This is a genomic window from Scandinavium manionii (assembly GCF_024764775.1).
In the GTDB taxonomy this organism is placed as follows: domain Bacteria; phylum Pseudomonadota; class Gammaproteobacteria; order Enterobacterales; family Enterobacteriaceae; genus Scandinavium; species Scandinavium manionii.
On record NZ_JALIGC010000040.1, the window covers coordinates 1 to 461,373 of the forward strand.

The 461,373-nt window shown below is 54.4% G+C and carries 413 protein-coding genes, 14 tRNA genes, 2 other RNA genes, 12 pseudogenes and 1 riboswitch (1 of these 442 only partly in view); of the genes and pseudogenes, 208 read left to right on the plus strand and 233 right to left on the minus strand.

The window, feature by feature from the left end:
- The 3 genes from MUU51_RS17770 to MUU51_RS17780 all read right to left on the minus strand — a co-directional run.
- The coding region (locus tag MUU51_RS17770; RefSeq protein ID WP_509908850.1) for a fimbrial protein at positions 1–786 on the minus strand (786 nt) is incomplete at its 3' end.
- A 556-nt stretch (positions 787–1,342) separates the two neighbouring features.
- Positions 1,343–1,430: transfer RNA gene (locus MUU51_RS17775), tRNA-Ser, on the minus strand.
- A gap of 146 nt (positions 1,431–1,576) precedes the next feature.
- Positions 1,577–3,205 carry an ABC transporter substrate-binding protein gene (locus MUU51_RS17780; protein WP_258968259.1) on the minus strand — a complete coding sequence of 543 codons (1,629 nt, stop codon included), beginning with the start codon at positions 3,203–3,205 and terminating at the stop codon, positions 1,577–1,579.
- Positions 3,206–3,478: 273 nt separating this feature from the next.
- On the opposite strand from MUU51_RS17780, the gene yccA reads away from it, so the two are divergent.
- Positions 3,479–4,138 carry an FtsH protease modulator YccA gene (gene yccA, locus MUU51_RS17785; protein WP_258968260.1) on the plus strand — a complete coding sequence of 220 codons (660 nt, stop codon included), beginning with the start codon at positions 3,479–3,481 and terminating at the stop codon, positions 4,136–4,138.
- A gap of 90 nt (positions 4,139–4,228) precedes the next feature.
- Positions 4,229–4,558, plus strand: a complete 330-nt coding sequence (gene tusE, locus MUU51_RS17790) for a sulfurtransferase TusE (protein ID WP_258968614.1) — start codon at positions 4,229–4,231, stop codon at positions 4,556–4,558.
- On the opposite strand, the gene yccX is transcribed toward tusE, so the two are convergent.
- From yccX to MUU51_RS17805, 3 genes and pseudogenes are all read right to left on the minus strand, one after another.
- Positions 4,555–4,836 (minus strand): acylphosphatase, encoded by a 282-nt coding sequence (gene yccX / locus MUU51_RS17795; protein ID WP_159753607.1) that lies wholly within the window; start codon positions 4,834–4,836, stop codon positions 4,555–4,557. The two genes, tusE and yccX, sit on opposite strands and share 4 nt — an antisense overlap.
- Positions 4,837–4,904: 68 nt before the next feature.
- Positions 4,905–5,249 (minus strand): annotated as a pseudogene (locus tag MUU51_RS17800) (helix-turn-helix transcriptional regulator); the annotation flags it as partial.
- A gap of 40 nt (positions 5,250–5,289) precedes the next feature.
- Complete coding sequence (locus MUU51_RS17805) at positions 5,290–5,520, minus strand: YbhB/YbcL family Raf kinase inhibitor-like protein (protein ID WP_200849690.1); 231 nt, start codon at positions 5,518–5,520, stop codon at positions 5,290–5,292.
- Between the two features lie 197 nt (positions 5,521–5,717).
- Here MUU51_RS17805 and rlmI point away from each other — a divergent pair, with 197 nt between their 5' ends.
- Together rlmI and hspQ are read left to right on the plus strand one after the other, a co-directional pair.
- Positions 5,718–6,908 (plus strand): 23S rRNA (cytosine(1962)-C(5))-methyltransferase RlmI, encoded by a 1,191-nt coding sequence (gene rlmI / locus MUU51_RS17810; protein WP_258968261.1) that lies wholly within the window; start codon positions 5,718–5,720, stop codon positions 6,906–6,908.
- A 63-nt stretch (positions 6,909–6,971) separates the two neighbouring features.
- Positions 6,972–7,289, plus strand: coding sequence for a heat shock protein HspQ (hspQ, locus tag MUU51_RS17815; protein ID WP_159755213.1), 318 nt, complete (start codon positions 6,972–6,974; stop codon positions 7,287–7,289).
- A 28-nt stretch (positions 7,290–7,317) separates the two neighbouring features.
- Here hspQ and MUU51_RS17820 read toward each other — a convergent pair whose 3' ends face one another.
- Positions 7,318–7,731, minus strand: coding sequence for a CoA-binding protein (locus MUU51_RS17820; RefSeq protein WP_159773244.1), 414 nt, complete (start codon positions 7,729–7,731; stop codon positions 7,318–7,320).
- Between the two features lie 169 nt (positions 7,732–7,900).
- On the opposite strand from MUU51_RS17820, the gene csgI reads away from it, so the two are divergent.
- Positions 7,901–8,563 carry a curli synthesis inhibitor gene (gene csgI / locus MUU51_RS17825; protein WP_159773246.1) on the plus strand — a complete coding sequence of 221 codons (663 nt, stop codon included), beginning with the start codon at positions 7,901–7,903 and terminating at the stop codon, positions 8,561–8,563.
- 94 nt (positions 8,564–8,657) lie between these two features.
- Complete coding sequence (gene mgsA / locus MUU51_RS17830) at positions 8,658–9,116, plus strand: methylglyoxal synthase (protein ID WP_159773248.1); 459 nt, start codon at positions 8,658–8,660, stop codon at positions 9,114–9,116.
- Positions 9,117–9,208: 92 nt separating this feature from the next.
- Here mgsA and helD read toward each other — a convergent pair whose 3' ends face one another.
- Complete coding sequence (helD, locus tag MUU51_RS17835) at positions 9,209–11,263, minus strand: DNA helicase IV (RefSeq protein WP_258968262.1); 2,055 nt, start codon at positions 11,261–11,263, stop codon at positions 9,209–9,211.
- 124 nt (positions 11,264–11,387) lie between these two features.
- On the opposite strand from helD, the gene MUU51_RS17840 reads away from it, so the two are divergent.
- Positions 11,388–11,834, plus strand: a complete 447-nt coding sequence (locus MUU51_RS17840; protein ID WP_159773252.1) for a YccF domain-containing protein — start codon at positions 11,388–11,390, stop codon at positions 11,832–11,834.
- 17 nt (positions 11,835–11,851) lie between these two features.
- Positions 11,852–13,987 carry a YccS family putative transporter gene (gene yccS / locus MUU51_RS17845; RefSeq protein ID WP_258968263.1) on the plus strand — a complete coding sequence of 712 codons (2,136 nt, stop codon included), beginning with the start codon at positions 11,852–11,854 and terminating at the stop codon, positions 13,985–13,987.
- Here yccS and MUU51_RS17850 read toward each other — a convergent pair.
- Complete coding sequence (locus MUU51_RS17850; protein ID WP_159773256.1) at positions 13,968–14,597, minus strand: TfoX/Sxy family DNA transformation protein; 630 nt, start codon at positions 14,595–14,597, stop codon at positions 13,968–13,970. The genes yccS and MUU51_RS17850 overlap by 20 nt on opposite strands.
- 218 nt (positions 14,598–14,815) lie before the next feature.
- On the opposite strand from MUU51_RS17850, the gene sulA reads away from it, so the two are divergent.
- The gene (sulA, locus tag MUU51_RS17855) at positions 14,816–15,313 is read left to right on the plus strand and encodes an SOS-induced cell division inhibitor SulA (RefSeq protein ID WP_159773258.1); all 498 of its coding nucleotides are present in this window, start codon (positions 14,816–14,818) and stop codon (positions 15,311–15,313) included.
- Positions 15,314–15,669: 356 nt separating this feature from the next.
- Entirely contained in the window at positions 15,670–16,722 is a 1,053-nt protein-coding gene (ompA, locus tag MUU51_RS17860; RefSeq protein ID WP_159773260.1) for a porin OmpA, read from the plus strand.
- A 61-nt stretch (positions 16,723–16,783) separates the two neighbouring features.
- On the opposite strand, the gene matP is transcribed toward ompA, so the two are convergent.
- Entirely contained in the window at positions 16,784–17,239 is a 456-nt protein-coding gene (gene matP, locus MUU51_RS17865; RefSeq protein WP_159773262.1) for a macrodomain Ter protein MatP, read from the minus strand.
- A 184-nt stretch (positions 17,240–17,423) separates the two neighbouring features.
- Here matP and MUU51_RS17870 point away from each other — a divergent pair, with 184 nt between their 5' ends.
- Together MUU51_RS17870 and fabA are read left to right on the plus strand one after the other, a co-directional pair.
- Positions 17,424–19,181, plus strand: coding sequence for an AAA family ATPase (locus tag MUU51_RS17870; RefSeq protein WP_159773264.1), 1,758 nt, complete (start codon positions 17,424–17,426; stop codon positions 19,179–19,181).
- Positions 19,182–19,250: 69 nt separating this feature from the next.
- On the plus strand, positions 19,251–19,769 hold the full coding sequence (fabA, locus tag MUU51_RS17875) for a bifunctional 3-hydroxydecanoyl-ACP dehydratase/trans-2-decenoyl-ACP isomerase (RefSeq protein WP_159753642.1): 519 nt from the start codon (positions 19,251–19,253) through the stop codon (positions 19,767–19,769).
- 79 nt (positions 19,770–19,848) lie between these two features.
- Here the strand turns inward: fabA and rmf are convergent, their stop codons facing one another.
- The 6 genes from rmf to rlmKL form a co-directional block, all read right to left on the minus strand.
- The gene (rmf, locus tag MUU51_RS17880) at positions 19,849–20,016 is read right to left on the minus strand and encodes a ribosome modulation factor (RefSeq protein ID WP_054179110.1); all 168 of its coding nucleotides are present in this window, start codon (positions 20,014–20,016) and stop codon (positions 19,849–19,851) included.
- A 256-nt stretch (positions 20,017–20,272) separates the two neighbouring features.
- Positions 20,273–20,836 (minus strand): membrane integrity-associated transporter subunit PqiC, encoded by a 564-nt coding sequence (gene pqiC / locus MUU51_RS17885; protein ID WP_258966367.1) that lies wholly within the window; start codon positions 20,834–20,836, stop codon positions 20,273–20,275.
- The gene (gene pqiB / locus MUU51_RS17890; RefSeq protein ID WP_258968264.1) at positions 20,833–22,473 is read right to left on the minus strand and encodes an intermembrane transport protein PqiB; all 1,641 of its coding nucleotides are present in this window, start codon (positions 22,471–22,473) and stop codon (positions 20,833–20,835) included. Before pqiB ends, pqiC begins: the two co-directional genes overlap by 4 nt.
- Before the next feature lie 4 nt (positions 22,474–22,477).
- The gene (pqiA, locus tag MUU51_RS17895) at positions 22,478–23,731 is read right to left on the minus strand and encodes a membrane integrity-associated transporter subunit PqiA (RefSeq protein ID WP_159773270.1); all 1,254 of its coding nucleotides are present in this window, start codon (positions 23,729–23,731) and stop codon (positions 22,478–22,480) included.
- Positions 23,732–23,745: 14 nt separating this feature from the next.
- Positions 23,746–25,650, minus strand: coding sequence for an ABC transporter ATP-binding protein (locus MUU51_RS17900; protein WP_258968265.1), 1,905 nt, complete (start codon positions 25,648–25,650; stop codon positions 23,746–23,748).
- A gap of 12 nt (positions 25,651–25,662) precedes the next feature.
- Positions 25,663–27,768 carry a bifunctional 23S rRNA (guanine(2069)-N(7))-methyltransferase RlmK/23S rRNA (guanine(2445)-N(2))-methyltransferase RlmL gene (gene rlmKL, locus MUU51_RS17905; protein WP_258968266.1) on the minus strand — a complete coding sequence of 702 codons (2,106 nt, stop codon included), beginning with the start codon at positions 27,766–27,768 and terminating at the stop codon, positions 25,663–25,665.
- Positions 27,769–27,861: 93 nt separating this feature from the next.
- On the opposite strand from rlmKL, the gene MUU51_RS17910 reads away from it, so the two are divergent.
- Entirely contained in the window at positions 27,862–28,980 is a 1,119-nt protein-coding gene (locus MUU51_RS17910; protein ID WP_258968267.1) for a YcbX family protein, read from the plus strand.
- Here the strand turns inward: MUU51_RS17910 and zapC are convergent.
- Together zapC and pyrD are read right to left on the minus strand one after the other, a co-directional pair.
- On the minus strand, positions 28,968–29,510 hold the full coding sequence (gene zapC, locus MUU51_RS17915; RefSeq protein WP_159773278.1) for a cell division protein ZapC: 543 nt from the start codon (positions 29,508–29,510) through the stop codon (positions 28,968–28,970). The two genes, MUU51_RS17910 and zapC, sit on opposite strands and share 13 nt — an antisense overlap.
- 166 nt (positions 29,511–29,676) lie before the next feature.
- Positions 29,677–30,687 carry a quinone-dependent dihydroorotate dehydrogenase gene (gene pyrD / locus MUU51_RS17920; protein WP_258968268.1) on the minus strand — a complete coding sequence of 337 codons (1,011 nt, stop codon included), beginning with the start codon at positions 30,685–30,687 and terminating at the stop codon, positions 29,677–29,679.
- Positions 30,688–31,043: 356 nt separating this feature from the next.
- Between pyrD and ssuE the strand changes: the two genes are divergently transcribed.
- Genes ssuE through ssuB form a run of 5 tightly spaced genes read left to right on the plus strand, consistent with a single transcriptional unit; the run spans position 31,044 to position 35,320 of the window.
- Entirely contained in the window at positions 31,044–31,619 is a 576-nt protein-coding gene (gene ssuE, locus MUU51_RS17925) for an NADPH-dependent FMN reductase (RefSeq protein WP_110509877.1), read from the plus strand.
- On the plus strand, positions 31,612–32,601 hold the full coding sequence (locus MUU51_RS17930; protein ID WP_445326613.1) for a sulfonate ABC transporter substrate-binding protein: 990 nt from the start codon (positions 31,612–31,614) through the stop codon (positions 32,599–32,601). The genes ssuE and MUU51_RS17930 overlap by 8 nt, the downstream gene beginning before the upstream one ends.
- Positions 32,598–33,743 carry an FMNH2-dependent alkanesulfonate monooxygenase gene (gene ssuD, locus MUU51_RS17935; RefSeq protein ID WP_159773284.1) on the plus strand — a complete coding sequence of 382 codons (1,146 nt, stop codon included), beginning with the start codon at positions 32,598–32,600 and terminating at the stop codon, positions 33,741–33,743. The genes MUU51_RS17930 and ssuD overlap by 4 nt, the downstream gene beginning before the upstream one ends.
- A gap of 9 nt (positions 33,744–33,752) precedes the next feature.
- Complete coding sequence (gene ssuC / locus MUU51_RS17940; protein WP_159773286.1) at positions 33,753–34,544, plus strand: aliphatic sulfonate ABC transporter permease SsuC; 792 nt, start codon at positions 33,753–33,755, stop codon at positions 34,542–34,544.
- A complete protein-coding gene (gene ssuB, locus MUU51_RS17945) occupies positions 34,541–35,320 on the plus strand; it encodes an aliphatic sulfonates ABC transporter ATP-binding protein (RefSeq protein ID WP_258968269.1) in 780 nt (259 codons plus the stop codon). Before ssuC ends, ssuB begins: the two co-directional genes overlap by 4 nt.
- Before the next feature lie 63 nt (positions 35,321–35,383).
- On the opposite strand, the gene pepN is transcribed toward ssuB, so the two are convergent.
- Positions 35,384–37,996, minus strand: a complete 2,613-nt coding sequence (pepN, locus tag MUU51_RS17950; protein WP_258968270.1) for an aminopeptidase N — start codon at positions 37,994–37,996, stop codon at positions 35,384–35,386.
- A 264-nt stretch (positions 37,997–38,260) separates the two neighbouring features.
- Here pepN and pncB point away from each other — a divergent pair, with 264 nt between their 5' ends.
- From pncB to MUU51_RS17970, 4 genes are all read left to right on the plus strand, one after another.
- The gene (pncB, locus tag MUU51_RS17955; protein WP_159773292.1) at positions 38,261–39,463 is read left to right on the plus strand and encodes a nicotinate phosphoribosyltransferase; all 1,203 of its coding nucleotides are present in this window, start codon (positions 38,261–38,263) and stop codon (positions 39,461–39,463) included.
- A 171-nt stretch (positions 39,464–39,634) separates the two neighbouring features.
- Positions 39,635–41,035: an asparagine--tRNA ligase gene (gene asnS, locus MUU51_RS17960; RefSeq protein ID WP_159773294.1), complete on the plus strand. Its 1,401-nt coding sequence runs from the start codon at positions 39,635–39,637 to the stop codon at positions 41,033–41,035.
- Positions 41,036–41,639: 604 nt separating this feature from the next.
- Entirely contained in the window at positions 41,640–42,815 is a 1,176-nt protein-coding gene (locus MUU51_RS17965) for a porin (protein ID WP_309574238.1), read from the plus strand.
- A gap of 184 nt (positions 42,816–42,999) precedes the next feature.
- Complete coding sequence (locus MUU51_RS17970) at positions 43,000–44,190, plus strand: amino acid aminotransferase (protein WP_159773298.1); 1,191 nt, start codon at positions 43,000–43,002, stop codon at positions 44,188–44,190.
- A gap of 89 nt (positions 44,191–44,279) precedes the next feature.
- Here the strand turns inward: MUU51_RS17970 and MUU51_RS17975 are convergent, their stop codons facing one another.
- The 7 genes from MUU51_RS17975 to cmoM all read right to left on the minus strand — a co-directional run bounded on the left by MUU51_RS17975 (position 44,280) and on the right by cmoM (position 54,915).
- Positions 44,280–44,927, minus strand: coding sequence for an MBL fold metallo-hydrolase (locus tag MUU51_RS17975; protein WP_159773300.1), 648 nt, complete (start codon positions 44,925–44,927; stop codon positions 44,280–44,282).
- 15 nt (positions 44,928–44,942) lie between these two features.
- Positions 44,943–45,494 (minus strand): peptidoglycan L,D-endopeptidase MepK, encoded by a 552-nt coding sequence (gene mepK, locus MUU51_RS17980; RefSeq protein WP_166665188.1) that lies wholly within the window; start codon positions 45,492–45,494, stop codon positions 44,943–44,945.
- A 179-nt stretch (positions 45,495–45,673) separates the two neighbouring features.
- Positions 45,674–47,482 carry a L,D-transpeptidase gene (gene ldtD, locus MUU51_RS17985; protein WP_258968271.1) on the minus strand — a complete coding sequence of 603 codons (1,809 nt, stop codon included), beginning with the start codon at positions 47,480–47,482 and terminating at the stop codon, positions 45,674–45,676.
- A gap of 184 nt (positions 47,483–47,666) precedes the next feature.
- Complete coding sequence (gene mukB, locus MUU51_RS17990) at positions 47,667–52,115, minus strand: chromosome partition protein MukB (protein WP_159773304.1); 4,449 nt, start codon at positions 52,113–52,115, stop codon at positions 47,667–47,669.
- Positions 52,115–52,825, minus strand: a complete 711-nt coding sequence (gene mukE / locus MUU51_RS17995; protein WP_258968272.1) for a chromosome partition protein MukE — start codon at positions 52,823–52,825, stop codon at positions 52,115–52,117. The genes mukB and mukE overlap by 1 nt, the downstream gene beginning before the upstream one ends.
- A complete protein-coding gene (gene mukF, locus MUU51_RS18000; protein WP_159753712.1) occupies positions 52,806–54,128 on the minus strand; it encodes a chromosome partition protein MukF in 1,323 nt (440 codons plus the stop codon). The genes mukE and mukF overlap by 20 nt, the downstream gene beginning before the upstream one ends.
- Entirely contained in the window at positions 54,121–54,915 is a 795-nt protein-coding gene (cmoM, locus tag MUU51_RS18005; protein ID WP_258968273.1) for a tRNA uridine 5-oxyacetic acid(34) methyltransferase CmoM, read from the minus strand. Before cmoM ends, mukF begins: the two co-directional genes overlap by 8 nt.
- Positions 54,916–55,037: 122 nt before the next feature.
- Here cmoM and elyC point away from each other — a divergent pair, with 122 nt between their 5' ends.
- On the plus strand, positions 55,038–55,814 hold the full coding sequence (gene elyC, locus MUU51_RS18010) for an envelope biogenesis factor ElyC (protein ID WP_159773310.1): 777 nt from the start codon (positions 55,038–55,040) through the stop codon (positions 55,812–55,814).
- Here the strand turns inward: elyC and MUU51_RS18015 are convergent.
- From MUU51_RS18015 to MUU51_RS18115, 21 genes are all read right to left on the minus strand, one after another.
- Positions 55,794–56,687, minus strand: a complete 894-nt coding sequence (locus tag MUU51_RS18015) for a YcbJ family phosphotransferase (RefSeq protein ID WP_159773312.1) — start codon at positions 56,685–56,687, stop codon at positions 55,794–55,796. The genes elyC and MUU51_RS18015 overlap by 21 nt on opposite strands.
- A 141-nt stretch (positions 56,688–56,828) precedes the next feature.
- Entirely contained in the window at positions 56,829–57,575 is a 747-nt protein-coding gene (gene kdsB / locus MUU51_RS18020; protein ID WP_159753724.1) for a 3-deoxy-manno-octulosonate cytidylyltransferase, read from the minus strand.
- Positions 57,572–57,754, minus strand: a complete 183-nt coding sequence (gene ycaR / locus MUU51_RS18025) for a protein YcaR (protein ID WP_097163568.1) — start codon at positions 57,752–57,754, stop codon at positions 57,572–57,574. The genes kdsB and ycaR overlap by 4 nt, the downstream gene beginning before the upstream one ends.
- 54 nt (positions 57,755–57,808) lie before the next feature.
- Positions 57,809–59,038 (minus strand): winged helix-turn-helix domain-containing protein, encoded by a 1,230-nt coding sequence (locus MUU51_RS18030; protein WP_258968274.1) that lies wholly within the window; start codon positions 59,036–59,038, stop codon positions 57,809–57,811.
- A gap of 41 nt (positions 59,039–59,079) precedes the next feature.
- Positions 59,080–60,060, minus strand: coding sequence for a tetraacyldisaccharide 4'-kinase (gene lpxK / locus MUU51_RS18035; RefSeq protein WP_159773316.1), 981 nt, complete (start codon positions 60,058–60,060; stop codon positions 59,080–59,082).
- Positions 60,057–61,805 (minus strand): lipid A ABC transporter ATP-binding protein/permease MsbA, encoded by a 1,749-nt coding sequence (gene msbA / locus MUU51_RS18040; RefSeq protein WP_159773318.1) that lies wholly within the window; start codon positions 61,803–61,805, stop codon positions 60,057–60,059. The genes lpxK and msbA overlap by 4 nt, the downstream gene beginning before the upstream one ends.
- A 36-nt stretch (positions 61,806–61,841) precedes the next feature.
- The gene (locus MUU51_RS18045) at positions 61,842–64,103 is read right to left on the minus strand and encodes a ComEC family protein (RefSeq protein ID WP_258968275.1); all 2,262 of its coding nucleotides are present in this window, start codon (positions 64,101–64,103) and stop codon (positions 61,842–61,844) included.
- Positions 64,104–64,340: 237 nt separating this feature from the next.
- Positions 64,341–64,625: an integration host factor subunit beta gene (gene ihfB, locus MUU51_RS18050; protein ID WP_110509901.1), complete on the minus strand. Its 285-nt coding sequence runs from the start codon at positions 64,623–64,625 to the stop codon at positions 64,341–64,343.
- 129 nt (positions 64,626–64,754) lie between these two features.
- Positions 64,755–66,428, minus strand: a complete 1,674-nt coding sequence (rpsA, locus tag MUU51_RS18055) for a 30S ribosomal protein S1 (RefSeq protein ID WP_110509902.1) — start codon at positions 66,426–66,428, stop codon at positions 64,755–64,757.
- Between the two features lie 124 nt (positions 66,429–66,552).
- Positions 66,553–67,236 (minus strand): (d)CMP kinase, encoded by a 684-nt coding sequence (cmk, locus tag MUU51_RS18060; protein WP_159753742.1) that lies wholly within the window; start codon positions 67,234–67,236, stop codon positions 66,553–66,555.
- Between the two features lie 171 nt (positions 67,237–67,407).
- Complete coding sequence (gene loiP, locus MUU51_RS18065; RefSeq protein ID WP_258968276.1) at positions 67,408–68,169, minus strand: metalloprotease LoiP; 762 nt, start codon at positions 68,167–68,169, stop codon at positions 67,408–67,410.
- 144 nt (positions 68,170–68,313) lie between these two features.
- Entirely contained in the window at positions 68,314–69,597 is a 1,284-nt protein-coding gene (gene aroA, locus MUU51_RS18070) for a 3-phosphoshikimate 1-carboxyvinyltransferase (RefSeq protein WP_258968277.1), read from the minus strand.
- 68 nt (positions 69,598–69,665) lie between these two features.
- Positions 69,666–70,754 (minus strand): 3-phosphoserine/phosphohydroxythreonine transaminase, encoded by a 1,089-nt coding sequence (gene serC, locus MUU51_RS18075; protein WP_258968278.1) that lies wholly within the window; start codon positions 70,752–70,754, stop codon positions 69,666–69,668.
- A gap of 178 nt (positions 70,755–70,932) precedes the next feature.
- On the minus strand, positions 70,933–71,625 hold the full coding sequence (locus tag MUU51_RS18080) for a YetF domain-containing protein (RefSeq protein ID WP_159773328.1): 693 nt from the start codon (positions 71,623–71,625) through the stop codon (positions 70,933–70,935).
- A 143-nt stretch (positions 71,626–71,768) separates the two neighbouring features.
- Entirely contained in the window at positions 71,769–72,830 is a 1,062-nt protein-coding gene (locus MUU51_RS18085) for a fimbrial protein (protein ID WP_258968279.1), read from the minus strand.
- Between the two features lie 4 nt (positions 72,831–72,834).
- Positions 72,835–73,416, minus strand: coding sequence for a fimbrial-like protein (locus tag MUU51_RS18090; protein ID WP_258968280.1), 582 nt, complete (start codon positions 73,414–73,416; stop codon positions 72,835–72,837).
- 9 nt (positions 73,417–73,425) lie between these two features.
- Positions 73,426–74,007, minus strand: a complete 582-nt coding sequence (locus MUU51_RS18095) for a fimbrial protein (RefSeq protein ID WP_258968281.1) — start codon at positions 74,005–74,007, stop codon at positions 73,426–73,428.
- Positions 74,008–74,035: 28 nt separating this feature from the next.
- The gene (locus tag MUU51_RS18100; protein ID WP_258968282.1) at positions 74,036–74,608 is read right to left on the minus strand and encodes a fimbrial protein; all 573 of its coding nucleotides are present in this window, start codon (positions 74,606–74,608) and stop codon (positions 74,036–74,038) included.
- Positions 74,609–74,643: 35 nt separating this feature from the next.
- The gene (locus MUU51_RS18105) at positions 74,644–77,211 is read right to left on the minus strand and encodes an outer membrane usher protein (RefSeq protein WP_258968283.1); all 2,568 of its coding nucleotides are present in this window, start codon (positions 77,209–77,211) and stop codon (positions 74,644–74,646) included.
- A 91-nt stretch (positions 77,212–77,302) separates the two neighbouring features.
- On the minus strand, positions 77,303–78,043 hold the full coding sequence (locus MUU51_RS18110) for a fimbrial chaperone (RefSeq protein WP_235033660.1): 741 nt from the start codon (positions 78,041–78,043) through the stop codon (positions 77,303–77,305).
- A 146-nt stretch (positions 78,044–78,189) separates the two neighbouring features.
- Positions 78,190–78,780 (minus strand): fimbrial protein, encoded by a 591-nt coding sequence (locus MUU51_RS18115; protein WP_258968284.1) that lies wholly within the window; start codon positions 78,778–78,780, stop codon positions 78,190–78,192.
- 511 nt (positions 78,781–79,291) lie between these two features.
- Between MUU51_RS18115 and ycaO the strand changes: the two genes are divergently transcribed.
- The 3 genes from ycaO (at position 79,292) to pflB (ending at position 84,647) form a co-directional block, all read left to right on the plus strand.
- On the plus strand, positions 79,292–81,058 hold the full coding sequence (ycaO, locus tag MUU51_RS18120) for a 30S ribosomal protein S12 methylthiotransferase accessory factor YcaO (RefSeq protein ID WP_159773340.1): 1,767 nt from the start codon (positions 79,292–79,294) through the stop codon (positions 81,056–81,058).
- Positions 81,059–81,454: 396 nt separating this feature from the next.
- Complete coding sequence (focA, locus tag MUU51_RS18125; RefSeq protein WP_159773342.1) at positions 81,455–82,312, plus strand: formate transporter FocA; 858 nt, start codon at positions 81,455–81,457, stop codon at positions 82,310–82,312.
- Positions 82,313–82,364: 52 nt separating this feature from the next.
- Positions 82,365–84,647: a formate C-acetyltransferase gene (pflB, locus tag MUU51_RS18130; RefSeq protein ID WP_159773344.1), complete on the plus strand. Its 2,283-nt coding sequence runs from the start codon at positions 82,365–82,367 to the stop codon at positions 84,645–84,647.
- A gap of 411 nt (positions 84,648–85,058) precedes the next feature.
- Here the strand turns inward: pflB and MUU51_RS18135 are convergent, their stop codons facing one another.
- From MUU51_RS18135 to MUU51_RS18190, 12 genes and pseudogenes are all read right to left on the minus strand, one after another.
- Positions 85,059–85,280, minus strand: coding sequence for a DNA-binding transcriptional regulator (locus MUU51_RS18135; protein ID WP_258964628.1), 222 nt, complete (start codon positions 85,278–85,280; stop codon positions 85,059–85,061).
- An 81-nt stretch (positions 85,281–85,361) separates the two neighbouring features.
- Positions 85,362–86,537: a phage late control D family protein gene (locus MUU51_RS18140; protein WP_374684795.1), complete on the minus strand. Its 1,176-nt coding sequence runs from the start codon at positions 86,535–86,537 to the stop codon at positions 85,362–85,364.
- A 2-nt stretch (positions 86,538–86,539) separates the two neighbouring features.
- A complete protein-coding gene (locus MUU51_RS18145) occupies positions 86,540–87,004 on the minus strand; it encodes a phage tail protein (RefSeq protein ID WP_258968617.1) in 465 nt (154 codons plus the stop codon).
- A gap of 11 nt (positions 87,005–87,015) precedes the next feature.
- Positions 87,016–87,792, minus strand: a pseudogene (locus MUU51_RS18150) (phage tail tape measure protein); the annotation flags it as partial.
- Positions 87,788–88,618, minus strand: a pseudogene (locus tag MUU51_RS18155) (phage tail sheath subtilisin-like domain-containing protein); the annotation flags it as partial. The pseudogenes MUU51_RS18150 and MUU51_RS18155, both read right to left, overlap by 5 nt.
- Before the next feature lie 124 nt (positions 88,619–88,742).
- Positions 88,743–89,162, minus strand: a complete 420-nt coding sequence (locus MUU51_RS18160) for a tail fiber assembly protein (protein ID WP_258968285.1) — start codon at positions 89,160–89,162, stop codon at positions 88,743–88,745.
- A gap of 1 nt (position 89,163) precedes the next feature.
- Positions 89,164–91,077 carry a tail fiber protein gene (locus tag MUU51_RS18165; RefSeq protein WP_258968286.1) on the minus strand — a complete coding sequence of 638 codons (1,914 nt, stop codon included), beginning with the start codon at positions 91,075–91,077 and terminating at the stop codon, positions 89,164–89,166.
- An 11-nt stretch (positions 91,078–91,088) separates the two neighbouring features.
- Entirely contained in the window at positions 91,089–91,619 is a 531-nt protein-coding gene (locus MUU51_RS18170; RefSeq protein WP_258968287.1) for a phage tail protein I, read from the minus strand.
- Positions 91,612–92,520 (minus strand): baseplate assembly protein, encoded by a 909-nt coding sequence (locus MUU51_RS18175; protein ID WP_258968288.1) that lies wholly within the window; start codon positions 92,518–92,520, stop codon positions 91,612–91,614. Before MUU51_RS18175 ends, MUU51_RS18170 begins: the two co-directional genes overlap by 8 nt.
- Positions 92,521–92,524: 4 nt before the next feature.
- Positions 92,525–92,872 carry a GPW/gp25 family protein gene (locus MUU51_RS18180; protein ID WP_258968289.1) on the minus strand — a complete coding sequence of 116 codons (348 nt, stop codon included), beginning with the start codon at positions 92,870–92,872 and terminating at the stop codon, positions 92,525–92,527.
- Positions 92,869–93,510, minus strand: coding sequence for a phage baseplate assembly protein V (locus MUU51_RS18185; RefSeq protein ID WP_258968290.1), 642 nt, complete (start codon positions 93,508–93,510; stop codon positions 92,869–92,871). The genes MUU51_RS18180 and MUU51_RS18185 overlap by 4 nt, the downstream gene beginning before the upstream one ends.
- 209 nt (positions 93,511–93,719) lie before the next feature.
- Positions 93,720–94,775 (minus strand): fimbrial protein, encoded by a 1,056-nt coding sequence (locus MUU51_RS18190; RefSeq protein ID WP_258968291.1) that lies wholly within the window; start codon positions 94,773–94,775, stop codon positions 93,720–93,722.
- Positions 94,776–95,119: 344 nt separating this feature from the next.
- On the opposite strand from MUU51_RS18190, the pseudogene MUU51_RS18195 reads away from it, so the two are divergent.
- Positions 95,120–95,542: pseudogene (locus MUU51_RS18195) on the plus strand (transposase); the annotation flags it as partial.
- 81 nt (positions 95,543–95,623) lie between these two features.
- Here MUU51_RS18195 and MUU51_RS18200 read toward each other — a convergent pair.
- The 10 genes and pseudogenes from MUU51_RS18200 to MUU51_RS18245 all read right to left on the minus strand — a co-directional run.
- Complete coding sequence (locus MUU51_RS18200) at positions 95,624–96,076, minus strand: phage virion morphogenesis protein (protein WP_258968292.1); 453 nt, start codon at positions 96,074–96,076, stop codon at positions 95,624–95,626.
- On the minus strand, positions 96,069–96,536 hold the full coding sequence (locus MUU51_RS18205) for a phage tail protein (protein ID WP_258968293.1): 468 nt from the start codon (positions 96,534–96,536) through the stop codon (positions 96,069–96,071). The genes MUU51_RS18200 and MUU51_RS18205 overlap by 8 nt, the downstream gene beginning before the upstream one ends.
- Complete coding sequence (gene lysC / locus MUU51_RS18210; RefSeq protein ID WP_258968294.1) at positions 96,499–96,744, minus strand: Rz1-like lysis system protein LysC; 246 nt, start codon at positions 96,742–96,744, stop codon at positions 96,499–96,501. The genes MUU51_RS18205 and lysC overlap by 38 nt, the downstream gene beginning before the upstream one ends.
- The gene (lysB, locus tag MUU51_RS18215) at positions 96,644–97,057 is read right to left on the minus strand and encodes an Rz-like lysis system protein LysB (RefSeq protein ID WP_258968295.1); all 414 of its coding nucleotides are present in this window, start codon (positions 97,055–97,057) and stop codon (positions 96,644–96,646) included. Before lysB ends, lysC begins: the two co-directional genes overlap by 101 nt.
- Positions 97,054–97,563: a lysozyme gene (locus MUU51_RS18220; RefSeq protein WP_258968296.1), complete on the minus strand. Its 510-nt coding sequence runs from the start codon at positions 97,561–97,563 to the stop codon at positions 97,054–97,056. Before MUU51_RS18220 ends, lysB begins: the two co-directional genes overlap by 4 nt.
- Positions 97,547–97,768: a phage holin family protein gene (locus MUU51_RS18225; RefSeq protein ID WP_258968297.1), complete on the minus strand. Its 222-nt coding sequence runs from the start codon at positions 97,766–97,768 to the stop codon at positions 97,547–97,549. Before MUU51_RS18225 ends, MUU51_RS18220 begins: the two co-directional genes overlap by 17 nt.
- Positions 97,759–97,962 (minus strand): tail protein X, encoded by a 204-nt coding sequence (locus tag MUU51_RS18230; RefSeq protein ID WP_258968298.1) that lies wholly within the window; start codon positions 97,960–97,962, stop codon positions 97,759–97,761. Before MUU51_RS18230 ends, MUU51_RS18225 begins: the two co-directional genes overlap by 10 nt.
- Positions 97,962–98,462, minus strand: a complete 501-nt coding sequence (locus tag MUU51_RS18235; RefSeq protein WP_258968299.1) for a head completion/stabilization protein — start codon at positions 98,460–98,462, stop codon at positions 97,962–97,964. Before MUU51_RS18235 ends, MUU51_RS18230 begins: the two co-directional genes overlap by 1 nt.
- Positions 98,463–98,558: 96 nt before the next feature.
- On the minus strand, positions 98,559–99,320 hold the full coding sequence (locus MUU51_RS18240) for a phage terminase small subunit (protein ID WP_258968300.1): 762 nt from the start codon (positions 99,318–99,320) through the stop codon (positions 98,559–98,561).
- 3 nt (positions 99,321–99,323) lie between these two features.
- Positions 99,324–99,899 (minus strand): annotated as a pseudogene (locus MUU51_RS18245) (P2 family phage major capsid protein); the annotation flags it as partial.
- On the opposite strand from MUU51_RS18245, the pseudogene MUU51_RS18250 reads away from it, so the two are divergent.
- From MUU51_RS18250 to MUU51_RS18270, 5 genes and pseudogenes are all read left to right on the plus strand, one after another.
- Positions 99,898–100,284: pseudogene (locus MUU51_RS18250) on the plus strand (phage terminase large subunit family protein); the annotation flags it as partial. The pseudogenes MUU51_RS18245 and MUU51_RS18250 sit on opposite strands and share 2 nt — an antisense overlap.
- Positions 100,284–101,324, plus strand: a complete 1,041-nt coding sequence (locus MUU51_RS18255) for a phage portal protein (RefSeq protein WP_258968301.1) — start codon at positions 100,284–100,286, stop codon at positions 101,322–101,324. The pseudogene MUU51_RS18250 and the gene MUU51_RS18255, both read left to right, overlap by 1 nt.
- Positions 101,325–101,946: 622 nt before the next feature.
- Positions 101,947–102,171, plus strand: a pseudogene (locus tag MUU51_RS18260) (pentapeptide repeat-containing protein); the annotation flags it as partial.
- Positions 102,172–102,216: 45 nt separating this feature from the next.
- Positions 102,217–103,071, plus strand: a complete 855-nt coding sequence (gene wcaA / locus MUU51_RS18265; protein WP_258968618.1) for a colanic acid biosynthesis glycosyltransferase WcaA — start codon at positions 102,217–102,219, stop codon at positions 103,069–103,071.
- An 810-nt stretch (positions 103,072–103,881) separates the two neighbouring features.
- Positions 103,882–105,600: a DUF262 domain-containing protein gene (locus MUU51_RS18270; protein ID WP_258968302.1), complete on the plus strand. Its 1,719-nt coding sequence runs from the start codon at positions 103,882–103,884 to the stop codon at positions 105,598–105,600.
- A 197-nt stretch (positions 105,601–105,797) separates the two neighbouring features.
- Here the strand turns inward: MUU51_RS18270 and MUU51_RS18275 are convergent, their stop codons facing one another.
- From MUU51_RS18275 to MUU51_RS18310, 8 genes are all read right to left on the minus strand, one after another.
- Positions 105,798–108,080 (minus strand): replication endonuclease, encoded by a 2,283-nt coding sequence (locus tag MUU51_RS18275; RefSeq protein WP_258968303.1) that lies wholly within the window; start codon positions 108,078–108,080, stop codon positions 105,798–105,800.
- Positions 108,070–108,345 carry a DUF5405 family protein gene (locus tag MUU51_RS18280; RefSeq protein WP_258968304.1) on the minus strand — a complete coding sequence of 92 codons (276 nt, stop codon included), beginning with the start codon at positions 108,343–108,345 and terminating at the stop codon, positions 108,070–108,072. Before MUU51_RS18280 ends, MUU51_RS18275 begins: the two co-directional genes overlap by 11 nt.
- Complete coding sequence (locus MUU51_RS18285) at positions 108,342–108,566, minus strand: TraR/DksA C4-type zinc finger protein (protein ID WP_258964599.1); 225 nt, start codon at positions 108,564–108,566, stop codon at positions 108,342–108,344. Before MUU51_RS18285 ends, MUU51_RS18280 begins: the two co-directional genes overlap by 4 nt.
- A gap of 13 nt (positions 108,567–108,579) precedes the next feature.
- On the minus strand, positions 108,580–108,867 hold the full coding sequence (locus MUU51_RS18290) for a DUF5405 family protein (protein ID WP_258968305.1): 288 nt from the start codon (positions 108,865–108,867) through the stop codon (positions 108,580–108,582).
- Positions 108,867–109,088, minus strand: a complete 222-nt coding sequence (locus MUU51_RS18295; RefSeq protein ID WP_258968306.1) for a DUF2732 family protein — start codon at positions 109,086–109,088, stop codon at positions 108,867–108,869. Before MUU51_RS18295 ends, MUU51_RS18290 begins: the two co-directional genes overlap by 1 nt.
- A gap of 66 nt (positions 109,089–109,154) precedes the next feature.
- The gene (gene repB / locus MUU51_RS18300) at positions 109,155–109,655 is read right to left on the minus strand and encodes a phage replication protein B (protein WP_258968307.1); all 501 of its coding nucleotides are present in this window, start codon (positions 109,653–109,655) and stop codon (positions 109,155–109,157) included.
- A complete protein-coding gene (locus MUU51_RS18305) occupies positions 109,646–109,825 on the minus strand; it encodes a hypothetical protein (RefSeq protein WP_258968308.1) in 180 nt (59 codons plus the stop codon). The genes repB and MUU51_RS18305 overlap by 10 nt, the downstream gene beginning before the upstream one ends.
- 11 nt (positions 109,826–109,836) lie before the next feature.
- Complete coding sequence (locus tag MUU51_RS18310; RefSeq protein WP_258968309.1) at positions 109,837–110,196, minus strand: Cox family DNA-binding protein; 360 nt, start codon at positions 110,194–110,196, stop codon at positions 109,837–109,839.
- A 103-nt stretch (positions 110,197–110,299) separates the two neighbouring features.
- On the opposite strand from MUU51_RS18310, the gene MUU51_RS18315 reads away from it, so the two are divergent.
- The 3 genes from MUU51_RS18315 to pflA all read left to right on the plus strand — a co-directional run bounded on the left by MUU51_RS18315 (position 110,300) and on the right by pflA (position 112,520).
- Positions 110,300–110,599: a helix-turn-helix domain-containing protein gene (locus tag MUU51_RS18315; protein ID WP_258966324.1), complete on the plus strand. Its 300-nt coding sequence runs from the start codon at positions 110,300–110,302 to the stop codon at positions 110,597–110,599.
- A gap of 96 nt (positions 110,600–110,695) precedes the next feature.
- On the plus strand, positions 110,696–111,706 hold the full coding sequence (locus MUU51_RS18320; protein ID WP_258968310.1) for a phage integrase: 1,011 nt from the start codon (positions 110,696–110,698) through the stop codon (positions 111,704–111,706).
- Between the two features lie 16 nt (positions 111,707–111,722).
- Entirely contained in the window at positions 111,723–112,520 is a 798-nt protein-coding gene (gene pflA, locus MUU51_RS18325; protein WP_258966322.1) for a pyruvate formate lyase 1-activating protein, read from the plus strand.
- A gap of 27 nt (positions 112,521–112,547) precedes the next feature.
- Here the strand turns inward: pflA and MUU51_RS18330 are convergent, their stop codons facing one another.
- From MUU51_RS18330 to lrp, 10 genes are all read right to left on the minus strand, one after another.
- Positions 112,548–113,420, minus strand: coding sequence for a LysR family transcriptional regulator (locus tag MUU51_RS18330; RefSeq protein ID WP_159773348.1), 873 nt, complete (start codon positions 113,418–113,420; stop codon positions 112,548–112,550).
- A gap of 84 nt (positions 113,421–113,504) precedes the next feature.
- Positions 113,505–114,650, minus strand: a complete 1,146-nt coding sequence (locus MUU51_RS18335; RefSeq protein ID WP_258968311.1) for an MFS transporter — start codon at positions 114,648–114,650, stop codon at positions 113,505–113,507.
- 273 nt (positions 114,651–114,923) lie between these two features.
- Positions 114,924–115,787, minus strand: a complete 864-nt coding sequence (locus tag MUU51_RS18340) for a dimethyl sulfoxide reductase anchor subunit family protein (protein WP_159773352.1) — start codon at positions 115,785–115,787, stop codon at positions 114,924–114,926.
- A 1-nt stretch (position 115,788) separates the two neighbouring features.
- Positions 115,789–116,406: a DMSO/selenate family reductase complex B subunit gene (locus tag MUU51_RS18345; RefSeq protein WP_159753774.1), complete on the minus strand. Its 618-nt coding sequence runs from the start codon at positions 116,404–116,406 to the stop codon at positions 115,789–115,791.
- 10 nt (positions 116,407–116,416) lie between these two features.
- Complete coding sequence (gene dmsA / locus MUU51_RS18350) at positions 116,417–118,861, minus strand: dimethylsulfoxide reductase subunit A (protein ID WP_258968312.1); 2,445 nt, start codon at positions 118,859–118,861, stop codon at positions 116,417–116,419.
- Between the two features lie 202 nt (positions 118,862–119,063).
- Positions 119,064–120,356 carry a serine--tRNA ligase gene (gene serS, locus MUU51_RS18355; protein ID WP_258968313.1) on the minus strand — a complete coding sequence of 431 codons (1,293 nt, stop codon included), beginning with the start codon at positions 120,354–120,356 and terminating at the stop codon, positions 119,064–119,066.
- A 91-nt stretch (positions 120,357–120,447) separates the two neighbouring features.
- The gene (rarA, locus tag MUU51_RS18360; RefSeq protein WP_258968314.1) at positions 120,448–121,791 is read right to left on the minus strand and encodes a replication-associated recombination protein RarA; all 1,344 of its coding nucleotides are present in this window, start codon (positions 121,789–121,791) and stop codon (positions 120,448–120,450) included.
- Between the two features lie 9 nt (positions 121,792–121,800).
- Complete coding sequence (gene lolA, locus MUU51_RS18365; RefSeq protein ID WP_258968315.1) at positions 121,801–122,412, minus strand: outer membrane lipoprotein periplasmic chaperone LolA; 612 nt, start codon at positions 122,410–122,412, stop codon at positions 121,801–121,803.
- 129 nt (positions 122,413–122,541) lie between these two features.
- Positions 122,542–126,402 carry a DNA translocase FtsK 4TM domain-containing protein gene (locus tag MUU51_RS18370; protein ID WP_258968316.1) on the minus strand — a complete coding sequence of 1,287 codons (3,861 nt, stop codon included), beginning with the start codon at positions 126,400–126,402 and terminating at the stop codon, positions 122,542–122,544.
- A 119-nt stretch (positions 126,403–126,521) separates the two neighbouring features.
- Positions 126,522–127,016, minus strand: coding sequence for a leucine-responsive transcriptional regulator Lrp (lrp, locus tag MUU51_RS18375; protein WP_002439523.1), 495 nt, complete (start codon positions 127,014–127,016; stop codon positions 126,522–126,524).
- Between the two features lie 549 nt (positions 127,017–127,565).
- Between lrp and trxB the strand changes: the two genes are divergently transcribed.
- The 6 genes from trxB to MUU51_RS18405 all read left to right on the plus strand — a co-directional run bounded on the left by trxB (position 127,566) and on the right by MUU51_RS18405 (position 135,640).
- Positions 127,566–128,534, plus strand: coding sequence for a thioredoxin-disulfide reductase (gene trxB, locus MUU51_RS18380; RefSeq protein WP_200849691.1), 969 nt, complete (start codon positions 127,566–127,568; stop codon positions 128,532–128,534).
- 115 nt (positions 128,535–128,649) lie between these two features.
- Complete coding sequence (gene cydD, locus MUU51_RS18385) at positions 128,650–130,416, plus strand: heme ABC transporter permease/ATP-binding protein CydD (protein ID WP_258968317.1); 1,767 nt, start codon at positions 128,650–128,652, stop codon at positions 130,414–130,416.
- Complete coding sequence (gene cydC, locus MUU51_RS18390; RefSeq protein WP_258968318.1) at positions 130,417–132,138, plus strand: heme ABC transporter ATP-binding protein/permease CydC; 1,722 nt, start codon at positions 130,417–130,419, stop codon at positions 132,136–132,138. It abuts the gene before it with no gap.
- Positions 132,139–132,185: 47 nt separating this feature from the next.
- Positions 132,186–132,890: a leucyl/phenylalanyl-tRNA--protein transferase gene (aat, locus tag MUU51_RS18395; protein ID WP_159773370.1), complete on the plus strand. Its 705-nt coding sequence runs from the start codon at positions 132,186–132,188 to the stop codon at positions 132,888–132,890.
- 276 nt (positions 132,891–133,166) lie between these two features.
- The gene (infA, locus tag MUU51_RS18400) at positions 133,167–133,385 is read left to right on the plus strand and encodes a translation initiation factor IF-1 (protein ID WP_002211347.1); all 219 of its coding nucleotides are present in this window, start codon (positions 133,167–133,169) and stop codon (positions 133,383–133,385) included.
- A 341-nt stretch (positions 133,386–133,726) separates the two neighbouring features.
- Positions 133,727–135,640 carry a tyrosine-protein phosphatase gene (locus MUU51_RS18405; protein ID WP_258968319.1) on the plus strand — a complete coding sequence of 638 codons (1,914 nt, stop codon included), beginning with the start codon at positions 133,727–133,729 and terminating at the stop codon, positions 135,638–135,640.
- Positions 135,641–135,704: 64 nt separating this feature from the next.
- Here the strand turns inward: MUU51_RS18405 and clpA are convergent, their stop codons facing one another.
- Together clpA and clpS are read right to left on the minus strand one after the other, a co-directional pair.
- The gene (gene clpA, locus MUU51_RS18410; protein ID WP_159773374.1) at positions 135,705–137,981 is read right to left on the minus strand and encodes an ATP-dependent Clp protease ATP-binding subunit ClpA; all 2,277 of its coding nucleotides are present in this window, start codon (positions 137,979–137,981) and stop codon (positions 135,705–135,707) included.
- A 30-nt stretch (positions 137,982–138,011) separates the two neighbouring features.
- Entirely contained in the window at positions 138,012–138,332 is a 321-nt protein-coding gene (gene clpS / locus MUU51_RS18415) for an ATP-dependent Clp protease adapter ClpS (protein ID WP_159753810.1), read from the minus strand.
- Between the two features lie 336 nt (positions 138,333–138,668).
- On the opposite strand from clpS, the gene cspD reads away from it, so the two are divergent.
- Positions 138,669–138,896, plus strand: a complete 228-nt coding sequence (cspD, locus tag MUU51_RS18420; protein ID WP_159773376.1) for a cold shock-like protein CspD — start codon at positions 138,669–138,671, stop codon at positions 138,894–138,896.
- 76 nt (positions 138,897–138,972) lie between these two features.
- Here the strand turns inward: cspD and macB are convergent, their stop codons facing one another.
- Positions 138,973–140,916 (minus strand): macrolide ABC transporter ATP-binding protein/permease MacB, encoded by a 1,944-nt coding sequence (macB, locus tag MUU51_RS18425; protein WP_159773378.1) that lies wholly within the window; start codon positions 140,914–140,916, stop codon positions 138,973–138,975.
- On the minus strand, positions 140,913–142,028 hold the full coding sequence (gene macA / locus MUU51_RS18430; protein ID WP_159773380.1) for a macrolide transporter subunit MacA: 1,116 nt from the start codon (positions 142,026–142,028) through the stop codon (positions 140,913–140,915). Before macA ends, macB begins: the two co-directional genes overlap by 4 nt.
- Before the next feature lie 149 nt (positions 142,029–142,177).
- Here macA and MUU51_RS18435 point away from each other — a divergent pair, with 149 nt between their 5' ends.
- Complete coding sequence (locus MUU51_RS18435; protein WP_258968320.1) at positions 142,178–143,134, plus strand: VirK/YbjX family protein; 957 nt, start codon at positions 142,178–142,180, stop codon at positions 143,132–143,134.
- On the opposite strand, the gene MUU51_RS18440 is transcribed toward MUU51_RS18435, so the two are convergent.
- Complete coding sequence (locus MUU51_RS18440; protein WP_258968321.1) at positions 143,131–144,789, minus strand: ATP-dependent endonuclease; 1,659 nt, start codon at positions 144,787–144,789, stop codon at positions 143,131–143,133. The genes MUU51_RS18435 and MUU51_RS18440 overlap by 4 nt on opposite strands.
- A 399-nt stretch (positions 144,790–145,188) precedes the next feature.
- Here MUU51_RS18440 and aqpZ point away from each other — a divergent pair, with 399 nt between their 5' ends.
- The 4 genes from aqpZ to hcr all read left to right on the plus strand — a co-directional run bounded on the left by aqpZ (position 145,189) and on the right by hcr (position 149,686).
- A complete protein-coding gene (gene aqpZ / locus MUU51_RS18445) occupies positions 145,189–145,884 on the plus strand; it encodes an aquaporin Z (protein WP_159773386.1) in 696 nt (231 codons plus the stop codon).
- Between the two features lie 125 nt (positions 145,885–146,009).
- Complete coding sequence (locus MUU51_RS18450) at positions 146,010–146,909, plus strand: LysO family transporter (RefSeq protein WP_110509933.1); 900 nt, start codon at positions 146,010–146,012, stop codon at positions 146,907–146,909.
- Positions 146,910–147,054: 145 nt separating this feature from the next.
- Positions 147,055–148,707, plus strand: coding sequence for a hydroxylamine reductase (gene hcp / locus MUU51_RS18455; protein WP_258968322.1), 1,653 nt, complete (start codon positions 147,055–147,057; stop codon positions 148,705–148,707).
- A gap of 10 nt (positions 148,708–148,717) precedes the next feature.
- The gene (hcr, locus tag MUU51_RS18460) at positions 148,718–149,686 is read left to right on the plus strand and encodes an NADH oxidoreductase (RefSeq protein WP_258968323.1); all 969 of its coding nucleotides are present in this window, start codon (positions 148,718–148,720) and stop codon (positions 149,684–149,686) included.
- A gap of 40 nt (positions 149,687–149,726) precedes the next feature.
- Here hcr and MUU51_RS18465 read toward each other — a convergent pair whose 3' ends face one another.
- A complete protein-coding gene (locus tag MUU51_RS18465; protein WP_258968324.1) occupies positions 149,727–150,152 on the minus strand; it encodes a DoxX family protein in 426 nt (141 codons plus the stop codon).
- Between the two features lie 152 nt (positions 150,153–150,304).
- Here MUU51_RS18465 and poxB point away from each other — a divergent pair, with 152 nt between their 5' ends.
- The 4 genes from poxB to MUU51_RS18485 all read left to right on the plus strand — a co-directional run bounded on the left by poxB (position 150,305) and on the right by MUU51_RS18485 (position 155,640).
- Positions 150,305–152,023 carry a ubiquinone-dependent pyruvate dehydrogenase gene (gene poxB / locus MUU51_RS18470; RefSeq protein WP_258968325.1) on the plus strand — a complete coding sequence of 573 codons (1,719 nt, stop codon included), beginning with the start codon at positions 150,305–150,307 and terminating at the stop codon, positions 152,021–152,023.
- Positions 152,024–152,061: 38 nt separating this feature from the next.
- Positions 152,062–153,066 (plus strand): low-specificity L-threonine aldolase, encoded by a 1,005-nt coding sequence (ltaE, locus tag MUU51_RS18475; RefSeq protein ID WP_258968326.1) that lies wholly within the window; start codon positions 152,062–152,064, stop codon positions 153,064–153,066.
- Between the two features lie 30 nt (positions 153,067–153,096).
- Entirely contained in the window at positions 153,097–154,530 is a 1,434-nt protein-coding gene (locus tag MUU51_RS18480) for an SDR family oxidoreductase (RefSeq protein ID WP_159773398.1), read from the plus strand.
- 96 nt (positions 154,531–154,626) lie between these two features.
- A complete protein-coding gene (locus MUU51_RS18485) occupies positions 154,627–155,640 on the plus strand; it encodes a 3-beta-hydroxysteroid dehydrogenase (protein WP_159773400.1) in 1,014 nt (337 codons plus the stop codon).
- A 3-nt stretch (positions 155,641–155,643) separates the two neighbouring features.
- Here the strand turns inward: MUU51_RS18485 and MUU51_RS18490 are convergent, their stop codons facing one another.
- Entirely contained in the window at positions 155,644–156,486 is an 843-nt protein-coding gene (locus MUU51_RS18490) for an N-acetylmuramoyl-L-alanine amidase (protein WP_159773402.1), read from the minus strand.
- Complete coding sequence (locus MUU51_RS18495) at positions 156,483–156,806, minus strand: heavy metal-binding domain-containing protein (protein ID WP_013366920.1); 324 nt, start codon at positions 156,804–156,806, stop codon at positions 156,483–156,485. The genes MUU51_RS18490 and MUU51_RS18495 overlap by 4 nt, the downstream gene beginning before the upstream one ends.
- A 179-nt stretch (positions 156,807–156,985) precedes the next feature.
- On the opposite strand from MUU51_RS18495, the gene MUU51_RS18500 reads away from it, so the two are divergent.
- The 6 genes from MUU51_RS18500 to artJ (MUU51_RS18525) all read left to right on the plus strand — a co-directional run bounded on the left by MUU51_RS18500 (position 156,986) and on the right by artJ (MUU51_RS18525) (position 161,482).
- Positions 156,986–157,498 (plus strand): lipoprotein, encoded by a 513-nt coding sequence (locus tag MUU51_RS18500; RefSeq protein WP_159773404.1) that lies wholly within the window; start codon positions 156,986–156,988, stop codon positions 157,496–157,498.
- A gap of 207 nt (positions 157,499–157,705) precedes the next feature.
- On the plus strand, positions 157,706–158,434 hold the full coding sequence (gene artP / locus MUU51_RS18505; protein ID WP_159773406.1) for an arginine ABC transporter ATP-binding protein ArtP: 729 nt from the start codon (positions 157,706–157,708) through the stop codon (positions 158,432–158,434).
- 20 nt (positions 158,435–158,454) lie between these two features.
- Complete coding sequence (artJ, locus tag MUU51_RS18510) at positions 158,455–159,186, plus strand: arginine ABC transporter substrate-binding protein (RefSeq protein ID WP_159773408.1); 732 nt, start codon at positions 158,455–158,457, stop codon at positions 159,184–159,186.
- A gap of 6 nt (positions 159,187–159,192) precedes the next feature.
- Complete coding sequence (gene artQ / locus MUU51_RS18515; protein WP_159773410.1) at positions 159,193–159,909, plus strand: arginine ABC transporter permease ArtQ; 717 nt, start codon at positions 159,193–159,195, stop codon at positions 159,907–159,909.
- On the plus strand, positions 159,909–160,577 hold the full coding sequence (gene artM, locus MUU51_RS18520; RefSeq protein WP_159773412.1) for an arginine ABC transporter permease ArtM: 669 nt from the start codon (positions 159,909–159,911) through the stop codon (positions 160,575–160,577). The genes artQ and artM overlap by 1 nt, the downstream gene beginning before the upstream one ends.
- 173 nt (positions 160,578–160,750) lie before the next feature.
- Positions 160,751–161,482: an arginine ABC transporter substrate-binding protein ArtJ gene (gene artJ, locus MUU51_RS18525; RefSeq protein WP_159464645.1), complete on the plus strand. Its 732-nt coding sequence runs from the start codon at positions 160,751–160,753 to the stop codon at positions 161,480–161,482.
- Positions 161,483–161,546: 64 nt separating this feature from the next.
- On the opposite strand, the gene MUU51_RS18530 is transcribed toward artJ (MUU51_RS18525), so the two are convergent.
- Both MUU51_RS18530 and MUU51_RS18535 read right to left on the minus strand, forming a co-directional pair.
- Positions 161,547–163,019 carry a sensor histidine kinase gene (locus tag MUU51_RS18530; protein ID WP_159773416.1) on the minus strand — a complete coding sequence of 491 codons (1,473 nt, stop codon included), beginning with the start codon at positions 163,017–163,019 and terminating at the stop codon, positions 161,547–161,549.
- Positions 163,016–163,738 carry a response regulator transcription factor gene (locus MUU51_RS18535; protein ID WP_159773418.1) on the minus strand — a complete coding sequence of 241 codons (723 nt, stop codon included), beginning with the start codon at positions 163,736–163,738 and terminating at the stop codon, positions 163,016–163,018. Before MUU51_RS18535 ends, MUU51_RS18530 begins: the two co-directional genes overlap by 4 nt.
- Before the next feature lie 139 nt (positions 163,739–163,877).
- Between MUU51_RS18535 and MUU51_RS18540 the strand changes: the two genes are divergently transcribed.
- The 3 genes from MUU51_RS18540 to MUU51_RS18550 are packed head-to-tail and all read left to right on the plus strand — an operon-like array spanning position 163,878 to position 165,620.
- Positions 163,878–164,477: a cytochrome b/b6 domain-containing protein gene (locus MUU51_RS18540; protein ID WP_258968327.1), complete on the plus strand. Its 600-nt coding sequence runs from the start codon at positions 163,878–163,880 to the stop codon at positions 164,475–164,477.
- A gap of 9 nt (positions 164,478–164,486) precedes the next feature.
- The gene (locus tag MUU51_RS18545) at positions 164,487–165,257 is read left to right on the plus strand and encodes a molybdopterin-dependent oxidoreductase (RefSeq protein ID WP_258968328.1); all 771 of its coding nucleotides are present in this window, start codon (positions 164,487–164,489) and stop codon (positions 165,255–165,257) included.
- A 39-nt stretch (positions 165,258–165,296) separates the two neighbouring features.
- Complete coding sequence (locus tag MUU51_RS18550; RefSeq protein WP_159773424.1) at positions 165,297–165,620, plus strand: pentapeptide MXKDX repeat protein; 324 nt, start codon at positions 165,297–165,299, stop codon at positions 165,618–165,620.
- Positions 165,621–165,666: 46 nt separating this feature from the next.
- Here MUU51_RS18550 and rlmC read toward each other — a convergent pair whose 3' ends face one another.
- From rlmC to MUU51_RS18600, 10 genes are all read right to left on the minus strand, one after another.
- Positions 165,667–166,794, minus strand: a complete 1,128-nt coding sequence (rlmC, locus tag MUU51_RS18555; protein ID WP_258968329.1) for a 23S rRNA (uracil(747)-C(5))-methyltransferase RlmC — start codon at positions 166,792–166,794, stop codon at positions 165,667–165,669.
- A 42-nt stretch (positions 166,795–166,836) separates the two neighbouring features.
- Positions 166,837–167,256: a YbjO family protein gene (locus MUU51_RS18560; RefSeq protein ID WP_159773654.1), complete on the minus strand. Its 420-nt coding sequence runs from the start codon at positions 167,254–167,256 to the stop codon at positions 166,837–166,839.
- Between the two features lie 129 nt (positions 167,257–167,385).
- Entirely contained in the window at positions 167,386–168,231 is an 846-nt protein-coding gene (gene potI, locus MUU51_RS18565) for a putrescine ABC transporter permease PotI (RefSeq protein WP_258968330.1), read from the minus strand.
- Positions 168,228–169,181, minus strand: a complete 954-nt coding sequence (gene potH / locus MUU51_RS18570) for a putrescine ABC transporter permease PotH (protein WP_159773428.1) — start codon at positions 169,179–169,181, stop codon at positions 168,228–168,230. The genes potI and potH overlap by 4 nt, the downstream gene beginning before the upstream one ends.
- 11 nt (positions 169,182–169,192) lie before the next feature.
- Complete coding sequence (gene potG, locus MUU51_RS18575; protein WP_258968331.1) at positions 169,193–170,326, minus strand: putrescine ABC transporter ATP-binding subunit PotG; 1,134 nt, start codon at positions 170,324–170,326, stop codon at positions 169,193–169,195.
- 132 nt (positions 170,327–170,458) lie between these two features.
- A complete protein-coding gene (gene potF, locus MUU51_RS18580; protein WP_159773432.1) occupies positions 170,459–171,571 on the minus strand; it encodes a spermidine/putrescine ABC transporter substrate-binding protein PotF in 1,113 nt (370 codons plus the stop codon).
- 403 nt (positions 171,572–171,974) lie between these two features.
- Complete coding sequence (locus tag MUU51_RS18585; RefSeq protein WP_159773434.1) at positions 171,975–172,457, minus strand: type III secretion system chaperone family protein; 483 nt, start codon at positions 172,455–172,457, stop codon at positions 171,975–171,977.
- Positions 172,458–172,563: 106 nt separating this feature from the next.
- Positions 172,564–173,466: a 30S ribosomal protein S6--L-glutamate ligase gene (gene rimK, locus MUU51_RS18590; RefSeq protein WP_258968332.1), complete on the minus strand. Its 903-nt coding sequence runs from the start codon at positions 173,464–173,466 to the stop codon at positions 172,564–172,566.
- Between the two features lie 53 nt (positions 173,467–173,519).
- Positions 173,520–174,242 (minus strand): oxygen-insensitive NADPH nitroreductase, encoded by a 723-nt coding sequence (gene nfsA, locus MUU51_RS18595; protein ID WP_258968333.1) that lies wholly within the window; start codon positions 174,240–174,242, stop codon positions 173,520–173,522.
- Complete coding sequence (locus MUU51_RS18600) at positions 174,226–174,513, minus strand: DUF1418 family protein (RefSeq protein WP_258968334.1); 288 nt, start codon at positions 174,511–174,513, stop codon at positions 174,226–174,228. The genes nfsA and MUU51_RS18600 overlap by 17 nt, the downstream gene beginning before the upstream one ends.
- A gap of 220 nt (positions 174,514–174,733) precedes the next feature.
- Here MUU51_RS18600 and MUU51_RS18605 point away from each other — a divergent pair, with 220 nt between their 5' ends.
- Positions 174,734–174,997 carry a GrxA family glutaredoxin gene (locus tag MUU51_RS18605; RefSeq protein WP_110509961.1) on the plus strand — a complete coding sequence of 88 codons (264 nt, stop codon included), beginning with the start codon at positions 174,734–174,736 and terminating at the stop codon, positions 174,995–174,997.
- 15 nt (positions 174,998–175,012) lie between these two features.
- Here MUU51_RS18605 and MUU51_RS18610 read toward each other — a convergent pair whose 3' ends face one another.
- Entirely contained in the window at positions 175,013–175,387 is a 375-nt protein-coding gene (locus MUU51_RS18610) for an inner membrane protein YbjM (RefSeq protein ID WP_159773442.1), read from the minus strand.
- A 263-nt stretch (positions 175,388–175,650) separates the two neighbouring features.
- On the opposite strand from MUU51_RS18610, the gene MUU51_RS18615 reads away from it, so the two are divergent.
- Both MUU51_RS18615 and MUU51_RS18620 read left to right on the plus strand, forming a co-directional pair.
- On the plus strand, positions 175,651–177,336 hold the full coding sequence (locus tag MUU51_RS18615; RefSeq protein WP_159773444.1) for an aspartate:alanine antiporter: 1,686 nt from the start codon (positions 175,651–175,653) through the stop codon (positions 177,334–177,336).
- A gap of 330 nt (positions 177,337–177,666) precedes the next feature.
- Positions 177,667–178,551 carry an SDR family oxidoreductase gene (locus MUU51_RS18620; protein ID WP_159773446.1) on the plus strand — a complete coding sequence of 295 codons (885 nt, stop codon included), beginning with the start codon at positions 177,667–177,669 and terminating at the stop codon, positions 178,549–178,551.
- A gap of 26 nt (positions 178,552–178,577) precedes the next feature.
- On the opposite strand, the gene MUU51_RS18625 is transcribed toward MUU51_RS18620, so the two are convergent.
- On the minus strand, positions 178,578–178,940 hold the full coding sequence (locus MUU51_RS18625) for a hypothetical protein (RefSeq protein WP_159773448.1): 363 nt from the start codon (positions 178,938–178,940) through the stop codon (positions 178,578–178,580).
- A gap of 150 nt (positions 178,941–179,090) precedes the next feature.
- On the opposite strand from MUU51_RS18625, the gene MUU51_RS18630 reads away from it, so the two are divergent.
- Complete coding sequence (locus MUU51_RS18630; protein WP_159773450.1) at positions 179,091–179,888, plus strand: SDR family NAD(P)-dependent oxidoreductase; 798 nt, start codon at positions 179,091–179,093, stop codon at positions 179,886–179,888.
- Between the two features lie 12 nt (positions 179,889–179,900).
- Here MUU51_RS18630 and MUU51_RS18635 read toward each other — a convergent pair whose 3' ends face one another.
- The gene (locus MUU51_RS18635; protein ID WP_159773452.1) at positions 179,901–180,443 is read right to left on the minus strand and encodes a TetR/AcrR family transcriptional regulator; all 543 of its coding nucleotides are present in this window, start codon (positions 180,441–180,443) and stop codon (positions 179,901–179,903) included.
- A gap of 84 nt (positions 180,444–180,527) precedes the next feature.
- Between MUU51_RS18635 and MUU51_RS18640 the strand changes: the two genes are divergently transcribed.
- Positions 180,528–181,730, plus strand: a complete 1,203-nt coding sequence (locus MUU51_RS18640; protein ID WP_258968335.1) for an MFS transporter — start codon at positions 180,528–180,530, stop codon at positions 181,728–181,730.
- Entirely contained in the window at positions 181,730–182,542 is an 813-nt protein-coding gene (locus tag MUU51_RS18645) for a Cof-type HAD-IIB family hydrolase (RefSeq protein ID WP_258968336.1), read from the plus strand. Before MUU51_RS18640 ends, MUU51_RS18645 begins: the two co-directional genes overlap by 1 nt.
- A gap of 45 nt (positions 182,543–182,587) precedes the next feature.
- Here MUU51_RS18645 and MUU51_RS18650 read toward each other — a convergent pair whose 3' ends face one another.
- On the minus strand, positions 182,588–183,817 hold the full coding sequence (locus MUU51_RS18650) for an MFS transporter (protein WP_258968337.1): 1,230 nt from the start codon (positions 183,815–183,817) through the stop codon (positions 182,588–182,590).
- 275 nt (positions 183,818–184,092) lie between these two features.
- Between MUU51_RS18650 and ybjG the strand changes: the two genes are divergently transcribed.
- Positions 184,093–184,701, plus strand: a complete 609-nt coding sequence (ybjG, locus tag MUU51_RS18655; protein WP_159773460.1) for an undecaprenyl-diphosphate phosphatase — start codon at positions 184,093–184,095, stop codon at positions 184,699–184,701.
- 74 nt (positions 184,702–184,775) lie between these two features.
- The gene (gene deoR / locus MUU51_RS18660) at positions 184,776–185,540 is read left to right on the plus strand and encodes a DNA-binding transcriptional repressor DeoR (protein ID WP_159773462.1); all 765 of its coding nucleotides are present in this window, start codon (positions 184,776–184,778) and stop codon (positions 185,538–185,540) included.
- Positions 185,541–185,662: 122 nt separating this feature from the next.
- Here the strand turns inward: deoR and dacC are convergent, their stop codons facing one another.
- Positions 185,663–186,871, minus strand: a complete 1,209-nt coding sequence (gene dacC, locus MUU51_RS18665; RefSeq protein ID WP_258968338.1) for a serine-type D-Ala-D-Ala carboxypeptidase — start codon at positions 186,869–186,871, stop codon at positions 185,663–185,665.
- A gap of 241 nt (positions 186,872–187,112) precedes the next feature.
- On the opposite strand from dacC, the gene MUU51_RS18670 reads away from it, so the two are divergent.
- Entirely contained in the window at positions 187,113–187,739 is a 627-nt protein-coding gene (locus tag MUU51_RS18670; protein WP_159773466.1) for a glutathione S-transferase family protein, read from the plus strand.
- Positions 187,740–187,742: 3 nt separating this feature from the next.
- Here the strand turns inward: MUU51_RS18670 and MUU51_RS18675 are convergent, their stop codons facing one another.
- Positions 187,743–188,855, minus strand: coding sequence for a PQQ-dependent sugar dehydrogenase (locus tag MUU51_RS18675; RefSeq protein ID WP_258968339.1), 1,113 nt, complete (start codon positions 188,853–188,855; stop codon positions 187,743–187,745).
- Between the two features lie 108 nt (positions 188,856–188,963).
- Positions 188,964–189,347, minus strand: coding sequence for a biofilm formation regulator BssR (locus MUU51_RS18680; protein WP_258968340.1), 384 nt, complete (start codon positions 189,345–189,347; stop codon positions 188,964–188,966).
- A gap of 301 nt (positions 189,348–189,648) precedes the next feature.
- Here MUU51_RS18680 and MUU51_RS18685 point away from each other — a divergent pair.
- Positions 189,649–189,948, plus strand: a pseudogene (locus tag MUU51_RS18685) (transposase); the annotation flags it as partial.
- Positions 189,949–190,211: 263 nt separating this feature from the next.
- On the opposite strand, the gene MUU51_RS18690 reads toward MUU51_RS18685, so the two are convergent.
- Positions 190,212–190,796, minus strand: a complete 585-nt coding sequence (locus MUU51_RS18690) for a recombinase family protein (RefSeq protein ID WP_258968341.1) — start codon at positions 190,794–190,796, stop codon at positions 190,212–190,214.
- A gap of 439 nt (positions 190,797–191,235) precedes the next feature.
- Between MUU51_RS18690 and MUU51_RS18695 the strand changes: the two genes are divergently transcribed.
- From MUU51_RS18695 to MUU51_RS18715, 5 genes and pseudogenes are all read left to right on the plus strand, one after another.
- Positions 191,236–191,769 carry a fimbrial protein gene (locus MUU51_RS18695; protein WP_258968342.1) on the plus strand — a complete coding sequence of 178 codons (534 nt, stop codon included), beginning with the start codon at positions 191,236–191,238 and terminating at the stop codon, positions 191,767–191,769.
- A gap of 42 nt (positions 191,770–191,811) precedes the next feature.
- Positions 191,812–192,477, plus strand: a complete 666-nt coding sequence (locus MUU51_RS18700) for a fimbrial biogenesis chaperone (RefSeq protein WP_258968343.1) — start codon at positions 191,812–191,814, stop codon at positions 192,475–192,477.
- A 21-nt stretch (positions 192,478–192,498) separates the two neighbouring features.
- Positions 192,499–195,036 carry a fimbria/pilus outer membrane usher protein gene (locus tag MUU51_RS18705; RefSeq protein WP_258968344.1) on the plus strand — a complete coding sequence of 846 codons (2,538 nt, stop codon included), beginning with the start codon at positions 192,499–192,501 and terminating at the stop codon, positions 195,034–195,036.
- A 41-nt stretch (positions 195,037–195,077) separates the two neighbouring features.
- Positions 195,078–196,073, plus strand: coding sequence for a fimbrial protein (locus MUU51_RS18710; RefSeq protein WP_200849693.1), 996 nt, complete (start codon positions 195,078–195,080; stop codon positions 196,071–196,073).
- A gap of 20 nt (positions 196,074–196,093) precedes the next feature.
- Positions 196,094–196,189: pseudogene (locus tag MUU51_RS18715) on the plus strand (hypothetical protein); the annotation flags it as partial.
- A 42-nt stretch (positions 196,190–196,231) separates the two neighbouring features.
- On the opposite strand, the gene gsiD reads toward MUU51_RS18715, so the two are convergent.
- Genes gsiD through iaaA form a run of 5 tightly spaced genes read right to left on the minus strand, consistent with a single transcriptional unit; the run spans position 196,232 to position 202,425 of the window.
- The gene (gene gsiD, locus MUU51_RS18720) at positions 196,232–197,143 is read right to left on the minus strand and encodes a glutathione ABC transporter permease GsiD (RefSeq protein WP_159773480.1); all 912 of its coding nucleotides are present in this window, start codon (positions 197,141–197,143) and stop codon (positions 196,232–196,234) included.
- Positions 197,144–198,064, minus strand: coding sequence for a glutathione ABC transporter permease GsiC (gene gsiC, locus MUU51_RS18725; protein ID WP_159773482.1), 921 nt, complete (start codon positions 198,062–198,064; stop codon positions 197,144–197,146).
- Positions 198,064–199,602 carry a glutathione ABC transporter substrate-binding protein GsiB gene (gsiB, locus tag MUU51_RS18730; protein WP_159773484.1) on the minus strand — a complete coding sequence of 513 codons (1,539 nt, stop codon included), beginning with the start codon at positions 199,600–199,602 and terminating at the stop codon, positions 198,064–198,066. Before gsiB ends, gsiC begins: the two co-directional genes overlap by 1 nt.
- Before the next feature lie 16 nt (positions 199,603–199,618).
- A complete protein-coding gene (gene gsiA / locus MUU51_RS18735) occupies positions 199,619–201,475 on the minus strand; it encodes a glutathione ABC transporter ATP-binding protein GsiA (protein ID WP_258968345.1) in 1,857 nt (618 codons plus the stop codon).
- Between the two features lie 11 nt (positions 201,476–201,486).
- Positions 201,487–202,425, minus strand: coding sequence for a beta-aspartyl-peptidase (gene iaaA / locus MUU51_RS18740; protein WP_258968346.1), 939 nt, complete (start codon positions 202,423–202,425; stop codon positions 201,487–201,489).
- A gap of 189 nt (positions 202,426–202,614) precedes the next feature.
- Between iaaA and moeA the strand changes: the two genes are divergently transcribed.
- The 6 genes from moeA to MUU51_RS18770 all read left to right on the plus strand — a co-directional run bounded on the left by moeA (position 202,615) and on the right by MUU51_RS18770 (position 210,613).
- Positions 202,615–203,850, plus strand: a complete 1,236-nt coding sequence (moeA, locus tag MUU51_RS18745) for a molybdopterin molybdotransferase MoeA (RefSeq protein ID WP_258968347.1) — start codon at positions 202,615–202,617, stop codon at positions 203,848–203,850.
- Positions 203,850–204,605, plus strand: coding sequence for a molybdopterin-synthase adenylyltransferase MoeB (moeB, locus tag MUU51_RS18750; RefSeq protein ID WP_159773492.1), 756 nt, complete (start codon positions 203,850–203,852; stop codon positions 204,603–204,605). The genes moeA and moeB overlap by 1 nt, the downstream gene beginning before the upstream one ends.
- Before the next feature lie 225 nt (positions 204,606–204,830).
- A complete protein-coding gene (locus MUU51_RS18755; protein WP_258968348.1) occupies positions 204,831–205,730 on the plus strand; it encodes a glycyl-radical enzyme activating protein in 900 nt (299 codons plus the stop codon).
- A gap of 4 nt (positions 205,731–205,734) precedes the next feature.
- Positions 205,735–208,167, plus strand: coding sequence for a formate C-acetyltransferase/glycerol dehydratase family glycyl radical enzyme (locus MUU51_RS18760; RefSeq protein WP_258968349.1), 2,433 nt, complete (start codon positions 205,735–205,737; stop codon positions 208,165–208,167).
- Positions 208,168–208,348: 181 nt separating this feature from the next.
- A complete protein-coding gene (locus MUU51_RS18765; RefSeq protein ID WP_258968350.1) occupies positions 208,349–209,164 on the plus strand; it encodes a Cof-type HAD-IIB family hydrolase in 816 nt (271 codons plus the stop codon).
- Between the two features lie 183 nt (positions 209,165–209,347).
- The gene (locus MUU51_RS18770; protein ID WP_258968351.1) at positions 209,348–210,613 is read left to right on the plus strand and encodes a DUF1479 domain-containing protein; all 1,266 of its coding nucleotides are present in this window, start codon (positions 209,348–209,350) and stop codon (positions 210,611–210,613) included.
- Here the strand turns inward: MUU51_RS18770 and MUU51_RS18775 are convergent.
- Positions 210,610–211,701, minus strand: a complete 1,092-nt coding sequence (locus MUU51_RS18775; protein ID WP_258968352.1) for a LacI family DNA-binding transcriptional regulator — start codon at positions 211,699–211,701, stop codon at positions 210,610–210,612. The genes MUU51_RS18770 and MUU51_RS18775 overlap by 4 nt on opposite strands.
- 284 nt (positions 211,702–211,985) lie before the next feature.
- On the opposite strand from MUU51_RS18775, the gene MUU51_RS18780 reads away from it, so the two are divergent.
- From MUU51_RS18780 to MUU51_RS18790, 3 genes are all read left to right on the plus strand, one after another.
- Positions 211,986–213,287 (plus strand): MFS transporter, encoded by a 1,302-nt coding sequence (locus MUU51_RS18780; RefSeq protein WP_159773504.1) that lies wholly within the window; start codon positions 211,986–211,988, stop codon positions 213,285–213,287.
- A gap of 17 nt (positions 213,288–213,304) precedes the next feature.
- Complete coding sequence (locus tag MUU51_RS18785; protein ID WP_258968353.1) at positions 213,305–215,671, plus strand: glycoside hydrolase family 31 protein; 2,367 nt, start codon at positions 213,305–213,307, stop codon at positions 215,669–215,671.
- Between the two features lie 145 nt (positions 215,672–215,816).
- Entirely contained in the window at positions 215,817–216,059 is a 243-nt protein-coding gene (locus tag MUU51_RS18790; protein ID WP_159773508.1) for a hypothetical protein, read from the plus strand.
- A gap of 148 nt (positions 216,060–216,207) precedes the next feature.
- On the opposite strand, the gene MUU51_RS18795 is transcribed toward MUU51_RS18790, so the two are convergent.
- Both MUU51_RS18795 and MUU51_RS18800 read right to left on the minus strand, forming a co-directional pair.
- On the minus strand, positions 216,208–216,522 hold the full coding sequence (locus MUU51_RS18795) for a hypothetical protein (protein ID WP_159773510.1): 315 nt from the start codon (positions 216,520–216,522) through the stop codon (positions 216,208–216,210).
- Between the two features lie 176 nt (positions 216,523–216,698).
- Positions 216,699–218,294, minus strand: a complete 1,596-nt coding sequence (locus tag MUU51_RS18800) for an ABC-F family ATPase (protein WP_159773512.1) — start codon at positions 218,292–218,294, stop codon at positions 216,699–216,701.
- Between the two features lie 228 nt (positions 218,295–218,522).
- On the opposite strand from MUU51_RS18800, the gene ldtB reads away from it, so the two are divergent.
- On the plus strand, positions 218,523–219,443 hold the full coding sequence (ldtB, locus tag MUU51_RS18805) for a L,D-transpeptidase (protein ID WP_159773514.1): 921 nt from the start codon (positions 218,523–218,525) through the stop codon (positions 219,441–219,443).
- Between the two features lie 67 nt (positions 219,444–219,510).
- Here the strand turns inward: ldtB and MUU51_RS18810 are convergent, their stop codons facing one another.
- The 3 genes from MUU51_RS18810 to MUU51_RS18820 form a co-directional block, all read right to left on the minus strand.
- Complete coding sequence (locus MUU51_RS18810) at positions 219,511–220,224, minus strand: GntR family transcriptional regulator (RefSeq protein WP_159773516.1); 714 nt, start codon at positions 220,222–220,224, stop codon at positions 219,511–219,513.
- A 2-nt stretch (positions 220,225–220,226) separates the two neighbouring features.
- On the minus strand, positions 220,227–221,555 hold the full coding sequence (locus MUU51_RS18815) for a PTS sugar transporter subunit IIC (protein WP_258968354.1): 1,329 nt from the start codon (positions 221,553–221,555) through the stop codon (positions 220,227–220,229).
- A gap of 79 nt (positions 221,556–221,634) precedes the next feature.
- A complete protein-coding gene (locus MUU51_RS18820; RefSeq protein ID WP_258968355.1) occupies positions 221,635–223,008 on the minus strand; it encodes a glycoside hydrolase family 1 protein in 1,374 nt (457 codons plus the stop codon).
- A 382-nt stretch (positions 223,009–223,390) separates the two neighbouring features.
- Here MUU51_RS18820 and MUU51_RS18825 point away from each other — a divergent pair, with 382 nt between their 5' ends.
- On the plus strand, positions 223,391–225,079 hold the full coding sequence (locus MUU51_RS18825) for an arylsulfatase (RefSeq protein WP_159773522.1): 1,689 nt from the start codon (positions 223,391–223,393) through the stop codon (positions 225,077–225,079).
- Between the two features lie 53 nt (positions 225,080–225,132).
- The gene (locus MUU51_RS18830) at positions 225,133–226,410 is read left to right on the plus strand and encodes an anaerobic sulfatase maturase (protein WP_159773524.1); all 1,278 of its coding nucleotides are present in this window, start codon (positions 225,133–225,135) and stop codon (positions 226,408–226,410) included.
- Positions 226,411–226,476: 66 nt separating this feature from the next.
- On the opposite strand, the gene MUU51_RS18835 is transcribed toward MUU51_RS18830, so the two are convergent.
- The 6 genes from MUU51_RS18835 to mntR form a co-directional block, all read right to left on the minus strand.
- Entirely contained in the window at positions 226,477–227,517 is a 1,041-nt protein-coding gene (locus MUU51_RS18835) for an aldo/keto reductase (RefSeq protein ID WP_159773526.1), read from the minus strand.
- Between the two features lie 108 nt (positions 227,518–227,625).
- Entirely contained in the window at positions 227,626–229,152 is a 1,527-nt protein-coding gene (locus MUU51_RS18840; protein WP_159773528.1) for an efflux transporter outer membrane subunit, read from the minus strand.
- 2 nt (positions 229,153–229,154) lie between these two features.
- On the minus strand, positions 229,155–230,726 hold the full coding sequence (locus tag MUU51_RS18845) for a DHA2 family efflux MFS transporter permease subunit (RefSeq protein WP_159773530.1): 1,572 nt from the start codon (positions 230,724–230,726) through the stop codon (positions 229,155–229,157).
- Positions 230,723–231,817, minus strand: a complete 1,095-nt coding sequence (locus MUU51_RS18850; RefSeq protein ID WP_159773532.1) for an HlyD family secretion protein — start codon at positions 231,815–231,817, stop codon at positions 230,723–230,725. The genes MUU51_RS18845 and MUU51_RS18850 overlap by 4 nt, the downstream gene beginning before the upstream one ends.
- Positions 231,818–231,929: 112 nt before the next feature.
- Positions 231,930–233,042 carry an anion transporter gene (locus MUU51_RS18855; RefSeq protein ID WP_258968356.1) on the minus strand — a complete coding sequence of 371 codons (1,113 nt, stop codon included), beginning with the start codon at positions 233,040–233,042 and terminating at the stop codon, positions 231,930–231,932.
- Positions 233,039–233,512 (minus strand): manganese-binding transcriptional regulator MntR, encoded by a 474-nt coding sequence (mntR, locus tag MUU51_RS18860; protein WP_159754075.1) that lies wholly within the window; start codon positions 233,510–233,512, stop codon positions 233,039–233,041. Before mntR ends, MUU51_RS18855 begins: the two co-directional genes overlap by 4 nt.
- A 186-nt stretch (positions 233,513–233,698) precedes the next feature.
- Between mntR and mntS the strand changes: the two genes are divergently transcribed.
- Positions 233,699–233,824: a manganase accumulation protein MntS gene (mntS, locus tag MUU51_RS18865; protein ID WP_258968357.1), complete on the plus strand. Its 126-nt coding sequence runs from the start codon at positions 233,699–233,701 to the stop codon at positions 233,822–233,824.
- A 271-nt stretch (positions 233,825–234,095) separates the two neighbouring features.
- Entirely contained in the window at positions 234,096–235,679 is a 1,584-nt protein-coding gene (locus tag MUU51_RS18870; RefSeq protein WP_258968358.1) for a phosphoethanolamine transferase, read from the plus strand.
- Between the two features lie 70 nt (positions 235,680–235,749).
- On the opposite strand, the gene ompX is transcribed toward MUU51_RS18870, so the two are convergent.
- Entirely contained in the window at positions 235,750–236,262 is a 513-nt protein-coding gene (gene ompX / locus MUU51_RS18875; protein WP_110510006.1) for an outer membrane protein OmpX, read from the minus strand.
- A 355-nt stretch (positions 236,263–236,617) separates the two neighbouring features.
- On the opposite strand from ompX, the gene rhtA reads away from it, so the two are divergent.
- From rhtA to ybiO, 6 genes are all read left to right on the plus strand, one after another.
- On the plus strand, positions 236,618–237,508 hold the full coding sequence (rhtA, locus tag MUU51_RS18880; protein WP_258968359.1) for a threonine/homoserine exporter RhtA: 891 nt from the start codon (positions 236,618–236,620) through the stop codon (positions 237,506–237,508).
- A 284-nt stretch (positions 237,509–237,792) separates the two neighbouring features.
- Entirely contained in the window at positions 237,793–238,296 is a 504-nt protein-coding gene (dps, locus tag MUU51_RS18885) for a DNA starvation/stationary phase protection protein Dps (RefSeq protein ID WP_110510008.1), read from the plus strand.
- A 361-nt stretch (positions 238,297–238,657) separates the two neighbouring features.
- Positions 238,658–239,404, plus strand: coding sequence for a glutamine ABC transporter substrate-binding protein GlnH (gene glnH, locus MUU51_RS18890; protein WP_159773544.1), 747 nt, complete (start codon positions 238,658–238,660; stop codon positions 239,402–239,404).
- 88 nt (positions 239,405–239,492) lie between these two features.
- Positions 239,493–240,152 (plus strand): glutamine ABC transporter permease GlnP, encoded by a 660-nt coding sequence (gene glnP, locus MUU51_RS18895; RefSeq protein ID WP_110510010.1) that lies wholly within the window; start codon positions 239,493–239,495, stop codon positions 240,150–240,152.
- Positions 240,149–240,871: a glutamine ABC transporter ATP-binding protein GlnQ gene (glnQ, locus tag MUU51_RS18900; RefSeq protein ID WP_159773546.1), complete on the plus strand. Its 723-nt coding sequence runs from the start codon at positions 240,149–240,151 to the stop codon at positions 240,869–240,871. The genes glnP and glnQ overlap by 4 nt, the downstream gene beginning before the upstream one ends.
- 107 nt (positions 240,872–240,978) lie before the next feature.
- Positions 240,979–243,213 (plus strand): mechanosensitive channel protein, encoded by a 2,235-nt coding sequence (gene ybiO / locus MUU51_RS18905; protein ID WP_159773548.1) that lies wholly within the window; start codon positions 240,979–240,981, stop codon positions 243,211–243,213.
- Here ybiO and rlmF read toward each other — a convergent pair whose 3' ends face one another.
- Positions 243,214–244,140, minus strand: a complete 927-nt coding sequence (gene rlmF / locus MUU51_RS18910; protein WP_258968360.1) for a 23S rRNA (adenine(1618)-N(6))-methyltransferase RlmF — start codon at positions 244,138–244,140, stop codon at positions 243,214–243,216.
- 92 nt (positions 244,141–244,232) lie between these two features.
- Here rlmF and MUU51_RS18915 point away from each other — a divergent pair, with 92 nt between their 5' ends.
- From MUU51_RS18915 to ybiJ, 3 genes are all read left to right on the plus strand, one after another.
- On the plus strand, positions 244,233–244,847 hold the full coding sequence (locus MUU51_RS18915; protein WP_258968361.1) for a flavin reductase family protein: 615 nt from the start codon (positions 244,233–244,235) through the stop codon (positions 244,845–244,847).
- 163 nt (positions 244,848–245,010) lie between these two features.
- Positions 245,011–245,274: a YdgH/BhsA/McbA-like domain containing protein gene (locus MUU51_RS18920; protein WP_159773552.1), complete on the plus strand. Its 264-nt coding sequence runs from the start codon at positions 245,011–245,013 to the stop codon at positions 245,272–245,274.
- 445 nt (positions 245,275–245,719) lie between these two features.
- Positions 245,720–245,980, plus strand: a complete 261-nt coding sequence (ybiJ, locus tag MUU51_RS18925) for a DUF1471 family protein YbiJ (RefSeq protein WP_159773554.1) — start codon at positions 245,720–245,722, stop codon at positions 245,978–245,980.
- Positions 245,981–246,097: 117 nt separating this feature from the next.
- On the opposite strand, the gene ybiB is transcribed toward ybiJ, so the two are convergent.
- The 6 genes from ybiB to rhlE form a co-directional block, all read right to left on the minus strand.
- A complete protein-coding gene (gene ybiB, locus MUU51_RS18930) occupies positions 246,098–247,060 on the minus strand; it encodes a DNA-binding protein YbiB (protein ID WP_159773556.1) in 963 nt (320 codons plus the stop codon).
- A 28-nt stretch (positions 247,061–247,088) separates the two neighbouring features.
- Positions 247,089–249,239: an ATP-dependent DNA helicase DinG gene (gene dinG / locus MUU51_RS18935; protein WP_159773558.1), complete on the minus strand. Its 2,151-nt coding sequence runs from the start codon at positions 249,237–249,239 to the stop codon at positions 247,089–247,091.
- A 132-nt stretch (positions 249,240–249,371) separates the two neighbouring features.
- Positions 249,372–250,697, minus strand: a complete 1,326-nt coding sequence (locus MUU51_RS18940) for a 6-phospho-alpha-glucosidase (RefSeq protein WP_159773560.1) — start codon at positions 250,695–250,697, stop codon at positions 249,372–249,374.
- Positions 250,698–250,708: 11 nt separating this feature from the next.
- Complete coding sequence (locus MUU51_RS18945) at positions 250,709–252,316, minus strand: PTS transporter subunit EIIC (protein ID WP_258968362.1); 1,608 nt, start codon at positions 252,314–252,316, stop codon at positions 250,709–250,711.
- Between the two features lie 135 nt (positions 252,317–252,451).
- Positions 252,452–253,186 (minus strand): GntR family transcriptional regulator, encoded by a 735-nt coding sequence (locus MUU51_RS18950; protein ID WP_159773581.1) that lies wholly within the window; start codon positions 253,184–253,186, stop codon positions 252,452–252,454.
- A gap of 79 nt (positions 253,187–253,265) precedes the next feature.
- The gene (rhlE, locus tag MUU51_RS18955) at positions 253,266–254,666 is read right to left on the minus strand and encodes an ATP-dependent RNA helicase RhlE (protein WP_159773583.1); all 1,401 of its coding nucleotides are present in this window, start codon (positions 254,664–254,666) and stop codon (positions 253,266–253,268) included.
- A gap of 232 nt (positions 254,667–254,898) precedes the next feature.
- Here rhlE and cecR point away from each other — a divergent pair, with 232 nt between their 5' ends.
- The 5 genes from cecR to MUU51_RS18980 are packed head-to-tail and all read left to right on the plus strand — an operon-like array spanning position 254,899 to position 260,538.
- A complete protein-coding gene (gene cecR / locus MUU51_RS18960) occupies positions 254,899–255,567 on the plus strand; it encodes a transcriptional regulator CecR (RefSeq protein ID WP_159773585.1) in 669 nt (222 codons plus the stop codon).
- Between the two features lie 4 nt (positions 255,568–255,571).
- Positions 255,572–256,567, plus strand: a complete 996-nt coding sequence (gene hlyD, locus MUU51_RS18965; RefSeq protein ID WP_258968363.1) for a secretion protein HlyD — start codon at positions 255,572–255,574, stop codon at positions 256,565–256,567.
- A complete protein-coding gene (locus MUU51_RS18970) occupies positions 256,560–258,299 on the plus strand; it encodes an ATP-binding cassette domain-containing protein (RefSeq protein WP_159773589.1) in 1,740 nt (579 codons plus the stop codon). Before hlyD ends, MUU51_RS18970 begins: the two co-directional genes overlap by 8 nt.
- A complete protein-coding gene (locus MUU51_RS18975) occupies positions 258,289–259,422 on the plus strand; it encodes an ABC transporter permease (RefSeq protein ID WP_258968364.1) in 1,134 nt (377 codons plus the stop codon). The genes MUU51_RS18970 and MUU51_RS18975 overlap by 11 nt, the downstream gene beginning before the upstream one ends.
- 9 nt (positions 259,423–259,431) lie before the next feature.
- Positions 259,432–260,538: an ABC transporter permease gene (locus MUU51_RS18980; protein WP_159773593.1), complete on the plus strand. Its 1,107-nt coding sequence runs from the start codon at positions 259,432–259,434 to the stop codon at positions 260,536–260,538.
- A 33-nt stretch (positions 260,539–260,571) separates the two neighbouring features.
- On the opposite strand, the gene MUU51_RS18985 is transcribed toward MUU51_RS18980, so the two are convergent.
- Positions 260,572–260,973: a YbhQ family protein gene (locus MUU51_RS18985; RefSeq protein WP_159773595.1), complete on the minus strand. Its 402-nt coding sequence runs from the start codon at positions 260,971–260,973 to the stop codon at positions 260,572–260,574.
- A 131-nt stretch (positions 260,974–261,104) separates the two neighbouring features.
- On the opposite strand from MUU51_RS18985, the gene MUU51_RS18990 reads away from it, so the two are divergent.
- From MUU51_RS18990 to MUU51_RS19000, 3 genes are read left to right on the plus strand one after another with little or no spacing between them, the layout of a single operon-like run.
- On the plus strand, positions 261,105–261,866 hold the full coding sequence (locus tag MUU51_RS18990) for an endonuclease/exonuclease/phosphatase family protein (protein ID WP_159773597.1): 762 nt from the start codon (positions 261,105–261,107) through the stop codon (positions 261,864–261,866).
- Positions 261,863–263,104: a cardiolipin synthase ClsB gene (gene clsB / locus MUU51_RS18995; protein WP_159773599.1), complete on the plus strand. Its 1,242-nt coding sequence runs from the start codon at positions 261,863–261,865 to the stop codon at positions 263,102–263,104. The genes MUU51_RS18990 and clsB overlap by 4 nt, the downstream gene beginning before the upstream one ends.
- Positions 263,104–264,066 carry a lysylphosphatidylglycerol synthase domain-containing protein gene (locus MUU51_RS19000; RefSeq protein WP_258968365.1) on the plus strand — a complete coding sequence of 321 codons (963 nt, stop codon included), beginning with the start codon at positions 263,104–263,106 and terminating at the stop codon, positions 264,064–264,066. The genes clsB and MUU51_RS19000 overlap by 1 nt, the downstream gene beginning before the upstream one ends.
- A gap of 48 nt (positions 264,067–264,114) precedes the next feature.
- Here the strand turns inward: MUU51_RS19000 and MUU51_RS19005 are convergent, their stop codons facing one another.
- From MUU51_RS19005 to moaA, 6 genes are all read right to left on the minus strand, one after another.
- Positions 264,115–264,819: a Bax inhibitor-1/YccA family protein gene (locus tag MUU51_RS19005; RefSeq protein WP_258968366.1), complete on the minus strand. Its 705-nt coding sequence runs from the start codon at positions 264,817–264,819 to the stop codon at positions 264,115–264,117.
- Positions 264,820–264,897: 78 nt separating this feature from the next.
- On the minus strand, positions 264,898–265,350 hold the full coding sequence (moaE, locus tag MUU51_RS19010; protein WP_110510030.1) for a molybdopterin synthase catalytic subunit MoaE: 453 nt from the start codon (positions 265,348–265,350) through the stop codon (positions 264,898–264,900).
- 2 nt (positions 265,351–265,352) lie between these two features.
- Positions 265,353–265,598 carry a molybdopterin synthase sulfur carrier subunit gene (moaD, locus tag MUU51_RS19015; RefSeq protein ID WP_159773605.1) on the minus strand — a complete coding sequence of 82 codons (246 nt, stop codon included), beginning with the start codon at positions 265,596–265,598 and terminating at the stop codon, positions 265,353–265,355.
- Positions 265,591–266,076, minus strand: a complete 486-nt coding sequence (gene moaC, locus MUU51_RS19020) for a cyclic pyranopterin monophosphate synthase MoaC (RefSeq protein WP_159773607.1) — start codon at positions 266,074–266,076, stop codon at positions 265,591–265,593. Before moaC ends, moaD begins: the two co-directional genes overlap by 8 nt.
- Before the next feature lie 3 nt (positions 266,077–266,079).
- A complete protein-coding gene (gene moaB, locus MUU51_RS19025; protein ID WP_159773609.1) occupies positions 266,080–266,592 on the minus strand; it encodes a molybdenum cofactor biosynthesis protein B in 513 nt (170 codons plus the stop codon).
- A 33-nt stretch (positions 266,593–266,625) separates the two neighbouring features.
- Positions 266,626–267,615, minus strand: a complete 990-nt coding sequence (moaA, locus tag MUU51_RS19030) for a GTP 3',8-cyclase MoaA (protein ID WP_159773611.1) — start codon at positions 267,613–267,615, stop codon at positions 266,626–266,628.
- Positions 267,601–267,732, minus strand: a riboswitch (molybdenum cofactor riboswitch). (Overlaps the previous gene by 15 nt.)
- A 224-nt stretch (positions 267,733–267,956) precedes the next feature.
- Here moaA and yvcK point away from each other — a divergent pair.
- From yvcK to pmrB, 4 genes are all read left to right on the plus strand, one after another.
- Positions 267,957–268,865 (plus strand): uridine diphosphate-N-acetylglucosamine-binding protein YvcK, encoded by a 909-nt coding sequence (yvcK, locus tag MUU51_RS19035; RefSeq protein ID WP_258968367.1) that lies wholly within the window; start codon positions 267,957–267,959, stop codon positions 268,863–268,865.
- 133 nt (positions 268,866–268,998) lie between these two features.
- Entirely contained in the window at positions 268,999–270,639 is a 1,641-nt protein-coding gene (gene eptA / locus MUU51_RS19040) for a phosphoethanolamine transferase EptA (protein WP_159773662.1), read from the plus strand.
- A complete protein-coding gene (gene pmrA / locus MUU51_RS19045) occupies positions 270,640–271,311 on the plus strand; it encodes a two-component system response regulator PmrA (RefSeq protein WP_258968368.1) in 672 nt (223 codons plus the stop codon).
- Positions 271,312–272,388: a two-component system sensor histidine kinase PmrB gene (pmrB, locus tag MUU51_RS19050; RefSeq protein WP_159773617.1), complete on the plus strand. Its 1,077-nt coding sequence runs from the start codon at positions 271,312–271,314 to the stop codon at positions 272,386–272,388. It begins immediately after the preceding gene.
- 196 nt (positions 272,389–272,584) lie between these two features.
- Here pmrB and uvrB read toward each other — a convergent pair whose 3' ends face one another.
- A complete protein-coding gene (gene uvrB / locus MUU51_RS19055) occupies positions 272,585–274,600 on the minus strand; it encodes an excinuclease ABC subunit UvrB (protein ID WP_159773619.1) in 2,016 nt (671 codons plus the stop codon).
- 764 nt (positions 274,601–275,364) lie between these two features.
- Between uvrB and MUU51_RS19060 the strand changes: the two genes are divergently transcribed.
- Positions 275,365–276,087: an ABC transporter ATP-binding protein gene (locus MUU51_RS19060; RefSeq protein WP_159773621.1), complete on the plus strand. Its 723-nt coding sequence runs from the start codon at positions 275,365–275,367 to the stop codon at positions 276,085–276,087.
- Here the strand turns inward: MUU51_RS19060 and bioD are convergent.
- The 4 genes from bioD to bioB are packed head-to-tail and all read right to left on the minus strand — an operon-like array spanning position 276,062 to position 279,677.
- A complete protein-coding gene (bioD, locus tag MUU51_RS19065) occupies positions 276,062–276,751 on the minus strand; it encodes a dethiobiotin synthase (protein WP_258968369.1) in 690 nt (229 codons plus the stop codon). The two genes, MUU51_RS19060 and bioD, sit on opposite strands and share 26 nt — an antisense overlap.
- Positions 276,744–277,499: a malonyl-ACP O-methyltransferase BioC gene (gene bioC, locus MUU51_RS19070; protein WP_258968370.1), complete on the minus strand. Its 756-nt coding sequence runs from the start codon at positions 277,497–277,499 to the stop codon at positions 276,744–276,746. Before bioC ends, bioD begins: the two co-directional genes overlap by 8 nt.
- Positions 277,483–278,640 carry an 8-amino-7-oxononanoate synthase gene (bioF, locus tag MUU51_RS19075; protein WP_258968371.1) on the minus strand — a complete coding sequence of 386 codons (1,158 nt, stop codon included), beginning with the start codon at positions 278,638–278,640 and terminating at the stop codon, positions 277,483–277,485. The genes bioC and bioF overlap by 17 nt, the downstream gene beginning before the upstream one ends.
- On the minus strand, positions 278,637–279,677 hold the full coding sequence (gene bioB, locus MUU51_RS19080) for a biotin synthase BioB (protein WP_159773626.1): 1,041 nt from the start codon (positions 279,675–279,677) through the stop codon (positions 278,637–278,639). Before bioB ends, bioF begins: the two co-directional genes overlap by 4 nt.
- Positions 279,678–279,764: 87 nt before the next feature.
- On the opposite strand from bioB, the gene bioA reads away from it, so the two are divergent.
- Together bioA and MUU51_RS19090 are read left to right on the plus strand one after the other, a co-directional pair.
- On the plus strand, positions 279,765–281,054 hold the full coding sequence (gene bioA / locus MUU51_RS19085) for an adenosylmethionine--8-amino-7-oxononanoate transaminase (RefSeq protein ID WP_258968372.1): 1,290 nt from the start codon (positions 279,765–279,767) through the stop codon (positions 281,052–281,054).
- 42 nt (positions 281,055–281,096) lie between these two features.
- The gene (locus MUU51_RS19090; RefSeq protein WP_258968373.1) at positions 281,097–281,573 is read left to right on the plus strand and encodes a kinase inhibitor; all 477 of its coding nucleotides are present in this window, start codon (positions 281,097–281,099) and stop codon (positions 281,571–281,573) included.
- Between the two features lie 98 nt (positions 281,574–281,671).
- Here the strand turns inward: MUU51_RS19090 and hutH are convergent, their stop codons facing one another.
- The 5 genes and pseudogenes from hutH to hutI form a co-directional block, all read right to left on the minus strand.
- Positions 281,672–283,192, minus strand: a complete 1,521-nt coding sequence (gene hutH / locus MUU51_RS19095; protein ID WP_258968374.1) for a histidine ammonia-lyase — start codon at positions 283,190–283,192, stop codon at positions 281,672–281,674.
- On the minus strand, positions 283,189–284,877 hold the full coding sequence (hutU, locus tag MUU51_RS19100; RefSeq protein WP_258968375.1) for a urocanate hydratase: 1,689 nt from the start codon (positions 284,875–284,877) through the stop codon (positions 283,189–283,191). Before hutU ends, hutH begins: the two co-directional genes overlap by 4 nt.
- Positions 284,878–285,077: 200 nt before the next feature.
- Positions 285,078–285,800, minus strand: a complete 723-nt coding sequence (locus MUU51_RS19105; protein ID WP_258968376.1) for a histidine utilization repressor — start codon at positions 285,798–285,800, stop codon at positions 285,078–285,080.
- 28 nt (positions 285,801–285,828) lie between these two features.
- A complete protein-coding gene (gene hutG, locus MUU51_RS19110; RefSeq protein WP_159773632.1) occupies positions 285,829–286,788 on the minus strand; it encodes a formimidoylglutamase in 960 nt (319 codons plus the stop codon).
- Positions 286,785–288,072, minus strand: a pseudogene (gene hutI, locus MUU51_RS19115) (imidazolonepropionase). The gene hutG and the pseudogene hutI overlap by 4 nt, the downstream one beginning before the upstream one ends.
- A 156-nt stretch (positions 288,073–288,228) precedes the next feature.
- On the opposite strand from hutI, the gene MUU51_RS19120 reads away from it, so the two are divergent.
- A complete protein-coding gene (locus tag MUU51_RS19120; protein ID WP_258968377.1) occupies positions 288,229–289,512 on the plus strand; it encodes a putative acyl-CoA thioester hydrolase in 1,284 nt (427 codons plus the stop codon).
- A 63-nt stretch (positions 289,513–289,575) separates the two neighbouring features.
- On the opposite strand, the gene pgl is transcribed toward MUU51_RS19120, so the two are convergent.
- A complete protein-coding gene (gene pgl / locus MUU51_RS19125) occupies positions 289,576–290,571 on the minus strand; it encodes a 6-phosphogluconolactonase (RefSeq protein WP_258968378.1) in 996 nt (331 codons plus the stop codon).
- A 129-nt stretch (positions 290,572–290,700) separates the two neighbouring features.
- On the opposite strand from pgl, the gene MUU51_RS19130 reads away from it, so the two are divergent.
- Positions 290,701–291,519: a pyridoxal phosphatase gene (locus tag MUU51_RS19130; RefSeq protein ID WP_258968379.1), complete on the plus strand. Its 819-nt coding sequence runs from the start codon at positions 290,701–290,703 to the stop codon at positions 291,517–291,519.
- On the opposite strand, the gene modC is transcribed toward MUU51_RS19130, so the two are convergent.
- The 4 genes from modC to MUU51_RS19150 form a co-directional block, all read right to left on the minus strand.
- Positions 291,520–292,578: a molybdenum ABC transporter ATP-binding protein ModC gene (gene modC, locus MUU51_RS19135; RefSeq protein ID WP_159774104.1), complete on the minus strand. Its 1,059-nt coding sequence runs from the start codon at positions 292,576–292,578 to the stop codon at positions 291,520–291,522.
- Between the two features lie 2 nt (positions 292,579–292,580).
- Positions 292,581–293,270, minus strand: a complete 690-nt coding sequence (gene modB, locus MUU51_RS19140) for a molybdate ABC transporter permease subunit (RefSeq protein ID WP_159774106.1) — start codon at positions 293,268–293,270, stop codon at positions 292,581–292,583.
- Entirely contained in the window at positions 293,267–294,046 is a 780-nt protein-coding gene (gene modA / locus MUU51_RS19145; protein ID WP_258968380.1) for a molybdate ABC transporter substrate-binding protein, read from the minus strand. The genes modB and modA overlap by 4 nt, the downstream gene beginning before the upstream one ends.
- Positions 294,047–294,212: 166 nt before the next feature.
- Positions 294,213–294,365 carry an AcrZ family multidrug efflux pump-associated protein gene (locus MUU51_RS19150; RefSeq protein ID WP_125354754.1) on the minus strand — a complete coding sequence of 51 codons (153 nt, stop codon included), beginning with the start codon at positions 294,363–294,365 and terminating at the stop codon, positions 294,213–294,215.
- 127 nt (positions 294,366–294,492) lie between these two features.
- On the opposite strand from MUU51_RS19150, the gene modE reads away from it, so the two are divergent.
- The 7 genes from modE to gpmA all read left to right on the plus strand — a co-directional run bounded on the left by modE (position 294,493) and on the right by gpmA (position 302,246).
- Positions 294,493–295,281: a molybdenum-dependent transcriptional regulator gene (gene modE, locus MUU51_RS19155; protein ID WP_258968381.1), complete on the plus strand. Its 789-nt coding sequence runs from the start codon at positions 294,493–294,495 to the stop codon at positions 295,279–295,281.
- A 66-nt stretch (positions 295,282–295,347) separates the two neighbouring features.
- Complete coding sequence (gene modF, locus MUU51_RS19160; protein WP_258968382.1) at positions 295,348–296,817, plus strand: molybdate ABC transporter ATP-binding protein ModF; 1,470 nt, start codon at positions 295,348–295,350, stop codon at positions 296,815–296,817.
- A 211-nt stretch (positions 296,818–297,028) separates the two neighbouring features.
- The gene (gene galE / locus MUU51_RS19165) at positions 297,029–298,045 is read left to right on the plus strand and encodes a UDP-glucose 4-epimerase GalE (RefSeq protein WP_258968383.1); all 1,017 of its coding nucleotides are present in this window, start codon (positions 297,029–297,031) and stop codon (positions 298,043–298,045) included.
- Positions 298,046–298,054: 9 nt separating this feature from the next.
- Complete coding sequence (galT, locus tag MUU51_RS19170; protein WP_258968384.1) at positions 298,055–299,101, plus strand: galactose-1-phosphate uridylyltransferase; 1,047 nt, start codon at positions 298,055–298,057, stop codon at positions 299,099–299,101.
- 5 nt (positions 299,102–299,106) lie between these two features.
- Positions 299,107–300,255, plus strand: coding sequence for a galactokinase (gene galK / locus MUU51_RS19175; protein WP_159774118.1), 1,149 nt, complete (start codon positions 299,107–299,109; stop codon positions 300,253–300,255).
- Positions 300,249–301,289 (plus strand): galactose-1-epimerase, encoded by a 1,041-nt coding sequence (gene galM, locus MUU51_RS19180; protein WP_258968385.1) that lies wholly within the window; start codon positions 300,249–300,251, stop codon positions 301,287–301,289. The genes galK and galM overlap by 7 nt, the downstream gene beginning before the upstream one ends.
- Positions 301,290–301,493: 204 nt before the next feature.
- The gene (gene gpmA / locus MUU51_RS19185) at positions 301,494–302,246 is read left to right on the plus strand and encodes a 2,3-diphosphoglycerate-dependent phosphoglycerate mutase (protein WP_110510067.1); all 753 of its coding nucleotides are present in this window, start codon (positions 301,494–301,496) and stop codon (positions 302,244–302,246) included.
- A gap of 92 nt (positions 302,247–302,338) precedes the next feature.
- Here gpmA and aroG read toward each other — a convergent pair whose 3' ends face one another.
- Positions 302,339–303,391: a 3-deoxy-7-phosphoheptulonate synthase AroG gene (aroG, locus tag MUU51_RS19190; protein ID WP_159774122.1), complete on the minus strand. Its 1,053-nt coding sequence runs from the start codon at positions 303,389–303,391 to the stop codon at positions 302,339–302,341.
- 318 nt (positions 303,392–303,709) lie between these two features.
- On the opposite strand from aroG, the gene MUU51_RS19195 reads away from it, so the two are divergent.
- Together MUU51_RS19195 and zitB are read left to right on the plus strand one after the other, a co-directional pair.
- On the plus strand, positions 303,710–304,087 hold the full coding sequence (locus tag MUU51_RS19195) for a YbgS-like family protein (protein ID WP_159774124.1): 378 nt from the start codon (positions 303,710–303,712) through the stop codon (positions 304,085–304,087).
- Positions 304,088–304,206: 119 nt separating this feature from the next.
- Positions 304,207–305,151 (plus strand): CDF family zinc transporter ZitB, encoded by a 945-nt coding sequence (gene zitB, locus MUU51_RS19200; RefSeq protein ID WP_258968386.1) that lies wholly within the window; start codon positions 304,207–304,209, stop codon positions 305,149–305,151.
- On the opposite strand, the gene pnuC is transcribed toward zitB, so the two are convergent.
- The 22 genes from pnuC to mngA form a co-directional block, all read right to left on the minus strand.
- Positions 305,148–305,867 carry a nicotinamide riboside transporter PnuC gene (pnuC, locus tag MUU51_RS19205; protein ID WP_159774128.1) on the minus strand — a complete coding sequence of 240 codons (720 nt, stop codon included), beginning with the start codon at positions 305,865–305,867 and terminating at the stop codon, positions 305,148–305,150. The two genes, zitB and pnuC, sit on opposite strands and share 4 nt — an antisense overlap.
- Before the next feature lie 53 nt (positions 305,868–305,920).
- Positions 305,921–306,964 (minus strand): quinolinate synthase NadA, encoded by a 1,044-nt coding sequence (nadA, locus tag MUU51_RS19210; RefSeq protein ID WP_159774130.1) that lies wholly within the window; start codon positions 306,962–306,964, stop codon positions 305,921–305,923.
- 177 nt (positions 306,965–307,141) lie between these two features.
- Positions 307,142–307,267: non-coding RNA, RtT sRNA (locus tag MUU51_RS19215), on the minus strand.
- Between the two features lie 31 nt (positions 307,268–307,298).
- Positions 307,299–307,424, minus strand: a non-coding RNA gene (locus MUU51_RS19220) — RtT sRNA.
- A gap of 31 nt (positions 307,425–307,455) precedes the next feature.
- A tRNA-Lys gene (locus MUU51_RS19225) sits at positions 307,456–307,531 on the minus strand.
- A gap of 36 nt (positions 307,532–307,567) precedes the next feature.
- Positions 307,568–307,643, minus strand: a tRNA-Lys gene (locus MUU51_RS19230).
- Between the two features lie 152 nt (positions 307,644–307,795).
- Positions 307,796–307,871 (minus strand) — tRNA-Lys (locus MUU51_RS19235).
- Between the two features lie 3 nt (positions 307,872–307,874).
- Positions 307,875–307,950 (minus strand) — tRNA-Val (locus MUU51_RS19240).
- Positions 307,951–308,075: 125 nt separating this feature from the next.
- Positions 308,076–308,151 (minus strand) — tRNA-Lys (locus MUU51_RS19245).
- 165 nt (positions 308,152–308,316) lie between these two features.
- Positions 308,317–309,114: a cell division protein CpoB gene (gene cpoB / locus MUU51_RS19250; RefSeq protein WP_159774132.1), complete on the minus strand. Its 798-nt coding sequence runs from the start codon at positions 309,112–309,114 to the stop codon at positions 308,317–308,319.
- Between the two features lie 9 nt (positions 309,115–309,123).
- Positions 309,124–309,645, minus strand: coding sequence for a peptidoglycan-associated lipoprotein Pal (pal, locus tag MUU51_RS19255; protein ID WP_159774134.1), 522 nt, complete (start codon positions 309,643–309,645; stop codon positions 309,124–309,126).
- Positions 309,646–309,679: 34 nt separating this feature from the next.
- The gene (tolB, locus tag MUU51_RS19260) at positions 309,680–310,972 is read right to left on the minus strand and encodes a Tol-Pal system beta propeller repeat protein TolB (protein ID WP_110510075.1); all 1,293 of its coding nucleotides are present in this window, start codon (positions 310,970–310,972) and stop codon (positions 309,680–309,682) included.
- A gap of 131 nt (positions 310,973–311,103) precedes the next feature.
- Positions 311,104–312,324 carry a cell envelope integrity protein TolA gene (gene tolA / locus MUU51_RS19265; protein WP_258968387.1) on the minus strand — a complete coding sequence of 407 codons (1,221 nt, stop codon included), beginning with the start codon at positions 312,322–312,324 and terminating at the stop codon, positions 311,104–311,106.
- 36 nt (positions 312,325–312,360) lie between these two features.
- Positions 312,361–312,792: a colicin uptake protein TolR gene (gene tolR / locus MUU51_RS19270; RefSeq protein WP_110510077.1), complete on the minus strand. Its 432-nt coding sequence runs from the start codon at positions 312,790–312,792 to the stop codon at positions 312,361–312,363.
- A 3-nt stretch (positions 312,793–312,795) separates the two neighbouring features.
- Positions 312,796–313,488 (minus strand): Tol-Pal system protein TolQ, encoded by a 693-nt coding sequence (gene tolQ, locus MUU51_RS19275; protein ID WP_159774136.1) that lies wholly within the window; start codon positions 313,486–313,488, stop codon positions 312,796–312,798.
- Entirely contained in the window at positions 313,485–313,889 is a 405-nt protein-coding gene (ybgC, locus tag MUU51_RS19280) for a tol-pal system-associated acyl-CoA thioesterase (protein ID WP_110510079.1), read from the minus strand. The genes tolQ and ybgC overlap by 4 nt, the downstream gene beginning before the upstream one ends.
- 275 nt (positions 313,890–314,164) lie before the next feature.
- Entirely contained in the window at positions 314,165–314,458 is a 294-nt protein-coding gene (gene ybgE / locus MUU51_RS19285; protein ID WP_110510081.1) for a cyd operon protein YbgE, read from the minus strand.
- On the minus strand, positions 314,458–314,565 hold the full coding sequence (cydX, locus tag MUU51_RS19290) for a cytochrome bd-I oxidase subunit CydX (RefSeq protein ID WP_110510082.1): 108 nt from the start codon (positions 314,563–314,565) through the stop codon (positions 314,458–314,460). The genes ybgE and cydX overlap by 1 nt, the downstream gene beginning before the upstream one ends.
- Positions 314,566–314,579: 14 nt before the next feature.
- Positions 314,580–315,719, minus strand: coding sequence for a cytochrome d ubiquinol oxidase subunit II (gene cydB, locus MUU51_RS19295; protein ID WP_159774138.1), 1,140 nt, complete (start codon positions 315,717–315,719; stop codon positions 314,580–314,582).
- Between the two features lie 15 nt (positions 315,720–315,734).
- Positions 315,735–317,303: a cytochrome ubiquinol oxidase subunit I gene (gene cydA, locus MUU51_RS19300; RefSeq protein ID WP_159774426.1), complete on the minus strand. Its 1,569-nt coding sequence runs from the start codon at positions 317,301–317,303 to the stop codon at positions 315,735–315,737.
- A 682-nt stretch (positions 317,304–317,985) separates the two neighbouring features.
- A complete protein-coding gene (gene mngB / locus MUU51_RS19305) occupies positions 317,986–320,622 on the minus strand; it encodes a mannosylglycerate hydrolase (protein WP_258968388.1) in 2,637 nt (878 codons plus the stop codon).
- Between the two features lie 17 nt (positions 320,623–320,639).
- Positions 320,640–322,556 (minus strand): PTS 2-O-a-mannosyl-D-glycerate transporter subunit IIABC, encoded by a 1,917-nt coding sequence (gene mngA / locus MUU51_RS19310; protein ID WP_258968389.1) that lies wholly within the window; start codon positions 322,554–322,556, stop codon positions 320,640–320,642.
- Positions 322,557–322,746: 190 nt separating this feature from the next.
- Here mngA and MUU51_RS19315 point away from each other — a divergent pair, with 190 nt between their 5' ends.
- Complete coding sequence (locus MUU51_RS19315) at positions 322,747–323,463, plus strand: GntR family transcriptional regulator (RefSeq protein ID WP_159774144.1); 717 nt, start codon at positions 322,747–322,749, stop codon at positions 323,461–323,463.
- A 78-nt stretch (positions 323,464–323,541) separates the two neighbouring features.
- Here the strand turns inward: MUU51_RS19315 and sucD are convergent, their stop codons facing one another.
- The 8 genes from sucD to sdhC form a co-directional block, all read right to left on the minus strand.
- On the minus strand, positions 323,542–324,411 hold the full coding sequence (gene sucD / locus MUU51_RS19320) for a succinate--CoA ligase subunit alpha (RefSeq protein WP_258968390.1): 870 nt from the start codon (positions 324,409–324,411) through the stop codon (positions 323,542–323,544).
- A complete protein-coding gene (gene sucC, locus MUU51_RS19325; RefSeq protein ID WP_258968391.1) occupies positions 324,411–325,577 on the minus strand; it encodes an ADP-forming succinate--CoA ligase subunit beta in 1,167 nt (388 codons plus the stop codon). The genes sucD and sucC overlap by 1 nt, the downstream gene beginning before the upstream one ends.
- Positions 325,578–325,658: 81 nt before the next feature.
- Positions 325,659–326,885 (minus strand): 2-oxoglutarate dehydrogenase complex dihydrolipoyllysine-residue succinyltransferase, encoded by a 1,227-nt coding sequence (odhB, locus tag MUU51_RS19330; RefSeq protein WP_159774148.1) that lies wholly within the window; start codon positions 326,883–326,885, stop codon positions 325,659–325,661.
- Positions 326,886–326,899: 14 nt separating this feature from the next.
- Entirely contained in the window at positions 326,900–329,707 is a 2,808-nt protein-coding gene (gene sucA, locus MUU51_RS19335; protein WP_159774150.1) for a 2-oxoglutarate dehydrogenase E1 component, read from the minus strand.
- A gap of 282 nt (positions 329,708–329,989) precedes the next feature.
- A complete protein-coding gene (gene sdhB, locus MUU51_RS19340; RefSeq protein ID WP_159774152.1) occupies positions 329,990–330,706 on the minus strand; it encodes a succinate dehydrogenase iron-sulfur subunit SdhB in 717 nt (238 codons plus the stop codon).
- A gap of 16 nt (positions 330,707–330,722) precedes the next feature.
- Positions 330,723–332,489 carry a succinate dehydrogenase flavoprotein subunit gene (gene sdhA / locus MUU51_RS19345; protein WP_159774154.1) on the minus strand — a complete coding sequence of 589 codons (1,767 nt, stop codon included), beginning with the start codon at positions 332,487–332,489 and terminating at the stop codon, positions 330,723–330,725.
- Positions 332,489–332,836, minus strand: coding sequence for a succinate dehydrogenase membrane anchor subunit (sdhD, locus tag MUU51_RS19350; protein ID WP_159464347.1), 348 nt, complete (start codon positions 332,834–332,836; stop codon positions 332,489–332,491). Before sdhD ends, sdhA begins: the two co-directional genes overlap by 1 nt.
- Positions 332,830–333,234: a succinate dehydrogenase cytochrome b556 subunit gene (sdhC, locus tag MUU51_RS19355; protein WP_200849698.1), complete on the minus strand. Its 405-nt coding sequence runs from the start codon at positions 333,232–333,234 to the stop codon at positions 332,830–332,832. The genes sdhD and sdhC overlap by 7 nt, the downstream gene beginning before the upstream one ends.
- Before the next feature lie 638 nt (positions 333,235–333,872).
- On the opposite strand from sdhC, the gene gltA reads away from it, so the two are divergent.
- On the plus strand, positions 333,873–335,159 hold the full coding sequence (gltA, locus tag MUU51_RS19360) for a citrate synthase (protein ID WP_159774158.1): 1,287 nt from the start codon (positions 333,873–333,875) through the stop codon (positions 335,157–335,159).
- Positions 335,160–335,309: 150 nt separating this feature from the next.
- Here the strand turns inward: gltA and pxpC are convergent, their stop codons facing one another.
- From pxpC to MUU51_RS19375, 3 genes are read right to left on the minus strand one after another with little or no spacing between them, the layout of a single operon-like run.
- Positions 335,310–336,242, minus strand: coding sequence for a 5-oxoprolinase subunit PxpC (gene pxpC / locus MUU51_RS19365; RefSeq protein ID WP_258968392.1), 933 nt, complete (start codon positions 336,240–336,242; stop codon positions 335,310–335,312).
- Complete coding sequence (pxpB, locus tag MUU51_RS19370) at positions 336,236–336,892, minus strand: 5-oxoprolinase subunit PxpB (RefSeq protein WP_159774162.1); 657 nt, start codon at positions 336,890–336,892, stop codon at positions 336,236–336,238. The genes pxpC and pxpB overlap by 7 nt, the downstream gene beginning before the upstream one ends.
- A gap of 15 nt (positions 336,893–336,907) precedes the next feature.
- Positions 336,908–337,651, minus strand: a complete 744-nt coding sequence (locus MUU51_RS19375; RefSeq protein WP_159774164.1) for a type 2 GTP cyclohydrolase I — start codon at positions 337,649–337,651, stop codon at positions 336,908–336,910.
- A 263-nt stretch (positions 337,652–337,914) separates the two neighbouring features.
- Here MUU51_RS19375 and dtpD point away from each other — a divergent pair, with 263 nt between their 5' ends.
- A complete protein-coding gene (gene dtpD, locus MUU51_RS19380; protein WP_258968393.1) occupies positions 337,915–339,396 on the plus strand; it encodes a dipeptide permease DtpD in 1,482 nt (493 codons plus the stop codon).
- Here the strand turns inward: dtpD and phrB are convergent.
- The 3 genes from phrB to MUU51_RS19395 form a co-directional block, all read right to left on the minus strand.
- The gene (gene phrB, locus MUU51_RS19385) at positions 339,393–340,805 is read right to left on the minus strand and encodes a deoxyribodipyrimidine photo-lyase (protein WP_258968394.1); all 1,413 of its coding nucleotides are present in this window, start codon (positions 340,803–340,805) and stop codon (positions 339,393–339,395) included. The genes dtpD and phrB overlap by 4 nt on opposite strands.
- Before the next feature lie 10 nt (positions 340,806–340,815).
- Positions 340,816–341,772: a YbgA family protein gene (locus tag MUU51_RS19390; protein ID WP_258968395.1), complete on the minus strand. Its 957-nt coding sequence runs from the start codon at positions 341,770–341,772 to the stop codon at positions 340,816–340,818.
- 259 nt (positions 341,773–342,031) lie between these two features.
- The gene (locus tag MUU51_RS19395; protein WP_110510102.1) at positions 342,032–342,232 is read right to left on the minus strand and encodes a YbfA family protein; all 201 of its coding nucleotides are present in this window, start codon (positions 342,230–342,232) and stop codon (positions 342,032–342,034) included.
- 298 nt (positions 342,233–342,530) lie between these two features.
- Here MUU51_RS19395 and kdpF point away from each other — a divergent pair, with 298 nt between their 5' ends.
- The 14 genes from kdpF to potE all read left to right on the plus strand — a co-directional run bounded on the left by kdpF (position 342,531) and on the right by potE (position 360,320).
- On the plus strand, positions 342,531–342,620 hold the full coding sequence (kdpF, locus tag MUU51_RS19400) for a K(+)-transporting ATPase subunit F (RefSeq protein WP_110510103.1): 90 nt from the start codon (positions 342,531–342,533) through the stop codon (positions 342,618–342,620).
- Entirely contained in the window at positions 342,620–344,299 is a 1,680-nt protein-coding gene (gene kdpA, locus MUU51_RS19405) for a potassium-transporting ATPase subunit KdpA (protein WP_258968396.1), read from the plus strand. The genes kdpF and kdpA overlap by 1 nt, the downstream gene beginning before the upstream one ends.
- Positions 344,300–344,319: 20 nt before the next feature.
- Positions 344,320–346,368: a potassium-transporting ATPase subunit KdpB gene (gene kdpB, locus MUU51_RS19410; protein WP_258968397.1), complete on the plus strand. Its 2,049-nt coding sequence runs from the start codon at positions 344,320–344,322 to the stop codon at positions 346,366–346,368.
- 12 nt (positions 346,369–346,380) lie between these two features.
- Positions 346,381–346,956, plus strand: a complete 576-nt coding sequence (kdpC, locus tag MUU51_RS19415) for a potassium-transporting ATPase subunit KdpC (protein ID WP_258968398.1) — start codon at positions 346,381–346,383, stop codon at positions 346,954–346,956.
- A gap of 9 nt (positions 346,957–346,965) precedes the next feature.
- Positions 346,966–349,653 carry a two-component system sensor histidine kinase KdpD gene (gene kdpD, locus MUU51_RS19420; RefSeq protein WP_258968399.1) on the plus strand — a complete coding sequence of 896 codons (2,688 nt, stop codon included), beginning with the start codon at positions 346,966–346,968 and terminating at the stop codon, positions 349,651–349,653.
- Positions 349,650–350,327 (plus strand): two-component system response regulator KdpE, encoded by a 678-nt coding sequence (kdpE, locus tag MUU51_RS19425; protein WP_258968400.1) that lies wholly within the window; start codon positions 349,650–349,652, stop codon positions 350,325–350,327. Before kdpD ends, kdpE begins: the two co-directional genes overlap by 4 nt.
- Before the next feature lie 590 nt (positions 350,328–350,917).
- Complete coding sequence (arcA, locus tag MUU51_RS19430) at positions 350,918–352,138, plus strand: arginine deiminase (protein ID WP_258968401.1); 1,221 nt, start codon at positions 350,918–350,920, stop codon at positions 352,136–352,138.
- A 10-nt stretch (positions 352,139–352,148) separates the two neighbouring features.
- On the plus strand, positions 352,149–353,057 hold the full coding sequence (gene arcC, locus MUU51_RS19435) for a carbamate kinase (RefSeq protein ID WP_258968402.1): 909 nt from the start codon (positions 352,149–352,151) through the stop codon (positions 353,055–353,057).
- A gap of 55 nt (positions 353,058–353,112) precedes the next feature.
- On the plus strand, positions 353,113–354,117 hold the full coding sequence (argF, locus tag MUU51_RS19440) for an ornithine carbamoyltransferase (RefSeq protein WP_159774188.1): 1,005 nt from the start codon (positions 353,113–353,115) through the stop codon (positions 354,115–354,117).
- A gap of 50 nt (positions 354,118–354,167) precedes the next feature.
- A complete protein-coding gene (locus MUU51_RS19445) occupies positions 354,168–355,571 on the plus strand; it encodes a YfcC family protein (RefSeq protein ID WP_159774190.1) in 1,404 nt (467 codons plus the stop codon).
- 89 nt (positions 355,572–355,660) lie between these two features.
- Positions 355,661–356,140: an arginine repressor gene (locus MUU51_RS19450; RefSeq protein ID WP_159774428.1), complete on the plus strand. Its 480-nt coding sequence runs from the start codon at positions 355,661–355,663 to the stop codon at positions 356,138–356,140.
- Between the two features lie 313 nt (positions 356,141–356,453).
- Positions 356,454–356,558, plus strand: coding sequence for a leader peptide SpeFL (gene speFL, locus MUU51_RS19455; protein WP_110510109.1), 105 nt, complete (start codon positions 356,454–356,456; stop codon positions 356,556–356,558).
- Positions 356,559–356,811: 253 nt separating this feature from the next.
- Positions 356,812–359,010, plus strand: coding sequence for an ornithine decarboxylase SpeF (gene speF / locus MUU51_RS19460; RefSeq protein ID WP_258968403.1), 2,199 nt, complete (start codon positions 356,812–356,814; stop codon positions 359,008–359,010).
- Positions 359,001–360,320: a putrescine-ornithine antiporter gene (potE, locus tag MUU51_RS19465; RefSeq protein WP_258968619.1), complete on the plus strand. Its 1,320-nt coding sequence runs from the start codon at positions 359,001–359,003 to the stop codon at positions 360,318–360,320. Before speF ends, potE begins: the two co-directional genes overlap by 10 nt.
- 43 nt (positions 360,321–360,363) lie before the next feature.
- Here potE and pgm read toward each other — a convergent pair whose 3' ends face one another.
- Positions 360,364–362,004, minus strand: a complete 1,641-nt coding sequence (gene pgm / locus MUU51_RS19470; protein WP_159774195.1) for a phosphoglucomutase (alpha-D-glucose-1,6-bisphosphate-dependent) — start codon at positions 362,002–362,004, stop codon at positions 360,364–360,366.
- Between the two features lie 19 nt (positions 362,005–362,023).
- Positions 362,024–362,578, minus strand: coding sequence for a replication initiation negative regulator SeqA (gene seqA / locus MUU51_RS19475; RefSeq protein ID WP_159774197.1), 555 nt, complete (start codon positions 362,576–362,578; stop codon positions 362,024–362,026).
- Between the two features lie 173 nt (positions 362,579–362,751).
- Between seqA and ybfF the strand changes: the two genes are divergently transcribed.
- The 4 genes from ybfF to fur all read left to right on the plus strand — a co-directional run bounded on the left by ybfF (position 362,752) and on the right by fur (position 365,391).
- Complete coding sequence (gene ybfF, locus MUU51_RS19480; protein WP_159774199.1) at positions 362,752–363,516, plus strand: esterase; 765 nt, start codon at positions 362,752–362,754, stop codon at positions 363,514–363,516.
- Between the two features lie 131 nt (positions 363,517–363,647).
- A complete protein-coding gene (ybfE, locus tag MUU51_RS19485; RefSeq protein ID WP_110510115.1) occupies positions 363,648–363,941 on the plus strand; it encodes a LexA regulated protein in 294 nt (97 codons plus the stop codon).
- A gap of 149 nt (positions 363,942–364,090) precedes the next feature.
- Positions 364,091–364,621 carry a flavodoxin FldA gene (gene fldA / locus MUU51_RS19490; RefSeq protein ID WP_200849699.1) on the plus strand — a complete coding sequence of 177 codons (531 nt, stop codon included), beginning with the start codon at positions 364,091–364,093 and terminating at the stop codon, positions 364,619–364,621.
- A 317-nt stretch (positions 364,622–364,938) separates the two neighbouring features.
- A complete protein-coding gene (fur, locus tag MUU51_RS19495; RefSeq protein WP_159774201.1) occupies positions 364,939–365,391 on the plus strand; it encodes a ferric iron uptake transcriptional regulator in 453 nt (150 codons plus the stop codon).
- A gap of 91 nt (positions 365,392–365,482) precedes the next feature.
- Here the strand turns inward: fur and chiQ are convergent, their stop codons facing one another.
- From chiQ to nagE, 4 genes are all read right to left on the minus strand, one after another.
- Entirely contained in the window at positions 365,483–365,830 is a 348-nt protein-coding gene (chiQ, locus tag MUU51_RS19500) for a ChiQ/YbfN family lipoprotein (RefSeq protein ID WP_258968404.1), read from the minus strand.
- Positions 365,831–365,879: 49 nt separating this feature from the next.
- Positions 365,880–367,292: a chitoporin ChiP gene (chiP, locus tag MUU51_RS19505; RefSeq protein WP_159774205.1), complete on the minus strand. Its 1,413-nt coding sequence runs from the start codon at positions 367,290–367,292 to the stop codon at positions 365,880–365,882.
- A 399-nt stretch (positions 367,293–367,691) separates the two neighbouring features.
- Positions 367,692–369,359 carry a glutamine--tRNA ligase gene (glnS, locus tag MUU51_RS19515; RefSeq protein WP_258968405.1) on the minus strand — a complete coding sequence of 556 codons (1,668 nt, stop codon included), beginning with the start codon at positions 369,357–369,359 and terminating at the stop codon, positions 367,692–367,694.
- Between the two features lie 190 nt (positions 369,360–369,549).
- Complete coding sequence (gene nagE, locus MUU51_RS19520; protein WP_258968406.1) at positions 369,550–371,571, minus strand: N-acetylglucosamine-specific PTS transporter subunit IIBC; 2,022 nt, start codon at positions 371,569–371,571, stop codon at positions 369,550–369,552.
- A gap of 325 nt (positions 371,572–371,896) precedes the next feature.
- Here nagE and nagB point away from each other — a divergent pair, with 325 nt between their 5' ends.
- The 13 genes from nagB to MUU51_RS19585 all read left to right on the plus strand — a co-directional run bounded on the left by nagB (position 371,897) and on the right by MUU51_RS19585 (position 378,909).
- Positions 371,897–372,697 carry a glucosamine-6-phosphate deaminase gene (nagB, locus tag MUU51_RS19525; RefSeq protein WP_159774211.1) on the plus strand — a complete coding sequence of 267 codons (801 nt, stop codon included), beginning with the start codon at positions 371,897–371,899 and terminating at the stop codon, positions 372,695–372,697.
- A gap of 55 nt (positions 372,698–372,752) precedes the next feature.
- The gene (gene nagA / locus MUU51_RS19530; protein ID WP_258968407.1) at positions 372,753–373,901 is read left to right on the plus strand and encodes an N-acetylglucosamine-6-phosphate deacetylase; all 1,149 of its coding nucleotides are present in this window, start codon (positions 372,753–372,755) and stop codon (positions 373,899–373,901) included.
- 7 nt (positions 373,902–373,908) lie between these two features.
- Positions 373,909–375,129: a DNA-binding transcriptional regulator NagC gene (gene nagC / locus MUU51_RS19535; RefSeq protein WP_159774215.1), complete on the plus strand. Its 1,221-nt coding sequence runs from the start codon at positions 373,909–373,911 to the stop codon at positions 375,127–375,129.
- Positions 375,130–375,216: 87 nt separating this feature from the next.
- On the plus strand, positions 375,217–375,969 hold the full coding sequence (nagD, locus tag MUU51_RS19540) for a ribonucleotide monophosphatase NagD (protein ID WP_110510123.1): 753 nt from the start codon (positions 375,217–375,219) through the stop codon (positions 375,967–375,969).
- Positions 375,970–376,226: 257 nt separating this feature from the next.
- Positions 376,227–377,891: an asparagine synthase B gene (gene asnB / locus MUU51_RS19545; protein ID WP_159774217.1), complete on the plus strand. Its 1,665-nt coding sequence runs from the start codon at positions 376,227–376,229 to the stop codon at positions 377,889–377,891.
- 230 nt (positions 377,892–378,121) lie between these two features.
- Positions 378,122–378,198: transfer RNA gene (locus MUU51_RS19550), tRNA-Met, on the plus strand.
- Positions 378,199–378,206: 8 nt separating this feature from the next.
- Positions 378,207–378,291 (plus strand) — tRNA-Leu (locus MUU51_RS19555).
- A gap of 22 nt (positions 378,292–378,313) precedes the next feature.
- A tRNA-Gln gene (locus tag MUU51_RS19560) sits at positions 378,314–378,388 on the plus strand.
- A gap of 37 nt (positions 378,389–378,425) precedes the next feature.
- Positions 378,426–378,500, plus strand: a tRNA-Gln gene (locus MUU51_RS19565).
- 25 nt (positions 378,501–378,525) lie between these two features.
- A tRNA-Met gene (locus MUU51_RS19570) sits at positions 378,526–378,602 on the plus strand.
- 6 nt (positions 378,603–378,608) lie between these two features.
- Positions 378,609–378,683: transfer RNA gene (locus MUU51_RS19575), tRNA-Gln, on the plus strand.
- A 39-nt stretch (positions 378,684–378,722) separates the two neighbouring features.
- Positions 378,723–378,797 (plus strand) — tRNA-Gln (locus tag MUU51_RS19580).
- Between the two features lie 37 nt (positions 378,798–378,834).
- A tRNA-Gln gene (locus MUU51_RS19585) sits at positions 378,835–378,909 on the plus strand.
- 92 nt (positions 378,910–379,001) lie between these two features.
- On the opposite strand, the gene ubiF is transcribed toward MUU51_RS19585, so the two are convergent.
- Positions 379,002–380,177, minus strand: a complete 1,176-nt coding sequence (gene ubiF / locus MUU51_RS19590) for a 3-demethoxyubiquinol 3-hydroxylase (protein ID WP_159774219.1) — start codon at positions 380,175–380,177, stop codon at positions 379,002–379,004.
- A gap of 138 nt (positions 380,178–380,315) precedes the next feature.
- Here ubiF and miaB point away from each other — a divergent pair, with 138 nt between their 5' ends.
- The 9 genes from miaB (at position 380,316) to MUU51_RS19635 (ending at position 389,599) form a co-directional block, all read left to right on the plus strand.
- Positions 380,316–381,749: a tRNA (N6-isopentenyl adenosine(37)-C2)-methylthiotransferase MiaB gene (gene miaB / locus MUU51_RS19595; protein WP_258968408.1), complete on the plus strand. Its 1,434-nt coding sequence runs from the start codon at positions 380,316–380,318 to the stop codon at positions 381,747–381,749.
- Between the two features lie 152 nt (positions 381,750–381,901).
- Positions 381,902–382,957 (plus strand): PhoH family protein, encoded by a 1,056-nt coding sequence (locus MUU51_RS19600; protein ID WP_159774223.1) that lies wholly within the window; start codon positions 381,902–381,904, stop codon positions 382,955–382,957.
- Positions 382,954–383,421 (plus strand): rRNA maturation RNase YbeY, encoded by a 468-nt coding sequence (gene ybeY, locus MUU51_RS19605; protein ID WP_159774225.1) that lies wholly within the window; start codon positions 382,954–382,956, stop codon positions 383,419–383,421. Before MUU51_RS19600 ends, ybeY begins: the two co-directional genes overlap by 4 nt.
- Before the next feature lie 102 nt (positions 383,422–383,523).
- Positions 383,524–384,402, plus strand: coding sequence for a CNNM family magnesium/cobalt transport protein CorC (gene corC / locus MUU51_RS19610; protein ID WP_159774227.1), 879 nt, complete (start codon positions 383,524–383,526; stop codon positions 384,400–384,402).
- A 22-nt stretch (positions 384,403–384,424) separates the two neighbouring features.
- Entirely contained in the window at positions 384,425–385,963 is a 1,539-nt protein-coding gene (gene lnt, locus MUU51_RS19615) for an apolipoprotein N-acyltransferase (RefSeq protein WP_159774229.1), read from the plus strand.
- A gap of 360 nt (positions 385,964–386,323) precedes the next feature.
- Positions 386,324–387,235 carry an amino acid ABC transporter substrate-binding protein gene (locus tag MUU51_RS19620; RefSeq protein WP_159774231.1) on the plus strand — a complete coding sequence of 304 codons (912 nt, stop codon included), beginning with the start codon at positions 386,324–386,326 and terminating at the stop codon, positions 387,233–387,235.
- A 224-nt stretch (positions 387,236–387,459) separates the two neighbouring features.
- Complete coding sequence (gene gltJ / locus MUU51_RS19625) at positions 387,460–388,200, plus strand: glutamate/aspartate ABC transporter permease GltJ (protein WP_159774233.1); 741 nt, start codon at positions 387,460–387,462, stop codon at positions 388,198–388,200.
- Entirely contained in the window at positions 388,200–388,874 is a 675-nt protein-coding gene (gltK, locus tag MUU51_RS19630; RefSeq protein ID WP_110510133.1) for a glutamate/aspartate ABC transporter permease GltK, read from the plus strand. The genes gltJ and gltK overlap by 1 nt, the downstream gene beginning before the upstream one ends.
- Complete coding sequence (locus tag MUU51_RS19635; RefSeq protein WP_159774235.1) at positions 388,874–389,599, plus strand: amino acid ABC transporter ATP-binding protein; 726 nt, start codon at positions 388,874–388,876, stop codon at positions 389,597–389,599. Before gltK ends, MUU51_RS19635 begins: the two co-directional genes overlap by 1 nt.
- Positions 389,600–389,662: 63 nt before the next feature.
- Here the strand turns inward: MUU51_RS19635 and MUU51_RS19640 are convergent, their stop codons facing one another.
- Positions 389,663–390,145, minus strand: a complete 483-nt coding sequence (locus tag MUU51_RS19640; RefSeq protein WP_159774237.1) for a zinc ribbon-containing protein — start codon at positions 390,143–390,145, stop codon at positions 389,663–389,665.
- A 214-nt stretch (positions 390,146–390,359) separates the two neighbouring features.
- On the opposite strand from MUU51_RS19640, the gene leuS reads away from it, so the two are divergent.
- The 16 genes from leuS (at position 390,360) to MUU51_RS19720 (ending at position 408,448) form a co-directional block, all read left to right on the plus strand.
- Positions 390,360–392,942 (plus strand): leucine--tRNA ligase, encoded by a 2,583-nt coding sequence (gene leuS / locus MUU51_RS19645; protein ID WP_258968409.1) that lies wholly within the window; start codon positions 390,360–390,362, stop codon positions 392,940–392,942.
- 14 nt (positions 392,943–392,956) lie between these two features.
- Entirely contained in the window at positions 392,957–393,550 is a 594-nt protein-coding gene (lptE, locus tag MUU51_RS19650) for an LPS assembly lipoprotein LptE (protein ID WP_159774241.1), read from the plus strand.
- Positions 393,550–394,581, plus strand: coding sequence for a DNA polymerase III subunit delta (gene holA, locus MUU51_RS19655; protein WP_159774243.1), 1,032 nt, complete (start codon positions 393,550–393,552; stop codon positions 394,579–394,581). The genes lptE and holA overlap by 1 nt, the downstream gene beginning before the upstream one ends.
- Position 394,582: 1 nt before the next feature.
- Complete coding sequence (nadD, locus tag MUU51_RS19660) at positions 394,583–395,224, plus strand: nicotinate-nucleotide adenylyltransferase (RefSeq protein ID WP_258968410.1); 642 nt, start codon at positions 394,583–394,585, stop codon at positions 395,222–395,224.
- A gap of 288 nt (positions 395,225–395,512) precedes the next feature.
- On the plus strand, positions 395,513–395,830 hold the full coding sequence (gene rsfS / locus MUU51_RS19665) for a ribosome silencing factor (RefSeq protein ID WP_110512402.1): 318 nt from the start codon (positions 395,513–395,515) through the stop codon (positions 395,828–395,830).
- A gap of 3 nt (positions 395,831–395,833) precedes the next feature.
- A complete protein-coding gene (rlmH, locus tag MUU51_RS19670; RefSeq protein WP_110512401.1) occupies positions 395,834–396,301 on the plus strand; it encodes a 23S rRNA (pseudouridine(1915)-N(3))-methyltransferase RlmH in 468 nt (155 codons plus the stop codon).
- 27 nt (positions 396,302–396,328) lie between these two features.
- The gene (gene mrdA / locus MUU51_RS19675) at positions 396,329–398,230 is read left to right on the plus strand and encodes a peptidoglycan DD-transpeptidase MrdA (RefSeq protein WP_159774249.1); all 1,902 of its coding nucleotides are present in this window, start codon (positions 396,329–396,331) and stop codon (positions 398,228–398,230) included.
- A 2-nt stretch (positions 398,231–398,232) separates the two neighbouring features.
- Positions 398,233–399,345: a peptidoglycan glycosyltransferase MrdB gene (mrdB, locus tag MUU51_RS19680; protein ID WP_110512399.1), complete on the plus strand. Its 1,113-nt coding sequence runs from the start codon at positions 398,233–398,235 to the stop codon at positions 399,343–399,345.
- 16 nt (positions 399,346–399,361) lie between these two features.
- A complete protein-coding gene (rlpA, locus tag MUU51_RS19685; RefSeq protein ID WP_159774251.1) occupies positions 399,362–400,519 on the plus strand; it encodes an endolytic peptidoglycan transglycosylase RlpA in 1,158 nt (385 codons plus the stop codon).
- A 139-nt stretch (positions 400,520–400,658) separates the two neighbouring features.
- Entirely contained in the window at positions 400,659–401,858 is a 1,200-nt protein-coding gene (gene dacA, locus MUU51_RS19690) for a D-alanyl-D-alanine carboxypeptidase DacA (RefSeq protein WP_159774253.1), read from the plus strand.
- 107 nt (positions 401,859–401,965) lie between these two features.
- Positions 401,966–402,229 carry a DUF493 family protein YbeD gene (gene ybeD, locus MUU51_RS19695; protein ID WP_097164602.1) on the plus strand — a complete coding sequence of 88 codons (264 nt, stop codon included), beginning with the start codon at positions 401,966–401,968 and terminating at the stop codon, positions 402,227–402,229.
- Between the two features lie 89 nt (positions 402,230–402,318).
- Positions 402,319–402,960, plus strand: a complete 642-nt coding sequence (gene lipB / locus MUU51_RS19700; protein WP_159774255.1) for a lipoyl(octanoyl) transferase LipB — start codon at positions 402,319–402,321, stop codon at positions 402,958–402,960.
- A 300-nt stretch (positions 402,961–403,260) separates the two neighbouring features.
- Positions 403,261–404,214: a YbeF family transcriptional regulator gene (locus MUU51_RS19705; protein ID WP_258968411.1), complete on the plus strand. Its 954-nt coding sequence runs from the start codon at positions 403,261–403,263 to the stop codon at positions 404,212–404,214.
- Positions 404,215–404,423: 209 nt separating this feature from the next.
- Positions 404,424–405,389, plus strand: a complete 966-nt coding sequence (gene lipA / locus MUU51_RS19710; protein ID WP_159774259.1) for a lipoyl synthase — start codon at positions 404,424–404,426, stop codon at positions 405,387–405,389.
- Between the two features lie 247 nt (positions 405,390–405,636).
- Positions 405,637–407,007: a uracil-xanthine permease family protein gene (locus MUU51_RS19715; RefSeq protein WP_159774261.1), complete on the plus strand. Its 1,371-nt coding sequence runs from the start codon at positions 405,637–405,639 to the stop codon at positions 407,005–407,007.
- 82 nt (positions 407,008–407,089) lie between these two features.
- Complete coding sequence (locus tag MUU51_RS19720; RefSeq protein WP_258968412.1) at positions 407,090–408,448, plus strand: 8-oxoguanine deaminase; 1,359 nt, start codon at positions 407,090–407,092, stop codon at positions 408,446–408,448.
- Between the two features lie 128 nt (positions 408,449–408,576).
- On the opposite strand, the gene tatE is transcribed toward MUU51_RS19720, so the two are convergent.
- Positions 408,577–408,780 carry a twin-arginine translocase subunit TatE gene (gene tatE, locus MUU51_RS19725; protein ID WP_159774265.1) on the minus strand — a complete coding sequence of 68 codons (204 nt, stop codon included), beginning with the start codon at positions 408,778–408,780 and terminating at the stop codon, positions 408,577–408,579.
- Positions 408,781–408,907: 127 nt separating this feature from the next.
- The gene (locus MUU51_RS19730; protein WP_159774267.1) at positions 408,908–409,696 is read right to left on the minus strand and encodes a deaminated glutathione amidase; all 789 of its coding nucleotides are present in this window, start codon (positions 409,694–409,696) and stop codon (positions 408,908–408,910) included.
- Between the two features lie 87 nt (positions 409,697–409,783).
- On the opposite strand from MUU51_RS19730, the gene crcB reads away from it, so the two are divergent.
- Positions 409,784–410,161, plus strand: coding sequence for a fluoride efflux transporter CrcB (crcB, locus tag MUU51_RS19735; protein WP_258968413.1), 378 nt, complete (start codon positions 409,784–409,786; stop codon positions 410,159–410,161).
- Positions 410,162–410,251: 90 nt separating this feature from the next.
- Here crcB and cspE read toward each other — a convergent pair whose 3' ends face one another.
- The 7 genes from cspE to MUU51_RS19770 all read right to left on the minus strand — a co-directional run bounded on the left by cspE (position 410,252) and on the right by MUU51_RS19770 (position 417,775).
- Positions 410,252–410,461: a transcription antiterminator/RNA stability regulator CspE gene (gene cspE, locus MUU51_RS19740; protein WP_004100146.1), complete on the minus strand. Its 210-nt coding sequence runs from the start codon at positions 410,459–410,461 to the stop codon at positions 410,252–410,254.
- 191 nt (positions 410,462–410,652) lie between these two features.
- Positions 410,653–411,204: a lipid IV(A) palmitoyltransferase PagP gene (pagP, locus tag MUU51_RS19745; RefSeq protein WP_258968620.1), complete on the minus strand. Its 552-nt coding sequence runs from the start codon at positions 411,202–411,204 to the stop codon at positions 410,653–410,655.
- Between the two features lie 174 nt (positions 411,205–411,378).
- Positions 411,379–414,495, minus strand: a complete 3,117-nt coding sequence (locus MUU51_RS19750) for an efflux RND transporter permease subunit (protein ID WP_258968414.1) — start codon at positions 414,493–414,495, stop codon at positions 411,379–411,381.
- Complete coding sequence (locus MUU51_RS19755; RefSeq protein WP_258968415.1) at positions 414,492–415,727, minus strand: efflux RND transporter periplasmic adaptor subunit; 1,236 nt, start codon at positions 415,725–415,727, stop codon at positions 414,492–414,494. Before MUU51_RS19755 ends, MUU51_RS19750 begins: the two co-directional genes overlap by 4 nt.
- Complete coding sequence (locus MUU51_RS19760; RefSeq protein WP_258968416.1) at positions 415,724–416,980, minus strand: TolC family protein; 1,257 nt, start codon at positions 416,978–416,980, stop codon at positions 415,724–415,726. Before MUU51_RS19760 ends, MUU51_RS19755 begins: the two co-directional genes overlap by 4 nt.
- 13 nt (positions 416,981–416,993) lie before the next feature.
- Positions 416,994–417,323 carry a copper-binding protein gene (locus tag MUU51_RS19765; RefSeq protein WP_159774277.1) on the minus strand — a complete coding sequence of 110 codons (330 nt, stop codon included), beginning with the start codon at positions 417,321–417,323 and terminating at the stop codon, positions 416,994–416,996.
- Between the two features lie 56 nt (positions 417,324–417,379).
- Complete coding sequence (locus MUU51_RS19770) at positions 417,380–417,775, minus strand: DUF2946 domain-containing protein (RefSeq protein WP_309574239.1); 396 nt, start codon at positions 417,773–417,775, stop codon at positions 417,380–417,382.
- Positions 417,776–418,106: 331 nt separating this feature from the next.
- On the opposite strand from MUU51_RS19770, the gene dcuC reads away from it, so the two are divergent.
- From dcuC to ptsP, 12 genes and pseudogenes are all read left to right on the plus strand, one after another.
- On the plus strand, positions 418,107–419,486 hold the full coding sequence (gene dcuC, locus MUU51_RS19775; RefSeq protein ID WP_258968417.1) for an anaerobic C4-dicarboxylate transporter DcuC: 1,380 nt from the start codon (positions 418,107–418,109) through the stop codon (positions 419,484–419,486).
- Positions 419,487–419,745: 259 nt separating this feature from the next.
- Positions 419,746–420,813: a [citrate (pro-3S)-lyase] ligase gene (gene citC / locus MUU51_RS19780; RefSeq protein ID WP_258968418.1), complete on the plus strand. Its 1,068-nt coding sequence runs from the start codon at positions 419,746–419,748 to the stop codon at positions 420,811–420,813.
- A complete protein-coding gene (gene citD, locus MUU51_RS19785) occupies positions 420,810–421,106 on the plus strand; it encodes a citrate lyase acyl carrier protein (protein WP_258968419.1) in 297 nt (98 codons plus the stop codon). Before citC ends, citD begins: the two co-directional genes overlap by 4 nt.
- Positions 421,103–422,011, plus strand: a complete 909-nt coding sequence (locus MUU51_RS19790; RefSeq protein WP_159774286.1) for an aldolase/citrate lyase family protein — start codon at positions 421,103–421,105, stop codon at positions 422,009–422,011. The genes citD and MUU51_RS19790 overlap by 4 nt, the downstream gene beginning before the upstream one ends.
- A gap of 30 nt (positions 422,012–422,041) precedes the next feature.
- Positions 422,042–423,448, plus strand: a pseudogene (gene citF / locus MUU51_RS19795) (citrate lyase subunit alpha); the annotation flags it as partial.
- A 47-nt stretch (positions 423,449–423,495) separates the two neighbouring features.
- Complete coding sequence (locus MUU51_RS19800) at positions 423,496–424,959, plus strand: anion permease (protein WP_258968420.1); 1,464 nt, start codon at positions 423,496–423,498, stop codon at positions 424,957–424,959.
- Between the two features lie 113 nt (positions 424,960–425,072).
- Positions 425,073–425,879: a ribonuclease I gene (rna, locus tag MUU51_RS19805; RefSeq protein WP_159774292.1), complete on the plus strand. Its 807-nt coding sequence runs from the start codon at positions 425,073–425,075 to the stop codon at positions 425,877–425,879.
- Positions 425,880–426,120: 241 nt separating this feature from the next.
- Entirely contained in the window at positions 426,121–426,447 is a 327-nt protein-coding gene (locus MUU51_RS19810) for a PTS fructose transporter subunit IIB (protein ID WP_110512408.1), read from the plus strand.
- Positions 426,448–426,471: 24 nt separating this feature from the next.
- Positions 426,472–427,722, plus strand: a complete 1,251-nt coding sequence (locus MUU51_RS19815; protein ID WP_258968421.1) for a PTS fructose transporter subunit IIC — start codon at positions 426,472–426,474, stop codon at positions 427,720–427,722.
- Between the two features lie 13 nt (positions 427,723–427,735).
- Complete coding sequence (ypdF, locus tag MUU51_RS19820; protein ID WP_159774296.1) at positions 427,736–428,821, plus strand: aminopeptidase; 1,086 nt, start codon at positions 427,736–427,738, stop codon at positions 428,819–428,821.
- Entirely contained in the window at positions 428,821–429,861 is a 1,041-nt protein-coding gene (ypdE, locus tag MUU51_RS19825; RefSeq protein WP_159774298.1) for an aminopeptidase, read from the plus strand. Before ypdF ends, ypdE begins: the two co-directional genes overlap by 1 nt.
- A 22-nt stretch (positions 429,862–429,883) precedes the next feature.
- Positions 429,884–432,379 carry a phosphoenolpyruvate--protein phosphotransferase gene (gene ptsP / locus MUU51_RS19830; protein ID WP_159774300.1) on the plus strand — a complete coding sequence of 832 codons (2,496 nt, stop codon included), beginning with the start codon at positions 429,884–429,886 and terminating at the stop codon, positions 432,377–432,379.
- A gap of 3 nt (positions 432,380–432,382) precedes the next feature.
- On the opposite strand, the gene MUU51_RS19835 is transcribed toward ptsP, so the two are convergent.
- Together MUU51_RS19835 and MUU51_RS19840 are read right to left on the minus strand one after the other, a co-directional pair.
- Positions 432,383–433,237, minus strand: coding sequence for a helix-turn-helix domain-containing protein (locus MUU51_RS19835; RefSeq protein WP_159774438.1), 855 nt, complete (start codon positions 433,235–433,237; stop codon positions 432,383–432,385).
- Positions 433,238–433,325: 88 nt separating this feature from the next.
- Positions 433,326–434,156, minus strand: a complete 831-nt coding sequence (locus MUU51_RS19840; RefSeq protein WP_159774302.1) for an alpha/beta fold hydrolase — start codon at positions 434,154–434,156, stop codon at positions 433,326–433,328.
- A 283-nt stretch (positions 434,157–434,439) separates the two neighbouring features.
- Here MUU51_RS19840 and MUU51_RS19845 point away from each other — a divergent pair, with 283 nt between their 5' ends.
- The 3 genes from MUU51_RS19845 (at position 434,440) to uspG (ending at position 437,089) form a co-directional block, all read left to right on the plus strand.
- The gene (locus tag MUU51_RS19845; RefSeq protein ID WP_159774304.1) at positions 434,440–435,816 is read left to right on the plus strand and encodes a GntP family permease; all 1,377 of its coding nucleotides are present in this window, start codon (positions 434,440–434,442) and stop codon (positions 435,814–435,816) included.
- Positions 435,817–436,075: 259 nt separating this feature from the next.
- The gene (gene rnk / locus MUU51_RS19850) at positions 436,076–436,486 is read left to right on the plus strand and encodes a nucleoside diphosphate kinase regulator (RefSeq protein WP_159774306.1); all 411 of its coding nucleotides are present in this window, start codon (positions 436,076–436,078) and stop codon (positions 436,484–436,486) included.
- A gap of 174 nt (positions 436,487–436,660) precedes the next feature.
- Positions 436,661–437,089: a universal stress protein UspG gene (gene uspG, locus MUU51_RS19855; protein WP_159774308.1), complete on the plus strand. Its 429-nt coding sequence runs from the start codon at positions 436,661–436,663 to the stop codon at positions 437,087–437,089.
- A gap of 83 nt (positions 437,090–437,172) precedes the next feature.
- Here uspG and ahpF read toward each other — a convergent pair whose 3' ends face one another.
- Together ahpF and ahpC are read right to left on the minus strand one after the other, a co-directional pair.
- Entirely contained in the window at positions 437,173–438,738 is a 1,566-nt protein-coding gene (gene ahpF / locus MUU51_RS19860) for an alkyl hydroperoxide reductase subunit F (RefSeq protein ID WP_258968422.1), read from the minus strand.
- Positions 438,739–438,971: 233 nt separating this feature from the next.
- Positions 438,972–439,535: an alkyl hydroperoxide reductase subunit C gene (gene ahpC, locus MUU51_RS19865; protein WP_159774312.1), complete on the minus strand. Its 564-nt coding sequence runs from the start codon at positions 439,533–439,535 to the stop codon at positions 438,972–438,974.
- A 367-nt stretch (positions 439,536–439,902) separates the two neighbouring features.
- Between ahpC and dsbG the strand changes: the two genes are divergently transcribed.
- The 3 genes from dsbG (at position 439,903) to MUU51_RS19880 (ending at position 442,692) form a co-directional block, all read left to right on the plus strand.
- Positions 439,903–440,649 (plus strand): thiol:disulfide interchange protein DsbG, encoded by a 747-nt coding sequence (dsbG, locus tag MUU51_RS19870; protein ID WP_159774314.1) that lies wholly within the window; start codon positions 439,903–439,905, stop codon positions 440,647–440,649.
- A 208-nt stretch (positions 440,650–440,857) separates the two neighbouring features.
- Positions 440,858–442,081 (plus strand): phosphoadenosine phosphosulfate reductase, encoded by a 1,224-nt coding sequence (locus tag MUU51_RS19875; protein ID WP_258968423.1) that lies wholly within the window; start codon positions 440,858–440,860, stop codon positions 442,079–442,081.
- Positions 442,066–442,692 carry an IbrB-like domain-containing protein gene (locus tag MUU51_RS19880; RefSeq protein ID WP_258968424.1) on the plus strand — a complete coding sequence of 209 codons (627 nt, stop codon included), beginning with the start codon at positions 442,066–442,068 and terminating at the stop codon, positions 442,690–442,692. Before MUU51_RS19875 ends, MUU51_RS19880 begins: the two co-directional genes overlap by 16 nt.
- On the opposite strand, the gene MUU51_RS19885 is transcribed toward MUU51_RS19880, so the two are convergent.
- Complete coding sequence (locus MUU51_RS19885; RefSeq protein ID WP_258968425.1) at positions 442,693–443,853, minus strand: pyridoxal phosphate-dependent aminotransferase; 1,161 nt, start codon at positions 443,851–443,853, stop codon at positions 442,693–442,695.
- A gap of 121 nt (positions 443,854–443,974) precedes the next feature.
- Between MUU51_RS19885 and MUU51_RS19890 the strand changes: the two genes are divergently transcribed.
- The 3 genes from MUU51_RS19890 to MUU51_RS19900 are packed head-to-tail and all read left to right on the plus strand — an operon-like array spanning position 443,975 to position 445,814.
- Complete coding sequence (locus MUU51_RS19890) at positions 443,975–444,589, plus strand: methylthioribulose 1-phosphate dehydratase (RefSeq protein ID WP_258968426.1); 615 nt, start codon at positions 443,975–443,977, stop codon at positions 444,587–444,589.
- A complete protein-coding gene (mtnC, locus tag MUU51_RS19895; protein WP_159774324.1) occupies positions 444,586–445,275 on the plus strand; it encodes an acireductone synthase in 690 nt (229 codons plus the stop codon). Before MUU51_RS19890 ends, mtnC begins: the two co-directional genes overlap by 4 nt.
- Positions 445,272–445,814: a 1,2-dihydroxy-3-keto-5-methylthiopentene dioxygenase gene (locus MUU51_RS19900; protein ID WP_258968427.1), complete on the plus strand. Its 543-nt coding sequence runs from the start codon at positions 445,272–445,274 to the stop codon at positions 445,812–445,814. Before mtnC ends, MUU51_RS19900 begins: the two co-directional genes overlap by 4 nt.
- A 41-nt stretch (positions 445,815–445,855) precedes the next feature.
- Here the strand turns inward: MUU51_RS19900 and MUU51_RS19905 are convergent.
- A pseudogene (locus MUU51_RS19905) lies at positions 445,856–446,100 on the minus strand (helix-turn-helix transcriptional regulator).
- A 50-nt stretch (positions 446,101–446,150) separates the two neighbouring features.
- Positions 446,151–447,176, minus strand: coding sequence for an S-methyl-5-thioribose-1-phosphate isomerase (gene mtnA / locus MUU51_RS19910; RefSeq protein ID WP_258968428.1), 1,026 nt, complete (start codon positions 447,174–447,176; stop codon positions 446,151–446,153).
- A 119-nt stretch (positions 447,177–447,295) separates the two neighbouring features.
- Between mtnA and mtnK the strand changes: the two genes are divergently transcribed.
- On the plus strand, positions 447,296–448,495 hold the full coding sequence (gene mtnK, locus MUU51_RS19915; protein WP_159774330.1) for an S-methyl-5-thioribose kinase: 1,200 nt from the start codon (positions 447,296–447,298) through the stop codon (positions 448,493–448,495).
- A 60-nt stretch (positions 448,496–448,555) separates the two neighbouring features.
- On the opposite strand, the gene MUU51_RS19920 is transcribed toward mtnK, so the two are convergent.
- The 3 genes from MUU51_RS19920 to MUU51_RS19930 are packed head-to-tail and all read right to left on the minus strand — an operon-like array spanning position 448,556 to position 452,172.
- Entirely contained in the window at positions 448,556–449,623 is a 1,068-nt protein-coding gene (locus MUU51_RS19920) for a sugar ABC transporter substrate-binding protein (protein WP_258968429.1), read from the minus strand.
- 51 nt (positions 449,624–449,674) lie between these two features.
- On the minus strand, positions 449,675–450,673 hold the full coding sequence (locus MUU51_RS19925; RefSeq protein ID WP_159774335.1) for an ABC transporter permease: 999 nt from the start codon (positions 450,671–450,673) through the stop codon (positions 449,675–449,677).
- Positions 450,670–452,172: a sugar ABC transporter ATP-binding protein gene (locus MUU51_RS19930; RefSeq protein WP_159774440.1), complete on the minus strand. Its 1,503-nt coding sequence runs from the start codon at positions 452,170–452,172 to the stop codon at positions 450,670–450,672. Before MUU51_RS19930 ends, MUU51_RS19925 begins: the two co-directional genes overlap by 4 nt.
- 177 nt (positions 452,173–452,349) lie before the next feature.
- Here MUU51_RS19930 and MUU51_RS19935 point away from each other — a divergent pair, with 177 nt between their 5' ends.
- Positions 452,350–453,093, plus strand: coding sequence for a 3-oxoacyl-ACP reductase family protein (locus MUU51_RS19935; RefSeq protein ID WP_159774337.1), 744 nt, complete (start codon positions 452,350–452,352; stop codon positions 453,091–453,093).
- Positions 453,094–453,095: 2 nt separating this feature from the next.
- Here the strand turns inward: MUU51_RS19935 and MUU51_RS19940 are convergent, their stop codons facing one another.
- From MUU51_RS19940 to entC, 7 genes are all read right to left on the minus strand, one after another.
- A complete protein-coding gene (locus tag MUU51_RS19940) occupies positions 453,096–453,293 on the minus strand; it encodes a YbdD/YjiX family protein (RefSeq protein ID WP_258968430.1) in 198 nt (65 codons plus the stop codon).
- A gap of 55 nt (positions 453,294–453,348) precedes the next feature.
- Positions 453,349–455,454 carry a pyruvate/proton symporter CstA gene (gene cstA, locus MUU51_RS19945; protein WP_258968431.1) on the minus strand — a complete coding sequence of 702 codons (2,106 nt, stop codon included), beginning with the start codon at positions 455,452–455,454 and terminating at the stop codon, positions 453,349–453,351.
- A gap of 229 nt (positions 455,455–455,683) precedes the next feature.
- A complete protein-coding gene (entH, locus tag MUU51_RS19950; RefSeq protein ID WP_159774341.1) occupies positions 455,684–456,097 on the minus strand; it encodes a proofreading thioesterase EntH in 414 nt (137 codons plus the stop codon).
- On the minus strand, positions 456,097–456,852 hold the full coding sequence (entA, locus tag MUU51_RS19955) for a 2,3-dihydro-2,3-dihydroxybenzoate dehydrogenase EntA (RefSeq protein ID WP_258968432.1): 756 nt from the start codon (positions 456,850–456,852) through the stop codon (positions 456,097–456,099). The genes entH and entA overlap by 1 nt, the downstream gene beginning before the upstream one ends.
- The gene (locus MUU51_RS19960) at positions 456,852–457,703 is read right to left on the minus strand and encodes an isochorismatase (RefSeq protein ID WP_258968433.1); all 852 of its coding nucleotides are present in this window, start codon (positions 457,701–457,703) and stop codon (positions 456,852–456,854) included. The genes entA and MUU51_RS19960 overlap by 1 nt, the downstream gene beginning before the upstream one ends.
- 11 nt (positions 457,704–457,714) lie before the next feature.
- The gene (gene entE, locus MUU51_RS19965; protein WP_258968434.1) at positions 457,715–459,325 is read right to left on the minus strand and encodes a (2,3-dihydroxybenzoyl)adenylate synthase EntE; all 1,611 of its coding nucleotides are present in this window, start codon (positions 459,323–459,325) and stop codon (positions 457,715–457,717) included.
- A gap of 9 nt (positions 459,326–459,334) precedes the next feature.
- Positions 459,335–460,510 (minus strand): isochorismate synthase EntC, encoded by a 1,176-nt coding sequence (entC, locus tag MUU51_RS19970; RefSeq protein WP_258968435.1) that lies wholly within the window; start codon positions 460,508–460,510, stop codon positions 459,335–459,337.
- A gap of 175 nt (positions 460,511–460,685) precedes the next feature.
- Between entC and fepB the strand changes: the two genes are divergently transcribed.
- On the plus strand, positions 460,686–461,373 hold the 5' portion of the coding sequence (gene fepB / locus MUU51_RS19975; protein WP_159774351.1) for a Fe2+-enterobactin ABC transporter substrate-binding protein. The gene runs 272 nt beyond the window's last position; only the first 688 of its 960 coding nucleotides appear in the window; the start codon lies at positions 460,686–460,688; the stop codon falls past the right edge of the window.

The following is a 461,373-nucleotide window of genomic DNA, read 5'->3' on the forward strand; positions in this document are numbered from 1 at the left end:
CAGCGTTCCAGCGTTCCAGCGTTCCAGCGTTCCAGCGTTCCAGCGTTCCAGCGTTCCAGCGTTCCAGCGTTCCAGCGTTCCAGCGTTCCAGCGTTCCAGCGTTCCAGCGTTCCAGCGTTCCAGCGTTCCAGCGTTAATAATACAGTTTTGAGGAACTGTAACAACCCCATTTAAATAAATGTTTGTCGTCGCGATTGGACCGTGGGTGGTACCGCCGGTATCGCCCATACTCCAGTAAGTAGAAGCAACTAAAACATTATTAATAATAGTCTGCCCGACTAATGATTTCTTTATCCGCACAGAGGCCTGAATAGTACCGCCTGTATTATTCCCACCAAGACTCAAATTAAAACCAGTATTGCAATAATATTGCTTTTTAGGACTTGAGTTATGTATTGGACCAAAAGGCACTGAAAGGTAACCGTCTTTTGTATAGACTTTCACCCCTACTTGTAGATAGTCATTTCCCGGCACATCGTGATATAAATAATCGCCATCTGACTGCGGATTTGAGAGAGTAGTATCCCCCCAGATCCATATATATCTATAAGGCCCACCAGTACATTCACATGTCATCGTTGCGTTTTGAACGCCTGTGCTTAGAGTTTTATCAGGAATTATTGAACCTGGGACATTATCAGCTGGATTAGTTATATTCATATTACTCAAATCATAGCTGGCTGTCGATGGGCCGCTGGCCAGTGAGCAATATCCATCACCAGCATATACTGTTTTCATATACAGGAAAACAATCGCTGTAAGAAAAATAAATAGAGGTTTCTTCATTACTAATATCCTTTATTATGATAGTCAGTCGTCCTATCCAACCGTTGCACTCGTATCATCTGTGCTGTTGACCATCTATGCGAGGTCATGTCATAAGTCACAGATAATTAACTGCCTATCCCTATCTATCTCTTTGAGAATAATCACCAGTAAGAATAAGAAATCCAGCAAGCACCAATATAGGCTTTATATATTTAAACCACAAAAGCAGTCATAATTGAACATTTTAAAAACCCCCATACTCAGTACCACAGATGGAAGCAGATCATAACCTACTGTTTAGAATTGAATTTTTAACAAATTAAAAATATACACCGATAAATGTGAATTCTGATGAGCATTGCAAAATGAAGGTGCAACCACCAGTCATGATCCGGGCTCTGAATATCACTGATATGACCAAAGCTTGACGAGTATATTGCAACTGAACCTGACCTTGACGCCATCTATGAGAAGAGCACGTAAAGACCCAACAGCGGATAAGATAACGATATCAATGCGTTACCAGGCGCCCAAAGCAACAAGGGGTTACCTTTCGGTAACCCCTTGTTTAATTTGGCGGAAGCGTAGAGATTCGAACTCTAGAACCCTTTCGGGTCGCCGGTTTTCAAGACCGGTGCCTTCAACCGCTCGGCCACGCTTCCTAAGTGGGACGCACTATAAACATACCCGAACTTCCTGTAAAGCCCCACCTTGTTCGTTAGCGCAAAAAACAGTCAAATTGTTGTTATTCGGCTAAATTAACAACACAGTGGGTGGTTATTAGGCATTTTTATCATCATATAAACGCTTAATGTTTTTTGATGTACATGTCTTTGGTGTAGTAGTAGCCGAGTCGGTCAGGCGTAAAACCTCCTACCCACGGCTTCACGAGGTGCGTTCGCACGTAGTGATACACCGGAATGGCGGGAACATCCTGCGCCAGCATGTCTTCCGCCTGCTGATAGAACTTGCCACGCTCAGTGACATCTTTCGCCATAGCCGCGTTGCGCATTGCTTCATCGTAAGCCGGGTTGCTGTATTTGCTGGTGTTTTGACTGTCGCCTGTACGGAAGGTATCAAGGAAGCTTGCCGCATCGTCATAATCGGCAATCCACGCATAGCGCACCGCATCAAAATCACCGGTATGCATCGTATCGAGCATGGTCTTCCATTCCTGATTTTGTAGCTTCGCTTCCACGCCAAGATTTTTCTTCCACATCGAGCTGACGGCGATGGCAATACGCTGATGTGATTCGGACGTGTTGTAGAGCAAATTAAACGACAGCGGATGGTTGGCCCCAAACCCTGCCTCGGTGAGTAACTTTTTCGCTTCCGCGATGCGTTTCTCCTGTGGCCAACTGGCGTAGTCCGGATTATGCAGCTTCACGCCGCCAATATCGGGCTGGCTGACTATCCAGGCGGGGCGCTGGCCCTGCCCCATCACTTTATCGGCGATTATGTCTTTATCCAGCGCCATATTCAGCGCGCGACGTACCCGCGCGTCGTTAAACGGCGCTTTGGTGGTATTGAACTCGTAATAGTAAGTTGCCAGCTGCGGCGAGACATCCACCTGATCGCCCATCGTTTTCTTAAGCTGCGCAAACTGGTTAATCGGCAAGGTATAGACAATATCGATCTCCCCGGCCTTGTAACGATTCACATCGGCCGCCTCGGAGTGGATCGGCAACCAGGTCACTTTATTAATGACCGTATGCGCATCATCCCAATATTTACTGTTACGCACACCGATAATCCGTTCGTTCACCACCCACTGCGAAAGTTTATAGGCACCGCTGCCCACAAAGTGCTCCGGCAGCGTCCATTTATCGCCAAAGCGAGTAATCAGCACCTGATCGACAGGCACTAACGACGGGTGTGCAAGCATCGCAAGGAATGCTGCCGTCGGCTGCGTCAGCGTCACCTGCAATGTGTTGTCATCCAGCGCTTTCACGCCCAGGGTATCCGGTGTTTTTTTGCCAAGCGCGATATCCGCTGCATTGACGATATGCATGTTGCCGGGGTAACTGGCATAAGGCGAAGCGGTTTTCGGCGATACCAGGCGCTGCCAGCTCCAGACAATATCCTGGGCGGTGATGGCAGTACCGTCTGACCAGGTTATCCCGGGACGCAAATGGAACGTCCAGACGGTATTGTCTTTATTCTCCCATGAGGCGGCCAGCCGCGGTTCGATTGTGCCGTCGGGTTTCACTGCCACCAGCCCGTCAAACATGTCGCTGATGATATTGTACTCGACGTCACTTTCAACTTTGTGCGGGTCAAGCGACGCTGGCTCATTACCGTTGTTTCTGACCAGTTCCTGCTTATCTGCCAGCGGCGTTCCTTCAGGGACCTGTGCAGACCAGGCCATTGGGACTGAACTGATGAGCCCGGCGGCGAGTAATGCCAGCGTAATGTGATTGCGTTTTTGTGGTTTCATATCCATTGCCTTATTGATTTCATTATTGGTGATCCCGCCATCAGTGTTAACGACGATTTTTCAATAAGGCAATATTTTTCAGTGACCTATAAGATGTCGATCTGACTAATAAAAGAAAAACAACGAACATGCTGCCGCGATTTTTATCGCCGATATTTTCTTCTGTTTGTCCGGGGGAGCGAGTCGGTAAAGATGGGTAAAAACACTAGAGCTTTCGACTTTGTTTCCATATTCTCAGTAGTTATTACCCCTGTCATCAAATAGAGAGTGACTATGGATCGCATTATTACCTCGTCGCGTGACCGTACTTCGCTACTGAGCACGCACAAAGTTCTGCGTAATACCTATTTTCTGCTGAGCCTGACGCTGGCGTTTTCGGCGATCACCGCAACCGCCAGCACCGTGCTGATGCTGCCATCACCAGGGCTGATTCTGACGCTGGTCGGCATGTACGGCCTGATGTTCCTGACTTACAAACTGGCCGATAAACCGACCGGTATTCTGGCGGCGTTCGCTTTCACTGGTTTCCTGGGCTACATCCTCGGGCCAATGCTGAACGCATATCTTGCAGCCGGAATGGGTGATGTGATTGGCATGGCACTGGGGGGCACTGCACTGGTGTTCTTCGCCTGTTCGGCCTACGTGCTAACCACCCGCAAAGACATGTCCTTCCTCGGCGGTATGCTGATGGCGGGCGTGGTCGTCGTGCTTGTCGGTATGGTGGCGAACATCTTCCTGCAATTGCCTGCGCTGCACCTGGCCATTAGCGCGGTGTTCATCCTTATCTCTTCAGGTGCCATCCTGTTTGAGACCAGTAACATCATCCGCGGCGGTGAAACGAACTACATTCGTGCGACCGTTAGCCTGTATGTCTCGCTGTACAACATCTTTGTCAGCCTGCTGAGCATTCTCGGGTTTGCTAACCGCAACTAACGAAGACTCAGCCAGACCTCAAGCCCTGCTTATGCGGGGCTTTGTTTTTTGCTACACTGCGGCGGTTTCTGATAACGGCTATGAATGAATATGTTGAACTTTGAAGGCAAAGAAATAGAGACCGATAACGACGGTTATCTGAAAGAAAGCAGCCAGTGGAGTGAAGGTCTGGCGGAAGTGATTGCGCAGAAAGAGGCTATTCCCCTCTCCCCTGAGCACTGGGAAGTGGTGCGCTTTGTGCGAGACTTTTATCTCGAGTTCAATACCTCACCGGCTATCCGTATGCTGGTCAAAGCGATGGCGAAAAAGTTCGGCGAAGAGAAAGGCAACAGCCGTTATCTGTATCGCCTGTTCCCCAAAGGCCCGGCTAAACAGGCCACCAAGATTGCTGGCCTGCCAAAACCGGTGAAATGCATTTAATAGCGAATGCCGAAATCGGTCCAGGTTTTCCCGGGTTGGTGCGGTTCAGCCAGAACTTTATCGACCCGGGCGCTGCGCGGTCCACCCGCTTTTAGCCACGCCACCAGCTGCTCAACTTTATCCGCTTCCCCGCACGCCAGCACTTCGACGCTGCCGTCATCCAGATTTCGCGCATAGCCGGTTAGCCCCAGTTTTAAAGCCTCACGCTGCGTGCTGTAGCGAAACCCAACCCCCTGCACCATGCCGTGAACCCATGAGATTGTGCAAACCTGTGCCATAACGGTTCCCCCTTCTTGAACTGAATCATCAGAATAGCAAATTATATGCGGTCCTTTAGGCATCATGTTCAACGCACATTCTTTGGCAAACAGCCATAGTGCTGACGAAATCGGGCAGTAAATCGTGAATTCGAAAGATAGCCGCTGCGTAAGGCTATTTCGCCAATCGGTAAACGCGTCGTTTGCAGTTGAGACAGCGCAAAAGACATCCGCACCTCTTCGATTATCTGGCGATAGCTTTGGGATTCATGCTGTAGCCTGCGTCGCAGCGTTGAGGTCCCGAGCGATAACTGACTAGCAATCTCTTCTGCGGTCCATCCTTTTGCCGGGGACAGCATGATCAGTTGGCGTACCTGCTCACTCAGGTTGAATCGTCGTTCAATCAACAACGGGCCTGCACGCCCCTCATGCAATCCGAGCGGAATATCCCTTGAGAAAGTTGATTAACAATCTCTAGCGGCATATCGGCCGGAATGGTGTTTTCGTCCCTTCCGGCGCATGTGACCATGAGAGCTGTGGAGAGATATTTTTACCACTACAGCCAAAACCGTTAAACACCTGTTTAGCCGTTAATGGATGCTGACTGTCGATATCCGCGCTACTGAGAGTAAATACCGGAGCCGCGAATACAGCGGAACTGACACACGCCAGGGTGACGGCGGTCAATGCGATGGCACGTTTCATGTTATGTCCTCATTAAGGGAGAAACATGACTGTATCGGGTGCCGCCGTTATTTACTGTGCGGGTATGATTTGCTTTTGTGCCGAAACGCTCATCTCAGTTGAGTACTGGGCCAGTGTCAGGCCCGTAATTCATTGCATTTCCCCGCTGACGTGGGAAAATGGCGCCCATTTTCTTCGAAACAACAGAACAATTAATTATGAGCGTACGTTTAGTGTTAGCCAAAGGCCGCGAAAAATCCTTGCTTCGCCGCCACCCATGGATCTTCTCCGGCGCAGTCGCGCGCGTTGAAGGTAAAGCCTCTCTCGGTGAAACCATTGATATTGTTGACCATCAGGGTAAGTGGCTGGCACGCGGAGCGTACTCTCCGGCATCGCAGATCCGCGCTCGCGTCTGGACCTTTGATCAGGCAGAAACCATCGATATCGCCTTCTTTGAACGTCGCTTACAGCGCGCGCAAACCTGGCGTAACTGGCTGGCAGAAAAAGACGGTCTCGACAGCTACCGCCTGATAGCCGGTGAATCTGACGGCCTGCCGGGTGTGACCATCGACCGCTTCGGCAACTTCCTGGTGCTGCAATTGTTGAGCGCCGGGGCAGAATACCAGCGTGCCGCGCTGATCAGCGCCCTGCAAACCTGTTTCCCGAATTGCGCCATTTATGACCGCAGCGACGTAGCGGTGCGTAAAAAAGAAGGTATGGAATTAACGCAGGGTCCTGTGACCGGCGAAATGCCGCCTACCCTGCTGCCAATCGAAGAGCACGGCATGAAGCTGCTGGTTGATATCCAGAATGGCCATAAAACCGGTTATTACCTCGATCAGCGCGACAGCCGTCTGGCAACGCGTCGATACGTAGCCGACAAACGCGTGCTGAACTGCTTCTCCTATACCGGTGGTTTCGCTGTTTCTGCTCTGATGGGCGGCTGCCGTCAGGTCATCAGCGTTGATACCTCGCAGGAAGCGCTGGATATCGCCAAACAGAACGTTGATCTTAACAAGCTTGATCTGAGCAAAGCAGAATTTGTGCGTGACGATGTTTTCAAACTGCTGCGTAAATACCGCGATGATGGCGAAAAATTTGACGTGATCGTAATGGATCCGCCGAAGTTCGTGGAAAACAAAAACCAGCTGATGGGCGCGTGTCGCGGCTATAAAGATATCAATATGTTGGCTATCCAGCTGTTGAATCCAGGCGGCGTGCTGATGACCTACTCCTGCTCCGGCCTGATGACCACAGATTTATTTCAAAAAATCATCGCCGATGCCGCAGTTGATGCCGGGCGTGATGTACAATTTATAGAGCAGTTCCGTCAGGCAGCCGATCACCCGGTGATCGCGACCTACCCGGAAGGGCTGTATCTGAAAGGATTTGCCTGTCGCGTCATGTAAGTTGAAAAGTGAAACATTGCCCTCATATTTAATGTCAGTAATGTTTCCTGGGAGGTGACTATGATGATTGCCAGCAAATTTGGTATCGGCCAGCAGGTCCGCCATTCGCTGTTAGGGTATCTTGGCGTGATCGTCGATATCGATCCGGAATACTCCCTGGATGAGCCCTCGGATGATGAGGTCGCGGTGAATGATGAGCTGCGCACTTCACCGTGGTATCACGTGGTGATGGAAGATGATGACGGCGAACCCGTCCATACATATCTCGCAGAAGCCCAGTTGCAAAACGAAGCCAACGACGAGCACCCGGAACAACCATCAATGGACGAACTGGCGCAAACCATTCGCCAACAACTTCAGGCACCTCGCCTGCGCAACTGATAAAAAACCCCGCGACGCGGGGTTTTTCTTATTTAGCGAGCCCCAGACGGGGGATTTCAATCGCAGGACATTTATCCATCACCACCTTCAATCCCGCATCCTGTGCCAGCACGGCGGCCTGTTCGTTGATAACGCCCAGCTGCATCCACAGCGTTTTGGCGCCAATCGCAATCGCCTCCTGCGCCACGCCCCAGGCGGCTTCTGAATTGCGGAACACGTCCACCATATCCACTTTTTCAGGTACTTCCGCCAGCGTGCCGTAGCCTTGCTGACCCAGTAACGTTTTGCCCGCCACTTTCGGTGACACCGGAATGACGTGATAACCCTGGTCCAGCAGATACTTCATCACCCGGTAGCTTGGGCGGTCCGGCTTATCGCTCGCCCCTACCAGTGCGATGGTTCGGGTATCGTTCAAAATGCCTGCAATTTCGTTCTCTTTCATTATTTCCTCCGGGCCATTTTGCAAAGTGTACGACAATCCTGATACGCCAGCCATTCAGTCATACCAGAGTATGAGGGCAGAACCCTGAATTATGTCTATATGTTAATAAAAACCCATTTAGTAAAGATTTGATACACTCTACGAACAGGCATTTTTTCAGGAGATAGCGATGAGAACGGGGATGACCATTTTGTGTCTGTTGCTTCTGATGCCTGGCAGCGTATTTGCCACGACGCTTCGGCTCTCAGGTGACATTGATTTATTGGTACTGGACGGTAAGAAAGTGTCCAGCCTGCTGTTACGCGGTGCAGAAAGCCTTGAGGTGGATAACGGCCCCCATCAGGTGGTATTTCGCGTTGAAAAAATGATTATATTACCCGATCAGAATCGCCAGCTGTACGTCTCGCCGCCGCTTATCGCCAGCTTTAACTCGCAGCTGGTGGGCCAGGTAAACTTCAGTCTGCCGCGGCTCGAAACGCTGGAAGATACGCAGACCTTCACCTCCACGCCGCACGTCAGCCTGCTGGATGGCAACGCAATGCCTATTCCGGTCAAACTCGATATTCTGGCGATCACCCAGCCGGGGACCCACATCGATTATGAAAAGGCGACGGAGGCGTACAACGTCGCCAATAAACAAGCCTCCAGCAGGCAGTTCAGCACGCCACAGTCAGACGACAGCACGTTATTATCGAAAACCAACGAGCTGGATAACCCAGCCTATCAGTCACAAACATTGACTGAACAACGGCTGAAATACTGGTTCCAGTTGGCCGACCCGCAAACCCGCAACCGCTTTCTCGAATGGGCAAAATCGCAGCCATCCTCCTGATATCATGACGTAGCGCAGGAAAATTTGCCGTTGTCGCTTGCAGCAATAATCACTTCCAGTAATCTGTCGGCATGTTGAATAATGGAAAATAATTATGGAACAGACAACCCGTACCCTACCGGGTCGAAAACATATCGCCCTGGTCGCGCACGATCACTGCAAGCAGATGCTAAAAGCCTGGGTTGAGCGTCATCAGCCGCTGCTGGCACAGCATGAACTATATGGCACCGGCACTACCGGTAATTTGGTTCAGCGCGCAACCGGCCTGGACGTCACGGCAATGCTGAGCGGCCCGATGGGCGGCGATCAGCAGGTCGGCGCGATGATCGCGGAAGGTAAAATTGATGTCCTGATCTTCTTTTGGGATCCGCTGAACGCCGTGCCGCACGATCCAGATGTAAAAGCCCTTTTGCGCCTGGCAACCGTGTGGAACATTCCGGTAGCAACCAACGTCTCCACCGCGGATTTCATTATCCAGTCGGCTAACTTCAACGCGCCGGTAGATATTCAAATCCCTGACTATCAGCGTTATCTGGCTGAACGGTTGAAGTGATATGCGAAATGCCCGACGGCGCTGCGTTTACGTGGGCCTACAGGTTATGTAGGCCTGGACAGCGTAGCGCCACCGGGCTATTGGCGCGTTAATCACGGTTTGCGTGCGACCGGCACATCCAGAGATTTCAGTTCCTCGACAAACACCGACGGCTCCTGCTTGTTGAACATCAGCCACACGCGCTGACGCGCACGCGTCATGGCGACGTACAGTAAACGCCTTTCTTCAGCATCCGGGAAATCCTCCGGCTGTGGCAGTAGCGCCTGCTCCATAACTGACTCCCGCGCCGGTGCCGGAAACGCGTCCTGGCCTTCCTGCAAGCCGAGCACAATCGCGTAATCTGCCTGCTGACCTTTACTGGCGTGAATGGTCATAAAATCAATCTTCAGTTTCGGCCAGCGGGTCGCTGCTTTTTCCAGCGCCGCGGGTTTCAGGTGGTGATAACGCGCCATAATCAAAATTCGCTGTTCCGGCTTCGCAAAACCGCTCAGTTTATCGAGCAACGCATCGAGCTGATCGTCTGGCAGCAGCGTGACGGCTTTCTTATCGCCCGTCGTCAGGCTGTTCAGGGGTTTGCTTAGCTGATGTGGGTTTTGCTGAATGAAACGGTTTGCGATTTCGCCAATTCGACTGTTAAAACGGTATGTGGTATCCAGCGCGCAGTTGTCACCTTCACCGAAATAATCCGTAAAGGCGGTGGTCAGGGATAGCTGCGCACCGCTAAAGCGGTAGATTGCCTGCCAGTCATCTCCCACCGCAAACAAGGTGGTTTGCGAATTCTGCTTACGCAGCGCCGCCAGCAGTGCAGCGCGCTGAGGGGAAATGTCCTGAAATTCATCCACCAGAATGTGCTTCCAGGGGCTGACGAAGCGGCCTTTCTCCAGCACGTTAATGGCCTGATGAATCAGCCCGGAGAAATCAACTGCGCCTTCGTCCTTCAACGCCGTTTTCCATGCTTTCAGCAGCGGAGCCATCAGCTTGACGCGCTTGCCAAACAGCTCACGGATCTCTTCCGGTGCGCTTTCGATCATTTCAGCCTGCGAACCGCCATGGCTGCGCATCAGGCTGACCCAGCGATCGAGGCGACCGCCCATCCGACGCACAATTTTAGGGTCGTGCCAGTAGTCCTCCTCCGGCACATTCCATTCCATTTCTTCCTCAAGCCACTGCCGCCAGCCTTTGGCCTGCGCCTTTTTCTCCTGACATTGTTGCTGCCAGCATTTTGTCAGCAGCAACTGGCGCGCAGCGGCGTCATTTTCCAGCTTGCTGATAACCGGCACTTTTTTGCTGCCCTGCTGGATAATGTGCAGCGCCAGCGCATGGAACGTTTTCGCACTGATGGCCTCAGTGTTGAGACGCTCACGAATGCGCTCGTCCATCTCCTGCGCCGCTTTTCGACCGAACGCCAGAAGCAAAATCTGATCGGCAGCAGCTTCGCCACGCGTCAGTAGCCAACCGGCACGGGCCACCAGCACCGACGTTTTACCGCTGCCCGCACCGGCCAATACCAGAAGCGAGCGTTCACCATTCACCACCGCGCGCGCCTGCGCATCGTTGAGCGGTGAGGATTCAATTCCCTGGAAGAAAGCGGCGTACTGCGTCAGCATCGTTTCAGTAAATGCCTGGTTATGCTTGAGTCGGCTGGCATCCCGGTCTTTCAGCCACGCCTGACACTGCTGCCAGAGTTCGCGACAGTTGTCGAAACTGTCCAGCCGCGCCACAGGCACAGGCAGCGCTTCCAGGGCGCTGAGAATTTTTTGTCGCAATTGTCCGACAGCTTCGCGGGTCAGCCACTTACCTTCCGCACTGTGCCGAGAGATAACCGTCAACTGCTGCTGTAAAACGTCAGCGGCAATGACGCTCATTTCATCACTCCACTGCTGCCAGCTACTTTGCAGGTGATGATGAAAACGCTGAGTGTCGGCCCATTCTGTGCCATGCAGGCGAACCACTTTGTTATCCGGCAGAACGAACTCCAGCTCGCCCCACACCAGGCCGCGCTTGCAATGAATGGCGGTCAGTTGATTAAACGGAATCAGGTACTCATGGCGATCGCCAGAGACTTTTACCCCAGCATTCAGGAGTTCTACCCGGTCGTAGGGGTGCTGTGCCATACGTTTGCCGAGGGCTGTTGCTTTTAGTTCCATGTCTTGCCAAATCCCGGATGTAGACTTATGTATGACAGTGTAACCGCCAGATTCCAGGTGCTCCAGCGCTAAAAAACGTTACAATCGTCGGGTCTTTCTTTTCACAGGACTGAACAGAGGTTATATGCGTACCGTTCTGAATATTTTGAATTTTGTATTGGGTGGTTTTCTGACAACACTGGGCTGGCTGCTGGCCACGGTCGTCAGCATGGTGTTGATCATTACGTTACCGCTGACCCGCTCCTGCTGGGAAATCACAAAACTGTCGTTTCTGCCGTTCGGCAATGAAGCCGTGCATGTGGATGAGCTGAGTCCTGGCGAAAAAAATGGGTTGATGAATACTGGCGGTACACTGCTGAATATTCTGTGGTTCGTGTTGTTCGGCTGGTGGCTGTGCCTGACGCATATCGTCGCGGGCATTGCGCAGTGTATTACTATCATTGGAATTCCAGTGGGGATCGCCAACTTTAAGATTGCCGCTATCGCTTTGTGGCCTGTTGGCCGCCGCGTAGTTTCCGTAGAAACTGCCCGTGCCGCGCGTGAAGCCAATGCGCGTCGCCGATTTCAATGATCGGGACTGATTACCGCATGCTAAGCCCAATATTGCGCCGTTATACCTGGAACAGCGCCTGGCTGTATAACGCCAGAATTTTTATCGCGCTGTGCGGAACCGCTGCACTGCCGTGGTGCCTTGGGGAAGTGAAGCTCACCATCCCGCTGACGCTTGGGGTGGTGGCTGCGGCGCTGGCCGATCTCGATGACAGGCTTGCCGGACGACTGCGTAATCTCGTTATCACGCTGGTATGTTTCTTCATTGCCTCAGCATCCGTTGAGTTGCTATTCCCATGGCCGTGGGCTTTTGCGCTCGGACTGACGTTGTCCACCAGCGGGTTCATCCTGCTCGGTGGTCTTGGGCAGCGCTACGCGACCATCGCCTTTGGCGCATTGTTGATAGCCATCTATACCATGCTCGGCGTCTCGCTTTACGAGCACTGGTATCAACAACCGCTACTGCTGCTCGCGGGCGCGGTGTGGTACAACCTGCTGACGCTGACCGGCCATCTGATTTTCCCCATTCGTCCGTTGCAGGATAATCTCGCCCGCAGCTATGAACAGCTCGCGCATTATCTGGAACTCAAGTCGCGACTTTTCGACCCGGATATCGAGAATGAAACACAGATTCCGCTGGTTGAACTGGCGATGGCTAACGGCCAGCTGGTCGCCACGCTGAATCAGACCAAAGCCTCGCTGCTAACCCGTTTGCGCGGCGATCGCGGACAGCGTGGCACACGTCGCACGCTGCATTATTATTTCGCGGCGCAGGATATCCACGAGCGGGCCAGCTCCTCGCACGTACAGTATCAGTCCCTGCGCGATAACTTCCGCTACAGCGACGTCATGTTCCGCTTCCAACGCCTGCTTTCGATGCAATCTCAGGCATGTATGCAGCTTTCCCGCTCCATTTTGCTGCGCACGCCCTACCAGCATGATGCACGCTTTGAACGGGCTTTCACTCATCTGAGTGCAGCACTCGAGAGAGTCAGCGCCAGCGGGGCCGATAAAGAGCAGATGAAAGCGCTGGGGTTTCTGCTCAATAACCTTCACGCCATTGACGCGCAGCTAGCGACCATTGAGTCGGAACAGCAATTAGCCATGCCGCAGAGCGAGACCGAAACGCAGCTGGCCGATGACCGACTGCACGGGTTCAGCGATGTCTGGCTGCGACTGAGCCGTAACTTTTCCGCCGAGTCAGCCCTGTTCCGCCATGCGGTCAGGATGTCGCTGGTTCTCTGTGCGGGCTATGCGTTTATACAGTTCACCGGGATGAATCATGGCTACTGGATCCTGCTCACCAGCCTGTTCGTCTGCCAGCCGAACTATAATGCAACGCGCCACCGGCTGGCGCTTCGTGTTATCGGCACGCTGATAGGCGTGGCCATCGGCCTGCCGGTGCTGCTGCTGGTGCCGTCAATTGAAGGGCAGCTGTTACTGATAGTGCTCACCGGTGTGCTGTTCTTCGCCTTCCGAAATATTCAGTACGCCCATGCAACGATGTTCATTACTCTGCTGGTACTGCTGTGTTTCAATCTGCTTGGGGAAGGGTTTGAAGTCGCCCTGCCACGCATTATTGATACGCTTATCGGCTGTGCCATCGCGTGGGCGGCGGTCACCTTTATCTGGCCTGACTGGAAATTCCGTAATCTGCCGACAGTAATGGCGAGGGCTGTTGATGCGAACTGCCGCTATCTGGATGCGATTCTGGAGCAATATCATCAGGGCCGTGATAACCGCCTGCCCTACCGCATTGCCCGCCGCGATGCGCACAATCGCGATGCGGAACTGGCGTCCGTGGTCTCGAACATGTCTACCGAGCCCCGCATGACGGCGGAAATGCGGGAAACGGCCTTCCGACTGCTTTGCCTGAATCATACCTTTACCAGCTATATTTCTGCGCTTGGTGCACATCGGGAGCGGTTAACCAACCCTGATATCCTGGCGTTGCTGGATGATGCAGTTTGTTATGTTGACGACGCGTTTCATCATTCACCGTCGGATGAAAAACGCGTGCAGAAGGCACTGGCGGGCTTAATGGAACGGATCCATCACCTCGACCCCGGTTCAGAAAATAAAGCCCCGCTAGTCCTCCAGCAGATTGGATTAATGGTAAGCCTGTTGCCGGAATTTTGTCACCTGCAGCAGAAGGTTACCCCTCTTCGGGCATAGCCTTCTTTTTCCCCGTCAGCGTCTCTGCCCACTCAAGGAGATGCTGACGGCGGTGCAACGGTATGATGGCCGCATGTATTCCTGTTATGGCCCCCTCCAGTGCGAACAGCACATTGATACTTAAATCCTTCCGCATAGTACGCAGTCGATACCACGCCGCCGCCGCACCCAACTTTTGTAACGTGTCCAGGTCGTGAATCCCCGCCTCTGTCAGCAGTAGTTCCAGTTGAAAGCTGATATTGGGCAGGTTACGCATTCGCTGTGGGTCGCTTCGACGCTTCTTCTCGTTTTGCGCTCCACGGAGTGACAACGCAGACATGTTCAATAACAGAGTCTGATCCTGCCAAAGGTTTTCGTCGACCCAATAGTAATTCAGCGATATTGGACGGCCACGCTTAACAAGCGTCAACAACCGCTGTGGCGTTGCCACATTATAGGTCGCACTTTGTTCACACACCCGGAGGTAAAGCTCTCCATGAGCCACCATGGCGAAGACGGTGTCATCAATGGAAAGGCTATATCCCCCAAATAATGCGCGGTGATGAATTTTCCCCAGAGATGACAAACATTCTTCACACTGATAGATCCTTTTAATTGATATTTTTCCCATGATTCTGTCCTGTAATCATGCAGTTATATGAAAGGGTTTTGATAGCGGATCCGTTAATGAAGAACATAAGGAAGTTCAATTACGGGGGCAAGAGGTTCTTATCCAGAGGTCCTATTCTGTGCAATATTTGCGAGGAGCTTTCAGAAAATGAAGTTGATCTTTCGTCTGACCAGGTATACTGTACATTCATACAGTACACCCACAAGGCGGGATTCACTATGTACACTTCAGGTTATGCAAATCGCACATCAATGGTTTCTGCAACTGCAGTCGACCATCCACAGCACAGTTCTACTGGGCTTATCAGCGAAGTGCTTTATCGTGAGGATCAGCCGATGATGACTCAACTGCTGCTGTTACCCCTTTTACAACAGCTTGGCCAGCAAGATCGCTGGCAATTGTGGCTCACGCCGCAGCAGAAACTGAGTCGCCAGTGGGTTCAGGCATCGGGCCTTCCGCTGTCTAAAGTTATGCAAGTTAGCCAAATGTTGCCAGAAATGACGCTTGAATCTATGATTCGCGCACTTCGTACCGGGAACTATAGTGTTGTTATTGGCTGGGTTACCGAAGAGTTGAGCGAAGATGAACATCATCGACTCACGATTGCGGCCGAAGAAGGTAACGCAATGGGCTTTATTATGCGTCCTGTCAGAACCACTTCCCTGCCCACGAGACAGTTTTCTGGCCTTAAAATTCACTCTAATTTGTATCATTGAGTAAAAATAGGATTATTCCTAGCATTTTTTTTACCCTGTCTATAACCCGCTATTTTTTGCGGGTTAATTTAGGAAAATGCTTGTCTGGTGCGGTTCTCAGCATTTTGTTCGGCCCAAAAATTCAACATAAATGTTAAATATTGTGTACACAACTCTTTTTTTTTCATATGCCTGACAGAGTTCACACTTGTAAGTTTTCAAGTACGTTGTAGACTTTACATCGCCAGGGGTGATCGGCTTAAGCCACAGATTACGGCGTAGTTACTGAATTAGGCTCCGCCCCCGGTGAAGGATTTAACCGTGAACTTCTAAATGGATATTCATGGCGATTTTTGGATGATAACGAGGCGCAAAAAATGAAAAAGACAGCTATCGCGATTGCAGTGGCACTGGCAGGCTTCGCTACTGTAGCGCAAGCCGCACCGAAAGATAACACCTGGTATGCTGGTGGTAAATTGGGCTGGTCTCAGTTCCATGATACTGGCTGGTATGACAGCTCCCTGAACAACAACGGTCCAACCCACGACAGCCAGCTCGGCGCAGGTGCGTTCGGTGGTTACCAGGTAAACCCGTATGTTGGTTTCGAAATGGGTTATGACTGGCTGGGCCGTATGCCTTATAAAGGCGACCAGGTTAACGGCGCATTCAAAGCTCAAGGCGTTCAGCTGACTGCTAAACTGGGTTACCCGGTAACCGACGATCTGGACGTTTATACCCGTCTGGGCGGCATGGTATGGCGCGCTGACTCCAGCAACAACCAAACCAGCGACAACCACGACACCGGCGTTTCCCCAGTATTCGCTGGCGGCGTTGAGTGGGCAGTGACCCGTGACATCGCTACCCGTCTGGAATACCAGTGGGTTAACAACATCGGCGACGCAGGCACCGTAGGTGTTCGTCCTGATAACGGCATGCTGAGCGTTGGTGTTTCTTACCGCTTCGGCCAGGACGATGTTGCTCCAGTTGTAGCTCCGGCTCCAGCTCCAGCTCCAGAAGTACAGACCAAGCACTTCACCCTGAAGTCTGACGTTCTGTTCAACTTCAACAAAGCGACTCTGAAACCAGAAGGTCAGCAGGCACTGGATCAGCTGTACTCCCAGCTGAGCAACCTGGATCCTAAAGACGGTTCAGTAGTGGTTCTGGGCTTCACCGACCGTATCGGTTCTGATTCCTACAACCAGAAACTGTCTGAGCAGCGTGCACAGTCTGTTGTCGATTACCTCGTATCTAAAGGTATCCCGGCTAACAAGATCTCCCCACGTGGTATGGGCGAATCTAACCCAGTTACCGGCAACACCTGTGACAACGTGAAAGCTCGCGCTGCACTGATCGATTGCCTGGCTCCAGATCGTCGCGTAGAGATCGAAGTTAAAGGTAGCAAAGACGTTGTAACTCAGCCGCAGGCTTAAGTTATCGTCTAATAAAAAACCCCGCATCGCGGGGTTTTTTTTTATTCTGAATTCAGGTGGGTTACTTCTCTTTCCCTAGCAACGCCTGCAAATCTTGTTTGAGCGTTGTCATCTTGCTCGCGTACTTCTCTTTGTTTTCCGCATCTTCAATTAGCTGCACTATCGTCTCCGACAGGGTCTTAGCCCGGCGATGTGCCAGACCCGCCAGGCGTTGCCAGACGATAAACTCCAGGTCGATAGACTTCTTGCGAGTATGCTGATGCTCGGCGTTGAAGTGACGTTTACGTCGCGCTCGAATCGTTTGCTTCATACGATTAAACAGTGCCGGATTCATGTGCTGCTCAATCCAGTCGTTGACCTGTACAGGTTCGTTTTCGAGCGTCAGCAAGGTATCTACCGCGTCTTGTGCAGCGCTGGCCTCAATGTAGCGGGTGATCAACTCACCTTCCCGGTGCTTTTTAACCAGGTACTTCCATTTCCAGCCGCTTTCAAGGTTTTCCAGTTGTTGATATTTCATTGCGATCTCAATGTGACCGTGTAACTCATTTCAGGATAACAGGTTTTTGCTGATGTGCTGAGAAGAAATCGCCCTGAGCGAGTGAGGCTATTATCCTTCAGAAAGTTGCCCGCTAATCCCCGTGTGCTGAGTGTCGCCTTGAGGTATAATCACCCGCTTTACATCTGACTAAAAAACAGCGACTTTGACGATTACAAAACTTTCACGGCGCGATTTAGCCCCCGATCTTGAGGCTTATCAGACGCTGTTTGCCCAGCCTGATTTGGCAACCGAAACCGATTCCTTACCCGGCGAACTGCAGGCACGTCTGCACTACGCGCTGGATCAATTCCTCTATCCTCAGGCCATATCTGACTTCCTGTTGGTGAAAGCCCCGGAAGAACCTGAGTATCTACAGTTACTGACCGATGCCACTCGAGAACGTCGCGACGATACGCAGCCGCTCTGTGGTGTCCGTTACACGATCAACGGCAATCAGGTTACTCTGACTGAGGCCACCACGCCCGAAGACAATTTCTCAAGCCAGAGGCCAGTAATTCAGGCTGATTGGGTTGAAGCCGAACAACTGTTTGGCTGTGTTCGTCAGTTCAATGGTGAAATCAGCCTCCAGCCGGGTCTCGTGCACCAGGCTAACGGCGGCGTTTTAATCCTCTCTTTACGCAGCCTGCTTTCTCAGCCGCTGCTGTGGATGCGTCTGAAAAATATCGTCTCCCATCAGCGTTTTGACTGGCTGACCTTTGACGATGCCCGTCCCCTGCCCGTCAGTATTCCTTCTATGCCGCTGTCGCTGAAGGTGATGCTGGTCGGTGAGCGTGAATCACTGGCCGATTTCCAGGACATGGAGCCGGAACTGTGTGAAAAAGCCATCTACAGTGAATATGAAGACAATCTGCAGGTCGTTGATGAAGACTCGCAGAAACTCTGGTGTCAGTGGGTGTGGCATATTGCACGCGGTCTGAATTTACCAGGCCCTGATACCGACGCCTGGCCGCTTCTCATTCAGGAAGGTGCGCGCTACACCGGTGACCAGCAGGCTCTGCCGCTGTGCCCGTTGTGGATTGGTCGCCAGCTGCGTGAAGCCGCTGCCTTCTGTGAAGGTGAACGTTTTAGCGCAGAACAGCTGACCACCATGCTGGTTCAACGCCAGTGGCGTGAAGGCTATCTGGCAGAGCGCATGCAGGATGAAATTCTGCTTGAACAGATCCTTATCGAAACGGAAGGCGAACAGATAGGCCAGATTAACGCCCTGTCTGTGGTCGAATTCCCGGGCCACCCGCGCGCCTTCGGTGAACCTTCGCGTATCAGCTGTGTAGTTCACATTGGTGACGGTGAGTTCACGGATATCGAACGCAAAGCAGAACTCGGCGGTAACATCCATGCAAAAGGCATGATGATTATGCAGGCGTTTTTGATGGCTGAACTGGGCCTTGACCAACAGATCCCTTTCTCAGCGTCTCTCACCTTCGAGCAGTCGTACAGCGAAGTCGACGGAGACAGCGCATCAATGGCCGAGCTATGTGCCCTGATAAGCGCCCTGTCGAACGTGCCTGTCAATCAGAGCCTGGCCATCACTGGGTCCGTTGACCAGTTTGGTCGTGCGCAACCGGTAGGCGGTCTCAATGAAAAAATTGAAGGTTTCTTCGCTATCTGTCAGCAACGCGGCCTGACCGGGAAACAGGGCATTATCATTCCTTCTGCAAACGTGCGTCATCTCAGCCTTGCGCAGGAGGTACAGAAAGCAGTGGAAGCCGGTGAATTTTCACTCTGGGCAATTGATGATGTAACGGATGCGCTGCCACTGTTGACGCAGTTGATTTGGGACGGCGAAGGCCAGACCACGCTTCTGCAAACTATTCAGGAACGTATTGCTCAGGCAAATCAGCAGGATACGCGTCATCGCCCATGGGCAATGCGCTGGTTAAACTGGTTTCATTCAAACTGATCGGACTTGTTCAGCGTACACGTGTTAGCTATCCTGCGTCGCGAACTCAAAATAAGGCTTACTGAAAACATGGTAGATAAACGCGAATCCTATTCAAAAGAAGATCTTCTTGCCTCCGGACGCGGCGAACTGTTTGGCGAAAAAGGCCCGCAGCTTCCGTCAGCCAACATGCTGATGATGGATCGTGTCATCAAAATGACCGAGACGGGCGGTAACTTCGATAAAGGCTACGTGGAAGCAGAGCTGGATATCAATCCTGACCTGTGGTTCTTCGGTTGCCACTTCATCGGCGACCCGGTAATGCCTGGCTGCCTGGGCCTGGATGCCATGTGGCAGCTGGTCGGCTTCTACCTGGGCTGGCTCGGCGGCGAAGGCAAAGGCCGCGCGCTGGGCGTTGGCGAAGTGAAATTCACTGGCCAAATTCTGCCTACCGCGAAAAAAGTGACCTATCGCATCCATTTCAAACGCGTGATCAACCGCCGTCTGATCCTGGGTATCGCTGATGGTGAAGTCCTGGTTGACGGTCATCGCATCTACGAAGCGACTGACCTGAAAGTGGGTCTGTTCCAGGATACTTCTGCGTTCTGATGCGTTTAGCGCACTTCCGGGTGCGTAGAAACGGCGAAGCCTCTGCATGCAGAGGCTTCTTTGTTTTAAAGAGACAGCATCAGGCGATTACTGCCCTGTCCTCCATGGCTTCTCGCCAGCCTCCCAGCCAGTGCGACCTTTGGTTCAAGGTCTGATAAGGACAGATTTCTTTTGATTTGCCAGCGATGCCAGCCTGGTACCCACGTTGATGTGCCCGTTCCAGGCGATCACGTTTTTGTCTCTTCATGCCTCGTTTCCCTCATTTTTTGAGTCTGGTGGAAAAGAAAACAGTGGTCACCAAATGTGCAACCACATATTAGGGATACCCTGAATCCGCCACAGCGTCAATGCGCAAAATTCACGCCAGTGTCATATTTGTGAGCTACTCAGAAGTTCATTTGTACAAAAATCGGGAACCCGGACAACTAACCGTCTGAGGTCAAAAACAAAAAAAACCGCAGCAGAAACATGTCTGCTGCGGTTTGAACGGTGATGAATTTTACTTATGGCAAGCGATTAATGGACTGCGCAATAGATGTCGCTTCCTGACTCCAGGCCTGTGCCAGCGTTTTCACCATCGCGTCATAGCCGTCTTGCTGCTGTTTGACCTCGATATTAAACGGACGCTTAATAAGCTGCCCCTGATGGTTCAGGAGCCACTCTCCGCTCACAATGACCTTCCCGTCATAACGACCGTGGAAACCGCTCACATTGACGTTGAGGGTGTCCTGGTCGCTACCCAGCGGTTGTGACGCAACAACCCAACCCGGAAGCTGGGTGCTGAGGTTTGCCACCAGCGTAGTCCGCAGTTGCTGATCCAGTGGGCTTGCCCACAGGTTATTGTTCGCAATCACGTACTGAACATCACTGGTCTGATACACCACGCCGTTTCCGGCGAGGTAATCAGGGATGCTCACCTGCTCAACCCACAGCAGGTGACTGCCCTGGCTGGCCGTGCTTTGCACGCCAGCCTGAGGAAGAGGCAGTTGATAGTACGTTTTGTTGTCACTGCTACTGCTGCACGCCGACAGCAGACAAGCTAATGCTACGGGTAGCCATTTTTTCATTCTTTCGCCCTCTTCGGCTGCGGATCCTTTTTATCCTTAGCTTCAAACACCAACGCGTTGCTCTTATTGTTGAGTGTTTTCAGCACAGGCTGCAGTTCACGGAGTACCTGATCCAGGCGCTGCATATCGCCGACCATTTTGTTGTATGCCACAGAACCAGGCTGGAAGCCCTGCATACTGCGGTTCAGCTCACGCAGCGTTTTCTGCATGTCGGCTGGCAGTTCCTGCATCGACTGGCTAGCGGTAATCTTATTCAGATTATCCAGCGTCGCCTGCACGTGCTTCATGGTTTTCTGGCTTTCCGCCAGCGAGTTTGTGGCCTGTTCAATCAACGGATTGATTGGCAGATTATTGATTTTATCCAGCGCATCCATCAGGCGTTGCTGGATTTGCGCCAGCCCACCGCTCACGGTCGGGATAATGTCAAAGCCACCAAACTCGCGGAACTTGCCGCGCGGTTCAGCTTTCGGATAGAAGTCGAGATCGATGTAAAGCGCCCCGGTAACCAGATTACCCGACTTGAGCGAGCCACGAAGGCCACGTTCAATCAGGTTATCCAGATGAGTGCGAATATCCGGATCGCCGCCCAGTTGGTTAACCAGACGCTCAGGCTCGATACGTATCTGGACCGGAATGCGGTAGTCATCACTCAGGCGCTGATGCAGGCCCGGAATGAAGAACGGCACTTTGCCCACCGTCCCCAGACGGATGCCACGGAATTCCACCGGAGCTCCCGGCTGAAGGCCACGAACAGAATCTTTAAAGAACATCACGTAGTCAACATGCTGGGTATACATCGCATCCTGAATGGAGCGCTGATTGTCAAACAGATGATATTCCGTTTTGTTCGCCACCGGCTCGCCAAGCGACTGTCCATCCGGCACGTCAAAGCTGACGCCGCCACCGAACAGCGTCGATAACGACCCCATTTCTACGCGCATTCCGGCAGAGGTCAGATCCACCGCAATACCACTGTCTTTCCAGAAACGGGCGTTGGTGGTGACCAGGCGGTCATTTGGCGCGCTAATAAACAGTTGGTAAGTAATGCTGCGCTTATCAGCATTGAAGCTACTGGTTTCGACCGACCCCACGCGATAACCGCGGAACAGTACCGGATCGCCCGGAGAGAGTTGCCCTGCTTTGTTACTTTCGAGCAGAACGCGGATACCTTTCGCATCCGGTGGCGCAAGCGGGGGGGAATCCAGCAGCTGGAATTTCTCAGGCTCAGCGCCTTTAGCCCCTGGCTGAAGTTCAATATAGGCGCCCGATAACAGCGTACCGAGGCCGCTGATACCCTCGCGCCCAACCTGCGGTTTCACGACCCAAAAGGCCGAATCACCATGCAGTAGTTTTTCCATGCCGGTGTTCAGACGCGCTTTGATTTCTACGTGCGTCAGATCGTCCGTCAGGGTTGTGCTTTCCACCACGCCGACATCCACGCTGCGGCTCTTGATGCGGGTTTTCCCGCCTTCAATACCTTCAGCGTTGGTGGTCATCAGGGTGACTTCTGGCCCCTGATGGCTGTAGTGATAAAAGAGGATCCATGCACCGATGAGCGCGGTAACGATAGGAAAGATCCACACTGGCGACCAGTTCTTCACCTTCTGCACTTTCGCCTCTCCACTCTTGTTTTCCATGTTATTACTTTTCCTCATGGCTTGATTCTGGCTCACGATCCCACAACAACCGAGGATCGAAGGTCATGGCGGAGAACATGGTCATGACAACCACCAACGCGAACATTACTGCTCCTATCGCCGGATAGATATTCATTAAGCCTCCCATGCGCACCAGCGCGGACAGCACTGCTATCACAAAAACATCAATCATTGACCAACGGCCAACAAATTCAACCACCTCATACACAAGGTGCATTCGCTCGCTGTCGCGGCTTCCATTGCCATTGGCATTCCAGCAAAGCCAGGCAATGGCGATCATTTTCAGCGTCGGCACCATAATACTGGCGATAAAAATGACCATCGCTACCGGATACGATCCTTCACTCCACAGCAATACCACCCCGGCGATAATGGTCGACGGCAGTTTCTCACCGAGCAAATCCGTAATCATGATCGGCAGAATGTTGGCAGGCAGATAGAGAATAATCGAGGTCATCAACAGCGCAAGCGTCCATTGCAGGCTGTGTCTGCGACGGACAAAACCTTTGGTTTCACAGCGCGAGCACACCGGCAGATCGGCCGGAAGAATGGCGGTGCAGCACGAACAGGAGCGCAGACCCTGACGGATCCCCGTCACGCCCACTTTCAGCGGTTGTTCGAGTTTAGGCATCGGTTTGATGTCGTCCCACAGCCAGCGACGGTCAACGCACTGGAATGTGCGCAGCTGAAGCAGACAGAACATACACCAAGGAACAAAGCTGGTACCCACGCCTATATCGCCGTAAGCCATCAGCTTTACGAAGCTGACCAGCACCCCGGCGAGGAAAATCTCAGCCATGCCCCAGCTTTTTAAGTGGAACAGAATACGGGCCAGGAACACCTGAATTTTTTGCGGCAGCGGTACCCGGTTGACCAGCACCAGAATGGTAACCAGGCAAAATGCCGGAACCAGCTGCACAAACAGCAGGAAGAAGGTGCCCAGACTGGCGTAGTCTTCAGAAAAAAGTACGTGCGGGATTTCAAGCAGCTCAATTTCACTGCTGATCCCCCCAACGTTCATATTGACGAATGGAAACAGGTTCGCCAGTAGCAGCATGAACAGTGCTACCAGCGCATAAGCTGTGGGTCGCTGTCGCGGCTCATCCCATTCGGTCGTCAGCGTCGTGCCGCAACGAGGGCACGACGCCTTGTGGCGGTGTTCAAGGTGCGGTAATGCCACCAGCAAATCGCATTGTGGACACAGGATATGCCCTGCAGCATGGTGTTCATCGCACATGAACGTTCCTCACATTAACCACCGTTTTTTAACGCTTCGAGATATTCCCAGCGTTCAAATGCCTCTTCCAGCGCTTTCTCGGCCAATTCCATATCTGCCAGCACCTGCTGCGTATGGTCATGAGACTGATTAAAGAAGTCAGGACTCGCGACCTGCGCCTGCAAACCTTCAAGGTTTGCCTCAAGTTCTTCAAGACGTTGAGGAAGCTGCTCTAATTCGCGCTGCAGGTTATAGCTTAGTTTGCCAGTCGCGCGTTTGACAGTTCCTGCTTTCGCTTCTTCTTTAGCACTTTTATTCTCGACAGGCTGCTTGCGCGACTGAGACTGCGCCTGCTGCCCGCGTGCATCGTGGTAACCGCCTACATATGCACTGATTTTACCGTTGCCTTCGAAAATCCAGCAGTCGGTCACGGTGTTATCCACGAACTGACGATCGTGGCTCACCAGCATAACCGTACCCTGATAACCGTCGATAAGTTCTTCGAGCAGTTCCAGTGTTTCAACGTCGAGGTCGTTAGTCGGTTCATCGAGGATCAGCAGGTTGCTTGGCTTGAGGAACAAACGCGCCAACAGTAGGCGGTTACGCTCCCCGCCCGACAGCGCACGCACTGGCGTCATTGCGCGTTTCGGGTGGAACAGGAAGTCCTGCAGATAACCGAGCACGTGGCGCGGCTTACCGTTCACCATCACTTCCTGCTTACCTTCAGCCAGGTTGTCCATCACCGTTCTGTCCGGATCGAGCTCGGCGCGATGCTGATCGAAATAGGCCACTTCCAGCTTGGTGCCACAGTGAACGCGACCGCTGTCAGCCTGCAATTGCCCCAGCATCAGCTTAAGCAGCGTGGTTTTACCGCAGCCGTTCGGGCCGATCAGCGCAATTTTATCGCCACGCTGAACCTGAACGGAGAAGTCCTTCACCAGCACTTTGCCATCGACCTGATAGTCAACATTTTCCAGTTCAAACACAATTTTGCCTGAGCGACTCGCTTCTTCGACCTGCATGCGGGCACTGCCCAACACTTCGCGACGCTCACTGCGCTCACGGCGCATGTCTTTCAGGGCACGGACGCGGCCTTCGTTGCGTGTACGACGCGCTTTGATACCTTGACGGATCCACACTTCTTCCTGCGCCAGCTTGCGGTCGAACTCGGCGTTTTGCAGCTCTTCCACGCGCAGCATCTCTTCTTTTTCCAGCAGATACTGATCGTAATTACCCGGATAGGTCACCAGCTTGCCGCGATCGAGATCGACAATGCGGGTTGCCATGTTGCGGATAAAGGAACGGTCGTGCGAGATGAAGATAATGGTGCCTTTGAACGTTTTCAGGAAGCCTTCCAGCCAGTCGATAGTTTCGATGTCCAGGTGGTTCGTGGGTTCGTCGAGCAGCAAAACGCGCGGTCCGCTGACCAGCGCGCGGCCCAACGCCGCTTTACGCAGCCAGCCGCCTGACAGAGAGCCCAGCGCCATATCGGCTTCGAGACCTAGCTGTTCCAGCACTTCATTGATGCGGCTTTCGATCTGCCACAAACCGTGGTGATCCAGAAGCTCCTGCAGCTTCGCCATCTCGTTAAGATTTCTGTCGCTCGGGTCGGTCATCACCACATGGGAAATCTCGTGATAACGCTTGAGGTATTCCGCCTGCTCTGAGATACCTTCGGCGATGAAATCGTAAACGCTACCTTCCACATTGCGCGGCGGATCCTGTTGCAGACGTGCCACCACCAGATCCTGTTCATAGATGATGCGACCATCATCCAGGCCCTGTTCGCGATTGAGGATTTTCATCAGCGTCGATTTACCGGCGCCATTACGCCCAACCAGACAGACGCGTTCGTTATCCTCGATATGCAGTTCGGTATTATCAAGGAGAGGCGCATCGCTGAACGACAGCCAGGCGCCATGCATACTAATTAAAGACATTTATTCTTTCCTTCAGGCTGCGGTAATCAGCCAGCAGTTATGGATCTGACGGTTACGGGCGAAATCGGCTGAAAGCGTTTTTTGAGTAATTTCTTCTGCTTTCAGACCCAGTTTTGCCATACCGTCGATATCGAGTTTGAAGCCGCGTTTGTTGTTGGAGAACATGATCGTGCCGCCTTTGCGCAGCAGTCGTTTCAGATCAGCCATCAGCTTCAGATGATCGCGCTGGACGTCGAACGTATCTTCCATGCGCTTAGAGTTTGAGAAGGTCGGCGGATCGATGAAGATCAGGTCGAACTGTTCATCCGCGTCACGCAACCAGCCCAGCACATCAGCCTGCAACAGGCGGTGCGGACGCCCGGTCAGGCCGTTGAGGCGCAGGTTACGTTCAGCCCATTCCAGATAGGTGCGCGACATATCCACCGTAGTGGTGCTGCGCGCGCCGCCCAGACCGGCGTGTACGCTGGCGGAGCCGGTATAAGAGAACAGGTTCAGGAAGTCTTTACCTTTGCTCATCTGACCCAGCATGCGACGGGCGATGCGGTGGTCGAGGAACAGACCGGTGTCGAGATAATCGGTCAGGTTCACCCACAGGCGGGCATTGTACTCGCTCACCTGCATGAATTCGCCCTTCTCACTCATCTTCTCGTACTGATTTTTACCCTTCTGACGCTCACGGGTTTTCAGTACCAGTTTATTCGGCGCAATACCCAGCACCGAAATGGTGGCGGCAATCACGTCGAATAAACGCTGACGCGCTTTGGTGGCATCCACGGTTTTCGGCGGCGCATATTCCTGTACGACAACCCAGTCGCCGTAGCGATCGACCGCTACGTTATATTCCGGCAGGTCAGCATCGTAAACGCGATAGCATTCAATGCCCTCCTGGCGCGCCCATTTATCTAATTTTTTGACGTTCTTACGCAGACGGTTGGCGTAATCATCTGCCAGCATAACCGTCGTGGTTCCGTCGGTTTCGGCCAGGTGATAGTTTTTCTGTACGCAGTCCAGCGGGCCGTTTTTGGCTTTGAACTGGCGCTCAGCACGCAGTTGCAGACAGCTCAGCAGTTCAGGGGATGCGCTGAACAGGGACAAATTCCAGCCGCCAAACTGGGATTTCATGGTGCGCCCCAGCAGGTTATGCAGCGCAATCAGCGCTGGTTCGCTGTCCAGACGTTCGCCGTACGGCGGGTTGCTGATGACCGTACCGTATGGCCCTTTCGGCAGCGGATTGCTCAGCTTCGCCACGTCTTTCACTTCAAAGTTGACGATGTCAGCCACACCGGCCCGGCGGGCGTTGCTACGCGCGCGGTCAATCACGCGACCATCGATATCAGAGCCGTAGAAACGGGATTCATAAGCCTCGAGACCGGCGCGAGCGCGGGTCTGGGCTTCGGCTTTCACTTCCTGCCAGATGACTTCATCGTGCTGTGACCAACCGTTAAAGCCCCAATGGCCACGGTGCAGGCCTGGTGCGCGGTCTGTCGCCAGCATTGCGGCTTCAATCAGCAACGTACCGGAACCACACATTGGGTCGAGCATCGGCGTGCCCGGCTGCCAGCCAGAACGCATCACGATAGCCGCGGCCAGGGTTTCTTTGATAGGCGCCATGCCGGTTGCGTCACGGTAGCCACGCAGATGCAGGCCCTCACCACTCAGGTCGAGAGAAATGTGCGCGACTTCTTTATTCAGCCAGACGTTAACCCGTACGTCCGGATTTTCTTTATCCACGTTCGGACGCGGCAGATTTTTGCGGGTAAAAGCATCGACGATGGCGTCTTTAACCTTCAGCGCGCCGTACTGGCTGTTGCGAATTTCCTCATTCACACCGCTGAAGTGCACGGCAAAGGTCGAGTCCTGATTGAACATCTCTGTCCAGTTGATAGCCTGAACGCCGAGGTACAGGTCCAGATCGCTGTACACCTTGCACTCACCGAGCGGCATCATGATACGTGACGCCAGACGGCTCCACATCAGGCTCTGGTACAGCAGTCGCGTGTCACCTTCAAAATGGACACCACCCTGAACCACCGCACAGGCACTGGCGCCCAGGTTTTCCAGTTCAGTTTTTAACAGCTCTTCCAGCCCACGGGCCGTACTGGCAAACAGAGAATTCATATCGTCACTTATTACTCACAGAAAATTGTTGCGCATTATAGCGAATCTGGGCTTCATATAGGGCGACTTTTTTCAAACGTGAGGGATAACGAAATGGCGACGGTATCACGGCTCTATATTCACCCTGTAAAATCAATGCGGGGAATCGGTGTCACGCATGCGCTGGCCGACATCAGCGGCATGGCATTTGACCGTATTTTTATGGTTACCGAGCCGGACGGCACATTCATTACCGCTCGCCAGTATCCGCAGATGGTGCGCTTCACCCCGGTACCGACTCACGAGGGTTTACACCTCACCGCACCAGATGGCAGTTCGGCAATTGTGCGCTTCGCGGACTTCGCAACAGAAAGCGCCCCCACCCAGGTCTGGAGTGCGCACTTTACCGCGCGGATTGCGCCTGCCGACATAAACCAGTGGTTATCGGGATTCTTTAAACGTGATGTCCAGTTACGCTGGGTGGGGCAACAACCGACCCGTCGCGTCAAACGTCATGAGGCAGTCCCCCTCTCTTTCGCCGACGGTTTCCCCTATTTACTGACGACCGAAGCCTCGCTGCGAGACCTGCAAAACCGCTGCTCTGCCAGCGTGCAGATGGAGCAGTTTCGCCCCAACCTGGTGGTGACCGGCACGCAGCCCTGGGAAGAAGACACCTGGAAAGTGGTGCGCATCGGCGATGTGGTCTTTGACGTCGTGAAACCCTGCAGCCGCTGTATTTTTACCACCGTCAGCCCCTCTAAAGGCCAAAAGCACCCTTCTGGTGAACCGTTAGCCACGCTGCAAACCTTCCGTACTGCGCAGGACAACGGTGATGTCGATTTCGGTCAAAATTTGATTGCCCGCAACAGCGGCGTGGTTCGCGTAGGCGACGAGGTGGAAATCCTCTCAACCGGACCAGGTAAAGTGTACGGTGCGGGTGAAACGGAAGAAACGCTGGACGTGAGTGTTGCGCAGGATGCCGTAGTCGACATTGACTGGCAGGGCGACGTCTTCAAAGGGAATAATCAGCAGGTTTTACTGGAACAGCTGGAACAACAGGGGATCCGCGTGCCCTACTCTTGCCGGGCCGGAATATGCGGGAGTTGCCGCATAACGCTGGTCGAAGGGGAAGTCAGCCCGATGAAGAAAAGTGCAGTCTCTGAAGATGGCACCATTCTTTGCTGCAGCTGCGTTCCAAAAACCGCGCTGCGCCTTTCGCGTTACACCGCCTGACCGTAGCTCAGCGCAGCCGACAGCGGCTGTGGCTGGAGGCGGTCATTCATCACTTTAATCGCATCGCCTAACTGCATGGTACGACCGGCTAACATCAACCCCGGCTGTGCCAGCAGGCAAAGCGCGGCGTTATCACCCGGCTCAACCACCAGCAGATTCACACGCTCGCCGCTGTCGCTCAGCCAGACCGCGGCGGCATCGCCGGTCACCGGCTGCCATGGCTCTCCGTGCGCGACAAAGTGCCAGCTTTTTGGCATCTGTGGTTTCAGGAAACGGATGGCGACCAGCGCATTGAGAATAAGCTCTGCGCGGTGTTCTTTGGTTAATTCCAGGTCACGACATCTGTCTTCAAACGAGAAATAGAGGGCGGCATCATCAACGCAAAAGCCTGTAGGATCAAAGGCATCCGGCGTCAGCATCCGACGGGCGAAACGTGAACGAAACAACATACCATTGGCTAAATCGAGCATCATACGATCGTGCTCTTCATCAAAATACCAACGCCAGTTATCGTCAGGTTTAATTCGCATTTCTGTTCCCCGCTCTCATAAGCATCCTTTGCCTTAAAGAATAATCCCGTTTCGTTAATTAGCCTGAATTAAGAAAAGACCATAACGTTTAAATTAGCAACATTTGTGGAATATAAAACAACCAGGGCCGGAAATAAAGCCCTGGTTGTAAATTGCACAATGAAGATTAGAGGTGGGTAACGATTTCTTTAATCAGAGGTGGGCCTTTAAAAATAAACCCGGAATAGATCTGAACAAGCGTTGCACCCGCAGCCACCTTCTCACGGGCGGCCATCACCGAATCGATACCACCCACACCGATAATAGGCAACTGCCCTTTTAATTCGGCAGACAGCATTCGAATAATTTCTGTACTTTTTAGTTGTAATGGACGACCACTTAAACCGCCGGTTTCATCACAGTGTTTCATTCCCTGAACGAGGGAACGATCGAGTGTGGTATTGGTCGCAATAACACCATCGATATTATGGCGAACTAAACTGTCGGCCACCTGGATCAATTCTTCAGGCGAAAGATCCGGGGCGATCTTAACCGCCACTGGAACATATTTGTGGTGAACAGATTGCAGTTCGTTTTGCTTATTTTTAATCGCTGACAGTAAATCATCCAGCGCTTCACCATATTGCAGCGTACGCAGACCCGGGGTATTCGGCGACGAAATATTGACCGCGATATAGCCGGCATAAGCATAGACTTTTTCCATACAAATCAGATAGTCATCTTTACCCTGCTCAACTGGCGTGTCTTTATTTTTGCCGATATTAATACCGAGGATCCCGTCGAAATGGGATTTTTTAACGTTCTCAACCAGGTTATCAACGCCAAGGTTATTAAAGCCCATGCGGTTGATCAGACCTTCGGCGTCGACCAGACGGAAGATCCTTGGTTTGTCGTTCCCTGGCTGTGGACGCGGTGTGACGGTACCGACTTCAATCGAGCCGAAGCCCATCGCGCCGAGTGCATCAATGCACTCCCCGTTCTTATCAAGTCCGGCGGCTAAACCCAGCGGGTTTTTAAACGTCAGCCCCATGCAGGTGACCGGTTTTGATGGCACTTTCTGGCGCACAAGCGCTTCGAATGGTGTGCCTGTTACACGGCGTAATTGTTGAAACGTGACTTCATGAGCGCGCTCAGGGTCGAGCTGGAAAAGGGCTTTACGAACGAAGGGGTAGTACATGAACTCTCCTGGATTCCCGGTAGCAAACCGGGGGCGTATTATGTTCGATCCGCCGCCGAAAGGGAATTGACCTGTCGCAAAAAATGCCGCGATAAGCGCAAACGTTTACTTACTTGCAGTTTTTGGCAATCCAGTGCCAGAAAAATCATTTAGCGAACGCCCCTGCCTCTGACACACTCCAGACAAATGTTATCAATGTTAGATAAATGAAAATATTTATACCCGAAATAATTCAAGTTGCAGGAAGGCGGCAAAAGAACGAATCCCCAGGAGCTTACTTGAGTAAGTGACTGGGGTGAGAAAGTGCCGCCAACGCACCTGCAGCTTGAAGTATGACAGGGATATAAGGAGAGGTTATGCGTGTCATTACACTAGCGGGAAGCCCGCGTTTTCCTTCACGTTCCAGCGCGCTGCTGGAGTATGCCAGAGAGACCCTCTCCCGGGTGGACGTCGAAGTATGTCACTGGCATTTGCAGAATTTCGAACCGGAAGATTTGCTTTATGCGCGCTTTGACAGCCCTGCTCTGCTGGCGCTTATTGAACAACTGGCGCAGGCAGACGGCCTGATTGTCGCCACCCCGGTTTATAAAGCCTCTTTTTCTGGCGCGTTAAAAACGCTGCTGGACCTGTTACCGGAACGCGCGCTGGAAGGCAAAGTGGTTCTGCCATTGGCCACCGGCGGCACCGTGGCACACATGCTGGCGGTGGATTATGCCCTGAAACCCGTACTCAACGCCCTGAAAGCACAGGAAATACTGCACGGCGTTTTCGCCGATGACAGCCAGGTTCAGGATTATCAGCACAAACCGCAGTTCAGCCCAAACCTGCAAAAACGCCTCGATAGTGCGCTGGAAACCTTCTGGCAAGCGCTGCACCGCCGCGACATCCGCGTTCCGGCCTTCCATCTTCCGCAAGGAGTCGCCCATGTTTAATCTGTTTCGCCCACGTATTCGCAGCCTGGCGCTGACCGGGCTGCTGACCCTTTCAGCCTGGAGCCACGCGGCAGAACCTGCCCCGGACGCACTGCGCATCGGCTACCAGAAAGGCAGCATCAGCATGGTGCTGGCGAAAAGCCACCAGCTTCTGGAAAAGCGCTACCCGAACACCAAATTCTCCTGGGTGGAATTTCCTGCAGGCCCGCAAATGCTCGAAGCGCTAAACGTGGGCAGTATTGATTTGGGCAGCACCGGCGACATTCCGCCTATTTTCGCGCAGGCCGCAGGGGCAGATTTAGTGTATGTCGGCGTCGAACCGCCGAAGCCGAAAGCGGAAGTGATTCTGGTGCCGGAAAACAGCCCGATCAAAACCGTGGCCGATTTGAAAGGCCATAAAGTGGCATTACAGAAAGGCTCCAGTTCACACAACCTCTTGCTGCGTGCATTACAGCAGGCGGGCCTGAAATTTACGGATATTCAACCCATCTGGCTGACTCCCGCCGATGCTCGCGCGGCATTCCAGCAAGGGGACGTAGACGCCTGGACCATTTGGGACCCGTACTATTCCGCCGCGTTATTACATGGCGGCGTGCGAGTCCTGGCTGACGGCAGCGAGTTGAAACAAACCGGCTCCTTCTATTTAGCCTCGCGCCCTTACGCTGAGAAAAACGGTGCCTTTATAGAAGGCGTTCTCGACACCTTTAGTCAGGCCGATGCGCTAACGATTAGCCAGCGTCAGCAAAGCACCGAGCTGCTGGCGAAAACAATGGGCCTGCCGGAAGCGGTGATTACCAGCTATCTCAATCATCGCCCACCGACCGCCATCGGCCCGGTCAGCGAAGAGACCGCTCGTCGCCAGCAGGACACCGCCGATCTGTTTTATGAAAATCACCTGGTGCCGAAAAAAGTCGACATCAAAAGCCGTATTTGGCAGCCCACTTCTCAGCCTTCAGCAGCCCAACAAGGAGCTAAATCATGAGCCTGAATATGTTCTGGTTTTTACCGACGCACGGCGACGGCCACTATCTTGGCAGTGACGATAACGCTCGTCCGGTCGATCACAGTTATCTCCAGCAGATAGCCCAGACCGCAGATCGGCTCGGTTTCACCGGCGTGCTGATCCCGACCGGTCGCTCCTGTGAAGATGCCTGGCTGGTTGCGGCGTCGATGATCCCGGTAACGCAACGGCTCAAATTCCTGGTGGCGCTGCGCCCAAGCGTGATTTCGCCTACCGTCGCTGCCCGCCAGGCCGCGACGCTGGACAGATTATCCAATGGACGCGCGTTGTTTAACCTGGTAACCGGCAGCGATCCACAGGAATTAGCGGCCGACGGTGTTTTCCTCGATCACACTGAACGCTATGAAGCCTCTGCAGAATTTACTCATATCTGGCGACGCTTGCTGGAAGGCGAAACCGTCGATTTTGACGGCAAATACCAGAAAGTACGGGGTGCAAAACTACTGTTTCCTCCGGTTCAGCAGCCACGTCCTCCGCTCTATTTTGGCGGCTCCTCGGACGTGGCGCAGGATCTGGCAGCCGAACAGGTTGACCTGTATCTGACCTGGGGCGAACCGCCCGCACAGGTAAAAGAAAAGATAGCCCAGGTCCGCGCGAAGGCCGCTAAACACGGACGCAAAGTGCGCTTTGGTATTCGTCTGCACGTGATTGTGCGAGAAACCACTGCCGAAGCCTGGGAGGCTGCGAACCGGCTCATTTCCCGCCTCGATGATGACACCATCGCCAAAGCGCAGGCGGCATTCGCCCGCACCGATTCCGTTGGCCAGCAGCGGATGGCCGCTCTGCACGGTGGACAGCGTGACAAGCTCGAAATCAGTCCTAACCTGTGGGCGGGCGTAGGTCTGGTTCGCGGCGGCGCGGGTACGGCGCTGGTAGGCGATGGCCCAACCGTGGCGGCGCGTATTAATGAATATGCGGCGCTGGGCATCGACAGCTTTGTACTTTCCGGATATCCGCATCTGGAAGAGGCTTACAAAGTCGGTGAGCTCCTGTTCCCACATTTGGATGTCGCCATCCCGGAAATCCCTCAGCCGCCTGCGTTGCAAGTGCAGGGCGAAGCCGTCGCCAACGAATTTTTACCGCGCAACGTCGCGCAGAGTTAAGGAGTGTCTATGGCAACGCCTGCAAATAAGTGGTTGCTCCGCGTTGCCCCCTGGCTGCTGCCGGTGGGCATCGTCATCCTCTGGCAAATCGCCTCGGTAACAGGCTGGCTTTCGACCCGCATTCTGCCGTCGCCCGAAGGCGTCGTTGAAGCGTTCTGGTCACTTTCAGCCAGCGGCGAACTGTGGCAACACCTGGCGATCAGCTCGTGGCGGGCATTGGTTGGTTTCTCTATCGGCGGTTCGATTGGCTTGCTTCTCGGGCTTATCAGCGGGTTGTCGCGCTGGGGAGAACGCCTGCTCGATACGTCGATCCAAATGCTGCGCAATGTGCCGCATCTGGCGCTGATCCCGCTGGTTATTCTGTGGTTTGGCATCGATGAAAGCGCCAAGATTTTCCTCGTTGCCCTCGGCACGCTGTTCCCGATTTATATCAATACCTGGCATGGGATCCGCAATATTGACCAGGGGCTGGTTGAGATGGCGCGCAGCTACGGATTATCCGGCCCGGCGCTGTTCTGGCACGTTATTCTGCCCGGCGCCCTGCCCTCGATTATGGTCGGCGTGCGCTTTGCGTTGGGCCTGATGTGGCTGACGCTGATTGTTGCGGAGACGATTTCCGCCAATGCCGGGATTGGCTATCTGGCGATGAACGCCCGCGAATTCCTGCAAACCGACGTCGTCGTGGTCGCCATTATTCTTTATGCCCTGCTGGGTAAACTGGCGGATGTCAGCGCACAAATGCTGGAACGCGTCTGGCTGCGCTGGAATCCGGCTTACCAATTGAAGGAGGCTTCCGTATGAATACGGCTCGTCTGAATCCAGGCATCCCGCTGTTGCTGAACAATATTGGTAAACGCTACGGCAATAATACGGTGCTCAATGAACTCGATCTTCACATTCCGGCCGGACAGTTTGTGGCGGTGGTCGGGCGCAGTGGCGGTGGGAAAAGTACGCTCCTGCGCTTGCTTGCCGGGCTGGAAAAGCCCAATGCGGGAGAGCTGCTGGCGGGCAACGGTCCACTGGCCGCCAGTCAGCAAGAGACGCGCATGATGTTTCAGGATGCACGACTGCTGCCCTGGAAAACGGTTATCGACAACGTCGGTTTGGGGCTGAAAGGAAAATGGCGTGACGCGGCGCTGGATGCACTCGCAGCCGTGGGTCTGGAAAACCGCGCCGGGGAGTGGCCGGCAGCCCTTTCCGGCGGACAAAAGCAGCGCGTGGCCCTGGCGCGTGCGTTGATTCATCGCCCTGGCTTATTACTACTGGATGAGCCGCTAGGAGCGCTGGATGCGCTGACGCGTCTGGAAATGCAGGATTTGATCGCGTCGTTGTGGCTGGCGCAGGGGTTCACGGTCTTGCTGGTGACGCACGATGTCAGCGAAGCCGTGGCGATGGCCGACCGGGTGTTGCTGATTGAAGACGGCAAAATTGGGCTGGATTTGACGGTTGATCTCCCGCGCCCACGTCGGAAAGGGTCTGTGCGTTTGGCGGAGCTGGAAGCGGAAGTGCTGAACCGGGTGTTGAAACGTGGAGGATCGGAGCAACAAATTAAAAGGTGGGCATCGGCGAATGCCTGATGCCCACCCCGTGAGAACAAAACAATGTAGGCCCGGTAAGCGCTAGCGCCACCGGGCATTTTTTTACGCTAACGCTTTGGTGATTTTCTCGAACAGATCGCCGGACAAATTCTCGAGACCTTTCAACTGTTCCAGCGCAGCACGCATTTTTTCCTGACGCGCTGCATCGTAACGTTTCAGACGGATCAACGGCTCAATCAGACGCGACGCCACCTGCGGGTTACGGCTATTCAACTCGATCAGCATTTCGGCCAGGAACCGGTAGCCGCTGCCGTCTTCCGCATGGAACGCTGCCGGGTTGCTCATTGCAAAGGCACCAATCAGTGAACGGATACGGTTCGGGTTGCTCAGGGTAAACGAACGGTGTTTCAGCAGGTTGCGCACGGTTTCCAGTACGTTATCAGCCGGGCTGGTGGACTGCAGAATGAACCATTTGTCCATGACCAGACCATCGTGATGCCATTTGTCGTCATATTCCTGCATCAGCGCGTCACGGCATGGCAACTGTGCGGCTACTGCCGCCGCCAACGCCGCCAGAGCATCGGTCATGTTGTCAGCGTGATGATACTGATGGCTCACCAGCTTATCAGCCAGCTCCGCATCACCAAACGCCAGGTAACGCAGACAGGTGTTACGCAGCGAACGCTTGCCGATGTCGGCGTGCTCTACGCGATAAGCATCGAGTTTATTAACGTTGTAGACCGCGAGGAACTCGTCTGCCAGCTCTTTCGCCAGCGTACGGGTCAACGCTTCGCGCACCGTCGCAATGGCAACGGGATCGATGATTTCGAACAGTTCGGCAATTTCATTCACCGACGGCAGCGTGAGGATTTCTGCGGCCAGCGCCGGATCAATGTTCTCATCCAGCAAAATTGCACGGAACGCATCTGCCACATGCACCGGCAGAGACAGCGGCTGACGCTGCTGATGACGGTTCACGTTCAGTTTGATGTAAGTCGCAAGCAGGCTCTGCGCCGCATCCCAACGAGAGAAATCGTTACGCGCGTGACGCATCAGGAACGTTAGCTGCTGATCGCTCCATTTATATTCCAGTTTCACCGGCGCGGAGAACTCACGCAACAGCGACGGCACCGGCTGGAAGTAGACGTTATCAAAGATGAACGTCTGCTCGGCCTGGGTCACGTTCAGCACGTTATGCACCGGGTGACCGCCCTTCTGCAGCGGGATCACGTTGCCTTCGTTGTCATACAGTTCAATGTCGAACGGAATATGCAGCGGCAGCTTTTCCTGCTGTTCGGAGGTTGGCGGCGTATGCTGTTTGATGGTCAGCGTGTACTGCTCCGTTTCCGGGTTGTAGTCGTCATGCACGGTCACCACCGGCGTACCGGACTGGCTGTACCAGCGGCGGAAATGCGAGAGATCGACGTTGGACGCATCTTCCATCGCCTGCACAAAATCGTCACAGGTGGCCGCGCTGCCATCGTGGCGCTCAAAGTAAAGTTGCATCCCTTTCTGGAAATTCGCTTCGCCGAGCAACGTGTGCAGCATACGGATCACTTCTGAACCCTTTTCGTATACGGTCAGGGTGTAGAAGTTGTTCATCTCGATGACCATATCCGGGCGGATCGGGTGCGCCATTGGGCTGGCATCTTCGGCGAACTGCATCCCGCGCATGGTACGAACGTTACTGATGCGGTTTACCGCACGTGAGCCGAGATCTGAGCTGAACTCCTGATCGCGGAACACCGTTAAGCCTTCTTTCAGGCTCAACTGGAACCAGTCGCGGCAGGTCACGCGGTTACCGGTCCAGTTGTGGAAGTATTCATGGCCGATAACACGTTCGATATCGAGATAATCTTTATCGGTGGCGGTATCAGTGCGCGCCAGAACGTATTTAGAGTTAAAGACGTTCAGGCCTTTGTTTTCCATTGCGCCCATGTTGAAGAAGTCGACGGCGACAATCATATAGATGTCGAGATCGTATTCGAGGCCGAAACGGTCTTCATCCCACTTCATGGAGTTTTGCAGCGAGGTCATCGCCCACGGCGCGCGATCCAGATTGCCACGATCGACGAATAGTTCCAGTGCCACTTCACGACCCGAACGGGTGATGTATTTGTCGCGCAGTACGTCGAAATCACCGGCCACTAACGCAAACAGGTAGCACGGTTTTGGGAACGGATCCTGCCACTGTACCCAGTGACGGCCGTTTTCCAACTCGCCCTGTGCAACGCGGTTGCCGTTGGAGAGCAGGTATGGATATTTGGTTTTATCCGCGATGATTTTGGTGGTAAAACGCGCCAGCACGTCCGGGCGGTCCAGATACCAGGTGATGTGACGGAACCCTTCCGCTTCACACTGCGTACAAAGCGCTTCACCTGACTGATACAGGCCTTCCAGCGCGGTGTTCGCCGCCGGGCTGATTTCATTAACGATGCGCAACGTGAAACGCTCCGGCAGTCCGTTAATCACCAGCTGATTGTTTTCTTCTTTATAATCACTCCACGGCTGGTCGTTCACGTGCAGTGAAACCAGCGTTAAATCTTCACCATTGAGGCGCAGCGGCGTGGCAGACGCAGCGTGACGAGTCATCTGACTTTCTGCAGTCACGATGGTTTTTGCGGCATCCAGGTCAAAGGTCAGGTCGATATCGCTGATCAGGTATTCCGGCGCACGGTAGTCGTGGCGGTATTTGGCTTGGGGCTGTTGTGTCATAAAAAACCTTTAGCATCTTTTGTAAATTGTCGGATCCAGTCTATTCCTGTTGTCACTTTCACGCTACGCAGAATGTTCATCTTTTCAGGGGCAAACACGTAAATTGCTACATATTGATAACACGCGGCACGTTTTGCCCTCGACCCGTCAAACACCTTGTGTTGTGATCGGGGTTCAATAAATCGATAAACAAGGTATACTCCTGCGGTTTCAGCCGTTGTTTATTGTACTAAACGCTCCTTTATGAGGATGCTATTGCGCACCATGACACAATTCGCTTCCCCTGTTCTGCAGACTCTGCTTGATACAGATGCTTATAAGCTGCATATGCAGCAGGCCGTCTTCCATCATTATTATGATGTCCAGGTGGCTGCAGAATTCCGCTGCCGCGGTGATGACCTGCTCGGTATTTATGCAGACGCCATCCGCGAACAAGTCGAAGCGATGCAGTCGCTGCGACTGCAGGACGACGAGTTTCAGTGGTTGTCCGGCCTGCCGTTCTTCAAGCAGGACTACCTCGACTGGCTGCGCGATTTTCGCTACAACCCCCAGCAGGTCACCGTTCGTAACGATAATGGCAAATTAAACATTCGCCTCGAAGGCCCATGGCGTGAAGTCATCATGTGGGAAGTTCCGCTGCTGGCGGTGATTAGCGAGCTGGTTCATCGCTATCGTTCCCCTGAAGCCAGCGTTGAGCTGGCGCTTGAGACGCTGGAACGTAAGCTGGTTGATTTCAATCACCTTACCCAGGATATCGATATGTCTGGCTTCCGTCTGATGGACTTCGGCACCCGCCGTCGTTTCTCTCGTGACGTGCAGCAGGCGATAGTCGAACGTCTTCAGCAGGAGCCGTGGTTTGTCGGCACCAGCAATTACGACCTGGCACGCCGTCTGTCACTGACCCCAATGGGTACCCAGGCACACGAATGGTTCCAGGCGCATCAGCAAATCAGTCCTGACCTGGCGACCAGCCAGCGCGTGGCGCTTGCGGCCTGGCTTCAAGAATATCCAGACCAGTTGCGGATTGCCCTGACCGACTGCATCACCATGGATGCTTTCCTGCGTGACTTCGACCCGGAGTTTGCCGAACGATATCAGGGACTGCGTCATGACTCCGGGGATCCGGTGGAATGGGGTGAAAAAGCCATCGCACATTATCAGAAGCTCGGTATTGACCCGATGAGCAAACTGCTGGTGTTCTCCGATAATCTCGACCTGAAAAAGGCCGTTGAGCTGTATCGCCACTTCTCGTCGCGGGTGAATCTGAGCTTCGGGATAGGCACGCGCCTGACCTGCGATATCCCTCAGGTGAAACCGCTGAATATCGTGATTAAACTGGTGGAATGTAACGGCAAGCCGGTGGCCAAACTGTCCGACAGCCCAGGCAAAACCATCTGCCACGATAAAGCATTTGTTCGCGCTTTACGCAAAGCCTTCGACCTTCCCCAGGTCAAAAAGGCCAGTTAATCAGCAACAGGGAGCCTCAAAGGCTCCCTTCTTCTTATTATTTTCTCAATTCACCCCCTCTCGCTGCGAATTCCTCTTGTCTGATGAAAGATGACAGGTAACATAGGGATCCCCCTTAATTAAGGGCGGAAAGAGATAACTTTATTCTGGACTACTAACAGAGAGATTAATATGAGCGTTGTGCCTGTAGCCGACGTACTCCAGGGCCGCGTAGCCGTTGACAGCGAAGTCACCGTGCGCGGATGGGTGCGTACCCGTCGAGATTCAAAAGCTGGCTTTTCCTTCCTCGCCGTCTATGACGGTTCCTGCTTTGATCCTGTACAGGCCGTCGTCAATAATTCTCTGCCCAATTACAATCAGGAAGTGTTGCGCCTGACGACCGGCTGTTCCGTGATTATCACCGGAAAAGTGGTGGCATCTCAGGGTCAGGGTCAGAGTTTTGAAATTCAGGCCTCCCACGTTGAAGTGACTGGCTGGGTTGAAGATCCGGATACCTATCCGATGGCGGCCAAACGCCACAGCATCGAATACCTTCGTGAAGTTGCGCACCTGCGTCCGCGTACCAACCTGATTGGTGCCGTCGCCCGCGTGCGTCACACCCTGGCGCAAGCGCTGCACCGCTTCTTCCACGAGCAGGGCTATTTCTGGGTATCTACCCCACTCATTACTGCCTCTGATACTGAAGGCGCAGGTGAGATGTTCCGCGTATCGACGCTGGATATGGAAAACCTGCCACGTGACGATCAGGGTAAAGTGGATTACGACAAAGACTTCTTTGGTCGTGAAGCGTTCCTGACCGTATCCGGTCAGCTGAACGGCGAAACTTACGCCTGTGCGCTGTCCAAGATTTACACCTTCGGCCCAACTTTCCGTGCTGAAAACTCAAACACCAGCCGTCATCTGGCGGAATTCTGGATGCTTGAGCCGGAAGTCGCCTTTGCCGACCTGGAAGATAACGCTGCACTCGCTGAAGCAATGCTGAAGTATGTTTTCAAAGCGGTGCTGGAAGAACGTGCCGATGACATGAAATTCTTCGCCGAGCGCGTTGATAAAGATGCCGTAAGCCGCCTGGAGCGTTTTGTTGAAGCGGACTTTGCACAGGTGGATTACACCGACGCGATCACCATTCTGGAAAACTGCGGTCAGACCTTCGAGAACCCGGTATTCTGGGGCGTGGATCTCTCTTCCGAGCACGAACGTTACCTGGCTGAGAAACACTTCCAGGCTCCGGTTGTCGTGAAAAACTACCCGAAAGACATTAAGGCGTTCTATATGCGCCTTAACGACGACGGTAAAACCGTGGCGGCAATGGACGTTCTGGCTCCGGGCATCGGCGAAATCATCGGTGGCTCCCAGCGTGAAGAGCGTCTGGATGTGCTTGATGCGCGTCTGGCTGAAATGGGTCTGAATAAAGAAGACTACAGCTGGTACCGCGACCTGCGTCGTTATGGCACCGTGCCTCACTCCGGCTTCGGTCTTGGTTTTGAGCGTCTGATTGCCTACGTTACCGGCGTTCAGAACGTTCGTGACGTAATTGCATTCCCACGAACGCCACGTAACGCCAGCTTCTAAGTTTTTTCCCTTCTCCAAAGCCAGCTTCTCAGCTGGCTTTTTTTTGGCCTTTGTCAGGATCTGTGAGCAAGTTTCTACAAATATAAAGGTCAACCGCCTTCCCCAACCAAAATGTTACACCCCGTGTCCAGAAATAATTCAGCACACATTTTCAGCAACACTTCGATTGCGCTTAAGTAAATACCTGGCACTTAGCATACAAAACAACCACCAGCAACGCGCACGAAAAGCTAACTTTGTCACATAAGAAAAAGTGAGATGAGAAGCATTCTTATATAGGAAAAGCCTTTATCAAAATTAAAGATAAGCTTTTCATATAGATATATAAGAGATAGTCGATTAATTAAGCGGTGAGCGAGGAAATTTGAGGTGCTTCACAAAGTTCCCTGATTTACACAAATTATTACACATTATTTCTTCTTGTTACCTATTTACGATATTTGTAGCACTTTCAGGCTAGCGAAACGTTGTCATGAATGGAAATATGCCTGTCAGACACAGAAAGACACCAAACTCTCATCAATAGTTCCGTAAATATTTATTGACGAAAACTATTGGCGGTAGTGGAAAGTGTCCATAAAAAAACCAATGAGGGTAATAAATAATGATGAAGCGCAATATCCTGGCAGTGGTTATCCCTGCCCTGTTGGCAGCTGGTGCGGCAAACGCAGCAGAAATCTATAACAAAAATGCCAACAAACTGGATTTCTACGGTAAAGCAGTAGGTGAACACATCTGGACCACCAACGGCGACACCGGCAGTGATGACACCACTTATGCCCGTATCGGTTTCAAAGGTGAAACTCAGATCAACGATCAGATCACCGGTTACGGCCAGTGGGAATACAACCTGAATGCGTCTAACGCTGAAGGTTCTCAGGGTACCGCTACCCGTCTGGCATTTGCAGGTCTGAAATTTGGTGACGCGGGTTCTATCGACTACGGTCGTAACTACGGCGCCATCTACGACGTAGCGGCATACACCGATATGCTGGTTGAGTGGGGCGGCGATTCCTGGGCTGCTACAGACAACTTCATGAACGGCCGTACCAATGGCGTTCTGACCTACCGTAACAGCGATTTCTTCGGTCTGGTTGATGGCCTGAGCTTCGCCCTGCAGTATCAGGGAAAAAACGAGCGTAACAGCCCGATCACTGTTGACTATGATGACAACGGCACGCCGAACACCGTAAACCTCTCCGGTAATGGCGCGAAAGCGAACGGTGATGGCTTCAGCTCTTCCGTTCAGTACGCATTCCTGGACGGCTTCAGCGTTGCTGCGGGTTACGAAACGGCTGACCGTACCGACGATCAGTCTAACCCGCAGACTTACGCCATCGATGGTGTTGCTGGCAACGCAAGTGCTGGCGGCGACCGCGCTGAAGCATGGTCTACTGCATTCAAATACGACGCGAACAACGTCTACGCTGCAGTGATGTATGCTGAAACCACCAACATGACTCGCGAGCCAGACAGCAACTTCGCGAACAAAACTCAGAACATCGAAGCCGTGGTTCAGTACCAGTTCGATTTCGGTCTGCGTCCATCTGTAGGCTACGTACAGTCCAAAGGTAAAGACCTGCTGGCACGTCCTGGCTTCGACGGCGGCGATGCTGACCTGGTTAAATACATCGAAGTGGGTTCATGGTACTACTTCAACAAGAACATGAACGTCTACGCAGCTTATAAGTTTAACCTGCTGAACGACAACGACTACTCTAAAGCATCTGGTCAGGCTACCGACGACCAGGCTGCTGTCGGTATCGTTTACCAGTTCTAATCAGTACGCCACTTTGTTATATGCTTAAGAAACAGGGCTTCGGCCCTGTTTTTTTATGGCTGGCAGTAAATAATAGTGACTTTTAAAAAGCCTCTCGCTTTTTCTCGCAAACGGTTGGCTTTTCGTCATTCTCCCGTTAACCTGAGAGCGGATTTCCCTTCAGTAACCACAATGGAACCTCGTCATGTTTGAGAACATAACCGCTGCCCCTGCCGACCCTATTCTGGGCCTGGCCGATCTGTTTCGTGCCGATGACCGCCCAGGAAAAATCAACCTCGGGATTGGTGTTTACAAAGATGAGACCGGTAAAACACCGGTTCTGACCAGCGTAAAAAAAGCGGAACTTTATCTGCTGGAAAATGAAACCACCAAGAACTACCTCGGCATTGACGGTATTCCGGAATTTGGCCGCTGCACGCAGGAGCTGCTGTTCGGGAAAGGCAGTGCGATTGTGACTGAAAAACGCGCACGTACGGCGCAGACCCCAGGTGGCACCGGCGCACTGCGCGTAGCCGCGGATTTTCTTGCTAAAAACACTGACGTACAACGCGTATGGGTCAGTAACCCAAGCTGGCCGAACCACAAAGGCGTGTTTAATTCCGCCGGGCTGGAAGTCTGCGAATACAGCTATTACGACGCGAATCAACACGCTCTGGATTTTGACGGCCTGATTGCCAGCCTGAATCAAGCTCAGGCGGGCGACGTGGTTTTATTCCACGGCTGCTGCCACAACCCAACCGGGATCGACCCGACGCTGGAACAGTGGGAACAGTTGGCAAAACTGTCCGTAGAGAAAGGCTGGCTGCCGCTGTTTGACTTCGCCTACCAGGGCTTTGCTCGTGGTCTGGAAGAAGATGCTGAAGGCCTGCGCGCCTTTGCCGCCGTACATAAAGAGCTGCTGGTTGCGAGTTCCTTCTCGAAAAACTTTGGCCTCTACAACGAACGCGTGGGTGCCTGCACGCTCGTTTCTGCGGATGCAGAAACGGTTGACCGCGCATTCAGCCAGATGAAAGCGGTTATCCGCGCCAACTACTCTAACCCACCCGCTCACGGTGCCGCCGTGGTGGCGACGATCCTCAGCAATGACGCGCTGCGCGCCATCTGGGAGCAAGAGCTGACTGACATGCGCCAGCGCATTCAGCGTATGCGCTTGCTGTTCGTGAACACCCTCGCCGAGAAAGGTGCGGACCGTGATTTCAGCTTCATCACCAAGCAGAACGGCATGTTCTCCTTCAGCGGCCTGACCAAAGAACAGGTGCTGCGTCTGCGTGAAGAGTTTGGCGTTTATGCGGTTGCCTCCGGGCGAGTGAACGTCGCGGGCATGACGCCAGACAATATGGCCCCACTGTGCGAAGCCATCGTCGCCGTGCTGTAACCCTGGCGACAAAAAAGCCAAAGGCCGCGAATGCGGCCTTTGTTATTTGTTTTGAGCATTAAAAAAGCCGCAAACGCGGCTTTTTATCTTTACCAGACAGGCATCTCATCCTGAAGGAAAGGATTATGCACACGCTCATGACCGAGCGTTGACATAGGACCATGGCCTGGAATAAAGCTGACGGCATCGCCGAGCGGTAACAATTTGCGCTTAATCGAATCGATAAGCTGCCCATGGTCGCCACGCGGGAAATCGCTGCGCCCTACTCCACCTTTAAAGATCACATCGCCTGAAATTAGCAGCTGCGAAACTGCGTCGAAAAAGACAATATGACCCGGCGTATGGCCCGGACAATGCAATACGTTGAGGCTGACGTTACCCACGCTGACGGTATCGTCTTCATTCAACCAGCGGTCTGGCGTGAGCGGCTGACAGTCTTCAAGACCGAACATTTTGCTCTGCGCTGGCAGCCCCTGAAGCCAGAACTCATCTTCTTTTTCCGGTCCAATAACTGGCACACCGTAATGTTGTGCCAGCTCCGCGGCGGCGCCAACGTGATCAAGATGACCATGAGTCAGCAAAATCTGCATCAGCGTTACGCCTGCGGCAGCCACTTCCTGTTTGATACACTCAGCGTCACCGCCAGGATCCACCAGTGCAGCAAGTTTGGTCTGCTCACACCAGATGAGTGAACAGTTCTGGGCGAAAGCCGTAACCGGAATAATACGATAGTTCATGATGCTCCTGTTTCGTTACCAGGTCCTCACCGGCCCGGTATCAATATGCACAAAGTTACTACGTGGGTAATATCCTACACCACCTGCGCGCATAGATAACGCAGCTTTGCGAATATTGCTTAACGAAACGCCTTCAATATGAAAATCCATCGCCTGGCCTTTGGTGTGATAGCTGTGTTTCGCTACACCGCGGCTGTGCGCGCGCAACTCATCGTTGGTATTGAGTGAACGATAACCGGAAATAAGCTGCACGGGCTTGTTGGTCCCCAACAGTCCCTGAAGGCGGTACAGATGATCAAAAAGTTTTGGATCGATGGATTTCATTTTATTCGCGCGATAGTCACGGAAAAAATGGTTGAGTCTTGCTAATTCATCCTGAATATAGCCTCTGCCATCGAAAAACTCCGCTTTGAGCGACTCACCGGTATGCAGGTTATTGAGCGTCAAAATACGCGGGCGTGGTGTCGAGAGGGTGGCAAATGCTGGCGTAGGCAAGATGGCCGCTGCGCCTAGCGCAACACCACCTAACGCCAGCAACTTGCGGCGATTAGCGTCAAATTTGTCCATGATAATCAGGTCTACAAGTAAGTGATCGTTATTTATGCACTTCTGGCGCACGAAGGGCACCTTAACTGCCACACACGTCGACGTCAAGGCTCCCTAACCCCAGTCAATACGGGGCCTGTAGCGATACGGCCCCCTATTGGCTAATTTATACGACACCTGAATTATCTGAACTTCTTCATTTACCTGATTAATTGTTCCGCTTTTGGCAGAATTTGTGCGCCAGATCGCGCGGTGAGATCATAATTGTAAATATCTGTACGATATTGTGCCCGACCATCCGCCCCAACAAACGCCGTCAGGTAGTAGAGGTTGACCGGGATATTCTGGCGGATATTGACATATCGCGTATCACCCTGTTTCAGGGCATCAGAAATCCGTGTGTCATTCCAGCCTGCATCCTGTAACAGCATGTTGGCCAATTCAGATGCTTTATTGACGCGCACGCAGCCGGAACTCAGCGCGCGAGTGTCCTTCTGAAACAGCGTGTGATTCGGCGTATCGTGTAGATAAATCGCATCAGAGCTCGGCATATTGAATTTATAGCGGCCCAATGAGTTATGTACACCCGGTGCCTGCTGGAAGCGGAACGGCAGATTTGTCGCCGTGATCGTCGACCAGTCGACCTGATACGGGTTGATGGCTTCTTTGCTGTTCCAGCCGCGCATCATGGTGTAACCGTGACGGTCCAGATAACCGGGATCGTTAACGACTTTCGGTAGAATGTCTTTACGGGCAAGCGTTGAAGGCACGTTCCATGGCGGGTTCACCACCACGTTGTTTAACGCGCTGCTCATCATCGGTGTTTTACGATCAGGACGACCGACAATCACCCGCGAAGCCAAAACTTGATTGCCGTCGAGGTAATAGACCAACGAATAGGCGGGAATATTCACCATGATACCGGTGGAAAGTTTGCCCGGTAGCAGGCGAAGACGCTGAATATTTAGCGCCAGCACGCCCGCACGCTGTGCAGGACTGACGTTCAGCCAGTCACGCGTTGATTGTCCGATAACGCCATCGGCACTCAGCCCTTGCCAGGTCTGGAAACGCTTCACTGCGTCCACCAGCTGTCGGTCGTAAACCGCCGGAGCCGTACCGTTGCCTTTGACTTTCTTCGCAGGAATCGCAGACGGGCTCACCACCGGGTTATCCCCCGGCAGGGCGATATTTGGCGTAGAGTCTATCATCCCCGTACGCTGCAGGATTTCACGCAGTGCAGGAATATCTTTGCTCCACTGACCCGGAGAAAGTTTGCTGGTGCTGGTTAATTGCGGCCACGGACGTGAATCGGTCAGCTGCGTCAGCAACGCCTGATGCATGGCCGCATACTGCGGATGCTGCGGGGCCAGCCCTGCAACAAATAGCGGCAGCTGCCCGTTATCCAGTGCCAGCTGCCACTGGTTAATCACTGACAGCGGTGGCGTAGATAACGTGTACGGTTTATCGCTGTACAGCCAACGGTTGCCCTGCACGGGAATACTGCTGATGAACTGGAGATAACCCATCATGGCGTCTGACAGCACAACATCACGTGCCATCCCACTGACCGCCGGATCGGTTAGCAGTTCGACCCACTGGGTAAATTGTGGCTGAAAACCGGCGATAGCCACTTCAGCAAGCTGCTGCTGAAACGCCTGAACCGCTTCACGGTTTTCCCACATGGGTTTCATCTGTCGCGCCGCGTACAGCGCAGACAGCTGATTCATGTAAATCGGTGTGTAACTGGCAGGCAAGAGTGACTGAATATCAGCCCGACTTTTCGCCGCAGCCCCTTCTGGGAGCGGTTGAATGCCAGCCATCATCGCAACGGCAGGTGCCTGGCCGTCTGATTGCGCCAACGCTTGTGACGTATCGCTCAGTGTGGCTGAACTGTCTGTTGGTACCAGTTCAGGCTCGTCGGCCTGAACGCTAAACAGCGGAGCAAATGCCAGCATCAGGCATAAACTCAGCGCTGACAGCCGACGACCATTAGATTTATCGAGTGACATCCCTTGCCCCCTGTTTTCATTGCTGCCCACATCAGTCGGGGCTTACTCTCAGTATATAAAGACAAAAATACTTTTGCCTGACCAAATGTAAAGAAGATTAAAGATAATACCCTTCTCCACCCTAAAAGGGATAACAAAAAGGGCGACATCACTGTCGCCCTTGTTTAAAAATAACTATTTAGCGCTAAGACGCCTCTGCCGTTCCGGGTAAGGGTTCCGGCAGCTGAGGCGCGAAACCACGCAGGCCGACCACGTGAACGTGTTCAGTATTCTGGAAGACTTTACGTACCAGTTTATAGGTTGTGCCTTTTTCCGGACTAATATTTTCCGGTGCCGCAATGATCAGCTGCATTTCGAGACGGTCACACAGTTCAAACAGCGTGGCGATGGAACGGGCATCCAGACGAGCCGCTTCATCAAGGAACAGCAGACGGCATGGCGAAATATCTTTGCCACGCAGACGTCGGGCTTCATCTTCCCAACTCTGTACCACCATCACCAGTATCGACATCCCGGTACCGATAGCTTCACCGGTCGACAGCGCGCCCGATTCCGCACGCAGCCAGCCGTCAGAACCACGGTTAACTTCGACTTCCATCTCGAGATAGTTACGGTAGTCCAGCAGCTCTTCACCGATGGTTTGCGGCGTACGCTGGCCCATATCAATCTGCGGATTCAGACGCTGATACAGCTTCGCCAGCGCTTCGGAGAAGGTCAGACGGTTGCTGTTGAACAAATCCTGATGCTGTTCGTGCTGCTCGGAAAGCACTTCCAGCAGCGTGGAGTGTGTTTCGCGGACGTTAACGTTCAGACGCACGCTGTTAACCTGGCCGAACGATACGCTTTGCAGTCCCTGGTTGAGCTGACGAATACGGTTCTGTTCGCGCTGAATGGTCTTGCGAATGATGTTCGCCACGCTGCGGGAGCTGATCGCCAGCTTCTGCTCACGCGCTGTCAGTTCTTCTGTCAGGCGGCCCAGCTCAATTTCCATCTGTTCGATGGCTTCAACCGGGTCATCGGTACGAATAATATCCTGACGAATACGCTCACGTAGGTGCTGATACACCGCCACGAAGAACTGGATTTTACGCTCAGGACGTTTCGGATCTTCGGACATGCGCAGCACATCGCGCAGGTGTTCGTTATCCGCCACCGCCAAACGCAGCGCACCCAGCGCTTTATCCGACATCGAACGCAGATCGTCGGCAGAGAGATATGCCAGCTCGCGACGGTGCAGACGGCGTTCGACGTTGTTGTCTTTCACCAGACGCATCACCGCACACCAACCCGCTTTCGCGCTGACCACCTGCTCACGCATTTCGAGGTAATTACGCTCGAGGCTACGCAACTTGCGGGTCAGGTTATCCATCTCCGCTTCGCAGAAGGTCAATGCTTTTTCAAGCTGATTACGACGGCTACGGTTGTTCGACAGCTGCGTATGCAACTCGTCACGACGAGAACGCGCACGCTCTTCCGCCCCGCTGTCGGCACGTACGCCGATATCCTGCAATTCGCGATGTAAGTCGGTCAGCAGCTCTTTTTTGGTGTCGTAGGAGCTTTTCAGCGACGCCATCACCTGGCTGTACTGGCTGAGCTGTGCCGCATGGTTACGCAGCGCTTCACGGGCGCGGGTACGTTCACCTTCGGCCTGCTCCAGACGCTGGCGAAGCTTCTCGTTCAGGTCTGTGTTGCCGTTCAGCATTTCCGCCGAATCCGTGTAACCAAAGTGCGCGCGGCGCTGCACAACTTCGGTCAGAGCAAATGCCTGCTGACGTGCATCACGCTGCACCTGCTGAGAATACGCAAAGTCTTCTTTCAGCTGCTCGTACTGTTCCGGGTCACTCTGCAGAACCGCCACAACCGGCTCAAGTTTCGCCAGCTGATTACCATGCTGCTGAATAAAGCGCGCGGCTTCCTGCGCTTCATCCAGACGTTCCTGAATTTCATCCACGCGGTCAGCGAGGGTTTCGTCAGCCAGCAGATTCAGACGCGGTAGCAGGCGGTTAAGTTGGGAAACGCCCTCTTTCGCCTGTTCAAACTGCGCCCGGCTCTGTTGGTTATCATTTTCATGATTGCTGAGCGCACGCTCCAGCTCACCGCGACGAGTATTGAGTTTGCGAATTTCCGCTTCCGGATCCGCTTCAAACGCGACGGCTAAATGGCTGCCGATAAAGCGGCTGAACGCCTGATGCAGACGCTGAGTTTTCTGCACGTCAAACGACAGGGTCGCAAAGCGTTCTGACAGAATTTCACGCTCGGCGTGCAGCGCTTCAATACGGTTTTCACGCGCCGCACGGCCAAACAACGGCAGCGTCGGGAAGCGTGAATAACGCCACTGGCGATCGGCGACTTTGACGACAACCGCTTTTTCCAGCTCGTCGACGCTGAACACGCTGTCATCAAAGGACGATGGATCCCCTTCAATGAGATAGAGATCTTCCGGGCAATCTTCCAGCCCTTCCAGCTGTTCGGCGATCAGCGACAGATCCGGCACCACAATTCCGTGGCGCGACGGGCCGTACAACGCGGAGAAGTATGGCGCATCTTCGAGGCTGACGTCGTCGTAAATCTCTGACAGCAGAACGCCACCAAAACGTTCGGCAAGCGCATTCAGGCGCGGATCTTCCGAGCCGCCTGGCTGGCTTAAACGTTCAATTTCATCATCAACCGCACGCTTACGGGCGCCGACTTCATCGCGTTCAACAATCGCCTCGCGCTCGCGCTCCAGCAACTGCTGCATGAATTCGGTAACGTCCTGGCTGGATTCGAACGCTTCCCCGCTCTGCTCGCACAGTTGAGTCAGGCTGCTTTGTGCCGCGAGCCAAATCGGCGCGCGTTGCAGCAGCGTCCTGGTGCGGCTTTGCAGCTGTTCCAGTTCCTGACGCAGCGTCATACGCTGTTCGCTAGCGGAGGACACGCTGTCGGAGAGTGAAGAAATACGTTCTTCCAGCTCCATGTGCAGCGCTTCCAGGTCGTCGATCTCAATGTGACGACCCTGACGCTTGCAGAATTCGGCCAGCAGACGTTCGGCATCCTGCTGTTCACGCAGACGCTGTTCGAGTTCGTTCAGACGACCGCGCAGGGCGGTAGACTGTTCTGCCAGATGGCGCTGATTCACGCCTTCACGCAGCAGATCACGGGCCACTTCCCACGCTTCATCACGGCCCAATGGACCATTGATGGCGGCAACTAACTGGTATGCCTGCTCGAACTGGCTGTGCGCGGTTTGCGCTACGCTCATTTTCTGTTCGAGAGACAGCAGTTTTTCCGTGGCCTCCTGCTCTTTGGCTTTAAAGGTATCGAGCCATTCGTCGGCGCTGTCCGGGCTTAAGTCCGGCAGATGACAAAGCTCTTTCGCGCGCTGCAGTGCCTGCATAGCCTGATTGTACTGAATGGCGCGAGTTTGCTGCACGTCCAGCGCCTGCTGGTAATCGGCCAGCTGGCTTTTCAGTTCATCCACTTCCAGCTCAGCGGCTTCAGCGCGGCCTTCGTTTTCTTCTTGCTGTTCGGTGGCTTCGGCCACCACTTCATTTTGTTCTTCGAGGCGGATCTGCAATTCATCGATATCCGCTTCATAGCGCTCGATTTTTTCCTGCTGGCGCAGCGCGGTCTGAACCAGGTTCAGGTGATCGCTGGCCGCCTGGTAATCTGCTTCCAGGTCGCCTTCAGCACCGTTGTGCTCTTGCAGTTCACGCGCCATATCGACATGTTTGAACTGCTCAGCGGCGAGCTGCTGACGTGACGACAGCAGTTCGCGACGGAATTCTAGGGCTTTATCAAGATGCACGCGACGTTCGTTCGAATGGCGCATGTAGTCCGCCGCCACGTAGTCTGTGGCTTCGGAGATAAGATGCTTAAACAGATCACGGTCCGACTGAGTGACGCGGATCGCTTCCAGCGTCATGCGGTTTTCACGCAGCGCCGCTTCCATATCCTGGAACGCTTTACGCACACCGCCGTTTTCAGGCAACAGGTAGTCGCGCAACGAGCGGGTAATGGCGCTGGAAATACCGCCATAAAGCGAGGCTTCAATCAGACGGTAGTATTTACTACGGTCTGACGCCGAACGCAGACGACGGGCGACAACACCCAAATCGAACATCAGCGAGTGATAATCGGTGATGGAGTTAAACTGCTTGAATTGCACGCCTTCCATCCCTTCGAGCTTATCTTTCAGCTCCTGAAGGGTCAGCACGCGTGCTTGTCTGTCGTTCAGCGTTTCAGTCACCAGCTCGGTTGGCTGGAAGGACATCGGTAGACCCTGGATAGCAAACGGTTTGATATCCACTTTGCGGTCACGACCGGCAACCTGTTGCAAACGGACGCCCACCAGCACACGCTGATGACGCGAGTTCATCACGTCGAGCATCGAGTAACAGACACCGGCTTTCAGCTTACCGTGCAGACCTTTATCGCGGGAACCGCTGGTCGCACCGGCTTCGGTGGTGTTACGGAAGTGCAGTAACGTCAGATCGGGGATAAGCGCCGTAACGAACGCCGCCATCGTGGTGGATTTACCGGCACCGTTACCGCCCGAAAGCGTGGTCACCAGTTCATCGAGATCAAAGGTTCGGGCGAAAAAACCGTTCCAGTTAATCAGGGTTAATGAACGAAATTTACCGCGTTCAATCATTATTCTTCCTCCCCGCTATCCGTGTCCGGTTGCGCATCGTCGTTCTCGTCATTGAGCTGCAGATGGTTTTCAATCGCCATCGCTTCACCATCGCGGATCATGCGCAGCTGCGCTTCGCGGGCATCATCGCCAGAGCGGACGTCAGCGCCGAAGCGAAAGACCGACTCTGTGATGCGGAATTTGCTGCTGTCGTGCCCCATAAACCACACCATGCCGAGACGGCGCAGACGATTCAGAGAGGAACGCACTTTTTCCTGCAGTTTTTGTCTGTCGAGATCCGAACCGGTGGAGCGGTTATTCACCAACTTCAGCAGCTTGGCTTCATCCGCCAGGCTCATCAGTTCGTCGTACAGTTCCTGCTGGGTGAAAATCCCCTCATTCGCCAGGCGCTCCGGGCTGAGGTAGAGATAACAGAGAATTTTACCGACCATCATGTCCACTTCGGACAGCACAGAACGCGGAATGAGCGTGGTGGAACGCGGGCGCAAATAGAAGAAACCTTCCGGCGCACGAATCAGCTCCACGTTATAGCGGGTGTAAAACTCTTCCAGATACTCCTGGAAATCCATCAAAAAGGCATGGTTGTCCAGCTCGTCCAGACCGATATGACGGCCAGAACGCAGGCCGCTATCTAGCGCCGGGAATAACGGATTGGCCAGGGCCTGCGCCAGCTTAACTGGCATCACGTGTTCAATATTTGTCGATGACATGTGCCTGTACCTTGGCTCCGTAATCATTAATCGGCTGCCACTTCGGCGACAGTCCGGTGAAATCTGCTTGTGCTACGCCCAGACGAACGGCCTGATCGACCACGATCCGCGCAACGTCGAAGTGGCGGGCGCGCGGGTATTGTGCGAGATATTCGCGCACCACCAGGCCCAAATCCAGCGGCAGTCCTTTATTTTTGTAGATAACCAGCTGCTCTTCGATAAGTGCCGCCAGCTGTTCACGGATTTCGTTAAATTCTTCGTATTCGAGGTCCGGTGGAAGTTCCCCGGTCACCTCTTCGTCACGCAGCATCATCTCTTCGTCACGCATGTCGAACAGACGGTCAGCGTTCGCATAGGTCAGCGCCCACGGCGCATCGAAGTAGTTCTGTACCGAAACGCGTAGACGCTGAGCGAAGACGCGGTTTTTATCCATATCGATGGCGGTACGGATAAATTTATGCACGTGTCTGTCGTAGCCAATCCACAGGTCGATAGCCTGCTGGCCCCAGCTGACAATACGGTCGAGTTTGCTTTGCAGGTCGAACACCAGACGATCGACGAAATGCAGATCGTCGTACGTCATGGTGGAATCCTGAATCCGCAGCAGGTTGGCCTGCAGCTTGTCGCCCGCGGCTTCCAGCGTATCCTGCAGTTCGCGCAGGGTGCCGGAAGTTTCTGACAGGAGCATTTCACAGCTGGAAATCGCCGCCCGCCAGTCTTTGTTCAACAGCTGCGCGATATCGTCTTTGACCGTTTGCTGCTGTTCGTCCATCAGACGCTGCGTAAGATCGATGCTGTCAAAGATTTCCGCAACGGAATATTTCAATGGGGCATAGACGTTACGATGCCAGTGGAACTCATCGCCGCCTTCATCGGCGGCATCTGCCGCGCGTTTGAGCTCGCCACCGACAATAGACAACTGCATCGACAGGCGCAGCGTTGAGAATTCACGCTGGCGGATGTAGTAGTCGGTAATCCCGATGCCAAGCGGCGTCAGACGGTAGATGGCGTTGCCTTCGGTGATTTCGCTGGTAAAGCGGTTCAGCAGACGTTGACGCACCATATCGTTGATCGCGTTGTTTGCGCGCACGCTGATGGTTTCGCTGGTTTGCTCAAACGCATCACTGACGTGACGGAAAGCATCAATCAGCTCACCTTCGGTAAGCTCGCCTTCAAGCCGTTCGCCATTCAGCGTTGCTACGGCCATCAGGAACGAAAGCCTGTCGACCGGCAACGAGATCGAAAAATCATTTTTTCTGGCCCAGGCAACCAGTTCGGGGACTGTCTGGGAAAAATCACTCATTGTTAGTCCTTGTATCTACCTGCGGTTTGAGCGCGGTGACATGAATATAGCGACCCAGGCTAATCCAGGGTTCCTCACGGCAATAGCGTGTTTCTAATGCCAGCAGCTGTTCGTAACGCTCGTGCTGCTTATGTTTTTCACGCAAATAATCATGAAAGACCCGCACACCGGTTTTGCCGGTTATGAGCCAGCCGGACTCTTGCAGCCACTGATATACCTGCTGTGGTTCGCGTGGGTAGTTCGGCGAAAGCTTACGTTTTCGGGTCTTCGGCATGCCGGCTTCGACGTAATCAAAGTTCGTCACCACCATGTTATGCATCAGCAGACCGTTAGCATTGTAGAACATTAACGACAACGCGCCGCCCGGACGCAGCACCGACCACAACGCGTCTAAAACCGCTTGCGGATTGACCACCCACTCCAGCACTGCATGGCACAATATCAGATCAACCGGCCTTTCCAAATGTCCGGCAATCTCCTGCACCGGGCATTGTACAAAATGCATGTTGTGGCTCACACCTTTCTCATCGGCAGCCTGTTTTGCCAGGGCTATCATCTCAGCTGACAGATCGCATAGGGTAACATGATGCCCCCGTTCTGCCATCCGAATTGCCGTTTGCCCGGCCCCACCGCCGCCGTCCAGAATGTGTAATGGCGCATCGCCAAAAGACGCCAACAGGATATCTAAATCCTGCCAGAGGATCGCCTGACGCAACTGGCCCTTGGTCGTGCCATAGATATTGCGCGAAAATCGTTCCGCGATACCATCGAAATTGCGATCCTGCACGCTGGACTCCACTTGCCTGCCACAAAACCGCTATTTTGTCATACCCACAGCGAGAGGGAAGCTATCTGGTGTAATATCCGTGCATATCCCCTGTCAGATGGTCAAAAAAGGAACCAACAAGGATGCTTTTTACGCTAAAGAAGTACATTGGCGGCATGATTTTACCGTTACCGTTGCTGCTGTTACTGATGGCGCTCGGCCTGGCGCTGCTCTGGTTCAGCCGATTCCAGCGTAGTGGTAAGATTTGTCTTAGTATTGGTTGGCTGGCGCTGTTGCTGCTGAGCCTGCAACCGGTCGCCGATGCGTTACTCAAGCCAATTGAAAACAGCTATCCAACCTGGCAAGGCACGGAGCGCGTCGACTACGTTGTGGTTTTGGGCGGAGGTTATACCTGGAATCCTGAATGGGCACCGAGTTCAAATCTTATCAATAACAGCCTGCCGCGTCTGGCGGAAGGCATTCGTTTATGGCAGGCCAATCCCGGTGCCAGGATGATTTTCACCGGTGCAGCGGCGAAGACCAACCCCGTGAGTACCGGGGAAGCCGGTGCACGCGTAGCGGAGAGCATGGGTGTGCCGCGCAGCGATATTATCGTGCTGGATAAACCGAAAGATACGGAAGAAGAAGCCGCTGCGGTAAAAGCAGCAATTGGCGATGCGCCGTTCCTGCTGGTGACGTCCGCCTCACATTTACCGCGAGCGATGATTTTCTTCCGCCATGCGGGCCTGCATCCGCTGCCTGCTCCGGCCAATCAGCTGGCCATTGAATCACCACTCAATCCATGGGAGCGCCTGATCCCTTCTCCCGTCTGGTTGATGCATAGCGACCGCGTGGGCTATGAAACACTGGGCCGCATTTGGCAATGGCTAAAAGGCAGCTCAGGCGAGCCAGGGGAGTAAAGATTTCGACGCCAAATCGAAATTGGCACGGTTAAATTGCCCGGTGTTTACCAACTGAGCGACTTCATCCCACAACAGATACAACCAGCGGCGCCAGAGGAAGGATTCAGACACTGGCGCACGCTGGAGATAGTGCCACAGCAGACCTTCCGCCAGCCCACTCTCCGACAATCGGAACAGCTCGTACTCACGCGGCGCCCACAGCATAATGCCCGGCCCGACCATCGCCAGCAGCTGATCGCTGCGGGAATCTTTCAGCATACTGCGCAGCGTAAAATTGCCATGCACCATGACGCAATTATCATTAAAACCGTCAAACAGCGCGGGCAGACATTCCCGCGTGCGGAACAGGATCCGTTTGTCCTGCATGGTGAGCCCGGTGTTGGGGTAGAGATTCAGCGTGCTCCACAGCATTTCGACGCGCTGGCGATACCAGAGCGGCCAGAGATTTTCCTGCGTGCTGTCGACCGTGCCGACGCAGCCGCCGCTGTCCTGTCGATGCCAGGCCAGTAATGCCTCGACAATCTGATCTTTCAACTGCTCCCAGCGATCCGGCGTTCTGGCGGGAGCCTCCACTGACACACCGCGCAGCCGTTCAAGCAGCAGGATATCCGGGCCAGGATGCTCTTCATGGGTCATCACGCCATAAACCACCGGCATACGCACGGTCCCACTGCGGGCCAGAGTCGAAATTTTCCAGGCCAGCTGCTGTGCAAGCCCCGGGGTAGTGAAACTTCGGGCCAGCAGCGGCATTGGATGTCCCTGAGCATCGTATAGCGACCACAGTGATGAGTCCGTTTTCTCACTCACACACTCCACCCGACTCAACTTCTCGCCCAGCAGGTGGCTCAGTTCGGCACGCAGTTGTTCCATATCTGGTTACCCCTATGAAGACTACTGTTTTTATAATGAGCGCCGATGCCGGAGATGTCACCGGATAAGATCAAAAACGGGGTAAAAAAGAGGATATACCGAGCGGGAAATACTCCCCTCCGGGCGGAGGGGAGAAGGCGATTAGCGCAGTTCTGCGCGCACGCGAGCGAGATCTTCAGGGGTATCAACCCCAGTGCCAGGGACTTCTTTCGCCACGGCAACATGGATTTTTTCGCCATACCACAGCACGCGCAGCTGTTCGAGCATTTCGATTTGCTCGAGCGGACTCGGTGCCCAGTTGACGTAACGACGAATGAAACCCGCACGGTAGCCGTAGATACCAATGTGGCGCAGCAGTGTGTCACCAATGGCGTCACGGCTTTGAGCGAAACGGTCACGATCCCACGGAATAGTGGCGCGGGAGAAATAGAGCGCGTAGCCTTGCGCGTCCATCACGACTTTGACCGCATTAGGATTGAAGGCTTCTTCCGCATCGTGAATTGGCACTGCGAGCGTCGCCATTCCAGACTGGCTGGCGGCCAGATTTTCAGCAACCTGGCGAATGATGACCGGCGGGATCATCGGCTCATCACCCTGAACGTTGACGATCAGCGTGTCATCGCTGAATCCACATTTTTCCACCACTTCGGCCAGACGTTCGGTCCCGGACTGGTGATCAGCGCGGGTCATGCACACTTCGCCGCCTGCGGCCTCGACTGCGCGCGCGACGTCTTCATTATCCGTCGCAACGATAATGCGCTCAGCGCCAGACTCACGTGCTCTTTCAAGCACATGCACAATCATTGGCTTGCCGTTAATGTCCTGCAGCGGTTTGCCCGGCAGACGGGTGGACGCGTAACGCGCGGGAATGATGACGACAAAACTCATGGATGGCTCTCTTCTGCGCTCAATGGACGGGCTTCGTTTTCCAGCAGGACGGGAATTCCGTCACGCAGCGGGAAAGCCAGGCTGTCGAGTTTGCAGATAAGCTCTTGCTTATCCTGACTGTAATAGAGCTTCCCGTTGCAGACCGGACAAGCGATGATTTCAAGTAAGCGGTGATCCATAGTTCCTCCAGATGGACCGAAAAAGTATCTGTCGCAGCATAGCACAGAGCCCGTTTATGCGGCGTCAATTTCCCATCCCTTTGGCTGAGCGTTGAAAAGTTCAGCAGGTCGATGGTTGAGTACCACGCGTCCGGCACCCTGCCAGCGCGCAAAATCATTGATGGCCTGCATCAGACCTTTTTCCAGCGTCTGGCTCACCCGCACGCCGTCCTGCAAATAGACGGCAAAGATTTCCAGCACGCCGGTTTTGCGGTGCATTTTGCTGTCCATTCGCCCCACCAGTTTTCCCTGGTGCAGTAACGGCAGAACAAAATAACCAAACTGGCGCTTAGGTGCGGGCGTGTAGCATTCAAGCCGATAGGTGAAATCGAAAAGCTGCTCAGCGCGCCTGCGGTCCCAGACTACAGGGTCAAATGGCGAAAGCACCGCGCTGTGGGTGGCGGTCAATTTTCCCGCCTGCGCTTCCTCGAGCAGTGGCTGTAAATCAGCATGCAGCCACATCGGCCCAAGCCCTTTGACATCAACCGGAATTATTAGCCCCTCTTCTTGCCAGCGTGCAAGTAAAGCAGGCAACGAAGGCTGTCGTAAACGGTAGTAATCCGCCAGCCACTGGCCGCGAAAAATCCCGAGACTGCGGGCGCTGTTTTGCAGCATTAATTCTTCGGCCTGTTCCTGAGCGAGCAGATCACGCTCGTCGTCCCAGTGCGGCATCACCCGGGAGGTCAAATCATATATACGCTGGAAATTATGGCGACCAATTACCATTACTTTCCCGGCAGTGAACAGCCCTTCCAGATGGCGCTTGTGCGGCTTCCATTCCCACCAGCCGCTGGCACCTTTACGGGGATGCTCAAAATCCGCCGAGCGAACCGGCCCGTTTTGCTGAATGTGTTCGATGAGCAGCTCTATTTCAGCGGCATGTTCCACCATCCACTCTTTACGATACTTCCAGCCCATCTTGTCGGGCGAAAGCATTCGATGGCGCATCAGTGAAAAGTCACTTCTCGGTAAGAAGCAGGCCTCATGGGCCCAGTACTCCATCAGCTCTCCCCGGTTTAACGCCTCGTCCAGCCATTGTGATGGAAAACTGCCCAGGCGACTGAATAACACCAGCCAGGGGCTGCGCGCAACGACGTTGATGGTGTCGATTTGCAGTAAGGACATACGCTGAATGGTAGAAAGAATGTCACCCGGTTTCGGGCGACGACGGGGCTTTTTGAGTAACCCCTGAGCGGCAAGATGAAGATGGCGTGCGGCAGTTAGTGAAAGCGTTACTTCTGACATTCGAAGTCCTCGTCAGCTCTGCCTGCGCCGCGTGCGATACGCTAGCGTTGTGCCAGGCTCACCAGTTTCTGAATCAACCGTGGAGCCTGCTCGTCGTCAAAGACGGCGTCCACCGGTAAATACCACCAGTTTTCTTCGGCAAAAGCGCGACACTTGACCGCGTCTTTTTCCGTCATTACCAGCGTTTGTTTCTGTTCCGCGAGCGCTTGTACATCCGCTGCGCTTAACGCCTGATGATCGCCCAGCGCGACAGTTTTCACCGGCTGCACGCCGCAGCTTTCAAGGGTGGCAAAAAAACGCGGAGGATGACCAATTCCGGCCATAGCGACAACGTCCTTCAGCAAAGAGACGCTACGTTTTTCGCCCGTTTTGAGGTTAACGGCCATGCCAGGGCGCAGCTGCATCGGGATTTCACCCGCACGCGGTACGCCGCCATTGACGATAACCGCATCCACGCTTTTCAGACGTGAAGCGCGTTCGCGCATCGGACCGGCGGGTAACCACCAGCCATTGCCAAAACGACGGACACCATCAATCACAACGATTTCAACATCACGTGCGAGACGATAATGCTGGAGACCATCGTCGGTGATGATGATTTGCAAGTCGTGAGCTGCCAGCAATGCCTGAACAGCCTCACTGCGGTCAGGGGAAACGGCGACGGGCGCCCCGGTACGTTGATAAATCAACACCGGTTCATCGCCCGCTTCGTCAGTGGTGGTGTCTGCCGTTAACAGCAACGGATAATGGGATGCTTTGCCGCCGTAGCCTCGAGAAACGACGCCCGCTTTAATGCCGTGCTGCTGAAGTTGCTCCACCAGCCAGATAGCTACTGGCGTTTTACCGTTACCGCCTGCGGTGAGATTCCCCACCACCGCAACCGGAACCGGCGCACGCCAGGCTTTCTTAATACCTAAACGATAGCTGAGACGAATGACGCCGCTCGCCAGGCCATATAGCCAGGAGAGCGGCAACAGCAGCAGCCAAAGCGGGGATTCGCCAGACCAGATACGTGCGATCATTGCCCAAATTGCATTTTATGCAGCTGAGCATACACGCCGCGATGTTCCAGCAAATCCTGGTGACTACCGCGCTCAACGATGCGTCCATCTTCGACGACGACAATTTCATCGGCTTTTTCGATGGTGGACAGTCGGTGAGCGATCACCAGAGAAGTACGGTTTTTCTGCAGTTCATCCAACGCGGCCTGAATAGCACGTTCGGACTCGGTATCCAGGGCTGACGTGGCTTCATCCAGAATCAGGATCGGGCTATCACGCAGCAGCGCACGGGCAATGGCGATACGCTGACGCTGACCGCCGGAAAGCAGCACGCCATTCTCACCAATTACCGTATCCAGACCGTTATCCATCTTATTGATGAAGTCCATGGCGTAGGCCATTGTCGCGGCCTTCTCAATATCTTCACGGCTGTAAAGGTCGGTGCGAGCGTAAGCAATGTTGTTCGCCACGGTATCGTTGAACAGATGAACGTTCTGCGAAACCAGCGCCACCTGGTCGCGTAACGATGCCAGGGTATATTCGCGAATATCATGCCCGTCAAGCACGATGCTCCCGTTATCCACATCGTAGAAACGTGTGATCAGGCTCGCGATGGTAGACTTGCCTGAACCGGAACGTCCCACCAGTGCGACTGTTTTTCCTTCAGGAACATGCAGATTGATGTCACGCAGCGCAGGCACTTCGCGGCCTGGATACGTAAAGGTGACGTCTTTAAATTCGAGATTACCCTTCGCACGTTCAACAACGCGAGTACCTTCGTCTTTTTCTTGCTCGGTATCGAGGATAGCGAACAGTGTCTGGCATGCAGCCATACCGCGCTGGAACTGGGCATTGACGTTAGTCAGAGACTTCAGTGGACGCATCAGCGCAATCATCGAAGAGAACACGACGGTGATGGTACCCGCGGTCAACGTTTCCATCACGCTCGGGAAGCTCGCCGCATAGAGAACAAAGGCCAGCGCCAGCGACGCAATCAGCTGAATGATAGGGTCAGAGATTGAAGAAGCAGAAACCATCTTCATGCCCTGCAAACGCATTTTATTGCTGACTTTATCGAAACGCTTGGTCTCAACACCCTGTCCGCCAAACATCAGGACTTCTTTATGTCCTTTCAGCATTTGCTCCGCACTGGTGGTCACCTGCCCCATCGTGTTTTGCATATTTTTACTGATGCTTCGGAAACGCTTGGAGACGATACGAATAGCGAAAGAAACGATCGGGGCCAGGACGATAAGGATCACCGACAGCTGCCAGCTGTACCAGAACATCATGATGAACAGGCCAATAATCGAGGCCCCTTCACGCACGACGGTAATCAGCGCGCTGGAAGAAGATGAAGCAACCTGTTCGGAGTCATAAGTGATACGTGACAGCAAAGTACCGGTCGACTGTTTGTCGAAAAACGAGACCGGCATACCCATCATATGGCCGAAAAGGCGGCGGCGCATGGTCATGACCACTTTTCCTGAAACCCAGGAAATACAATAACTTGAAACGTAACTGGTGATACCACGAAGGATCATCAGTCCGATCACAACCAGCGGCATCCACAGCAGCACAGAGCGATCCGTTTTACCAAAACCATCGTCCAGTAATGGTTTGAGAAGCGACAGCATAAAGGTGTCACTGGCAGCGTTAAGAATTAACGCGACCGCCGATACGATTAGGCCAGCTTTAAAAGGCGCAATCGTTGGCCAAAGTCGGCGGAAAGTCTGCCACGTGGAGAGATCTTTGTCGTTCTGCATTCAAAAAACCAGCTTATGTTGAGATAGCCGCACATTCTACCCGTTATCACCAGCATCGCCAAACCACTGATGATACCAACGGGGGTATATTTGATCGCGTAAGCTATGGATTTGCCAACCTTCTGGTGAAAAGTTGACCGTAACCTGTCCCTGGTGAGGCGTATCGAACCAGCGATAATGCTGTTGGCTGTAACGCGTTTTCACCTTTGGGGATGGAAAATGCCAGGCATTGTACCGCGCCATCGAAGCCAGCGCGGCCTGCCCATCAATCCGTTGAAGCAATGCTAACGAAGACGATGTCGAGCTGCCATGATGTGGCACCTGAACAAGTGTAGACGCAAGATGCTGCCAGTAATGACTGAGCATTGACATTTCTGCCGATATTTCAATATCTCCCGTCAATAAAACGCTATAGCGCCCGTCATCGACCCGAACGACACACGAGCGGTTATTGCCTTTATCCATTGTGCCTGGCAGTGGCCAGACCGCACGGAACGTCAGTCCCTCCCAGCGCCAGCTTTCCCCTCGAAAACAAGGGAGATGCCCTTCCCACTGTAACGGGCTTCTGACCCACAGTGCAGGCCAGGTTTTCAGCAGCGTTTCCAGCCCCCCACGATGGTCGAGATGTTCGTGACTAAGAACGATGCCTTCTGGCTGTAGATGATGCCAGCGCAGCCAAGGGATAATGAGCTGTTGAGCACTGTCCCCCCCGGGCCAGGCAAGCCCGGTGTCATAGAGCAGCGCTTTACCGTTTCGGGTAATGACGATGGACAATCCCTGCCCCACATCCAGCATGGTTACAGACCACGTTTGAGGTGGTGGCTGGCGCCAGAGTGGGAAAGTAAGCAGAGTTCCACATGCCAGTATTGAAGCAGGCCATCTCGTACAGCCATTGAGTCGCCAGAGGATAATGACCAGCCACGGTATCACTACAATGCCCTGCCAGCGATAATCGATATCTTGCCATCCCTGAGGAAGTGCACGCAAAAACCAAAACAAGCCTTCGAGCAGGCAATCGGCTAACAGCCAGATATAATTTTCCATTGTCGCCGGTCCGGTAAAATGCAGCACAACACCGGCCAGTAAAAGCGGAATTTCACCCAGCGTCACCAAAGGCACGGCCACAAGATTGGCGGGCAGAGATGTCCAGGACATGCCGTGAAATATGCTCACTTGCAATGGAAGCAGAAGCAGCATCAGTCCCAACTGTAAATGCACTAACGAAATCAGCCCCTTTATTATGACGTTACATTGCAGGCGAAGGGGTGGCATCCACTGATACCAGAAGATCAACGTTGCAACGGCAAAAGCCGATAACCACAGGCTTTGCGTCAGAATGGCCAAAGGATCCAACACCAGGATTGCGGCGATACAGCACAGCCATACTTCCCATGGAGTCCATCGACGACCACTTAAGCGCAGCAGCAGCCAGACTCCGGCCGCGATAATGGAGCGCAGAGCCGGAGGCTGTAATCCACTTAACCACGCGTACATCAGCGCCAGAAGAAAGCTGGCGCAAAGGGGCATTCGCCAGCCAATCCAGCGGCATGGTAGCACTCTCTGTATACCTCGTATCAAGACCCAACCCATCATCGCCACCAGAGAAATATGCAATCCGGAAATCGCCATCAGATGCGAGGTTCCCGTTTCTTGAAGCAGACGTTTTATTTCCGCGGGAACATCTGCACGCTCGCCAACGGCCAAAGCCAGCATGACGTGTTGCCACGGATAAGGTTCGAGTGCGTTCGCCAATGCGGAGACTAACTGCGACCGTATGCTGCACTGACCGTCTACTCTATTCGCCTGCGTAAAGCGCCCGGTTAATGGACGATGTAATGAAAGCGCATGGCGCTGACCGTCAAACATGCCCTCATTGAGTAAACCGTGTACTGCCCGGGCTTTAATGGTCATTTGCCAGATTTGCCCCACGCAGCCCTTTTCCGGCAGTGCCTGACCATAAAGAACGATACCTGGTGCAGGGATTTGTCGCTGGCCGTTAATCCGCAGCAGTTTGCCGTAATATGTGGTTTCACCGTCTATGGCGGCGATCTCCACTTCTGCCTGTAGCGGTCTCCCGGATAGCGTATTTGCCGGAATGATAATCTTCTGCGCAGCAAAAACACCCCAGCAGAAAAAGAGCGCAGTGAGCCCCACGATTCTGAAGCGCCGGGCATTAATGACAAACGCAATTGCTCCTAACGTAATCGTGCCAGCAACATCTATCGACGGTAATTGGGGTAACCAAAACAATGGGCAAATGCCGATGATGGCGCTGATGGCTATTGTGGGTAATCGCATGACACCTCCCTGTCGCGAGCAGTCTCATGCTTTCAAGTTTGTGTGTCTTTAGACAAATACAGACGTTGCGAGGAGGCTTCCAGGGAATCGATGTTGTTGCAAAGAGCGCATTGTGCTTTCCGGGGCGTGTTCCAAAACCCTGGTGGCCACCTCACGAAAGGTACGTATTCCAGAAACGAAAAAAGCACCCTGTGGGTGCTTTCATCTCGTTCAAGTTTTGCGGAAACCTGCAATAACTCAATCGTAAATATTGGCGCGATCGCGCAATTCTTTCCCCGGCTTAAAGTGCGGAACGTATTTACCTTCCAGCTCGACTTTATCGCCTGTTTTCGGGTTACGCCCAACACGTGGGGCGCGGTAATGCAAAGAGAAACTACCGAAACCGCGGATTTCAATGCGCTCGCCCTGGGCTAGCGTAGAGGCCATATGTTCCAGCATCTCTTTCACAGCATCTTCAACCGCTTTCGCAGGGATGTGAGATTGCTGGCTTGCAAGTCTTTCGATGAGCTCTGACTTGGTCATGATTCCTCCGGTTTCCTTTCAGGAAAGTATAAGCTAACAGCTTGAACAAGGGCGGCCGTAGCCGCCCTTTGTTGTTGATTACAGGACGAATCCTGCAATCTGTCAAGTTACTCGTGAAGAGTGACCTGATTACTCGCCTTTAGCTGCTTTAAATGCTTCAGCCATAGCGTTGGAGAAGTTGCTTTCTTCCTGTTTGTTGTTAACAGTAGCGATTGCATCTTTCTCGTCAGCTTCGTCTTTAGCACGTACAGACAGGCTGATTGCACGGTTCTTACGGTCAACACCGGTGAATTTAGCTTCAACGTCGTCGCCTACGTTCAGAACCAGAGTTGCATCTTCAACGCGGTCACGTGATGCTTCAGAAGCACGCAGGTAACCTTCAACGCCGTCAGCCAGTTCTACGGTTGCGCCTTTAGCGTCAACTGCAGTCACTTTACCGTTAACGATAGCGCCTTTCTTGTTCAGAGCAACCCAGTTGTTGAACGGATCTTCAGCCAGCTGTTTCACGCCCAGGGAGATGCGCTCACGCTCTGCGTCAACCTGCAGAACAACGGCAGCGATTTCGTCGCCTTTCTTGTATTCACGAACTGCTTCTTCGCCTGCAACGTTCCAGGAGATGTCAGACAGGTGAACCAGGCCGTCGATGCCGCCGTCCAGGCCGATGAAGATACCGAAGTCAGTGATAGACTTGATTTTACCTTCAACGCGGTCGCCCTTGTTGTGGGTTTCTGCGAACAGCTGCCATGGGTTAGATTTGCACTGCTTCAGACCCAGGGAGATACGACGACGTTCTTCGTCGATGTCCAGAACCATAACTTCCACTACATCACCAACGTTAACAACTTTGGATGGGTGGATGTTTTTGTTGGTCCAGTCCATTTCGGAAACGTGTACCAGGCCTTCAACGCCTTCTTCGATTTCAACGAAGCAGCCGTAGTCGGTCAGGTTGGTCACGCGACCAGTCAGTTTGGTACCTTCTGGGTAACGCTTAGCGATAGCTACCCATGGATCTTCGCCCAGCTGCTTCAGACCCAGAGAAACACGGGTACGCTCGCGGTCGAACTTCAGCACTTTAACAGTGATTTCGTCGCCAACGTTCACGATTTCGCTTGGGTGTTTAACGCGTTTCCACGCCATGTCAGTGATGTGCAGCAGGCCGTCTACGCCGCCCAGGTCAACGAATGCGCCGTAGTCAGTGAGGTTCTTAACGATACCTTTAACTTCCATGCCTTCCTGGAGGTTTTCGAGCAGCTGATCACGTTCTGCGCTGTTTTCGGATTCGATAACGGCACGACGGGAAACAACAACGTTGTTACGCTTCTGGTCCAGCTTGATAACTTTGAACTCAAGCTCTTTGCCTTCCAGGTGCAGCGTATCGCGAACTGGACGCACGTCTACCAGTGAACCTGGCAGGAACGCACGAATACCGTTCAGCTCAACAGTGAAGCCACCTTTAACTTTGCCGTTGATAACACCAACAACAGTTTCAGCGTCTTCGTATGCTTTTTCCAGCGTGATCCAAGCTTCATGACGCTTAGCTTTCTCACGGGACAGCAGGGTTTCGCCGAAGCCGTCTTCTACTGCGTCCAGCGCAACGTCAACTTCGTCACCGACCTGGATTTCCAGCTCGCCCTGGGCGTTTTTGAACTGCTCTGCCGGGATGGCGGATTCAGATTTCAGACCGGCGTCAACCAGTACGATATCTTTATCGATAGCAACAACAACACCACGAACGATGGAACCCGGACGGGTTTCGATTGTTTTTAAGGATTCTTCAAATAGTTGAGCAAAAGATTCAGTCATGTTTAATCTTCGAAGTTAGATTTAACGTCCACCTGACACCATGTCGGATGGGGTTGTTTAACATACCCGCTCACAATCCATTGCAGCGGGGGTACTACAAATTCGGAGGCTCGCTTATCTTTAATCAGACAGCAGCCAGTTTTTGGCGCGCGTATTGTAACGCTTTTTCAATCACTTGCTCAATGCTTAATCGTGTTGAATCCAGGACTAAAGCATCAGCAGCGGGAACTAACGGTGCCACCGCACGGTTGCGGTCACGGTCATCGCGTTCCTTTATCTCGACCAAAAGGCGTTCAAAGTTAACACTAAAGCCCTTTTCCTGCAACTGAAGCATACGGCGTTGGGCACGTTCTTCCGGGGAAGCGTCGAGGAAAATCTTGACCGGCGCATCGGTAAACACCACGGTTCCCATGTCGCGTCCGTCGGCAATCAGGCCCGGGGCTTCACGGAATGCACGCTGGCGACGTAACAACGCTTCGCGTACGCGCGGGAACGCTGCCACCTGAGAGGCCGCATTTGCTACTTCCTGAGTGCGGATTTCACCACTAACGTCTTCACCCTCGAGGATAACCTCAAGGTTACCGTCGGTAGAAACAAAACGAACATCCAGATGTGCCGCCAGTGGGACCAGTGCTTCTTCGGAGGTCACGTCGACGTGATGATGTAATGCCGCCAGAGCCAGGACGCGATAAATAGCGCCAGAATCCAGCAGGTGCCATTGCAGTGCTTCCGCCATGGCTTTGCACAGCGTGCCTTTTCCGGCACCGCTAGGCCCGTCAATGGTAATTACCGGGGCAATTGCCGTCATCGTACTCTCCTTCAATCAGGGCGTCTTTTACTTAAACGCCGCGCATTATACTCGCCAAAGCGCCAGTCCGTTAATGTTGCGTGCAAAATGCGGAATAATGGCTACCTATTGAACAATATTTGGGCAAGTATAATAGGCTGGCGGCGAACCAGCCCGAAAGGTAACAAGGATTTACTTATTATCGGCCGCGATACGATCACGAATATTCTGCGCACGATCGGCAGAAGACGGGTGGGAATCCATCATTGATTTCGAACGGCCGGCGTCCATTGTGGTGAATTTTTCAAAAGCGGTGAGCAGACCCTGACGGCTAATACCACGCTTTTTCAGCAGATCGTAAGAGAAGTTATCGGCATCAGATTCCTGGCTACGGGAGAACGTGGAATTGATAACCCCTTCAGCCAGGTCACCCAGCTGTGATTGGGAGAGCTGTGAAGCAACGCCGCTGGTCGCGGAAATTGCATCACGCGCCGCAATGGTTGCATAAGCGGTTTGCATCGCTTTGCGAGAGTGCCCTAACGCAACGTGACCCATTTCATGGCCCAGTACACCTTCAATTTCGTTATCCGTCATCATATCCATTAAGCCGGAATAGACACGAACACAACCGTTCGCCATCGCCCACGCGTTCACATCCGGCGTGATGTAAACTTTATAATTCACTGGCGTGCCATCAATGCTGCTTCCGAGGGCTTTGGAAATCGTCTTCAGACGTTTGCTGTATTTGCTATTAGCGCCTGCCAATTGGTTTTCGCTGTCCGACTGTTTGCATCCTTCGGCACTGAGCGCTTTCACATCGGCATCCGAGAGGGTGGCCGCTTTGTAGGCCGAGATGCCCGAACTGGCGATCATGTCGCCGTTCACGCCATTTTTACATCCCGCAAGCAGCCCAGTAGCGACAACAAGTGCCAATAGAGTTTTCATATTTTTCATTTGCATCATCCATTGATAATCATAAGTAAAAACAGGTAATGAACCACGTAATAACGCCGCCGAGATTACGCGTAGAGGATGGACAAAAAAAGTTCAGATGCGGACAAAATTACGCCGACCAGACGGTCGGCGCAGGAGGCAATATCAGGCAGGGGTACTGATGCGAGCGAGTTGTTCGAAATAGTCCGGGAAAGTTTTCGCCGTACATTTCGGATCAAGAATGGTCACCGGCGTGTCGGACAACGCCACCAGCGAGAAACACATTGCCATGCGGTGATCGTTATAAGTGCCGATCTCTGCGAAGGTCAGATGCGCTGGTGGCGTCACGCGAATATAGTCTTCGCCCTCTTCCACTTCCGCACCCACTTTACGCAGCTCTGTCGCCATCGCGAACAAGCGATCGGTTTCTTTCACACGCCAATTGTAGATGTTACGCAGCGTCGTTGTGCCTTTGGCAAACAGAGCGGCCGTGGCGATAGTCATCGCCGCATCAGGAATGTGGTTCATATCCATATCGATGGCGGTCAGTTCAGCGCCCGTACAGGCGATGAAGTCATCACCCCAGGTAACGGTCGCGCCCATTTGTTCCAGCACATCGGCAAAGCGGATATCGCCCTGCACGCTGTTGCGACCTATTCCGGTTACTTTTACCGTGCCGCCTTTGATAGCGCCCGCGGCGAGGAAATACGACGCAGAAGAAGCATCACCTTCCACCAGATACGCACCCGGTGACTGATATTGCTGTCCGCCTTTGACAACAAAACGTTGATAGTTCTGATTCTCCACCTTCACGCCGAAGGTATTCATCAGATGCAGCGTAATATCGATGTACGGCTTAGAAACCAGATCGCCTTTAATGGTAATAACGGTATCCTGCGCAGCCAGCGGAGCAGTCATTAACAGCGCCGTCAGGAACTGGCTGGACACGCTGCCGTCAACGGCGACCTCGCCCCCCACGAAACCGCCCTTCAGGCGTAGCGGCGGATAGTTTTCCTGCTCAAGATAGTCAATCTGTGCGCCACCCTGACGCAGCGCATCAACCAGATGCCCAATCGGGCGCTCTTTCATGCGCGGTTCACCGGTCAGCACGATATCGTTACTGCCCAGGCACAATGCCGCCGCCAGTGGGCGCATTGCCGTTCCGGCATTACCCAGGAACAGTTCCAGCGCCACCTCTGTTTTTAACGGACCACCGTTACCGGTCACTTCACAGCATGTGCGGTCAGAAGACAGAGTGTACTGAACGCCCAACGCGGTCAGGGCATTGAGCATGTGGCGCACATCGTCACTGTCCAGAAGATTGCTCAGAACGGTGGTGCCATGGCCCAGAGCCGCCAGCAGCAAAGCGCGGTTTGAGACGCTTTTTGAACCAGGTAAATTGATGGTGCCGTCTACATGCGCGATGGGTTGTAACGTCAGGGATTCCATGAAACTCAACTCTCAAAAGCAGAAAATAAAAACCCCGCAGACCCGCTGCGAGGATGAAAACAGGAACATTAACCGTGGCGGCGTTCGAACTCTTCCATGAAGTCGGTCAGCGCCTGAACACCCGCCAGCGGCATGGCGTTATAAATAGAGGCGCGCATTCCACCGACCACACGATGGCCTTTCAATGCATGCAGGCCCGCGGCGAAAGATTCTTCGAGGAACAGCTTATCCAGTGCGCTGTCAGCCAACTGGAACGGTATGTTCATACGGGAACGGTTGGCTGCAGCCACGTCGTTACGGTAAAAATCGCTGTTATCGATAGTACCGTACAGCAGTTCCGATTTTTGCTGGTTGATACGATTCATGACTTCAACACCGCCCTGCGCCTTTAACCACTTAAAGACCAGACCAGACAGATACCAGGCAAACGTCGGCGGCGTGTTGAACATCGAATCGTTGTCGTTCAGCACGCTGTAATCAATGATTGATGGGCAGGCGGGGTGTGCTTTACCCAGCAGATCTTCACGCACGATGACCAGAGTCAGACCCGCCGGGCCGATGTTTTTCTGTGCACCAGCGTAAATCACGCCAAAGCGGCTGACATCAAGCGGGCTGGACAGGATCGTGGAGGAGTAATCCGCCGCAACCACAACGTCTTTACCAAAGTCAGGTACTTCGTCAATGGCGATACCGTCTATGGTTTCGTTCGGGCAATAGTGCAAATACGCCGCGTTGTCAGATAGCTGCCAGTCGCGCATCGGTTTCACTGCACGCAGACCGTCAACGGTCACTTTGGCGTCAATCACGTTTGGAGTGCAGTATTTTTTCGCTTCTTTTACTGCACTGGCTGCCCAATAACCGGCATCCACGTAGTCTGCCGTGGTTTTGTCGCCCAGCAGGTTCAGCGGAACACCCGCGAACTGGCCGCGACCACCGCCGTGGCAGAACAGGACTTTATAGTTGGAAGGGATTTTAAGCAGGTCGCGGAAGTCTTTTTCTGCTTCTTCGGCCACCTGAATGAACTCTTTACCACGATGGCTAATTTCCATTACCGAGGTACCCAAACCCTGCCAGTCGCAGAGTTCCTGTTGGGCCTGTTTAAGCACATCCGCCGGAAGCATTGCCGGGCCAGAACTAAAATTAAAGACCTGAGTCATTTCCCCTCACCACGCTATACACGTTATCAGCCCGTAGGCATAAGTTATTCCTGTGGATATTGGTTTTACCATTCAGTGACACAGGCCGCAATGGCTAATACTCGCGAGCCAAAAAATGTGTCCAGGCTCACACAACAGAATATGCCATATTGACGTCACAATGCCGACAATTTGGCTATCAGGTGATGCGTTTTGCTCGACTGGCCTTGGCCCATTCGGGATGCGCGCAGCGAGGGCATTTTTGATGATCGCCTGCATGCATATGGAATATTGCGCTGCACCGTGTGCAGGCGTAGTCATTCTCTTCAGGCATCGTTTTGAAGCGTTCAACGCACTCACCGGGCAAGATAGGCAAACCGGCTTTCACCTCATCGTCGCTAAAAAAGTAGACACTGATTTGGCCGTTAGTCTCCATTATCGCCCGCTTGACCTGGCCCAGGTGTTCAATCCCGTTCAGGCGCAGCTCCATAAAAAACTCAAACTCGGTCAGGTTTTCTGCCTGCAGCTTCTCCCAGGCAAGTTCCCCTTCGTCCACCACGACCACCGGTTTACCTTCGAGCAAATCTTCCAGTTTCTCGCTGTGCGCCATCAGCCACATCACCAGCCGGTAGAGCACTGCCAGAGTTACAAAGACAATGAATACCGGCAGCATCGGCACGTCGTCGTAAAACGCCACGTCTCCCGCAGCAGAGCCTAACGTCAGAATGATGAGCACTTCGAAGAGCGACATCTGGCGCACGCCGCGACGTCCGGTGATTTTTAAAAACAGGAATACCAGCACGAAGGTATAAAGGCTACGCAGGGCCACTTCCCCGAGAAATTCCGCGGGGACTTTATCGAATGCCATACGGTGCAAATCAAACGCTTGCATTTTTATGCTCTGACAGGGGATCACTGCGTCAAAGCATAGCTAAAACTTTTATTTACGCAGAAGCGTCGGCGGTAAAAGCGTTGCTACAGGTGACACGGCTCGGGCACACACCGTGCCCGTACGCTATCCCGCTCTATACCGCATCAATTGTATGACATCGTAAAGACTGCCGTACCTTTGAACGCTCCCGACTTTAGCGTGTTACCATCGGTCACTAACTGCGCCCCAAAATCTAACTTCTGGTTGGTCGGGAAAATGCTAAATGCATCCTTTATCACCCGGTCTCCGGGTTTCAGAACCTTAGGGTTATTCTCATCTTTTGAATAAATTTTAACCCCAACCCCCTGCGCCGCATCACTCCCGCTCAGCGTATTGGTTAATAAATCATGTTCAAGAGAATTAGAGGTAAAAGAGGTAATAAACTGGGTCACGTTAACACACCCGGAGGCTGTCAGACTAAAATCGACTATTTTCTCGTCACTGTTATCTTTGAAGTCACTCACGAAATAATCGCCAAGCGCCACCACGCCGCCATTTGATGCAAGCAGCGTAGTGCAGGTAGGAGCAGTAAAGGGGATATTCAGATCCGGATCGATGCCTAACGCTCGGTTATTAGAATCTTTCACCCCTATACGAAAATCGCCCGCCCTACCAACAGATCCGGCCTCTTTAACCGATGTGACCCCTTCCGGAATGGCTGTAAACGCCGCTGTTTGATAAACATCAATATAGAAATCAGCGATGGTATCCGCCATCGACTTGCCAGCCGTGTCATTGTTAAGATTTGTTTCTTTTGTGTATGTCGGTATATATGCTTCAAGATTCATCCCCTTTATATTCATGCGCACGGCAAAGACGATACCGGGGATATTTGTTTCAAACAGCGCGGCGCTATACGACTGACCCGTAACTACAGGTATTGATGTGACATAAGGCGACGTTGAGTGCCCATAAAAATCATCGCCATCGTCGCCTGTACCGCATCTTACCATCTCATTACGTCCTGAGACATAGGACCCCAGTAATACCGGCGCGCCCGTCACCTTGGATTTAAAATTCAGAGCAGGGTAGTTTACAGTTATCGTATCAACCTGGCCCCCACTGATGTCCAGTCTACACTCTGTTGCAGCATAAACATTGACGGAAAACAGCATCGTAAAGCCAACGGCAGAATACAATGCAAACCCGGGAAATACTCTTTTCATTATACTAATCATAAGTCACATCCACCAATACGTTTGACGTTACCAGGCCTGCAGAGGCGGTTCCCGTATTTTGATAACGGGCGTAAAAAAGATAGTCCGTCAAATATTGTGATGACGATTGCGCACTGACATCATAAACAACGTCAGACGTCCCGTCCGCATTTAGCACATTGATATGTGTCGCATCAGAAAATATCACCACGCCCACATTCCCGGCACCGCCCTGCGCAGGCTGCGTTTCATTAATAAATACCTGCCTGGAGCCTGGTGGAAAAATTCCGGAGCGGGGACTGAACCTGAAATGCAGATTATCTGCATCCGCATGATTACAGTCGGTTACGCGAATTTTAAACGATTTTCCGCCTGTATCATCGGTTGGACTCAAACCCGCAGACGGGGTATTAAAGTAAGATAGGGTGACGATCGGCAAATGAATATTGCCGTTATTTTCAACCGTCACCTGGCAGGTGTTATTGATAATATTAGCCTGAATATCGACATCCACATCAGCAGTGCATATCTGAGAAATACCCACCAACAGGATGAGTCCTCCTGTTATGAATTTACAGCGCTGATAGATTCGCATAACCTTACCTTATTGATAAGTAACGACAAATGTAATCGGCGATATAAATGACCCAGCCGTTACATCGGCAATAGTGCGGCCATTAGCAACAACCATTCGGGCCGTCATCGGGACATCAACGCTTGCACTGGCAATACCGATATTTTGCGTAGTTGCTCGATTAATGCAGCTAAATTGCGTGCCAGAATCGGGGCTATTTTTCCATATTTCAACCGCGGTGGCGGCAGCGGTACCTCCGCTATTAGGAAAAGAATCCCCATCGGAACTCGGACCAGAACAACCGCCAGATATTTCAGTTCCCACTACCGCAGTGGTGACGCCTGAACACTGACTGAACGCCAGACTGAAGTTTTCTGTGCGCGATTTATTTTCCAAATCAGATTTAAAAACGTCACCAAATTCGACAACTGATGTCGCTACCCCTGCGCCATTTTTCACCTGAAGATTGCAGGTACCCGCCTCAATTGTGGACGTAAATGTAGCACTTACACTTGAAGTACCGGTAATAGCATCCGCGAATGAGACGGTAGATATGCTCATTAAAAATGCGGGTAAAATCAATAATTGTAATTTAACAGGATAACTTTTCATAACACACCTCTTACTCTTTCAGCATCAACTATTGATACGTAAAATTAAACGTAGCAACTGCATTAAACTCACCCGTTGTCGCATCACTTGCTGAAGTCGTTACCAATTTAGCCAACAGATCGACTTTTTTCTGCGTGCTGATTTCATCATTCGTCCATACAAGACGTTCGGCATCGTTGGTGGAATTAATGATAAATGCATTTCCTCCACTCGCCCGCGAAATTTGTACTCCGATAAAATCGGCCTTATCTGCCCCTGAAGCGCCATTCGCAATGGCAGATGAGATATAGCTCGATCGTGTTCCTGATATCGTCGTTTTCAGGGCACTAAGGCTGGAAGGACAACTCACGATATCCAGTGAAAAAGGTACAGATACACTGCTGTCACCCGATAATATTTTGTCTAATGAGGTCTTACCTCCGGCACCGATCTGAATGGTATTGTTTTGACCATCACCCGTACCACCAGTAATACGCATATCACAGGTTGTTTCACGGATATTTGCAGTAAAATCAACATTGACATTCTGGGCAAAACTGACTGGCGTATAACTCCCAATCAGTAATACCCCCGACATTATCCAGCTATGTTTAATATTCATAAAGCTCCCTTAATATTTACACCCTATAACTACCATTAGCGGACTTTACATATCTGTTTAGGTAACTTAATTGTCATGCCAACTTTTTGCGGTTCGGGGGGAATGCTATAGCTGACCAGACACTCATCTTCTGATTTACTCCCCCACCTCACGCTGAGCACATCTGAATCATCAATACCACGAACATAAGCACGACCAGCCTGTCCTACGCTACCGACTAAAACATTTTTGCTGTTATAGACATCTGCGCCCAGCGGAATAAATCCTTTATCTGAGCGTAGTAATTCCAGCAATACAGAACGGCCCTCATCGGTTTCAAAATTCACAAGTACAATGGCGCCATCGCGAGGAACTGAAGTCGCGCTGGTATTTTTCATTTCGACATCATTTTCCAGTGAATCAATATTCAGTCCGATCGTATTTTCGTGATACGGCGTTAACCAGGGGATCACCGCATAGCCACGGGAATCAATTTCACCATCACCGTTATTCGTTTTCGCTCCTTTAGCTCCCGGAGCATTAATCAGCGCGACAGTACTGTTAATCCCTGGATTACCCGGGATCAGGGTTAAACCACCACTATGAAGAACGATACCGCCGCTATTGGCGAAGGAGTATTGTTGCCCGTGGTCGTCATTGACGGAAACTGACGCACTGACCGGTCCCCATGGTCCGTTATAGCTCCCGTAACCGCCAATCTGATTCAGATCGCTGTTATCTGACATTGATGAAGACGCATTCACGCTGTAGCTGTATTTATTGTCGGCGGTATTACCGCTGACAGAGATATCGCTCTGGCTGGTCCCCTTAAAGTCTGAACTCACCGATGAATTAAGTGTATTGAACCCGCTCAATGAGGAATCGTGGCCAAACAGATTATTCAGCGGGATACTCAGGCTGACATAAAGGCGATCGTCCTCATCACCCTCTTCGTCATAGGTGCGCTGCAACGAAATGTTATAGCTGCCCCAGCGAAATGAGTCGCTGTAACCAAACGAGTACTGCGAGGTGGTTTCATCACTTCCCCAGTAATCTTCCCAGCTTCCGGTCAGATAAACGGAACCATAATCCTTTTCTCCGACCCGCAAAGGCTGGCTGATATTGACCTGAATTTCATTTTTTTCACGCTCATACCGTTCATCCTGCGGATCGCCTTCATTCTCTGAATCATGATGATAGTCATAGTCGAACGAAGCGGCATCCTGCAGGCTCAGGTACTCTTTGGTTGAGAAACGATAAGCAGCGACATTGAGAGAGGTGTCGGTAAGCTCAAGCAGTTTACTGTAGGTCAACCGATAGCTTTGCCCCTCTAAAGCATCCCGATCGCCGACCTCAGCATGGGAATGGGTGACGTCAAACGCAAACGCCCCGACGCCGGTGTTCAGCGCCAGCCCCAATAACCCCGCGTAATAATCGGTATCGGTGAACTCAAATCCGGCATAACCGGTAAAAAGATTGTTCAGCCCATAATAGCCAGTAGCAGTGGCAACACGCGTTTTCTCGATAGTGCTGTCATCATTGAGTTCTCCAATGCCAATATCCCAACGAGTATCACCCGGACGCAACAATTGCGTCACCGATGAGAAAGGGACTGAAAATGAGCTTTCGCTGCCATCAGCTTCAGTCACCGTAACATCCAGGTCGGTACCGTAGCCTGTTGGATTCAGGTCGGTAATGGCGAACGGCCCAGGTGGCACGGTGTTCTCATAGATGGTATTACCATTCTGGCGAATGGTAACTTTGGCGTTGCTTTTTGCCACCCCGCGCACAACAGGCGCATAACCAGACATCGAACCCGGCTTCATACGATCGTCGCTGTACAGACGCACACCACGCAAACTGATGGAGTCGAAAGTGTCGCCATCGGTGTAGGTGTCGCCTAGCACAAGCTGTGATTTGAGCGCGGTGATATCGTGCTGGAGATAGAGATCCTGATGATCGTAATCTGCGCCATCATCGGAGGTCCACTGCGCCGTGCCACGAGAACGCAGATGCCATGCCCCGAGATTAATGCCGTAGTTTAACCCGGCGTACACGCTCTGAGAGCTGTCACCTTCATCTTCCGAACTGTAGGCATTAAAATCATAGGAGAGCATTGCCGCATTAATGCCGCTGTCCCAGAGCGAAGGATCAATATACCCTCGCGGGCGTTTAGAGACATAAATCTGCGGCAAAGTAATATCCAGACGCTGTTCCGCAGAATCAAAATACATTTGCGTCCCAGGGAAACGCGTTTTGATGTCGTAGCAGGTTTTCGTATCAGCAGCCAGATCACCCTTGCCATTCTCACTTTCCAGTTTATCGGTATTAAATGACATGACGTGCAGCAACTGTCCGGTGATACAAGGTGAAGCGATATCGCTCCCGTTGTCCTTAAATTCAACATTGCCGCTGTACTCTGCCACGTTGTTAATATAAATAGTTAGAGAATACACGCCCGGTAAAACAGGGTTACCATTTGCAAAACGGCTAACGTTAAGTTTCTCACCTGTTGCACTGGGATAAAGAAACTGATCGTTGAACTCAACCTTTTCTGCCGAAGCGCTTGGTGTTGGCGCCGCATCAGACGCAAATACTCTACTGACGTACAGTGGTAATAACACACATGTCGTCAGTAGCAGAAATTTAATTCGATTAGCCAGGCCCGTCACGATGAAATAACCCCGTGTTTAATCAACCTATTTTGTATCTGAGTCAAATAGTGAATTCGCTTTTAATGCTGCCACCGAAATCATTAATAACGTCACACTCAATTTTCGTCCCAGCCGGAACAGCGCTCAACCCGGTAACTTTAAAGGACTCTTTCCCACCCGGTGGGACTGTGTGTGTATCCAGCGAATACTTATTCTTTCCGCTCACCAGTTGCGCACGACTAAAAGAGACGTGATAGGGCGAAGGATTTTTTACGTCGATATAAAGCGCTTTACCTGACTGGTTTACAGACCATTGCAGAGTCTTGACGGCGTCGCCGGCAGCACCTTTTAAACCTTCCGGGCGGTAAAACACCTTTATGCGGGTTCGAAACGCCAACTGAAGAATATTCTTGTCTGCGCCGTCAGTGGTTTTGGGGGGGATTTCCAGCACATTGAACCAGAACAGACTTTCTTTATCCTGCGGAAGTTGTCCGCCTAAATATGTCACTTTAATACTCTGTCCCTTGCCTGGATCCACCCTTGAAACCGGTGGGGTAACGAGGAAAGGTACATTCAATTCCTGCGGATTCGCATTCTCGCGGCCATCATCAATCCAGGTCTGAACCAGCAACGGCTTTATGCCACGATTCTCCAGCTTCACCGTAACGTTTTTCGCTGAGGCTGGATAGACCACGCGCGTACCGGAAATAACAATATCTGCGTAGCTCGCTGGCGCCGCAATCAGGCAACTCACTGCGCTTATTAACGGTACAAAAACTTTAGTTAATATAGCCTTCATCATAATGAACTCTCGATATTATTTCTGGGCGAAATCCAGCGCATAACGGGGACGACAATTCTCGCGACCTATCACAACGCGCTTATCAATAGAGACATCAGGTATATCAGGTTGATATACCTGATATATTCACATCATCGGGCAAATAATCACTCGTATGACAAAGTAAAGGTGGCGTTAGCATTCACCTTACCAGGCGCCACAGGGTTATTTGCGATGTCAAAATCAGCGCTCGGCACATAGGCTGCACGGAAGCCAAATACCCCACCATGAGTAGTGCTCAGGTCAACTTCCTGGGTTCCCTGGCCGGCTGGATCGCCAATAATGACCTGGTCTGTATTCCCGTTGCCATTATTATACAGCGCGATATTGACATTTTTCGCCGCGCCAGTGACGCTTGGATCAGCTTTTAATGTCCCGGTGGTCAGATCAGCAAACTGCTGGGAAGTAAATGCAATATGCGCTTTACTCAATGTAGAGTCACAATCCGTTAACTTTAAATCAAACGTAGTTGAACCCACACCACCCGCAGCAATGGTTGTACCTTCAACCAGACTTTTCGAAACGGTAAGCATTGTAATCGTGACATTATGGGCATCAATACCATTATTGGTTGTCATCTTACAAGTTTCACCCGATACCGCGCCATCGAATGTAATGAGCCCGAGATCATCATCAGCAGCGTTTGCTGAAAATATGCCCATTACAGCCAAAGCCAAAACGGCGATCTTCATTTTCATATTCATCATTCCTTAATAGATAATTCAATAATCATTAACGAAAAGTACGGCTCTCGAAAATAAAAAGCCGTGCATCTCAATTTAATCCTTTGAGAGCGGTGCGATGATATTGTATGCTTTGAACAAAGCGCAAGAATAATTTATTTAAAATGCCATTTGCACCGCTAAATAAACACTTTTACGAAATGTCACCAATTATAATATATTGACGAGGCCAATTAATCACCTATCTAAATAATATGCATATTCTCACAGGGGAAATTTAATATTTAATATATTAAATAAAATATTCATTGCTGAGTTTGATATTTAAAAAAGCATTCATGGCCCAGACAAGCCGGTTTACTCTGCCCCGCAGATGACACGTTGGCAGGCATATCAACAGAGGTATATACGATGATCGTGTATAGCAAGCCAGATCATTTATTTTCGTTTCCCCTCCCGGGACGATAGCGCCTTACACGCAAAACCCGTATCATTGCGCGCTTTCCGTACGATAAAAGTGATCGCCATGACCCAAACATTTATTCCCGGCAAAGACGCCGCTCTGGAAGACTCCATCGCCCGCTTCCAGCAAAAATTAACGGACCTCGGATTCAACATTGAAGAAGCGTCCTGGCTGAATCCGGTGCCTAACGTCTGGTCTGTACATATTCGCGACAAAGAATGCGCGCTGTGCTTCACCAACGGTAAAGGGGCAACGAAAAAAGCGGCTCTGGCGTCTGCGCTCGGTGAATATTTTGAGCGTCTGTCGACCAACTACTTCTTCGCCGATTTCTGGCTGGGCGAAACCATCGCCAATAGCCCGTTCGTGCATTATCCGAATGAAAAATGGTTCCCGCTGCCGGAAGACGACGACGTGCCGGAAGGCATTCTTGATGAACGTCTGCGTGCATTCTACGATCCAGACGATCAGCTGACCGCCAGCCTGCTTGTGGATTTGCAGTCGGGCAATGACGATCGCGGCGTTTGCGGCCTGCCGTTCACCCGTCAGTCCGATGGCGAGACGATTTACATTCCGATGAACATCGTCGGCAACCTGTACGTTTCTAACGGCATGTCCGCCGGTAACACCCGCAATGAAGCGCGTGTTCAGGGCCTGTCCGAAGTGTTTGAGCGTCACATCAAAAACCGCATCATCGCTGAAAGTATCAGCCTGCCGGAAATCCCAGCCGAGGTGATGGCCCGTTACCCGAGCGTAGTGGAATCCATCGCTAAGCTGGAAGCAGAAGGCTTCCCTATCTTTGCTTACGACGGTTCACTGGGCGGCAAATACCCGGTTATCTGCGTGGTGCTGTTCAACCCGGCAAACGGAACCTGTTTCGCCTCCTTCGGTGCGCACCCTGATTTCGGCGTGGCACTGGAGCGTACCGTCACCGAGCTGCTGCAAGGCCGAGGCCTGAAAGATCTCGACGTCTTCACCCCGCCAACATTCGATGACGAAGAAGTGGGTGAGCACGCTAACCTCGAAACCCACTTTATTGATTCCAGTGGTTTGATCTCCTGGGATATGTTCAAACAAGACGCAGATTATCCGTTTGCTGACTGGAACTTCTCCGGCACGACAGATGAAGAATTTGCCACGCTGATGGCGATTTTCCAGGCAGAAGATAAAGAAGTGTATATCGCAGACTACGAGCACCTGAGCGTTTACGCTTGTCGCATTATCGTGCCAGGCATGTCTGATATCTATCCAGCCGAAGATCTGTGGCTGGCAAATAACAATATGGGCAGCCCCCTGCGTGAAACCATTCTTTCTCTACCAGGCAGCGAGTGGGAAAAAGAAGATTATCTGGCGCTGATTGAGCAGATGGATGATGAAGGTCTGGACGACTTCACCCGAGTACGTGAACTACTGGGTATGGCGACCGGTAAAGATAACGGCTGGTACACCCTGCGCATCGGTGAGCTGAAAGCCATGCTGGCGCTGGCCGGCGGTGACATGGAGCAGGCGCTTATCTGGACAGAGTGGACCATGGAGTTCAATGCTTCCGTGTTTAGCCCGGAACGTGCCAACTACTATCGCTGCCTGCAGACACTGTTGCTGCTGTCCCAGGAAGAAGAGCGTCAGCCGCTGCAGTACCTGAACGCGTTTGTACGTATGTACGGTGCAGATACGGTTGAAGCGGCGAGTGCGGCCCTGAGCGGTGAAGAGGCCTTTTACGGTCTGCAGTCTGTGGACAGCGACCTGGCGGCCTTCCCGGCGCATCAGTCCCTGTTGAAAGCGTACGAGAAGCTGCAACGCGCAAAAGCCAGCTTCTGGTCTAAACAGCAGTAAAACCACAAATAACTTATGGCGAAATTATTCGCCTGCGCTATATTACGGGGCCTCTGAGGGACCCCGTTTTAATTTTCATTTCCCCTTCGTTAATTTGTAATATTTAAGTTAATTATGAGTAAATACTATTATTGGTAGCTTACAAATAATGTTAATTTTAATGCATATTACTCCATTTTAATTAACTGCTTAAAAGGGGGATACTGAAAAAATTCAACTCTAATTGCAAATTTTAAAATTTATTTTTATTTTGATAATCAGAAAGTTACGCCGTGATCGCTGAAAAACCATGCGCTTTGCGGGCCTATAAGCCAGGCGAGATATGATCTATATCAATTTCTCTTCTATAATGCTTTGTTAGTATCTCGTCGCCGACTTAATAAAGAGAGAGTTAGTGTGAAAGCTGACAACCCTTTTGATCTTTTACTCCCAGCTGAGATGGCCAAAGTGGCCGAGGAAGCGGGTGTCTATAAAGCAACGAAACAACCGCTCAAAACCTTTTTCCTGGCGATTACTGCGGGTGTGTTCATCTCCATTGCCTTCGTCTTCTACATTACGTCTACGACAGGCACTGCGGGAATGCCGTTTGGTATTGCCAAGCTGATTGGCGGTATCTGCTTCTCACTGGGTCTTATCCTGTGTGTCATTTGCGGCGCTGACCTTTTCACCTCCACGGTGCTTATTGTGGTGGCTAAAGCAAGCGGCAAAATCACCTGGGGCCAACTGGCGAAGAACTGGTTCAACGTCTATGTTGGTAACCTGATTGGTGCCTTGCTGTTTGTTCTGCTGATGTGGTTATCTGGCGAATATATGACCGCCAACGGAGGGTGGGGACTGAACGTCCTGCAAACCGCCGACCACAAAATGCATCATACTTTTATCGAGGCTGTGTGCCTGGGTATCCTGGCAAACCTGATGGTCTGTCTGGCGGTCTGGATGAGCTACTCCGGCCGCAGCCTGATGGATAAAGCAATGATAATGGTGCTGCCAGTGGCCATGTTTGTTGCCAGCGGCTTCGAGCACAGTATCGCGAACATGTTCATGATCCCGATGGGTATCGTCGTTCGCAACTTCGCCAGCCCGGAATTCTGGACCGCTATCGGTTCGTCTCCGGACCATTTCTCTCACCTGACTGTCATGAACTTCATCACTGATAACCTGATTCCTGTCACTATCGGGAACATTATTGGTGGCGGTCTGTTAGTTGGGTTGACGTACTGGGTCATTTACCTGCGTGGCAGCGACAAGCATTAATCGTCGTTTCAGGCAGTAAATTAAGAAATCCACATAAGAAGGTAGGTGTTACATGTCCGAACTTAATGAAAAGTTAGCTACAGCCTGGGAAGGTTTTGCCAAAGGTGACTGGCAGACAGAAGTCAACGTACGTGACTTCATCCAGAAAAACTACACCCCATTTGAAGGTGACGAGTCCTTCCTGGCTGGCGCTACCGACGCGACCACCGCCCTGTGGGACAACGTAATGGAAGGCGTTAAACTGGAAAACCGCACTCACGCGCCAGTTGATTTCGATACCTCTGTTGCGTCTACCATCACTTCTCATGACGCTGGCTACATCAATAAAGCCCTTGAGAAAATCGTTGGCCTGCAGACTGAAGCTCCGCTGAAACGTGCGATTATCCCGTTTGGCGGCATTAAAATGGTTGAAGGTTCTTGCAAAGCGTACAACCGCGAGCTGGACCCGATGCTGAAGAAGATCTTCACCGACTTCCGCAAAACCCATAACCAGGGTGTTTTCGATGTCTACACCAAAGACATTCTGAACTGCCGTAAATCTGGCGTTCTGACTGGTCTGCCAGACGCATACGGCCGTGGCCGTATCATCGGTGACTACCGTCGCGTTGCGCTGTACGGCATCGACTTCCTGATGAAAGACAAATACGCTCAGTTCGTGTCTCTGCAGTCCGATCTGGAAAACGGCGTAAACCTGGAAGCGACTATCCGTCTGCGTGAAGAAATCTCCGAGCAGTACCGCGCTCTGGGCCAGATCAAAGAAATGGCAGCGAAATACGGCTGCGATATCTCTGCTCCGGCAACCAACGCTCAGGAAGCTGTTCAGTGGACCTACTTCGGCTACCTGGCCGCTGTTAAATCTCAGAACGGTGCAGCAATGTCCTTCGGTCGCGTATCCACCTTCCTGGATGCATACATCGAACGTGACCTGAAAGCAGGCAAAATCACTGAACAAGATGCTCAGGAAATGATTGACCACCTGGTCATGAAACTGCGTATGGTTCGCTTCCTGCGTACCCCAGAATATGATGAGCTGTTCTCTGGTGACCCGATTTGGGCAACTGAATCTATCGGTGGTATGGGCGTTGATGGCCGTACTCTGGTCACCAAATCTAGCTTCCGTTTCCTGAACACCCTGTACACCATGGGGCCGTCTCCGGAGCCGAACATCACCGTTTTGTGGTCTGAAAAACTGCCACTGAACTTCAAGAAATTCGCAGCTAAAGTCTCCATCGATACCTCTTCTCTGCAGTACGAGAACGATGATCTGATGCGTCCTGACTTCAACAACGATGATTACGCGATTGCATGCTGCGTAAGCCCAATGGTTGTTGGTAAGCAAATGCAGTTCTTCGGTGCACGTGCAAACCTCGCGAAAACCATGCTGTACGCAATCAATGGTGGCGTGGACGAAAAACTGAAAATCCAGGTTGGCCCGAAATCTGCGCCAATCAACGGCGATGTTCTGGACTTCAACGAAGTTATGGAACGTATGGATCACTTCATGGATTGGCTGGCTAAGCAGTATGTCACCGCTCTGAACGTTATCCACTACATGCACGACAAGTACAGCTACGAAGCTTCACTGATGGCTCTGCACGACCGTGACGTGGTTCGCACCATGGCATGTGGTATCGCAGGTCTGTCCGTTGCCGCTGACTCCCTGTCTGCTATCAAATACGCGAAAGTTAAACCTGTTCGTGACGAAGACGGCCTGGCTGTTGACTTCGAAATCGAAGGCGAATACCCGCAGTTTGGTAACAACGACTCTCGTGTAGATGACATGGCGGTTGACCTGGTTGAACGTTTCATGAAGAAAATTCAGAAACTGACTACCTACCGTGATGCAATCCCGACTCAGTCCGTTCTGACCATCACATCTAACGTTGTGTACGGTAAGAAAACCGGTAACACCCCAGATGGTCGTCGTGCTGGCGCGCCATTCGGTCCAGGTGCTAACCCAATGCATGGCCGTGACCAGAAAGGTGCTGTTGCCTCTCTGACCTCCGTTGCTAAACTGCCGTTTGCTTACGCTAAAGATGGTATCTCTTATACCTTCTCTATCGTTCCAAACGCACTGGGTAAAGACGACGAAGTTCGCAAAACCAACCTCGCGGGCCTGATGGATGGTTACTTCCATCACGAAGCGTCCATCGAAGGTGGTCAGCACCTGAACGTGAACGTCATGAACCGTGAAATGCTGCTCGATGCAATGGAACATCCGGAAAAATATCCGCAGCTGACCATCCGCGTTTCTGGTTATGCAGTACGTTTTAACTCCCTGACTAAAGAACAGCAGCAGGACGTTATCACTCGTACCTTCACTCAAACCATGTAATGTGTTTTGACTGAAAACGTGATGTAAAAAGCGTACAATAAAGGCTCCACACCTGTGGGGCCTTTTTTTAACAATGACTCTCCTGTCCCAGCCTGCTTTGCCAGCCATCTATACTATGGGTATCTGTCAAAACAGACTTAACACAGCCGGCTTTGAGCTGTGCATACACTGGCCCCGGATGGGCCGTATCTGGAGATAACACCGCAATGTCAGTAATTGGTAACTTGTTTTTCTAGATAACCAAATGAAATAAAAGGATTTATTTCAGGTCACGTCCACATATTGACCATCATCTCCCAAGCCCTGCCCTGTGCAGGGCTTTTTGTTGTTCAGAGTTGGCAGATCTGCGCCCTAAGCAAACTTAATACATACCATCGGATCAAAGAGGCCTCGCATTTGCGAGGCCTCGTTTTACATCCAGGCGATTTGTTGCTGCCCTGTCGACGTCGGATGAGGTAAAGCCGGTGTCACTTCCCCCGGCTTAACGATGTAGCGCTCGACCGTTTCCGTCGTGACGAAGGTGCAGCTGCAATTGATATTTGTACACTGGTGATAACGCTCTTTTGTCGTGTCAGTAAAATAACGGCTGGTGCGGGCATGGGCGGCTGTATGGCATAACGGACAATGGAACATTTTTATCACCTCACCTTAATGATTTAATGTCGCCATTTTATCCATTAAACCCATATAAAACAAATAGATAAATTAAATCACTCACTCATCAGCCACTGCTTCGTACCCCACATCAGAAAGCCTTACCTCAAGCTCTACGCCCGTCGTGAAGCCGTTATTGTTGAGGATATGGGTCACCTTACTGATTAACCATGCCTGCTCGTCTATAACGTGCTTAAAGCCTGACACCCTGACCGGCATTTCCGGGAAAATATCTTCCCGGCCCGTCGCGAGGGTGATTGAGAACTCAGCGACGCCGCGCTGCAATTTATCCCACTTCGCCTGAGCTGCACGCATGGCCTGCGCCTTTGATGCGTAAATAGTGGTCATGGCGAAAACGTTATCCGACTCACCGGCCATATACTCGCCCTCGCGGGCTTCCTGCTCTTTCTGCTTTTTCGACTTTGCGGTGCTGCTGACCGGTTTCGCTTTTGGATGCTGGAGCGCCCGAAGGTGCTGCTCTTTCGGCTTACGCTTCAGCTTTACCTGTTGCGCCTGCTTCTGAGGCTTCGGATCTTTGGTATGCAGCCATTTGGCCGTCACGCCGGTATACGCTCCCCGGTCAGCAATCGCGAACTGATGCCGGTCACCATCACTGCGCTGAATAGTGATTTGTGGGATTGGCTTACCGCTGGCCGTCACGCCGCTCCCGGCTTTGAGCATCAGCAATTTGCCCGCCTTGACCGACACCGCACCACCGTTCCGCTCGGCGAGGCGGGTCAGGAATACCGAGTCGGACTCCTGCGACTGGTCAATATGCGGGATGCGGATGTTTGCGAGCGATTCCGCCACGCTGGCCGTGAGTTTATTGCGGGATGCAATTGCCCCCACCACCGCGCCGAGCGTGGTGTCATGCCAGGACTCTTCCCGGCGTGAATTGAGCGTTCCGCGAAAATCTGCACTCCGCGCCCGTAACGTCACCGTGTCCGGTGCGCCGTGGTGCTCCACCTCATCGACGGTAAAATCACCTTTCCCCACCAGGGCAAAACCTTTCCAACCGAGATAAAGCGACAGCACCGCCCCGCGCACCGGCAGCTCGACCAGCCCGTCACTATCGTCGAGCTCGATGTCGAGCTGGTCAGCCTCAAACCCGCGATTGTCGGTCATAGTCAGGTTAATCAGCCTGTCACTGATATTGCCGGTGATGTCCTTGCTGTTGAGCGTCAGCATAAACTGAGGCGTCAGGGTTGCGCCTGAGCCGGTGACGATATCCGGCATAATTAACCTCCCACCAGTGAAAGCACATCGCCCGCCTTACCGACAAGAGATTCGGCCTGCTTACCAATATCGCCATAGAGCGCCGCAAGGGAATCATCGACGCGCGTCAGTGACAGCGTGAAGCTGATTTTTCGCGGGGAGCCATCAGCGAAAAAGACGGTGCCGGTTTCGCTCACGTTGGTAATGACAAACATCCCGTAAATGGTGCCGGTGCCGGAAATCAGGGGCCACGCCCGGCCCTCATCCGCCATCGTATAGAGCGCCAGCATCGAGAGCTGCCCGCCGGTCATTTCAGGGTACAAGTCGCCAGTGAGCGTAATTTTGTCTTCGCCGGGGCCGAGGAACTGAAAGGCGTCACGCTTCCCGACCCGGCTGTTTGACGGCCACTGGTAATCCGCACTGCGCTGCAAACTCTGATAAGGCAGCGACTGGCGAATAAACACAAACATTCCAAGAGTGAGCATCATCATCAGGCTCCTTAATCATGCATCATGCTGGCGCGGGCTTTGGCTCGCTTGTTGCGCTCGTATTTTTCAAGCGCATCCTGCAACTGGTTACCGAGCTGGCCGCCCGGCGCCCCGCCGCCCTGTAACTGGATTTGATAGGTTGGGCTGCTCTGGTCGATGTACGTGCGACCGGCGGGCGCGGTGACCGGCTGATATGCCTGATAGCCACCGTATGAGCTGGTCGCCGGAATGTATCCACCACCCTGCCCGACCGGCTGCGCCTTTGCCGTTGCGGCATCGATGGTGCCCGATTCCTTTTTAACGATGCCGAGCTTTTCGAGGATCACATCAAGGCCGCCGCGCAGCTTGTTGAAGATATTCAGCGGCAGCATCAACGCATCCCCCAGCGCCCGGCCAAACGCCACCCCGGCATTTTTGCAGCCGTCTAAGGTTTCCTGCGTGGCTTTTACCGGCGCGATAAGGTCTTTAAACCATTTCCAGACTGCGCCGAGTTTCTGGCCGAGCCCGTCAAAAACGGGAGCCAGCGGGGCGAACATCTCATCCACCGGCGAAAATGCTTCAATAAGCCCCTGCACCACACCCGAGAAAACGGCGCTGATGGGCTCCCAGTATTTGCGGATGAGTAGCGCCCCGCCGACGACTGTCGCCACAACCGCAGTGACCACGGCGACAACCGCCCAAAGGGGCCACGAGATGGCCCCTATTACAGCAGCCGCGGCAGCGCCAATTGTCGAAAGGGCAAGGCTTAACATGCCCGCCGCTGCAACGATGGCATTGATACCCGCGATTCCCCCAGAAGCGAAAACCGTCTTTGCGGATAATCGTGGTGATGCCTGCCTCGTTCAGCAGATCGGCATCGGTGCCCGGTTCCTGCAAATCCCAGAATACCGACGCACTGATACCGGTGACGCCATTCACGCCGACGTTTGACAGGGTTTTGTGCCAGCCGGTGTCATTGTCGATTTTCGCTCGCAGACCGAGCGCTCGCGCGGTGGCGTACGCCGTTTCCGTCGCGTTAGCCGTGGTATCCCACGACAGGAAATCCGGCCAGATGACCATCAGCTCGCGGGCGCTGAAGTTGTCGCGGTATTTGATGGCCTCAGAAATGGTTTTGCAGCCCCAGGCGCTGACATAGCCGAAAGCCCGCAATTTTTGCGCCACCGGCACAAGTGCGGTCGCCACCTCCAGTGAATCGAGACCCGGCACGCCGAGAATACGCGGCTTGACGCCAGTCACCGCCTGCGCGGTCAACAGTGCTTTCAGCCCGGTATATTTCCCGTTCTCATCGGTGGTGCCGATGATGTTAGAAATCGTCTGCGCCTGCGCCGCTTCCTCATCGTCGCCGGTGCCTTCTTCCACACGCACAACAATGGTCACCGGCTTTGACTGGTCAGCGATGGCCTGTAGCGAACTGGCGAGCGTGCCTTTGGTACCGGCTTTCCCGATGACGCTTTGCGGGTTGGTAATTAACACCGGCTCATTGAGCGGGAAGGTCTCGACGTCAGCATCGCTGGCCGTGCAGATCATGCCGACAATGGCGGTGGAAACCGTGGAAATGATGCGCGTGCCGTCGTTGACTTCGACGACCTGCACACCGTGATGAAAATCACTCATCCGTTTAACTCCGTTGGGTTGGGGTGCAACCATTTTCTGTTGTGTGTGCAACAGGTGCGACGGAATGGCGTTGGCGGGGATCTAACACAACAAACAAAAAGCCCTCCGGGTGGAGGGCTACGATTTATTCGGGCATCACCGGCCAGTCGACCGGGCCGGTCACTGACACCGTACTGATTTTTTCAATGTCATCGATGTGATCCAGTACAGCGGTCAGTTTTGCCGATTCGGCTTCACTTAACGCCCGACCGGCCTGTAACTTGAGCTGAATAACCCCGACTGACTGCATCGCTTCACTGATGAGGGTTTGCTTTTGTGCTTCGGCAATGGCCGGGTAATCAGTCTCAATGGCTTTCAGCACCGGCTGACCATACTCATCAGGCACAATAGAATGGCCTTTGGTTTGCCCTTCGATTAAATGTTGATACCAGCGGTCAGAGATTGCCTGCGCATCAGCAGGCCAGCTTCCCGCCGCTTCATAAAGCGACCGGTCAGCTTCAAAATAAAAGCCCGACATTTCAGCGCTGTAATAAATGATATTCATATCAGTACCCCACCGCATGAATGAGTACCGCGACCTGCCCGACGCTACCGTACGCCCTGTTTGCCATCACCACGCAGCCAGTCTTCGTTTTAGACACAAGCTGGAACATCCCCTCGGTGCCGGTGTTGTTATTCACGTTTAACGTGCTGACTGAAATCGACAGACATGCCGACGGGAAAGCTTTCGGGAAGGTGATTGTCTGCGTCTTTTCACTGGTCATGGTCGCTCCCTGAAGCCACTGCTCAATGATGCCGGTACTGCCGCACTGCCACCAACCGTTCGCCGCTTTAGATGCGGAGTTGGGTGCGCCATAAGAGCCTTTGGGCTGGAATCGCCCGTCGCTTTCGGCTTTGGTATATGCGCCTGAGCGAGGCATATAACCCGCATCCGATTGCGCTTTGGTGTAATAGCGCGCATCAAAGTTGGCAAAATTGACCAGACCTAATTTATTGATGGTCACATCACCGTTTGTCAGATTGACCGAGAATGGCCGGAGACTGTTGTAGCCGCCGTACTGGTTACCGGAGTTCGTGAGCATCAGATATAAATTGCTGCCGTCCTGACGCCACAGCGTTCCGTAATTGCCATACACCATCCGATAGCTATTAGCCGAGGTAGTTTGCACCTCGGCGGCCACCTTCAGCGTGCCGCTGACGGTATCACCTCCTTTTGACACTGCGCCAATGTCAGCCGGTGTGGGCTTGTTTGCCGCGTCATACTGTTTAGTCCAGGCTGACCAGGCTCCGCTGTACATCGTGCGGATGTAAGAGCGTGAATGGTTATACATCCGGTAAATCTGCGTGACGCCAGCGTGTTTATACACTTCGAGTGACCCGGCATTCGGTTCCGGGTAGTTCTTCCCGCTTACCGCCTGCGCGTTAGCTGCCTGGTAATACAGCCCCGGCGTGGTGTATGCGTTCAGGTCAATTGCATTACCGATGCTCACCGCCTGACCGTTAAAGATATCCTGCGCAGTAATACTGATATCTCCCGTCAGCGCCCGGCCGTTCACCTTGCGGCTGCCCGGTACGCGCCCGTTAGCATTGTCATTCGCGGCTTTCACCGCCTTCAAGGTTGCAGCGAGTGTTTCAGACGTGCTGTCGGTCGCACTGCTGAGCTGCACAATACCTTTTTGCGCTGTGGTCGCGTCCTGAGCCGTGTATTTGCCTTTGGCGAGGTCATATGTGGCTTTCACTGCTTTCGGCGTTGCAGCGAGCGTCTCAGACGTACTGTCGGTCGCACTACTGAGCTGCACAATACCCTTTTGCGCCGTAGTCGCGTCCTGAGCCGTGTATTTGCCTTTAGCAAGGTCATATGCCGTCTTCACCGCTTTCGGCGTCGCAGCGAGCGCCTCAGACGCGCTGTCGGTGGCGCTGCTGAGTTGGGTAAAACCTTTCTCTTTCAGCGTGGCGTCAGGATGGCGGCGCGATTGTTCGTGCTCCGCGATTTTGTCGTCAACGTAATCCTGCGTTGCCATCACCATTGATGAATCGATGGCGAGATCGACCGACTCAAGGTCGGACAGGATGATGACCATGCGCAGGGTCTGCGCCCGGCCTGAACCTTCTTCGAGTTTTGGTTTATAGCTCTCGGCCATATTGCCGACGGCGACCAGCGTGCCGGTGTCATCGTACAACCCCATTTCACGCAGCCAGAAGCCGCCCGTTTCCGGCGGGATGACCAGCTCGGCCACCACGTAATTTTTCTTCTTGTTGTCCTGGCTGATTTTGTTAAGCGCATGACGCCAGACCTCATTGATGAGTTTTGTCTGGCCGGTGTTCGGCTCGGGCAGCGTGCCGCCCCCGTCACCGACAGCCATCGCCACGATGTTGACCTTTTTGCCACCCGGCGTCAGTGCGGCCGCAAATTTTGCCGCCCCGGCCGCGGTGACCACTGTTTTATATTTCACTGTCATTCTGCTCTCACTTAACCCGGATACACGGTAATGATGTCGCCGTCATAACTGACGCCCCCGGCGAAGAGATAACCGGCCACGTCCTGAATGATGTTGAGCCCGATAAGATGGCGACTGGCTGGTTTGGCATCGGCGATGAGCCGCTCCATCTCGAGATACATTTCCTCGGTGATGCCGGTTTCAAGCACGCCGATATCGAGGCGAAAGGTGCCGGGCGGGTCACTGGTTTCCCACCATTCCGTCACGTTAATCACATACCCCAGCGGCTCGACCACGCGGCGTACTGCGCCGATGGTGCCTTTGCGCCGGTGAATGTAAAAAGCCGCCCGAATCACGTCGCGTTTGGTCTCTTCCGGCCAGTCGCTATCCCAGCGGTCGACGGAATACGCCCAGGCGAGCCACGGCAGCAGATTCACCGGGCAGTCGTTCGGGTTCCATAACCGGCGTAACGGGATCGGGGTGTTTTCGATATCTGCACAGGCGCGGGCTGCGGCCACCTCCAGCGGCGATGACCCGACCGGCAGAAGTCTTGCCTCACTCATCCGAGCCCCCGAGCCTGATTTGATAATCAGAGCAGAAAGACGCCTGCGTTTTATCGAGCACGATGTCAGCGGCCGGGGCCGCCAGCTCGACCCGTTGCACCCCTTCCACATGCAGGGCGGCGTAAATGGCAGACTGACGAATGTCACGCCCGAGCCGGTGCTGAGCGCTGATGTAGGCTTTCAGTTTTGCTTCTGCTGCGGCGCGGATGGGTTCGCTTTCCGGGCCGGGGTAGATGTAAAGCGTCGCGTCGATGGTGTAGTTAACAACTGCCGCCGACTGGACGGTCACCCGGTCGGCCACCGGTCTGACGTCTTCGCCGTTAAGTGCGTTACGCACCACGGTCAGCAGCGCATCCGATGCAGCGCCGTTATCCTCGCGAGAAAGCACGGAAATGGTCACGCACGCAGGCTCAGGGCTGATAACGGAAATGTCAGCGACGCGACCGTCGGCGCTGCGGCCGTGAAACTCATACGCCCCTACCGGCCCCGCGACGCTTAAGCCCTCAAAAGCCTGTTGCGCCCGCAGACGAAAATCCGTGTCGGACTCCATGACCGCCGGTGTCGGCGGGATGGTGCTGTCGTCGGCCGGGGTGATAATCAGGCGGGCGGTATTGGTGTTCGCGGCCATCACATCGAGGTCGTTGTTTTCGGCGTACGCCAGCGTGACGGCCAGCGCAGCCTCGTTCACTCGCTGACGCCATAACACTTCGCGGTATGAATTTTCCTCCAGATATTTGACCAGCGGATCGGACTCCAGTGCGAGCGTGCGGGCGATAGCCTCCTGCTGTTCTTCCGGGTAGAGCGAAATCAGGGTCGCCTTACGCTCGACGAGGATGGATTCATAATCCAGCGTTTCCACCACGTCGGGCGCGGGGAGCTGGCTCAGGTCGATAATGGCCATAGGTTCAACTCACTGGAATAGTCAGGGATAAAGGGGCGGCTGAGTCTTTAATTTCACCGGTCAGCTCAACCATCATCTGACCGTTAAACTGGCGCTCAATCGTCAGCGACGTGATGGTGACGCGAGGCTCCCACTTCAGCAGCGCCATATAACAGGCACACATCATCTGAAGGTTCAGCGCATCGTTTTGCGGCATATCAATCAGGGAAGACAGCAGCGAGCCGTAATCACGGCGCATCACCCGCGAGCCGACCGGCGTGCGCAGAATATCGCTCACGCTCTGACGAATATGATCTGCATCGGATATAGCGAGGCCGGTGTCGCGGTTCATGCCGAGGTAGCGCATCGTCATTTCGTACCCTCCGTCCGGCTGTTTCCGCGCTCGACGCCGCCGTGGTCATGGTCATCCACCTGCACGCCGTTGGAGGTAAATTTCCCGCCTGCGTGCTCGATGTCACCGCTCATCTTCCCGCCCTTCTGCACTTCGAGCGTGCCGGTGATGAGCTTGTTGGTACACACCACCTCGGGCGTATCGAGCGTGACGCGGGTCGACGCCTTAATCATGACAACCGGTACCGTGGCGGTAATAGATTTCGAAGCGGTGACCTCAGCGGTGGTGATGCCGGTAACCGAAAGCGCCCCGGAGTCGGGTTCGTACTCGATGACTGCGCCGTCAGGAAAGGCAATATGAAACGCATCGGCGGAGGCGGAGGGCGCGGGATGGTAATCAGAGAAAATGGCAGGTAAGACAAACGCCGTATCGAGCTCACCGCCCACGGCCAGAATTAATACCTGCTCACCTACTGAGGGAGCCCACCATGTACGCGAGCGCCCGGCGCGGGAGGTCAGCCAGTTAAGCCATGTAGTTTGTATCCCGCCGGTCTGAACACGACATAACCCCTCGTCGAGGTCGACAGCGGTCACAACTCCGGTACGGATCAGATTACGGATCGCTCGAGCGATTTCCTGAATTGAAGTTAAAGTATTCATGGGAAAAGGATGCCGCCGGGTGAGGCTGGCGGCAATAGAGCGGAGTTTTGCCAGCTAAGAAACAACACGCAAAACTCAGGTAGTCATGAGATATCGCTACAGGATTGGAGAATGGTGATTTGATCCTGATATATGCCAAAATTTCGATTTATTCAACAAAGCCTAACGTAACTAACAACTAACAACCCGACTTATCAAGCACAACTGATTCAGGAAAAATCAACCCGAAGGTAAGCCAGGGTTGTGAATAGTCCTTCTTTAGGGATATTACCCGTGGTGCCAACCGGGTAGGCATATAACGTCACATTTGAGCGATAGCTTTCATCCAGTTTAAATGGAACAACGCTGCTGCTATTATTTGGTATTAATGGAACATTGTCTTCATTCGTAACAACAACTCCCACATCCTCATTATCAGACTGAATAGCATTAGGAATATTTGCTGAGGCATTCCCCTCAATGCGCATTGTCAGATTGGCTGTTGCACTCATATCGTTACATTCAATAGGGATATTGATTTTTTTCGACGTATAGTTGTCAGGTTTCTGCCCTGCCACCTTGAAGTCAGTTGCATAGAGTGACCCTAGATCAACAACAACTTGAGTTCCGGTGTTAATAACACAGTTTTGAGGAACCGTAACAATCCCATTGAGATAAATATTCGTAGTCGACTCCGGACCATGATTAGCACCACCAGTATCACCCATAGACCAGTAAGTGGATGCAACTAAAACATTGTTAATAACTGACTGTCCGACTAATGATTTTTTTAATCTAACAGATACCCGAACCGACCCGCCAGTATTACCACCACCAAGACTTAAACCAAAAGCTGTATTGCATTTATACTTTTTACTGTTACTATAGTTATGTATTGGACCAAAAGGAATTGATACATAATCATTCAACGTTGAGACTTTAACCCCTACTTGTATATAATCGTTTCCTGGGATGTCATAATAAATGTAACCATTTGCTGATTGTGGGTTGGTAAGGGATGTATCCCCCCACAGCCAAATATATCGATATGGACCACCAGTACAAGCACATGTTATTGAGGCATTTTGAACACCACTGCTCACATTCTGTTCTGGCAATGTAGTTCCTGGAACATTGTCACCTGGGTTGCTTATATTCATATTCCCTATATCATAGCTAGCAGCCGTTGGCCCTCCGGCCAAAGAGCAATACCCATCAGCAGCACTTGCCGCCTTCATGCATATAAATAAAGCCGCCGCAAGAAAAATAAAAAAAACTCTATTCATTGTTCATATCCTTTATTTTATAGCCAGCCGTCCTGTCCAACTGTTGCAGTTGTATCATCTATGCTGTTGCCCATTCATACGAGGCCATTTCAAAATCGACAGATAATTAACTTCACACCCCTATGTATCGCCTTGATGATAACAATCAGTGACAACACAAAATCAAGAAAAAAACAATTTAATGATTTATATTTTAACTGCAAAGCAGCCACAATTGAAAATGTTAAAAATACCAACACTCAGTGCCACTGACAAAACAGCTATATAACCTATTGTTTAGCTTTTAACTTTCAATAAATTAAAAACAAAATTCAAAACATGTGAATCCTGATGGGTGTCGCACAAATAATGTCACCAATGTGGAGGACTTTCCGGGGCTTATCCGGCAGATACATCGCAAAATTAAAGTGGCCTCAGCAGACGGTGCTTACGACACAAAACGTTGCCATGACGGGCTCAGGCGCAAGAAAATCAGCGCGCTTATCGCGCCGCGAGCGCGTGCCGGTTACTGGCCAGTGGAATATGCCGACAGAAATCAGGCAGTGGCGAGGTAATGACTGACGGGGAGCAATGCTTATTGAAAATGACACACGGCTTACAACCGGCGTTCGGTAGCTTAAACGGCGATGTACCGTGTAAAACAGCTGTTTGCTGGGCATCTTGCGTTGCGGGATTATGATGCTCAGGTTGGAGAAGCTATGACCATGATCCATGCCTTAAACAAAATGACGCGTGCAGGTTTGCCAGAAAGTGTGCGTATCGCCTGAGATTAAGAGCTATTTATTACAGGGGAACTCAACACAAATCTGATGTATTCATCAAAGCCGATCTCATCATAAGATCATGGATTATTTAAACGGTAAAAGGTTTATAATAACTCGTTCAATCATTCTACTATCACAATCTTCCATCCCAATCAAAACGCGCTTTTCATAATAGATTGCTCGACTGTTTTTACTGGGCTTGTCTTTCAATCCATACTGATGCACCCTCGCCATACGCTGCACCTTCCCGGTAAACTCCACGACAGCAGCATCATCGCGCCCGGTCGCCTTCATAAAGCGGTTAGCACGCAGCTTCGCGAACATCTCGCGCTTTACCCGGCCGTTTTTGGCCCTGACCGGCGGGCGCTTACGGGCAGCATACGGAGTGCCGTCCGGCGCGGTTTGCGTCTTAATACGACGCTGCTGTCGGGTGCGCAGCGTCTTCGCAATATCAGCGGTCATCCGTCGACGACTCGCCGGTGACAGCGCCGCAATCAGCCCGGCCAGCCGGTCATCAAAGGGTTTGAACTCATTCATCCCATTCGCTCACAAGCTCACCGTGAACATACAGCTTCATCGGTCGGGCTACCGGCTCTGGCGGCTGCGGTTCGGCCGCATGCTCAATGTGCAGCTCGGCCCCGACTTCTTTGACGATAGTGCGCTCGGTCAGTAACAGGCTGATGCTGAGGTCGATGCTGTCGTCGCTGTTGATGTCTGCCTCGTAGATGAAGCCACGCTTTCGCCCTTCATCCGTGGTCATGATGTCGGCCTGCTGGACCCTGAGCCACGCCTGAATCGGCACGAGGATCAAATCAATATCGCCCGGAAAATCGGTCACCACCACGTTGAGCGTGTACTGATTCTCAAATGACAGCGATGTCGCCAGCGTGGAGGCCAGTTTCCCGTTATCGATAAAAATGCGCATCATGTCGGGGTTCGCTTTCAGCACCGGCACGGCATCAGTTAAGGCGTTGCGCAGACTCTTCGGTTTGAACATCGGTTTTATCCTGACAGGTTTTTATCGTTTCGACCTGGAGCGCACAGCTTTCGAGCGCGGATTCGAGCTGGCGAATGTCGCCGCTCAGGTCGCCATTGGTTAACGGGTCACTGCCCGGCATCGGACACAGGCTGACCCTCGGGCAGGCGTTCAGCACAACGACCGGCGGAGATGCAGGGGGCGCGTCGGTGCAGGCTGCGCACAGCATCAGACAGCTCAGCGCTGTACCAGCGGCGTAAATCCTCGTTTTCATTGAGTAACCTCGTGATGGTTCGCTCCCGACGCGCGGCCCGCGTTCCGGCCGCGGCGAGTTTCTGGCGCAGTTGCACCTGTGCCCGGTCATTGTCCGCACTCAGGCGCTGCGCGGTGAGGAGCTGGTCTTTCAGCATATCGATAGTGCGTTTCTGGTCGCTGGCGACGTCATTCGCGCGGGTAAACGCGCGGCTGAGCTTGCTGTTTTCATGCTTCAGCCAGACCAGCGCCAGCCCGGCCACGGCCAGTAAAATCATCAGTGTTTTCATTTTGTCCCCTGCATACAGCGCGACCATTCGCGGGTGCGACGGTTTTCAAGTCCGGTATTCCTGACGCCGTTCACGTACACCCAGCGGGTGAGCTGGTCGCACGCCTGCGCCCACTGCTGACGCTTAATAAACGAGACCAGTGTCGAGCGACAGGCCGCACCGGTGCCAACGTTAAAGGCGAAACTGACGAGCGAGTCATAGACCGGCTGCGGCATCTTCCCCGGCACGCACACCGCCAGCCGTCGCTCAGTATTGAGCACATCGGCGACCAGATTCGCCGCCGCGTCGTGTTCGGTGATATTGCGTTTGGGTACCACCCCGGCAGTGTGGCCGATGCCTGACGTCCACACGCCCGCGCTGCACTGGTAGGGGCGCAGACGACACCCCTCAAGGTCTGCAATCAGGGCGAGCCCCTCCGACGAGCTATTCAGCAGACGAAAATCAGGCACCAGTGCCGCCAGCGCCAGCACGACGGCCACACTGCAACGTTTAACGACTGAGGCCACGAATTACCCCCTTATTGATTCCGGCCGCAACGAGATAGCGGTAGGTCTGGCGGCGGTACCAGAAATTCACCAGCGCGGTAAAAATGGCGCACCCGCCGCCGACATACAGCGCGAGTTTTTCCGGGGTCTGCGTGCCGAAATAGGCCAGCGCCACGGAAAACCAGTACGTCAGAAACGTTGTGATTTTTTCCATCGTTAATCCCACAGGTTGACGGTCTCCGTAACGGCGGCGGTGTCGACGACCGGCAGGCTGACGGACGTGCCGTGCGGCAGGATGGCCCCAAGTGCAGCCAGACCCGGATTAGCGGCGAGCACCGCCTCGACAACCCCCTCAGTGCGGCCGTAATGGCGATGACACAGGGCGTCGAGGGTGTCGCCCTGCTGTGCAATGACGTTCATCAGATTTGCCCCACGATGCAGCGGGCTTTGTCCTGAATACGGGCCACAGACCAGCGCATATCCCGCCACAGTTCATCGATGGTGCTGTCAATGCTGTCGGCCTTTTTGTCACCTTTAGCGCTCGCATCCACGCCGCGATAACGCTCATAGAGCGTGGCGGTGGTCATGGCACACACGGCGTTGAAATAGTGGAAAACGCGCACGCTCTCGCCGTCGAGTTCATCGGTCGGTACCTCCACGAGGGCCGCGTGACCGGCCCCGAGCTGAAGGTCGCGCCAGTCGCGCAGCTCGGCGTTGGTTTCGGCCATTCCGGCCTTAATCGCCCGGCGCAGGCGCACAGGGGAAACCGTCTGCTCGAGGCGCATCTCTTCCCGCACGCGCTTCGGGTCAACGTCCGGGAAAAAACCGGTGTTTTTTATTACCGGTTCATCGTCCGGCACCGGCGGAATGACCAGCGGCTCGCGCGGTCGTGCCGGGTTACTGACTACAAGCGTCGTCATGACTACCTCTGAAATAGGTGGGCGGTGGACGCTGGCCTCCGCTCAGGTGAAACACCTGCCTCAGCCAGCGTGCCGCCCGGCGCGGGGCGCATTCTGTTAACCGGCGACTTTCCTCGGGCGACCACGCCCCCGTTTCGCCGGTGAATCGGTTGTTATTTTGGTGGCCTTTTTCGCAGGCTTCGGCGGGGTTTTCTTCACCGGGGCGACAGGCTTCGGCTTCAGCTCCCGGCCGAGGCGCTCGATGTCTTTTTTCACCCCGCAACTGTCATCCAGCTGAATAGCGCGTTGCAGGTGCGTCATCGCCTCAGTCAGCAGACCGGCGTCGCGCAGGATAAGACCGGCGACCTTATGCAGGCGGGCGCGAACCTCGTCAGGCATATCGGCAGTGCGGGTCATCTCGATAACGGTCAGGAGCGGCTGCACATCCACCGGCTGACTGGCCGCGCGGACGCGAAGTGCGGCCAGCGCCACCTCTTCGGCCAGCATATACGGCGCGGTGCGCGCGTGACCGTCAGGCATCGACAGGCCAAAACGCAGCGCGTAGCGGGCAATCTCAATCGCGCCGGGAATATCCCCGGCATCGAGACGCCACAGCAGTACGGTCATCAGGATGTCATCCTGCGCCCCGGTGCCGGTCTCCAGCACGCCGATCACCCACGGCAGGTAAAACGGCAGCAGCTCGCGCTTTTTCTCTGCCTTACGTTCCCGGGAATGGATTTGTGAAAGCGTCCTGCGGTCTGCGGCCAGCTTCACGAGCATTTGCTCATAAGCCGTGGCATGGCGCAGCGGGCGCTGTTCCCGCTGCGATGCCTGTTCGGCCGAGACCCGCATCGCGTGACGCCGTGCGGGGCTCGCCATCGGTTACGCCTCCCCGCCGTCGGTATGCGCGTCAGCCTTTGGAGCGTCTGCATGTTGAGTGACGACCCCGGCGGTCAGCGCCTGCATGGCTTTCACCATTTCGGCCGCAAACACTTTCGCGCTCGCCGCTTCCGGGGTGGCCTCTTCGTCCTGCTCGAGGATTTCGATGTTTTCAATCAGGCAACCGGCCGCGTAATCCTCGATAACGAAATCGACTTTCACCTGCTCGTAGTTTTCCACCTGATCGAGTTTTGGGTTTTCGACGATGTGGCGACGGTGGCCGTCTTCGTACAGGTAGATGGAAATGTTATCCAGCGTGGTGATGAATACGCTGTTCGCCGGGAAGAACGGCGCACGCACCGCCTGAAGCTGACCGATGGTTTTCTGGCTGACAATCAGCTCTGCGGCGAGCTGTTCGCTGTTGGCCTGGAACTTATTAATCATCGGGAAATATTTGTCGGTCAGGATACGACGGCCGCAGATGACCACCATTTCCGGGTTTTCGCGGTGGATCTCTTCAATCAGCGATTCGTGCGCATCCATCACCAGCGCGTCGAGGTTGGCGTAATGCCCGCCTTTGACGCTCAAATATAACGTCGAGTACATCGGTATCGATGCGACCGGGCTCGGTCAGGGCGTCTTCCAGCTCGTGCGCTCGTTCTACCCGGCCGCACGTGAAATCCGCTACACCCCGGAAATGAAGACCGCGATGGTGCTGAAAGCCAAAGACACCATCACGCGCGGCTGTCTCGAATATGACGTCGGCGCAACCGACCTCACGCAGTCGTTTATGTCCATCCGCAAAACCATGACCAGCAGCGGGCGCAGCGCAACCTATGAGGCCAGTCGCACCGAGGAAGCCAGTCACGCCGATCTGGCCTGGGCGACCATGCACGTCTTAATTAACGAGCCACTGACCGCCGCCAGCGGCCAGCCTTCATCCTCGATTATGGAATTTTATTAATGAGCAAACGCAACAAGAAAAACCAATACACCACAAAGCCACGCCAGCACACCGCCGCGCCCGCTCAGAGCATGGAGGCGTTCACCTTTGGCGAGCCGACGGCGGTGCTCGACCGGCGCGATATTCTCGATTACGTGGAATGCGTCGATAACGGCCAGTGGTACGAGCCGCCGGTGAGTTTCTCGGGGCTGGCGAAAAGTATGCGAGCCGCCGTGCACCACAGCTCACCGATTTACGTGAAGCGTAATATTCTGGTGTCGACCTACATTCCGCACCCGAAATTATCCCGGCAGGACTTCAGCCGTTTTGTGCTCGATTTTCTGGTCTTCGGTAATGCCTTTCTCGAAATGCGCCGCAGCCTGAGCGGCAAGGCCGTCAAATTTGAGACCTCTCCGGCCAAATACACCCGGCGCGGCGTCGAGGATGATGCTTACTGGTACATTCAGTCATTCGCGCAGGCCCATCAGTTCGCCCCCGGCTCGGTGTTTCATCTGCTGGAGCCGGACATCAATCAGGAGCTCTACGGCCTGCCGGAATACCTGAGCGCACTCAATTCCGCCTGGCTGAATGAATCCGCGACGCTATTTCGCCGCAAGTATTACCAGAACGGGGCGCACGCCGGGTACATCATGTATGTGACCGACGCCGCGCAAAGCAGCACTGACGTCGAAGCGCTGCGCAAGGCGATGCGTGACTCGAAAGGATTGGGGAATTTTAAGAATCTGTTTTTCTACGCGCCAAACGGCAAAGCTGACGGCATTAAAATTGTACCGTTGAGCGAAGTCGCCACAAAGGATGATTTCTTTAACATCAAGAAAGTCAGCGCCGCCGATATGCTCGATGCACATCGCATCCCGTTCCAGCTCATGGGAGGCAAACCGGAAAATGTAGGCTCATTGGGTGACGTTGAGAAGGTGGCGAAGGTCTTTGTACGCAACGAGCTCAGCCCGCTACAGTCACGCTTCATGGAGCTGAACGAATGGGCAGGCGAAGAGGTTATTCGCTTTAAAAAATACTCTCTGGAGCCTGAGGACGAGTAACATTCGCAGCCGCCGGAAGGCGGCTTTAAGTACAAAAGACATCGAAGTGGATTGAACAAGATTACCTAAGTGAGGACTCCCAATCGAATGGCCTGCCAAAAACACGACGAAATACATAATTCTTTGATAAATATAAATAAGAAAGCGATCTTCTGTAGATGCCGACTGGTAAAAGGAGAGTAAAGCATGGCGAATTTGTATTAGCTCAGATTTGAACTGACACAATTATGGCAAAAAGCCATACCTAATCTGACTTTTTGCTCCGTTTCAGGAGCGGACGTTGCGCATAGAAATCTCTTTAGGAAACATAATCAGTATGTCGAAAGATCATTAAAAGTGAATGGTTCATTTGCGGTGATACTTACAAAGGGAGTAGTTATCAAGGGCAAACACCGCCTGGATGAGGGTGTGAGAAAGTGTTAATGAACGTCAATTTATCTTTGGGTACATTTCCGAAAATGAATGAGATCGATTGCAGGAAGATAAGGAGAGTGCTTAACTGCACTCCTGAATTTTCATCGGTACTCGCCGTAAGCTGAACATGAACAGCAAAAAAACAATTCAAAAAAAACTTCTGAAATATCAAAAAAATATCTTTTTAAATCCACGCCATCAATCGGATATGTCAGGTGCCGACTTGCGGTTTATGGATCTGCGGAGACTCAACTTGCGCAATATTAATTTAGCCGGTAGCGATCTGTCGTTCAGCGATCTCCGAGAGACCGATTTCTCTTATTCCTCACTGAATGGAGCAAACCTTAGCCACTGTCAAATCGAAGGGGCAATCTTCAGTCATGCAGACTGTACCGGTGCGGACTTTTCTGCGAGTAACATCCGCGCAGCCAGTTTTACCGGGGCAATGACGGAACAGGAAAACGTCGCGGATGACACACTGTCATCCAGGCCGCTCATCTCTGTCTATATGCCCACATGGAACCGAGAAGCCCTGACGATTCGGGCTATTCAGTCAGTCCTTAAACAAGACTATACGAACTGGGAACTGATCATCATCGATGATTTCTCTTCATCATTTCAGCAACTACAGGCGTACATCACCGATCTGAACGACCCGCGTATTACGTATATCCGCAATGAATTTAATTCCGGCGCCTGTGCGGTGCGGAATCAGGCGATACGGCTGGCAAAGGGGTATCTGATAACGGGTCTGGACGATGATGATGAATGGTTGCCAACACGTCTGTCCTCATTTCTTGCCTGTCAGCATAAACTCCAGCAGCACGGATTTTTGTATGCCAATGATTACCTCTGCGACAGTACCGGGTATCACCACCCTGATGAATTGCAGGTTTACCCGAAACCAGCCTATAAAAAGAGCCTGTTTGATAAGCGGAATATTATCGGCAACCAGATGCTGACTTTAACCAACCGGATGCAGCAGGTTCTTTTCGATGAGAGTCTGACTGCCGCCCAGGATTATGATGCCTTTTATCGGCTGGCAGAAACCTATGGCGATCCTTTCAAACTGGAGGTGATCACTCAGGTGCTTTATGTCAATCATGGCGAGGTTCGCATCACCTGCTCAGGACGCAAGTTTGCAGGCTATCTGGATTTTTACCGGAAGCACAAAGGTAAGCTCGACGCGTCGAGCAAAAAATATCAGCTATTCACCCTCTACTATATCCGTAATAAAAAGATGAGCCCGCAGACACTGATGAAATTGATGACACTGCGCAACCTTAAACGCTACCTGATGATGTATTCCAGCTTCCGCGACAGAAAATTCTAGATAATGGCTGCTCATCGCTCACTGAGGACTGTTAAATTTAATTGCATGCTGCCTGAGGAAACTGTCAGCTCTGGTTTGAGCTAATACAACCTATTCGTTAAAACCGAGGCTTGAGTCTTCCATGCCTCGTTTACGCGATTCGTCTTCGAAATGTTCAGTCGTAACCTCAAAATTAAACACGTCGGCAGTCCTACGATGAACAACTTTGTTTTAGCATTCAGCTACATGCCACTGCTTACTCTAAGTGACTAGATTTTCTATCAACGATGATTGAAGATAATCTCATTCTGATATGTCTGCACCGCATCACCAGCGTTTTTAAGGCTTCCTAAGGGCCACCAAATGCCGACGAGGCTCTTGGTCGTTTGTAGTACCCCTTTTCTCGTTCAAACACTCAGGGAAGCGCTGAGATTCGAGATAATAATTATTGGCACTGCGTCGAGCGCGCAATGCTTTCCCCGCCACGCCTGCCCGCTTTAGGGGGCAGTTTTAATGCAGGTGCATATCTCTCCTGCTACTGCTCCAGTATCGGTGTCACAGTACCAGATTTAACGCGTATGACTCATGCAAAGTGATGCACCTAATACAGGCAAAGCTAAAAAACCATTACTTTTCGATAATCACATGTAAAGTCGAGTTTTTTGGTATCGTTTAGGTAAGACTGCTGCACACAATACTGTGAGGATTGTCGACAAAACAGTTGCCCGACACCTCGTACCAAAAAATGACACAAGTCATTGATATGATTTTAATTTACCACTATATTTTATAGTTTAGAATACTACCTCGCCTAATAGAAAAGGAGAGTCAATGAAAATTGAAGCTAATGACAAAGAGATCCAAGATATTTTTTCATCTGGGTACTTCAAAATCCCAAGATTTCAAAGACCTTACTCATGGGAGAAAGATGAAGTTGAAAATTTCTGGGAAGATATAACCAAAAATACAGATGAAAATTATTTCATTGGCTCTATGGTTGTATTTCAGTCCGCAAAACCATATTTCGGAATTGTTGATGGACAGCAACGTTTAACCACTATAACTATAATTTTATCAGTGATTCGCGATTCATTCCTCATATTAAAACAAGATAATCTTGCAAGAGGAATACATAAATATATCGAAAAGGCAAATGTCGACAACGAAGATGAATTCATATTAAATTCTGAAACCTCATTCCCTTTTTTACAAGGTGTGATTCAATCATACAAAAAAAATAATATCAAAGATGAAATCGGAGTTGAAGAAAGCAACCTTCAAAACGCTTACAACCTGATAAAAACGAAATTGACAACATTAATTCCACAGATAACATCTTATGACAACAAACAAATAGATCTGTTTAATGATGCAAAAGACAGTCCAATTCAAAAACTAAAAGACATAAGAGATAAAATACTTGCACTCAAACTTGTATTCATTCAGCTTGACAATGAAGATGATGCATATTTAATATTTGAAACACTAAATGCTCGAGGCCGAGATTTAAAAACATCTGATTTAGTCAAAAACCTCTTCCTTAAAAAACTAAGATCAAACAATTCACGATTCGATGCTGCAAAGATATCTTGGAATAGCCTAGTATCTAAATTTGACAATGATACAGGTGAGCAAACATTAGATAACTACCTTCTGCATTACTGGCTATCAGAGCATAAATACATTACAGACAAGAAGTTATTCCCAGAGATAAAATCCACTCTTGGGGACGATAACCAGAAAGCTGAAAATCTCTTAAGCACAATAATAAAAACAGCCGATTATTATAAGCAAATGACCTATCCTAATAGTGTAGAATGGGGTAAGCAAGAGTTAAAAATTAAAACCATATTTGAGAATCTTAATTTATTCAAAGTCAAACAACAATCATCCATGACGCTTGCACTTACTCGTTCATGGAAAGAAAATAAGATATCTTTAAAAATGCTCAAGTCTTCCCTTGAGAAAATTGAGTATTTTCATTTTGTATTTAATGCCATCACATCACAGCGTTCATCTGGAGTGATCGCCACTACTTATTCAGAGCATGCAATAAATTTAACTGCGGCAACATCTCATGATCAAATACAATCAATCTTAAACTCATTATTTAAATCCCTCGAGTCGAAACTACCTAGCTTTGACGAATTCTATGTCAACTTTGCAGAGCTTAATTACTTATCCAATAAAACAAGAAATAAAAGTATAATTAAATACGTTCTATCAAAACAGTTAGGTGATGCTATATCCTGCCTCAATATAAATCATCACCTATTAACCATAGAGCACTACATCCCCGAATCGAATATTAAATCCGGAGTCTCGGGAGATATAATCGGAAGCGTTGGTAATTTGTTATTAATTGATGAAACCACAAACAATAACATATTAAAAAATTCCGTCATTGAAGAAAAATACAATGTATTGAACAAGAGCGGGTATCCATTAAATAAAACTTATATAATGAGCCCTTTATGGGGAGAGCAGGAAATAAAACAAAGAACTGAGATGATTGCGAAACAACTCTATAATTTAACTAACTTATCTTAGAACAAAATCGTCTGATTGAAATTTCTCTCAGGCGATATTTCAATGCAAGTCAAACGAGCGAAATTACCCCACTAACTCACCCGGAAATATTTTTAATCAGCTTAAGCTATGCCATAGGCTTAGCTGATACCAATGTGAGAATCTATACCCAACAATGAAAGGTTGTGAGTATATATATCATTAAAATAAGTAATCACTCAGATATATTTTTGGAACCATTGCCACTCGTCAGCAATCGAGTATTCAAATATTTTCCCATCATAATTCACTACGGCACCACGCGCCAGTGCCTCAATCTCCCACCGCTGCGGCATAATGCCCTGCTTGGCCAGTTCGAAGCGGATACGCGGGATCTGTTCTCGCTCAGATTTTGTCATTCGCCCCGATGGTGCAATCTGATGCGGTTTTAACGGTTCACTGCTTCGTTGTTGGCGAATTGGCTGCGGGTCGTCATGTTTTAATGAGTTCCTAAGCACCGTCACGACTTCCGGGTCATCCCATCCGATAACTCCACTATCAACCAGATTTAACACCGCTGCGGCATGCTCAGACGGTGTAGGGGTCATAACCGGAACGTCACCGCCGGTGAGTTTTCCACAGTTATTGACAGGACTCCGAGGCGCGGTGATACCGCTTTTTAAAGTCAAAGGCTCAACGGCCAAAATCTTTGGAACTATGCGCCAGTCTGCTGACCGGGTAACGTGAATGTGATTAGCGCCGATATGCGGGGCATAAATCCCGACGATGCGCTCGATGTCTTCTTCGTAGTCGTTGACCTCATCAGTCACGTTGCGGGCTACCCTGACGGTCTGGCTATCGCGTGGCACATTCGCCCCACCCTGCGCAGCAATGTATAAATCAAACTCTCCTTCATCGGCAGCAGCACGAGCCGCTTCGACGCGATCATCAAATTCCGAGGCAATACTGACACCGCGAGGCAGTTTGCGCAGCTCGCGATAAGCGCCCATTGTCGGCAAGCCAATCGGTTTAAATTGAGGTATGCGCCACGTAGACGCCCACGCCGTTACAGCGGCAGCGGTATCCTGTAGTGTTTTGCCGGTGTCATGATCGAGCTGACCATCGAGGGCGTAACCGTCGATATTTTTTGCTATGTACTTCGCGATATAGCCCGCAGCACCCCCCTGATTGAGATGCTTCGCCTGAAAGCGCTGTTTCGCAGCGCCCCGCTCGTCACCATCCTTTTTCAGGGCATAGCGGCGCATGATGTCGGTAATTTCTTTGCGCTGGCCGGTTTTGCAAAACAGCATCATGTGCCAGTGTGGCGTGCCGTCATGATGCGGCTCAACCACGCGCATTCCGTAAACCTGTAAATCGTTATCCTTAAACGCCGTGCGCATCAGGCTCCAGATATGGCACAGATAGCGCTGCGTATCTTTCGGGGTGTACGCCTCATCATTCCAGCCATGATTAAGCTGAACGGTTTTACTTTCTCCTTTGCCGACCTGACGGGTCGGGTGATATTTCGACGGCGCGGTCAGCGTGATAAACATCCCGACATCACCCTCACTGGCGGCATAACGCTCGATACCAGCGATAGTATTCATGAGCTCCATACGGCGGATCTCAGGGTTAGAAATACTCCCCATCACCTTACTTATGAGATCGATTCGCTCACCGGTGACTTTATTTTCGAGTTCGCAGGATTTCAGGTATTCGAGATTAGCCAGACGGCGAGAATGCACATCACGGATGGCGCTTTTGCTGGCATACGGTGAGCGGTCTTTATTCACTTCACCGGCGGCAATTAGCAGCGATTCATGCCAGCGCATACGCTGCGCCTTGAATTGGTTAATCCACCACTCGTCATTGATGAGACGCGCCACGGCGGAAAATGCCTGGCGGATTGTCATCTGACCTTTGCGGTATTTCTTCCAGAATAGCGGCGTGATATTGAATGCACGCGCCGCGCCAGCGACATGACCATAAAGGTGAGCCTGCGCCTCATCAGTAAACAGCGATTCTTTGCCGTCGTGCGCTTCCGCCCAGGCATCGCTTAATTCCTCATACATGATGAAAAGCTGCGCGGCGATGCGGGCCGCGAATTTCTTCAGCTCTTTGTCATTCATTCCCGGCAGTCGGGCGTAGTTCTCGCGCTCGGTCAGGAACAGCAGAGAGGCATCAGCATTCATTTCGTTACGCTGATTGACGCGCTCGATGCGCGGCCATAACCGTCGCAGGAATGTCGACTTGAGGAAATAAAGCCCATGCACCGGGCTTTTGTTCCGGCGGATGTAGTCATAGCGTGAGGTAAAGAGCGAGCTCAGGAAATATGGCAGGTAGTCAATCTTTGATAAAACACCTTGCACCTGACGCAGTTCGTCACGTGTAAGAGGTCTCTCGCGCCCGATGGCCTCGCGCGGCGCGTTGAACGGGTAAGCACCGACAAACGGCTCGCCGGTGCTTTTGGAAAATGGCGGTGGAGGTGTTGGGGCGCTACGCCCCATTCTTTCAGCGGCCATTAACGCCAAACGCCTCCGCACATGCCTGACCGACTCGCTCAATCTGCGCCGCCAGCTCAGCGAAAGCACGGGCTTCGCCCGTTAATGCATCATGCAACATCAGAGCCTTAACGAGCTGATCCAACTTAGTGTAATAGCCGACGACATCCAGCCATTCATTACCGGCATTTTTCCCGGTTTTGGCTATTTTCTTCTCCTGCAAAATAAACTGAAACGGGTCACTAGTGACGACATAGCGGTCGCCAATCTCGATGCGAATGCTCATGCCTGCCCCCGGTAGTGTCTGGCGTTGGCTTCCAGTAGCGATTGACAATGAACGCAGCGCAGAGCTGTCGGGTGGGCGGCGCGACGTTCAGCCGGAATTGACCGGTCACAATCAACACAAACCAAAACAGCAGCGCCACCCGATTTCAGACGTGCGGCATCGACATGACGGGCCAGTGATTCGGCCTGTAGCTCCTGAACGTGATCCATATAATCTGGCATTATCCTGACTCCTTTATGCATCCAGCTTGTTGAGCTCAGCCCGACAGGCGGCGCTCAACTCTTCGGTTAATTTGGCAAACTCATCAAAACTGGTTATCTGCTTTAAATAGATGGCGCGTTTAAGAAGCAAATTGACCATGTCCGACAAGAGATTTAATTGGTTCGCGTAGATAGCAATTACAGCCTCGATTTTTTCGCCGGTGCCTTTATCGCGTTTAATATCCTTTAGCGCTAAATCACCGTTATCCATTACGGTGACCTTTAGCCAGTTATTCAGTAATACGGACTTGTGCGTAGCCATTAGCAGCACTCCCCACGCAACAGCCCTGCATTATGAAACTGCGTTGACTCCTGACTAAGTAACTCGACAATCTCCACCTTGTTCAGCTCACGCTCGGCGATGTGGCGAATCAGCCCGTCAAGATGAGATGAGAATTTCGTCGCAGCATCCGCCTGCGCCTCAGCCCTGGCCTGCTGTAACAACAAAGAGAACTTAGCGCACTGCTTTCCTATTTTAGTCATAACGACTTTCTCCAGATAAAAGGAAGCCCCGCACAATCAAGTGCGTTAAAAATCACGGGTAATTAATTAATGCAGATATTGCTCGGGCTTAACCGATGTCAAAATTGTTGGAGCATGTTCAAACAAGCTGAATAATTCACGCAATGCGCGGAATAGTTTCTCACGCCAATAACATGAATCCTCATCAATTCGCCAGTAAGGTTGATTAAATTCTTTCTCGGTTAAACCTGCATGCATGAATAAACTGCGGCGCTGGCTGACAGTTAAATAACTGATGTAGGCAATTTCACTCGCCCCAACCTGACGACGTTTTGAAAATGCTGCACGCAACTCATCAATCGCGCAGGCCAGACGTTCACGGTCCACATCACACATCTCTTCAAATCGCATAGTCGCGTGGCGCTGTTTTAACTGCGCATGGAAACAGACGGTCAGGCGCTCGCGTTCCATCATCTTGTTATAGAAATCGCAGCTTTCCTGCCAGCGCGGCGCAGCAAGATATCGACCAACCAGACCGCGCAAACCTTCCGGCTGCTGAGCAACCACACCGAGAGTCATCACAGCCATTTCCATAACCTCCGGGTTTTCATGAAGGTGATAGCCATACCGATCACACTCGGCTTGCGGGTGCGGATAATGATGCCTTTACGGCCGAGACCGTGGGTGATGGTGAAATTAATCGGGGTCAGGTTCTGCTGGTTACGCAAAAGCTGAGCAATGCAACGAGGCTCTTTCATTAAACGGCTCCTTATGCTGCAACTCGACCACGGCCAGACTTGCCGTAGCTGATGCGATTTTTCCAGTCATGCCACTCGGTCGGTGCATCCTCGACTAGTTGGGCGGCGTATTTATCCCATTCGCGACGGTTAACCCACAGCTCAGCTTTACCACCCGGTTTCAGTGGGTCTGTCATGTAAAAGGCAGGCAACTTGCCAGCTTTAGCCATCTCAACCACAGCACGAGGGGTTTTGCCGATATACAGCGCGAAGCCCTCCTTTGAAAGCAGGTCTGCAGGCTTCTCAGATAGTTGAATTTGAGTTCTAGAATTTTTTCCTTGTTCAGAAAAGTTATCGCGATTCTCGTAAGAATTTTCAGATTTGACAGACATTTTGCTATCCTCAACTTTATGTCTTTCTAACTAGAGCCACCTAGAGTTAGCTAAAGACACATTCAATGTTCAACAAGACACATAATTGGAGATTAGCAAATATATGTCAAGTCCACAAAATGAAAAGCTGAAACTTATCAGAGAGTCAGAGCGCCTGAAAGCAAAGGAAATAGCTGATTTAATTGAAATAAATTACTACACCTATCATGGCTACGAATCCGGCAAGTCTAAGATGCCTCTCGATGCAGGGATGAAACTGCTTAAGCACCCTCGCTTTAGAAAATATCGCGATTGGTTTTTATTTGACGAAGTGGATCCATCATCCGGGCAAATTGCGCCGGCACTCGCACACTTTGGGCCAGAAAACGAAACATCATCCCACTCCGACCAAAAGACTGGCTAACGGTCTACGGGGCTTATCTGTGCAGTAAATGCACAAATGAAGATTGCTACATAAACACGCGTGAAAGAGTACCCAGCCGTATCATCGAGGTGACCTATGTCCGTTAAAAAACTCGATGATGGCCGATATGAAGTGGACGTTAGACCGCAGGGCGCAGACGGAAAACGCATCCGGCGGAAATTCAGTACAAAGGGCGAGGCTCAGACGTTTGAGCGTCATGTGCTTGTTAACTATCACAATAAGGAATGGCTTGAGAAACCGGCAGACCGGCGCAAGCTGACAGAACTGCTGGACCGATGGTGGATCTATCATGGAAAAACCCACGCAAGGGGCGAGATAGAAAAGGGTCGCCTGACGACGATAATCACGAGGTTTGGGGATATGGGCATTCACAGGGCCGACCAACTGACCAAGAAATCAATTATCGATTATCGCGTAACCCTAATGAATGAAGGACTCAAGCCATCCAGCGTAAACAGGCACGTCGCCATACTGAGCGGCATGTTTACCAAACTTATTGATGCTGACGAGTATCACGGCAGCAACCCTCTTCATGAGGTGAAGCGCCTTAAAGAAGCTCAAACAGAAATGGCGTTCCTGTCCACCGATGAGATAGAGATGCTGCTCTCGCGGCTGGAAGGAGACGAATTGAATGTGGCACTGATCTGCCTGGCTACTGGTGGCCGGTGGGGCGAAGTTTCAGGTTTGAAGGCTGAGCACATCATTCAGCAGGTGGTCACCTTCATGAAAACCAAAAACGGGAAACGACGCTCAGTGCCGATTTCTGTCGAGCTGGCGGAGCGCATTAAGACCAAAAACAGCGGTCCACTGTTTAGGGCAAAATACAGCACTGTCCGCAGAATGTTGAAAGAGATAAAGCCCGATCTGCCTGATGGGCAGGCGGTACACGTAATGAGGCATACATTCGCCACACACTTTATAATGAATGGAGGTAATATAATTACATTGCAGCGCATTCTAGGGCACTCGAACATCCAGCAAACGATGATTTACGCGCACTTTGCCCCGGACTTTTTACAAGATGCAGTGACACTCAATCCACTGTCCAAAATGTCCAGAATGTGTCCACAAACCAGAGTTAACTAGAGCTAATCAGAGCGATATGAGTAATTTAAACACTTGTAATTTAACGGAAAATACTGATGCACCTGGGGCTGTTAAGCCAGTAATTGGTCGCATTCACTCCTTTGAATCCTGTGGCACCGTCGATGGCCCAGGCATCCGTTTTATCACCTTCTTCCAGGGCTGTCTGATGCGCTGCCTGTATTGCCATAACCGCGATACCTGGGATACCCACGGCGGCAAAGAAATTACGGTTGAAGAACTCATGAAAGAAGTGGTGACCTATCGCCACTTTATGAATGCGTCCGGCGGCGGCGTAACGGCGTCTGGCGGCGAAGCCATTTTACAGGCTGAATTTGTGCGTGACTGGTTCCGCGCCTGCCGTAAAGAAGGTATTCATACCTGCCTCGACACCAACGGTTTTGTTCGTCGTTACGATCCGGTGATTGATGAACTGCTGGAAGTGACCGATCTGGTCATGCTTGATCTCAAACAGATGAACGATGAGATCCATCAGAATTTAGTCGGCGTATCTAACCACCGTACGCTGGAATTCTGCCGTTACCTGGCGAACAAGAATATTAACGTCTGGATCCGTTACGTGGTTGTTCCAGGCTGGTCTGACGATGACGATTCTGCACACCGCCTGGGGGAATTTACCCGCGATATGGGCAACGTCGAAAAAATCGAGCTTCTGCCTTACCATGAACTTGGCAAGCACAAATGGGTGGCGATGGGCGAAGAGTACAAGCTGGACGGCGTGCATCCACCGAAGAAAGAAACAATGGATCGCGTGAAAGGTATCCTCGAGCAATACGGTCACAAAGTCATGTACTGACTCAGACAGCCTCTTCGGAGGCTGTTTTTATATCCCCTCTTTCATCGCCGTTAGCAATTGCGCCAGCATGGGTGCACCGATCACACCCGGTTTCCAGAGTGCCACCAGCGGATGTGCCAGCCCCGTCGTCCCCATCTCGGTATCAATTCGTGCCACGCCCTCCAGCCGTTCAGGGCAAAAGTGCTCAGGCAAAAAGGCCCAGCCGCAACCCCGTTGCAACAGCCCTTCCAGCAAGGTTATCTCATTGACGTGAATCAGCCGGTCCGCGATACGAATTCGCCCGGCAAGCGAGGGAGGAAGGTCACGAAACGGCATGAGCTGCGGTTGCGAGGCCAAATGCAGCAGAGACACAGGCTGTTTTGGGAAATAATCTTCACGGGCATACACCGCAAGCGAAACGCTCCCCACCGCGCGCCAGTGCAGGTGGTCGTTAACGGAACGGTTTACGGCCTGAAAAAGACCAAGATCGACGCTGCCCTCATCCAGCCATTGTTCCGCCTGACCCCGCTCACAGGCGATCATATCCAGCTGAATATGCTGCGCCTGAAGCCGTTCAGCCAGTTTCAGCAATAGCGCGCGTGGCGTAAAGAGGTCATAACATAGGGTGAGATGCGTTTCGAGGGTATCGGGAATGTGTCGGGCAATGCGCGAGAAGGCTTCAGCTTCATGCAGAAATAGCCTTGCCTGGCGATAAAGCAGCTGGCCCTGCGGCGTCAGAGTTAACGGCCTTGTCGAGCGGTCAAACAGCGCGTAGCCAAGATCCACCTCCAGATATTCGAGCAGTTCGCTCACGGTGGTGCGATCCTTTTTCAACTTTTTCGCCGCCTGAGTCAGCGTGCCGGTCTCGCACACGCAGGCAAAGGCTTCAATCTGGGCAAGCGTAAAACGCAACAACTCCATCGGATGTCCTTCTTCGCAATGAGGAAGTCACCTTACCGGAGAGTCGAGAAAGAAAAAAGCCCGTCGGTCGACAGGCTTTGGCTATCAGGCGTGTGCCACCGGCGTTGGATGATGCCCGGCTTTGCGTAGCAGCATCAAAAGATAGATAAACGACACGCTGGCGATCATCACAAAAAGCAGATTGTCAGAATAGTTCTGCATAAGCATCGATGTAAACGTAGGCCCCAGCAGGCTGCCGATGGTGTAGCTCAGCAGCAGCGCCTGGTTCATCGCCACCAGCTGATGGTGTTCAACTTTCTCGCAGGCCCAGGCCATCGCTACCGGATACAGCGTAAAGCCCGCAGCACCCAGAATAAACAGCGTAGGTGCCATCGCCGCACCGCTCAGCATTGCCAGGCAGCCGAGAATAACCACAAACACCTGCACGCGCAGCACCAGTAAACGACCGTAGCGATCAGCCAGACGTCCAACCGGCCACTGACCGAGGATCCCGGCACTGACCATAACCGCCATCCAGAAACCAATACCCGAATCGCTGACGCCCTGGTGATTGAGCCACAGCGGCATCAGCCCATACAGTGAGCCGAGAACAATCCCGGAGATAATACAGCCGTTGACGCCTAAACGCGCGTGGCGCAGTTTTAGCATTGGCCAGACCAGCGTTGGCGCCTCTTCGCTAGTCTGATTCGTAATTCGGGTAAACAGCAGCGGCAGAATTGCAGCCAGCACCATGCCGGTAACCCACGGCAGGACGCTCATCAGGTCTGTTGGGAATTTGCTGACCATCAACTGGCCCAGCACGGTGCCCACGTAGTAAACCATCATATAAGCCGCGAGCAGGCGCCCGCGGTTACGAGAGGTACCGCTGCACATCAGCGCGCTTTCGACTACCACCCAAATCATCGCGCAGCCCACACCGGCGAGGAAACGCCAGCTGAGCCAACTCCAGAAGCCCATGGTCAGCCCCAACCCGACGCAACCTACGGCGAAAATTAATGACGCGAGATAATAGCTACGATTAAAGCCGAGACGCTTGATCAACCGCCCGCAGAGCAACGTTCCTGCCAGGTTACCGGTAAAATACGACGAGCTCACCATCCCCACCTGCCAGGTTGGCAAATGATCGTGGGCGAGCCAAAGCGGGACGAGCGTATTCAGCACCGCAATCGCCAGCGTCAACAAAAGTAAGCCACAGAGCAATAAAAGCACTGGGCGGGAATACGTGGACATGGATATAAAACCGTGAGGAAGTTCAGAATTCGAGCGCATCATGCCACCGCCATTGGCAAAGTCAATTGCCTCCAGACCAGAGCTGGCGCGGTTTTCAGAGGAACAATAGAAGTTTTTTATCTAGCGGAGCGGCAATGGAATTTATTTTTAAATTATTCCATTGTTTTTATTAGGTAATTGGGAATATAACGGCTTATTTTCAGTTGAAAAATTTCATGGATGGGGCGCATTTTTTGTTGCGCCGGATCGTTGCAATCCGGCGCAATAAACGGTTTAGCTGGCGATGGCCATTCCGACTGTCATATGCAGACCGTAGAATACGCCGCGGCCGATGAGCTCACCCACGAACATCAGCACAAAGGCCAGGCTCAACAGCGGAACGGCTGGCTGATGTCCTTTCAGCTGTGGCGCAACCCAGCATACCAGGGCTAACACGAGCACCACCAGACGCCAGGCCATTAGGGAACCGTACGCCGGAACCAGCGCAGAGGCCTGCTGAATGGAGCTATGAATCGTTGCCAGCTCACTACCCTGCATCACCACCACGATGGCACTGACCAGCAGTGCCAGCATCGAAATTACCGGCAACAGGCGCATAGCCCAGCCATCGACGCCAGCCACACGCAGCAGCAGATACCCCAGCAGCGGCCCACCGATAAACATCGTCAGGAAGAAGCTCATTGGGGTCCAGATGCTGTACCAGGTTGGCACGGTGTCGATGGTGTTATAAACGCGAACCATCATCCAGACGAAGAAGACGCCCAGCACCATGGTTAACACCAGCCACACCGTACGCAGTGCCTGTGGCAGTTTGTTGATAACCGCCAGAAGCCAGCCAATACCGCCGACTGCGAAGAACACCGAGCCGCTTGCAATTTCATTACTCAGCGAAGAAGCACCGATCCGGTTCAGAGAGTTAAACGCGCGCAGCGGCGACCCGAGGTGCAAGATTGAAGCGATAAAGCCTAGTCCCATCAGCACCCACAGACCAAACATACTCAGCACCACAAGACGCTGCTGCTCACGAGAAAGTTCGCCTTTCATCAGCGCCAGCGCCAGAACGATAAAACCACCGACGACGCACTGCCCGAGGACCGTGAAGATCATCAGCGGCCATTCATGCCATCCACTTCCCATCTTAAACCTCCTTCGGGTTTGCCAGATAGCCGGTGGTGTCACCCGTCGGACGGCTGTTGGCGTTAGGTTTGATAACAATGCTTGGTTTGGTGAAGTGCGCAGACGGCAGCGGAGCAACAGCAGCCAAATGACCATGCTTTTTACGCAGCTCTTCGATCGGACCAAAGTCCAGAGCACGCAGCGGGCAGGACTCTACGCAGATAGGTTTTTTGCCATCCGCAACACGTTCATGACAACCGTCGCATTTGGTCATATGACCTTTGGCTTCGTTGTACTGCGGCGCGCCGTATGGGCAAGCCATATGGCAATAGCGGCAGCCGATGCACACATCTTCATTCACGACAACAAAGCCGTCTTCACGCTTATGCATCGCCCCGCTCGGACAGACCTTAGTACAGGCCGGATCTTCGCAGTGGTTACAAGCGATTGACAGGTAATAGGCAAACACATTCTGATGCCATGTGCCGTTGTCTTCCTGCCAGTCGCCGCCGGCATACTCATAAATGCGGCGGAAGCTGACGTCAGGCGTCAAATCTTTGTAGTCTTTGCAGGCCAGTTCGCAGGTTTTGCAACCGGTGCAGCGACTGGAATCAATAAAAAATCCATACTGAGTGGTCATCGGTTACTCCTTACGCTTTTACGACCTGAACGAGGTTGGTGTGCGACGGGTTGCCCTTCGCCAACGGCGACGGACGCTGAGTGGTCAGGACGTTAATACAGCCCGCCTGGTCAACGCCTTTTGCATCCGGCGAGTACCATGCTCCCTCACCTAACGCCACAACGCCTGGCATCATCCGTGGCGTTACCTTCGCTTCAATGTGAACCTCACCGCGACCGTTGAAGATCTTCACGCGGTCACCATTGGCAATCCCACGCTTCTTCGCATCCATCGGGTTCATCCACATTTCCTGAGGACATGCAGCCTTCAGAACATCTACGTTGCCGTAAGTAGAGTGGCAACGCGCTTTATAGTGGAAGCCCGTTAGCTGCAACGGATAATCTTTGGTCAGCGGATCGTCGTAGTTTTCGAAACCAGGGGTATAAATCGGCAGAGGATCGATAACGTCACCTTCCGGCAATTGCCAGGAGGCGGCAATCTCTGCCAGTTGCGTGGAGTAAATTTCGATTTTGCCTGAAGGCGTGGTCAGCGGGTTAGCTGCCGGGTTCTCGCGGAATTCCTTATAGGCTACGTGATGCCCTTCTGGATCGCGCTGCTTGAACATACCCTGCTTGCGGAACGCTTCAAACGTCGGCAGTCCAGGGATAGCCCGGCGAGACTGTTCATACAGATGGCGCATCCACTCTTCCTGGTTGCGACCTTCGGTGAACTTCTGCTCAACGCCCATGCGTTTTGCCAGCTGAGTGGTCATCTCATAGATGGTTTTGCACTCGAAACGCGGTTTGATAACCTGGTCGGCAAAGATGACGTAGGACATGTTGCCGCAAGACGCATCCAGCGCGAAATCCATCTGCTCAGACGCAGTGCAGTCTGGCAGCAGAATATCGGCATACTTCGCTGAAGAGGTCATGTGGCAATCCACCACCACAATCAGTTCGCACTTCTTGTCATCTTGCAGGATGTCGTGAGTGCGGTTGATATCGGAGTGCTGGTTGATAATGCAGTTGCCCGCATAGTTCCAGATCATCTTGATCGGTACATCGAGCTTATCTTTGCCGCGCACGCCATCACGTGTGGCAGTCATTTCCGGGCCGCGCTCAATTGCATCGGTCCACATAAACATCGAAATGCTGGTTTCAACCGGGTTATCCAGCGTTGGCATACGTTCGAATGGCAGATCGTAAGACCCTTCGCGCGCACCGGAGTTACCACCGTTAATCCCGACGTTGCCGGTCAGAATCGACAGCATGGAGATAGCACGCGTAGCAATCTCGCCGTTAGCATGACGCTGCGGACCCCAGCCCTGACTGATAAATGCCGGTTTGGCCATCGCGATTTCGCGCGCCAGCTGGACAATACGTTCCGCCGGGATCCCGGTGATAGACGCTGCCCATTGTGGTGTTTTAGCCGTGCCGTCTTTACCCTGGCCCATAATGTACGCTTTATAGTGACCGTTCGCAGGCGCACTGGCAGGCAGGGTTTTCTCGTCGTAGCCAACGCAGTATTTGTCGAGGAACGGTTGATCGACCAGATTTTCAGTGATCATTACCCATGCCAGACCGGACACCAGCGCGGCATCAGTACCTGGGCGAATGGGGATCCACTCATCTTCACGGCCTGCACCAGTGTCGGTGTAGCGCGGATCAATGATGATCAGACGGGCGTTGGATTTCTGGCGTGCCTGTTCAAGGTAATACGTCACGCCGCCGCCGCTCATACGGGTTTCACCTGGGTTGTTACCGAACAGCACAACCAGCTGACTGTTTTCAATATCTGACGGGCTGTTACCGTCGGCCCAGCCACCGTAGGTGTAGTTCAGACCTGCCGCAATCTGTGCGGAAGAGTAATCGCCGTAGTGATTCAGGTAGCCGCCGCAGCAGTTCATCAGACGGGCAATCAGCGTTTTTCCTGGAGGCCAGGAACGCGTCATGGTGCCGCCCAGCGTACCGGTACCATAATTCAGGTAAATAGATTCGTTGCCGTAATCTTTGATCAAACGCTGCATGTTGTTGGCGATGGTGTCATACGCCTCTTCCCAGCTAATACGCTCGAACTTACCTTCACCACGTTTACCGACGCGCTTCATCGGATATTTCAGGCGGTCAGGGTTATAGACACGGCGACGCATAGAGCGGCCGCGAAGACACGCGCGCACCTGATGCAGGCCATCGTAGTTATCGTCGCCGGTATTGTCGGTTTCAACGTATTTGATTTCGCCATCGACCACGTGCATACGCAACGGGCAGCGACTACCGCAGTTTACCGTGCAGGCGCTCCAGACCATTTTCCCGGCAACAGCGGCTGGCGCAATGGCGTCAGCAGCATTCGCAATACGGGTAAAGGGTAATGTGAATGCGCTACTGGCGATCGCCAGTCCGCCAATTGCCGAGGTTTTCATCAAACCTCGACGGCTGACTTCGGCAGTCAGCAAAGCATCAGGGGCTTTTATTTTCATGAATACTCACTTCATTGCTCATTGAAATGCACCAACCGCTATATAGATATGTATATAGCGAAATCAGTCTTTTTTAGAGTTTTATGCTACTTCTAATTCGAAGGGAGTATCCCTGCTTTCGACTGAAGGGTTATTGTTCAGTATCAATACAGGTATAAAAAAAGCGCCCTGAGGCGCTTTTTAAGAAAGGAATGAGGCGTTATCAGCCGATGAACTCAATACCGTTCATGTAAGGACGCAGTACTTCCGGTACTTCAATGCGACCGTCAGCCTGCTGATAGTTTTCCAGCACCGCAACCAGCGCACGACCAACAGCCAGACCGGAACCGTTCAGGGTGTGCACCAGACGGGTTTTCTTGTCTGATTTGTTACGGCAGCGAGCCTGTAAACGACGCGCCTGGAAATCCCACATGTTTGAACAAGAGGAGATTTCACGATACGTATCCTGCGCAGGCAACCAGACTTCAAGGTCATAGGTTTTCGCCGAACCGAAACCGATATCGCCACTGCACAGCAGCACTTTACGGTACGGGAGACCCAACAGCTGCAACACTTTTTCAGCATGACCCGTCAGTTCTTCCAGTGCATCCATAGAATCTTCTGGGCGAACGATTTGCACCATTTCGACTTTATCAAACTGGTGCTGGCGGATCAGACCACGTGTATCACGACCATAAGAACCCGCTTCAGAACGGAAGCATGGGGTATGAGCGGTCATTTTCAGTGGCAGAGCATCTTCATCGATGATCTCGTCACGCACCAGGTTGGTCAGTGGCACTTCGGCAGTTGGGATCAACGCGTAGTTGCTGCTGTCGGCTTCTTCATCCAGCGGACGAGTGTGGAACAAATCACCGCCAAATTTCGGTAACTGACCCGTGCCGTACAATGTTTCATGGTTTACCAGGTACGGAACGTAGTTTTCGACATACCCATGCTGTTCGGTGTGCAGATCAAGCATGAACTGGCTCAGGGCGCGATGCATACGCGCGATTTGCCCTTGCATTACCACGAAGCGAGAACCCGTCAGTTTAACCGCGGACGCAAAATCCAGGCCTTTCGCCATTTCACCTAACGTGACGTGATCGCGTACTTCGAATTCGAATTTACGCGGCTCACCCCAGCGGCTGATTTCAACGTTTTCGCTGTCGTCTTTACCCATCGGCACACAATCGTCCGGGATGTTAGGCAGCGTCAACGCGATGTCGCGGATCTCAAGGAGCAGAGCATCAAGCTCAGCTTTTGCGGCATCCAGTTCTTCACCCAGCTTGTTTACTTCCAGGCGTAACGGCTCGATATCTTCCCCGCGCGCTTTCGCCTGGCCAATGGATTTCGATCGCGAGTTACGCTCTGCCTGCAGATTTTCAGTGTTTACCTGCAGAACTTTACGACGCTCTTCAAGAGCGCGAAGTTTATCTACATCCAGCTTAAAGCCTCGGCGTGCCAGTTTTTCTGCGACTGCGTCTGGCTCGGTACGCAGCAGATTGGGATCGAGCATGCTTATCCTGTGCTTATCGAATTAAAATGAGGAAAAGACCGCAGCCTGCGGCCTTTAGAGGTTCAGCGATAACCTTACCGCAACGTCTTGTTTAGCGGTAGCGTTTTGTGGGGCTATTTTGATCCTGTTCGGTAAGCCAGGCGAGCTTTTCACCAATCTTACCTTCAAGACCACGTGAGGAAGGCGTGTAATAGCGCGTTTGCGACATTTCTTGCGGGAAATAGACTTCGCCAGCCGCATAGGCGTTGGGTTCGTCATGGGCGTAACGATACTCCTGACCGTAACCCATCTCTTTCATCAGTTTGGTCGGCGCATTGCGCAGATGCACAGGCACGTCGTAGTCAGGTCGGTCGCGGGCATCGGACATCGCCGCTTTAAAGGCGGTATAAACGGCATTGCTCTTCGGCGCACAGGCCAGATAGACAATCGCCTGCGCAATGGCCCGCTCCCCTTCGGCTGGTCCGACGCGGGTAAAACAATCCCAGGCTGAAATCGCCACCTGCATCGCACGCGGGTCAGCGTTACCGACATCTTCGGAGGCGATCGCCAGACAACGACGGGCAACGTACAGCGGGTCGCCTCCGGCAGTGATAATCCGTGCGTACCAGTACAGTGCGGCATCCGGCGCGCTGCCGCGAACAGATTTATGAAGCGCGGAGATTAAGTCGTAGAAACGGTCGCCTTTGTTATCAAAGCGCGCGCTGCGTTCCCCGGCTATCTCGGTTAACAACTCAGGCTTTAATACACGTTTGCCTGAATCGTCCAGCTCCGCCATATCCGCCATCATCTCCAGGGTGTTTAACGCCCGGCGTGCATCGCCATTGACCAGTTCTGCGATCGCTTTACGCGTTTCGTCAGGTAAGACGATGTCCTGCCCGCCGTAGCCGCGGGCACTGTCGGTCATCGCCTGAGTTAATACCTGTTCGATATCTTCGACGGTGAGCGATTTCAGGAGATAAACACGGGCGCGGGAAAGCAGTGCCGAGTTGAGTTCAAAAGAGGGGTTTTCGGTCGTCGCGCCAATGAAAAAGATGGTTCCGTCTTCAATATGCGGCAGAAACGCGTCTTGCTGGCTTTTATTGAAGCGATGGACTTCATCGACAAACAGGATGGTGCGTCGCCCGGCGTTGCGATTCTGCCGGGCGCGTTCGATAGCTTCTCGAATTTCCTTCACGCCAGACGTGACCGCAGAGATGCGTTCCACGTCGGCGTTGGCGTAGCGGGCAATCACTTCTGCCAGCGTCGTTTTTCCGGTCCCCGGCGGCCCCCACAGAATCATTGAATGCAGATGTCCTGCTTCAATGGCGCGTGGCAGCGGTTTGCCGGTAGCCAGCAGATGCTGCTGGCCAATGTACTGCGCTAAATTTTCTGGCCGCATACGTGCGGCCAGAGGTTGAAACGCATTATCGGAAAAATCGAGCGACAGATTGCTCACGCGCGCCTCTTATTTACGCTGATCGTCCACCGTTACTCCTTTTGGCGGAGTAAAGGTAAATTTGGATGCGTCCACCGCGCCGTTTTGCTGGGACTTCAGCTGGTAGCTGCTACGCTGATCGTCCTGCTCAATGGCGCTGAAGTGATGAATGGTGCCATCGCGGCTCACGTTGATGGTGAACTCTTTCAGATTACCGTTGCTGCCTTTCGGGGTCAGCACAAAATCGTCACCGCTCTGCTTGATATTGTACTGCTTCCAGTCGCTGGACTGGTTACGCGCAATCAGCATAAACGGCGTGTTGCTGGTCGCGTCTTTCAGCCAGGTCGCGGTTGCCTGTTCAACAAACGGGTTATAGAACCACAGCGATTTACCATCAGAAACCAGAATACTTTCATCCGGTTGCGTCATATGCCAGTTAAAGAGATTTGGACGCTTGACGGATAAATCGCCCTGTCCGTCCTGAACTGCATTACCGCTGCCATCAGTCACTTTCTGGGTGAAGCTGGCGTTGAAACTGCTGACTTTATCCAGACGGCTTTTCAGGTCGCTCGCGGCATCGGCCCAGACGCTGCTGGCAACAAAACTGGTCAGTAAGGCACAGGTGATGGCAAATTTTTTCATCTTCATTCCTTAAATGCGTCACTCCCGACGCGGGAGTCTCTTTGTTCCCACTGTAAGCAGTGCACTTACAGTGGGACAGGAGAAAATACTGATTTTTTGGCTATTTACGCAACTTTTCAAACGCTGCGTTTAATCAAACGGCGGCGGGGCCAGGACTTCACGGTTGCCGTTATGGCCAGCTTCGCTCACGATCCCCTGCGCTTCCATCTGCTCGATGATACGCGCTGCGCGGTTATAACCAATGCGGAACTGACGCTGTACGCCAGAGATAGAGGCTTTGCGTTTTTCGGTCACAAACTTCACCGCCTGATCGAACAACTGGTCGAGCTCTTCACCGTTGTCCAGACCGGCTGCAGCGCCCTCACTTTCGCTGTCGGAAGTAATACCGTCCACATACTGCGGACGACCTCGCGCTTTCCAGTCCTGCACCACCGCGTGGACTTCCTGGTCACGGACGAATGCGCCGTGAACACGCGTCGGTGCCGAGCTGGAATTCGGTCCGGAGTAGAGCATGTCACCCATACCGAGCAGTGATTCCGCACCGCCCTGATCGAGAATGGTACGGGAGTCAATTTTGCTCGACACTGTAAAGGCGATACGGGTCGGGATGTTCGCTTTGATAAGACCGGTAATCACGTCAACCGACGGACGCTGAGTCGCCAGCACCAGGTGAATACCGGCGGCACGGGCTTTCTGCGCCAGGCGGGCGATTAACTCTTCCACCTTTTTACCCACCGTCATCATCAGGTCAGCGAACTCATCCACCAGCACCACGATGTACGGCAGTTTTTCCAGCGTTGGATGCACCGCATCCATGCTGTCGCCCGGTTTCCAGTACGGATCCGGGATCGGACGGCCCATCTGCGCAGCCTGAGCAATCTTCTCGTTATAACCCGCAAGATTACGCACACCGAGCGCTGACATCAGCTTGTAACGACGTTCCATTTCATTGACGCTCCAGCGCAGAGCGTTGGCAGCATCCTTCATATCCGTCACAACTTCCGTCAGCAGATGCGGAATACCTTCATACACCGAGAGCTCCAGCATTTTCGGGTCGATCATGATGAAGCGCACGTCTTCCGGCGTTGCCTTGTAGAGCATGCTGAGGATCATGGCGTTCACACCGACAGACTTACCGGAACCGGTCGTACCGGCCACCAACAAGTGAGGCATTTTCGCCAGGTCAGCAATCACCGGCTCACCGGCAATGTCTTTCCCAAGTACGATAGTCAGCGGCGATGGGCTATCACGGAATTTCGCGCAGTCCAGCACTTCACGCAGGTAAACGGTTTGACGTTTTTTGTTTGGCAGTTCCAGACCCACATACGGTTTGCCTGGAATAACCTCAACCACACGTACTGCAACGGTCGACAACGAACGCGCCAGGTCACGAGAGAGGTTCGAAATACGTGCGGCTTTTACGCCCGGCGCCAGATTCAACTCGAAACGAGTAATGACCGGACCCGGTGAATAGTTCACGACGTCAGCCTTGATGCGGAAATCGGCCAGACGTGTTTCTACAAGGCGCGCAGTTTGCTCCAGTGCGAAGGTATCAACCGGTTCGATTTCACTCGGCGGCTGAGTCAATAGATCCAGCGACGGTAATGGCGTAGTCGGCTTTTGCAACGGACGATCGTCACCGTTACGCATCAGCAGCGGGTGAATCAGGCTTTCCTGCGGCTGAGGCACCGGCTGTTGCTGAGGCTGCTGGTAGGCGGGTTGCGCCTGAGGAGCCTGCGGCGGTTGTTGATATGACTGAGCCTGCTGCGGTTGTTGATATGCCTGAGCCTGCGGTGCCATTTGTTGAGGTTGCTGATAAGCCTGTTGTGGCTGTTCCGGCGCGGCACTCGGCGTAAACAATGGCGCTTTCGGCGTATCATCGACCAGCGTTTTCATCGGTGAGAATTCATAGTCCGTAGGTGAGAACGGATTCGCACCCTGCGGCTGTTCGCTGGAATAACGTTGCTGCTGTGTGGCGGCAAACTGGCGTGCCAGTTCGGCTTCTGCGGCAGCGTCTTCATCTTCCTGCGTCTCATCGTAGCTGTTGTCTTCGTATTCCTCGCCATAACGCTGCTGCTGGGTGGCAGCAAACTGGCGAGCCAGCTCGTCCTGATGCAGCTCATCGGCGTCTTCATCGCCCATCAGCTCGTCAGACAGTTCTTCAGCCGGGCGCTGTGACGGTATTTTGATACCAAAAGAGGCCGAGGCAAGTTCACGACGCGTTGGTACACGCACAGGATTTGGACGTGGAAGCTGCGGACCAATGCCTGCTTTAACCTGCGGACGCGGCGCATCTGCCGGGCTGAACAACTGAGCAGCCGACGCGGCTGTCGCTGCAGCGGCAGCAGCACCGGTTGCCTGATGAACGCTTGCCGCTACGGAAGCAGCAGCTGGGGCAACCGCGGCCAGTGGATCGACAATCGATGCAGACGGCGCTGGCATGGTTGGCATTGGCGTCGTTGGTTTCACGGTCGCCGGTTCCGGCGTTGGCTGATACCACGCGGCAAGTTGTTCACGTTCACGCGCACGCTTCTCTTCCACTTCTTCAAAATAGTAGAGTGGTGGGCGCTGCGGTTTAATGTCTTCTTCCGGTTCCGGCGCCACTTCTGGCAGCTGCGGAGTGTGCTCTACAGGCGGAATATATTCAGGCTGGGCGCGATACTCGGTTTCAGGTTGCTGCCACGGCTGCTCAGGCTGCGCGTACTGCTGCACTGGCTCCGGATCCTGCCACAATTCTTCGATAGAAGGCTGATGACGGAAGGCTTCTGGTTGAACATATTCTGGTTTCGCGACAGGTGCCTGCGGCGGCCAATTGTCCGGAGACGGAGCAATAACCGGATCTGGCGTTTGCGGGGCTGGAACGGCCTGCCATTCCACACTCGGCGCGGCCATTTCCCCGCCGGGAACGGAAGGTGCAGCCATCGCGGCTGATGCCGGTTCTGCCCAAGCCTGAGTGGTCGCCATTGCAGCAGCTGCTGCGGCAACCGGTTCGGCGATGGAGTGACCGTTCATCAGCGGATCGTTTTCATCCCAGGCTGCCGGGCGGGTCGCGCTGTTGCCGGAGAAAAGAACATCATCGACATCAGGCTGGCGCGTTGCGCTATTGCCTGAGAACAATACATCATCGGCATCTGCGGCTTGACCACGGGCGCTGTATTGAACTTCGGTTTCGTCTTCATCCATTCGGCGACCGGAGAACAACGCAGCGTCCGTTTTGCGACCCATCGGGTTGCTAAACTTATCGGCAATGCGCTGGCGACGCGCCAGTGCACCGCGCAGAATACGGGCGCGGCGCCCTTCTCTCTTCGGTGCGACGTCATGATCGTCTTCGTCATCTTCGTATTCTTCGTCGTCAATCCACGAATCGTCGCGACGGGTACGGTTGCTGGCGAAGGTCAGAATATTGAGGATCCAGTTACCGATTTTCTCGGCAATGCTAACCCAGGACCAGCCGGTGAACAGCGTCAGTCCTGCAGCCCAAATGCAAAGCAAGGCCAGCGTACCGCCGCTGCTGTGCAGCATGGGTTGCAATGCGGTGCTGAGCAGGCTGCCGATAACCCCGCCCGAGGCAAAGTACCAGATGTCATCTGCGTTGATCGCGGCAAGCCCACACAGGGTGAGGATCATCGCCAGGACGCCAATCAGACGTAGCGCCACTGCAAAATAATCAACGTATTCGTCACTCGCGCGATGCTTATACGCGAACCAGCAGGCACCGATAATCATCACAGGCAAGGTGTACGCCATTACGCCAAAAATGAAAAACAGCGTATCCGCAAGCCATGCACCCGGCATTCCGCCAAGATTATGTATCGGTTCGTGCCAGGCGGTTTGTGACCAACTGGGATCGGAAGGATTAAAGCTAAGTAGTGCTGCCATCAGCCAGATGGCAAAAAGGGAACAGAGGATCAGGAACGCTTCAAGAAGACGGCGCCCGCTGCTTAATCTGTTAATCGTTACTTCTTTTTCTTCAGTGTATTCCTGGCTCAAGAAAGGCACTCCAGGTCCTTGATGCTAAAACGGACAACAGCGCCGGGTCTCCCCGGCACTGTTGCTGTATGGATTAACAGGAGTGTAATCAACTTACGTTGATTTTGCACCTGTTCCGTTTAGCGTGTCTTAATTACCAGACGATTACTCTGCTTGACCTCTTCCATAACCACGTAGGTACGGGTGTCATTTACGCCTGGCAGGCGCAGCAGGGTTTCGCCTAACAGCTTACGGTACGCTGACATGTCAGGCACGCGGGTTTTCAACAGATAGTCGAAATCACCGGAGACCAAGTGACACTCTTGAATTTCTTCAAGTTTTTGCACAGCGGAGTTAAATTGTTCAAACACATCCGGGGCGCCACGATTCAGAGTTATCTCAACAAAAACCAGCAGCGATGCATCCAGATAATGTGGGTTCAGCAGCGCAGTATAGCCCTGAATAAACCCTTGTCTTTCCAGCCGACGTACGCGCTCAAGGCAAGGTGTCGGAGAAAGTCCCACTCGTTTAGAAAGCTCGACGTTGGAAATTCGCCCATCCTTTTGCAATTCGTTCAAAATGTTACGATCGATGCGGTCGAGATCTTTGCCTGGGCGCTTCTTGCTATCTACCATTATTATTGTCTCTCTGTATTCCTTCCCTACTCCTGTCTGGACCCTGTGCACTTCACTGTTCAGAGCCTGTGCCCGTCGTCTGCGTAAAAAATCTGTCACCAGATGTAACGCATAACCCAAGGGTACGTGTTGAGAAGCCGTTGCCTGTCGGCAGCCACCGTCATCTCGAATGGCGTCTGTCCACGCCATGCGCCGATGATGCTGACCCGGTTAAAAATGGCATTTACGTGCATGAAAATTCACCACACGGTAAACGCTGTTTTTTCTCCCTTCATTGTTTTCGCAAAAGCACAGGGGATTGTCAAAGCAAAACATCGATTTTTAGTACAACATGCCAGATATTCATAATCACCCAGAGACGTTCCTCATGTTATCTCCTTATAATCATCCCGATAGCAGTAGAATTTGTTATCGCAAGCGTAGATAAAACCACCAATCCATTGACGCAATCTATTACACATATCGTTAACAAAATTCCTGCACCCTTTTATTACTTCCGCAAATTCCCTACAATCGCGCCCATTGTCTGCCAACATTTATGGGGATCTCATGGGCACGACCAAACACAGTAAACTGCTTATTCTTGGTTCTGGACCAGCCGGCTACACCGCTGCGGTCTATGCTGCACGCGCAAACCTGCAACCGGTACTGATTACCGGGATGGAAAAAGGCGGTCAGTTGACCACCACCACAGAAGTGGAAAACTGGCCAGGCGACCCGAGCGATTTGACCGGGCCTGCGCTGATGGAACGTATGCATGAACATGCGGTTAAGTTTGAAACCGAAATCCTGTTCGATCACATCAACAAAGTGGATTTGCAGAACCGTCCGTTCCGTCTGACCGGTGACAGCGGCGAATACACTTGTGATGCGCTGATTATCGCAACCGGTGCCTCCGCCCGTTATCTGGGCTTGCCATCAGAAGAAGCGTTTAAAGGCCGCGGTGTTTCTGCCTGCGCCACCTGCGACGGTTTCTTCTATCGCAATCAGAAAGTCGCGGTCATCGGCGGCGGTAACACCGCAGTTGAAGAAGCATTGTATCTGGCAAACATTGCCTCTGAAGTGCACCTGATTCACCGCCGTGACACCTTCCGCGCAGAGAAAATTCTGATCAAACGTCTGATGGATAAAGTGGAAAGCGGCAACATCGTACTTCACACCCATCGCACGTTGGAAGAAGTGACCGGCGATCAGATGGGTGTCAGCGGCCTGCGTCTGCGTGATACTCAGAACAGCGACAACATTGAGTCCCTTGAAGTAGCTGGCCTGTTTGTTGCTATCGGCCACAGCCCGAACACCGGCATTTTTGACGGCCAGTTGGCGCTGGAAAACGGCTACATCAAAGTCCAGTCCGGCATTCATGGCAACGCAACGCAAACCAGTATTCCCGGCGTGTTTGCCGCAGGCGACGTGATGGACCACATTTATCGTCAGGCGATCACCTCCGCAGGCACAGGCTGTATGGCCGCGCTGGACGCTGAGCGTTATCTCGACGGTCTGGCCGATCAGACCAAATAATCTTTACAAGTCAGTAACAAAGGTAAAGAAGGCGACGATAAGTCGCCTTTATTTTTTCCCCGATGTAACATTGCCTTGCCTAATGATTTCAAATAAGACACCTGCTAAGCACGCAATGAATAAAACCCGTCAACAAGAGCTTACCCGCTGGTTAAAACAGCAAAGCGTTCTCTCCCGCCGATGGCTGATGCTTTCTCGTCTGCTCGGTGCGGTCAGCGGAGTGCTGATCATCGCCCAGGCCTGGCTTCTGGCCAAGATACTGCACCACATGATTATGGAAAACATTCCTCGGGAAGCGCTGCTGCTGCCTTTTGTAATGCTGGTTCTGGTCTTTATCCTGCGCGCGTGGGTGGTCTGGCTGCGAGAACGGGTGGGTTTCCATGCCGGGCAGCATATTCGTTTTGAGATCCGAAAAATGGTACTCGACCGCCTACAACAAGCGGGTCCGGCGTGGATCCAGGGTAAACCGGCGGGCAGTTGGGCAACGTTGATTCTTGAACAAATCGACGACATGCATGATTACTATGCTCGTTATCTGCCACAGATGGCGCTGGCTGCGTCCGTGCCGATGCTTATCCTTATCGCGATTTTCCCGTCTAACTGGGCTGCCGCGCTAATCCTGCTGTGCACCGCCCCGCTGATCCCGATGTTTATGGCGCTGGTTGGAATGGGTGCTGCCGATGCCAACCGTCGTAATTTCCAGGCACTGGCAAGACTGAGCGGCCATTTCCTCGACCGCCTACGCGGGATGGACACCTTACGTATTTTCGAACGCGGTGAAGCGGAAACCGACAATATTCGTCAGGCTTCCGAAAGTTTCCGCCAGCGCACGATGGAAGTTCTGCGACTCGCTTTCCTCTCCTCAGGCGTTCTGGAATTTTTCACTTCGCTTTCGATTGCCGTTGTCGCTGTTTACTTTGGTTTCTCCTATCTTGGCCAGCTGAATTTTGGCAGCTATGGCACGACCGTCACCTTGATGTCTGGCTTTTTGGCATTGATCCTGGCGCCGGAATTCTTCCAGCCGTTGCGTGATTTGGGTACTTTTTATCATGCCAAAGCGCAGGCAGTGGGTGCAGCCGACAGTCTGAAGACCTTCCTTGAAGCTCCACTGGCACAGCCTGAGCGTGGTAGCGTCGCGCCAGATGAAACGCAAAATGTGAGCCTTGAAGCGCAAGGTCTGCTGATTAAATCGCCGGAAGGTAAAATCCTCGCAGGACCGCTGAATTTCAGCCTCGCCGCTGGCGAGCGCGTGGTGCTGGTCGGCCAGAGCGGTTCGGGCAAAAGCTCACTGCTCAATACTCTGACAGGTTTTCTGCCATACGACGGCTCGTTAAAGGTGAATGGGACCGAATTGCGTGACCTGGATCCTGACGCATGGCGACGCCTGCTGAGTTGGGTCAGACAAAACCCGCAGCTTCCGGCGTATACGCTGCGTGAAAATGTGCTGCTGGCGAATCCAAAAGCCAATGAGGCGCAGCTGCAACACGCGCTCGACCGTGCCTGGGTGAACGAATTTATCAGCCAGCTTCCGCAAGGGATTGATACGCCAGTCGGCGATCAGGCGGCCCGGTTGTCCGTCGGTCAGGCCCAGCGAGTGGCTGTGGCCCGTGCCCTGCTCTCTCCTTGCCGCTTCTTGTTACTGGATGAGCCAGCCGCCAGCCTCGACGCACACAGCGAACAGCGCGTTATGCAGGCGCTAACGGAAGCAGCAACCAACCAGACCACACTGATGGTCACTCATCAGTTAGAAAATCTTGCCGAATGGGATGCCGTTTGGGTCATGCATCAAGGCCAAATCGTCGAGCAGGGTTCGTTTGCAGAGCTTGCTGAAGCACAAGGGCATTTTGCGCACCTGCTTGCCCATCGTCAGGAGGAGATTTAAATGCGCGTTTTAGCCCCTTACCTGGTGTTATATAAGCGACACAAATGGTTGCTCTCCCTCGGCGTCGTGCTCGCGATTATCACCTTGCTGGCCAGCATTGGTCTGCTGACGCTCTCTGGCTGGTTCTTGTCCGCCTCGGCAGCCGTCGGTTTTGCTGGCGCCTACACCTTTAACTATATGTTGCCTGCCGCGGGTGTACGGGGTGCCGCCATCATCCGTACCGCTGGACGCTATTTCGAGCGTCTGGTCAGCCACGATGCAACCTTTCGCGTGTTGCAGCACCTGCGCGTATTTACGTTCAGCAAGCTGCTGCCGCTCTCCCCTGCCGGGCTGGCACGTTTTCGTCAGGGCGATTTGCTCAACCGCGTGGTGGCGGATGTCGATACCCTCGATCATCTCTACCTGCGCGTCATTTCCCCGCTGATTGGGGCGCTGGTCGTCATTCTGGCGGTCACGTTTGGCTTGAGTTTTCTCGACCTGACGCTGGCGCTGACCCTCGGCGGCATTATGTTACTGACGCTATTCCTGCTACCGCCGCTGTTTTACCGGGCCGGAAAACCAACCGGTGAGAACCTGACGCGGCTTCGCGGTGAATACCGCCAGCAGCTCACATCCTGGCTGCACGGCCAAGCCGAGCTGACAATTTTCGGTGCCAGCAAGCGTTATCGCGAGCAGATGGAACAGACAGAGCTGAGCTGGCACGAGGCGCAACGCCGCCAGTCCGAACTGACAGCCCTTTCCCAGGCACTGATGCTGCTGATGGGTGCCGCGGCGGTCATTGTGATGCTGTGGATGGCCGCTGGGGGCGTAGGCGGCAATAGCCAGCCAGGCCCGCTGATCGCGCTGTTCGTGTTCTGTGCGCTAGCCGCATTTGAAGCGCTGGCCCCGGTGACTGGCGCATTCCAGCACCTTGGACAAGTCATGGCTTCCGCAATGCGGATAACAGAACTGACAAGACAACAAGCCGAAGTCACGTTCCCTGAGACTGTTTCTGAAGTACCGCAACACGTGAGCCTGACGCTGAACAATATCAGCTTCACCTACCCGCAGCAGATTCAACCCGCGCTGGCGAATCTTAATTTGCACGTCAACGCCGGAGAACATGTTGCGATTCTGGGCCGAACCGGCTGCGGTAAATCGACCTTGTTACAGTTGCTGACCCGCGCCTGGGATCCTCAGACCGGTGAATTACTGCTGAACAAGCAGCCGATTTCATCTCTGGATGAAATAACGCTGCGCCGCACCATGAGCGTAGTTCCACAACGAGTACACCTTTTCAGCGCTACCCTGCGGGATAACCTGCTGCTGGCAGCCCCGAACGCCACGGATGACGCACTGAGCGCCGTGCTTGTGCGCACCGGCCTGGAGAAGTTACTCGACGATGGCGGGCTCAACAGCTGGCTCGGTGAAGGTGGGCGTCAACTCTCCGGCGGCGAGCTGCGCCGCCTGGCGATTGCCCGCGCCCTGCTGCACGATGCGCCGCTAATGCTGCTCGATGAACCAACCGAAGGCCTCGACGCCACCACGGAAAGCCAAATCCTTGATTTACTGGCCGATGTGATGCGTGACAAAACCGTGCTGATGGTGACCCACCGCCTGCGCGGACTGGCTCGTTTTGAGCAAATAATTGTGATGGACAACGGACAAATTATTGAGCATGGTAATCACGCAGAATTGCTGGCCCAACAGGGGCGTTATTATCAGTTCAGACAGCGTCTGTAGACTACTATTCACTATTATTAGGCTTATCAGGCGTGGAGTTGTGAAGTATGCGGCTGGTCCAGTTATCACGTCATTCCATAACCTTTCCGTCGCCGGAAGGTGCCCTGCGCGAGCCTAACGGTTTGCTCGCTCTGGGTGGTGATCTCAGCCCAGCGCGACTGCTGATGGCCTATCAGCGCGGTATCTTTCCCTGGTTTTCACCCGGCGACCCGATTTTATGGTGGTCGCCTGACCCTCGTGCCGTTTTGTGGCCTGACGCATTTCATATCAGTCGCAGCATGAAACGGTTTCACAAATCGTCCCCATTTCGTATCACGTTAAATCACGCTTTCGGCCAGGTGATTGAAGGTTGCGCCGCCGATCGCGATGAAGGCACATGGATTACCGAAAGCATTGTTCAGGCCTATCATCGGCTACATGAGTTGGGGCATGCGCATTCGGTTGAGGTGTGGCTGGGAAGCGAGTTGGTGGGTGGCATGTACGGCGTGGCGCAAGGGGCGCTGTTCTGCGGTGAGTCGATGTTCAGTCGGGCGGAAAATGCCTCAAAAAGCGCACTGATGGTTTTCTCGCAGGCGTTTGCCGGTCAAGGTGGAAAGTTGATGGATTGTCAGGTGCTGAATAATCATACAGCATCGCTGGGTGCAATTGAAATTCCCCGCCGCGAGTACCTGGAACACCTCGCAGAATTACGCACGCAGCCCCTGCCCGGGCACTTTTGGGTCCCTCGCACGCTCTTTTTACCCACAGTGTAAATGTTTTCGGCACATTCATTGTCAAGGTGATATAATTGCCTCGGAAGTCGTTTCTGCCTGTTGCCCCGCCATCGTTTCAGGAATATCCCCCTATACGTTTGCGCTCGTCATACGGTCTCTGTGTATGACAGACGGGTAATGCGCAAAAACGATCTCTTTTTACCCTGCACACCGGCATTAGGCCGAAAGATGACGGGTAAATCTTTACTTAATGGCTGAATTTCGGCATTATCTTGCCGGTTCAAAACTATGGTAGTGATACCCCCCGAGGACTAGATGGCCAAAGAAGACAATATTGAAATGCAGGGTACCGTTCTCGATACGTTACCTAACACCATGTTCCGCGTAGAGCTTGAAAACGGGCACGTGGTAACTGCGCATATCTCCGGTAAAATGCGTAAAAACTACATCCGCATTCTGACGGGCGACAAAGTGACTGTTGAGTTGACCCCGTACGACCTGAGCAAAGGCCGCATTGTCTTCCGTAGTCGCTAATCGCTAAACGGCCCGCTGGGCACGTTGATGCTGAAAGGTCGGGAATCCCCGACCTTTTTCAATTCCTGGCGCTCATATGCTTTCCGCAGTGATACTCAAATCAACCTTGCTGCCCCTTTTTCTTTGCACCCACGCTCTCCAGGCGCCCCTCCATGTAACAAAAAAGTTAACACGTAGTTAACCAACCAATCAGCAATGCTAAATAATCACCACGCAAAATCATAAGACACTGTTATTATTTAATTTATTTAATATTGTCATTAACAATTCTGAAATAAAAACACAACAATCACTTCTTATACTTCGCGCCTTACTCATCATTGATGGCAAGGAGTGTAGTTTTGAAATCTTCGGTTCGGCCTCTGGCTCTGCTTATTGGTCTGGTGTGTTGTACCGCACATGCTGCGGATGCCTCTCTCTCAACCCCACACCTGGCGGGGATCGATAATTTTCGTGACGTCGCCGGGATAACTACCGCTTACGGCACTGCCAATGATGGCGTGATGCGCGCGGGAGTGTTCTATCGCTCGAATGCCCTGACGCCGCAAGGTGACGATCTTTCCGTGCTTGAGCAACTCAACGTCAGGACGGTTATCGATCTGCGCTCTCCGGCAGAAGTCGCGGCACAGGCTGACACGCTGCCGGCTAACAGCAAATACCTGAATATTGATTTGATTGGCAACAACGGCGCGTTCGTTATCGATCTCAACAAAATGACCGTCAACGATGTGGATGCGATGATGGAAGACGGAGAACGCAGTTTTGTCACCACGCCGTATGCCCGTCAGGGGCTGGGCGACGTGTTTCGTGACCTCGCCAGAGCCGATGATGCCGCCCTGTTCCACTGCACCGCGGGTAAAGACAGAACCGGCTGGGTGAGCGCAGTGCTGCAAACCATCGCTGGCGTCAGCCATGACGATATCGTAGCGAACTACCTGGCCACCAACGACTACACCGCCGAGCGGATCAACGCCACACTGGCCGTCTTGCCCGCTTCTATGCGCGGCACCTACGGCGCGCTGATGGGCGTACGCGCCAATTGGCTACAGGCTGGGCTGGATCAGGTGGTGACCACCTACGGCTCAATGGATAATTACCTGAAGGAAGGGCTGGGTCTCGACCAGGCGACGATTTACGTGCTTCGCGGGAAAATGGTGCGTTATTTGAGCCTGCCAGGGCAAAACGAATTCAGCGGGAATGCCGCCAACGGCGCGTCATTGTTGAACGCATTGCAAGACTCTCCACTTTCGGGCCACTACACAGCGTATAACGACTTCCTCCAGAGCGCCATCGACCAGGGTACGCTTGCCGGGGTTGAAAAACAGATTGGCGGCCAGGTTCACGCCGATGCCAACAGCTATTTGCTGCGCCAGCCTTCGCGTTTATATGATTCCCTCGCACCGGTAATTTCCGGCCAGGGTATGCAGAATGAGCAATCCCTGGTGTGGTTACAGGGTCAGTCCGCGTATCTGGGAACCGACAGCAGCAGTAATGCCAGTTCTGGCAATGAGCATACCAACGGCGCGATGGTCGGCGCCACGTATCGCTTTAACGATCGCGCGGCGGCCAACGGCGGTGTGGGTTACAGCCACGGTTCCGTGTCCTCCGCCGGGGGCGAGGTAAAGACTAATACGACTCAGATGAGCCTTGGCGTACGCTATGCGCTGAATTCACTGGATGCAGGGCCGTGGGTCGGTCTCCAGAGCAGCGCTGGCTATATCGACTATCAGAGCGATCGTCGTTTAGGCGGGGGTTTAGGCACGGCTCAGGGCGATACCAACGGCGGATACTACAGTGGCCGCGCCTCTGTTGGTTGGCTAACCCAAGCCGCAACGCTAAGCCTGACGCCCGCCGTTGGCGTGCAGGTCACCCATTTAAACATCGACAGCTTTAAAGAGAGTGGCAGCGAACTGGCGCTGGACATGGCGGGCGTCAACGAAACGCAGACCAGTCTGACCGCCGACCTGGGTATTACTATTCTGCCCCAGGCGGTGGGCAACTGGTCGCTGACGCCAGGGATTGCATTAGGTTACGAGCGAATGCTGAATGACGCGTCCACAAACAGCCATGGCACGCTGTATGGCATTGGCGTGGACCAAACCTCCGCCTATGGCAGCAAAAACCTCTACAAAGCGGGTGTGCAGCTCAGTGCGCATTACCGCAGTGTGACGGTCAGCACCCGGGTAAATTATCTCACCGCCGATAAGCACAGCGATGGCGTATCGGGTCTGTTGGACGTGGCTGTCGCCTTTTAAATTTCAGGCATAAAAAAACCGGGCTTTCGCCCGGTTTCGTCATTTCAGTTATCACACCGACGGTTTAGTGTGCCGCTTCCGGTTTGCGTTTCTGCGCCGCCTGGAAGTCATAGGTCAACGCATTGGCGTCGGTATCGAGCGCCACGGTGACCTGACCGCCGTCCACCAGCGAGCCAAACAGCAGTTCGTTGGCGAGCGGTTTCTTCAGGTTGTCCTGAATCACACGCACCATTGGACGCGCACCCATCGCACGGTCGTAGCCTTTTTCCGCAAGCCAGTTGCGGGCTTCCTGACTCACTTCCAGCGACACGCCTTTCTGATCCAGCTGCACCTGCAGTTCAACAATGAACTTATCGACGACCTGATGGATAACATCCGTTGACAGGTGATCGAACCAGATGATGTTGTCCAGACGGTTACGGAATTCCGGCGTGAAGATTTTTTTGATCTCTTCCATCGCATCGGTGCTGTTATCCTGATGGATCAGCCCGATAGATTTACGCTCAGTTTCACGTACCCCGGCGTTGGTGGTCATCACCAGAACGACATTGCGGAAGTCTGCTTTGCGGCCGTTGTTATCGGTCAGCGTGCCGTTGTCCATCACCTGCAACAGCAGGTTAAAGACATCCGGATGCGCTTTTTCGATTTCATCCAGCAGCAGTACCGCGTGTGGATGCTTGATGACCGCGTCCGTCAGTAGACCACCCTGATCAAATCCCACGTAGCCCGGAGGCGCACCAATCAGGCGACTCACCGTGTGGCGTTCCATGTATTCCGACATATCGAAACGCAGCAGCTCAATACCGAGCGCCTTCGACAGCTGAACGGTCACCTCAGTTTTACCGACCCCGGTTGGCCCTGCGAACAGGAACGAACCGACCGGTTTGTGATCCTGGCCCAGTCCTGCACGGCTCATCTTGATGGCTTCGGTTAAGGCCTCAATGGCTTTATCCTGACCAAAGACCAGCATTTTCAGGCGGTCGCCGAGGTTTTTCAGCGTGTCGCGGTCGCTCTGAGAAACGCTCTTCTCAGGGATACGCGCGATACGGGCCACCACGGTTTCAATATCCGCAACGTTGATCGTTTTCTTGCGTTTGCTGATCGGCATCAGACGCGCACGTGCGCCCGCTTCGTCGATCACATCAATCGCTTTATCCGGCAAATGACGATCGTTAATGTATTTCACCGCCAGTTCCACGGCCGCACGCACCGCTTTCGCGGTATAACGCACGTCGTGGTGCGCTTCGTACTTCGGCTTCAGGCCGTTAATGATTTGAACGGTTTCTTCAACCGACGGCTCCGTGATATCGATTTTCTGGAAGCGTCGTGCCAGTGCACGGTCTTTTTCGAAAATGTTGCTGAATTCCTGATACGTCGTGGAACCAATCACCCGAATTTTGCCGCTGGAAAGCAGCGGTTTAATCAGGTTCGCCGCATCAACCTGGCCGCCGGACGCCGCACCCGCACCGATAATGGTGTGGATCTCGTCGATAAACAGGATGCTGTTGGTATCCTGCTCCAGCTGTTTGAGCAGCGCTTTAAAGCGTTTTTCAAAATCACCGCGATATTTGGTGCCCGCCAGCAGCGAGCCAATATCCAGCGAGTAAAGGGTGCAATCGGCAATTACTTCCGGCACGTCGCCCTGCACAATGCGCCAGGCAAGACCTTCCGCAATCGCGGTTTTACCGACGCCGGACTCACCGACCAGCAACGGGTTATTTTTACGTCGACGGCACAGAACCTGTATGGCACGCTCCAGCTCTTTATCGCGGCCAATCAGCGGGTCAATGCCGCCTACGCGAGCAAGCTGATTTAAATTGGTGGTGAAGTTTTCCATACGATCCTCCCCGCCTGCTTGCTCTTCAGTGTTCGGTTGGCTTCCGGAATCGGAAGACTGGCTCGGCTCGTCTTTACGGGTGCCGTGGGAGATGAAGTTCACCACATCGAGACGGCTCACTTCATGTTTGCGCAGCAGATAGGCCGCCTGCGACTCCTGCTCGCTGAAGATGGCGACCAGGACATTCGCACCAGTGACTTCGCTACGGCCGGACGATTGAACGTGGAATACGGCACGCTGTAATACGCGCTGGAAGCTGAGCGTCGGCTGAGTGTCGCGCTCTTCTTCGCTGGCTGGCAGTACCGGCGTGGTCTGTTCGATGAAGGCTTCGAGTTCCTGACGCAGCGCCACCAGATCCACGGAGCAGGCTTCCAGCGCTTCGCGGGCAGATGGGTTGCTGAGCAGAGCCAGCAACAGATGCTCGACGGTCATAAACTCATGACGGTGCTCGCGCGCTCTGGCGAAAGCCATATTTAAACTGAGTTCCAGTTCTTGATTGAGCATAGGCACCTCCCCCAATTTGAATGCCTGAAATCAGGCCTGTTCCAGCGTACACAACAACGGATGTTCGTTTTCCTTAGCGTACGTGTTCACCATCGCAACTTTGGTTTCGGCGACTTCGGCGGTAAACACGCCGCAAATCGCTTTGCCCTGATAGTGAACAGCGAGCATCAGTTGCGTTGCACGTTCTACATCATAAGAAAAGAATTTCTGTAACACGTCAATAACAAACTCCATTGGCGTGTAATCATCATTGAGCAATATCACTTTATACATCGACGGCGGCTGTAGCGCGTCGCGTACTTTGTCTTCTGCAAGCTGGTCGAAATCCAGCCAATCACGCGTCTTACCCATTGTCAGTGTTCATCTTTGGTTGCCGCTCCGGCGGGAAACATCCCGTCGGCATTCCAGAGCGAGTTCATTTGAATCTACAGTAAAGCGTAGATAACTATCCTCTATTACTGCCATTCGCCATTCCTGCTAATCGCGACTTTTGTCACATTCCTTGCAATAGCGTTAACTGCTTCAAATTTTGGTGCATTTTTCACCGAACTTCGCTATCTGCCGCTTGACGCGATGCCTGATTTATCTAAATTGTACAGGCGAGAGTTGGTGAGGTTTTGAACAGCCCGCCGATTTCACCACCGGTTCTTTCCATCTGAATATAAGATTCTCGAAGGATGTCGATGTATGGAAATGGGTACTGTTAAGTGGTTCAACAATGCAAAAGGGTTCGGTTTTATCTGCCCTGAAGGCGGCGGCGAAGATATCTTCGCGCATTACTCTACCATCCAGATGGATGGCTACAGAACGTTAAAAGCCGGACAAGCCGTTCGGTTTGATGTCCACCAGGGGCCAAAAGGCAATCACGCCAGCGTCATCGTTCCGGTCGAAGCTGAAATCGCCGCGGTTGCGTAGTCTTTAGCTCCATTGTGTACATCACGCAGTCAAAATGCCAGTCTCTGTTTTTTCGTGACTGGCATTTTTATGCCCGCTATTCCCGCGCCAGGGCATCCACCGGATCAAGCCGGGCTGCATTTCGCGCCGGTAACCAGCCAAACAGCACGCCGGTCAGGGTAGAACAGATAAACGCCATCAGCAGTGCCAACGGGGAGAAACCGATTCCCCAGTCGGGCAAAAACAGCTGCAGGGTAAAGGCGATAATCAGCGATAAACTGACGCCCAACGCACCGCCCACCAGACACACCAGCACCGCTTCAATCAAAAACTGTTGCAGCACATCACTGGCCCGCGCCCCCACCGCCATGCGGATCCCTATTTCACGGGTGCGTTCCGTCACCGACACCAGCATGATATTCATCACTCCGATGCCGCCCACCACCAGCGAAATTATCGCCACCAGGGTTAAGAACAACTGTAGTGTATGTGTGGTCCGCTCAGCCGTTTTCAAGATGCTGTCCATGTTCCAGGTGAAGAAATCTTTCTTCCCATGGCGCAGATTCAGTAAGCGCGTAAGCTGCAGGTCGGCCAGCGTGCTGTCATAGCCTTCGTTCACGCGGACCGTTATCGAATTCAGCCACGACTGGCCGATCACCCGCCCGGCCATCGTGGTGTACGGCAGCCAGACACGGAGAATTTTACTGCTGCCAAACATCCCCTGCTTTTCATCCGCCACGCCAATAATGGTGGCAGGCATATTTCCCACCAGAATGATTTCACCCACCACATTGGCTTTGTTCGGGAACAGCTGGCGTCGGGTATTACCGTCAAGTACCACCACCTGCGCCCGGCCATTCAGCTGCACGTCATTGAAGGTATTCCCTTCGCTGAAGGTCATGCCGTAAACGTTAAAATACTGCGCGCCCACGCCTTCTACGCTGGCCGAAACGTCGGTATTGCCCACTCGCAAACGCAGGCTTTTCGACACCGCAGGCGTGGCAGAACTCACCCAGGATTGCTTTTGGATCGCCAGCAGGTCGTCATATTTTAGCGCCTGCTGATATTGCGGATCGTCGTCACCAAAATCTTTGCCGGGGTACACATCGATGGTATTAGTGCCGATCGCGCGGATATCCGCCAGCACCATCTGCTTGGCGGCATCGCCCACAACCACAATCGACACCACCGAGGTGATGCCGATAATGATCCCGAGCATCGTTAACAGGGTGCGCATTTTATTGGCCGCTAATGCCCGCCAGGCCATGGCCAGCGCCTCGCGAAAGCCGCTGATGAACTGTCTCCAGCCGGAAAGCTCACCGGCTGACGCGACGCTTGACGCACCTGAAAGCGCTATTTTTGCAGGCGGATCGCTAATGATTTCGCCGTCGCGAATTTCGATGATGCGCTCAGCCTGCGCCGCCACCGTCGGGTCGTGGGTGACGATAATCACCGTATGCCCCTGGGATTTGAGCTGATGCAGAATCGCCATGACCTCTTCGCCAGAATGGCTGTCGAGCGCCCCGGTCGGTTCATCGGCCAGTATCACCTGCCCGCCGTTCATCAGCGCACGGGCGATACTCACGCGTTGCTGCTGACCGCCGGAAAGCTGCGAGGGTTGATAATCCACGCGATCGCCCAAGCCCAGGCGCTGCAACAGCTGCTGCGCCCGCTCAAACCGCCGTTTACGCTCGGTGCCTGCATACACCGCAGGCACCTCCACGTTTTGCGCCGCCGTCAGGTGCGACAGCAAATGATATCGCTGGAAGATAAAACCGAAATGTTCCCGACGCAGCCGCGCGAGCGCATCGCCGTCGAGCGTTGCTACGTCCGTGCCCGCCACGCGATAGGTGCCACTGCTCGGCTTATCGAGGCAGCCGAGAATGTTCATCAGCGTCGATTTACCGGAGCCGGACGCGCCGACAATCGCCACCATTTCACCCGCATGAATGCTGAGCGTAATCCCTTTCAGAACCTCAACACTCTGGTCACCGGAAGGATAACTGCGACGAATATGGCTGAGCTCCAGCAACGCCGTCATTTCACCGCCCCAGGTTTGCCCTCGCCAGTAATGACTTCATCGCCCTCTTCAAGACCTTTCACCACTTCCACATCGGTGTCGTTCCGCGAACCCAGGGTGATTTCCCGCTCTTTAACTTCGCCATTACGTAGCAAGCGTACGTTGTAACGGTTGTCGCCCGTCGCATCGCCCAGGGCAGAAAGCGGAATGCTCAGCACATTGTTCACGCCCGAAAGCTGAATATGCACCTGGGCGGTCATTTCCAGGCGCAGCACGCCATTCGGGTTCGGCACTTCAAAACGCGCGTAATAGAAAATGGCGTCATTGACCTTTTCCGGGGTCGGCAGAATGTCTTTCAGCGTGCCTTCGTATCGGGTTAGCGGATCGCCCAGTACCGTAAACCAGGCTTTCTGGCCCGGTTTAAGGTGGATCACGTCAGCCTCGGAGACCTGGGCTTTAACCAGCATGGTGCGGAGATCGGCCAGGGTCAGAATGTTAGGCGCCTGCTGGGCTGCAATCACAGTCTGGCCTTGCAGCGTGGTAATTTGCGTCACTTCGCCCGCCATTGGCGCCAGAATGCGGGTGTAGTCGAGGTTGGTTTTGGCGGTGTCCAGGGTCGCCTGATTGCGCTTGATTTGCGCATCAATGGTGCCAATCTGCGCCTCTTTCACCGCCACGTCCGTCGCGGTGGTGTCCAAATCCTGCTGTGAAATAAGTTTGGTTTTGGCCAGTTGCTGGTTACGGGCGTAGGTCACCTGCGCCAGCTTACGTTCAGCCAGCGCCTGCAAGCGCTGCGCGCGCAGCTCCATCAGCGTCGCTTCCACCTCTTTGATTTGGTTTTGCGCTTGTTCAGGGTCGATAACCCCCAACAGCTGATCTTTCTTCACCTTATCGCCAATCGCGACCGACAGCGTTTTCAACTGCCCGCTGACCTGCGCGCCGACGTCGACTTTACGCACCGCGTCGAGCTTACCGGTTGCCAGCACGCTCTGTTGCAGGTCGCCCTTACGGACAATCAGCGTTTGATAGCTCGGCAATGGCGCATTTAACGTCCGCCATAACCAGACCCCCGCCAGTAACACCAAGACGGCGAGCACCAGGTAAACTTTTTTGCCCTTTCCCTTCAGCTTCATAAAAATCCTACGCGTTTATCTTCTGCCGTTGATTGTATCTAAACATTTCCTCAACGAAACCTCTCTTTTCTGGCGACGACCAGACCGTTGTCACGGCGTTGAGGAACGTGTTGATAAATTCGCCTTTTCACTCCGGCAAGGTGTCCCGTATGTCACTCAACGCAGAACTTTCTTATTCAGAGCAACTGAACCTCAAAACTGGCTGGCAATTGTTTCGGCTGTTGAGTAGTGGCCAACTGATGCCGGGTCTGGCCTGGAAAAATCCAGCCTACCGCCGCAAGTTTATGTTGCGTTCTTTGGCTACGCCATTCAGCACGGCCGCGTTGCTGTCGCGCCTTGCACAACAACCGCAATTGCTGGACATGCTGCACGTCCAGCCGGGCCTGCCGTGTCGCTTGCACCGTCCGTGGCTGTCGATGAACATGCCGCGCCAGAATGCCACCTCGGCGCTGATGGCTCATTATCAGATAATGGCTCAGCATCTGCCGGTTCAGGTGATGAATGCCTGGCTCAGCCGTCGGGGCGTGACGCTCGCGACCCTCACCGGGCGCGATGAAAAGACGTTCAATATCCGTCTAATTTCGGATGCGTTTCTCGATAAAGAAGGTGAAGCCACGCTGGTGTTTACCGATGCAGACAATACCGTGCTGGCAGAATTAACCTTTACGCTGTGCCCGTTTGACAGCAAGCGGACGCTGTATATCGGTGGAATGCAGGGCGCGAAATCACACGTGCCTCACGAGCTGATTCAGGCTGCAACCAAATCGTGTAACGGCCTGTTCCCGAAACGCCTGCTGGTCGAAGCGGCGATGGCCCTCGGCCAGAAAATGAGCGTGGAGATGATTCGCGCGGTGAGCAACGAAACACATATCTATCGCAGCGTGCGCTATCGCCGGAAAAAGCAGGACAAGCTGCATGCGGATTACAACAGCTTCTGGGAGTCGCTCGGCGGTAATGTAGACGATAACGGCGATTATTTGCTGCCGCTAACGATGCCACGTAAGCCGATGGAAGAGATTGCCAGCAAGAAGCGTTCGGAATACCGCCGTCGCTATGAATTGCTCGACGGCCTGCAGATGCAGACCGCCGGAGTGTACCAGCGTTAATCTGCCCGCCCGCGTGCCAGCCACAGCACGCGGGAAAACATCTTGCGCAACAGACTCGGCACGGCTTCGATACCCCGCCGCCCGGCTTCCATCGCCACTTCTATTGCTAAATCCGGTTTTGATGAACGGTGAATCGCTTTGATTATCACCCGCCGCATATTCATCGGCACGCCGTCCGGAATTTGCGCCACCCGGTGATACACATCGTCAAACCCCTGACGGTACATGAAGTGTTCCATATCCAGCGCCGGAAGCGTGGTGAGGTGATGCCGCTCAAGCTCCCGGTCGTTATTCAGCAAGCCGCGCACCGTGGCCGCATATTTTTTCCCTGCTTCGTCACCGTCGACTAACACGTGCCATTCAATCCCCATCCGCCGGGCAAATTTAATCAGCGGTTTGAGGCCTGACTGCGCGAATTCAATCACCTTAATCCCTTCGGCATCAAAATGATGCCCACACTGGTGCGCCAGTTCGTTGATAACCCAGGTTTCCGTTTCGCCTTCAACCAGCAGCCAGCAGCGTGAAAAGAGAGATGAGGCGCGATTAAAGCGGATGTGAAACGCAATACGCCGCCCGTCTTCCGCGCTCAGGCCATCCGGCCCAAGACGCCAGGTGGCGACGCGCGAGGATTCACGCACCAGACGGCAGACGTGTTCCACCGGCGTCATCGACAGTAATTCACCGGAGTTGGTGGTCGTAATGCGCTGGAGCGGCAACAGGTTCAGCAGATTCCATGCCACCGATAGCATGATCGGATGCAGCCGCGTTTCAGGATCTTCCACCAGCAGCAGCGGTCGTGCGTCTTTATCGAGCCGCACCGTGCCTTTGGCCTGTAGTAACGTGGAAAACAGCCCCAACAGAATCACCCGATGGCTGCGCCCGCCCGGCTTATCGATCATCCGGTTGATAATATCGAGGTAGCGCCAACTGCGCTGTTCGTCGTGGGAGCGGCGGCGCATCAGTCGGTGACGAGAATCGGCGGTGCCCTGCTCAGAAAAATAGTGTTCCAGCAATTGCACCATCGCCGACAGCCCTTGGCGAATCTGCCCATCGGACAAATTTTGCGGGCTGCTCACCAGTTCACGGGAGAGAAAATCGAGCTGTCGGGCGGTAATTTCGACGTCAGGCACATTGGGCACCGTACCGTTACGAATCCGGCGCATAAATCGGGCATCACGCAGACGCAGCACCGGCATCAGCCGCACCAGATGCTCTGCCCGGGCATCAATATCGTGCAAAGGCAGCGCGTGCCCTTCCCCATCGATAAAGCTGCGCAGGGTCATCACCGTGTCGTCTTCTGCCAGCTCGCCTTCGAGGCGATAGTGAATGCGCTGATAGCCATCGAGCGAGGGTACCCAACACGGCTCCAGCGGACGATAGCGCCGCACGCGATGGCGACCTGGCTCCAGCTCGCGGAACGTCAGAATAATATGCAGATGGTGTTCGCGTCCCTGAACGTCCCCGGGAGGAAACCAGAAATCGTCGCGGACGAAGTGATAAAGCTCAGACTCTGGCGATAACAATAAGGTCAGCGCATCCAGCAGGCTGGATTTACCCCAGGCGTTCTCACCGATTAATACGTTGTTCTGTTCCAGCATCAACGATAACCGGTTGATACCCCGAAAGCCCACAATCTCCACTCTTTCGAGAAGCATACGCCCTCCGCCTGAAAACTTCCCTTTCGTTAACAGCAGTATAGCGGCAGGGTTTGCGTGGTGATAGCCGGAGAAAAGTAATGTTATGACAAAAAATGTCCGTGACTTTTTCACTGCGAAACAAATAACCACACCATTAATAACGGTTCGCAATGAATTTAATTATAAACGAGATTCGCATGGCGAAAATTAAACTATACTCAAATCAACTCAACCACGTATAAGGAATGACCAGACATTAACTTAAATCAATATTAGCGGCTTTATTTAACTGGTTAAGGGGTAGCGTTAGTTCTTAAAATAACGGTTCTTTAATTATGTCGTCTTCCCCTTGTGGCGATAAATAATGTCCGGTGCAGGAATAACTGACACCGTCACTGTTATTTTTTTGAGGTGGTTATGTTTAGAAAACTGGCTGCAGAATGTTTTGGTACATTCTGGCTTGTATTTGGTGGTTGCGGTAGCGCCGTGCTGGCGGCAGGTTACCCGGAATTAGGTATTGGTTTCGCGGGCGTTGCACTGGCATTTGGTTTAACCGTACTGACCATGGCCTATGCTGTGGGTCATATTTCTGGTGGTCACTTCAACCCGGCTGTCACTTTAGGTCTGTGGGCTGGCGGTCGTTTCCCGACTAAAGATATTGTGGGTTATATCGTTGCTCAGGTTATTGGCGGCATTATTGCAGCAGCAGTGCTTTATCTGGTTGCCAGCGGTAAAACCGGCTTTGACGCTGCGGCAAGTGGCTTCGCGTCTAACGGTTACGGCGAACATTCACCGGATGGCTATTCCATGCTGTCTGCTATCGTGATTGAAATCGTCCTGACCTGTGGCTTCCTGATGGTGATTCACGGTGCAACGGATAAACGTGCTCCGGCTGGTTTCGCGCCAATCGCTATCGGTCTGGCACTGACCCTGATCCACCTGATCAGCATCCCGGTAACCAACACCTCTGTGAACCCGGCGCGTAGCACCGCGGTTGCTATCTTCCAGGGTGGTTGGGCACTGCAGCAGCTGTGGTTGTTCTGGGTAATGCCAATCATCGGCGGTATCCTCGGCGGCGTGCTGTACCGCACCCTGCTGGAAAAACGCGACTAATTCGCGACTGCATTCCCTGAAGGCCCGGCATTGCCGGGCCTTTTCTTTTTTTGGCAGCTTTACTCCCTCCCGCTCTTTCGGTAGTGTCAGGTGCGCTTTTTACACACAAAAGGACCGTGCCGTTCATGTTTTCGGGATTGCTTATTATTCTTGTGCCGCTGGTGGCAGGTTACCTGATCCCCCTGCGCCATCGTCATGCGCTGCAGTGGATTAATCGTCTGCTGAGCTGGATTGTTTACGTTATTCTCTTTTTCATGGGCATCAGCCTGGCGTTTCTGGATAATCTGGCCAGTAATTTGCTGGCCATATTTCATTATTCTGCCGTCAGCATTGTGGTTATTCTGCTGTGCAATATTATTGCCCTGCTGTGGCTCGAACGCACCCTTCCCTGGCGCCACAACCATCAACAGGAAAAATTACCCTCACGTATTGCAATGGCAATGGAGTCATTACAGCTGTGCGGCGTGGTATTACTGGGCTTTCTTCTGGGTCTTACCGGCTGGCCCATTTTGCATCACGCCACCGAAGCCAGCGAATATACCCTGATCTTCCTTTTATTCCTGATTGGTATCCAGCTTCGCAATAATGGAATGACCCTTAAGCAGATTGTACTTAATCGCCGGGGAATGATGGTCGCGGTGGTGGTGGTCCTGAGTTCACTGGCAGGCGGCGTGATTAATGCCCTTATTCTTGGCCTGCCGATAAAAACCGGTCTGGCAATGGCATCGGGCTTTGGCTGGTATTCGCTGTCCGGTATTTTGCTGACCGAATCATACGGCCCGGTAATTGGCAGCGCCGCCTTCTTTAACGACCTGGCGCGCGAGCTTATCGCCATTATGCTTATTCCCGGCCTGGTATTACGGCACCGTTCAACGGCGCTCGGGCTGTGTGGCGCGACGTCGATGGACTTTACGCTGCCGGTATTACAACGCTCCGGCGGCCTGGAAATTGTACCTGCGGCTATCGTTCACGGCTTTATTCTGAGCCTGCTGGTTCCGCTGCTGATGGCGCTTTTCTCCGCGTAATACCCCTAAGGCGGTAGCGTTCGCTGCCGCCAAAATTGCGTTAAATCAATCTCCCTGTAAGTTGCCCGACATATCCCTTTTCAGCGCTTTCGCACAGGCTTACCCTTAAACATGTATTTATAATATAACTTATAAAGGTGTGATTATGTTCTGTGTGCAATGTGAACAAACCATTCGTACCCCGGCCGGTAACGGCTGCGCTTATGCTCAGGGAATGTGCGGCAAGACCGCGCAAACCTCTGACCTTCAGGATTTGCTGATCGCCACACTGCAAGGGCTTTCTGCCTGGGCAGTCAAAGCCCGCGAGTTCGGCATCATCAGTCATGAGATCGACAGCTTCGCCCCGCGCGCCTTTTTCTCGACGCTGACCAACGTGAATTTCGATTCCCCACGCATCGTCGGCTATGCACGTGAAGCCATTGCCCTGCGCGAGGCGCTCAAAACACAGTGTCTGGCTAAAGATGCCAGCGCAGCCGTCGATAACCCAATGGCGGGTTTACAGCTGGTCAGCGATGACCTCGGTGATTTACAGCGCCAGGCCGAAATGTTCACCCCAAATAAAGACAAAGCCGCCATCGGCGACAACATACTCGGCCTGCGCCTGCTGTGCCTGTACGGTCTGAAAGGCGCAGCGGCGTATATGGAACACGCCCACGTGCTTGGGCAGTACGACAACGACATCTATGCGCAATACCATAAAATCATGGCCTGGCTCGGCACCTGGCCTGCAGACATGAACGCCTTGCTGGAATGTTCGATGGAAATCGGCCAGATGAACTTCAAGGTGATGAGCATTCTCGACGCCGGTGAAACTAATGCCTATGGTCATCCGACCCCAACACAGGTCAACGTGAAAACGGTGGCGGGCAAAGCGATTCTGATTTCCGGCCACGACCTGAAAGACCTGTACAATCTGCTGCTGCAAACCGAAGGGACCGGCGTGAACGTCTATACCCACGGCGAAATGCTGCCCGCGCACGGTTATCCGGAACTGCGTAAATTCAAGCATCTGGTCGGGAACTACGGCAGCGGCTGGCAGAATCAGCAGGTGGAATTTGCCCGTTTCCCTGGACCAGTGTTGATGACATCCAACTGCATTATCGACCCAACGGTCGGGGAATATGACCAGCGCATCTGGACGCGCAGCATCGTTGGCTGGCCGAACGTCAGCCATCTCGAAGGCGACGATTTTACACCGGTTATCGAACAGGCCCAGCAGCTGGCAGGGTTCCCGTACGACGAAATTGAACACCTGATCACCGTCGGTTTCGGCCGTCAGACCTTGCTCGGCGCGGCGGATACGCTGATCGACCTGGTCAGCCGTGAAAAACTGCGCCATATCTTTCTCGTCGGCGGCTGCGATGGCGAGCGCTCCGAGCGCAGCTACTTTACCGATTTCGCCACCAGCGTGCCGGACGACTGCCTGGTAATGACCCTCGCCTGCGGCAAATACCGTTTCAACAAACTGGATTTCGGTGACATTGAAGGCCTGCCGCGTCTGGTGGATGCAGGACAGTGTAACGACGCCTACTCGGCGATCATTCTTGCGGTGACGCTGGCAGAAAAACTCGGCTGCGGCGTGAACGACCTGCCGCTGTCGCTGGTGCTCTCATGGTTCGAGCAGAAAGCGATCGTCATTCTGCTGACGCTGCTCTCTCTCGGCGTGAAAAACATCGTCACCGGGCCGACCGCGCCGGGCTTCCTGACCCCGGATTTGCTGGCTGTCCTGAACGAAAAGTTTGGCCTGCGCGCCATTACCACCGTCGAACAGGATTTACAGCAGATGCTGGGCGCATAAGGAGCAGACCATGACCATGCCAACTCCACAGTGCCCGTGGCGGATGCAGGTGCATCACATCAGGCAGGAAACGCCAGATGTGTGGACGCTGTCGCTGCTGTGTCACGATGCTTATCCGTATCGCGCCGGGCAATACGCGCTGGTAAGCATCCGTGATTCCGCGGATACGCTGCGCGCTTACACGCTCTCATCCACGCCGGGCGTGAGCGAATTCATCACCCTCACCGTGCGCCGCATTGACGATGGCACAGGCTCTGAGTGGCTGACCCGTGATGTCAAACGCGGCGACAATCTGTGGCTGTCCGATGCGCAGGGGGAATTCACCTGCGACGATAAACCCACCGATAAACTGTTACTCCTGGCGGCGGGCTGCGGCGTCACACCGGTGATGTCGATGCGTCGCTGGCTGGCAAAAAATCGCCCTGACGCTGACGTGCAGGTGATCTTCAGCGTCCGTTCGCCGGAAGATGTCATTTTTGCCGACGAGTGGCGGCACTATCCGGTCACGCTGGTGGCGGAAAACAATGCCACACACGGTTTTGTATCTGGACGGTTAAGCCAGGCTATTCTTGAAAGCGTGCCGAATCTGGCCGTGCGGACGGTAATGACCTGTGGTCCTGCGCCATACATGGAGTGGGTGGAAGAAAACGTGAAGCAGCTCGGCGTAACGCGTTTCTACAAAGAGAAATTCTTCACACCGGTAGCAAAAGCCGCCACCAGCGGGCTGAAATTCACCAGACTGCAACCAGCAAAAGAATTTTACGCGCCGGTTGGCACCACGCTTCTGGAAGCACTGGAAAGCAATAAGGTGTCGGTGAATGCCGCCTGTCGCGCGGGCGTTTGCGGGAGTTGCAAAACGCAGGTGGTCAGCGGGGAGTACACCGTCACCAGCACCATGACCCTGACCGTGGAAGAGCAAAAACAGGGCTATGTGCTGGCCTGCTCCTGTCATCCTCAGGGCGATTTAGTCCTCGCCTGATAAAACGCATGCCCGGTGGCGTTGCGCTCACCGGGCCTCTTCACGCGCTTTTCCCTAACGCGTAACGCCCTGCCCCCAGGCAGACAATCGCCAATGCGCCGATGAAGTAATAAACCAGGCTTTCAATTGCCCAGGCTCCCACTGCGTCCAGCGCGAAAGTTTTTCCGGTGCCAACCATCAGCCACGCCACCACCATGGTCAACGCCAGAACCAGCGCCGCCGGGCGAGTCAGAATACCCAGCACAATCAGACACGGAGCCACCACTTCGCCAATCAGCACGCCGTAAGCAATAAAGCCCGGTAGCCCTTTCGCTACCAGCATCCCACTGATGCCGTCCACGCCGTGGAACAGCTTATGCAAACCGTGAAACAGCATCAGCCCGCCGACGGCAAGACGTAACAGAAGTTTGCCGACATCGTCCCCGGTACGTGTTTGTCGTCTATCCATTAACAATGATTTAACCATTTGACATTATTCCTTATTTTCCCTGTATTCCATCCAGATTATGCCGAAGAACGACACAAATAATCCTGCTGAAAATAAGGGGATTTTGCCGGGCACACCAGTGAGTTTCATCTAAGCTTGTAAGCGGTATCACAAAAAGGAGAAGGAAACCCATGAAACAAACCGTTGCGGCCTATATCGCAAAAACTTTTGAACAAGCCGGGGTGAAACGAATCTGGGGTGTCACCGGAGACTCCCTTAACGGGCTCAGTGACAGCCTTAACAAAATGGGCACCATCGAATGGATGCCCACTCGCCATGAAGAGGTGGCCGCATTCGCTGCAGGTGCCGAAGCCCAGCTCACCGGCGAACTGGCGGTCTGCGCTGGCTCCTGCGGGCCTGGCAACCTGCATCTGATTAACGGTCTGTTTGACTGCCATCGCAACCACGTGCCAGTAGTGGCTATTGCCGCCCACATCCCATCCAGCGAAATCGGCAGCGGTTATTTTCAGGAAACTCATCCACAGGAACTGTTCCGCGAATGCAGCCATTACTGCGAACTGGTCTCTTCACCCGAACAAATCCCGCAGGTGCTGGCGATTGCGATGCGCAAAGCGGTGCTTAACCGTGGTGTTTCGGTGGTGGTGTTACCCGGCGACGTGGCGTTGAAACCCGCCCCGGAAAGCGCCAGCACCCATTGGTATCACGCCCCACAGCCAGTAGTGGTGCCGGAAATGGAAGAGCTGCGCAAGCTCGCGCAACTGCTGCGCTACTCCAGCAACATCGCGCTCCTGTGCGGCAGCGGCTGTGCCGGGGCGCATAAAGAGCTGCTGGAGTTTGCCGGCAAGCTGAAATCACCGATTGTGCACGCCATGCGCGGCAAAGAGCATGTCGAATACGACAACCCATATGATGTCGGGATGACCGGCCTGATCGGTTTCTCATCCGGTTTCCACACCATGATGAACGCCGACACGCTGGTGCTGCTCGGCACCCAGTTCCCGTACCGCCCGTTCTACCCGGCCGATGCCAAAATTATTCAGATAGACATTAATCCGGCCAGCATCGGCGCACACAGCAAAGTGGACATGGCGCTGATCGGCGATATCAAAGCCACGCTCGCCACCCTGACGCCGCTGCTGGAGGAGAAAACCGATCGCGCTTTCCTCGATAAAGCACTGGAACATTACCGCGATGCGCGCAAAGGACTTGATGATTTAGCCAAACCGAGTGAGAAAGCCATTCACCCGCAGTATCTGGCGCAGCAAATCAGCCATTTCGCCGACGATGACGCCATCTTCACCTGCGATGTCGGCACCCCGACGGTCTGGGCCGCGCGCTACCTGAAAATGAACGGCAAGCGCCGTCTGCTCGGCTCGTTCAACCACGGTTCGATGGCCAACGCCATGCCGCAGGCGCTCGGCGCGAAAGCAACAATGCCAGACCGACAGGTGGTGGCGATGTGCGGCGACGGCGGTTTTAGCATGCTGATGGGGGATTTTCTCTCCGTGGCGCAGCTCAAACTGCCGCTGAAGATCGTGGTCTTCAACAACAGCGTGCTCGGCTTTGTGGCGATGGAAATGAAGGCTGGAGGTTACATGACCGACGGCACCGAACTGCATGACACCAACTTCGCCAATATCGCTGAAGCCTGCGGTATCACCGGGATACGCGTCGAAAAATCGGCAGATCTCGATGAAGCGCTACAGCGAGCATTCAGTATCGACGGGCCGGTACTGGTTGACGTGGTGGTGGCGAAGGATGAACTGGCGATCCCGCCGCAAATTAAACTCGAACAGGCCAAAGGTTTCAGCCTGTATATGTTGCGCGCGATCATCAGTGGGCGTGGCGATGAAGTGATCGAACTGGCGAAAACCAACTGGCTCAGGTAAAAAGAGAGGCATAACCCTGATGGAAAAAAGGAAATGCCGTGATCGATTTACGTAGTGATACCGTCACCCGCCCTGGGCGCGCCATGCTGGAACAGATGATGGCCGCCCCGGTCGGGGATGATGTGTACGGGGATGACCCGACCGTTAATGAACTGCAACGCTATGCCGCGGAGCTCGGGGGCAAAGAAGCCGCTCTGTTTCTGCCAACCGGCACTCAGGCGAACCTGGTGGCGCTGTTGAGCCACTGCGAACGCGGCGAAGAGTACATCGTCGGCCAGGGCGCGCATAACTATCTGTACGAAGCGGGCGGCGCCGCGGTATTGGGCAGCATTCAGCCACAGCCGATTGATGCTGCCAGCGACGCGACTCTGCCGCTTGATAAAGTCGCGGCGAAAATCAAAGCCGATGACATCCACTTTGCACGCACCAAACTATTGAGCCTCGAAAATACCCATAACGGCAAAGTGCTGCCGCGCGAATACCTGAAAGATGCGTGGGAATTTACCCGCGAGCGCGGGCTTGCCCTGCACGTTGACGGTGCGCGTATCTTCAACGCCATCGTGGCGTACGGCTGCGAGCTGAAAGACGTCACGCAATATTGCGACTCCTTCACCATCTGTCTGTCCAAAGGGCTGGGTACGCCGGTTGGCTCCCTGCTGGTCGGCAACGCGGATTACATCAAGCGCGCGAACCGCTGGCGTAAAATGACAGGCGGCGGGATGCGTCAGGCAGGCATTCTGGCGGCGGCTGGTCTGTATGCGCTGAAAAATAACGTTCAACGTTTGCAGGACGATCACGACAATGCCGCGTGGATGGCTGAACAACTGAAAGAAATTGGCGCTGACGTGATGCGTCACGACACCAACATGCTGTTCGTGCGCGTTGGGGAAGAGAACGCAGCCGCGCTCGGCGAGCATATGCGCGCCAACGGCGTGCTGATCAACGCCTCGCCGATTGTGCGACTGGTGATGCATCTGGATGTGGATCGCCAGAAGCTGGCAGAAGTAGTCGGCCACTGGAAATCATTCTTACGCTCTCAATAAGCAGTCTAATGAAACGTTAAGGAGAACAACGTGCCACACACTATTCTGGTGCTCGGTGCCAGCGGCTACATCGGCCAGCATCTGGTGACTGAACTGAGCGCGCGCGGGGCAACCGTACGGGCGGCGGCACGTAACACGGATCGTCTGCAAAAACTGGCGCTGCCCGGCGTCAGCTGTCATCACGTGGACCTCAACTGGCCGGAAGGCCTGCCAGCCCTGCTGGACGGGGTCGACACCGTTTATTTCCTGGTGCACGGCATGGGCGAAGGCGGTAACTTCGTCGCCCACGAACGTCAGGTCGCGCTGAATGTGCGCGATGCCCTGCGCCAGCAGCCAGTCAAACAGATTATCTTTTTGAGTTCGCTGCAGGCCCCGGAAAATGAGCAGTCCGACCATTTACGCGCGCGCCAGATTACCGGCGAACTTCTGCGCGAAGCGGGCATTCCGGTGACAGAACTGCGGGCCGGGATTATCGTCGGCGCGGGATCTGCCGCCTTCGAAGTAATGCGCGATATGGTTTACAACCTGCCGGTGCTGACGCCGCCGCGCTGGGTGCGTTCCCGCACCACGCCGATCGCGCTGGAAAATTTGCTCTATTACCTGGTGGAATTACTCAATCACCCAACCGATACGCACCGCGTGCTGGAAGCCGCCGGGCCTGATGAGCTGAGCTATCAGCAGCAGTTCGAGCATTTCATGCGCATCAGCGGTCGCCATCGCCCGTTAATTCCCATTCCTTTCCCTACTAGCTGGATTTCGGTGTGGTTCCTCAATGTCATCACCTCCGTGCCGCCGACCACCGCCAAGGCGCTGATCCAGGGGCTGAAACACGATCTGTTGGCTGACGATCGCGAACTTCGGGCACTGATCCCGCAGACGCTTATCTCTTTTGACGAAGCGGTGAAACGCACGCTGAAAGAAGAAGAGCAGCTGATGAACTCCAGCGACTGGGGCTACGACGCCCAGGCTTTCGCCCGCTGGCGGCCAGAATATGGGTATTTTCCAAAGCAGGCGGGCTGCACCATCAGTACCTCCGCCAGCCTTGACGCGTTATGGCAGGTCGTCAACCAGCTCGGCGGTAAAGAGCGCTATTTCTTCGGCAATATTCTATGGGATATTCGCGGCGCGATGGACCGTGTAATGGGACATAAACTGGCTAAAGGCCGCCCGGAACGTGAGATGCTGAAAACCGGTGACGCGGTGGATAGCTGGAAAGTGATCATCGTTGAACCGCAAAAACAGCTTTCGCTGTTGTTCGGCATGAAAGCACCAGGCCTCGGGCGCCTCACCTTCAGCATGAAGGATAAAGGCGACCATCGTGAAATCGACGTTCGCGCCTGGTGGCATCCGCACGGTATGCCAGGCTTATTCTATTGGCTGCTGATGATCCCCGCACATCTGTTCATTTTTCGGGGTATGGCGAAGCGCATTGCCAGGCTCGCCGAAGAAATCACGCACAAATAGACAATACAAGATTTTTTCTTCGCAGTTTCCCATTGCAACTCAGCGTAATTCACGGAAAAATGCGCACGAAATTCTTTTCAGACACAGTGGATTGATATGAAGGTACTGGTCACCGGAGCCACCAGCGGTTTAGGCCGTAATGCGGTGGAATATCTGCGCCGTAAAGGCATCAGCGTCAGAGCAACCGGTCGCAATGCGGCAATGGGTCGGCTGCTGGAAAAAATGGGCGCTGAGTTTGTTCAGGCCGATCTGACCGAACTGGTGTCTTCGCAGGCGAAAGTGATGCTCGCCGGGATCGACACGCTGTGGCACTGCTCCAGTTTCACGTCCCCGTGGGGCACGCAGGAAGCCTTCGATTTAGCCAACGTGCGCGCCACGCGCCGTCTGGGCGAATGGGCCGTTGCCTGGGGCGTGCGCAACTTTATTCATATCTCGTCGCCGTCACTGTACTTTGATTATCACCATCATCGTGACATCAAAGAAGAGTTCCGCCCGCAGCGTTTTGCCAATGAATTTGCCCGCAGCAAAGCCGCTGGTGAAGAGGTCATTAACCTGCTGGCTCAGGCGAACCCGAATACCCGTTTCACGGTACTGCGCCCGCAAAGCCTGTTTGGCCCGCACGATAAAGTGTTTATTCCGCGTCTGGCGCAGATGATGCATCACTACGGCAGCGTGCTGCTGCCGCGTGGCGGCAATGCGCAGGTGGACATGACCTACTACGAAAACGCGGTACATGCGATGTGGCTGGCGAGCCAGCCGCTGTGTGATTCGCTGCCTTCCGGTCGCGTTTACAACATCACCAACGGCGAGCCGCGCAGCCTGAAAAGCATCGTGCAGAAGCTTATCGACGAGCTGGATATTCAGTGCCGCATCCGCTCGGTGCCCTATCCGATGCTGGATATGGTCGCCCGCAGCATGGAAAAATTCGGCAACAAGGCGGCAAAAGAGCCGTCGTTCACCCACTATGGCGTGTCGAAGCTGAACTTTGACTTCACGCTGGACATCAGCCGCGCTGAAAAAGAGCTCGGCTATCAGCCCATCGTGACGCTGGATCAAGGCATTGTGGAAACCGCCCACTGGCTGAAAGATCACGGCAAACTACCGCGCTAACCGTCAACCCTGACCGTATTTTTCCAGTAACGCTTCGGCAATGGCCTGCGTTTGCGCATCCGCCACGCCGTCCCAACGTTCGGGGCGGAAGTGCATCTGGAACGCCATAATCACCCGTTTCTTCTGCGCGTAGGTCATCCCCGGCGTCACTTCATAGCCATAGCGTGCGAGCAAATCCAGCACTGACGCGGTATTCACCGGTTCCTGCGGCTGACGTCCATTGAGATAAAATGCCACCCGGTTCTCATCCGGCCAGGCGCCTATCCCCTGCTTCGCCAGTTGCAGCCACGGGAACAGCGGCCCTGGATCGTCTTTACGCTGCGGCGCAACGTCTGCATGTGCCACCACGTTTTGCGGTTCAATGTGATACCGGGCAATGATGTCTTTTGCCAGCGGGATCAGCGCGTTGATTTGCGACGGGGCAAACGGAGTAAAGCTTTTTACGCCCGCCGTTTTCTCCCAGCCTGGGTTTTCCAGTTCGATGCCAATCGATGTGTCATTGATACGTGTAGCGCCGCGCCAGAAGCTTATTCCCGCATGCCAGGCCAAATCCTGTTCCGGAACCAGCTGCCAGATAAGCGGTTTACCCTTTCTTTCGGGCGGCGTGTTCGGAATCAGATAGTGCACGCTGACATCCTTAGCCGTCAGCGTCGCCAGAGAATTTTCAAAATCCCCGGCGGTATAATGGAGAACCAGCACTTTAATGCGCGGATACGCATTGGGCGCCGGATGACTGGCGTCCAGCATATAGCCCGGTTTGCTGATGAGATTCTGCTGACTGGCGTCCTTATCACTGCCGCAGCCCGCCAACAGCAACGCCAGCGCTATCGGTAAAAAACGTTTCATCGGCGTACTTTTACGGCGGTGCCACTGACGCTGACCATCAACATGCTGCTGTCTTTGCCGACGGTTTCATAGTCGATATCAATGCCGACAACCGCATCGGCGCCCAGCGCTTTGGCCTGCTCGCCCAGCTCCTGAAACGCTATTTCACGCGCTTTGCGCAGCTCTTTTTCGTACGCACCGGAGCGCCCGCCGACGATATCGCGGATACCGGCAAAAAAATCACGGAAAATGTTCGCGCCGAGAATCGCTTCCCCGGTCACCACGCCGCAGTATTCGACGATGGTTTGTCCTTCCAGTGTTGGGGTCGTTGAGAATTGCATTCGTCCTCCTTCTTCAATGCCTTAGCTCAGTTAATCAAACACATTATCGTACCGATACGCTATGCTTGAAAACATCTAAATACCGTAGTCAGTCTATACCCTAAATAATTCGAGTTGCAGGCAGGCGTAGCCAACGCTCATGCAACTTGTAGTATGACGGGAATATAAGGAAATCACTCATGCGTTACTCTGCCGCTGCTCTTCTTGTCCCTTGCGCCCTTTTGCTGAGCGCCTGCACCACCGTCACCCCTGCGTTCAAGGATATCGGTACCCGTTCAGGTCCTTGCGTAGAAGGTGGCCCGGACACCGTTGCACAGAAGTTTTACGACTATCACATTCAGCACCGCACCACCGATTTAGCCGCACTGCGTCCATACCTGAGCGATGATCTGGCAAAAGTGCTTAACGATGCGAACAACGATCCGAATAAACGCGCTCTGTTGCAGGAAGACTTGTTCTCCAGCCGCACAACACCCGCAGACAGCGCTGATGTAGCCAGCGCATCAACCATCCCAAATACTGACGCCCGCAACATTCCGCTTCGCGTTGAACTGAAACAAGGTTCTCAGAGCTGGCAGGATGAAGTACTGATGATCCGCGAAGGCCAATGCTGGGCTGTAGACGACGTGCGCTACCTCGGCGGCACCGTTCACGCCCCGGCTGGCACGCTGCGCCAGACGCTGACCAAGTAAAATCCCCCTTAATAACTCAGGTTAAATGTCTGGCATTCTGTGATGGATGCCGACATTTATTTCCTTGCCCCTGCGCTCTCGCTATTTTGTGCTAACTTTAAGTGTAAACGTGGTTTATATTTAAGTTTTAACGCACAAATATTGCATAACTATTCTGTGAACGTTACTATCTGCGGCCTCAATAGCTATCGGTGTCAGATTTCCCGGATGAGTATAAAACTAGAAGGCATTAACTGCTTTTACGGCGCACATCAGGCGCTGTTCGACATAACCCTGGATTGCCCGCAGGGTGAAACGCTGGTGCTGCTTGGCCCTAGCGGCGCGGGAAAAAGTTCGCTATTGCGCGTGCTTAACCTGCTGGAGATGCCGCGTTCCGGCCAACTCTCCATTGCGGGAAATCAATTCAATTTCAGCAAAGCCCCTTCCGATAAAGCGATACGCGATCTGCGTCAAAACGTCGGAATGGTCTTCCAGCAGTACAATCTGTGGCCGCACTTAACCGTGCAGCAAAACCTGATTGAAGCCCCCTGCCGCGTGCTCGGTTTATCGAAAGAGCAGGCGCTGGCGCGTGCCGAAAAGTTACTGGAACGTCTACGTCTGAAACCCTACAGCGACCGCTATCCTTTACACCTTTCCGGTGGTCAGCAGCAGCGCGTGGCCATTGCCCGTGCGCTGATGATGGAACCGCAGGTTCTGCTGTTTGATGAGCCAACCGCCGCACTGGACCCGGAAATCACCGCCCAGATTGTGAGCATCATTCGTGAGCTGGCTCAGACCCAAATTACACAAGTGATCGTCACCCATGAAGTCGAAGTGGCGCGTAAAACCGCCAGTCGTGTGGTGTATATGGAAAACGGCCACATCGTCGAGCTTGGGGATGCGAGCTGCTTTGCCAAGCCGCAGACCGAAGCGTTTAAAAACTATCTTTCACACTGATGTTTTCGGGAACAATGACAATGAAAAAAATCGTGATTGCCGCGCTGCTCGCCAGCGTCAGCCTTTCCGCTGGTGCAGCCCAGACTATTCGTTTTGCGATGGAAGCGTCTTATCCTCCGTTTGAATCCATCGATGCCAACAACAAGATCGTCGGCTTCGACGTGGACCTGGCGAACGCGCTGTGCAAACAGATCGACGCCACCTGTACGTTCACCAACCAGGCGTTCGACAGCCTGATCCCAAGCCTGAAATTCCGTCGTTTTGACGCGGTAATTTCCGGTATGGACATCACGCCAGAGCGTGAAAAGCAGGTCCTGTTCACTCAGCCGTACTACGAGAATTCTGCGTTGTTTGTGGGCCAGAAAGGCAAAGTGGCGGATATCGCCGCGCTGAAAGGTAAAAAAGTGGGCATGCAAAACGGCACCACGCACCAGAAATTCATCATGGATAAACATCCAGAAATCACCACCGTGCCGTACGACAGCTATCAGAATGCGAAGCTGGACCTGCAAAATGGCCGTATTGACGCGGTGTTCGGCGATACCGCCGTGGTGACCGAATGGCTAAAAGCCGATCCGAAACTGGCGGCCATTGGCGATAAAGTGACAGACAAAGAATACTTTGGTACTGGCCTCGGCATCGCCGTGCGTCAGGGCAACAGCGATTTGCAGCAGAAGCTGAACGATGCGCTGACCAAAGTGAAGCAGGATGGGACGTACAAAACCATCTACAGCAAATGGTTCCAGAAGTAATTCTTGATGAACGAAATGTTTCCATTAGCAAGTGCCGCCGGGATGACCGTCGGCCTTGCCGTTTGTGCTCTGGCGATTGGCCTGGTGCTGGCGATGATCTTTGCGGTTTGGGAGTCAGCGAAATGGCGTCCCGTCGCGTGGGTTGGCACCGGACTGGTCACCCTTCTGCGTGGATTACCGGAAATTCTGGTGGTCCTGTTCATCTATTTCGGCTCTTCACAGCTGCTGCTGATGCTGTCCGACGGCTTTACGCTGAACCTCGGTTTTGCGCAGATCCCGGTGCAGGTGCAGATTGAAAACTTCGACGTCAGTCCGTTCCTCTGCGGCGTGATTGCGCTGTCCCTGCTCTATTCCGCTTACGCGTCGCAGACCCTGCGAGGTGCGCTTAAAGCGGTGCCGGTGGGTCAGTGGGAATCCGGCCAGGCGCTTGGGCTGTCTAAAGCCGCCATTTTCTTCCGCCTGGTGATGCCGCAAATGTGGCGTCATGCGCTGCCGGGGCTGGGTAACCAGTGGCTGGTGCTGCTGAAAGATACCGCGCTGGTGTCGCTTATCAGCGTGAACGATTTGATGCTGCAAACCAAAAGCATCGCCACCCGGACCCAGGAACCGTTTACCTGGTACATCGTGGCGGCGGCGATTTACCTCGTCATCACCCTGCTCAGTCAGTACATCCTCAAACGCATTGACCTGCGCGCGACTCGCTTTGAACGGAGGCCAGGCTGATGCTTGAGTATTTACCCGAACTGCTGAAAGGGCTGCATACCAGCCTGACGCTGACCGTAGCCTCAATTGTGCTGGCGCTGATCCTGTCGTTGATTTTCACCATCATTCTGACGCTGAAAACGCCGGTGCTGGTGTGGATTGTCCGCGCCTACATCACGCTGTTTACCGGCACGCCGCTGCTGGTGCAAATCTTCCTGATTTACTATGGCCCGGGCCAGTTCCCGCAGTTGCAGAACTATCCTGCGCTGTGGCATTTGTTCTCCGAACCCTGGCTGTGCGCCATGATCGCCCTGTCGCTTAACAGCGCCGCGTATACCACGCAGCTGTTCTTTGGTGCGATCCGCGCCATTCCGGAAGGCCAGTGGCAATCCTGTGGCGCGCTGGGGATGAGCAAGAAAGACACGCTGGCCATTTTGCTGCCATATGCCTTTAAGCGCGCCCTCTCCTCTTACTCCAACGAAGTGGTGCTGGTGTTCAAGAGTACCTCTCTGGCCTACACCATCACGCTGATGGAAGTGATGGGCCACGGGCAGTTGCTGTACGGACGCACCTACGACGTGATGGTATTTGGTGCCGCCGGTCTGGTGTATCTGGTGGTCAACGGTTTACTGACGTTGATTATGCGTCTCGTTGAGCGCAAAGCGCTGGCGTTTGAACGCCGCAATTAAACTGCATAAAATATCGACAACAAAGCGGACCCTCACCAGAGCGTCCGCTTTTTTTTATTTCACAACGAAATAGTTAATCATTTTTATTGCATACAAATTCACAAAATGGCAAGGTAAGTCCTATGCCACAGAGACGGCACAACATCATAAGATTGACCGACGGGAGCTTTACCATGAAGAAACTTATTCTGGCAGCGCTGCTTGCCACCTTCGCCACAGGCGCGGCTGCGGCAGAGAAAATCAGCTTTGGCGTATCCGCCACCTATCCACCGTTTGAATCCCTTGATGCCAATAACCAGATTGCCGGTTTTGATATCGATCTGGCCAAAGCCTTATGCAAACAAATGCAGGCGGAATGCACCTTCACCAACCACGCGTTTGACAGCCTGATCCCGTCGCTGAAATTCAAAAAATATGACGCGGTGATCTCCGGTATGGACATTACCCCGGAGCGCAGCAAACAGGTGGCGTTTACCGACCCGTACTACGCCAACTCGGCGCTGGTGATTGCGAAAAAGGGCGAGTTCACCTCTTTTGAGCAGCTGAAAGGCAAACGTATCGGCATGGAAAACGGCACCACGCATCAGAAATATCTGCAGGATAAGCACCCGGAAGTGAAAACCGTGGCCTATGACAGCTACCAGAATGCGATCATCGACCTGAAAAATGGCCGTATCGACGGTGTGTTTGGCGACACGGCAGTGGTCAATGAATGGCTGAAAACCAACCCGCAGCTGGGTGTCGCAACGCCAAAAGTGACCGATCCGCAGTACTTCGGCACTGGCCTTGGGATTGCCGTGCGTCCGGATAACAAGGCGCTGCTGGAAAAACTGAACGGCGCGCTGAAAGCCATTAAAGCCGACGGGACGTACCAGAAAATCAGCACTCAGTGGTTCCCGCAATAAGCCATTGATGCATTGAAATTAAAAAGCCGGGCAATCAATCGCCCGGCTTTTTACTGCCCATCGTTTAGAGCGGCACGTAAAAGCGGAAACACGCTCCCGGTGTCACATCCATCAAACGAATGCCGCCGCCGTGCAATTCCAGCATCCGGCGCACAATAAGCAGTCCCAGTCCGCCGCGATCTTCACGCGCGCTTCGAGCGTTGAGCGCCGAAGGACGCTGGAATAGCTGTTCGCGCAATGCCTGCTCAATGCCCGGCCCGCTGTCCGCGACTTCCACCTGCAGCTGGGCGTTTTCCTGCCATATGCGAAGCTGAATAGTGCCGCCGACCGGGGTGTGGCGCACCGCGTTGTCCAGCAAATTGGTCACCACGCGCTCAATCATCGACACGTCGGCATTCACCAGCGGTAGTGAACGCGGCATTTCCACCTGCAGTTTTAACTGTCGCGTTTCGATGGCCAGGTCGAATTTTTGCGCCACGTCCTGAATCAGTTCGCCGATGGCAAATCGTTCCAGTTGCGGCTTGATGCCGCCGTGCTCAAGTTTCGCTAACTCAAACAGCTGTTGCGACAGATGCCGCACTTTGTGCCCCTGACGAAGCGCAATCGCCAGATACTGACGGTTATCCTCTGGCGACAGCGTGTCGGCTTTCATCGACAACGTTTCCAGATAACCCAGCAGTGAGGTCAGCGGCGTACGCAAATCATGGGAGATGTTGGCGATAAATTCGCGGCGCTGGCGATCGCTGTCAGAAAGTTGATCCCACTGGCTGGCAATTTTGCGCGCCAACTCGATAAAGGTGTTGTGCAGAATAGCCACTTCGTTGGCCGGTTCAGTTTCCGGCGTTTGCTGCGCCAGCTGTTTGATGGCGCTAATGCTGTCCTGATCCAGACCACGCACGTCCGCCGTCAGCTGTTTCACCGGACGCGTCACCCAGTACCAGACCATCACGCCCGCCAGCAAACCAAACAGCGCCACCAAAAGCAGCGACCACAGTACCGTGCTCCACAGCGCTTTCTGCCAGGCGCTGTCGGAAAGCGCGTTGAGATCTTCGCCCTGCAAAATAATGTACAGATAGCAGTGCAGTTCGCCGTTGAATCTTACCGGCGCAACGCTGAACACTTTTTCTTTATCCAGACTGCGCGGATCGTCACCAAAAATAGGCCACGCTGCGCCGCCGAGGAAAGTCTGCAATGGCGCGATGTCGATTTTCTGCCGCTTCACATGGCCCGCTGGCGCGGCGTCGGCCAGCAATTCCCCTTCGGGTGAGACCAGATACAGCTCCACGCTCGGGTTAAGCGTCATCAGCCGGGTAAATAACATTTGCAGCGTCTGGCGGTTCACGTCGCCCTGTTTATCCAGCAGCGGCTCGCTGTTAACGATCTGCTGCGCCAGCCCGGCGGACAAACGTTGCACCATCGCGCTACCGTACTGGCTGGTGCTGTACAGCTGCACGCTGCATGCCGCCACCGCGCAGAGCAGCAAGATTGCGGTAAAGACCAGCGTCAACCGCTGGCTGAGGCTGAGGCGGCGGATCATATCGCGTGCTCCGTTTTCTCACTGGCGAACTTATAACCTTTCCCCCACACCGTCAGGATAATTTCCGGCTCGGCGGGGTCGCGCTCGATTTTGATGCGAAGGCGGTTGATATGGGTGTTGACGGTGTGCTCGTAGCCTTCATGCTGATAACCCCAGACGCGGTCCAGTAGCGACAGACGCGAAAACACTTCGCCGGGATGGCGGGCAAACCAGTACAGCAGATCGAACTCGCGCGGCGTCAGCTCGATAATGTCCCCGCGCAGGCGCACTTCGCGGCTCAACGGATCAATGTTCAGCCCGTGACAGGCGATGTGCCCGCCTTCCATGCGAATGTTCTGCCCCATCGCCTCCTGGCGACGAAACAGCGCTTTCACGCGCGCAATCAGCTCAAGCACCGAAAACGGTTTGGGCAGATAGTCATCGGCCCCCATTTCGAGGCCCAGCACGCGGTGCGTCTCACTGGTTCGCGCGCTGATGATGATCACCGGCAGGTAGCGCGTCATCTGACGAATGCGGCGGCAAATCTCCAGGCCGTCGACGCCGGGCAACATTAAATCGAGGATAACGGCATCCCAGACCTGTTTTTCCAGCTGAACCAGCGCCTGATGGCCATCCGCTTCGTGGACAATCTGGTAACCCTCATCCTGCAGGTTTAGCCGCAGCAAGGTCGCGATATCCTGATCGTCTTCCACCAGCAGTATTTTCTTTGGGTTATTCATCGCGTTTCACCAACAGTCTTTTCTCCAAGCTTAACGCAGGCGGGCACCGCAAGTTATCACATTTTATTTAAACTTCCGTGAGGATGTGGTGATAAGAAATCCCGCATGCTGGTGACATGTCATTCACGGAGAGCCGACCATGTCCCGGATGCGTTCCAAAACGATTCACCCGCTCTGGCTGCGCTGCTGCCATTGGGTTAACGCCATCGCCATCGCGGGCATGATGTTCAGCGGCTGGCGCATTTATAACGCCTCTCCGCTGTTCGGTTTCTCCTTCCCGGCGGAAATCACGCTCGGCGGCTGGCTCGGCGGCGCATTGCAGTGGCATTTCGCCATGATGTGGGTGCTGGTGATTAACGCCACCGTCTATTTGTCGCTCGGCATTATCAGCGGCCATTTCAAACATAAATTCTTCCCGCTGTCGCTGCGTGAATTATTCAATGACCTGCAACAGGCGCTGCGCGGCAAACTTCAGCATGCCGACCTCAGCCATTACAACATGGTGCAAAAGCTGGCCTACGGCGGCGTAATTCTGCTGGGCATCGGGCTGGTGTTGTCCGGCCTGGTGCTGTGGAAATCGGTTCAGTTTTCCCTGCTGCGGGAGCTGCTTGGCGGCTACGAAGCCGCGCGTTATATCCACTTTTTCTGTATGAGCGCCATGGCGTTGTTCGTGGTTATCCATTTGCTGATGGTGCTGCTGGTGCCACGTACGCTGCTCGCCATGCTACGGGGCCGTTAAGGAGAACAGATGAAAAAGCCCGGTTTTCTTTCCGACAGTGACGCCCGCGACCTGGTGAAGGACGCAGAAAAGTTACTCAGCCCGGACCGCCGACGCGTGCTGCGCCAGGGGCTGACCCTCGGCGGCATCATGATGCTGACCGGTTGCGACATTAGCGATAACGAAAGCGTCGAGACTGCGCTGTCCCGCATGTCCCGCTTTAACGACCGGGTGCAGGGTTTTCTGTTCAGCCACCGCAATCTGGCACCTGAATATAAAGCGTCCGAGATAACCCGTCCGTTCCCGTTTAACGCCTTTTATGGCTGGGATGACATTCCACAGATTGATGGTCGTGATTTCCAGCTGGAAATAAGGGGCCTGGTGCGCGACACCAAACGCTGGACGCTGCCGGAGCTGTATCACATGCAGCAGGTCAGCCAAATCACCCGCCATATTTGCGTTGAAGGCTGGAGCGCCATCGGCAAATGGGGCGGCGTGCCGTTCGCTCATTTCTTACAGCTGATTGGTGCGGATATGCGCGCGAAATATATCAGCTTCCGCTGTGCGGATGATTATTACACCAGCATTGATATGGCCACTGCATTACATTCGCAAACCCTGCTGGCCCTGACCTGGGATAACAAAATTCTCCCTCCGGAATACGGCTATCCGATGAAAATCCGTATTCCGACCAAGCTCGGCTACAAAAACCCAAAACACGTTTTATCCATCGAAGTCACCAATCGTTTCCCGGGCGGTTACTGGGAAGACCAGGGTTACAACTGGTTTGGTGGCAGTTAAACCCAGAAGCACTTCACAACGTAAAAATGAGGAATTCCCATGAAAAAATTAATGCTTGCAGCTGCTGCCTTCTCTGCCCTGGTGATGTTTAACGTTCAGGCCGCCGACAGCATGAGCAAAGACAGTATAGCGAAAGACAATATGTCGATGTCCCACGACGGTATGGCCAAAGACGGGATGTCAAAACCCCACGATAAAATGTGCAAAGACGGCATGTGCAAGGATGGGATGAAGAAAGACGGGATGAAGAAGGACGCCATGAAAAAAGACAGCATGGGCAAAATGGACAACATGTCGAAAGACGGCATGAAAAAGGATGAGATGAAGAAAGATGAGATGAAAAAAGAGAGTATGTCTAAATAAGCTGGCTGGCAGGCCGGGCGTGGCGTAGTCGCCGCCCGGCCTCATTTTAACGGTGAATCAACAGCGTCAGTACTTCGTAATGCGCAGTGTGAGGGAACATATCAAACAGCTGCACGCGTGATACCCGGTACGCCGGCAGATAGCTGAAATCTTTCGCCATCGACTGCGCGTTGCAGCTGGAATAGATAATAAACGGCGGCGCCATGTCGCTGAGGTAGTCGCATAACGCTTTGCCAATCCCACGGCGCGGCGGATTCACCAGCACCAACTCCGGCACGCTACCCTGATCGGTCGCAAACTGCGTGGAATCGAGCGCCTGAAAATGCAGATTTTGTAGTCCCAGTTCCGCAGCCGACTGCTTTGCACAGGCAATGGCTTCCGCTGAGATTTCTATTCCGGTCAGCTGCATTTCTGGCGTGGCGCAGTGCAACCCAAAACCGCCCACGCCGCAAAAGAGATCCCACATATGCTGAACCGGTAAGGCTCGCACCCAATCGCGCGCGGTGGCATACAATTCACTCGCCACCGTCGGGTTAGTCTGGAAGAAACTTTGCGGACGGATCCACAGCGGCACGTCGTTGAAACGCTCGGCCAGCGCCTGCTGGTCAGTGAGGAAAATCTCCTGCTCGCCTTCCATGATTGCCATGTGCACCGGCTGGATATTCACTGAAATCACTTTCAGCTGCGGCAATTGAGCCTGTAATGACGGCAACGCCGCGCGCAGCTGTTCCAGTTTGGCATCAGAGCGCAGAACAAAGCGCAGCATCATTCCGCCATCGAGCTGGCTTTCGGTCAGCAGCAGATATTTCAGCTCCCCACGCTTACGCGCGACGTTATACGGCGTCAGGCCCGCGCGGGCGATAAACGGTTTCAGGGCGGTAAATACCGGGGCAAACGAGGCGGGATACAGCGGGCAGTCGCATAAATCTTCCGGCGTGCCGTCGCGATGCAGCATCCCGAGCAGCGGTTTTTCGACGCTGCCGCTGACGACCATTTTGGCTTTGTTACGAAAACCCATTTCCGGGCCGCTAACCGGTGCGCACCACTCTTCTACCGTCGAGAACGACAGCAGTTGCTGAAGATCCGCCATTTTGGCGGCAAGCTGTTGGGATACCGGCTGTTCGAGCCACTGACAGGAGCGACAGCGTCCGGCATCATAGAGTGCGCACTGCATACAAAGACCTTTGAAATTCCAGGGGCCGGGATTGTATCACCGTTATTGCAGACGGAAAAACCGACGGCTGGCGGCGGGCACAAAAAGCAGCATCAGCACCAGAATATCAGGCAGTTTTTGCATCACCAGCGAACGTAAAATTTCGCGTTTGGATTCGCCCGCAATGCTGAACAGTTCTGGATAACCATAACCCAGTGACGCGGACCACAGATAGCCGGCGGCAATAACCTGGGTCAGGAAGTAGATCCAGCGCGCCCAGTTTCGCCCTTTGACCAGCGAAAATGCACACCAGATTTCCACAAAAACCAGCACCAGACTCGCCATAAACACCAGCGTTAGCGTCCAGGTTTGAACGCTACGGCGCACGAATTCCACCATGCCCAGGGGGCCCAGCAGATTAAGGATCATCAGCAAATCCAGCGCACGAATCAGGATAATCGCGAGCGCCGCCACCTGCACCATCGCAGGGACGTTCAGACGAGCATGTGAATGTCGGGTTTTAGAAAAGAATCGCAATTGTGGCCTTCCATGAAAACGTCTCCCCGGGAAGCCCGAGGAGACGATGACACAACGCTTTAGATTTTAAGCGGTTCAGCCGCGTCTTGCACGCTGGATATCGCGTACACGCTGCTTTTCAGACCTTGCCATGATGAACCAGGCGATTAAACCAACAATCCCGACCACGCCAAGGATAAGCGTCGCCAGGGCATTGATTTCTGGGTTAACCCCCATACGCACGTTGGAGAACACCAGCATCGGCAAGGTGGTTGCGCCCGGCCCGGAAACAAAGCTGGCGATAACCAGGTCGTCCAGCGACAGCGTAAACGCCAGCAGCCAGCCGGAAACCACCGCAGGCATAATCATCGGCAGCGTGATCACGAAAAAGACCTTCTGCGGCGTCGCGCCAAGATCCATCGCCGCCTCTTCAATTGAGCGGTCAAGCTCACGCAGTCGCGACGAAATCACCACCGCCACGTACGCGGTACAGAAGGTGACGTGCGCCAGCCAGATGGTGAACATCCCACGATCGGACGGCCAACCGGTGGCGTGCCCGAGTGCCACGAACAGCAACAGCAGCGACAAGCCGGTGATCACATCCGGCATAACCAGCGGCGCGGTTATCATAAACGCAAAGCCGTTTGAACCGCGGAAGCGCCCGAAACGCACCATCACCACCGCGGCGATAGTGCCGAGAATGGCCGCCATCGTCGCCGCACAGGCGGCAATGGTCAGGCTCAGGCCCACGGCGCTCATCATCGCATCGTCACGGAACAGTTCGCCGTACCAGCGCGTTGACCAGCCCGCCCACACCGTCACCAGCCGGGAACTGTTGAAGGAATAGATAACCAGCATCAGCATTGGCGCGTAAAGGAACGAGAACCCGAGGATCAGAATCAAAATACGCCACGGCGAGCGAACGACCGGTAAGTTGTTCATCCGTGTTCCCCCATCTGTTTTTGCTGATGTTTGTGGAACCACATAATCGGCACAATCAGCAGCAGCAACATCACCACCGCCACTGCCGAGGCAACCGGCCAATCGCGGTTATTAAAGAACTCCTGCCACAGCACGCGGCCAATCATGATGGTGTCCGGGCCACCGAGCAGTTCCGGGATAACAAACTCCCCTACTGCCGGAATAAAGACCAGCATCGACCCGGCGATAATCCCGCCTTTGGTCAACGGCACGATCACGCTGAAGAAGGTTTTCAGCGGCTTCGCGCCCAGGTCCAGTGAGGCTTCCACCAGCGAGTAATCAATGCGGGTCAGTGCGGTGTAAATCGGCAGCACCATAAACGGCAGATAGGCATACACAATCCCGATGTATACCGCCAGATTGGTGTGCAGAATTTCCAGCGGCTGATGGATAATCCCAGTCCACATCAGGAAGTTATTCAGCACGCCATTACTTTTCAGGATCCCCATCCATGCATACACGCGAATAAGGAACGAGGTCCACGACGGCAGAATCACCAACAGCAGCAGGATGTTCCGCGTTGACGTCTTACTGTGCGCCACCGCCCACGCCAGCGGGTAGCCGAGCAGCAGGCAGAAAACGGTCGAAATCGCCGCCACCTGCAACGACTGCAAATATGCCTCGATGTACAGCGGATCGTCCGTCAGTTGCAGGAAGTTGCCGATATTAAGCGTCAGGGTTATCTGGTCATCGGCCCATTCCCACAGGTCGGTATACGGGGGAATAGCACGCGCCATTTCCGCCAGACTGATTTTAAAGACAATCAGAAACGGCAGTAAAAACAGCAGGAACAGCCACAGATACGGCAGCGCGATCACCAGTTTTCGCCCGTGCTTCATCTGCATTTTCGACATATACGCGGCAAAGCCGCCAGGCTGTTTTGCACGAACCGGAGGTTCTAATGTACTCATTGCGCCCTCCTCTATACCGTCAGGACCACACAGCTGTCCGCATCCCAGCACAGACGCACTTCATCGCCCCAGGTCGGCAGACCTTTACGATAGCGATGCTCGTTCTGTAACTGGGCGCTGATCATCTGGCCGCTTTTCAGGCGCACGTGATAAATCGACAGATCGCCGAGATAGGCGATGTGCACCACTTCGCCGACCGCAAAGTTGTAGCCGTCGGCCGGGGGCTCCTCGCAGAGCATGATTTTTTCCGGACGTAGCGCCACGTACACCGGCACGTTATCCAGCACCGATGCGTCGACATCCACCTTCAGCGGATGCATCAGCCCCGGCGAGTCAATCACCAGCCCTTGTTCCTGGCGCTCTTTCAAAAGCCCTTCGAACACATTCACCGAGCCGATAAACTCGGCGCTAAAACGGGTGGTCGGATGCTCGTAAATCTCTTCCGGTTCGCCGGTCTGCACGAACTTACCGCGGTTCATGATTGCGATGCGCCCGGCCATGGTCATCGCCTCTTCCTGGTCATGCGTCACCATCACGCAGGTCACGCCGACGCGTTCAAGAATATCCACCACTTCGAGCTGCATCCGGTCGCGCAGTTTTTTATCCAGCGCGCCCATCGGTTCGTCGAGAAGTAATAATTTTGGCCGTTTGGCGAGGCTGCGGGCCAGCGCCACCCGCTGACGCTGACCGCCTGAAAGCTGGTGCGGCTTGCGTTTGGCAAACTCCTGCATGTGGACGAGGCTGAGCATTTCCTGCACCCGGGCAGTAATTTCCGCTTTCGGCAGCTTGTCCTGCTTCAGCCCAAAGGCGATGTTCTGCTCCACCGTCATGTGCGGAAACAGCGCGTAGGACTGGAACATCATATTGATTGGGCGCTGATACGGCGGCACCTGCGACATATCGACGCCATCCAACACAATCTGCCCGGCGGTAAGGGTTTCAAAACCTGCCAGCATACGCAGCAGCGTCGATTTTCCGCAGCCTGATGGGCCGAGCAGAGCAAAAATTTCGCCTTTATAAATGGTAAGGCTCACGTCATCGACGGCGTGCTGCCCGTCAAAGGATTTGGTCAGATTGCGGATTTCCAGCAGCGGGGTCAGCGCTTTAGGTGTTTTCGCATGTGGGCGTGGGATTGCGTCAGTCACGATGTTGCTCTCCGGCAAAAAACAAACATTTGCATGGTCCGGTGCCATACAAAGAACATCACAGTGCAGCTGCACTGACCTGGTGCGTTTTATTCTTGCCCGGTGGCATGGAGCTCACCGGGCAAAGCGGGTTTACTTCCCGGTTTTTACTTTGGTCCAGGAACGGGTGACCACGCGGTCAATTTTCGGTGACAGCACGCTCTGGGTGAACAATTTCGCCCGCACGTCCGCTGGCGGATAAATACCCGGGTTATCACGCACTTCAGCACTCAGTAACGGCGTGGCGGCTTTGTTGGCGTTAGCGTAATAAACGTGATTACTGATATTCGCCACCACGTCCGGACGCAGCAGGTAATTCAGGAACTGATACGCTTCATCGGTATTTTTTGCATCTTTAGGAATGGCGAACATATCGAAGTACACCATCGCCCCTTCCTTCGGAATGGTGTAGGCAATGTTCACGCCGTTTTTGGCTTCTTTCGCGCGGTTTGCTGCTTGCAGAATATCGCCTGACCAGCCAATCGAGACGCAAATATCGCCATTCGCCAGGTCGTTAATGTACTGAGAAGAATGGAAATAACGGATAGACGGACGCAGCTTCAACAGCAGATCGTTCGCCGCGCCGGTGTAATCTTTCGGATCTGAACTGTTCGGGTCTTTGCCGAGATAATGCAGCACTGCAGCATAGATTTCGCTTGGTGCATCAAGGAATGAAACGCCACAGCTTTTCAGTTTTTCGAGGTTCTCAGGCTTGAGGATAAGGTCCCAGCTGTTCACCGGCGCATCTTTGCCAAGTGCCGCTTTCACTTTATCGACGTTGTAGCCAATGCCGGTGGTGACCATCATGTACGGAATACCGTATTTATTATCGTGGTCGTTTTGCGCCACCAGCTTGAGCATTTCTGGATCGAGATTTTTGTAATTCGGCAGTTTGCTCTTATCAATCGGCTGGAAAATGCCCGCCTGCGACTGACGCTCAAGGAACTGTGACGATGGCACCACGAGGTCATAACCGGTGCTGCCCGCCATTAATTTACCTTCCAACACTTCGTTGGAGTCAAATACGTCGTAAACCACTTTAATGCCGGTTTCTTTGGTGAAGTTCGCCAGCGTGTCCGGCGCGATATAATCAGACCAGTTATAAATATGCAGCGTTTTTTGTTCAGCGGCGAGCGTGCTTGCAGAGACAGCCATCAGCGCACCTGTAATCAGACCCGTTAACCATTTCTTACTTAAGGCGGTCATATCTCTTTTCCTTATCAACGTCCGGTAACATGGACTAAAATATACGCACAGCGGTGCATGCAAAAATCATGCATATTTTGTCAGTCTGCAAAGAAAAGGAGAGAGCTTCTCTCCCGGCCGGCATTGCTCGTGATTGCCTCAGGATATTACGCGCCGCATCACCGTAAACGCAGTGTTTCACGCGCCCTGTTAAGGCTTCGCAAGAATAACTTTAGCCAGGGTTCGAGGCTATAGCTCGGGTTAAAAAACGCCTTTTATCAATTTTTTATGCAAGATCACTTTATGCCGTAAGCCAACAGGGGCAATAGAGTGGTGAATAATTCTTTAAGAAGTGGTTAACAGCAGAATATTGGCGGGTTTTACGCAGTCGCGCTGGTGGCGACTGCGTTGATAACGAGGGACTTTAGTGAAGAAAATGGAATTGTGACTCTTCCATCTGTTGCTCTTCTTCTTCGTCCCCTTTAAACAGCAGCTGGTGCGATGCGGCCTCGAGGATAACCATCGATACCTGCTCTTCGCTCTGGCGGAAGAACCATTCGAACTGTTCGCGCGTGACGCCCACGTTGACCGACAGCGTCTGGCAAACCACCAGCTTTGGCAGGTTATCATCCTGAATGTCGAGGAACGCTTTCACCGTCAGCGAACTGGCGTTGATAGAGGAGAGATCGGAGGCCAGCGGCAACAGTGCTGAAGGCTTCACTTCCGCCAGCGCCGAGAACAGCACGACGTTGTCGAGCAGATCGAGCTTAGCATCGAAAATGCCCTCAAAATTCTGCATGTGCGGCAAGTGCAGCGCCTGACAGGTATCGCACTCATAGAAGCTGATGCCCATTTCGTCGAGCCATTGACGTAGCGTATCCAGACCCGGAACGACGAGTGAATCCATAAACCCTGAAACCTCTTGCTGTGAAATGAAAGCGTAATCCGAATGAAACGCGTATTAGGGTACGCAAAAATGCATCCAGAAGCTACGACACCGACGAAATCCTGCGCTATCCGCCCGTTTTAAGACAAAAGCCTGGCTGGGCGTAGCGCTCGATCCACTGGATCATTTTACCCGCGATATCGACCCCAGTGGCTTTTTCGATCCCTTCCAGCCCCGGTGACGCATTAACTTCCATCACCAGCGGCCCGCGATTGGCGCGTAAAATATCGACCCCGGCCACGTCCAGCCCCAGCGTTTGCGCCGACTTAATGGCAATTTCGCGCTCCAGCGGCGTAATCTCAGCCACGGTGGCCACGCCGCCGCGATGCAGGTTCGAGCGGAAATCGCCCGGTTTGGCGCAACGTTCAATGGCCGCCACCACTTCATCACCCACCACGAAGCAGCGAATGTCGCAGCCTCTGGCCTCCTGAATGTATTCCTGCACCAGTATGTGCGCGTTCAGGCCACGAAAGGCATCAATCACGCTTTCCGCCGCCTGCCGCGTTTCGGCCAGCACCACGCCAATGCCCTGCGTGCCTTCCACCAGTTTCACTACCAGCGGCGCACCACCGACCATATCGATCATATCGCTGGTGTCATCCGGCGAGTGAGCAATGCCGGTAATCGGTAAGTCGATTCCCTGGCGCGCCAGCAGTTGCAGCGAGCGCAGCTTGTCGCGAGCGCGAGTAATCGCGACCGATTCATTCAGTGGATAACTGCCCAGAATTTCAAACTGACGCAGCGCGGCGGTGCCATAAAAGGTGATTGCCGAGCCAATGCGGGGGATCACCGCATCGAAATATGGAAGCTGGCGGCCCTTATAGTGAATGGAGGAAGCCGCCGGACTGATGTTCATATAGCAGGAAAGCGGGTCGAGGATTTCGACCTGATGGCCGCGCTTTGACGCGGCCTCGCGCAGACGTTTACAGGACCAGAGCGTTCCGTCCCGGGACAAAATGGCTATTTTCACCCTGCACCTCACTGTGATGGCCTGAAAAGGCCCGGCACATAATACCGCCGATGTTAGCGGATAGCCCAGCCCTGCTTGTGAAGATAGTCGAGAATAAACGGACGGGTTTCTTTCACGATAGTGCGACGAATGTGGTCACTCCAGGTATCGGCCCGGGTATTACTGTCGCGTGACAGATAGTAATTCGCCACTTCTTCGTCGTAACGCGCCAGCTCGGCGGCATCGACTGGCTGGTAGTGGTTTTCGTGCACCACGATACTGGCTGGCAAACGTGGTTTAGTACCCGGTTCGTCCGCAGGCCAGCCGAGGCACATGCCAAACAGTGGCAGCATGTGCTGCGGCAGCTTCAGCAGTTCAGTCACCGATTCGATGCTGTTACGAATACCGCCAATATACACCCCGCCCAGTCCCAGCGATTCCGCAGCGACCATAGCGTTTTGCCCCATCAGCGCGGTATCCACCGTACCGAGCAGCAGCTGTTCCGCGCGGCCTAAATGGGCATCGGGGCAAATTTGCAGATGGCGGTTAAAGTCGGCGCAGAAAATCCAGAACTCCGCGGCTTTCGCCACATGCTGTTGTCCGCCGGTCAGCGTCACCAGCTGCTCGCGCATCTGTGGGTCAGTCACGCGCACAATGGAACTGCATTGCAAAAAGCTTGAGCTGGCCGCCGCCTGCGCACTGGCAATAATGGCTTCACGTTGCGCCTGGGTAATTGGCTCGTCGGTAAAATGGCGAATGGAACGGTGGCTTAAGAGCAAATCAATGGTCGGCGTCATTACGTTTTTCCTGGTCAGGCGAAGTCGGTTTATCGTTACGTTGCATGAGCTGTGGAGCAATGGTCTGCGCCATACCGCGAAACAGTGCAACCGCGGCAGGGAGCATCAACAGTATGCCCACAAATATCATGATTAGCCCCGCCATTGGGCTGGAGAACGGTGCGGGCAAGGCGACATAGTCTTTAAGAGAAAGCCAGGCCAGTACCAACATCACCATGCCAATGGCTTCGAGGATAAGCACGCTTTTTGGGAGAGCGCCAAGTGAGCGCATAGTCAGTCTCCGGTCATCGAGTATAACGGGGAGGATAGCAACTGTGTTTGGCGAAACAAGCCCTCTGCACAGGCCTAAATAATTCGCGTGCAGCAACCTGCAGTATGACAAATATCGGGTTAAGCCATCGGAACAAAAGGTAGAACCTTCTTTCAACGAGACGCCAGGACGGGCATGATACCGCAATTCGCCGAAAGGCTCAGTTTCAGGAGAGAAAACGATGTTTACCGTTATTTTTGGTCGCCCGGGTTGCCCTTACTGTGTTCGCGCTAAAGAACTGGCAGAAAAACTGACCGCCGAGCGTGATGATTTTAACTTCCGTTATATCGACATTCATGCAGAAGGGATCAGCAAAGCCGATCTCGAGCAAACCGTCGGCAAACCGGTAGAAACCGTACCGCAGATTTTCGTTGATCAGACTCACATCGGTGGTTTTACCGAATTTGAAGCCTGGGCTAAAGAAAACCTGGGTCTCTACGCATAAGTGTCAATGTGGGCGTCACTGGCGCCCACGTCTTGCCTTTATCATCCCGCTGACAAACAAGAAACACAGCGCCCCCAGCGCACACCAAAACACCGCACTGAAAATCCACGCCAGTTCCTGCCAGAAAGACCTGTCCGCAAATACCCAATAACGCATCAGCACCAGACACACCGGCGTCGCCAGTATCGCTCCGACTAACGGTACCAATACCCGCTGCTTTGATGACAGAAAACTCGCCACCGCACCGGGAATAATAAAGAACAGCAGGCCCAGCTCAGCATGACCAGACGCCCGAACGGCACCTTTTACATGCAGTAACAGAAAAAGACACACCACAATAAAGAGGACAAAACAACAGATAACGCCCGCCCAACCTCGCTCAGATCTCAAAATTCCTCCTGACTTTGTCTCTATCAAACTTCAACTACCTCCAGTTGGATAAAGTTTCCGGCAATCCCTGCCGTGAAGCACCTACTTAAGGACAAACGATTGTTACTAGCCGCGGCAATCAGGAACGATTAAACTAGCGGCCTTAATTTGATGGTGAAAAACAGGCCGCCACATATTAGATTTTTCCTGGCTACCCGGGAAAAACCTTAGCCCAAATAGCCATTCCTTTCAACAACTTACTCGTAAACAAGAAGTTAGCTTCCGTGAATATAAACGTCGCAGACTTGTTAAATGGGAATTACATCCTGTTATTATTTGTGGTACTGGCGCTGGGCTTGTGTCTTGGCAAATTGCGCTTTGGATCCATCCAACTTGGTAATTCCATTGGCGTTTTAGTGGTCTCTTTGTTATTAGGCCAACAGCATTTTAGTATTAACACTGATGCCCTAAATCTGGGCTTTATGCTGTTTATTTTCTGCGTCGGTGTAGAAGCTGGACCCAACTTTTTTTCCATATTTTTTCGTGATGGCAAGAACTATCTGATGCTGGCGCTGGTCATGGTAGGCTCTGCGCTGATGATGGCGCTTGGCCTCGGCAAGCTGTTTGGCTGGGATATCGGCCTCACCGCCGGGATGCTGGCAGGGGCAATGACCTCCACGCCGGTGCTCGTTGGCGCCGGTGATACCCTGCGCCACTCTGGCATGAAAGGCGACGAACTCGCGCTGGCACTCGATCATTTGAGCCTCGGCTACGCTCTGACCTACCTGATTGGTCTGGTGAGTCTGATCCTCGGCGCCCGCTATCTGCCAAAATTCCAGCATCAGGACCTGCAAACCAGCGCCCAGCAAATCGCCCGCGAGCGCGGCCTGGACACCGATTCCAACCGTAAAGTGTATCTGCCGGTGATCCGCGCCTATCGCGTCGGGCCTGAGCTGGTCGCCTGGACCGACGGCAAAAACCTGCGTGAACTGGGCATCTATCGTCAGACCGGCTGCTACATCGAACGTATTCGTCGCAACGGCATTCTCGCGAACCCGGATGGCGACGCAGTGCTGCAAATGGGCGATGAAATTGCCCTGGTAGGCTATCCGGATGCGCATGCACGCCTCGACCCGAGTTTCCGTAACGGGAAAGAAGTCTTCGACCGCGATCTGCTCGACATGCGCATCGTCACCGAAGAAGTGGTGGTGAAAAACCATAACGTGGTGGGCCGCCGTCTGGCGCAAATTAAGCTGACCGATCACGGCTGCTTCCTGAATCGCGTGATCCGCAGCCAGATTGAGATGCCAATCGACGACAGCATCGTGCTCAATAAGGGCGACGTATTACAGGTCAGCGGCGATACGCGCCGCGTGAAAACCATCGCCGACCGTATCGGCTTTATCTCAATTCACAGCCAGGTCACCGACCTGTTAGCCTTCTGCGCGTTCTTTATCGTCGGCCTGATGATCGGCATGATCACCTTCCAGTTCAGTTCCTTCAGCTTTGCCATCGGTAACGCGGCCGGATTACTGTTCGCCGGGATCATGCTCGGCTTCCTGCGCGCCAACCACCCGACTTTCGGTTACATCCCGCAGGGTGCACTGAACATGGTGAAAGAATTCGGCCTGATGGTGTTTATGGCAGGCGTCGGTTTAAGCGCCGGGAGCGGCATTGGACACGGCCTCGGCGTTGTCGGCGGCCAGATGCTGGTAGCAGGCCTGGCGGTCAGCCTGGTACCCGTGGTTATCTGCTTCCTGTTTGGCGCATACGTACTGCGAATGAACCGGGCGATGCTGTTTGGCGCAATGATGGGCGCCCGAACCTGCGCCCCAGCGATGGAAATTATCAGTGATACCGCACGCAGTAATATCCCTGCGCTGGGCTACGCAGGCACCTACGCCATCGCTAACGTGTTGTTAACCCTGGCAGGTACGCTGATTATCGTCATATGGCCCGGCTTGGGATAAATCTGAAGAATGCAATAAGCAGAAAAAAAAAGTGTGAACTACCGAACTTTCTGAAGAGGCGGTAGTCATAATTAGTGCCACTGCTTTTCTTTGATGTCCCCATTTTGTGGAGCCCATCAACCCCGCCGCTCTTCGGTTCAAGGTTGATGGGTTTTTTGTTGCCTGAAATTCGGGGGGCTTCAAAAGTAGTCACCTGGTCCGATTCCGTTCTTCATATTTATCATCGGTTTCAGCACCCTTCCCCACTGAGAATCCTCTGAAACAAACACTGCAATTTATAAGCCGAAGACTGGGCGACTAAGCTGAAAGTTTACGTTTTGAGGAGGTGCTATGAGCCATCATTCAGATCAATCAAGCCAGTTCCCAACCCCACCATTTAAAGAACAACCTCAGGAAGCGCCTGGCCTCGCGTCTGAAATGACACCGCAACCCGATCATGGTGAAGCCAGTTATGTTGGCACCGGCAGGCTGGCGGGCAAAAAGGCGCTGATTACCGGAGGAGACTCGGGCATTGGCCGGGCCGTCGCCATTGCGTTCGCCCGGGAAGGTGCCGATGTCGCCATCAATTATTTGCCAGAGGAAGCGGCGGATGCTGATGACGTCATTGCCCTGATAAAGGCCGAAGGCAAAAACGCCGTCGCACTTCCCGGAGATATTCGGGATGAAGCCTTTTGTAAATCATTGGTTGATGATGCTATTAGCGCGTTGGGCGGACTGGATATTCTGGTGAATAACGCGGGTCGTCAGCAGTATTGTGAATCCCTCGAAGATCTCACTACCGAGGCATTTGATGCGACTTTTAAAACCAATGTATATGCGCCATTCTGGATAACCAGGGCGGCACTACCGCACCTGAAATCGGGGGCTTCGATCATTAATACGTCCTCTGTTCAGGCGTATCAGCCGAGCGCCATTTTGCTGGATTATGCCCAGACCAAGGCCTGCCTGGCGGTATTTACCAAAGCGCTGGCGAAGCAGCTCGGACCGAAAAATATCCGGGTGAATGCGGTAGCGCCTGGACCGTACTGGACCGCGCTTCAGCCCAGCGGAGGTCAGCCGCAGGAAAAGGTCCGCGAGTTTGGTAAAAGCGCGCCGTTGGGACGTCCCGGTCAGCCCGTTGAGATAGCGCCGCTTTATGTCACCCTGGCCTCAGATGCCTGCTCATATGCGTCAGGTCAGGTGTGGTGCTCCGATGGCGGTACGGGCACCCTCTGATCCGCGCTATCGAAACCAGAAGCCGTTCACCAGGCTTCTGGTTCTCTCACCATATGCACAATATTGCACGGGCTCATAATCCATCCGCCCCTAAATCCCTCAGGTAAAAGCTCAACGCTATCGCAGCGGGTGACGCCCTGCTCCGCCAGATGTTTTTCGGCGTGTTTAAAATCAGGGGTGAACAATTCCAGCCAGATCTCGGCCTGACTCATTGCCGGGGCTTCATCAATCCACAATCGGTTTGGGCCGAGGATAAACCCGGTAGCCGGTGCTTTATCCGTAATTTCCTCCAGCCCGATCGTGTTGCGATAGAAATCCAGCGTCTGCTGATACTGATGCGACGGCACTTTGAGCGCGATATCAATTCCACCTTTCATCTCTGCTTTCATAACGTGTGCTCCTGATTCAGGGTTAACGATAAGGTGATGCGTCTGACAAACCCTGAGTATGTCGCAAGATTCGTCGACTCGCCTCGCCTTGCATCAGCCCCTTTATTACCCATACTTTTGTCAGGTCCGGCAAATGTGTGAGGAAACGCGATGTTACTTCAGGGCAAAGTCGTGGTGATTTTCGGAGGCAGCGGCGCGATTGGCAGCGCGGTTGCGCAGGCGATGGCGCGGGAAGGTGCGCAGGTGCATCTTGTTGCCCGGCATCAGGATAAGCTGGACCGGGTGGCGAACAGCATCCGCTCTGCGGGTGGCACGATTGACACCTGTGTGATGGACGTTCTCGACGAGCAAATCACCGTTGATAAAACAGCGCTGCTGGCTCAACAGACCGGCGGGTTTGATGTGGTGGTGAATGCCACCGGCTTTATGCACGATCAGGGCAAAAACATTTTTGCGTTGTCGCTGGCTGAGTTCAGACAAGGGTTCGATCCGTTTTTGTCGGCGCTGTTCACTATTTCAAAAGCGGTCGCGCCGTTTATGGGTGGCGACCGGGCGGGCGTATTCCTGACGGTCGTTGCTCCGGCGGGTGGGATGGTGATGCCGAATCATCTCGGCCATATTGTCGGCTGCGCCGGGACGGAAGCCTTTGTTAAAGCCCTCGCCAGCGAGCTGGGTCCGAAGAATATCCGCACCATTTGCGTGCGCTCTCACGCGATTGTCGATGCGGTTCAGGCAGGTTCGTATACCGGGGAAATTTTCACGCCAAAAGCGCAGGAGATGGGACTCACGGTGGACCAGTGGCTGGGTGGCGCGGCGCAAAGCACGATGCTCAAGCGGCTGCCTACGCTTGCACAAGTGGCGGAAGTGATGACATTTCTGGCCTCGGATTCTGCCAGCGCCATGACCGCGACGGTGGTCAATATGACGGCGGGCGCAACCACCAGCTGACGTGCGCCGCGGTTATATCGCCGCTATTCTGCCCACCATCTGGCGGATGTCTGCCCTGCCAAGCGGAGTCCGGTCGGTGACGAAATGCAGCGTCATGCCTTCGATAAATGCGTCCAGCGCGCGGGCCGTCGCCGGGTCAAACCACTGCTCAAGCACCTGTTGGCTGTGCTGCATCCAGTTTTGCATAACGTTTTTCAGCGCCGGTTTGCAGCCAATGAACGCATAAAGTTGATACATCAATTCCATGTTTCGCGTCGTCGTCACCTGAGCGCTGAGAATTAACTGGGTGATCGCATCGCAGGCTTCCTGCGGCGACGTGACGTCTGCAAAAAACGCTTTGTACTGCACCAGCATTTCATCGGTAAAACCGGTGAAAGCCTCTTCCAGCAGCGCATCTATCCCGCTGAAATAATAGGTCATTGAACCGAGCGGCACATCGGCACAGGTGGCGATTTTACGGTGCGTCACGGCCTGGATACCGTGGCGGGCGATGGTGTCCAGCGTCGCGAGCAGGATCCTCTCCCGGCGCTGCGGATCGTTCGGTCGGCGTGCCATAATTTTTCCTTTTGCGATTTGTGTACAAATGTACACAACCTTGCTAGTGTTGTCTCTCCCTCTTTTTCTACAGGCAGTTTACGGATGACGTCGCATTCCTCCCGCCGGGCCCTGCAATTGCGCATGTGGGCACTGTTTATGTTCTTCTTTTTACCGGGCTTGTTGATGGCGTCGTGGGCCACCCGCACCCCCGCCATTCGCGACATTCTCTCGGTGAATACTGCCGGAATGGGCATCGTACTGTTCGGCCTGTCAATAGGTTCGATGAGCGGCATTCTCTGTTCCGCGTGGCTGGTCAAACGCTTTGGTACACGCAAAGTCATCCGCACCACGATGTCCTGCGCGTTGGTGGGCATGGTGATGCTCAGCCTGGCACTGTGGCTCGCGTCTCCGCTGTTTTTCGCCTTCGGCCTGATGGTGTTCGGCGCCAGCTTCGGCTCTGCCGAGGTGGCGATTAACGTGGAAGGCGCGGCGGTTGAGCGCGAGATAAACAAAACCGTGCTACCGATGATGCACGGCTTCTACAGCCTCGGCACGCTGGTCGGCGCGGGTATCGGCATGGCGCTGACGGCGTTTGGCCTGTCGGCCACCATCCATATTCTGCTGGCTGCGCTCTGCGGCATCGCGCCGATTATTATTGCCATTAAAGCCATTCCGGACGGTACCGGTAAAAACTCCGCCGAGAACAGCATCCATAACGAGAAAGGCGTGCCGTTCTATCGCGACGGTCAGTTGATGCTGATTGGCGTGGTGGTGCTGGCGATGGCGTTTGCGGAAGGCTCCGCCAACGACTGGCTACCGCTGTTGATGGTTGACGGTCACGGCTTCAGCCCGACCTCCGGCTCATTGATTTACACAGGATTTACCCTCGGCATGACCGTCGGACGCTTTACCGGCGGCTGGTTTATCGACCGCTACAGCCGCGTCGCAGTGGTTCGCGCCAGCGCCATTATGGGGGCGCTCGGCATTGCGCTGATTATCTTCGTCGACGTCGATTGGGTCGCTGGCGTGTCGGTCATTCTCTGGGGACTGGGCGCGTCTCTTGGTTTCCCGCTGACCATTTCCGCCGCCAGCGATACCGGCCCGGACGCGCCAACCCGCGTCAGCGTCGTCGCCACCACCGGCTATCTGGCGTTCCTCGTTGGCCCGCCGCTGCTTGGTTTCCTTGGCGAACATTATGGCCTGCGCAGCGCCATGCTGGCGGTGTTATCCCTGGTCATCGTCGCCGCGCTGGTGGCTCGCGCGGTGGCAAAACCTGAATCTGAACCTGTGACGGAGCGTGCGTGATGAGTATCAAACTGATTGCCGTAGATATGGATGGCACCTTTCTCAGCGATGAGAAACGCTACAACCGGGCACGTTTTCTCGCCCAGTATCAGCAGATGAAGGCGCAGGGCATTCGCTTTGTGGTCGCCAGTGGAAACCAGTACTGGCAGCTCATTTCATTCTTTCCTGAAATTGCTGACGAAATCGCCTTTGTTGCCGAAAACGGCGGCTGGGTATGGGATGCGGACGAGGACGTGTTTAACTGCGAATTGCCGCAGACGCATTTCAAAAAAGTCGTCGATTTTCTGAATACCCTGCCAGATGTGGAAATCATCGCCTGCGGCAAGCGCAGCGCCTACACCCTGAACCGTTATGATGACGAACTCAAAGCCATGGCCGCGCGGTATTACCATCGTCTTGAGCTGGTCGACAGCTTTGATAATCTTGACGATACGTTCCTGAAATTTGGCCTCAACTTGCCAGACCGGCTGGTGCCTGACGTCCAAAAAGCGCTGCACGAAGGCGTGGGCGATGTGATGACAGCGGTAACCACCGGCCACGGTAATATCGACTTAATCATTCCCGGCGTGCATAAAGCCAACGGCCTGCGCCTGTTGCAGCAGCGCTGGGGCATTGATGACAACGAAGTGGTGAGCTTTGGCGACAGCGGAAATGACCTCGAAATGTTGCGTCAGGCCGGGTTTGGTTTTGCGATGCAGAATGCGAATGAGGCGGCCATTGCGGCGGCTAACCATCGTGCGCCGCATAATAACGAAGAAGGCGTGTTGCAGGTGATTGATCAGGTTTTGAATCGGGAAGCGCCGTTTCATTAATCCGTTGGCCCGGCAGACATTGCGTCGCCGGGCGCAACCTCCGCCCTACTGCCGTGAGTCGCCGACCGTTTTATCGTTCAGGAAGTAGACAATCAGCCCCAGCCAGATAATGCCGTTCGCGAGGTTAAACACGCTGAACAGGCCATTGCCGCCGAACTGGTAAGCGTGTTTGCTGACTTCAATGCCGACGGTGAAAATCAACATCTGCAACATGCCCATCGCCGCCGATACCGTGCCTTTGCTCATGTCGCTGGCGAACAGCGTCAGACGCACCAGCCCGGCGTTAGCCAGGCCAATCCCGAAAGCGTATACGCTCAGGCCTGCGGTCATCCACAGATAGGCATGCGTGGAGACCACCGTTGCCGCCGCAGCCAGAATCAGCCCGGCCATAATCGGCCAGCCACCTGCAATAATCAGCCAGCGCACGCTCCGACGCGACGTCAGCTTCGCCAGCGCAAGGTTACCGAGAATCAGCGCACCAAAAATCGGTACCTGCAACATGCCGTATTCATACGTGGTGGCATGTTCGCCGCTGATAATAATCACCGGCGATTGCGCAATCCACGCCAGCAGCGGCAGGCTGACGAATCCAATCGCCAGCGCTCCGGCAACAAAACGTAGGTTTTTCAGTACCAGGCCGTAATCATGTCCCAGCTCTTTCAGGGAGAGTTTTTCCCCCAACCGGGTCGCCGTTTCCGGCATCGCCCGTTGCAGGCCGAAGAATGAAATTAGCGCCAGCACCGCAAACAGCACAAACATGGTTTCCCACGGCGCGACGTGAACCCAGGCTGCACCCACCAGCGGCCCCAGCAGCGGCGCAATCAGCGCCACGTTCGCCATCAACGCGGTGATTTTGATGCACACCGCCTCCTCGAACGATTCCTGTATCGCGGCATACCCCACCGCGCCGATAAAGCACAGGCTTATCCCTTGCAGGAAACGCAGGAGGGTGAACTGTTCAATATTTTGCGCCAGCAGCGTCGCGAGGCAGGTAATAATGAACCACACCACGCCGGTGAGCATCACCGGACGGCGGCCAATACGGTCCGACAGCGGCCCCAGCAGCCACTGTAAAAACATGCCGCCCGCAAGATAGGCGGTCATCGATGTCGGTACCCATTCCATACCGGCGTTGAACTGCTCGACCACCGTCAACATGCCCGGTTGGATCATGTCATTGCCGATATAGGTTGAGAATTCGTAAAGCACCAGACAGAGCGGGAAAAGTAACGCCTGACGACCGAGGCGTTTACCGGAAAGTGAAGGGTTGTGCATGCAATCTCTTTAAGGTTTCGAAATCGCGAGAAGTGTAATGAATGATGTGAAAAGGCGATAGCAAAAAGTACGGAAAACATCCTGTTACAGCACAATTTTACTTGTTTAAGGTTCGCTTAAGTTCGGGGCCCTATACTGCAACTCTGCAAGCAGAATTGTAAACGCTGCCTGAACAAAAATCGTAATCACCGGACATTTAAGACAATCCCCCTTTACCGCTCCGGCCGCGATTTTTAAGGTGAACATCGTCATCAAACTGTAAGAGTCCGCAAGATATGCTGGAAAATTTGAATTACTCGCTGTTTTACTGGATCAATGGCACCCCGGCGTCGCCGCAGTGGATGATTTCGATGGCGACGTTTATCGCCAAAGATCTGATTAACATCGTCCCGCTACTGGCCGTGGTGCTGTGGCTGTGGGGCCCGCGCGCGCAGGTCTGCGCTCAACGCCAGTTGGTTATTAAAGTGGGAATGGCGATTGGCGTTAGCCTGCTGCTGTCATGGATTGTCGGGCACGTTTTCCCGCATGACAGGCCTTTTGTCGACGGTGTGGGTTATAACTTCCTGCATCACGCGGCGGATGACTCTTTCCCAAGCGACCACGGCACGGTGATTTTCACTTTCGCACTGGCGTTTATGTTCTGGCATCGCCTGTGGTCCGGCGTTGTGTTGCTGGTTGTCGGTGGCGCGATTGCCTGGTCCCGCGTGTACCTCGGCGTGCACTGGCCGCTGGATATGGTTGGCGGTTTCCTTTCCGGTCTGAGCGGTTGTCTCGCGGCGCAGATAATGTGGGTACTATTCGGGCAGGCTATTTATCAACGTTTGCAAGCCATGTACCGTTTTTGCTTCTCGATGCCTATCCGCAAAGGCTGGATACGTGACTAAGACCGGATGCGCAGGTAAAATTGCCGCCAGACCCTCTGCCTGACGCGGAGGGCGTTTCGGTTTACAGGGGTAATATGGAAACACGGCGCGATGAGCGAATCAGTCAGCTTATTCAGGCTCTTAAACGTAGCGATAAGCTCCATCTAAAAGAAGCGGCAGCCCTGCTGGGTGTTTCTGAGATGACGATTCGCCGTGACCTGAACAGCCACAGCGGGCCGGTGGTGTTACTCGGTGGATACGTAGTGCTTGAACCCCGCAGCGCCAGCCATTATTTACTCAGCGATCAGAAAACGCGCCTGGTGGATGAAAAGCGCCAGGCCGCGCGTCATGCAGCGAAATTACTGAAAGCTCATCAGATGGCGTTTTTCGACTGCGGCACCACCACGCCGTGGATTATCGACGCCATTGACGACGAACTGCCGTTTACCGGCGTGTGTTACTCCCTGAATACCTTTCTCTCTTTACAGGAAAAACCGCTGTGCCGCGCCATTCTTTGCGGCGGTGAATTTCATGCCAGCAACGCCATTTTCAAACCGCTTAGCCCGCAGGACACCCTGAGCCATCTTTGCCCCGACATCGCCTTTTATTCTGCGGCGGGCGTGCATGTGCAGCACGGCGCAACCTGTTTTAATCTCGATGAACTGCCGGTAAAACACTGGGCGTTAACCCGCGCACAGCGCCATGTACTGGTAGTCGATCACAGTAAATTTGGGAAGGTACGTCCGGCGAAGATGGGAGAGTTGAGTCGCTTTAACGTCATAGCCAGCGACCGCCGTCCGGATGATGAACTGACGGCGCTGGCCAAGCAGCATGGGATCACGCTGCTATACTCTAAATAATTCGAGTTGCAGGAAGGCAGCAAGCCTGTGAGTCCCCAGGAGCTTACTCAAGTAAGTGACTGGGGTGAGCAGGTGTAGCTAACGCACATGCAACCTGGAGTATGACGAGTATATACGATAGGTCATGAGAACCAGCTGCCAAACCACTGGTGGAATTTCATCAGAACGAAATCCACCATTCGGTTAAAGAAGCTGCCTTCATTGACGGGTTCCATGACGATCAGCGGACGCTGTTCGATGGTTTTGTCATTCAGTTTAAAGTCGATGGTCCCCACTACCTGCCCTTTCGTCAGCGGTGCCGTCAGCTGCGGTTCGTTCAGGGTATAACTGGCTTTCAGGTTTTTCAGCTGTCCGCGTGGCAGCGTGATGGAACCCGCCTCACCAGCACCCAGCTTGGCCTGGCTGCTGTCGCCGTACCATACGCGTTGCTCAATGAACGTTGCATCCGGTTTGATAGGGGTGACGGTTTCATAGAAACGGAAGCCCCATGTCAGCAGTTTTTCGGATTCATTAAATCGGATTCGGTCCGTTTTGGTGCCGAGAACCACCGCAATCAGACGCATATCGCCCTGCTTCGCTGACGAGACCAGGTTATACCCTGCACCCGCCGTGGTGCCCGTTTTCACGCCATCAGCGCCCAGGCTGCTGTTCCACAACAGACGGTTGCGGTTCGGCTGTTTGATGTTATTGAACGTGAACTCTTTTTCTTTGTGAATGGCGTACTCATCCGGCACGTCGTGGATCATCGCTTTGGTCAGCAAAGCCATGTCGCGCGCGGTGCTGAACTGTCCCGGCGCATCCAGGCCGTGAACGGTTTTGAAGGTGGTATTGGTCAGGCCCAGCTTTTGCGAATAGCTGTTCATCAGGCTGATGAAGGAATCCTGGCTGCCCGCGACGTAATCCGCCAGGGCGATACAGGCGTCATTCCCGGACTGAATAATGACCCCTTTATTGAGGTTTTCTACCGACACCTGATCGCCAGGCTTCAGGAACATCACCGACGAACCGCGCAGCGCTGGATTACCCGTCGCCCACGCATCTTTGCCGATAGTGACCATGTCGGTCATTTTGATTTTGTTTGCTTTAATCGCCTGACCCACCACATAGCTGGTCATGATTTTCGTCAAACTAGCCGGATCAAGCTTATCATCGGCATTGCCCTCGCTAAGCACTTTGCCGCTGGCATAATCCATCAGGATCCACGCTTTGGCATCGACCGGTGGAGCGTCTGGTTGTTGAACAGCTTCAGCCGCCTGAATGCCAGGAGCCACGAGAAGTAAAAGCAAAGAGCCTGCCGCCAGGCTGCGGGGAGAAACAACTGTACGCGTCATAAGAGCCACCCAAGTATCCATTCCAAAAAACACGCTACGTCACTGACGCCGTGTAACAACAGGCGGTGAGTAATAACGTAGAAATGACCTTAAAGAAACAATGCGTTGGTAAAGTTTTTAAAGTTTACGCAAGAACGCCGCGTTGTGCTTAAAAGTGGGCGTTTTTTTTGATCGCGGTTGTGTGAATGTTGAAATTAACCGACCATGAAGCTTCATTGATGCGCTGTTTACCGGAGTTTATATGATTACGCTGTGGGGCAGAAACAACTCAACAAATGTCAAAAAGGTCCGCTGGACGCTGGAAGAGCTTGACCTTACTTATGATCAGATCCTGGCCGGGCTGGAATTTGGCCTCAATCACGACGCTGACTATCTGGCTAAAAACCCCAATGGCCTGGTGCCGCTGCTGAATGATGACGCAGAGCAAATTACGCTATGGGAATCGAACACCATCGTGCGCTATCTGGTCGCACAGTATGGGCAAAACAGCCTGTGGCAGGCCAATCCGGCCAAACGCGCGCAGGGTGAAAAATGGATGGACTGGGCCAACGGGTCACTCTCTCCGGCACACCGGGTTATCCTGATGGGACTGGTTCGCACGCCGCCAGAGCAGCGCGACCACGCGGCAATTGACACGGGTATTGCCCAATGTGAAAAGCTGTTAACCATCCTGGATGCGGCCCTTGCCGAATCACCGTGGCTTTCCGGTAACGAATTTGGCGTGGGTGATATTGCCGTTGCACCGTTTATTTATAACCTGCTGGAAACGGTCAAAACCTGGCAGCCGCACCCGAATTTACAGCGCTGGTATCAACAGCTGTCGCGCCGTCCGGCGTTCCAGAACGTGGTGATGATCCCAGTCACCTGATGCTCAGGATTGCGGGCTGACCTTTAACAGCTCGCCGTCGGATTCGTCGGTTAACACATACAGATAGCCGTCGGGTCCGACGCGCACATCACGAATGCGCTGCTTTCTGTCACCCAGAATGCGTCCTTCCTCAGTGACTTTATTGCCGTCAACGTTTAATACGATAACGTCCTCATCCTTTAACGCGCCGATAAACAACTTTTTCTGCCATTGCGGGAACGTACTGGCATTGTAGAACGCCATACCGCTCACCGCCGGGGAGTGTTCCCAGAAGAACAGCGGCGTTTCGGTTCCGGCTACTTTTTCGCCTTTCGCCTCCGGGATAGGCAAACCGCTGTAATTAATGCCGTGCGTCGCCAGTGGCCAGCCATAGTTTTTCCCGCGCTCTGGAATATTGATTTCATCGCCGCCGCGCGGGCCGTGTTCGTTCAGCCACAAGGTGTTGCTCCACGGATTCATCGCCATGCCCTGCGGATTACGAATACCGTAAGACCAGATTTCAGGTCGCGCACCGGGCTGATCCACAAACGGATTATCCGCCGGGACTTTACCCTGATCGGTCAGGCGCACCACTTTGCCCTGCAATTTATCGAGATCCTGCGCCGTCGCGCGTTGGTTGTTTTCGCCCAGACCAATAAACAGATAGCCTTTACCATCGAACACTAGCCGTCCGCCAAAGTGATTCCCGGTTGATAGCTTCGGCGTCTGGCGGAGCACCACCTTGAACGCGTCGAGGTGCGTCAGGTCATCGTTCAGCCGCCCGTAGCCTACGGCGGTGCCCGCTTTACCGTCATCGCCCACTTCGGCATAGCTCAGCCAGACTCGTCGCGATTGGGCGAAATCCGGGGCCAGAACGACATCCAGCAGCCCGCCCTGCCCGTTGTCCCACACCCGCGGCACGCCAACAATCGGGTCGGACAACCCTTTTCCCTGCTGCCACAGGCGCAACTGCCCGCCGCGAAGGGTTATCAGCAGGCCTTTGTTGTCCGGCAAAAACGCCATCGACCACGGGTGATCGAGCTTGCGCTGCAATACGTCGACCCGAACGTCGGCGGCATACAGCGCCGGGGTAAACAGCAGAGAACCCAGAAGTATACTCAGAGCAAAACGGTGCATGGCTGGCTCCTTTTACGGCGATTGCGTTAAGGGTAGCCAGCGTGTCGGGTATGGACGGGATTTTTACAAAAACTTAACCATGAGGGGGAGTCGCCTCCCCCGGCGGGTTCAGGCATGTGCGCGAGGCGCAGATTTATTTAGTGCCTGAATATTGTCAGATAAGGTGTCGAGACAGCGTTGCAGTGCATCTGGATTAACAGCAATAAACGATGGGCAGTCATGGTGCCCGGTCATCAGGCTAACCGCCGCAGAAGCCAGAGCTTCACCGGCAGTGTATAACGCCTCATTCTGTGCAGACGTCAGCGATGACGACAGCGTTGCCGCGTGGTGGCGCAGCTCGCCGCAGAGTTCAAACAAGTTTTCACGCAGATGATCATTGTCGCTGACTGACATATAACCCTTGGCTCGCCTGAGTTGCAGGTAAGCTGCAAGGTCAATTTGTGCGTTCTCTAGTTTATTCAACAAGTTACGAAACAGTCTGTCAACGTTCATACCTTTCCTCCTGTGTCGTCCAATGTCACCGTTATAGTATGGTCATTTTTTGTACACAAGGATGCGCCAGGTCAATCTTTCAGCACAGATTTACATGATTTTAACCACCGCCGATTGACGGAAACCGCATTAACCCAGCGGTACAAAAAATCAACACCTGTTGAAGTTTTGTTTGTGAAACTGAATCGTAACATTACGCAGCCATGGCTATAGTGTGCCGGACTTCTCAACCAGACGGGCTTTGTTGAATAAATCGAACTTTTGCTGAGTTAAAGGATCAGATCACGCATCATCCGGCAACACCACCGTCCTGGTCGTTAAACGTGTATTCCGCCTGGCCCTGCGAGCTGCGCAGGGCTTTATTGATTCCACAGGGTTCAAAGTCTTCGGTGGAGGTGAGTGGAAAGTCAAAAAGCACGGCAAAGAGCGCCGTCGTATCTGGCGAAAACGGCATCTCGCTGTTGATGCGAGTACGCATGAAGTCATCTGCGCCGACCTGTCGCTGAACAATGTCATGGACGCTGAAGCTCTCCCGGGGCTTATCCTGCACACCCACCGAAAAATCAGGTCAGCGGCGGCGGACGGTGCTTACGATACGCGGCGACGCACAGGGTAAAGCAGTTATTCGGTGGTTCGCTGACGTTGCGTGACTACGATGGAAGGAACCTATTTAGCGGCCTGCGTATTTTTTTCGACCTTGTACAATCAGTCACCGGTTGGTGGCGCGCTCCCGACAGATACCGGTATGACTCCGGCCACCGGGAAAGCCCTGCAACAGATAGCCTGGCAAACCGTGACCGAATTTCGAAATCCGTGAGCAGCGCGAATGTCGATTGCCAAAAGCGCTATGACAACCCACTAAATTTATTCGTTTTTATAGTCTTTAATGGTTTGTTTCACGCGGGAAATCGTTGATCGCCCGCAATTTAGCGCTTTCTGTATTTCGCTGTAACTCGCCCCGGCAACCAGCATCAGTGAAATTCGATGGTGAAGACTCTCATTGACCGGCCTGCCGGCGGCACTTCCGGACACCGTTTTTCGCTTCGCGAACTTTGGATTATTTTGAATATAGGAAATGACATTCTCGATGGTCTCCATCAGAGTATCCGTTGACGCTCTGCTGGCAAGTTTTTCCGCAGTACCGGATGTCTGCAGCCAACGCAATGTCGTTGTCAGGTTCAGAGAAACGACATTCAGCCCGGCGTCCGTCATATTCCTCAGATTTCGCCATTCCTGTTTAGGCAATCGCGCTAAAAAAAGGATCTTCGGAACCAGCAGCACATCACCCGGTTGAACCAGAGCCAGCATCTGGCGCAGGGATGTGAAGTCATGCTCCTCATCTTCAAAGGTCTGAGTAATATTGAAATTTAGTGTCTCGCTTGTTGCAACAAGTGCATTCTTACCCTGCTCATATTCTTCATTCTTAGGCAAATAGGCATAGATTTTCATCGATTCTTCGTCCCCGACCAGACAAGTCCCTTATTGTATATATGAGACCAATGTATTGAAAATTAAAAAATAGCTAAGTGTGTGCCGACAAATCCATTATAAAACAAAGATAAAATGAAATTTCATCTACTTTTTGCACTACATCTCATTTCTGTACAGCACGAATACACAAAAATTATAGGACTAGTCTCATTATGATTGGCGCCACTAAATCTGAACAGGATGGGCCGCCCCCGGTATTGCGACATCCTTATATTTATCTCCTGTTCGCTTTTTAATAAATGGCTACACAGGTACTTTCAGCAGTATTGCATGATCTACAGATAAACATCCCCCCGGAAATTAACAGCGCCTCCCGCAATGTTAACTTCAGGTTTAACCATCACGAATCAACGCTCAACTATTATTTTGAGCATGCATCAAACAGATGGAGCTGCATATGAACATTAAAACGCTTTGCTTTGCCACCATTGTATTAACTGCAATGGCACAATACGCTTGTGCTGCGGACGGTACACTCACCTTCAAAGGTAATATTACGAACTCCTCTTGCTCCCTGCAATCAGGCACAGGGGGGAATATTACCGTACCTTTAGGGTCTATCCCAAAAACAAACTTCAAGGCGAAAAACGATCTTGGTCCCAAAGTAGGCTTTACAATTTCTGTAACTGGCTGCACTAAAGGAACTTATTATTTAGTTCTCGATGGCACAACCGTCGAGAATGAACAAAATGTTCTGGCATTAGATAGTACTGGTGAAGGCTATGCTACAGGGGTGGGTGTCCAGGTTTCAGGGGTAAATGATGCCCCTATCACCATATCAAAAACGATCGATCCAAGTGACGCATCTATTACAGTTGGGGACGATGGTGCCGGCGTATTCCTTTTAAAAGCTAACTATATAGCTATCGCCGATGAAGTTGACGCCGGCACTGCAAATGCAACAGCACATTTCACTATTATCCAACAATAATTAATTTACGCCAGGGATGGCATGAATTAAAAGGAAGAAGAGATGAAAAGGTATCTCCTGCTGCTCATGGTTTTTTGCATGACTCAGGCACATAGCGCGATACAAATTGAGAGCTCACGCATTATTTATTCAGGCGAATCCAATTCAGCCTCGCTTAAGATTAATAACGTCTCGAAGGAAAACTATATTGTCCAAAGCTGGCTGGATAAAAGCAAGGATAATGTAAAACCACCGATCGTGGTCGTGCCTCCGTTAGTCAAACTGAAACCTGAACAATCCGCCTTATTACGATTCATTTACTCTGGCTATGGTCTGCCAGCCGACCGAGAAAGTGTCTTTTGGGTAAATGTGCAGGAAGTACCGCCCAAACCTCAGGAAGAAAATGTTTTACAACTGGCGATCCGCACGAGGTTGAAACTTTTTTACCGCCCGGCAAAACTGAAAAACACGCTGGATAAGGAAGCCAAAAAAATGGAATGGAAAATTAAGGATAACACGCTGCTATTCAGGAACGAGGGGCCATTACATATTACGCTGACCTCAGTTGAAATCGCGGATGAAAAGGGAAAAACATCCCAACTGAATGTTCCGATGATTTCCCCTTTCAGTACAGTATCCGTGCCCGTTGCCAGGCAAACGCACGTAACGAGGATGAGTTACATTAATGATTTCGGCGCAGTTGTCGCCATTGTTCCGACCGCCAAATAGTTTATTTATCCAGGGAGAGGGATGATGAAAGTTGCCCACATCAGAGCTTATTTTTTTGCACTGTTCATCTGTGCCCCTTATGGGGCAATGGCCGCGCAAGCGTACAATACCCTGTTTCTGAATGGCATTGATGAAAAGACACTTGCCGATTTTATTACCCATGACGACGATGTAGCCCCAGGAACTTATCCGGTTGATATTTATATAAATAATATCAAGGTTGACACCCGGAGTGTCACTTTTGAAAGAGAGGCTAATCAGGGAAAATTAAAACCTTGCCTCGATGCAAAGCGTTATCAATCTTATGGTATAAAAACACATGACAGCGATTTGCACTGTCATTCACTCAACCATGATATTCCTGAAGCAAAAGAAGCCTTAGACATTTATCATCATCGACTGGATATCACTATCCCCCAACTCTACATCCAACCGGTCGCTCGCGATGCTATCTCTCCGAGCCGTTATGATGAGGGTATTAATGCCGCTTTTCTCAATTACATCTATACAGCGGATAATAATAAAGATGATACCACTGATCAGACGTATCAATACCTTTCACTCAATAGCGGTATCAATATAGCCAGCTGGCGGTTTCGTAATAACGCTTACTGGAATAAATCCAGTAATGGAACAGATCGCTGGAAAAACCTCTCCAGCTGGGCAGAAACAAATATTGTCCCGTGGAAAAGTCATTTACTGATTGGACAGTCGGCAACCTCCGGGGATATATTTGACAGCGTACAATTTCGTGGCGCCCAGTTATCCAGTGATAATACGATGTTACCGGATAGTCAAACAGGTTATGCCCCGACAATACGCGGCATTGCGAACAGTAATGCGCGTATCGAAGTCCGGCAAAACACTTATCTTATTTATTCGACCAATGTGGCACCAGGCCCCTTTGAGTTAACAGATATTTATGCGGTTAACCGCAGCGGTGATTTTTATGTCACGGTGATCGAAGCGGACGGCAGTAAAAGCACATTTACCGTGGCCTATACGGCGTTACCGAATCTGGTACGCAGTGGATTGTGGAATTACCAACTCGCCGCGGGGAAATACCATAATGATGACAACAACTACTCTCCCGCCTTCATGCAGGGCACGGTATCCCATGGGTTGAATAATATTTTTACGCTGTTTGGTGGCATGCTGGTCGCTGAAAATTACACCGCAGGCGCGATTGGCGTGGGGAGTAATCTGGGGAGTCCAGGCGCAGTCTCTGTCGATATCACCCGGGCTGATACTGCTCTCGCCGATGGCGAGCATAAACAGGGCAACAGCATCCGATTTTTATATGCAAAAGCCTTTCGGGAGTCAGGAACTGATTTTCAGATAGCCGGGTATCGCTATTCAACAGCAGGGTATTACGATTTTTCGGAAGCCATTGCCGAACACCAACGCTGGGACCACGGGGCATATAAAAATTATTACTGGGATAATCCAGACCCCAACGATCCCGACTGGGCCGTGAGAAAGCCTGAAACATATTATACTTCCAGTTACAACACTAAAAAAGAACGTTTTGATTTCTCAGTCAATCAGCATTTGGGTAATAAAACGGCTTTTTACCTTAACTTCAGCAAGCAAAATTACTGGCAAACGACCGGACATGATTTGTCGTTTCAGGGGGGACTCAGTTCCAATATCGGTCGTGCCAGTTATAGTATTTATTATCAAAACAGCCGCAATCATTATTCCGCACATGACGACAGTGTGAATTTTCGCATCACGATTCCGTTCTATTTTAAAGACCAGAATAATATAACGGCATCCTTTAGTGTTAATAACAGCAAGTCGGGTGGCACGTCAGGGACTACAGGCATCAGCGGCACATTGCTCGACGACGGACGTATGAATTACGCCGTCGAAACGGCCTATGACCAAAACTCAAAATCGACGAACAGCGTCAGTGCTGGTTATCAGGGGCAGTTTGGCAATGCCTATGCCGGGTATAGCTACAGCGATGCCAGTCAACAAACCAGCCTCAACCTTTCCGGTGGCCTTATGGTACACAGCGGTGGCATCACGCTTTCCCAGCCTCTCGGGGAAACGTTCTCGCTTATTGAAGCTAAAAATGCAACAGGAGTCCGCGTTGAGAATAACCCAGGCGTAAGCATCGATAGATTGGGTTACGCAATATTACCCAACACTATCCCTTATCGCGTGAACACCGTTGCATTGAATAGCCAGGATTTCGGCTCCCATCTGACTATCCCCAACGCGATCGCCGATACCGTTCCAACCCGTGGTGCCATTACCCGGATCACTTTTGACACCTGGACAGGAGAAAGCGTGCTCATTCACAGTTCGCTGGCAGACGGCAGCGTTCCGCCACTGGGGGCAGCGGTATTCTCTGCAGATGGCAGAAACAGCGGCCTGATCGGGCCTGAGGGAGAGATCTTTATTGCTGGCGTCGCAGGAGGAGAAACACTGAAGATTAAGTGGGGTGGCACGGCGGAAGACCAATGCCAGATAACCCTGCCTGTGCAGCAACCAGACGCGAGCCATGCTGTTGGTGGCTATCGCGAATTAACTTTACCTTGTCGCCAGTAAGTGAGGAAAAAATGACAGGCATTAAAACCTGGGGACTGTGCATGGCAACAGCCCTGTTAATGATGATCATCTCGCCACACACTGTTTATGCCCTGACCTGCAAGGCGTCGAATTCGGTGGTCAGTGAAACGGTAAATGTCGGGTCAATCATTAAGGCATCCAGTTCGGAGATTAAAGCCAACCAAAAAATCTGGGTGTCATCGGCCATTAACGCCACCTTTACCTGCACAGATACAGATAGTCATCCGCAAGGTGAGATGGCCTTTTTCTGGCTTGATCCCAAAGACCAGGCCCGTACCCTTCCTGCTTTTATCTCAATAGGCATAACCTACAACGGCATTGACTACCCGCTGGTGAAGGGGCAAAAAGTACAGCTGGGACCTGCGACAGTATGCAACAAAGTGAAAGCGACATGCCTCTCCCCGGCCACGCCGCAAACCTTCAGTCTTGAATATCAGGTTTATATTAAAGCGACCGGTTCTACGATCCCTATTGGTGGGGCTATTCAGGACAATCTCAATCTCTCATTATTTCAGGTTGACGGTGAAGGAGGATTGCGTGGTGGGGATACGAATTTCAATCTGTTTATTACCGGTCTAAGTAAGATAAATCTAATGGCTTGCGTCCCCACAGTGACGATTTCGCCTAATACACTGGATTTTGGCACAATGAGTTCGCATAACGCATCACCTGGGCACATTGAGCGAAAACGTCAATTTAACGTCGTGTATGGACTACAAATTAAGGGATCGGGTGTAATCTGCGGTACCGAAAATCTGCTGACCACGTTCAGCACCCCAAATCCCCTGCAGGACAAAACCATCATTCTGCCCGCCACGGACAGCGGCTTCGGTATTATTCTCTCGGACAATACCAGTCTTGACCCCCCTATCGAAATGAATGCGCCCAAAGTGATGTCGATAACCGCAGGTAACATTATCAATAAAACGTATACTGCGGGTGTGATGTGGCTGAGTAATCAACCCAAAACGGGTGACTTTTCCGCAACGGCGACGATCACCGTGACGTTTCAGTGAACAGAGCGTAATGGAGGCGTGACCGCGTGGTGTACCTGAATGGCGAACCCCGCGTTAAGCCGGGCGACGTGCTGCGTGCGAAAGGCGAATACGATCTGTGGGGTTCACGGGTTTAATCGCCTTTATTCTCACCCCGCCCCGGGAGAGAATCGCCCTACCTACCCTTTGATCTTCGGATCCAGCGCATCACGCAAACCATCGCCCAGCAGGTTGAACGCCAGTACCGTCAGGAATATCGCCAGCGCCGGGAACAACGCTACGTGCGGCGACATCACCATATCGGCACGCGCTTCGTTGAGCATCGCGCCCCACTCCGGGGTCGGCGGCTGTGCGCCCAAGCCGAGAAACGACAGGCTGGCTGCGGAAATTATCGACACGCCAATTCGCATGGTGAAATAGACCACAATCGACGATACGGTGCCCGGCAGGATATGGCGGAACAGAATGGTGCTGTCGCTGGCGCCAATGCTGCGTGACGACTCAATAAACGTCTGCTGTTTGAGCACCAGCGTGTTGCCGCGTACCAGACGCGCAAAAGCCGGAACGGAGAATATCGCCACCGCGATGATGACGTTCGCCATTCCGCTGCCCATCACCGCCACCACGGCTATCGCCAGAAGAATGCCCGGGAAGGCAAACAGCACGTCGCAGATACGCATGATGACGCGGTCCCACCAGCCTTCGTAATAGCCCGCAAGCAGCCCCAACACCGTGCCGACCACAGCGCCGATCAGTACTGCAAACACGCCCGCAGCGAGTGAAATACGCGCCCCAACCAGCACCCGGCTGAAAATGTCGCGCCCGAGAGAATCCACGCCAAACCAGTGCATCATCGACGGGCCATCGTTCAGCCGGTCGTAATCGAAGTAGTTTTCCGCATCGAACGGCGCTATCCACGGTGCCAAAAAGGCCACCACGATCAGCAGCACAACAAACACCGCGGCGGCCATCGCCACCGGCTGTTTGCGGAATTTGCGCCAGAATTCATGCCACGGCGTGCGCACCTGTCCGGGAGCCACTCCGGGCAGCGCGTTCATGATTGCCTGACGTCGCCAGTTTAACAGTCGCACTTACTTGTACCTGATAGCCGGGTTGATGGCGGCATACAGCACGTCCACCACCAGATTGATGAGAATAAATTCCAGCGAAAAGAGCAGCACTTCCGCCTGAATCACCGGATAGTCGCGCATCTCCACCGAATCCACCAGCAGGCGCCCAAGCCCCGGCCAGTTAAAGACCTTTTCGACCACAATGGAGCCGCCGAGCAGAAAACCAAACTGCAAGCCCATCATGGTCACCACCGGGATCATCGCGTTACGCAAGCCGTGTTTGAGAACCACCCACGTTTCGCTGACGCCTTTGGCCCGCGCAGTACGCATGTAGTCTTCATTAAGCACATCGACGAATGACGCTCGCGTGAAGCGGGCCATCACCGCCGCCACCGCAGCACCGAGGGTGATTGACGGCAGAATGTAGTGCCGCCAGCTGTCCGCGCCAACGGTCGGCAGCCAGCCCAGTTCAACGGAAAAGACCTGCATCAGCAGCATGCCCAGCGCGAACGCCGGGAAGGAAATACCGGTGACGGCAATCGCCATGCCGAGCCTGTCCGGCCAGCGATTGCGCCAGACGGCCGCCGCTACCCCCATCGCCATACCGAAAATCACCGCCCAGATCATGCTGCACAGCGTGAGCCACAGCGTTGGCATGAAACGACTGGCAATCTCTTCCGACACGGGACGATGCGACACCATCGAGGTGCCAAAATCGCCCTGCAAGACGTTGACGATGTAGTGCCCAAACTGAACGTACAGCGGCTGGTCGAGGCCCAGCTGTTGACGCACCATCGCCACGACTTGCGCATCCGCTTCCGGCCCGGCAATCAAACGCGCGGGGTCGCCGGGCAGCAGGTGCACAAACAGGAACACTAGCACCGCCACGATGAGCAGCGTCGGGATCAGACCGAGCAGACGTTTAATGACGTAACTAAACATTACTTCAGGTCGGCCTCATCAAAGCTAAAACCGGTATCCGGCATGATGTAGAACCCGGTCAGGTTTTTACTGTGCGCAGAAACCAGTTTTTCCACCACCAGCGGAACCCATGGCGACTCTTTCCAGATGGTGTCCTGAGCCTCTTTGTACAGACGCTCCTTCTCTTTCGGGTCATTGGTCTTCAGCGCTCCGGCGAGGTCTTTGTCCACCTGCGGATTGCTGTAGAACGCGGTGTTAAACAGCGTTGGTGGCCAGTTTTGCGAGGCAAACAGCGGCGACAGCGCCCAGTCTGCTTCACCAGTCGAGGCCGACCAGCCGGTGTAGAACATTCTTACGCCGCTCTCTTTCTGCCCTTTGGCTTCGACTTCTGACGCTCGCTGACCCGCATCCATCGCCGTCAGCTGTGCCTTGATGCCCACCTGCGCCAGCTGCTGCTGGGTGAACTGCAGCACTTTTTGCGCGGTGCTGTGGTTATGTGACGACCACAGCGTGGTGCTGAACCCGTTCGGGAAACCGGCTTCTTTCAACAGTTCGCGGGCTTTCGCCGGATCGTACGGCCACGGTTTATACGTCTGCGCATACGCAATGGACGGCGGTACCACGCCAGTCGCCGGGGTCGCGTAACCAGCAAAGGCCACTTTCACCAACGCCTGACGGTTGATAGCGTAATTGATCGCCTCCCGCACTTTCGGGTTATCAAACGGTTTTTGCGTCACGTTCATGCTGATGTAGCGCTGCATGATTGACGGGCTCGCCACCAGCTCCAGCTTGCTGTTTTTTTCCAGCAGCGGGGCCTGCTCGTAAGGGATCGGGAACGCAAACTGCGCTTCACCGGTTTGCAGCATCGCCGCGCGGGTATTGTTATCAACGACCGGACGCCAGGTGATGGTGTCGAGTTTTGGCAGACCTTTCTGCCAGTAGCCATCAAACTTCTTCACCTTCACAAAGTCAGTCTGGTTCCAGGTCTCGAGCGAATACGGCCCGGTGCCCACCGGATGGAAGCCGATATCCTTGCCGAATTTCTTGATAGCCGCCGGGGAAATCATCGCCGTCGCCGGATGCGCCAGAATGTTAATAAACGCTGAGAACGGCTGTTTGAGGGTAATTTTCACCGTCAGTGGATCGACCGCTTCAGTGCTGGCGATATCCTTGTACAGGTTATAGCGCTTGAGATGGTTATCCGGGTTGCTGGCCCTGTCGAGGTTGATTTTCACCGCCTCGGCGTTGAAATCGGTCCCGTCCTGGAATTTCACTCCGCTACGCAGTTTGAGGGTGTACACCAGCCCGTCATCTGACACCGTGTAGCTTTCCGCCAGCACGTTGTGCATTTTCATGTCTTTATCGAGGCCAAACAGCCCCTGATAGAACGACTTTGCCACCGCCTGAGACAGCGTGTCGTTCGCGTCATACGGGTCGAGCGTCGTGAAATTTGACCCCACCGCCACCACCACATCTTTAGCCGCAAACGCGGGTGCGGCGGCCAGGGCGGAAACAACACCCAGTGCCAGCAGCCATTTACCTGAAATCTGTTGTGTCATGTTGTTCTCCTGATTGTTATAGGCGCGACAGTGCGCTGGGGGTATCGTCCCGGGCGACAAAATGCCCAGGGCTAACCTGAACCAGCGGCACGCTGGCAATCTCTTCTCCCCGCGGATAAATATTACCGGGCAGCTCATCGGACAGCAGTACGCGCTGCGGTCGACGGTGCGTCGGGTCAGCCACCGGCACGGCGGCCATCAGCTTGCGGGTATACGGGTGCTGCGGGTTTTCAAATACGGCATTACGCGGGCCAATCTCGACAATTCGCCCGCGGTACATCACCGCCACACGGTGGCTGATGCGCTCAACCACAGCCATATCGTGGGAAATAAACAGGTACGCCATGCCCATTTCCCGCTGCAAATCGAGCAGCAGGTTGATTATCTGCGCGCGAATAGACACATCCAGCGCGGATACCGCCTCATCGGCAATCACCACTTTCGGGTTGAGCGCCAGCGCGCGGGCGATACAAATCCGCTGACGCTGGCCGCCGGAAAATTCATGCGGATAACGCCAGGCGTGCTCCGGCTGTAGCCCGACACGTTCGAGTAACCACGCCACGCGACGTCGGGCATCAGCTTCCGGCATCATGTTATGCACCCGCAGCGGTTCAAGAATGGAATAGCCGACGGTTTGCCGCGGATCGAGCGAGGCCCACGGATCCTGAAAAATAAACTGAATGTCGCGCCGCAGCGGCTGAAGTTGGCTGTCCGACAATGTATCAATGCGTTTCCCGTTAAACGTAATGTTGCCGCTTTGCGACTCCACCAGCCGTAACAGCGCGCGCCCGGTCGTCGATTTCCCGGAACCGGATTCGCCCACCAGCGCCAGCGTTTCGCCGGGCCACAAATCGAAACTCACCTTCTCCACCGCGTGTACTTCGCGGGTGACGCGGTTTAGAATGCCGCTGCGTAGCGGAAAACGGGTCACCAAATCACGCACCTGCAAAATCGGCTCACCGGGAACGACGGTGTCCTGCTCAGCGGGTATGGCGTCAGTGTTCAACAGCGGGAAACTGCGCGGCAACGCGCTGCCACGCATGGCGCCCAGCCGCGGAACCGCCGACAGTAACGCTTTGGTGTACGGATGCTGTGGCGCGTGAAAAATTTGCTCGACGCTACCCGTTTCCACCGCTTCGCCCTGGTACATCACCAGCACTCTGTCGGCGATATCCGCCACGACGCCCATGTCGTGAGTGATAAAAATCACCCCCATCTCCATCTCTTTTTGCAGCACATCGATCAGCTGCAGAATTTGCGCCTGAATGGTGACGTCCAGCGCGGTCGTCGGTTCGTCGGCAATCAGCACCGCCGGACGACAGGAGAGCGCCATCGCAATCATCACTCGCTGGCGCATGCCGCCAGAAAGTTGATGCGGGTAGCGCGCCAGAATAGTTTCGGCTTCCGGAATACGCACCTGATCGAGCATTTTCTTCGCGGCTTTCAACGCATCATCGCGCCCTAACCCCTGATGCAGACGGATAGACTCGGCTATCTGCTCGCCCACGGTAAACACCGGGTTCAGCGACGTCATCGGCTCCTGGAAGATCATTGCGATATCCGCCCCGCGCACGCGACGCATTTGCGACGCGCTTTGGGCCGTTACGTCAATCACTTCGCGGTTACGACGGCGAAGCATTAGTGCTTCGCTGTTCACCTCACCGCCGGACTGTTCGAGCAGGCGCATTAACGCCAGCGCGGTGACCGATTTCCCCGAGCCGGATTCGCCGACAATCGCCAACGTCTCGCCGCGTTTGAGGCTAAATGAAAGATGCTTTACCGCCTGAACTGGCTGCTGTTCCTGCTGAAAAGTAATGTTCAAATCACGCACCACCAGCACCTCGCTGGGGTTGATTTCATGGCTGTGCGGCACGCTTCCTCCTGTCACCGGTAGATGCCGACCGTAGGTGTATCGCCGACATACGCATATGCGCGGTACATCCCTTCGCTGTTGAACGGCATCGCTACATTGCCTTCACGGTCAATGGCAATCAGACCACCACTGCCGCCAAGGGCGGGAAGTTTTTCCATAATCACCCGTTCGCAGGCATCCTGCAGGCTTAAATCGCTGTATTCCATCAGGGCCGAAATATCGTAGGCCGCGAGGGTGCGCATAAACACTTCACCGGTGCCGGTGCAGGACACCGCCACGCTGGCATTATTGGCATAACAGCCTGCGCCCGGTAGCGGGCTGTCGCCCACGCGTCCAGGTAATTTGTTGGTCATTCCGCCGGTTGAGGTCGCGGCGGCGAGATTACCTGCTTTATCGAGCGCGACGGCCCCAACGGTGCCCATTTTGGTCTGTTCATCCAGCGGCGAATCACTGTGATCGAGCCGCGTGTCTCCCGCAGCCTGCGCCTGTCGAAGCTGGTGCAGGCGTTCCGGCGTAGAGAACAAGTCGTTGCTGACCTTTTCCATCCCATGTTGCACGGCGAATTTCTCGGCCCCTTCACCGATCAGCAGCACATGTGGGCTTTGCTCGAGCACTACACGCGCAGCAAGAACCGGGTTGCGTAAATGCTTAATGCCTGCCACCGCGCCCGCTTGCAGAGAATAGCCATCCATCACGCAGGCATCGAGTTCGTGCGTTTCATCGGCGGTAAACACCGCCCCGGTTCCGGCGTTGAACAATGGGCACTCTTCCAGCAACCGTACGGCCTCGGTCACTACGTCCAGCGCACTGGCCCCGGCCTCCAGCATTTTCTGACCGGTCTCGACTATCGACGACAGCGCGACGACATATTGCTGTTCGCGTTCTGGCGACATATTGCCACGGGTTATCGCCCCGGCTCCGCCATGAATGGCGATCGCTGCATGACTCATTGCGCCCTTCCCTTCGGCTGAAGATATGCTTTTTCTATAAATATCATTATTGTGCCGATTAATTTATATGATTTTTGAATATAGAAAGCGCTGTTGGTGCTGTAAAGGCATCCGCGCCCCTGACATACAGTCGAGGTCACTTTTCTGCCATAATGGGCGCAACAGACGAATTGTCGCAGGAGTAACGTAATGGATTTTAACGCCGGACTGATGCCGCTCGACGTGGCACTGACGCAGATGCTCGATCGTATTTCCCCGCTGAATGACACCGAAACGCTGCCGCTGATGCAGGCCTTTGGCCGCATTACCGCCGAAGATGTGGTTTCCCCACTCGACGTGCCAGGTTTTGATAACTCGGCGATGGACGGCTATGCCGTGCGTCTGGCAGACCTCGTAGACGGTAAACCGCTGCCTTTGGCGGGCAAAGCCTTCGCCGGACAGCCGTTCGACGGTGAATGGCCAACAGGCACCTGCGTGCGCATCATGACCGGCGCACCTGTGCCGCCAGGCTGCGACGCGGTGGTGATGCAGGAAGAAACCGAGCAGACCGATAACGGCGTATGCTTCACTGCCAGCGTTAACGCGGGCCAGAATATTCGCCGCCGCGGCGAAGACATCACCGCCGGTAGCGCAGTCTTTCCGCGTGGCACGCGCCTGACCGTTGCTGAGCTGCCGGTGCTGGCCTCGCTCGGCATCCCGCAGGTTGAGGTGGTGCGCAAAGTGCGTGTGGCGGTGTTCTCCACTGGCGATGAACTGAAGTTACCCGGCGAACCGCTGGCAGCGGGGCAGATTTATGACACCAATCGTCTGGCGGTGCATCTGATGCTCGAACAGCTTGGTTGTGAGGTGATTAACCTCGGCATTATTCCTGACTCACAGGAAAAACTGCGCGCGGCGTTTATCGCCGCTGATTCGCAGGCCGATGTGGTTATCAGTTCCGGCGGCGTGTCGGTAGGCGAAGCGGACTACACCAAAACCATTCTCGATGAGCTGGGCGAAATCGCGTTCTGGAAGCTGGCCATCAAGCCGGGCAAACCTTTTGCATTCGGCAAGCTGAATCACAGCTGGTTCTGCGGCCTGCCGGGCAACCCGGTTTCTGCCGCGCTGACGTTCTATCAGCTGGTGCAGCCGCTGCTGGCGAAACTGAGCGGCAATCCGGACTCTGGCCTGTCACCGCGTCTGCGGGTACAGACCACCACCCGACTGAAAAAATCGCCAGGCCGTCTCGATTTCCAGCGCGGCGTGCTGACCCGCAACGCTGAAGGGGATTTAAGCGTCGCCACCACCGGACATCAGGGTTCACACGTATTTAGCTCGTTCAGCCAGGGCAACTGTTTTATCGTGCTGGAACGCGATCGCGGCAACGTTGATGCGGGCGAATGGGTGGAAGTTGAACCGTTTAACGCGCTGTTTGGGGGGCTGTAATGAGCGTGGAACTGAGTGATGCGGAGATGCTGCGCTACAACCGGCAAATCGTGTTGCGCGGTTTCGACTTTGACGGTCAGGAAAAGCTGAAAGACTCGCGAGCGTTGATTGTTGGCTTAGGCGGTTTAGGCTGCGCCGCCGCGCAATATCTGGCGGCGGCTGGCGTGGGTCAGATGACGCTACTCGATTTCGACACCGTGTCGCTGTCAAACCTGCAACGCCAGACGCTGCACAGCGATGCCGCGATTGGTCAGCCGAAAGTCGAGTCTGCCCGCGATTCGCTGTCTCGGATCAATCCGCACGTGCAGTTTATCTGCATAGATTCGCAGCTCGACGATGCGGCGCTCGCAGAGCAAATCGCAGCGCACGACGTGGTGCTCGACTGTACCGATAACGTGCAGATTCGCAATCAGCTCAATACGGGCTGTTTTCAGCATAAAACGCCGCTGGTTTCCGGGGCAGCCATTCGGATGGAAGGGCAAATCAGCGTATTCACGTATCAGGCTGGCGAACCGTGTTATCGCTGCCTGAGTCGTCTGTTCGGTGAAAACGCCCTCACCTGCGTCGAGGCGGGCGTGATGGCCCCGCTGGTCGGCGTTATCGGTTCGATACAGGCAATGGAAGCCATTAAGCTTCTGGCCGCTTACGGCACCCCCGCTGCCGGGAAAATCGTGATGTACGACGCGATGACCTGTCAGTTTCGGGAGATGAAGCTGATGCGGTTTACCGGGTGTGAGATATGTAGTCCGGTCTAAGCCACTCTGCCCGGCGGCACTGCGTTGTGCTCGGGCCTACAAAAGCGTAGGCCAGGTAAGCGTAGCGCCACCGGGCATAAAATTACAATTCCGCTCGTCCAAACGCCTCCAGCCAATCCTGTTCAAACTTATCAATAGCAGCAACCGCTCGCTTTGTTGACGCATATCAAAATTACTTTCATTCGAAAGTTATTTAATCTTTACATGAAAGCAAAGAGGCGATTTATGATTTTCAATATTCAGCGCTATTCCACCCACGATGGCCCCGGCATCCGCACCGTTGTCTTTATGAAAGGCTGCTCACTCGGCTGCCGCTGGTGCCAGAATCCGGAAAGTCGGGCCCGCACGCAGGACCTGCTGTTTGACGCACGTTTGTGTCTCGACGGTTGCGACCTTTGCCAGCAGGCGGCGCCGCGGGTGATTGAACGCGCGCTGAATGGTTTGGTTATCCACCGTGAAAAGCTCAAACAATCGCATCTGGATGCGCTCGTCGAGTGTTGTCCCACGCAGGCGCTGACGGTGTGTGGAGAACGCAAAAGCGTGGACGACATTATGGCCACCGTCCTGCGCGATAAACCGTTTTACGATCGCAGCGGTGGCGGCCTGACGCTTTCCGGCGGCGAGCCGTTTATGAACCCGGAACTGGCGCTTGAACTGCTGAAAACCAGCCACGACCAGGGCATTCATACCGCCGTCGAAACCTGCCTGCATGTGCCGTGGAAATATATCGAACCCGCCCTGCCGTACATCGACCTGTTCCTCGCTGATTTAAAGCATGTCGATGCAGACAAATTTATGCAGTGGACAGACGGCTCGTCAAAACGCGTGCTCGACAACCTGAAACGGCTGGCGTCGGCGGGCAAAAAGATGACCATCCGCGTGCCGCTTATCCAGGGATTTAACGCCGATGAGGCCTCGATTGAAGCCATTACCGAATTCGCCGCGACCGAACTGCACGTCAGCGACATTCACTTTTTACCCTATCACACGCTCGGCATGAACAAATATAGCCTGCTTGGCGTGCCCTATTCTGCTCCAGATAAGCCGCTCGATGCCCCGGAATTGCTGGAATTTGCCCAGCAGACTGCACAGGCAAAAGGGCTGACTGCGACCCTACGAGGATAATACGATGACCACCCTGAAACTCGACCAACTGACCGACCGCATTCAGGCGCATAAAAACGCGCTGGTACATATCGTGAAGCCGCCGGTCTGCACCGAGCGCGCGCAGCATTACACTACGGTTTATCAGCGCAACATGGATAAACCGATTCCGGTTCGCCGCGCGCTGGCGCTGGCCTACCACCTCGCTGGGCGCACTATCTGGATCAAGCATGATGAGCTGATTATCGGTAACCAGGCGAGCGCTGTGCGCGCCGCACCGATTTTCCCGGAATACACCGTCAGCTGGATTGAGAAAGAAATTGACGATCTGGCGGACCGTCCGGGCGCGGGCTTTGCGGTGAGTGAAGAGAACAAACGCGTTCTGCATGAAATTTGCCCGTGGTGGAACGGCCAGTCGGTGCAGGACCGCTGCTACGGCATGTTCACCGACGAACAAAAAGCGCTGCTGGCGACCGGGATTATCAAAGCTGAGGGCAATATGACCTCCGGTGATGCGCATCTGGCGGTGAATTTCCCGCTATTGCTGGAAACAGGCCTCGACGGCCTGCGCGAAAAAGTGGACGAACGCCGCTCGCGCATTAACCTGACGGTGCTGGAAGACCTGCACGGCGAGCAGTTCCTGAAAGGCATTGATATCGTGCTGGAAGCCGTCAGTCTGCACATCAGCCGCTTTGCCGAACTGGCGCGGAAAATGGCAAGTGAAGAACCTCGCGAAACCCGCCGGGACGAACTGCTGGCCATGGCTGAAAACTGCGATGTCATCGCCCACGAACCGCCGAAAACCTTCTGGCAGGCGCTGCAGCTATGCTATTTCATTCAGTTGATTCTGCAAATTGAATCCAACGGTCATTCAGTATCGTTTGGCCGTATGGACCAGTATCTGTACCCGTTCTACCGTCGCGACGTGGAGCTGAACCATTCACTCGATCGCGAAATGGCGATTGAGCTGCTGCACAGCTGCTGGCTGAAGCTGCTGGAAGTGAACAAGATCCGCTCCGGCTCGCACTCTAAAGCCTCTGCCGGGAGCCCGCTGTATCAGAACGTGACCATCGGCGGACAGAAACTGGTAAATGGCGACGCAATGGACGCGGTGAATCCGCTCTCCTACGCGATTCTGGAATCCTGTGGTCGTCTGCGCTCGACGCAGCCAAACCTCAGCGTGCGCTATCACGCAGGAATGAGTAGCGACTTCCTCGACGCCTGCGTGCAGGTGATCCGCTGCGGTTTCGGGATGCCCGCTTTCAACAACGACGAAATTGTTATCCCGGAATTCATCAAGCTCGGCGTGGAAAAACAGGACGCCTACGACTATGCCGCCATCGGCTGTATCGAAACCGCGGTCGGCGGCAAATGGGGCTATCGTTGCACCGGCATGAGCTTTATCAACTTCGCCCGCGTGATGCTGGCGGCGATGGAAGGCGGACGCGATGCCACCAGCGGCGAAGTGTTCCTCCCACAAGCGAAAGCGCTGTCGCAGGGTAATTTCGCCGGTTTCGAAGAGATGATGTCGGCGTGGGATACGCAGATCCGCTATTACACCCGCAAATCAATTGAAATCGAATACGTGGTCGACACCATGCTGGAAGAAAACGTGCCCGACATTCTGTGCTCGGCGCTGGTTGACGACTGCATTGAGCGTGCGAAAAGCATTAAAGAAGGCGGCGCGAAGTATGACTGGGTATCCGGCCTGCAGGTGGGCATCGCTAACCTCGGCAACAGCCTGGCCGCGGTGAAAAAACTGGTGTTCGAACAGGGCGCTATCGGCCAGCAACAGCTCGCCGCCGCGCTGGCGGATGATTTCGACGGCCTGACCCACGAACAGCTGCGCCAGCGTTTGATTAACGGCGCGCCGAAATACGGAAATGACGACGACACCGTGGATGAGCTGCTGGTGCGCGCGTATCAGACCTATATCGATGAGCTGAAGCAGTATCACAATCCGCGTCACGGTCGCGGCCCGATCGGCGGGGATTACTACGCCGGAACGTCGTCGATTTCCGCGAACGTGCCCTTTGGTGCGGCGACCATGGCCACACCGGATGGGCGCAAGGCGCACACCCCACTGGCGGAAGGCGCAAGCCCGGCATCCGGCACCGACCATCTCGGCCCAACCGCGGTGATTGGCTCGGTCGGGAAACTGCCGACGGCGGCTATCCTCGGCGGCGTGCTGTTAAATCAGAAGTTGAACCCGGCAACGCTCGATAACGACAGCGACCGTCAGAAGCTTATGGCGCTGCTGCGCACCTTCTTCGAAGTGCATAAAGGCTGGCACATTCAGTACAACATCGTGTCGCGTGAAACGCTGCTGGAAGCGAAGAAATACCCGGATCAGTACCGTGACCTGGTGGTACGTGTGGCGGGGTATTCGGCGTTCTTTACCGCGCTTTCGCCGGATGCGCAGGACGATATTATCGCCCGTACTGAGCATATGCTGTAAAGAGGTCAATGCCGGTTGCGCTTCGCTGAACGGCTTACAGGATCGAATCCTGTAGGCCAGGCATGCAACGCGCCGCCGGGCATTTCATCGCATCCCATCTTTCGAATGAAATAAATTTGTGCTGCTCATCACATTGTAATTAGAATATTGCTGATCGCAGTAACATTCAGGAGCGCAATGTATGACCGTTAAAGTTATCGTCACCGATATGGACGGAACTTTTCTCAATGATGCCAAGCAGTACTCTCGCGAACGCTTTTTGGCGCAGTTCCAGCAGCTTAAGCAGCGCGACATTGAGTTCGTTGTTGCCAGTGGTAATCAATACTACCAGCTGATTTCCTTCTTCCCTGAAATCCGCGATCAGATTTCTTTCGTCGCCGAAAACGGTGCGCTGGTTTATCAGCACGGCCATGAACTGTTCCACGGCGAACTGACGCGCCACGAATCCCAGGTAGTGATTGGCGAACTGCTGAAAGACCCTCAGCTCAATTTTGTGGCCTGTGGCCTGGAAAGCGCCTACGTCAGCGATAAAGCACCCGAAGAATTCGTTAAGCTGATGTCGAAACACTACCATCGCCTGAAGCCGGTTTCTGACTATCAGCACATCGACGACAAGATTTTCAAGTTCTCTCTGAACCTGCCAGACAGCGAAATCCCGCAGCTGATCGATGCCCTGCACGTTTCGCTCGACGGGATCATGAAGCCCGTTACCAGCGGCTTCGGCTTTGTCGATTTGATTATTCCTGGCCTGCATAAAGCCAACGGTATCAGCCGTCTGCTGAAAAACTGGCAGCTTTCGCCGAGCGATTGCGTCGGCATTGGCGACAGCGGCAACGACGCCGAAATGCTGAAGCTGGTGAAATACTCGTTTGCGATGGCCAATGCGGCTGACAGCATCAAAGCCATCGCTCGTTACCAGGCCGACGACAACAATCACGACGGCGCACTGAATGTTATTCAGGCCGTGCTGGATAACGCTTCCCCGTTCGACGCCTGACAAAACGCCGGAGCGCCCTGCTCCGGCAACGCCTTGTTTATCCTGCCCAGATATTCCCTCCTTTTCTCAACATTCAGCAATCGTGAAACGCATCAAATTATTTAACTTGCATTAACCTATTTTTAACTTAAAGTATCACTTGTAAGTTAAATTACTTTCGAATGAAAGATTGAGAGGTCAATCATGGCGCTTACCTTTACCCGTTCAACCCTGCCTGCCGATCACAAAGCGGCTATCCGTGAAATGAAAAAAGCACTGCGCGCGCAAATTGGCGACGTGCAGGCGGTATTCGACCAGCTCACAGCACACATCGAAGCCCGCGTGGCAGAGATCGATGCCCTGAAAGCCGCCGGGAACCCCGTCTGGCCAGTGTTGGCCTATAGCGACCTTGCCAGCGGTAAGGTGACGGAGGCCCAGCGCGAGGAAATCAAACGTCGCGGCTGCGCGGTGATTAAAGGGCAATTCTCGCGCGAGCAGGCGCTGGACTGGGATCGTTCGATGCTCGACTATCTCGATCGCAATCACTTTGACGCGGTGTACAAAGGGCCTGGCGATAACTTCTTCGGCACCCTGACCGCGTCACGCCCGGAGATCTATCCGATCTACTGGTCACAGGCGCAAATGCAGGCGCGCCAGAGCAATGAAATGGCCGCGGTGCAGTCTTTCCTGAATCGTCTGTGGCGTTTTGAGAGTGAAGGCAAACAGTGGTTCAACCCGGACGTGAGTGTCATTTATCCGGACCGCATTCGCCGTCGCCCGCCGGGAACCACCTCGAAAGGCCTCGGCGCACATACCGATTCCGGGGCGCTGGAACGCTGGCTGCTTCCTGCTTATCAGCAGGTTTTCGCCAACGTGTTTAACGGCGACTTCACGAATTTCGATCCGTGGGATGCCGCACACCGTACGGAGGTTGAAGAGTACACCGTGGAGAACACCACTAAGTGTTCGGTATTCCGTACCTTCCAGGGCTGGACCGCGCTGTCAGAGATGATCCCGGATCAAGGCCTGCTGCACGTGGTGCCAATCCCAGAAGCGATGGCGTACGTTCTGCTGCGTCCGCTGCTGGACGATGTGCCAGAAGATGAGCTGTGCGGCGTAGCACCTGGCCGCGTGCTGCCGATTTCCGAGCAGTGGCACCCGCAGCTGATCAAAGCGCAGACCTCCATTCCCGCGCTGGAACCGGGGGATTCCGTGTGGTGGCACTGCGACGTTATACACTCTGTGGCACCTGTGACCGAGCAACAGGGCTGGGGCAACGTGATGTACATCCCGGCGGCCCCGATGTGCGATAAAAACCGGGCCTACGCGCAGAAGGTGAAAGTCGCGCTGGAATATGGCGCATCGCCGGGCGACTTCCCCCGCGAAGATTATGAAGCCACGTGGGAAGACCGCTTTACCCTCGGCGATCTGAACATTCACGGAAAACGCGCGTTGGGAATGGAGATTTAATCGTCGTACAACCCCTCCCGCTCTACGGCGGTACGTCGCGTTCCCGGACGTATCCGCCGCACCGATTCCCGCACCGCCAGGGTGCCATGCAGCAACAGCGATCCACACGGCGCTTCCGGGCGAATCAAACGCTGTTGCAGCATCTGCACTGCTTCGGTACCCAGTTCATCGCGCGGCACATGAATCGCCGTCAGCGGAACGTCCTGGATTGCCGCCAGATTAAAACCGTCGATGCTCATGACTGATACATCTTGCGGCACCCGCAGCCCACGTTTTTGCAGCGCGCTTATCGTGCCTGCCGCCATAAAATCGCCCCCCACCAGAAATGCCGTCGGCAGCGTTTTGCCTGCCTGCGCATCCAGCCAGGCACCGACTTTTTCCTCGGTTTCTTTGGCACTGAAGCTCGGCACCGCAATCAAATCGCGTGCATCCTGAAAGCGTAAATTGCCGTTTTTCCACGCTTCACGAATGCCCACCAGTCGCAGCTCCATGGTGTAGCGCCGCAGACACATGACGTTCACTACCGCGCGGTGGCCCATGTCAAAGAGGTAGCTCGCGGCAAACTGGCCGATCAGCCGGTGATCCGGCGCAATCGACGGCAGGCGCATTCGTTCATCGCGGCAGTTGATCAGTACGCAGGGCTTGGCGAAATCCACTGCCAGATCGTGAATATGCGGATCGTCAATACCGAGCAGAATCGCCGCCTGCGTTTCGCCTTCGTTCATTCGCGCCAGAAACAGGTTGGCGTCGCTGTCGTTCTCCTCCAGCGCGCAATACCGCAGGCGCACCTCGTGAGGGGACAGCGCCTTATTGATGCTCTGAATGACACGGTAATAAAAGATATCGGAACGTTCGTCGAAGGCGCGTTGTGGCGCAAACACAATCAGACTGTTGAGCAGCATTCTTCCGGCTGCCATGCCATCCATTACGCCCAGTTCTCGGGCGCAGCTCAACACCCGGTCTCGCGCTTTTTCGCTGGTGTTAGCTTTACCCGCCAGCACCCGGGAAACCGTGCTGGCCGACAGCCCGGTTCGCGTCGCAATTTCAGCGATTTTGAGCTTTTTATCCATTCTGTGATCTACCTCCATTTTGCAAATGAAAGAATTTTCACGGGAATTTTCCCCGCTATTTAAGGGGGTAAATAGGTTAAAAAGGAGTATATCCCTTGCTCATGAAAAAACTTGCATAAAATGCACTATTGTCGCTCATTTTTCTGCCATACCCTAAATTGGCCTGACAACTTCCATACTAGTTATCCGGAAGATTACCAAAAGAAAACCATTAGGTTTCAAGAAAATATAAAAGCGGTATGACAACTCTCACACTGAGATGAGTCATCTTTCCCCCTACAAACCGTCTTGTGGAGAATTCTATGAGCCAAGGTATTAATAACGATATGACGGCCAGCAAATCGCGCCGCGTAGTGAAAAATCTGCGCTGGTGGGTATTGGTCCTTTTCCTTCTGGGCGTCACCGTTAACTACATTACACGCAACTCGTTGGGCATCCTTGCGCCTGAGCTCGAAAAAGAACTCGGGATCAATAGTGCGCAATACTCTTATATTGTCGGCGCGTTCCAGCTCGCCTATACCATTTTCCAGCCGCTGTGTGGCTGGTTGATTGACGTTATCGGCCTCAAACTCGGCTTTATGATTTGTGCGACGCTGTGGGCAATCGCCTGTATCGCCCACGCCGGGGCCGGAAGCTGGCTGCACATGGCGATACTGCGCTTTGGGATGGGCGCGTCAGAGGCGGCAGCCACACCTGCCAATGCCAAAACAATCGGCGAATGGTTCCCGAAATCTGAACGCCCCGTCGCCGCCGGTTGGGCCGGGGTCGGCTTCTCTATTGGCGCGATGTTAGCCCCGCCTATCATCTACTTTGCTCACGCCTCTTTCGGCTGGCAGGGTGCGTTTATGTTTACCGGTTTTCTCGCCCTGGTATGGGTCGCGTTGTGGTGGGTCTTCTACCACAATCCGGAACAACACCCGAATCTGAGCAAAGAAGAGCTGGCATTCATTCAGCAGGACAATGAGCCACCGGCCGTTAAGCTGCCATTCCTCAAAGCCTTGGGCAACATCAGTAAAAACAAACGCTTCTACGGCATCGCGATCCCGGCCTTTATGGCAGAACCTGCCTGGGCGGTGATGAGTTTCTGGGTGCCGCTGTATCTGGCAAAAACCTACGGCATGGAACTCAAGCAAATTGCCCTCTTCGCCTGGCTGCCGTTCCTTGCTGCGGACCTCGGCAGCGTCGCCAGCGGCTATTTGACCAAACTGTATGTGCGCGTGTTCGGCTGCACTCGCATCAATTCCGTGGTCGCCTCCTCCGTTTCCGGCGCGTTCCTGATGCTGTCGCTGGCGATGATGGCGTTCACTACCAATCCCTACGTGGCAATTGCCCTGATCTCCATCGGCGGTTTCGGCCACCAGATAATCTCCTGCATGTTGAGCGCCCTGGTGGTTGAGTCATTCGACAAAGGCCAGATGGCGACGGTGAACGGCATGCGTGGTTCCGCCGCGTGGATCGCAAGCTTCGTCTTCTCGCTGATTATTGGGGTCACTGCCGACAAAATCGGCTTTAACCCGCTGTTTATCGCCATGGGGTTCTTCGACCTGATTGGCGCTGTTTTCCTGGTTGCATTTATTGCTGAACGTCGCGCCAAGCGCGCCTGATAACAGGTTTGATTATTATGAAAACGCTTAAACACTGGACATTCGAAAAACAATCCGCTCATCACGTTGAGCTGCTGGTCGACGGGCAACACACCCTGGGCCTGTACATGCTGGAAGAAAATCTGTTCCGCGTACTGCTCAAACGTCAGGGTAAACTGGCCCTTGATAAAACCTGGAGCATTGCGCCTGACCAGGACGTACCGTGGGAAGGCCGCTCTCGTGAGGATATTTCCGGGTTCAGCCTGCCATCGTGGACACTCGATAAACAGACCGACAAACTGACCATCAGCACCTCACAGCTTCGCGTGACGGTTCATCAGCCGCTATGGCTCGAGTGGCATTACCGTAATGACACGGGCGAATGGCAATACCTGACCGGCGACCGTCCGACCAGCGCCTATCTGGTGAACGCCCACGGCGATGGCGTGGCCCACTATCTGAAGCGTCAGAAAGACGAGCGCTTCTACGGCCTCGGCGAAAAATCAGGTGATTTACAGCGCACCGGCAAACGTTTTGAAATGCGTAACCTCGATGCGATGGGCTATAACGCCGCCAGCACCGACCCACTGTACAAACACATCCCGTTCACCATCACCCGCCGTGATGATGTAAGCGTCGGCTTGTTCTATGACAACCTGAGCAGCAGCTGGCTTGACCTCGGTAACGAGCTCGACAACTATCACACCGCCTACCGCCGCTGGCAGGCAGAAGCCGGTGATATCGACTATTACCTGTTCACCGGCAAACGCGTGCTGGATATCACCAAAGCCTTCGTGCGTCTGACCGGGAAAACGCTGTTTGGCCCGAAATGGAGCCTGGGCTACAGCGGTTCAACCATGCATTACACTGATGCGCCGGATGCGCAAAACCAGCTGATGAACTTTATTCGCCTGTGCGACGAACACGCTATTCCGTGCGATTCTTTCCAGCTGTCGTCCGGCTACACCTCGATTAATGGCAAGCGCTACGTGTTCAACTGGAATTACGACAAAGTGCCGCAGCCGAAAGTGATGAGTCAGGCGTTCCATGACGCAGGCCTCAAGCTGGCGGCCAACATTAAGCCGTGCCTGTTGCAGGATCACCCGCGCTATAACGAAGTGGCGGAAAAAGGGTTGTTCGTGCGTGATTCCGATGCGAATGCGCCAGAACGTTCGGTATTCTGGGACGATGAAGGCTCACATCTCGATTTCACCAATCCGGCGACCGTGGCCTGGTGGCAGGCAGGTGTGACCAGCCAATTGCTGGAAATGGGCATAGACTCAACCTGGAATGATAACAACGAATACGAAGTGTGGGACGGCGAAGCCCGCTGCCACGGTTTCGGGAAGGAAATTGCGATCAAGCATGTGCGCCCGGTGATGCCGCTGCTGATGATGCGCGCCTCAATGGAAGCGCAGCAGCGTTTCGCGCCAGAAAAACGTCCGTACCTGATTTCCCGTTCCGGCTGCGCCGGGATGCAGCGCTACGTACAAACCTGGAGCGGTGACAACCGCACCAACTGGCAGACGCTGCGCTACAACACCCGCATGGGCGTGGGTATGAGTCTGTCCGGCCTGTTTAACGTCGGTCACGATGTCGGTGGTTTCTCGGGCGATAAGCCCGACGCTGAGCTGTTCGTGCGCTGGGTGCAAAACGGCGTGATGCATCCGCGCTTTACCATTCATTCGTGGAATGACGACCAGACCGTTAACGAACCGTGGATGTATCCGGGCATCACCCCGGCAATTCGTGGCGCGATTGAGCTGCGTTATCGTCTGCTGCCGTATCTCTACACCCTGCTGTGGCAGGCGCACGCCGACGACGAGCCGATGCTGCGCCCGACGTTCCTCGATCACGAACACGATGCGCAGACCTTTGAAGAGTGCGATGACTTTATGCTGGGCCGCGACCTGCTGGTTGCAAGCGTTGTTGAAGAAGGTCAGCGTCAGCGTGCACTCTGGCTACCTGACAACGAAACCGGTTGGTACGATTTCTACACCGGTGAGTGGTTCTCCGGGGGGCAGCAGATTACCGTCGATGCGCCGCTGGAAAAACTGCCGCTACTTGTGCGCGCAGGTGCAGGTTTACCGCTGAGCGATCGCATTAAACATGTTAAGCCAGAAACCGACACCAGCCGCGAGCTGAAACTGTTCCCGCTGAAAGGTGTGGGCCGCGACCGCGGTATGTTGTTTGAAGATGACGGCGAAACCTGGGGCTATAAAGAGGGCAACGCACTGTGGCTGGAGTGGGAAATGGAATGCTCCGCCAGCACCATCAATTTGACGTTCAATCCGCGCGGGGATTACCGCCCGGCATGGCAAGCCTTGCAGGTGACTTTACCGGCGGGCGAAAAACGTCAGTTGCGGATTAACGGCGAAGCCGTCAGCGAGTGGCGTCTGATGTAATCTTTGCGAGGCCGCTCCCACCCGGGAACGACGGTGTAAAGCATGTCTATCTGTAACAAAGTACGCCACGGGTGTAATCACTCGTGGCGTTTTTTATGCGCCGGTTATAACGTAAGAGTGCCCTTCCCCTAGCGGAATTAATACAATGAAAGTACTGGCTGCTGTTGTTGTTGCATTAACTCTCTGTTCCACCAGCGCGATGGCATTTCAGGAAAAGCCTTCGCCTGAAATCGCTGCGACGTCGGGTACAACGAAACCCACGGCCATCAGTCGTTTTTCTGGCGATGATAACGACGGTACGATTGTCCAGGCTTACGGGCCGGGAACCTTCACCAGCGCGCCGACAACCAGCAACGGTTATCCCGTTCCTGTGCCTCATCATCACTAAATATCGTTCGCCATACCCTGCCACGGCAGGGTATGTTTATTTCACACCGCAGCAATCAGAAACCCTATCAGTACACAGTACAGCGTCAAATTCAGCAGGGTCAGAACGATAATCATCGCAGTACCTCTCCGGTCAGGTCACCCGGTTTTTAATTGTTAGCCATCATCAAGCGAATAAAAGCCAGTACGGCGACGCTACAGATAATCCAGTTACGGATGCCGGTCAGGAGCGCGACCCGCTGTTGAAGGTTGGCCTGTGCACTCCGTCGACGGCTGTGCGACAGACATTCCTGGATGACATCGTTGCGGGTGATATTGCGCAGCACTTTGTTGCCAATAACCTGCTCCTGCGCGTCCATGTCGGTCACGCTTATCGTCACATAGTAAACCTGCGCAGTTTCCCGCACGTGGTAACGATAGAGGGTTGTTTCGGCCCCGCTTGTATAAAACGAAAACTCTCTCATAGCCCCTCCTGCAACTGAAAATTCAGCCGCTATTTCTCCATATAATTGTGCAGAAATAATGGCGAGATTATGGGTTCGGAGAGTTGTTGCAGAAAGGTTGATAAAAGTGGACGGCGCGTATTGCCGAAGAAGGGAGAAAAACACCCCGGCGACAGGCGCGCCGGGGTGACTGATGCTTAGTCGTCGATACCTTTGCTGCGCAGGTAATCTTCATAGTTACCGCTGAAATCAATCACGCGCTCTGGCGTAATTTCGATAACGCGGGTTGCCAGTGAAGAGACAAACTCACGGTCATGGGAAACGAAAATCAGGGTGCCCTGATACATTTCCAGCGCCATGTTCAGCGATTCAATGGATTCCATATCCAGGTGGTTGGTGGGTTCATCCATTACCAGAATGTTTGGTTTTTCCATCATCAGCTTACCGAACAGCATACGACCCTTCTCACCACCGGAGAGCACTTTCGCCGGTTTTTTGATGTCGTCCTGGCTGAACAGCAAACGGCCGAGGAAGCTGCGTACAACCTGCTCGTCGTCGCCTTCCTGCTTCCACTGGCTCATCCAGTCGAACACGCTGAGATCGTTTTCGAATTCGTATTCGTGGTCCTGGGCGTAATAACCAATTTTGGCATTTTCAGACCACTTCACGGTACCGCTGTCCGGTGTTAAATCACCAACCAGGGTTTTCAGCAGGGTAGATTTACCCACGCCGTTGGTCCCGAGGATAGCCAGCTTCTCGCCCACTTCCATCAGCAGTTTGACGTTTTTGAACAGCGGGCCGTTATCGAAGCCTTTGGTCAGGTTTTCCACTTCCAGTGCGTTACGGAACAGTTTCTTGTCCTGCTCGAAGCGCATGAATGGGTTCTGACGGCTGGAGGCTTTCACTTCGTCCAGCTTGATTTTATCAATCTGACGAGCGCGAGACGTTGCCTGACGCGATTTGGAGGCGTTAGCACTGAAGCGGCTGACGAAAGATTGCAGGTCAGCAATCTGTGCCTTTTTCTTGGCGTTGTCAGACAACAGACGCTCACGCGCCTGGGTGGCCGCAGTCATGTACTCATCGTAGTTGCCCGAGTAAACGCGCAGCTCGCCGTAGTCCAGATCCGCCATGTGCGTACAAACCATGTTCAGGAAGTGACGGTCGTGCGAGATGATGATCATGGTGCTGTTGCGCTCGTTGAGCACGCTTTCCAGCCAGCGAATGGTGTCGATGTCCAGGTTGTTCGTCGGTTCATCGAGCAGCAGAATGTCTGGGTTTGCAAACAGCGCCTGGGCCAGTAACACACGCAGCTTCCAGCCTGGCGCGACTTCACTCATCGGACCGTAATGCTGTTCCAGTGGAATGCCAACACCGAGAAGCAGTTCACCGGCGCGGGACTCCGCGGTGTAACCGTCCATTTCGCCGTAGGTGACTTCGAGGTCAGCCACTTTATAACCGTCTTCTTCGGTCATTTCAGCGAGGCCGTAAATACGATCGCGTTCCTGCTTCACTTCCCACAGCTCGGCGTGACCCATAATAACGGTATCAAGCACGGTGAACTCTTCGAAGGCGAACTGATCCTGACGCAGCTTACCGATGCGTTCGTTTGGATCGAGAGAAACGTTGCCGAGGGTCGGATCTAAGTCGCCCCCCAAAATTTTCATGAAGGTGGATTTACCGCTTCCGTTAGCGCCAATCAGGCCGTAACGGTTGCCGCCGCCAAATTTGACGGAGATGTTTTCAAATAGCGGCTTACTGCCGAACTGCATGGTGACGTTGCTGGTAACTAACACGGGCGTATCCTAAAAGATGTGACTAACGGCCTATTTTGCCACAATTGGGAATAAAAATCGCCTTGCACGTGCAGACACTAAACTGTCAGCATTAAGCCAGAGGGTGAAAAAAATGTGATTTCGTCCACATCTGATTTCCCTGCGGCGTGGAATGCACATATAATGCGCTCCCATTAAGGGTTCCATTTCTCTAACAACAGCCTGCGTGGCACCGATACTTCGTATAAAATGAAAATGAAAATATCTACGCTTTTCGCGGCAGCTCTTGCCGTTATGGGCTTTTGCAATACTGCATCTGCTGTGACCTATCCTCTGCCAACCGACGGTAGCCGTCTGATTGGTCAGAACCAGGTCATCACAATCCCTGATGAGAACAAGCAGCCGCTCGAGTATTTCGCTGCGCAGTATCAGATGGGTCTGTCCAACATGACCGAAGCCAACCCGGGTATTGACGTGTATCTGCCGAAAGGCGGTAGCGTGTTGAATATTCCGCAGCAGCTGATCCTGCCAGATACCCCGCATGAAGGTATCGTTATCAACAGTGCGGAAATGCGTCTGTATTACTACCCAGCGGGTACAAATACCGTGATCGTTCTGCCAATCGGTATCGGTCAGTTGGGTAAAGATACGCCGATCAATTGGGTCACTAAAGTTGAACGTAAGAAAGCGGGCCCAACCTGGACGCCGACTGCAAAAATGCATGCTGAATACGCTGAAGCCGGTAACCCGCTGCCAGCCGTTGTGCCTGCGGGCCCGGACAACCCTATGGGTCTGTACGCGCTGTATATCGGCCGTCTGTATGCTATTCACGGGACCAACGCCAACTTCGGTATCGGCCTGCGCGTGAGCCACGGCTGTGTGCGTCTGCGTAACGACGACATCAAATTCCTGTTCCAGAACGTGCCAGTCGGTACGCGCGTACAGTTTATTGATGAGCCGGTTAAAGCAACCACTGAGCCAGACGGTAGCCGCTACATTGAAGTTCACAACCCGCTATCTACCACCGATGCACAGTTTACTGGTGGTGAAGTGGTGCCAATTACGCTGAACAAATCGGTTCAGACGGTAACGGGTCAGGCAGATGTGGATACCAATGTGGTAGACCAGGCCGTACAGGATCGTTCCGGGATGCCAGTTCGTCTGAACTGATAACCGGATAAAGAGCACAAAAAAGGCGGATTGAAAAATCCGCCTTTTTTTATGGCTGCTGCTTTGATTAACCGTTATTCACAATCACAATCCCACCGTGATCGTAGCGATAATGACAATGGGCATACTCCAGCGGCGTGCCGTCCTCCAGATAAATCACCTGCTCGACTTCCAGCACCGGGTCACCCGCTTCGCAGATTAAATGCTGCTGCTCCAGTTCGCCCGGTTTGATGGCGCGCACCACGCGATACGACCCCATAATCTTTAGCCCCAGAGTTTCGACATACTGAAACACCGAGCTTTCCAGATGGCCTTTATTCAGACCGGGTACCAGGTTCACTGGCATAACCGTCGCATCCAGTGACATCGGTTCGTTGTTCAGCAGACGCAAACGGACAAAATCGTAGACCGGCGCATCGGCGTTAATCAGCAGCGACGATTGCTCTTTTTCGGTGGGAAAACGCAGGTCGAACCGCACTACCTGGCTACTGACCGTGCCCAGATGCTCCCAGGTTTTGGTCGCACCAAAATAGTCGGTACCGGGCAAATCCCACTGTGAAAGCTGGAGGAAATTCTTGCGCACAAAAGTGCCCTGTCCCTGACGCGTGTAAATCAGCCCTTCGACGATCAGCTGGCGAATCGCCTGCTGGATAGTCATGCGGCTGGTTTGAAATTCAGCCGCAAGTGCAAATTGATCGGGTAACGGTGAGCTGGCGGGATAGCGCTGGCTGATAATCCGCTTCTTAATTTCCCGCGCGATAGTAAGATATTTCGCCGCCATTGTTACGCATCCTGGTCATTTATCCCATTGTTTCTTAAGGCCACTCGCTCTGAAATTTTGAGGAAAGGCAGGTAGAAGAATACACCAAAGACAATGATTATCAACTGGACCACGACCGCCCTCCAGTCCCCTGCCGTCGCCAGCCAGGCGCTGAGCACCGGCGGTGTTGTCCAGGGGATCATCACCACGCAGCGCGACATTAATCCGAGCGTGGTACAGACCCAGGCGAAGAAAATACCGATGGCGGGCAGCAGTACAAACGGGATCATCAGCGGCACGTTGAACACAATCGGTAGTCCGAAAATTACCGGCTCGTTGATGTTAAATAGGCCCGGCGTTATCGCCAGCCGTGCCACCTGCTTCGACGCTTTCTGACGCGAGAACAGGAAGATGGCAATCAGCAGCGAAATGGTGCTGCCGGTTCCGCCCACCATGCCGAAGGTCGGCACGAAAATGTTGTTGATGATATGCGGAATCGGCTGCCCTGCGGCGTAGGCCAGCATGTTCTCGTTGGTGTTAATCAGCAAGAACGGCTCCAGTACCACGCTGTTCACCACCGACTGGTGAATACCCAGCGTGAACAGGAAGTTGCCAAAACTGTAGATAAAAAGAGTGCCCGGCAGGCTGGTGTTGATCAACCGCAGCGGCTGCTGGATCAGCGTCGTTATCAGATGTATCAGGTCGGTGTGCAGCCAATTACTCAGCAGTGCTGCGAATACCGCAAACAGCGAAAGCGTGATAATTGTCGGCAGCAGCGATGAAAACGACTGGCTTACCGCAGGCGGCACGTTATCACCGAGATTGATTTCCAGCCGTTTAAACTGCGCAATGCGGATAAATATCTCCGTCGACAGCAAGCCAATAATCACCCCGGCGAAGATCCCGGTGGAACCGATGTTGGCGAAGGTCAAAATCGATGTCAGGCTCACCGCCACTTTGCCGCCAACCGGCACCATATCGACCTGCATCGGCATCATAATAATGAAACTGCACAGCGCAATGACGACGGCCGAAACCGGGTTACCAAAGTTTTTGTTACGCGCCAGCGACCACGCAATCATTGGCGCGATAAGCAGCGCGGCAATGTTGAGCGTACCGTTGATAATCGCCTCCCCCCAGACCTTAAAACGCACTAACGTTTCGCCTTCAAAAATCCACGGGAACACCACGTTGTTCACCAGCACAGCAAGCCCTGCCAGAATAAATATTGGCATGACACCGGCAAACGCGTCGCGCAACGAGCGCAGGTGAACCTGGTTCGCGATGCGCGCCGAAAACTCCACGAAGCGATCGGTAAAAGACTGCATATTGGATGTAACGTTATCAGACATTTGCAGAGACCTTTTCTTCACTCACTCGTATCCCCGCCAACGTTCACGCTGACGGGGAGAAACCCGGCTGGCCCAGAGATTACATCTCGTCGCCGTTGCTGCGGATCGCCTGTTTCAACCATGCATAGCTTTTCTTCGGCACACGTTTTAAGTCTTTCAGATCGTGGTTATCGCGGTTGACGTACACCACGCCATAGCGCTTACGCATGTCGCCCTGCGAGCTGAGAATGTCGATTAGCCCCCAGCCGAGATAGCCAATCACCTCTGCACCATCCTCTAAGATTGCCTCTTTCATGGCGTTGATGTGGTCCCGGTGATAAGCGATGCGGTAGTCATCGGCGACAGGATTCTCGCCATCCCAGGATTCGATGACGCCAATGCCGTTTTCAATCGGGAACACTGGCATCCGCCAGTCGTTGTAATAACGGGTGATGATGCTGCGGAAGCCAAGCGGGTCGATTTGCCAGTTCCATTCGGTGGCTTTCAGATACGGGTTATTTTTATCGCCGTATTTCAGGTAATAGTTAACGTCGGTGCCTTCCGGAATCGGATCAGTATCCAGCGTGCGGCTGGCATAATAGCTGAACGCCATGTAGTCGTTTTTGTTGCGGGCAATCAGCGCTAAATCCTCTTCGCGATAGATATCATCGAAGCCTTCACGCTTCACCACCGCCATCACTTCCGGGCTGTAGCCTTCACCTGCATACACGCGCAGCAGGTTCTGGTTGAGGAATTCGTCATACTGCTGCGCACAGAAAATATCGCGCGGTTTGCAGGTCGCCGGGTAGATAAGCTGGTGTGCCAGCATGCCGCCCATCAGTTTACCGGGCTTGGTTTCGTGCAGATACTGCGTCAGCTGCACATGTGCCACCATGGTGTGATGCTGAATTTCGTACAGCTCGCGTAGGGTTTCTTCTCCGCGCAGATACCCTGAAATGCGGAACGCGATCGGCATGTGGAAAATGTTCTGCTCGTTGAAGGTCAGCCAGTACTTCACCTTGTCGCCGTAGCAGTCGATCATCTTTTGCCCGTAACGCACGAATGCATCCATTACCCGGCGGTCGTTAAAACCGTTGTACTCTTCGGCCAGCGCCAGCGGCATGTCGAAGTGATAGAGGCAAATCATTGGCTCGATGCCGCGAGCAATCAGGCCGTCGATGAAACGGTGATAAAACGCGATCCCTTCTTCGTTAAACGCGCCGTCACCGGTTGGGCATACGCGACTCCAGGCAATCTGGAAACGGTAGCAGTTCATGCCCAAATCCTGCATTAAATCAAAATCTTCTTCGAAGCGATGATACGAGTCAGTAGCCACTTTCCAGTCGGATGCAAACTCGCTCGGCTCACGAATGTCATACACCGATTTACCTTTACCGCCCTCGTTCCATGCCCCTTCGGTCTGCATGCTGGAAACCGAGTTACCCCACAAAAAATCCTTCGGTAGTTTCTTCATTGTCGCTCCCCGCCTATATGACTAGTCATTTAAATTTCATGACTAGTCATATAGAACTAAATGACAAATCAGGCAAAAGGCTTGTGTTGTTTTTGTGAGCAGATTCGAAAAGATAGTATTGCCACCATGGCGCTATTGCCTGTTTATCAATACTTCCTCAACGAACTGATATTTGTAGGCGGCGTGAATCGATCTCAGGCTCTACGCTTGCTTCATTGCGAAGAAAACAAAAAATTACAAATAACTCACAGTATTTTTACACAACTGTACTTCACTTCAATAGAGGTACTGGCCTCATAGCTCGCTTGAGCGTCCAGGATTTTGACAACCACCGCACGACGACCACCAACCACTGTTCAACAATAAGCAGAGGAACTATCAGATGAGAAAAAGCTGGAAAGGTGTTGGCGTCCTGGCGTTTGCCGCCGGTTCGCTAATCCGCACCGGAGGTGCGGTGGCAGAAGACCCAACGAATACGCCTGCTCCGCCCCCCGATAATAAGAAACCCAATATCATCCTGATTGTTTCGGATGATACGGGCTACGGCGATTTGGGAGTATATGGCGGTGGCCCAGGCCGCGGCATGCCAACGCCGAATCTCGATCGCATGGCGGATGAAGGGATGACCTTCTTCGATTTCTACGGTCAGCCTAGCTGTACACCGGGCAGGGCCGCCATGCAGACCGGACGCATTCCGAACCGTAGCGGGATGACGACCGTGGCCTTCCAGGGCCAAGGTGGCGGCCTGCCGAAAGAGGAGTGGACGCTGGCCTCGGTGCTGAAAACCGGGGGCTATAAAACCTTCTTCACGGGCAAATGGCACTTGGGTGAATCCGATTACGCCCTGCCAAATGCGCAGGGTTATGACGATATGCGCTACGTCGGGCTCTATCACCTGAACGCCTATACCTACGCCGATCCGAAGTGGTTCCCGGATATGGATCCGAAACTACGTGAGATGTTTGCGCGTGTTACCCGCGGTGCCCTGTCGGGTAAAGCCGGCGAAGCGCCACATGAAGATTTCAAAATCAACGGCCAGTATGTCAACACTCCGGTTATCGACGGTAAAGAAGGGGTGGTCGGTATTCCGTTCTTTGACCGCTATGTGGAAAAAGCGGCACTCGACTACCTGGATGCCAACAGCAAATCCAGTGAACCGTTCTTCATGAGCATTAACTTCATGAAAAACCACCAGCCAAACATGCCGGATCCTGACTACATCGGCAAATCAATGTCGAAGAGTAAGTACGCCGATTCGATGGTCGAAATGGATGCCCGCGTCGGGCATATCATGGATAAAATTCGTGAACTGGGTCTCGACAAAAACACCCTCGTGGTCTGGACCACCGATAACGGCGCCTGGCAGGATGTTTATCCTGATGCCGGTTATACCCCGTTCCGTGGTACCAAGGGAACCGATCGGGAAGGCGGTAGTCGCGTGCCCGCCATCGCCTGGTGGCCGGGTAAAATCAAAGATCACAGCCGCAACTATGACATCGTCGGCGGCCTGGATTTGATGGCAACGTTCGCCTCTCTGGCAGACATCAAATTGCCGACTGAGGATCGCGCCGGCAAACCGATGATTTTCGACAGCTATGACATCTCGCCAGTGCTGTTCGGGACCGGGAAAGATCCGCGCAATAGCTGGTTCTACTTTACCGAAGATGAACTCACCCCTGGGGCCGTTCGCGTTGGCAACTATAAGGCTGAGTTCAACCTCCGTGGAGACGATGGCGTGAAAACAGGCGGTCTGGCGGTTGATTCTAACCTCGGCTGGAAAGGACCATCGTCCTACGTTGCCACCGTGCCACAGATCTTTGACCTCTGGCAGGATCCGCAAGAACGCTACGATATCTTTATGAACAACTACACCGAGCATACCTGGACGCTGGTGACCTTTAATGAGGCGATCAAGAACCTGATGCAGACCTACGTTAAATATCCACCGCGTAAAAACCAGAGTGAGGGCTATTCCGGCCCGATTACCCTGAGCCAGTATGAGCGCGTACAGGGCGTACGCGAGCAACTGGAAAAACAGGGCTTCCAGATAGCCTTGCCGAGCGGCAACTGATGGCATCACCGGCCTCGTTTCGGGGCCGGATTTCTCATTTTTAAGGCCAGACTATGAAAGAGAGCACCACCCTGTCGTTGACCCCCCTGGTAAATGCCGGACGCTATTTGCCGCCATTAAAACGCCGTTACCATGTGATGGCCAAACCGTCTGGCTCCACCTGTAATCTCGACTGTAGCTACTGTTTTTATCTGCACAAAGAGCAGCTCCTGCACCAGGATCGCGACAAAGGGATGACCGATGAGGTGCTGGAGAACTTTATCCGACAGTACATCGCCACCCAGGACGGCGAAGAGATCATCTTCTCCTGGCAAGGCGGCGAACCGACGTTGATGGGGCTCGATTTCTTTCGCAAAGTGGTGGAGTTACAAAAGAAATACCAGCCAAAACATCAACGCATTGAAAACGATCTACAGACCAATGGTTTTCTGATTAACGATGAGTGGGCAGAGTTTCTCAAAGAACATCGCTTTCTGGTAGGCGTTTCGATTGATGGTCCGCGGGAACTGCATGACCGCTATCGTGTGACGCGCAGCGGCAAACCCACCTTTGACCGCGTAATGCGTGGTATCGAAACGCTGAAACGCCACGGGGTGTCGTTCAATACTCTGGTGGTCATCAACCGCGTCAATGCCCGCTTCCCGAAGGAGGTGTATCACTTTCTAACCGAGACCGTGGGTTCGACCTATATCCAGTTTATTCCCTGCGTGGAACCCGTGGAATTTAAGCATACCGCACCACAGTTCTGGCGCGATGACACAATTCCGATCACTGGCACGCGCCGGGCGCACCCTGGCGATCTGGACTCAATTGTCACCGACTGGTCAGTCGATCCGGACGACTGGGGCAGCTTCCTGATTGGCGCTTTTGAGGAGTGGGTGAATCACGATCTCGGCCGGGTACAGGTTAACGTGTTTGAAACGGCTGTGGTGCAGACCATGGGACTGCCAGCACAGCTGTGCGTCACCGCCGAATTTTGCGGAAAAGCACTGGCGATGGAGAAAAATGGCGACGTTTTCTCTTGCGATCACTATGTCTATCCGGAATATAAGCTCGGCAATATCCACAGGCAGTCGCTGGCACAAATGGTGTTTTCTGAACGCCAGCAGGCGTTTGGCATGGGCAAGAAAAATACCCTGCCTGAATACTGTAAAACTTGTCCTCACCTCAAACTTTGCTGGGGTGAGTGCCCAAAAAATCGCATCGTTCGTGCCCCCGATGGAGAAACCGGACTCAACTATCTCTGCCCTGGCCTGAAGGCATTTTTCAGTACCGCGAAACCGACGCTGGAAAAAATCGCAGCCATGATTCAGGCCTCTCCACCGCTATAAAAAAACCGGGTGGCCCCCTGGCCTACCCGGTTTTTATCCACGCCCCGGCACACCGCCGGGGACGTTTTATTGCTGTGCCAGCTGATTACGGCGGTATTCGCCCTGACGCTCCAGCATCCAGCCCGGATATTCACGTGGCAGCGCGCTGACCGCATCCAGCTGTTTCAGCTCGTCGTCCGTCAGACGGATCCCGGTCGCGGCGATGTTATCCGCCAGCTGATCCGGGCGTTTGGCCCCGATGATCACACTGCTGACCACCGGCTGATGCAGCAGCCACGCCAGGGCAATTTGTGCCACCGACACGCCTTTGCGTTCTGCGATGTCGCGCATTACGTCGATGCAATCGAAACCACGCGCTTTGTCTACCGGTGGGAAATCGAACTCCAGACGGCGTCCGCCCGCTTCGTTTTGTCCGTCACGACCGTATTTACCGCTGAGGAAACCGCCCGCCAACGGGCTCCAGACCATCAGCCCGACGCCTTCGCTTTGCATCATCGGCACCAGTTCACGTTCAAGATCACGCCCGGCAATGGTGTAATACGCCTGCAGTGAGGCAAAACGGGACAGGCCCAGACGCTCGGAAATGCCCAGCGCCTTCATGATTTGCCACGCCGACCAGTTCGACACTCCGATGTAGCGCACATGGCCGTGCTGCACGAGATTGTCCAGAGCATAAAGCGTCTCTTCTATCGGTGTGGCCGGGTCGAAGCCGTGCAGCTGAAACAGGTCGATATGATCGAGCTGCATCCGGCGCAGGCTCTCTTTAACGCTGTTGATGATGTGATAGCGCGAGCTGCCGCGCGAGTTCACACCCGCGGTGCCGGTTTCGCCAAACACTTTGGTCGCCACCACCACGTTTTCGCGTGGCACTTTGAGGTTTTTCAGCGCCTGGCCGGTGATCTCTTCCGAGCGCCCTTCCGAATAAACGTTGGCGGTATCGATAAAGTTGATGCCCGCATCCAGCGCGCTGCCAACCAGCCGCTCGGCGTCCGCCTGCTGCAGTTGGCCGATTTTGCCCCACATTCCGCCTTCGCCGCCGAACGTCATGGTGCCAAGGCACAGTTCGGACACAAACAGACCGGTATTGCCTAATTTCTGGTAACGCATAACTTTCTCCTCAGGGGATGTCGTTGGTGTGTGTCGTATAGTTATAACCACACGCCTGCGTTTGCGAATGGGGCGATCCTGCCCGTTTCTTGCCCAATTCTCTGAACCTTAACCGCGAGGTGCATCGCCGAATACCGAATACGCCGGCAGATGCACGTCCTGATACGTTTCCCAGCCGCCGCCCAGGGCTTTATACAGGGCAACTAAATCGATGCGACTTTGCACCTGCGCCTGAGCGTGCTGCTGCTCCGCCTGCGCCAGCTGTCGCTGCGCATCAAGCACGTCAATGAACGTCGCGAGCCCCTGTTTGTAGCTGTCACTGGCGAGGTTAAAGGCGCTTTGCAACGCATCAATCGTGCGCTGCAATGCCTGTTCTTGTTTCTGATCGCTGCGATAGCTTACCAGCGAATTCTCCACGTCGCCGAGCGCCGTCAGCACGGTTTGCCGATACTGAAGCACCTGCGCGCCTTGCTGCGCCCGCGCCAGTTTGACGCTGGAGACCAGTCGTCCGCCCTGGAAAATGGGAATCGAAATCTGCGGGCCGACGCTGTAGAAATGGCTGCTCCAGTCGGTGAGCCAGTTGGTTTCGGTATTACGCAAACCAAACTGGCCGTTCAGCGTCAGGCTGGGGAACAGTTCTGCCACAGAGACACCAATTTGCGCCGTGGCGGCATGTAAATTGGCTTCGGCTTCGCGCACGTCCGGACGGCGGCGCGCCAGGGTCGACGGGATGCCGGTTTGCACCACGTCAGGTAAGTTCGGCAGCGGCTGCGGGGTGCGCAGTTCGCCATCCAGCGCGCCCGGCGGTTTGCCGAGCAGAATAGCCAGCGCGTTCATCGCCTGTCGTTCCTGCGCTTCATACTGTGGGAGTTGCGCTTCAAGATTTCCCAGCTGTGCGCGGGCGTTTTCGACGTCCATCTGCGGCGACAGCCCACCCTTCTGTCGGCTTTGCGTCAGCTCCAGGGTTTCCTGGGCGCTGGCTATCTGCGTATTCATGGTTGCCATAATGCTCTGCGTGCCACGCAGCTGGAGCCAGGCGCGGGCGACTTCCGCCTCCAGCGACACCAGCGCATCGTTGCGCTGTTCAATTGCCGCCTGCTGTTGCGCTTTCGCCGCTTCGACCTGACGCCGTACTTTTCCCCACAAATCGAGTTCCCACTGCGCGTCAAAGCTGCCCTGATAGAGGTGAATCGGCTCGGTCAGCGGCTGTAACGCGCCTTTCAAATCCGGGTCAACATTATCAATCTGGCTATAGACGCCCTGAGAGTTCAGCTCGCCTTCAACACCCAACTGCTGGCGCGTGGCCTGCAAATTCCCGTTCACCGACGGGAAGAACGCGCCGTTGGCTTGATTGAGCTGTTCACGCGCCCCGGCGATACGCAGCGCGGTTTGTTGCAGCGAGAGATTGCCGATGATCGCCCTCTCAATCAGGCTGTTGAGTTCGGCTGAATTGAACGTCGTCCACCAGCGCGTATTCACCGCCTGGGTCGCGGTTTTCGAGGCCGCCGCGTTGTCTCCGGGATCATTCCAGTGCGACGGCGTTTTCGGCTGCGGTGACAGGTAATCCGGCCCGACGGAGCAACCCGCCAGCAGTAATGCGATTCCGGACAGGGCAAAAGGTATGCTTCTGTACATCGTCAGTGTGCTCCTGCGCTGCCTTCGCTCTTAATTGGCGAAAGCAGTAAACAAAACGGGATCAGGCATAGCGCCACCACGCTCAAAAGAGTAAACACATCGACATAGGCCAGAAATCGGGACTGAGCGATGAGCTGCTTATACATTTGTCCCCCGGCCAGACTCAGCGGGTCACCCACCTGAGTCGTGAAATTGCGGATAGCCTCCGCGACCTCTTTTAGCGTCAACTGGAAAGATTCGTTAAACGGCGTGGCGTTATAGGCCAGATAGGCGCTGTGTGTTTGCGCGCGTTCGGTGATAGCTGCAGTAGAAAGCGAAATCCCCACCGATCCCGCCACGTTACGGAACATAGTGAACAGCGCTGCGGCATCGGCATTGAGCCGACGTGGTATGGAGACAAAGGCAATAGTGGTCAGCGGCACAAACAGGAATCCCAGTCCTAATGATTGGGCGCACCGGAACAAGACCAGCGTTTCAAAATCGATAGCGGGCGTCAGATTTCGCGACCAGAAGAAGGACACCGCCAGCAGAGTAAAACCAAAAGCGATTATCCAGCGGGTCTGCACGATCGGCATCAGCTTGAGCACCAGCGGAATGGTGAGCACGATAAGCACCGCCCCCGGCGACATCACCAGCCCCGACCAGGTGGCGGTGTAGCCTAAATCCTGCTGAGCGAGCTGAGGGATAACCACCGAACTGCCGTACAGGATCATCGCCATGCCCGCCATCAGCAGGCAGGAAATTGCAAAGTTACGATCCGCCATACAGCGTAAATCCACCACCGGTTTGCGGGCGTAAAGCAGCCAGTAAATTGCCCCGACGATGCCAATCAGCGTCAGCACCGCAAAAGTGATAATAAAGTTCGAGTGGAACCAGTCGTCGTCTTCACCTCTGTCGAGCATCACCTGCAAACAGCCCAGCCCCAGCGCAATAAGTCCGATTCCGGTCCAGTCGATGCTGGCTTTACCTTCGGCTTTTTTCTCCCACGGCGGGTCTTCAAGCAGCTGATACACCGCCAGCACCGTCAGGATCCCGACCGGGATATTGATAAAGAACACCCAGCGCCAGGAGTAGCTGTCGGTTATCCAGCCGCCGAGGGTGGGGCCCATCACCGGGGCGACAATAATCGCTATCGACGACAGGCCGAACGCCTTGCCACGGTCTTCCGGTTTGAAATAATCAAGCAGTACCGACTGCTGCGTGGGCTGTAAGCCGCCGCCGAAGAATCCCTGCATCACGCGGAAAAGAATGATTTGCCACAGCTCGGTGGCGATGCCACACAGAAACGAACAGAGGGTGAACATCACGATGCAGATCATGAAGAACTGTTTGCGTCCGAGCAGGCGGCTTAAGAAGGCTGAAATCGGCAGCACGATACCGTTCGCCACCAGATAACTGGTTAACACCCACGTGGATTCGTCGTAGCTGGCCGACAGTGACCCGGCGACGTGGGGCAGCGCCACGTTGACGATGGTGGTGTCGAGAATTTCCATAAACACCGCGAGGGTGACGACGATCGCCACCGCCCACGGATTGCTGGCCGGCCGCCAGTTGTCATGGCTGCTGTCCGTCATTCCACCGTAACCTTCGGCTCAACAGACAGGCCCAGCGGTAACGGATGATTCGCATCCAGACCTTTATCAATCACGATTTTCACTGGCACGCGCTGAACGATTTTTACGTAGTTACCGGTGGCATTTTCTGCCGGGAAGGCGGAGAACTTCGCCCCACTACCCTGTTGAATACTGTCCACGTGTCCTTCCAGTTCTATGTCCGGCCACGCATCGACCGACACGCTGACTTTATTCCCCGGTTTCATTCTTTCAAGCTGAGACTCTTTAAAGTTGGCGGTTATCCATACGTCCGTTGAAACCAGAGAAAACAGCGCCGTGCCCGCCTGCACCAAAGTGCCGTTTTGCACATTACGCCTGGTGACAAAGCCGTCAAACGGAGCGCGCACTTCGGTATAAGAAAGATTCAGATCCGCCGTTTCCAGCTGGGCTTTGGCCTGATCGACCTGACGCTCACGCGCCTCAACGTTAGTTTCCTGCTGACGGATTTGCAGCTGCACCTGATCGGCCACTTCCAGCTGTGCCCTGGCGCTGGCTAATCCTGCCTGAGCGCTGCGCAGTTGTGCATTCGCCGAATCGATATTCTGTTGCGTGGTCGCCCGCGGATCGACGCCGCGCTGACGACGGTAGGACGCTTCGGCGTTGGCCATATCAGCCTGCGCCTTCAGCACCTGCGCGCGCGCTTCATCGCGCTGAGCGGGATATTGCACTTTTGACAGCGCCAGCTGCGCCTGCGCCTGATGGAGCTGCGCCACCGCCAGCCCCAACTGGGCTTTCGCCTGATCTCGCTGGGCGGTGTTATCCCGAGGATCGATAACCACCAACAGATCGCCTTTCTTCACCCGCTGGTTATCGGACACTTTCAGCTCGGTCACGTAACCTGCGGCTTTCGGCGCGATAGTCACCGCGTTGCCGTCGGTGAACGCATCGTCAGTCGTTTCCTCATTGCGGGTCAAAAACCACCACACCAGCGCAATGATCAGCATCACCACGACCACAATCCCCAGAATGATTAACGGCTTCTTTCCGGGTTTCTTGCTAGTGGGGGTCTCATTATTTTGTTCTTTTTCAGAAGGGGCGTTCGTCTCTGCCATAGCGTCACAACGGTCCTGTAGGTTAACGGCGTAACACATTCGCCGTTCACTAAACTTAGGAGGTTGCTCTACATTTGCCAGGAATTTGCCAGGAAATCCTGACAAATCCGCACTATCTGACAAGGCTCAACAGGACAAAACCGACCAGCGCGGCCCACAGCAGCATCGGGATGGAATAGAGGTGGAAACGCCACCAGATGCGCCGGTTGTTGGCCATACGCAGCGCAATCAGGTTGGCGAGTGAGCCGGGTAACAGGCCAAATCCCCCGACGTTTACCGCCCAGGCCAGCAGCATGGATGGTGGCACATAGTTAATCAGCAAAATCGTGGACGGCACGTTGCTAATCACCTGCGACAGGCCGATGGCCGTCAGCCAGAGCCCCACGTCAGATAAACCGCCAACGCCGGATAACGCGTAATGCAGCGCCGGAAGCTGGGTCATCATATGCACATCCACAAACATGGCCATGAAAACCAGCAGCAGCGTCCAGTCGACGCTGAACACCACGCGCCGCTCGAGGATCAAGAAACCGACGGCGAGAACCGCCAGACCCCACAGCTCCTGGCGCATCTCAAGACTCAGCAAAAAAATCAGGTAAAACGCGAGACAGCACCAGACCAGCTTTGGCTTCCAGTCCGGGGTGCGTTCTCCGCTCTGAAAATGAAGCGCTTTGGCGGGAAAACAAAACCAGCACAGCACCAGTAGCGTGAGCATCATCGCCAGTGCCAGCGGAGCCATTTGCCAGCTGAATGACAGGAACGACAGGCCCGAACGGCCCCACAGCAGGATATTTTGCGGATTGCCAATCGGCGTGAGCAACGAGCCCGCGTTTACCGCCAGTGCCTCAAAGATAATCAGTCGATTGACCGGAATGGCGCTCCACTTTTTCAGCGTCAGGGTCAGCGGCACAACGATAAACAGCGCCACATCGTTGGTGAGAAACGTCGACAGAACCGCCGCAGCCAGCACCATAAACATCGCCAGCTGGCGTTCGGTCACGAAACGTCGCGCCATTTTACGACCCAGCACGTCGAAATAACCGCTCTGCTCGACGCCTTTGGTCAACAGCATCAGGCCACTCAGGGTGACGATGGTGTGCCAGTCAATGGCGGCGGGCCAGGAAGATGGATGAAACGGGACAAATAAAGAAAGGAGGAAACCGGTGAGGATCAGCAGATGTAAAAAGCGGTCACGCATTAGCGACCGCAATAAAGGAAGGCTCATTCAGCGTGCAGTCCTGCCTGAAGGGTAAACTGGCGGAAGCGTTCCAGCGTCTCTTCGCTGACGTGATGTTCCATTCCCTCGGCATCGCGGCGGGCGGTGTCCTGGCTTACGCCAATCGCCAGTAAAAAGGTTTCCACGATCTGATGACGTTCGCGAGTTTCCTGCGCCAGTTTCTCGCCTTCCGGGGTGAGAAACACGCCACGCCAGGGGATCTGCTGGATAAGCCCAACGCCTGCCAGACGTTTCAGCATTTTCGCTACCGTCGGCTGGGACACGCCTAAACGCGCCGCCATATCGACCTGCCGCGCTTCGCCCACTTCACGGATAAGGTCGGAAATCAGCTCAACGTAATCATCAATCAGCTCACGGCGATGCGCTTCTCGCACCTGACGAAAACCTTCAACATGTTCTTCGACATTTACCAATTGCGTCACTTTTTTTATTCCTGGCGTGTCCGGACGACGGCTCATTATGCTTCCTCTTCTCGCTGTGACGCGTCAGTGCATCAGACAAAGGAGCACCATTGTATAGGATCGTGACCAGAGCACAAAAATTTAACGTTTTAGCCATAGCTAAGTAATATAGCCTGTGCTATATCTGTATGTAATACGAACATCCTTCATGGAGTGAAGGTCTGAAATGTTCAGGAGGTTGTTATGAACGAACTCAAGAGGTGCTTAAGCGTGTTTACCCATTCTCCCTTTAAAGTGCGCCTGATTCTGATCAATATGTTGTGTGACCTGTTCAGCAACAAACCGCAGCAGGACAAGCCTTCTCATTAATGCGGCGTCGCGGTACGCCGCTTCATTTTTTTTGTCATAAAAGCCAGTCACACTGCCCCGTTGACAGCAAAAACCCCTTCTTTTTTCCGGATTTGTTATCGCCTTCTCAAAACAATTCGTTATGAGTAGTTGACGTAACTATTCATCAACTTTATCTTCTCGCATCCCTGCAGCTTTTGCGCTTCGTCGAACTCCTTTCTACACGCACTGCCAGGCAGGCTTTACCCTTCGACGCCAGGGGATGCACATGGCGGCTTTTTTATTGTGACCTATGAATGTAACGCTGAAAGAAACGCTTGCTGCGCGTGGCATGGCGCTTAACCCATGGACCGGATTTTACTTTTTACAATCACTGCTGATGAATCTGGCGCTGGGATATTCTTTCAGCCTCCTGTATACCGTCTCGTTTACCTGCGTCCTGCATGTGCTGTGGCGCGCGGTGCCGCGCACGCAGAAAGTCCTGCTCGGCATTTATTCTCTGGTGGCGGCTTTTTATTATCCGTTTGGTCAGGCTTATGGCGCGCCAAACTTTAATACCCTGCTGGCGCTGCATTCGACCAATGCCGAAGAATCCACGGAAATCCTGACTATCTTCCCGTGGTACAGCTATTTCATTTCTGTCTTTATCTTCGCGATGGGCGTGATTGCGGTGCGGCGCAAGCAGGAAGCCAAACGCGCGTGGAGCAAAATCGACATCTTGTGCCTGCTGTTTTGCGTCGGCGTCGCCTTTGTGCGTCCGGTTCAGGAGATGGCATGGGATGGCGCGTTCCGTATCAGCAAAATCGGTTATCCGGCGGTGCGCTTCATGCACGACGTGGCGATCAGCAACCAGCAGGTGCTGGATGAACAGGCGCGTCTGGCGCAGTTTTCCCACCTGAAAGATACCTGGAATGTGGTGGCGGTGAAGCCTAAATATCACACCTACGTGGTGGTGATTGGCGAGAGCGCGCGCCGTGATGCGATGGGCGCGTTTGGCGGCCACTGGGATAACACCCCGTTTGAACGCGACGTGAACGGCACGCTGTTTACCGACTATATTTCCGCCAGTGGCTCAACACAGAAATCCCTCGGCCTGACGCTCAACCGCGTGGTTGACGGCAAACCGCTGTATCAGGATAACTTTGTGACCCTGGCGAATCGCGCCGGATTCCAGACGTGGTGGTTCTCGAATCAGGGCCAGATTGGCGAGTACGACACCGCCATTGCCAGTATCGCGAAACGCGCGGACGAAGCGCATTTCCTGAAAAACGGTGATTTTGAAGCGGATAAAAATACCAAAGACGAAGATCTGCTGAAGATGACAGCGCAGGTGCTGTCCACTGAACGCACTCAGCCTCAGCTGATCGTTCTGCACCTGATGGGATCACACCCACAGGCCTGCGATCGCACCCAGGGGAAATACACTGATTTCGTAAAGTCGAAGGAAACCTCATGCTATCTCTACAGCATGACGCAAACCGACCAGCTGCTGAGCAAGCTCTACAATCAGCTGCGTGGTTCCGGCGACAGTTTCTCGCTGGTGTATTTCTCTGACCACGGCTTAGCCATAAAAGAACGCGGCAAATCGGTGCAGTATCTGGCGCATGATGACAAGTTTCAGCAGAACTTCCAGGTACCGTTCCTGGTGCTGTCGAGTGATGACAAAACCCATCTCGTGATTAAAGCGCGCCGTTCGGCAAATGATTTCCTGAGCTTCTTCTCGCAGTGGACCGGTATTCAGGCGCAAGAAATTGCCACGCCGTACCGTTTTATATCGAACCAGAAGGCTGGCCCGGTCTACATCACCAACTTCCGGTTGCAGAAAGTGGATTACAATCACCTCGGAACGGATGTCTTCGACACCGCCCCCCACTGATTCCCTTTCTCAGGAATTGCAGACAAAAAAAATCCGCCCTTGGGCGGATTTTTTATTATCACCGAAGTGATTAGAAGCGGTAACCCACGCCTGCGATCCAGGTGCCAACGTCCACGTTACGGATACGAGACTGCTCGTAGGAGAAGTCCAGTGCAACGTTTTCGATTGGGTTGAACTGCATGCCCGCGCCGTAGGAGAAACCGTAGTCGCTCATGTCGGATTTGCTAGCCGGGAAGTCGTTAGCCTGGAATTTACCGTAGCCAACACCTACTACACCGTAGATGCTCGCCCAATCGTTGATGCGGTAAGCTGGACCAGCAGTCAGACCGTAGTACTGAGCTTTGTTATAGGTATTGCTTTCGTTGTGATTCTTCTCGGTATAAGTGAAAGAACCAATCCAGCCGAGTGGGTTATTGTCCTGCTCGTAACGGTATTTCAGGTTGAAACCACCTGCTTTGTTCGCTTCGCCCTGCATATCGCTCTGAGCGTAGCCACCAGTAACGGTAGAAGTTGCAGCTACTGCGGTACCTGCGGTTGCAGCCAGTACAAAGGCCACTGCTGAAAGACGTGCAATTTTATTCATAACCACCTCAAATGTGCTTCAAGTAAGTCCGTAAGTTTTAAATATATCAAAATTTAATTAAAAACTCTTTGCGATTGTCGTTGTCTAAGGGTCTCAATCATGTAACTAAACGTTTCCACCACTGACAATCCCTATTGAAAATCATCAACTTCCTCACAGATTTTGCCATTATCGCGCGCATTAACTGACGCATTCATCCAGATTAATCCTAAACTGGCGGAGTTTTCATCCTGTGACTGAACTTTATTGTACGGTGGTTTTCTTCGCTTTTTTTCAACAATGCATAAACCAGAAAGGGGTAATTCATTTACACTGCCTCTTTTACTTCCTTTGACAAAAATTGACAGGAGAAAGGATGCCAGGCTTATCACGTAAGCTCCCGGTATGGTTGCCGATACTCGTAATATTGATTGCCATGTGCTCGATTCAGAGCGGCGCGGCGCTGGCGAAGTCGCTTTTTCCCCTGGTGGGCGCGCCCGGCGTAACCGCCCTGCGCCTGGCTCTCGGCACCCTGATTCTGGTGTGCATCTTTAAGCCCTGGCGTTTGCGGTTCACGAGAGAGCAGCGGCTGCCATTGCTGTTTTACGGGTTGTCGCTCGGGGCAATGAACTACCTCTTCTATCTCTCCATCCAGCGCATTCCGCTCGGCGTGGCGGTAGCGCTCGAATTTACCGGCCCGTTAGCGGTGGCGTTGTTTGGTTCTCGTCGCGCGGTGGATTTTGTCTGGGTGGCGCTGGCGGTGCTGGGTCTATGGTTTCTTCTGCCGCTCGGTCAAAGTATAGCCCACGTCGATTTAACCGGCGCGGCGCTGGCTCTGGGTGCCGGGGCTTGTTGGGCGGTCTACATTATTACCGGCCAACGGGCGGGAGAAGAGCACGGCCCTGCCACGGTGGCGATGGGCTCACTGATTGCCGCGGTGGTGTTTGTGCCAATCGGCGCCTTTCAGGCTGGCGAGGTGCTGTGGCAGTGGTCAATTTTGCCGCTCGGTTTGGGCATTGCCATTTTGTCCACGGCGCTGCCCTACTCGCTGGAAATGATTGCCCTCACCCGCTTGCCAACCCGCACCTTTGGCACGCTGATGAGCATGGAACCGGCGCTGGCGGCCATCTCAGGGATGCTGTTCCTCAATGAAACGCTGACCGGTACGCAAACCCTCGCGCTGCTGGCGATCATGACCGCCTCAATGGGCTCGACCCTCACCCTGCGACGCGAGAGTAAAATAAAGAAAGTCGATATTAGTGAATAACGTTGCGCCGTAGGGTTATATCTCCCTGCGGCCTTCAAAAATTATTTTCCGGACACAACCATTTTCCTGCATAAATATTTTTGCAATAAACAGACCTTTCTTACTTAATTAGAAATCATTTATAAACAAACACCTATCACCTTGTTTATAAACGATTTCACTACCTTCAACGTCAACTGCGCTATTAAACCGATAGGTATTAACTTTCCGGCAGCATGAACATCCGGTGCTATACTTATTTCCGGTAATTCACTGGGATTATTAGATCAAGAGGATATGAAATTATGAGTACCGCTAAACTGGTCAAAACCAAAACATCTAATCTGCTCTATACCCGTAATGATGTATCGGATAGCGAGAAAAAAGCGACTATCGAGTTGCTTAATCGCCAGGTTATCCAGTTCATTGACCTGTCACTGATAACCAAACAGGCTCACTGGAATATGCGCGGTGCAAACTTTATTGCCGTCCATGAGATGCTTGACGGTTTCCGCACAGCGCTTATTGATCACCTCGATACTATGGCAGAACGTGCTGTACAGCTGGGCGGTGTCGCACTGGGAACCACACAGGTTGTAAACAGTAAAACCGCGCTGAAAAGCTATCCGCTGGACATCCACACCGTTCAGGATCACCTGAAAGAGCTGGCCGATCGTTACGCGATTGTTGCCAACGACGTGCGTAAAGCCGTTTCTGAAGCCAAAGACGAAGACACCGCAGACATTCTTACCGCCGCATCGCGCGACCTGGATAAATTCCTGTGGTTCATCGAATCTAACATCGAATAAGTATTCGTTTTACTTATTCCTCAGAACCCCTCGCACGAGGGGTTTTGCACTTCTATGGTGCATCAAGTGCCGTTCCACGCCCGCATAAGTAAATCAATTGTAATTATCACTTCACACAATCGTTAACGAAAGATTGTTTTATCACCGCAATTTGCGCTTAATAACCCCACGACCTGGCCCGCGCCAGAGACGCACCATTTTGGTGCCTCATCGCGGTGCATATCGTGTGCCTTGCAACCTTTTTTGTGCAACAAACGGCTACCGCCTCGTTGTAAAACAACACGTTGTAAAATTGGCACGATTCTTTCATATGCGGATTGTTCTCGCAGGGGATTGCCCCGTGGTTATAAAAGGAAATGCTATGAAGTCTGTATTTAAAGTTTCACTGGCTGCACTGACCCTGGCCTTTGCAGTTTCTTCTCAGGCCGCGGAAAAGCAGCTGGTTGTGGCCACCGATACCGCATTCGTTCCGTTTGAATTCAAACAGGGCGACAAATACGTCGGTTTCGATATTGATTTGTGGGCCGCTGTCGCCAAAGAACTGAAGCTCGACTACACCCTGAAGCCAATGGATTTCAGCGGCATCATTCCTGCACTGCAGACCAAAAACATCGACCTGGCACTGGCCGGGATAACCATTACCGACGAACGTAAAAAAGCTATCGACTTCTCTGATGGCTACTACAAAAGCGGTCTGCTGGTGATGGTTAAAGCCAACAACAACGACATTAAAAGCGTGAAAGACCTGGACGGTAAAGTTGTCGCCGTGAAGAGCGGTACCGGTTCCGTAGATTACGCGAAAGCCAACCTCAAACCGAAAGACCTGCGCCAGTTCCCGAACATCGACAACGCGTATATGGAACTCGGCACCAACCGTGCTGATGCCGTTCTGCACGACACCCCAAACATTCTGTACTTCATCAAAACCGCGGGTCACGGCCAGTTTAAAGCTGTCGGTGAGTCTCTGGAAGCACAGCAGTACGGCATCGCGTTCCCGAAAGGCAGCGACGACCTGCGTGAGAAAGTGAACGGCGCGCTGAAAAAACTGCATGAGAATGGTCAGTACAACGAAATCTACAAAAAATGGTTCGGCACTGAACCAAAATAATGACGGTTAATTAGACGTAAATTTATCAGGGGCGGCCTTTCGCCCCTGCTCATTTTGAACCACGGTAAAACGGTAACAGGAACATATTATGCAGTTTGACTGGAGCGTCATCTGGCCTGCCATTCCAATCCTGCTGGATGGCGCCAAAATGACTCTGTGGATTTCGGTCCTCGGGTTAGCGGGCGGTATTATTATCGGCCTCGTCGCGGGTTTAGCCCGCACCTACGGCGGTTGGATTGCCAACCACGTGGCTCTCGTATTCATCGAGATTATTCGCGGTACGCCTATCGTCGTCCAGGTGATGTATATCTACTTCGCCCTGCCGATGGCCTTCCCGGATATTCGCATTGATACCTTCACCGCCGCGGTTATTACCATCATGATCAACTCCGGGGCCTACATCGCGGAAATCACCCGTGGGGCTGTGCTGTCAATTCATAAAGGCTTCAGCGAAGCGGGCCTTGCGCTCGGACTGTCGCGTCGTGAAGCCATTCGCCACGTGATCATGCCGCTGGCGCTGCGCCGCATGCTGCCATCCCTTGGCAACCAGCTGATCATCAGCATCAAAGATACTTCGCTGTTCATCGTCATCGGCGCGGCCGAACTGACCCGCAGCGGCCAGGAAATTATCGCTGGCAACTTCCGTGCCCTGGAGATCTGGACCGCCGTCGGCGTGATTTATCTGATCATCACCCAGGTCCTGAACATCGTGCTCCGCATTCTTGAAAGAAGGATGAAAATCCTGTGATTGAATTTAAAAACGTCTCCAAGCATTTTGGGCAAACCCAGGTGCTACACAACATCGATTTGAACATCACGAAAGGTGAAGTGGTGGTGATTATCGGGCCGTCTGGCTCTGGTAAATCTACCCTGCTGCGCTGCATCAACAAGCTCGAAGAAATCACCAGCGGCGACCTCGTGGTCGATGGTCTGAAGGTCAATGACCCGAAAGTCGACGAGCGGTTAATTCGCCAGGAAGCCGGCATGGTATTCCAGCAGTTTTACCTGTTCCCACACCTGACAGCGCTGGAAAACGTGATGTTTGGCCCGCAGCGCGTGCGTGGTGCATCCAAAGCCGAAGCTGAAAAGGTGGCGAAAGACCTGCTGGCCAAAGTCGGCCTTGCCGAGCGCGGGCATCACTATCCATCTGAGCTTTCCGGCGGCCAGCAGCAGCGTGTGGCCATTGCCCGTGCGCTAGCGGTGAAACCGAAAATGATGCTGTTCGATGAGCCGACCTCTGCGCTCGACCCGGAGCTGCGCCATGAAGTGCTGAAGGTGATGCAGGATTTGGCTGAAGAAGGTATGACGATGGTTATCGTGACCCACGAAATCGGCTTTGCGGAGAAAGTGGCATCGCGTCTGATCTTCATCGATAAAGGCCGCATAGCTGAAGATGGTAACCCACAAACGCTGATCGACAACCCGCCGAGCCAGCGCCTGCAGGAATTTTTGCAGCACGTGTCGTAATGCCCTGCTCTCCCCCGTCCTGGGGGAGAGAATCCTCCCAAAATCTGCCCCCTCTCCCTGAGTCGCTATACTTATCATTTTGTTGATGATTTGAAAGGGAGTTGCCTGTGCCGTGGATCCTGTTGCTGCTTGCGTCGCTGTTCTGTGCCCCGCTACAGGCGGTCACTCTCCCCGGCGTGACCACATCGACCACCAGCACAACTTCTCAAACGCCGCCCACTGAACCCGACGCGGCGCAGAAAAAAGCCGCTTACGCAGCGCTTGCCGACGTGCTGGAAAATGACTCCTCGCGTCAGGAGCTCATCAAACAGCTACGCAGTGCCGCTGCTACACCGCCGCAGGAGAAAGTGCCTCAGCTCACGCCGCCGCCCGTCAGTGCAGAAAAGACGGTGCTGGAAAGTGTGACTGACGTTAGCCGTCACTACGGTGAAGCGCTCTCCACCCGTTTTGCCCAGTTGTGGCGCAATATCTCGACCGCTCAGCATAAGCCTTTCAATTCACAGACCTTTAGCAACGCAGTGAGCCACTTTTTGCTGCTGGCGGGGCTGGTCTTCGCCTTCTACGCCCTACTGCGCCTTTGCGCTCTGCCGCTGTATCGAAAAATGGGGAAATGGGGACGGAAGAAGAACCGCGATCGCAGCAACTGGCTGCACCTGCCCGCGATGATCACTGCCGCAATGATTATCGACCTGTTGCTGTTGGCGTTGACGCTGTTCGTCGGGCAAATGCTGAGCGACAGGCTCAACGGCGGTAGCCGTACCGTGGCCTTTCAACAAAGCCTGTTCCTGAACGCCTTCGCGCTTATCGAGTTCTTTAAAGCCATTCTGCGCCTGATTTTCTGCCCTCGCGTGCCGGATCTGCGTCCATTCACTATTCAGGATGAGGCCGCTCGCTACTGGAGCCTGCGCCTCAGCCTGCTGAGCGGGGTGATTGGCTACGGACTTATCGTTGCGGTGCCTATCATGTCCAACCAGGTGAACGTCCAGACTGGGGCGCTGGCCAACGTGGTCATTATGCTGTGCATCACCGTCTGGGCATTGTGGCTGATTTTCCACAACAAGAAGGCCATTACCGAAAGCCTTATCGGGCTGGCCAACCGTTCGCTGTCCTTCTTTAGCTTGTTCATTCGCGCCTTCGCACTGGTCTGGCACTGGATCGCCAGCGCCTACTTTATCGTGCTGTTCTTTTTCTCACTGTTCGACCCAGGCAACAGCCTGAAATTCATGATGGGCGCGTCGGTCAGAAGCCTCGCCATCATTGGTATCGCCGCATTTATCTCCGGAATTTTGTCGCGCTGGATTGCCAAAACCATCACCCTGTCACCGGAAACGCAGCGTAACTATCCGGAGCTGCAAAAGCGGCTGAATGGCTGGCTTTCGGCGTCGCTGAAGGCCGCGCGGATCCTGACGGTTTGCGTATCAGTGATGCTGCTGCTCAGCGCCTGGGGACTGTTCGACTTCTGGAGCTGGCTGCACAACGGCGCGGGCGAAAAAACGGTGGATGTGCTGATCCGCATCGCGCTGATTTTGTTCTTCTCGGCCATCGGCTGGACGCTGTTGGCGAGCCTGATAGAAAACCGGCTGGCGTCCGACATTCATGGCCGCCCGCTGCCGAGCGCACGCGCCCGCACGCTGCTAACGCTGTTCCGCAATGCCCTGGCGGTGGTCATCAGTACGATCACGGTGATGATCCTGCTGTCGGAAATTGGCGTGAACATTGCACCGCTGCTGGCGGGTGCCGGTGCATTGGGGCTGGCGATTTCCTTTGGTTCGCAGACCCTGGTAAAAGACATCATCACCGGGATTTTCATCCAATTTGAAAACGGAATGAACACCGGGGATTTGGTCACCATCGGGCCGCTGACCGGCACGGTAGAACGGATGTCGATTCGTTCGGTAGGCGTACGTCAGGATACCGGGGCGTACCACATTATTCCGTGGTCCTCGATCACGACCTTCGCCAACTTCGTGCGCGGCATAGGTTCGGTAGTTGCGAATTACGATGTGGATCGTGGAGAAGACGTTGATAAGGCTAATGACGCCCTGAAAGCGGCGGTGACGGAGCTGATGGAGCAGGAAGATATTCGCGGGCTGGTGATAGGTGAACCGTCGTTTGCCGGGCTGGTTGGGTTGACCAACACCGCCTTCACGCTACGGGCGTCGTTCACTACCCTGCCGTTAAAGCAATGGACGGTGCGTTTTGCGCTGGATACGCAGGTGAAGAAGCACTTCGATAAAGCGGGGATCCGCGCGCCGGTGCAGACGTATCAGGTACTGCCTTCGCCCGGCAACCCAGCATTAGCAGCGCCTGAGCCGCCAACGCCGAATCAACCGACGCTGTGATTAGCGTGCGCGAGCGACAAAGCGGCGACGTTTGTCCTCATCAAGGAAAGTCCAGGCGATGAAGCGGCTTTGCTTTTGACCCTGGGCCATCTCTTTTTTCACCACTTTCACCGCACCGGCTTCAGTCAGCGCGGAATAGAGCATCGGCAGATTATCGCCGCGCGACACCAGCGAAGTGAACCACATCACCTGACGACCATACTCGCGGCTTTCGGCGATCATTTTGCGGATAAAGGCCACTTCACCGCCTTCACACCACAGTTCCTGATTCTGACCACCAAAGTTCAGGGTCTCGTGTTTCTGCTGTCCGAGGTTGCGACGTTTACGTTCATTACCTTCGCGCGCACTTTCAGCGGAATCATGGAACGGCGGGTTACAGACCATCGCCTCGAAGAATTCATTTTTATGGATCATGCCCGCAAGGATCGCCTGTTCATCCTTTTGACGACGCAAACGGATCTGACGGCTCATGCCCGGGTTAGCATCAATAATCGCCTGCGCCGCGGTGAGGGCTTCGGCGCTCACTTCGGTGCCGGTGAAACGCCAGCCGTATTCGTGGCTGCCAATCAGCGGATAAATCAGGTTCGCGCCAGTGCCGATATCCAGCACGCTGGCGTTTTGCGGCAGGCTGCCGTTCGCTTCAGTCAGCAAATCCGCCAAATGATGCATGTAGTCTGCACGGCCCGGGACCGGTGGGCAGAGGAAACCGTCTGGAATATTCCACGCTTTCACCTGATAAAAGTGCGCCAGCAGCGCCTGATTCAGGGTCTTTACCGCGTCGGGATCGGCAAAGTTAATGGTCTGCTCCCCGGCCGGGTTGGCGACGATAAACGCTGCAAGTGCCGGTGTGTCCTTGCACAATGCGGGTAAATCGTATCGGTCGTGGTGACGATTACGCGGGTGTAATCCTGGCTTTTGAGCTTTCATAGCTTCCTCCTGTTGACGGCGCGTAAGATACCCGTTGACGCGGGTGGCGTAAATAAGTGAGTCTTCTTATTATTTCACGGGACAGGTGCACCATGTATTTTTATCAGCCTTCAGACGGTCACGGACTGCCGCATGACCCCCTCAATGCGATCATTGGCCCACGCCCAATTGGCTGGATTGCCTCCGTCGATGCGCATGGAAAACGTAATCTGGCGCCATACAGCTTCTTTAACTGCTTTAACTATCGTCCACCGATCATCGGCTTCGCCAGTAGCGGTTGGAAAGACAGCGTGCAAAATATCGTTGAAACACGCGAATTTGTCTGGAATCTCACCACGCTCGACCTTGCCAGCGCCATGAATGAAACCTCAGCCAGTCTCGCTCACGGCGAAGATGAGTTTATCCGCGCCGGGCTGACGCCTGTCGAAAGCCGTCTGGTTCGCGCCCCGCGCGTGGCGGAAAGCCCGGTGAATTTCGAGTGCCGCTTATCGCAATGCATTCAGCTTACTGCCGCGGATGGCACGGCGGTGGATACCTGGCTGGTGCTTGGTGAAGTGGTGGCGGTGCATATTGATGAATCGCTGCTGGAAAACGGCATATATCAGACCGCGAAAGCCAAACCGGTGCTGCGTGCCGGTGGCCCAAGCGCGTATTACAGCATCGATGAAAGCCAGCGTTTTGATTTAATCCGCCCCGACGCCCGATAATTTCTCATTCGATCAGCCACTTATTTGTGGCTGATTTGTCAGTTTTTTGTCAAAAAATGTCGTTCAAAAAACGCGCAGATCATCATCAATTTTTTGCGGCATGTCACATTTCCTCAACACCTACACTTACGTTATCCCCCGTGGATACAGAGAGGATGTGCACATGAAAAGATTGTTGCTTCTGGTCGCTGCTGGTGCGTTGTCGATGCTCTCTTTTTCGGCTTCCGCCGAACCTCAACAACTCATGAAAGGTGACACCGGACAATTGCGTCCGTCAGGTACAGTGTCGGTTTCTGGTGCTGATGACTTTGGTGATCTTCAGGCGAAGCTTGCAGAAAAAGCGCAGCAGGAAGGGGCTAAAGGGTATGTGGTTAACTCCGCCAGCGGTGATAACAAAATGTTCGGCACCGCTACCATCTACAAATAAACTGTTGAAGTTATTCCGCTCAGAAAAGCGCCTCAAATAGCAGGCGCTTTCTTTTTCCCCCTGGGAAATACCCCCTGAATCACCTCAGAATAAATACTTTAAAAATCCTGTTAGATCGGTGTATAGTTCCGCACTACCTCGCAATGTGTAGATTTACTGACAAAACTACAGCTTCCAACACAGCGTAACCGGTTGTCTTTACGCGCACACTTTTATACAAGAATCGTCGCAATCTGTGCCCTTAAAACACCTCACTCGGCTTCAATGCCATTTTCAGCTTCGGGGCGGACTTTATTTTATTAATAATCAGTAATTTATTAATCATTCAAAAAATTCGATTAAGTCTATCAAGTCTATTCGATTTTATCTTTCGCAAAAAAACGTGATACTCATCACATCGACGGAACAACGTCACATTTAAAGAATAACCTGCGAGAGATTAACCATGAAAACCATTAAAACTGCTGCTGTTGCCATCGCTCTTTCTGCTCTTTCTTTCGGTGTGTTTGCTGCACAGCCTGTGTCCCCGACTGAAGCACAGAGCATGAACAAAATCGGTACCGTATCTGTAGAAGGCGCGACTACGCTGGATGGTATGGAAGCGAAACTGGCTGAGAAAGCCGCAGCGGCAGGTGCTACCGGCTACAGCATTACGTCTGCTAACACCAATAACAAAATCAGCGGTACTGCGGTGATTTACAAATAATCACCGGAACAGATTTAACCCTCATTGACCTTTAGGCTATGCCTGCAGTACCTGAATAACCCTCATTATTTATTCGCCCGTCCACGCCACTGGACGGGTTTTTTTGATGCCTGTAAATCACCAGCAGTCGTTGACCCGTTGCAGGCCAGCGGCAACATCAGTCACTTCTCCGGTTGCCACCAGGCAACAGGCCATCTGAATTTTCAGTGATTCAGGTACCGGCTCAACGCCCGCGACGCAGCGCTCAATCCATCTGGCCGTCACTTCCGGATCTTTCGATTCTGGCAGCAGTACTTCCCGCAGCGCATCTTCGCGTTCGACAAGCACCCGCGTACCGTGGCTGTCAATCAGGCTCATCTGCGGGCAACGCTGCGGATTGGCATAAACCTCACCTTCCGTACCGTGCATCAACAGCGCGCGACCGCCGATCCCCTCAAAGAATTTCCCGACGCGCGGCACATATTCCGGGTGCGAAACGCTCGACAAGCGCAGCGCCGCGTCTTCGGCAAACGGCGTCGCGAGCTTCGCCAGGGTGTGTGCGCTGTTACGCACCCCCATTCGCCAACGCAGGCCGAGCTGAGCTTCGAGCGGCGGGCAGAACGCGCCAATTGGCATGTAAACCGGCTGATGGCCGTCGAGCTTCGCCTGCGCCTGCCCGGCGTGCAGCGTCGGTTCGATACCCAGCAGAGTGAAAACGGTTTCGGTTAGCACGCGGGTCGGATCGTGGCTGACGCCGTGGACCAATACCGGGAAACCGAGTTTGTGCAGCAGCATCGCCAGCAGTGGCGTAAGGTTCGCCAGCTTGCGCGCGCCGTTATAGCTTGGGATAACAATCGGCATCGGCTTCGCTATCGGTGGCGTCAGGCTGACCGTATGCTGCTGCATTGCCTCGTAGAAGCCCTGCATTTCGGCCTCACCCTCACCTTTTATGCGCAGCGCAATCAGAATGCCGCCCAGCTCCAGCTCCGGTACGTCACCTTTCAACATCCGGGTATACAAACCGCGAGCGGTATCGGTGTCCAGATCACGGGCGTGGTTTTTGCCACGACCGACTTCTTTAATGATTTTGCGATAGTCCATGCATCTCTCCTGCAGCATGCCGCGAACGTTAGCGTCGCTTCCGCCGGGTCGGCTTAGTTGTGCTTTTGCTTTTTACTATACCTTCTGGCGCCTCCGGTTGCTCTATAGGAAACACCGGTAAGGCGTTCAGCAACCGCGGGCCGTAATTTTTGGTGAGCAGCCGCTTGTCGTAAATAATCACTTCGCCCCAGCAGCTGTGGCTTCGGATCAAACGCCCGACCTGCTGAATGAGGTTAAACGAGGCGCTCGGCAGGCTTTGTACTTCAAACGGATAGCGGTTCAGGCTTTTCAGCCACTCGCCCTCGGTAATGACCACCGGGCTGTCGATCGGCGGAAACGCAATTTTGTGGATGTGAACCTGGCTGAGCAATTCGCCTTTCAAATCGAGCCCTTCGGCAAACGACTGCAGCCCCACCAACACACTGCTTTCCCCGCTTTCCACCCGCTTGCGGTGCAGCTCTACCAGGCGGTAACGCGGCTGATCGCCCTGCACCAGCAGCAGTAAACGCAAATCAGGTACGTACTCCAGAAAACGCTGCATCGCGCGTCCGCTGGCAAACAGCACTAACATCCCACAATGCTTTTTGGCCTCGACCTGCTCGCGGAAATAGGCCGCCATTTCCGCCAGATGCTGCTCTTCGTTATCCATCGACGGCTCGACGCTCATCCGTGGAATGATGATTTTTCCCTGCTCGACGTGGTTAAACGGCGAATCGAGCGCAACAAAACGGTCGCCCGCTTTTTCCTTCAGGCCGCTCATCTCCTGCAAACGCGAGAAGCTGTTCAGCGAGCGCAGCGTCGCGGACGTCACGACGATATGCGGCACGCGCCGCCAGAGCAGTTTTTCCAGCTGGTCGCTGACACGAATACCCACGCAGTGGAACCAGACGTGCGGCTGGCCGTCGCGCTGATCCCTTGTGGCCCATTTAGTGACCGGCGCACCGGAGGCCTGAACCATCGCTGAGAGCTTCCACAGCTTGCTTTGCGCCTCGAACATTCCCAACGCGCGGTTCATTTGCAACAGCACGCGGTGCAGACGCACAATATCGTGCGAGCCGGTTTTTTCACTGAGATCGTTGAGAAACAGCTCCGATAATCCGCGCAGCATTTCGGTGAGTTTGGCCAGGCGCTGGCAGTGCGCCATGATTTCGTCCGGCAGTTCGCCCATCGCAAAACGGTGTTCGGCTTCCGGCCCGGCAGGCATGTACAGGCTGAGAATGTTATTCAGCGAAACAATGTGTTCCTGCAGCTCGTCACAATGCTCTTTTAGACGTTCGGGCGCAGCCAGGGGCGGGAAGGTTTTCGGGCGGAATTGCTCCATGCAGGTCGCCACCAGCTTGATGAATAAATCCAGCTGCAGGCGATACCAGGAGGCGGTGATTTCGGCGCTCATCTCCAGCGCGTCGCGGGCGACGTCCGGTAAATGGTGGCCTTCATCCAGCACCAGCAGCAGGTTTTTGGCTTCCGGCAAGACCGCCTCGCTTTCCATTGCCGCCATCACCAGCGCATGGTTGGCAACCACGACTTCCGCTTCCTGAATTTCGCGGCGGGCCACGAAGAATGGGCATTCGCGGTAGTAGTGACAGTTGCGATTGAGACAGCTGGCTTTATCCGTGCTCATGCGGCTCCAGAGCGCGTCATCGATAGCCTGATCGGTATGATCGCGCAGTCCGTCCCATTTGTAGCTGTCCAAATCGGCTTTCAGCTTCGCACAGCGCTTCTGTTCTTCTTTGTTGTTTGGTGTTAATTCGTCGTCGAGAAACGCCAGTAAATCCTGATGCGTCGGCTCACTGCTGGACAGCGCAGTTAGATTACGGGGGCACACATAGCGTCCGCGGCCAAAGGCGGCGGTGAAGCGCAGATCGGGAATGATTTTTTTCAGCAGCGGCAGATCTTTGCTGTAGATCTGATCCTGTAAGGCAACGTTAGCGGTGCTGATCACCAGCGTTTTTTGTTCTTCGCGGGCAATGGCGATGCCGGGAATGAGATACGAAAGCGTTTTACCGACGCCGGTCGGCGCTTCGATAGCCAGATGCCTGCCCTCGTCACCGGCGAGCGTTTTCGCCACATCGGCAATCATCTGCCGCTGCGGGGCCCGGGGAATAAAGTCGGGGATCTGTTCCTGGAGCGCCTTGTACCATGACGCGATTTGCGCTTTTAACGCGGCGGATAAGGCCATCGGGAGAACCTGAAATACTGTATAAACAGCCACTATTGTGGCATTTTTAGCGTTCAGGCTGTACCTTTTTTTCCGCCGTTCTGAACTGTTCTCGCAAAAATGCAGGGGAGAAAACCCTCTCCGCCCCCGGTTTTAGTGCAGTGCTGGCCAATAGTCTTTATTGGCTTCGATCAGTGCATCCAGCACCTGCCGGGCCTTTTTCGCATCCACGATGGTGCGGTTGAGTGTCAACGCCTGCAAGGCTTTGGTGTAGGAACCCTCAAACCAGGCCTCTACGGTCAGACGTTCATAGGCAAATTGCTGTTCGATGAGTCCTTTGTAGAACACCGGAATTTTGCCCACCCCAAATGGACGTGGCCCGTTGCAACCCACTTCTGCCGCCAGTTCCACCATTACGTCGTCATCGAGGTTTTCTACCAGCCCATGGTTTGGCACCATGACGATAAATTTCTTCTTCAGGTTGAAGGCGATACTTTCCGCCAGTTCGACAATCATATCGCCATGCGCATCATTATGGACGACCTGGACGTTACGTGTCGTGCCCTCAGCCGCTGCAGTACGGCATTCGTCAAAGACCCGTTTTTCACGACCATTCATCACTTCATTGGCGCGCGTATAGTTTGGGTCCAGTTTGCTGAATTTATACTGTGGATAGAGGTAGTACTGCAAATAGGTATTCGGCAGATAGTCCGGGAAATCACGCAGCATATCAGCCACGGCAGCGTAGGTCTCAAGCCACGACGCATCCCGTTGTTCAGCATCCGCAGGCTTAAATCCGTTCTCTGCAATCCAGGCTTTTAATTCCGGCACCAAATCATGCCCGTTCTGATCATAAAGATGCGTAAACCAGCCGAAGTGGTTGAGGCCAAAATAGACCGGATCAAATGTCGCCGGGTCACGCTGTAATAAGCGGCCATAGGAACGCAGCAAATTCACCGGCTGGTCGCAAATATTGAGAATGCGCTTGTCCTGTGGAAAGCGTTTATTCAATGCATCCGCCACAATGGCGGCCGGGTTGGTATAGTTTAAAATCCATGCTTGCGGTGAGCGGGAACGTACTTTTTCCACCAGCGCTATCATGTCGCCAATCGACCGCATGCCGTAGGCAAAACCGCCTGCACCGCAGGTTTCCTGGCCGATTACGCCAAGCCGCAAGGGGATTTTTTCGTCCTGTTCACGCATGGCATAGCCACCGGTACGCATCTGACAGAAGACGAAATCCACCTCGCTAAAAGCAATATTCTCATCGCCGGTATAGATAAATTCCAGTGCCGGATACTCTTCACGGAACAGGACTTTTGCATATTCGCCGATCACCGCCTGACGCTGGGTATCCACGTCAAACATCACCAGTTTGTTCAACGGCAGACGATTTTTGAGTTTGCATAAGGCTTTCAATAATCCTGGCGTCCAGGTTGATCCGCCACCGACCAGGACAATATTGAAGGAAGTTTTCATGATGAGTTCTCTTATTGCGTAGCGTTGATGAGTAAATTCTGCTTTACCGCACTGGCGATACCTTCCACCTGCGGACCATAGATAACCTGAATATCGGTGTCTGTAGCGCGGATGAAGCCACTGGCGCCACTTTGGCGCAGCATCTGTTCGTCTATTTTCGACATATCGACCAGTTTCACGCGCAGACGGGTAAAGCAGCAGTCCACGCTCTGAATGTTGTGACGCCCGCCCAGGCCCGCGATAATCTGTGCCGCAGAATTTGCGCCCTCAGGCTTGAATGCCATCGCCGCAGAAAAGGTACTCTCCTCTTCACGTCCCGGTGTTTTGACCTTCATGCGCAGGATCACCCATCGGAAGGTAAAGTAGTACACCGGTGCCCACAGACATCCGAGCAGCAAACTGAACCACCAGTGGGTTTTTGCCCCGCCGAGCACGCCAAAGACGATAAAATCAATAAAGCCGCCCTGGATATTGCCAATCATCACGCCCAGCATTTGCGAAAAGGCGAATGACAGTCCGGTCATAACGGCATGGAACAGGAATAAAACGGGTGAAATGAAGATGAAACTGAACTCCAGCGGCTCAGTAATTCCGGTCATAAAAGAGGCCAGCGCCCCTGCCATCATCAGCGCTTTCACTCGTTGCTTATGTTCCGGTTTCGCGCACTGCCAGATGGCCAGCGCTGCCGCTGGCAGACCAAACATCATGACCGGGATTTTCCCCTGAGCAAGGAAACGCGTCGCTTCGCGCAGCGTATCATCAGCCAGTTGCCCGGGATGAGTGAGGCCGTAATTGAAGATAGAGAGCGCACCAATAACACTTTCGTTATCTACGTGCACCATGCCACCGACCGGGGTAAAGCGGACCGTTTCATTGAGGATGTGATGCAAACCGGTAGGGATCAGTACCCGCTCGCTGAAGGCATAAACAAAGGTTCCCCAGGCGCCGGATTCGCCGATAAAACGCCCAATATGAATAATGGCATTGGCAATAACCGGCCAGACGAGCGACATCGCCACCCCGACAATCGGCAGTACGATCACCGTGATAATCGGTACAAAACGACGGCCGCCAAAATAAGCAATCGCCGTTGGCAGTTGAATGGTATAGAAGCGGTTATGCAGCAGAACCGTGACAAAACCAGCGATGACACCGCCGAGCACGCTCATCTGCCAGGAAAAAATACCTAAAGTGCTGGCGAATTCCGCGGCATGCATCACCGCATCCGTTTGGCTGTAGCCTTTTGCGACAAACGCCGCTGCAGTCGTGGTTTCCGCTGTCAGCCCCTGCACCATCAGGCTGTAATTGACGCCAACATGAAAGGTGACAAAACCAATAACCGCGGCAAAGGCGGCGGTTGGCTTCTCATCGCGCGCCAGGCCTATGGCGGCGGCAATGGCAAACAATAATGGCAGGTTGCCAAACAACGCCCCGGCGACTTTTCGTATAAAACCGATCGCCAGCTGCATCGTCTGTGCGTGCATGACGCCCTCACCCACAATCGCAGGATTCTGAAGTGCCGCGGCCAACCCGAGGAATATCCCCGCCGCGGCAATGACGGAAATCGGCATCATCAGTGCCTTTCCCAAATCCTGTAAAAACTCGCCCGCCCGACTCATGATGGTGTCCCTGTAAGGTAGAAGATGACTGACAAACGACATGTTGAGCGAAGTATAGCCGATTTAAATGTATAGTTGTCTAGCCCACTAAAAGTAAAACAGAAGATCGATCACACTTTGGTGCTCAATGAGGAATCAGTTGCGGGAGGCGGTTAAGGTGAAACGGTAGTGTTGCTGGTTGTAGTAAATCTCTGAAACCTCGAAGGGCCCAAGATCTTTTAGCATGGCGATTGAAGAGGCATGTAAGACGGGTTCATCGCGCTTGATCCCCAGCATATCGCGGACTTCCTGGGAGGGCAGTTCGGCACGAATCTCTTTTTCAGAACGCTCAACGGTAAAGCCTTTACGGCTGATGTACGCGTATTTTGAGGCATTCAGATCGGCCTCGCAAAGATCGCTAAACGGCGCGAAATGCATCCAGGATTGTTCAAATACGAATGGGATGTCCCCGACCAGACGCAGGCGTTTCATAAACCAGACGTCGCTCCCAGGGGCAATGTTTAAGACATCCGCAATCTGCGCCGGGGCGGATTCGCGAGACAGACAGATCAACCGATTGACGACCGGCGTTTCAAGGGAGAGCGCGGCTTCGCTGGAGGAAAGATGCCTGTCGAGAGGCAATGAAATGCGCAGGGTTTTACTGGTCTGCACCACAAAAGTACCCTGCCCACGGCGACGCTCAACTTTGCCCTGCCGCACAAGATAATCCACCGCTTTCCGCGCCGTCATGCGCGAAATGGAAAACTGGGCGCAGAGTTCACTTTCTGAAGGGATGGCATCGCCTGGCCTCAGCACACCCGCCGCAATTTTCGCGGTCAGGTATTGCTCAAGCTGGAGATAGACAGGCGTAGTGGAAAATTTATCAATCATTGCCAGGACTCTCACGGACACTGCGGGCTATGTTAGCCGCCTCACAGTGCCGTGACAATGTTGATATGCCTGAGAGCGATTACTGCGCGGCAGCAGGTTTGCGCGGACGACGACGACGCGCGGCGCCATCAGCGGCTTTGCGCGGCTGGTCACCTTCGCTACGACGCGACTGGCCGTTGCCGGAAGCCGGTTTATCACTGCGGCGAGCCTGACCGTTTCCGGCTGGTTTGTCGCTGCGACGCGCCTGACCACCGTCATTACGACGTGGCTGGCCCTGACTCTGACCACCGCGACCGCTACGGCCCTGACGACCGTTCTGAATCGGCTCCGCCTGGATGCTTGGGTCCACTTCGTAACCTTCAACGGCGATACGTGGGATCTCTTTCTTCAGCAAACGCTCGATATCACGCAGCAGTTTGTGTTCATCCACGCACACCAGCGACAGCGCTTCACCGGTGGCCGCAGCACGTCCGGTACGACCGATACGGTGCACGTAGTCTTCTGGCACGTTCGGCAGCTCGTAGTTCACGACGTGCGGCAGTTCTTCGATATCCAGACCACGGGCGGCGATGTCGGTTGCCACCAGCACGCGCAGATCGCCGGATTTGAAGTCAGCCAGTGCACGGGTACGCGCGCCCTGACTCTTGTTACCGTGAATGGCGGCGCTGCGAATGCCGTCTTTATTCAGCTGTTCAGCCAGGTGGTTCGCGCCGTGTTTGGTACGGGTAAACACCAGCACCTGTTTCCAGTCGCCTTCGCCGATCATCTGCGACAGCAGTTCCCGCTTGCGTTTCTTATCAACGAAATGCACGTGCTGGGTGATCTGCTCGGAAGCCGTGTTGCGACGCGCCACTTCAACTTCAAGCGGGTTATGCAGCAATTTGGACGCCAGACCTTTGATTTCATCAGAGAAGGTCGCGGAGAACAGCAGGTTTTGACGCTTTGGAGGCAGTTTCGCCAGCACGCGACGGATGTCGTGGATAAAGCCCATGTCCAGCATGCGGTCGGCTTCATCAAGGACTAAAATTTCGACTTTATCGAGGCTCACCGCGTTCTGGTGTTCGAGGTCAAGCAGACGACCTGGGGTCGCGACCAGCACGTCAACACCGCTGCGCAGTTTCATCATCTGTGGGTTGATGCTCACGCCGCCGAACACTACCAGCGAACGGATGTTCAGGTATTGGCTGTATTCACGCACGTTCTCGCCCACCTGAGCCGCCAGTTCGCGGGTTGGGGTAAGGATAAGTGCACGGACCGGACGACGGCCTTTAGCATGGGGTTCTTTCTGCGACAGCAGTTGCAGCAGCGGCAGAGTAAAGCCTGCGGTTTTACCGGTACCAGTTTGGGCACTGGCCATCAGATCGCGGCCCTGCAGCACGGCAGGAATAGCTTGTTGCTGGATAGGGGTTGGCTGACGATAACCCTGCTCTTCGACTGCGCGCAGGATCTCGGCGTTCAGGCCAAGGGTTTCAAAAGACATAACAACTCCGAACCGCCCCGACCATGACAGGTATCGTTTTCAGGGTGATAGTGATAATACGAAAAGACAAAAACGATAATGTCAGCAAGAGGCGGAGTGTAGCAGTTTTTGTGACGCACCGCATAAAATATCCCGCTTCTCTTGTCCCACGAAATAATTTACCGCCAGGAGTGGACGCGGTGAAAAATCAATCATAGTCTTAATCAATCGATTGATTAATTTTAGAGGCACCATGACTACCACGCCAATCACCAGCAAAGGCGAACAGGCCAAAAACCAGCTGATTGCCGCGGCGATCGCCCAGTTTGGCGAATATGGCTTGCATGCCACTACCCGTGATATCGCTTCACTGGCCGGACAAAATATTGCCGCGATCCCCTATTACTTCGGGTCGAAAGAGGATTTATACCTCGCCTGCGCCCAGTGGATTGCTGATTTTATCGGCGTCAATTTCCGCCCGCACGCCGAGGCCGCCGAAACGTTGCTGCACCAGCCCACGCCGGATCTCACCGCCATTCGCACGCTGATTCTGCAAGCGAGCAAAAATATTACCCTGCTGCTGACCCAGGATGAAACGGTCAACGTCAGTAAGTTTATTTCCCGCGAACAGCTTTCGCCCTCGCCTGCCTATCAGCTGATCCACGATCAGGTGATTGCCCCGCTGCACGGGTATTTGACGCGGCTTATCGCGGCGTATACCGGACGGGATCCGGCAGATACGCAGACCATTTTGCACACCCACGCGCTGCTCGGGGAAATTCTCGCCTTTCGTCTTGGTCGGGAGACCATCCTGCTGCGCACCGGCTGGACCCAGTTTGACGAACAAAAAGCGGAACTGATTTTTCAGGTCATTACCTGTCATATCGATCTCTTGCTAAACGGATTAACGCAAAGGAGCTGAAGTTATGAAGAAACCCATCGTCGTCATTCTGGCGGTCATCATTATCATCGCCGCAATTGCCGGAGGAACGCTCTGGTACCAGAGCCGACAGGACACCGGCCTGACGCTGTACGGTAACGTTGACATTCGCACCGTGAATATGAGCTTCCGCGTCGGCGGTCGTTTACAGGCGTTGCAGGTGGATGAAGGCGATGCGGTGCAGAAAGGACAAACGCTCGGCGAAATCGACCATGCCCCTTATCAAAATGCGCTGATGCAGGCCAAAGCCAACGTGGCGGCGGCCCAGGCGAAATACGATTTGCTGCTGGCTGGCTATCGCGATGAGGAAATCGCGCAGACCGCCGCGGCCGTGCGTCAGGCGCAGGCCGCCTACGACTATGCGCAGAACTTTTATCAGCGCCAGCAAGGGCTGTGGAAGAGTCGCACCATTTCTGCCAATGATTTAGAAAACGCCCGTTCGTCCCGCGATCAGGCCCAGGCTACGCTGAAATCCGCACAGGATAAGCTCAGTCAGTACCACGCCGGTAACCGTCCGCAGGAAATTGCCCAGGCGAAAGCCAGTCTTGAACAGGCCCAGGCACAGCTGGCGCAGTCACAGCTTGATTTGCAGGACACAACTCTGCTCGCACCGTCCGACGGCACTATTCTGACCCGTGCCGTGGAGCCGGGCAGTATGCTCAACGCGGGCAGCACCGTGCTGACGCTGTCGCTCACGCGTCCGGTGTGGGTGCGCGCGTATGTGGATGAAACCAATCTTACTCGCGCCAGACCTGGCCAGGAACTGCAACTGTATACCGACGGCCGCCCGGATAAGCCGTACCACGGTAAAATTGGCTTCGTTTCGCCGACCGCAGAGTTCACGCCGAAAACCGTCGAAACGCCGGACCTGCGGACTGACCTGGTGTATCGCCTGCGTATTATCGTGACGGATGCCGACGACGCGCTGCGCCAGGGGATGCCCGTCACCGTGAAATTCCCGGAGGGAAATACGCATGAGTGAAGCGGGGATCAAGCTCGACGGGCTTATCAAACGCTTCGCTGGCATGGATAAGCCTGCGGTCGCGCGGCTGGACTGCACCATTCAATCCGGGTACGTCACTGGGCTGGTGGGCCCCGACGGAGCCGGAAAAACCACGCTGATGCGGATGCTGGCCGGGTTGTTAAAACCCGATGAAGGCCAGATAAGCGTGATTGGCTACGATCCTATTCACGACAACAGCGCCCTGCACGCGGTGCTCGGCTATATGCCGCAGAAATTTGGTCTGTATGAAGACCTCACGGTGATGGAAAACCTGACGCTATACGCCGATTTGCGCAGCGTTACCGGCGAGGTACGGGAAAAAACCTTTGCCCGGCTGCTGGAATTCACCTCGCTCGGCCCGTTCACCGGACGTCTGGCGGGCAAGCTCTCGGGCGGAATGAAGCAAAAATTAGGCCTGGCCTGTACGCTGGTTGGCGAACCGAAAGTGTTGCTGCTGGATGAGCCCGGCGTCGGCGTTGACCCTATTTCACGCCGCGAACTGTGGCAGATGGTGCACGAACTGGCGGGCGACGGGATGCTGATTCTGTGGAGCACTTCGTATCTCGACGAAGCAGAACAGTGTCGCGACGTGCTGCTGATGAACGAAGGCGAGCTGCTGTATCAGGGCGAACCGAAAGCGCTGACCGACACCATGCGCGGGCGCAGTTTCCTGATGAACAGCCCGGCGGAGAATAACCGTAAGCTGTTGCAACGGACGCTGAAGCTGCCACAGGTCAGCGACGGCATGATTCAGGGCCGTTCAGTGCGCGTTATCCTCACCAAAGATGCCAATGCCGACGTTATCCGCTCGGCAGACGGAATGCCTGAAATCGAGATTAACGAAACCGCCCCGCGTTTTGAGGATGCATTTATCGATTTGCTCGGCGGCGCGGGCACCTCCGAATCCCCGCTGGCGGCGATCCTGCACACCGTGGACGGCACGCCGGGCGAAACGGTGATTGAGGCCAAAGCGCTGACCAAAAAATTTGGTGATTTCGCGGCTACCGACCACGTGGATTTTGCCGTCAAACGCGGCGAGATTTTCGGCCTGCTCGGCCCCAACGGCGCGGGCAAATCGACGACCTTTAAAATGATGTGCGGCCTGCTGGTACCCACCTCCGGCAAAGCGCTGGTGCTGGATATGGATTTGAAAGTCAGCTCCGGCAAAGCCCGCCAGCATCTGGGCTATATGGCGCAGAAATTCTCACTGTACGGCAACCTGACGGTGGTACAAAACCTACGCTTCTTCTCCGGGGTGTACGGTCTGCGTGGCAAAGCGCAGGCTGAAAAAATAGAACGCATGAGCGACGCCTTTGGCCTGAAAAGTATTGGTGACCACGCCACCGACGATTTGCCGCTCGGCTATAAACAGCGCCTGGCACTGGCCTGCTCGCTGATGCACGAGCCGGATATTCTGTTTCTCGACGAACCCACTTCCGGCGTCGACCCGATCACCCGCCGCGAATTCTGGCTGCACATCAACAGCATGGTGGAAAAAGGCGTCACGGTGATGGTCACCACCCACTTTATGGATGAAGCAGAATACTGCGACCGCATCGGGCTGGTGTATCGCGGTAAGCTGATTGCCAGCGGTACGCCGGATGACCTCAAGGCCCAGGCCGCCGATGCCGAAACGGCAGACCCGACCATGGAGCAGGCGTTCATCACCCTGATTAACGACTGGGATAAGGAGCATCACGATGTCCGGTAGCGTTCTGTCCTGGCGGCGCGTGCGGGCGCTGTGCGTGAAAGAGACACGGCAAATCATCCGCGACCCCAGCAGCTGGCTTATCGCAGTGGTTATCCCGCTGATGTTGCTGTTTATTTTCGGCTACGGGATTAACCTCGATTCCAGCAAGCTGCGGGTGGGCATTTTGCTGGAACAGCAAAGCGAAGAGGCGCTGGATTTCGCCCACGCGATGACCGGCTCGCCGTATATCGACGCCACAATCAGCGACAACCGCCAGGATCTGATTCAGAAAATGCAGGCCGGGCGCATTCGTGGCTTAGTGGTTATCCCCATGAACTTCGCCGCGCAGATGGCACGTGAAGGCGATACCGCGCCGGTGCAGGTGATAACCGACGGCAGCGAACCGAACACCGCCAACTTCGTACAGGGTTATGTGCAGGGCATCTGGCAAATCTGGCAGATGCAACGGGCGGAAGATCGGGGTGAAAAATTTGAACCGCTGATAGAGGTGCAGATGCGCTACTGGTTTAACCCGGCAGCCATCAGTCAGCACTTCATCATTCCAGGGGCGATCACCATTATTATGACGGTGATCGGCGCGATCCTGACCTCGCTTGTCGTCGCCCGTGAATGGGAGCGCGGCACCATGGAAGCGCTGCTGTCGACGGAAGTGACCCGCGCTGAGCTGCTGCTGTGCAAACTGATCCCCTACTATTTCCTCGGCATGCTGGCGATGGGGCTGTGCATGCTGGTATCGGTGTTCATCATGGACGTGCCGTTCCGCGGTTCGCTGCTGGTGCTGTTTTTCATCACCAGCCTGTTTTTGCTGAGCACGCTCGGCATGGGCCTGCTGATTTCGACCATCACTCGCAACCAGTTTAACGCCGCCCAGGTGGCGCTCAACGCCGCGTTTCTGCCGTCGATTATGCTGTCCGGGTTTATTTTCCAGATAGACAGCATGCCCGCCGCCATCCGCGCGGTGACCTATGTGATTCCTGCACGCTATTTCGTCAGCACGCTGCAAAGCCTGTTCCTCGCCGGAAATATTCCGGTGGTGCTGTTCATCAATACGCTGTTTTTGATTGCCTCGGCGGTAATGTTTATCGGCCTGACGTGGCTGAAAACCAAGCGTCGGCTGGACTAAGGATACGTTATGTTTCATCGACTATGGACATTGATTCGCAAAGAGCTGCAATCGCTGCTGCGTGAGCCACAAACCCGGGCGATCCTTATTGCGCCAGTGCTGATTCAGGTGCTGCTGTTCCCGTTCGCCGCCACGCTGGAGGTGACCAACGCCACCATCGCCATTTACAACGAAGACAGCGGTAAACATGCGGTGGAGCTGACCCAGCGTTTCGCCCGTGCCAAAGCATTTACACACGTCTTACTGCTGCACAGCCCGCAGGAAATTCAGCCGACTATCGACACGCAGAAAGCGCTGCTGCTGGTGCGCTTCCCGACAGATTTTTCGCGCAATATCGACAGCGGACACAGCGCCCCGATGCAGCTGCTGCTCGACGGACGTAACTCCAACAGTGCGCAGATTGCAGCGAATTATTTGCAGCGCATCGTTGAGGATTATCAGCAGGAGCTGATCGACGGGAAGCCGAAACCGAACAACAGCGAACTGGTAGTGCGCAATTGGTACAACCCGAATCTGGATTACAAATGGTTCGTGGTGCCGTCACTGATTGCGATGATTACCACCATCGGGGTGATGATTGTGACCTCGCTGTCTGTTGCCCGCGAGCGCGAACAGGGTACGCTCGATCAGCTGCTGGTCTCCCCGCTCGCCACCTGGCAGATCTTCGTCGGCAAAGCGGTCCCGGCGCTGATTGTCGCGACATTCCAGGCCAGTATCGTGCTGGCGGTCGGGATTTTCGCCTATCACATTCCGTTCTCCGGATCGCTGGTGCTGTTTTACTTCACGATGCTGATTTACGGGCTGTCACTGGTAGGATTTGGTTTGCTGATTTCGTCGCTGTGCGAGACGCAGCAGCAGGCTTTTATCGGGGTGTTTGTGTTTATGATGCCGGCGATTTTGCTCTCGGGCTACGTGTCACCAGTGGAGAATATGCCGGTATGGCTCCAGGATGTGACATGGATTAACCCAATTCGTCACTTTACGGATATTACCAAGCAGATTTATCTGAAGGACGCCAGCTTCGATATTGTCTGGCAAAGCCTGTGGCCGCTATTGGTGATAGCGACCACGACCGGGTCGGTGGCGTACTGGGCGTTCAGGCGCAACGTTGCGTAAGGGATGTCACGCGTGGGCGGCGATTACGCCGCCTTAGTGCCAGCGGAAGGTTTTAGGTGACCGCTTTTTCTCTTTAATCAGTAAGGAAAGCAGCGCAGGTCCGGCAAGGATCACAACGGCCGCCAGGCCCAGCAGCAAATGGTTTTGCACCACGCGGGACAACAGCCACAGCACAATCACCGCCGCGCCAAAGTACCAGGTGGTGGTGAGCTCTTCGAGGAAATCACCAATGTCGCGCCAGCGCTCTTCGTGGTGGCGTTGCAGGAAAAGCATCAGGACAACCGTCACGGCATAAAGCGCACACAGCCCCAGTCCTACCCGGACTAGCGTGCCGCTCATCCATCCCATTACCAGAACTGCAACAACCAGCAAATGCGAAATAATCTGCCAGCAGCTCAGGCCAGTTACGACACGAATTTGTTGTTGCCACTTCATGTCTTGTCTCCAGAAGCATATTCAACTGTTAATTAGAGTACCGGACTTTACGGAAAATTCCGTAACACCGCACCTTTTTGTGACGGCTACTACACTATTTCATTCAGGACAGTGATACGGACAGGAGAAATATGAATCAACCGTCGCGACATTTTTCATTGAAAATTTTGACTATCAACACGCACAAAGGTTTTACCGCGTTCAATCGCCGCTTCATTTTGCCCGAGCTCCGCGATGCGGTGCGGGCCGTCGGAGCCGATATCGTCTGCCTGCAAGAAGTGCTTGGGGCGCACGATGCCTGGTCACTTCGCGTCGAAAACTGGCCGAATACCAGCCACTACGAGTTTCTCGCCGATACGCTGTGGAGCGATTATGCCTACGGTCGCAACGCGGTGTACCCGGAAGGCCATCACGGAAATGCGGTGCTGTCACGCTTTCCGATTGAGCATTATGAAAACCGCGACATTTCGGTCGGGGAAAGTGAAAAACGCGGGCTGTTGTACTGCCGTATTGTTCCGCCGGAACTGGCGACGCCGGTTCACGTCATCTGCGTACATCTGGGGCTGCGTGAAGCCCACCGCCAGGCACAATTAACGATGCTGAGCGACTGGGTGAACAGCCTGCCCGCAAACGAGCCAGTCGTGGTGGCCGGAGATTTTAACGACTGGCGCCAGCGGGCCAACAAACCGCTACAACAGCAGGCCGGACTCGAGGAAATTTTCACCGCCGCAAATGGACGCCCGGTGCGCACTTTTCCGGTGAGCTTTCCGCTGCTGCCGCTGGACCGGATCTACGTCAAAAATGCCCAGACGAGCCACCCGGCGGTGCTCCCGCTTCGGGAGTGGCGACACCTTTCCGATCATGCGCCGCTCAGCGCGGAGATCCACTTATGAAATGCGGCTGGCGTGAAGGCAATCAAATTCAGCTGCTGGAAAATGGCGACCAGTTTTATCCGGCCGTTTTCAGCGCGATTGAGAATGCTGAAAGCAAAATCATTCTCGAAACCTTTATCTGGTTTGAAGATAGCATCGGCTGGCAGCTGCACGAAGTATTGCTCAACGCCGCCCGGCGCGGGGTAAATATTGAAGTGCTGCTCGACGGCTACGGTTCGCCGGACCTCAGTGATAAGTTTGTGAGCGAACTGACCATGGCGGGCGTGGTGTTCCGTTATTACGATCCGCGCCCTCGCCTGTTTGGCATGCGCACCAATCTTTTCCGACGGATGCACCGCAAAATTGTAGTGGTGGACGCCGTGGTGGCGTTCGTTGGCGGGATTAACTACTCCGCAGAACACATGACCAATTATGGCCCGGAAGCCAAACAGGATTACGCAGTGCGCGTGGAAGGCCCGGTAGTGGAAGACATTCTGCAATTCGAGCTTGAGAATCTGCCCGGCAATGCCGAAGCCCAACGCTTCTGGCGTCGCCGTCATCGTCCGGAAGAAAACCGCACGCCCGGTGAAGCGCAAACGCTGTTTGTCTGGCGCGACAATAATGAACATCGCGATGACATTGAACGTCACTACCTGAAAATGCTGGCCAATGCGCGTCGGGAAGTGATCATCGCCAACGCCTACTTTTTCCCTGGTTATCGGCTGCTGCATGCGATGCGTAATGCCGCGCGGCGAGGAGTGCGGGTCAAACTGGTGGTTCAGGGCGAGCCGGATATGCCGATTGTGAAAGTCGGTGCGCGGCTGCTGTACCGCTATCTGTTAAAAGGCGGCGTGCAGATTTTTGAATATCAGCGTCGCCCGCTGCACGGAAAAGTGGCGCTGATGGATGACCATTGGGCGACGGTAGGCTCCAGCAATCTTGACCCGTTGAGCCTGTCGCTGAATCTGGAAGCCAACCTTATCGTTCACGACCGGGCGTTTAACCAGACGCTGCGCGACAATCTCAGCGACATTATTGCGCAAGACTGTCGGCAGGTGGACAGCTCGATGGTGCCCAAACGCAGCTGGTGGAATCTCAGTAAAAGCGTACTGGCGTTCCACTTTCTGCGCCATTTCCCGGCGATGGTCGGCTGGCTGCCCGCCCATACCCCGAAGCTGGCGCAGGTCAGTCCGCCGGTGCAAAACACGCTCGAAACCCAGGATCGCATCGACCCTGAGAATCCGGGAGTGAAACCCTGATGAGCCACTCTCACCCTCGCTGGCATCTGGCGAAAAAAATCCTGACGTGGCTGTTCTTTATTGCGGTTGCGGTACTGCTGGTGGTGTATGCGCAGAAGGTCGACTGGCAGGAGGTGTGGAGCGTCATTCGCGACTACAACCGCACCGCCCTGCTCAGCGCCGTTGGGCTGGTTGTCGTCAGTTATCTGCTGTACGGCTGTTACGACTTGCTCGGCCGGGCGTACTGTGGACACCGGCTGGCAAAGCGCCAGGTGATGCTGGTATCGTTCATTTGCTACGCCTTTAATCTGACGCTCAGCACCTGGGTCGGCGGCATCGGCATGCGCTATCGGCTCTATTCGCGACTTGGACTGCCGGGCAGCACCATCACCCGTATTTTCTCACTCAGCATTACCACCAACTGGCTCGGCTATATCCTGCTCGGCGGGGTCATTTTTACTGTTGGGGTAGTCGATTTGCCCGCGCACTGGTACATCCGCGATACCACGCTGCGGATTATCGGCGGCGTGTTGTTGCTGATGATTGCGGTCTATCTCTGGGCCTGTGCATTTGCCAAGCGCCGCCATATGACCATCAAAGGGCAAAAACTGGTGCTGCCGTCGTGGCGATTTGCTCTGCTGCAGATGTTGATTTCCAGCGCTAACTGGATGGCAATGGGCGCGATTATCTGGCTGCTGCTCGGTCAACAGGTGAACTACTTCTTTGTACTGGGCGTGCTGCTGGTGAGCAGTATCGCCGGGGTTATTGTGCATATTCCGGCAGGTATTGGCGTACTGGAGGCCGTATTTATCGCGCTGCTGGCCGGGGAACATGCCTCTCAGGGCACGATCATCGCCGCACTGCTGGCGTACAGGGTGCTCTATTTCTTTATTCCGTTGGCGCTCGCGACGGTGGGATATTTGTTGCTGGAGAGCCGGGCGAAGAAGCTAAAGGCGAAAAATCAGAAGGCGATGGTGGAGTAAAACACAGGAGGAGGCCCGGCAAGCATATGCGCCGCCGGGCATCACAAATTAACGGCGATTGCCCATGATGCGCAGCAGCATCAGGAACAGGTTGATGAAGTCGAGATACAGCGTCAGCGCACCCAGGATCGCGTATTTACGCAGGTTGCTGCTGTCGTTGGTATCAATCTGCTCACCAATCGCTTTCAGTTTTTGGGTGTCGTACGCCGTCAGACCCACAAACACCACCACACCGATATAGGTCACGGCCCACATCAGCGGCGTGCTCTTCAACCAGATGTTTACCAACGACGCCAGAACGATACCAATCAGCGCCATAAACAGCATTTTGCCCATGCCGGTCAGGTCACGTTTGGTGGTGTAACCGTACAAGCTCATTCCGCCGAACATCCCTGCCGTCACAATAAAGGTGCTGGCAATCGAGCTGTAAGTGTAGGCGATGAAAATACTGGAAAGCGTGAGTCCGATTAACGCCGAATAGAGCATAAACAGCGTGGTCGCCATACCCGCGCTCAGGCGCTGAACCATGCCGGAAAGCACAAATACCAGGCCCAGTTGAGCGATGATCAGCCCAAAGAACGTGATTTTGCTGGAGAAGACAAACATCATCACTGCCGGGGTGTTGGCTGCAAACCACGCAACGAACGCCGTCAGCAGCAGCCCACAGGTCATCCAGCCGTAAACCTGCGCCATGTAGGTCTGTACGCCAGAACGCGACTGCACAATTGAATTGGGACGCGAGTATCGGTCCATGATGAAACCCTCAGATTAAAGGTGTGTGTTCATTAAGCGTATCACAAGCGCAATACACGCATGTCCTAAAAACAGGCATTACCAGCGCTTTGCCGCTTCCTGGTCGCTTTCTCGGGACTCGACCCAGCGCTCGCCTTCCGGCGTGGCTTCGCGTTTCCAGAACGGGGCGCGAGTTTTCAGATAATCCATGATGAATTCGCCTGCGGCAAACGCGCTGCCGCGGTGCACGCTGGTGACGCCGACAAAGACAATTTCTTCGCCCGGCCACATTTCGCCGATGCGATGAATGACCGACACGCGTCCTAACCGCCAGCGCCCGCGAGCCTCTTCAACGATTTCAGCCAGCGCTTTTTCGGTCATGCCCGGATAGTGTTCCAGTGTTAATGCGCTGACGCTGTCGCCGAGATTATGATTACGGACTTTACCGGTGAAGGTCACTACCGCGCCGTCTTCATCGCGCTCGGCAAGCCAGGCGTATTCGGTGCCGACGTTAAAGCGCGCAGTTTCAACGCGAATTAAAGTTTCGCTCATGATTAGCCTCCCGTTACTGGCGGGAAGAACGCCACTTCATCCCCGTCAGTGAGCGGATGATCGGCGCTCACCAGCGTCTGATTGACCGCCGTCAGCAGTTTGCCCTCTTCCAGCGCCAGCGCCCAACGAGAACCCTGTGCCGCTAACTGCTGACGCAGTTGTTCCACGGTTTGCGCATCGGTATTCAGCGTCAGACCGTCGGTGCCCACCAGCTCGCGAACCTGGGCGAAAAATAAAATTTTAATCATTAGCGTCAGCCCTGAAATCACCGGATTTGCCGCCGCTTTTCGCCAGCAGGCGCAGCGGACCAATCACCATGTCCTTTTGTACCGCTTTGCACATATCGTAGATGGTCAGCGCGGCGACCGAGGCGGCCGTCAGCGCTTCCATTTCAACACCGGTTTTACCGGTCAGGCGGCACAGCGATTCGATACGCACCCGGTTATGTTCCGGCTGCGCCTGTAAATTGACTTCCACTTTGCTGAGCATCAGCGGATGACACAGCGGGATTAAATCCCAGGTGCGTTTAGCCGCCTGAATACCGGCGATACGTGCGGTGGCGAAGACATCACCTTTGTGATGACTGCCATCGATAATCATCGCCAGGGTTTCCGGTAACATGGTGACAAAGGCTTCAGCGCGCGCTTCGCGAACCGTCTCCGCTTTGGCAGACACGTCCACCATATGGGCTTCACCGGCGGCGTTAATGTGCGTCAGTTGAGACATGGCTTATTTCTTCAAATGTGGGTGGAAATTACACGGACGGGTGCGCGCATCAAGCTGCGGCGCAATGATATTTTCCCATGCGGTGCGGCACGCCTTGGTCGAGCCGGGCATGGCAAAAATCAGCGTATCGTTGGCCATCCCGGCGACGGCGCGGGATTGCAGCGTGGAGGTACCAATTTCTTCAAACGACAGCATACGGAACACTTCACCAAAGCCCTGGATTTCACGGTCAAACAGCGGCAGCAGCGCTTCAGGCACCTGATCGCCATCGGTAAATCCGGTTCCGCCGTTAATCAACACCACCTGTACACCGTCGCTGGCAATCCAGGCGGAAACCTGCGCGCGAATAGCGTAGCGGTTCTCTTTGACAATGGTTTTTTCGACGAGAATGTGGCCCGCTTCGTGCGCGCTGTCGCGCAAATAATGGCCGGACGTATCGTCCTCTTCGCCGCGACGGCTGGAGACGGTCAGAATAGCAATACGGGTCGGGATAAATTCAGCACTCACCTGACTCATGATAAACCTCCTTATTCAGTATTCAGTTACGGCTTAGCCGCCGATATATGAGAGATTCTGAGTAATGCCGGTCTGGCCCTGATGCAGGAAATGGGTTTGTTTTTTCTGGGCCAGGGCCGCAGAAATACGCGCTTCAAGTTCCGGCTGCTGGGCATCTTCGGCAAGCAAATCACGGAGATCGACCCCGCCATCACCAAACAGGCACAGGTGTAGTTTTCCTGTGGAGGAGACGCGCAGCCGGTTGCAACTGGCGCAGAAGTCTTTTTCATACGGCATGATGAGCCCAATCTCCCCGGCGTAATCGGGGTGACAAAAGACCTGTGCCGGGCCGTCGCTACGGCTGCGAATCTGATGGATCCAACCGCGTTTGAGCAGTTCATCGCGCAGGACCATGCCGGAAATGTGGTGTTTGCGGAACAACTCGCTGCCTTCACCGGTTTCCATTAGCTCGATGAAACGCAGTTGAATAGGACGAGGTTGGATCCAGGCCAGGAAGGTGTCGAGCTGGTGATGATTGACGTCGCGCATCAGCACGGTATTGACCTTCACTTTGGCAAAACCAGCGGCAAAGGCGGCATCGATGCCGTCCATCACCTGCTGAAATTTATCCTGACCGGTGATGGCGTGAAACTGGCGGGCGTCGAGGCTGTCGACGCTGACGTTAACGTGGGTCAGTCCCGCGTCGCGCCATTGTTGCGCATCACGAGCCAGGCGATAACCGTTGGTGGTGACTGCAATCTGGCGGATAGCGTCGTTTTCACGCACGGTAGAAATGATGTCGGTAAAGTCACGACGCAGAGAAGGTTCGCCGCCGGTCAGGCGCACTTTTTCGGTGCCCATGGCAGAAAACGCCCGGGTCACGCGGCGCACTTCATCGACGGAAAGAAAGCCGTTGTTACTGACGGGCCCCGGCTTGTAGCCATCGGGCAGGCAGTAGGTGCAGCGGAAATTGCACACGTCGGTAATCGACAAACGCAAATAGTAGAACTTGCGTGCGAATGCATCGGTAAGTTGTGGGGCCATACACCTTTCCAAATACGGGAGGCACAGTCATTTCTTTCTGTACCCTGGTGACATCGTCACGGCCAGAACACCTTATCTACAGACTTAGGCGCAAGGGCTAGAGTGTAGCTTCTGATTTTCAGAAGCGGGTTATGCCGATAGTAGCGCGTAAATGACAGTTTCGCCATTTCACCCTTTCGCTATATAATTTTATACATAACGGACTAATCGTGCACTTTCGCTACAGAATACGCAAAAATCCTGCTTTTGCATTGATATGCGTCATTTTGACGGGATCCGACCATCGTCTTTTAGGGGTAGTTACGCTAAGGTAACGACGTCCGTCTCTGATAAGGAATACTATGCGCAATCGTACTTTTGCGGATCTCGATCGTGTTGTCGCACTCGGCGGCGGGCACGGTTTAGGGCGAGTGATGTCTTCTCTCTCCTCGCTGGGTTCGCGCCTGACAGGTATTGTCACGACTACCGATAACGGCGGCTCAACCGGCCGTATTCGTCGCTCCGAGGGCGGGATTGCCTGGGGAGATATGCGCAACTGTCTCAACCAGCTCATTACCGAACAGAGCGTCGCGTCGGCAATGTTTGAGTACCGTTTTGGCGGTAATGGCGAACTTTCCGGGCATAACCTCGGAAATCTGATGTTAAAGGCGTTAGACCACCTGAGTGTGCGGCCTCTGGAAGCCATCAACCTGATCAGAAACCTGTTGAAAGTCGACGCGGCGCTGATCCCGATGTCGGAAGTGCCGGTGGATTTAATGGCTATCGACGACGAAGGCCACGAAATTTACGGCGAAGTGAATATTGACCAGCTGAAACTGCCGCCTCGCGAGCTAATGCTCTCGCCCTCGGTGCCCGCCACGCGTGAAGCGGTGCACGCCATTGCCGAGGCGGATTTGATTCTGATTGGCCCTGGCAGTTTTTACACCAGCCTGATGCCGATTCTTCTGCTTGATGAGATGGCCCAGGCCTTACGTAGAACGCCCGCACCAATGGTATACATCGGTAATCTGGGCCGCGAACTGAGCCCGGCAGCGGCCAGCCTGACGCTGAAAGACAAACTAGCGCTGATGGAACATTACGTCGGCAAACCGGTTATCGACGCCGTCGTCGTCGGGCCGAAGGTCGATGTTTCCGGCATTGAAGATCAGGTCGTCATTCAGGTGCCGCTGGAAGCCAGCGACATTCGCTATCGCCACGACCGCCATTTACTGCGCGATGCGCTGGAAAAGGCCGTTCAGGCGCTAGGATAGCTCTGTTGCCCGGCGTTGCAACCCTTGCCGGGCCAGTATTGTCTCCCACATTAAGGACTTCCTTAATTTCTTAAGGTTGTCTTAAAACTCTCTTGTCATCATACCGTCATCTTAGTCTGCCGGATGCCCAATGATGTCTCGACTTTCCCTTCGTCGCCCAGCAATGGGGCACGTTTTCTACCTGGCCCTGTTTGCCCTGTATATCTCGTTGTTCCTCAATATCAGCTTCTACAAACAGGCGTTTACCCTGCTCCCTGTCAATTCGCTGCACAACGGTCTGGTGTACGCCACCCTGCCCGTCGTGGCGTTTTGCGTCATCAACATCATCGTCACGCTGGCGTCTTTTTTATGGCTCGACCGGCTGTTAATCAGCCTGTTTATTCTGGTCAGCGCTGCCGCACAGTATTTCATCATGACCTTTGGCGTGGTGATTGATCGCTCAATGATTGCCAACATCATTGATACCACCCCGGCAGAAAGCTTTGCCCTGATGTCGACCAAAATGGTGCTGACCCTCGGGCTGTCCGGCCTGCTGGCGGTGATTATCGTCTGGTGGATCCGCGTGAAGAAACCGCTGAGCGCCTGGCGCAGTTTGGCATTGCGCGCGGCCAGCATAGCCATTTGCGGCCTGCTGATCGTGCTTATCGCCCTGCTGTTCTACAAAGATTACGCGTCGCTGTTCCGCAACAATAAAGAGCTGGTTAAATCCCTCAACCCTTCGAACAGCATCGTGGCGGTCAACTCCTGGTACTCGCATGATCGTCTCGCGCATCTGCCACTGGTTCGCATCGGCGAAGACGCCATGCAAAAGCCGGTGATGAAAAATGGCCCGCGCCATAACCTGACCATTCTGGTGCTGGGTGAAACATCACGTGCGGATAACTTCTCTTTGGGCGGCTACGGGCGTGAAACCAATCCGCGTATGAAGCAGGATAACGTGGTCTATTTCCCGAACACCACCTCCTGCGGCACCGCCACGGCGATTTCCGTACCGTGCATGTTCTCGAATATGCCGCGTGCACATTACAATGAAGAGCTGGCGGAGCATCAGGAAGGCCTGCTGGATATCGTGCAGCGTGCCGGCATAAACGTGCTGTGGAATGAAAATGACGGTGGATGCAAAGGGGCGTGCGATCGCGTTCCGCATCAGGATATGACGCGTCTGAATTTACCCGGCCAGTGCATCGACGGCGAATGCTATGACGATGTGCTGTTCCACGGGCTGGAAGATTATATTAATAACCTGAAAGGCGACGGCGTCATTGTATTACACACCATCGGCAGCCACGGCCCGACGTATTACAATCGCTACCCGAAAAACCTGCGCACCTTTTCTCCGACCTGCGACAGCAATGAAATTCAAAACTGTTCGAAGGAACAGCTGGTGAATACCTACGACAACACCATTGTTAACGTCGATTATATTGTCGATAAAGCTATCAAGTTATTACAGTCGAAGCAGAACACCTTAACCACAAGCCTGGTCTATCTGTCGGATCACGGCGAATCACTGGGTGAGAACGGGGTTTATCTGCACGGGCTGCCGTGGTCTATCGCCCCGGATACGCAAAAGCATGTCCCAATGGTTATCTGGCTGTCCGATGATTATCAGCAGCGCTATAAAGTGAATTATCAGTGCCTGAAAGACCATGCAAAAGCGAGCCACTATTCGCAGGATAATCTTTTCTCTACCATGCTAGGCTTGGCGGGAGTGAGTACCAAGGAATATAAAGCGAGCGACGATATACTGGCGCCGTGCAGAGGAGCGAATTAAATGAAAGTGCTTGTTGTTGAAGACGATTCATTATTGCTGCAGGGGTTAATCCTTGCGATGCAAAGCGAAGGCTACGTCTGTGATGGCGTGATGACGGCGCACGAAGCCGCACTGTGTCTCGCTAACGGGCATTACAGCGTGATCGTGCTTGATTTGGGCCTGCCTGATGAAGACGGCTTACAGTTTCTGGCGCGTATTCGCCGGGAAAAAATCAGCCTGCCGGTACTTATCCTCACTGCGCGCGATACCGTCGACGATCGCATCGCGGGCCTCGATACCGGGGCCGACGATTATCTGGTGAAACCTTTTGCGCTGGAAGAACTCAATGCCCGGGTGCGCGCCCTGCTGCGTCGTCATCATAATCAGGGCGATAATGAAATCAGCATCGGCGACCTACGTCTCAACGTCACGCGTCGTCTGGTCGCCCTCGGCGAAACCCAGCTTGACCTGACGCCAAAAGAGTATGCTCTGCTCTCTCGTCTGATGACCAAAGCGGGTAGCCCGGTTCATCGCGAAATTCTCTATAACGACATCTACAGCTGGGATAACGAGCCGTCGACCAACACGCTTGAAGTGCATATTCACAACCTGCGCGACAAAATCGGCAAGACGCGCATTCGCACAGTTCGAGGGTTCGGTTACATGCTGGTGAAAACCAGTGAGGGTGCGTAAATGAAACTGCCGTTCATTCGCGACGTGCAGTGGACCATGCGCCACCAGCTGCTGCTGACCATCGCCAGTATTCTGGTGGTGTGTCAGGTTATCAGCGTGTTCTGGCTGTGGCATGAAAGCCAGGAGCAAATTCAGCTACTGGTACAAAGTGCCATTAACGGCCATAACAACCACAAACATATCGAACACGAAGTGCGGGAAGCCGTCGCCAGCCTGCTGGTGCCGAGTATGCTGATTGTTGGTCTGGCGCTGTGGATTTGCCTGCATGCGGTCAAACGCATCACCCGCCCGCTCTGGGATTTACAGCAGGAGTTGAATAGCCGCACGCCGGATAACCTGCAGCCGATTGAGCTGCCAAAATCCGTCAGTGAAGTGGACGCGGTCACGTCCGCCATCAATCAGCTGGTCGAACGTCTGAATCAAACTCTGGAGCGTGAACGTCTGTTTACCGCTGACGTCGCGCACGAGCTGCGCACCCCGCTCGCCGGGCTGCGTCTGCATCTGGAATTGATGGCGAAATCGCACACGATGATGGTTGACCCGCTGCTGCAGCGACTGGATCAGATGACGCAGAGCATTTCGCAACTGTTACAGTTGGCACGCGTTGGCCAGTCGTTTTCGGCAGGTAGCTATCAGCGAGTGCCGCTGGTAGAAGAAGTGATCCTACCGATTCAGGGCGAGCTGGAAACGATGCTCAGCCTGCGTGGGCAAACATTGAGCCTGCCATCGGCAGACAACGATGTGACGGTGTCGGGTGATGCCACGCTGCTGCGGGTGCTGTTACGTAATCTGGTGGAAAACGCGCATCGCTATAGCCCGGAAAACTCCACCATTACCGTGTCCATTGAGACAGGTATGCTGGCCGTTGAAGACGAAGGGCCGGGAATTGATGAAGCGAAAAGCGGCGAACTCAGTAAAGCGTTCGTGCGTATGGACAGCCGTTACGGCGGAATTGGGCTGGGATTAAGTATTGTCACCCGCATCGCACAGCTGCACGATGCGCAGTTCTTCCTGCATAACAGAAAGCCAGGACCGGGTGTGAAAGCATGGGTTAAATTCCCACGGCGTACGCGCTAATCAGTACGTCAGAACCCACTGGTGGAAGAAGCCAATCACTATCAGAAAGGAAACGAGTACGGTCAGGGTGGTGACGAAATTATCTTTTTGCATGGCGCTGTCCTCATTAAAGAAAGGACAGTCTGGACTACGAAGATTAACGCAACATTAAGGCCCAGACACGCGAGCGTGATCTGGGCCTTGTTTTAGCGATATTTTAGGATGCAGCGATAAATAGATCGCGCAGCTGATGCAGGCGGTCGCGCACTTCTGCCGCTTCTTCGAACTCGAGGTTCTGCGCGTGTTTCATCATCTGCGCCTCCAGCTCGTTGATTTTCTGCTGTAGCGCTTTCGGTGACAGTTCCGCAGCCTGCGTGACTTCTGCTGACTTCGACTTACCGCGACCTTTACCACGCGTTTTCGCCAGGCTTTCGCCCAATGACAGAATATCGACCACTTTCTTGTTCAGGCCCTGCGGCACAATGCCGTTTTCTTCGTTATAAGCCTGTTGCTTCTCACGACGACGCTCGGTTTCACCCATCGCTTTCGCCATCGAGTTGGTAATTCTGTCGGCGTAAAGAATCGCCTTCCCGTTGATATTACGCGCCGCACGACCGATGGTCTGAATAAGCGAGCGCTCGGAACGCAGGAAGCCCTCTTTATCGGCATCCAGAATCGCCACCAGCGACACTTCTGGCATATCGAGGCCTTCCCTTAACAGGTTGATCCCCACCAGCACGTCAAACTCACCGAGGCGCAAATCGCGGATAATTTCCATGCGTTCAACGGTGTCGATATCCGAGTGCAGGTAGCGGACACGCTCGCCATGCTCTTCCAGATATTCCGTTAAGTCCTCCGCCATACGTTTGGTCAGCGTGGTGACCAGAACGCGCTCGTTAATGGCCACGCGCAGACGAATTTCCGACAGCAGGTCATCGACCTGGGTGCCAACCGGGCGCACTTCGATGACAGGATCCAGCAGGCCCGTAGGACGCACCACCTGATCAACGATTTCATCGCCCGATTTTTCAAGCTCGTAGTTGCCGGGTGTGGCCGACACATAAATGGTCTGTGGCACCAGGTTTTCAAATTCTTCAAATTTCAGCGGGCGGTTGTCCAGCGCCGACGGCAAACGGAAGCCGTATTCCACCAGCGTTTCTTTACGCGCCCGATCACCGCGATACATGCCGCCAATCTGCGGTACGGTCACGTGGGATTCATCGATAACCAGCAGACCGTCGGCCGGCAGGTAGTCAAACAGCGTCGGCGGCGGCTCGCCCGGACCACGCCCGGAGAGATAGCGCGAGTAGTTTTCAATGCCCGAGCAGTAGCCCAGCTCGTTCATCATTTCCAAATCAAACTGGGTACGCTGGGAAAGACGTTGTTCTTCCAGCAGCTTGTTGTTTTCCAGCAGCACTTTGCGACGATCGACCAGCTCAACTTTGATCTCTTCCATCGCCTGCACAATTCGCTCGCGCGGCGTGACGTAGTGCGTTTTCGGGTAGACGGTAAAGCGCTGAATGGTTGATTCCAGATGGCCGGTCAGCGGGTCAAACAGCGACAGCCGCTCAACCTCTTCGTCGAACAGCTCCACGCGCAGCGCAATGTCGTCAGATTCCGCCGGGAAGATGTCGATAACTTCGCCGCGTACGCGGAATGTGCCGCGCTGGAAAGCCTGATCGTTGCGGGCGTATTGCAGCTCGGCGAGACGACGCAGAATCGAACGCTGGTCGATTATCATCCCCACCGTCAGGTGCAGCATCATCTTCAGATACAGGTCCGGGTCACCCAGACCGTAGATAGCGGACACCGACGCCACCACTATCACGTCGCGGCGTTCAAGCAGTGCCTTGGTCGCAGAAAGACGCATCTGTTCAATGTGTTCGTTCACAGAGGCGTCTTTTTCGATAAAGGTATCTGAGCTTGGGACGTAGGCTTCCGGCTGGTAGTAGTCATAGTAGGAGACGAAAAACTCGACTGCGTTTTCCGGGAAGAACTCTTTCATCTCGCCGTACAGCTGAGCCGCCAGCGTTTTATTCGGTGCCAACACCATCGTCGGGCGCTGAAGGTCAGCAATGACGTTAGCGATGGTAAACGTTTTCCCTGATCCGGTTACTCCGAGCAGCGTTTGGTGCGCCAGACCATCTTCAAGCCCTTCTTCCAGACGACGAATGGCCTCGGGCTGATCGCCAGAGGGTTTGAAAGAGGAATGCAGTTTTAACGGTTTACTCATTAACGACAACCTGATGAAGGGGAAACGGGCAGACGATTAATTCTACTCGCCGCACCAAAATTTGCCAATAATAAATACTGGATAAAAAAACAGTAACGCATTATCGTATTTGTGTTACCGGTTCCACGGGCGTGCAACTGCGGGGGAAATTTCCCCTGCGACGAGATAAAACACCAGATGCAGCAGGTTATCCCCAGAACATTCCCACATTTAACATTTGTCAAGATGCGTAATGAATCTTTTATGGCAGCCAGTGACACTTTTCTTACAGACATTGCTTTTATCGAAGTGATTGATAAAAAAAGAGAATATCGAAAAGCCGCGTTTCGCATCAATTTGGACGCAGGCCGCGTCTTCTCTCGCCTACCGTGAGTTTTCTAACTCTAATGCACATGGTTATCCACAGGAATGGTGGATAACTACCTGCAGCCCAACTCCCCTGCCACTCGCGCAAAACGCACCGGCACCTCAAAAGGCTCCGGTAAAAATTTTTTATCGCTCTTTTTTGTCTTTAATCATCTAAAAGTGCCCTTATTTTCTGATGAGATATTGCTCACAAAATCAGCATCAGCGCTGCACCACCAGCCGACATGTTGACCCACCAGAGCACTGACAAAGTGCAGCGGCTACGTTCTGACGCCATCTCAACGGGCTGATTTAGGGGTTAAATCCGAAATACGCATCATTCCCGAGCGGCATTTCTCTTCTGGCAAGGGATTTGCAGAATCTTATCGCCGCTGACGGCCACACCGAAGGAGAAGCCGATGTTGAGTTTACGTGCAGTGAATCACTATTACGGAAGTCAGCATATTCTGTGGAATCTCAGCCTCGACCTCGCGCCCGGAGAGTGCACCTGCGTGCTGGGGCTGCCCGGCATGGGAAAAACCACGCTGGTGAACTGCATCGCGGGGTTTCAGGCTATCGAAAGCGGCACCATGGTCTGGCAGGATGTCAGCGGGCCGCCGCGCGACCTGCTGATGCTCTCGCCGCCGCTAAGGGCTGCCATGGGCATTGGTTATGTGTCGCAGGATAAGCGTATTTTCTCGCAAATGACGGTAGAGGAAAATTTGCAAATTGCGATGAAGGCAGGCCATGAGGGCACCGGCGCTATTGGCAGCGATATCTTCGACCTGATGCCAGATTTGTATCCGCTGCGTCACGTCAAAGGCGCGCTCATGTCGGACGACGATCAATACCAGCTGGCGTTGGCCAGCGCGCTGGTCACCAAACCGAAATTGCTGATCCTCGATGAACCGACGCGCGGCATGGGTCAGGGATTTATGCACACGCTGGGGGAATGCCTGCTTCGCCTGAATCGCGATCTGGGCCTGACAGTGCTGCTCGCCGAACAGCACCTGCCGTTTATTCGCCGGGTGGCAGACAAATTTTGCCTGCTGCATCGCGGGCGTAACGTCGCGCAGGGTGCAGTCAATCAGCTCGACACCCGACTGCTGGAGCAGTTTATGACACCGGAAGAAGCGCCGTAAGGTTAAGATATTGTCCCGGCTCGGCGGCTTCTGGCCCGTGCTCCAGGTACGGGATCTCGCCAAGGAGCGGCGCGGGGAGTAGACGCGTTAAGGTCGCCAGATATTCCGCATGGCGTTTGCCGGGGGGAATAACGTCATTGGCAATCCAGCCTACAAGCGGCAATCCCGCCTGCGCTATCGCCTGAGCTGTCAGCAACGCATGGTTAATGCACCCGAGCTTAACGCCGACCACCAGAATCACCGGCAGCCGCTCGGCCTGTACCCAGTCGGCAAACGTCCAGTCGGTCGCCAACGGCGTATACCAGCCGCCCGCGCCTTCCACCAGCACCCAATCCGCCTTGTGCGACAGCGCCTGTAATCCGGCAGATAGCGTATGAGCCTCTATCGGCCGCCCTTCATCCTCGCTAACGATATGCGGCGATGTCGGCTCCGCGAAGGTGTACGGATTGACCTCGTCATAGTTCAACGTCAGGCCACTGTTACGCTGTAAGGCCAGCGCATCGGTATTGCGCAGTCCATCAGCGGTCATTTCGCTGCCGGAAGCCACCGGTTTAAACCCTGCGGTACGAAACCCCGCCCGGTTTGCGGCCTGTAAAAGCGCACAGCTGGCCACGGTTTTCCCGACTTCGGTATCAGTTCCGGTGACAAAATAGCGTTCAGTCACGTTCAATCACTCCTGTAAAAATATGGTACGTCAGGGCGCAGCGCCCGTTTTGTTTGGGCCATACCAGCTGAAGCTGCTGCAAATGTCTACGGGTCAGGGTTTGCGCCACCCTGCCTTCGTGCAGATGGGTCGCGCCAATGCCTTTCAGCGAACGCATGGCGCTCAGCGCGTCATCAAACGTGACGCTTAGGGTGTGGATATGATGCTGACAGCGATAGCCCTCAAGCGCCGAGAGGATCTCATCCTGCGCTAAGAATCGATTGGCGTGCGGCTGGTGGTCGATAGCCTGCCACGCCAGATTCAGCTCCGGCAGCGAATCGGCCACCAGCGTGCTGAACGCCACCAGCCCCCCCGGACGCACCACGCGATGCAACTCCCGCAGCGCTGACGCCAGCGATTCACACCACTGTACCGCCAGATTGCTCCACGCCAGACAAAACTGCCGATCGGCAAGCGGCATGGCTTCGATATCTGCTTGCACGTAATGTTGTGCCGAATGTTGCCGCTGGGCTTCGGCCAGCATCTGCGCCGATATATCCAGCGCCGTGACGTTGCTCCCCGCGTCGGTCCAGACACGGCTCATGCTGCCCGGCCCACAACCTGCATCCAGCACCTGTTCAAACGGCCGTTGTGGAAGCTGAGCCAGCAACGCCGCTGCGCTCTGGCGTTGCAGTTCGTCATGCTGCTGATATTGGCTGGCGGCGCGACCGAACGCCGCCGCAATCGCCGGTTTATTCACGGGCGGCATGCAGCACCTCCAGCAGGGTGTCGATATCGTGTGGTTGATGCGCCGCCGTTAGGGTCACCCGCAGACGTGCAGTGCCTGCCGGGACCGTTGGCGGGCGGATGGCCGTCAGCCAGCAGCCCTTGTCACGCAGCCGTTCGGCTATCTGCAACGCACGTGCGTTTTCACCGACGATCAGCGGCTGAATGGCACTGTTCGATGCGGTTAACTGCATATCCAGCTGCTCTGCGCCCTGACGAAAACGTGCGATGTGGCGGTTCAACATCTGCCGACGGGATTCGCCCTCATCGGAACGGACAACCGCCAGCGCCTGACTGAGCGCCACCGCCTGAGCAGGCGGCATACTGGTGCTGTAAATCAAGTGACGAGCGAACTGCAGCAGATAATCCGCAACGTCTTCGCGGCACAGCACTGCCGCGCCGCTCAGGCCGAAGGCTTTACCAAATGTCACCACCAGCAAATCGGGTTTCACCTGCTGGGCGGAACAACTCCCACGCCCTTCTTCGCCGCATACACCCATTCCGTGGGCATCGTCCACTAACAGCCAGCCGTTCGCAGCGCGGGTTGCTGCTGCAATCTCAGCGAGTGGGGCATTGTCGCCATCCATACTGAAAATACCCTCTGTTACCGCCAGCTGCAGGCCGTCAATTGGCTTCGCGAGCAGGGTCGCCAACTGCGCGCTGTCGTTATGCGCAAAGCGCCGCAGCTGTGCCGGGCTGTGGCTCGCGGCCTCCATCAACGACGCGTGGCTCAGACGGTCGGCAACAATTCTGTCCTCTTTGCGCATCAACGCTGCAATCAGCGCCTGATTGGCGGCAAATCCTGAGATAAACAGCAGCGCTCGCGGGTAGCCCAACCAGGCTGCCAGCCCCTGCTCAAACTGCTGATGCGCCTCGCTATAACCGGTGACATGCCCCGACCCGCCGCTGCCGGTGCCGTAACGATCGGCACCCTGCTGCCAGGCGGCGATAATCTGCGGATGCTGACTCAGGCCAAGGTAATCGTTGCTGGAGAAATTGAGCCAGCGCTGCTCGCCCTGCACCAGCCAGCGCCCGGCGCCGTGGGTGACGGGATAACGACGACGAAACGCATCGGCGTCACGTCGCTCGCTCAGTGCGCTGTCAATGCGATGCTGCCAGCTCATACCGTCGCCGCGTTGTAATACGTTTCGGTGTCTGGCGTCATTAGCGCCTGCTCAAGTTTTTGCTGCTGTTCGATATCGCCCGACAGCACCGCCGTCTGCTCCGGGTTCATCCCCAACTTGCGGAACAGTAGCAGGTCTTTGTCTTCTTCCGGGTTCGGCGTGGTCAACAATTTGCAGCCGTAGAAAATCGAGTTAGCCCCGGCCATGAAACACATCGCCTGGGTCTGCTCGTTCATTTTTTCGCGCCCGGCTGACAGGCGCACGTGAGAGGTCGGCATCATGATCCGCGCCACCGCAATGGTGCGAATAAAATCAAACGCATCGACGTCTTCGTTGTTTTCCATCGGCGTGCCTTTGACCTTCACCAGCATGTTGATGGGCACGCTCTCCGGCGGCGTCGGCAGATTCGCCAACTGGAGCAATAGCCCGGCGCGGTCGGTAACGGTTTCGCCCAAACCGACAATCCCGCCGGAGCAGACTTTAATTCCCGCGTCGCGGACTTTGCCGAGCGTATCAAGGCGCTCCTGATAGGTACGCGTGGTGATGATGTTGCCGTAGAACTCCGGTGAGGTATCGAGGTTGTGGTTGTAGTAATCCAGGCCAGCCTCACCCAGACGCTGCGCCTGAGTATCCGACAGCGTGCCCAGCGTCATGCAGGCCTCCAGCCCCAATTCCTTGACGCCTTTAACCATTTGTTCGAGGTACGGCATATCGCGCTCGTGTGGATTTTTCCACGCGGCCCCCATGCAGAAACGCGTCGAACCGGCATTTTTCGCCTTGCGCGCCGAGGTCAGAACCTCTTCCACTTCCATCAGGCGCTCGGCCTCAAGCCCGGTTTTATAACGCGCACTCTGCGGGCAGTATTTGCAGTCTTCCGGGCACGCACCGGTCTTGATCGACAGCAACGTACTGACCTGAACCTGGCGTGGATCGAAGTGCTGACGGTGAATGGTCTGCGCGTCAAACAGCAGTTCCAACAGGGGTTTGTTAAACAGTTCAGTGACCTGCGACATTGTCCAGCGTACGTGGTGAGCCATTGGCATCTCCAAAAGGGGTTCAGTTGTTTCTCGGTTCGGTGTAGGATCGTAAACCTAAAACTTTTCAAAATGGTTTACAAGTCGATTATGACCCAGGACGATCTTAGTTTCGATCAACGCCATATCTGGCACCCCTATACCTCCATGACCGCCCCGCTTCCGGTTTACCCGGTGGTGGCTGCGCGCGGCTGCGAGCTGGAACTGGCTTCCGGCGAACAACTGGTAGATGGAATGTCGTCCTGGTGGGCGGCGATCCACGGCTATAACCACCCGCGGCTGAATGCCGCGATGAGCGGGCAGATTTCGCAGATGTCACACGTGATGTTCGGCGGGATAACCCATCCGTCCGCGGTGGCGCTGTGTCGCCGACTGGTGTCAATGACGCCCGAATCTCTGGAGTGTGTGTTCCTCGCGGATTCCGGTTCGGTGGCGGTGGAAGTGGCGATGAAAATGGCGTTGCAGTACTGGCAGGCCAGAGGTGAACCGCGCCAGCGTTTTCTTACGTTCCGCAACGGCTATCACGGCGATACCTTCGGCGCGATGTCGGTCTGTGACCCGGACAACTCAATGCACAGCCTGTGGAAAGGCTATCTGCCGGAGAACCTGTTCGCACCCGCGCCGCAGAGCCGTTTCGATGGCGAGTGGGATGAAATGGATATGGTGCCGTTTGCCCGCCTGATGGCCGCACATCGCAGTGAAATTGCCGCCGTTATCGTCGAACCGATTGTTCAGGGCGCGGGGGGAATGCGAATGTATCACCCGGAGTGGTTGCGTCGACTGCGCAAAATGTGCGACCGCGAAGGCATTCTGCTGGTTGCCGATGAAATCGCCACCGGATTCGGCCGCACCGGTAAACTGTTTGCCTGCGAACATGCAGGCATCGCGCCGGATATTCTGTGTCTCGGCAAAGCATTAACCGGCGGCACGATGACGCTTTCTGCGACGCTCACCACCCGCGCAGTGGCCGACACCATCAGCAACGGTGAGGCGGGCTGCTTTATGCACGGCCCGACATTTATGGGTAATCCGCTGGCCTGCGCCGTAGCGGCAGAAAGCCTGGCGTTGCTGGAGGAAGGTCACTGGCAGCAACAGGTTGCCGATATCGAAGCACAGCTCAAGCATGAACTGGCTGAAGCACGGACTTCGCCGCAGGTGGCGGATGTGCGGATTTTAGGGGCCATCGGCGTGGTGGAAACTCACGCGCCGGTGAACATGGCGCGGCTGCAAAAATTCTTCGTCGAGCACGGCGTGTGGATCCGTCCGTTCGGCAAGCTTATCTACCTGATGCCGCCGTATATCATCAGACCAGAACAGCTGACACGCCTGACGGACGCCTTAAAAGCCGCTCTCAACGACAATACGCTTTTTGCGTCCTGAGCTAAACTTCGTGATTATTCAGCACCCTGAAGAGGCACAAAGATGAAACTGATCAGTCACGATTTTAAGGATGGCGACAAGCTACCCCATCGTCAGGTTTTCAACGGTATGGACTACGATGGCGATAATCTTTCGCCGCATCTGGCCTGGGATGACGTGCCGTCCGGCACCAAGAGTTTTGTCGTTACCTGCTACGATCCGGATGCCCCAACCGGCTCCGGCTGGTGGCATTGGGCGGTGGTGAATATACCGGCTGACACCCGCGTGCTGCCGCAAGGCGCTGGATCAGGCATCGCTGATTTGCCGGATGGCGCACTGCAAACGCGCACCGATTTTGGCAAAGCGGGTTACGGCGGCGCAGCGCCACCTAAGGGTGAATCGCATCGCTACATATTTACCGTTCATGCGCTGGACGTGGCCACTCTCGAGGTGGACGAAAATGCCAGCGGCGCAATGGTTGGGTTTAATGTGCATTTCCACAGTTTAGCCAGTGCATCCATTACGGCGATGTTTAGCTAGTCTTTTAGCTTCGCCCGGCGGCACTGCGTTTGCGCGGTCCTACGTCAGCGCCACTCACAGCTCGTAGGCCCGGCAAGCCTGCGCCGCCGGGCAATCAATTACAGCACCGGATCAACCAGCTTCTGCAATTGCCCCTCAGCCAGCATTTCAATCGCCGCTTCGATATCCGGCGCGAAGAAGCGGTCCTGCACGTAGTGCGACACTTTTTCACGCAGCAGATGACGCGCCTGTTCCAGCAGCGGACTGGTGGTCAGCCCTTCGCGCATATCAATACCCTGCGCTGCCGCCAGCCATTCCACGGCAATCACGCCGCGGGTATTGGCCGCCATTTCCCACAGACGACGCCCTGCGGCGGGCGCCATGGAAACGTGGTCTTCCTGGTTAGCGGACGTCGGCAAGCTATCGACGCTGTGCGGGTGCGACAGTGCTTTGTTTTCACTGGCCAGCGCCGCTGCGGTGACCTGAGCAATCATAAAGCCGGAATTCACCCCGCCGTTTTTCACCAGGAATGGCGGCAGTTGTGACATGTGGCTGTCCATCAGCAGTGCGATACGCCGCTCAGCCAGCGAGCCAATTTCTGCAATCGCCAGCGCAAGGTTGTCGGCCGCCATCGCCACCGGTTCTGCGTGGAAGTTACCGCCGGAAATCACTTCATTTTCGTCGGCAAACACCAGCGGGTTATCCGATACCGCGTTCGCTTCGGTGAGTAACACCTCTTTTGCCTGACGCATCTGGGTCAGGCACGCGCCCATCACCTGCGGCTGGCAGCGTAATGAATACGGGTCCTGCACTTTGCTGCATTTAGCATGAGACTGCGAAACAGCGCTGGAATCGGTCAGCACGTGGCGATACAACGTCGCCGCATCAATTTGCCCACGCTGGCCGCGTGCTTCGTGAATGCGGGCATCGAACGGACGACGCGATCCCAGGGCAGCTTCGGTGGTCAGCGCGCCGCAAATCACCGCTGAGCTAAACAGCTCTTCAGCTTCAAACAGGCCACGCAACGCAAACGCGGTCGACGCCTGCGTGCCGTTTAACAGCGCCAGGCCTTCTTTCGCCGCCAGCGTCAGTGGCGCAAGACCAGCTTTTTTCAGTGCGTCTTTGGCAGGCAGCCATTCGCCCTGCCAGCGAGCTTTGCCCTCGCCCAGCAGCGTCAACGACATGTGCGCCAGCGGAGCCAGATCGCCGGATGCGCCGACGGATCCTTTCGCCGGAATACAGGGATAGACTTCGTGATTTACCAGCGCCATCAACGCTTCAATCACGCTCAGACGAATGCCGGAAAAACCGCGTGCCAGGCTGTTAATTTTCAGCACCATAATCAGACGCACCATCGCGTCATCCAGCGCTTCGCCGACGCCCGCCGCGTGTGAAAGCACCAGCGAACGCTGGAGATTTTCGAGATCAGCGGTGGCGATGCGGGTTGAGGCCAGCAGGCCAAAACCTGTATTAATGCCGTAGGCTGTGCGCCCTTCGGCCATGATCGCGTTCACGCAGGCGACGCTGGCGTTGATGCCTGCAATGGCGCTTTCATCGAGGGTCAGTGTTTGCGGCTGGCGATAGATATCCAGCAGTTGGGCAAGGGTCAACTGACCTGGAATCAGGTTAAGTGTGCTCATTTTTTCTGCCCCTGGGTTGCAGCAATCATCGGTAAATTCAGTCCTTGTTCTGCGGCACATTCTACCGCGATTTCATAGCCTGCGTCGGCATGTCGCATCACGCCGGTGGCCGGGTCGTTATGCAGGACGCGGGCGATACGCGCCGCGGCCTCGTCGGTACCGTCGCAGACAATAACCATTCCGGCGTGCTGTGAAAAGCCCATGCCGACGCCGCCGCCATGGTGCAGTGACACCCAGGTAGCACCGCTGGCGGTGTTGAGTAATGCATTCAGCAGCGGCCAGTCGGATACTGCATCGGAACCATCGCGCATGGCTTCGGTTTCACGGTTAGGGCTGGCGACGGAACCAGAATCCAGATGGTCGCGACCGATAACAATCGGTGCGGAAACCTCACCGGAACGCACCATTTCGTTGAATGCCAGGCCAAGTTTTTGCCGCCATTCCAGGCCCACCCAGCAGATGCGCGCCGGTAAGCCCTGGAAGCTGATGCGTTCGCGGGCCATGTCCAGCCAGCGATGCAAATGTGTGTCGTCGCTGACAATTTCTTTCACTTTGGCATCGGTTTTGTAGATATCCTGCGGATCGCCGGAGAGCGCTACCCAACGGAACGGCCCGATACCGCGACAGAACAGCGGGCGAATATAGGCGGGAACAAAGCCCGGGAAATCAAAGGCGTTGCTGACGCCCATCTCTTTGGCCATCTGGCGGATGTTGTTGCCGTAATCGAAGGTCGGGACGCCCATCGCGTTAAACGCCAGCATCGCGCTGACGTGTTCCGCCATCGACTGTTTGGCGGCTTTTACCGTGCCCTGCGGGTCGCTTTCGGCCTTCTGCTGATATTCTTCCCACGTCCAGCCCTGCGGCAGATAGCCGTGCAGCGGATCGTGCGCGCTGGTCTGGTCGGTGACCATGTCCGGACGCACGCCGCGTTTAACCAGTTCCGGCAGAACGTCGGCGGCGTTAGCGCACAACGCCACGGAAACGGCGCGGCCTTCCGCAGTATATTTTTTGATACGATCCAGTGCGTCGTCCAGCGATTTAGCCTGTTCGTCGATATATTGGGTGCGAAGACGGAAATCAATGCGGCTCTGCTGGCATTCAATTACCAACGAGCAGGCTCCGGCTAAGGTAGCAGCTAACGGCTGTGCGCCGCCCATTCCGCCAAGCCCGGCGGTGAGTACCCAGCGCCCTTGCAGGTTGCCGTTGTAATGCTGGCGCCCGGCTTCGACGAAGGTTTCGTAGGTGCCCTGCACGATGCCCTGACTGCCGATGTAAATCCAGCTGCCGGCGGTCATCTGGCCGTACATCGCCAGCCCTTTCGCGTCGAGTTCGTTGAAGTGTTCCCACGTCGCCCAGTGTGGTACGAGGTTAGAGTTGGCTATCAGCACGCGCGGCGCGTTGTCGTGGGTTTTAAACACCCCCACCGGTTTGCCTGACTGCACTAACAGGGTTTCATCGTTTTCGAGGTTTTTCAGGGCTTCGACCATCGCGTCGTAGCATTCCCAGTTACGGGCCGCACGCCCGATTCCTCCGTAGACCACCAGCTCGTGCGGATTTTCCGCCACGTCCGGATCGAGGTTGTTCATTAACATGCGCAACGGCGCTTCGGTGAGCCAGCTTTTGGCAGTGAGCGTATTGCCGCGCGGCGCACGGATTTCCTGGGGGCGGTATTTATTCTGGGACATCGGAAAACTCCTGACGGATACGATGAAGACAAGAAATATATACTTGTCTATACAATTGTTCGCAAGCCAGGATTTAACAAGTCAGATACATTTTTGTTATCTTGCGTCAGCAATCACGCTTTTGCTGTGACGGCCGAATATTCAACATCATTCGCGTGGCAGGAAGTCAACGCTCCTGCCGCGTAAAGGATAACGAATATTCAGGAGCCGAAATGGCCCTGGAGCCGATAACGGTTCCCAGGGAAAATCAGACGGGCGTGCGAAACGATCCCAGTACGTGACCAGGTGCGACGGCGAATTAACAGGCACGGATCGTGTTCGTGGATGGTGAGCAAGCGGCACTCTTCGGCGCTGGCTTTTACCGCTTCAACGATGTGCTCCCCTTCAGTAAGTGGCGCAATCAGCGACAGGTAGTCGTGGGCGGTGGTGGTGGTGTAATCCTGTTGCAGGTATTCCGGCACCACGTCGGCATTCACGCAGCGATCTTCAATCTGTACCGGCACATCGTTTTCGAAATGCACCATCAGCGAGTGGAAAATGCGGGTGCCTTCGGCCACGTTCAGCGCCTGCGCCTGCTGTTTCTCGGCGTTGACCTCTTCCAGCAGCAGCACTTCACAACGATGCTGATGCTGACGGGCGGCGATTTCATCGGCAATACTGTGCACTTCAAACAGCGCCGACTGCCCTTTTGGCTCAGCCACAAAGGTGCCGACTCCCTGCAAACGAACCAGCAAGCCTTCGTCAGTCAGTTCACGCAGCGCACGGTTGATGGTCATCCGACTGAAGCCAAACTGCGCCACCAGCTCCGCTTCCGAGGGAATGCGGTCATGCGGACGCCAGATACCCGCGGCAATATTGTCGCTGATAACGCGTTTGATCTTCTCATAGAACGGCGCGGGGGCGCCGGTTCGCGGTGAATACATGTGTCATCCTTTATTATCGCGGGTGCTGTCACGCATGCCAGCAATGAACAATTTGCCAGGCCAGTCTGGCCGCGGTGCGGGCGCCCTGTCCGTCTCTGTCGTACTGCGGATTGAATTCAACCAAATCAACCGCCTGCAGTTTGCCACTCTGACACAGCGGCATGACTATTCGCAACAAGATTGCCAACGGCACGCCAAGCGCTGCGGGAGCCGATACCGCTGGCATTTCCCAGGCCGGGAGCACATCCAGATCGATGGTCAGATAAATGCGGTCATGTTCAGCAATCACCCGCTTAAGATCCTGTTGCAGCGCGCCGACAGGGTCATCGAGCAGGGTTAAATCTTCCAGCACGGTGACCTGACGCTCGCGCGCCTCCAGCCACAGCGCCTGAGTGTTTGCCGCGCGGCTGGCACCGTAGCAGGTGTAATTAAAGCGCCGGTTCTGGCTTTCGCAGTGCAACGCCAGCTGGCGGAACGGCGTGCCAGAGGTGGCCTCTGAGGCATGACGTAAATCCAGGTGCGCATCGAGATTGACGATAGCGACGTTTTCATTCGGGAAGGCGTCGAGCACGCCGGAACCGTGAGGCCAGGCCGTTTCATGACCGCCGCCGAACACCAGGGTTTTCATCTGCGCGCGCTGACAGGCCAGCACCGCGTCGTGCAGCGCCTGCTGCGCCGGTTCCAGCAATTCCGGTACGGCGTGCACGTTACCGAGATCAACCAGCAAATCGTGCCCGCCATGACTTGCCATGTTGGCTAACGCCTTGCGCAGCGCGTCCGGCCCCTGCTGTGCGCCCGGCCGCCCTTGATTGCGCTTTACGCCTTCGTCACAGGCAAATCCGAGCAGGGCTATTTTCCCACGATGCGATTCCGGGGCAAAGTCGCGCGTTACCGTTACTGTCTGAAAAAGACGTTTTGCCGCAGGCGATTCGGCGCTGTCATCTCGCCCTTGCCACAGTTCCGTCGGCGTCGGTTGCCATAGATTCATTGAACCACCTCGCCGCGAAACACGCGCTGCCAGAGCGGATTACGCCCCGGCTCGTACACCATTTCAACCGGGTGTTCTGCATCCCAGATGGCGAAATCGGCCACAAAGCCTGACGCCAGCTGTCCGTGTGAATGTTCGCGGCCCAGCGCACGCGCGGCATGGCGGGTGACGCCGGTCCACGCCTCTTCCGGCGTTAAGCCGAATTTCACGCAGGCCATGTTCATCGTGAGATGCAGGCTGGCGAACGGGCTGGTGCCGGGGTTGTAATCCGTGGCGACCGCCATCGGCACGTTGTAACGTCGCAGCATATCCACCGGTGGTTTTTGCGTTTCGTTGAGGAAGTAAAATGCACCGGGAAGCAGCACCGCAACCGTGCCGCTGTCGGCCATCGCCGCGACACCTTCTTCGGTCAGATATTCGATATGATCGGCAGAACGTCCTTTATAGCGACTGACCAGCTGCGCGCCGCCCAGCGAAGAGAGCTGCTCGACGTGGCCCTTAACCGGGATATTAAGCACCTGCGCAGCGCTGAATACTCTGTCGGTCTGCTCCGGACTGAACCCGACGTTTTCACAGAAGGCATCCACGGTTTCAAATAACCCTTCCTGCCACAGCGTCGGCATCATTTCTTCGCAGACCAGGGTGATGTAGTCATCGCCCCGGCCTTTATATTCTGTTGGGATCGCATGTGCGGCTAATAATGTCGGACTGATATCGACGGCGTTGGTCGCCGCCAGATGCTGCACGACGTGCAGCATTTTACGTTCGTTGGCCATGTCCAGACCGTATCCGGACTTCACTTCTACCGTGGTCACGCCTTCCTGCATCAAACGCGTCAGACGCTGCTGCGCCAGACGAATCAACTCATTTTCACTGGCGGCCCGGGTGGCCTGCACGGTGGCGTTAATGCCCCCGCCGTTAGCGCTGATGGTCTGATATGAGACCCCATTCAGCCGCTGCTCCCATTCGGTGGCGCGGCTGCCGCCAAACACCAGATGCGTGTGGCAGTCGATCAGGCCCGGCGTGACCAGCCGCCCTTGCAGATCAATGCGTTTTCCTTTTCGTGACGCCAGCGCCGCTTCAGGCAGGATATCCACAATGCGCCCGTCACGAACCACCAGCGCGTGATGTTCCAGTAAACCGTAAGGCTGAGCATGGTTGGGATCGAAGGTCGCAAGTCGGGCGTTATGCCAGATGATGTCGGTATCAGTATGTTCAGACATGAGAGAATCACTTGTCATAGGTTGTATAGACATTTATTGATAGCAATACGGGCGATGTCAACCTTCCGCGGGAATATGTTGCTTTTTTGTGATATTCCGCGCGGCGCGGTGAGCGCTTACCAGTAACTTTTTTGCGGCATTGCTTCCCGTTTCGCTCAACTTAGTATAAAAAGTCAGGTTTTAGGGACACTTTCCACTACATTCAGCCTGGAGCACCATGAATACATTCTCGGTTTCTCGTCTGGCGCTCGCGCTCGCTTTTGGCGTGACGCTTACCGCCTGCAGCTCAACGCCACCCGATCAGCAGCCTTCTACTCAGGAAGCGCCGGGTACGTCTTCTCGCCCAATTCTGACGGCTGGCGAAGCGAAAAACTTCGTGCAGGAACGTTACTTCACCACCATGGATCCAAACGCGGCTCCGTGGTCACCTTCTGCAATTGCCACTCCCGCTAAAGCGGATTTCGTGGTCGGCCCAGCCGGTACTGAAGGCGTAACGCACACCACCATTCAGGCAGCCGTGGATGCCGCAATCGCGCGGCACAGCAGCTCACGCACTTATATCGCAGTCATGCCGGGTGAATATGAAGGCACCGTGTATGTGCCTGCCGCGCCGGGCAGCCTGACTATTTACGGCATCGGCGACAAAGCCGCAGACGTGAAAATCGGCCTGGCTATCGATTCTGAAATCGACCCGACCACCTGGCGTCGTCTGGTTAACCCGGCGGGCAAATACATGCCTGGTAAGCCGGCGTGGTATATGTTCGACACCTGCCAGAGCAAGCACACCGCTACCGTGGGCGTGATGTGTTCTGCTGTCGTCTGGTCACAGAATAACGGTCTGCAATTGCAGAACCTGACCATCTCTAATACCCTGGGCGACAGCGTCGATGCGGGCAACCATCAGGCCGTGGCCCTGCGCAGCGACGGTGACAAAGTGCAGCTGAACAAGGTCAATCTTCTTGGCCGTCAGAACACCTTCTTCGTCACTAACAGCGGCGTGCAGAACACACTGCAAAATGACCGCATCGCGCGTACGCTGGTCACTAACAGCTACCTTGAAGGCGACGTGGATATCGTTTCCGGTCGTGGCGCAGTGGTGTTCGATAACACCCGTTTCCAGGTCGTGAACTCCCGCACCCAGAAAGAAGCATACGTGTTCGCTCCGGCAACGCAGTCCAACCTGTTCTACGGTTTCCTTGCCACCAACAGTCGCTTTAACGCGGCCGGTGACGGTGTGGCGCAGCTCGGTCGTTCTCTGGACGTTGACGGTAACACCAACGGTCAGGTCGTTATCCGCGACAGCGCGATCAACGAAGGCTTCAACAATGCCCAACCATGGGCCGATGCCGCTATCTCCAAACGTCCATTCAGCGGCAACACTGGCGCTAAGAATGATAAAGACGAAGAGCAGCGTAATCTGAACGACACCAACTTCAACCGCATGTGGGAATACAACAACCGCGGCGTGGGAAGTTATGTCGTGGCTGAGCCGAAGAAATAATCGGACGTTAAGCCATAAAAAAACCTCGCTTCGGCGAGGTTTTTTTATTCTTCGATGGACTGCTTAGTGCACGTTAACCACCACCCACATTGGGCCCTGACCTACGGCGTAACGTCCTTTCTCTTCCAGAAGCCCCTGCTCACCTTTGATTTCATAGACCGCAAGGTGATGTGATTTCTGACCTACCGCCAGCAGGTATTTCCCGCTGTGATCGACGTTAAAACCACGCGGCTGCGTTTCGGTCGGCTGGAAGCCCTGTACTTCAAGAACGCTACCGTCCTCAGAAATGGTGAACACCGTCAGGGTGCTGGAGGTACGATCGCAGGTATACAGGTGACGTCCGTCCGGGGTGATGTGGATGTCTGCCGCCCAGCGGGTACCGGTAAAATCTGGCGGCATCATATCCAGCGTTTGCACGCATTCGATTTCACCGTGCGGGTCGCTCAGTTCCCACACATCAACGCTGCTGTTCAGCTCATTCAGGCAGTAAGCGTATTGCTGATTCGGGTGGAATGCCATGTGACGCGGGCCAGCGCCTTCGACGGTGGTCACTTCCGCCGGAGTTTGCGCGACCAGTTTGCCGTCGTCGCTCAACGTAAACAGGCAGATGCGATCCTGCTTCAGCGCAGGCACCCACAGGGTGCGGTTGTCCGGCGTGATGTTCGCCGAGTGGCAGCCTTCGAGGCCGTCAACCACGTCAACCACGCCCACCGGCAGGCCTTCTTCCAGACGTGTCACGCTTACGCTTGCCTGATTATAGGAGCCGCTGAACAGGAACTTACCTGAATGGTCGGTGGAAATGTGGGTCGGGCTGCCCGGCAATGCAGATTCCGCCGCGAAAGTCAGCGCACCATCGTCCGGGGCAATGCGGTAAGCTAATACGCGAAACTCCGGGCGTACACCAACGTACAGATAACGCTTGTCCGGGCTGATCACCATCGGCTGAACCTGGCCGGGGACATCGACCACCTGAACCAGCGTCAGTTTACCGTCCTGATGGAGGCTCCAGACATGGATCTGCTGGCTTTCCGGACTCGCGGTATATACGGTTTGTTTCATGAAAACTCCTTTCCTTATTGCACGTGGAAGCAGATTAACAGGATAGTTAGTGCTGAAAAATTTGCCCTGCGCGCGCTGCGGTGTACCATCGTGAGCTGCATATTTTTCAACATTAACCTGGATGACAACATGACATCACGCGTGATAGCCCTGGATTTAGACGGCACCCTGCTGACCTCAACGAAAACCATTCTTCCGCAATCGCTTGAAGCGCTGTCGCGCGCGAAAGACGCGGGCTATCAGATTCTGATCGTGACCGGCCGACATCACGTTGCTATCCATCCTTTTTATCAGGCACTGGCACTGGATACACCTGCAATTTGCTGCAACGGCACCTATTTGTATGATTATCAGGCGAAAAAGGTTCTGGAAGGCGATCCGATGTCGGTCGAAAAAGCCCATGCGCTGGTGAACCTGCTGGCGGAGCACAACATTCACGGCCTGATGTACGTGGATGACACCATGATGTACGAAGAGGCTACCGGGCACGTGACGCGCACGCTGAACTGGGCGCAGAAACTACCAGAAGAACAGCGCCCATCCTTTACGCAGGTCGATTCTCTGATTCAGGCCGCGCAGGAGGTGAAATCAGTGTGGAAATTCGCCCTGACCGACGAAGACACGCAAAAGCTGAACATCTTCGCCAACCATGCTGCCCAAACGCTGGATTTAGAGTGTGAATGGTCGTGGCACGATCAAGTCGATATCGCGCGTAAGGGCAACAGCAAAGGCTACCGCCTGGCACGTTGGGTCGAATCCCAAGGGTTATCGATGAAGGATGTGGTCGCATTTGGCGATAACTTTAACGACATCAGTATGCTTGAAGCGGCAGGCACCGGCGTGGCGATGGGCAATGCCGATGACGCGGTAAAAGCCCGGGCCAACGTGGTGATTGGCGATAACTCGACCCACAGCATCGCCGAATATATCTACACCCACCTGCTGTAATCAGGCGCTGATCGACACGCTTTTTATCTGCGCATACAGCCACTGACCTGGTTTCACCGCCAGGTCATCGCGGGCCCACGGGCTGATGCGCGCCCACAGCGTACGGCCACCCACTTCAAGCTGCACTTCCACCTGACCGTTATTGTCATAGCACTGCACCACCTTCGCGCGCAGCACGTTGCGGATACTTGTTTGAACCGGCGGTTGTAACACCAGCGACACGTCGGATGCCTGAACGCGAATACGCACCGACGACTGCTCCGGCTGCTCGAGCTTATTGACCCACAGATGCTGATCGCCCAGCGCCAGTGCCGTCATCGCGTAGTGCGGATGGTGTTCCAGTACGGTGACCTTCAGCACGCTGCTCTGCTGATCCTGCGGTAGCCATGGATGCATCACGCTGCTGCCCCAGACATCCTCCAGATTGCCAAACGCCTTCACATTTCCGTCTTCCAGCACCAGCACTTTGTCAGCCAGATGCAGAATTTCTTCCAGCGAGTGGCTGACGTAGAGCATCGGAATGTTGATTTCGCGGGCCAGGCGCTGCAAATACGGCAGCAGCTCACGCTTGCGAGGAATATCCAGCGAGGCCAGCGGTTCGTCGAGCAGCAGCAGTTCCGGCGCGGTCAGCAGCGCACGACCTATCGCCACGCGCTGTTTTTCACCGCCGGACAGGCCTCCGGGCAGACGGTCGAGCAGCGCTTCGATCCCGAGCAGCGACACCATTTTGTCGAACTGTCCGGCCATGCTTTTCGCCATGCCGTAGCGCAGATTGCCGCGCACTTTGTAATGTGGGAACAGGCGTGCATCCTGAAACACGTAACCGATGCGACGTTTTTCCGGCGACAGACAAATCTTTTTCTCGGTGTCGTTTAAAACACGATTGTTGAGCACGATTCGGCCCTGCTGGGGTTTTGTCAGCCCGCTGATGGCGTTGATCAGCGACGTTTTCCCGGCACCTGACACACCGAACACGGCGGTTATCCCGACTGCGGGAAGGGATTCATTGATGCGCAGACAGTGATTGCCCAGCGTCTGGGTGAAATTGAGTTCCAGCATGATTATTTCCCCGTCCGTTCGCGGCTCAGTTTCGCCAGCCATTCTGATATCAGCAGGGAAACCAGCGCCAGCACGATGGAAATCAGGCACAGCCGCGCGGCCGCGCCTTCACCGCCGGGGGTCTGAATCAGGGTATACATCGCAGAAGGAATGGTGCGCGTTTCGCCCGGAATGTTCGACACAAAGGTAATCGTGGCCCCAAATTCGCCGAGCGAACGGGCAAAAGCCAGCACGGTACCCACGATAATACCCGGCAGCATCAACGGCAGCGTGATGGAGAAAAACACCCGCCAGCGTCCTGCCCCGAGCGTGCGTGCCGCCTGCTCAAGCTTGATATCGACGCCTTCCAGCGCGAGGCGAATGGCACGCACCATCAGCGGGAAAGACATCACCGCAGCGGCCAGTACTGCGCCGCGCCAGCTAAAGGCAAAGGTCAGACCGAACCAGTCGTACAGCCAGGAGCCGATGAAACCGCGCCGCCCCATAGCAATCAGCAATAAATAACCGACCACAACCGGGGGTAACACCAGAGGAAGATGGATGAGGCTGTCGAGCAGCGCTTTGCCTGGAAAATTACGCCGCACCAGCAGCCAGGCAAAGAAGATCCCAAAGGGTAAGCTGAACACCACCGCCAGGGATGAGACTTTCAGGCTCAGCATCACCGCCTGCCATTCGGGATCGGTCAATATCATTCGTGCGTCGTAAATCCGTACTGTTTAAAGATGGCCGCTGCTTGCGGGCCTTTCAGATAATCGTAGAAAGCGTTTACCGTGGCGTTGTTATGCCCGTCGGTGATGGCAATCGGGTATTCCACTTTTTTATGGGAGTCTTCGGGGAAGGTTCCGACAACTTTAACACCTTTACTGGCTACGGCATCAGAACCGTAAACGATGCCCAGCGGCGCTTCGTTACGTTCCACCAGCGCCAGTGCACCGCGCACGTCTTCGGCCGGAGCCAGCTTCGGTGACAGGGTATCCCATGCGCCAAGTTTGGTCAGCGCTTCTTTGGCGTAGATGCCCGCCGGAACGTGGTCCGGATCGCCTACTGCCATACGGCCGCCTTTCAGCAAGCTGGTCCAGTTGGTTTTCGCATCAATGGTGAATTCGCCCTGCTCGCTGGCTTTCGGCGCGACAACCACCAGGCTGTTGCCGAGCAGCGTTTTACGGGTCGCCGTATCAATGGCTTTTTTCTCTACCGCGTAATCCATCCACTTCTGGTCAGCAGAAATAAACAGGTCGGCTGGCGCACCCGCTTCTATCTGGCGCGCCAGGGTCGATGAGGAAGCAAAAGAAGAGACGACATCGACGTTCTTCTCTTTTTTATATTCTTTAGCAATGTCCTGCATCGCGTTAGTAAGCGAGGCTGCTGCGAAAACCGTAATTTTGCCTGTTTCTGCCGCCGCAGCGTGACCCACAACCGCAAGGGATAATGTCGCTCCGGCAAAAAGGCGTAACCATGTACGTTCCATCTGTGACTCCTGTGAGTGTCGTTATGTACGCAACAATATAACGATAACAGTAGGGTTTTCCCAGCGCAAAGTGGTGGTTATTCTGAGGTACTATCGGCAGTAAGAAGAGGAATTTAAATGAGAAGAGAGAATAAAAAAACGCCCGGCGGTGCCGGGCGTCTCGAAATCAATGGTTTTGCTGGCGGCCGTTATCTTTGTGGCCGACGTTCGACAGAACGTTAAACACTTCACCCAGACCGTAAATCAGCCCCAGGATGATAGCCATCACCACGGGAACCATGATTACGGCAAATACCAGACTTTTCAACAACTCTAACATGGTCAGCTCCAGACATTGTGATTCCTTCATTGTAACCGGTTCATCAGGAAATTCACGCCCCTTTTGTGCGATGGCCTGTGTAATAATAGCGTTGACCAACACCCTATCTTCTGAGCAGGACATTGATATGCAGGCCGAAATTCTTCTTACTCTTAAGCTCCAGCAGCGCCTTTTTGCCGATCCTCGTCGCATCGCGTTGCTCAAGCAGATTGCGGTGACTGGCTCAATAAGCCAGGGCGCGAAGAATGCAGGTATCAGCTATAAAAGCGCCTGGGACGCCATCAACGAAATGAATCAGCTGAGCGAACAGCCGCTGGTTGACCGCGCGACCGGGGGAAAAGGCGGTGGTGGCGCGGTGCTTACCCGCTACGGCCAGCGCCTGATTCAGCTCTACGACCTGCTCGCACAAATTCAGCAGAAAGCGTTCGACGTGCTCAGCGATGACGATGCCCTGCCGCTGAACAGCCTGCTGGCTGCCATTTCTCGCTTTTCCCTGCAAACCAGTGCCCGTAACCAGTGGTTCGGCACCATTACCCGTCGCGACCACCATCAGGTGCAGGAGCACGTCGACGTGCTGCTGGCCGACGGCGAAACCCGTTTGAAAGTGGCGATCACTTCGCAAAGCGGCGAACGTCTTGGCCTGGAAGAAGGCAAAGAAGTGCTGGTGCTGTTGAAAGCGCCGTGGGTGGGCATTACGCGTGACACAACGATTGCGCAAGCCGCCGACAACCAGCTCGCCGGTGTTATCAGCCATATTGAGCGCGCTAGCGAGCAATGTGAGGTGCTGATGACTCTGCCCGACGGACAGGTGCTTTGCTCAACGATGACAATGGAAGAAGCACAGGATTTGCACGAAGGTGAATCGGCTCTCGCGTGGTTTAACGCCGACCGGGTTATCCTCGCCACCCTCTGCTGATGGCTTGACTTTAGCTTCCAGAAGACGTATCCCTGATAAAAATCGCTGCAATAAACGGGATACACAATGTCATCATTGCAAATTTCGCAAGGCACGTTTCGTCTTAGCGATACTAAAACGCTCTCCATTGAGAATTTAACGCTGCGCTCGGGCGAGTCCTGGGCGTTTGTCGGCAGCAACGGCAGCGGAAAATCTGCGCTGGCGCGGGCGCTGTCGGGCGAACTGACGCTGCTGTCCGGTGGGCGTGAAAGCGAATTCACCCGAACCACTCGCCTCTCATTCGAACAGCTGCAAAAACTGGTCAGTGACGAATGGCAACGCAACAATACCGATTTGCTCAGCCCTGGCGAAGATGATACTGGCCGCACTGCCGCAGAAATCATTCAGGAAGACGTGAAAGACGCAGCGCGCTGCCAGACGCTCGCCAGTCGTTTTGGCATTAGCGGCTTACTGGAACGCCGCTTTAAATACCTTTCCACCGGTGAAACCCGCAAAACGCTGCTGTGCCAGGCGCTGATGAGCAACCCCGATTTGCTGATCCTCGACGAACCGTTTGATGGGCTGGACGTGGCTTCGCGTCAGGCGCTGGCGGAATTGCTGGCGACGCTGCATCACGACGGCATCACCCTGGTGCTGGTGCTGAACCGCTTCGATGAGATCCCTGATTTCGTGCAGTTTGCAGGCGTTCTCGCTGACTGTACGCTGCTGGAAACCGGCACCAAAAAGGCGCTGCTAGAGCAGGCGCTGATCGCCCAACTGGCGCACAGCGAAAAGCTGACCGGCATTGCGCTGCCAGAACCCGATGCACCGTCTGCACGCCTTTCGCTTCCGGAAGATGAGCCGCGAATTGTGCTCAATCACGGCAGTGTGTCGTATAACGACAAACCCATCATCGACGACCTGAGCTGGACGGTAAATGCCGGTGAGCACTGGCAAATTGTCGGCCCGAACGGCGCCGGGAAATCGACTCTTTTAAGTCTGGTCACCGGCGATCACCCGCAGGGCTACAGCAATGATTTAACGCTGTTTGGCCGTCGGCGCGGCAGTGGGGAAACCATTTGGGACATCAAAAAACATATCGGTTATGTCAGCAGCAGCCTGCATCTGGATTACCGCGTCAGCACTAACGTGCGTAACGTGATTCTCTCTGGTTTTTTTGATTCCATTGGGATTTATCAGGCGGTATCTGACAAGCAGCATAAGCTGGCTCAGGGCTGGCTGGACATTCTGGGTATCGACAATCGCACCGCTGATGCACCCTTCCACAGTCTGTCGTGGGGACAACAACGGCTGGCTCTGATCGTTCGCGCACTGGTGAAGCACCCCACCTTGCTAATCCTGGATGAACCGCTTCAGGGACTGGACCCGCTCAATCGCCAGTTAGTACGGCGCTTTATCGACGTATTAATTGGTGAAGGCAAAACCCAGCTGCTGTTCGTGTCACACCACGCTGAAGACGCGCCGGACTGCATTACGCATCGTCTGGAATTTGTGTCACAGGCGGAAGGCTACGGCTACGCCGTCGGTCCTTTGTAACCCTTACACCCACATCGGGAGCCTCGCGCTCCCGTTTTTCGGATAAAGAGTATCCCTCCTTCGTACCTGCCTTGATTTATAATGCAAAACGTTCGGCATTCAGGATGGAAACTGGCAGTGTAAACGATTCCACTAATCTATTCCATGTCACACTTTTCGCATCTCTGTTATGCTAGTCTTATTACATACCATAAGCCTGATGGAGCGAAAAATGAGAGTACTGGTTACGGGTGGTAGCGGTTACATAGGCAGCCATACTTGCGTGCAATTACTGAAACAAGGCCACGACGTCATCATTCTGGATAACCTCTGTAACAGTAAGCGCAGCGTGTTACCGGTGATTGAACGCCTGGCAGGCAAACAGGCCGTTTTCGTAGAAGGCGATATTCGCAACGAAGCGCTGATGACCGAAGTATTGCATGACCACGCGATTGACACCGTTATCCATTTCGCCGGGCTGAAAGCCGTGGGCGAGTCCGTCGAGAAGCCGCTGGAATACTACGATAATAACGTTAACGGAACCCTGCGTTTAATCGCCGCCATGCGCGCCGCAAACGTTAAAAATTTCATTTTCAGCTCTTCTGCCACCGTCTACGGCGACCAGCCAAAAATCCCATACGTTGAAAGTTTCCCGACCGGCACCCCACAAAGTCCTTACGGCAAAAGCAAACTGATGGTTGAACAAATCCTGACCGACCTGCAAAAAGCGCAGCCGGAATGGAGCATTGCGCTGCTGCGCTACTTCAACCCGGTTGGTGCGCACCCGTCAGGTGACATGGGTGAAGACCCTCAGGGCATTCCGAATAACCTGATGCCGTATATCGCGCAGGTTGCCGTCGGTCGTCGTGAATCGCTGGCTATTTTTGGTAACGACTACCCGACCGAAGACGGTACCGGCGTGCGTGACTATATCCACGTGATGGACCTGGCCGACGGCCACGTTACCGCGATGGAAAAACTGGCTGAAAAACCAGGCGTACACATTTACAACCTCGGTGCCGGCGTCGGCAGCAGCGTGCTGGACGTGGTTAACGCCTTCGGCAAAGCCTGCGGCAAACCGGTCAATCATCACTTCGCCCCGCGTCGCGATGGCGATCTCCCGGCCTATTGGGCCGATGCGAGCAAAGCTGACCGCGAACTCGGCTGGCATGTTACCCGTACTCTCGACGAAATGGCGCAGGATACCTGGCACTGGCAATCGCGTCATCCGCAGGGTTACACCGACTAAGGACCTGTCATGACGCAATTTAACCCCGTCGATCATCCGCACCGCCGTTTTAACCCGTTAACCGGGCAGTGGATCCTCGTATCTCCGCACCGCGCAAAGCGTCCCTGGCAGGGGGCGCAAGAAACGCCTGCCAAACAAACACTGCCGAAACACGATCCTGACTGTTTCCTGTGTCCAGGCAATACCCGCGTCACTGGCGATACCAACCCGCAGTACACTGGTACTTACGTGTTTACCAACGACTTTGCCGCGCTGATGACCGATACGCCAGACGCGCCGCAAAACGTCGACCCGCTGATGCGCAGTGAAAGCGCTCGCGGCACCAGTCGCGTGATTTGCTTCTCACCCGATCACAGCAAAACGCTGCCTGAATTGAGCGTCAGCGCGCTGGAAGAAGTGGTACAAACCTGGCAACAGCAGACAGCGGAGTTGGGTCAGCAGTATCCGTGGGTGCAGGTTTTTGAGAATAAAGGCGCGGCGATGGGCTGCTCCAACCCGCATCCGCACGGTCAAGTTTGGGCTAACAGTTTCTTACCGAACGAAGCCGAGCGAGAAGACCGACTGCAAAAGGCCTATCTCGACGAGCAGGGTTCGCCGATGCTGGTCGACTATGCGCAGCGTGAACTGGCCGATGGTAGCCGCACCGTGGTGGAAACGGAACACTGGCTGGCGGTCGTTCCCTACTGGGCAGCCTGGCCGTTTGAAACGTTGCTGCTGCCAAAAGCGCGCGTGCTGCGTATTACCGATTTAACCGATGCTCAACGCAGTGATTTGGCGTTAGCGTTGAAAAAACTGACCAGCCGTTACGACAACCTGTTTCAGTGTTCCTTCCCTTACTCGATGGGCTGGCACGGCGCGCCGTTCAATGGCGAAGATAATTCTCATTGGCAGCTCCACGCCCATTTCTATCCGCCGCTCCTGCGCTCGGCCACCGTGCGCAAATTCATGGTCGGCTATGAAATGCTGGCAGAAACCCAGCGCGACCTGACGGCAGAACAAGCCGCCGAACGTCTGCGCGCCGTCAGTGACGTCCACTATCGCGAATCAGGAGTATAAAAATAATGAGTCTGAAAGAGAAAACCCTGTCCCTGTTTGCTGAGAAATTTGGCTACCCTGCCAACCATACGATTCAGGCGCCTGGCCGCGTGAACCTGATCGGCGAACACACCGACTACAACGATGGTTTCGTGCTGCCCTGCGCCATTGATTACCAGACGGTGATCAGCTGCTCGCCGCGTGAAGACAGAACCGTGCGTGTCATCGCAGCCGATTACGAAAACCAGACCGACGAATTCTCGCTTGATGCGCCAATCATCAGCCACGATACCCAGCAGTGGTCCAACTACGTGCGCGGCGTGGTGAAACATCTGCAAAAGCGTAACCGCAATTTCGGCGGCGTCGATATGGTCATCAGCGGCGACGTGCCACAGGGCGCGGGCTTGAGCTCTTCTGCCTCGCTTGAAGTGGCGGTCGGTACTGTTTTCCAGCAGTTGTATCATCTGCCGCTCGACGGCGCGCAAATTGCGCTGAACGGCCAGGAAGCGGAGAACCAGTTTGTTGGCTGTAACTGCGGCATTATGGATCAGCTGATTTCTGCGCTGGGCAAGAAAGACCACGCGCTGCTGCTGGACTGCCGTTCGCTCGGTACCAAAGCCGTGTCGATGCCGAAAGGCGCGGCGGTTATCATCATTAACAGTAACTTCAAGCGCACCCTGGTCGGCAGCGAGTACAACACCCGCCGCGAACAGTGTGAAACCGGCGCCCGCTTCTTCCAGCAGCCCGCTTTACGCGATGTGTCGCTGGAAAAATTCAACGCCGTGGCGCATGAGCTGGACCCTATCGTTGCCAAACGCGTGCGTCACGTATTGACCGAAAACGCCCGTACGGTTGAAGCCGCGTCAGCGCTGGAGAAAGGCGACCTGAAACGCATGGGCGAACTGATGGCAGAATCACACGCGTCAATGCGCGATGATTTTGAAATCACCGTTCCACAGATTGATACGCTGGTCGAGATTGTGAAAGCCACCATCGGCGATCAGGGCGGCGTGCGAATGACCGGCGGCGGTTTTGGCGGCTGCATCGTGGCGCTGGTACCAGAAGCGCTGGTGCCGACAGTGAAAGAGGCTGTCGCTAAGCAATATGAAGCGAAAACCGGCATCAAAGAAACCTTCTACGTCTGCAAAGCATCACAAGGAGCGGGCCAGTGCTAAAAGAAATTCCCACTCTGGCGCCAGATGGCCTGCCCTTCCGCCTGCTTACCCTGCGCAATAGCGCGGGGATGGTCGTGACATTAATGGACTGGGGCGCAACGCTGCTGTCCGCGCGCATTCCGATGCAGGACAGTTCGGTACGCGAAGCTCTTCTCGGCTGCGCCAGCCCGGAACAGTATTCGCAGCAGGCGGCGTTTTTGGGTGCGTCGATTGGTCGTTACGCCAACCGCATCGCCGACAGCCGTTTTACCCTCACCGGCACGACCTATGAACTGGCCCCGAGCCAGGGCCCGAACCAGCTGCACGGTGGCCCGGAAGGGTTTGATAAGCGTCGCTGGCAGGTTGTGAATCAGAATGATGAATCAGTGTTGTTTGCGCTGGAATCTGCCGATGGTGACCAGGGTTTCCCAGGAAATCTTAGCGCCACAGCGCATTACCGTCTGACCGAAGACAACCGTATTGCCATTGAATACCGAGCCACGGTGGATAAAGCCTGCCCGGTAAACCTGACCAACCACGTCTATTTCAACCTTGATGGCGGTCAGAGCGACGTGCGCAAACATAAGCTGCACATTGCGGCTGAGGCGTATCTGCCGGTAGATAACATGGGTATTCCGCGCACTGGCCTGAAAGACGTGGCGCAAACCAGCTTCGATTTCCGCCAGCCCAAAATCATTGCCAGCGAGTTCCTGAGCGATGACGATCAGCGTCAGATGAAAGGCTACGACCATGCCTTTTTACTCTCGACCCAGGGCGAACTGTCGCAGGCCGCCGCGACCGTCTGGTCTGCGGATGAAAAGCTGCAGCTGAAAGTCTACACCACCGCGCCGGCGCTTCAGTTCTACACCGGTAATTATCTCGGCGGCACACTGTCGCGCGAAACCGAGCCGTATGCCGACTGGCAAGGGCTGGCGCTCGAAAGCGAATGTCTGCCTGACAGCCCAAATCACCCGGAATTCCCACAGCCGGACTGCGTGCTGCTGCCGGGGGAAGAATACGTCAGCATCACCGAATACCAGTTTACCTCGTTGTAATCTCTGCCCTCCGTCAGGAGGGCTTTTTTTTCGCCAGATTGCTGAAAGTAGCGCCAGTCAACGACAAAAAGACAACGTCCAATTCACAAGCCGCTTACACTACGTCGCTATTTTCGCTATGGTTAAGGATAAGCGTTGCCGTCCGTCGCGAGGCGGCAATATAATGAGAATTGTTATCATTCAATCTAGTTCAGGAGTAACAGTATGGCTGTAACTAAGCTTGTGCTTGTTCGCCACGGCGAAAGCCAGTGGAATAATGAAAACCGCTTCACCGGTTGGTATGACGTTGATCTGTCTGAGAAAGGCGTTGGCGAAGCGAAAGCAGCAGGGAAACTGTTGAAGGACGAAGGCTTCAGCTTTGATTTTGCTTACACCTCTGTGCTGAAACGTGCCATCCACACCCTGTGGAACGTACTGGACGAACTGGATCAGGCCTGGCTGCCGGTTGAGAAATCCTGGAAACTGAACGAGCGTCACTACGGCGCGTTGCAGGGTCTGAACAAAGCAGAAACCGCTGAAAAATACGGTGATGAGCAGGTTAAGCAGTGGCGTCGTGGTTTTGCCATTACCCCGCCAGAACTGACCAAAGATGACGAGCGCTACCCGGGCCACGATCCGCGCTACGCGCAGCTGACCGACAAAGAGCTGCCGGTAACAGAAAGCCTGGCGCTGACTATCGACAGGGTTGTGCCTTACTGGAACGAAACCATTCTGCCACGCCTGAAAAGCGGCGAGCGCGTGATCATCGCCGCTCACGGTAACTCCCTGCGTGCGCTGGTGAAATACCTGGACCACATGGGTGAAGACGAAATTCTCGAACTGAACATCCCAACTGGCGTACCGCTGGTGTATGAGTTCGACGAAAACTTCAAGCCTATCAAACACTACTATCTGGGTAACGCTGACGAAATCGCAGCTAAAGCAGCTGCCGTTGCCAACCAGGGTAAAGCGAAGTAAGTTTTCGCCAGACATAAAAAAAGCGTGGAGCATTCCACGCTTTTTTATTGCCCGCTATTCAGCAAATCCGCCCGTTTTACCGGGCGTTGAGCTTAACCGCGACGCGCTTTAACGGCGTTAGCCAGCTGGCGCAGAACCGCGTCGGTGTCGTCCCAGCCAATGCAGGCATCAGTGATGCTTTTGCCGTAGGTCAGCGGCTCACCGCCTTCCAGATTCTGATTACCTTCCACCAGATGGCTTTCAATCATCACGCCGACAATCGCTTTCTCGCCGGAAGCAATCTGACCCGAAACGTCGGTCGCTACGTCCATCTGCTTTTTGAATTGCTTGCTGGAGTTGGCGTGACTGAAATCGATCATCACCTGAGATGGCAGGCCTGCTTTCTGCAGCCCTTCTTTGACCATTGCCACGTGATGCGCGCTGTAGTTTGGTTCTTTACCACCGCGCAGGATGATGTGGCAGTCGCCATTCCCGCTGGTGTTCACAATCGCCGAATGGCCCCATTTGGTGACCGACAGGAAACAGTGCGGCGCACCGGCAGCGTTGATCGCGTCAATCGCCACTTTGATGGTGCCATCAGTACCGTTCTTGAAGCCAACCGGGCAAGAAAGACCGGAAGCCAGCTCACGGTGAACCTGAGATTCCGTTGTGCGCGCGCCGATTGCGCCCCAGCTCATCAGGTCAGCCATGTACTGCGGGGTAATCATGTCGAGGAACTCGCCCGCCGCTGGCAAACCGCTGTCGTTGATTTCCAGCAGCAGCTTACGCGCAATACGCAGGCCGTCATTGATCTGGAAGCTGTTGTCCATGTGCGGATCGTTAATCAGCCCTTTCCAGCCCACGGTGGTACGCGGCTTCTCGAAATAGACGCGCATGACGATTTCCAGCTCGCCTTTCAGCTCATCGCGCAGCGTGAGCAGACGGTTCGCGTATTCCTTCGCTGCCACAGGATCGTGAATCGAGCACGGACCAATCACCACCAACAGGCGATCGTCGTTACCTTTGAGGATCTTGTGGATCGCTTTACGCGCGTGAGAAACCGTGTTGGCCGCATTTTCAGTGGCAGGGAATTTCTCAAGGAGCGCTACAGGAGGTAATAACTCATTGATCTCTTTAATGCGTAAGTCGTCGTTCTGATAATTCATGATCTTTCCAGCGTTGCCATACTTATATAATTGAGTGCAATGCCTTCAATCTAACTTGTCGGCCTGAAAGTGTAAACGGGCTTTTACACTCGAGCAGGATAATTCCTGGAATTCCCCTAAAAAACACCAGAAAGTAGCGAGAAGTGAGATCTCCGCTACACTTTTTAAGTGTAAATGCTGAGATTTAAATCTTTAACGGGATTCCAGACTGACATAAATCAGTATTGCGGAATCTTTAGCCATGTCGCGACGCGCACAGGCAGTTATGCACTGTTGGAAGAAGTTATCCGACCTAACGACCATAACAGGAGCATCCCCATGAAAAACAATACACTGGCAACGATTTTCCTGACAGCAACCCTTTCGATGATAAGCGGGGCGGCTTTCGCTGCCGACAGCGCTTCCGATAACAACGGCCAGGCGAATTCTGCGGCCGATGCGGGTCAGATGGCACCCGATGCCCATCAGAATATTGCGCCAAATGGTGTCGATAACAGCAATGTGAACACGCAGTCCAGCGGCACGATGTTGCACCCGAACGGATCCAGCAGTGATGCGCAGCACATGAGCAAAGATGAGATCCACAAAAACTCGATGTGTAAAGACGGTAAATGCCCGGATATCAACAAGAAAGTTGAAACCGGTGACGGCATGAACAACGATGTGAATACCAAAACCGATGGTACTACGCAGTAATCCCCGTTCCGCCCTTCCCCAAAAGGAGAGCCTTGCTCTCCTTTTTTATTTGTATGCGAAATGGCTAAATATCTGTAATCATGTCATGCACTAACACTTAAATTTGGCAGGATTTGTGTATGGCGCATTCACATTCCCACACCCCATCACCGCAGGCCGATAACGGGAACGCTCGCCGTTTGCTGCTGGCGTTCCTCATTACCGCAGGCTTTATGGTAGTCGAAGTGATCGGCGGGCTTATCTCCGGTTCACTGGCGCTGCTGGCCGATGCCGGGCACATGCTGACCGACGCCGCCGCATTGCTCTTCGCGCTGATGGCGGTGCATTTCGCTCGCCGTCCACCGAATTCACGCCACACTTTTGGCTGGCTGCGACTGACGACCCTTGCTGCGTTCGTGAATGCGATCGCTTTGGTATTGATAACGGTCCTGATTGTCTGGGAAGCGATCGTGCGTTTCCGCCATCCGCAGCCTGTCGCTGGCGCAACCATGATGATCATCGCCATAGCAGGTCTGTTAGCCAATATTCTGTCATTCTGGATTTTGCATCGCGGGAGCGAGGAGAAAAACCTGAACGTGCGCGCCGCAGCCCTGCATGTTCTCGGTGATTTGCTCGGTTCTGTGGGAGCGATTGTCGCGGCCATCGTCATCCTGACCACCAGCTGGACGCCCATTGACCCGATTTTGTCCATTCTGGTGTCATGCCTGGTGCTGCGCAGCGCCTGGCAACTGCTGAAAGAGAGCGTGAATGAACTGCTGGAAGGTGCGCCCGGCTCGCTGGATATCGGCGCGCTCAAGCGCGGGCTGCGCCGTGAAATCCCGGAAGTGCGCGATGTGCATCATGTTCACATCTGGCTGGTCGGTGAAAAACCGGTGATGACCTTACACGTGCACGTGATTCCGCCGCACGATCACGACGGGCTGCTGGATAAAATCCAGCACTATCTGGAACATAATTATCAGATAGCGCATGCCACTATCCAGATGGAATACCAGCCCTGTAGCGGCCCAGAATGCCATCTTAACGAAACACAGGCCGAACACCCGCACCATCACCACCATTAATTGGAAAGCGCGCGAGAGCCTCGTTCACGCGCGCTATTAATCCACATCCGGCTCCCATTCAGCGCGATAAACGTCAACAGCAGATATTCGAGCGACATCGCATACACGCCCTGTCGCGCAAAAATTACCACGCTGATAACGTTGATAATCACCCACAGCAGCCAGTTTTCGACGTATTTGCGGGTCATCAGGATCATCGCCACAATCGATAACACCATCATGCAGGAATCCCAGAACGGGAAGGCATCCGGCTGCAGTTCGGGCATCGCGACGTTTAGCCCCACGCTTTGCATGACTGAGACCGCCACACGGGTCAGGAAGGCAAAAACAGGATTGATAAACACGGTCATCAGCCCGATGGCCACCACGCACACCGCCAGCCAGGCAAGCGCTTTGCGTAATGGCAACCAACGGATTTGCAGTTCAGCCTGATTCTGGCTGGTTTGCCGCGACCAGGCATACCAGCCGTAAATATTCGCAGCGAAGAAAAACAGCTGCAGCAACAGGCTGGCATAGAGTTGAATCTGGAAAAAGATTATCGCGAATAGCGTGACGTTAAGCAGGCCAAAAGCGTAGTTGCTGATTTTCTCAAGGCTGGCAAGCCAGATACAGAGCAGGCCGGCCACGGTTCCCACCGCCTCAATCCACGACAGGTCGTAACCGCCTGCGCCTATCGGGATGTGGACCAGAATATTTTGTGTACTGAAGAAATCCATTTTATCTCCGTCCTGTCAGCCAAAAGGTTTTATGGGCGTGCTGATGAACATGTTTATGAACGTAGTGTAGCTGCAAAATCCAGCATCCGATTAAGCGGCAGCAAAGCACGCTCTCGCAGCGCGGCATCAACATGTATCTCATGTTCAGCGCCACCGTGTTCCAGGCCGTCTGCGATGGCTTTCAGGCCGTTCATAGCCATCCACGGGCAATGTGCGCAGCTACGACAGGTCGCGCCCTCTCCCGCGGTTGGCGCTTCCAGCAATTCCTTATCGGGTACCGCCTGCTGCATCTTATAGAAAATCCCACGGTCGGTGGCGACGATCAGCTGCGGATTAGGCAACGTTTTCGCAGCCGTAATCAGCTGGCTGGTTGAACCTACCGCGTCGGCCATATCGACAATCGACTGTGGTGACTCCGGATGTACCAGAATCGCCGCCTCGGGATACAGCGCCTTCATGCGGGCCAGCGCCTGCGTTTTAAACTCGTCATGCACGATACATGCGCCCTGCCAGCAAAGCACGTCTGCGCCAGTCTGCTTTTGGACGTAACGACCCAGATGACGATCCGGGGCCCAGATAATTTTCTCTCCGAGGCTGTCCAGATGTTCAATCAGTTCAACAGCAATGCTCGACGTGACCACCCAGTCAGCGCGTGCTTTGACCGCGGCTGAAGTATTGGCGTACACCACTACCGTGCGATCCGGGTGGGCATCACAGAATTTATTGAATTCATCAATCGGACAGCCCAGATCGAGGGAGCATTCTGCATTCAGCGTTGGCATCAGAATGGTTTTTTCCGGGCTGAGGATTTTTGCCGTTTCGCCCATGAAGCGCACGCCTGCGACCAGCAGCGTGGAGGCCGAGTGTCGAGCGCCGAAACGCGCCATTTCGAGGGAGTCTGAAATACAGCCGCCCGTTTCCTCTGCCAGCTGCTGGATTTCCGGGTCGGTATAGTAGTGCGCGACCATGACCGCATCTTTCTCTTTAAGAAGACGCTTTATCTTTTCGCGATAAAAATGCTTTTCATCCGCGCTGAGTGGCACGGGCTTCGGCGGGAAGGGATAAATTGCGGCTTCCGGATCAAACATTACGCTCATCTTGGGCTTCTCGTTTTACTGGCTTAACCAAACCATCGCCAATCGGCAGTGTTTTGCGAGTACTTAGGTGATGGTGTTTTATATACTAAACAAGATAGCGAAAATCTGGGGAATTGTCGTGGGGAATTTGTTGAACCGTAGAAAAGCAAAAGGCGCCTTTAGGGCGCCTTTCTACATTGGTGGGTCGTGCAGGATGATTCGCTTCGCTCACCCTTCGGGACGTCGCCGCAAACGGCTCCGTTGTCTCACTGCGTTCGACTCGAACCTGATGCAGGTTCTCATCCTGCCCGAATCGTATATAGCAAAAAGGCGCCTTTAGAGCGCCTTTCTACATTGGTGGGTCGTGCAGGATGATTCGCTTCGCTCGCCCTTCGGGCCGTCGCCGCAAACAGCTCCGTTGTCTCACTGCGTTCGACTCGAACCTGCAGCAGGTTCTCATCCTGCCCGAATCGTATATAGCAAAAAGGCGCCTTTAGGGCGCCTTTCTACATTGGTGGGTCGTGCAGGATTCGAACCTGCGACCAATTGATTAAAAGTCAACTGCTCTACCAACTGAGCTAACGACCCCTTTCGGGATTTTCTTCGAAGACGCCACTGAGAAGATGGTGGGTCGTGCAGGATTCGAACCTGCGACCAATTGATTAAAAGTCAACTGCTCTACCAACTGAGCTAACGACCCATAAGGTCTTGCTTCGAAGAGGTACTACTTCACACTCGTCACCATCTCAAAGATGGTGGGGCGTGCAGGATGACTCGACTTCGTCTCGCCCTTCGGGCCGTTGCTTGCGCAACGTTATCCTTCACGCTTAACATCTGAGTAAGATGTTAAATTGGTGGGTCGTGCAGGATTCGAACCTGCGACCAATTGATTAAAAGTCAACTGCTCTACCAACTGAGCTAACGACCCGAGTGGTGGGTGATGACGGGATCGAACCGCCGACCCCCTCCTTGTAAGGGAGGTGCTCTCCCAGCTGAGCTAATCACCCGATACTGCGCTGGATACTTCTTTTAGTGGTGGGTCGTGCAGGATGACTCGACTTCGTCTCGCCCTTCGGGCCGTTGCTTGCGCAACGTTATCCTTCACGTTTTACAATCGCATCCACTAAGCGATTGGTGGGTCGTGCAGGATTCGAACCTGCGACCAATTGATTAAAAGTCAACTGCTCTACCAACTGAGCTAACGACCCACTATTTCCGCGGCTTTCAGGATGTTTGATATCCCTTGGCAACGGCGGCATATATTACTGGTTTCAGATTTGAGCGCAACTAAAATTTCGAACAACTGCGCTTAACTGCTTATGATTCAGGCGGCATGACCAGAAATACTTCAATTTCAGGTCATGCCGTAAGCATCAGAGTCCACTCAGGCGTTTTTGCGCTTGTTTAGCGCCTTCAGTGCCTGGGTATTTGGTGACCACCTGCTGATAAACCGCTTTGGCTTTCGCAGTGTCGCCTTTGTCCTGCATGATGACGCCAACTTTAAACATCGCGTCTGCAGCTTTTGGGGATTTCGGGTAATTTTTCACCACTGAGGCAAAATAATACGCCGCATCATCTTTTTTACCCTTGTTGTAATTCAACTGTCCGAGCCAGTAATTGGCATTCGGTTGATAAGTTGAGTCAGGGTATTTTTTGATGAAGTTCTGAAATGCCGCAATCGCGTCATCCTGGCGAGAGCTGTCTTTCACCAGCGCGATCGCCGCGTTGTAATCCGTATTGGCATCACCGCTTTGCACCGGCACACCGGACGCCCCAGCGCCTGCTGCTGGCGCTGGAGTAGTCGCTGTCGCAGTCCCACTCTGATCGCTCGCTGCTGGCTGTGCTGGCGTCGCAGTAGCGCCGCTGCTCATCCCATCAAGCTGGGTCTGGATCTGCTTTTGGCGATCGACGGCCTGATTGAGCTGATATTGGCTTTCCTGGATTTGACCACGCAGGGAATCAATATCGGCCTGGTTGTCCTGGAGCTGCTGCTGGAGTTGAGTCAAAAGTTGACTATGAGCGTTGGAAATACGCTCGAGTTGAGTGACACGGTCTTCGACCGAGCCTGAGCCGACACTACTGATTGGCGCCTGAGCATTAGCGGCCCAAGGGGCCGCTATGCCAACCAGTAACGACAGACTCAACAAATGATGTCTGAAGTTACTGCTCATGCAATTCTCTTAGTAAACCAGTACGGCACGACGGTTTTTGGAGTAAGCCGCTTCGTCGTGACCCAGTACTGCAGGTTTTTCTTTACCGTAAGAAACGATGGAGATCTGATCCGCTGAAACGCCTTTACCCTGCAGGTACATTTTAACAGCGTTTGCACGACGTTCGCCCAGGGCGATGTTGTACTCAGGAGTACCACGTTCGTCAGCATGACCTTCTACGGTGACTTTGTAAGATGGGTTGCTACGCAGGAAGTTAGCGTGCGCATCCAGCATCGCAGCGAAGTCAGAACGGATATCGTACTTGTCGAGATCGAAGTAAACGATGTTGTTCTGCTGCAGCTGCTGCATCTGCAGACGAGCCTGCTCTTCGGAAGACATATTGCCTTGACCGTTAGCGTCCATACCAGTGCCGGCACCAGTCAAGCCTTCGCCGCTCTGATCGTTGCTTGCATTCTTATTGGAAGAACACGCTGCGATAGCCATAACTGGCAGAGCGATCAACAGTCCTTTCAGCACTTTGTTCAGTTGCATTTCTTTGATTCCTATAATATTCAATTAATTATTATTACAGATACGGCGACCAGGCAGGGAATTTAACCTGTCCATCAGTAGCCGGAAGACGCGCCTTGAAACGCCCATCTGTAGAAACCAGATTCAGCACAGATCCCATCCCCTGAGAAGAGCTGTAGATAACCATTGTGCCGTTCGGTGCCAGACTTGGCGTTTCATCCAGGAACGTTGACGACAGAACCTGTACGCCACCCGCTGCCAGATCTTGTTTGGCAATGTGCTGCTGGCCATTAGCCGAGCTCACCATCACCATGAATTTACCGTCAGTGCTCACGTCAGCATCCTGGTTCTGAGAACCTTCCCAGGAAATACGCTGCGGAGTACCGCCATTAACATTAACTTTATACACCTGCGGACGACCGGCCTGGTCAGAGGTAAAGGCCAGGTTCTGACTGTCCGGGAACCAGGTTGGTTCGGTATTGTTGCTGCGACCGTTCGTAATCTGGCTGATTTGACCCGAGCCCAGATCCATCACATACAGGTTCAGGCTACCGGTTTTCGACAATGCGAAGGCCAGTTTAGAACCATCAGGTGAGAACGTTGGCGCACCGTTGTGCTGCGGGAACGAAGCAACCTGACGAATAGCGCCGTTTGCCAGCGTCTGAATAACCAGTGCTGAACGACCGCTTTCGAAGGTGACATACGCAAGCTTAGAGCCATCCGGAGACCACGCCGGGGACATCAGCGGCTGCGGAGAACGGTGAACGACAAACTGGTTGTAACCGTCGTAGTCAGATACGCGCAGCTCGTACGGGAACTGGCCGCCGTTGGTCTGCACCACGTAAGCGATACGGGTACGGAACGCACCTTTAATGCCGGTCAGCTTCTCGAACACTTCATCACTGGCAGTATGGCCCGCATAACGCAGCCATTGCTTGTTCACTTTGTACGAGTTCTGAGCCAGAACGGTACCCGGTGCACCGCCGGTATCCACCAGCTGGTAAGCAACGGTGTAAGAGCCGTCCGGGTTAGGCGTAACCTGACCGACAACAACGGCATCAATGCCGAGTGCAGACCATGCCGCCGGTTGAACTTCCTGTGCACTACCCGGCTGCTGTGGCAGTCGAGAGCGATCAAGCGGGTTAAATTTACCGCTGTTGCGAAGGTCTGCAGCCACAATGCCGCCGATATCTTCAGGTGCAGCGCCAGGGCCTGCCCATTTAAATGGCGCAACGCCGATTGGGCGTGCCGAATCCACCCCTTGAGTGATTTCGATACGTACTTCTGCGTGCAGCACAGCTGCCCACAGCATCAGAAAACCAAATGCTACTCGTAATGCCTGCTTCATCATATCTCCCTTATCCAGGCGGAAAGCCCACGATAATTTAGCAGAATGTTAACAAACTCAAATACACAAAACTACCAAAACCCTGTGACTTGCCTGGTTCATTTTTCCCCGCGCAAACGGGGAAATCTGAATTACGGTTTGAAGTCCAGTGGCGCATTTTTGAATACTTCATATACGGCTTCTGACGGCGGTTTCGGGAACTTCGCTTGCCTTGCTGCTGCCAGTGCGGCAGTACAAAGCGCCGGATCCCCCCCCTCAGACGTGATATTCGCTAACGTACCGTCCGTATTCAGCTTGATACGTAATGTACATACCTTACCGGTATACGAAGAAGCATCATAAAAACGGCTTTCGATGGCTGATTTTATCTGCCCGGCATAGTTACTGATATCAGCGCCTGATGCGCCATTGTTCTTAGTGTTACCGCTTCCGGCCGCGGCGGCATTACTTCCTTTCGCCCCACCACCGGTTTTCGGTGCATTCTTACCTGAACTGAGATCACCCAGCAGGTCGTCGACACCAGAAGCATCTTTTGCTTCGGCTGCTTTCTTGGCTGCGGCAGCTTTAGCCGCAGCGGCTTTGGCGGCAGCCTTTTCTGCTGCTTTCTCGGCAGCGGCAGCTTTGTCTGCGGCCGCTTTATCGGCGGCGGCTTTCTCTGCAGCGGCTGCTTTCGCCGCAGAAGCTTTTTCAGCGGCAGCGGCTTTCTTCGCGGCATCCGCGGTGGCTTTCTTCTCAGCGTCTTGCTGAGCTTTCTTCGCCGCCTCGGCTTCTGCTTTTTTCTGTGCATCAGCAGCGGCTTTAGTCGCTTCTGCTTCGGCTTTTTTCTGAGCATCAGCGGCGGCTTTCTTCGCGGCTTCTGCTGCAACTTTTGCCTGTGAATCCGCTTTGGCTTTCGCCAATGCAGCGGCTTTCACTGCGGCTTCTTCCGCCTGTTTCTGCTGCTCTTGCGCTTTCTTCGTAGACTCTTCAGCCTGCTTCTGCGCATCAGCCTGCTTACTGGCTTCTTCCTGTGCCTTCAGACGTTCTTGTTCGAGCTGTTTCAGGCGTTCCTGCTCGGCGGACTGCTTTTCACGCATTTCTTCCGCCTGCTGCTGTGCCTGTTTTTCACGCTGCTCTTCGGCACGACGCGCACTGGCCTGCTGATTCTGTTGACGATTATAGTTCTGAACGACCGCACCTGGATCGACCATTACCGCGTCAATAGACGAGCCACCGCCTCCGCCTGCCGAAGCATCTATGTGCTCATCGAACGAACTCCAAATCAGCAGTGCAATCAGAATGATATGCAGAATGACTGAGACGATGATCGCGCGTTTAAGCTTTTCGTTTTGTTGCTCGGTTGCCTTTGACACTCTCGGTTCCCAAAAACTGTTAGCCTGTCAGGCGGGTCAGATTGGCTGGGTCATTAAACCCACTGATTTCACACCCGCGCTGTGCAACAGGTTCAGCGCTTTAATGATTTCATCGTAAGGCACATCTTTCGCGCCACCGATCAGGAAGACGGTTTTCGGATTTTCTTGCAGATGACGCTGAGCTTCAGCAACCACCTGCTCTGGCGGCAATTGTGGCATCTTATCCTGACCCACATTGACGCTATACTGTCCGATTCCGGAAACTTCCACAATCACCGGCGGATCGTCATTGGTGCTGACGGCCTGAGACTCTGTTGCATCTGGAAGATCGACTTCCACGCTCTGCGTAATGATCGGCGCTGTCGCCATGAAGATCAGCAACAGCACCAGCAACACATCAAGCAGCGGAACGATGTTAATTTCGGACTTCAGCTCGCGACGTCCGCGTCCACGACGTGCTCTGGCCATGGCTTACCCCTTGTTGCTTTCGCTGCTGGTAAACGCCTGACGGTGCAGAATCGCGGTGAACTCTTCCATAAAGTTGTCGTAGTTCAGCTCCAGTTTATTCACGCGCTGGTTCAGGCGGTTGTACGCCATTACCGCCGGGATTGCCGCGAACAGACCAATCGCCGTAGCGATCAGAGCTTCTGCGATACCCGGTGCGACCATCTGCAGCGTCGCCTGTTTTACCGCGCCGAGTGCGATGAAGGCGTGCATGATCCCCCACACCGTACCAAACAGGCCGATATACGGGCTGATGGAACCCACGGTGCCAAGGAATGGAATGTGGTTTTCAAGGTTTTCCAGTTCACGGTTCATGGAGATACGCATCGCACGCGAGGCCCCTTCCACGACAGCTTCCGGTGCATGGCTGTTCGCCCGATGCAAACGCGCAAACTCTTTGAAACCGCTGTAGAAGATTTGCTCTGAGCCGGTCAAATTATCGCGACGGCCTTGGCTCTCCTGATACAGACGAGAGAGTTCAATCCCAGACCAGAACTTGTCTTCGAACGCTTCAGCTTCGCGGCTGGCGGTGTTAAGGATGCGCGTTCTCTGGATGATGATTGCCCAGGACGCGATTGAAAAACCAATCAAAATGAACATGATAAGTTTAACCAGAAGGCTCGCCTTCAGGAACAAATCAAGGATATTCATGTCAGTCACTGCTTAAACTCCGCGACAATAGACTTGGGAAGCGCACGAGGCTTCATTAAGAGTGGATCAACACAGACAATCAGTACTTCAGCTTCGTTGAGTACCTTGTTTTCTGCGTTGACAATCCGCTGCGTGAACACCAGAGAGGTGCCCCGCATCGCTGTAATTTCCGTTTGGACTTCGAGCATGTCATCGAGTCTTGCAGCGGCGAAATACTCCAGCGTCATCTTGCGTACCACAAAGGCAACGCGTTCGGCCAACAGAACCTGCTGGCTAAAGTGATGGTGGCGCAGCATCTCAGTGCGTGCTCTTTCATAAAAAGCGACGTAGCTGGCGTGGTAAACCACACCACCGGCATCGGTGTCTTCATAATAGACACGAACCGGCCATCGAAATATATACTGACTCATTCAGGCTGCCTCTTTGTTGGCGTCGACCACTCACCCCAGTCACTTACTGATGTAAGTTCCAGGGGATTCCCGGTCTTGCCGCCTCGACGCATCATGAATGATTTTGTATATAGCGTTGTATTCACTTTACATCCCGGTAATGCAACAAATGTGTAGGCCTTTCAAACTTCGCTACTATACGCGCGGGAATGCTGGTTTGGAATGGGAGAAAGTAAACGGAGAGTAAATTTTTATGGGCTTGTACAAGCCCATAACGATTAACGGATGTTTCTGAATCAGGCGAAGAAGAAAAACAGTCCGGCGAGGAGAACAAGGTCGGCAATCAGCGGGCAGAAAATGCCCTGCCAGTGAATCGCCTTCGGGCGAAAACCGACGCCATGAATCACACCAGCACACACGGCCCACATGATCAAAAAACCGTGCCAGATTTCCAGTTCGCTGGTTTTCGCCGCAAAGCGCGACGGGTCCCAGATAACGCACCCTGCTAAAACCAGTGCCATCAGTAACGAAAGGGCCCGTAATGGGCCCTTATCCATTACCGCATATAACATCGCGATAATTTTACTCATTAATGATCTTCTTGTTGTCCAGACTCAATGTGCTCGAGCGCCAGTGCGGTGATCACACCAAATGCACAAGCAAGCAGCGTTCCCAGAATCCATGCGAAGTACCACATACGTTGCTCCTTACTTAGTACAGAGAATGGGTGTTGCGTTCAATGTCTTCTTTGGTGATACGACCAAACATCTTCCAGTAACACCAGGTGGTGTACAGCAGGATAATCGGAACGAACACCATGGCCGCGTAAGTCATCACGTTCAGCGTCAACTGGCTGGAGGTGGAATCCCACATGGTCATACTTGCATTCAGCATGGTGCTGGAAGGCATGATGAACGGGAACATGGCTACACCGGCAGTCAGGATGATGCACGCCAGAGTCAGTGAAGAGAAGATGAACGCCCAGGCGCCCTTCTCCGCACGTGACATGACAACAGTCAGCAGCGGCAGAACCACACCCAAAGCTGGGATTACCCACAGAATCGGCATGTTTTTAAAGTTCACCAGCCACGCACCGGCTTCACGAACCACTTCCTTTGTCAGCGGGTTAGACGGTGCCGTATGGTCCAGCGCAGATTTCACCACGTAGCCATCAATACCGTACATCACCCAAACGCCTGCCAGTGCGAAGCACACCAGCGTAACCAGCGCTGCAACCTGAGAAGTCGCACGAGCACGCAGATGCAGCTCGCCAACGGTACGCATTTGCAGATAGGTCGCGCCCTGAGTCAGGATCATCGCCACGCTAACAATACCGGCCAGCAGACCAAACGGGTTCAGCAGCTGGAAGAAATTGCCGGTGTAATAAAGACGCATGTACTCATCGAGGTGGAACGGAACGCCTTGAAGAAGGTTACCGAACGCTACGCCAATCACCAGCGGTGGAACGAAGCTACCGATGAAGATGCCCCAGTCCCACATGTTGCGCCAGCGTTTGTCTTCAATCTTGGAACGGTAATCAAAACCGACAGGACGGAAGAACAATGATGCCAGCACCAGAATCATCGCCACGTAGAAACCAGAGAACGCCGCAGCGTAGATCATCGGCCAGGCGGCAAACAACGCGCCGCCTGCAGTGATCAGCCACACCTGGTTACCGTCCCAGTGCGGGGCGATGGAGTTGATCATGATTCGACGTTCGGTGTCGTTACGACCGAGGAAACGGGTGAGCATGCCCACCCCCATGTCGAAACCGTCGGCGACCGCAAAGCCAATCAGCAGAATGCCAACCAGCAGCCACCAGATAAAACGCAATACTTCATAATCGAACATTTGACGACTCCTGTCTTAGCGTGCCGGCTGAGTAGACGCTGGGGTCTGCTCAAAGTGGTAACGACCGGTTTTCAGGCTGCTTGGTCCCAGACGTGCAAACTTGAACATCAGGAACATTTCAGCCACCAGGAACACGGTGTAGAGACCACAGATAAGCAGCATCGAGAAAAGCAAATCGCCGGTCGTCAGGGATGAGTTCGCCACAGCGGTTGGCAGAACTTCACCGATAGCCCAAGGCTGACGGCCATATTCCGCCACAAACCAACCGGATTCGATAGCAATCCATGGCAGCGGGATCCCGTACAGCGCGGTGCGCAGCAGCCATTTTTTCTGACCGATACGGTTACGAATCACCGACCAGAACGACGCCGCAATAATCAGCAGCATAATGATGCCGCAGCCAACCATGATACGGAAGGCGAAGTACAGCGGCGCAACCCGAGGAATCGAGTCTTTGGTCGCCAGCTGAATCTGTGCTTCCGTCGCGTCAGAGACGTTCGGGGTATAGCGTTTCAACAACAGACCGTAACCCAGGTCTTTTTTCACACTGTTGAACTCATCGCGAACGGTCTGATCGTTAGAACCAGAACGCAGCTGTTCCAGCAGAGAATACGCTTTCATCCCGTTACGGATACGCTCTTCATGCTGCGCCAGCAGGTCTTTCAGACCAGTAACCTGTTTATCGACCGAGCGGGTAGCAATGATGCCCAGCGCGTAAGGAATTTGAATTGAGAAGTGGTTTTCCTGCGCATCCTGGTCCGGAATACCAAACAACGTAAACGACGCCGGAGCCGGCTGCGTTTCCCATTCAGCTTCAATAGCGGCCAGTTTGGTTTTCTGCACGTCACCCATTTCGTAACCGGATTCATCACCCAGCACGATAACGGAGAGGATAGCCGCCATACCGAAGCTCGCCGCGATGGCGAAAGAGCGCTTAGCGAACGGGAAGTCGCGGTTACGCAGCATATAGTAGGAGCTGATACCCAGGATGAACATCGCGCCACAAACGTAGCCAGAAGCCACGGTATGAACGAATTTCACCTGTGCAACAGGGTTCAGGATAAGCTCAGAGAAGCTCACCATTTCCATGCGCATGGTTTCAAAGTTGAAGTCGGAGGCGACTGGGTTTTGCATCCAGCCGTTCGCGACGAGGATCCACAGCGCGGACATGTTTGAACCCAGCGCAACGAGCCATGTCACCGCCATATGCTGGACTTTGCCCAGACGGTCCCAACCGAAGAAGAACAGACCTACAAAGGTGGATTCGAGGAAGAAGGCCATCAGACCTTCAATGGCCAGCGGCGCACCGAAAATATCGCCCACATAGTGAGAAAAGTAAGACCAGTTAGTCCCGAACTGGAACTCCATGGTCAGACCGGTAGCCACACCCAGCGCAAAGTTGATACCAAACAACTTGCCCCAGAACTTGGTCATATCTTTATAAATCTGTTTGCCGGAAAGGACGTAAACCGTTTCCATAATGGCCAGCAGGAACGCCATACCGAGCGTCAGTGGCACAAAAAGGAAATGGTACATCGCGGTCAAGGCAAACTGTAAGCGCGACAGTTCGACTATATCTAACATCATGACTCCTTGCTCATCGCATGAAGACTCCGAGAGTGGATCCCGTTAGAAAGGATTCACACGCATGCCCCAATACAAATTTATTTGCTTCCCGCTTCGCTGCCGCTGTCACGATGTGAAAACGACGATGAGCAAAGGTTACAAATACGTTAATAAAAAACCCAAATTGATCCCTTGAATATATTACGCCGTAAAACCCTTACAATAAACAGGTTTTTATTGAGTCGGATTTACGTTTTTCGACGTTGATCAATATATAGCTAAGATGACTCATTTCGACCACTTTGATCCGCGACAATTTACCGCTTTATCGTGCATTTTTCCAAGGTTTACATCTTGATTTAAATCAATTTTACAATTACATGTTAATTGTGTATGCATTTGATGATGCATGGTAAAATCGATGTTAAGAACATGTTTTTATGATGGCGTTGACGGTTATCAAATAAGGGTAAATTAAAATGAGGGGTCATTCATTTTTAACCACCGTCGCGATACGGTGTGGTGAAGGGTGGGGTCCGGGAGCAGGCAAAAGACTTTCCCCCTTTTTTCAGCGGATAAGTATAGCTGCTTTTTATTACATTTCATTCACTGGAATGAGTTTTAAAATTAACACCACTACGTGATTATCGGATAAAACAAAAACGACCACGCATTGCGTGGTCGGGTCTCGTTTGCGGAGTTATTCATCAATCCTGATGCGCCAGGTCCGTGATTGCCCGGGTCTGTAACGCACCGGCTCGCCAGGAATGTGGCTCCCTTCCCCGAGAGGTTGCTCATCCATGCGCGTTTCCTCGCACACCGGGTGATGATGATTAAACCTCATTACCGACTCACAGCATTCGCTGTCGGAGGGGTTGAACAGCCGAATAATCAGCGCTTCGTCGTCTTCCGCTTTTTTCAATGCGCTGAGCTGACACCCCGTGGCCGGGAGCGTACACAGACTGAACGTTTCCGGCGCGGTAATTGCCGTCCGGTTCAGTTTCATCGCATCCCACGGGATTTTGTTGTAGCACTGCACTGGCGTCAGCCAGCTGCGCGCCTGCTGCGCTACGCCTGCATTCAACGCCGAGCCACTGAACGGCAGCAGGCTGAAACGGCAATGCAGTTCGCCGCGTACCTGGGAATCCGGCACCGACATTTTGATGCCTGAAGGACGCCCAGGCCGCAGCAGTAAATCTTCTTTACCCAGCAGCCCCACGCCGCGCAGCAACGTCAGGGCGAAGGCACTTTGCGTTTCACCGATGATTTCCACTTCGCGCAGACCTTCCGTGAACAGCGCCAGCCCATTCGGTCCTTGCTGAAGCGCGGCATAGTTGAGGAAATTCCACACCGGCACCGGTGCCTCTTTCCAGCCTTCGACCTTCCAGACGTTCATCGCCTGATCCTGGACCGGGCGATTAAGCGAACCAAACTGGGTATCCGTCAACACACTTTCCGCTTTATACGGGACGGGAATGCGCACCCGCACGCGGTGATCATTTGCCTGATTCAGCACCTTCACATCAAACTCCACCCGACGGCCGTGATGGTTGAGAGTGATGGTGGTTTCGCAGGCCAATGACCCGCTAGTTTGACGTGCTGAACGTTCCGCCAGATTTAGCGGCACCGCCAGAGTAGAACGTATCAGCGCCCTGCTCTGCCACGCATCATGCGACACAGAATGCTGATGTGTGCCTTTCGCGCTGGTGAGTAACCACTCTTCCCGCGACGGCGAGTAGTCATACTCATCGCCGTCGTCAGAACCGTCTTCAAACTCCAGCACGCGGTCATAAATCAGCCCGCTTTCCTTATCTTCCATTTTCAGCGTGCCGTCGTCATTCAGGCTGATACGCCAGAAGCTGTTTTCCAGTAGTGCGTCACTCTGCGCCTCGACACTCGCCAGTTGCCCTTCTTCACCCGCCAGCACCTGTAACGTCAGCCAGCCCATCGCTGGCAGAACCTGACGCAGCTGAATGTCGTATTCCATAAACGGCTCGTAGTTGCCGTAATGAACAATCTGGCGATCCACCAGGCCTGGGTCGATTTCACGTTTATCGCGGATAAAGTACGGCACATCCTGGCCGTCGCTGTCGGTCAGGCGGAAACGGCTGGCGCGCAGGCGGATAGTGGTGTTGATCACTTCATCGCGCGGCCACGGCATCAGATTGAACAGCGTCAGCTTGTCGCCCTCGCTGCGTGCCATGTTGTCGACGATTTTACGCATGTAGAAGGTGACCAGGCTGTCAGCCATGTCTTCCGCCAGCCAAAAGCGGCTCATGATTTCCCGATGCACTTTGTCGCTACAGCAGCAGCCGATGCTGTCGTGGGCGTGATTTTTGAGGATCTCTTTCCACATTTTTTCCAGCAAGCCGTGGTGATATTCAAAACCGAGCGTCCAGGCCAGCGCCGCCAGCGGTTCGAGCACATTGACAATTTTGTTCTCGATTCGCGCGTGGGCGATTTTGATGTCCATCCGCGTTGAACCGATGGTGCGGTGAACGCGCATATATTTGCCGTCGTTGAACTCCCCGGTTAGCGTTGCCAGCGCATCTCGCTGCTTTTCAATCCGCTCAAATATCTCCTCAAAACGGCTCAGCACAAATTCACGCTGCGGATAAATTTCCCGCAGTTTGTCCATCACCGCAAAAATGTTCTGCTGGAGCGGCATCTGATCGTGACCATTCGGCAGCAAAATCTCTTTGGTTTGCGAGGCTTTTTCCAGCACCTCAAAATAACTATCGAGGCGTTTTCGCAGGCCCGCTTCATCCTCCGGTAAGTACTTACCAATCGCGTAGCCCAGCGGTAGTACCTGCGCCGTCACTTCGCTGCCGTCCTGACTGCGCCACAGAAACTCCGTTTTATCTGTGCCGTGACGCTCCGAACAACCGCGCCAAAACATTGCCCGTTTAATACCAAAACCGTTATAGATGTGCGGCAATTGGCCCGACATGCCGAAGGAATCCGGCAGATAGCCAATTTTCATCGGCTCGCCGAACGACAGGCAATCGCGCATGCCGTACATCAAATTGCGGACAATCGATTCGCCGGCCACAACCGTGGTATCCGTTTGCGTGTACCACGGCCCGATAATCAGCTTTCCAGCCTGAACCAACGCTTTTACACGGGTGTGATTTTCCGGCTTAACGGCAAAGTAATCCTCGAGAATAGCGGTTTGCCCATCGAGCACGTAATACTTGTATTCCGGGTCCTGCTCCAGACGAGTCAGGATCTCTTCCATATTGTTGACCAGCAAAATGCGTGACTCTTCGGTGGTGAAGTACCACTCACGGTCCCAGTGCATATGCGGCGTGATGTGAACGCGAGATACAGCTTTCATCTTCGTTTCCTGTTCAGTTAAGGCATGACGCTGTCGGGAATATATTTACCAGCTTTGACTGCCTGGCGACGCCAGAGGACAAGCACGCAGGTAGAGATAGCCGCGCCAATAATGGCTGAGGCAAACCAGCCCACGGCGGCCAGCACGCCACCGAGACCGCCATCGTGCAGTAAAAAGAGTGAGAAAATACCGGCGCCCGGCGTCGACAGACCGATATTCATGCTGCCCACCAGCGCGCCGGTCACCATCGAGCCCAGCACAAACGAGCCAATCACCCGGAGCGGATCTTCAATCGCCATCGGAATTGCCCCTTCGGTAATGCCCGCCAGACCGAGCAGCCAGGTCGATTTGCCGGTTTCAATTTCGAACGTTTTAAACAGACGAGGCGCAATCAGGGTGGAAGCGGTGACGGTGAAGGCCGAAACCATTTTCACCGAGGCAAAAATCGCATACGGGCCGTAAACACCGTTGGCCATCGCCCCCAGACAGAAGGCATATGCCGCTTTGTTGACCGGGCCGCCAAGGTCGAACGAGCACATGAAGCCGAGGATCGCGCCCAATACCAGCGCGTTGGACCCCGACAGGCCATTCAACCATGCGGTTAAACCGTTGTTTACCCACGCCACGGGTTCGCCGACTACGAACAACATCAGGCTGCCCGCGCCGAGGGTACCGAGAACCGGATAGAGGTAATAGGTCAGAAAACCGTTGTAGCGGTTATTGAGACGGATATGGTTTTTCACCCAGCGCATCAGATAGCCCGCAATCAGGCCGCCCGCCACTGCGCCAAGGAAGCCGGAGCCAATCATGTTCGCCGCAAGCCCAGCCGCAAAGCCCGGTGCCAGCGCGGGTTTGTCGGCCAGAGAATAAGCCGTGTAGGCCGCCAGAACCGGCACCATGAGTGTGCCCAGCATGCCCCCGCCTAACTTGCGGTACATCCACAACCACGAGTTTTCCTGATCAAACAGATGTTGCAAGCCAAACATTTGCGCCAGAAGAACCGCCACCGCCAGCACGGTGCCGCCCGCAACGATCAACGGCACGGCAAACGAAATACCGCTCAGTAGCGCCTGTTTCAGTTCGGTCTTCACGCTTTTCTTCTCGTGACTTTCGCTCTGAAGCTGGCGCTGTTCTGTGGGCGGTTTCAGCGTCAGCGCCTGCTCGATAAGCGCTTCGGCATGGCGAATCGGCTCGGCCACTGGCACCGTCATCGACGGGATCCCGTTGAAACGTTCGGATTCTTTAACCGCCACTTCGGTCGCAAAAATGCAGGCCCGGGCTGCGTTAAGCTGCTCTGCCGTCAGGCGGTTTTCGATTCCGTTCGCGCCCTGCCGCTCGACACAGACGTTGATGCCGAGTTTCTGCCCGGCTTTTTCCAGATATTCAGCTGCCATATAGGTGTGTGCGATGCCAGCCGGACAGGCGGTCACGCAGACGATGGTTGGGGCGTTTTTCACAACGGGCGCGTCTGCCACATCCGGCGGCGCGTCCAGCACTCGCAATAATTCTTCCGCTGAGGTGGCCGCACACACGGCGGCACGCACCTCATCGTCCACCAGCCGGGACGTCAGCGCCGTGAGCAGCTGCATGTGTGTGGAACCCGCCTGCGCGGGCGGGATAGCCAGCAGCACAACCAGGTTCACCTCTTCCTCGCCGTCCACGCCTTCCCACAGAATGGGCTCTGAGAGCGTCGCCACGGCAAACGCGGCTTCGTTTACGGCAAGACTTTTACCGTGCGGCACCGCCAGTCCCTCGCCCAGCGCCGTCGGCCCTTCACTTTCACGGGCAAAGACATCAGCCAGAAAACCGTCCAGGCTGGAAATTTTACCGAGCGCTTCCAGCCGGCTAGCCAAAGCACGGATCGTTTCATCGCGGCAGGTAAAAGTGGCCTGCAAGCAGAGTGCATCCGGGTGCGTTAACGTCGTCAGGTTCATCACGATCCTCACTCTCAAAGTGTAAAAACGGCCAGTCAGCCATTCAGTTAGGAGGATCTTGCCAGATAAAATAATACATTTATGTGATCACTTTCTCTTAACTAGATAATTTGTATTTGATTTGTATTATTTACAAGTGCGGTCAAGCAGGCATAATTCGTATTATCAATGTAGTGAATAGGCAGACAACATGACCAAAAAACCGATGTATCGGCAGATTGCGGATACCCTGCGTGAACGCGTGCAGCGCGGCGAATTAAAGCCCGGCGATGCGCTACCCACCGAGTCTGCCCTACAAGAAGAGTTTGCCGTGAGCCGCGTGACCGTGCGCCAGGCGCTGAAACAACTCACCCAGGAAGCCATTATCGAGAGCATTCAGGGCAGCGGGTCATACGTTAAGGCTGAGCGAGTCAATTACGATATCTATCAGCTCACCAGTTTTTACGAAAAGCTGATTGACCGAAACGTGGAAACGCACAGCAACGTGCGGGTTTTCGAGGCAATTGATGCCTGTCAGGAGATGGCGGAAAAACTGCAAGTCGCAGTGGGCGAGAAAATCTGGCACGTCAAACGTGTGCGTTTTATTCAGCAAAAACCGGTCACGCTGGAAGAAACCTGGATGCCGTTGACGCTGTTTCCCGATCTCACCTGGCAGGTGATGGAAAACTCCAAATATCATTTTATCGAGGCCGTCAAAAAATTGGTTATTGACCGCAGCGAGCAGGAAATCGTGCCAATAATGCCGTCGGAAGAAGCCGTGACATTGCTCGGCTTAGACCCCAACCAGCCGATTCTGGAAAAAATCTCACGCGGCTATCTGGATGACGGAAAAGTCTTTGAATACAGCCGCAATGCTTTCAAAAGTGACGATTACAAATTCACCCTGGTCGCCAAACGCAGGCAATAAAAAAGGCCACTGCTAAAGTGGCCAACCATGTCGAAAACGGACATATAAAGCTCCCCGCATGGGGAGCAGAGAGGATTATCAGGCGATGATGGTTTTCAGCGCTTCGCCGATGTCTGCCAGGCTACGAACGGTTTTCACACCGGCCGCTTCCAGAGCGGCGAATTTCTCGTCCGCAGTCCCTTTCCCGCCGGCAATGATCGCGCCCGCGTGGCCCATACGTTTACCTTTCGGCGCAGTTACACCCGCGATGTAGCCGACAACCGGTTTGGTCACGTGTTCTTTGATGTAGGCTGCCGCTTCTTCTTCAGCGCTACCGCCGATCTCACCGATCATCACGATCGCTTCGGTCTGCGGATCTTCCTCGAACATTTTCAGGATATCGATGAAGTTAGAGCCAGGGATCGGGTCACCGCCGATGCCCACACAGCTGGACTGGCCGAAACCGTAATCGGTAGTCTGCTTAACCGCTTCATAAGTCAGGGTGCCTGAACGGGAAACGATACCCACTTTACCCGGCTTGTGAATGTGGCCTGGCATGATGCCGATTTTGCTCTGACCTGGGGTGATAACACCCGGGCAGTTCGGGCCAATCATACGTACGCCAGCTTCATCCAGTTTCACTTTCACGGTCAGCATATCCAGAGTCGGGATACCTTCGGTGATGGTGATGATGAGCTTAATGCCTGCGTCGATGGCTTCCAGAATGGAGTCTTTGCAGAACGGAGCCGGAACGTAGATAACAGAAGCCGTTGCGCCCGTTGCTTCAACAGCTTCACGCACGGTGTTGAACACCGGCAGATCCAGGTGCGTGGTGCCGCCTTTGCCTGGCGTTACGCCGCCAACCATGTTGGTTCCGTAAGCAATCGCTTGTTCAGAGTGGAAAGTCCCCTGGCTACCGGTGAAGCCCTGGCAGATAACCTTGGTGTTTTTATCAATTAAAATGGACATTATTTCCCCTCCACTGCGGCAACGACCTGCTGAGCGGCATCCGTCAGACTTTTCGCTGCAATAATATTCAGACCGCTGTCGGCGAGTTTTTTCGCGCCGAGTTCAGCGTTGTTACCTTCCAGACGTACGACAACCGGCACGTTTACGCCGACTTCTTCAACAGCGCCGATGATGCCGTCAGCAATCAGATCGCAACGTACGATCCCACCGAAAATGTTAACCAGGACGGCTTTCACGTTGTCATCAGAGAGGATGATTTTGAACGCTTCGGTTACGCGCTCTTTGGTTGCGCCGCCGCCCACGTCGAGGAAGTTAGCCGGTTCGCCGCCGTGCAGCTTAACGATGTCCATCGTACCCATCGCCAGGCCTGCGCCGTTAACCATGCAACCGATGTTGCCGTCGAGTGCAACGTAGTTCAGTTCCCACTGTGCAGCCTGCGCTTCACGTGGATCTTCCTGAGACTGGTCGCGCATTTCACGCAGATCCGGCTGGCGGAACAGCGCATTGCCGTCAGCGCCGAGCTTGCCGTCGAGGCAAATCAGGTCGCCCTGCTTGGTGATAACCAGCGGGTTGATTTCGATCAGTGCCAGGTCACGATCCAGGAAGATGTTCGCCAGACCCATAAAGATCTTGGTGAACTGCTGAACCAGTTTGCCTTCCAGACCCAGTTTGAACGCCAGCTCGCGACCCTGATATGGCATAGGACCCGCCAGAGGATCGATAGCCACTTTGTGGATCAGGTGCGGGGTTTCTTCCGCAACTTTTTCGATTTCCACGCCGCCTTCAGTAGACGCCATGAACACCACGCGACGGGAGCTACGGTCAACCACAGCACCCAGATAGAGTTCTTTCGCGATATCGGTCGCCGCTTCAACCAGAATCTGGTTTACCGGCTGGCCATTCGCATCTGTTTGATAGGTTACCAGGCGTTTGCCGAGCCAATGCTCTGCGAAAGCGCGAATGTCTTCTTTGCTGTTAACGACTTTAACGCCACCCGCTTTACCGCGGCCGCCAGCGTGAACCTGGCATTTCACGACCCAAGGGCCGGTGCCGATTTTAGAAGCCGCTTCTTCAGCTTCACGCGGAGTTGAGCAGGCGTAGCCTACTGGCGCAGGTAAACCGTAGCGGGCAAACAGCTGTTTGGCCTGGTATTCATGTAAGTTCATGCGTTCTATCCACTTTAGAAAATCATTATCATTTTACCTCCAGGCCGCATCCGGCCCGGAGGACAGGTGATACAGGGCTTACTACACGTCCAGCAGCAGACGAGTCGGATCTTCCAGCAGCTCTTTGATGGCTACGAGGAAGCCCACAGACTCACGACCATCGATCAGGCGATGATCGTAGGACAGTGCCAGGTACATCATTGGCAGAATTTCAACTTTGCCATCAACCGCCATCGGCCTGTCTTTAATGGCGTGCATGCCAAGGATCGCGCTCTGCGGTGGGTTGATGATTGGCGTAGACATCAGGGAACCGAACACGCCGCCGTTGGTGATGGTGAAGTTACCGCCGGTCAAGTCTTCTACCGTTAGCTTGCCATCACGGCCTTTCAGCGCCAGCGTTTTGATGTTCTTCTCGATGTCAGCCATGCCGAGCGCGTCAACGTCACGCAGAACTGGCGTTACCAGGCCACGTGGCGTGGAAACTGCCATGCTGACATCGAAGTAGTTGTGGTAAACCACATCTTCGCCATCGATAGAAGCGTTCACTTCCGGGTAGCGTTTCAGCGCTTCAACCACGGCTTTCACGTAGAAGGACATGAAGCCCAGACGGATACCGTGACGTTTTTCAAACGCATCGCCGTACTGCTTACGCAGATCCATGATTGGCTTCATGTTGACTTCGTTGAAGGTCGTCAGCATGGCGGTTGAGTTTTTCGCTTCCAGCAGACGCTCAGCTACGCGTTTGCGCAGGCGGGTCATCGGTACACGTTTCTCAGAGCGGCCTGCCAGCGGAGCCGGAGCAGCGGCGGCTGATGCGGCTTCTGGCGCTTTCGCTTCAGATTTAGCCGGGCCTTTTGCCAGATGTTTTTCAACGTCTTCGCGCGTCAGACGACCGCCCACACCGGTGCCTTTGAGAGCAGCGGCGTCGAGGTTATGCTCAGCCAGCAGGCGACGAATCGCCGGGCTCAGTGCGTCATTACTCTGTTCTTCCAAAGAAGCCTGCTGGCGCTGAGCCGGCGTGGAATCTTTAGCTTCAGATTTCGCGCTGGACTCTTTCCCGGCGCTGTTGCCTTCACGCAGGCGGCCAAGGATCTGACGAGAAGTTACAGTAGTGCCTTCGTCTTCCAGAACTGCATCCAGAATGCCGTCGGCCGACGCCGGTACTTCCAGTACCACTTTGTCAGTTTCGATTTCTACCAGAACTTCATCGCGGACTACCGCATCGCCTGGCTTCTTGTGCCAGGTAGCAACCGTTGCATCGGCTACAGATTCCGGCAGGTCGGGAACAAGAATATCTACGCTACTCATTTTGTATCCTTTAATTAATCGACGTTCAGCGCGTCATTGACCAGATCTTGTTGCTGCTTCTGGTGAACGGACATATATCCTACCGCCGGAGAGGCGGAGGCCGGGCGACCTGCATAACGCAAGGCTGACCCAAATGGAATCACTTCACGTAAGTGATGCTGGCTGCAGTACCATGCGCCCTGGTTGAGCGGCTCTTCCTGGCACCAGACAAAATCATGCACGTGAGCATAAGCTTTCAGCACATCCTGCATCGCCTGATGCGGGAATGGATACAGCTGTTCGATACGCACGATGGCGACATCTTTTTGATCGTTCTTGCGACGCTGTTCCAGCAGGTCGTAGTAAACCTTACCGGAGCACATCACCACGCGTTTCACGCCTGAAGGATCCAGCTCGTCCACTTCGCCAATCGCCGGCATAAAGGTGCCGTTGGCCAGTTCTTCGAGAGAGGAGACTGCCAGCGGGTGACGCAGCAGAGATTTCGGTGACATGACCACCAGCGGACGGCGCATCCCGCGCAGCGCCTGACGACGCAGCATGTGATAGACCTGAGCCGGAGTGGACGGCACACAAACCTGCATATTTTGTTCAGCACACAGCTGCAGATAGCGCTCCAGACGGGCGGAGGAGTGCTCCGGACCCTGCCCTTCGTAGCCGTGCGGCAGCAGCATGGTCAGGCCACACATACGGCCCCATTTCTGTTCGCCAGAGCTGATGAACTGGTCGATAACCACCTGCGCACCGTTGGCGAAATCACCGAACTGCGCTTCCCAGATAGTCAGGATGCGCGGCTCTGCGGTGGCGTAGCCGTATTCGAATGCCAGCACCGCTTCTTCAGACAGCACGGAGTCCCAGACCTTGAACTGGCCCTGACCGTTATGCACGTGTTGCAGCGGGGTGTAAGTGGAACCGTTAGTCTGGTTGTGAATGACCGCGTGGCGGTGGAAGAAGGTGCCGCGGCCGGAGTCTTCACCGGAGAGACGCACAGGAATGCCTTCATCTACCAGCGTGGCGTATGCCAGGTTTTCCGCGCCGCCCCAGTCAAACATTTTCTCGCCTGCGGCCATCAACTGACGATCGCCATAGATTTTCGCCACGCGAGACTGCATTTCAACGGCGTCCGGCACGGTGCTGATGCGCTTCGCCAGTTCCTGCAAACGCTTCATGTCGACTTTATTCGGGTAGCTCTCATCCCACTCGTGGTTGAGATACGGCGACCAGGTAAAGGAGTGCATGTTCATTGGACGCCACTCTTTCACCACGCACTCGCCCGCATCCAGCGCGTCGCGGTACAGATTGACCAGCTCGGTGGCATCTTCCAGCGTGGCAACGCTATCGCCTTCCAGCTTATCAGCGTAAATTTTACGCGGCGTCGGATGCTTTTTGATTTTCTGGTACATCAGCGGCTGGGTTGCGCTTGGCTCATCGGCTTCGTTATGGCCGTGACGGCGGTAGCACACCAGGTCAATGAACACATCGCGTTTGAAGGTGTTACGGAAATCGAGCGCCAGACGGGTAACAAATGCCACGGCTTCCGGGTCATCCGCGTTCACGTGGAAAATCGGCGCCATCACCATTTTACCGATATCGGTACAGTACGGTGTGGAACGCGCATCCAATGGGTTGGACGTCGTGAAGCCCACCTGGTTGTTGATGACGATACGCACGGTACCGCCCACTTCGTAACCGCGCGCTTTAGACATGTTCAGGGTTTCCTGAACCACGCCCTGCCCGGCAACCGCCGCATCACCGTGAATGGTAATCGGCAGTACTTTGTTGCTGCTTGGCTCTTCCAGACGATCCAGACGCGCACGTACGGAGCCAATAACCACCGGGCTCACGATTTCAAGGTGCGACGGGTTGAAAGCCAGCGCCAGGTGCACCAGGCCGCCTTCGGTTTCGATATCAGACGAGAAGCCCATGTGGTACTTCACGTCACCGGTGCCGAGGTGTTCTTTATGCTTACCGGCGAATTCGTCGAACAGGTCCTGCGGCTTTTTACCGAGCACGTTAATCAGAACGTTCAGACGACCGCGGTGCGCCATACCCAGCACCACTTCGCGCGTGCCGCTTTTACCCGCATGGCGGATAAGCTCTTTGAGCATTGGCACCAGCGCGTCGCCGCCTTCCAGCGAGAAGCGTTTTGCGCCCGGGAATTTCGCGCCCAGGTAACGTTCCAGGCCTTCGGCCGCGGTCAGTTCTGTCAGGAAGCGTTTCTTTTCGTCCGCGCTGAAGGTCGCGTGACCAACCACCGATTCGATGCGCTGCTGGATCCAGCGTTTCTCTTCAGTGGACGTGATATGCATATATTCCGCACCGATGGAGCCGCAATACGTCTGCTTAAGGGCAGCGATCAGTTCGCCCAGCTTCATCGTCTCTTTACCGATAGCAAACGAGCCTACGTTATAGCTGTCCTGGAAATCCGCCTCGGTCAGGTCATGGAAAGCCGGGTCTAAATCAGACACCCGCTCTTGTTTCCACAGACCTAACGGATCGAGATTGGCGTCCTGATGACCACGGAAACGATACGCGTTGATCAGCTGCAGGACTTTAACCTGCTTCACATTGGTGTCAGGGTCAGAAATCGAGGAAGAGTAACGTGAGGCATCCTTCGCCAGACGACGGAAATAATCACGCGTAGTAGAATGAAATTGATCCGGTTTGACTCCGGTACCAGGTAATTGCTGGAACATTGAACGCCAGTTGGCGTCGACAGAGTCAGGATCGGTTAAGAAGTCTTCATAGAGCTGTTCTATCCAGCTCTGGTTAGAGCCAGAGAGGTAAGAAGAGTCCAGCCAGGCTTTCATTGCGCCGTTCTGCATCGTGATCCCTTAAGCATTTTTATGCTTACTTTCGCCGTAGAAACTACCACGCACACCAGGTGTACGTGCCGGGGTTCACTTGCGAGCTCTTCTATGCGGGCCCGCGAAGGAACCTTTAAAAACTGCCCTCTAACCGTCGCTGTCGCTGAACATCCCGGTTATCGATGCCTGATATGGCAGTTTTTAGAGGTTTCCTGCAATTCCGTTTTCCCGGTGGCGCTGCGCTGACTGGGCCTACTCTCACGTAGGCCTGACTAACGTAGCGCCATCAGGCGTTATTACTTATGCACTGCGTTGCAGCAGCATCGACTTAATATGGCCGATGGCGCGCGTCGGGTTAAGTCCTTTCGGACATACACTGACGCAGTTCATGATGCTATGGCAGCGGAATACGCTGAAAGCGTCACTTAAACCTTCAAGGCGGCTATCGGTTTCGGTATCACGGCTGTCGATCAGGAAGCGGTACGCTGCCAGCAGACCGGCTGGGCCGATGAACTTATCCGGGTTCCACCAGAATGATGGGCACGACGTGGAACAACATGCACAGAGAATACACTCGTACAGACCGTCCAGTTTTTCACGCTGCTCAGGCGACTGCAAATGCTCGCGAGCGGGTGGATTTTGCCCATTATTCAACAGGTAAGGCTTAATCTTCTCATATTGAGCATAGAACTGCCCCATGTCTACCACCAAATCGCGAACCACCGGTAATCCCGGCAGAGGGCGAATCACAATCTTCTGCCCGGCACGCTGTAGAGCGGAAATGGGGGTAATACACGCCAGACCGTTTTTGCCGTTCATGTTTACGCCATCAGAGCCACACACCCCTTCACGGCAAGAACGACGGAACGACAGCGTCGGGTCCTGTTCTTTCAGCTGGATTAACGCATCCAGCAGCATCATGTCACGCCCTTCTTCCGCTTCGAGGGTGTATTCCTGCATGCGCGGAGCGTCATCGACATCCGGGTTATAACGATAAACTGAAAACTCGAGTCTCATTTTCCTGTCTCCGCAATTAGTAGGTACGCACTTTCGGCGGGAATGCCGGACGCAGTTTCGGTTCCATGTTCACTTCACGACGGGTCATGGATTCCGACTGCGGCTGGTACAGGGAGTGGCAGAGCCAGTTTGCGTCATCGCGTTCCGGGAAGTCGAAGCGGCTGTGCGCGCCACGGCTTTCAGTTCGGAAGTTTGCCGATACCGCAGTCGCGAAGGCCGTTTCCATCAGGTTATCCAGCTCCAGACACTCAACGCGCTGGGTGTTGAATTCGCTGGAGGTGTCGTCCAGACGGGCGTTTTTCAGGCGCTCGCGGATCACTTTCAGCTGTTCCAGACCTTTCGCCATCGCATCACCTTCACGGAAGACCGAGAAGTTGTGCTGCATACATTCCTGCAGTGCTTTACGGATTTCCACTGGATCTTCACCGCTACGGGTGTTGTTCCAGCGGTTGAGACGTTCCAGAGAAGCGTCAATATCAGATTCACTTGCGTCACGCAGCGCGCCCTGCTCGGCGATGGATTCTTGCAGATGCAGACCAGCAGCACGACCAAATACTACCAGGTCCAGCAGCGAGTTGCCGCCCAGACGGTTAGCACCGTGAACGGAGACACAGGCAATTTCGCCCACCGCGAACAGGCCCGGGATCACCACGTCTTCGCCCTTCTCGTTCACGGTCAGCGCCTGGCCGGTCACTTTGGTCGGAATACCGCCCATCATGTAGTGGCAGGTTGGGATAACCGGGATCGGTTCTTTAACCGGGTCGACGTGTGCAAAGGTACGGGACAGTTCGAGGATGCCCGGCAGACGGGATTCGAGCACGTCTTTGCCGAGGTGATCGAGTTTCAGTTTGGCATGCGGACCCCATGGGCCATCACAACCGCGACCTTCACGGATTTCGATCATGATGGAACGCGCCACCACGTCACGACCCGCCAGGTCTTTCGCGTTCGGCGCATAGCGCTCCATGAAACGCTCACCGTGTTTGTTCAGCAGATAACCGCCTTCACCACGACAACCTTCGGTCACCAGCACCCCCGCACCGGCGATACCGGTTGGGTGGAACTGCCACATTTCCATATCCTGCACCGGAACACCGGCGCGGATAGCCATCCCAACGCCGTCACCGGTGTTGATATGCGCATTGGTTGTGGACTGATAAATACGGCCTGCACCGCCGGTCGCCAGCACGGTGGCATTGGCTTTGAAGTACACGACTTCACCGGTTTCGATGCACAACGCGGTACAACCGACCACCGCACCATCCTGGTTTTTCACCAGATCCAGCGCATACCACTCGGAGAAAATGGTGGTGTGGTTTTTCAGGTTCTGCTGATACAGAGTATGCAATAGCGCGTGACCGGTACGGTCAGCCGCCGCTGCGGTACGTGCCGCCTGCTCGCCGCCGAAGTTTTTCGACTGGCCGCCAAACGGACGCTGATAAATAGAGCCATCATCCAGACGGGAGAATGGCAGACCCATATGTTCCAGCTCCAGAATCGCTTCCGGGCCGGTCTTACACATATATTCGATAGCGTCCTGGTCACCGATGTAGTCTGACCCTTTTACGGTGTCATACATGTGCCATTCCCAGTTATCTTCATGGGTGTTACCGAGCGCAACGGTGATACCACCCTGCGCAGACACGGTATGGGAACGGGTCGGGAAGACTTTAGAGAGCAGCGCACAGGTCTGGCCGCTTTGGGAAATTTGCAGTGCGGCACGCATGCCTGCACCACCTGCGCCGATTACAACAGCATCAAATTCTCTGACTGGCAGTTTCATTACACACCCCACACCACAACAAATCCATAAATCACGTAAACCACCAGTGCAACGACGATAGCCAGTTGCAGAGGCAGGCGAATCGCCAGCGGTTTAACGTAGTCGGTCAACACCTGCCACATGCCAATCCAGGCATGAATCAAGATAGAGAACAGAGCCAGCAGGGTGAAGACTTTGGTGAAAGCGGAAGAGAAGAAACCCGTCCAGACTTCCCAGGTGAGCGCGCCGTGGGTCGCGAAGAAACCAACCATGTAGATAATGTACAGAGTCAGAACGATCGCGGTGGCACGTACGAGGATGAAGTCATGTACGCCGTTGCGTCCTAGTGCTGAGGCGTTGCTTACCATACGAGGACTCCTGCGAGAAGTGAAAGCACGACAGTAATAACAAAAGAAATCTTGGCAGACCGCACACCCACTTCGAAGGTCTCTTCCAGATAGCCAAAGTCCATCATCAGATGGCGAATGCCCACCACGGCGTGATACGCCAGTGCGGTCAGAATGCCCCAGAGGATGAATTTGACGAAGAAGCCGCTCATGATGGAGCTCGCGACCATGAAGCCTTCAGGAGAGGAGAGACTGGTGCCCAGTAACCACAACAGAATGCCAACCGCCACAAATGTAATCACGCCAGAAACGCGGTGGAGGATGGACGCTATCGCCGTTACAGGAAATCGGATCGTTTTGAGATCCAGATTGACAGGTCTTTGTTTTTTCACATTTTTTATCATGAATAACGCCCACATGCTGTTCTTATTGTTTCCCTTCCTCCGGTCTGCGTGCGGGTCAGACAGCGTCCTTTCTATAACTGCGCGTCATGTAAAAACTCCATATGAAAGAGCTAAAACGGCACATTACAACGCTGGGTGGCTCGGGATTGCAGGGGTTTCCGGAGACCTGGCGGCAGTATAGGCCGTTCACAAAATCATTACAATTAACCTACATATAGTTTGTCGGGTTTTATGCGGAACAGTGATCAGGGTCACGATAACAACATTATTTTAATTTTTACTCACGAGGTTTGACAAATATTAAACATTATTGTTACAACCATCACTTAGAAAGGCATATAATGCGTAAAAGTTATGGGGTCACCCTTTCTCCTGACAAATAGTTATGTAACAGTGAGAAAGTATTGACCGCACCATTGCCGACAGTTAATAGTGATAGACAGGTTTGAATAATCGGACTGCTAAGACCCTGATTTGCTGTTGTTTCACGGTGGATTGAACGTATGCCCCAAGGCGCCCTTTGCTCTGTACCCTGGTTTACCCTCGCGAGCTGAGCGGTGAGCCGAATAACAAACTGGTAACGTCGAAAATCACCCTGAAAGCGAATCCGGCATCCGGCAGTCTTATGCAATAAGGCGCTAAGGAGACCGTAAATGGCTGATACAAAGGCAAAGCTCACTTTCAACGGTGATACTGCTATTGAACTGGATGTGCTAAAAGGCACACTCGGCGAAGACGTTATTGACATCCGTACCCTCGGCTCAAAAGGGATGTTCACTTTTGACCCTGGTTTTACCTCCACCGCATCCTGCGAATCAAAAATCACGTTTATCGACGGTGATGAAGGTATCCTTCTGCATCGCGGTTTTCCTATTGATGAGCTCGCAACACAGTCTAACTATCTCGAAGTCTGCTACATCCTGCTGAACGGTGAAAAACCGACCCAGGAACAGTACGAAGAATTCAAAACCACCGTGACCCGTCACACCATGATCCACGAGCAGATTACCCGTCTGTTCCACGGCTTCCGTCGTGACTCGCATCCAATGGCGGTCATGTGCGGCGTGACCGGCGCGCTGGCGGCGTTCTATCATGACTCCATGGACGTGAATAACCCGCGTCACCGCGAAATCGCTGCGTTCCGTCTGCTGTCTAAGATGCCGACCATGGCCGCGATGAGTTACAAATATTCCATCGGTCAGCCGTTTGTTTACCCGCGCAACGACCTCTCCTACGCCGGCAATTTCCTCAACATGATGTTCTCCACTCCGTGTGAAGAGTACGTGGTGAACCCGGTTCTGGAACGCGCGATGGACCGTATTCTGATTCTGCATGCCGATCACGAGCAGAACGCCTCTACGTCTACCGTCCGTACCGCGGGCTCAAGCGGCGCGAACCCGTTCGCCTGTATCGCTGCGGGAATCGCGTCTCTGTGGGGACCAGCACACGGTGGCGCCAACGAAGCCGCACTGAAAATGCTGGAAGAAATCAGCTCTGTTGAGCACATTCCAGAATTCGTACGTCGCGCCAAAGATAAGAACGATTCGTTCCGTCTGATGGGCTTCGGTCACCGTGTTTACAAAAACTATGACCCGCGCGCCACCGTGATGCGTGAAACCTGTCACGAAGTGCTGAAAGAGCTGGGCACCAAAGACGACCTGTTGCAGGTGGCAATGGAGCTTGAGCACATTGCGCTGAATGACCCGTACTTCATTGAGAAGAAACTCTACCCGAACGTGGACTTCTACTCTGGCATCATCCTGAAAGCGATGGGCATTCCGTCCTCCATGTTTACCGTCATCTTCGCTATGGCGCGTACTGTTGGCTGGATTGCACACTGGAGCGAAATGCACAGCGAAGGCATGAAAATTGCCCGTCCACGCCAGCTGTACACCGGCTATGACAAACGCGAGTTCAGCTCAGACGTTAAAAAGAAATAATTGACGTTGGGTGCGGTGCAGTCTGATGCCCTCACCCCGCCCCTCTCTCACGGGGAGAGGTGGCAAACATAAAAAAACGGTAACCTTCGGGTTACCGTTTTGCTTTTACCTTGTGCGGCGGATCTGCGGTCCTTCGGGCATAACGCGTCCTTATTGTTCTGCGTTGAGACGCCAGGCCAGCTGTTCGAAATAACGATGCTGATCGTCTCGCGCTTTCAACGCCTCTTCAAGTGTGCACGGCACGAAGTGCATTGGCTGCCCCAGTGGAATTTGCGCCAGTTGGTACATATCTGCTTCGATAATGCAGGCAATACGCGGGTAACCCCCGGTTGTTTGCGCATCGTTCATCAGCACGATCGGCTGGCCGTTATGCGGCACCTGCACCACGCCCGGCAATAGGCCATGCGATAACAGCTCGCGGTCAGTGGTACGCACCAACGGCTGGCCCTGTAAACGATAACCCATGCGATTACTTTGCGGGCTGAGTTGCCACGGCGCACGCCAGAAGTTCTCCTGCGAGGCGGCATCAAACTCATGATATTCCGGCCCCGGCAACGCACGAATCCGGTTCCCGCGCAGAAGTTGTTTCACGCCCTGCGAACCGTTAAATGTGCGCGTGGCAGGCAGCAATTTCAGGGTATCGCCATCCTGAAGTCGACGCCCTTCCAGCCCGCCAATCCCGACGTTAAGATCGGTACTGTACGACCCCAGCACTTTTGGTACATCAATGCCGCCTGAAATAGCCAGATAGCTGCGAATACCGTGCAAAGGTCGCTTCATCACCAATATTTGCCCGGCCTTTACCTGCAACCGCCATCCTGCCCAAATGGGTTTATCGTCGAGCGTCGCTTCGCATCCTGCGCCCGTCAGCGCAAACCAGCCGTCGCGTTCAAACTGAACCGTCAGCTGGCCCAGCGTAATTTCGAGAGCTGCCGCGTTCGGGTCATTACCCACCAGTAAATTGGCGGTAATAAGCGCCGGTTTATCCAGCGCGCCGCAGCGGCTGACACCGGACTGACGCAGGCCATAACGCCCGCCATCCTGAACCGACGTGTAGAGGCCTGAGCGTATAATTTTCAGCATACGCCCTCCTTTTGCGGCACAAAGCGCACCGTATCTCCCGGTCTGAGTAAAACCGGCTCTGCCAGGCGTGAATCAAACATCGCCTGCGAGGTATGCCCAATCAGCTGCCAGCCGCCCGGCGTGGCCAGCGGATAAATGCCGGTATGCTGACCACCGATCCCAACGGAGCCCGCGGGCACCTGCACACGCGGCTCTGCCCGACGCGGCATCGCCAGTTTTGGCGACAGCCCACCCAGATAAGCAAAGCCCGGCTGGAAGCCTAAAAACCACACCACATAATCCTGCGATGAGTGAAGCTCCACGACCTGCTGCGGCGTAAGGCCGCAATGCCCGGCCACCAGCGGTAAATCTGGCCCCAGCTTGCCGCCGTACACTACCGGGATATCAATCTGACGGGAATCCGGCTCCAGCACTTCGCTCTCTTCCCACCAGCGCTGAAGACGCTCGATGGCATCCAGCGCCAACGACTGCGGATTACGCAGGATAACGGTGATATTATTCATCCCAGGAATAGCTTCGAGCACTTCCGGGTATTCAGGTAAACGCTGGGTCAGACGCCAGATACGTTTCTGGCTCTCCAGTGTCACAGGCGGTTCAAGTTCCAGAACGACTGCCGTTTCGCCCAACAGGTAACAACGCGCTCGCTGCACTTTCGCCCTCTCTCATTAGGCCGGGTTAGGGATGTCGATAAAGGTGACATCCAGATCGGTATTTTCAGTCAGCCATTCGCTTAATGCACGAATGCCGCCGCGTTCGGTCGCATGATGACCGGCGGCATAAAAATGCAGGCCCTGCTCGCGGGCGGAATGAATGGTTTGCTCCGACACTTCGCCGGTAATAAAGGCATCCACGCCAAAACGTGCCGCGCTGTCGATAAAGCTCTGACCGCCGCCGGTGCACCACGCTACGCGCGATATTTTGTCCGGCCCGGTGTCACCACTCCACAGCGGCGTTCGGCCAATGCGGGTTTCAATCCACGATGCCAGCTCCAGCCCGGAAACAGCAATAGACAGTTCGCCCCACGGCACCAGCGGCTCAATTTCGCCTTTGATATTGATGCCGAGAAGTGCGGCTAACTGTGCGTTATTGCCAAGCTCAGGGTGCGCATCCAACGGCAAATGCCAGCCATAAAGGTTGATATCATTGGTCAGCAACGTTTTCAGCCGGTTGCGCTTCATACCGCGAATCACCGGCGACTCCCCTTTCCAGAAATAGCCGTGATGTACGATGACGGCGTCGGCTTCCAGACGAACGGCTTCATCCAGCAGCGCCTGGCTTGCGGTCACGCCGGTGACGATTTTGCGGATCTCTTCTCGCCCCTCAACCTGCAGCCCATTTGGCGCGTAATCGCTGATGGCTGCACTGTTGAGTTTCTCGTTAATCAGTTGTTCCAGTTCACTGTTTTTCATCGTCACTCCAGACTTTCCCTCAATACTGTTGGATACCATAGCCGCCCGGCGGCTTCACGTCGATACCCCCGCAACGCCAGACAAAAATCCGGTCATCTCCTTAGCGCAAAAAACGCTTAACGTCACGCAGCACGATCATGTATATTTATGCATTAGGACAGCATATAAATTGAGCTTTAACGCTCAAGTTACATGGAAAGCATATAAGAAACGAATAATGCGGAATGATTATCTTCTGCACTTCTGGCAAGACTGAGAGCAACATGAAGACACCATCGTCACAACCACGCGCTATCTATTACGTGGTCGCACTGCAAATTTGGGAATATTTTAGCTTTTATGGGATGCGCGCTCTGCTGATCCTGTATCTCACCAACCAACTGAAATACAACGATAACCATGCGTATGCGCTGTTCAGCGCCTACTGCTCTCTGGTCTATGTCACGCCAATCCTCGGTGGCTGGCTGGCGGATAAAGTGCTCGGCAACCGCATGGCGGTGATGATCGGCGCCTTTTTGATGGCCGTCGGTCACCTGGTGCTCGGCGCCAGTGAAATGTCATCGATGTTCCTGTACCTGTCATTGGCAATTATTGTTTGCGGCTACGGTCTGTTTAAATCGAATGTTAGCTGCCTGCTCGGCGAACTGTACGAGCCCACCGACCCGCGCCGAGACGGTGGTTTCTCGCTGCTTTACGCCGCAGGTAACGTCGGTTCTATCATTGCGCCAATCGCGTGTGGTTACGTTCAGGAAGAATACAGCTGGGCGATGGGCTTTGCGCTTGCCGCCATCGGTATGCTCGCCGGTCTGGTGATTTTCCTGTGCGGGAACCGCCATTTCAGCCATACCGTCGGCGTAAACAAAGCCGTGCTGTGTAGCAAGAAACTGGCCGTTCCGGTCTGGGGTTGGCTGCTGGCTCTGCTGGTGGTGTCACCGATTGTCATTGCCGTACTGTTCTGGAAAGAGTGGTCACTGTATGCGCTGATCGTCGCCACCGTCATCGGCCTGGTGATGCTCGCGCAAATCTACAAAAAAGCAGAGAACCAGAAGCAACGCAAAGAGCTGGGTCTCATTGTGGTCCTGACCTTCTTCAGCCTGCTGTTCTGGGCCTTCGCCCAGCAGGGCGGCAGCTCTATAAGCCTGTATATCGACCGTTTCGTGAACCGCGATATTCTTGGTTATGAAGTACCAACGGCAATGTTCCAGTCGGTCAACGGTTTTGCCGTGATGATGTGCGGCGTGTTCCTCGCCTGGGTGGTCAAAGAGTCGGTGACGGGTAACCGCGCGGTGCGCATCTGGGGTAAATACGCCCTGGGCCTTGGGCTGATGAGCGCAGGTTTCTGCATTCTGACCCTGAGCGCACGCTGGTCTGCGACCTACGGTCATTCATCGATGCCGCTAATGGTTCTGGGAATGGCGGTGATGGGCTTTGCCGAACTGTTCATCGACCCGGTAGCGATGGCGCAAATCACGCGTATTGAAATTCCGGGCGTGACAGGTGTGCTGACCGGCATCTACATGCTGCTTTCCGGCGCAATCGCCAACTACGTCGCAGGCGTGATTGCCGATCAGACGTCACAAAGCGCCTTTGATGCGGCGGGGGCCATTAACTACTCCATTAATGCTTACATCGACGTGTTCAGCCAGATTACCTGGGGTTCACTGGCCTGTGTGGCCGTGGTGCTGTTCATCTGGCTTGGTCACGCGATGAAAGTCAGATCCCGCCGCCTGGCGCTGGAGTCTTAAGACTTTCTGGCGGCTTCATATGCCGCCAACGTCTCTATCCGCGCCTGTTTGTGATTCACAATCGGGCGCGGATATTCAAGCGTTATCCCCTCTTTTTCCGCCCACTGCCACGGTTCGTGAATCGCTTTTTCCGGCACCGCGTTCAATTCCGGTAGCCAGTGACGAATAAACACGCCTTCTTTATCAAACCGTTCGCCCTGGGTGGTCGGGTTAAAGATGCGGAAATACGGCGCTGCATCGGTGCCGGTGGACGCCGCCCACTGCCAGCCGCCGTTGTTGGCCGCTAAGTCGCCGTCGACCAACTGTGACATGAAGTAACGCTCGCCTTCCCGCCAGTCAATGAGCAAATCTTTCACCAGGAAGCTGGCGACAATCATCCGCAAGCGATTGTGCATCCAGCCTGTTTGATTGAGCTGGCGCATCGCCGCATCGACTATCGGGTAACCTGTTTTGCCCTGCTGCCAGGCGGCAAGCGCCGCCCTATCGTTGTTCCAGGCGACGTTATCCGTCCAGGCGATAAAGGGTTTATAGCGGCACAGTTCGGGATGATAGGTCATCAGATGACGGTAAAATTCACGCCAGATGAGTTCATTTAGCCAGACCGCCCCGGGGCCACCGTCTGGCGCGTGTGGACATTCCGCAAGAAGCCGATGCAGACACTGGCGCGGAGACAGCACGCCCAACGTGAGGCACGCCGATAACCGACTGGTGCCCTCAATCGCGGGAAAATCTCGCGTTTCTTCGTACTCCCCGGCGTGCTGTTGGCAGAAATGGCGCAACCTGGCGATGGCGGTTTTCTCATCCGCCGGGAAGAGCGCGGTATCAAAGGGCTCTTGAGGGAGATTAAGGACAATCTCCGACGTTTCACTCGCCCCATGTTCACGCTGACCCGGAGCCTGAACGCATTCCGGTAGCCCTTCTTTTAGTCGTCGCAGATACGCATTTTTAAACGGCGTAAAGACCTTATACATCTGATGATTACCGGTCATTACGCTACCAGGCGCCAGCATCACGCTGTCGTCAAAACCCTGGCACGTCACCGTATCCAGCGCTTTTTCCACGCAACTGTCGCGCTGACGCTCGTTAATTTCATATTGATAGTTATAGAAAAGCCGATCGACTTGATGCGCATCGCAGACATTTTTCACTACCTCTACCGAGGCCGCGAAATCTGCCACTTCGTGAAACAGTAAAGGAATGCCTTTTTGCGCCAGCTGCGTTTGCAATGCGTTTAGCTGAGTCTGCAAAAAGGCCGCCTGGCGTGGCGCCATATGATGCTGCTGCCACTGTTTCGGTGTGGCAACGTACAACGCGATCACCTTCGCTTTACGATCGCGACAGGCGGCGGCCAGCGCCAGATTATCGTGCAGGCGTAAATCGGTGCGAAACCAGACCAGATGGGTGGTCATAACTCTCCGGTTAATGTCCGTAACGTAAACGTAAGGCTTCCGGCCAAGGGTCGAAATAGCGCTGCCCGGCCAGATAAGCATCAGGAAATTCAGCCATATAGTGTTTTAACAGCGTGACCGGTGCAAGCAACGGCTGCGTGCCCTGCCGATAGCGATCGATAAGATCGGCCAGTTCCTGACGCTGACGGCTATTAAGCTGTTTGCGAAAGTAGCCCTGCACGTGCATCAACACGTTGGTGTGATTGCGGCGCGTTGACGGATGCGACATCAGCGTCATCAGGCGCTGGCGATATTCGACAAAGTAGTCGTCCAGCGATGTCCATTCCGCCATCGCCGCCACAAATCGCCCAAGCTCACGATAAAGCGGTTGAGAATGCGCCAGCAGTAACAGCTTATAGCGGCTGTGAAACGCCATTAATTCGCCACGATTCAGGCCCCGCTCACGAAGTGCGTGCAGTTCATGCAGGGCATAAATACGCTCGACAAAATTCTCACGAAGAACAGCGTCCTGTAGCCGCCCGTCTTCTTCCACCGGTAACCAAGGGAAGGTTTCCATTAATATTTGGGTGTAAATACCGCGTCCGGATTTGCGACTGTATTGGCCGTCGGCCTCGTAAACCCGCACTCGCTCCATGCCACAGCTTGGCGATTTAGCACAGACGATATAGCCGCACAGCTTTTCAAAACGGGTAATCCGCTGACGGGTAAAGTCGCGCATCGCCTGGGTTAAATCGCCGTCGCGCCCATCGCTAAAACGCAAATTCGCACTGCCCTGTTGGTCTTTCATCAGTCGCAGCGCGGGTCTTGGCACCGGTAAGCCAATGGCCATTTCCGGGCAGACGGGCTCAAACGCGACCAGTGGGCTTAAGTCCTCTACTGCAAACGTCAGGCGTTTATGACCGCCGTCAAAACGAACGGGTTCGCCGAGCAAACAGGCGCTGATGCCAACCGGGATTTTCTCACTCATAACCACTCCTTACAGGCATATAAGAGAAGTGTAGACGCCAGAAAATGAAAAAGGCCGCACAAGGCGGCCTGAACGTCATTCGGTAAATTTTTAGGATTCCGTCCAGAAGCATCACCTTGATGCCTCGAGAAATAAGCAGACCATCAGTGCTGCTGGGTAGAAACGGAAGTCTTTCCCAACCGACCGCGAATCCTGAGGGCATAAAAAAACCGCCACGTTAACGTTGGCGGTTTTTTTATGCCTGCTGGAAAGTCACAAATCAGTAAAAATCACAGGTCGCTTTTTCGGCCTGATCCATCCACACCGGTTTTTCACTGGTTTTAGACCAGACACGGTGCAGGTAGCTGTAAAAACGCCCACGATCTTTCCAGAACAGCATCACTGGCAGCGCCAAAACACCCGCCACAACGGCGAAAGTACGACGCATCAATACAACATGTGCAGGAAACTCTTTGTACATAATCTCTCTCCCCTTCATGGCCGGCAACGCACGCCGGTAAACGTTATCTGGGTCAAATAATACCGTTTTGGTTGTAATTTTACTACTCATCCGACCACTTTATTATGTTTCCAGAGGGAAATTTACACTTCACGCCGTAATTAAGTTACATAAAAGTTAAATTAATACTAACCAATGGTTAATTGATGGTCTTTTTCATTTTTATATTATTTTTACACCCGGCCCTGCGTTTTTTGCGAAATCTTTGCACCAAAAAACTTACCGTTACCGCACTTCATTAAACACCTGGAGGTGGACTGTGAGTGCAGGCGTGCTAACTGGTATCGTGCTGGTTTTCCTGTTATTGGGTTATCTGGTTTATGCCCTGATCAATGCGGAGGCCTTCTGATGGCTGCGCAAGGGTTGTTACTGATTGCCAGTTTTTTACTGATCCTGTTCAGTCTGGCGCGCCCGTTGGGGCTCGTGCTGGCACGGCTGATTGCCAATACGCCACTGCCCGGAACGGCCAGAGTTGAAAGCGTTCTTTGGCGCCTGATGGGCATCTCCGCCCAGGAGATGAACTGGCGGCAATATCTGCTGGCCATTCTGTTGCTCAATATTTTTGGCGCAGTACTGCTGTTTGCGATGCTGATGCTTCAGGGCTTCCTGCCGCTGAATCCGCAGCGGCTTCCAGGCCTCTCATGGGATCTGGCGATGAACACCGCCATCAGCTTTGTCTCCAACACCAACTGGCAGGCGTATAGCGGTGAAAGTACGCTGAGCTATTTCAGCCAGATGTCCGGGCTGGCAGTGCAAAACTTCTTATCTGCAGCCACCGGCATCGCAGTCGTGTTCGCGCTAATCCGCGGTTTCTGCCGCCATAGCACCGACACGCTGGGTAACGCATGGATGGACATTGTGCGCGTTACGTTGTGGATCCTGCTGCCGCTGTCGCTGTTGATTGCGCTATTTATGATCCAGCAAGGCACGCTGCAAAACCTTCTCCCGTATCAGCATTTCACCTCGCTCGAAGGTGTGAAAGGCCTGCTGCCGATGGGGCCGGTGGCGTCGCAGGAAGCCATCAAGATGCTTGGCACCAATGGCGGTGGCTTCTTTAATGCCAACTCCAGCCATCCATTTGAAAACCCAACGGCGCTGACTAACTCGGTTCAAATGCTGGCGATTTTCCTGATCCCTGCCGCGCTGTGTTTCGCCTTCGGTGAAGCAGTCAACGACCATCGCCAGGGTCGCGCGATCCTATGGGCGATGTCGGTCATCTTCGTCATCTGCGTAACGGTAGTGATGTGGGCTGAGCTCAGCGGAAATCCTCACTTCCTGAAACTCGGGGCCGACAGTGCCATCAATATGGAAGGTAAAGAGAGCCGGTTCGGCATTCTGCAAAGCAGCCTGTTTGCGGTGGTGACGACCGCGGCGTCCTGCGGCGCAGTGAACGCCATGCACGACTCCTTTACCGCGCTCGGTGGCATGGTACCAATGTGGCTAATGCAGATTGGTGAAGTGGTGTTCGGCGGCGTGGGTTCCGGGCTGTACGGCATGCTGCTGTTCGTGCTGCTGTCGGTGTTTATCGCCGGGCTGATGATTGGCCGTACACCGGAATATCTCGGTAAAAAAATCGACGTGCGTGAAATGAAAATGACCGCGCTGGCGATCCTCGTGACTCCGGCACTGGTTTTGCTCGGCACTGCACTGGCGATGATGACCGAAACCGGTCGCGCCGGAATGTTCAACCCGGGCATTCACGGCTTTAGCGAAGTGCTGTACGCCGTCTCTTCCGCCGCCAATAACAACGGCAGCGCCTTCGGCGGCCTGAGTGCTAACTCTCCATTCTGGAACTGCCTGCTGGCCTTCTGCATGTTCGTCGGTCGCTTCGGGGTGATCGTGCCTGTTCTGGCCATTGCTGGCTCGCTGGTGAGCAAGAAAATTCAGCCCGCCAGCACCGGCACGCTGCCGACCTTCGGCCCGCTGTTTGTTGGCTTGCTGATAGGCACCGTGATTTTGGTCGGCGCCCTGACGTTTATTCCCGCCCTGGCGTTAGGCCCGGTCGCAGAACATCTCTCTTCGTTATAAGACAGCTGGAGACACGTTTTATGAGTCGTAAGCAAACGGCAATTTTCGAACCGGCCCTGGTTCGCCAGACCCTGCTGGATGCCGTAAAAAAACTGAGTCCAGCCGTACAATGGCGCAACCCGGTGATGTTTATCGTCTGGCTGGGCAGCGTGCTGACCACCCTGCTCGCCGTGGCGATGGCCTTTGGAAAAGTACCCGGTAGCGCTGGCTTCACGGCGGCAATCAGCATCTGGCTGTGGTTTACCGTGCTGTTCGCTAACGTCGCCGAAGCGCTGGCGGAAGGCCGCAGCAAGGCGCAGGCCAACAGTCTGAAAGGCATCCAGAAAACCTCTTTCGCCCGTAAACTGCGCGCGCCGCAGCATGACGCTCAGGTCGATCACGTTCCGGCAGATGGCCTGCGCAAAGGTGACATCGTTCTGGTGGAGGCTGGCGACATTATCCCGTGCGACGGTGAAGTCATCGAAGGTGGCGCATCGGTGGACGAAAGCGCGATTACCGGGGAGTCCGCGCCAGTTATCCGCGAATCCGGCGGTGACTTCGCCTCCGTAACGGGTGGCACGCGCATTCTTTCCGACTGGCTGGTTATCCGTTGCAGCGTTAACCCTGGCGAAACCTTCCTTGACCGAATGATCGCCATGGTCGAAGGCGCTCAGCGTCGTAAAACACCAAACGAAATCGCCCTGACCATTTTGCTGGTCGCCCTCACCATCGTGTTCCTGCTGGCTACCGCCACCCTGTGGCCGTTCTCCGCGTACGGCGGAACGGCGGTCAGTGTGACAGTGCTGGTTGCGCTGTTGGTTTGTCTGATCCCGACGACCATCGGCGGGCTGCTGTCGGCAATCGGCGTGGCCGGAATGAGCCGGATGCTTGGTGCCAACGTGATTGCCACCAGCGGGCGTGCAGTTGAAGCGGCAGGCGATGTAGATGTATTGCTGCTGGATAAAACCGGCACCATCACTCTCGGCAACCGTCAGGCGTCTCAGTTCCTGCCCGCTCCGGGCGTCGATGAGAAAACCCTCGCCGATGCCGCGCAGCTGGCGTCGCTGGCCGATGAGACGCCGGAAGGCCGCAGTATCGTGGTGCTGGCAAAACAGCGCTTCAATCTGCGCGAGCGCGACGTTCAGGCATTACAGGCCACGTTTGTGCCATTTACTGCGCAGACTCGCATGAGCGGCATCAATATCCACGACCGCATGATCCGTAAAGGTTCTGTGGATGCTATCCGTCGTCACGTAGAAGCCAACAACGGGCACTTCCCGCCGCAGGTCGACACGCAGGTCGAAGGCGTGGCGCGTCAGGGTGGCACCCCGCTGGTGGTGGTGGAAGGTGCGACGGTGCTCGGTGTGATTGCACTGAAGGACATCGTAAAAGGCGGCATTAAAGAGCGTTTCGCACAGCTGCGCAAAATGGGCATTAAAACGGTGATGATTACCGGCGATAACCGCCTGACGGCCGCCGCCATCGCCGCCGAAGCAGGCGTAGATGACTTCCTGGCGGAAGCGACGCCGGAAGCCAAGCTGGCGCTGATTCGTCAGTATCAGGCGGAGGGGCGTCTGGTGGCGATGACCGGCGACGGCACCAATGACGCCCCGGCGTTAGCGCAGGCTGACGTGGCCGTGGCGATGAACTCGGGAACCCAGGCCGCAAAAGAAGCGGGCAACATGGTCGATCTGGACTCCAACCCGACCAAGCTGATTGAAGTGGTGCATATCGGTAAACAGATGCTGATGACCCGTGGGTCGCTGACCACCTTCAGTATTGCCAACGACGTGGCGAAATATTTCGCCATCATCCCGGCGGCATTTGCGGCCACTTATCCACAGCTCAACGCGCTGAACGTGATGCACCTGCACTCGCCCGCATCGGCCATTCTCAGCGCCGTTATCTTTAACGCCCTGATTATTGTGTTCCTGATCCCGCTGGCGTTAAAAGGCGTGAGTTATAAGCCACTGACGGCGGCAGCAATGCTGCGACGTAACCTGTGGATTTACGGCCTCGGTGGCCTGCTGGTGCCATTCATCGGCATCAAAGTGATTGACCTGTTGCTGACTCTGTCTGGTCTGGTGTAAGAGGAAATGAAAATGGCGACGTTACGCCCTGCTCTGGTAGTTCTGATTTTTTTAACCCTGGTCACCGGCGGCGTGTATCCGCTGTTTACCACCGCGCTTGGACAATGGTGGTTCACCGACCAGGCCAACGGCTCGTTGGTTCATCAGGACAACCAGATTCGTGGTTCGCGCTTGATTGGTCAGCAGTTTTCTGCGCCGGGATATTTTCATGGCCGCCCTTCCGCCACCGCCAATAGCCCCTATAATCCAGAGGCATCCGGTGGCAGCAATCTGGCGGGCAGTAATCCAGAGCTGGATAAAGAAGTGGCGGCACGGGTGGCGCAGCTGCGTCAGGACAATCCGCAGGCAGACGCACAGGTTCCCGTCGAACTGGTAACGGCGTCCGCGAGCGGGCTGGATTACAGCCTGACGCCGCAGTCGGTAAACTGGCAAATACCGCGCGTGGCGCAGGCCCGTCACCTGTCTGTAGAAGCGCTGACCACGCTGGTAGCCGCACACACACAGCAGCCGTTGGTGAGTTTCCTCGGCCAGCCGGTGGTGAATATTGTAGAGCTGAACATGGCGCTGGATGCCCTGAAACAACCGTAAGGATTGAGCATGACCGACGAGCCCTTTCGTCCCGATCCCGACCGCCTGCTGGAGCAATCCTCCGGCTGGTATCGCGGAAAACTGAAAGTCTTTTTTGGCGCCTGTGCAGGCGTAGGGAAAACCTACGCCATGTTGCAGGAAGCGCAGCGTCTGCGGGCGCAGGGGCTCGATATTCTGGTGGGCGTGGTGGAAACTCACGGCCGTCAGGAGACCGCCGCGCAGCTTAAAGGACTGGCGACTCAGCCGCGAAAACGCATTCACTATCGCGGTCGTCAGGTCGAAGAGTTTGACCTCGACGCCGCCCTCGCCCGCCGTCCGGCGCTGATCCTGATGGACGAACTGGCGCACACCAACGCGCCCGGTTCGCGTCACCCCAAACGCTGGCAGGATGTTGAAGAACTGCTGGAAGCGGGCATCGACGTTTTTACCACCGTCAACGTTCAGCATCTGGAAAGCCTGAACGACGTGGTCAGCAGCGTGACCGGTATCAAAGTGCGCGAAACCGTGCCGGATCCTTTTTTCGATTCTGCTGACGAAGTGGTTTTGGTGGACCTGCCGCCGGACGATTTGCGCCAGCGTTTGCATGAAGGCAAAGTGTATATCGCCGGTCAGGCCGAGCGTGCCATCGAGCATTTCTTCCGTAAAGGCAACCTCATCGCCCTGCGCGAACTGGCACTGCGACGCACCGCTGACCGCGTGGATGACCAGATGCGCGCCTGGCGCGACCGGCAAGGTGAAGAAAAAGTCTGGCACACCCGCGATGCGATTCTGCTGTGCGTCGGCCACAGCGGCGGGAATGAAAAACTGGTGCGGGCCGCCGCCCGTCTGGCCGCCAAATTCGGCACTGCATGGCATGCGGTCTATGTCGAAACCCCCGATTTGCACCGTCTGCCAGAATCACAGCGGCGCAATATTCTCAGCGCATTGCGTCTGGCACAGGAACTGGGCGCGGAAACCGCCACGCTGTCAGACCCGGCGGAAGACAAAGCGATTCTGCGCTACGCCCGCGAACATAATCTCGGCAAAATCATTCTTGGTCGGCGCAATAAACGACGCTGGTGGAGCCAGGAATCGTTCGCCGACAGGCTCGCCCGCCGCGCACCGGATCTCGATTTACTGATTGTTGCCCTGGACGAGGCTCCCGTCAGCACGACTGCCCGTAATTCCGATACCCGTCCGTGGATAGACCGCTGGCGCGTACAGCTGCGCGGCTGCATCGTGGCGGTGGCGCTGTGCGCCTTTATTACCCTGTTCGCCAGCCATTTCCTGATGGCCTTTGATGCCGCCAACCTGGTGATGATCTATCTGCTTGGCGTGGTGATTGTGGCCCTGTTTTACGGGCGCTGGCCGTCGGTGCTGGCGACCGTCATTAACGTCATCAGTTTTGACTTATTCTTTATCGCGCCGCGCGGCACGCTGGCGGTGTCGGATGTGCAGTACGTGCTGACCTTCGGCGTGATGCTCACCGTCGGGCTGGTGATCGGGAATCTCACCGCCGGAGTGCGCTATCAGGCCCGTGTGGCCCGCTATCGCGAACAGCGCACCCGCCATTTGTATGAGATGTCGAAAGCGCTGGCGACGGGTCGCACGCAGCAGGATATCGCCCGCACCAGCGAACAGTTCATTCACTCCACATTCCAGGCGCGCAGCCAGGTGCTGCTGCCCAACACCGAGGGCGGGCTTCACCCTCTGACCGACGGCAACGACATCACACCGTGGGACGACGCCATCGCCCGCTGGAGCTTTGACAAAGGCCAGCCAGCAGGTGCGGGAACTGACACGCTGCCCGGCGTACCCTATCTGATCCTGCCGTTGAAAAGCGCCGAGAAAACCCACGGCGTGATGGTGGTTGAACCGGGGAATTTGCGCCAGTTGATGATCCCGGAACAGCAGCGATTGCTGGAAACCTGCACCCTGCTGGTGGCCAGCGCCCTTGAACGTCTGGCGCTGACCGCCAGCGAAGAGCAATCGCGGCTGGTGAGTGAACGAGAAAGCATCCGTAACTCGCTGCTGGCGGCGCTTTCACACGACTTGCGCACGCCATTAACAGTGCTGTTTGGTCAGGCGGAAATTCTGACGCTGGATTTGGCCAGCGAAGGTTCAAAGCACGCTCCACAGGCCAACGAAATCCGCCAGCACGTGCTGAACACCACCCGGCTGGTGAACAATTTGCTGGATATGGCGCGCATTCAGTCCGGTGGATTTAACCTGCGCAAAGAGTGGCTGACGCTGGAAGAAGTGGTGGGCAGCGCCATTCGCCCCCTGGAAATGGGCCTCGGCGGGCGGCATATTCAGCTGGCGCTGGGCGACCCGCTGACACTGATTCACGTTGATGGCCCGCTGTTTGAGCGGGTGCTGATTAACCTGCTGGAAAACGCCGCGAAGTACGCGGGCCCGTCGGCCACCATTGGGATTTCCGCCGAACGCTTGCCTGAACAGCTACAGCTGGAGGTGTGGGACTCGGGCCCCGGCATCCCTGCTGGTCAGGAACAGGCAATATTTGCTAAATTCTCCAGGGGCCATAAGGAATCGGCCATTCCCGGCGTGGGGCTTGGCCTCGCGATTTGCCAGGCGATTGTCGAGGTACACGGCGGCGAACTGCACGCGAATAACCGCCCCGAAGGCGGGGCCAGCTTTAGGGTAACGCTGCCGCTGGATGCGCCCCCGGAGCTGGATGAACTTCTCGAGGAACTGTGATTAACGTACTTATCGTTGAAGATGAACAGGCTATTCGTCGTTTTCTGCGCAGCGCGCTGGAAGCAGATGGCCTGCGCGTGCACGAAGCCGAAACGTTGCAACGTGGACTGCTGGAAGCGGCCACGCGCAAACCCGATCTGGTCATTCTTGACCTCGGCTTGCCGGATGGCGACGGCATTGAGTTCATCCGCGATTTTCGTCAGTGGAGCCAGGTGCCGATCATTGTGCTTTCCGCTCGCGCCGAAGAAACGGACAAAATCACCGCGCTCGACGCCGGAGCCGACGATTATCTCAGCAAGCCGTTTGGCATTGGCGAGTTACAGGCGCGCCTGCGCGTCGCCCTGCGTCGTCACGGGAATGCGGAACAAAATCAGCCCGTGGTGCGTTTCGCCGATATTCAGGTCGATATCGCCAACCACCGCATACAGCGCGGTGAAGAACAAATCCATCTGACACCGATTGAATTTCGCCTGCTGGCGGTGCTGCTCAACAACCATGGCAAGGTGCTGACCCAGCGTCAGTTGTTAAGCCAGGTCTGGGGGCCAAATGCGATTGAGCATAGCCACTACCTGCGCATTTATATGGGCCACTTACGCCAGAAGCTGGAAATTGACCCGGCGCGGCCGCAGCATTTGCTGACCGAAACCGGGATTGGTTATCGGTTTATGCTCTGACCCGCCAGCTCAGTCAGAGCTTATGCATGGTTATTGCTGTTACTGTTACAGAACGGTTAATTCATCGCCGGGGATTATGCATTTCTGCTGCATAACCTGCGCCCATACCCCGGCGAACAGCAGGCTAATGAATTGATTTCTGACGCTAACGATAAAAAACCGCCGCCTCTTCACAGTTTATCAACCTTGATTCAGGAATTTAAATGCCATAATTATTTGGCGGTTTAACTCACACTGAAAATAACCTCCCCCTATTTGTGCATAGCTATTCCGACACCAATTAACATTCATTTAAAATCAATAAGTTAGAAAAATAAAATATCCATTTAAAAACACATGCCATTAACAACATAAAATAACAACCACCATAACTGCTTAGTAATGCATTTAAGCGTCGTCATTGATTCAATATTCTCTGACATCAATCATATATTCACACGCTTATTTAATCCGCCGAATGACTCGTGAGCAATATCACATTCACTGAGCACAAAAGACCGGACTATTCTCCGTGCAAACCGTTCCCACGTTAATGACGAATTTATTTCGCCACGCCTTTTTATTCTTTAATAACGAGTAAGGGAGTAATAATGGAAAAGCATTATGTTGGTTCTGAGATTGGTCAATTGCGCAGCGTAATGCTGCACCGTCCGAATCTGAGCTTAAAAAGACTGACGCCATCGAATTGCCAGGAATTACTTTTTGATGATGTTCTGTCGGTAGAGCGCGCGGGCGAAGAGCACGATATTTTCGCCAATACTCTGCGCCAGCAAGGCATCGAGGTTTTGCTGCTCACTGACTTGCTCAGCCAGACGCTGGAGATCAGCGATGCCAGGCAATGGTTACTGGAAACGCAGATCTCTGATTACCGACTGGGGCCAACCTTTGCGGGCGATATTCGTGCCTGGCTTTCGGATATGTCACACCGTCAATTGTCTCGTCATTTAACCGGAGGATTAACCTACGGTGAAATCCCAGCCAGTATCAAAAATATGGTCGTCGATACGCATGACCAGAATGATTTTATTATGAAGCCGTTGCCGAATCATTTATTTACACGCGACACCTCCTGCTGGATATATAACGGCGTCTCTATTAACCCGATGGCAAAAGCCGCCCGCCAACGTGAAACCAATAATCTTCGCGCACTCTATCGCTGGCATCCGAAATTTGCCGAGGGTGAATTTATAAAATATTTCGGCGACGAAAATATAAATTACGACCACGCCACCTTAGAAGGCGGCGACGTGCTGGTCATTGGTCGTGGCGCGGTGTTGATAGGCCTCTCCGAGCGCACGACGCCACAGGGCGTCGAGTTCCTGGCCAGCGCGCTGTTCAAACATCAGCAGGCCAAACGCGTGATTGCCGTGGAGCTGCCAAAACATCGCTCCTGCATGCACCTCGACACGGTAATGACCCATATCGATATCGATACCTTCTCGGTTTACCCGGAAGTGGTCCGTCAGGACGTGCAGTGCTGGACCTTAACCCCGGACGAACATGGCGGAATCAAACGCCATCAGGAAACCAGTCTGCTGCACGCCATCGAAAAAGCCCTTGGCATCGATCAGGTGCGATTGATCACCACCGGCGGCGATGCCTTTGAGGCCGAACGCGAGCAGTGGAACGACGCCAATAACGTGCTGACGCTGCGCCCCGGTGTCGTTGTGGGCTACGAGCGTAACACCTGGACTAACGAAAAATACGATAAAGCGGGTATTACCGTGCTGCCCATTCCCGGCGACGAACTGGGTCGCGGACGCGGCGGCGCACGCTGCATGAGCTGTCCTCTGGAACGCGACGATATTTAAGGAATAAACCATGACCAAACCAACACTGGTTGTCGCCCTCGGCGGCAATGCCCTGCTCAAACGTGGAGAGCCACTGGAAGCGGAATGCCAACGCCAGAATATTGCGCTGGCGGCGAAAATCATCGCCGGGTTAACCGTGCAATGGCGTGTCGTGCTGGTGCACGGCAACGGGCCGCAGGTGGGACTGTTGGCACTGCAAAACAGCGCCTATGACAAAGTGGCACCCTACCCGCTCGACGTCCTCGGCGCCGAAAGCCAGGGAATGATTGGCTACATGCTGCAACAGGCGCTGAAAAATCAGCTGCCGCAGCGCGAAGTCAGCGTATTGCTGACCCAGGTCGAAGTGGACGCAGCCGATCCGGCTTTCAGCAACCCGACCAAATACATCGGCCCGATCTACGACGACATCCAGGCCCGGGCGCTGCATGAAGAAAAAGGGTGGACGTTTAAGGCCGATGGCTGCCACTTCCGCCGCGTGGTGCCTTCGCCACAGCCGCAGCGGATTGTCGAAGGCGACGCCATCCGAACCCTGATTGCCCGCGACCATCTGGTGATTTGCAACGGCGGCGGCGGCGTCCCGGTAGTGAAAAATACCAGCGGCTACCACGGTATTGAGGCGGTGATCGATAAGGATCTCTCCGCCGCACTGCTGGCCACTCAGCTTGAGGCTGACGCTCTGCTGATCCTCACTGACGCCGATGCCGTCTATCTCGACTGGGGCCAGCCTGGTCAGCGTCCGCTGACGCAGGTCACGCCTGCTGAACTCAATAATCTGACATTTGATGCCGGATCAATGGGCCCCAAAGTTGCCGCCAGCCGCCGTTTTGTTGAGCAGTGCCACGGTATCGCCGGGATCGGCGCACTGGCCGACGGCGAAGCCATCCTCAATGGAAAGAAAGGCACCTTGATTCGCCCGTAACTGCCCTTTCCCGGATCGGGAGAGACATGAATGCGCTATCTGAAAGGACTATCCCATGAGCATCAATCTGAAAAACCGTAACTTCCTCAAACTGCTCGATTACACCCCGAGCGAAATTCAATACCTGATTGATTTGGCGCTGGAGCTGAAAGCAGCCAAACGCGCAGGCCGTGAGAAAAAAACGCTGGTCGGGAAAAATATCGCTCTGATTTTTGAAAAAACCTCCACTCGCACGCGCTGCGCTTTTGAAGTCGCGGCCTTCGATCAGGGCGCGCAAGTCACCTACCTCGGGCCGACCGGTTCGCAAATCGGCCATAAAGAGTCGATGAAGGACACCGCCCGGGTGCTGGGCCGGATGTATGACGGCATTGAATATCGAGGATTCGGCCAGGCGATCGTTGAGGAGCTGGGGGCATTCGCAGACGTGCCGGTATGGAACGGGCTAACCAACGAGTTTCACCCAACGCAAATTTTGGCAGACCTGATGACGATGCTGGAGCACGCGCCGGGCAAAAGGTTGCCGCAACTGAGCTTCGCCTATCTCGGTGATGCCCGCAACAATATGGGCAATTCACTGCTGGTGGGCGCCGCCAAAATGGGGATGGATATTCGCCTCGTCGCGCCAAAATCATTCTGGCCTGAACCCGCGTTGGTCGAGCAATGCAGAACCATTGCGAAACATACCGATGCGCGCATCACCCTGACAGAGCATGTCGACGAGGGCGTGTATGGCGTCGATTTCCTCTACACCGACGTTTGGGTATCGATGGGTGAACCGAAAGAGGCCTGGGCTGAACGTGTCAGCCTGATGACCCCCTACCAGATCAATCAGCAGGTTATTGCCGCTACCGGCAATCCAGACGTCAAGTTCATGCACTGTCTGCCCGCATTCCATAACGAACACACCACCATGGGCCGCGAGATTGAAATGGCATACGGCCTGAAAGGACTGGAAGTCACTGAAGAGGTCTTTGAATCGGCACATTCCATCGTCTTTGACGAAGCGGAAAACCGCATGCACACCATCAAAGCGGTAATGGTGGCGACCCTCGGCGACTAACGTATCCCGGGCGTGCCGGAATGCGCGCCCTGCTCCACGGAGATCTCACCATGAGCAAATTCAAATTTCCTACCGCTTATACCATCCTGTTTATTCTGATTGCCCTTGTCGCCGCCATGACGTGGATTATCCCGGCGGGTAAATACCAGATGGCAACGAACGCCACGCTGGGCAAAGAGGTGCCGGTCGCCGGGACCTACGCGCCGGTCGATGCGCATCCGCAAGGCATTACCGCCGTTTTACTGGCTCCTATCGACGGTCTCTATAATCACCAGACCTACGTCGCCGGCGCCATCGATGTGGCGTTGTTCGTGCTGATCATCGGCGGCTTTCTCGGCGTGGTGAACAAAACGGGCGCGATCGATGCCGGAATAGAACGGGTCACCGCCAAACTTAACGGCAAAGAGGAGTGGATGATCCCCATCCTGATGGCGTTGTTTGCCGCCGGGGGAACCATTTATGGCATGGCCGAGGAATCCTTGCCGTTCTATACATTGTTGGTGCCAGTGATGATGGCCGCCCGGTTCGACCCGCTAGTGGCCGCCGCTACCGTGTTGCTCGGCGCGGGTATTGGTACATTAGGCTCGACCATCAACCCATTTGCCACGGTGATCGCCGCCAACGCCGCCGGGATCCCTTTTACCCATGGCATGCTGCTGCGTATTCTGCTGTTGGTGGTGGGTTATCTGATTTGCGTCTGGTGGGTGATGCGTTACGCCCGCCGCGTGCGCAGCAATCCTGCGGCGTCCGTCGTCGCCGACGCCTGGGAGAGCAATCGTGCACATTTTCTCGGGCAGCGTTCCGAAACCCGGCTGGAATTTACCTCCACCCGCAAAACCATCCTGTGCATTTTCGCCGCGTCGTTTGCGGTAATGATTTACGGTGTTGCAGTCCTGGGCTGGTGGATGGCGGAAATTTCCGCCGTGTTTCTGGCCGCCGCCATTGTCGTGGGAGTGATTGCGCGAATGAGTGAAGAGACATTCACCCAAACCTTTATAGACGGTGCTCGCGATTTACTCGGTGTCGCACTGATCATTGGTATCGCTCGCGGTATTGTAGTGGTGATGGATAACGGCATGATTACTCACACGATTCTTCACAGTGCTGAGGATCTGGTGTCGGGTCTGTCAACCATGCTATTCATTAACGTCACTTACTGGCTGGAAGTGCTGCTCTCCTTCCTGGTGCCCTCCTCTTCAGGGCTGGCGGTGTTAACGATGCCGATCATGGCCCCGCTGGCGGATTTCGCCCACGTACCGCGCGAGTTGGTGGTCACTGCCTACCAGTCCGCCTCAGGGATAGTCAATCTGATGACGCCCACCTCTGCGGTGGTCATGGGCGGTCTTGCCATCGCCCGCGTGCCGTATGTGCGCTATCTGAAGTGGGTCGCACCGTTGCTGGTTATCCTGACGTTATTGAACATGCTGTTACTGAGCCTTGGCGCCCTGCTGTAGCAGCCCCAGCGTCCTGCCTGGTGGTTTTTCAGCCACCGGGCCAGCAGCCGGCACGTCGATAATGTTAATGATTACAGGATACAAAGATGATCAAGGATTACGGTGATTACTCTGCCAAAGAACAACTTCAGCTGACCGTCTGTCAGCGTCTGATTGCAGAGAAAAGCTATCTCTCCCAGGAGGAAATCCGTCGTGATTTACAGCAGCACGGCTTTGATTGTATCAGTCAGTCCACCGTCTCCCACCTGTTAAAACGGCTTGGCGTCATTAAAATCCGCAACGCCAAAGGGCAAAAAATATACTCCGTTAATCCCCAACTTGGGCCCACGCCGGATGCCACCCGATCAGTGTCAGAAATGGTGGTCAGCGTCGAGCATAATAGCGAGTTTATTCTGGTCCATACTATTGCGGGATATGGACGCGCCGTCGCGCGGATCCTCGACTACCATGCGTTACCCGAAATTCTCGGTGTGGTGGCGGGCAGCAGCATCGTGTGGGTCGCCCCGCGCAGCATCAAACGAACCGCACTGGTGCATAAGCAGATAAATTACCTCCTGCGCACGCGTTAGACGCTATTCTGATTAAATACCAAAGAGTGATATCCTGAATACTCATTCAGAATATCACTCTTTTTTCGTTTATATATTCCTCTGTTAAGCTCTTTCCCATCACTCTCTCCTCTGACGGCGAAGGTGCAAATTCCTCTGCACCATGTACATTTAATTTACAATAAATAAACATAACAGCATATAATCTTGCAATATGCACATGAAGTGACTAATTATTTCTGAAATGATCGGTTATTGTCGATCGATGTCACAGAAACATCGCCATTTCCAGATAAAATACCTGCGCTTTCACTCATTCATGAAGGTATATATTATGGAAAACAATAGCCGACTCATGCCCCATATAAGGCGGACAACACATATCATGATGTTTGCCCACCGCAATAGCTTCGACTTTCACTTCTTTAACGCCCGATAGTCTTCTGACTACGGGCGTTCAGCATACAGGTCATTCCTGACTTCCTGATAATGCAGGCATTTGCCTGTAGCTCCTGCGCTCGCCTTAGTAAATTCTGTATTCCGGCAACCGGGCCGGTGGAATTTATGACTTCAGAAAAAGCAATAACCTGATTTCATTATCAGCGGGTCACTATTGCCTTTTCACCGGAATAATCAATTTCGTATTTTAGAAATTGAGGACCTGCTATTCCTTGAAATTAAAGAGATGAAAAATGTCAGAATTAAAAATTGCCGTCAGTCGCCATTGCCCTGATTGTTTTAACAGCACCCGCAGCATTGTTGACACATATAACACGCAGTTTATCGATGTCGCTGCCGCGGTATTATCTGTAAAAGATGTCGAGTGTGGGAAACTCGATGAAATAGACACCACGGGCTATAACCTGCCAGTATTTATCGGTATTAATAAAGACGAAATCGTGCCCGCAGAATATCTGTCGCGTATTCATGGGGTGTTTGAACACGATGAAACACGCAACGACTTCTATGGCCGTCAGCTGGAAGCCGCCGCGCATAAATATGAAACGCAGCTGCGCCCGCCGTTCTTCCGCGCATTAGTGGATTACGTTAATCAGGGCAATAGCGCGTTCGACTGCCCCGGCCATCAGGGCGGTGAGTTTTTCCGTCGCCATCCGGCGGGCAATCAGTTTGTCGAATACTTTGGTGAGACGCTGTTCCGCTCAGATCTCTGCAACGCCGACGTGGCGATGGGTGATTTGCTGATCCACGAAGGCGCGCCCTGCGTGGCGCAGCAGCATGCGGCTAAAGTGTTCAACGCCGACAAAACCTATTTCGTCCTGAACGGCACGTCATCGTCGAATAAAGTGGTGCTTAACGCGCTGCTGACACCGGGCGATCTGGTCTTGTTTGATCGCAACAACCACAAATCCAACCATCACGGTGCGCTGTTACAGGCTGGCGCCACACCGGTATATCTGGAAACCGCGCGTAACCCATATGGCTTTATCGGCGGGATTGATGCGCACTGCTTTGAAGAGACTTACCTGCGGGAATTGATTGCCGACGTCGCACCGCAACGTGAACGGCTGGCTCGCCCTTTCCGTCTGGCCGTCATTCAGCTTGGGACCTACGACGGCACCATTTATAACGCCCGTCAGGTGGTCGATAAGATTGGGCATCTGTGTGACTACATCCTGTTTGACTCCGCATGGGTCGGCTACGAACAATTCATTCCGATGATGGCCGAATGTTCGCCGTTACTGCTGGAGCTTAATGAAAATGATCCGGGAATTCTGGTTACTCAGTCGGTCCATAAACAGCAGGCCGGTTTTTCTCAAACCTCGCAAATCCACAAAAAAGATAGCCATATCAAAGGCCAGTCGCGCTACGTCCCGCATAAACGCCTGAACAACGCCTTTATGATGCATGCCTCCACCAGCCCGTTCTATCCGCTTTTTGCCGCGCTGGATGTCAACGCGAAAATGCATGAAGGCGTCAGCGGCCGCAATATGTGGATGGACTGTGTGGCGAACGGCATCGATGCCCGCAAACTGATCCTCGAGAACTGCCATCATATTCGCCCGTTTGTACCGCCGGTCATTAATGGCAAACCGTGGCACGCCTGGCCTACCGAGCAAATTGCCCGCGACCTGAGTTTCTTCCATTTCGTGCCGGGTGAGCGCTGGCACGCGTTTGAAGGCTACGCCGAACATCAGTATTTCGTCGATCCGTGCAAGCTGCTGCTGACTACCCCCGGCATTGATGCCGACAGCGGTGAGTACGACGCGTTTGGCGTTCCGGCGACTATTCTCGCTAATTTCCTGCGTGAGAATGGTGTGGTGCCTGAGAAGTGCGACCTTAACTCGATTCTGTTCCTGCTGACCCCGGCGGAGGATATGGCGAAGCTGCAACAACTGGTTGCACTGCTGGTGCGCTTTGAAAAACTGCTCGAGAACGACGCACCGTTGCAGGAGGTTTTACCGTCGCTGTATCGCCAGTACGAGCATCGCTACGCCGGATATACCTTGCGTCAGCTGTGTCTGGAGATGCATCAGCTCTATGCCCGTCACGACGTGAAACAACTGCAGAAAGAGATGTTCCGCAAGACGCATTTCCCGCGCGTCAGCCTGAATCCACAGGAAGCGAACTACGCCTATCTGCGAGGGGAAGTTGAACTGGTGGCGCTGCCGCAGGCTGAAGGTCGCATTGCGGCGGAAGGCGCGCTGCCTTATCCGCCGGGCGTGCTGTGCGTCGTGCCAGGGGAAATCTGGAGCGGTGCGGTACTGCGTTATTTCACCGCGTTGGAAGAAGGCATCAACCTTCTGCCAGGCTTCGCGCCAGAACTTCAGGGGGTTTATGTCGAGGAAGTCGACGGTCGTAAGCAGGTGTGGTGCAACGTTATCAAGTCGCGTGATGCTCAACAGCCGCTGATGAAAGGGGAATCATTATGAGCAAATCGAACAAAATGGGCGTCGTTCAGCTCACCATTTTGACGATGGTGAACATGATGGGGTCCGGAATAATCATGCTGCCGACCAAGCTTGCGGAAGTCGGCACGATCTCGATTATCTCCTGGATGGTGACCGCCCTGGGCTCAACCGCCCTGGCGTGGGCGTTTGCCAAATGCGGGATGTTCAGCCGTAAATCCGGTGGCATGGGCGGCTATGCGGAGTATGCCTTCGGCAAATCCGGCAACTTTATGGCCAACTATACCTATGGCGTGTCGCTACTGATTGCCAACGTGGCGATAGCCATTTCAGCGGTGGGTTACGGTACCGAACTGTTTGGGGTCACGCTCAGCCCGATTCAGATTGGGCTGGCGACCATCGGCGTGCTGTGGCTGTGCACCATCGCCAACTTTGGCGGAGCGCGGATCACCGGACAAATCAGTAGCGTCACCGTCTGGGGTGTCATTATTCCGGTCGTGGGATTGTGCATTATCGGCTGGTTCTGGTTCAGCCCGACGCTGTACGTAAATTCCTGGAACCCGCACCACGTGCCGTTCTTTAGCGCGGTCGGGTCATCAATCGCAATGACGCTGTGGGCGTTTCTCGGTCTGGAGTCTGCCTGTGCCAATACCGATGTGGTGGAAAATCCAGAGCGTAACGTGCCGATCGCGGTTCTCGGTGGAACGCTGGGTGCCGCGGTGATTTACATCGTCTCCACCAACGTGATTGCCGGGATTGTGCCTAACGTCGATTTAGCCAGCTCTACAGCCCCATTCGGGCTGGCCTTCGCGCAAATGTTCACCCCGGAAGTCGGGAAAGTGATCATGGGCCTGATGGTGATGTCGTGCTGTGGTTCGCTTCTGGGCTGGCAGTTCACTATCGCTCAGGTGTTTAAATCCTCGGCGGACGAAGGCTACTTCCCGAAAGTGTTTTCCCGCTTATCCCGCGCAGAGGCGCCGGTTCAGGGCATGCTGACGATTGTCGTCATCCAGTCCGGGCTGTCGCTGATGACCATCAGTCCATCGCTGAATAATCAGTTTAACGTGCTGGTCAACCTGGCAGTCGTGACCAACATTATTCCATACATCCTGTCGATGGCGGCGCTGGTTATTATTCAGAAAGTGGCGAACGTCGCGCCGGGCAAAGCGAAAGCCGCGAACGTGGTGGCGTTTATCGGGGCGATGTACAGCTTCTATGCGCTGTATTCGTCAGGTGAGGAAGCGATGCTGTGGGGGGCAATTGTCACCTTTATGGGCTGGACGCTTTACGGGCTGGTGTCACCACGGTTTGAATTAACGAATAAACATAGTTAACGAAAAGGGGAGCCTGTCGGCTCCCCTTCACACATTTACGCGTTTACGCGTTTTTCAGCACTTCACTCACAATCTCTACCGCTTCTTTCTCAATCTGCTTACGGTGCTCGGCACCGAGGAAGCTTTCGCAATAGATTTTGTAGGCGTCTTCTGTGCCAGATGGACGTGCTGCAAACCAGCCATTTTTGGTCATCACTTTCAGGCCGCCAATGGATGCGCCGTTACCCGGAGCCGCCGTCAGACGCGCAGTGATGGGGTCACCGGCCAGCATATCGGCACTCACCATCTCCGGAGAGAGCTTAGACAGCGCGGCTTTCTGGGCTGAAGTCGCAGAGGCCTGCAGACGGTTGTAGCTCGGTGCGCCAAAGCGCGCGGCCAGTTCGTCGTAATGCTGCTGCGGGTTTTTGCCAGTGACGGCGGTGATTTCAGCCGCCAGCAGACACATGATGATCCCGTCTTTATCGGTAGACCACGGCGTGCCGTCGAAACGCAGGAAGGATGCTCCCGCGCTCTCTTCGCCGCCAAAACCAAAGCTGCCGTCGAACAGACCGTCAACAAACCATTTGAAGCCTACTGGCACTTCCACCAGCTTGCGGCCCAGATCCTCAACCACACGGTCAATCATCGCAGACGACACCAGGGTTTTACCCACGGCGACATCTTTGCCCCACTGTGGACGATGCTGGAACAGATAGTTGATCGCTACGGCCAGATAGTGGTTCGGGTTCATCAGACCCGCCGGCGTCACGATACCGTGACGGTCGTAATCCGGGTCATTGGCAAACGCCAGGTCGAATTTGTCACGCAGTGCCAGCAGACCCGCCATCGCACACTCTGATGAGCAGTCCATGCGGATCGCGCCATCTTTATCGAGGTGCATGAAACGGAATGTCTGATCGACGTGATCGTTCACGATGGTCAGATCAAGCTTGTAGAACTCTGCGATACGTTTCCAGTATTCGATCCCGGAACCGCCCAACGGATCAACGCCCAGCTTCAGGCCCGCTTTCTGAATGGCTTTGATATCAACGATATCCGCCAGCCCTTCGATAAACGGCTGAACCAAATCTTGCTCTTTGATATGCCCGGACGCATACGCTGCATCCAGAGACATGCGCTTCACGCCATTCAGGCCATCAGCCAGTAATGCGTTTGCGCGGTCTTCAACCACTTTGGTGACGTTGGTATCAGCCGGGCCACCGTTTGGCGGGTTGTACTTGATACCACCATCGTCCGGCGGGTTATGGGACGGGGTGATGACGATACCATCAGCCTGTGCGCCACCTTTTTTATTGTGAACCAGGATAGCGTTGGAAACCGCAGGCGTTGGGGTGTAGCCGTTGTTTTCCTGCACAATAACGTCCACACCGTTGGCCGCCAGCACTTCCAGTACAGAAATGATCGCCGGCTCTGACAGGGCGTGGGTATCCTTGCCGACGTAGCATGGGCCGGTAACGCCATTTTTTGCGCGTTCTTCCGCAATCGCCTGCGCAATGGCCAGGATATGCGGTTCGTTGAAGCTGTGACGTGCAGCGCTACCACGGTGGCCGGACGTCCCGAATTTTACCGCATGTTCTGCGTTACCCACTTCCGGCTTCAGCACGTAGTACTGAGACGTCAGCTGGGCGACGTTGATCAAATCACTCTGCTGTGCAGGCTGACCCGCACGGTTATGAGTTGCCATTGCCTGGTCCTTCTTATGCTTAGATGGTGCCGCAAACCTTTTCAATTAATTCCGCGGGGAACTGCATTGACTGCATGATGTGTTCGACCATGCTGCATTTACGACCGGTATTGGTGTTAGTGATAACCCAGTAAGGGGTTTCTGGTACCTGCTTAGGCTTGGTCTGATTGCCGTTTTTCAGTAGCGTTGCTTCGTCAGAGGCGAAGTAAACGCGCGTACGGCCATGCAGCGACTCGGTAGCCAAAGCAAATGCTTTGCTGTCTAAGGCGTAAAGTGTCGTCAGCACCAGCAGGAAACGGTTGACCGCTTTTTTCTGCTCAGCGTATTCGTCAGAAAGCATCAGCTCGCGCATGGCACGAACGTTATCTTTCAGTGAGGACACTTTTTTAACCGCAGCGACGACCGGTGCAGACGCGGGGGCCGGGGTTTCTTTGGCTACGGTTGCTGCCGCCGCCTGCGATACGGCAGAAAATTTCAGCATGCGCCGTAAAATGTCGGATGCGCTCTCGCCAATGTGCTTAGTGTGGCTGGCAATAAAGCCGTAGAGTTCGTCATCAACTTCGATCGTTTTCATCTTAATCCAGTGAGATATCTTTTCTGAATACAAGTTGTTGGGATTATAAGGACAAAACCCAACAGCGGATAGCGTGTCGGCAAAAACTCAGACGACTACTGAGTGTTGCAGCCGGGCGGCAGAATGTTCAACATGATACCCTAACCCGACGTAGCGAAAAAAAGAACTTTGCCATGAAATTAAACAGCCGAGCGCAAACTGCACAAAACCTGCACACTAATTCTCCCATCGTCCTCGTTCACGGCCTTTTCGGTAGCCTTGATAACCTCGGGATCCTCGCCCGGGATCTGGTTGTCGACCACAATATCCTGCAAGTCGATATGCGTAACCACGGCCTTTCCCCTCGCGACCCGGAGATGACCTACGCCGCAATGGCGCAGGATCTTGTCGATACGCTCGATGCCAACAGCATTGAGAAGGCGATTCTGATAGGCCATTCAATGGGCGGTAAAGCAGTGATGGCGTTTACGGCGCTAGCCCCTGAACGCGTTGAAAAACTGGTGGCAATTGATATTGCTCCGGTAGCTTATCAGGTGCGCCGTCACGATGAGATTTTTGCCGCCATTAACGCCGTGACCGACGCGGGCGTGTCCAGCCGCCAGCAGGCTGCGGAAGTCATGCGTCAGAATATAGATGAAGAAGGCGTGATTCAGTTCCTGCTGAAGTCGTTCGTCGACGGCGCGTGGCGCTTCAACGTGCCAGCATTGTGGGATCAATACCCACATATCGTTGGCTGGGAACCGATTCCTGCCTGGGACCACCCTGCTCTGTTTATCCCTGGCGGAAATTCGCCTTACGTCACCACGGAGTATCGCGAGGCGTTATTGGCACAGTTCCCGCAGGCCCGCGCGCATGTGATCGCGGGTGCCGGACACTGGGTTCACGCAGAAAAACCGGATGCGGTGCTGCGTGCGATTCGCCGTTATCTGGCAGAATGATTAAAATCCGAGCAAGCAAGCGCCATTGTGCCTCCCGGCGTTGGCGTGCGGGTTTCGCTGATGTATGATTGCGCGCTATCTGCGCCGGGCCTGTCGTCTGGCGGCTTGTTTCCCCGAAGTCACTCTGAATCATGGCAAAAGAACAAACGGACCGAACGACATTAGATTTGTTCGCAAATGAGCGTCGCCCGGGAAGGCCGAAAACCAATCCGCTCTCGCGCGACGAACAATTACGCATTAATAAGCGTAATCAGCTTAAACGCGACAAAAGCAACGGTCTCAAACGCGTTGAGTTGAAGCTCAATAACGATGCCGTGGATGCGCTTAATGAACTGGCTGACGCCAGAAATATGAGCCGCAGCGAGCTTATCGAAGAGATATTGTTGCAACAACTGGCTGCATTACACGGCCAGGAACTTGTCTGAAAATACGGCAAAAAATCACTTTCATTTAGCAGAGAGTGCAGTACGGCGCGATTGCAGTTTCCGCGCACTTCTCCTCCTGCTATCATTGCCTTTATCTGTGGGCAACATTCCACCATCATTTCAATACGTTTCAAGAGGTTATTTTACTCATGGCAATCACAGGTATTTTTTTCGGCAGCGACACCGGTAACACCGAAAATATCGCGAAGATGATCCAGAAGCAGCTTGGCAAAGACGTTGCCGAGGTGCATGACATTGCCAAGAGCAGTAAAGAAGATCTCGAAGGTTTCGATATTCTGCTGCTGGGTATCCCGACCTGGTACTACGGTGAAGCACAGTGTGACTGGGACGACTTCTTCCCGACGCTGGAAGAGGTAGACTTCAACGGTAAGCTGGTCGCACTGTTTGGCTGTGGCGATCAGGAAGATTACGCAGAATATTTCTGTGATGCGTTGGGTACCATCCGCGACATCATCGAACCGCGCGGCGCAACTATCGTTGGTCACTGGCCGACCGAAGGCTACCATTTCGAAGCCTCTAAAGGTCTGGCTGATGACGCCCACTTTGTGGGTCTGGCCATTGACGAAGATCGCCAGCCGGAGCTGACCGCTGAGCGTGTCGAAAAATGGGTGAAACAAATCTCCGAAGAGCTGCACCTCGAAGAGATCAAGAACGCCTAATGATTTAGTACGGTGCAGCATTCGTACTGCGCCGTATTAGCGATAAGTTGTGTTAAATTAATAGGTAAAAGCAATCAAATTAATCGCTACAAATTTTTAACTTTTGAGCACATATCTGTACAATGTCACCTGTTTTGACGAGGTCGGATGTTTCGCTTTGCAGATGATGCCTCGTTTTTGAAAAGCATACTTTGCTCAGGGTTTACGGTTCCCATTTAGGGCAGGCAGTCCTATAATGAGACGCATTATCCTGAATTCATTCTTAGTAATACTTCCTCATAGGGAAGTGTATCGCCTAGCAACAGGACTGATTCCGCATGACTGACAACAATACCGCATTAAAGAAGGCAGGCCTGAAAGTCACGCTTCCTCGTTTGAAAATTCTGGAAGTGCTTCAGGAGCCGGACAATCACCATGTCAGTGCGGAAGACCTTTATAAACGCCTCATTGATATGGGCGAAGAAATTGGTCTGGCAACGGTTTATCGCGTTCTGAACCAGTTCGACGATGCCGGCATTGTCACCCGCCACAACTTCGAAGGCGGCAAGTCTGTTTTCGAACTGACTCAGCAGCATCATCACGATCACTTAATCTGCCTCGACTGCGGCAAGGTTATTGAGTTCAGCGATGACTCTATCGAAGCGCGTCAGCGTGAAATCGCCACTCGACATGGCATTCGTCTGACCAACCATAGCCTTTATCTTTACGGCCACTGCGCAGAAGGCGACTGCCGTGAAGATGAACACGCACACGACGCCGCTGAGAAATAATCAGCGTTCGCTCAAAAGCAAAAAGCCAACCTCGCGGTTGGCTTTTTTTTGGCATAAATTTCAGGCAATCACAGAGGCCGATAGTTGAGGGTTATGGCTTTGTGGTTGTGGTCGTCGTGTTGTTGTTACGAATTTCCTTCCAAATCTGGTCACAGCGGGCTTTCACCGCCTGATCGTTGCCAGTACGCGTTGCCTGGATGCACTGTTGATAATCCAGAACCCGCACGCTTTCCTGATTGGCAAACTGCTGATGTGACTTCTCGGTTTTCAGTACGTCCAGCACATTCTGACACGCCTGAATTTTATCCGGGTTGCCTTCAGCGGTGTTAATACAAGCGCTGTACGCCTCTTTGAGCTTGTTATCTTCCTGTGGCGTCTGGGGTTGCGTGCATGCGACAAGTCCGGATGCCATCATCGCGATGAGAATCAATTTTTTCATGATACGGCCTCATAGGCGCGCGGCGACGTTAACGCTGCCGCGCGACTTGTCAGAAAATGGTGAACGGGGCGATAACGATGAATTTCACGTCACGCTCATCCTGGAAGATGTTGCCGTAACCCCCGCCATAGCTCGGGATGTCGGAGTGGTTGTCGTATTGAGTAAAGTGCAGCTTGAACAGCGTGCCTTTCGCTCGCCCTTCCTGAACGGTGTACATCGCATCGAGGCTGTAAGCTGACTCTTTAATTTTATTCGAGGAGATATCTTCGCGCTGACCTGCGCTATTGATAAGCCAGTCAGACGGTTTGGCATCCCAGGCATAAACATAAGACGCGCCCACAGCCCAGCCCGGCATATCCCAGTTTTTCAGATCATACATACCGCCAAAGAACACCGCTTTTTCGCCATTGGCGTTGAAATCTGAGCGGTTATCCCACCAGATATCCAGTCGGCCGTTGGAAGACGCATAGGTTGGGGTCATACGCTGAAGGAAGTAACCCTGTTGCCCTTCCGCTTTTACCCATGTTCCTTCGAGACGCAGGTCAACAACGTCGCCCACTTTATAACCGAGGGTCAGGGCCTGTAACCACGCGGTACCGTCATAGATATCGTTGATAGTGTTGCTACTGACGGTGTCACGCGCACCGTAGAACTGGTAGCTGGTCGAGAGTGGCGCCCCGGCAACATCAAATTTATAGCTGGCTTTGGCGAAGTACTGATCCATAAAGCCTTCTGCCTGACCAAATGCGGCTTCGAGCACCAGGTCATTTTTGAAGTCGTATTTAGCACCGATGGAGTGCAGGTACTCCACTTTGGTTTTCTTGTCGTTCTGATAGAAATGGTCAGTTTCGAGGTGCCATGGCGCTTTGTACTCGTTGGTCCACATATACGAGAAGCTCAACGCACCGGCATCGCCGTAATCAAAGTTTGCCCCGGCTTCAGCACCCTGATAAGTACCAGGCATAAAGCTCCAGTGCGGTGCTAACAAAGTCTGGCCAGTAGGTTGAATATAACCTGCACGCGCCCAGGTCGGCCCCAGTTTAAATTTCGCGGCGGCTTTATACAGGCTGATCCCGCTCTTATCGCCAGACCAGTCTTCGTCATAGCCTTTGTTAACAGAGGAGAACGCGATTTCGTTTGGGTGACCGCTTTCGGCGGATTCAGCCATTTCGATTGCGGTGAAGGCCGCAATATCCAGGCCGATAAAATCTGCAGCATAACCCGACTGGAAGTCGAGGTTGGCGTTCCAGGTGGAGTGAGAAAGGTTGGTTTTGTACTTATCGCCGTCGGTTACATCTTTACGGTCACGCTCACGCTGCCAATAATAGATGCCGCCGGTTAAGGTTGAATCGTCTACGAATCCTGCTGCACTGGCTTGCGGAACTGCAATCCAGCCCGACATTGCGGTGACCCCGGCAATAGCCAGCGCCAGCGTACTACGTTTGCCACTGAACGTACGCATGTGTATATCCTCTTTGACTTTTAAAAACGCGTTCGCAAAGCGAACAACGATAAAAAATAAGTACTGCAAAAAAGTAGCGAGGCAGAAAAGTCCTAACGCTATGCATGTAGACTATTTTTCGCGACGCGAATTATCAATCCTTTTTCCGCACAAAAACGCAAGATTATGACAGGGCGCACATATTTAATTGCGTTTTGTTACATATGCACGTTTCAGCATGAAGCCACGAGAACCGCTAATAGCAGGGGATTCTAAAAAAGAAGGGAAAAATGACTCTGAAAAATGTAACAAGACCGGGGCGCTGTTTCATGAATGAAAATGATATTATTTCGCATCACAAAAATGACATAAAAAAGCGCCGCATTGCGCGACGCTTTTTACTTTTAGCAGAAGCGAAACTTATTCGCCCGCTTTTGCCCAGGTATCACGCAGGCCAACGGTACGGTTAAATACCAGCTTATCTGCGGTGCTGTAGCGGCTGTCGAGACAGAAGTAACCTTCACGTTCGAACTGGTGCGCTTTACCCTCTTGTGCGGCTTTGAGCGACGGCTCAGCATAGCCCTGCTTGATAACCAGTGATTCCTGGTTAATGACAGACAGGAAATCTTCCGCCGCGCCCGGGTTTGGTACGCTGAACAGACGATCGTACAGGCGAATCTCAACCGGCAGCGCGTGGTGTGCGCTTACCCAATGGATAACGCCTTTCACTTTACGGCCATCAGCCGGATCTTTGCTCAGGGTTTCCGCATCGTAAGTACAGAAGATGGTGGTGATGTTACCTTCCGCATCTTTCTCTACGCGCTCGGCTTTAATGACGTAGGCATTACGCAGACGCACTTCTTTACCCATCACCAGACGCTTGTACTGTTTGTTCGCTTCTTCACGGAAATCAGCACGATCGATCCAGATCTCACCGCTGAACGGCACATCACGGCTGCCCATTTCTGGTTTGCTCGGGTGATTCGGCATGGTGACGATTTCGCTTTCGCCCAGCGGGTAGTTTTCGATAACCAGTTTAACCGGATCGATAACCGCCATCGCACGTGGCGCGTTTTCATTCAGATCTTCACGAATGCAGGATTCCAGAGAAGCTATTTCAATGGTGTTGTCCTGTTTGGTCACGCCAATGCGCTTGCAGAACTCGCGGATAGACGCGGCGGTGTAACCACGACGACGCAGACCGGAGATGGTCGGCATACGCGGGTCATCCCAGGCTTCCACATGCTTGTCGGTCACCAGCAGGTTCAGCTTACGCTTGGACATTACGGTGTATTCCAGGTTCAGGCGAGAGAACTCGTACTGACGCGGATGAACCGGGATGGAAATGTTGTCGAGCACCCAGTCATACAGACGACGGTTATCCTGGAATTCCAGCGTACACAGCGAGTGTGTAATGCCTTCCAGCGCATCGCTGATGCAGTGGGTGAAGTCATACATCGGGTAGATGCACCACTTGCTACCGGTCTGGTGGTGATCGGCAAATTTAATGCGATACAGCACCGGGTCACGCATGACGATGAACGGAGACGCCATGTCGATTTTGGCACGCAAACAGGCTTTACCTTCTTCGAAACCACCCGCACGCATTTTTTCAAACAGCGCCAGGTTCTCTTCCACGCTGCGGTCGCGGTGCGGGCTATTTTTGCCCGGCTGCGTCAGGGTACCGCGATATTCTCGGATTTCATCTGCGGAGAGTTCGTCCACATACGCCAGACCTTTGTTGATAAGCTCAATCGCATACTGATGCAGCTTATTGAAGTAATCAGAGGAGTAGCAAATCTCGCCGGACCAGTGGAAACCTAACCACTCAACGTCTTGCTTGATGGACTCAACGTATTCGATGTCTTCTTTCACCGGGTTGGTGTCATCGAAACGCAGGTTGCATTGGCCCTGGTAATCCTGAGCAATGCCGAAGTTCAGGCAGATAGATTTTGCATGACCGATGTGCAAATACCCGTTCGGCTCAGGCGGAAAACGGGTATGAACGGTCGTGTGCTTACCACTGGCCAGATCTTCATCAATAATCTGGCGAATAAAGTTAGTCGGGCGGGCTTCTGCCTCACTCATCGCGGGTTCCTCAAGGCGTAAACAACATATAACGGCGTATGATCTTATAAGCTGCGTGCGGAGACAACCCTTACTTAGAGAAAAAGCGCGGTTAGCTGTTGATCTGGGTTGTCTTGCCCCATAAAAAAGCGGCGGAGGATAACCCCCCGCCGCTAAGGCATATAAACTTTACAGCTATACTCAGGAACGATTACTTGCCTTTAATCTCATACAGCGGTGTGACGCCTGCAACAACCTGACCCTGCGCCTTGATAACCAGGCCGCTGAAGTCGTCGATGTTGCTGCAAACCACCGGGCTAATCATTGAGCGTGCGTTGGCGTTCAGGAAGTCCAGATCCATTTCCAGGACTGGCTGACCTGCAACCACTTCGGCACCCTCTTCCACCAGGCGAATGAAGCCCTGGCCGTTCAGCGCAACGGTATCGATACCCATGTGGACAACGATTTCCGCGCCATTCTCGGTTTCGAGACAGAACGCATGATTAGTATTGAAGATTTTAACGATGGTGCCTGCTGCCGGAGAAACCACCGTTTTTTCGGTTGGTTTCACTGCCACGCCGTCACCGACAGCTTTGCTGGCGAAGGCTTCATCAGGAACCTGCTCCAGCGCAACCACATCACCGGTCACTGGCGAAACCAGCGTGGCGATAGTCGCTGCGTTTGGCACCGCCTGCGGTTTTGCCGTTGCAGGTGCCACGACCGGAGTTGGCGCGGCTTCTGCCGCAGCGACCGGGCCGGTGGTTTTCATCGCGTTAGCGATTTTTTCTGCCACGAAGCCAACGATAATCTGCACGCTGGTTTTGTTCAGACGAATCACACCCGACGCACCCAGGCGTTTCGCCAGCGCTTCGTTAACCAGAGAGGAGTCTTTCACATTCAGACGCAGACGGGTGATACATGCATCAATCCCGGTCAGGTTGTCTGAGCCGCCAACGGCTGCAATGTACTGGCGAGCCAGTTCAGTTGCATCCTGCTCTTTATTACTGCTCACATTCACGTCCTGACCATCGGCTTCACTACCGGCAACAGCCAGTTCGCGACCCGGCGTCATCAGGTTGAATTTGAGGATAGTGAAACGGAACACCACATAGTAGATAACGAAGAACACCAGACCCTGAGGGATCAGCATCCACCAGTGTGTCGCCAGCGGGTTACGCGAGGACAGCACCATATCCACCAGACCGGCGCTGAAGCCGAAGCCCGCAATCCAGTGCATGCTGGCAGCGATGAACACGGAAATACCGGTCAACACAGCGTGGATGAAGTACAGAACCGGCGCCACGAACATGAAGGAGAATTCCAGAGGCTCGGTGATACCGGTGAAGAAGGCCGCGAATGCGCCCGCCATCATGATACCCAGCACTTTGGCCTTGTTTTCCGGACGAGCACAGTGGTAAATCGCCAATGCCGCACCTGGCAGACCGAACATCATAATCGGGAAGAAGCCCGCCTGATAACGACCGGTGATACCCACAACCGCTTTGCCCGCTTCGATAGACTGCGCGCCGCCAAGGAAGTTAGGAATGTCGTTAATACCGGCAACGTCAAACCAGAATACGGAGTTCAGCGCGTGGTGCAGACCCACTGGAATCAGCAGACGGTTGAAGAACGCGTACACGCCCGCACCGACAGAACCCAGTTTCTGGATATGTTCACCAAATGCCACCAAGCCGTCGAAGATAATCGGCCAGACATACATCAGAACGAAAGCAACCGCGATCATGACGAAAGACGTCAGGATTGGCACCAGACGGCGACCGCTGAAGAACGACAGCGCTTTTGGCAGCTCAACGCCGCTGAAGCGGTTGTACAGTTCCGCAGAGATGATACCGACGAGGATACCAACGAACTGGTTACTGATTTTACCAAAGGCCGCTGGAACCTGGTCCAGTGGAATTTGTTGGATCATCGACACCGCTGCTGGTGAGCAGAGGGTTGTTAAAACGAGGAAACCGACAAAGCCGGTCAGTGCTGCTGCACCGTCTTTATCTTTGGACATACCGTAAGCCACACCAATCGCAAACAACACAGACATGTTGTCGATGATTGCGGAGCCAGATTTAATGAAGAACGCGGCCAGTGCGTTAGATCCGCCCCAGCCCACCGGGTCAATCCAGTAGCCGACACCCATCAGGATGGCTGCGGCAGGCAGCGTGGCCACTGGCACCATCAGTGCGCGGCCAACTTTTTGTAAATAACCTAGAACACTCACTTTTATTCCCCCTATGAGACCCCGAGCCGACTTAGTTAAAGCCGTATATTTTTATAGTGTGACTATCTTGAAGCACAGCGATGTATCACTAGCTCCTATGAGTGTGTGGAAAATTAATTCGCCTCGCAAATTAAAAGCACCTTTTTTGTGACTTTTATCACCAAATATCGTCTTCACCCCCTCTTCATACTGGCTAACAGTGAAAACTTATTTTATCATTCGAAAAATCAGGACGGATTACCGCCTCTCGTTGCCAAACCAGGTTACTCTTAACAGAGATTCGGTACCAATCCGCCAACATTTATTTTAACTATTGAGGTGAACAATGAGACTGATTCCCCTGGCGACAGCAGAACAAGTAGGCAAATGGGCCGCCCGTCATATCGTCAACCGCATCAATGCGTTCAAACCCACTGCGGACCGTCCATTTGTTTTGGGCCTGCCAACCGGTGGTACACCGCTCACCGCCTATAAAGCTCTCGTAGAGATGCACAAAGCGGGCCAGGTTAGCTTCAAACACGTTGTGACCTTCAACATGGATGAATATGTTGGTCTGGCAAAAGAGCACCCGGAAAGCTATCACAGCTTCATGCACCGCAATTTCTTCGATCACGTTGATATTCCGGCTGAAAACATTAACCTGCTGAATGGCAACGCGCCAGACATCGATGCAGAATGTCGTCAGTACGAAGAAAAAATCCGCTCTTACGGCAAAATTAACCTGTTCATGGGTGGCGTAGGCAACGATGGCCACATCGCATTCAACGAACCGGCTTCTTCCCTCTCTTCACGTACCCGTATTAAAACCCTGACCCATGACACCCGCGTGGCAAACTCCCGTTTCTTCGACGGTGACGTGACTCAGGTGCCAAAATACGCACTGACCGTGGGCGTGGGCACGCTGCTGGACGCTGAAGAAGTGATGATTCTGGTGCTGGGCCATCAGAAAGCACAGGCGCTGCAAGCGGCCGTTGAAGGCAACGTGAACCACATGTGGACCATCAGCTGTCTGCAGTTGCACCCGAAAGCGGTAATGGTGTGCGACGAGCCGTCCACCATGGAACTGAAAGTGAAGACGCTGAAGTACTTCAACGAATTAGAAGCCGAAAATATCAAAGGTCTGTAATTGAATCCCCGTCCCTTTTCGAAGGGGCGGACGCATTTTTGACACCGGGGGTCGTATGTATGCATTAACCCATGGCCGAATTTATACCGGCCACGAAATTCTGGATGACCATGCGTTGGTTATCGCCAATGGCCTGATTGAACGTATTTGCCCACAGGTCGAGTTGCCGTCCGGGATTGAGCAACGGTCGTTAAATGGCGCCATTCTTGCTCCCGGTTTTATCGACGTCCAGTTGAACGGCTGTGGCGGCGTGCAGTTCAACGACAGCCCGGATGCGGTGACCGTTGAAACGCTGGAAATCATGCAGAAAGCCAACGAAAAATCTGGCTGCACCAGCTATCTGCCAACGCTGATTACCTCCAGCGACGAATTAATGAAGCAGGGTATCCGCGTGATGCGTGAATACCTGGCGAAATACCCGAATCAGGCGCTGGGCCTGCACCTGGAAGGGCCATGGCTGAACATCGTCAAGAAAGGCACTCACAATCCGGATTTCGTGCGCAAGCCAGACCATGAGCTGGTCGATTTCCTGTGTGCTAACGCCGATGTGATAACCAAAGTCACCCTGGCCCCAGAAATGGTGCCTGCCGAAGTGATCACCCGTCTGGTTGACGCCGGGATTGTGGTATCCGCCGGTCACTCCAATGCGACGCTGAAAGAAGCCAAAGTCGGTTTCCGCGCCGGTATCACTTTTGCCACGCATTTATATAACGCTATGCCTTACATCACCGGGCGTGAGCCAGGTCTGGCAGGCGCAATTTTCGATGAAGCTGACGTTTACTGCGGCATCATTGTTGACGGTCTGCATGTTGATTTCGCTAACGTGCGTAACGCCAAACGCCTGAAAGGCGACAAGCTGTGTCTGGTCACCGACGCCACCGCACCGGCAGGCGCGCACATTGATGAGTTCATTTTTGCTGGTAAAACAATATACTACCGGGATGGACTCTGTGTGGATGAGAACGGCACGTTAAGCGGTTCAGCATTGACCATGATCGAAGGCGTGCGTAACCTGGTAGAACACTGCGGAATCGCGCTGGATGAAGTACTGCGTATGGCGACACTCTACCCGGCCCGCGCTATTGGCATTGACAAACAGCTGGGAAGCCTCGCACCAGGCATGGTAGCCAACCTGACCGCGTTCACTCGCGATTATAAAATCACTAAGACCATCGTTAATGGTAACGAGGTCGTTGCTGAGTAAGTAAAGTATGACATCAGGCGGACACGCTCAAATTGGTAATGTTGACCTCGTTAAACAACTTAACAGCGCGGCCGTTTACCGCCTGATTGACCAGCATGGTCCTATCTCGCGCATTCAAATTGCCGAACAGAGCCAGCTTGCTCCCGCCAGCGTGACCAAAATCACGCGTCAGTTAATAGAACGCGGCCTGATCAAAGAAGTCGATCAGCAAGCCTCCACGGGGGGTCGCCGCGCTATTTCGATAATCACCGAAACCCGCAATTTTCACGCTATCGGCGTGCGTCTCGGGCGTCATGACACGACCCTTACGCTCTACGATCTGAGCAGTAAAGTCATCGCCGAAGAACACTACCCGCTGCCGGAGCGCACCCAGGAAACCCTGGAACACGCACTGCTCAACACCATCGCCACCTTTATTGAAAACAGCCAGCGCAAAATCCGCGAGCTGATTGCTATCTCGGTTATCCTGCCTGGGTTGGTCGATCCGGAAAGCGGCGTTATCCGCTACATGCCGCATATTCAGGTGGAAAACTGGGGCCTGGTCGGCGCGCTGGAAAAACGTTTCAAAGTGACCTGCTTTGTCGGCCACGATATCCGCAGTCTGGCCCTTGCCGAGCACTATTTCGGTGCAACGCAGGACTGTGAAGACTCCATTCTGGTGCGCGTCCACCGCGGAACGGGTGCCGGGATCATCTCCAACGGCCGCATTTTTATTGGTCGTAACGGCAACGTCGGCGAGATTGGTCATATTCAGGTCGACCCGCTGGGCGAACGCTGTCACTGCGGCAACTTCGGTTGTCTCGAAACCGTCGCCGCCAACGCCGCCATCGAACAACGGGTGCGCCTGCTGTTAGAGAAAGGCTATCAGAGCAAAGTCTCGCTGGATGATTGCTCCATTAAAGCTATCTGCAAAGCCGCGAATAAAGGCGATGCGCTGGCCAGTGAAGTGATTGAACAGGTCGGCCGCCATCTTGGCAAAACCATCGCCATCGCCATTAACCTGTTTAACCCACAGAAAGTGGTTATCGCCGGTGAAATCACTGAGGCAGAGAAAGTGCTGCTACCGGCGATTGAAGGCTGCATCAATACGCAGGCACTGAAAGCGTTTCGTCATAACCTGCCAGTAGTGAAATCTGAACTGGATCACCGCTCCGCGATTGGCGCTTTCGCCCTCGTCAAACGCGCCATGCTCAACGGAATGCTGCTCCAGCGTCTGCTGGAAGCTTAACCGCCGTACCTCTCCTCCCGTTGCACAGGCAGACGGGAGGATAATGTGTATAATTACGCCTTTCCTAAATAAGACGTCGGACAGTCCATGACCCTTCAGAACATCATTTGCGATATTGACGGCGTGCTGATGCATGATAACGTCGCCGTTCCTGGCGCTGCGGAGTTTTTGACCCGCGTGCTGGAGAAAGGCATGCCGCTGGTATTGCTGACTAACTACCCTTCGCAAACTGGTCAGGACCTGGCCAACCGCTTCGCGACCGCGGGTGTCGACGTGCCGGACAGCGTGTTTTATACCTCAGCAATGGCAACGGCCGATTTCCTGCGTCGTCAGGAAGGTAAAAAAGCGTATGTAGTCGGCGAAGGCGCGTTGATCCACGAATTGTATAAAGCCGGGTTTACCATCACCGATGTGAATCCCGATTTTGTTATCGTGGGCGAGACGCGTTCCTTTAACTGGGAAATGATGCACAAAGCGGCATTCTTCGTGGCGAACGGCGCACGTTTCATTGCCACTAACCCGGACACCCACGGTCGCGGATTTTATCCGGCCTGTGGCGCATTGTGCGCAGGCATCGAGAAGATTTCCGGACGCAAGCCGTTTTACGTCGGCAAACCCAGCCCGTGGATCATCCGCGCCGCACTGAACAAAATGCAGGCCCATTCAGAGCAGACGGTTATCGTCGGCGATAACCTGCGCACCGACATTCTGGCAGGCTTCCAGGCCGGTCTGGAAACCATTCTGGTGCTCTCTGGGGTGTCGACTGTGGATGACATCGACAGTATGCCATTCCGACCGTCGTGGATTTATCCGTCGGTGGCCGAAATCGACGTTATCTGAATGAAAACCACGTCCCCGGGCGTGGTTTTCTGTTTTATACCGTTGCAAAACAGATCCTCATCTAATAAAACACGCTATAAATTGCATAATCGTCAATACAGATGGCAATTCACTACGTGTTTTTCACTATTCTCTAATCCTCATTGCACTATTTTCTGTAACCCCGGTAATTCTCTTGCGCACTCGCCCGCTTTACGGCATTTTTTAAGTCATGCAACGCCACAACAACACGCAACAGAATTAACGGAGAAGTCGCTATGTGTTCTATTTTCGGTGTACTGGATATCAAAACGGACGCGGTCGAACTGCGTAAAAAAGCGCTGGAACTGTCTCGCCTGATGCGCCATCGCGGCCCGGACTGGTCAGGCGTATATGCCAGCGATAAAGCGATTCTGGCCCATGAGCGTCTGTCTATTGTCGACGTTAACGCCGGTGCCCAGCCGCTGTACAACGAAAAGAAAACCCACGCGCTGGCCGTAAACGGTGAAATCTACAACCACCAGGCGCTGCGTGCAGAATACGGCGACCGTTATCAGTTCCAGACCGGATCCGACTGTGAAGTCATCCTGGCGCTGTATCAGGAAAAAGGCCCGGAATTCCTCGACGAGCTGGAAGGCATGTTCGCCTTTGTGCTGTACGACAGTGAAAAAGACGCGTACCTGATCGGCCGCGATCACATCGGGATCATCCCGCTGTATATGGGCCACGATGAACACGGCAACCTGTACATTGCCTCCGAAATGAAAGCGCTGGTGCCGGTTTGCCGCTCCATTAAAGAATTCCCGGCGGGCAGCTACCTGTGGAGCCAGGACGGTGAAATTCGTCCTTATTACCAGCGTGACTGGTTCGATTACGATGCAGTCAAAGACAACGTCACTGACAAAGCCGAGCTGCGTCAGGCGCTGGAAGATTCCGTGAAAAGCCACCTGATGTCCGACGTGCCTTACGGCGTGCTGCTCTCCGGCGGTCTCGATTCTTCGGTTATTTCTGCTATCACCAAGAAATTTGCCGCCCGCCGCGTGGAAGATCAGGAGCGCTCTGAAGCCTGGTGGCCGCAGCTGCACTCTTTCGCAGTCGGTCTCGACGGTTCACCGGACCTGAAAGCCGCACAAGAGGTGGCAAACCACCTGGGCACTGTGCACCATGAAATTCACTTCACCGTGCAGGAAGGCCTGGATGCCATCCGCGACGTGATTTATCACATCGAAACCTATGACGTTACCACCATCCGCGCCTCCACGCCGATGTACCTGATGTCACGTAAAATCAAAGCGATGGGCATCAAAATGGTGCTGTCCGGTGAAGGTTCTGACGAAGTGTTTGGTGGCTACCTGTACTTCCACAAAGCACCAAACGCAAAAGAACTGCATGAAGAAACCGTGCGTAAACTGCAGGCGCTACACATGTTTGACTGTGCCCGTGCCAACAAAGCGATGTCTGCCTGGGGCGTTGAGGCGCGCGTGCCGTTCCTCGACAAGAAATTCCTCGACGTGGCGATGCGCATTAACCCGCAGGATAAAATGTGCGGCAACGGCAAAATGGAAAAACACATTCTGCGCGAATGCTTTGAATCCTACCTGCCAGCAAGCGTGGCATGGCGCCAGAAAGAGCAGTTCTCCGATGGAGTAGGCTACAGCTGGATTGATAGCCTGAAAGAAGTGGCCGCAAAACAGATTACTGACAAGCAACTGGAAACCGCGAGCTTCCGCTTCCCATACAACACGCCGTCTTCCAAAGAAGCGTATTTGTATCGTGAAATCTTCGAAGAGCTGTTCCCTCTGCCAAGTGCAGCAGAATGCGTTCCTGGAGGCCCGTCAGTCGCCTGCTCTTCCGCTAAGGCTATCGAATGGGACGAAGCGTTCAAAAACATGAACGATCCATCAGGCCGTGCGGTAGGCGTGCATCAGTCAGCCTACAAATAACGTCACGTTTTTAACGATGGGCCCTGCGGGGCCCATTTTGCGTTATGGTCGATAATCGGACGGAGAAAAAGACGTAATAATCAATTATTGCCGATAAATTCGCCTCGCTGTTCGCAACCTAACCAAACAGTCACATTCCGGCCATTTTCCTTGAAAAAGAAGTTGACGCTCATTGGCTCAATACGCATAATGCGCCCCGCAACGCCGATAAGGTAACGCGAAAAAAAGATGGCTACGTAGCTCAGTTGGTTAGAGCACATCACTCATAATGATGGGGTCACAGGTTCGAATCCCGTCGTAGCCACCATCTTTTTTGCGGGAGTGGCGAAATTGGTAGACGCACCAGATTTAGGTTCTGGCGCCGCAAGGTGTGCGAGTTCAAGTCTCGCCTCCCGCACCATTCCCAATAAGCGTTGCACGGATGGGGTATCGCCAAGCGGTAAGGCACCGGTTTTTGATACCGGCATTCCCTGGTTCGAATCCAGGTACCCCAGCCATTTTTTTCCCAGAACAAGCGTTTTCGCGTGAGTCAATTGGGGTATCGCCAAGCGGTAAGGCACTGGTTTTTGATACCAGCATTCCCTGGTTCGAATCCAGGTACCCCAGCCAGTCTCACTGGCAAAACAAAAATTCAGGCTACGTAGCTCAGTTGGTTAGAGCACATCACTCATAATGATGGGGTCACAGGTTCGAATCCCGTCGTAGCCACCATATTCTTGGGGTGTCGCCAAGCGGTAAGGCACTGGTTTCTGATACCAGCATTCCGGGGTTCGAATCCCTGCACCCCAGCCATTTTGTAAACGATGTACAAAAACTGAAAAGAACACCTGATGGGGTGTCGCCAAGCGGTAAGGCACTGGTTTCTGATACCAGCATTCCGGGGTTCGAATCCCTGCACCCCAGCCACTTTTCAATCAACATCGTAAAGCATTAAGAATTCTGTTGGGGTATCGCCAAGCGGTAAGGCTCTGGTTTCTGATACCAGCATTCCGAGGTTCGAATCCTCGTACCCCAGCCACACAAAATAAAAAAGCTCGCTTCGGCGGGCTTTTTTGTTTTTGGCATTCTGTTGATTGATGGTTAATCGCGGCCTTTCGACCGCATCAGTCCTTACAACCCTAATGCATACTTCAGCGCCTGACGTTTGAGTACGCCCGCGCGCTCGGCGGCCATCAAGCCGACGTTACGCAGCATTCTGAGCGGCGCGAGATTATTACTGAAGCTTGCATAGAACAGGTCCATGCCCGACTGCATCAAATAATTATCCGTCATCCGGCGCGACTGATAGCGCTTAAGCACCGGCAAACTTGTCCAGTCTTCACCCTGACTGCGGGCATTCGCCAGCACGTCCAGCAGCGCGTCGACATCACGATAGCCGAGATTCACGCCCTGCCCCGCCAACGGATGAATGGTATGCGCCGCATCGCCCACCAGCGCTAAACCTGGCTGCACGTAACGCAATGCGTGACGACGCGTGAGCGGGAATGCACCTGCGGTAACGGGTTTAATTTTACCGAGACGCGCCGGGAAAGTACGCACAATTTCCTGTTCAAGCTGCGCCATCGACAGCGACTGAAGCTGGCGAATACGTGCCGGAGTGTCATACCACACCAGCGATGCCCAGCGGTCGAACAGCGGCAGGAACGCGCGCGGCCCGATAGGCGTGAACTGCTGCCAGGTGCTGTCGCCCGGTTCGTTGTCGCACTCCACGGTAATCAGCATGCAGGACTGCGGATACTGCCAGGCATGAACGCCGACTCCGGCCATTTGGCGGACCTGAGAATTCGCACCGTCGGCCCCGATCACCAGTTTCGCCTTCAGCTCATTGCCGTCGGTAAAGCCAAGCAGATAGCCATCGCTGCCATGCAGCATCGTTTCCAGCGATGACGGCATGCACAGTCTGACGTTGTCATGTGCCTCCAGCGCTTGCCACAAGGCGAGCTGTAAAACGTTGTTCTCCACCATATAACCGAGTTCGGGCAGTTTCAGCTCAGAGGCGTTAAACACCACGTGCGCGCTTTCCCACTCCCAGGTTTCGAGCTGGCGATAGCGGTGGGTGCGCATCGCCTGAATCGCCTCCCACACGCCAAGCCCGCGCAGTAACCCGACCGACGAGGCGCTGATGGCAGAAATTCGAACATCAGGCTGGCTCGCGGCATCAAATTCCGGCGGCGTGGTTTGCTCAATCACGGTCACGCTGAATCCAAGCTGTGCCAGCCCCAGCGCCAGCGCCCCCCCGACCATTCCACCGCCAACGACGGCGACATCAGTATGTTGATTGCTCATGGCTCGTTTCCTTAAACCTCAATCCCTTAAGTTTACCGGATTTTTTTGTCCTTTGGGCGCCGGGTGGGTCATACTGGTCACACTCGTCACAAAGCATTACAATACGCCCCCTGCGTTTCCTCGAGCAAAGCTAAGTCGATGACAAAAAAACTCCATATTAAAACCTGGGGCTGTCAGATGAACGAATACGATTCATCAAAGATGGCCGATCTGCTGGATGCCACTCACGGCTATCAACTGACTGACATCGCTGAAGAAGCCGATGTGCTGCTGCTGAACACCTGCTCGATTCGTGAGAAAGCGCAGGAAAAAGTGTTCCACCAGTTGGGACGCTGGAAACTTATCAAAGCCAAACGACCGGACGTAATCATCGGTGTTGGCGGCTGTGTCGCCTCACAGGAAGGCAAACTGATCCGCCAGCGCGCCCACTACGTCGATATTATTTTTGGCCCGCAGACGCTACACCGTTTGCCAGAAATGATCAGTTCCATTCGCGGTATGCGCGATCACCGCAAACCGATCGTTGACGTCAGCTTCCCTGAAATCGAAAAATTCGACCGACTGCCAGAGCCACGCGCTGATGGCCCGACCGCGTTCGTGTCGATCATGGAAGGCTGCAACAAATACTGCACTTACTGCGTCGTGCCTTATACCCGCGGGGAAGAAGTCAGCCGTCCGTGCGACGACATTCTGTTTGAATGCGCCCAACTGGCGGCACAGGGTGTGCGCGAAATACATCTGCTGGGCCAGAACGTCAATGCCTGGCGCGGTGAGAACTACGACGGCAGCACCGGTTCGTTTGCCGAACTGCTGCGCCTTGTGGCGGCTATCGACGGCGTCGATCGCATTCGTTTCACCACCAGCCATCCGATTGAGTTTACCGACGACATCATCGATGTGTACCGTGATACGCCAGAGCTGGTGAGCTTCCTGCATCTGCCCATTCAGAGCGGCTCCGACCGCGTCCTGAATCTTATGGGGCGTACCCACACCGCGCTGGAATACAAAGCCATTATCCGCAAGCTGTATGCCGCGCGTCCGGACATTCAAATCAGCTCTGACTTCATCGTCGGTTTCCCTGGTGAAACCAATGAAGACTTCGAGAAGACCATGAAGCTCATTGCCGATGTGAATATGGACGTCAGTTACAGCTTTATCTTTTCCGCACGTCCTGGCACGCCCGCAGCGGATATGGTCGATGACGTCTCAGACGACGATAAAAAACAGCGTCTGTACATCCTACAGGAGCGTCTCAACCAGCAGGCCATGGCCTGGAGCCGTCGTATGGTCGGCACTGTCCAGCGCATTCTGGTGGAAGGCACGTCGCGTAAGAGCATCATGGAATTGACCGGCCGTACCGAGAATAACCGTGTGGTGAATTTCGAGGGCACGCCGGAGATGGTCGGTAAATTCGTTGATGTGGAAATCGTCGATGTTTACACCAACTCCCTGCGCGGCAAGCTTATCCGCACCGAAGCGGGAATGGGTCTGCGCGTGGTGGAATCTCCGGAATCCGTGATTGCCCGTACCCGCAAAGAGAATGATCTCGGCGTCGGCATTTTCCAGCCGTGATCCTGTGGCCTGCCCCTTCGGGCGGGCCCTTGCATTTCCCTGCCCTGCCCCCACATCAATTGCAATGCTTGCGCCTTTAATCACTGGCGTGAATAATTTCCGTATACACGTTCAAAAACGCCCGCCGTGGCGCCTGGTAAAAGAGGAACAGCTTGAATACAGAAACCCGTGAAGTAACCCTCGAGCCGGCAGACAACGACCGCCTGCTGAGCCTCTGTGGCCCGTTTGATGACAATATCAAACATCTGGAGCGACGACTGGGTATCGAAATCAACCGCCGCGATAATCATTTCAAACTCACCGGACGCGCCATCTGCGTAAACGCAGCGGCAGATATCCTGCGCAGCCTGTATGTCGATACGGCCCCGATGCGTGGCCAGACTCAAGATATCGAACCGGAACAGATTCATCTGGCTATCAAAGAAGCCCGCGTACTGGAGCAAAGCGCCGACAGCGTACCGGACTACGGCAAAGCCATCAATATCAAGACCAAGCGTGGCGTGATTAAACCGCGCACGCCGAATCAGGCCCAGTACATCGCCAATATTCTTGACCATGACATCACCTTCGGCGTAGGCCCTGCGGGGACGGGTAAAACCTATCTGGCGGTCGCGGCCGCCGTCGATGCACTGGAGCGGCAAGAGATTCGGCGTATTCTGCTGACGCGTCCGGCGGTAGAAGCGGGTGAAAAACTCGGCTTCCTGCCAGGGGATCTCAGCCAGAAAGTCGACCCGTATTTGCGTCCGCTGTATGACGCTCTGTTCGAGATGCTCGGCTTTGAAAAAGTGGAGAAGCTGATTGAACGCAACGTGATTGAAGTCGCGCCGCTGGCCTACATGCGTGGCCGTACGCTCAACGATGCGTTCATCATCCTGGATGAAAGCCAGAACACTACCATCGAACAGATGAAGATGTTCCTGACCCGTATCGGCTTTAATTCGAAAGCGGTTATCACCGGTGACGTTACCCAGATTGACCTGCCGCGCAATATGAAATCCGGCCTGCGCCACGCCGTTGAAGTGCTGGCGGAAGTCGACGAAATCAGCTTCAACTTCTTCCACAGCGAAGACGTGGTGCGCCACCCGGTGGTCGCCAGAATCGTTAACGCCTATGAAGCATGGGAAGAAGCCGATCAAAAACGTAAAGCCGAGCAGGCCGCCGAGCGGAAACGCGAAGCGCTGACATCGCAGGAGCAAGAGCACAAATGAGTTCGGTAATTCTGGATTTACAGGTCGCGACCGAGAACGAAAACGGTCTGCCGCAGGAAGCGCAATTCCAGCGCTGGCTGGACGCCACCATTCCGGCGTTTCAGGCAGAGTCGGAGGTGACCATTCGTCTGGTCGATGAAGCAGAAAGTCACGAGTTGAACCTGACCTATCGCGGTAAAGATAAGTCGACCAACGTGCTCTCCTTCCCGTTTGAAGTCCCGCCAGGCATTGAACTGCCGCTGTTGGGCGACCTCATCATTTGCCGCCAGGTGGTAGAACGCGAAGCAGAAGAACAAGGTAAACCGCTGGAAGCCCACTGGGCGCATATGGTGGTTCACGGCAGTCTTCATCTGCTGGGTTACGACCATATTGAAGACGAAGAAGCGGAAGAGATGGAAAGTCTGGAAACAGAGATAATGCTTGCTCTGGACTATGATGATCCGTACATTGCCGAGAAAGAGTAACCTGTGCGGCGGCTAGCCGCCGCGCTGGCATTTTATGCCGCCTAAGGCTGAATTTACGCCAGGCAGTGATCATTCTATTAATATGAGACCCCACACGACGCCATGAGCGACGACAACTCACACAGTAGCGACACCTTAAACAGCAAAAAGGGATTCTTCTCCCTCTTACTGAGCCAACTGTTCCACGGCGAACCTAAAAACCGTGATGAACTTCTGGCGCTGATCCGTGATTCCGGGCAAAACGACCTTATCGACGAAGATACGCGCGACATGCTCGAAGGGGTAATGGATATAGCAGACCAGCGCGTCCGCGACATCATGATCCCCCGTTCTCAAATGATTACCCTGAAACGCAACCAGACGCTGGACGAGTGTCTCGATGTCATTATCGAGTCCGCCCACTCTCGTTTCCCGGTGATCAGCGAAGATAAAGATCACATTGAAGGGATTCTGATGGCTAAAGATTTGCTGCCGTTTATGCGCAGCGATTCCGACGCTTTCAGCATGGATAAGGTGTTACGCCAGGCAGTGGTGGTGCCGGAAAGCAAGCGAGTTGACCGCATGCTGAAAGAGTTCCGCTCTCAGCGTTACCACATGGCGATTGTGATTGACGAATTTGGCGGCGTCTCGGGTCTGGTGACCATCGAAGACATCCTTGAATTGATCGTTGGCGAAATTGAAGACGAATACGATGAAGAAGATGACATCGATTTCCGTCAACTGAGCCGTCACACCTGGACCGTTCGCGCGCTGGCCTCTATCGAGGACTTCAACGAAGCCTACGGCACGCACTTCAGCGATGATGAAGTCGATACCATCGGCGGTCTGGTGATGCAGGCGTTCGGGCACCTGCCTGCTCGCGGTGAATCCATTGACATTGATGGTTACCAGTTCAAAGTTGCGATGGCTGACAGCCGCCGTATCATCCAGGTACACGTCAAACTTCCGGAAGATGCGCCACAGCCCAATCTGGAAGATTAATTTTACGGGACGACAACGCTAAATGGCATTTGCCTCTCTGATTGAACGCCAGCGCATTCGCCTGCTGCTGGCGCTACTTTTTGGTGCCTGCGGAACGCTGGCATTTTCCCCTTATGATTTCTGGCCAGCGGCGATCGTTTCGCTGATTGGGCTTCAGGGATTAACCCTTAACCGCCGTCCGCTACAAAGCGCCTGGATTGGTTACTTCTGGGGTCTCGGCTTATTCGGCTCCGGCATAAACTGGGTCTACGTCAGCATCGCACAGTTTGGCGGTATGCCGGGTCCGGTGAATGTGTTCCTCGTGGCGCTCCTCGCCGCCTATCTTTCGCTGTATACCGGGCTTTTTGCCGGTGTGCTTGCGCGTCTGTGGCCGAAAGCCAACTGGGTCCGTGTGGCGATTGCTGCCCCGGCGGTATGGCAAATCACTGAATTCCTGCGCGGCTGGGTCCTGACCGGATTCCCATGGTTGCAATTTGGCTACAGCCAGATTGACGGCCCGCTGAAAGGCCTGGCACCGGTGATGGGCGTGGAAACCATTAACTTCCTGCTGATGATGGTCAGCGGTCTACTGGCGCTGGCGCTGGTAACCCGTAACTGGCGTCCTCTGGTGGCTGCCATGGTGTTGTTCGCGTTACCGTTCCCACTGCGCTACATCCAGTGGTATCAGCTGCTGCCGGAGCGTACGACGCAGGTCTCGCTGGTTCAGGGCAATATTCCGCAGTCGCTGAAGTGGGATGAGAAAGAACTCATCAATACGCTGAAGATTTATCTGGATGCGACTGAAAAAGTGATGGGTAAATCGCAGCTGATTATCTGGCCTGAATCAGCGATCCCAGACCTGGAAATCAATCAGCAGCGCCTGCTCAGTATGATGGACGATATGCTGCGCGCCAAAAACAGCTCGCTGATTACCGGCGTGGTGGATTCTCGTCTTAACGCAAAAAACCGTTATGACACCTACAACACCATCATCACGCTGGGCAAAGATAACCCGTACAGCTACAACTCCACCGATCGCTACAACAAGAATCACCTTGTGCCGTTTGGTGAGTTTGTGCCGCTGGAGTCGATTCTGCGTCCGCTGGCGCCGTTCTTTGACCTGCCAATGTCATCGTTTAGCCGCGGGCCGTACGTTCAGCCGCAGCTTTCTGCGCATAATCTGAAGCTGACCCCAGCAATTTGCTACGAAGTTATTCTTGGCGAGCAGGTGCGCGACAACTTCCGGCCGGACACCGATTTCCTGCTGACCATTTCTAACGATGCGTGGTTCGGTAAATCGATTGGCCCATGGCAGCACTTCCAGATGGCGCGGATGCGTGCCCTGGAACTGGCACGTCCGCTGTTGCGTAGCACCAACAACGGGATTACGGCGGTTATCAACCCGCACGGTGACGTGCAGGCGATGATCCCGCAGTTCACCCGCGATGTGCTGACTACCACGGTGACGCCAACCACAGGCCTGACGCCCTATGCGCGTTTTGGCAACTGGCCACTTTGGGCACTTACCGTGCTGTTCGGCTTTGGCGCACTGGTGATGAGTCTTAGACTGCGTCGAGGCTAATCCCCCCTTTGCCCGGTGGCGCTTCCGCTGCCGGGCCAACCCCTTTCCTACCCCAGCCATTTCTGGCACGCCAATTGCTTAGTTAATTCAGTGAGCTGCGTAATTTGCCTTAGTGCAACCCGGTCGCACCAGCAGTGCTCAACGGTGGCACCTTTTTGGTGCATAAGAGCATTTTTGCCTTAAAACGGTGCGGCGCACTTCGCAAAAACAAACAATAACGCAGCAAAATCTTTACATTAAGCCAAACTAAATGTTAACAAACTGGCTTAACACTGCACGTTTAAGTTGCAGACAATAACAACACAACACTCACATGAGTATCTGCGCGTCCCTGACGCCGCGATAATGAAGGAGTTGGATATGCAATTACGTAAACTGGCCACAGCAATGCTGGTAATGGGAATGTCCGCAGGCGTGGCACATGCCGATGATGCGGCACAGGCAACCGGCCAGAGCACGCTGGACAAAATCGCCAAAAACGGTGTGATTGTCGTCGGCCACCGTGAGTCATCAGTCCCCTTCTCATACTATGACAATCAACAGAAAGTCGTCGGTTACTCCCAGGATTATTCCAACGCTATCGTTGACGCCATCAAGAAGAAGCTCAACAAGCCTGATCTGCAGGTTAAGCTGATCCCAATTACGTCCCAGAACCGTATCCCATTGCTGCAAAACGGCACCTTTGACTTCGAGTGTGGTTCCACCACCAACAACCTCGAGCGTCAGAAGCAGGCTGCGTTCTCTGACACTATCTTCGTGGTCGGCACCCGTCTGCTGGTCAAGAAAGGCGGCGCAATCAAAGATTTCGCTGATCTGAAAGGCAAAGCGGTGGTTGTGACGTCCGGGACCACCTCTGAAGTTCTGCTGCACAAGCTGAACGACGAGAAGAAAATGGACATGCGCATCATCAGCGCCAAAGACCACGGCGACTCCTTCCGTACCCTGGAAAGCGGCCGTGCGGTGGCGTTCATGATGGATGACGCCCTGCTGGCAGGTGAACGTGCGAAAGCGAAGAAGCCTGACAACTGGGAAATCGTTGGCACCGCGCAGTCCAAAGAAGCCTACGGCTGCATGTTGCGTAAAGACGATCCGCAGTTCAAAAAGCTGATGGATGACACCATCGCTCAGGCGCAGACCTCCGGTGAAGCGGCGAAGTCGTTCGATAAATGGTTCAAAAACCCAATTCCACCGAAGAACCTGAACATGAACTTCGAACTGTCTGACGACATGAAAGCGCTGTTTAAAACACCAAACGACAAAGCACTTAACTAACTAGAACAATGATGGGCGGGCTCGCCTGCCCTCTCGATTGCGAGGAGATACGGACAGACTATATGGCGAATGGTCGTTCCCCAGTCGCCATGAAAAATAAATTACCTGACTTAATCCGGGTTGTAGGCAGCTAAGGCCGCTACAGCACGACGTAGGGAAGGTGATAGTTTCCTTAGCAGTCTTAGAGGGTAGCGCTGCTACCCTTTTTTTTTCGGAGTCCATTTATGTCAATCGACTGGAACTGGGGTATTTTTCTGCAACAAGCCCCGTTCGGCAACACCACCTATCTTGGCTGGCTGTGGAGCGGATTTCAGGTCACGGTGGCGCTGTCCATCACGGCATGGATTATCGCGTTCCTTGTCGGCTCACTGTTCGGCATTCTGCGCACCGTGCCAAATCGGTTCTTATCCGGGATCGGCACACTGTACGTGGAACTGTTCCGCAACGTTCCGCTGATCGTTCAATTCTTTACCTGGTATCTGGTGATACCGGAACTGCTGCCAGAAAACCTCGGCATGTGGTTTAAGTCTGAGCTTGATCCTAACATTCAGTTCTTTGTTTCCTCGATGCTGTGCCTGGGGCTGTTCACTGCTGCCCGTGTATGCGAACAGGTGCGGGCGGCAATTCAGTCACTGCCGCGCGGTCAGAAGAACGCCGGGCTGGCGATGGGCCTGACGCTGCCACAAACCTATCGTTATGTGCTGCTGCCCAACGCCTATCGCGTGATTGTCCCACCGATGACTTCGGAGATGATGAACCTGGTGAAAAACTCGGCCATCGCCTCGACTATCGGTCTGGTGGATATGGCCGCACAAGCGGGAAAACTACTGGATTACTCGGCGCACGCCTGGGAGTCCTTCACTGCAATTACCCTCGCTTACGTACTGATTAACACGGTTATCATGCTGGTAATGAATCTGGTTGAACGTAAGGTTCGCCTGCCGGGCAATATGGGAGGCAAATAATGTACGAATTTGACTGGAGTTCTATCGTTCCGTCGATGCCTTACCTGCTCGCAGGTCTGGTTATCACGCTGAAGATTACCGTCACGGCGATAATCATTGGTATCGTCTGGGGCACCCTGTTGGCGGTGATGCGTCTGTCCACCTTCAAACCGTTGGCCTGGTTTGCGACCGCGTATGTGAACGTGTTCCGTTCTATTCCGCTGGTGATGGTGCTGCTGTGGTTCTACCTGATTGTGCCGGGCTTCCTGCAGCAGGTGCTTGGCCTGTCGCCGAAAGCCGATATTCGTCTGATTTCTGCGATGGTGGCGTTCTCGATGTTCGAAGCCGCCTACTATTCAGAAATTATCCGCGCCGGTATTCAGAGCGTTTCTCGCGGCCAGGGCAATGCCGCCTTAGCGCTGGGGATGACCCACTGGCAGTCAATGAAGCTCATTATTCTGCCACAGGCGTTCCGCGCAATGGTGCCACTGCTGCTGACTCAGGGGATTGTCCTGTTTCAGGATACGTCTCTGGTGTACGTGCTGAGCCTTGCCGATTTCTTCCGTACCGCCTCCACCATTGGCGAGCGTGACGGAACCCAGGTTGAGATGATCCTGTTCGCGGGAGCCGTCTATTTTGTTATCAGTTTAAGCGCCTCGCTGTTGGTCAGCTATTTGAAGAAAAGGACCGTGTAATGATTTCCCTGAAAAATGTTTCGAAATGGTATGGTCACTTTCAGGTGCTCACCGACTGCTCCACGGAAGTGAAAAAAGGCGAAGTGGTGGTAGTTTGCGGCCCGTCAGGGTCCGGTAAATCCACGCTGATTAAAACCGTTAACGGCCTTGAGCCGGTTCAGCAGGGCGAGATTCTGGTGAACGGTACGCAGGTGACCCACAAGAAAACCGATCTGGCAAAACTACGTTCACACGTCGGCATGGTATTCCAGCATTTCGAGCTGTTCCCACACCTGTCGATTATCGAAAACCTGACCCTGGCGCAGGTCAAAGTGCTGCAACGTGATAAAACTGCTGCGCGCACCAAGGGGCTGAAATTGCTGGAACGCGTAGGGCTTACTGCCCATGCCGATAAGTTCCCGGCGCAGCTTTCCGGCGGCCAGCAGCAACGTGTGGCGATCGCCCGCGCGCTGTGTATGGATCCGGTGGCGATGCTGTTCGACGAGCCCACGTCAGCGCTGGATCCGGAAATGATCAACGAAGTGCTGGATGTCATGGTCGAACTGGCGCACGAAGGGATGACGATGATGGTGGTAACTCACGAAATGGGCTTTGCCCGCAAAGTGGCAAACCGCGTTATCTTTATGGACGAAGGCAAGATTGTGGAAGACTCCGACAAAGACGAGTTCTTTGATAATCCGAAGTCCGACCGTGCGAAAGATTTCCTGGCGAAAATTCTGCACTGATCTGGCTGTTAATTGCCCGGCGGCGTTCGCGCTTACCGGGCTTACACATGCTGGCGTTAACGACTAAGGCTCAAACGCCTTACGTTGAAACTGGTCATGGCCGCATTTCGGGCATAGCGGCAGCACGTCCGGCGAATATACTGCTAAGTGGAAGTGGCATTTCTCGCACACCAGATTGCCCAACCCCACCACTTCCCCGCTGTGATACACCCCATGGTGATTCAAGTCCTGGAATACTTCGCGCCATTCGAGCTGCGTTTTGTCAGTGATGTCCGCCAGTTCCTGCCAGATGCTCTCTTTAATCACCCGCAGAAACACGCTGTCTTTCAGCTCATCCTGACTTTCGTTATAACTGATAGCGAACTCTTCCAGGTCACGACGGACGGCCCTTGTCAGCTCTTCCACTTCGGTTCGGGTTAACTCCCCGGTCTGGCTTACGCGAGCCCGCGCCTGCTCGACCAGCGCGTCAATATCGCGGTCTCCGTTACGCAGGCGTTCGGTTAGCGTCGTCACCAGTTCACGATAATATTGAGCGACCTTGTTCATTGTTTCATCTCCCGGGCGGTTAACGTCCTCTAATGATAGACCTTATTTCCTTATCGCTTTGTCAGGTAAGCCACAGACACGGTAAATAAACGCCAGCCTGGTGTGTGCGAAAGGCTGTTTTGACGTGCCCGTTTGGGCTATGCTATGCGGATCTGAATGACCACATCCATTGGCTACGTTTGTAGCTGTATTGAAAACAGGACCACTGGCTGCCATGCAAGAGCAATACCGCCCGGAAGAGATAGAATCGAAAGTCCAGCAACACTGGGACGATAAGCGCACATTTGAAGTGACTGAAGACAACAGCAAAGAGAAATACTATTGCCTGTCGATGCTCCCCTATCCTTCTGGCCGACTACACATGGGCCACGTGCGCAACTACACCATCGGTGATGTGATTGCCCGCTACCAGCGCATGCTGGGCAAAAACGTGCTGCAGCCAATCGGCTGGGATGCGTTTGGTCTGCCGGCTGAAGGCGCTGCGGTAAAAAACAACACCGCACCTGCACCGTGGACCTACGACAACATCGCCTACATGAAGAACCAGCTCAAAATGCTGGGCTTCGGTTATGACTGGAGCCGCGAGCTGGCGACCTGTACCCCGGAATACTACCGCTGGGAGCAGAAGTTCTTCACCGAGCTCTACAAAAAAGGCCTGGTCTACAAGAAAACGTCCGCCGTTAACTGGTGCCCGAACGACCAGACCGTACTGGCGAACGAGCAGGTTATCGACGGCTGCTGCTGGCGCTGTGATACCAAAGTTGAGCGTAAAGAAATTCCACAGTGGTTCATCAAAATCACCGCTTACGCGGACGAACTGCTGAACGATCTGGATAAAATGGATCAGTGGCCTGACACGGTGAAAACCATGCAGCGCAACTGGATTGGCCGTTCCGAAGGCGTGGAAATCACCTTCGACGTTGCCGATTACGCTGACAAGCTGACCGTTTACACGACGCGCCCGGACACCTTCATGGGTGCAACTTACCTGGCCGTGGCCGCAGGTCACCCGCTTGCACAACAGGCTGCCCTCAACAATCCTGAACTGGCGGCCTTCGTTGACGAATGCCGCAACACCAAAGTTGCTGAAGCTGAAATGGCGACGATGGAGAAGAAAGGCGTCGACACCGGTTTCAAAGCGATTCATCCGCTGACCGGCGGAGCCGTTCCAGTCTGGGCGGCTAACTTTGTGCTGATGGAATACGGCACCGGTGCAGTGATGGCCGTTCCAGGCCACGACCAGCGCGATTACGAATTTGCGACCAAATACGGCCTGACCATCAAGCCGGTTATTCTGAACGCTGATGGCTCCGAGCCAGACCTGTCTGAACAAGCCCTGACCGAAAAAGGCACCCTGTTTAACTCTGGTGAATTTAGCGGTCTGAGCTTCGAAGCAGGCTTCAACGCCATTGCCGACAAGCTGGCAGAACTTGGCGTGGGTGAGCGTAAAGTAAACTTCCGTCTGCGCGACTGGGGCGTTTCCCGTCAGCGCTACTGGGGCGCGCCAATCCCGATGGTGACCCTGGAAGACGGTACCGTGATGCCAACCCCAGAAGATCAGCTGCCGGTTATTCTGCCGGAAGATGTAGTCATGGACGGTATCACCAGCCCAATCAAAGCCGATCCTGAGTGGGCGAAAACCACCGTTAACGGCAAGCCAGCGCTGCGTGAAACCGACACCTTTGACACCTTTATGGAGTCTTCCTGGTATTACGCGCGTTACACCTGCCCTGACTATCAGGAAGGGATGCTGGATTCCGACGCTGCCAACTACTGGCTGCCGGTGGATATTTATATCGGCGGGATCGAACACGCCATCATGCACCTGCTGTACTTCCGCTTCTTCCACAAACTGATGCGTGATGCGGGCATGGTGAACTCTGACGAACCGGCTAAACAGCTGCTGTGCCAGGGTATGGTGCTGGCAGATGCCTTCTACTATCTGGGCGAAAACGGCGAGCGTAACTGGGTTTCCCCGAAAGAAGCCATCGTTGAGCGCGACGAGAAGGGCCGTATCGTGAAAGCGAAGGACGAAGCGGGCCATGAGCTGGTGTATACCGGCATGAGCAAAATGTCTAAGTCCAAAAACAACGGCATTGACCCGCAGGAAATGGTTGAGCGTTATGGCGCGGACACCGTTCGTCTGTTCATGATGTTTGCGTCTCCAGCAGACATGACCCTCGAGTGGCAGGAATCTGGCGTTGAAGGCGCTAACCGCTTCCTGAAGCGCGTGTGGAAACTGGTTTACGAACACACCGCGAAAGGCCCAACGGTTGCCCTGAACGTCGACGCGTTGAGCGAAGATCAGCAGGCGCTGCGTCGTGACGTTCACAAAACTATCGCTAAAGTGACCGATGATATCGGTCGTCGTCAGACCTTCAACACTGCCATCGCGGCCGTGATGGAACTGATGAACAAACTGGCGAAAGCCCCTGCTGAAGAAGAGCAGGATCGCGCTCTGCTGCAGGAAGCTCTGCAATCCGTGGTACGTATGCTGAACCCGTTCACCCCGCACATTAGCTTCACGTTGTGGCAGCTGCTGGGTGGCGAAGGTGATGTCGACAACGCACCATGGCCGGTAGCTGACGAAAAAGCGATGGTGGAAAACACCACCCTCGTCGTGGTACAGGTTAACGGTAAAGTCCGCGGTAAAGTGACTGTGCCGGTGGATGCAACGGAAGAGCAGATTCGTGAACGTGCAGGCCAGGAACATCTGGTCGCAAAATATCTGGATGGTATGACCGTGCGTAAAGTCATTTACGTGCCGGGCAAACTGCTCAACCTGGTCGTTGGCTAAGCGCGGGAGGAAGCGTGCGATTTCTGACAACGTTATTGGTATCTCTGGCGGTGCTTGTCACCGCTGGTTGTGGCTGGCACCTGCGTAGTACCACGCAGGTTCCGGACAACATGAAAAAGATGATTTTTATCTCAGGCGATCCTAACGGTCCGCTGAGCCGCTCGGTGCGTAACCAATTACGCCTGAACGGAATTGAAATTGTGGAAGCCAGCTCGATTCGCCAGGACATTCCGTCACTGCGTCTGGGCGGTGCATCGATTGGTAAAGATACCGCGTCCGTATTCCAGGATGGTAAAACGGCGGAATACCAGATGGTCATGACCGTCTCCGCCAGCGTGCTTATCCCGGGTCACGACATCTATCCAATCAGCACCAAGGTTTATCGTTCGTACTTCGATAACCCACAGCAGGCGCTGGCGAAAGATGCCGAGCAAGCGATGATCGTCCAGGAGATGTACGACAAAGCCGCTCAACAGCTGATCCGTAAGCTGCCAAGCGTCAAGGTGGCGGATGCTGAAGCCACCAAAGAGGACGAGCAGTCCGCTACGGATGCTAACGCAACCGAAGCGCCGGCCGGAACTCGCGTCTCCACGACCCTGGGTAACTGATGATTCGGTTGTACCCAGAACAACTCCGCGCGCAGCTCTCTGAAGGGCTGCGCGCGGCGTATTTACTCCTTGGAAATGACCCCCTTCTGCTTCAGGAAAGTCAGGATGCCATTCGCCACGCGGCGGGGGCTCAGGGCTTTGATGAACACCACACCGTCACAATAGACGCCAGCACCGACTGGAATGCGCTGTTTGCACTTAGCCAGGAACGCAGCCTGTTTGCCACGCGTCAAACGTTGACGCTGGTCCTGCCGGATAATGGTCCGAATGCGGCGATTAATGAACAGCTCGTAGCGCTGACTGGCCTGCTCCACGACGAATTGTTGCTGATTATCCGTGGTAATAAGCTGACCAAAGCCCAGGAAAATGCGGCCTGGTATAACGCGCTTTCCGGACGTGCAGCGCAGGTTTCCTGCCAGACGCCGGAACAAGCACAGCTGCCGCGCTGGCTCGCCACCCGTGCCAGACAGCTTAATTTGCAGCTTGATGACGCCGCAAGCCAACTGCTTTGCTATTGCTATGAAGGCAATCTGCTGGCGCTGGCCCAGGCACTTGAACGCCTGTCGCTCCTGTGGCCTGACGGTAAACTGACGCTGCCACGGGTTGAGCAAGCGGTAAATGATGCGGCGCACTTTACACCGTTTCACTGGCTTGATGCGCTGCTGGCAGGAAAAAGTAAACGCGCGTTGCATATCCTGCAGCAGTTACGCCAGGAAGGCAGTGAGCCGGTTATTCTGCTGCGAACCCTTCAGCGCGAACTTCTGCTGCTGGTGAACATGAAGCGTCAATCAGTCAACACGCCGCTGCGCGCCCTGTTCGATAAGCACCGCGTCTGGCAGAATCGTCGACCGTTATTTACCGAGGCACTGAACCGCCTGAGCCCGGAGCAGCTGCGCCATGCGGTGTCTCTTTTGGCGCGAACTGAGCTCACGCTCAAACAGGATTACGGCCAGTCGGTCTGGGCTGAACTCGACGGTCTGTCGCTGCTGCTGTGTCACAAAAATCTGCCCGACGTTTTTTTTGAAGGATGATATGACGGCGTTAAAGGCACTCTACGGCGGCACATTTGACCCCGTACATTATGGTCACCTCAAGCCGGTCGAAATTCTGGCAAACCTGATTGGCCTGTCGAAGGTCATCATCATGCCGAACAACGTTCCGCCGCATCGTCCGCAGCCGGAAGCGACCAGCGCCCAGCGTACCGAAATGCTGGAGCTGGCTATCGCCGATAAGCCCCTGTTTGAACTCGATGAACGTGAACTGCGCCGCGATACGCGTTCTTACACATCGGAAACGCTGCGCGAATGGCGTCGGGAACAGGGTCCAACGCAGCCGTTAGCCTTTATTATTGGTCAAGACTCGCTGATCAACTTCCCGTCATGGCACGACTACGAAAGCATTCTGGATAATGCGCACCTGTTGGTGTGCCGTCGTCCAGGCTATCCGATGGCGATGAAAGAGGAAGCGCATCAGCATTGGCTGGATCGCCATCTGACGATCAGCGCGGATGATTTACACCGCACTCCCGCAGGGAAAATTTACATCGCTGAAACCCCCTGGTTCAATATTTCCGCCACGCTGATTCGCGAGCGCCTCCAGCAGGGCGAGTCCTGCGACGAAATGTTGCCGCAGTCAGTGCTGCGTTATATCCATGAACAAGGGCTTTACCAATAACATTCCGGGGCTTACTGCGCGTAAAGTCTGCGATATTCCTGTTTTCATCGCCAACCTCCCTTCAGACCATTGACACCCCCTGACAGGCTGTTATTCTCCGCAGCCAGACTTATCCCACCACACTGATTTACAGAAATTGTTTTACAAAAATGGCGATGCAATCATGGCCATTGGGTGGGATGATAGCGCGCCGGTACTGTCCGGCAGGCGACATTTGTCCGAATTCGTCCTGGTTTCAGGTATACTTACGGGCTGTTTATATTTTTCATCACCTGACCAGGGGGAAACTTGCAAGGTAAAGAACTTCAGGATTTTGTCATCGACAAAATCGACGACCTTAAGGGCCAGGACATCATCACTATCGATGTTCACGGCAAATCCAGTATCACCGACTGCATGATCATCTGCACCGGTACGTCCACCCGCCATGTGGTGTCCATTGCCGATCACGTTGTCCAGGAATCTCGCGCAGCAGGTTTGTACCCGCTGGGTGTAGAAGGCGAAAATGTCGCTGACTGGGTTGTGGTTGATCTCGGCGAAGTGATTGTTCACGTTATGCAGGAAGAAAGCCGTCGCCTGTATGAACTGGAAAAACTCTGGGGTTAATGCGTGAAGCTGCAGCTCATTGCCGTGGGAACCAAAATGCCGGACTGGGTTCAGACCGGTTTCACGGAATATCTGCGCCGCTTTCCCCGAGATATGCCGTTCGAACTGGTGGAAATTCCTGCTGGTAAACGCGGTAAGAATGCCGATATTGCTCGCATTCTGGAGAAAGAAGGTGAATTGATGCTGGCTGCGGCCGGCAAAAATCGCATTGTCACGCTGGATATCCCCGGAAAACCGTGGGATACACCGCAGCTGGCCCATGAGCTTGAGCGCTGGAAACAGGATGGGCGTGACGTCAGTCTGCTGATCGGTGGCCCGGAGGGGTTATCCCCTGCCTGTAAAGCTGCCGCAGAACAAAGTTGGTCGCTCTCCTCGCTCACTCTCCCTCACCCGTTGGTACGCGTGCTGGTTGCAGAAAGCCTTTATCGGGCGTGGAGTATTACCACCAACCACCCTTACCACCGCGAGTAATGATGACCAGGTTAGATTAAGCAGCGGATGAAATTACAGAATTCTTTTCGCGACTACACGGCTGAGTCCGCGCTGTTTGTGCGCCGGGCGGTAATCGCATTTTTGGGCATTTTAGCGCTCAGCGGCGTGCTGGTTGTTAACCTCTATAATCTGCAGATTGTCCGCTTTACAGACTACCAGACCCGCTCCAACGAAAACCGCATCAAGCTGGTGCCAATCCCACCGAGCCGCGGCATTATCTATGACCGCAACGGCACTCCGCTGGCGTTGAACCGTACCATTTATCAGTTAGAACTGATGCCAGAAAAGGTCGATAACCTCCAGCAAACGTTGAACGATCTGCGAAGCGTGATCGACCTTACCGACGACGATATCGTCAACTTCAAGAAAGAGCGCGCCCGCTCTCACCGTTTCACCTCCATTCCGGTGAAAGTTAACCTGACAGAAGTTCAGGTCGCCCGTTTTGCGGTGAATCAGTACCGTTTCCCAGGCGTGGAAGTGAAAGGCTATAAGCGTCGCTACTATCCTTACGGCTCCGCGCTGACGCATGTGATCGGCTACGTCTCAAAAATCAATGACAAAGACGTTGAACGCCTCGATAAAGAAGGCAAAATCGCCAACTACGCCGCGACCCACGATATCGGTAAGCTGGGCATTGAGCGCTATTACGAAGACGTGCTGCATGGACAGACCGGTTACGAAGAGGTTGAAGTTAACAACCGCGGCCGCGTTATCCGTCAGCTGAAAGAAGTCTCGCCAACCGCCGGACATGATATCCATCTGACGCTGGACCTGCAGTTACAGCAGTATATTGAAACCCTGTTGGCGGGCAGCCGTGCAGCTGTAGTGGTCACCGATCCTCGTTCTGGCGGCATCCTCGCGCTGGTTTCAATGCCAAGCTATGATCCGAACCTTTTTGTGGACGGCATCTCCAGCAAAGATTATTCCGGTCTGTTGAACGACCCGAATACGCCACTGGTTAACCGCGCCACGCAGGGTGTTTATCCTCCCGCGTCAACGGTAAAACCGTACGTGGCAGTCTCCGCATTGACGGCTGGCGTGATCACCCGCAATACCGGCCTGTTTGACCCGGGCTGGTGGCAGCTGCCAGGCTCTGACAAACGCTATCGTGACTGGAAAAGATGGGGCCACGGCCACCTGAACGTCACCAAAGCGCTGGAAGAATCTGCGGATACCTTCTTCTATCAGGTCGCCTATGACATGGGCATCGACCGCCTTTCAGAGTGGATGGGCAAGTTTGGCTACGGCCACTACACCGGAATCGATCTCTCCGAAGAGCGCTCCGGCAACATGCCAACCCGTGAATGGAAACTGAAACGCTTTAAGAAACCGTGGTACCAGGGTGACACCATTCCGGTCGGGATCGGCCAGGGCTACTGGACAGCCACGCCGATTCAGATGAGCAAAGCGTTGATGATCCTGATTAACGACGGCGTTGTGAAAGTGCCTCACCTGCTGATGAGCACCGCTGAAAATGGGAAACAGGTACCCTGGGATCAGCCTCACGAAGCCCCGGTTGGCGACGTGCACTCTGGCTTCTGGGAAATTGCCAAAGACGGGATGTACGGCGTGGCCAACCGTCCAAACGGGACCGCGCATAAATACTTTGCGGGCGCACCGTATAAAGTCGCCGCGAAATCCGGTACTGCTCAGGTCTTTGGTCTGAAAGCCAACGAAACCTATAACGCCCACCGCATTGCGGAACGTCTACGTGACCACAAACTGATGACCGCGTTTGCGCCATATGACAATCCGAGAGTGGCGGTAGCGATAATCCTCGAAAACGGCGGCGCAGGCCCTGCAGTCGGGACACTCATGCGTCAAATTCTCGACCACATTATGCTCGGTGATAACAACACCGTACTGCCGGCAGAAAACCCGGCAGCCGCAGCCGCGGAGGACCAATAACAATGACGGATAATCCGAACAAACGATCGATGTGGGACAAAATCCACCTTGACCCGACCATGCTGCTTATCCTGCTGGCGCTGTTGACCTACAGTGCGCTGGTTATCTGGAGTGCCAGCGGCCAGGATATGGGCATGATGGAACGTAAAATCGGCCAGATTGCGATGGGTGTCGTGATCATGGTGGTAATGGCGCAAATTCCGCCACGTGTTTACGAAGGCTGGGCCCCATGGCTCTATATCTTCTGTATTGTTCTGCTGGTCGCGGTGGACGCCTTCGGGGCTATCTCTAAAGGGGCTCAGCGCTGGCTGGATTTAGGCGTTGTCCGTTTTCAGCCCTCAGAGATTGCGAAAATCGCCGTACCACTGATGGTGGCTCGCTTCATTAACCGTGACGTCTGCCCGCCTACGCTCAAAAATACCGCCATTGCGCTGATACTGATTTTCCTGCCAACACTGCTGGTTGCCGCACAGCCGGACCTCGGCACCTCGATTCTGATTGCGCTGTCTGGCCTGTTCGTTCTGTTCCTCGCGGGTCTGAGCTGGCGTCTGATTGGCGTCGCCGTGCTGATGGTCGCCGCCTTCATACCGATCCTCTGGTTCTTCCTGATGCACGACTATCAACGCCAGCGCGTGATGATGCTGCTCGACCCGGAAACCGATCCGCTGGGTGCGGGCTACCACATTATTCAGTCTAAAATTGCCATAGGCTCCGGCGGCCTGCGCGGTAAAGGTTGGCTGCACGGCACCCAGTCACAGCTGGAGTTCTTGCCCGAGCGCCATACTGACTTTATCTTCGCGGTACTGGCAGAAGAACTGGGCCTGATAGGCTTCCTGGTATTGTTGGCACTCTACGTCCTGCTGATCATGCGCGGATTGTGGATTGCCGCCCAGGCGCAAACCACTTTCGGCCGCGTCATGGCCGGTGGCTTAATGTTGATTTTATTCGTTTATGTCTTCGTAAATATTGGTATGGTGAGTGGGATCCTGCCAGTAGTTGGCGTACCGTTGCCGCTAGTCAGCTATGGGGGCTCTGCTCTGATCGTACTGATGGCCGGGTTTGGTATCGTCATGTCGATACACACCCACAGAAAAATGTTGTCGAAAAGCGTATAAGAAGGGGTGCGCAAAGATGCGTAAACAATGGCTTGGGATCTGCATCGCAGCTGGCTTACTGGCAGCGTGTTCGAGTGATGATGGGCAACAACAGCAGACCGTCACCGCACCGACACCGGCGGTCTGTAATGGTCCTGTTGTAGAAATAAGTGGTGCTGACCCGCGCTTTGAACCCCTGAATCCGTCAGTGAATCAGGACTATCAGCGTGACGGGAAGAATTTCAAAATTGTGCTGGATCCGTCGAACTTTAGTCAGGTGGGTCTGGCCGCAATTTATGACGCCGAGCCAGGCAGTAACCTTACCGCGTCAGGCGAACCCTTTGATGCCACGCAGCTGACCGCCGCACATCCAACGCTGCCGGTGCCGAGCTATGCGCGAATCACCAACCTGGCGAATGGCCGCATGCTTATCGTGCGCATAAACGATCGTGGCCCTTACGGCAACGATCGTGTGATCTCCCTTTCTCGCGCCGCCGCCGATCGCCTGAATACGTCGAACAATACCAAAGTGCGGATTGACCCGATTATCGTGGCACAGGACGGAACGATGTCCGGCCCGGGTACCGCCTGTACCACCATTGCGAAACAAACTTACGCCCTGCCCGCTCGCCCGGATTTGAATGGCGGCATGGGAAGCGTATCGTCAACGCCGCAGGATGCGACGCCGCAAAGCGACGTGCGTGCCATCAGTAATGACACGCTGAAACCGGAAGACGCCACCGGTGCACCGGTTAACAGCAGTGGCTTCCTTGGCGCACCGACCACGCTGAACAACGGTGTACTGGAAAGCAGCGCGCCGGCGGCACAGCCTGCCGCTCAGCCGGCAGTCCAGTCGACCGCTGTGCAACCGGCGCCGACACAAAGCGCCCCGGTGACGGCACCGGGTTCCACTCAGGGAAGCGTTGCGCCAACCGCTGCACCTGCAGCCGCAGCCTCTACGGCCGCCAGCGGCAGCTATGTGGTTCAGGTCGGTGCAGTGAGTGACCAGGCCCGTGCGCAGCAATATCAGCAGCGTCTGAGCCAGCAGTTTTCTGTGCCCGGTCGCGTCATGCAGAACGGCGCCGTCTGGCGTATTCAGTTAGGGCCGTTCAGCAACAAGACCGAAGCCAGCACCGTACAACAGCGCCTGCAAAGCGAGGCGCAATTACAGTCATTTATTACTCGCGCCAACTAAAACAGGACTGGCATCCTCCGCGCACTGCGTATGTTAAAACCATTAACACTCTCATACGCATTGCTGGATGCCGGGCTCCCTTGCATTTGCTATAGTTAGGCACTTTTTTTAACTCATCACGGATGTCGTTGTTCTGACCATGAAGACCTCTTTTTCTGCTCGTTTACTTATCACGGCTCTGTCCGTCGCGGCACTGACCTCCGCAGCCCACGCTGATGACCTGAACATCAAAACCATGATCCCAGGCGTTCCGCAGATCGATGCGGAATCCTACATTCTGATCGACTACAACTCAGGCAAAGTCCTGGCCGAGCAGAACGCTGACGAACGCCGTGACCCAGCAAGTCTGACCAAAATGATGACCAGCTACGTCATCGGTCAGGCAATGAAAGCGGGTAAATTCAAAGAATCTGACCTGGTCACTGTCGGTACCGACGCATGGGCCACCGGTAACCCCGTCTTCAAAGGTTCATCCCTGATGTTCCTGAAACCAGGCATGCAGGTCCCCGTTTCTCAGCTGATTCGCGGGATTAACCTGCAGTCCGGTAACGACGCCTGTGTGGCAATGGCCGACTACGTCGCCGGCAGCCAGGATGCCTTCGTTGGCCTGATGAACAGCTATGTTAATGCCCTGGGCCTGAAAAACTCCCACTTCCAGACCGTTCACGGCCTGGACGCAGATGGTCAGTACAGCTCCGCGCGCGATATGGCGATGATTGGTCAGTCGCTGATCCGCGACGTGCCAAACGAATACACCATCTACAAAGAGAAAGAATTCACCTTCAACGGCATCCGCCAGATGAACCGTAACGGTTTACTGTGGGACAACAGCCTGCAGGTCGACGGCATCAAAACCGGCCATACTGACAAAGCGGGCTACAACCTCGTGGCATCGGCAACCGAAGGACAGATGCGTCTGATCTCTGCGGTAATGGGCGGTCGTACTTATAAAGGCCGTGAAACCGAGAGCAAAAAGCTGCTGACCTGGGGCTTCCGCTTCTTCGAAACCGTGAATCCCCTGAAAGCAGGTAAAGAGTTTGCCTCTGAGCCAGCCTGGTTTGGTGACAACGATCGCGCCTCCCTTGGTGTAGATAAAGACGTATACCTGACGATTCCACGTGGTCGCATGAAAGACCTGAAAGCCAGCTACACGTTGAACAACGTGGAACTGCACGCCCCACTGCAGAAAAACCAGGTTGTCGGCACCATTAACTTCCAGCTCGATGGTAAAACTATCGAACAGCGTCCACTGGTGGTGCTGCAAGAAATTCCTGAAGGTAACTTCTTCGGTAAGATCATTGATTACATTAAATTAATGTTCCACCACTGGTTTGGTTAAAAATTACACACTTGAAAGTGTGATTTCCATCCCCATATACTTAGCATGACAATAACTGCTCCCGTGCCCTGCGCGGGAGCAGTTCTTTTTAAACCACCGGAGCTGACATGAAAACCAAACTTAACGAACTGCTTGAATTCCCTACTTCATTTACCTACAAGGTAATGGGTCTGGCGAAGCCTGAGCTGGTTGACCAGGTGGTGGAAGTGGTGCAGCGCCATGCGCCAGGTGATTACTCTCCGCAGGTAAAACCGAGCAGCAAAGGCAACTACCACTCGGTGTCCATCACCATTAACGCCACCCACATCGAGCAGGTCGAAACCCTGTACGAAGAGCTGGGGAATATCGAAATCGTTCGTATGGTGCTGTAACCCTGTTGCCCGGAGCTCTCCGGGCAATTCCTTTCCCGCGCTGTGATATACTCTTCGCCCATGTTTTCCCGTCCCGCGGAGATGTCGTTTTGGATCTGAACACCCTCCTCGTCCGCCAGCTTGGCGTACAACCCTATGAGCCTGTTTCTCAGGCGATGCATGACTTTACCGACCGCCGTGATGAAACTACCCCAGACGAAATCTGGCTGGTTGAGCATCAACCTGTCTTTACGCAGGGTCAGGCTGGCAAAGCGGAGCATGTGCTGGTTCCCGGTGACATTCCGGTCGTTCAGAGCGATCGCGGTGGTCAGGTGACCTATCACGGACCCGGCCAGCAGGTGATGTACGTCCTGTTAGATTTAAAACGCCGTAAGCTTGGGGTGCGTGAGCTGGTAACGCTGTTGGAACAGACGGTGGTCAACACGCTGGCTGAATTTGGAATCGAGTCGCATCCGCGTGCCGATGCACCCGGGGTATATGTCGGTGAGCAGAAAATTTGTTCGCTGGGGTTACGCATCCGAAAAGGCTGTTCATTTCACGGGTTGGCGCTGAATGTCGCCATGGATTTATCGCCCTTTTTACGCATTAACCCTTGCGGTTATGCGGGGATGGAAATGACGCAAATGCAGCAATGGTATGCAGAGGCAAAACCGGAAAATATTTCCCCCGTTTTGGTGTCGAAATTTTTAGCACTGCTAAACAATCCACCCCATAAATATATTGCTGCTTAATATATTATCCACTTGGGCCTGATATTTTGTCGGGTCCAGGGCTCTTTCGCCTCGTTTTCCTTTACATTATTCACAACTTTCTATATTTTTTCTGCGCTCGACGGAAAAAACTTCGTCGCATACAAAAATTTACGTTAACACACCACCAGAAAAACAAGGCGGCTCCGCAGTTCGAGATCTAACTCATTGTTCAAAATGAAGTAAATCCTGTCTCCGCGTAAAAGTGCCTCTCAAAAGCATAATAACAATAAATATTTTTTCAACTATCATTCATATTGTGAATGAATACGGAGCACAAGTGTGGAATATAACGAAAAGCCGGAAAGCCGAATAAATCTTCGCCTTGAGAGTGATACCCCGCAAATCTTCCGAACTCTGCGAAATATCGACCTCAATTTGCTGACGATTTTTGAGGCTGTATATGTGCATAAAGGCATCGTTAATGCTGCGAAAATTCTGAATCTCACTCCTTCCGCTATTAGCCAATCAATTCAGAAGTTGCGCACTATATTTCCTGACCCGCTTTTCATCCGCAAAGGCCAGGGCGTAACCCCCACCGCCTACGCCACGCATTTGCACGAATACATCAGCCAGGGTCTGGAATCGATCCTTGGCGCATTAGATTTGACCGGCAGCTATGACAAACAGCGCACGATCACCATCGGTACTTCGCCGACGGTCGGAGCAGTGGTTATGCCCGCCATTTATCAAACCATCAAAGATAAATTCCCACAGCTGCTGCTGCGCAACATTCCGGTTACCGACGTTGGCCTTCAACTGAGCCAGTTCCAGACCGATTTGATTATCGACAGCAACCCGCACAGCACGCGGGCGTTAAGCCATCACGTACTTTATAGCGACAAAGTGGTACTGGTAGCTCGCGAAGGTCACCCGCTCCTGAAAATGCCGCCTGGCGTAGAATCGCTGAGCCGTTACGAATATACGTTGCTGATGATGGAAAGTGCCTCACACACAGAACTGCGTAAGCGCATGCATGAGATGTTCCCTGAGCGACACATCAGCTTCAGCAGTTACAACCTTGTGACCATTGCCGCGTTGATTGGCAGCAGCGATCTTGTCGGGTTAATGCCTGCGCGATTCTTCACGTTGTTCTCTCGTTGCTGGCCGCTTCGGGTTGTTGATTTCGCGCCGCTACGTGAAGAATCGGTCGAATTTTCACTGCATTACAATAAACTCAGCATGCGTGACCCGGTGCTACAAAGTGTTATCACCGCTATTCGCCAGGCATTCTGAGAGACGTAAAATCCGCCCCATTCTGCTGCTTTGCTCGTCAATAAGCACATAAAGCAACATCTGGTTTACAAATTGCCGGCTGGCAGGCTGCTTTATCACCCTGATTAATGCTATACTGCCAGCCGTCTAATTCAAAAATAGTTGATAAATACAACATTTCCTTGAATTGAAACGCTTTCTTCGTTACCCGCAACTGGAACACGCACGCTATGAGTAAACCCATTGTGATGGAACGCGGTGTTAAGTACCGCGATGCCGATAAAATGGCCCTTATCCCGGTTAAAAATGTGGCTACCGAGCGCGAAGCGCTGCTGAGAAAACCGGAATGGATGAAAATCAAACTTCCGGCCGACTCGACCCGTATTCAGGGTATCAAGGCTGCGATGCGCAAAAATGGCCTGCACTCGGTGTGCGAAGAAGCCTCTTGCCCTAACCTCGCGGAATGTTTTAACCACGGAACGGCCACCTTTATGATCCTCGGTGCGATTTGCACCCGCCGTTGCCCGTTCTGCGACGTTGCTCATGGTCGCCCTGTTGCGCCGGACGCCAACGAACCGCAGAAGCTCGCACAGACCATCGCCGACATGGGGCTGCGCTACGTGGTAATTACCTCCGTTGACCGTGACGATTTGCGCGACGGTGGTGCACAGCACTTTGCGGACTGCATCGACGCCATTCGTGAGAAAAACCCAACCATCAAAATCGAAACCCTGGTCCCGGATTTCCGAGGACGTATGGATCGTGCGCTGGACATTCTCACCGCCACACCACCGGATGTGTTCAACCACAACCTGGAAAACGTGCCGCGCGTGTACCGCCAGGTTCGTCCCGGCGCTGACTATAACTGGTCCCTGAAGCTACTGGAACGTTTTAAAGAAGCGCATCCTGAGATCCCAACCAAGTCAGGTCTGATGGTCGGTCTGGGTGAAACCAACGCCGAAATCATCGAAGTTATGCGCGACCTGCGTCGCCACGGCGTGACCATGCTGACTCTCGGTCAGTATCTGCAGCCAAGCCGTCACCACCTGCCGGTTCAGCGCTACGTCAGTCCGGATGAGTTCGAAGAGATGAAAGCTGAAGCACTGGCGATGGGCTTCACCCATGCCGCTTGTGGTCCTTTCGTGCGTTCTTCCTACCACGCCGATCTGCAAGCCAAAGGTCTTGAAGTTAAATAACCTTTGCCGCTGAGCACACAGGCCGCCGCGTTATCGCCGCGGCCTCTTTATTTTGGCGCAATCCTACTGCCTTTTAGCACCATCACGGTGCAAATATTTATCAATGAAACTTTTGGCTCACAGCCTGACGCCCGCGTTTTCCTTTCAATAAGCGAAAACCACAGGTCTTGCTTCATTTCACTCTCTCTTTTAATTTCTGGATCGTTTCATGCATTACCTTCTTATCGAGAAAAGAAGGAGTGGCCCTATGTCTGCACAAGAACCTGGCGATCTGATTTACGGTCTGGAAGATAAACCCGCCCCGCTTCCGGCATTTTTAACCGCACTACAGCACGTGCTTGCGAGCCTGGTTGGGATAATTACCCCGCCACTCATCGTCGGTTCGGTGCTGGGCCTCAATGCTTATTTGCCGTGGCTTATCAGCATGTCGCTGATTGTTTCCGGCATCGGCACGTTCCTGCAAGCGAGGCGCTTTTTCGGGATTGGTGCGGGCATGATCTGCCTGCAAGGCACCAGCTTTGCGTTTCTGAGCGTTATTCTCGCCGCCGGGTTTAGCGTCAAAAGCAAAGGTGGTGGGCCAGAGCAAATCATGGCGATGATTTTCGGCCTGACGATGGTTGCCGCCTTTATACCGGTGGTGGTCAGCCGTTTTCTCGGCCAGCTTCGCAAGGTTATCACTCCGCTGGTTAGCGGCACTGTGGTTTGCCTGATTGGGATCAGCCTGATTAAAGTCAGCATCACCGACTGGGGCGGCGGCCATAATGTGAAAGATTTCGGCGCACCGGGCAATTTGCTGCTCGGCCTGCTGACGCTCGGTACAATCGTGCTGTTCAGCCGCGCGCAGAGCCGCTGGCTGCGTCTGGGCGCAGTCATTCTTGGGATAGCTATCGGCTGCATCGCCGCGTGGTTTAGCGGCAAACTGAGCTGGCAGCCTTACAACCAGGCGTGGATTGCTCTGCCGCAGCCCTTCCGTTTCGGCTTCGATTTCGACTACAGCCTCTTTTTACCGTTGGCGCTGATCTCTCTTATCAGCATTCTGGAAGCGGTCGGAGACCTCACCGCCAACTGCCTGTTATCCCGCCAGCCGATTGAAGGCGAGCGTTACGTGGCACGTCTAAAGGGCGGCATTCTCGCCGACGGCGTGAGCTGCATTCTGGCGGCGATGTTCTCTGCCCTGCCGAGCACCACCTTCGCGCAGAACAACGGCGTGATTCAGATGACCGGTGTCGCCAGCCGCCACGTCGGTATCTGGATTGGTGCCCTGCTGGCGTTGCTCGGGCTGTTCCCGGTGTTTGGTGCCGTGGTGCAGCAAATTCCTGCCCCGGTATTGGGCGGCGCGACGCTGGTGATGTTTGGCAGCGTGCTGGCCGCCGGAATTCGCATCATGACCCAGTCGCCGCTGACCCGTCGTGACATGCTGATTATCGCCGTATCGTTTGGCATTGGCCTGGGCGTGGAGGCCGAGCCGGAATTTCTGAGTCATCTGCCGCCGGTGTGCAAAAGCCTGTTTGGTTCCGCAATCACCAGCGGTGGTTTGATGGCGATGCTGCTCAATCTGGTTCTGCCCGCAGAACGTAGTGATGCCAGCGCAGCCAGTCTGCCTGCAGTCGAAAAATAACACCGTGCACTACGCGCCCCTGGATCAGCAGACAGGGCATAACTGAGCTGACTCTCTCATTCATTAACAGGAGGAGTTAGCGATGTGCGCTAGCCGGATCTGGATCAAAAACCCGCAAGCCATTTTCACCCCGGACGACGTGGATGCCCGAGGGGGCATTATCGTCGAAGACGGCAAAATCAGGGCCCTTCTCACGGCCGGTGCAAGCCCAATCCAACCCTGCGACGCCGTTTTCGATGCGCGCGAGCACGTTGTGCTGCCGGGGCTTATCAATACTCATCACCACTTTTATCAGACCCTGACCCGCGCCTGGGCGCCCGTCGTCAATGAACCGCTATTTCCGTGGCTGAAAACGCTCTATCCGGTGTGGGCGCGGCTGACGCCGGATGCGCTGAAGCTAGCGAGTCAGGTTGCAATGGCTGAGCTGCTGCTTTCCGGCTGCACCACCACCAGCGATCACCATTACCTGTTCCCGGAAGGGATGGAAAACGCCATTGATGTGCAGGTAGAAGTCGTGAATGAGCTAGGGATGCGCGCGATGCTGACCCGCGGCTCAATGAGCCTCGGTGAAAATGACGGCGGCTTGCCGCCGCAGCACACGGTGCAATCGGGTGAGGCTATTCTCGAAGACAGTCTGCGCCTGATTCGTCGCTATCATCAGCGTGGCGAAGGGGCACGCATTCAGATTGCCCTCGCCCCATGCTCACCGTTTTCAGTCACCGAAGAAATCATGCAGGAAAGTGCGCGTCTGGCCGCGGTGGAAGATGTCCGGCTGCATACCCATCTGGCGGAAACCCTCGACGAAGAAGATTTTTGTCTGGCGCGTTTTGGCCTGCGAACCGTCGATTATCTGGAGAAAGTCGGCTGGCTGAGCGACAGAACCTGGCTTGCGCACGGCATTCATTTCAATGTCGATGAAATTCAGCGCCTCGGCGCAGCGGGTGTCGGGATTTGCCATTGCCCGGTGTCGAATATGCGTCTGGCATCCGGCATTTGCCCAACGCTCGACCTGGAAGAGGCCGGGGCGATTATTGGCCTCGGCGTTGACGGTTCGGCCTCAAACGACGCTTCCAGCCTGATGTTTGAAACCCGTCAAGCGCTGTATCTTCAACGTTTACGCTACGGCGCAAAACGCATCACGCCGCAAAAAGTCCTCGGCTGGGCGACAGAAGGTTCTGCGCGTCTGTTAGGGCGGTCCGATCTCGGGGAAATTCGCGTGGGCAAACAGGCCGATCTGGCGCTGTTCCGTCTGGACGATCTGCGTTTTAGCGGCAGCCACGATCCGCTTTCAGCGATGATCCTGTGTGGCGCAGATCGTGCCGATCGGGTCATGGTGGGCGGAGAATGGCGAGTGGTCGACGGTGAAATTTGCGGGCTCGATTGCGAACGTTTGAAAGCGCAGCACCGCGAAGCGGCGAAACAGTTGGTTGCAACTTTCTAATGAGGCGAGCGCTAAAATGACAAGAGGCCGCAACGGAACCTGTTGTGGCCTCTCTGGCTAACTCGTTAGCGTGGGCGAAATGACCTGCGTGAGCAAACGGCTACTGCACGTCGTTTCTGGCTGCGCCGTTACTCTTTATGAGAGAGTTTTTCTGCCGGGACGTCCTCTTCAGCACTTTTCCTGGCGCTGGTGTCGTCTTCGTTCATGGCTTTCTTAAAGCCTTTGATTGCAGACCCCAGGTCTCCGCCCAGCGTACGCAATTTCTTGGTACCAAACACCAGGACAATCAGTGCAGCAACCACCAGCAGTTTGGTAATACTAATCTCACCCATAGATACCTTCTTGATTAAAACAGGCTACAAAACGCGCCAACAAAACCGTAGCTAATTAACGGTCATTTAGCGAGGGCACACAATAGCAATCTGTAACAAGGTGAATCAAGCATTGATTAAAAAAACATCACATTATTTGCGGTGGCGCAAAGCGACGGTTTTTAAGTACCGGTAATTGCGCTCGCACCTGTTGCAAAACCTCGAGACTGATGTCGGCAAAAATGAGCTGCCGGGCATAACCCGCACCAGCCAGGGTGACCCCAAGCGGATCCATCACCCGGCTTTGCCCAATGTTTTTGTTGCCGCACTCCCCGGCCGCCACGATGTAACAGGTGGTATCCAGTGCTCTCGCCGCCAACAGCGTCGCCCAGTGATGCTCCTTCAGCGGCCCACGCACCCACGCCGCCGGCAATACCAGCACCTCTGCGCCCTGCAAGGCATGCGCCAGCGCGATTTCAGGGAATCGCAGGTCATAACAGGTCATCAGGCCAATTTTCACGCCGTCGACCTCAATCAGCGGCGGCAACGCGTTTCCGGCATCAACGCGCTTTGATTCCTGAATACTGAACGCGTCATACAAGTGCAGCTTCTGGTACTGGGCAATAATCTCGCCGCTGCGCAGTGCTACCAGCGTGTTGGCCGCCCGCCCTTCGGTGGTGGGAACGTGGATGGTCAGGACCGTGGTCATGCTGTTATGACGGCTCTCATCCAGTAATAGCCGTAAAAAATCGCCGTCGAGCGTCTGAGCCGATTTTACCGACATATCCGGGTCATTATCGTCCCGGGCTAACAACGCCTCAGGCAGCACCAGCAGCGCCGTCTGCGCCTCCGCTGCCTGCCGCATCAATGATACGCAGGTCCGGGCATTCGTTGGCCAGTCTGGGGTAACAGCAAATTGTCCTGCAGCAACGCGCATAGTGTCTCCGCATGTTTCTTGCCGTAGCCATAAACGAAGCCCGGCGCTAAGATGATATCTTCAGTATTCAAATAGCAGGAATTGGCGGTGTTACAAATACTTTTAGCAGTTTTTATAGGCGGCGGAACCGGGAGCGTGCTGCGTTGGGTGCTGGGGATGCGCTTAAACCCAATGCACCATGCGATTCCTGTTGGCACATTAACCGCAAACCTATTGGGGGCGTTTATCATCGGTGCTGGTCTGGCGTGGTTCAATCGAATGACGCACATTGATCCCATGTGGAAACTGCTTATCACGACGGGCTTTTGCGGCGGTTTGACCACCTTCTCAACCTTTTCGGCGGAAGTGGTGTTTTTATTGCAGGATGGGCGTTTTGGCTGGGCGCTGCTGAACGTGGCTATTAACGTGCTCGGATCGTTTGCGATGACGGCCGCCGCTATGTGGATTTTCTCGGTGGCACGCTAGCGTTTTTCTGCCCCGCTAGACAACCTGGTTAAACAGCAGGCAAAAAAAAACCCGTCATTGACGGGTTTTTGTATTCTACTGTCGAAATGCTTAGATAGGCATTACGTTTGCAGCAGATGGGCCTTTGGCACCGTTAGTGATTTCGAACTCTACACGCTGGCCTTCGGCCAGAGTTTTGAAACCGTTGGACTGGATTGCAGAGAAGTGTACGAATACATCTTTGCTGCCATCTTCCGGAGTAATGAAACCAAAGCCTTTGGACTCATTAAACCACTTAACGTTACCTTTAATCTTAGACATCAATATTACCTTTACATGAAAATGGACACAAATGCTGTGTCGGCTAACAGTACAGCAATTGTGGTGCGTTTTGTCCAGCTTAACTTAACGAAAAAGTGATAAAAGTCGCTAAATTTTATTGAAGCTGAGAGTTAGTCGTTGTTTTTGCACACGACGCAAACACCACCGCTGTGAATCCCATCTTTTGTACACTAGAACTGGAAACGCATCCACGCAAAATAGACGTTCCCGTTGTTATAAGTCCCTGGAATGTAAGTCATCTGGAATGTAACCGGGCCATAACCGACAGAAGCCAGCGGAAGCACCACCGGAATGGGAATGTAGTTCCAGTTGTCGCGCGCAGTGGCCCCGACGGTATAGCCGAGTCCCAAATGGACGTTATCATCTGATAGCGGACGCCAGGTTTTCTCCCAGCCGTAGCCACCTATTGGTTCCCATTTGTTGAAAGAGTCCTTAAAGACCATCAGATACAGACCGTGCCAGTTGCCTTTATCATCCCACCGCGACTGACCAAAACCCGCCCCCCACGGACGCTCGTTATACTTGTCTGTCTTCTCTTTGTCATAGGCAAAACGCGCGTGCCAGGTAACAGAGGGAACGTACAAGTCGTAATGCTCAGGTGACGCCCAGGTTTGCGCAATATTATCCCCGAGTGTCGAAAAAGCATCACTGACCGTTGAAGTCATATTTGCCTTTGCGAAAGAGGCACATAACACTTGACTTGTTAATACCCCTGCAAGCATCAGGAGTTTAATAAATTTAGCCACAAAAATAACCACTTGTAGTTCATACCAGAACAGAATAACAAGCTTAAAATTAATAAAACCTTAACAGAAGCGGAATAGTCTTTTTATGACGACGAAAATTCAGCACCGGATGGGCGCTGAATATGTTTTTTAATGGAAAAATAACTAAGATTACTCTCGTTTATTGTGGTGTCCTAATTTATAAACCGCTGGAATAACCAACATCGACAACAGCGGCGCGGTAATCATTCCACCAATCATTGGCGCGGCAATACGGCTCATGACTTCGGACCCGGTTCCGCTTCCCCACATGATAGGCAACAGACCCGCCATAATGGTTGCCACGGTCATCACCTTTGGACGAACGCGAAGCACTGCGCCTTCATGAATAGCCCGCAGCAGAGAACCGTTATCCATTTCATCGACATTGCCTCGATATTTGGTCAACGCGGTATTGAGATACAGTACCATAATAACGCCAAACTCTGCGGCCACGCCAGCCAGGGCAATAAACCCGACAGCACTTGCTACCGATAAATTATATCCCAGCAGCCATAGCAACCAGACGCCACCAATCAGCGAAAACGGTAACGTCCCCATGATCAATAACACGTCGGAAATACGACGAAAAGTCAGCCAAAGCAGCACAAAAATAATCATCAGCGTCACCGGTAAAACTATTTCCAGTTTGGCTATCGCACGCTCAAGATATTCAAATTGTCCGGACCAGGCGAGTGAAACACCCTGTGGCAGTTTTACCTGTTGCGAAACGCGCTGCTGCATTTCCTCAACGGCAGATTTAAGGTCACGCCCGCGCAGGTCGACATAAATCCAGTTCGATAGCCGCGCGTTCTCGCTCTTAAGCATCGGCGGACCTTCGCTGATGTTGACCTCCGCCAGCTCCCCGAGCGTCACCTGACTACCGTTAGCCGTCACCACCGGAAGCTGGCGCAGTTTCTCAACGTTGTCACGCAAATCCCGTGGATAGCGGACGTTAATCGGGAAGCGCTCGCGCCCTTCGAGCGTCTGCCCGACATTTTCCCCCCCGACCAGCGTGCTGACTAACGATTGCAATTCCTGCACCGATACCCCATAACGCGCAGCCTGCTGACGGTTAATCGCGATATCGACATAGCGACCGCCAGAAAGCCGCTCCGCCAGCGCGGAGGTCACACCGGGCACGTTTTTCACCACCTGTTCAATCTCGCGCGCAACGCGCTCAATGTCAGCCAGATTGTTGCCGTTCACCTTGATGCCCACCGGGCTTTTAATCCCGGTCGCCAGCATATCCAGGCGATTGCGAATGGGCGGCACCCACACATTGGCAATTCCCGGCACCTGCACCGTTTTATCCAGCTCTTCGATGAGCTTCGCGGTGGTCATGCCCGGTCTCCACTGGTCGCGAGGTTTGAAGTGGATAGTGGTTTCCAGCATCGTCAGCGGCGCGGGATCGGTGGCGGTGTCCGCCCTGCCCGCTTTGCCGAACACGCTTTCGACTTCAGGCACCGTTTTTATCAGGCGATCGGTCTGTTGCAGTAATCGACTGGCCTCGCGCACCGAAATGCCCGGCAATGTGGACGGCATATACAACAGGTCACCCTCGTCGAGCGGCGGCATAAATTCGCTGCCCAGCCGACTGAGCGGCCACAGCGTCAGCGCCAGCAGCGCCACCGCCAGAACCAGCGTGGTTTTCGGTCTGGCCAGCACCTTATCCAGAAGCGGCTCATAGGCGCGGATCAGCCATCGATTAATCGGGTTGGCATTTTCATCCGGGATCTTCCCGCGGATAAAATAGCCCATCAGTACCGGGATCAGGGTGATCCCAAGCCCAGCCGCCATCGCCATTGACCAGGTTTTGGTGAACGCCAGCGGGGAAAACATCCGCCCTTCCTGGGCCTGCAGTGAAAACACCGGGATGAACGACAGCGTAATGATAAGCAAACTGCAGAACAGCGCGGGCCCGACTTCCACCGCCGCCTTCTCCGCAAGATGCCAGTAATCCGGCTGTTTACCCGGATTATCGTGTCGCCACTGTTCCAGCACTTTGTGCATATTCTCGATCATCACAATCGCCGCATCGACCATCGCGCCGATGGCGATCGCAATTCCCCCGAGCGACATGATATTGGCGTTGATGCCCTGATAATGCATAACGATAAACGCGCCGAGAATGCCCAATGGCAACGACACAATCGCCACCAGCGCCGAGCGGAAATGAAACAGGAACAGCGTGCAGACCAGCGCCACCACGATAAACTCCTCAATGAGTTTATGGGTCAGCGTGTCGATGGCGTTTTCGATAAGCCCCGAACGGTCGTATACCGGCACAATTTCCACACCTTCCGGTAGCGTTTTTTGCAGGCTGACAAGTTTGGCTTTCACCGCGTGCAGCGTGTCGAGCGCGTTCTTACCGTAGCGCATCACGATGATGCCGCCCGCCACTTCGCCCTCGCCGTTCAGTTCAGCCACACCGCGCCGGATTTCTGGCCCAATTTGCACCCTCGCCACATCTGACAGCATCACCGGCACGCCTTCGCGACTGGCAATCACCACATGACGAAAATCATCGAGCGTTTTCAGGTAACCGGTGGTCCGCACCATATATTCGGCTTCGCCCATTTCAACCACGGCGCCGCCGCTCTCCTGGTTCGCCGCTTTGAGTGCCGTCACCAACTGCTGATGAGTCACGTTGAGCGCCCGCAACCGGTCAGGATTGACCACCACCTGATACTGACGCACCATGCCACCGACGCTGGCGACTTCGGATACATTCGGCACCGTTTTCAGTTCGTACTTCAGCGTCCAGTCCTGAAGCGCGCGCAGGTCCGCGAGGCTGTGTTTGCCGCTCTTATCGACCAACGCATATTCATAAATCCAGCCCACGCCGGTGGCATCCGGCCCCAGCTCTGCCTTCACGCCTTCCGGCAGCTGCGACTGGATCTGACTTAAATACTCCAGCACCCGCGAGCGTGCCCAATACAGATCGGTACCGTCTTCAAACAGCACGTACACGTAGGCGTCACCAAACATCGAAAAGCCGCGCACGGTTTTTGCGCCCGGTACCGACAGCATGGTCGTCGTCAACGGCCAGGTGACCTGATCTTCAATTACCTGCGGCGCTTTGCCCGGGTAGCTTGCGCGCACAATAACCTGTACGTCCGAAAGGTCAGGCAAGGCATCGAGCGGCGCGCGCTGCACCGACCACACGCCCCAGATCGCCATGCCGATCGCCGCCATAATCACCAGCAGACGGTTGCGTAAAGCACCACGAATAACAGCCGCAATCATTGTCCGGCCTCCACGCTGTGATGGGCGTGCTCATCGGCAGGTGCAGTCGGAAGCGCGCTGCGCAGGCTAGCTTCTGAATCAATCAGGAATTGCCCGGAGGTCACCACCCGATCGCCTGCTTTCAGGCCGCGGCGGATTTCGGTCCAGCCATCGGCACTCAGACCCGGCGTGACGTTCACCGCCTGGAAATGTCCTTCTCCGCTGGCGACAATCACTCGATTACTGCTGCCGGTGGCGATCAGCGCCTCTTCCGGGACCGCAAGCACCGGTGCGGAAGCCTGCTTCTGCGCCAGCGCCACGCGCAGATACATTCCCGGTTTCAGCTTCTGCTGCGGGTTATCCAACACGATGCGCGCTTTCAGGGTGCGGGTTGTGGTTTCGAGCTGCGGGAGCAACTCGCTCACCCGCCCGTGAAAAGCGTCGCCGGGCCAGCTGTCGGACGAGGCGGTCACATCGCTGCCGACCGCCAGCGACGTCGCCTGACTTTGCGGATAATCCACCACCAGCCACACCGGATCGAGACGGGCCAGCTCAAACAGCGGCGCGGTGGCGGCCACCTGCGCGCCTTCGCGGGTATCGAGTTTTGCTACGTAACCCGCATTTTCGGCACGTAACGTGAGACGCGTTTGCGGCTGCCCGCTGCGCTCAACCTGGCGCACGACAGAATCCGGCATAAACTGCAGCGCCAGCCGTTCGCGAGCCGCACGCGTCAGAGCCGCATCACCCAACTGGCGCACCGCCAGATACTCCTGCTGCGCGGTGGTCCAGGCCGGGATCCACAATCGCGCCAGCGGTTCACCGGCCTTCACCCACTGTTGCGGGGCGCGCACGAACAGCTTTTCGACCACCCCATTGGCGGGCGATGGAATGGTTTGCAGGCTGCGTTCGTCGGTGGTGACCGTCGCCCACGCCTGAAACGCAGGAGCCAGACTGCGCATCTGTGCAGTTTGTACCACCATGCCCAGATTCTGCTGCTGTTGCGGGCTGATGCTCACCCCAGTTTGCGTCTGGCCTTCATCGGCGTAGCGCGGCACCAGCTGCATATCCATAAACGGGGATTTACCGGGTTTATCAAAACGCTGCCCCGGCACCATAGGGTCATACCAGTAGAGCACTTGGCGCGCAGGTTTTGCGGTGTCGCCAGGCTGAGCCTGAGCGTGCGAACCAGCGTAATAGCCGCCCGTCGCCATCAGAACGGCAACGGCCAGCGTCGTCAGAATCAATTTTTTCACTGGGCAGTCTCCTGCGGGATCAGGAAGTGGATCGCGGCCCAGTTACGGGCCACGGTTTTTGCCGCAAGGTTTGCGGCGAGCGTGGTGTCGAGCAGGTCACGACGGGCAGCCAGCAGCGCGGTCAGGTCCGATTGCCCTGCGCGATACTGTGCGTTCAGCAGTGTCACCCGCTGTTGCTGCAACGGCAGAACGTCGTCACGCTGGCGCAGCCACAGGGTTTGCGCCGCCTGATATTCGGCAATCAAGGTGCTGAGCTGGGCCGCATGGGCACGGGTGGTCAGCGCCAGTTCATCGTTGGCCTGCATCGTGCGTGATACATCCGCCGCGTGGTCTTTGTCCTGACGTTTTGACTGGAACAACGGTAAATCGACGGTAAACATCACCCCCGCCATATCGTCGTAATCCTCAGAGCGGTGCGCGTAATAAACCTCCACGTCCACATCCGGGATCGCCGCAATCGCTGATTCCGACGAGCGGGCTTTGGCGGTATTCGCCTGTCGCGCCGCCGCGATCACTTCCGGATGTAGAGCGATCCCTTCATTCAGGCTGGCCTCATCGGCGGGAAGCCGCTGCCACGTTGGCATTGGCCCGCTGACGTCGCTCACCTGCTCGCCGGTCAGCTGTAATAACCTCGCCTGTGCCAGACGCACATCGCGTTCCGCGACGGTCACTTTATCGCGCATCGCAATCAGGCCAACGCGCAGCGTCAGCACGCTGTCCGGCGCCGCCGAACCCGCTCCGACGCTGGCTTTCTGCACGCCCAGTTGGCGCTCAGTTGCGTTAACCAGCGTGCGGGCCGCCTTCAGCGCCTGTTCGGAGAGCGCCAAATCCAGCCACGCCTGTGCGGTGTCGCGCTGGAGATTAGCCAGCAGGGTTTGCGCCTGGGCATTCACACTTTGCGACTGCGCCTGCAGCGTTTGCGCTTTGCGGTCGCGTTTCTCTTCGCTGACGTAGCGCTGCATGATGCCAATCTTCTGCATAGTCATGCCTTCCGGGGTAAAGCGGGCATCGTTATTGCCCTGCACCGGGACGTTTTCAATGCCGAATTTCAGCTTTGGATCAGGCAATTCGCGGGCCGAATCGGCCATCGATTCGAGCGCTTTGGCTTCATTACGACTGGCCGAAAGCTCGGCGGAATAATCCCGTGCGGCGGCCAGGGTCTGGGCGAGCGTCCACGCTTCTGCATAAGCAGGCGCGTGAACGAGCGCAAACAGCACCCCGCCGAGCCACAGGCTCAACGTTGGTTTGTTCATGGATTTCCCCGGCTTAGTGACGAACAGTCAGCGCGATAATTTCGTAGCGGCCGTCAATCAAACTGACATCGAAATCCACCGGGTCGCTGACCTTGATCGCTGGCAGCACAAGGTTTTTCGCCAACGCAAACGGCATGGTCATCGGTGGCCATTGCAGTTCGGGCACCGCGTCGTGGGACAGCGTCAGGGCATTAGGGGAAATGGCGTTGATGACGCCCTTCACGTGATAGACCGGGGCCACGGTGGCCTGGTTAACAACGGACGAGGAATCGGCGGCTTGCGCCGGGGAAAAGACAAAGACGATCAGCGCGCCTAACAGCGCAGTAGAAAGTGGAAATTTCATGATGTTCTCCAGATAATCGTTAATAAGTTGAAAATTAAGCGAGTTATCGGGAGTGTTTATTCTCTGAACCGGCAAAAACGGATCGTTGCCGGTGGCCCCACTGCGGGCGGGGTGAGAGTCCAGTCAGATCGAGAGGCTGACTGGCAAGGGGTTTCGATCACCGCCAGGGCGACGGTGGTCGGCAGCGCGATGACGGGCGGATGATCGCCAGTTTTTTGGGCGCTGTCCGGCACGCAGTGTTTTTCACACAGCGGCGTTTTCATCACCACCGACGACATGCCCTGATGCTCAACATGCTGGAGCATCGCGCTGTCACCCAGCGGATTCAGGTCACACTGATGAGAGGCCAGCGCCAGCTGGCTTTGCAGGACCAACACGCCAAACGCCACCAGCAGCATCGCAAGATGCCGCCGGAAGAAACACAGGCGATATGTCCATTGAGCGTTCATCATCAGTGCCGAAGAGAAAAAGTGGCCCGAGTATACCCAGCGGAAAATTATTACCGATAGCGATTTTTAAACTCTTTACACTCCGGACTGAACCTGCTGATTTTGATTAACTTTTTAGTTTCATTTCCGTATCAACAGAACACGAAACATTCATCAAATAAATATATATAATGTGATAGCCGATTTGGTTTGGCGTCAAGGAAGGCCGTGGTTGTCGGTTTATTGATTTCAGTCAGTAAGTTTTGACCGTTAATTGGGCACATTTTCAGACTTCTTTTTTTGAAAACATTTTCGATAGAATTTTCTTTGGGTATCAGGAAGACAGGAATCCATCATGCTAACGTTGTTTGAGCTCCTTATCGGAGTGGTCGTCATTGCGGGTGTCGCTCGCTATATCATTAAAGGCTATTCCGCAACGGGCGTGCTGTTTGTCGGCGGCCTGGCACTGCTAATTGCCAGCGCCCTGATGGGCCACAAAATCCTGCCGGCCAGCGCCAGCAGCACCGGCTACTCCGCCACCGATATCGTCGAATATATAAAAATTCTGCTGATGAGCCGCGGCGGCGACCTCGGCATGATGATTATGATGCTGTGCGGCTTTGCGGCCTATATGACCCACATCGGGGCCAACGACATGGTGGTGAAACTCACCTCCAAACCGCTGCGCTACATAAACTCGCCGTACATCCTGATGATTGCCGCGTATTTCGTGGCATGTCTGATGTCGCTGGCGGTTTCTTCTGCCACCGGCCTCGGCGTGCTACTGATGGGGACACTGTTCCCGGTGATGGTTAACGTTGGTATCAGTCGCGGCGCGGCGGCAGCCATCTGCGCCTCTCCGGCAGCAATTATTCTGTCCCCCACCTCCGGGGACGTGGTGCTGGCGGCAAAAGCGGCCGAAATGCCCCTGATCGACTTCGCCTTCAAAACTACCCTGCCGATTTCCATTGCGGCGATTGTCTGCATGGCCGTGGCGCATTTCTTCTGGCAGCGCTATCTCGATAAGAAAGAGAACATTTCCCACGAGATGCTCGACGTCAGCGAAATCACCACCGACGCGCCGTCGTTCTACGCCATTTTGCCGTTCACTCCGATTATCGGCGTGCTGATTTTTGACGGCAAATGGGGCCCGGAGCTGCACATCATCACCATTCTGGTTATCTGTATGCTGCTGGCCGCGATTCTTGAATTCTTCCGCGGCTTTAACACTCAGAAAGTCTTCTCCGGGTTGGAAGTGGCCTACCGCGGGATGGCCGATGCTTTTGCCGGCGTGGTCATGCTGCTGGTCGCGGCAGGCGTATTTGCCCAAGGTCTGAGCACCATCGGCTTTATCGACAGCCTGATTTCCATCGCGACCTCATTCGGTTCTGCCAGTATCATTCTGATGCTGGTGCTGGTCATCCTGACCATGCTGGCCGCGATGACAACCGGTTCCGGGAACGCGCCGTTCTACGCCTTCGTCGAAATGATCCCGAAACTGGCGCACAGCTCCGGCATCAACCCAGCGTATCTGTCGATTCCAATGCTGCAGGCTTCCAACCTCGGTCGTACCATTTCGCCGGTGTCCGGCGTGGTGGTGGCGGTGTCAGGGATGGCAAAAATCTCACCGTTTGAAGTGGTGAAACGCACCTCCGTTCCCGTGCTGGTCGGTCTGGTGGTGGTGATTATTGCCACCGAACTGATGGTCGCTTCTGCGTCCGTCGTTGCAGGCTAATTCCACGCGAGAAAGTATTACAGGGAAGCCACGGCTTCCCTTTTTTATTTCTCTTTCCGAGAATCAATTGTAATAATTTTGTTTGCTTTATTATCCTTTAATGTAAATAAACGCATTGTTTATTCCTCATATTCCAGCAAATTAATTAAATCCATTAAAACCACAAAACCGTTTGTGAATCAGTTCATATCCCCCGCCGTCATTCCTCTTTACGATCCTTGCAAAACCTGAGAAACGTCAGCAGAGACAGGACCGACACATGTTCAGCAACACCCTATTCAGCCGGGTCAGACGTGCGGATAATAATAAAATCGCCGTTATCACTCAATTTCTTCATGATAATTCTCTGAGCATCGACACCACGGTTGAAATATTTATTACCGCAACCCGTAACGGCACACTGGTTGCCTGTGGCGGGCTGGCCGGAAATATTATTAAGTGCGTAGCCATCTGTGAATCAGTGCGGGGCGAAGGCCTGGCACTGACATTAGCCACTGAACTAATTCAACTCGCCTATGAATTAAATCGCCCGCATCTTTTCCTTTATACAAAAATAGAAAACGAAGCTTTATTTTCCCAGTGCGGATTTTACCCCCTGACCCGCGTGCCGGGCCTGATGGTGCTAATGGAAAATAGCGCCACCCGCATTAGCCGTTATGCCCGTGATCTTTCTACCTTCCGTCGTCCGGGAAATAACATTGGCTGCATCGTAATGAACGCCAATCCTTTTACCAACGGACATCGTTATCTGGTGGAAAAAGCCGCCGCGCAGTGCGACTGGCTGCATCTGTTTCTGGTCAAAGAAGACACCTCGCGCTTTCCTTATGCCGACCGACTGGCATTAGTACGGGCCGGAACGCGGGATATTCCCCGCCTGACGGTGCATCAGGGCTCGGACTACATCATTTCCAGGGCGACGTTCCCGTGCTATTTCATCAAAGAGCAGGCGGTGATTAACCATTGCTACACCGAAATTGACCTCAAAATTTTCCGCCAGCATCTGGCCCCGGCGCTCGGCATTACGCATCGCTTCGTTGGCACCGAGCCCTTCTGCCAGGTCACCGCACAGTACAACCATGATATGCGCCACTGGCTGCAAACCACTGAGCTGGCCGCCCCCGCCATTGAACTGGTGGAAATCGAGCGACTGCGCTACGCCGATGAGCCGATCTCCGCTTCGCGGGTGCGCAAACTGTTAGTCAAAAAAGAGTTTGCCGCCATCGCCCCGCTGGTGCCCGCCGACACGCTGACCTGGCTGCAGGCGTTCTCCACCCCGCGCCCGACCGCCTCACAGAATCTTCCCGAACTGGTTACAGGTGAAAAATGAAAATAACCCAATCCGCCGTTGCAGGCACGCTGGAGTCGGGCGATGTGATGATCCGCATCGCGCCGCTTGAGTCGCAGGACATCGACCTGCAAATCCACAGCAGCGTTGAGAAGCAGTTTGGTGACGCCATTCGCGCCACGGTGCTGGAAACGCTGGCGCGCTACAGCGTGCGCGGCGTACAGCTGATCCTCGATGACAAAGGCGCGCTGGACTGCGTGATCCGCGCCCGGCTGGAAACGGTGTTAGTGCGCGCCAGCGACTTCACCGCCCTGCCCTGGGAGCGTGCCCAATGATGACCACCTCCCTGAATCAACGAAAACAGCGTACCCGCCGCAGCATGCTGTTCGTGCCCGGCGCTAACGCCGCCATGGTCAGCAACGCGTTTATCTACCCGGCTGACGCGCTGATGTTTGACCTCGAAGACTCCGTCGCCCTGCGCGAAAAAGACGCCGCGCGCCGCCTGGTATTTCACGCCTTGCAGCACCCGCTGTATCAGGAGGTTGAAACCATCGTGCGCGTGAACGCACTCGATTCAGAATACGGCTTGCAGGATTTGAATGCGGTGGTGCGCGGCGGCGCGGATATCGTGCGCCTGCCGAAAACCGACACCCCGCAGGACGTGCTGGATATCGAAGCAGAAATTCTGCGCATTGAGCGTGAATGCGGTCGCGAACCGGGCAGCACAGGGCTGCTGGCCGCCATCGAATCGCCGCTCGGCATAACCCAGGCCACCGCCATCGCCTTCGCTTCGCCGCGTCTGATTGGCATTGCACTGGGCGCGGAAGACTACGTGCGTAACTTGCGTACCGAACGCTCGGCGGAAGGAACCGAGTTGCTGTTTGCCCGCTGCGCCATTTTGCAGGCCGCCCGCGCCGCCGGTATTCAGGCGTTCGACACCGTTTATTCCGATGCCAATAACGACGCAGGATTCCTGCACGAAGCCGCACACATCAAACAGCTTGGCTTCGATGGCAAATCGTTAATCAACCCGCGCCAGATTGATCTGTTGCACAACCTGTTCGCGCCGACGCAGCAGGAAGTGGATCACGCTCGCCTGGTTATCGACGCCGCTGAAGCCTCCGCCCGGGAAGGCCGCGGCGTAGTGTCGCTGAACGGAAAAATGGTCGACCAGCCGATTATCGAGCGTGCCCGCGTGGTGCTCGCGCGCGTCGCCCTTTCCGGCCTTCGAGAAGAATAAGGAATACCCATGACTGAGCTCACACAGCCGAAACTTTGCGCCTCGCTGGAAGACGCCATTCGCCGCAGCGGCCTGCGTGATGGCATGACCGTCTCGTTTCACCACGCCTTTCGCGGCGGGGATCTCACCGTCAATCAGGTGATGGATGCCATCGCCCGACTCGGGATTAAAAACCTGACGCTGGCTTCCAGTTCGCTCAGCGACTGCCATGCGCCGCTGGTGGAACACATTCGTCACGGCATCGTTTCGAAAATCTACACCTCTGGCCTGCGCGGTCCGTTGGCCGACGCCATTTCCCACGGGCTGCTCGACGAACCGGTGCAAATCCACTCCCACGGCGGGCGTGTGCAGCTGGTTCAGAGTGGAGAGCTGCACATCGACGTGGCGTTTCTCGGCGTACCTGCCTGCGATGATTTTGGTAACGCCAACGGCACCAGCGGCCCCGCCAGCTGCGGCTCGCTGGGCTACGCCAAGGTCGATGCCGCCCACGCCGATTGCGTGGTTCTGCTGACCGAAGCGCTGCGGCCTTATCCCCACTATCCGGCAAGCATTTCCCAGGACGAAGTGAATTTGATCGTGCAGATCGAACGCGTGGGCGATGCCGATAAAATCGGTGCGGGCGCGACCCGCCTGACGACTAACCCACGCGAGCTGCTAATTGCCCGCCGCGCCGCCGACGTCATTGCTGAATCCGGTTATTTCAAAGACGGTTTCTCCCTGCAAACCGGCACCGGCGGGGCTTCTCTGGCGGTCACGCGCTTCCTGTATGACAACATGCGCCGCCAGAACGTGCACGCCGCCTTCGCGCTGGGCGGTATCACCGCCTCGATTGTCGACCTGCATGAAAAAGGCTTCATTACCACGCTGCTCGACGTCCAGAGCTTTGACCGCGCCGCTGCCGATTCGCTGGCCCGCAATCCAGGCCATCGCGAAATCAGCGCCAACCAGTATGCCAACGGCGATTCGAAAGGCGCGTCGGTCAATCGGCTCGACGTCGTGGTGCTGAGTGCGCTGGAAATCGACACACAGTTTAACGTCAACGTGCTGACTGGCTCCGACGGCGTGCTGCGCGGCGCGTCCGGCGGGCATTGCGATACCGCCGCCGGTGCCGCGCTGGCGATTATCGTCGCCCCGCTGGTACGCGGGCGCATTCCCACTCTGGTCGACAAGGTCATCACCTGCGTCACACCGGGTTCCAGCGTGGACATTCTGGTGACCGACCACGGCATCGCCGTGAACCCGGCCCGACCTGAACTTACTGAGCGCCTGTTTACCGCGGGCATACCCATTGTGCCTATCGCCAAACTGCGCCAGCGCGCCCGGCTGCTTACCGGTGATCCGCGTCCCATCGAGGTGACCGACAAGGTGGTGGCCGTGGTTCGCTATCGCGACGGATCTGTTATCGACAATGTGCATCAGGTGAAGGAAACAACCTGAGGTTCGGCGTCGCCCTTACATAAAAAATGCTTACCGGAGAATCGGTTATGTCGATTGCAAAAGATAAGATATGGAAGTTAATTGCGCCGCTGCTGGTGATGCTGGTGCTGTTCTTAATACCGGTTCCCGATGGGATGCCGCCGCAGGCGTGGCACTATTTCTCGGTGTTTGTGGCGATGATTGTCGGCATGATCCTCGAACCCATTCCGGCAACTGCCATCAGCTTTATCGCGGTCACCATTTGCGTTATTGGCAATCAGTTTTTGCTGTTTGACGCCTCTGAACTGGCCAACCCCGATTTTGAAGCCAGCTCGCAGGCACTGAAATGGGGGCTGGCGGGTTTCTCCAGCACCACCGTCTGGCTGGTGTTTGGGGCGTTCATTTTTGCGCTGGGTTATGAAGTCACCGGGCTGGGCCGTCGTATCGCGCTGTTTATGGTCAAGTTTATGGGTAAGCGCACCCTGACGCTCGGCTATGCTATCGTTATCATCGATATTCTGCTGGCCCCGTTTACGCCATCGAATACCGCCCGCACCGGCGGCACCGTTTTCCCGGTGATTAAAAACCTGCCGCCGCTGTTCCAGTCATTCCCCAACGATAAATCATCGCGGCGCATCGGCGGGTATCTGATGTGGATGATGGTTATCAGTACCAGCCTGAGTTCCTCGATGTTCGTGACCGGTGCGGCACCCAACGTGCTGGGGCTTGAGTTCGTCAACAAGATCGCCGGAGTGAACATCAGTTGGCTGCAATGGTTCCTGAGCTTTTTACCTGTGGGGCTGATTCTGCTGGTGGTGGCGCCGTGGCTGTCGTACGTGCTGTACAAACCGGAAGTGACGCACAGCGAGGAAGTCTCCGGCTGGGCGAGCAACGCGCTGTGTGAAATGGGCGCCCTGACCCGCAAAGAGAAAACCTTGATTGGCCTGGTGCTCCTGAGTCTTGGACTATGGGTGTTTGGCGGGGAATATATTGAGGCCACCGCCGTCGGCTTGCTGGCGGTGTCGCTGATGCTGGCGCTGCACGTGGTGCCATGGAAAGAGGTCACCAAATACACCGGGGCGTGGAACACGCTGGTGAACCTTTCGACGCTAGTGGTCATGGCCAACGGCCTGACCCGTTCCGGTTTCATCAAATGGTTTGCCGATACCATGAGCAGTCATCTGGAAGGATTCTCGCCGAACGCGACGGTAGTGGTGCTGGTGTTGGTGTTCTACTTTGCGCACTACCTGTTTGCCAGCCTCTCGGCGCATACCGCTACCATGCTGCCGGTGATTCTGGCCGTCGGGAAAGGCATTCCGGGCGTGCCGATGGAACATCTGTGCATTCTGCTGGTGCTGTCGATTGGCATCATGGGCTGCCTGACGCCGTACGCCACCGGACCCGGCGTCATCATCTATGGTTGCGGCTACGTGAAGTCGAAAGATTACTGGCGGCTGGGCGCGATTTTCGGGGTGATTTATATCGCCATGCTGCTGTTGGTCGGCTGGCCGATCCTCGCCATGTGGAGCTAAATGATTTTTCAGTGCTAACAGCCGCTATCACAATGCCAGTCAATTAAACCTGCCTGGCATTTTTATGATTAAATAGAAGGTATTCGGCGTTTTAATTACCCACGGACCCTCCTATGAAAAGCTTATGGAAAATGCTGCCCATCCTGGCGGCTACCAGCCTCCCTGCGCTGGCCGCAGACAGCATGCCGTTACAACCTGCAAAGTACCCTGATTTCGACAGCTACGTGCTGGCGCTCTCCTGGCAAACCGGCTTTTGCCAGAGCATGCAGGACAATCACCGTAACGAACCGAGCGAATGCCGGACCCAGAAAGAAGTGGCCGATAAAACAAATTATCTGACGGTGCACGGCCTGTGGCCGAGCCTGCCTGAATCTATCGCCGCCCGTGGCGTGGACAATCGCCGCTGGATGCGTTTCGGCTGTGCGACGCGCCCGGTGCCGAACATGCCTGAAGTCCGCGGTAACCGAAAATGCTCGGCGGCAGAAACAGGCCTCTCGCTGGAAATGGCCAACAAGCTGAACAATGTAATGCCGGGTAGCGGCGGCGGTTCGTGTCTGGAACGCTATGAATACGCCAAGCACGGCGTCTGTTTTGGCTTCGATCCGGATGCCTATTTCGGCACCATGGTGCGCCTGAACGGGGAGATCAAGCAGGGTGCTTTAGGATCTTTCCTCGCGCAAAACTACGGCAAAACCGTCAGCCGGAATGACTTCAATGCCGCCGTGGCCAAAAGCTATGGCAAAGAAGGCGTGAAAGCGTTCAAGCTAACCTGCAACGGCAAACCGGCCTACCTGACCGAAATGCAGATTGCTATCAAATCCAGCGCCATCAATGCGCCGCTGGCAGCAGGCTCGCTGCTGCCACAGCCGCATCCGGGCAACTGCGGTTCACAGTTCGTAATTGATAAAGCCGGAAACTAATCTCGACGCCGGGCAATTCGCATTTGCCCGGTTCGCTTCATCACCCGCATTCTCCCCTTCTCCTTTTAACCTTCAGCACGTTAATCCTTCGTCTTATTCCATCGATTTTTCTTATAAGCGGACACGCATCACACTTCCCTGTTAGCGCATCAAAAATCCTGAAAATGCATTATTTGTCTGGTAACAGAACCCAGAAGTCTCTGAGCATAATCAGTTCCGACTTTTACTGATGGAGTTCAGCATGGCGAAGAAACTGATTGCACTTTGTGCCTGTCCGATGGGACTGGCCCATACCTTTATGGCTGCGCAAGCGCTGGAAGATGCCGCAACCGAAGCCGGTTACGAGGTCAAAATTGAAACCCAGGGGGCCGATGGCATCCAGAACCGGCTGACGGCACAGGATATCGCCACCGCCGATATCATCATTCACGCCATCGCCATTACCCCGGAAGACAACGAGCGCTTTGAAACGCGCGACGTCTATGAGATTTCCCTCCAGGACGCCATTAAAAATGCCGCGGGCACCCTGAAAGAAATCGAAGAGCTGATAGCCGCCGAGCAACAATAATCCTCAACAGCAAGGGTGTGTGAAATGGCAATAAAAAAACGCAGCGCCATTCGTCCTGTCTCGTCTGACGGCGAGACCATTGCACTGGCAACAACGCCCGTAGAATCGGGCTCTTCCTTCTGGAAAGAACTCCCTCAGCACATTATGTCGGGCATTTCCCGCATGGTGCCGACGCTTATCATGGGCGGGGTTATTCTCGCCATTTCGCAGCTGATTGCTTACGTCTGGCTGGAAATCCCGCCGGACACCGGGATTATGGACGCGCTGAATTCCGGCAAATTCACCGGGTTTAATCTGTCGGTGCTGAAGTTCGGTTACCTGACGGAATCGTTCGGCGGGCTGCTGTTCAGCTTCGCCATCCCGATGTTTTCCGCCTTCGTCGCGAACTCCAACGGCGGCAAGCTGGCGTTTCCGGCGGGCTTTATCGGTGGACTGGTTGCCACTCAGCCAACGCTGGTGCTGAATTTCGATCCGGAAAAACTGAGCTGGCTGGCCAGCAAACCGGTGCCATCAACCTTTATCGGCGCACTGATTATCGCCATCGCCGCCGGGTATCTGGTGAAATGGCTGAACGCCCGCATCGCCGTGCCGCAGTATCTGCTGGCGTTCAAAAGCACCTTCTTAATTCCAATTCTCTCCGCGTTGTTCGTGATGCTGGCGATATATTACGTCATCACCCCGATTGGTGGCTGGCTGAACGGCGGTATGCGTACGCTGCTGCTGGCGGCAGGTCAGGCTGGCTCAATGATGTACGCCATCGGTATGGCGGCGGCCACGGCCATTGACCTCGGCGGCCCGATTAACAAAGCGGCAGGGTTTGTGGCGCTCGGTTTCACCACCGACCACGTGCTGCCGATTACCTCCCGTGCGGTGGCGATTGTGATCCCGCCGATTGGTCTGGGCCTTGCCACACTGATTGACCGTCGTCTGACCGGCAAACGCCTGTTCAGCCCGCAGCTTTATCCGCAGGGTAAAACCGCGATGTTTCTCGCCTTTATGGGCATCAGCGAAGGTGCGATTCCGTTCCTGCTGGAAAACCCAATCGCCACCCTGCCCGCGTATATGACAGGGGCCATCGCAGGAGCAATGACCGCCTCAGCGCTCGGCGCGGTGCAATGGTTCCCGGAATCAGCCATCTGGGCCTGGCCGCTGGTGACCAATCTCGGCGCCTACATGCTGAGTATCGCGGTTGGCGCAGTGATCACCGCCTTGCTGGTGGTGCTTATCCGCAACAGCCTGCACAAACTTGGCAAGCTGGCCATCGACGCGATGTAAGAGGAAAACGGATATGGCTTTACTGACCGCAATACGTGACTGGATGACGCATCAACGGATAGACGCAGTGATCCTCTCGTCACGCCAGAACAAGCTCGCGCATCTGGGTTTTTCGAGCAGTTCGGGCTACGTGCTGGTGACCCGGCGACACGCGCACATTCTGGTGGATTTTCGCTATTACAGCGATGTCGCCACCCGCACTCACGGCTACCAACTTCATCGGCTGGAAAGCGGTCGCCCGATGAGCGCCATCGTCAACCAGATTGCGCAAGAAGAAGGGTTACAGCGCATTGGTTTTGAAGGCGAACAGGTCAGCTGGCAAACGGCGAGCGAATGGCATGATTCCCTGCGCCCGACGCTGGTTAGCGTGTCGCCTGATACGCTGCGGCAGGTGAAAACCGCTGAGGAAATCGCAACGATTCGCGAGGCCTGTCGCATTGCTGACGCCACCGCCAGCCATATCCGTCGTTTTATCCAGCCCGGTATGCGGGAACGCGAAGTCGCCGCCGAGCTGGAATGGTTTATGAAACAACAAGGGGCAGAGAAACCCTCGTTCGAGACTATCGTTGCCAGTGGTCCTCGCGGCGCGCTGCCTCACGGCAAAGCGTCCGAGAAAATCATTGTGGCAGGCGAACTGGTGACGCTCGATTTTGGCGCCCAATACCAGGGGTATTGTTCCGACATGACCCGCACCTTTCTGGTTGCGGGCCGCTATGCCAACGTGGAAACGTCACCACTGTACGCGGTGTACCAGACCGTGCTGGAAGCGCAGCTGGCAGCCATCGCCGCCGTGCGTCCGGGTGTGGCGTGTCAGTCCGTCGACGGCGCTGCCCGGGAGCACATCACCCGCGCGGGCTACGGGCCGAAATTTGGTCACAACACCGGACATGCCATCGGCATCGACGTGCATGAAAACCCACGCTTTTCACCGTCCGACACCACCCTGCTGCGTCCCGGAATGCTGCTGACCGTTGAACCCGGTATTTACCTGGAAGACGAAGGCGGCGTGCGCATTGAAGACGTTGTGCTGGTCACCGAGGACGGCGCGGAAGTGTTGTATCACACTCCAAAAACGCTGCTGATGACAGGAGAAGCGTAATGGATTTCGCGTTACTGAAAGCGCTAAGTGAAGCCGATGCCATCGCCGCTTCCGAGCAGGAAGTCCGACAAATTCTACTGCGCGAAGCCGACGCATTGGGCAAAGAGGTGCAGTTTGACGGACTCGGTTCAGTGCTTATACGCCTGAACGAAAGCCACGGCCCGAAAGTTATGGTCTGCGCGCACATGGATGAAGTGGGCTTTATGGTGCGCAGCATTTCGTCGACCGGCGCTATCGACGTTATCCCAATTGGCAACGTGCGCATGACCGCGCGCGAACTGCAACCGGTACGGATAACCACCCGCGGCGGCGGTAAAATCAACGGGCTGCTGGACGGCGAGCGTCACGGAAGCGACGTGGCAAAACTGCGCGTCGATATTGGGGCCTGCAGCGCCGATGAAGTGGCCGAAGCGGGTGTGGAGCCTGGCGATCGCGTCACATTCGCCACACCGTTTAGCGAATTGCCGCACAACCGGGTGATGGGCAAAGCCTTCGACGATCGCCTCGGCTGCTATCTGTTGGTCACGCTGCTGCGCGAGTTACATTCCACGCCGCTGAATGCTGAAGTGTGGCTGGTCGCCAGCTCGAGCGAAGAGGTTGGCCTGCGCGGCGGACAAACCGCCACCCACAAACTTCAGCCCGATCTTGCGCTGGTGCTCGACACTGCCTGTTGGGCGAAAAACTTTGATTACGGCAGCGACAATCATCGTCAGATTGGCGAAGGTCCGATGCTGGTGATGTACGATAAAACGCTCATTGCGCCGCCGAAACTCACCGCCTGGGTAGAAGACACGGCTGCGCAGCAGGCCATTTCTCTGCAACGGGATATGTTCAGCAACGGCGGTACCGACGGCGGCGCGGTGCATCTTTGCGGCAACGGCATTCCAACGGTGGTGCTCGGCCCGCCTACCCGCCACGGCCACTGCGCCGCCTCCATTGCCGACGCCGGAGACATTGACCTCACCCATCAGCTGCTGGTGGCGATGCTTCACGATATCAACGCCAAAACCGTTTCTCGTCTGATGGATTTCAGATGCTGATTTTGCGCTTACAGGAACCGCTATGCTGACTCTCGATTTTCTCTGTCCGTTGCCCAACGGCCTGCATGCCCGCCCGGCCTGGGCGCTGAAGGAACAATGCAGTGCGTGGCAAAGCGATATTCGCTTTATCAACCATCGCCTGAGTACCCACGCCGATGGCAAAAGCTCGCTGGCGCTGGTCAGCACCGGCACGTTATTCAACGACAGCTGCTCGCTGGAAATCAGCGGCAGCGATGAAGAACCAGCCCGCCGCGCGCTGGAAATATATCTTGAGCAGCACTTTATCGACAGCGATAGCGTGCTGCCCGCCGTGGCCTCGCCTACAGCGCACCCGCTACCGCGTTCGCTTTCACGCCTGAATCCCCGTTTACTGACCGGCAACGTACTTGCGAGCGGCATCGGATTTGGGGAAATCACCCTCTGGCGCAGTGACAGTCTCGACGGCTACCGCGCTATTGCGGCAAGCCCGGAAGACATGACCCGACTGGAGCACAGCCTGGCGGAACTCGCCGACAGCCTGAACCAGCAATTGCGGGTGCTCGGCGGCGAAAGCAAAACCATACTCAGCGCCCATTTGTCGCTGATTCAGGATGAAGAGTTTGCCAGCAATATCCGCCGTATTATGCGTGACAATAAGCAGGGCCTGGCGGCGGCAATTATCGATAACATGGACGCCATCTGCGACAAACTGCTGGCATCGAGCAGCGATTATCTGCGTGAACGCGCCAGTGACATCCGCGACATCAGCGAGCGCTTGCTGCACATCACCTGGCCGCGGCACCGCAATCAGGACGTACTGCGCCTGACCCAGCCGACCATTCTGGTGGCGGAAGATTTAACGCCCAGTCAATTTCTTAGCCTCGACCTGACACAGCTCAAAGGCATGGTGCTGGAGAAAACTGGTCGCACTTCGCACACGCTGATCCTCGCCCGCGCCTCCTCCATCCCGGTACTTAACGGCTTTAGCGTGGCGGAACTCAGCGGCCTGGAACATCGCCAGGCAGTGCTCGACGGACAGTGCGGCGTGCTGGTTCCGGAACCGGATGACGCGGTAATGGGCTATTACACCCTCGCGCGGGAACTCGACGACAAACGCGTGGCGCGCCAGACCCAGGATGCCGCGTTACCCGCGCTGTCACGCGATGGGCAGCGCATCGAAGTGGCCGCCAACATTGGCAGCGCGCTGGAAGCGCCGGGCGCATTCAGTAACGGCGCGGAAGGCGTGGGCCTGTTTCGCAGCGAAATGCTGTACATGGACCGCCAAAACCCGCCGGATGAGCAGGAACAATTTGAGGCCTATCAGCAGGTGCTGCTGGCAGCGGGTGATAAACCGGTTATTTTCCGCACCATGGATATCGGCGGCGATAAGCCTCTGAGCTACTTGAATATTCCGCATGAGGAAAATCCGTTCCTCGGCTACCGCGCGGTGCGGATTTACCCGGAATTTGTCGGACTGATTCGTACCCAGTTGCGGGCTATTCTGCGGGCGGGCGCATACGGAAACGCACAGTTGATGATCCCGATGGTGCACAGCCTCGACCAAATTCTGTGGATCAAAAGCCAGCTACAGCAGGTTAAAGCCGACCTTCAGGCCGAAGGTTTACGCTTTGCCGCCAGCCTGCCGCTGGGGATCATGGTTGAGGTGCCGTCGGTGTGTTACATCATCGACCATTTCTGCGACGAGGTGGATTTCTTCAGCGTCGGCTCCAACGATATGACGCAATATTTATACGCCGTGGATCGCAACAACCCCCGGGTTTCGCCGCTGTACAACCCAATAACGCCGTCGTTCCTGCGAATGCTGCGCCAGATTGTCAGCGTCGCCCATCGACACGGAAAAGGGGTCGGCATTTGCGGCGAACTGGGCGGCGAAAGCCGTTATCTGCCGCTTTTGCTGGGCCTGGAACTGGATGAACTGAGCATGAGCGGGCCGCGTATCCCGGCGGTGAAAAGTCAGCTGCGTCAGCTCGACAGCACTGCCTGCCGTGAACTGGCTAACAAAGCGTGTGAATGCCGCAGCGCCGATGACATTGAAACGCTGCTGCGCGAATTCACGCCGGAGGAGGACGCGCGTCCGTTGCTGGCGCTGGAGAACATTCTGTTCACCGACCGTCCTTTGCGCAAAGAGCAGATTATCCAGCTGCTCTGCGGCAATCTGGCGGTCAACGGGCGCACTGAGCATCCGCTGGAGCTGGAAGAGGATATCTGGCAGCGCGAAGAAATCGTCACCACTGGCGTTGGGTTTGGTGTGGCGATCCCGCACACCAAATCAGCATGGATCCGCCACTCCAGTATCAGTATCGCGCGGCTGCCGGCGCTGACCGACTGGCAGTCGGAAATGGGCGACGTTGAACTGGTGATAATGCTGACGCTCGGAGAGCACGAAGGAATTAACCATGTGAAAGTCTTTTCCCAGCTGGCGCGCAAACTGGTCAACAAAACCTTCCGTCAGTCGCTGCTGGAAGCCACCGATGCGCAGGCGATCCTGACGCTATTAAGCGAAGAACTGAGCCTGTAGCGCTTACAGGAACCGCGCGCGGTACTCTCCCGGCGTCAGGCCAAACTGACGCCGGAACAATCGACTGAAATAGTCTCCATCCGGATAACCACAGCGCAGCGCCACATCGCCAATCGACAACTGGTATTTCTGCAAAATCATCCGCGCTTTCGCCATCCTCACCCAGCGCAGATAATCGACAAAACTCATGGTGCCCTGCTGACTGAACAGTCGTGACAGGTGGTTTGGCGTGATATTGAAAAACGCCGCCACGTCTTCGCGCGTCAGCGGTCTGGCGTAGTTATCCTGGATCCAGTTACAAATACTTTGATAGAGAAACTGCGGGCGTGACGGCACCGCACTCATTTCCGTGGCCGTGCTTTTTCGACACAAATGTAAAAAGCTTAACACCAGCGGCTGGATAATTTGCTGCTCCAGCGGACAACGACTGAGCAGCGTCAGTGCGGTGAGCATCGCCTCCCCTTCACCGTGCTGCTGATGCGGAAACTCCACCTTACGCAGCGGCGCGGGTGTACTGCCGTTGCGGGTGTCGTAAAACGCCATCCCGGTCCATGCCGGGGCGAAAACCATACTCAGCACCATCGCCGAACGCGTGAACATCGGCTGATTGGCGGCGCGCGGCGGAATAAACAACATTTCACCCTGAGCCAGCGTGCACTGGGTTTCATCCAGCGCATTGCCGTATTCGCCGCGCAGCACGATTTCAAGGCGCGGCATGTCCAGACATAACGCCCCTGCGGGAAGTGATCTTGCCGAACTGGCAAACCATACACGGCCCAGACGTTGCGGATTGAGCACCAGCCCACTGAGCAAATCGGCAAAGAAACGGCGGTCGGCAGGAAGAGGGGTCACCGGCATCATCTGGCCCTGAATAATGGGAAACGATGAGTGTAACCCGATGGGGATAAATGTGAACGCCCGGCACGTCACGGACCGGGCTGAGCGATTACGATCTCAGGAATGTCAGCAAATCATCGTTAATTTGCTGTTTATGGGTGGTGCAAATGCCATGAGAGCCGCCTTTGTAGACCTTAAGTTCAGCGTCCGGCAGAATTTCCGCCGCCACTTTACCGCAGGTTTCGAATGGCACAATCTGATCGTCATCACCGTGAATGACCAGCGTCGGGATGGCCATGCGTTTTAAATCTTCCCGCAGGTCGGTTTCTGAAAACGCTTTAATGCAGTCATAAAGCCCTTTGATAGAGCCTTGTAACCCCTGTGCTGCGAAGCTCGCCCGCACCGCTTCCGACACGCTTGCCCCTGAGCGGTTATAGCCATAAAACGCCATCGACAGCTCATGGAAGAATGCGCCGCGATCGTTCACCACGCCCTGACGGATACCGTCGAACACCTCAATGGGCACACCGTTGGGGTTAAAATCGGTTTTCACCATAATTGGCGTCACCGCGCTGATCAGCACCGCTTTTGTCACCCGCTCTGTGCCGTGGCGGCCAATGTAACGCGCCACTTCGCCACCGCCAGTGGAATGCCCGACGTGTACGGCATCCTTCAAATTAAGATGGGCCGTGAGTTCCGCCAAATCGTCAGCGTACTGATCCATATTATTTCCGTCCCATGACTGCGAGGATCGCCCGTGACCGCGCCTGTCGTGGGCTATCACCCGGAAGCCTTTCTCGCCCAAAAACAGCATCTGGTCTTCAAACGCATCCGCCGTCAGAGGCCAGCCGTGGCTGAATACCACGGGCTGCCCGCTCCCCCAATCTTTGAAATAGAGAGTACTGCCATCTTTTAGGGTCAGTGTGTCGTAACCACTCATGGGATCTCCTGGTTCCTGGTCATGCTGGCGCCGGATGGCGCAGCGGTGCTTAAGAAGCATATGCCAGATTTGAAATCGATCACGTTTATCGAACAAATATTGTCCAAATCGATAATTGTTTCGGATATTTGAAGTGGCTCCCAAAGTGTTAATAAATGTGTCAAAGCATATTTACAACACCCGCCATGTTACCAGTATCATGTTACCGGTATCAGTGATAAACGCAGGGATTACGCCAGGCTATCACTATCACTTTGGCTGTCACGTTACAGAGGATATAAAGATGACAGAAGTTACGAACGCATTGGGAGCCGGTACGCTGCTCGGTATCGCCGCAGGGGCTGTAGCACTGCTGCTGGTCTTGATCATGCGCTTCAAAGTGCATGCCTTTTTAGCCTTAACGCTGGTCAGCATCGTAGTGGCGCTACTGACGAAAGTTCCGTTTGATAAAGTGGTGCCGACCCTGTTGACAGGCTTCGGCGGTACGCTGGCTGGCGTTGCGCTGCTGGTGGGCCTGGGGGCGATGATTGGCCGACTGCTGGAAGTCTCCGGCGGTGCAAAAGTGCTGGCTGATACGCTGATTAACAAATTTGGTGCGCATCGCGCGCCGTTCGCGCTCGGTGTGGCGTCGCTGCTGTTCGGCTTCCCTATCTTCTTCGACGCCGGTCTGGTGGTGATGCTGCCGATTATCTTCAGCGTCGCCAAACAGTTTGGCGGTTCTACGCTGAAATACGCCTTCCCGGCTGCGGGTGCGTTCGCAGTCATGCATGCGCTGGTGCCGCCACATCCTGGCCCGGTTGCCGCGGCTGAACTGCTCGGCGCGAACATTGGTCTGCTGGTGATTGTTGGTCTGATTATCGCCCTGCCGACCTGGTATCTTGGTGCATACCTGTACGGGCTGTATGCCGGGAAAAAATTCGACATTAAACTGCCGTCTTCCTTCCTCGGAGCGGTCGAAGCCGATCCCAACCACAAGCCGCCTTCATTCGGCATGGTGCTGACCATTCTGCTGATGCCGCTGGTGCTGATTTTCCTCGAAACCGGCCTCAATACCGCGACGGTGCTGGGTTGGGTGGCGAAAGACGACACGCTAGTGAACTTCCTGCGTATGCTGGGCAAAACCCCGGTGGCGCTGCTGATTACCGTGTTCTTCGCCCTGATGGTGTTCAGCCGTCAGCACAGCCTTAAGCATCTGGAAAAAATCTGTGACGGTGCATTAGGCCCAATCTGCGGCATCATTCTGGTGACCGGCGCGGGCGGTATGTTCGGTGGCGTTCTGCGCGCCAGCGGAATTGGCGATGCGCTGGCAGGCGTGTTGTCCGATACCGGGATGCCGGTCATCGTAGCTGCGTTCGTGATTGCGACAGCGCTGCGTGTGGCGCAAGGTTCCGCCACGGTTGCATTGACCACTACCGCCGCGCTGGTTGCGCCGATGGTCCACGCCACAACCGGTATCAGCCAACTCGACCTGTGCTTTATCGTGGTCGCCATCGCCGGTGGCGCAACGGTGCTGTCGCACGTGAACGACTCCGGTTTCTGGCTGGTTGGCCGCTTCCTCGAAATGGATGAAAAAACCACGCTGAAAACCTGGACGGTGATGGAAACGCTGCTTGGCGGCCTCGCCTTCCTGTTCGCGCTGGTTGGTAGCCTTATCTTCTAATGTGAGCTATATCCAAAATAATTCGCGTTACATCGCGGCGGCAAGAGAATGAGTCCCGATGAACGTAGTAACCTAAGTGATTCGGGCGAGTGAACGTAGCCAACAAAGATGCAGCTTGAAGAATGGCGGGTATAAATCACTTCAAAGATCCGACCACAGTCAGTATCATGGTCAGACCCTAAACCCTCGTCCTGAACGACGAGGGTTTTCTTTTGGAAACAAGTCGCTGGATCTCAACCTGGAAAACATGGAGTCAACAATGACCAGACCCGCCATCATCATTAATGAGTTCGATGCCGAACGGATTGACCGCCTGCTGGAACGACCAGAGTGGGCAACCTCCCCGGTTGCGGCTGCGCTGAATGACGAACTGGATCGGGCGCAGATGTGCTCCCCGCAGGAGATGCCGCACAATGTGGTCAGCATGAACAGCCAGATCCGCTTCCGCGATTTGAGCACCCAGGAAGAACGCGTGCGTACGCTGGTGTTCCCGGCCAACATGACCGACAGTGCAACGCAGCTTTCCGTTCTGGCGCCGGTCGGGGCGGCACTGCTTGGCCTTCGCGTGGGTGATTCCATTCACTGGTCGCTGCCGAACGGCACTGAAACACATTTAGAAGTGCTTGAGCTGCTGTATCAGCCAGAAGCCGCCGGTGAATTTAACCGCTAAGCGCATCTGAATGACTTTTCAGAGGATGTCATCCACATCCTCTTTCCGTTTCCCTTCTCCACAAAACTTTACCCTCCCTTTACCGTCTGAAAGTGATATTTGCGACGTGAATGGCACAAAGAAGTCGCCGAATATGCTTGTATATATGCAGGATCGTTACATGGAGGTCATTGTATGTATAACACCATCATAATGCCGGTTGATGTCTTCGAAATGGCGCTGAGTGACAAGGCCGTTCGTCATGCGGAATTTCTCGCCCAGCAGGAAGGCATTATCCATCTTTTGCATGTCCTACCCGGCTCCGCGAGCCTGACCATGAGCCGCTTTGCCGCCGATTTACGTCGCTTTGAAGAGCACCTATACCATGAGGCGGAAACGCGCCTGAAAACCATGGTTGACCATTTCAGCATCGACCCTTCGCGGATCAAACCCCATGTGCGGATGGGCAACGTGCGTGACGTGGTGAATGAACTGGCCGAAGAGCTTAAGGCCGACGTGGTGGTGATTGGCTCGCGCAATCCGTCCATTGCCACGCACCTGCTCGGCTCCAACGCCTCGAGCGTGATTCGTCACGCACACGTGCCGGTGCTGGTAGTGCGGTAATTCCCCTGCCAGTCCAGCCGTAAAAAAAGAGGCTACCTTTCGGTAGCCTCTTTACATTGCAGGTGTGGTCTTACTTTTTTGTATTACGCCGTTTTGGTGCGTATCAGGTAATCAAACGAACTCAGAGAAGCTTTAGCGCCTTCGCCGGTCGCGATAATAATTTGTTTGTACGGCACAGTAGTGCAGTCGCCCGCCGCAAACACGCCCTTCACGCTGGTTTCGCATTTGGCATCAATGATGATTTCGCCCATGCGATTGCGCTCAATCGCGCCTTCCAGCCAGGTCGTGTTTGGCAGCAGACCAATCTGCACAAAGATGCCGGACAGTGGGATCTGATGTGTGTCGCCGCTGACGCGATCGCGATACTCCAGCCCAACCACACGGGTGCCGTCGCCTTTCACTTCGGTCGTTTGCGCGTTCAGAATGATGTCGACGTTTTTCAGGCTGCGCACTTTATCCTGTAGCACCTGGTCGGCTTTCATCTCTGGGGCAAATTCCAGCAGCGTAACGTGTTCAACAATACCCGCCAGATCGATAGCCGCTTCCACACCGGAGTTACCGCCGCCGATCACCGCCACGCGTTTGCCTTTGAACAGCGGGCCGTCGCAGTGCGGGCAGTAGGTCACGCCTTTGGTGCGATATTGATCTTCGCCCGGGACGTTCATGTTGCGCCATTTCGCGCCAGTGGCAATGATAACGCTGCGCGCTTTCAGCACCGCGCCAGACGCTGTTTCAACCTGATGGAGACCGCCTTCCGTCGCCGCAGGCGTCAGTTTGCTGGCACTCTGGGAATCGATAACGTCCACGTCATAATCGGAAACGTGCTGCTTAAGCGCGCCTGCCAGTTTCTGACCTTCAGTTTTCGGCACTGAGATGTAGTTTTCGATGTCGACGGTATCGAGCACCTGGCCGCCAAAGCGTTCGCCCATCAAGCCAGTGCGGATGCCTTTACGGGCAGAGTAAACCGCCGCCGCCGCACCCGCCGGGCCGGAGCCGACGATCAGTACATCGTAAACATCACGTTTGTTGAGTTCTTCCGCCGCACGTTTCTCCGCGCCGGTGTCCACTTTTGCCACGATCTCTGCCAGCGTCATGCGACCATGACCAAATTCCTGACCGTTCACAAACACCGCCGGAACGCCCATCACGTTGCGATCGATAATTTCATTCTGGAACACGCCACCGTCAATCGCGGTGTGCTTGATACGTGGGTTCAGCACCGCCATCAGGTTTAGCGCCTGCACCACGTCCGGGCAGTTGTGGCAAGAGAGCGAGTAATAGGTTTCGAATTCGAAATCGCCGTCCAAATCACGGATTTGCTCCAGCAGCGCCTGCGCTTCTTTTGACGGATGGCCGCCGGTCCACAGCAGTGCCAGCACCAGCGAAGTAAATTCATGACCCAGCGGAGAGCCTGCAAAGCGCGGCCCGTGAGTGGATCCCGGATTGGTAATCAGGAATGAAGGCTTGCGCACCGGCAGGCTGTTATCTTCTTTGAAGGTTACCTTCGGGGAGAGTTCGGCGATTTCCGCCAGCAGTTCCTTGATTTCTGCCGATTTAGCGCTGTCATCCAGCGTGGCAATCAGCTCAACAGGTTTCGTCAGTTTCTCAAGGTAGGCCTTGAGCTGGGTTTTCATGTTTGTGTCGAGCATTGTTCTTCCCTCTCATAAAACATCATCATGCGAGCGGCCTTGTGCGGGCAGCTTGCATCATGGTGTTTGGATTAAAACGGGTGCATAACTGCCCCCGCTTAATGACCATTTTTCAAAGGATTTTGCTTCAGAGTAAGGCGGCGAACTCTTAAGTCCCCGGGAGCTTACATAAGTAAGTGACCGGGGTGCGAGAGTGAAGCCAACGCAGCTATGGAGCAAAAACCGAAGAAAAATTAGATTTTGCCGACCAGGTCCAGGGATGGAGCCAGCGTCGCGTCACCTTCTTTCCATTTCGCCGGGCACACTTCGCCTGGGTGGGAGGCTACGTACTGTGCCGCTTTCACTTTGCGCAGCAGGTCAGATGCGTCACGACCGATGCCTTCAGCAGTAACTTCAATGGCCTGAATGATGCCCTGCGGGTCAACGATGAAGGTACCACGGTCAGCCAGGCCTTCGTCTTCACGCATGTTTTCAAAGTTACGGGTCAGGGCGCCAGTTGGGTCGCCGATCATCGCGTATTTGATTTTGGCGATGGTGTCGGAGCTGCTGTGCCACGCTTTATGGGTGAAGTGGGTGTCAGTAGACACGGAGTAAATATCTACACCCAGTTTCTGGAATTCTTCGTAATGGTCGGCCACGTCGCCCAGTTCGGTCGGGCAAACGAAGGTAAAGTCAGCCGGATAGAAGAAGAACACACTCCAGCGACCTTCGGTGTCTTTCTCAGTGACTTCTACGAATTCGCCGTTTTTGAAAGCCTGGTTTTTGAAAGGTTTGATTTTGGTGTTAATTAAGGACATCTGTACTTCCTCCGTGTTGTCGTTGGGAAGTAAGGTAACTAACTTTGACTCAACGGGCCAATGCGTTTCCTTTATCAAATCAATAAGCGTTAGCTAACAAACTGCCACAACGATTTTAATGAACCCTGAACGTAAAAAGGCCACCTTTTCAGGCGGCCCCGTTACCTGAAAGCCCCTGGGGGATTCAGTGCCAGCAAGCTGGCTGTGCGTTGCGCTCTACAAAACCTTGTTAAAGGTCGTAATAGCGGGAAGGATTAGACCATTCACCTTATGTAAGAGCAATTGCACCACGCCGGGGTCTTATCTATGGTTGTGATAGGCTCTACCATTCATTGGATATCATCCACTTATTTTACAAGGATTTACTATGCGTAAACTCGCCCTGCTGCTCACTTTGGCCCCTTTTCTGGCGACAGCTGAAGAGCTACCCGCGCCGGTAAAAGCGATAGAGAAACAAGGGATTACGATAATCAAATCTTTCGACGCACCGGGCGGCATGAAAGGCTATCTCGGTAAATATCAGGACATGGGCGTGACCATCTATGTCACGCCGGACGGCAAGCACGCCATTTCGGGTTACATGTATGACGACAAAGGCACTAACCTCAGCGAACAGTTGATTCAGAAGGATATTTACGCCCCGGCGGGCCGCGAACTGTGGCAGAAAATGGAAAAAGCGAGCTGGATCCTCGACGGTAAAGAATCGGCACCACGCGTGATTTATGTCTTCGCCGATCCGTTCTGCCCGTACTGCAAACAGTTCTGGCAACAGGCGCGTCCGTGGATTGAGTCCGGCAAAGTGCAGTTACGTACGCTGATGGTGGGCGTTATCAAACCAGAAAGCCCGGCGACGGCCGCCGCAATCATGACCAGCAAGGATCCTGCGAAAACGTGGCATGATTACGAACAATCCGGCGGAAAACTGAAGCTCGACGTGCCAGCGTCGGTCGCACCGGCGCAGATGCAAATATTAAACGATAACCAGAAAATCATGGATGAATTAGGCGCCAACGCCACGCCAGCAATTTATTATCTCAACGAGGACAATACGCTCCAGCAGGTAGTCGGCCTACCTGATGCTGAAAATCTGAAAGCGATGATGGGCGAAAAATAAGTGAGTGGGTAAGGCGATATATTAATTGCCTTACCTTATTTAACTCCCTACACACATTTATTTTCCTGCCCATTTTAATATTCATAAAATGCATGATTAACAAATCATTATACATCCAGTATATATTTAAAATTGCAGAATGTAATTTACTAAAATGCTTATTTTATATATGTTGTATTTATAAAAGGACAAAAGAAAAGGCAATTGAATGTCAATTTATAAACTTCCTCTTCAGCAAAACGTCTTAACCGCAGCAACCGACAGAATAAACTGGATGCTCAATAATTTTGAGCGCGTTTGCATCTCATTTTCCGGTGGAAAAGACTCAACGGTTATGCTCCACTTGGCCGGACTAATAGCCAGAAAACAGAATAAAAGGTTCAGCGTTTTATTTATTGATTGGGAGGCGCAGTTCAGCAGCACAATTCAACATTGTGAAGACATGCGGGCGGAATATGCCGATGTCATCGACACTTTTTATTGGGTCGCATTGCCGTTGACGACCCCAAATGCCTTAACCCAATTCACACCGCAGTGGTGTTGTTGGGAACCCGATACGCCGTGGGTGCGCCAGCCGCCAGCCGATGCAATAACGGATCCGGCGTTTTTCCCGTTTTACCAACCGGGCATGACGTTCGAAGAATTTGTCAGTCATTTTGCCGGGTGGTTCGCTCAGAATCGTCCCGCAGCAGTCAGTATCGGGATCCGTGCTGATGAATCCTACACCCGCTTTTTAGCCGTAGCCGCAAAGGATAAACTGCGGTTTGCCGATGACAAACCCTGGACCAGTATGGCTCGGGGCGGCCACACCTGGTACGTCTACCCCCTCTACGACTGGAAAACAGCCGACATCTGGACATGGTTTTCACGCACCGCGCTGCACTATAACCCGTTGTACAACCTGATGTATCAGGCCGGCGTCCCGCTGCGCTATATGCGTATTTGCGAACCGTTTGGGCCCGAACAGCGCCAGGGATTGTGGCGCTATCACGTCCTCGAACCAGAGAGCTGGGCCGCCATGTGCAAGCGCGTCGGAGGCGTCAACTGCGGCGGGATTTACGCCGGTCACGACAATCAATTCTATGGTCACCGAAAGATGGAAAAACCCGAAGGTTACAGCTGGGAAACCTACGCCCTCTTTTTGCTCGAAACCATGCCCCCCTCAACCGCAAATCACTACCGCAATAAAATTGCCGTGTACCTTCAATGGTACAAAAAACACGGGATGGACGTCATCCCCGATACCCAGCCGAAGGATATTGCGGCGAAGGATACCCCTTCCTGGCGACGGATCTGCAAGGTGCTACTGAACAACGATTACTGGTGCCGAATGCTGTCGTTCAGCCCAACGAAGGCGAAACACTATCAGCGCTACAACCAGCGCATCGCGACTAAACGTCAGGAATGGGGAATTTTATGCAACAGCAAATGATTGAACAGATGACCGACTGGCTGACCACGCTACCGGAAAAAGAACGTATTGAGGCTATTAATAATTTCCGTCGAGCGCTGCACCGGGAAAGTCCGTTCCGCGATGAGCCCGTGGACTGCGTATTATGGATAAAACAGGAGAACATCGCGCCGAACGATTACAACCCCAACAATGTCGCCCCGCCTGAAAAGCGGCTGCTGCTGAAATCGCTGGAAACTGACGGATTTACTCAGCCGATTGTGGTGCATGGCCCCCATAACAATCTGTACGAAATTGTGGATGGTTTTCACCGACATCAGCTGGCGAAATCAAAATCCGTACTCAAAAAGCGGCTGAAAGAGTATGTGCCCGTCAGCATCCTGCATTCAGAAATCGAGGATGAACCCGCTCGCATGGCATCGACCATCCGTCACAACCGGGCACGCGGCCGCCATCAAATCAACGCCATGGCAGAAATTGTACGAGAGCTCACCCAACTTGGCTGGACGGATGAAAAAATGGGGGTGGAACTTGGGATGGATGCCGATGAAGTTCTGCGCTTACGGCAAATTAACGGTCTGCTGGATATGTTCAGCGACCGCCAATTTTCCGAAGCGTGGACGGTAAAATAGTCAGAGTTTGCACAGCCTTTCAGCGGCGGCCAGCAGCGTCGATTCCTGTTTAGCGAAGCACAGTCGGATAAGCTTGTGTGGAAAAGGATCGGCGCAGAATACCGACAACGGGATCGCCGCCACGCCCACTTCTGTGGTCAGCCACTGACAGAAACTCACGTCGTCGAGGCTGGAAATGGCACTGTAATCCGCCAGCAGGAAATAGGTACCTTCACAGGGCAAAATTTCGAGGCGACTGTTGCCGAGCGCTTCAATAAACAGATCGCGACGTGCACGATAGAAATCCGGCAGTTCGCGGTAATGTTCCGGCGCGTTACGCAGCATATCCGCCAGCGCCAGCTGTGCCGGGGTATTCACCGCAAACGTCAGATACTGATGCACTTTGCGCAGCTCGGCGCTAATTTCCGCCGGGGCCACACAGTACCCGACTTTCCAGCCGGTCATGTGAAAGGTTTTACCGAATGACGACACCGCCACAGAGCGCTCGCGCAGCTGCGGATGCGCCAACACGCTGGCGTGTCCTTCGGCGGCAAAACAGATGTGCTCGTACACTTCGTCGCTCAGCACGTAGATTTCATGATCGGCAATCGCCTGCCACAGCGCCTCAAAATCACTTTTCAGCCAGACGGTGGCCGACGGATTATGCGGCGTGTTAAGAATAACCAGCCGGGTTTTGTCGCTCAGCAGTTCGGCAAACGCCTGCCAGTCCACGCGAAAATGCGGCGGCTGCAGGGCAATACGCTTGAGAATGCCGCCGGACAGCTCCACTGCAGGCGCATAGCTGTCGTAGCTCGGGTCAAAGCAGATAACTTCATCACCTTCACGCACCAGTGCGGTGATCGCTGCATACAGCGCTTCGGTCGCCCCGGCGGTGACGGTGATGTCGGTATTGGCATCCGGCGTATACCCGTAAAGCTCCGCCGTTTTCGCCGCAATCGCCTCACGCAGTGCCGGTACGCCAGTCATCGGCGCATACTGATTCGCCCCCTGAGCCACATGGAATGCCAGACGCTCCTGCAAATAGCGCGGTCCGTCGAAATCAGGGAACCCCTGCGACAGGTTAATCGCCTGATATTCGTGTGCCAGGGCGCTCATCTGCGTAAAGATCGTTGTGCCCAAATTAGGGAGTTTACTCTGCGGAATCAGTCGGTTATGGCTCATTATCGTTTTACCCGAATGTAATGCGGTTGTTGCTGACACTATAACACGATGTTAGTATTTGGCAATCAAGACGCTTAGACGTCTAAACAACAACGAACTCACCGGCCCGGAGAACGGCAAGATGACTGAAAACCTGCAACTCGATGCCCTCGTCGACGCCTGTCGCTGGATAGGCGCCAAAGGCTGGGCTCCCGCCACCGGCGGAAACATGTCCGTGCGCGAAGATGCTGACCGGTGCTGGTTGAGCGAGTCCGGCAAAGATAAAGGCAGCCTCACTGGCGACGATTTTTTACAGGTGGATATCGCCACTAATCAGGCGCCGTCCGGGCGTAAACCGTCTGCCGAAACCGGGCTTCATACCCTGATTTATCGTCTTTTCCCGGAAGCCGGAGCGGTGCTACACGTTCACACCGTGAATGCGACGGTGCTGTCACGGGTCGAAAAATCTGCCGAGCTGGTGCTTCGCGGCTATGAAATGCAAAAATCCCTGCGCGGCCAAAGCAGCCACCTCGACGGCGTGGCTATCCCGGTGTTTGATAACGACCAGGATATTGACGCCCTCGCCCGCCGTATCGAACATTACGCCACAGAGCGCCCGCTCAGCTACGGCTTTCTGCTACGTGGCCACGGCCTGACCTGCTGGGGACGCGACGTCGCAGAAGCGCGCCGTCACCTCGAAGGGCTGGAATTTTTATTTGAGTGCGAACTGCGCCTACGCCAACTGGAGAAACCATGATCCGCGCCATTGTGACCGACATTGAAGGCACCACCAGCGATATTCGCTTCGTCCATGACGTGCTGTTTCCCTATGCGCGCGAGCGTCTGGCGGCGTTTATCAGCACGCAGCAGTTCGTCGAACCGGTGAAGTCAGCTCTCGACACACTGCGTGCCGAAATCGCGCAGCCCGAAGCCCGTGCGGAAGAATTGACGCAAACATTATTCGCGTTTATGGATGAAGACCGCAAATCAACCGCTCTGAAAGCGTTGCAAGGGCTCATCTGGCGCGACGGTTATGTGAATGGCGACTTTACCGGCCATCTCTACCCGGACGTACTGCCGACGCTCGAAAAATGGAAATCGCAGGACATTGATCTGTATGTTTATTCCTCCGGCTCCGTGGCGGCGCAAAAACTGTTATTTGGCTACAGCGACGAAGGTGATATTACTCATCTGTTCAGCGGTTATTTTGACACTCACGTCGGCGCCAAACGCGAAGTGCAGTCTTACCAGAATATTGCGAAGCAGATTGGGCAGCCGGCCGGGCAAATCCTGTTCCTCTCCGATATTCACCAGGAGCTGGACGCCGCCGGACAGGCCGGTTTCCGTACCGTGCAGTTAATTCGTGGCGACGGCGACACCGCCAGTCACCATCATCAGGTTTCCCGTTTCGACGACATTCATCCGGAGCAGATCCCCTCATGAGCGCCCTGACTATTTTCTCTGATAAAAACGCCAGCGAGCCAACCTGGCACAGCACCGATGGCCATGCCATTCAGCAGCAGTTGAACGCTAAAGACGTGCGTTTTGAGCGCTGGGAAGCCGACCGGGATCTGGGCCTAAACCCAACGCCGGAGACGGTGATTAACGCGTATCAGCACGCCATCGAAAAACTGGTTGAGGAAAAAGGCTATCAGAGCTGGGATGTGATTAGCCTGCGCGCCGATAACCCGCAGAAAGACGCGCTACGGGCGAAATTCCTCAACGAACATACGCACGGCGAAGACGAAGTGCGCTTCTTTGTCGAAGGCGCGGGGCTGTTCTGCCTGCACATCGGCGATGAGGTGTATCAGGTGCTGTGTGAGAAAAACGATTTAATTTCGGTGCCAGCGGGCACGCCGCACTGGTTTGATATGAGCTCTGAGCCGAACTTCACGGCTATCCGCATTTTCGATAACCCGGAAGGCTGGATTGCGCAGTTCACCGGGAGTGAAATTGCGACCGGGTATCCGACGCTGGCTTAAGGTCTGTCTTTCATTTTGCCCCTCTCCCCCGGAGAGGGGCATCAGACAATACTTTTCCCCAACGCTAACGCACGCACTATTGCCTCTGTCTCCAACCCAACCAACCGCGCCAGACGTACAAACTCCACTACGTCCAGCCGCCGCTCACCGTTTTCAACTTTCGCGATAAACGACTGAGGCTTGCCCAGCGCTTCGGCAAGTTGTGCCTGCCTAACCCCATTTCCTTTCGAGCTTTCTTTAGCGCATTGATGACACGCTGATATTCATCTGAGTGGACCGAGGCCATAAGTTCGATTCCGTTCAATTATCCTGAAATCGAATATCCTCTCATTGTATTCACACGCCCTTTGCAAATTTCCCCGCCGCCACTTCTGTCGGGGTCACCACGCCGATGTCCAGCACCCAACCGCTGATTAACGCGGCGGGAGTGACGTCGAACGCCGGGTTATATACGCGGGCATTTTCGGGCGCCCACTGCACATCGCCGAAACTGCCTGCCACCCCAGTGACTTCCGCCGCAGCACGCTGCTCAATCGGGATGGCCTCACCGTTCGGACAGTTCGGATCAAGCGTGGTCTGCGGAGCAGCAACGTAGAATGGAATATCGTGGAATTTCGCCAGTACCGCCAGCGAATAGGTGCCGATTTTATTCGCCACGTCGCCGTTGGCAGCAATGCGATCCGCGCCCACCCAAACGGCATCGACCTGCCCCTTCGCCATCAGGCTTGCCGCCATCGAATCGGTAATCAGCTGATACGGCACGCCCAGTTCGCCCAATTCCCACGCGGTGAGTCGTCCCCCCTGCAACAGCGGACGCGTTTCATCGACCCAGACGTTAGCGACTTTGCCCTGCTGATGGGCAAAATTAATCACGCCCAGCGCCGTACCCACGCCCGCCGTCGCCAACCCGCCGGTGTTACAGTGCGTCAGCAGACGGCTGCCAGGTTTTACCAGTTGGCTGCCCGACATGGCGATGCGCTCGCAAAGCTGCTTGTCTTCATCAATCAGTCGCAGGGCTTCGGCCACCAGCGCCGGAACGAAGTTTTCTTGCGCCAGCGCAAGCTTCATTCGCTCGAGATTGTTCATCAGGTTGACCGCCGTCGGGCGCGACGCCCGCAGCGTTTCCAGCGCATTGAGCAGCGCATCGCGATTCAGGCCGCGCTCAGCCAGCAGCGCCAGCAGCAGGCTGGCGGAAAGGCCAATCAACGGCGCACCGCGCACCCGCAAAGCATGAATATGGCCGACCAGCGCCTCGACGCTGTTGGCGTCCAGCCAGCGTGACGCCTGCGGCAGCGCCTGCTGATCCAGAATAAACAGCTGATTGTCGCGCACCCACAGGCTGGTGGTCTGTAATGTCTGCATATCGTTAAATCCCTGTTGCGTTGTTGTATCACATTGTGTCAGGATGAATTCCAGATGTATAGACGTCTGAATGGCTTTATTTCTGGCTATCTCATCACGAGAACATGAGGATCGAGGCAATGTCGCAATACCATACCTTCACAGCCCACGATGCCGTGGCTTATGCGCAACAATTTGGCGGCCTCGACGACCCGTCCGAGCTGGTTTCAGCGCAGGAGGTCGGCGACGGCAATCTCAACCTGGTGTTTAAAATCTTCGACACCCACGGCGTGAGCCGCGTGATCGTCAAACAGGCGCTACCCTACGTACGCTGTGTGGGCGAATCCTGGCCATTGACGCTGGATCGCGCGCGCCTCGAAGCGCAAACGCTGGTCGAGCATTATCAGCACGCGCCGGAACACACGGTGAAAATCCACCATTTCGACGCCGAACTGGCGGTGATGGTGATGGAAGATTTATCCAACCACCGCATCTGGCGCGGCGAACTGATTCAGGGCGCGTATTACCCGCAGGCGGCGCAGCAGCTGGGGCATTACCTGGCGCAAACGTTGTTCCACACCAGTGATTTTTATCTGCATCCGCATCACAAAAAGGCCCAGGTGGCGAATTTCATCAACCCGGAAATGTGCGAGATTACGGAAGACCTGTTTTTCAACGACCCGTATCAGGCGCACGAGCGCAATAATTATCCGGCAGAGATTGAAGCCGACGTGGCCGCTCTGCGTGACGATGCGCAGCTGAAACTGGCGGTGGCATCACTCAAGCACCGCTTCTTCTCACAGGCGGAAGCACTGCTGCACGGCGATATTCACAGCGGTTCAATTTTTGTCGCCGAAGGCAGTTTGAAAGCCATCGACGCGGAGTTTGGCTACTTCGGCCCGATCGGGTTTGACATTGGCACGGCGGTAGGCAACCTACTGCTGAACTACTGCGGATTGCCGGGCCACTCAGGCATTCGTGATGCCGCTGCCGGGCGCGAGCAACGTCTGGCGGATATTCAGGAACTGTGGAACACTTTTGCCGAACATTTCCAGGCGCTGGCGACGGAAAAAACGCAGGATGCCGCGCTGGCTTACCCGGGCTATGCGAGCGAGTTTCTGAAAAAGGTGTGGCACGACGCTGTGGGCTTTTGCGGCACCGAGCTGATTCGCCGCAGCGTCGGGTTGTCTCACGTGGCGGATATCGAGACCATCAAAGACGATGCCATGCGCCATGCGTGTTTACGTCACGCGATTTCACTGGGGCGCGCGCTGATTGTACTGGCGGACAGAATTGACAGTGTCGACGAACTGATTGCGCGGGTTCGGCAGTACAGTTAATTATTCCCCCCTGCGCCGGACCCTTCCCTCGCCCTTTTCGGGCGAGGGTTTCCCCACAATTTACTGCTTATTTTTCGCTTCCAGCGTGGCAAACCACGGTGCGACGAAATCTTCGGTCTGCCCCCAGCCCGGAACGATTTTGCCCAGGCTTGCTACGTTCACCGCACCCGGCTGCGCCGCCAGCAGCGCCTGAGGAATCGCCGCCGCTTTGAAATCATAGGTCGCAGGCGTTGGTTCTCCAGCGATTTTATTGGCAATCAGGCGTACGTTGGTGGCACCAATCAATTTCGGATCCACCGCCACGCTCACTTTCCACGGACTGTTCGCTTCCCGCATCAGCTGTAAATCCTGGTTAGAGACGTCGATGCTGTAGAGTTTAATTTCAGTGCGACCGTTCTCTTTCAGCGCCTTATACGCGCCCTGGCTGAACGCATCCCAGGTGCCCCAGATGGCGTCGATTTTGCCTTTCGGATACTTCGCCAGCACCGCGCCGACTTTATTGGCGGTGTCACCCTGCACATCAGAAGAGACCGCGCCGATAGACTCCAGTTCGTGAATGCCTGGATTCTGCTTCAGCAGCGTCTGGTACTGTGCCTGGCGGCGTTCCATCGGCGGGAATCCGGCTACCCACAACTTGATGATGTTGGCTTTGCCGTTGAAATCTTTCACCAGTTGGCCGAAAGAGAGATCGGTCAGCGAGGCGTCATCCTGCTGAGTGACGGTCACGCCCGGGATCTCGCCGTTCACTGCAGTATCGAACACCGCCACTTTGATGCCTGCATCGACCGCTTTTTTCACCAGTTCGGTGGAGTACGGGTCGCGGCCCTGCGACAGGATGATCCCGTCATATTTCTGGCTGATGGCCTGGTTGACGAAGTCCTGGAATTTGGCGTCGTCGCCGTTGCTCAGAAAAGTGCTGACTTTGAAGCCAAGCTTTTTTCCTTCCTGAATGGCACCGGAGACGAACTGTGTGGTGTTGTCGTCTGAACCGAGATTACGCACAATCGCGATGCGGATTGGGCCGCTGTGGTTGGCGATCGCCGCCGGAACCGGCGTTGGCGTTTCGGCATAGGCGGCGACGGAATTGAGCAACCCGAGCGCGATAAGTGACAGCGTGATTTTTTTCATTGTGTTTACCCTGATTGTTGTTATGTCTGAATTTTTGTTATGTACGAATGGTTATGTCCGTCGCTGGAAATAGGTCAGAGCCAGCGCACCAGCCAGCACCAGACCTTTGATGATGTCCATCGCGTAATACGGCACCGACAGCATGACCAGCCCGTTCGACAGCACGCCGAGAATCACCGCCCCCACCAGCGTACCGAGCGCGTTAGGTTTACCGGAGCCTGCCAGAGAGAAGCCAATCCACGCCGCCGCGACCGCGTCCATCAGGTAGCCACTGCCCGCATTCACCTGCGACGAGCCGATGCGCGATGCCAGCAGAATACCGCCCAGTCCGGCGAGCAACGAAGCAATCACGTAGGCCGCCACTTTATAGCGCGTGGTGCGAAGCCCCGACAGGCGCGCCGCTTCCGGGTTGCCGCCAATCGCATACATCCGACGCCCGTGGGTGGTCAGCGACAGCACCAGCTGTGCCACCACCGTGACCACCAGCATGATAATCACGATCGTCGGCACCTGGCCGAGCAGGCCAAACGCCGCCGGGATCGTGCCTTCCGCCATATCGCCGCTCGGCAGCACCATGTTTTCAGTTATCGAACCGCCGAAGCTGTAGGTCGCCGCCACGCCCTGCACCACGAACAGGCTAGCGAGCGTTGCGAGCATGTCGGGTATGCGCAAAATGACAATCAAAAAGGCGTTAAACAGCCCCACCAGCGTGCACAGCAGTAGCGTGACCACAATCGCTTCGGTAGTGCCAAAGCCGTGCCAGACGAACAGCGAAATCACCAGCGCATTTGCCAGCGACGCGGTCGAACCGACGGACAAATCAAAGCCGCCGACGGTGAGGGATATCGACACGCCAACGGCAATCACCGTCACGATGGCAATCGATCGCAGAATGTTGATGATGTTAAACGGATCGAGGAAATTGTCCGACGCGAGGCCGAAAATGGCCACCAGCGCCACCACGGTCAGCAACATGCCCCACTTATAGAGAAAATCGAAAAACTGCTGACGGCCCGATGCCGCCGATTTAACTGTCAGGGCCTTGCTCACGACGCCGCTCCTCCGGTGGAGTAATAAAGTAGGGTTTCTTCGCGGGCCTCAGCGCCCGCCACTTCTGCCACAATCTTGCCGTCCCACAACACGCAGATCCGGTCGCATAAACCGACCAGCTCCGCAAATTCGCCGGAGGCGTAAATCACCCCTTTGCCTTCGCGGGCCAGGCCGTCAATCAGGTTGAACAAGTCGGTTTTGGCTTTGACGTCTACACCTTTGGTCGGCTCGTCAAAAATCAGCACGTTGGCGTTGCCCCGCAGCCATTTGCCAATCGCCACTTTTTGCTGATTACCGCCCGACAGCCTGCGCAGCGTCTGCCCCGGGCCGGTGGTACGAATGCCAACGCGGGCGATAACCTCTTCCGCCCAGCGCCAGGCTTTTCGATGGCCGAACAGGCTCCAGCGGGAAAAGCTGTTATCCGCGCCCACTGCCAGATTCATGCCAATAGACTCATCGATGAAAATGCCCTCTTTGCGCCGTTCTTCCGGCACCAGCGCCAGTCCACGCAGCACTGAATCCGCCGGGTCACGCGGCCGCCACGGTTGCCCGTTCAATTCGGCACGCTCGACGCGGCTTTTACTGGCACCAAACAGCGCCTTGCACAATTCGGTTTTCCCGGCCCCCGCCAACCCGGCGATGCCCAGAATTTCGCCTTTGCGCAGCCGCAGAGAGATGTCCTGTAGCAGATGTTCGTCATGCAGTCCGTCGACCTGCAACACCACGTCGTCGCTGTAAGCCGGGCGCGCCGGGGGGAAAATATCGGTCAGCTCGTGGCCGAGCATTTTTTCCACAATTTGCTCACCGCTCAGCGCCGCCATCGGCCCGCTTTCGATTAAGCGCCCGTCGCGCAGCACCGTCAGGGTGTCGCAAATGGCTTTTAATTCGTGAATGCGGTGAGAGATAAACACCACGCCAATGCCCTGCTGTTGCAGGCGTCTGACCACCGTAAACAGACGTTCGCTTTCGTGACTGTCGAGTGGGGCGGTCGGCTCGTCGAGGATCAGAAAACGGCAGTGATGCGACAACGCACGCGCCAGCAAAATTTGCTGTTTCTCTGCCAGCGAACAGCTGTCGATGGGGCGCTTCACATCGAGTTGCACGTCGAGCTGCGCCAGCGCTGCTTTCGCCTGCTGACGCACCTGCCGCCAGCTGAAGCGGTATCCCGGCCCGGCCAGATGGTCGAGCATAATGTTCTCTGCCACCGACAGGCCCGGCACCAGCGCCACGTCCACTTCCTGCTGCACCAGATGAATACCTGCTTTTTTGGCATCGCGTGGCGAACGAATATTCACCGACTGATTGTCGAGAAAAATCTCGCCGTCATAGTGATCGTAAGTACCGCACAGCACCGCCATCAGCGTCGATTTGCCTGCGCCGTTGGCGCCCGTCAGGGCATGCACCGACCCGCCGGTGAGGGTAAAGGTCACCTGCGTCAGGGCCTTAAAACCGGAAAAGGCCAGGCTGATGTCGCGCATCTCGAGGCGATTATCTACCATTCGCTGCATACCCCTATAATTAGCCATCCAGACACCTAGACATATTTCAGGCTAACGATAATACACAGATCAATAACAAATGAGCAACAGCGATATTAATCTGGTCGCTGGGCTGAGCGAGCGCTATACCTAATGAGGGTTCACATCCGAAGACTCATCTCAACATCTGAGGCAACTATGCATATCTCTCTGACAGGTAAACGCGCGCTGGTGACCGGTGCCAGCCGCGGGCTTGGGCGTGCTATTGCGCTTTCACTGGCGAACGCTGGCGCTGACGTGGTGATTACGTACGAAAAATCAGCTGATAAGGCGCAGGCGGTGGCGGAAGAAATCCGCGCCCTGGGCCGCAAAGGCCACGCCATTCAGGCAGACAGCAGCGATGCACAAGCTATCGTGCAGGCGGTTAATGAGTCAGCGGAAACCCTCGGCGGGCTGGATATTCTGGTCAACAACGCAGGGATCGCCCGCGACGGCCCGCTGGAATCGATGTCACTGGAAGATATTGATGCAGTGATTGGAGTGAATATTCGTGGCGTCGTGATTGCGACCCAGGCCGCGCTGGCCCATCTTGGTCAGGGTGGACGAATCATTAATATCGGCAGCTGTCTGGCGAACCGCGTGCCATTTGGCGGCATCTCGGTCTATTCGATGAGCAAATCGGCGCTGAACTCGTTCACCCGTGGGCTGGCCCGTGATTTAGGCCCGAAAGGCATCACTGTCAATCTGGTGCATCCCGGTCCGACCGACAGTGACATGAACCCGGCCGACGGCGAACAGGCGGAGGGCCAGCGCCAGCAAATTGCGATTGGCCATTACGGTAAACCGGAAGATATCGCCGCCGCCGTTACGTTCCTCGTCAGCCCCGCCGCCGGGCAAATCACCGGCACCGGCCTGGACGTCGATGGTGGTCTGAACGCCTGACGCTAACAGCACTTCGCCCCGCCTTTCCCGCCGTAGCGTGCATCCTGGCGTTCACGGAAAAACTCTTCGTAGGTCATGGGCGTCAGATCCGGATGGGTCAGGCGTACATGCGCCACGTAGTTGTCGTAGTCAGGTACGCCAATCATCATTTTGGCCGCCTGACCGAGGTATTTCCCGGCTTTTGAGAGTGTGTCGAACATACCTGCTCCAGAGTGAGATTTCCCTCTCCCGTTACCGGGAGAGGGTCACACCACATTAATGTGCATTTTTCGCCTGAGCAACAATCTGCCCAACGTTTTCCGGCATGGGTTCATACGGCGTCTCTTTCGCCGTCGGTTTATCTTCCTTCAGTGCGGCCAGCGCGGTTTTCACTGAATAGAGCGCCAGCACCACGACCACCACCATAAAGAAGATAGTCAGCCCGGCATCGAGCCGATTATTGAACACCAGCTGCGACAACTGAGACTCGGTGTACTGCGCCGGGATCTTGCCGCTGTCGATCATCGCCTGGAACTTGTTGGCGATAGCGAGGAAGCCGACTTTGGTATCGGGACTAAAGGATTTCTGCCAGCCTGCCGCCAGGGTACAAATCAGCAGCCACGCCGTTGGCACCAGCGCCACCCAGGCGTAACGCTGACGTTTCATTTTGAACAGCACCACTGCGCAGAGCATCAGCGCCATACCCGCCAGCATCTGGTTGGCGATGCCAAACAGTGGCCACAGGGTGTTGATGCCGCCCAACGGATCAACCACGCCCTGATGGAGGAAATAGCCCCACGCCAGCACGCATAGCGCCGTTGCCAGCAGATTCGCGGGCAACGAATCGGTGCGTTTCAGGTTTGGGCTGATAACGCCCAACAAATCCTGCAACATGAAGCGCGCCGCACGGGTCCCGGCATCCACGGCAGTCAGAATAAACAGCGCTTCAAACAGGATCGCGAAGTGATACCAGAAGGAAACGTCCATCAGCCCGCCGAGCGAGCCATGCAGGATGTACGCCATGCCGACCGCCAGCGTCGGCGCCCCACCCGCGCGGGAAATAATCGACTGTTCACCGACTTCTTTTGCAATCTGCGTGAGCGTATCCGGCGTGACCACAAAGCCCCAGCTACTGACCACCTGCGCGGCAGAGGCCACTACGTCCGTGGTTCCGGCCGGAGCCAGTACCGCCATCGGACTGTTCATCGCGAAATAGACGCCCGGATCGATAACACACGCCGCCACCAGCGCCATGATTGCCACAAAGGATTCCATCAACATGCCGCCGTAACCAATAAAGCAAGCCTGGCCTTCGTTGGCCAGCATCTTTGGCGTAGTCCCGGAAGCAATCAGCGCGTGGAAGCCAGATACCGCCCCACAGGCGATGGTGATGAACAGGAACGGGAACAAGCTGCCGGTCCAGACCGGGCCCGTACCGTCAACGAATTTGGTCAACGCGGGCATCGTCAGGGTTGGGCGCAGGATCAGAATGCCGACAGCCAGCCCAACGATGGTACCGATTTTCAGGAAAGTAGAGAGATAATCGCGTGGCGCCAGCAACAGCCACACCGGCAGCACCGCCGCCACAAAGCCATAGCCCACCAGCATCCACGTCAGTTGCACGCCGGTGAAATCAAACCACGGCGCCCAGGTCGCGCTTTCCGCCACCCAGCCACCCGAAATAATGGCGAACACCAGCATCACCAGACCAATCACCGACACTTCACCAATACGCCCGGGGCGCAGATAGCGAATGTAGATCCCCATGAAAAGCGCCAGCGGAATGGTGAAGGCCACGGTATACGTTCCCCACGGACTATGGGTCAGCGCTTTCACCACGATCATCGCCAGCACCGCGAGGATGATGACCATAATCATAAAGGTGGCAATCAGCGCGATAACGCCCGCAGTGGCGCCCATTTCCTCTTTCACCAGCTCGCCGAGCGAACGTCCGTCGCGGCGGGTGGAGACAAACAGCACCATAAAGTCCTGCACCGCCCCGGCCAGCACCACTCCCGCCAGGATCCAAATCATCCCCGGCAGATAGCCCATTTGCGCCGCCAGCACCGGGCCGACCAACGGCCCCGCGCCGGCAATCGCCGCAAAATGGTGACCGAACAGCACTTTTTTATCGGTCGGCACATAGTCAAGACCGTCGTTATGGCGCACCGCAGGCGTCATGCGCGTCGGGTCCACCGCCAGCACTTTTTTGGCGATATACAGGCCGTAAAAACGGTAGGCGATGAGATAAACACAGACTGCCGCCACGACAATCCATAACGCATTTATCTGTTCACCACGGTTGAGCGCAATATAGCCAAGGGCAAAGGCGCCCACGATCGAGAGAATGGCCCATATCAGGTATTTCCCTGGGTTATTCATGGTCAAATTCCATCAGTGAAGGGGAAGATGTTACATTTTGTATCTATAACACCCCTTCCGGATTTAACAACCTGATAACCGAGGAAAAGGGAGATGTGGCGGGGGATTTACATGACATTGTTAAGCGGATCACTGTCTGGTGGCTGGCGGGGTTTTGGCGGTAGCGAGTGGTTTCCCCCTCTCCCCTGCCCTCTCTCAGGGAGAGGGCATCAGCCCGCAGAGGCGCAAACTACCCCAGCACCATCGTACTCAGCCGACACGTGCAGCAGCGCCGCCCTTGCTCGTCGAACACCACAATCTCCCAGCTTTGGGTCTGCTTACCGAGGTGCAGCGGCTGGCAGACTCCGCGCACTTTCCCCTGTGACACCGCCCGGTGATGGGTGGCGTTCAGCTCGGTACCCACGACGCACTGGCCTTCGCGGGTCATCAGATAACCCGCCATCGACCCCAACGTTTCCGCCAGCGCGGCCGATGCGCCGCCGTGCAGCAGGCCAAACGGCTGATGCGTCCGCGCATCCACTGGCATGTCGGCCTCCAGCGTGTCGTCGCCGAGCCGGGTATACACGATACCCAGGTGCCCTACCATCGTCGCCGCACTGGTGGCGTTCAGTTCTTCAAGCGATAAATGTCGAATCCAGATCATCACGCCCCCAGCGTCGAGCCGCCGTCCACCACGATATCCTGCAACGTAATGTGGCTGGCGCTATCCGAGGCGAGGAACAAAATGGTGCTGGCAATTTCCTGCGGGCGCGCAATTTTGCCCAGCGGAATGCCGAGCTTAAACTGCTCTCCGAAGCCGCGAATACGTTGCTGCTCTGCGTCATCACTGACCCACAGCGTGCGCTGCATATCGGTGTCAGTCGAACCTGGTGAAACCAGATTACAGCGCACACCGCTGGCCGAAAGCTCCAGTCCGACGGTCAGTGCGAGGCTTTTCAACGCCGCTTTCGACGCGCCGTACGCGCTCATGCCGATGCGCGGCGTGTGTGCGGCATCCGACGCCACGGTAACAATCGCCCCGCCCTGCTGCTGGCGAAATTTCGCCATCGTCTGCTGGAACAGGTTGAATGCACCGCCAACATTAACCGCAAATGTCTGCTGCCAGTCGGCCAGGCTCAGGGTATCCGTGGCCCCCATGCGCAAAATCCCGGCGGCATTCACCAGCACGTCAAGACGCGCCAAATCATGCAGCAGCGGTGCACAGACCAGCAGAACCTGCTGCGAGTATGCCACGTCCATTTTCACCGTAGTGAACGGATAGTCGGCCTGGTCAAAGGCCAGATCAAACCCGGTAACCTCTGCGCCAGCCTCAACAAACGCCAGCGCGGTGGCGTAACCAATGCCTTTTCCCGCGCCGGTTACCCAGACGGTTTTGCCGTGGAAATCAAATCCGGCCATCACTTAACCTCGCGGGACAGGAGCGCCCACCATCCATCAATGGTTGGGTTTTTCGCCAGCATCACAAAATCGATATCACCGTGAATTTTGCGCCAGCGCGCCGCCAGGGCCATCATCCGCACCGAATCCAGACCGTAATCAATCAGGTTTTCATCATCCAGCGGCTCATCGGACTCATCCAGCAGCGGCAGAATGACAGCCCGCAGCGCCGCTTTTGACGCAGGCAGCGGCAGCAGTTCTTCGGTCATCACCACGCGACCAGAACGGCCCGCGACGTATTTCAGCGACATCAGATGCTCTTCGCGACTGAAATCCGCCAGCGCATCAGCAACGAAAAACGGTTTGATGTCGCGCATAAACGCATCGGTGGCGGTAGTCATGCAGCCGATGTGCGCATAAACGCCAGTGATAATCAGCTGATTACGCCCGCTCTCTTTTAGCATTTCTTCCAGCGGCGAACGGTGGAACGCGCTGTAGCGCCATTTCACCAGCACGGTGTCGGCTTCATCCGGGGCGAGTGCAGCAATCACGCGCTGCTGCTCCGGCGAGCGGGTCAAACCCGGCCCCCACATGTCGTTCAGCAGCGCACGGTCTTCGTCGCTCTGCTCTTTCGGCTGGGCGGTGTAGTAGACCGGAATGTTGTGCTTTTTGGCGAAATCGCGCAGGGCTTTAATGTTCGCCACCACGGTTTCCATCATCGCGCTGTTTTCACCCCAGAAATTGAGGAAATACTCCTGCATATCATGGATCAGCAGCGCCGCGCGGGCAGGTTCAAACGCCCAGTCCACTTTGTTGGCCGGAATATCAGCGGCGGTGGGCAGTGCGTAGGCCTGCAGTTTTGGAATTGCCATACTCTTCTCCTTCAGGCCAGGGTGCGGTTTGCAATCCACTGACGTAATTGTTTTTTATCGACTTTCCCGACCGGCGTTAGCGGCAATGCATCTACGCACTCCACCCGGTCCGGCAGTTTGAATTCTGCGACGCCCTGTTCACGCAGGAAGCGGCGCACCGCCACCGCCCGTAACGACGTTTTGGTGACCAGATACGCACAGCTTTTTTCGCCGAGCAGGCTGTCTTCCATGCTGACCAGCGCCGCATGAATCACCTCGTCGTGGCGTAGCAGCAGGTTTTCGACCTCTTCGGCGGCGATCTTTTCGCCCCCGCGGTTGATCTGATCTTTCTCTCGGCCCTGCACGGTGATGTACCCGTGTTCATCGATAGAAATCAGATCGCCGGAGCCGTAAAATCCGTTGGCGTCAAAGGCGCTGTCGTTGTGCTCGGGGCTTTTGTAATAGCCGCGGAAGGTGTACGGCCCGCGGGTCATCAGCCGCCCCACTTCGCCGCGCGGCAACGGGTTCCCGTCGGCATCGGCGACCCACACTTCGTCGTCGGGGGACATCGGGCAGCCCTGGGTGTGGATGATGCGTTCCGGCGAATCGTCGAGGCGGGTGTAGTTCACCAGCCCTTCCGCCATGCCAAATACCTGCTGCAGCTGGCAGCCAATTTCCGCCGGGATCCGCGCCGCCAGCGTGGCCGACAAACGCGCGCCGCCCACTTGCAGCAGCGTCAGCGAGGCCAATTGCGCGTTACTGTTCCATTCGTGAATCGCCTGTAGCCACAGGCTCACCGCCGGAGGCACCAGTGCCGCGACGGTAATCTGATGCTGTTCAATCAGCGGAAAACAGAGCGTGGCGCTTGGGTCCGCCGCCAGGACCACGCAGCCCTGAGCGAGGAACACGCCGAGTGCGCCGGGGGAACTTAAGGCGTAGTTATGCGCCGCCGGCAGCGCACACAGGTAGCGCGTGTTGTGGTCAAAGGCGCAAATCTCATTGCTGCGGCGAATGCTGTAGGCGTAGTCGTTGTGGGTGCGCGGGATAAGCTTCGGTGTCCCGGTGCTGCCGCCGGAAAGCTGGAAGAAGGCCACTTCGCCCGCGCCGGTCGGCGTGGCCACGAAGTTGTCAGCCGGATGCGCTATCGCCGCCGCCAGGCTGTGTTCGCCGTCTTCGTTACGCAGCAAAACCGCGCGCACGGAACGGTGCTCATCGACGAAAGCGTTGAGGAACACGTCGTCGGCAAACAGCGCATGCTGGCGGTCAGCAATCAAAATGGCCGGTTCAATTTGCGCGGCATAAGCCTGCAGTTCGCTGCGCTGATGGCTGAACAGCGCATTCACCGGCGCCACGCCGATGCGCAGTAAAGCGAAAAAGGTGACGTAAAACTCTGCCACGTTGCCCAGCTGCACCAGCGCGGTATCGCCCATTTTCAGCCCCTGACGCTGCAACGACGACGCGAGGTTATCCACCTGCACGTTGAGTTCGCGATAGCTAAAACGACGATCGCCGTCGATCACCGCCACGCTGTCGCTGTCTGCATGACGCGTCAGAAAATCGGTCAGCGGTAAATCCTGCCAGTAACCCTTCTCGCGGTAGCGGGCCGCCAGCTCAGGCGGCCACGGCGTAAATGCAACACTCATCGTCAATCCTTAATTGAGGCCAAACACGTTCAGCATGGTGGTGAGTTTGACGCCGGTTTCGCGCCATTCACCGAGCGGTGAAGAGGCAGGCACAATGCCCGCGCCGGCAAACAGGCGAATGTGGTTGGCGTGCACTTTCGCGCAGCGGATCGTGACCACCCATTCGCCGTTGCCTTCGGCATCACACCAGCCGACGATGCCGCCGAACAGCTCGCGTTCGAATGGCTCCAGTTCAGCGATCACTTGTTTGGCAACGTCATGCGGGAAGCCGCTCAGCGCCGGGGTCGGGTGCAGCAAACAGGCCAGTGACAGCGCGTTCTCATCCGCTTTCGCTTCGCCTTCAATCGGCGTCGCCAGATGCCACAACGTCGGGGTGGTGATGAGCTGCGGCGAGGACGGCAACGACAGCATTTCACTGCGCGGCGTCAGGACGTTCTTCATCGCCTGCGTCACTAAATCGTGCTCGTGACGATCTTTCTGTGAGGCCAGCAGGCGGTTGCCCGCTTCCCGGTCCAGCACGTTATCCGGCTGACGACGGGCAGAGCCCGCCAGCGGCAGCGAGCTGAAATGCGAACCCTCTTTGCGCAGCAGCAGTTCCGGGCTGGCACCCAGCAACACGCCGCCGTCGGGCAGCGGCACGTGGAAGTTGAAACTCGCCGGGTTCTGCGCAATCAGGCGTTCCAGCAGCGTACCGGTGTCCACATTAATGTCGGTGGTCAGTTCAATCAGACGCGACAGCACCACTTTGTCGACTTTCGGCGTGGCAGTCAGCTGTGCAGCGCTCGCCACCATCGCCATAAACAGGTCCTGTTCAGGAATTTCCTGACGCGCCTGGACCTGCATCGGTTTCATGCCGGCGGCGTACGGCGCAGAGTGCTGCTTAGCGGTGCGGGAAAACGCCTCGCTGTGCTGGGGAATAAACAGCGCAGAAGGCTGAGTGGTATCAAACGGAATGGCACCAACCAAAATCGGGCGGGCGATACCGGCCGCTTTGGCGTCAGCAAAGGCGCTGGCGAGGGTGCGCTGGAACTCGCCCGCCAGATCTTCACCGCCTTCCACGGGCTGTTCGATACGACGAAAACAGCCGGAGGCGGTGAAACTGCGGTACGGTGACATAAAAAAGAAGCTATCAGGTGACAGCGTTGGTGCGACTTCCTGCCCGGCCTCGGCCAGTGACGTTTCCATATCATCCTCCAAAACGATAAAGATATTACGAATAATTATCATTTATATTTTGGTTCGGTAAGCTAAGAGTAAACGCGCTCATTGTCAACTTCAGCCGCATCATCCGACTTGCATCTGCGGCGCACTAAAGTGAAAATGAGATTCATTAACATCAACCAAACAGGACTTTGACGTCGTGAAATCCCCCGTTTTTTTCCGTAACACCCTGCTGATCGCCGGGCTTTGTCTTTTAGGATTAACCTCAGCTCTCGCCGCCGACTGGCCGCGTCAGGTCACCGACAGCCGTGGCACACACACGCTGGAGCACAAACCGCTGCGTATTGTCTCCACCAGCGTGACCCTCACCGGCTCGCTGCTGGCGATTGACGCGCCGGTGGTGGCCAGCGGGGCAACCACCCCGAACAACCGCGTGGCCGACGAGCAGGGTTTTCTGCGTCAATGGGGCGACGTGGCAAAACAGCGTCAGCTCGCCCGCCTGTACATTGGTGAGCCAAACGCAGAAGCCGTTGCTGCACAAATGCCAGATTTGATCCTGATCAGCGCCACCGGCGGTGATTCCGCGCTGGCGCTGTACGACCAGCTGTCGACCATCGCCCCAACGCTTATCATTAACTATGACGATCAGAGCTGGCAGAGCCTGCTGACCCAGCTTGGCGGCATCACCGGACAGGAAAAACAGGCCAGCCAACGCATTGCGGAATTTGATAAGCAGCTCGCGACGCTCAAACAGCAGATGAAACTGCCGCCGCAGCCGGTCAGCGCACTGGTGTACACCGCCGCCGCGCACAGCGCCAATCTGTGGACGCCGGAATCCGCGCAGGGCAAATTGCTGGAACAGTTGGGCTTCACCCTCGCGCCGCTGC

What these genes read in the sequence shown, in the direction of transcription:
- MUU51_RS17780 (WP_258968259.1), bottom strand. Translation starts at nt 3,205, where the DNA reads ATGAAACCACAAAAACGCAATCACATTACGCTGGCATTACTCGCCGCC.
- yccA (WP_258968260.1), top strand. Translation starts at nt 3,479, where the DNA reads ATGGATCGCATTATTACCTCGTCGCGTGACCGTACTTCGCTACTGAGC.
- tusE (WP_258968614.1), top strand. Translation starts at nt 4,229, where the DNA reads ATGTTGAACTTTGAAGGCAAAGAAATAGAGACCGATAACGACGGTTAT.
- yccX (WP_159753607.1), bottom strand. Translation starts at nt 4,836, where the DNA reads ATGGCACAGGTTTGCACAATCTCATGGGTTCACGGCATGGTGCAGGGG.
- MUU51_RS17805 (WP_200849690.1), bottom strand. Translation starts at nt 5,520, where the DNA reads ATGAAACGTGCCATCGCATTGACCGCCGTCACCCTGGCGTGTGTCAGT.
- rlmI (WP_258968261.1), top strand. Translation starts at nt 5,718, where the DNA reads ATGAGCGTACGTTTAGTGTTAGCCAAAGGCCGCGAAAAATCCTTGCTT.
- hspQ (WP_159755213.1), top strand. Translation starts at nt 6,972, where the DNA reads ATGATTGCCAGCAAATTTGGTATCGGCCAGCAGGTCCGCCATTCGCTG.
- MUU51_RS17820 (WP_159773244.1), bottom strand. Translation starts at nt 7,731, where the DNA reads ATGAAAGAGAACGAAATTGCAGGCATTTTGAACGATACCCGAACCATC.
- csgI (WP_159773246.1), top strand. Translation starts at nt 7,901, where the DNA reads ATGAGAACGGGGATGACCATTTTGTGTCTGTTGCTTCTGATGCCTGGC.
- mgsA (WP_159773248.1), top strand. Translation starts at nt 8,658, where the DNA reads ATGGAACAGACAACCCGTACCCTACCGGGTCGAAAACATATCGCCCTG.
- helD (WP_258968262.1), bottom strand. Translation starts at nt 11,263, where the DNA reads ATGGAACTAAAAGCAACAGCCCTCGGCAAACGTATGGCACAGCACCCC.
- MUU51_RS17840 (WP_159773252.1), top strand. Translation starts at nt 11,388, where the DNA reads ATGCGTACCGTTCTGAATATTTTGAATTTTGTATTGGGTGGTTTTCTG.
- yccS (WP_258968263.1), top strand. Translation starts at nt 11,852, where the DNA reads ATGCTAAGCCCAATATTGCGCCGTTATACCTGGAACAGCGCCTGGCTG.
- MUU51_RS17850 (WP_159773256.1), bottom strand. Translation starts at nt 14,597, where the DNA reads ATGGGAAAAATATCAATTAAAAGGATCTATCAGTGTGAAGAATGTTTG.
- sulA (WP_159773258.1), top strand. Translation starts at nt 14,816, where the DNA reads ATGTACACTTCAGGTTATGCAAATCGCACATCAATGGTTTCTGCAACT.
- ompA (WP_159773260.1), top strand. Translation starts at nt 15,670, where the DNA reads ATGAAAAAGACAGCTATCGCGATTGCAGTGGCACTGGCAGGCTTCGCT.
- matP (WP_159773262.1), bottom strand. Translation starts at nt 17,239, where the DNA reads ATGAAATATCAACAACTGGAAAACCTTGAAAGCGGCTGGAAATGGAAG.
- fabA (WP_159753642.1), top strand. Translation starts at nt 19,251, where the DNA reads ATGGTAGATAAACGCGAATCCTATTCAAAAGAAGATCTTCTTGCCTCC.
- rmf (WP_054179110.1), bottom strand. Translation starts at nt 20,016, where the DNA reads ATGAAGAGACAAAAACGTGATCGCCTGGAACGGGCACATCAACGTGGG.
- pqiC (WP_258966367.1), bottom strand. Translation starts at nt 20,836, where the DNA reads ATGAAAAAATGGCTACCCGTAGCATTAGCTTGTCTGCTGTCGGCGTGC.
- pqiB (WP_258968264.1), bottom strand. Translation starts at nt 22,473, where the DNA reads ATGGAAAACAAGAGTGGAGAGGCGAAAGTGCAGAAGGTGAAGAACTGG.
- pqiA (WP_159773270.1), bottom strand. Translation starts at nt 23,731, where the DNA reads ATGTGCGATGAACACCATGCTGCAGGGCATATCCTGTGTCCACAATGC.
- MUU51_RS17900 (WP_258968265.1), bottom strand. Translation starts at nt 25,650, where the DNA reads ATGTCTTTAATTAGTATGCATGGCGCCTGGCTGTCGTTCAGCGATGCG.
- rlmKL (WP_258968266.1), bottom strand. Translation starts at nt 27,768, where the DNA reads ATGAATTCTCTGTTTGCCAGTACGGCCCGTGGGCTGGAAGAGCTGTTA.
- MUU51_RS17910 (WP_258968267.1), top strand. Translation starts at nt 27,862, where the DNA reads ATGGCGACGGTATCACGGCTCTATATTCACCCTGTAAAATCAATGCGG.
- zapC (WP_159773278.1), bottom strand. Translation starts at nt 29,510, where the DNA reads ATGCGAATTAAACCTGACGATAACTGGCGTTGGTATTTTGATGAAGAG.
- pyrD (WP_258968268.1), bottom strand. Translation starts at nt 30,687, where the DNA reads ATGTACTACCCCTTCGTTCGTAAAGCCCTTTTCCAGCTCGACCCTGAG.
- ssuE (WP_110509877.1), top strand. Translation starts at nt 31,044, where the DNA reads ATGCGTGTCATTACACTAGCGGGAAGCCCGCGTTTTCCTTCACGTTCC.
- MUU51_RS17930 (WP_445326613.1), top strand. Translation starts at nt 31,612, where the DNA reads ATGTTTAATCTGTTTCGCCCACGTATTCGCAGCCTGGCGCTGACCGGG.
- ssuD (WP_159773284.1), top strand. Translation starts at nt 32,598, where the DNA reads ATGAGCCTGAATATGTTCTGGTTTTTACCGACGCACGGCGACGGCCAC.
- ssuC (WP_159773286.1), top strand. Translation starts at nt 33,753, where the DNA reads ATGGCAACGCCTGCAAATAAGTGGTTGCTCCGCGTTGCCCCCTGGCTG.
- ssuB (WP_258968269.1), top strand. Translation starts at nt 34,541, where the DNA reads ATGAATACGGCTCGTCTGAATCCAGGCATCCCGCTGTTGCTGAACAAT.
- pepN (WP_258968270.1), bottom strand. Translation starts at nt 37,996, where the DNA reads ATGACACAACAGCCCCAAGCCAAATACCGCCACGACTACCGTGCGCCG.
- pncB (WP_159773292.1), top strand. Translation starts at nt 38,261, where the DNA reads ATGACACAATTCGCTTCCCCTGTTCTGCAGACTCTGCTTGATACAGAT.
- asnS (WP_159773294.1), top strand. Translation starts at nt 39,635, where the DNA reads ATGAGCGTTGTGCCTGTAGCCGACGTACTCCAGGGCCGCGTAGCCGTT.
- MUU51_RS17965 (WP_309574238.1), top strand. Translation starts at nt 41,640, where the DNA reads ATGATGAAGCGCAATATCCTGGCAGTGGTTATCCCTGCCCTGTTGGCA.
- MUU51_RS17970 (WP_159773298.1), top strand. Translation starts at nt 43,000, where the DNA reads ATGTTTGAGAACATAACCGCTGCCCCTGCCGACCCTATTCTGGGCCTG.
- MUU51_RS17975 (WP_159773300.1), bottom strand. Translation starts at nt 44,927, where the DNA reads ATGAACTATCGTATTATTCCGGTTACGGCTTTCGCCCAGAACTGTTCA.
- mepK (WP_166665188.1), bottom strand. Translation starts at nt 45,494, where the DNA reads ATGGACAAATTTGACGCTAATCGCCGCAAGTTGCTGGCGTTAGGTGGT.
- ldtD (WP_258968271.1), bottom strand. Translation starts at nt 47,482, where the DNA reads ATGTCACTCGATAAATCTAATGGTCGTCGGCTGTCAGCGCTGAGTTTA.
- mukB (WP_159773304.1), bottom strand. Translation starts at nt 52,115, where the DNA reads ATGATTGAACGCGGTAAATTTCGTTCATTAACCCTGATTAACTGGAAC.
- mukE (WP_258968272.1), bottom strand. Translation starts at nt 52,825, where the DNA reads ATGTCATCGACAAATATTGAACACGTGATGCCAGTTAAGCTGGCGCAG.
- mukF (WP_159753712.1), bottom strand. Translation starts at nt 54,128, where the DNA reads ATGAGTGATTTTTCCCAGACAGTCCCCGAACTGGTTGCCTGGGCCAGA.
- elyC (WP_159773310.1), top strand. Translation starts at nt 55,038, where the DNA reads ATGCTTTTTACGCTAAAGAAGTACATTGGCGGCATGATTTTACCGTTA.
- MUU51_RS18015 (WP_159773312.1), bottom strand. Translation starts at nt 56,687, where the DNA reads ATGGAACAACTGCGTGCCGAACTGAGCCACCTGCTGGGCGAGAAGTTG.
- kdsB (WP_159753724.1), bottom strand. Translation starts at nt 57,575, where the DNA reads ATGAGTTTTGTCGTCATCATTCCCGCGCGTTACGCGTCCACCCGTCTG.
- ycaR (WP_097163568.1), bottom strand. Translation starts at nt 57,754, where the DNA reads ATGGATCACCGCTTACTTGAAATCATCGCTTGTCCGGTCTGCAACGGG.
- MUU51_RS18030 (WP_258968274.1), bottom strand. Translation starts at nt 59,038, where the DNA reads ATGTCAGAAGTAACGCTTTCACTAACTGCCGCACGCCATCTTCATCTT.
- lpxK (WP_159773316.1), bottom strand. Translation starts at nt 60,060, where the DNA reads ATGATCGCACGTATCTGGTCTGGCGAATCCCCGCTTTGGCTGCTGCTG.
- msbA (WP_159773318.1), bottom strand. Translation starts at nt 61,805, where the DNA reads ATGCAGAACGACAAAGATCTCTCCACGTGGCAGACTTTCCGCCGACTT.
- MUU51_RS18045 (WP_258968275.1), bottom strand. Translation starts at nt 64,103, where the DNA reads ATGCGATTACCCACAATAGCCATCAGCGCCATCATCGGCATTTGCCCA.
- ihfB (WP_110509901.1), bottom strand. Translation starts at nt 64,625, where the DNA reads ATGACCAAGTCAGAGCTCATCGAAAGACTTGCAAGCCAGCAATCTCAC.
- rpsA (WP_110509902.1), bottom strand. Translation starts at nt 66,428, where the DNA reads ATGACTGAATCTTTTGCTCAACTATTTGAAGAATCCTTAAAAACAATC.
- cmk (WP_159753742.1), bottom strand. Translation starts at nt 67,236, where the DNA reads ATGACGGCAATTGCCCCGGTAATTACCATTGACGGGCCTAGCGGTGCC.
- loiP (WP_258968276.1), bottom strand. Translation starts at nt 68,169, where the DNA reads ATGAAAAATATGAAAACTCTATTGGCACTTGTTGTCGCTACTGGGCTG.
- aroA (WP_258968277.1), bottom strand. Translation starts at nt 69,597, where the DNA reads ATGGAATCCCTGACGTTACAACCCATCGCGCATGTAGACGGCACCATC.
- serC (WP_258968278.1), bottom strand. Translation starts at nt 70,754, where the DNA reads ATGACTCAGGTCTTTAATTTTAGTTCTGGCCCGGCAATGCTTCCGGCG.
- MUU51_RS18080 (WP_159773328.1), bottom strand. Translation starts at nt 71,625, where the DNA reads ATGCAAGCGTTTGATTTGCACCGTATGGCATTCGATAAAGTCCCCGCG.
- MUU51_RS18085 (WP_258968279.1), bottom strand. Translation starts at nt 72,830, where the DNA reads ATGAAAAGAGTATTTCCCGGGTTTGCATTGTATTCTGCCGTTGGCTTT.
- MUU51_RS18090 (WP_258968280.1), bottom strand. Translation starts at nt 73,416, where the DNA reads ATGCGAATCTATCAGCGCTGTAAATTCATAACAGGAGGACTCATCCTG.
- MUU51_RS18095 (WP_258968281.1), bottom strand. Translation starts at nt 74,007, where the DNA reads ATGAAAAGTTATCCTGTTAAATTACAATTATTGATTTTACCCGCATTT.
- MUU51_RS18100 (WP_258968282.1), bottom strand. Translation starts at nt 74,608, where the DNA reads ATGAATATTAAACATAGCTGGATAATGTCGGGGGTATTACTGATTGGG.
- MUU51_RS18110 (WP_235033660.1), bottom strand. Translation starts at nt 78,043, where the DNA reads ATGATGAAGGCTATATTAACTAAAGTTTTTGTACCGTTAATAAGCGCA.
- MUU51_RS18115 (WP_258968284.1), bottom strand. Translation starts at nt 78,780, where the DNA reads ATGAAAATGAAGATCGCCGTTTTGGCTTTGGCTGTAATGGGCATATTT.
- ycaO (WP_159773340.1), top strand. Translation starts at nt 79,292, where the DNA reads ATGACCCAAACATTTATTCCCGGCAAAGACGCCGCTCTGGAAGACTCC.
- pflB (WP_159773344.1), top strand. Translation starts at nt 82,365, where the DNA reads ATGTCCGAACTTAATGAAAAGTTAGCTACAGCCTGGGAAGGTTTTGCC.
- MUU51_RS18135 (WP_258964628.1), bottom strand. Translation starts at nt 85,280, where the DNA reads ATGTTCCATTGTCCGTTATGCCATACAGCCGCCCATGCCCGCACCAGC.
- MUU51_RS18140 (WP_374684795.1), bottom strand. Translation starts at nt 86,537, where the DNA reads ATGCCGGATATCGTCACCGGCTCAGGCGCAACCCTGACGCCTCAGTTT.
- MUU51_RS18145 (WP_258968617.1), bottom strand. Translation starts at nt 87,004, where the DNA reads ATGATGCTCACTCTTGGAATGTTTGTGTTTATTCGCCAGTCGCTGCCT.
- MUU51_RS18160 (WP_258968285.1), bottom strand. Translation starts at nt 89,162, where the DNA reads ATGAATATCATTTATTACAGCGCTGAAATGTCGGGCTTTTATTTTGAA.
- MUU51_RS18165 (WP_258968286.1), bottom strand. Translation starts at nt 91,077, where the DNA reads ATGACAGTGAAATATAAAACAGTGGTCACCGCGGCCGGGGCGGCAAAA.
- MUU51_RS18170 (WP_258968287.1), bottom strand. Translation starts at nt 91,619, where the DNA reads ATGAGTGAGGCAAGACTTCTGCCGGTCGGGTCATCGCCGCTGGAGGTG.
- MUU51_RS18175 (WP_258968288.1), bottom strand. Translation starts at nt 92,520, where the DNA reads ATGGCCATTATCGACCTGAGCCAGCTCCCCGCGCCCGACGTGGTGGAA.
- MUU51_RS18180 (WP_258968289.1), bottom strand. Translation starts at nt 92,872, where the DNA reads ATGACGATGCGCTACCTCGGCATGAACCGCGACACCGGCCTCGCTATA.
- MUU51_RS18185 (WP_258968290.1), bottom strand. Translation starts at nt 93,510, where the DNA reads ATGAATACTTTAACTTCAATTCAGGAAATCGCTCGAGCGATCCGTAAT.
- MUU51_RS18190 (WP_258968291.1), bottom strand. Translation starts at nt 94,775, where the DNA reads ATGAATAGAGTTTTTTTTATTTTTCTTGCGGCGGCTTTATTTATATGC.
- MUU51_RS18200 (WP_258968292.1), bottom strand. Translation starts at nt 96,076, where the DNA reads ATGAATGAGTTCAAACCCTTTGATGACCGGCTGGCCGGGCTGATTGCG.
- MUU51_RS18205 (WP_258968293.1), bottom strand. Translation starts at nt 96,536, where the DNA reads ATGTTCAAACCGAAGAGTCTGCGCAACGCCTTAACTGATGCCGTGCCG.
- lysC (WP_258968294.1), bottom strand. Translation starts at nt 96,744, where the DNA reads ATGCTGTGCGCAGCCTGCACCGACGCGCCCCCTGCATCTCCGCCGGTC.
- lysB (WP_258968295.1), bottom strand. Translation starts at nt 97,057, where the DNA reads ATGAAAACACTGATGATTTTACTGGCCGTGGCCGGGCTGGCGCTGGTC.
- MUU51_RS18230 (WP_258968298.1), bottom strand. Translation starts at nt 97,962, where the DNA reads ATGAACGTCATTGCACAGCAGGGCGACACCCTCGACGCCCTGTGTCAT.
- MUU51_RS18235 (WP_258968299.1), bottom strand. Translation starts at nt 98,462, where the DNA reads ATGACGACGCTTGTAGTCAGTAACCCGGCACGACCGCGCGAGCCGCTG.
- MUU51_RS18240 (WP_258968300.1), bottom strand. Translation starts at nt 99,320, where the DNA reads ATGGCGAGCCCCGCACGGCGTCACGCGATGCGGGTCTCGGCCGAACAG.
- MUU51_RS18255 (WP_258968301.1), top strand. Translation starts at nt 100,284, where the DNA reads ATGAGCAAACGCAACAAGAAAAACCAATACACCACAAAGCCACGCCAG.
- MUU51_RS18270 (WP_258968302.1), top strand. Translation starts at nt 103,882, where the DNA reads ATGAAAATTGAAGCTAATGACAAAGAGATCCAAGATATTTTTTCATCT.
- MUU51_RS18275 (WP_258968303.1), bottom strand. Translation starts at nt 108,080, where the DNA reads ATGGCCGCTGAAAGAATGGGGCGTAGCGCCCCAACACCTCCACCGCCA.
- MUU51_RS18280 (WP_258968304.1), bottom strand. Translation starts at nt 108,345, where the DNA reads ATGAGCATTCGCATCGAGATTGGCGACCGCTATGTCGTCACTAGTGAC.
- MUU51_RS18285 (WP_258964599.1), bottom strand. Translation starts at nt 108,566, where the DNA reads ATGCCAGATTATATGGATCACGTTCAGGAGCTACAGGCCGAATCACTG.
- MUU51_RS18290 (WP_258968305.1), bottom strand. Translation starts at nt 108,867, where the DNA reads ATGGCTACGCACAAGTCCGTATTACTGAATAACTGGCTAAAGGTCACC.
- MUU51_RS18295 (WP_258968306.1), bottom strand. Translation starts at nt 109,088, where the DNA reads ATGACTAAAATAGGAAAGCAGTGCGCTAAGTTCTCTTTGTTGTTACAG.
- repB (WP_258968307.1), bottom strand. Translation starts at nt 109,655, where the DNA reads ATGGCTGTGATGACTCTCGGTGTGGTTGCTCAGCAGCCGGAAGGTTTG.
- MUU51_RS18305 (WP_258968308.1), bottom strand. Translation starts at nt 109,825, where the DNA reads ATGAAAGAGCCTCGTTGCATTGCTCAGCTTTTGCGTAACCAGCAGAAC.
- MUU51_RS18310 (WP_258968309.1), bottom strand. Translation starts at nt 110,196, where the DNA reads ATGTCTGTCAAATCTGAAAATTCTTACGAGAATCGCGATAACTTTTCT.
- MUU51_RS18315 (WP_258966324.1), top strand. Translation starts at nt 110,300, where the DNA reads ATGTCAAGTCCACAAAATGAAAAGCTGAAACTTATCAGAGAGTCAGAG.
- MUU51_RS18320 (WP_258968310.1), top strand. Translation starts at nt 110,696, where the DNA reads ATGTCCGTTAAAAAACTCGATGATGGCCGATATGAAGTGGACGTTAGA.
- pflA (WP_258966322.1), top strand. Translation starts at nt 111,723, where the DNA reads ATGAGTAATTTAAACACTTGTAATTTAACGGAAAATACTGATGCACCT.
- MUU51_RS18330 (WP_159773348.1), bottom strand. Translation starts at nt 113,420, where the DNA reads ATGGAGTTGTTGCGTTTTACGCTTGCCCAGATTGAAGCCTTTGCCTGC.
- MUU51_RS18335 (WP_258968311.1), bottom strand. Translation starts at nt 114,650, where the DNA reads ATGTCCACGTATTCCCGCCCAGTGCTTTTATTGCTCTGTGGCTTACTT.
- MUU51_RS18340 (WP_159773352.1), bottom strand. Translation starts at nt 115,787, where the DNA reads ATGGGAAGTGGATGGCATGAATGGCCGCTGATGATCTTCACGGTCCTC.
- MUU51_RS18345 (WP_159753774.1), bottom strand. Translation starts at nt 116,406, where the DNA reads ATGACCACTCAGTATGGATTTTTTATTGATTCCAGTCGCTGCACCGGT.
- dmsA (WP_258968312.1), bottom strand. Translation starts at nt 118,861, where the DNA reads ATGAAAATAAAAGCCCCTGATGCTTTGCTGACTGCCGAAGTCAGCCGT.
- serS (WP_258968313.1), bottom strand. Translation starts at nt 120,356, where the DNA reads ATGCTCGATCCCAATCTGCTGCGTACCGAGCCAGACGCAGTCGCAGAA.
- lolA (WP_258968315.1), bottom strand. Translation starts at nt 122,412, where the DNA reads ATGAAAAAATTTGCCATCACCTGTGCCTTACTGACCAGTTTTGTTGCC.
- lrp (WP_002439523.1), bottom strand. Translation starts at nt 127,016, where the DNA reads ATGGTAGATAGCAAGAAGCGCCCAGGCAAAGATCTCGACCGCATCGAT.
- trxB (WP_200849691.1), top strand. Translation starts at nt 127,566, where the DNA reads ATGGGCACGACCAAACACAGTAAACTGCTTATTCTTGGTTCTGGACCA.
- cydD (WP_258968317.1), top strand. Translation starts at nt 128,650, where the DNA reads ATGAATAAAACCCGTCAACAAGAGCTTACCCGCTGGTTAAAACAGCAA.
- cydC (WP_258968318.1), top strand. Translation starts at nt 130,417, where the DNA reads ATGCGCGTTTTAGCCCCTTACCTGGTGTTATATAAGCGACACAAATGG.
- aat (WP_159773370.1), top strand. Translation starts at nt 132,186, where the DNA reads ATGCGGCTGGTCCAGTTATCACGTCATTCCATAACCTTTCCGTCGCCG.
- infA (WP_002211347.1), top strand. Translation starts at nt 133,167, where the DNA reads ATGGCCAAAGAAGACAATATTGAAATGCAGGGTACCGTTCTCGATACG.
- clpA (WP_159773374.1), bottom strand. Translation starts at nt 137,981, where the DNA reads ATGCTCAATCAAGAACTGGAACTCAGTTTAAATATGGCTTTCGCCAGA.
- clpS (WP_159753810.1), bottom strand. Translation starts at nt 138,332, where the DNA reads ATGGGTAAGACGCGTGATTGGCTGGATTTCGACCAGCTTGCAGAAGAC.
- cspD (WP_159773376.1), top strand. Translation starts at nt 138,669, where the DNA reads ATGGAAATGGGTACTGTTAAGTGGTTCAACAATGCAAAAGGGTTCGGT.
- macB (WP_159773378.1), bottom strand. Translation starts at nt 140,916, where the DNA reads ATGACGGCGTTGCTGGAGCTCAGCCATATTCGTCGCAGTTATCCTTCC.
- macA (WP_159773380.1), bottom strand. Translation starts at nt 142,028, where the DNA reads ATGAAGCTGAAGGGAAAGGGCAAAAAAGTTTACCTGGTGCTCGCCGTC.
- MUU51_RS18435 (WP_258968320.1), top strand. Translation starts at nt 142,178, where the DNA reads ATGTCACTCAACGCAGAACTTTCTTATTCAGAGCAACTGAACCTCAAA.
- MUU51_RS18440 (WP_258968321.1), bottom strand. Translation starts at nt 144,789, where the DNA reads ATGCTTCTCGAAAGAGTGGAGATTGTGGGCTTTCGGGGTATCAACCGG.
- aqpZ (WP_159773386.1), top strand. Translation starts at nt 145,189, where the DNA reads ATGTTTAGAAAACTGGCTGCAGAATGTTTTGGTACATTCTGGCTTGTA.
- MUU51_RS18450 (WP_110509933.1), top strand. Translation starts at nt 146,010, where the DNA reads ATGTTTTCGGGATTGCTTATTATTCTTGTGCCGCTGGTGGCAGGTTAC.
- hcp (WP_258968322.1), top strand. Translation starts at nt 147,055, where the DNA reads ATGTTCTGTGTGCAATGTGAACAAACCATTCGTACCCCGGCCGGTAAC.
- hcr (WP_258968323.1), top strand. Translation starts at nt 148,718, where the DNA reads ATGACCATGCCAACTCCACAGTGCCCGTGGCGGATGCAGGTGCATCAC.
- MUU51_RS18465 (WP_258968324.1), bottom strand. Translation starts at nt 150,152, where the DNA reads ATGGTTAAATCATTGTTAATGGATAGACGACAAACACGTACCGGGGAC.
- poxB (WP_258968325.1), top strand. Translation starts at nt 150,305, where the DNA reads ATGAAACAAACCGTTGCGGCCTATATCGCAAAAACTTTTGAACAAGCC.
- MUU51_RS18485 (WP_159773400.1), top strand. Translation starts at nt 154,627, where the DNA reads ATGAAGGTACTGGTCACCGGAGCCACCAGCGGTTTAGGCCGTAATGCG.
- MUU51_RS18490 (WP_159773402.1), bottom strand. Translation starts at nt 156,486, where the DNA reads ATGAAACGTTTTTTACCGATAGCGCTGGCGTTGCTGTTGGCGGGCTGC.
- MUU51_RS18495 (WP_013366920.1), bottom strand. Translation starts at nt 156,806, where the DNA reads ATGCAATTCTCAACGACCCCAACACTGGAAGGACAAACCATCGTCGAA.
- MUU51_RS18500 (WP_159773404.1), top strand. Translation starts at nt 156,986, where the DNA reads ATGCGTTACTCTGCCGCTGCTCTTCTTGTCCCTTGCGCCCTTTTGCTG.
- artP (WP_159773406.1), top strand. Translation starts at nt 157,706, where the DNA reads ATGAGTATAAAACTAGAAGGCATTAACTGCTTTTACGGCGCACATCAG.
- artJ (WP_159773408.1), top strand. Translation starts at nt 158,455, where the DNA reads ATGAAAAAAATCGTGATTGCCGCGCTGCTCGCCAGCGTCAGCCTTTCC.
- artQ (WP_159773410.1), top strand. Translation starts at nt 159,193, where the DNA reads ATGAACGAAATGTTTCCATTAGCAAGTGCCGCCGGGATGACCGTCGGC.
- artM (WP_159773412.1), top strand. Translation starts at nt 159,909, where the DNA reads ATGCTTGAGTATTTACCCGAACTGCTGAAAGGGCTGCATACCAGCCTG.
- artJ (WP_159464645.1), top strand. Translation starts at nt 160,751, where the DNA reads ATGAAGAAACTTATTCTGGCAGCGCTGCTTGCCACCTTCGCCACAGGC.
- MUU51_RS18530 (WP_159773416.1), bottom strand. Translation starts at nt 163,019, where the DNA reads ATGATCCGCCGCCTCAGCCTCAGCCAGCGGTTGACGCTGGTCTTTACC.
- MUU51_RS18535 (WP_159773418.1), bottom strand. Translation starts at nt 163,738, where the DNA reads ATGAATAACCCAAAGAAAATACTGCTGGTGGAAGACGATCAGGATATC.
- MUU51_RS18540 (WP_258968327.1), top strand. Translation starts at nt 163,878, where the DNA reads ATGTCCCGGATGCGTTCCAAAACGATTCACCCGCTCTGGCTGCGCTGC.
- MUU51_RS18545 (WP_258968328.1), top strand. Translation starts at nt 164,487, where the DNA reads ATGAAAAAGCCCGGTTTTCTTTCCGACAGTGACGCCCGCGACCTGGTG.
- MUU51_RS18550 (WP_159773424.1), top strand. Translation starts at nt 165,297, where the DNA reads ATGAAAAAATTAATGCTTGCAGCTGCTGCCTTCTCTGCCCTGGTGATG.
- rlmC (WP_258968329.1), bottom strand. Translation starts at nt 166,794, where the DNA reads ATGCAGTGCGCACTCTATGATGCCGGACGCTGTCGCTCCTGTCAGTGG.
- MUU51_RS18560 (WP_159773654.1), bottom strand. Translation starts at nt 167,256, where the DNA reads ATGGTGCAGGTGGCGGCGCTCGCGATTATCCTGATTCGTGCGCTGGAT.
- potI (WP_258968330.1), bottom strand. Translation starts at nt 168,231, where the DNA reads ATGAACAACTTACCGGTCGTTCGCTCGCCGTGGCGTATTTTGATTCTG.
- potH (WP_159773428.1), bottom strand. Translation starts at nt 169,181, where the DNA reads ATGAGTACATTAGAACCTCCGGTTCGTGCAAAACAGCCTGGCGGCTTT.
- potF (WP_159773432.1), bottom strand. Translation starts at nt 171,571, where the DNA reads ATGACCGCCTTAAGTAAGAAATGGTTAACGGGTCTGATTACAGGTGCG.
- MUU51_RS18585 (WP_159773434.1), bottom strand. Translation starts at nt 172,457, where the DNA reads ATGGATTCACTCGTCGTTCCGGGTCTGGATACGCTACGTCAATGGCTC.
- nfsA (WP_258968333.1), bottom strand. Translation starts at nt 174,242, where the DNA reads ATGACGCCGACCATTGATTTGCTCTTAAGCCACCGTTCCATTCGCCAT.
- MUU51_RS18600 (WP_258968334.1), bottom strand. Translation starts at nt 174,513, where the DNA reads ATGCGCTCACTTGGCGCTCTCCCAAAAAGCGTGCTTATCCTCGAAGCC.
- MUU51_RS18605 (WP_110509961.1), top strand. Translation starts at nt 174,734, where the DNA reads ATGTTTACCGTTATTTTTGGTCGCCCGGGTTGCCCTTACTGTGTTCGC.
- MUU51_RS18620 (WP_159773446.1), top strand. Translation starts at nt 177,667, where the DNA reads ATGAGCCATCATTCAGATCAATCAAGCCAGTTCCCAACCCCACCATTT.
- MUU51_RS18625 (WP_159773448.1), bottom strand. Translation starts at nt 178,940, where the DNA reads ATGAAAGCAGAGATGAAAGGTGGAATTGATATCGCGCTCAAAGTGCCG.
- MUU51_RS18630 (WP_159773450.1), top strand. Translation starts at nt 179,091, where the DNA reads ATGTTACTTCAGGGCAAAGTCGTGGTGATTTTCGGAGGCAGCGGCGCG.
- MUU51_RS18635 (WP_159773452.1), bottom strand. Translation starts at nt 180,443, where the DNA reads ATGGCACGCCGACCGAACGATCCGCAGCGCCGGGAGAGGATCCTGCTC.
- MUU51_RS18640 (WP_258968335.1), top strand. Translation starts at nt 180,528, where the DNA reads ATGACGTCGCATTCCTCCCGCCGGGCCCTGCAATTGCGCATGTGGGCA.
- MUU51_RS18645 (WP_258968336.1), top strand. Translation starts at nt 181,730, where the DNA reads ATGAGTATCAAACTGATTGCCGTAGATATGGATGGCACCTTTCTCAGC.
- MUU51_RS18650 (WP_258968337.1), bottom strand. Translation starts at nt 183,817, where the DNA reads ATGCACAACCCTTCACTTTCCGGTAAACGCCTCGGTCGTCAGGCGTTA.
- ybjG (WP_159773460.1), top strand. Translation starts at nt 184,093, where the DNA reads ATGCTGGAAAATTTGAATTACTCGCTGTTTTACTGGATCAATGGCACC.
- deoR (WP_159773462.1), top strand. Translation starts at nt 184,776, where the DNA reads ATGGAAACACGGCGCGATGAGCGAATCAGTCAGCTTATTCAGGCTCTT.
- dacC (WP_258968338.1), bottom strand. Translation starts at nt 186,871, where the DNA reads ATGACGCGTACAGTTGTTTCTCCCCGCAGCCTGGCGGCAGGCTCTTTG.
- MUU51_RS18670 (WP_159773466.1), top strand. Translation starts at nt 187,113, where the DNA reads ATGATTACGCTGTGGGGCAGAAACAACTCAACAAATGTCAAAAAGGTC.
- MUU51_RS18675 (WP_258968339.1), bottom strand. Translation starts at nt 188,855, where the DNA reads ATGCACCGTTTTGCTCTGAGTATACTTCTGGGTTCTCTGCTGTTTACC.
- MUU51_RS18680 (WP_258968340.1), bottom strand. Translation starts at nt 189,347, where the DNA reads ATGAACGTTGACAGACTGTTTCGTAACTTGTTGAATAAACTAGAGAAC.
- MUU51_RS18690 (WP_258968341.1), bottom strand. Translation starts at nt 190,796, where the DNA reads ATGAAAATCTATGCCTATTTGCCTAAGAATGAAGAATATGAGCAGGGT.
- MUU51_RS18695 (WP_258968342.1), top strand. Translation starts at nt 191,236, where the DNA reads ATGAACATTAAAACGCTTTGCTTTGCCACCATTGTATTAACTGCAATG.
- MUU51_RS18700 (WP_258968343.1), top strand. Translation starts at nt 191,812, where the DNA reads ATGAAAAGGTATCTCCTGCTGCTCATGGTTTTTTGCATGACTCAGGCA.
- MUU51_RS18705 (WP_258968344.1), top strand. Translation starts at nt 192,499, where the DNA reads ATGATGAAAGTTGCCCACATCAGAGCTTATTTTTTTGCACTGTTCATC.
- MUU51_RS18710 (WP_200849693.1), top strand. Translation starts at nt 195,078, where the DNA reads ATGGCAACAGCCCTGTTAATGATGATCATCTCGCCACACACTGTTTAT.
- gsiC (WP_159773482.1), bottom strand. Translation starts at nt 198,064, where the DNA reads ATGTTTAGTTACGTCATTAAACGTCTGCTCGGTCTGATCCCGACGCTG.
- gsiB (WP_159773484.1), bottom strand. Translation starts at nt 199,602, where the DNA reads ATGACACAACAGATTTCAGGTAAATGGCTGCTGGCACTGGGTGTTGTT.
- iaaA (WP_258968346.1), bottom strand. Translation starts at nt 202,425, where the DNA reads ATGAGTCATGCAGCGATCGCCATTCATGGCGGAGCCGGGGCGATAACC.
- moeA (WP_258968347.1), top strand. Translation starts at nt 202,615, where the DNA reads ATGGATTTTAACGCCGGACTGATGCCGCTCGACGTGGCACTGACGCAG.
- moeB (WP_159773492.1), top strand. Translation starts at nt 203,850, where the DNA reads ATGAGCGTGGAACTGAGTGATGCGGAGATGCTGCGCTACAACCGGCAA.
- MUU51_RS18755 (WP_258968348.1), top strand. Translation starts at nt 204,831, where the DNA reads ATGATTTTCAATATTCAGCGCTATTCCACCCACGATGGCCCCGGCATC.
- MUU51_RS18760 (WP_258968349.1), top strand. Translation starts at nt 205,735, where the DNA reads ATGACCACCCTGAAACTCGACCAACTGACCGACCGCATTCAGGCGCAT.
- MUU51_RS18765 (WP_258968350.1), top strand. Translation starts at nt 208,349, where the DNA reads ATGACCGTTAAAGTTATCGTCACCGATATGGACGGAACTTTTCTCAAT.
- MUU51_RS18770 (WP_258968351.1), top strand. Translation starts at nt 209,348, where the DNA reads ATGGCGCTTACCTTTACCCGTTCAACCCTGCCTGCCGATCACAAAGCG.
- MUU51_RS18775 (WP_258968352.1), bottom strand. Translation starts at nt 211,701, where the DNA reads ATGGAGGTAGATCACAGAATGGATAAAAAGCTCAAAATCGCTGAAATT.
- MUU51_RS18780 (WP_159773504.1), top strand. Translation starts at nt 211,986, where the DNA reads ATGAGCCAAGGTATTAATAACGATATGACGGCCAGCAAATCGCGCCGC.
- MUU51_RS18785 (WP_258968353.1), top strand. Translation starts at nt 213,305, where the DNA reads ATGAAAACGCTTAAACACTGGACATTCGAAAAACAATCCGCTCATCAC.
- MUU51_RS18790 (WP_159773508.1), top strand. Translation starts at nt 215,817, where the DNA reads ATGAAAGTACTGGCTGCTGTTGTTGTTGCATTAACTCTCTGTTCCACC.
- MUU51_RS18795 (WP_159773510.1), bottom strand. Translation starts at nt 216,522, where the DNA reads ATGAGAGAGTTTTCGTTTTATACAAGCGGGGCCGAAACAACCCTCTAT.
- ldtB (WP_159773514.1), top strand. Translation starts at nt 218,523, where the DNA reads ATGAAAATGAAAATATCTACGCTTTTCGCGGCAGCTCTTGCCGTTATG.
- MUU51_RS18810 (WP_159773516.1), bottom strand. Translation starts at nt 220,224, where the DNA reads ATGGCGGCGAAATATCTTACTATCGCGCGGGAAATTAAGAAGCGGATT.
- MUU51_RS18815 (WP_258968354.1), bottom strand. Translation starts at nt 221,555, where the DNA reads ATGTCTGATAACGTTACATCCAATATGCAGTCTTTTACCGATCGCTTC.
- MUU51_RS18820 (WP_258968355.1), bottom strand. Translation starts at nt 223,008, where the DNA reads ATGAAGAAACTACCGAAGGATTTTTTGTGGGGTAACTCGGTTTCCAGC.
- MUU51_RS18825 (WP_159773522.1), top strand. Translation starts at nt 223,391, where the DNA reads ATGAGAAAAAGCTGGAAAGGTGTTGGCGTCCTGGCGTTTGCCGCCGGT.
- MUU51_RS18830 (WP_159773524.1), top strand. Translation starts at nt 225,133, where the DNA reads ATGAAAGAGAGCACCACCCTGTCGTTGACCCCCCTGGTAAATGCCGGA.
- MUU51_RS18835 (WP_159773526.1), bottom strand. Translation starts at nt 227,517, where the DNA reads ATGCGTTACCAGAAATTAGGCAATACCGGTCTGTTTGTGTCCGAACTG.
- MUU51_RS18840 (WP_159773528.1), bottom strand. Translation starts at nt 229,152, where the DNA reads ATGTACAGAAGCATACCTTTTGCCCTGTCCGGAATCGCATTACTGCTG.
- MUU51_RS18845 (WP_159773530.1), bottom strand. Translation starts at nt 230,726, where the DNA reads ATGACGGACAGCAGCCATGACAACTGGCGGCCGGCCAGCAATCCGTGG.
- MUU51_RS18850 (WP_159773532.1), bottom strand. Translation starts at nt 231,817, where the DNA reads ATGGCAGAGACGAACGCCCCTTCTGAAAAAGAACAAAATAATGAGACC.
- MUU51_RS18855 (WP_258968356.1), bottom strand. Translation starts at nt 233,042, where the DNA reads ATGAGCCTTCCTTTATTGCGGTCGCTAATGCGTGACCGCTTTTTACAT.
- mntR (WP_159754075.1), bottom strand. Translation starts at nt 233,512, where the DNA reads ATGAGCCGTCGTCCGGACACGCCAGGAATAAAAAAAGTGACGCAATTG.
- mntS (WP_258968357.1), top strand. Translation starts at nt 233,699, where the DNA reads ATGAACGAACTCAAGAGGTGCTTAAGCGTGTTTACCCATTCTCCCTTT.
- MUU51_RS18870 (WP_258968358.1), top strand. Translation starts at nt 234,096, where the DNA reads ATGAATGTAACGCTGAAAGAAACGCTTGCTGCGCGTGGCATGGCGCTT.
- ompX (WP_110510006.1), bottom strand. Translation starts at nt 236,262, where the DNA reads ATGAATAAAATTGCACGTCTTTCAGCAGTGGCCTTTGTACTGGCTGCA.
- rhtA (WP_258968359.1), top strand. Translation starts at nt 236,618, where the DNA reads ATGCCAGGCTTATCACGTAAGCTCCCGGTATGGTTGCCGATACTCGTA.
- dps (WP_110510008.1), top strand. Translation starts at nt 237,793, where the DNA reads ATGAGTACCGCTAAACTGGTCAAAACCAAAACATCTAATCTGCTCTAT.
- glnH (WP_159773544.1), top strand. Translation starts at nt 238,658, where the DNA reads ATGAAGTCTGTATTTAAAGTTTCACTGGCTGCACTGACCCTGGCCTTT.
- glnP (WP_110510010.1), top strand. Translation starts at nt 239,493, where the DNA reads ATGCAGTTTGACTGGAGCGTCATCTGGCCTGCCATTCCAATCCTGCTG.
- rlmF (WP_258968360.1), bottom strand. Translation starts at nt 244,140, where the DNA reads ATGAAAGCTCAAAAGCCAGGATTACACCCGCGTAATCGTCACCACGAC.
- MUU51_RS18915 (WP_258968361.1), top strand. Translation starts at nt 244,233, where the DNA reads ATGTATTTTTATCAGCCTTCAGACGGTCACGGACTGCCGCATGACCCC.
- MUU51_RS18920 (WP_159773552.1), top strand. Translation starts at nt 245,011, where the DNA reads ATGAAAAGATTGTTGCTTCTGGTCGCTGCTGGTGCGTTGTCGATGCTC.
- ybiJ (WP_159773554.1), top strand. Translation starts at nt 245,720, where the DNA reads ATGAAAACCATTAAAACTGCTGCTGTTGCCATCGCTCTTTCTGCTCTT.
- ybiB (WP_159773556.1), bottom strand. Translation starts at nt 247,060, where the DNA reads ATGGACTATCGCAAAATCATTAAAGAAGTCGGTCGTGGCAAAAACCAC.
- dinG (WP_159773558.1), bottom strand. Translation starts at nt 249,239, where the DNA reads ATGGCCTTATCCGCCGCGTTAAAAGCGCAAATCGCGTCATGGTACAAG.
- MUU51_RS18940 (WP_159773560.1), bottom strand. Translation starts at nt 250,697, where the DNA reads ATGAAAACTTCCTTCAATATTGTCCTGGTCGGTGGCGGATCAACCTGG.
- MUU51_RS18945 (WP_258968362.1), bottom strand. Translation starts at nt 252,316, where the DNA reads ATGAGTCGGGCGGGCGAGTTTTTACAGGATTTGGGAAAGGCACTGATG.
- MUU51_RS18950 (WP_159773581.1), bottom strand. Translation starts at nt 253,186, where the DNA reads ATGATTGATAAATTTTCCACTACGCCTGTCTATCTCCAGCTTGAGCAA.
- rhlE (WP_159773583.1), bottom strand. Translation starts at nt 254,666, where the DNA reads ATGTCTTTTGAAACCCTTGGCCTGAACGCCGAGATCCTGCGCGCAGTC.
- cecR (WP_159773585.1), top strand. Translation starts at nt 254,899, where the DNA reads ATGACTACCACGCCAATCACCAGCAAAGGCGAACAGGCCAAAAACCAG.
- hlyD (WP_258968363.1), top strand. Translation starts at nt 255,572, where the DNA reads ATGAAGAAACCCATCGTCGTCATTCTGGCGGTCATCATTATCATCGCC.
- MUU51_RS18970 (WP_159773589.1), top strand. Translation starts at nt 256,560, where the DNA reads ATGAGTGAAGCGGGGATCAAGCTCGACGGGCTTATCAAACGCTTCGCT.
- MUU51_RS18975 (WP_258968364.1), top strand. Translation starts at nt 258,289, where the DNA reads ATGTCCGGTAGCGTTCTGTCCTGGCGGCGCGTGCGGGCGCTGTGCGTG.
- MUU51_RS18980 (WP_159773593.1), top strand. Translation starts at nt 259,432, where the DNA reads ATGTTTCATCGACTATGGACATTGATTCGCAAAGAGCTGCAATCGCTG.
- MUU51_RS18985 (WP_159773595.1), bottom strand. Translation starts at nt 260,973, where the DNA reads ATGAAGTGGCAACAACAAATTCGTGTCGTAACTGGCCTGAGCTGCTGG.
- MUU51_RS18990 (WP_159773597.1), top strand. Translation starts at nt 261,105, where the DNA reads ATGAATCAACCGTCGCGACATTTTTCATTGAAAATTTTGACTATCAAC.
- clsB (WP_159773599.1), top strand. Translation starts at nt 261,863, where the DNA reads ATGAAATGCGGCTGGCGTGAAGGCAATCAAATTCAGCTGCTGGAAAAT.
- MUU51_RS19000 (WP_258968365.1), top strand. Translation starts at nt 263,104, where the DNA reads ATGAGCCACTCTCACCCTCGCTGGCATCTGGCGAAAAAAATCCTGACG.
- MUU51_RS19005 (WP_258968366.1), bottom strand. Translation starts at nt 264,819, where the DNA reads ATGGACCGATACTCGCGTCCCAATTCAATTGTGCAGTCGCGTTCTGGC.
- moaE (WP_110510030.1), bottom strand. Translation starts at nt 265,350, where the DNA reads ATGAGCGAAACTTTAATTCGCGTTGAAACTGCGCGCTTTAACGTCGGC.
- moaD (WP_159773605.1), bottom strand. Translation starts at nt 265,598, where the DNA reads ATGATTAAAATTTTATTTTTCGCCCAGGTTCGCGAGCTGGTGGGCACC.
- moaC (WP_159773607.1), bottom strand. Translation starts at nt 266,076, where the DNA reads ATGTCTCAACTGACGCACATTAACGCCGCCGGTGAAGCCCATATGGTG.
- moaB (WP_159773609.1), bottom strand. Translation starts at nt 266,592, where the DNA reads ATGAGTCAGGTGAGTGCTGAATTTATCCCGACCCGTATTGCTATTCTG.
- moaA (WP_159773611.1), bottom strand. Translation starts at nt 267,615, where the DNA reads ATGGCCCCACAACTTACCGATGCATTCGCACGCAAGTTCTACTATTTG.
- yvcK (WP_258968367.1), top strand. Translation starts at nt 267,957, where the DNA reads ATGCGCAATCGTACTTTTGCGGATCTCGATCGTGTTGTCGCACTCGGC.
- eptA (WP_159773662.1), top strand. Translation starts at nt 268,999, where the DNA reads ATGTCTCGACTTTCCCTTCGTCGCCCAGCAATGGGGCACGTTTTCTAC.
- pmrA (WP_258968368.1), top strand. Translation starts at nt 270,640, where the DNA reads ATGAAAGTGCTTGTTGTTGAAGACGATTCATTATTGCTGCAGGGGTTA.
- pmrB (WP_159773617.1), top strand. Translation starts at nt 271,312, where the DNA reads ATGAAACTGCCGTTCATTCGCGACGTGCAGTGGACCATGCGCCACCAG.
- uvrB (WP_159773619.1), bottom strand. Translation starts at nt 274,600, where the DNA reads ATGAGTAAACCGTTAAAACTGCATTCCTCTTTCAAACCCTCTGGCGAT.
- MUU51_RS19060 (WP_159773621.1), top strand. Translation starts at nt 275,365, where the DNA reads ATGTTGAGTTTACGTGCAGTGAATCACTATTACGGAAGTCAGCATATT.
- bioC (WP_258968370.1), bottom strand. Translation starts at nt 277,499, where the DNA reads ATGCCGCCCGTGAATAAACCGGCGATTGCGGCGGCGTTCGGTCGCGCC.
- bioF (WP_258968371.1), bottom strand. Translation starts at nt 278,640, where the DNA reads ATGAGCTGGCAGCATCGCATTGACAGCGCACTGAGCGAGCGACGTGAC.
- bioB (WP_159773626.1), bottom strand. Translation starts at nt 279,677, where the DNA reads ATGGCTCACCACGTACGCTGGACAATGTCGCAGGTCACTGAACTGTTT.
- bioA (WP_258968372.1), top strand. Translation starts at nt 279,765, where the DNA reads ATGACCCAGGACGATCTTAGTTTCGATCAACGCCATATCTGGCACCCC.
- MUU51_RS19090 (WP_258968373.1), top strand. Translation starts at nt 281,097, where the DNA reads ATGAAACTGATCAGTCACGATTTTAAGGATGGCGACAAGCTACCCCAT.
- hutH (WP_258968374.1), bottom strand. Translation starts at nt 283,192, where the DNA reads ATGAGCACACTTAACCTGATTCCAGGTCAGTTGACCCTTGCCCAACTG.
- hutU (WP_258968375.1), bottom strand. Translation starts at nt 284,877, where the DNA reads ATGTCCCAGAATAAATACCGCCCCCAGGAAATCCGTGCGCCGCGCGGC.
- MUU51_RS19105 (WP_258968376.1), bottom strand. Translation starts at nt 285,800, where the DNA reads ATGTATTCACCGCGAACCGGCGCCCCCGCGCCGTTCTATGAGAAGATC.
- hutG (WP_159773632.1), bottom strand. Translation starts at nt 286,788, where the DNA reads ATGAATCTATGGCAACCGACGCCGACGGAACTGTGGCAAGGGCGAGAT.
- MUU51_RS19120 (WP_258968377.1), top strand. Translation starts at nt 288,229, where the DNA reads ATGAATACATTCTCGGTTTCTCGTCTGGCGCTCGCGCTCGCTTTTGGC.
- pgl (WP_258968378.1), bottom strand. Translation starts at nt 290,571, where the DNA reads ATGAAACAAACCGTATATACCGCGAGTCCGGAAAGCCAGCAGATCCAT.
- MUU51_RS19130 (WP_258968379.1), top strand. Translation starts at nt 290,701, where the DNA reads ATGACATCACGCGTGATAGCCCTGGATTTAGACGGCACCCTGCTGACC.
- modC (WP_159774104.1), bottom strand. Translation starts at nt 292,578, where the DNA reads ATGCTGGAACTCAATTTCACCCAGACGCTGGGCAATCACTGTCTGCGC.
- modB (WP_159774106.1), bottom strand. Translation starts at nt 293,270, where the DNA reads ATGATATTGACCGATCCCGAATGGCAGGCGGTGATGCTGAGCCTGAAA.
- modA (WP_258968380.1), bottom strand. Translation starts at nt 294,046, where the DNA reads ATGGAACGTACATGGTTACGCCTTTTTGCCGGAGCGACATTATCCCTT.
- MUU51_RS19150 (WP_125354754.1), bottom strand. Translation starts at nt 294,365, where the DNA reads ATGTTAGAGTTGTTGAAAAGTCTGGTATTTGCCGTAATCATGGTTCCC.
- modE (WP_258968381.1), top strand. Translation starts at nt 294,493, where the DNA reads ATGCAGGCCGAAATTCTTCTTACTCTTAAGCTCCAGCAGCGCCTTTTT.
- modF (WP_258968382.1), top strand. Translation starts at nt 295,348, where the DNA reads ATGTCATCATTGCAAATTTCGCAAGGCACGTTTCGTCTTAGCGATACT.
- galE (WP_258968383.1), top strand. Translation starts at nt 297,029, where the DNA reads ATGAGAGTACTGGTTACGGGTGGTAGCGGTTACATAGGCAGCCATACT.
- galT (WP_258968384.1), top strand. Translation starts at nt 298,055, where the DNA reads ATGACGCAATTTAACCCCGTCGATCATCCGCACCGCCGTTTTAACCCG.
- galK (WP_159774118.1), top strand. Translation starts at nt 299,107, where the DNA reads ATGAGTCTGAAAGAGAAAACCCTGTCCCTGTTTGCTGAGAAATTTGGC.
- gpmA (WP_110510067.1), top strand. Translation starts at nt 301,494, where the DNA reads ATGGCTGTAACTAAGCTTGTGCTTGTTCGCCACGGCGAAAGCCAGTGG.
- aroG (WP_159774122.1), bottom strand. Translation starts at nt 303,391, where the DNA reads ATGAATTATCAGAACGACGACTTACGCATTAAAGAGATCAATGAGTTA.
- MUU51_RS19195 (WP_159774124.1), top strand. Translation starts at nt 303,710, where the DNA reads ATGAAAAACAATACACTGGCAACGATTTTCCTGACAGCAACCCTTTCG.
- zitB (WP_258968386.1), top strand. Translation starts at nt 304,207, where the DNA reads ATGGCGCATTCACATTCCCACACCCCATCACCGCAGGCCGATAACGGG.
- pnuC (WP_159774128.1), bottom strand. Translation starts at nt 305,867, where the DNA reads ATGGATTTCTTCAGTACACAAAATATTCTGGTCCACATCCCGATAGGC.
- nadA (WP_159774130.1), bottom strand. Translation starts at nt 306,964, where the DNA reads ATGAGCGTAATGTTTGATCCGGAAGCCGCAATTTATCCCTTCCCGCCG.
- cpoB (WP_159774132.1), bottom strand. Translation starts at nt 309,114, where the DNA reads ATGAGCAGTAACTTCAGACATCATTTGTTGAGTCTGTCGTTACTGGTT.
- pal (WP_159774134.1), bottom strand. Translation starts at nt 309,645, where the DNA reads ATGCAACTGAACAAAGTGCTGAAAGGACTGTTGATCGCTCTGCCAGTT.
- tolB (WP_110510075.1), bottom strand. Translation starts at nt 310,972, where the DNA reads ATGAAGCAGGCATTACGAGTAGCATTTGGTTTTCTGATGCTGTGGGCA.
- tolR (WP_110510077.1), bottom strand. Translation starts at nt 312,792, where the DNA reads ATGGCCAGAGCACGTCGTGGACGCGGACGTCGCGAGCTGAAGTCCGAA.
- ybgC (WP_110510079.1), bottom strand. Translation starts at nt 313,889, where the DNA reads ATGAGTCAGTATATATTTCGATGGCCGGTTCGTGTCTATTATGAAGAC.
- ybgE (WP_110510081.1), bottom strand. Translation starts at nt 314,458, where the DNA reads ATGAGTAAAATTATCGCGATGTTATATGCGGTAATGGATAAGGGCCCA.
- cydX (WP_110510082.1), bottom strand. Translation starts at nt 314,565, where the DNA reads ATGTGGTACTTCGCATGGATTCTGGGAACGCTGCTTGCTTGTGCATTT.
- cydB (WP_159774138.1), bottom strand. Translation starts at nt 315,719, where the DNA reads ATGTTCGATTATGAAGTATTGCGTTTTATCTGGTGGCTGCTGGTTGGC.
- cydA (WP_159774426.1), bottom strand. Translation starts at nt 317,303, where the DNA reads ATGTTAGATATAGTCGAACTGTCGCGCTTACAGTTTGCCTTGACCGCG.
- mngB (WP_258968388.1), bottom strand. Translation starts at nt 320,622, where the DNA reads ATGAAAGCTGTATCTCGCGTTCACATCACGCCGCATATGCACTGGGAC.
- mngA (WP_258968389.1), bottom strand. Translation starts at nt 322,556, where the DNA reads ATGAACCTGACGACGTTAACGCACCCGGATGCACTCTGCTTGCAGGCC.
- MUU51_RS19315 (WP_159774144.1), top strand. Translation starts at nt 322,747, where the DNA reads ATGACCAAAAAACCGATGTATCGGCAGATTGCGGATACCCTGCGTGAA.
- sucD (WP_258968390.1), bottom strand. Translation starts at nt 324,411, where the DNA reads ATGTCCATTTTAATTGATAAAAACACCAAGGTTATCTGCCAGGGCTTC.
- sucC (WP_258968391.1), bottom strand. Translation starts at nt 325,577, where the DNA reads ATGAACTTACATGAATACCAGGCCAAACAGCTGTTTGCCCGCTACGGT.
- odhB (WP_159774148.1), bottom strand. Translation starts at nt 326,885, where the DNA reads ATGAGTAGCGTAGATATTCTTGTTCCCGACCTGCCGGAATCTGTAGCC.
- sucA (WP_159774150.1), bottom strand. Translation starts at nt 329,707, where the DNA reads ATGCAGAACGGCGCAATGAAAGCCTGGCTGGACTCTTCTTACCTCTCT.
- sdhB (WP_159774152.1), bottom strand. Translation starts at nt 330,706, where the DNA reads ATGAGACTCGAGTTTTCAGTTTATCGTTATAACCCGGATGTCGATGAC.
- sdhA (WP_159774154.1), bottom strand. Translation starts at nt 332,489, where the DNA reads ATGAAACTGCCAGTCAGAGAATTTGATGCTGTTGTAATCGGCGCAGGT.
- sdhD (WP_159464347.1), bottom strand. Translation starts at nt 332,836, where the DNA reads ATGGTAAGCAACGCCTCAGCACTAGGACGCAACGGCGTACATGACTTC.
- sdhC (WP_200849698.1), bottom strand. Translation starts at nt 333,234, where the DNA reads ATGTGGGCGTTATTCATGATAAAAAATGTGAAAAAACAAAGACCTGTC.
- gltA (WP_159774158.1), top strand. Translation starts at nt 333,873, where the DNA reads ATGGCTGATACAAAGGCAAAGCTCACTTTCAACGGTGATACTGCTATT.
- pxpC (WP_258968392.1), bottom strand. Translation starts at nt 336,242, where the DNA reads ATGCTGAAAATTATACGCTCAGGCCTCTACACGTCGGTTCAGGATGGC.
- MUU51_RS19375 (WP_159774164.1), bottom strand. Translation starts at nt 337,651, where the DNA reads ATGAAAAACAGTGAACTGGAACAACTGATTAACGAGAAACTCAACAGT.
- dtpD (WP_258968393.1), top strand. Translation starts at nt 337,915, where the DNA reads ATGAAGACACCATCGTCACAACCACGCGCTATCTATTACGTGGTCGCA.
- phrB (WP_258968394.1), bottom strand. Translation starts at nt 340,805, where the DNA reads ATGACCACCCATCTGGTCTGGTTTCGCACCGATTTACGCCTGCACGAT.
- MUU51_RS19390 (WP_258968395.1), bottom strand. Translation starts at nt 341,772, where the DNA reads ATGAGTGAGAAAATCCCGGTTGGCATCAGCGCCTGTTTGCTCGGCGAA.
- MUU51_RS19395 (WP_110510102.1), bottom strand. Translation starts at nt 342,232, where the DNA reads ATGTACAAAGAGTTTCCTGCACATGTTGTATTGATGCGTCGTACTTTC.
- kdpA (WP_258968396.1), top strand. Translation starts at nt 342,620, where the DNA reads ATGGCTGCGCAAGGGTTGTTACTGATTGCCAGTTTTTTACTGATCCTG.
- kdpB (WP_258968397.1), top strand. Translation starts at nt 344,320, where the DNA reads ATGAGTCGTAAGCAAACGGCAATTTTCGAACCGGCCCTGGTTCGCCAG.
- kdpC (WP_258968398.1), top strand. Translation starts at nt 346,381, where the DNA reads ATGGCGACGTTACGCCCTGCTCTGGTAGTTCTGATTTTTTTAACCCTG.
- kdpD (WP_258968399.1), top strand. Translation starts at nt 346,966, where the DNA reads ATGACCGACGAGCCCTTTCGTCCCGATCCCGACCGCCTGCTGGAGCAA.
- arcA (WP_258968401.1), top strand. Translation starts at nt 350,918, where the DNA reads ATGGAAAAGCATTATGTTGGTTCTGAGATTGGTCAATTGCGCAGCGTA.
- arcC (WP_258968402.1), top strand. Translation starts at nt 352,149, where the DNA reads ATGACCAAACCAACACTGGTTGTCGCCCTCGGCGGCAATGCCCTGCTC.
- argF (WP_159774188.1), top strand. Translation starts at nt 353,113, where the DNA reads ATGAGCATCAATCTGAAAAACCGTAACTTCCTCAAACTGCTCGATTAC.
- MUU51_RS19445 (WP_159774190.1), top strand. Translation starts at nt 354,168, where the DNA reads ATGAGCAAATTCAAATTTCCTACCGCTTATACCATCCTGTTTATTCTG.
- speFL (WP_110510109.1), top strand. Translation starts at nt 356,454, where the DNA reads ATGGAAAACAATAGCCGACTCATGCCCCATATAAGGCGGACAACACAT.
- speF (WP_258968403.1), top strand. Translation starts at nt 356,812, where the DNA reads ATGTCAGAATTAAAAATTGCCGTCAGTCGCCATTGCCCTGATTGTTTT.
- pgm (WP_159774195.1), bottom strand. Translation starts at nt 362,004, where the DNA reads ATGGCAACTCATAACCGTGCGGGTCAGCCTGCACAGCAGAGTGATTTG.
- seqA (WP_159774197.1), bottom strand. Translation starts at nt 362,578, where the DNA reads ATGAAAACGATCGAAGTTGATGACGAACTCTACGGCTTTATTGCCAGC.
- ybfF (WP_159774199.1), top strand. Translation starts at nt 362,752, where the DNA reads ATGAAATTAAACAGCCGAGCGCAAACTGCACAAAACCTGCACACTAAT.
- ybfE (WP_110510115.1), top strand. Translation starts at nt 363,648, where the DNA reads ATGGCAAAAGAACAAACGGACCGAACGACATTAGATTTGTTCGCAAAT.
- fldA (WP_200849699.1), top strand. Translation starts at nt 364,091, where the DNA reads ATGGCAATCACAGGTATTTTTTTCGGCAGCGACACCGGTAACACCGAA.
- fur (WP_159774201.1), top strand. Translation starts at nt 364,939, where the DNA reads ATGACTGACAACAATACCGCATTAAAGAAGGCAGGCCTGAAAGTCACG.
- chiQ (WP_258968404.1), bottom strand. Translation starts at nt 365,830, where the DNA reads ATGAAAAAATTGATTCTCATCGCGATGATGGCATCCGGACTTGTCGCA.
- chiP (WP_159774205.1), bottom strand. Translation starts at nt 367,292, where the DNA reads ATGCGTACGTTCAGTGGCAAACGTAGTACGCTGGCGCTGGCTATTGCC.
- glnS (WP_258968405.1), bottom strand. Translation starts at nt 369,359, where the DNA reads ATGAGTGAGGCAGAAGCCCGCCCGACTAACTTTATTCGCCAGATTATT.
- nagB (WP_159774211.1), top strand. Translation starts at nt 371,897, where the DNA reads ATGAGACTGATTCCCCTGGCGACAGCAGAACAAGTAGGCAAATGGGCC.
- nagA (WP_258968407.1), top strand. Translation starts at nt 372,753, where the DNA reads ATGTATGCATTAACCCATGGCCGAATTTATACCGGCCACGAAATTCTG.
- nagC (WP_159774215.1), top strand. Translation starts at nt 373,909, where the DNA reads ATGACATCAGGCGGACACGCTCAAATTGGTAATGTTGACCTCGTTAAA.
- nagD (WP_110510123.1), top strand. Translation starts at nt 375,217, where the DNA reads ATGACCCTTCAGAACATCATTTGCGATATTGACGGCGTGCTGATGCAT.
- asnB (WP_159774217.1), top strand. Translation starts at nt 376,227, where the DNA reads ATGTGTTCTATTTTCGGTGTACTGGATATCAAAACGGACGCGGTCGAA.
- ubiF (WP_159774219.1), bottom strand. Translation starts at nt 380,177, where the DNA reads ATGAGCAATCAACATACTGATGTCGCCGTCGTTGGCGGTGGAATGGTC.
- miaB (WP_258968408.1), top strand. Translation starts at nt 380,316, where the DNA reads ATGACAAAAAAACTCCATATTAAAACCTGGGGCTGTCAGATGAACGAA.
- ybeY (WP_159774225.1), top strand. Translation starts at nt 382,954, where the DNA reads ATGAGTTCGGTAATTCTGGATTTACAGGTCGCGACCGAGAACGAAAAC.
- corC (WP_159774227.1), top strand. Translation starts at nt 383,524, where the DNA reads ATGAGCGACGACAACTCACACAGTAGCGACACCTTAAACAGCAAAAAG.
- lnt (WP_159774229.1), top strand. Translation starts at nt 384,425, where the DNA reads ATGGCATTTGCCTCTCTGATTGAACGCCAGCGCATTCGCCTGCTGCTG.
- MUU51_RS19620 (WP_159774231.1), top strand. Translation starts at nt 386,324, where the DNA reads ATGCAATTACGTAAACTGGCCACAGCAATGCTGGTAATGGGAATGTCC.
- gltJ (WP_159774233.1), top strand. Translation starts at nt 387,460, where the DNA reads ATGTCAATCGACTGGAACTGGGGTATTTTTCTGCAACAAGCCCCGTTC.
- gltK (WP_110510133.1), top strand. Translation starts at nt 388,200, where the DNA reads ATGTACGAATTTGACTGGAGTTCTATCGTTCCGTCGATGCCTTACCTG.
- MUU51_RS19635 (WP_159774235.1), top strand. Translation starts at nt 388,874, where the DNA reads ATGATTTCCCTGAAAAATGTTTCGAAATGGTATGGTCACTTTCAGGTG.
- MUU51_RS19640 (WP_159774237.1), bottom strand. Translation starts at nt 390,145, where the DNA reads ATGAACAAGGTCGCTCAATATTATCGTGAACTGGTGACGACGCTAACC.
- leuS (WP_258968409.1), top strand. Translation starts at nt 390,360, where the DNA reads ATGCAAGAGCAATACCGCCCGGAAGAGATAGAATCGAAAGTCCAGCAA.
- holA (WP_159774243.1), top strand. Translation starts at nt 393,550, where the DNA reads ATGATTCGGTTGTACCCAGAACAACTCCGCGCGCAGCTCTCTGAAGGG.
- nadD (WP_258968410.1), top strand. Translation starts at nt 394,583, where the DNA reads ATGACGGCGTTAAAGGCACTCTACGGCGGCACATTTGACCCCGTACAT.
- mrdA (WP_159774249.1), top strand. Translation starts at nt 396,329, where the DNA reads ATGAAATTACAGAATTCTTTTCGCGACTACACGGCTGAGTCCGCGCTG.
- mrdB (WP_110512399.1), top strand. Translation starts at nt 398,233, where the DNA reads ATGACGGATAATCCGAACAAACGATCGATGTGGGACAAAATCCACCTT.
- rlpA (WP_159774251.1), top strand. Translation starts at nt 399,362, where the DNA reads ATGCGTAAACAATGGCTTGGGATCTGCATCGCAGCTGGCTTACTGGCA.
- dacA (WP_159774253.1), top strand. Translation starts at nt 400,659, where the DNA reads ATGAAGACCTCTTTTTCTGCTCGTTTACTTATCACGGCTCTGTCCGTC.
- ybeD (WP_097164602.1), top strand. Translation starts at nt 401,966, where the DNA reads ATGAAAACCAAACTTAACGAACTGCTTGAATTCCCTACTTCATTTACC.
- lipA (WP_159774259.1), top strand. Translation starts at nt 404,424, where the DNA reads ATGAGTAAACCCATTGTGATGGAACGCGGTGTTAAGTACCGCGATGCC.
- MUU51_RS19715 (WP_159774261.1), top strand. Translation starts at nt 405,637, where the DNA reads ATGTCTGCACAAGAACCTGGCGATCTGATTTACGGTCTGGAAGATAAA.
- MUU51_RS19720 (WP_258968412.1), top strand. Translation starts at nt 407,090, where the DNA reads ATGTGCGCTAGCCGGATCTGGATCAAAAACCCGCAAGCCATTTTCACC.
- tatE (WP_159774265.1), bottom strand. Translation starts at nt 408,780, where the DNA reads ATGGGTGAGATTAGTATTACCAAACTGCTGGTGGTTGCTGCACTGATT.
- MUU51_RS19730 (WP_159774267.1), bottom strand. Translation starts at nt 409,696, where the DNA reads ATGCGCGTTGCTGCAGGACAATTTGCTGTTACCCCAGACTGGCCAACG.
- cspE (WP_004100146.1), bottom strand. Translation starts at nt 410,461, where the DNA reads ATGTCTAAGATTAAAGGTAACGTTAAGTGGTTTAATGAGTCCAAAGGC.
- pagP (WP_258968620.1), bottom strand. Translation starts at nt 411,204, where the DNA reads ATGCTTGCAGGGGTATTAACAAGTCAAGTGTTATGTGCCTCTTTCGCA.
- MUU51_RS19750 (WP_258968414.1), bottom strand. Translation starts at nt 414,495, where the DNA reads ATGATTGCGGCTGTTATTCGTGGTGCTTTACGCAACCGTCTGCTGGTG.
- MUU51_RS19760 (WP_258968416.1), bottom strand. Translation starts at nt 416,980, where the DNA reads ATGAACAAACCAACGTTGAGCCTGTGGCTCGGCGGGGTGCTGTTTGCG.
- MUU51_RS19765 (WP_159774277.1), bottom strand. Translation starts at nt 417,323, where the DNA reads ATGAAATTTCCACTTTCTACTGCGCTGTTAGGCGCGCTGATCGTCTTT.
- MUU51_RS19770 (WP_309574239.1), bottom strand. Translation starts at nt 417,775, where the DNA reads ATGATGAACGCTCAATGGACATATCGCCTGTGTTTCTTCCGGCGGCAT.
- dcuC (WP_258968417.1), top strand. Translation starts at nt 418,107, where the DNA reads ATGCTAACGTTGTTTGAGCTCCTTATCGGAGTGGTCGTCATTGCGGGT.
- citC (WP_258968418.1), top strand. Translation starts at nt 419,746, where the DNA reads ATGTTCAGCAACACCCTATTCAGCCGGGTCAGACGTGCGGATAATAAT.
- citD (WP_258968419.1), top strand. Translation starts at nt 420,810, where the DNA reads ATGAAAATAACCCAATCCGCCGTTGCAGGCACGCTGGAGTCGGGCGAT.
- MUU51_RS19790 (WP_159774286.1), top strand. Translation starts at nt 421,103, where the DNA reads ATGATGACCACCTCCCTGAATCAACGAAAACAGCGTACCCGCCGCAGC.
- MUU51_RS19800 (WP_258968420.1), top strand. Translation starts at nt 423,496, where the DNA reads ATGTCGATTGCAAAAGATAAGATATGGAAGTTAATTGCGCCGCTGCTG.
- rna (WP_159774292.1), top strand. Translation starts at nt 425,073, where the DNA reads ATGAAAAGCTTATGGAAAATGCTGCCCATCCTGGCGGCTACCAGCCTC.
- MUU51_RS19810 (WP_110512408.1), top strand. Translation starts at nt 426,121, where the DNA reads ATGGCGAAGAAACTGATTGCACTTTGTGCCTGTCCGATGGGACTGGCC.
- MUU51_RS19815 (WP_258968421.1), top strand. Translation starts at nt 426,472, where the DNA reads ATGGCAATAAAAAAACGCAGCGCCATTCGTCCTGTCTCGTCTGACGGC.
- ypdF (WP_159774296.1), top strand. Translation starts at nt 427,736, where the DNA reads ATGGCTTTACTGACCGCAATACGTGACTGGATGACGCATCAACGGATA.
- ypdE (WP_159774298.1), top strand. Translation starts at nt 428,821, where the DNA reads ATGGATTTCGCGTTACTGAAAGCGCTAAGTGAAGCCGATGCCATCGCC.
- ptsP (WP_159774300.1), top strand. Translation starts at nt 429,884, where the DNA reads ATGCTGACTCTCGATTTTCTCTGTCCGTTGCCCAACGGCCTGCATGCC.
- MUU51_RS19835 (WP_159774438.1), bottom strand. Translation starts at nt 433,237, where the DNA reads ATGCCGGTGACCCCTCTTCCTGCCGACCGCCGTTTCTTTGCCGATTTG.
- MUU51_RS19840 (WP_159774302.1), bottom strand. Translation starts at nt 434,156, where the DNA reads ATGAGTGGTTACGACACACTGACCCTAAAAGATGGCAGTACTCTCTAT.
- MUU51_RS19845 (WP_159774304.1), top strand. Translation starts at nt 434,440, where the DNA reads ATGACAGAAGTTACGAACGCATTGGGAGCCGGTACGCTGCTCGGTATC.
- rnk (WP_159774306.1), top strand. Translation starts at nt 436,076, where the DNA reads ATGACCAGACCCGCCATCATCATTAATGAGTTCGATGCCGAACGGATT.
- uspG (WP_159774308.1), top strand. Translation starts at nt 436,661, where the DNA reads ATGTATAACACCATCATAATGCCGGTTGATGTCTTCGAAATGGCGCTG.
- ahpF (WP_258968422.1), bottom strand. Translation starts at nt 438,738, where the DNA reads ATGCTCGACACAAACATGAAAACCCAGCTCAAGGCCTACCTTGAGAAA.
- ahpC (WP_159774312.1), bottom strand. Translation starts at nt 439,535, where the DNA reads ATGTCCTTAATTAACACCAAAATCAAACCTTTCAAAAACCAGGCTTTC.
- dsbG (WP_159774314.1), top strand. Translation starts at nt 439,903, where the DNA reads ATGCGTAAACTCGCCCTGCTGCTCACTTTGGCCCCTTTTCTGGCGACA.
- MUU51_RS19875 (WP_258968423.1), top strand. Translation starts at nt 440,858, where the DNA reads ATGTCAATTTATAAACTTCCTCTTCAGCAAAACGTCTTAACCGCAGCA.
- MUU51_RS19880 (WP_258968424.1), top strand. Translation starts at nt 442,066, where the DNA reads ATGCAACAGCAAATGATTGAACAGATGACCGACTGGCTGACCACGCTA.
- MUU51_RS19885 (WP_258968425.1), bottom strand. Translation starts at nt 443,853, where the DNA reads ATGAGCCATAACCGACTGATTCCGCAGAGTAAACTCCCTAATTTGGGC.
- MUU51_RS19890 (WP_258968426.1), top strand. Translation starts at nt 443,975, where the DNA reads ATGACTGAAAACCTGCAACTCGATGCCCTCGTCGACGCCTGTCGCTGG.
- mtnC (WP_159774324.1), top strand. Translation starts at nt 444,586, where the DNA reads ATGATCCGCGCCATTGTGACCGACATTGAAGGCACCACCAGCGATATT.
- MUU51_RS19900 (WP_258968427.1), top strand. Translation starts at nt 445,272, where the DNA reads ATGAGCGCCCTGACTATTTTCTCTGATAAAAACGCCAGCGAGCCAACC.
- mtnA (WP_258968428.1), bottom strand. Translation starts at nt 447,176, where the DNA reads ATGCAGACATTACAGACCACCAGCCTGTGGGTGCGCGACAATCAGCTG.
- mtnK (WP_159774330.1), top strand. Translation starts at nt 447,296, where the DNA reads ATGTCGCAATACCATACCTTCACAGCCCACGATGCCGTGGCTTATGCG.
- MUU51_RS19920 (WP_258968429.1), bottom strand. Translation starts at nt 449,623, where the DNA reads ATGAAAAAAATCACGCTGTCACTTATCGCGCTCGGGTTGCTCAATTCC.
- MUU51_RS19930 (WP_159774440.1), bottom strand. Translation starts at nt 452,172, where the DNA reads ATGGTAGATAATCGCCTCGAGATGCGCGACATCAGCCTGGCCTTTTCC.
- MUU51_RS19935 (WP_159774337.1), top strand. Translation starts at nt 452,350, where the DNA reads ATGCATATCTCTCTGACAGGTAAACGCGCGCTGGTGACCGGTGCCAGC.
- MUU51_RS19940 (WP_258968430.1), bottom strand. Translation starts at nt 453,293, where the DNA reads ATGTTCGACACACTCTCAAAAGCCGGGAAATACCTCGGTCAGGCGGCC.
- cstA (WP_258968431.1), bottom strand. Translation starts at nt 455,454, where the DNA reads ATGAATAACCCAGGGAAATACCTGATATGGGCCATTCTCTCGATCGTG.
- entH (WP_159774341.1), bottom strand. Translation starts at nt 456,097, where the DNA reads ATGATCTGGATTCGACATTTATCGCTTGAAGAACTGAACGCCACCAGT.
- entA (WP_258968432.1), bottom strand. Translation starts at nt 456,852, where the DNA reads ATGGCCGGATTTGATTTCCACGGCAAAACCGTCTGGGTAACCGGCGCG.
- MUU51_RS19960 (WP_258968433.1), bottom strand. Translation starts at nt 457,703, where the DNA reads ATGGCAATTCCAAAACTGCAGGCCTACGCACTGCCCACCGCCGCTGAT.
- entE (WP_258968434.1), bottom strand. Translation starts at nt 459,325, where the DNA reads ATGAGTGTTGCATTTACGCCGTGGCCGCCTGAGCTGGCGGCCCGCTAC.
- entC (WP_258968435.1), bottom strand. Translation starts at nt 460,510, where the DNA reads ATGGAAACGTCACTGGCCGAGGCCGGGCAGGAAGTCGCACCAACGCTG.